Genomic DNA, 343,800 nt, shown 5'->3' with positions numbered 1-343,800 from the left:
GTTTGGCACCTCGATGTCGGCTCATCGCATCCTGGGGCTGAAGTAGGTCCCAAGGGTTGGGCTGTTCGCCCATTAAAGCGGTACGCGAGCTGGGTTCAGAACGTCGTGAGACAGTTCGGTCCCTATCTGTCGTGGGCGTAGGAAATTTGAGAGGAGCTGTCCTTAGTACGAGAGGACCGGGATGGACGTACCGCTGGTGCACCAGTTGTTCCGCCAGGAGCATGGCTGGGTAGCTACGTACGGACGGGATAAGCGCTGAAAGCATCTAAGCGTGAAGCCCCCCTCAAGATGAGATTTCCCAGTATGTAAGACCCCTTGAAGACGACGAGGTAGATAGGTTGGAGGTGGAAGTGCAGCAATGCATGGAGCTGACCAATACTAATCGGTCGAGGGCTTATCCAAAATTACCCCAAAAAGTGAAGCAAAGCTTTGAAGCGGATGCCGAATACTTTTCGGGGACCCCGATACCACATCGGGTGAATGCTACGGAGTCTAATGTGCTGCAAATCGTTTCGTATCTAGTTTTCAGGTGATCAAGCATCTGAACCGTTTGGTGGCGATGGCGGAAGGGTTCCACGCGTTCCCATACCGAACACGACCGTTAAGCCTTCCAGCGCCGATGGTACTTGGACCGAAGGGTCCCGGGAGAGTAGGACGTCGCCAAGCGAACAACCATAAAGACCGTTATCGAGTAATCGATAGCGGTCTTTTTTGTTACACAATCATGAATCATTAGAAAGTAAAATTGCGGGATCCCCGCATCCAGATATATTCCATGTCGATTGGTGAGGAAGTCTGTTTCTGATTCTAATTAGAGAACCTTTATCGTTTAAAGCGATAAAGGTTTTTTCGTGTAAGAGGGACCGCGTGTTTAGATCGGGGCGAAGATGGTGAAGGCTGTAATAATCATATATAAAAATAAATTAGTACCAAGTCCTAATACTTGGTGTTATAATGGTTATAAAATTGGAGGTGGGAATGATGAGCCAATCGAAGTCGAGAATAACGGCAATCGGGACGTACGTTCCTGAACGGATCTTAACGAATGCGGATTTAGAGAAGATGGTGGAAACGAGCGATGAGTGGATCGTCCAGCGAACAGGTATGCGGGAACGCCGGATTGCGGCTCCCGATCAGTACGTGTCCGATCTTGCCATTAAGACTGTGGAGGATATGGTTGAACGGTATGGCGTTACCGTGCAGGATGCGGATATGATTCTTGTGGCCACGAGCACGCCGGAGTACTCTTTTCCCAGTACCGCTTCCCGAGTGCAATCGAAGCTGGGCATTGCAAGCACGGGTGCGCTGGATCTGAATGCCGCCTGTGCGGGATTCGTATATGCGCTGCAGATGGCTGACGGATTGATATCCGGGGGAGCCTACCGTAAAATTCTGGTTATCGGCGCAGAAACGCTATCGAAGATTACGGATTACACCGACCGAACGACATGCGTATTGTTTGGAGATGGCGCAGGTGCCGTATTGTTGGAGAGAGACGAGTCTTCGGCGGGGATCATCGCTTCCGTCTCGGGCACTTTTGGCGAAGGCGGCATTCATTTGTATAAAACCGCTCTCTCCGAGCAAATGGACGGTACGGAATTAAAGAGCGGATGCCTTGTCCAAAATGGCCGCGAGATTTATAAGTGGGCCATTCGGAACATTCCGGACGGCGTCCGGGCCCTTTTGTCCAAAGGGGGCATGACCGCGGAAGAAGTGGATTGGTTTGTCCCGCATAGCGCCAATCTTCGCATGATCGAGGCGATTAACGAGCGGGGGCCGTTTACAATGGACCGCACCTTGACCAGCGTCGAGTACCGCGGGAATACGTCGGCAGCCTCCATTCCGCTCGCACTTCAGCTGGCGGTGGATGAAGGACGGCTGAAAGCGGGAGACCACGCACTGCTCTACGGATTCGGCGGAGGCATGACCTACGCGGGTTCCATCGTCAAATGGACGATATGACAGCGTAACAAGAATCAATGGAACGAACCTACATGGGTGCATGGACAACCGTTAGTAAGGTTCCCGGAGGCCGCCCTAGAGGGCTCTGGGGTCCAACCGGAGAAATCGTCAGGCTGACGAAGTGTTCCACTCCGAGAGATTAATCTAAGCTATATAAACCGCTATCGATATTCGATATGCGGTTTTTTAGTGCTGCGATTTTTCGAGATGTACGTGAATCGTAATATATTCAACTCAAATTCGAAAGTTTGCCTCCTCAAAATTTGGCGCCGCTTTCATTAGACTAAAGAAGAAAAATACGTTCCATGGAAGAGGGGTAGAAGAATGAAAAGGTTTAAATCATGGAGCTTGCTGCTCCTGAGTGTCATCATGGTGTTCACGCTGGCCGCATGTGGAGGCGGTGGCGGAAACGGAAGCAGTACGGCTGAATCTCCGGGGGGAGGCAGCAGCAATGAAGGAACGGACAATACGAAAGAAGGAACCGAGTCCACAGAGAAAATCGAGCTCTCCTTCTGGTCGCTCGGAACGACCAACTATGAAGATCTGGCGAAGGAATATACGAAAGAGCATCCGAACATCACGTTCAAATTCCAGAATACGTCGGACCAAACGGCGCACCACAACAATCTGACGACGGCGTTGTCCGCGGGCTCTGGCGCACCCGACATTTTCCAGCTGGAAATTGCCTTCATGGAGCGCTTCATCAATAACCAGGATAAGTTCTATAACCTGTACGACCTCGGCGCCAAAGACTTAGAGGGCAACTACCTGGAGTGGAAATGGAAGCAGGCCACATCGGTCGACGGCACCTTCCAACTCGGTCTGCCAACAGACATCGGCCCTACGGTCGTCTATTACCGTACGGATCTGGCTGAGCAAGCAGGACTGCCAACCGATCCGGACGGCTTCAGCGCTGCGATCGATTCATGGGACAAATTCGCCAGCGTGGCCAAGGATTTCACAAGCAAAACAGGAAAGCCTTTCGCCGATTTGACGGACCTGGTCTACAACGGGGTGCGTGACCAATCCCCGGATCAAATCTACTTCAACAAAGAGGACGGCTCTTTTATCGGAGATACGAACCCGCAAGTGAGAAAAGCTTACGACTTTACGGTAAAAGGAATTCAGGAAGGCTGGATCGGCAACTGGATTCTATGGTCTCCTGAATGGCAAAAAGCGATCAATGACGGCGACTTCGGCGTTATGCTCGGCCCGGCTTGGATTGCAGGCACCATCCGCAATGCGAAGGACACCGCAGGCAAATGGCAGATTGCCCAGCTTCCTGAAGGAGCAGGCAACTGGGGCGGTTCGTTCCTGACCCTGCCGAAGGAAGGCAAACATTCGAAGGAAGCTTACGAATTCATCTCGTGGGTGCTGAACAAGGAGAATCAGCTGAAATCGTTTAAGGACAGCGGTTTGTTCCCGTCCATCCCGGCGGTATACAGCGAGCCTTCGTTCACGGAAGAGAAGGACGAATTCTTCGGCGGCCAGGTCATTTCCGAAGCGTATGCCAAATCGGCGGAACGCATCAAGCCGGTTTACTACGGACCGCTTCATGACCAGACCGACACAATCATCAAAAACGCGCTCAAAAACGTGCTGGAGAAAAAGGCCGACCCGCAAAAAGAATGGGAAAGCGCAATGAAGCAAATCAAGACGCTGGTCGATCGCAGCTAGGTTAAACAGACGGATCATTCCAGCTAGCCCGTTCATATCCAATAACCGTCCGAACCCGAGAAGGGATAAAGCGCCCTTCGCTCGGGTTCGGATTTATCCTTACCTACCTGGAGGTGCATCATGGCTGACACAGCAACGGCAGAATCGCCGCAACCGGTGCCGCAAAGGCGGCGCTTGTTGACGGAGACCGTGCGAAGCCGGTTTACGGCTTATACGTTTATATCGCCATTCTTTATATTGTTCGCAATCTTCGGTCTGTATCCGATCCTGTTTACCATCTATTTGTCCTTCTTCAAATGGGATGCGCTCGGACCGATGAAATACGTCGGCTTCAAGAATTACGAGCTTATTACAAGCGACCCGACCTTCTGGATCGCATTTAGCAACACGCTCATAATGGCTCTGATGGGAACCGTGCCGCAGCTGATTGTGGCATTATTTGTTGCGGTTATGCTCAACTCGGCCTTGAACAGATTCAAGAACACGTTCCGCATCCTGTATTTTATGCCGAACATCACCTCCATCGTTGCGGTGACGCTGGTGTTCAGCACGATGTTCGGAAACAACGGGATGGTCAACTGGCTGCTGAACACCTTCGGTGCGGAAAGCGTGCCGTTCAACTCCGGCTGGTGGGGAGTCAAAATCGCCATATCGTCCATGGTCATGTGGCGGTGGATGGGCTATAACGCCATTATTTTTCTGTCGGGGCTGCAGAGCATTCCGACCGATATTTATGAAGCGGCCAAAATCGACGGGGCCACCCGAGGCCAGCAGCTGCTCTATATCACGCTGCCGCTTCTTCGCCCATTCATTCTGTTCGTCACTTTGGTATCGACGATCGGCGCGCTCCAATTGTTTACGGAGCCTTATGTATTCCTCGGTCAGTCCGGCACGGGTTCTACGCGTCAGGAAGGGGTCACGATGGTCACCTATTTGTATAACGAAGCATTTAAGAATGGATTCTTCGGTACGGCTGCGGCAACGGCGGTTCTCTTGTTCATCGCCACCATTCTGTTCTCGGTATTAAATATGATATTGGGCCGCGAAGGCAAAGATTCGGGAGGTAAAAAAGCATGAGCACAGTCGCCATAAGCCAAAAGCCGGATGAACCCGGTGTCGTCGCGAAATTCTTTTTCTATCTTTTCATGGTCCTTGGCGCGCTGGTCTCGGTCTTCCCGTTCTACTGGATGTTTGTCGTGGCTACCAATGACAAGGATGCGGCATTTCACATTCCGCCGCTGCTTACGCCCGGCACGCAGTTTTTCGATAACTTCGCGCGCGTGCTGGAGCGGACGGATTTTTTCAGGGCCTTGATGAACTCGGTGGTGGTGTCTACGGCCGTGACCCTGTCCGTTGTGTTCCTCTGCACGCTGGCGGGTTATGCTTTTGCCAAGTATGAGTTTCCTCTGAAAAAGACGCTGTTTGTTTTTGTCATTGCCACGATGCTGGTGCCTGCCCAGCTGGGCGTGCTTCCACAATACGTCATCATGGCCAAGCTGCACTGGATCGACAGCTACAAAGCGCTGATCGTGCCGGCCATGGTCAATGCCTTCGGCATCTTCTGGATGCGGCAGTACATCGCCTCTGCCGTTCATACCGAGCTGATCGAAGCGGGGCGGATCGACGGCGGCGGACATTTCCGGATCTTCTGGAACATTGCCATTCCCGTTGTTACCCCGGCGATGGCCACGCTCGGGATTCTGAACTTCATGAACGTGTGGAACGATTTCTTCTGGCCGCTCGTCGTATTGAAAAACAGAGAGAATTACACCATTCAAATTGCGCTGCAGCAATTGTTCACCAATAAGGACGGCCTTGATTTCGGCATGATCATGTCGGCCACCTTCACGGCGACGCTGCCGCTTCTCATCGTATTTCTGTTGTTCAGCCGATGGGTCATCGCCGGATTGACATCAGGCGCCATAAAAAGTTAACAAGCAAGGTGAAGTCGACAAGGAATGCGGCCTGTCATGAAGAATAATAGACATAGTAGAGTGGAGGGAGGAAGGATCCATGAAACTCCGCCGAAAGATATTGCTGGCTATTATTCTTCTGGTCTTCATTCCGGTCATCGCGCTGGGCGGGGTATCCTATTACAGCTTTTCGGAAGCGATGGAGAAGAAGTCGAATGATTTCTACTGGATTTCGCTCCTGGAAACGGATCGGAAACTGAAGTTCGCCTTGAACGAAATCACGACGATTTCGAACTCGGCGATTACCCAGCAATCGGTTCAGCAGATGCTGAAACAGCCGGAATACGCGGTTACCTATGAACGGCGGCAGGAGATCAACAATCTGATCAATCATCCGATGATTGCGTCGTTTGCTTTTTATTCGAATGACCGGTTGATGTATAACACAAATGGCGGAATGGAGCTTCAGGAACTGAGGCAGCAGGCATGGTATGAAGCGGTGGAAAAGGCGGAGGGGCGTCCCGTATGGGTCGGACCCGGCGAGAACGGCTCTGCGGCTGACGGCGCTCCCGTTTTGATTCAATCCAGGGTCATCAAGGACTATTACTCGCTGGAGGATATCGGAACCGTGGTGATCTACGTGAAGCCGGATCTCCTGGATCAGGTGTTCTGGGAGGCGGCAACGCTGAAGCAGGGAGATATTTTGCTGGTCAACCAGCAGGGGCACATCGTGTTCAGCAAGTCAGGCTGGCATATCGGGGAGCGGACGGAATTCCCGTTTCTCTCGGATAGTTATAAGACGAATGGAAAAGGCTACTACATCGATCAATATGCAGGCGAAAAATCGCTGATCACATATTCACCTTCCCATAATAAAGATTGGTTTCTGGTCGCCATCACGCCAAGCAAACTGATTTCGGCCGAATCGGTCCCGATTCGCAACCTAGCCTTGATCCTGGGACTGATCTCGCTCGTGTCGGCGTTCCTGTTCGACCGTTTTTTTGTGCGCAGAATGGTGCGCAGCATCATTAGCGCGGTGAACGGAATGAAGCGCGTCAAGCAGGGCATCTTCGTTCCGATCCCGTCGCATAACGTGGCGGAGGACGAGACGGATTTGTTGATCGACGGCTTTAACCGGATGAGCACCCAGATCCAGGAGCTGATTGGGCAGGTCGAGACGGAACAAGCACGAAAAAAGGAAGCGGAGCTGCAGGCGCTGGTCGCTCAAATCAATCCGCACTTCATCTATAATTCACTGGAATCGATCAATTCGATGGCCGTGCTTCAGGGCAATAAGGATATCAGCAAGATGGTGGTTTCGCTTGGTAAGCTGCTGCGTATCAGCATCAGCGAGCATCATGAGCTTATCCCCCTCAGCATGGAGCTGGAGCATGTCCAGCATTATATGCGGATACAGAAATTCAGGTTCGAGGAAAAATTCGATTACGGCATTGAGCTTCCGAATGAACTGAGGCACTACGTTACGCAAAAGCTGATCGTTCAGCCGATTGTTGAGAACGCTTTATATCACGGGATCGAGCCGATGGAGGAGAGCGGACTCATCTCCATCCGGGTGTCCGAGAACGGCGAGGATATCGTGATTGACGTGGAGGACAACGGTCCGGGCTTCGATCCGGAAACGCTGATGAAGCTGTGGAATTCGGATCCGGGACAGCTCAAAAAGTACCGCGAGAACGGGGTCGGATTGAAGAATGTCCATGAAAGGCTGCGGATCCGGTTTGGCAGCCGTTACGGCCTGATGATCTGTTCCTCCCCGGGTTACGGCTCCTTGATACGAATTCGAATACCGAAAATACTGACATGACAGGGGGGCTGCAGGGTGAGATGGTTTTGGAATTGGGGCTGGATCGTCGGATATGCCGCTCTGTTGGCGCTGTCTGTCGTGTGGGTGACGGTACAGAATCAGGGACCGGCCCAGGAGGAACAGCCCGAGAAAATCACGCTAACGTTCCGGCATTTCTGGAACAAAGAGCATGACAAGCCGGTGCTGGCCGTATTCGAGAGCATCGTCCGCACTTATGAGAAAGCGCATCCAAACGTAAAGGTGAACTTCGAGAGCATCGATCAGACGATTCACCGGGAACAAAAGCTGAAGAGCGAGATGGTGACCGGCACGCCGCCGGATATGTTTGTTTTGTTCGGAGGGGCCGAGATCGTGCCTTATGCCAGATCCAACCGGTTGATGGATTTAACGGATTTTTTGCAGGATACCGGATTGAAGGAGCAGTTCAAGGATCTGCACCATTGGACCTTCGAGGACAGGATCTATGGCCTGCCCTTCGAGGGACACGCAGAGCCGATCTATTATAACCGGGCTTTATTCCGGCAGCTGAAGCTGGAGCCTCCGAAGACGCTGGGAGAGATGGACGAAGCTATTCGTGTCCTTCGGGAGAACGACATCATCCCCTTTGCGGTCGGCAACGAAGACAGGTGGCCGGCGGGAATTTTTGCCCATTATTTCATGGATCGCTACGCCGGGCCGGAACTGATTGACCGCCTGGTTGAAGGCGATGATCAGGCCAGCTTTGTGCAAGAGTCGTATTTGGAGGCGTTTGAGCACTTGGAGCTGTGGATCGAAGAAGGGGCGTTCAGTCCGAACGCAAACGATCTTTCCACGGAAGAAGCGATTGCCCAGTTCACGGAAGGAAAAGCGGCGATGTATATGAACGGCAGCTGGGATATCACGCTGCTGCAGAATGAGGATTACCCGGATTTTCAGAATGAGATCGGCGTCATTCCCTTTCCGTCGCTTTTTCCCGGCGAAGAACGCTCCTTGGCAGGGGGATATACGATCGGCATCGGGCTGTCATCGGACTTGGATGAAACGAAAAAGCAATCGGCTCTGGAGCTGCTGGGCATGTTCTATACCCCGGAGGTGCAGACTCGGCTGGTGTATGAAGGGCTGCGCGTCCCTTCGATGAAGATTGACTATGATTCGAAGAAAACCGGGCCGGTTTTTGCCCAAGTCACGGAATTGATGGAGGAATCCACGAGCACCTTTCTGCCTTACGACAACACGTTATCACCCGAGGTGAACAGTTCGTTCCTTAAGGTGATCGAGGATATGATTGGAGGACGGATCGATGCTGCCGGCGCATTGGAGCAAATTCAGAAGTCCTCGGTCCGGTATTGGAAGCTTAGGCGGAATACGGCAGCAGAGTAAACAGGAGACAGGGGGGAACGTCATGGGCGGATCGGAAGGCAAATTCAGAGTCATGCTGGTCGATGATGAGCCGATCATTCTGCGCAGCCTGAAGGCGGCTATTCCATGGGATGAGCTCGATCTGGAGGTCGTTGGGGAGGCCAAGAGCGGAGACGGCGCATTGAAGCTGGCGCGCGAAGTGTCGCCGCATATCATTATCAGCGATATTCGGATGCCGGGGATGGACGGCATTACGTTCATGAAGGAACTGAAGGCGGATCAGGCAAGACGAATCATTATTTTCATCAGCGGGTACGGCGAATTCGAATACGCGAGGGAAGCGCTGCGCGAAGGGGCTTTCGATTATTTGCTGAAGCCGATCGACCACGATGAACTGACCGAAACGATCGCCAGGGCGGCCAGAACGCTGGAGAAGCAGATTGCGGATGACCAGATGCTCCACTCGATCAAGGTTCTGTCGCTGCTGGCCCGGGAGCGGATGCTGACCGAATTCATCGAAGGGAACCGTAGTCCCCTGCAGCATATGCAGTGGCTGGAGGACAGCGAGCTGGAGCATGGATACACGATGGCCGTCATTCAATTGGATCAATATTTGCGGCTTAACGAGCTGTGGAGCATGGACGAGAAGCGCCTGTGGCTGTTTGCCGTACGGAACGTCCTCGAGGAGTGGTCCTTGCAGCATGGCGGGCTGACGGTATTTCCTTTCCGCAGCGGGGAATGGGTGCTGCTGTTTCCGAACCTGACGAAGGAGCGGCAGGAGGATATCGGCCGGGATCTGGTGCAATTGATCAAGCGGAACACGAAGCTGTCCTGCTCGGTCGGCTTCAGTCCCAGCATGGCCGGCATCGACCGCTTGGGAACGGCTTACGAGACGGCCGTGCGCGCATTGTACCAGCGGTTTTATTCCGGGGAAGAGGGCGTGTTTCTCGGGGCGCCCGATTCGGTGCTGGAAACGGCCAGCGAAGCGAAGTATCCGAAGCATCTGGAGTCGCTCATGGTGGAAAGCATCCGGACGCTTCATAAGGAGCGGCTTCTGGAGCTTTTTGACGAAACCAAGGCTTATATCGAGGAGCATGCGTTCAGCAGGGAGATGACCGAGCGGGTGCTGCTGGAGATGAGCGTCGTGCTGTATCGGCAGTTTGAGCATATGAAGGTGCTGTTTGAGTGGTCGCTGGAGGAACTGCTGCAGGAGCTTCATGCATCCGGCACGCTTCAGCAGCTGATGGACGTCATCAAGAGTCACTTCAGCAAATGGATTGCCGAAAGCCGGTCCGGGCAGGCCAAAGACAATGTTCAAGCCGTGATGGGCAAAGCCAAGGAGTATATCGCGGAGAATTACCAGAAGGATCTGACCATCGAAGAGGTTTCGGAGCTGGCGGATTTGAGCATCAGTCATTTCTGCACGCTGTTTAAGGGAACGACGGGCTATACGTTTCTGGAGTACCTGACGGAGTGCCGGATCGAGAAGGCCAAGAGCATTCTGCTGAATACGGACGTGAAGGTGTACCAGGTAGCGCCGCTGGTAGGGTATCAGGATCCGCGATACTTCACCCAGGTATTTAAGAAAATCACGGGGAAAACGCCATCGGAGTATCGGGAAGAGGCGGTCTCCAAAACATAAAACGGACCTTGATCCCACGATATTGAAATCGGATATTTTGCGGATAGTATTCAACATAGGAGGGAATGAATAACAGATCCATTTTTCCGGGTTCGATCGGGGAAAAGGAGTTCTGTTATTTTTATTTTAAATATCTTAATATTAAGACTTGACGATTTAAGGTTTAAATACTAAACTGAGATTAAGCAAACGTAAAGATCCAGCGAAGAACGAAGATGCTCCCGAATCAGACGGCAAATATGAATATTGAAGATGGTTAACATGCTATTAATAACGAAAAAAACGATAAATGGAGGTTGAAGTCATGAAGTTTAAAGGAATTCATCACGTATCCGCGTTAACGGCTGCGGCTTCGCGGAACTTCGAATTTTATACAAAGGTTCTGGGCATGCGATTGGTTAAGAAGACGGTGAACCAGGACGATGTCTCGGTATATCATCTGTTTTATGGCGACGAAAAAGGAAATCCAGGCACGGAGCTTACCTTCTTCGAAATTCCGATGGCCGGCCGGACCCGTGAGGGAAACAACAGCATTTCGGCGACATCCCTGCGCGTGCCGAACGACCGCGCCTTGGAATATTGGACCCGGCGATTGGACGAGCACGGCGTAGAACGCGAGGAGATCAAGGAACGTGCGGGCCGATTGACCCTTCTCTTCAGGGATTTCGAGGGCCAGCGCATCATTCTCGTTTCGGATGAACATAACGAGGGAGTTCCAGGCGGCGTTCCATGGGAAAAGGGGCCGGTTCCGGCGGAATACGCCATCATCGGTTTAGGCCCGGTGCAGCTGACCGTGCCTAATCCAGTGCAGACCGTGAAGGTATTAACGGAGCTGATGGGCTTCCGCTACAAAGGGCACTATGCTTCGCCAGTAGACGGGCACCCCGATATCCTGGTCTTTGAGACGGGAGAAGGCGGTACGGGAGCGGAAGTGCACGTGGAGGAACGAACGGATCTTCCCCAGGAGCGGCTTGGCCGCGGCGGCGTTCATCACGTTGCATTCCGCGTCGAGGACGAGGAAGAGCTTCGGTCCTGGATTGACCGGATCGGCGATGTGGGCTTTTCGAATTCGGGATTTGTCGATCGCTTTTACTTCCGTTCCTTGTATTTCCGGGAGCCTAACGGTATTTTGTTCGAGGTAGCTACCGATGGTCCGGGCTTTGACACGGATGAGCATATCGACCATCTCGGCGAGTCCCTTGCGCTGCCGCCGTTTCTGGAGCCGAAGCGGGAACAGATCGAAGCCAACCTGAAGCCTCTCCATACGATTCAATGAAGATGGCGCACATCGCGCACGCAATACACACGACACCGGGTAAGCCTCTGTTTTTGGGGCGATTGCCCGGTGTTTTAATTTGATCTATTCATATAGCCGCGATATGGCATTTGCCGCCATCCTGACATGCTCCCTAAGCTCTTGGGGGGCCATCACCTCGATTTCCGCCCCGCAGCTTAGAAGAAATGCCGAAGCCGATTCCAAGGTGTTGAACTCCAAATCGGCCGTTATCCACCCGTCGTGCTGGTTATCCATATCGCATCGGAGTATTTTTACGTACCGCTCCCGCTCAAAGCGTTTGATCAGATCGACGGTCATGCGAACCTGTGCGGGATACTGCGGGAGATTTTGCATGAACCGTGCCAGCGACTCCTCCCAATACCCGGCTAGATTAAAACCGGCCGGACGCTGGAATGTATCCTCGGACATGACGGCATCCACGATTCTCGATACGCGATAGGTTCGCAGCTCGCCTTGGGATTCGGCCACCACATACCAGGTACTCCGTTTGGCAACCAGCCCGAGCGGATGAATCCTTCTTTCGACTCGTTCCTCTCCTTTCATGTATTGGATATCCATGATGCGATCCAACCACAGCGCCTCCTGCAAAACCGTAAGATACGGATGCGATTCGCGATAGGAGTGCCAGCCTGCGCCATCGATATGGATCTTCTCCCGAATGATTTCGGCATCCTGCCGAATGGAGCGTGGGGAGGAAGCCAATAATTTTTGATAGGCAGCATCAAACTGTTTACGGATCCCCAAATCCCCGATCAGCGGGCTGTGGCTGGAAACCAGCAGGGAGATGAGCTCGTCCGGCGTCATGCCGGTCAGGTTCGTTCGATAGCTCTCCTCCAGCACCCACCCGCCCTGGGATCCTCTTTCCGCATACACGGGGATGCCCGCCGAGCTCAAGCTTTCCATATCGCGTATAATCGTGCGCTCCGATACCTCAAGCTGCTCCGCCAGATAACGGGTGTTCTTCTTCCCCCCGTTCTGAAGCATCAGCATAATGGATAATAGACGATCCGCCCTCAAGTTATGTCACCTCTCTGTATCTATAGAAGTTAATTGTATTGTAGCATGGATATAAGACAACGGATGTCATATATGTCTGATACGATGAAGGCGTTGAGATACTTCAGTATATAGTTGGAGGTAGCGCTATGAATAAGAATGATCCTAAGCCATTGCAAGGAAAAATCGCCGTCGTGGCCGGTGCGACCCGGGGAGCAGGCCGCGCCATTGCGGTGATGCTGGGTGCCGCGGGGGCAACGGTGTATTGCACGGGACGGAGCGTACGCGGCCAAGCGTCGGATATCAAGCGGACCGAGACGATTGACGACACGGCGGAGATGGTGACGGAGCGGGGCGGCACCGGCATTGCCGTGCAATGCGACCATACCGTGGAAGAGCAAGTGAAAGCGTTGTTTGAACGCATTCGTGAAGAGCAGCAGGGCCGGCTGGACATCCTCGTCAATGATATATGGGGCGGCGAGAACCTGACGCATTGGAATATTCCGTTCTGGGAGCAATTTCTGTCCGATGGACTGCTGATGCAGGAGCGGGCAGTGACAACGCATATGATCACGAGTTATTACGGCGTTCCGCTGATGGTGGAGAACGGCGGCGGATTGGTCATTGAGGTCACGGACGGCTCGACGTACCGGTATCGCGGGAATTTGTATTACAGCCTGGCAAAAATTTCGGCGATTCATCTGGCCGCAGCCATGGCGGAAGAGCTGCGTCCCTATCAGGTAACCGCACTATCCGTGACGCCGGGATTTCTGCGCTCGGAGCAAATGCTGGATCACTTCGGCGTTACGGAAGAAAATTGGCGGGATGCCACGGCACAAGAACCGCATTTCATCGAATCGGAGACCCCATATTTTCTTGGGCAGGCGGTTGCGGCGTTGGCAGCCGATCCGGATGTGTCCGACAAGAGCGGGAAGGCACTGACCAGCTGGGACTTATCGGATGAATACGGGTTTAGCGACATTGACGGGCGTAAGCCGCATTGGAGCAATTACGCGAAGAAGCAGGGACTTCCCATTACTTAAACATGTAAAACAGGGTGACCTATGCCATGATGGCGAATAGGTCACCCTGTTTGGTTACGGAAATTGTCCGTTGCACTTGCGAATACCGTTGTAAGTACGTCTAAACCATGTCACAGCGGAACATCGCAGAAATTACGCATCAACGTTCAATTTCAAGTGGTTATGAGCGGCCGCGTCTCATCGAACCCATGATCAGGCTGACGATAAAGACCAGAATGACGGCACCGATCAACGCCGGCAGGATGTAGAATCCACCCATTTCCGGTCCCCAGGATCCGAGCAGAAGACCGCCCAGCCAAGCACCGACGAAACCAGCAATGATGTTACCGATGATACCGCCGGGGATGTCTCTGCCCATAATCAAACCAGCAATCCATCCGATGATACCGCCAACGATTAATGACCAAAGAAAACTCATGTTAATCACCTCGTATAAGTTATAGTTGTTTGTGCCTTACTATTAACCAAAGACGTGACTTTTAAACCGGATTGACCAGCAACTTGGATAAAATCATTATTTTCCAACGTAGTGATAGGCTGCTTCGTTCTTTGATAAATGCGATTTTTTTGATTATGCTTGAAGAGAGTGGTTAGGTTGAGAAAATAAAGGAGCTGGCATGGGACTCATGATAGAAAAATGGACAGAAGAATATACCATTCAATCCGTTGACGCAGACTTTAAGGGAGACTGCCGATGGTCTTCGCTGCTCAGTATTTTGCAGAGAGCGGCTGACCGGCATATTGAGGCGCTGGGAATCAGCCGCGAGGAAATGATCGAGCGGGGCATGGGCTGGATGCTGATTACGCTGGAGCTTGAGATGCGGCGGATGCCAAGGGATATGGAAACCGTATATGTGGACACCTGGAGCCGCGGGTCCAAAGGGGCGCTGTGGCATCGGGATTATCGGATCAAGAACGGCGATGGGGAATTGCTGGGCGAGGGCCGCTCGGTATGGGCGCTGGTGGACATTCATAAACGGAAAATTCTGCGTCCGTCCATGTTTCCGTACGAGGTGCCGATCGGTCAGGAAACGGTTGGAGAGCTGCCAAGCAAAGCCGTATTGCCTGAAGGGGTACAACTGGATGATGCGTATACGTATACGGTCCGGTATAGTGGAATCGATACGAACGGCCATTTGAATAACGCCCGGTATGCGGATTTGTGCTTTGACGTGCTGGATGAGCAGGAACTTCGGGAAGGGCGAGTGACCGGCTTCAAAATTACATACCATAACGAGGCCAGACTGAAGGATACGATGGTGATCAAGCGTTCGGCCGAGGAGAACAATCGGGTGTACGTGCAGGGCACATCGCCGGACGGAACCAACTTTTTTGAAGCGGCTATCGTTAGGGAATCATAAACCATCAGGTTGTTCTTTCGGAGGGAGAGAGCGGCCTGACGCTTCATGGAGGGTGAACGGATGTACAAAATCATGATCGTTGAGGATGACCCCAAGCTGGCGGGGCTGCTGCAATCGCATATCGAACGGTACGGAAATGAAGGAAACATCATCGAGGATTTCGATCATGTGCTGGAGCAGTTCCATGAGATGAAGCCGCATCTCGTTCTTCTCGACGTGAACCTGCCAAGCTTTGACGGATATTATTGGTGCCGCCAGATCCGGTCGGTATCGACCTGCCCGATTATTTTCATCTCGGCTCGTAACGGGACGCCGGATCAGCTCCGGGCCTTGGAGAACGGCGCGGATGATTATATCACCAAGCCGTTTGCTTACGATATCGTCATCGCCAAAATCCACAGCCAGCTGCGCCGCGTATACGGCGACTATGCGGCAGCATCCGCCGAGCGTACGGTGGAGAAGGACGGGCTTGTCCTCTATCCCGAACGGATGGAGCTGACTCTTCACGATCAGACATCCGTGCTCACGAAAAAAGAAACGGTCCTTCTGGAAACGCTGCTGAGCCGGAGCCCCCGGCTTGTGACGCGCGAGACGATTCTGGAGAAGCTGTGGGATGATACGTTCGTGGACGATAATACGCTCAGCGTGAATATTAACCGGGTGAGGAAACGGCTAGGGGAGTTAGGGATTGAGAATGCGCTGGAAACGATTCGCGGTTCGGGGTACAGGCTGCATACCGTATGGAAGAGGTAGGCAATGAAGAAGCTGTTTTGGCGTGAGCATTTGCCCCTCATTCTGTTTGTAACCGCGGCCTTGTTCGTGGTGCTGCTCGTATTCTGGTATGACGGCTATGATCATCCGGTGACAGCGGCTTATGCCGTTTTCCTCGGTCTGACCATTCTTGGCGGGTACTTGGCATTCCGGTATTTCACGCACCGGGATTTCTATGAGCGGCTGTCGCAGCCCATCAGGTCGTTGGAGGAATCGATCAAGCATAACGAGTCGGCCCCGCTGCCTACGGCCCTTAGCGAGCTTATGGAAGAGCAGTACCGTCAATACCGCACGGTCATGGAAGAGTGGGAGCGCCGGCGGAAAGAGCATATGATCTTCATGAATCAGTGGGTGCATCAGATGAAAACGCCGCTGTCCGTCATTGAGATGATCACGCAGGAGGATGATAACGACGCCTTCAAGAGTTTATCCGAGGAATCCGACCGGATTCGGCGCGGGCTGGAGATGGTGCTCTACATGTCCAGGCTCGAAACCTTCGAGCAGGATTTCAGCGTGGAGCCCGTGAAGCTTCATCAGGCGGCAGTCGAGGCGGTGCACGAGAACAAGCGTTATTTTATTCACAGTCATGTGTATCCGGAGGTCCGGATCGATTCGGATCTCACCGTTCAGACGGATGCCAAATGGCTTCGGTTCATCATGCTGCAGCTGCTGTCCAACGCCATTAAATATTCTGCCGGAACCGGGCTTAAGGTGACGATCCAGGCCCGCCGGACGGAGGACCACCGCCATGTGGTGCTGGAGATCACGGACCGGGGAATGGGCATACCGCCATCCGACTTGAAGCGGGTGTTCGACCCGTTCTATACCGGGGAAAACGGCCGCAAGCTGAAGGAATCCACCGGCATGGGCTTGTATCTCGTCAAAGAAGTGGTCCATAAAATGAACCACCAAATCGAGCTGGAATCCGAGCCGGGAAGAGGAACGACCGTGAGGCTGATTTTCTGAGGGTGAGACTGGCAATAGTGTAGTCCTGTTGGCGTTTGACTGGCGAAGGCTTATGTTGTCAAGTGAGTTGGAGACTGTCTAAGATCAAGATAACCGGATGGATATAGGCGTCTGAGGTGGGGCAGTCAGACTATATCTAAGTTATCTTTAGCTTATGGAGTGGTGTAATAAGTCACCTAAATACTTTACGAGAACACCTTATCTCGGGTAATTGATGGTTGAATACATCATGAATCCCGGAGATAAGGTTTTTCTTTTGTTTAAATAGGAGTAGGAATCCGCACGCATCAGCGAAAGAGGACGAAACGATTCCGAAGAAGCGAAGCGGTCGCCTTTGCACCCGAATTTTCACCTCGGTGTAATCGTTCAGAAAATTTGGGGGCAACAGCGATCGTAGGAACGTTACGTACTCGAAGCGCCTTTAGAATCGCAAACAGTGACGTACTCGAAGCAGCCTTAAGAATCGCAACAGTGACGTACACGGAGCACCTCTGGAATCGCAACCGTTACGTACCCGAAGCGCCTTTAGAATGGCGACCGTGACGTACCCTGAGCCGGTCTACGCATGAATCTTACACCGATGTAAGGTTGGCGAAAGAGTGATCGATAGGAGATGGCCCGCCCGATGCTATACACTAACCTTACAGGAACGAAATAACGAAAGTGAGGTTTACAACAAGATGGAAATACTTAACGTGCGCAATCTGGGCAAAGTTTATAAGGCCGCGGTGTCCCACGAGGCGCTTTCCAATATCAATCTGAGCATCAACCAAGGGGAATTCGTCGGCATCATGGGCCCCTCCGGCAGCGGAAAAACGACGCTGCTCAACATGATCTCCACCATCGACCGACCTACGTCCGGGGAGATCACCATCGGCGGGGAGGATCCGTTCCGATTATCCCAGGATAAACTCGCCATGTTCCGCCGGCGTGAGCTGGGGTTTGTCTTTCAGTCCTTCAACCTGCTGAATACGCTGACGGTGAAGGAGAATATCCTGCTCCCCCTGGCGCTGGACGGCGTGGATCTGGATGAGATGAACCGCCGGGTCGGCATTTTGGCCGATAAACTGGGCATCACATCGATTCTGGACAAGCGGACTTATGAAATATCGGGGGGACAGGCGCAGCGGACGGCGATAGCGCGGGCCATGATCCACGTACCGAAGCTGGTTCTGGCCGATGAGCCGACAGGCAACCTGGACTCCAAGTCGGCCCGCGACGTCATGGAAATGATGGACCGGAGAAACAAGGAAGACCAAGTGACCATGCTGCTGGTCACCCATGACCCGGTGGCAGCAAGCTACTGCAATCGGGTGGTGTTTATCAAGGACGGGCAGTTGTACAACGAAATCACGTACGGCGACAGCCAATCGGCCTTTTATCAAAAAATCATCAACGTGTTATCGCTGCTGGGAGGTTCGGGACATGAATTTTCGCCAGTTCGCCGTTAACAATGTCCTGCGCAGCAAGCGCACGTATATTGCCCATTTCCTGAGCAGTGCCTTCTCCGTCATGATTTTCTTTACCTACGGGCTGCTGTCGTTTCACCCACAGCTGAAGGACGGCCTGGTCTCCTCCAGCGGTACCATGTCCATGCTGGGTACGATGGGCATGACGGTATCCCAGTACATCGTGTTCGTTTTTTCATTTTTCTTTCTGCTGTATTCGGTGGGGGCTTTCATCAAGGTTCGGAAAAAGGAGTTCGGCATTCTGCTGATCCTCGGCATGTCCCGCAAGCAATTGAACCGGATGTTGTTCATCGAGAATATCCTGATTGGCGCTGCAGCGATCGTAGTCGGCATCGGAACGGGATTGCTGTTCTCCAAGCTGATCCTGCTAATCAGCGCCAAGCTGCTGGCCGTGGATAAGGGACTTCCGTTTTATTTTCCGCTCGAATCGCTGATCGTTACGGCTGCGGCTTATGCCGTATTGTTCCTGCTGATTGCGTTGTTCTCCTCGTTCATGCTGCGGAAGGGCACGCTGCTCGCCCTGGTGAAAGCAGAGGAAAGCCCGAAGCCGCAGCCGAAAGCATCGCCTTGGCTGGCCGTGCTGGCTGTCCTGCTGATCGGAACCGGTTACGGCATGGTCATGGTTTTTGCCATTCTCCAAATCTTCAATCTGTTCCTGCTGCTTGGCGGCGTTATATTCGTCATTATCGGCACGTATTTTCTCTTCACTCAGTTCAGCGTGTTTTTTATGCGGTATCTGCAGAAGAAAGAGCGGTTCTTCTTTCGCCGAACCAACCTGCTGACGATCTCGGAGCTGCTGTACAGAATCAAAGACAATGCGGTGATGTTCTTCCTCGTATCGGTCATCTCGGCATCCGCCTTTACCGGGATCGGCACCACGCTTGCAATCGGGGATCCCGGCCTGTCGGCCATGGAGAATCCTTATGCCTATACGTACACTATGAATGATGAGAACGCTGATAAAGGGAATCGTCATCTTGATATGATCAGGGAGGAGCTCAAGAAGGGCGGATTTCAGTACAAGGAGGCGGAGGTTACTCCGATATTTTCGGATAACGGGATCAATCTGATTAAGCTCAGCGAATATAACAGTCTTATTCAGTCGATGGGTTACCCGTCAGAAACATTGGGCGACCTGGAAGGCATCCTGACCCCTGGGACCGTCACGGAGAAGAACAGCTACCGAATCGATGGTCCTGGTAATGATCAATTCGACGTGATAAACGGGAAAACATCGGAAATCGTCAAGGTGCTCAAAGCCGAAACGTTCATTGCGGTGCCCGCGACCTACGGCGATACGCTGGTCGTATCCGACCGCCTGTACAAGGATGTGCTCCAGGCACAAGAGGATCAGGAATTCGGTTATGCGGCATTCCATACGTTTTACGTGCAGGATTGGAAGAATACGGGGGATGTGTCCAGATCGATTCAGGAACGTCTTAAAGAGCCGGAAGACTACAGCTATTATCTCAAGTCATTGTACTTGGATTGGAAAAGCGCCCAGCAGCAGAACGGCATTCTGCTTATGGTTAGCGGCCTGGTCGGCATCGTGTTCTTTACCTTCGCGGCAAGCTTTGTATATTTCCGGCTGTACGCGGATCTTGCCCGGGACGAACAGCAGTATCGCATGATTGCCAAGGTGGGACTCAGCAAAAAAGAGCTTGGCACCATCATTACCAAGCAGCTTGTCATTATGTTCTTTTTGCCGATGTTAATCGCACTCATCCATAGCGGCGTTGCCTTTGTTGCGCTTCAGCAGCTGGTAGACTTCTCGATCGTAGGGCATAGTTTGAAGATCTTCATCTTCTTCCTGAGCATCCAGATCATGTATTTCTTTATTACTCGCTGGCGTTATCTGGAGCGTCTCAACAAAATCATTCAGTAAAAACCGCCATTTCTTCGTTGAAAAGGGCCAAAACGGGTATGTTATTACAAGAAGCACTCAACAACGAGAAATGGGGGCGATTCCATAATGAATGATCACAGCATGTTAAAGACGGGTGCCGTAGAGACCGAAGAGGTTACGACCGATATTCTTTCCTTGCGTACCGTCATGGTGAACGTCCAAATGATCGGTACGCCGGGAACCGGTGACTGGGTGCTGATTGATACGGGACTCGGAAATTTCGAAGGCTCCATTGCGGAAGAAGCGGAGAACCGATTCGGCAAGCCGCCAGTGGCCATCGTGCTGACGCATGGCCATTTCGACCATGTGGGCAATGTGAAGGAATTGGCCGATCGCTGGAACGTTCCCGTCTACGCACACCCGAGCGAACTGCCGTTTCTTACGGGACAAGAAGACTATCCTCCGGGGGATCCGAGCGTAGGCGGGGGATTGATGGCCCGCGTTGCTCCCATGTATCCGAACAAAGCCATCGATCTGGGATCGAGGATACGACCGCTGCCGGAGGACGGAAGCGTACCCGGTCTTCCCGAATTCAAATGGCTGCCGACGCCGGGGCATAGCCCCGGACATGTTTCCCTGTTCCGCGAACGGGATCGGGTCCTCGTAGCGGGAGACGCGGTCATTACGGTGAAGCAGGAGTCGGCGCTTGCCGTCATCGGGCAGGAGAAGGAGCTTCACGGTCCGCCGATGTATTTTACTCCGGATTGGGATCTGGCGCGTGAATCGGTTCGCCGCCTGGCAAGCCTGAATCCCGAAATTCTGGTCACGGGGCACGGCGTCTCCATGCGCGGTGAAGAACTAACGACTTCGCTTGCGCGGTTGGCCCGGGACTTTGACCGTTTGGCCGTTCCCGAGCAAGGTCGGTATGTGGATAAGGATGCGGATGGAAAGTGAATCGAGGGCAGCATTTAATTTTCATGGCATGAACGATTTATAGGCTAAACGAGACACCGTGAGGTTAACGACCTTGCGGTGTCTTTTCATATGTTGAAGATTCAATATGGAAAGAATGAACGGAACTGTGCGAAAATGTAGGTGATCGCGGCACCCGCTTTTTTCAAAAAAAATAATAAAGTGCGTGAACCTGGGTGCGCTCTCAGGCATCTAACTTATGTAAGGCCCGAGGAAGCGCCACAAAGGAGGTCTCATAACGTGAACAAAAACAAGAAATCCGATATAGAGCGCGATGTTCGGCTTGCCCAGCAGGGGGACCCGGAAGCTTTCAGCAGGCTGATCCTTGCTAACGAGCGTAATTTGTACGGTTTGGCCCGTCTGTATCTGAAGCGGGAAGAGGACTGCGCGGATGCCGTACAGGAAACGATCGTAAAATCCTTCGCAGCTATGCCTTCCTTGAAAGAGCCTGCTTTTTTCAAAACATGGCTGAGCCGCATTCTCATTCATGAATGCCTGCAATTGCTGCGCTCCCAGCAGCGGCAGCGTACCGTTGCGCCTGTCGATGAGGTTGCCGATGCAATGCCGTATGAAGCGATCGAGCTTAAGGAGGCCGTAGCACATCTGGAAGACGATTTACGCAGGGTCATTCAGCTTCACTATTACAGGGATATGCCGATCAGAGCTATCGCCGAAATCGCAGGAATACCGGAAGGAACGGTGAAATCCCGTCTGCACCGGGCGCGCGCCATATTGGCGGAAAGACTGGAATCCTCCACGGAAAGGAACGTGAGCCATCACCCGATAGTTTGTAAGGAGTCGAGTCTGAATGACTTTGCTCCTATATATAATGCGATTCCGGCGGGAAGGCTTGCCGACTTCAACAAGATGCAAGGATCATGGGGGGCAGCCGCTTAATGGGAAAGAATCCGAATGTCAGATGGATGGACGAATCCGATCTTGAGCCATGCTCCGAGCTGATGCTCAAGGTCTTTAACGGCGAACCCTGGTTCGACCAGTGGGACTCTGTGCTGCATGTACAGCAATACCTTAAGGAATTTATGGACAATCCGGTGTTCCTGGGATTCGTTATCGAACAGGAGGGCAGCATCCTGGGAGCCTCCTTTGGCCATACAAAGAGCTGGTACAGCGGCAAGGAGTACCATATCCAGGAATATTTCATCGATACCGGTTTGCAGCGCAGCGGTCTAGGCTCGGCGCTCATGAATGGAATGAAGGCCTACTTACATTCGATGAACATTCGTTGCATGGTACTGCTAACGGGAAAGGGGCTTCCGGCCGAAGATTTTTATCGGAAGCATGGTTTTGAAGTGAAGCAGGACATTATTTTTATGTCCAACAAGTTTTAAGCGGTTTGATAATTCGATTGAAATAGGGGAGTTGTCTTGATGTCGGTGCGTGTTCTTAACTAACCAAATTTTATAGGACTCTGGCAAGCGCTTTGCGAAAAAACCTTACTGATGCGAGGTTTATTTGCGATGGCTCGAAGGCTGGAGTCCACCTGGTTAAGAACACAACAGCCATCCATAATCATATTGACTGTACATAGCCGTACCCTGGGTACGGCTTCCCGCTCAAGGGGCAGAAGGTGGACGATGGTTCATGGACTTCTGTCCCTTTTTCATGTCGGTTTATCAGCTCGCAGGGGGTCGTGTGTGTTCTTTTCCAGGGGAAGTGCAACCCATACTCAGGAAGAGAGCGTGATTTCACATGATCCATTATATAGAAGAGGTAAAAAAGAAGGTTTCCCTGCAGGAAGGTACCCAGGTGATCGAACAGCTGCTGACAGCAAGTTATATGCGCCCGGGCATATCCACCAAGGAGCTGGCACGCCATACCTGTCTGCCGCTTCCGGTCGCTGCCGCGATCAAGAAGGAGTTCATCAAAGCCGGAGCACTCGTTCAAGAGCGGGGAGTGCGCTGCACCTCTGCCGGAAAGCTCTATGTCGAACAACAGCTGGGATACGGCGGCATCGATATCGATCTGTATCATACGCTGCTGGCCGGCGAAGCGGATTGGCGGACGGAGCTTTCCGATGTGCTGGCGAGACTCACGGAGATTCTGGACCAGCGCCCGCAGGTCGATGTTCAAATCGACCAATCCCAATGCACAGTCGAGACGAGTCTCAGGAGGGCGATTCTGTGCCTGAGGGAGCACAGCCTGATCGGGAAAAACATCCTGTGCGTGGGCGACGACGATCTCGTGAGCATTTCGCTTGGCCTGCTGCTGAAACGGCTCTTCCCGAACGCCAAGGGGCAGAGAGCGGGCCTCACCGTGATGGATATCGATGAACGCTTCCTGCGGTTTATCGGTGACGTGGCTGCAAGGGAAGATGTATCGGTTACATGCAGGCATGCCGATCTCAGACGGCCTCTGCCCCAGGAATGGAAAGGGCAATACGATTGCTTTTTCACGGATCCGCCGTATACGCTCCAAGGCTTGACCTTGTTCTTGTCCCGTGGCCTCAGCGCGTTGAAGCCTGTGAAGGGCTGCCCCATCTTTCTCTCGTTTGCGCATAAATCACCCGACTTCACATGGTCCATGCAGCGCGAATTCGTCCGCATGGGGTTGTCGGTCAGACAGGTTCAGCTTCATTTCAATCAATATATCGGAGCGCAGATGATCGGCAATAGCGGCCAAATGATCGTGCTGACAACGACGGAATATACGGATCCGCCGATTAAGGGTTCTTTTGAGGATGAGCTTTATACAGGCGAGGTTCGGCGGACGGTCCGAACCTACCGATGCACCCAATGCCAGAGCGAGCTGCAGGTGGGCGTGCAGGGCGATTTTACCACGATCGAGGATTTGAAGAAGCAGGGCTGTCCGGCATGTGCCCATCATGCGTTCACCCGGCTGGCGAAGAAAATGATCTGATTCGTTTTTGTGGAAACAATCGCTGGGAGGTTATAATAGGGGAACAGAGGAAGGGGAGGGCTATGAAAGTATTAGTATTGGCTGAGAAGCCGTCCGTTGCGAAGGAAATTGCGAGAGTGATGGGCAGCCGCGAGAAGCAGAAGAATTATTTTGAAGGACCGAAATATATTGTGACCTGGGCGCTTGGACATTTGGTGGGGCTTGCCGAACCCGAGGACTATGATAAGAAGTACCAGACCTGGGCGCTGGAGGATCTGCCGATCCTGCCGGACAACACGAGGCTTAAGGTGTTGAAGGAAACAAGCCACCAGTTCAAGACGGTGCAGCATCTGATGAAGCGTTCGGACGTCGGGGAGATGATTATTGCCACCGATGCCGCCCGCGAAGGGGAACTCCTTGCACGCTGGATCCTGAAAATGGCGAAGTGGAACAAGCCGTTCAAACGGTTATGGATTTCTTCCCAGACGGATAAGGCAATCAAGGAAGGTTTCGCATCCCTCAAGCCGGGGCAGCAGTTCGACCGGTTGTACGAGTCCGCACGCTGCAGGGCTGAAGCGGATTGGATGGTTGGACTGAACGTGACGCGCGCGCTGACGACCAAATTCAATGCGCAGCTGTCCGCAGGCCGGGTTCAGACGCCGACGCTCGGAATGATCATGGACCGCGAGAAGGAGATCGTGAATTTCCGCTCCCAGGAATACGAGACGCTGCAGGCGGATCTCGGAAGCTTTGAGGTTTCGTGGCGTCCGGCCGGCGGAGACGGCCGTTTATTCGAGAAGGACAAGGCCGCCAAGCTGAAGCAGAAGCTGGAAGGCAGCACGGGAAAAATCGTGAGCGTGAAAAAGAGCGAGAAAACCGAACCGCATCCGCTGGCATACGATTTGACCGAGCTGCAGCGGGATGCCAACCGCCGATTCGGGTTCTCGGCCAAGCAGACCTCGAATGTGCTGCAGCGACTGTACGAGCAGCATAAGCTGGTCACCTATCCGCGCACGGACAGCCGTTACCTGACATCCGATATGGTCGGGACGTTGAAGGAAAGGCTGTCGAGCATTGCGATCGGACCGTATGCGTCCATTGCGCGCCCGCTGCTTCGCAAGAATTTGTCGCCAGGCAAACGGGTCGTGGACGACAGCAAGGTTACGGATCACCATGCCATCATTCCTACCGAACAGACCGTGCTGCTGAATCAGCTGTCGGTCGATGAACGCAAGCTGTACGATCTCATCGTGCGCCGGTTCATCAGCTTGTTCTATCCTCCTGCCCGTTACGATAACGTATCGGTGACCGTGCAGATTGAAGGCGAACAGCTCTATGCGAAAGGGACAACGATCAAGGACAGCGGATGGCGCGAGGTGTATGGTGGCGACTATGAGGATGACACGGACGACGAGAGTGACGATGGTCAAGGCCCATCTTCTTCGGGCAAGCTCCTGCCGGAGCTGAAAGAAGGAGAATCGGTGAAGGTGGTCCGCTGCGTGCTGAAGCCGGGACGGACCCAGCCGCCGAAGCGGTATAACGAGGCGGCGCTGCTCTCCCAGATGGAGAAGCACGGCCTTGGAACCCCGGCAACCCGGGCCGACATCATCGAGAAGCTGGTCAGCTCCGACACGATCGAACGGCAGGGGCAAACCCTCCATCCGACAGGCAAAGGCAAGCAGCTGATCGAGCTGGTTGCTCCGGAGCTCCGGACGCCGGAGCTTACGGCGCGGTGGGAAGCCGAGCTCGAGCGGATCGCGAAGGGGCAGGGCAAGCCGGAACCGTTCCTGCGCGGCATACGGGATATGACCAAGAAGCTGGTCACGGACGTGAAGGGAAGCGAAGCGGAATACAAGCCGCATAATGTTTCGAACAGCCACTGTCCGGATTGCGGCACACGGCTGCTCGAGAAGAAGACCAAGCGCGGCAAGCTGCTTGTCTGCCCGAGTGACGATTGCGGGTACAAGCGCTCAGGCGAGAAACGCCTGTCCAACCGCCGTTGTCCGCAGTGCCATAAGAAGATGGAGATGAAGGAAGGCAAGGCGGGGCTGTTCGTGCAGTGCCTTGGCTGCGGCATTACGGAAACGCTGAAGAAGGACGCCAAGCACGTGAACAAACGCGAGGAGCGGAAGCTCGTGCAGCAGTACAGCAAGCAGGAGTCGATCGGTTCCAACCTGGGCGATCTGTTGAAGGCAGCGCTTGAGCAGAAAGGGAAGGAATAGTCTCTCGAGCGTTAATCTCATAGGGCTAAGATGGATTGCGTTTTTCTTGCCGTTGTTAGCATAACCTCGGGTGCAATGGCCCATTCTACGGACAGGGGGTGATTTGCATGCCGAACCATAAAGCGAGAAAGACCGAAAACCAGCAGAACAAATCAAGCATTCTGGAGGAGAGCAAAACCCTCAAGCCGAAAAAGGCTGCAGACTATGTTCCGAGCCTGAACGAAATATCCAAGAACGAATCTTGATGGCTCGTGGCGGTTAAGAAATGTTTGGGTTGTCATTATGCCGGGCACGGGCCGGTCGGATCTTACAACCGCCGGCCGGTGTCCTCGTAATGGCATCAGGGACAGCGCTTGGCGTCATGCCCCTAAGGCATGGCCGGGCATTGTCTTCATCAGCCTGCGGTTTTATAATAGCGGTAGAACGTATAGCTAATGGCTGATTGGCAAGATCGATCAGTTGAAATGGGGGTGCGTGAACCAACGTGAGACCTGCACTGATCGTTTGGTTTATTTTTATCAACGCGGTAGCCTATCTGGTCATGTCCGAGGATAAACGGCGTGCCCGGCTGGGGCGGGATCGCGTTCCGGAGAGGACGCTTTTTCTGTTGGCCGCCATAGGCGGGGCTTTGGGCGTATGGATCGCGATGTACCGCAAGCGTCATAAGACGAGGCATTTATCATTTAAAGTCGGAGTACCGCTGCTGCTAGTCGTAAACGTTGCATTGTATACGTATTTCTGGGGTTAGCTTGTTTGTTGCCATGATTTACATAGGGGTGTCGCCGACAGTTAGTCGGCAAGCTCGTTTCATACCGGTATGAAGCTGTTTAATAATAAGTAGTAGGTCTTTTAACAACAGAAAGAGGTGGCCTGTATGCTTTTTACTAAAATTCTTCTAGCTTACGACGGCTCCAAAGCAGCGAATAAAGCGCTCGGACGTGCAGTGGAACTTGCCAAGGTAACGCCGGGAGCGACGCTGGATGTCATTCATGCTTACGATTTTCCTCGCTTCTTCGTTGGGGAAGGGCTTGCCCCGATTCCAGCTTCACTCAATAAAGATGTTTACGATCTGGCCGTGCAGACGACGGAGGAAATCCGCGAGCGGATCGAGAATTCGGGCGTTAACGGTCAAGTGGAGATGATCCAGGGTCCTCCGGCCGAGGTCATCCTGGAGTATGCGGATCAGAACGGCAGTGACCTGATTGTCATCGGCAGCCGCGGTCTTGGCGGCATCCGCGAGTTCGTGCTGGGCAGTGTCAGCCATAACGTGGTGCAGCATGCAACGATTCCGGTACTTGTCGTAAAATAATGTGGAAGGGACGCGAAGGCGTCCCTTTTTGATAGGAACGTATACACTTCAGTCGACTCACCCTCCTGATCTCGCAAGAAAAAAATCGTCAAATGCGGTCTATCTTCTTATGAGATACGTCGATCGATTTTTTTCTTATAGCGCAGTTCATGTTGGGTGTTCGTGATTATTTGGTCAAAGGAGGTCCTATGGAAATTATACTTCTTATCATCTTGGTCGTTCTGGTCGGACTTATGGCTTCAAGCCGAATGACGGCCATAGAGAAGCGAATGAAACGGCAGCAGGCCGCGTTGAACCAAATCGCAAGCCATTTAGGAATACCCGAGCCGCCGGTGCCTGCGGAAGTCAAACGGCTGCTGCAGGAAGGGCAGGATATTAAAGCGATTAAAACCGTAAGGGAAGAATTGGGATTGTCTCTGGTTGAAGCCAAACAATATGTAGATGCCATCAAGCATGGGGAGCGGTAGAACAGGCATGACGTGAATGTACGATGCTCGATTATAAGTGAGGGGTGGCATTCTCGATGGTAAGCTCCCAACGCCCGTCGCGATACTCGATTCGGTGCAGCCCGGTGTTCGCCGCCGGGAAGAACGGATTCTTATTGGTCCAAGCCGTATCTTTAATTAGATGATAAATGATGTTGATCACTCCCCCGTGTGTGACAACCAGTACGTTCTCATGATGATCCGCCGATTCCTGATCCTGGCATAGTTTGGTGAAGGTATCCTTGATCCGCTGGAAATTTTCTAGCGGGCTCTCACCTCCAGGGTATTTCTCGTCCATCCGTAAGCTGGAAAAATACATCCCGGGGAATTTCTCTTCCGCTAATGCGTGGGGCATTCCAGCGAGCAGACCGTTGTTGGTCTCCCGCCATTCCTCGGAGCCGATCAGCGGCAGGCTAAGTTTATCAGCAATGATTGCGGCTGTCTGACAAGACCTTTGCAGATCGCTGCAAATGATCCGCTGGATATTAAATTCATGCTTGTGTTCATTCAAGTACTGCCCCAGCTTCTCCGCTTGCCTGATCCCTTCATCGGTGAGCCCGCGCTGGCTCCATCCTCCGCGATATCCTTCTTCGTCCTGACCATGCCTTACGAAATAGATAGCCATTGGTTCCTCCTTAGAAATAGATTCTGCTTAGTGACATCCAAATATAAATGTCTGATTAGATATTTTGTCGTATTTCATAGTCACGTCGGATGATAAGATTTCGACACTCGCCCCCATCTTCCTTGCAAGTAATGAATGAAAGAGCAGAATACGGTCTTATTTTATTCTGCGATAACACTTTTCCCTTACCCTCAATGCAGCAGCATAAAATTCTTCATTGAAGAAACTCCAGCGGAGCGGACGAATCGTGGATGGAGAAGCGCCAGCGTTCGCCTTTAAACACGGGAAACCTCCATTATAGTTCAATCCAGTTTCCCGTGTTTAACAGCGATCGGAATCACGATGCGTCAGCGCAGCGCTGCCAATTGCTCAACATGTACTGCTTACAGCTATTCATGTCCGACATTTGCCACGCCTTTTAAAGCCCGCAGTCTCCAGGAAGTTTTTGCTGCTGCATGCTCACTTGCCAGATACGAACATTATTTTTTCTATAAATCCGATTGTTCGTGTTTAGGTTGACATTAGGTGTCAGAAATTGATAAACTGAGGATGTTGAGGTTCAAAATAACTTATGAAGCATGATTGATGAAATTGAATATGTCTCGTATAAAGCCGGGGATATGGCCCGGAAGTCTCTACCCGAAAACCGTAAATTTTCGGACTACGAAGGAATACAAACGGTGCGGCAACGACGGGGCTTGGCTTCATGTTTGCTTCTTAGGCGGCGGATGCGCAAGACTCTTCCGCTTGACGCAGGCGGCAGCGTTCGTAATCCTTGTATGTCCGAGACCTGCACAGAACTTTGTGTTTACGGGATCGGACTTTTTTTTCAGCAGTCATATGAATGTCGAATTTCGCAGAAAGCGGGGGTAACTCATGACAGCACAAGTAGGAGTCATTATGGGAAGCCAATCAGATTGGGATACGATGTCCCATGCATGCCAGGTGCTAGACGAGCTTGAAATTCCTTATGAGAAAAAAGTCGTATCCGCTCACCGGACGCCGGACCTGATGTTCCGTTATGCCGAGGAAGCGGAGGGCCGGGGGCTTCGCGTCATTATCGCCGGAGCCGGCGGAGCTGCGCACCTGCCCGGGATGGTCGCTTCGAAAACGGTGCTGCCGGTCATCGGCGTTCCGGTTAAATCGAAAGCGTTGAAGGGTCTGGATTCATTGCTGTCGATCGTACAGATGCCAGGGGGCATTCCGGTGGCAACCGTAGCGATCGGCAAAGCCGGAGCCACGAACGCCGGGTTGCTCGCAGCCCAAATTCTGGGCACCTCGGATGCAGGGATTCGCGAAAGAGTGCAAGCGCGCCGGGACCGGATCCGGGACGAAGTGCTGGAAAGCAGCGATAACCTATGATGGAGAACGGAGCACAGCAGATGCGAGCATCCGGCAGAAAGCTTTTGCCGGGTTCCGTCATTGGCGTACTCGGCGGCGGGCAGCTCGGACGAATGATCGCGCTGGACGGAATCCGGATGGGATATTCGTTTGTCACCCTTGATCCGACGCCAAACTCTCCGCTCGGCCAGATGGCCGAGCAGGTTACGGCCCGTTACGACGACGTCGAGGCTGCCCGGCAGCTCGCGGCGAAGGCCGATGTCATTACCTACGAATTCGAAAATGTCGATGCGGGCGTGGCCCAGCTTCTGGAGGAGCAGTCTTATGTTCCTCAGGGAAGCAAGCTGCTGTACACTACGCAGCACCGCTTGCGCGAGAAGGCCGCGATCGAAGCGGCCGGCGTGCCGGTTGCACCGTATCGTGAAATAACAAGCTTGGAAGATTTGTTGTCCGCCGCCTCCGAACTTGGACTTCCATGCGTGCTAAAGACCGCCACGGGAGGTTATGATGGTAAAGGGCAAGCGGTTCTCCGCAGCGAAGATGAACTCGAATCGGCTTACAAGGAGCTGGCTGCCAGCGGGACTGAGCTGGTATTGGAGAAGTTCGTCAAGTTCGCATGCGAGATCTCCGTCATTGCGGCGCGTACGCCCAGCGGCATCGTGAAGAGCTTCCCGCCGGCAGAGAACGTGCACGTCAACAATATTTTGCACTTGTCGATTGTGCCTGCGCGCGTGCCGAGCGAAGTAAAGCGCAAAGCATGCCAGCTCGCGGAACGCGTGGCTGAAGGTTTGGGAGCTGTTGGCCTGCTGGCCGTCGAGATGTTTGTGACCGAGGAGGGGGAGTTGTTCGTGAATGAGCTTGCACCTCGTCCGCATAACTCGGGGCACTACACGATGGAGGCATGCTCAACCTCTCAATTCGAGCAGCATGTGAGAGCGATTTGCGATCTGCCGCTCGGGGATACGACGCTGCTGAGCCCGGTCGTCATGGTGAACCTCCTGGGGCAGCATCTGGAGGAAGCGGTACGGCGTTTTGGAGAGCACGACGCGCTTGCAGAGTCTCTCGGCGTTGTGCCCAAGCTTCATCTTTACGGCAAAAGCGAGGCGAAGGCTAACCGCAAGATGGGACATATCAACCTCTTGTGCGGGGACGTCGATGACGCGCTCGAATGGGTAGAGAAAACTAATATTTGGAGGCAGGATTAAACGATGATTGAACGTTACAGCAGACCGGAAATGCGGGCGATTTGGACCGAGGAGAACAAGTTCAGAGCATGGCTGGAAGTGGAATTGTGCGCATGCGAGGCATGGGCCGACCTTGGCGTCATTCCGAAGGAGGACACCGTTAAGCTTCGCCAGAATGCGACCTTCAATATAGATCGGATTTACGAAATCGAGCAGGAAACCCGCCATGATGTCATCGCTTTTACCCGTGCGGTGTCGGAAAGCCTTGGCGAGGAGCGCAAATGGGTCCACTACGGCTTGACTTCGACGGATGTGGTGGATACCGCGATGGGATATCTGCTCAAGCAAGCCAACGATATTCTGGAGCAGGACATCCTGCGCTTTATCGGTATTTTGAAAGAGAAAGCACTGGCTTACAAGCATACCCCGATGATGGGCAGAACGCATGGCGTGCATGCAGAGCCGACGACCTTCGGCTTGAAAATGGCGCTGTGGCATGAAGAAATGATCCGCAATCTGGAGCGTTTCCGCCATGCGGCTGACGGCGTGCAGTACGGCAAAATTTCGGGTGCTGTCGGCACGTATGCTAATATCGATCCTTCGGTCGAAGAATTCGTTTGCCGCAAACTCGGCACGAAGGCGGCGCCGATCTCGACCCAGACGCTGCAGCGTGACCGTCACGCGGAATACATGGCGACGCTTGCCCTTATCGCTACTTCGCTCGAGAAATTCGCTACCGAAGTACGCGCGCTCCAGAAGAGTGAGGTTCGCGAAGTAGAAGAGGCATTCGCCAAAGGACAAAAGGGTTCCTCCGCAATGCCGCATAAACGGAATCCGATCGGTTCGGAGAACATCTCGGGCCTTGCCCGCGTCATTCGCGGCCACATGGTTTCCGCTTACGAGAACGTGTCGCTCTGGCATGAGCGGGATATTTCCCACTCCTCGGTAGAACGTATCATCCTGCCGGACGCTACGATGCTGCTGAACTACATGCTGAACCGCTTCGGCAACATCGTGAAGAACCTGACGGTCTTCCCGGAGAACATGAAGCGCAACATGGCCCGCACATATGGCGTTCCTTTCTCCGGCCGGATCCTGACGAAGCTGATCGACAAGGGCTTCAGCCGCGAGCAAGCGTACGACACCGTTCAGCCACGCGCCATGCAGGCGTGGGAAGAGCAGCGTCAATTCCGCGAGATCGTGGAATCCACGCCTGAGATCACCGAGGTGCTCAGCGCCGAAGAGATCGAAGATGCCTTCAATCCAAGCTGGCATCTGAAGCATGTGGATACGATTTTTGCCAAGCTGGGACTGGAGTAATTAAGATACCAAATTAATCCGCATTCATAAAAGATCTAGAGAAATTCAATTTCTACAACGGAGAAGGCGGAATTGTTTTGGAGAAGCGATAGCGGTCTCCTGAAAGATTTCCATCGGAAAGCTAGCATCGAAAGCATATGCTGCCCCCGGATTTCAACCATTAAATCTTATGTAACAGAAATCTGGGGGCAACAGAGATCGGAAAAATAATCCGCATTCGTAGTGATGACAGGCAGACAATCTCTAGTCTAAGGGGAGGAACACATGACATTACCGGCATTATCGACCGCCACTCATCTGGTCAACGTACCGCTGCTGTACAAGGGCAAGGTTCGTGAATTGTACGACCTGGGCGAGCACGTACTCATCGTAGTAACCGACCGTATTTCCGCTTTTGACTATGTGCTGGAGCCGCCCGTGCCGGCTAAAGGAACCGTGCTGAACAAGCTGAGCGCCTTCTGGTTCGAACAAACGGAGCAGCTAATCCGCAATCATGTCGTGCATACCGACGTGAACCTGCTGGGCGATGCCGTCAAGGACAAGGACCTGCTGGACGGACGCATCATGGTGTGCCGGAGGGCCGAGCGCATCGATATCGAATGCGTCGTGCGCGGGTACATCACCGGCGGAGGCTGGAGGCAGTATCAGTCGTCGGGGGAGGTCAACGGCATTCAGCTGCCGGAGGGCCTGCGCAAGAACGAGGCCTTTCCGGAGCCGATCTTCACGCCGGCGGCCAAGAACGATGTCGGTCATGACGAGGACATCCCGCTTTCCCGCATGAAGGAGCTTGTCGGCGAGGAACTGGCATTGCAGCTGCAGGACAAAAGCCTGATGCTGTACAAGTTTGCCCGCGATTACTGCCGTAAGCAAGGCATTATTTTGGCCGATTGCAAGTTTGAGTTCGGATTGATCGACGGAGAGATCGTTCTGATCGACGAGATTTTCACGCCGGATTCCTCCCGTTTCTGGGATGAGAAGAATTATGCGCTCGACATTGAGATCGACAGTATGGATAAGGAGCCGGTACGCACGTATCTTGCTTCGTCCGATTGGGATAAGAACAGTGAGCCGGATCCGCTGCCGCAAGCCGTGGTGGAGGAGACGACCCGCCGCTACAGCGATATTTACAGCCGAATCACGGGTGTTAGCCTGTAAGCTTTGATAAACCATTTCATTCATATATACCGAGGAGGAACAGGATACAATGTTGAAAGCAAAGGTCTACGTCACGATTAAGCAGAGCGTATTGGACCCTCAAGGGGTAGCGGTGCAGGGGGCGCTTCATTCGATTGGGTACAAGGAAGTGGAGAGCCTGCGGATCGGTAAATATATGGAGCTTGAGCTGGGTACGGACAACCGTGAGGAAGCCGAGCTGCGAGTGAAAGAAATGTGCGAGAAGCTTCTGGCCAATACGGTGGTAGAGAACTACCGTTATGAATTGGAGGGCTAAACCAATGAGATTTGCAGTGCTGGTCTTTCCTGGCTCCAACTGTGACATTGACTGCTATAAGGCGGTAGAAGAGACGATCGGTCAGCCGGTGGATTATGTATGGCATACGGCAACGGACCTTTCCCCATACGATTGTATTTTGGTACCCGGCGGATTCTCCTATGGAGATTATCTGCGGTGTGGTGCGATTTCCCGGTTCGCCCCGGTCATGAACGAAGTGGCGAAAGCGGCGGAAGAGGGCAAGTATATTCTGGGCATTTGCAACGGATTTCAGATCTTGACGGAAGCCGGACTCCTTCCGGGAGCCCTGCGGCGCAACGATTCGATGAAATTCCGCTGCCATGACACGGTGCTTAAAGTGAACAATAATACAACGCCGTTTACCCGCGATTACGCGGAGGGACAAGAGATTGTCATTCCGATCGCGCATGGCGAGGGCAACTATTACTGTGATGAAGAAACGCTTCAAAAGCTCCGGGACAACCGGCAAATCGTATTTACGTATCAAGACAATCCGAACGGCTCGATCGAGGATATCGCGGGCATCTGCAACGAGCGCGGCAACGTGATCGGCATGATGCCGCATCCGGAGCGCGCGGTGAGCAGCCTGCTCGGCTCGGATGACGGTAAAGCAATGTTTACATCCATATTACAGGCATGGAGGGATACTCATGGCGCAGCAAACGTCCGTTAAGGAACCGACGGCAGAACAGATCGCAGAGCATCAGATTTACAAGCAAATGGGAGTTTCGGACAGCGAGTATGAGCTGATCTGTTCCTTCATGGGACGCAAGCCGAATTACACGGAAATCGGCGTATTCAGCGTCATGTGGTCCGAGCACTGCGCCTACAAAAACTCCAAGCCCCTGCTTCGCCGCTTCCCGACAAGCGGCCCGCGCGTCCTGATGGGTCCGGGCGAAGGCGCAGGGATCGTCGATATCGGCGACAACCAAGCGGTCGTATTCAAAATCGAAAGCCATAACCACCCTTCCGCTGTAGAGCCTTACCAAGGCGCAGCTACGGGCGTAGGCGGCATAATCCGCGATATTTTCTCCATGGGGGCAAGACCGGTAGCGATACTGAACTCGCTTCGTTTCGGCAAGCTGGAGAGCGATCGCGTTAAATATTTGTTCGAACACGTCGTATCCGGCATAGCCGGCTACGGAAACTGCATCGGAATCCCGACGGTAGGCGGCGAGGTGGTATTCGACGAGAGCTACGAAGGCAATCCGCTGGTCAATGCGATGTGCGTAGGCGTTATCGACCATGACAAGATTCAGCGCGGCGTTGCAAAAGGGGTAGGCAATCCGGTCTTCTATGTCGGGCCACCAACTGGCCGCGACGGCATCCATGGCGCGACCTTCGCTTCCGTAGAACTGACGGAGGAATCCGAAGCGAACCGTACGGCCGTTCAGGTCGGCGATCCGTTCATGGAGAAACTCGTGATGGAATCCTGCCTTGAGCTGATCGATTCCGGCATCGTGCTGGGCATTCAGGATATGGGCGCAGCCGGATTGACTTGCTCCAGTGCAGAAATGGCAAGTAAAGCAGGCAACGGTCTTGAGCTGTACCTGGATCAGGTGCCTCAGCGCGAAGAGGGCATGACGCCTTATGAAATGATGCTGTCGGAATCCCAGGAGCGCATGCTGTTCGTCGTTGAGCCGAAGCATGAAGCGCAAGCGCGCGAAATCTTCGAGCGCTGGGGCGTTATCTGCGCCAAAGTCGGCAAGGTAACGGACGATGGCCGCCTGAAGCTGATCCACCACGGCGAGGTGGTTGGCGACATGCCGGTTAAAGCACTGGTCGACGAGTGCCCGATCTATAACAAACCATCTCAAGAACCGGCTTATTATCAAGAGCAGGCTGCGGTGGATACGCTCCGTTATGAAGAAGTGAAGGACTTGGGCGGCGCCCTCAAGAAGGTGCTCGCTTCGCCAAGCCTTGCGAGCAAAGCATGGGTCTACAACCAATACGATTACATGGTTCGCACCAGCACGGCCGTTCGTCCGGGCTCGGATGCAGCCGTCGTAACGGTACATGGAACGCGTAAAGCCCTGGCGATGACAACGGACTGCAACGGTCGTTACGTCTACCTCGACCCTGAGCTCGGCGGCAGAATCGCGGTCAGCGAAGCGGCGCGCAATATCGTGTGCTCCGGTGCCGAACCGCTGGCAATTACGGATAACCTGAACTTCGGAAGCCCGGAGAAGCCGGAAATTTTCTGGCAGATGGAAAAAGCCGTGGACGGCATGGCGGAAGCTTGCCGTGAGCTTGAAACGCCGGTCATCGGCGGAAACGTCAGCCTCTACAACGAGAATGCCAAAGGCGCGATTTATCCGACGCCGGTTGTCGGCATGGTCGGCCTGATCCATGATACGGATCATATTACGACGCAAGCCTTCAAGGCGGAGGGCGATGCCATCTACGTTCTGGGCGATACCCGTGCCGAACTGGGGGGCAGCGAGTTCCAAGCGATCCTGCACGGAGTGTCGGAAGGAAGACCGCCGGAGCTGAACCTGGATACCGAGAAGAAATTGCTCGGCGGCGTACTGAAAGCCATCCAATCGGGTCTGGTCCAATCCGCGCATGACGTGTCGGAGGGCGGACTTGCAGCAGCGCTTGCGGAAAGCTGCATCAGCGGCGGCATCGGCGCGAGCGTGAAATGGGCAACCGATCTGCGCAACGACGTGGCGCTGTTCAGCGAGAGCCAATCCCGGATCGTGCTGTCCGCGTCTCCTGATCACAAGAATGCGCTGGAGAAGCTCCTGCAAGAAGCGGGCGTTCCTTTTACCGCGCTTGGCGTAGTCGGCGGAAACAAGCTTAGCATTAACATTAACGGTGCTTCTGCGCTGGAAGAATCCGTGGAGGCTTTGAAATCCGTCTGGGAGGATGCCATTCCATGTCTCATGAACTGATACCCGAAGGACTGTGGACAGGGGATTACTACAATGAGGGAACAGGTCAGAGCGATATTTTCGATACCTTAAAAGAAGAATGCGGCGTATTCGGGGTGTTTGGGCATCCCGATGCCGCCTCCCTTTCCTATTACGGGCTTCACGCCCTCCAGCACCGCGGCGAGGAGAGCGCGGGAATCTGCGTGGCCGACGGCGAGAATTTCAATTATCACCGCGGTATGGGGCTGGTAAAAGAAGTGTTTGATAAAGACAAGCTGGAATCGCTGCAGGGCAGCATGTCGATCGGGCATGTCCGGTATTCGACCAGCGGGGACAGCAGGCTGACGAATGCGCAGCCGCTCGTCTTTAAATACCGTGAGGGCAATCTGGCGATTGCCACGAACGGCAACATCGTGAACGAGCCGAAGCTTCGGCGCGAGCTGGAGATGGAAGGCTCCATTTTCCAGACGACCAGCGATACGGAGGTCATTGCGCATCTGATCGCGCGTTCGCCGAAGGATTTTGTCGAGGCTGCCAAGGATGCCTTGCAGCGCCTGGTGGGCGGCTTTGCGTTTCTGCTCATGACCAATGACAAGCTGCTCGTCGCCTCGGACCCGAACGGACTCCGTCCGCTCACGATGGGTCGTCTGGGCGATGCGTACATCTTCACCTCCGAGACCTGTGCGCTTGAAGTTATCGGAGCTGAGGCGATTCGCGACGTCGCTCCCGGGGAGCTGCTGATCCTCGATCGGAACGGGCTTCGGGAAGAGCGTTACACGGAAGCGGGACGCAAAGCGTTGTGCGCGATGGAATATATTTATTTTTCCCGTCCGGACAGCGATCTGAACGGCTCCAACCTGCATTCGGCCCGCAAACGGATGGGCAGCAAAATGGCCCTGGAATCGTTCGTGGATGCGGATGTGGTCACGGGCGTACCGGATTCCAGCATCTCGGCCGCCATCGGTTATGCCGAACAGACGGGCATTCCTTACGAGCTGGGATTGATCAAGAACAAATACACGGGCCGGACGTTCATTCAGCCGAGCCAGGAGCTGCGCGAGCAAGGCGTGAAGATGAAGCTGAGCGCGGTACGGCGCGTGGTCGAAGGCAAACGGGTGGTCATGATCGATGATTCCATCGTACGGGGAACCACGTCCCGCCGGATCGTCAATCTGCTTCGCGAAGCAGGCGCGACTGAAGTGCATGTGCGAATTACGTCGCCGCCGTTCAAGAACCCATGCTTCTACGGCATCGATACGCCGGACCGCAGGGAGCTGATCGCCTCCGAGAAAAGCGTCGAGGAAATCTGCCGTGAGATCAATGCGGATTCCCTGTCGTTCCTGAGTCCGGAGGGACTGATATCCGCCATTGGCGGTTATGATGAGCACAGCCCTAAAGGCGGCTTGTGCATGGCATGCTTTGATAATGAGTACCCGACGCAGATTGATTTCAACGGGGAAGAGAAGATGGGCTGCAGCTGCTGATTCTGCGCAGCGGACAGCCATTTTTTCTCGGATACACCCTTTAAGTGAATATTCAAAAAGGTCGGTTTTCAGCACCGAGAAGGTTGGTTAGAACAACCTCTTAAGCTGATTATTGATTAAGCCCATAAATGATGTGTGAACTGATACTTTCGTCATAACGAAAAAGGAGTGTTGAGCGCGTGTCTGATACTTACAAACAAGCAGGCGTGGATATCGCTGCAGGCAACGAAGCGGTAGAGCGGATGAAAAAGCATGTCAAAACGACTTTCAGGCCGGAAGTCATGACGGACCTCGGTGGTTTTGGCGCACTGTTCAAGCTGAATAAAGACCAATATGAAGAGCCGGTACTCGTCTCAGGCACGGATGGCGTCGGCACAAAGCTGAAGCTTGCATTCGCGATGGACCAACATGATACCATCGGCATCGATGCGGTAGCGATGTGCGTGAACGATATCGTGGTGCAGGGCGCAGAACCGCTCTTTTTTCTCGACTATTTAGCGTGCGACAAGGTCATTCCGTCCAAAATCGAATCCATCGTCAAAGGGATCGCCGACGGATGCAATCAAGCGGGCTGTTCCCTGATCGGCGGGGAAACGGCGGAGATGCCGGGCATGTACAGCGAAGGCGAGTATGATATCGCGGGCTTTACCGTAGGCATTGTCGACAAGAGCAAAATGATCAACGGGTCGAATATCGCGGCAGGCGACACGGTGATTGGTTTGGCATCCAGCGGCGTGCACAGCAACGGCTTCTCGCTCGTCCGCAAGCTGCTTCTGGAGGATGCCGGCTACTCGCTGCAGCAGGAACTCCCGGAACTGGGCGGACGTCTTGGCGACGTACTGCTCGCACCAACCAAGATTTACGTGAAGCCGCTGCTCGGACTGCTGAAAGAGATCGAAGTAAAGGGCATGGCGCATATCACGGGCGGCGGATTCATCGAAAATATTCCGCGCATGCTGCCGGATGGCGTCAACGTCGACATCGAATACGGCGCTTGGCCGATTCTGCCGATTTTTAAGCTGATGCAGGAAAAAGGCGACATTTCGAACAAGGACATGTTTACGACATTTAATATGGGAATCGGCATGGTGCTTGTCGTCAAGGAGCAGGATGCTGACGGGGCGCTGCAATTCCTCCGCTCCGCAGGCGAAGAGGCTTATGTCATCGGCCGCGTGACCGAAGGCGAGCGCATCGTAACCTTCACGGGAGCTGAGGTGTAATGAGAGCGTTTCGGATGGCGGTGTTCGCTTCCGGAAGAGGCAGCAACTTTCAGGCTTTGGTCGATGCGCAGCAAAGCGGAGCCCTGGGCGGCGAGATCAGCATTCTGGTATGCGACAAGCCACAGGCTCCCGTCGTGGAGCTGGCTAAAGCGGCGAATGTGGATGTATTCGCCTTTCAGCCGAAGGAATATGCCTCAAAGGAAGATTACGAACGGGAAATTGCGGCAGAGCTTCAGCAGCGCGGTGTCGAATTAATTGTCCTTGCAGGATATATGCGGCTATTGAGTCCTTCCTTTGTCGAGTTCTATAACGGACGGATTATCAATATTCATCCTTCGCTCCTGCCTGCTTTTCCAGGTAAAGACGCGATCGGCCAAGCGCTTGCGTATGGCGTGAAGATGACCGGCGTCACGGTGCATTTCGTGGATGGCGGCATGGATACCGGGCCGGTTATCGCTCAGAAGGCCGTTGAAATCAAGGACGGCGATACGGCGGAAACGCTGGCAGAACGCATTCACGCCGTGGAGCAGAAGTTATACTCTGAAGTCGTTTCCTGGTTTGCCCAGGGGCGGATTTCGCTGAACGGGCGGAATGTGACGATTGCCTAATAGGCATTTGTAATAAAAGCGGACAAGGTCTTACAGTGAATCGACATGTTCGATATTTCTCGGGAAATAATTTGCAATTATGGATCTTCGACAGCATCTACGGTATCAAGACAGGCCTAACTTAGTAGATTTTCATTCAAAATAGGGGGTATGAACGTGGGTATCAAAAGAGCTTTGGTCAGCGTGTCGGACAAAACCGGCGTCGTGGAATTTTGCCGCGAGTTGTCTTCATTGGGTGTAGAGATCATTTCGACAGGAGGGACGAAGAACCTTCTAGCAAAAGAAGGCGTTCCTGTCATCGGCATTTCCGATGTGACCGGATTCCCGGAAATTCTGGACGGACGCGTCAAAACCCTTCATCCAGCGGTGCACAGCGGCTTGCTTGCCATTCGTGACAGCGAGGAGCATCAGCGTCAAATGCAGGAGCTGGGCCTCGATTACATCGATCTGGTCGTGGTGAACCTGTACCCGTTCCAGGAAACGATCGCGAAGCCGGATGTCGAGTATGAAGATGCGATCGAAAATATCGACATCGGCGGGCCGACGATGCTGCGTTCGGCTGCGAAAAACCATGCTTTTGTGAGCGTGGTTGTCGATGCGGCGGATTACGGCAGCGTGATCGAGGAAATCCGCGGCGGCGGCGATACGACGCTGGAAACCCGGAAGCGCCTTGCAGCCAAGGTATTCCGTCATACGGCTGCCTACGATACGCTCATTTCCGATTATTTGTCGAATGTGACAGGGGATCCGCTTCCTGAGCGCTTTAGCGTCACCTACGAGAAGATCCAGGATCTTCGCTATGGCGAAAATCCGCATCAAAAGGCGGCATTTTACCGGAAGCCGCTGGCTCCTGCGGGAACGTTGACGACCGCCGAGCAGCTGCACGGCAAAGAGCTCTCCTACAACAATATCAATGACGCAAACGCGGCCCTCCAGATCGTGAAGGAATTCGACGAGCCGACCGTGGTGGCCGTGAAGCATATGAATCCTTGCGGCGTCGGCATCGGGACGAATGTATTGGAAGCTTATCAAAAAGCTTACAATGCGGATCCGACGTCCATCTTCGGCGGCATCGTGGCCGCAAACCGGACGATTGACGCTCCGACGGCCGATCTGCTGAAGGATATTTTCCTTGAAATTATCCTGGCACCGGACTTCACGCCGGAGGCACTGGAGATTCTGACGAAAAAGAAAAACATCCGCCTGCTGAAGATGGGCGAGTTCGGCTCGGCCAAGGAGCGCCAAAGCACGCTTGCCGTAACCACCATCGAAGGCGGCATGATCGTGCAGGAAAGCGATGTGCATTCCCTCGATGCGGCTGACCTGAAGGTCGTGACGGACCGCGAGCCGACCGAAGCCGAGCTGAAGCAGCTTCTTTTCGGCTGGAAGGTGGTTAAGCACGTCAAGTCGAACGCAATCGTATTGGCGGCTGACGACATGACCGTCGGCGTAGGCGCAGGTCAAATGAACCGTGTCGGTTCCGCGCGCATTGCGGTGGAGCAGGCGGGAGAGAAAGCCAAAGGCGCGGTTCTCGCTTCCGATGCCTTCTTCCCGATGGGCGATACGGTGGAGCTTGCGGCGAAAGCCGGCATTACCGCCATCATTCAGCCGGGCGGCTCCATTAAGGATGAGGAATCCATTAAGGCTGCCAACGAATACGGGATCGCCATGGTCTTTACCGGTGTGAGACATTTCAAGCACTAATTCATGAGCATATAAAGGGAGCTTTGCTACAGCCGTCAGGCTGCTGCTGAAGGATCACCTTTGATTCAGCAACATATAGAGGCGACGCCGCGCTTAGCGCGCGCCGCCTTTACGTTTAAGGGGCGAAAGGTCGACTTATCGCTTTGCCCCGTAAATGATTCATGCAATGAAACGATATCGCGGGCAATATGAAATGATTCGGGAGGGGTAAACCATGGATATTTTGGTTATCGGAGGCGGCGGAAGAGAGCATGCCATCGTTTGGGCACTGGCAAAGAGCCCGAAAGCAGGCACCATTTACTGTGCGCCGGGCAATGCCGGAATCGGGCAGCTGGCCGAGTGCGTGCCGATTGCGGTATCGGAATTTGATAAGCTGGCGGCTTTCGCAGTAGAGAAGCAGGTGGGTCTCATTGTTGTCGGTCCGGATGATCCGCTGGCGGAAGGCATCGTGGATGCGTTTGACGCTACGGGCATCCCGGTATTCGGTCCGCGCAAAAACGCGGCCGAAATCGAGGGCAGCAAAACCTTCATGAAGGATCTGCTCCATAAATACGGCATACCGACAGCGGCTTACGCGAAGTTCGACAATTACGAGGAGGCGCTTGCTTACTTGCGCCAGCAAGGCGCGCCAATCGTCGTCAAAGCGGACGGGCTCGCAGCAGGCAAGGGCGTTACCGTTGCGCGGACCATCGAGGAAGCCGAGCAGGCACTCAGCGACATCATGCAATCGAAGGTGTTTGGCGATGCCGGAAGCCGCGTAGTTATCGAGGAGTTCCTGGAAGGCCAGGAAATGTCGATCCTCGCCTTTGTGGACGGAGAAACCGTGAAGCCGATGTCAGCCGCGCAGGATCACAAGCCGGCCTATGACGGGGACCAGGGGCCAAATACCGGAGGAATGGGAACGTATTCGCCATTGCCTCATATTCAGCCGTCCATCATCGAAGAGGCCATTGAGACGATCATCAAGCCTACGGCAAAAGCGATGGTTGCCGAAGGACGTCCGTTCCGTGGCGTTCTGTTTGCCGGATTGATGATCACGCCGGACGGCAGACCGAAGACCATTGAATTCAATGCCAGATTCGGCGATCCGGAAGCGCAGGTTGTATTGCCGCGCCTGAAGACCGATCTGCTTGACGTTTTCCTTGCTGCCGTGAACGGAACCCTGGCTGATCTTGAGCTGGAGTGGGGCGATGAAACAGCCGTATGCGTCATACTGGCTTCCGGCGGTTACCCTGCATCGTATCCGAAAGGAATCGCGATCACCGGCCTGGACAACGAGCAGGACGGGACGATCGTATTTCACGCGGGCACTTCTCGCGATGCCGATGGAACCTGGAGAACGAACGGGGGACGTGTCCTGGGCGTTGTCGGTTTAGGCGCAGATATCGCTGCGGCACGCGCGAAAGCCTATGAACGGGCAGAAGCGATTGCGTTCGAAGGCAAGTTTAACCGGACGGATATTGCGCTGAAAGCACTGCAATAAGCAAGCTCATTCACTAACAACCATGCGTAAAAATAAAGGACTGCCGCAGATCGGTTTCTAAAGATCACAAGCGGTAGTCCTTTCTTGCTGTTATCGGAAATGCATGGGGAAGCCAAGCTTAGAGGCAAGATCCGCTCATGTCAGACCCGGGCACATCTGTTTCTATTTCCCACTATTGTGCAAACGTTTGTTCAACAAGCAGGCATTTATGATGGCTTCTTGTCTCAAATAACGTGCAGAATGACAGGATTGCACAGGATCTGCACAACTATTTTTATGATAACTTACGAAATACAGTGAACACCGAAGATAATAGAAGATTATATGCCTAAAACGGGGAAAAATGATCTGTGCAAACGTTTTTACATTCGATATTAAATGTTGTATGATGTTTTCAGTGAATGAAGCGCTTTCTCAACGGGATTTTTCCTGAGTATCTCGCCAGATGCTACATAGAAAAAGAGACGCTGAAAATTTTCTGAAATCGTTTGCGCAGATTTCCAACATTTTCTGATCATTTATTGAGAGGGGTAATCATGGAATGAAGATGAAGAAGTTACTTACGCTAGCTGCAACCTTCACGTTGGCGTTCTCCATTACAGCGTGCGGAGGAAATACGGCCGCTCCAGCTACGGAGGCACCTGCTGAGACTCCGCCAGCACAGGAAACGCCGGCCGAAAATACAGAGACACAGGAACTTAAGCCAGAAGAAGGCGCGAAATTGGTCGTATGGGAAAGCCGGGACGAAAGAGCTTACACCGATGCGGTCGCCAAAGAATTTACCGAGAAATACGGCGTTGAAGTGACCATTGAAGAATTGTCCCCAACTGATCAAGTAACCAAGCTTGCGCAAGACGGACCATCCGGCTTGGCTGCCGACGTCGTACTGTTCCCTCACGATAACCTGGGTAAAGCCGTAGCGACAAACCTGGTTCTGCCTAACGATTTTTATGAAGAAAAAACGAAAAGCAACAACACGGAAGCCGCCATCCAAGGCGTAAGCTATGACGGCGTTCTGTACGGATACCCTCGCGCTGCGGAAACTTACCTGATGTACTACAACAAGGACTTGGTAAAAGAAGTTCCGACAACGATGGAAGAGGTTATCGAATTCAGCAAAACCTTCACCGACAAATCCAAGAACAAGTATGGATTCATGTTCGAGACAGGCAACCTGTACTTCGCTTATCCGTTCCTTGCTTCCAACGGTGGATACATCTTCGGTAACGGCGGTGCCGACGTCAACGATATCGGCCTTAACAACGAAGGCGCAGTGAAGAGCATGGAAGTATATGCAAGCCTTAAGGAAATCCTTCCGGTAAAATCCGGCGATATTACGCCTGATATCAAACGCGGATTGTTCACGGCCGGCGATCTGGCGATGGACATTAACGGACCTTGGGAGCTTGGCGGATACAAAGAAGCGCTTGGCGACAAGCTCGGCGTTGCTCCAATCCCGACGATCGGCGGTCAGCCTGCCGTATCGTTCTCCGGTATCAAAGCTTGGTACGTAAGCTCGTTCACGAAGTATCCGCAAGCAGCTCGTCTGTTCGCCGACTTCGCAACGTCCAAAGAAGCACAATTGCAATTGAGCGCATTGGTTGGTTCGGTTCCGACCAACAACGAAGCTCAAGAAGACGATCAAATCAAGAACGACGAGTATGTATCGGCATTCACGGAGCAGTTCAAATCTTCCCAGCCGATGCCTTCCGTACCGGAAATGGCTAACGTATGGTCTCCAGTAGGCGCTGCGCTGGCTGAGATCTGGGACAACAACAAAGACGTGAAAGAAACGTTGGATAAAGCTGTAACTCAAGTGAAAGACCTCAACAGTGGTGGAGCTGGCGAGTAATAGCGTTCTTATATAATACGAGACAGATGAAGAAGTTCACCCGCCGAACAACCGGCGGGTGATTCCTCGATTATACGGAGAGGAGAATGGAGGGAGCATGCGTCAACATCGTATCACAGCGGCCGTATTATCAGCCATCTGCATGGGTCTGGGTCAGCTTTACAATCGGCAATGGATCAAAGGCGTTATTTTACTTATCGTAGGCGTATTCAGTCTGTATTACTTCATTAACAACCTGGGTGATGCCATCTGGGGAATGGTAACATTGGGAGAACAGGGGAGCCATTTAGAAAAAGTCAACGGCTTGACCCAAATGGTAGCGGGTGACCATTCCATCAATCTCCTGATTGAAGGACTTATCACCTTAATTATGTTTGCGCTATTTCTTATTGGCTACTATGCCAATATCAAAAACGCATATAACGCTGGAAAACTAAGGGAAAAGGGTGTAACGCCCAACAATTTCAGACAGACCCTTTACTATATTTTCGAATGGAAATTTGCGCAATCTTTCCTGACACTGCCGGCGATCGGTATTTTGTTTTTTACGGTCATGCCGATCATCTTCATGGTCCTGCTGGCGTTTACGAACTATTCCGCTCCAAACAATCTGCCGCCTGCAAACCTGGTGGATTGGGTTGGCTTTAAAACCTTTACCAATCTCGTTGCACTAAAATCGTGGAGCCACACCTTTTTCGGGGTTCTGACCTGGACGATCATCTGGGCGGTGCTCGCAACGGTTACCACGTATTTCGGCGGCGTGCTCGTGGCGCTGCTTATCCAACAAAAAGGAATTCGCTTCAAAGGCGTATGGCGCGTCATCCTGATCATTCCATATGCGATCCCGCAGCTGATCTCGCTGCTTGTCATGCGTAATATGTTTAACGGGCAGTTCGGCCCGATCAACCAGTATTTAAGGTACTTCGGTTTGGAAGGACTGCCTTGGCTGACCGATCCGGTCTGGGCTAAAGTGACCGTTATCGTTGTTAATATGTGGGTCGGTATCCCTGTATCCATGCTCCTCGTGATGAGCGTTCTGACCACGATTCCGAAGGATCTCTATGAAGCGGCGGACGTGGATGGAGCGACCGGCTTCCAGAAGTTCAAGATCATTACCCTGCCGATGATTTTGTTCTCGACGGCACCGGTGCTGATTACGCAATTTGCCGGTAACATCAACAACTTTAACTTGATTTTCCTCCTGACGAACGGTAACCCGGTGGTGGGCGACTATCAATACGCGGGAGCGACGGACCTGCTCGTCACCTGGCTCTATAAACTGACGCTGGATCAGCAGCGTTACAGCATGGCATCGGCCATCGGTATTATCATCTTTATGATTATTGCGACCTTCTCGATTTACAATTATCGTCGTACCAGATCATTCAAAGAGGAGGATATGATCCAATAATGGGAATTAAAATGAGAAACGCGATCCGCCTGACGGCAAGCTACATCACGCTTGTCATCATCGCGATCGGCTGTATTTACCCGGCGCTCTGGATTGTTCTGGCCTCTTTCCGTCCCGGAAAGTCGTTGTACAGCAAATCCTTGATACCAGAATCCTTCACGCTCAGTCATTATAAAGAGCTGTTCACGTCCCAAAGCTTCCTGTTTGGCACATGGTACATGAACACGCTGAAAATTGCGGTGTTCTCCATGATTATCGGGACCATTCTTGTCCTGCTTACTAGTTATGCGGTATCCCGCTTCCGGTTCAAAGGCCGTCAGAATGCGCTATCGGTCATTCTCGTGCTGGGGATGTTCCCGGGCTTCATGAGCATGATCGCCCTGTATATCCTGTTGAACTCCCTGGACCTGCTGAATACGCATGCCGCGATGATCATCGTGTATGCGGCCGGGGCGCCGCTTGGCGGAACGCTCATCATGAAGGGCTTCCTGGATACGATACCGCGAAGCTTGGATGAAGCGGCGAAGATAGACGGAGCTACCAACTTCCAGATCTTCCGCAAAATCATTCTGCCGTTGTCGAAGCCGATGATCACGTATATGGGCTTGACGCTGTTCGTAGGCCCATGGGTAGACTTTATCTTTGCCCGGCTCGTGCTCCGGACCAAGGAAAACTGGACGCTTGCCGTCGGTCTGTGGGATCTCGTCAACTCCACCCAGGACAGCAACTTTACGTTATTCGCGGCGGCATCGGTGCTGATCGCACTGCCGATCACCCTGCTGTTCGTGTTCCTGCAGCGTTTGCTGGTCGACGGCATGACGGCCGGCGCAAGCAAAGGGTAAGCCCAAAAACGGATAGCCAAACGCACGATATCATCATAAGACATATAGATAGAGAGAACAGCGAAGAGACACAGCCGGTAATTGCCTTGCTGTGTCTTTTTGCATGTATGTTTGCAATCAGGGGGTACATAACATGAACATGACAAAGCGTTTTCAATTCAAGGCGGTCGGCATGAAGCTGTTTGTTATCTTTTTTACAACGATCGTGCTGTTATCTTCGGCGCTGGGGTTATTGTCGTATTCCATCTCCAAGGACACGGTAATGGATCAGGTATCCGAAGCGACCTCGGGGCAGATGATGCAGGCTGCGGACAAGCTGGATTTTCTGCTGGCCCAGTATGAAGCCGCCTCCCGCCAGTGGGCGCTGGACACGGTGCTTCGCGAAGATCTGGTGACGGTCAGCACGGCGGATATCGGCATTCGGGACAAAACCCAGGCCGAGAACCGGATCCGTGAGAAGCTGAACGGGATGGCATCTTCGGATAAACGTCTGCAGGGCATGCGTCTGGTCGCGCCCAATCTTCAGGCTCAGAGCTCCTATAACTCCACGGGCTATTCGGGCATGTCTTCTTCGGACGGGGTGAAGGCGAAGATCGACCGGATTATTCAGGCTGATGGCGAACCGGTATGGTTTCCAACAGAGGTCAAGGGTTTTATGGAGAACGAGAATACCGCCACCATGACGATGGGAAGATTGCTGAAAAACCTGAAAAATCCGAATGCGCAGTACGTACTGCTGATGGATGTCAAGGACGAGGCGGTCGGCGAGGTGCTGGCGAATCTAAAAATAGGGAATAACGGACAGATGCGGATCGTGGCCGAAGATAACCGGATCGTGCACGACATGGACCCGGCTCAGCTGATGCAGCCGTCCGCCATTACGGTTCCTTCAGACGCCGAGGAAGGGGGGATCTACTATACCGCCGACGAGCAGATGGTGGTATATACGCCTTTGAAGACGGCCCCATGGCATATGGTCGGCTTTGCTCCCGTTAGCGATTTCGTGCAGGCCACTGACAAATTGCTTGCCGTTACGCTTGCGGTCATTGTGGCAGCTGTTCTGGTTGCTGTTCTGATCGGCTACTATATGATGCGTACCGTCGGCCGACCGCTGAACCAGATGTGCAGCCTGATGGAAGAGGGAGAGCAGGGGAACTTAAGGGTGCGGACGGAATTCCGCCGTGCCGATGAGATTGGCCGTCTGGGTCAGAGCTTCAACCGGATGATGGGGCAAATCTCGGCTTTGGTCGATCAGACGAATGCGTCGGCGAAGGAAGTGCTGGTTACGGCCGAGGAATTGGCCGAAGCCTCAAGAGGAACGTCGCTTACGGCCGGAGAGATCGCGGCCGCCATGGAACAGATTGCGCAGGGAAGCGGAAGCCTGGCCATGGAGGCCGAACGCGAGAACCAGCTGGCCGAGAACATTGGCGTCCGGATGAGCAAGGTGTCCGATACGAATCAGGTGATCGCGGCCGCGGCGGATCGCGTGCTCCGGGTAACGGGGGAAGGCGCGCAGCATATGGACAGCCTGGTGGAGAAATCGACGCGGATTAACCAGGTGAACCGGGCAATCGTACAGAATGCGGAGAAGCTGAAGGATAATACCGCATCGATCCACAAAATATTGGAGCTGATGTCGGAGATCACGCATCAGACCAATGTGCTATCCATTAATGCGACGATTGAAGCGGCCCGTGCCGGAGCGGCAGGCAGCGGCTTCATGGTGGTTGCCAATGAAGTGCGGAGCCTCGCGGATCGTTCCAAGGAGTCGATCCAGACCGTAGGCGCGATGATCCTGGACATTCGGCGCGAGGTGCAGGGCTCCGTGGATGCTTTGACGTCGGCATCGCCGCTCTTTGACGAGCAGCTGCATTCGGTGCAGGAAGCACAGGGCGTCTTTGATAACGTGCGTCACGAGATGGATGCGCTCTTAACCGAGATCAGCGAGTCTACGCATGCGGTGGAAGTTCTGATTGATTCCCAGCTGGCGCTGACCGACTCCATCTCGGAGGCGAGCTCGATCGTCCAGGAAACCAGCGCCGCCACGGAGGAGGTTGCTTCGATGTCGTCCGAGCAGTTCAAGGTGAGCGAGAAGCTGGTCGGCCTGTCGTCGCGATTGGAGGAGCTGTCGGAGGGCTTGCGTAAGTCTTTGGTGATGTTTAGGACGTAAATGGTTTTCGATTGCTGCGTGAAAATGATGTGGGCTATCAGCACTCCGCAAGCTCCGTTGAAGCGAGACGCTGCGAGTACGTATCGTTCCTCCAATCGCTGTTGCCCCCAATTTTCTTTGGATTATGATTTTTCGGTAGAAAATCGGGGGCAAAGGCGACCACTATCGTTTTTCCGGAATCGATTCGTCCTCTCCGCTGCGTCGTGCTTTGCATGCATACAGCCATTTACGCCTGGGTTTGGGGGAAGAAAGAGGCCGATGAAGGGGAACATCTTCATCGGCCTTTTTTGTTGGTGGGCGTGTTACTCGGGAGCGCAAGTGCAGGATCGTTGAGTTGTCCCCTCTGCTTGTTGAGTTACTGCCTGCTGAGACGCTCTCCCTTTGGGAATTGCTCATGCTGTGCAGAGGAATGTCGAGTTACTGCCTGCTGAGCATGCTCTCCCTTTGGGAATCGCTCATGCAGTTCAGAGGGAATGTTGAGGTGCTTTGTGCGTAACGAGCTATTGCTGCTGGAATTATGACTGCATGAATAAAACCAGCTCCGGGACAATTCCCGGAGCTGGTTTTGTTTAGGTGCCGCTCTTCGGTAAGAGCTAGACGTTCTTCTACTTACGGCTGCCAGTTCACGTTAATGGTGGCCGTTCCGCTCGTTGGAGCGGTAAACGTATGGTTCGAACCGCCTTCCCATGTTACCGTCGAGCCCTGTTTTTTCAGGAATTTGAATTCGATGGTTTTGCCGGCGGGAACGCTGACGTCATAGTACCAGGTTGGGTATTGGTAGATGACCTGGTTGTACAACGGACCGATGGCTTTGGCCGGGTCCCAGTTGCCGAGCTCGCTTACGCTGCCTGCCAGGTACACGTTCTGTCCGAGCGCGGTGGTAGCGTTGTTCACCACAAAGCGCACGCTGACTTGATCCCCGCTCAGCACTTCGAAGTTGTCATGCACATTGCTTGAGGTTCCGGCGCTGTTGGCGATTTTGATGTTATATACGCCTCCGGCAACGGCAGGGATTTTCACCTTGATCTGCGTGTCTTCCCAAGCCGTAATGTTAGCGCCGGTAACTGCCGTCGTGCCAAAGTATACCGTGCCTTTGGTTGCTCCGAAACCGCGGCCGTCAATGGTGACGGTTGCGCCCGGTTTGGCCATCATCGGTCCTACGTGCCCGATGGTCGGCGTAGTCACGGCCGTGGTGTACTGCCATACGGCCGTACCGCCCGCTGCCAGCGTGAAGTTGGAGGCGGACCCGCCGGAGCCGACGGTCAGATTGTTACCGTTCAGGAGGCCGCCCAGCACGTCGGTGTAGCTGCCGGCCGGCAGTGAGGTTACCAATCCCGTAATGTTAGCCGGCGTGTTCACGTTGCGGTTGACGGCGATGACGGCCACGTTGTTGCCGAACTTGCGCTCGTAGATCAACACGTCGTTGTTGATCCAGCGCTCCTGCGTCGTCCCGTAAGCGATGGCCGGGTTGGATTTGCGCAATGGCGCCAGCTTTTTAATTACCTGATAAGCCGTAGTCGTTGTAGAGAAAGAAGGAATTCGAGCCCGGTTGTCGGGATCGTTCCCGCCGGACATGTATTGCTCGGTTCCATAATAGATGGCTGGCACGCCGCGGGAAGTGAGCGTGAAGGCGAGCGCTTGCTCCAGCTTCCGGCGGTTGGCGCTGTTATTGTGGAATCGTTCCATGTCATGGTTATCGATGAACGTGACCTGATCCTCCACCTGGAGGTAATCGGCAGCAGAGCCCTCCAGCATGGACTTCAGTCCGTACATATTGTCGGTGTTGTCCCTGAATACCTGGCGAACCTTCTGCGCGAAACGGAAATCCAGCAGGCTCATGCCGGATTCGTTGGCGAACTTATGGTTCTCGGCACTCACTTCGTTCACCCCGAGGAACCATTCGCCGAAGGTGAAGACCGGCTTGTAATTGTTGACGGTGGCCATGAAGCTCTTCTGCCAGCCGAACGGCATATGTTTTACCGCATCCATCCGAATGCCGTCAATGCCCAGATCAAGCCACATTTTAATGGCATCCTTCAGGTAGGTATCCACCGTGCTGTTGTTGTGGTTCAGATCGGCAAGATCGTACAGGTTTTTGTAAATCCCGTTCTCTGTCGTCGAGAAATCGGTTCCCCCGTTATGATGGAATAAATTCTGCGTATCGCCGGTGTATCCGCCGAGGAGGGTGCCGTTGTTGTACAGCTTGCCGTTCTCCGCGAACGACGGCTGGTCCGAGGAAGCGGGAGACGTGTGGTTCGGCGCGAAGTCGATGATGACTTTGATGTTCTTGGCATGCGCGGCAGCGATGAGATTCTGGAAATCGGCGATCGTGCCGTACGCCGGGTTCGTTTTCTTGAAGTCTCTGGCCCAATAACCATGGTATGCGGTGTTGTTCACTCCGGAATAGTTGATGACGCTGTAGATGTTCTCGACCGGCTGGGAGATCCAGATGGCGGTAACGCCCATGCTGGTCAGGTAGCCGTCGTTGATTTTGTTGATGATCCCTTGCCAGTCGCCGCCGCAGTACAGCCGCAGGTTGGTGCAGGTACCGTCAAAGGCCGGGCCGGTCGGGTTGTTGGCAGGATTGCCGTCGGAGAAACGGTCCGTAAAGATTTGATAAATGACATCCGTGCTGAAATTTTGCTTGTTGGATACTGAGGTATCCGGAGCTGCATGGGCTGGGCCGAGCAAGCTCAGCGCCAGGGACAAGCTAAGGGCAAGGGCGGTTGTCAGTTTGTAGAATTTTTTCATCGTATTCCTCCTATGTAGCAGTTGTTGAATGGGGGTTGGTTCAATGAGCAAACCGAAGCTGCGGGGAATCACCTCCTGTACCAAAGATAGGGCAACAAAAAACCCCGGCATCTCCAGAAGAGAAACCGGGGTTGTTCCATACCGGGTGTGCGGTGACGGAATGCATGGCCCTTAAATTATGCGAGTGTTTGATTTCAACAATATTGTAAATGAAAGCGTATTCAGGTGTCAATATGTAATATCCAAATAAAAGGAAATTAATATTTTATGTCATGAAATTAAATTTTATAGTTCTTATTTATTATTGAAACAAAATTTTACAGGCCATATAATAGGTTTAGCAAGCGTTTACAATTTGAATCAGTTCATGTAAAAATGGCGTGTTTGTTGTTTAGTTGATCCAAATCAAGGCCTGGAAGCAAAGGAGGAAAGTTCAATGGAGACTCATGTGAAGGCCGGTGCAGAGCAGCTGGGCTTGGGAATCAAGGGAGTGAAGGCGGCGTGCGCCGCCATTGAACGCGAAATAGCCGCGGGTACGACGCCGGGTGCCGTAGTGGGCGTTCTGCATGAAGGCAGGACATGGGTCTACACAGCAGGCTATGCCAATCCTAATCCGGTGCAGGGGCAGCCTGTGCCTGTTAGAGAGGATACATTATACGATTGTGCATCCTTGACCAAGGTGGCGGTCACGCTCCCGTTGATTCTGCAATTGATCGATGATGGAGTTCTGACCTTGAGCACAAAAGCGAGCGATATGCTGCCTTCATTCGGAACGGCAGGCAAAGAAGAGATAACGGTAGGCCAGCTGCTGACGCATACTTCCGGGCTCCAGGCGGATATGAACCTGCATTCCCATGGTTGGGACAGGGAGCAGATGTGGGATGCCGTTTTTTCAGCGCCGCTTGCGGCGAAGCCGAATACCGAAGTGATTTACAGCGACTTGGGATATCTGGTGCTTGGTCGCATCATAGAACGGTCGCTCGAGCTGCCTTTGGACCAAGCGTTTAAGCGATGGGTGGCGGATCCGCTGGGCATGAATCACGCAACGCTGACTCCTTCGCCGGGTCAAGCGCACCGCTATGCCGCAACGGAGCATGAAGAATCCATCCAGGATCATCTGTGCGGAATCGTGCATGATGAGAAGGCGCGGGCTTTGGGCGGCGTGTGCGGCCATGCGGGATTGTTTGCCACGGCAGGGGATCTGCTCCAGTATGCCCGAATGTGGCTTGCACAGGGCGCGGTTCCGGCGGTGGAAGCTGCGAAGGCGAAAGCCGGCGAACCGAGGCTTCTATCTCGAGCTGCGGCGGCTACGGCCACCCGTCCCCATACGAGTCATATTCAGGGCTCGAGCCGTGGTTTGGGATGGGTGCTGAAAGGGGATAAGATGGACGCCTCGGGAGATTGGATGAGCCCATACTGTTACGGGCATACCGGCTTTACCGGAACCAGCCTGTGGATCGATCCTGAGTCTGATCTTGCGGTCGTTCTGCTGACCAACCGCGTATATGGGGGGCGGAGCAGCAGCGTGGCTCAGCTGCGCGCACGGGTCCACAACGCTTTGAAGGGAGCCGTGTCATGGTAAGACTGGAATGCGGCATGTTGTCCAGCCATCCAAGCATGCCCCGACTCACGCACCGTTTGCATAGGGAGCAGTGCGCACGATGTATAAAACATTAGTTCGTTCGATTCCGCAGCGGCAGCAATCCGAAGCCGAGCTAACGCCGGATGGACATTAAGCAATGCCTCCTGATGTCGGTACATTTATGGGAGCTGCTGCATAGATATTCCGTCCAGTACATGGAGGATTGGTGAATGGAGATCAACCGGTCGCATGCCGTTAAGCGGCAATCGCCGCTGATCCAAGGCTTACGATTATAAGGAGGGATAACGTAATGGCGAGTTTAACCTACAGGTCATACCGGCCTGGAGACGAGGAAGGGATCACGGCTCTGTGGAACGCCTGTCTGCCGGGAGATCCCGTCACCCGGCTTCGTTTTCGAAATCTGGTGCTGCTCGACCCGAACTTTGATCCGCAGGGACTGCGGATCGCGGAGCACGAGGGCCGCATAGTGGGCGTCCTGTATGCGGTGCGCCGGAAATTGCCGATGATTGGCACCGAGCTGGACCCGGATCACGGCTGGATCACCTTCTTCTATACCGATCCATCGGTTCGAAGATTGGGGGTCGCGTCGCGGCTGCTGCAGGAAGGCGAAGATTATCTTCGTCATCATGGGCGCAGCAAAGTCTTTTTCTCCTCGTATGCCCCGAATTATATCGTTCCGGGCATTGATGGGGAGCGTTATCCGGAGGGCTTGGCATGGCTTGCGGCCAGCGGTTTTACCCGCAATTACACGGCGGTTGCGATGGATCGCTCCCTGGTTGGTTTCCATATGCCGCCGGAGGTTGCGGAGCTGAAGCGGCAGCGGGAGCATGAAGGCTTTACTTTCAAGCCGGCTCAGGACAGCGATCTGGTGGAGCTGATCGAGTTTGCGACGGACGTGTTTAATCCGGATTGGGGCCGGGCGATTCGCGAAGGATTGCTGCAGCGATTAACAACGGATCAGATCCTGATCGCGCGCGATCAAGGGAAGCTGGTAGGCTTCTGCCTGCATGGCGGATATGAGGGCGTAGCTGAACGATTCGGTCCGTTTGGCGTGGATCCGTCGATGCAAGGGAAAGGTCTCGGAAAAATACTTTTGTATGACTGCCTTGCCCTTATGCGTGCTCAAGGACAGCATGGTGCCTGGTTCCTCTGGACGGGCGAGCAGAGTCCCGCAGGCCATCTGTACCGCAAAGCCGGCTTCGACGTGATGCGCCGGTTCGAAATTATGAGCAAGCCGCTTCAATAGATAGCTTCGACTACATGGATATACAAAGGAGAGATTACATTGATGGAAGCAAAGCAGCATCACATTTTGGCGATTGGCGGGCATGCGGGCGATATGGATCTTACGGCAGGAGCCGTGATCGCCAAATACACGCAGGCTGGCCATAAAGCGACGTTTCTTCATCTAACGCCGGGAGAGAAGGGACACCCCCGTCTGACGCCGGAGGAGTACGCAAAGCAAAAGATTGACGAAGCTCACCAATTTGCCGATATCGTCGGCGCGGATGTGCGGTTCCTTGCTTACAAGGATGCCGAGCTTCCGCTGGACGAGGAAGTGAAGTATCAGGTCGCCGACGTCATACGGGAAGTGAAGCCGGATATCATCATCACGCATTGGAAGGAGAGCATTCATAAGGATCATTCCAATACGCATTATATCGTGGAGGACGCCCGCTTCTACGCGGGCTTGAAGACGATTGAGCGCGAGCTTCCGTCCCACTATGCCCAGCATTTATACTATGCGGACAATTGGGAGGACCCGTACGATTTCCATCCCGAGGTCTTCATCGACATTCCGGACGAAGCCTATGAAACGTGGGTGAGAGCCATGAACGTATACGCTTATGCGCGCGGGGAAACCTACGGCTTCCCGTTCATCGAATACTACAAGGCGCTCACGATCGTACGGGGAGCGCCGATGAACTTCAAGCGCGCGCAGGCCTTCGCGGTTCCGAGAGGCGCGTTGACCAAACGGTTACAATTTTTCTAAATATATGGTTTTTCATCCAATCAACTGGAATAATCGCTAACATTCTCACAAAAAAATTGTGAGAAATACCAAAACATCCACTGACATTATACCTATCTTTTGATATAATGAGTGATGTTACGGGGGAACACGTACGGAATCATATATAGAGAATACAAACAGGAGAGGAAGTCTTCCATATCGGAGGCTTCCTCTCTTTTCGTTTCGTTCGTCAAGAATTGCGAAGAATGGGGACATAGCGTTTCCGATTGCAGCTCTAGCGGGGAGGCGAGGCAGAAGGGCAGCTGTTGCATTTTTCAAAATCCATGGTATGATGTATTTGAAGAATCTTAAATTTAAGATATTTAGGCGTGATTTTAGGGCAGCCTATGATGGGATCGCCGCGTAATTTATGATGTGATTTTTCAGGGCAGACTTTGGTCCTATTGAGCTATTCCAGGGCATTCTAACGAACATTAATGGTGTCAAACGGATTCGAAATTGAAGCATATCACCAATCGAAGGGAGACTATAAACATATGGAACATACGCATATTTATCGCCAGGGAACTTCTCCCGAGGCACCAACCTTACTATTGCTGCACGGTACCGGGGGGAACGAGGAGGATTTGCTGCCGCTGGCCGAGATGATCTCGCCCACATCGAATGTGCTCGGCGTCCGCGGGAACGTGCTGGAGAACGGCATGCCGAGATTTTTCCGCCGTCTGGCCGAAGGGGTGTTTGATGTAGAGGATCTCGTAAAACGCACGCATGATCTGAATGAATTTCTGAACTGGGCAGCCGCCGAGTACGATTTTGACCGCAGCCGCATCGTGGCCGTCGGGTATTCAAACGGCGCCAATATTGCCGCCAGCCTGTTGTTCCACGAAGGAGACGCGCTGCAAGGGGCCATTCTCCACCATCCGATGGTTCCGCTGCGGGATAAAACCTTGCCGGATTTGACCGGCGTTCCGGTCTTCATCGCGGCCGGCCGGCGCGATCCGATGTGCACGCCGCAGGAGAGCGAGGATCTGAACGAACTATTGAGCGGGGCAGGCGCGGACGTGAAGCTGCATTGGGAGAACGGGGGGCATCAGCTCAGCCGTGCAGAGGTCGGGATGGCCGCTGCCTGGTTTAAGGAGAAGTTCCTGTAATACCGGGCATGCCAAGATCCATGATGCGTTCCCTGTCTAATCAAGTAAAAATGAAAGCGAATATGATCAAAATACCGTCAAAACGTTGGCGGTATTTTTTTTATACTTAACCCATCGAATAAGAATCGAGGGGGTCCGACATGGCACAGACAATGGAGACGATGAAGAAGCCTGGCGCCCAGCCGACACGGCAGGACAAGTCCAGGGGATCCTTGCAGCGGGGAGAGAACCTATGGGGGATCGCATTCGTAAGCCCGATGCTGATCGGCGTTATCATTTTGGTGCTGTTCCCGATATTGGCTACGCTCGTGCTGGGTTTTGCCGATTGGAATTTCGTGCAGGGCTGGGACGGCATCCAGTGGGTCGGGTTTCAGAATTTCCGCCAGCTGCTGGAGGATGACATGTTTATCAAGTCGGTACGCAACAACGTCTTGTTTCTCCTGACGGTTCCGGTCTACATGATGATCTCGATGACGCTGGCCATTTTGATCGACCGGTTTGTCTATATGAAGGGCTATTTTAAAGTGGCTTACTTCATGCCCTACATATCCAACATCGTGGCGGTGGCCGTCGTATGGCAGGTGCTGTTCCAGCCGTCCTACGGTCCGATCAACGAAATACTCCGGACGCTCGGGATGTCCAATCCGCCCAAGTGGATCGCGGATCCCAATTTCGCGCTGATTTCCATCATGCTGATATCGATCTGGATCTCCATCGGCTTCAATCTGATTATTTATATCGCAGGCCTGCAATCCATTCCGAAGGATCTGTACGAGGCGGCGGACATCGATGGAGCCAACGGCTGGACCAAGTTCAGGCGCATTACGCTGCCACTGCTGTCGCCGACGTCATTTTTCCTGCTGGTGACGGGGATCATCTCCACGTTTAAGGTCTTTGATATCATTGCCGTCATGACGCAAGGGGGACCGATCGGCTCGACGACCATGATGGTGTGGTATTTGTACGATACGGCATTCGTCAACCTGAAGGTCGGTTACGCATCGTCCATTGCCGCGGTTCTGTTCGGCTTTGTCATGCTGATTACGCTGGGGCAGTGGGCCGCTCAGAAGAAGTGGGTCAACTACTAAGAGGGAGGGCGCTATATGGGGACAAGAGTCGGCGTCGACTGGCGCAAGCTTATGGTCACGATCGCGATGTTCGCGGTGAGCATTCTGTTTCTCCTTCCTTTTATCTGGATGCTGGTGACATCCTTTAAGGTGGAGCGTGACGTATTCGTATATCCGATTCAATGGATTCCGCGGGAGTGGAACGCGATTCAGAATTACAAGGAGGTATGGTTCGGGGACTATCCCTTCTACCTCTATTATTGGAACTCGGTCAAGGTCAGCATACTGACCACGATCATCTCGGCCATGGTATCCGCCCTGGCGGCCTACGGCTTCTCCAAAATCCGGTTTGCCGCCGGCAATTGGCTGTTCATCATCGTGCTGGTGACCTATATGATTCCGGGCCAGGCCATCCTGATCCCGCAGTTTATTCTGTACCGCAACATCGGGCTGTTCGACAACCACTTCGGCCTCATTATGCTGGGAAGCTTCAGCGTGCTCGGAACGTTCATGCTAAGGCAATTCTTCATGGGGGTGCATCAGGAATTCATCGAATCCGCCAAAATCGACGGCGCGAACCATCCGCGGATCTTCTGGTCGATTGCGCTGCCGCTGGTGAAGCCCGCTGTTGCCACGTATGCGATCCTGCGGTTCATCTGGACGTGGAACGATTATCAGAATCCGCTCATCTTCCTGCGGACGGACGGGCTGTTCACGATTCCGCTGGCGATGCAGAAATTCACCTCCTTGAGCGGAGAATTCTATTCCCTGATCATGGCGGCTGCCGTGTCGGCGATATTCCCGCTGCTGATCGTTTTTATCATCGGCCAGAAGAGCGTCATCGAAGGCATTGCGCTGGGCGGGGTCAAGGGCTAGGGACCTCGGGAATGAACGGGGTAAAAATAGTTCCAACATCAGTAAAGATTGTTTTATGGTTAAGATGTAAGCGCTCTATATAATGTGGATAGTCACAGCTAGAATCGTCACGACCTTACATACCGATATCAATGGGGAGGGTTATAGACAATGATGAACAAGAAATGGTGGTCAGGCGTTCTCACGGCCGCGATGGTGATCGGCTTGCTGTCCGGCTGCGGCGGAGCGAAAGAGAATGCGGCGCAAGGTGATTCCGCGCAAGGCGGGGGCAAGACCAATCTGAGGCTGTACACCTATGGCACGGAGGAAGCTTACAATTGGAAGAAAACGATCCAGGCCTATGAAGAGGCAACGCCGGGCGTGACCATTGAGCTGGTCCAGCTCAGCGAGAAGGGGGATACGCAGGAGGCGTTCAAGAAGCTTGACCTGGAGGCGGCATCCTCGGCCCAGATGGACATTCTGATGTTCAGCGATCCGGCGGGTTATGCGCAGCGGGTGGCGCTCGGCATGGCCGAGCCGCTGGACGACTTTATCGCGAAGGACGGCTACAGCGTGGAAACGGATTATAAAGTGGATACCCGCCTCGACGGCAAGGTCTATGCGCTGCCCGGCAAGTTCAACCCCTGGTATGTGCTGCTGAACAAGGATCACCTGGAGGAAGCGGGGCTGCCGGTTCCGACGGACTGGACCTGGGACGAATATGCGGACTATGCCAAAAAATTGACCCAGGGCGAAGGAGCGTCGAAGCGCTACGGGACGTACTTCCATGGTCCGCAAGGGGGCGGATGGCTGGAATTTCTGAAGCTGATGATGGCCAATCAACCTCAGGATACCGACTATTTGAAGGCCGACGGCTCTTCCAATCTGGATAACCCGACCTTCAGGCAGACGCTGGAGCTGCGCGTGCGGATGGAGAAGGAGGACCAATCCTCGGTGCCTTACACGGACATGATCTCCCAGAAGCTGAACTACCGGACGCAATTCTTCAATCAATCCGCGAGCATGATCACGATCGGCAGCTGGATGAACACGGAGATCGGCGGAACGGATAAAGTGCCGCTGGACTTCAATGTCGCCGTAGCCCCATTCCCGAAAAACGAGGCAGGCGATCCGACGGGACTCACGCCGGTAACCACGGATTACGTGGCGGTGGCAGCCAAGTCGAAGCATAAGGAAGAGGCTTATCAATTCGTCCGCTGGTATACAACGGAAGGGCAGATCGTGCAGGGCAAGAACATTCCGGCCTGGCAGCAGGTGAAGACCGAGCAGGTGGAGGAGATCATCGACACCATTCTGGCGGGCACGAAGAGTCCGGAGAAGGTAGACAAAAAATCGCTCGTGGACACATTGGTTGCCTCGAAGGCCTCGGCCATCGTGCCGCCGGCGCCTTATCAGGCGGAAGTGTACGAGGCGGTGAACGAGGAATACGAGAAGCTGATACTGGGCAATCAGGATATTAACCAGACCATCGCGAATTCGCAGGAGCGAGTGAACAAAATTATAGAATCCAACAAAAAATGATCTGGTATAATAGACAAAAAAATCGGGACGAAACTCTTCGTCCCTTTTTTTGAATTCGCGTACATTATCCCGTCACGCCATACCCGAGGTGGATCCTATGCCCGCACGATTGAAGAGCCTGATTCCCAGCTCCATCAGGCATAAGCTGATATTGGCTGCCGTCACCTGCATCGTGGTTCCCGCCATCGTCAGCTTGATTCTGTATAATTCGTTAACGAAGGAAGCCTTGAGGCAGCAGGCGGTATCCAACGCAAGCGATGCCCTTCAGCTGGTCCGCGGATCGGTGACGAATCTGCTCTTAAGCAAAATCAATATCGCCAACTATATCCAGATGAACTCGGGTTTGAATTCCTATTTCAAGCAGGTGGTATCCGGCAACGAAGACCCGGATCCTTATCGCAGGTTCATGGAATCCAACCGGGTGCTGGAGCATCTGGACAGCTTGACGGTCGTCGGCGAGAAAAGCTATGTCACCGTCATTCTGGAGAACGGCTCCTATTACATGAATTATTCCGTAAGCGATTACAATCCGCTCGATTACAGGCAGCGCCCCTGGTTTGGCCAAATTTCGGAGCTGCAAGGCTTGGAATCCCTGTGGACGGAGCCGGAGGCCACGATGTTCCGCTCGGACCAGATCGATCATCCGACGCAATTATCGGTGGTACGCACGCTCCGGCTGCCGGATTCCGAAATTTACGGTTACGTGATCGTGACGTTCATGGAGGATCAGATCAGCGGGATCTTCAACTCCCTTTCGGAAGGCAACGATATGGTGCTGTTGGATGCCAAGGGAACCATCGTTTCCGGCAGTCATCAGAGCCAGATCGGAACGACCTTTGCATATCTCGATGACTTGGATCAAGAAAAGCCGTATTCGATCGTGCCGGTGAAGGGGGAGAAGCAGCTGATGGTACACCAGGACATCCCGTTTGCCGGGTGGCGCCTGGTGCTGATGCAGCCGTACAAGGATGCGATCGTCAATATCAACTCGATTTTCAACCGGGTGTTCTGGTTTCAGATGTGCTTCTTTCTGATCTTTCTGCTGCTGCTCATTGCGCTTGTCCGCGCGTTTACGAAGCCGTTAGTCAAGCTCGGTAAAGTCGCAACCTCCGTACAGCGCGGAAACCTGGAAGTGAGGTCGAATGTTCATGGCAATGATGAGGTTGGACGGCTGGGGCATTTATTCGACGACATGCTGGACCGGTTCAAAGCCATGATCTCGGAAATATCCGAGAACCAGGCGAGAAAACGAAAAGCGGAGCTCCGAATGCTCCAAGCCCAGATCCATCCTCATTTTCTGTTCAATGTCCTGAATTCGATCCGGATGAAGGTCATGAAACGGGGCGATCCCGAAAGCGCCAAGATGATCGGCTCCCTGTCCGTGCTGCTCCGCATGACGATCAGCCGCGAAGAGGACGAGATTGCGCTTCACGAAGAAATCGACCTGATCTCGCATTACGTCGCCCTGATGAACCTTCGGCAGAAGGAGGAGGTCCGGCTGGAGTTGGATATCGCGCCGGAGGCTTTTCTCTTCAAAGTACCGCGCTTTTTTCTGCAGCCGATCGTGGAGAATGCATTAATCCATGGGCTCAACCAGCAGGCAGGGACGATTCGGATTGCAGCCGACATGAAGGGCAGGCATCTTGTGTTGGCCGTGAAGGACGACGGCATCGGCATGGATGCTGCGATGAGGGAGTCGATTGCCCGGAGAATCCAGGGCGGATCCGCCGGATCCTCGATGCAGGAGGAGGCAAGCGGAGGCAGCTTCTCCCATATCGGTCTGCAAAATGTGATGGAACGGATGAGCATGGTGTTCGGCGAGGCTTTTCAATGCCACGTCTACAGCGAGCCTGGCCAAGGAACGGTGATCGAGATGTATATACCGGAAAGAGGGAATGCGGATGTATAACGTGATGCTGGTGGATGATGATTATCCGGTCATTGAGCTGTTGTCGGAGGCCATCTCGTGGAATGAGCTGGGTTTGAACCTGATGGGAAGCTATGAGAACGGAATGAGTGCTTGGGAGAAGGCGAGATCTTCGCCCCCTGACATTCTGATTACGGATATCGGCATGCCCAAAATGAATGGGCTTGAGCTGTCCGCACGCATCAAAGAAGTGAAGGCCGATGTGCGGATCGCCATTCTGTCCTGCCACAACGAATTCCAATATGCCCAGCAGGCCATGCGCCTGAACGTGCAGGATTATCTGCTGAAGGATACGCTCGACCCCGAGGAGCTGGCCCAGCTGCTGAGGCGGTTCAAGCAGGCGATGGACGAGGAAGCCCAGAAGGGCTGGGAGCGGTCGCGGATGATCCATCTGGTGGACGAATCCAAGGAGCTGCGGAAGGAGCAGAGCCTCAAGAACTTCATCCATCAGCCCCTCCTGTCCCCCGAAACATGGCGGCATGAGCTGTCGGAATACGGCGTGCTGAAGCCGGGTTATCACTGCCTGCCCGTGGTCGGACATCTGGAGGATGTCCGGGAGATCAAGCACCGCTTCGCTTCCAACCAGACGCTGCATTTTGCCCTGGGCAACGTGCTGCGGGAGGTGCTGGATCAGTTGAATCCGGATGCGGTGCATGTCCTATATGATGCAAAGTCTTCGCTGCTCCTGTTCGCGTATCGACCCGGCTTGGGCAGCAACATATACGATGAGGCCGCCGCCTGCCTGAAGGAGGTGCAGCGGACGCTCGAGCGCGTGCTGCGAATCCGCATGTCGTTCCTGATCGGCAGGGGGTGCGCGGAGCCGGAGGGCTTAAAGGCAGGGCTCAATGAACTGCTGGCCTGCCGGCATCAGCGATTCTATCTGGAGCCGCAGGAGATATCCAAACTGAACGGAGCGCTTGAACAGAAAAGTCTTAATGGGGATCCTGATCTCTTTGCTTATTATGACCGGGCCAGTTCGGAGCTGCGGGAATCGCTGCTCGGAAAAGAGGGGTTATGCGCGGTGCGCGACACGGTCGATCGGTGGATCTCATGGATTCAAGAGAAGCGGTACGCACCGGAATCGGTCAAGGACTGGGTATTGAAGCTCCTGCTGGATCTGAAGCTGAGGCTTCATCTACTGCATTCGCTGTCACCCGCCTATACGGCCGATGCGCTTCATAAAGAGATCATGGACATGGATTCCCTGAACGAGCTGAAATCCTGGCTTCACGATTATTTGGAATCCACCATGCAGGCTATGGACCGGGGATTCGGGGGCAGCAGACGATCGGAAGTGGCGGAGGCCTGCAAATACGTGTCCCTTCGGCTTGACCAGAGGATCACGCTGGATGACGTTGCGGGCTGCCTGCACCTGAATCCGAGCTATTTCAGCCGGATGTTCAAAAAAGAAACCGGCGTGACCTTCATCGAATACGTCACCCGCATGAAGATGGAGCGTGCCAAGGAGCTGCTGCGGCAGACGGACCGCACGGTCGGGGAAATCTGCGAAAGTCTGGCTTACGACAATGTGAGTTATTTCAGCAAAACATTCAAAGCGTATGCGGGGGTAACCCCCGTAGAGTTCCGGAACGGTTGAAAGGATGTCTAACCGGCGTCACCAACAGGCGTTGAAACAGGAAGGAGGAGGGTCCTAGTCCGATGAACAGGATACAAGAGCTGACAACGATCGTGAACGGGATGGCTCCCGCCGATCTGCGGCTGTATTACCAAAGCGGGGACCAGAGTTCCTTCTGGGAAGGGATCCGGCAAAGCGAAGATTACGAGCAGGACATATCCGAGATTCGCGAGGAAGGGGAGCGGCTGCTGTCTGTCCCGAACCCGCCGCTGACGTATGACTTATTCACCCGGTTTGCCCGGCAGGGAACGAGGCTGGATTATGAGAAGGTGTATTTCGAGCGCCGGCGCCGGCTGAATACCTTTGCCCTGCTGACCCTTCTCGAGCCGGATAAGGAAGCGTACCGGACGGCTCTCCAGGAGATGATCTGGTCCATCTGCGATGAGTATACCTGGTGTTTGCCGGCGCATGTGAACGTGGAATCGCCCGGCTGCATCAAGGAGACGATTGATCTGTTCAGCGCCGAGACCGGGTTTACCCTCAGCGAAATCCGCGTGCTGCTGCGGGACCGTCTGCCTTCGCTGCTGATCTCGAGAATCGGGGAGGAGGTTGAAGCGCGGTTGTTCCTCCCTTTCCTAAGCCGTGAGCACGGCTGGGAGACGGCGACGCATAATTGGTCTGCCGTCTGTGCCGGTTCCATCGGCTCCGCCGCGCTGCTGCTTATGGAAAGCGGGGAATCTCTTGCGAAGGTTCTGCTGAAGACGGAGCGGTGCATGGACTATTACCTGCAGGGCTTTGGCCCCGATGGAGCCTGTCTGGAAGGGCTGGGATATTGGAATTACGGGTTCGGGTATTTCGTGTATTATGCCGATTTGCTGCGCAAGCGTACCCGGGGCGAGATGGACTGGTTCCGAGGGGAGAAGGTCGGCCGCATCGCCTTGTTTCAGCAGCAGGGCTTTTTGGGAGGAAAGGCCGTCGTCAACTTCTCCGATTCGCAGCCGGAAAGCACGGTACATATCGGCTTGTCTCATTATCTGGCCGGATTGTACACAGACTTCGAGTCTCCGCCGCAGTCTCTCCGGTCGGGTTACCGCGACGACCATTGCAGCCGCTGGGCTCCGGCTTTGCGAAACCTGATCTGGCGGAACCCCTTGCTGACGGGAAGCGATTGGGAAGAGGCAAGTTATTATTTGCCCGATGCCCAGTGGCTGATCTCCCGCAGCTTCCATGGGGGCGAAGTTTACGCGTTTGCCGCCAAGGGCGGCAGCAACGGCGAACCGCACAACCATAATGATCTTGGGCATTTTATTCTGTACGGCGCCGGGGAAGCCTGGTGCTCGGATCTCGGCTGCGGCGAATACACGGCGGAGTATTTCGGCGAAGGACGGTATGGCTATGATTGCAACGGCTCCCAAGGCCACTCCGTACCGATCATCGACGGCCATGTTCAGCAAGAGGGCCCGGATAGCGCCGCGGTTGTATGGGAAGCGGTGACGGGTGAAGCCGTGGATCGGCTTACGCTTGAGCTGAGCTCGGCCTACCGGGCTCCTGCGCTTCGGGCATTCACGAGGACGCTGGAGTGGAACAAGAAGGGGAATCGGCCGGAACTGACGCTGAGCGACCGGTTTACGTTCGGTTCGCCCCCGGAGAGTCTGGTGGAGCGGATCGTCACCAGGATACGGCCCGAGCTGGTACTGATGGATGGCCGGCTGGCTGTTAGGCTGCGGGCACCGGGTACTTATGAGCAAGCAGAGGCAGGAGGACCGGAAGTTGTTCAGGCCTTAGAAAAGAAGAAGGAGCCGATTGCAGCTGAAGAAGGGACCGGGGAGCAGCCTAAGGTACAGGCCACAAAGCCGGATCCTGCCTTTTCCGTGGACGACAGGCCCGGCCTGCTGATCCACTATGATAACGACCTTGTGGAGCCTGAGCTGACAAGCCACGCTTTCCGTGATCACTTCGGCAAGGAAGCGGCTTGGTATGCCGTGGATTTTAAAGTGAAGGCACCTGGCTTGCATGCGGATATCGATTTTAGGTTTCAATTCATATGAACAGAGGAGTGGAGAGGAATGAAAACGGAGGTCGCTTTGGATTGGTTGACGGAGGCATGGGAAAAATCGCTTGCGAAGACGCGGCGGAACGTAGCGCGGATCGGCGCGAGGTTTCCGCATGCCAGCCAGAATGGCGTCTACCAGCTGGAGCCGCCGCATTGGTGGACGGCCGGCTTCTGGCCGGGCATGCTGTGGCTACTGTACAACGACAGCGGGGGGGCGGAGCTTAGAACAACCGCCGAGCAGTGCGAGGTCATTCTGGATGACGTACTGAACCAGTATGTGCGCCTGGATCACGATCTCGGTTTCATGTGGACGCTGACCAGCATGGCTTCCTACAAGCTGACCGGCAGCGAAGAGTCCAAGGTGCGCGCGCTCAAGGCAGCCAACTACCTGGCTGCACGCTTCAACCTGAAGGGACAGTATATCCGAGCCTGGAATCCGTGGTCGGAAGGGGAGGATAACGCGGGTCTCGCGATCATCGATTGCGCCATGAATACGCCCCTGTTGTTCCTGGCGTCGCAGATCAGCGGCGATCCCCGCTACCGGCATATGGCCGAAGCGCATATGGATACGGTGGTCCGCGACTTCGTCCGGCCGGACGGTTCCGTCTATCACATCGTACGATATGATCCGGTTACCGGTGAGCGCCTGGAAGGGATCGGCGGGCAGGGCTTTGCGCCAGAATCTGCCTGGTCCAGGGGAACGGCGTGGGCGATTTACGGCTTGACGCTTGCCTACCATCATACGGGCAAGTCGATCTACCTCGATACGGCCAAAACGGTGGCGCATTTCTTTCTGGCGAATCTGCCGGAAGACCATGTGCCGTTCTGGGACTTCCGCGCGCCGGACGAGGCCCGCATCTACCGGGATTCGTCCGCCGGTGCCTGCGCCGCCAGCGGGCTGCTGCTGCTGGCTGACAAGGTGGGGCCGGGACAGGCTGCCGTATACCGGACATCCGCGGTCCGGATTCTGGAATCGCTGTACCGGAATTACGGCACATGGAACAACGACGGGGAGGAAGGCTTGATACTCCATGGAACCAGCCATTATCCGGAGGGCAAGAATATCGACGTGCCCCTGATTTACGGCGACTTTTTCTTTGTGGAAGGGCTGGCGCGGCTGAGAGGGAAGGGGCCGTTTTACTGGGAATAACGGAGATTGAAGCGGCGCTCGGGAAGGAAATAGTCGAAGTAAAGCAAGGAAGAGGATAAGGGAATTCGAAGAAGCATTCCGGGAATGGAGTGAGAATGTTAGATGAGCATACAGGTTACTGGGAATCCCAAGGAAGGCTTGATCCATCCGGTTGCCCGGAATCCGCTGAGAACAAGACGGGACGTGCAGGAGGCGCTCTCGCAGCTGCTGGAGCCTTTAAGCAAATGCTACAGCGAGGGGCGCGCACGCTTAATCCTTGAGCGTTCGGGTGCCGATGCCTATGCCGATATTGCGGAGATGGAGGGTTTCTCTCGCGTCTTGTGGGGACTCGTTCCCGCCGTTGCCGGCGGCTCCCATGACGGGCTGTGGGAGCTGTGCCTGCAAGGGATACGCGCAGGGACGGATCCGGAGCATGCGGAGTACTGGGGTAAGGTGAACGACTATGATCAACGGCTGGTGGAGATGGCGGTGTTCGGATTGGCCTTTGCCCTGATTCTGGACCGCATCTGGCAGCCGCTGAGCGAGAAGGAGAAGGCCAACCTCTATCAATGGCTCGATCAAATCAACCATCATCCTTGCTATGATTGCAATTGGCTGTTCTTCCATGTATTGGTCAACGTTGGTTTCCGCAAAGCAGGCTTACCTTACGATGCCGGGCAGCTGGAGAACAATCTCCGGCGCATTGAGGAATTTTATCTGGATGAAGGCTGGTATAGCGACGGGATCGGGGGGCACTGTGATTATTACGTGCCGTATGCTTTTCATTTCTATGGCTTGATCTATGCGCAGCTGATGGGAGACGAGGATCCGGAACGCGCCGGGCGCTACAGGGAGCGGGCAGCGTTGTTTGCACGCGATTTGAACCACTGGTTTGCACCCGACGGGTCGGCCGTTCCTTACGGACGCAGCTTGACGTACCGCTTTGCGCAGTCGGCCTTCTGGTCGGCTGCGGCATATGCCGGGCTGGACGGGTTTAGTCCGGGCCAGCTGAAGGGACTGGTCCTTAGAAATCTCAGATGGTGGTTTCAGCAGCCTATATTCGACCGTGACGGCGTGTTGACGGTGGGTTACGCTTACCCGAACCGAATCATGTCGGAGAACTATAACGCGGCCGGCTCGGTGTACTGGTCGCTGAAAACGTTCCTGATCCTGGCTTTGCCGGACGGGGATCCTTTCTGGACGGCCGAGGAGCAGGAGCTGGCGGAGACAGGACGTATTTCGGTGCAGGAGCCCGCACATCTGGTGCTTTGCCGCGAGCCGCAGACCGGCCATGTGGCTGCGTTCAATACGGGCCACCCGTCTACCAATGAGCATACGCATACTTCCGCCAAGTACGAGAAGTTTGTTTACTCTACCGCCTTTGCGTTCAGCGTGCCGAGGGCGGAATGGGGACTGGCCCAGGGGGCTTTTGATTCCATGTTGGCCCTTAGCGAGGGCGATCGGCTGTTCCGGGTCAAACGCTTATGCGAGGAGACGCGGATTCGGGAGCATGTGCTGTATGCAAAATGGAAGCCGTGGAGAGACGTCGAGGTAAGGACCTGGATAGCGGCAGGACTGCCATGGCATATTCGCATCCATCGGATCAGCACGGAACGAATGCTCGATGCTGCCGAGGGCGGGTTTGCATTAGGCTTGGGATCTCTGAGCAGCTCCATGGTTGGAGAAGAGGCAGCATCGGCTTCCGGCACTTTCGGCACGAGTGCTATTTATGGCATGCTCGGTTACGATACGGCAGAGCTCATCTATCCTCATGCTAATACGAACCTTTTGCATCCCCGCACTGTCATACCTACACTGAGGGCGGCGCTTGAACCCGGGACCCATTGGCTCATCGCGGCCGTGCATGGCACCCCCAGCGCTCCCGGCACTCCCGCCATTGAGGAGCCTTCCATGGAAGACGTGAATGAAAGGCTGGGCGTCGAGATTTTGCAGCATCAAATTACAATCACCACGCAGACGGGGAACGTCATCGTGATTCCGATGGACTAACGGGCAGGTGATCTCACCCTAATAGGTATGTGTTATGAAGCAGTGGTTTGTCAGAGCTAATATAGATCATACAGATAAAGCCGGGGGTCATTAACCCCCCGGCTTTCAATATCATGGCCTTCCGCCCGCGCGAATCATCGCAAGGGCTTATTTTGTCAAATAGGAACTGGTCAGAGGAACAAACAGGGAAGTGCCCGGACCTTCATCAACGATCTCCACAAAAATAAAATCGGCAGCCGATACATCGACGTCTACGCCGACCAGGCCATCTTCAGCACCCAGGGACACCTTTTTGAGCGTTGAGTTGTTGTGGTCCATAATTACGATTTCTTGCGCACCGCCAGTCACGGCCAGCTCAAGATGCAGGTTGGCATATTTTTTACCCGTCATGATCTGGAAGCTGTTGCCTTGTTTGGCCGAATCGGTATGTAAATAAACGTCTTTATAATCTTTGCCTTTGTAGACCGTATCGCTGGAATCTTTGGTGTGCCAGGCTGATGTCCCCAATACGGAGGCTCCGAGCGAGCTTAATGATAACGGACTGGAGGTTTGGGATGGGGATCCCTGATTGCCGCCAATCAGTACTGAAGAAGTTGCGCTGTCATAACGAATGTCGATATTCATCAGATCGCCTACAGCTCGCACAGGCAAGTACGTCGTGCCGTTGTAAGTGATCGGCAGCACGGTTTTGCCGTTTGCGTCTTTCGGCGTTACCACCGTACCGTTTAATTTCAGGGAAATCTTGCTGTTCAAATAGGCTTTGATTGGCTCCAAAGCTGACGACGCCATAGCGCCTGTACCAATCCCCAGCGTGAGTGTACCCGCCAATAACCCATACAATACTTTCTTCTTCATTAAAATCACTCCCAAAATTTAGGTTAATTTTCATGCTTTATAGTATTAAAGTGTCTGAAGGAAGTCAACCCTCTTTAAAGGGAAGGCCCGATCCTTCATAGCCGTATACGGGTAACGGCTTGTGCATCCGGGTTATGCTTGTTGCGAAAAAACTCTTTTACGAAAGCTTGCCAGAAAAGGGCGGGATATTTTCATGAAAAGTGATACAATGATAGAAATACGTAAATAAGGGTAGCGGATGGATCAACGTTTACCTGGCAGCGAAGTGGGAGTGTGATCGAGAGAATGGAAGAGACGTATACGGCAAAACGGGCAGTCAGCATGGAGGACATCGTGCGCGCACACCACGTGCTTCGCGAAGTGATCGTACGCACGCCGCTGCAGCGGGATGCAGTACTGTCAGCCAAGTATGACTGCGAAGTGTATCTGAAGCGCGAGGACCTGCAGGTGGTTCGCTCCTTCAAGATCCGCGGCGCTTACAATATGATTCGCAGCTTGTCGGATGAAGAACGCAGCAACGGCATTGTGTGCGCAAGCGCGGGCAACCACGCGCAAGGGGTGGCTTTCTCCTGCAACGCGCTGAATATCAAAGGCAAGATTTACATGCCGAGCACGACCCCGAACCAGAAGGTGAAGCAGGTGAAGCGTTTTGGCGGGGGCAGCGTCGAGGTCATTCTGACAGGGGATACCTTCGATGATGCATATGCCGAAGCGATTAAGGCATGCGACGAGTACGGCATGACCTTTATCCACCCGTTCGATGAAGCGAAGATCATCGCGGGCAACGGCACGATCGGGATGGAGGTTATGGAGGAGCTGGACGCGCCGGCCGACTATATGTTTGTCACCATCGGCGGCGGCGGTCTTGCGGCCGGCGTGGCAACCTACGTCAAAACCGTCAGCCCAACGACGCAAGTCATTGGCGTCGAACCGCTTGGGGCAGCGTCCATGATCGAGTCCAAGAAGCAGGGCGAAGTCGTCACCATGCATGAGATCGACAAATTCGTGGATGGCGCCGCCGTGAAGCGCGTCGGGCAGCTGACGTATGACATCTGCTGCGAGTTGGTGGACGACATCGTGACGGTACCGGAAGGCAAGGCCTGCACCACCATCCTGGAGCTGTATAACGAGAATGCGATCGTTGTGGAGCCGGCGGGGTCGCTGGCCGTAGCGGCACTGGATATGAACCGGGACCGGATTCGAGGGAAAACGGTCGTCTGCATCATCAGCGGCGGCAATAACGATATCGACCGGATGCAGGAAATCAAGGAACGCTCCTTGATTTACGAGGGGTTGAAGCATTACTTCATGATCAACTTCCCGCAGCGCGCGGGCGCACTCCGCGAGTTTCTGGAGGAAGTGCTCGGTCCCGACGACGATATCGCGCGCTTCGAGTATACGAAGAAGCATAACAAGGAAGACGGACCTGCCCTGGTAGGCATCGAGCTCTTGAGGCCGGAGGATTACGGCCCGCTGGTGGAGCGGATGCAGCGCAAGGGGCTGGATTACACGGAGCTGAACAAGAACATGAACCTGTTCAATCTGCTGATTTAAGAGGTACACGAAAGCACCATAAAAAGCCGGATTCCCCTAACGGGAACTCCGGCTTTTCCAGTTATTTCATGGTATGGCCCTCTAGCGGTCCAGGGCGTCACCCGCCGTTAACGTCAGGATGCCTCAGTCAATCGGAACCGCCTTGGCACGGTACCGCTCCACTTCCTGGTTCAGCTTGTCTTTGTTGCTCTCCAGCACGTCGGACCAGGACTTGAGCTTTTTGAGGAGCGCGCTTTTGGAGACAGCGTCGCTGTCCTTCAGTGCTTTATCGAATGCTTGCCGCACTTCCGGGTCCAGCAGATTGTCCTCGTATTTGAACAGAGGCGTGTTGTTATAACCGTAGTATAGGCTAAGCTCGGTGAATCGAAGCTTCAGCTTCACGTCCGCAGTCCGATTGGATTTGGGATACGCGCTGATAAAGGCCTCTTGCGTTAGTCCCCGATCAATGACCTCGCTCCATGGGATCACCAAAGCGGCATCGCTGACGGCAGGCTTCTCGGATTCAACGACCATGATGTCGATATAGGCTTGAATATCCTTGTTGATATAAGGCTTGTATGGCTTGAGCGTGGTATAGTCGATGATCGGGAAGATCACGCCCTCGGTCGTATAGAGCCTGTAGCCGCTGTCGCGCAGGTTGATGAGCACCTTTCGGAGCGTTTCATCCTTGGTTTTATTAATGGTGGTGTTAATCGGCTCCCCGAATTTGTACAAGTTCATCAGTTTATCCTGAATGCCGATTTCGTACACCTTGTCGGTTTTTGCCGGGAGCGCATCATTCATCGCATTCTCCAGCTTAAGCACCAGCATGGTCGCCTGATACGCGGTCACGCTGCGGATATGCTTGGTGATGTAAGACTTGGCATAAGCCACGTCGGATTCCTTCAGCAATTTATTGGCTTTGTTGTACACGGCATTGCCGAAGGCGGCAGCTTTGCTTGAAACTGCGTTTGAGCCAGCTTGGGATGCGGGTGCTGCGCTAGCGATAACGCCGGTCTGGATCGATAGAATAAGTGCAAGGATGGCAGCAATCGCGGATTTTTTCGACTTTAACATGGTTTTTCCTCCCTTACCACACATTACCCTTATCCTATCATCTTCTATAGAACATTACTTTACAAAGAACGAAAAAATATTAAAGATTTTGTTATGCGACACACGCGAATTCATGACGAGTTTGTATTATTTGCTCGAAAAAAGAAGTTTGGTCCCTGCGATTCCGATCAGGAATATGACGAGGCTGATCCATGGCGCAACCGTCAGTACCGGCAGCAGTCGTCCCAGCCACACGCCCGCTACCAATATCAATACCGTGATGGCGACATAAATCCCGATGTTGCGCGCATTCACCTTGCGCTTGTCTTCCTCCGGCTTGAAGGCGTCGTTCTTCATCCATCTCAGCAATGCGTGGATCAGCACATAGGAACCGCCTGCGATCAGAATCAGGGTCGATATGCGTACCTGCGTCATGCGCTCGACCGGACCCCCGGCCCACATCGTGATGAACCCGACCAGAGCCTGAACGAAGAAAAACCAGGTTAAGGCCACCCACGGGATCATGAGATGGAATTGGAGGCTGCTGAGGCCTTTCATTTTTGGCAGCTGTTCGACCAGCTCCTTGCAATAGGATTCGGGATCGCTGCCGAATACCTCCTCGGCGCTTTTGCCTTTGGCTTGCGCGTCCAGCAGGTGCTGGGCGATTTCGAGCAGCAGCTCTTCGCCTTTTTGCTCCTGCACGGAGCTGCTGCGGATATAGACCACCATGTCTTGGTAATAGCTTAGGTTGTTCGGCTTCATGGCATCCTGGAGTCGGTTGTTCTCTTTGATCATCTGTTTGGTATTCATCTTTACTGTCCTCCGCGGGTTAAAATGTGGTCCACACTATCTTTAAGCGTTCCCCAATGTTCCTTGAATTGTTGAAGAACCTGCCGGCCTTTATCGGTCAAATTGTAATATTTGCGTGGCGGTCCCCCGGCACCGGGCGCGGGCCTTAGGGTGCCTTCGATGAGCTGCTCTTTCTGCATGCGCAGCAGCAGGGGATAGATGCTGCCTTCGCTCACAAACGTCAGCCCGCTGTCTTCCAGCAGCGTGCTGAGCTCATAACCGTAAATCTCCCGATGCTCCATGAGCGAGAGGATGCAGCCTTCGAGAATGCCTTTTAGCATTTGACTTTGGGTGGTCATGAATGTGGGGATTCCTCCTTCAGGTATATTGCTATGCAAGGTAGTGAGGCGTGAGGGGCTGGACTGCGAGTAGGCACGATAGCAGACTATCTTGTTATGCAATATATCATAGCAGATAACATGCTTGCAATGCAAGGTAGTGCTGCTGAATCTTGTCACCTTCGTGAACAAGGTATAATTCTCCGGCTCCTATTTCACAATAATAAGCATTCTGAATCTATACACGACGCCCTGATCATTCAGGGATAAGAAGGAGGAGTTCTCAGATGAGCGCTAGCTTTTTTGACGATGAATTGCACGGAGGAGACGCTGTGCCGGTACAAGGGCAGGAGGTAATCGCAAACAGCGGTGCTCTGGATGTGACACCGGCCCAGCCTGAAGGAGAATTCGTCTCCGAGCGTGAGGACCATGATCTCACCGCCGCATCCTTATGGGAGAATGATCCGGTCGGGAAGACCTGGATGAACGATTGGAGCGGGCGCGAAGAAACCCATGCGATGTTTCGCCAGAGTTACGAGTAAGGCTGAATGTGCGGTGGTGCGTAAGGGATGAACGTTGAAGCGGACAAGAGAAGCGCATGCTTGGATTTACGGAGCCGCGAGTGGGGCGAAGGTGCGGGCGTCAGCGGGATGAACGACTTGGCAAACGGATGCCGCGTTAGTCCGTAATACAGGTAGAGGGCAGAGTGGCCGTTTCTTAACCGCCAGCTTTAAATAGGCTGAATCTCGCTGCATACCGCCAATTCAGCGTTCATGACACCGTCACACCTTTGCTGAGTTTGCGTTTGACTCCTGTTCAATTGCGTTGACAATCCATAATCACGATGCTAAGATAAGTTTAATTAATTCATATTAATCTTATCGGAATTATTAATATTATGATTACGGCGCGTTATCGCAAGGAGGAATCGGCATGGAGCGGCAAATTACAATCCGGCACAATCAAGAGGAACTTACGGCAACCATCCATTACCCATTGAAGGAATCGGCTCACGGAAGCCGGTGCAATCGGGTCCCGCTGGTCATCATCTGCCATGGCTTTGTGGGAAGCCGGATCGGGGTGGATCGGTTGTTTGTCAAAACGGCGCGCGAGTTTGCCGAAGACGGGTACATGGTGATCCGTTTCGACTATATCGGATGCGGGGAAAGCTCGGGCAATTACGGCAGCGAAGGTCTAGACTCGATGATTGCCCAGACGCGTTCCGTTCTTGATTACGGACTCAGCTGCGCGGATGTCGATCCGACGCGCATCACGCTCCTCGGACATAGCCTGGGCGGCGCCGTCGCCTTGCAGACGGCCGTTCGCGATCGCCGGGTAAAGAATTTGATTCTGTGGTCCGCGGTAGGATACCCGTTCAACGATATCGTCAAAATCACCGGTCGCGACGTGTACGACACCTCGGTTAAGTCGGGATCCGCCGATTATTTGGGATACTCGTTTACCCCGGTCTTTTTCGATTCGCTGGCTCAGGGGCAGCCATTCCAGGAAGCCATCAAGTTTACGGGCAATGTGCTGGTCGTTCATGGTACCTCGGATGAGGTGATTCCAGTGGACTACGCTTTCCTGTTTCAAAAGGTGTTCTGGATGCGTCAGGAAGGCCGCTGCGACAAGGAGATTATTTTCCAGGCCGACCACACGTACTCTGCCGGACCCCAGCGCCAGCTGCTCCTTGAGCGGACGCGGGATTGGTTGAACGGGCAGGAGAACATTCAGCAGGAATGGCAGCACTGGATGATTTAAGGGAGTTATTTGGCATAATGGGCGATTTAACGGTACAATAGAGTTGTCCCTTGATTTTGAAGCTGGAGGTGGCATCGATGACGTTACCTGCTTTATTTATTGCCCATGGTTCGCCGATGATGGCCCTGGAGGACAACGAGTACACCCGCTTCCTTGAGCAGTTGGGGCGGGAGCTGCCTGCACCTAGAGGCATTGCGGTATTTTCAGCCCATTGGGACGATCCGGATCAACGGTTGACCGAGGACGCCGAGCATGGAACCATGCATGATTTTTACGGATTTCCGGAAGAGATGTACAAGATTACGTACCCTGCCCGAGGCAGTGCGGAGCTGGCAGCTCAGATCCGTCAGCGTTTTGAGGCAAAGAATCTGCACGCCAAAGCCGTAACCGGCCGCGGACTGGACCATGGGGTATGGGTCATTCTGCGCAAAATGTACCCCGATGCGAATATCCCCGTGGTGGCCTTGTCCGTGGACTCCAAGCGCTCGCCAAGCGAACAATATTCCATCGGTGCGATGCTGTCCGATTTGCGTGATGAAGGCATTCTGATTATCGGCAGCGGCGGCTTGGTGCACAATCTGCGGATGGTGCATCAGAGCGATGAGCCGGATGCATGGGCAGCTGAATTCGACGAATGGGTTGCGGAGCAGCTGTCGAATTGGGACCTGCACAATCTGTTTGCGTATGACAAAAAAGCGCCTCATGCCAGCGACGCCGTACCATCCTACGGACGGGAGCATTTTGTTCCCTTGTTCTATGCGATGGGGGCTGCGGACAACGGCCGCAAGGCAAAGCGATTGTTTCAATCTTACCAATATGGCAGTTTGAGTCTGAACTGCTGGTCATTCGAATAATGAGAAGCCGAGCTTGGATCACAAGCTCGGCTTTTGTTGTGTTTGGGCCGTTTGAGCGCGTGAAACGCGCGAAACAAAAAACACCCGCTGTGCGGGTGCCGGAGAACCAGAACGTAGCGCCATAGGTCTTATACACAAGCCCATGCAGTCTGAAATAAGATTGCATGGTTTTTTTTGCCATGATCGGCAGGCGCCTCGGCTATTTTTTGTATTCAACCAAACCCAAAAATTTTTCTGAACAAACCGTGTTGACATTATCGAACTACAATTGTAGTATTGATTTGTAACTACAGATGTAGTTTATTAATGAAGATTATAGGAGAGGAGCATTACCGAATGAAAGCAGCAACGAAAGTAGCAATCGCGACCCTAAGCAGCATTCTATTACTGGGTTCTTCCGCAAACCTTGCGGCGGAGGCACAATCCGTCAAGAAAGCCCAAGCATCCGCTGTTAAAAAAACAGCCGCAACAGCCAAGTCTATATCGGCAGAGGAAAAAAAGTTTATCGAAAAAGAGATCCAGAGAGTAAAGGAGTTAACCCAAGAGTCGGGTGATATGTATGTTTTGTATCATAAATACCCACAGTTAAATAGCGGATTTGATATTAGCTATTGGGGAGGGGTGCATGAATTCACTACGTACGAGGACTACTTGAAAAAAGCTTCAACCCTGAAAGGATCCATTCTGCAGCAGCCTGCGAACCTGCCGAAGGGATATAAGTTCTTAACAGCGGTCATTGAAGCCCCGATCGAAGGAAAGTTCGTTGATGAAGTAAGAGCCGAAGGCAAGAAGAGCGGAAAGCCCATCTACATGAAAAAGATAGATTGGAAAGAAGCGGCAACCATCCGTCTTAAATATACGAACGGAGAAGACACGCTGGGCTTTTCCAAGTATGCGGCAGATTCGGTGGGAAGCAAGAAAAAAGGTTTCTTTAACGATAAGCTGCCGGCGCATGTTTTTCCAAAATACGTTTTTTGGAATGATGGCGGCAAATTTGAATACAGTATTTCACTAACCTCATTGGATCTGTCCAGGAAACAGAAGATCGAGATTCTGAAAGCAGCGGTGAAAAAATAACTTCTGCGTCAGCTATAGGTCTTGCGGACAAGCCCATACAGCTCTAGAAATAGGATGGCATGAGTTCTTTTGCAGATCAACATGCCCACAAGCGGTACAAGTATACTGCATGTAACTAAACCAAGAAAATTTTCTTCACCAAACATGTTGACATTATCAAACTACAATCGTAGCATTAACACAACTACACATGTAGTTTGATTGAATTAACATTGGAGGTTTCATGCATGAATCATCAAATACCACCGATTACGGATGCAGAACTGGAAATTATGCGCGTATTGTGGGCTAATCCGGACTGCCCTTCCAGCGAGGTCGTAAAGAAAATGACGGATCTGATGGGGTGGAACCCCAACACAACTCGGACGCTCCTCAGTCGTCTGGTGCAGAAGGAAGCAGCGGGTGCGAAACTGGAAAAGGGTTCAAAGCGCACCCAACTATTTTATCCGATCATCAGCGAGCAGGAGTATCTGCAATCTGAAACCAAATCCTTCATGAAAAAACTTTATGGGGGGGCCTTAAAGCCAATGCTGGCCAACTTTTTGCAGGATAAAAAACTGAATGCGCAAGAAATCGAGGATCTGAAGGCTTTGTTTGACGAGAACAGCAGTGACGGGGAAGCAGAAAAGAGAGAGCCCTGATGAGTCATACATTGCATGAAAATTTATTATTGTTTTTCGGCTGGGTCATTCGCGGATCGTTCATGGCCGGCATCCTGATCGTCCTTGTCCTGATCCTGCAATTTCTACTAAAAAACAAGATTGAAGCCAGATGGAGATACTGGCTTTGGTTTCCTGTGGCCATTCGCTTGCTGCTCCCTTGGGCCCCGGAATCTTCGCTTAGCTTATACAATGTGTTGTCTCTGGAGGCCATCGTGCCCGGCATTCATCAACAAACTCAAGTTCCACCGCATTGGAAGGAAACGGGGAGAATAAGCGAAGCGGTGGTTCGCGCTGAGAGTTCTTTAAATCTGGAAGCAGGCGGAACTTCGGAAGTACCTGCTCCATCCCTTGAATCAGAACCCGTGCAGGAGAGCAGTTTTTGGTGGAATGGGTTCAAGCAAATAGGTTTCACCAATATACTGATGTCGGTTTGGCTTGGGGGCGTGCTGATTCTTGCCGCGAAAACGGTCTACGACCAGCTACGATTGAAACAAGCCCTGCGCGCGGGCCGAAAAATGGATACGCCTTTTTTATCGGCAGTGTTTCATGAGACGAAACAGCAATTAGGCGTGAAGCGAAACGTGCAGTTTGTCGCCAGCGAGCGAATTCCCGGACCTGCCGTCGTCGGTTATAGTAAGCCGGCGATCGTCATTTCGCCAAGCCTGCTCATCACATTGAAACAGGAGCAGCTTCAATATATTCTTGCGCATGAGTTCGCGCATATTCAGCGGCGGGATGTGGCAGTGAACTGGTTGATGCATATCATCCTGATCATCCACTGGTTTAATCCGTTATTATGGCTAGCCGTACATAAGGCAAGGCAAGACCAGGAGATGGCTTGCGATGCATGCGTCTTGGATCGGATGAGCCCGCAGCAAAACAATGCATACGGACAAACGATCATCCATGTGTTGGAGCATTTTTCAGGATACCATCGCCAGCCGGGGCTTGCCGGCCTGTCCGCCACGCATAAACAAATGAAAAGGAGACTTAAAATGATTAAGCATTTTAACAAAAAATCCTACCGCCTGTCCATTTTGGGGCTGGGAATGATTCTCGCGCTTGGTAGCGTGACGTTGGTTAATGCAAAGGAAAGCAATGCGGGGAACGTACCGCAAAAAGCTCCAGTGCAATCGGAACAGGATTCAAAAGCTGCCGTGATCTATCCGGAGGGGGATATAGACCGCGAGCTTTACAAGAAAGAACGGGAACAGGCCCGGAAAAAAGCAGAAGCCGCAGCCAAGGCTCTAACTCCAGAGGAAAAGAAGTATATCGAGGATGAGACCAATCGAGTGAAGAAACTAAGTAAAGAGACTGGTGATATGTACGTTCTGTATCATAAATATAAGGATCTTAACAGCGGATTCGACCTAAGTTATTGGGGAGGAATAGAAAAATTCTCTGCTTACGAGGACTACCTGAAAAGAGCTTCCACGCTGGAAGGTTCCATCCTGGAGCAGCCTGCCAACCTGCCGGAAGGATATAAGTTTGCCAAAGCGAGAATTGAAGGTCCAACCGAAGGAAAGTTCGTTGATGAAGTAAGGTCCGAAGGCAAGAAGAGCGGAAAACCCGTCTACGCGAAAAAGATAGACTGGAAAGAGGCGGCAACCATCCGTCTTGAATATACGAACGGAAAAGACACGCTGGCTATTTCTAAATATATGTTGGACTCAGAAGGAAGTAAGAAAAAAGGTTTCTTTGAGGATGACTTACCGGCGGATATCTATCCAAAATACGTTTTTTGGCATGAAGGCGGCTTCGAATACAGCATTTCAACCACATGGGATATGTCCAAGGAACAGAAGGTCGAAATTCTGAAAGCAGCGGTGCAGAAATAACATTTTGAGCTAGCTATTTTGCGCGATAGGCCCATGCAGTCCTGTAAATAGGATTGCATGGGTTCTTTTGTTGATCATGATTTTTCTGGAGTCCGAAAGAAGAGAATCCAAACTGGGAAAGGAATATATAATCAACTTGCTGTTCTGGGTTGAAAACGGCAAGTCATTTAGCATCACAACCGATCCGGGACATCCGTCGACGCATGAAGACCTGATCCCATTGGCTTAATTAGCGGAGAAGGCGCGGATGGGAACGGGCGGATGAGGTATGACGGTGAAGCGATTCCGAAATTCGATCTGCCGTCGGCCCGACAAAGACCAGCATATCGCATTAGCCCACTTTTCAATTTTGAGGAATTTAGCGGTTCGTAAATCATGATTCGAATGCCAAAAATGCGATTGCATGAAAAAGCCTGGCTTTCCAGGCGGCGCTCTAAAGAGAGCTCGTAGGCTCCTAAGTTGTATGTCACACGAGTTACGGCCTGGCCGTATCGGACCTCAGATCCGCTATTTTTGCTTTTTGCTCGCAATTGGGGGATCTATCGGACACACGATCCGTTAAATTGCGGATATAGCGTAAAATGAAGGCCAAATTCGGTGAATAACGGATCTCTGGTCCGTTAGCATTAAAGAAAAGGTGGTTTTGGTCAAAATAAGGTCCGCTGAGTCCGCTAAAATGGTAAGTAGCTAGTTAGTGCCGTATAAAGTAACGTTCGAACGTAAGCACAACGCCCGAACGTATGTTAAAGCTCGAACGTATATTTAAGCTCGAACGTATGTTAAAGCTTAAACGTAAGCTAAAGCTCAGACATATGCCAAAGCTCAGACGTATGCCAAAGCATGAGCAGCATGCCAAAGCATGAGCAGTATGTCAAATCCCAAACATATGCGAAAACACGAGGTGATATGCCGAAACTCCAACGTGCCATAACAAAAACCGCCCGGCTTGATGGCTCAAGTCGGGCGGTTTAATCAATAGGTTAGATAGTTTAGTTTCAGTTGCTTACTATGTTATGCCGTTTGTTTTTTGAAAGGTGTGTGGGTGGTGCCGTCGCCTTTCGTTGTTCTGTGCGTTATTTTGTTCCACAGGCCGCGGAGGTAAGGGAGAACCCAATGGTCGAGACCGATTTTACCAGCGTTGGCAGCAGCAACGATGATCAGCACTTCAAGCAGCAGCATTTGGGCGTTGGTGCTCACGGTGCCCGAGAAGAGGAACGCGGCGTTCATGACCAGACCCATCAGGGCTGCGAAGGTGGTGAAGGTACCGAGGATCAGGCCGACACCGACGAGGAACTCACCGAGCGGGATAATGAAGTTGAACAGCTTCACGCCCGGCAGTGCCGCGTGCTCCAGGAACGCTGCCCACCAGCCTTGGACGGCGGGGTGATCGCCAGCTGCTTTGGCAATCGCGCCTTGCAGGAAGCCGCCTGCTTCAAATCCGCCCGTCAATTTGCCCCAACCTGCCGTCATCCATTCATACCCGATGTAGACCCGGATGAAGGTCAGTAACCACATTGCCACTTTGTTTGTTCTCAGCCAGTTGTTAAACATATAAACCACTCCTTAAAAGTATGATTTTCTTTTTTATGAAAGCTTCCTTGCCAATTCTCGGATGTTGAAGTTCTGTGATGTTGTTCTTTAGGAAGATGATCATCTCTTTCATGTCTTTATTATAAGTGAAAAAAATCACAATATATGTGATTTAAATCACATTAGTGATAAAAATCATAAAAAACTTTAAATTCGTGAGTTGGCAGGGGGAGTGACAGGTGAAAGGGGTGGAGAAATAGGAGCAGTATATGCAGAGGCTTAGGAGAAAATACGGGGCGGTGTGGTGGAGATTACCAATATGATACGTGATAGTTAGCATGGTTGTTTAGGGTGTTGTAGGAGTAGGCAAATAAGTAGTAATTAGTTAGTAAGTAATATGCAGTAAGAAGTATGCCGTGCAGAGGTGTAGAGTGAGTAAGCAGGGCTTGCCAGTAAGGAAGAAATAAAGCAATTGAGCACAAAGCAAGCAAACCCTGAAGCGTAAGTGCAGCCAGTAACAGTAAACTAGGAGTAAGTAATAAGCATGTAGTAGACGTAAACCAGTAAGTAATGAGCAGAACTGTATGTAGTGGCAGTAACCAGTATGTAATAAGTAAGGCAAAGTGCTCAGATGGCAGAAGAAATAGAATAAAGCAAAAGACATCAAACGGTAAGAAACACACGCACATCCAAATCAATTAGCAGAGCATAACTAGGTTTTACGTATAAAGCCAGCAGTATGCAGTAGACATAAACCGGTAAGTGATAAGAAAAAGCTGCATGGAGTAGGTGTATATCCAGTAAATGATATGCAAAATAGGAAGTTAAATGCAAAACCAGCAAGCGGAGTAGTAAATCGTCAGCGAAAACTCAGCAAGCTGTAAGGAGTATACGCAAAGCAGCACCTAGTACCTGAAGCGAGTAGATAATGCTAAACGCATTGGGAGATGCCTTTTCCCTGGACCATGAGGCACGTCGTGAATGTATTACTAAACTGCTTATAAAACACGGATGACCGGTACCGGTGGCCGCGGTCACCCGATGACTTATTGAAAAGGCAAGCAGAAAAAGTACGGATAGAGGAGAAACATTCAAATCTTACTGTTAGGAAGAAGAAACGAGATAGATTTAGCTATGGGACGGGGAGCTAGGAACGAATTTAGCTGACGAGAAGCGTATGACAGGATACGACCGGATGCGATCCAGCTTGAGATTACTTTAAATTACTTTTGAACTCTAATTTACTCCCGCATTACTTGTAAATCAGACTGCCTGATTCTGCAGAGGGGAGGAGTCGCTGCTGATTTTCGCTTTGCGCGTGAATTTATTCTGAAGATAAGGCATGAGCCAACGGTCGATGCCGATCTTACCGCTGTTGGCCGCTGAGAGGATGATCAGGAATTCGAGCAGCAGGAGCTGACCGTTGATGCTGATCGAACCGGAGAAGAGGAACGCCGAGTTCATCACCAGCCCCATCAGCGCGGCGAACACGGTGAAGGAGCCGAGAATCAGGCCGAGCCCGACAAGGAATTCGCCCAGCGGAATGATGACGTTGAACCATTTGATGCCGGGGAGCGCGGCATGCTTGAGGAATACGGCCCACCAATCTTGAACCGCCGGATTCTCGCCGGTGGATTTGGCGATGGCTCCCTGCATAAATCCGCTCGCATCGAAGCCTCCCGTTAACTTGCCCCAGCCAGCCGATAACCACTTATACCCGACGTACACCCGAATGACTGTCAGCAGCCACATCGCGATTTTGCTGGATTGCAACCATTGAATAAACATCAACACCACTCCTCCAATGAATAATCATTCTCTTTTTTGTTTTCAGATTTTTGCAAATTTGAAATTCGTAAGCGCGACGGAAGCCGAAAAAACAGCAACGATCTATATAATGTCGCATCATCACAAATTATTCATATTTGCAAAAATCTGTATTTAAATACAGTATTCGCATAGACTGTGATTTGGCATAGGTTCTTGGCATGAAAAAAAGACGATGGAGAACCGAGTTCTCCATCGTCTTGCATGGATCGTTACGAAGTTAAGCGGTGCGTTTTTTTAGATGAGTCGTCGGCGCTTTTGGCTCATGATCACGGTGTGTCATTTTGTTCCACAGGCCGCGGAGGTAAGGGAGAACCCAACGGTCGAGACCGATTTTACCGGCGTTGGCAGCAGCAACGATGATCAGCACTTCAAGCAGCAGCATTTGGGCGTTGGTGCTCACGGTGCCCGAGAAGAGGAACGCGGCGTTCATGACCAGACCCATCAGGGCTGCGAAGGTGGTGAAGGTACCGAGGATCAGGCCGACACCGACGAGGAACTCACCGAGCGGGATAATGAAGTTGAACAGCTTCACGCCCGGCAGTGCCGCGTGCTCCAGGAACGCTGCCCACCAGCCTTGGACGGCGGGGTGATCGCCAGCTGCTTTGGCAATCGCGCCTTGCAGGAAGCCGCCTGCTTCAAATCCGCCCGTCAATTTGCCCCAACCTGCCGTCATCCATTCATACCCGATGTAGACCCGGATGAAGGTCAGTAACCACATTGCCACTTTGTTTGTTCTCAGCCAGTTGTTAAACATATAAACCACTCCTTAAATGAGTTTTAATTTTTTTTGGATTAACATGATTGCTTTGTTTCTGATGTCGATGATGTGTGTTCTTGTTGCCTTGGGAAGTGATCACCTTCTCTATGTCTTTATTATAAGTGAAAATATTCACAATACATGTGATAAATATCACAAAGTTGTGAACATTTCAAAATGAACTCTATTTTAGGGATTCTGTACACTGTGGTAAGGCATCTTGAACGCGTAGATCGTTGTTCAGGCAAGGCTCCCCGTACGCAAGGCGCGTGATTCGGGAAGGGTGCTGCCTGCACGCACGACATATGGTCCGGCATGAGACACCTGCGGGCGGACGTGGATCGTGGCTAGGCTCCCCGTACGCTAGGCGCGTGATTCGGCGAAGGCTCTCGGTACGCACAATACGTGCTTCATAATGAGACTCATGCGCGCGGCACATGGATCGTGGACCGAGGTGTGGTTCCAGTACGCAAGTGCATATTCCGTGCCAAAGTTCCCTTATGCAAGGTATGTGGACCGTGGCGAGGTTCTCGGCACGCAAGGCCGAGGCTGGGAAAGCTGCCTGCACGCACGTCATATGGTCCGGAGCATACCTGGAGGGCTCTTCGATTGACAAACAGCCGCCTACCGCTGGATTCATAAAGCGCTGCCAACTCAACGCTTTCAAGGAGATTCAAGAGCGGATTGTATCCCTTCTTTGTAAAGACAAAGCACGGATTTTGTGATTAAATGTAAATTAAAGTTGAAACGTCTGTTGGAAATTACGGGTAAACGGTCTGGAAATTTAGGGTAATAAGTAATGGGAGCGTTCATAGGGGGAAACAATATGTTTAGCAAAGGGTCTTTGTCATTCCAAAAAATCGCGTGGAGGACAAGCTTGTTGTCCATGGCGGCAGTATTGCTGCTGTCCGGATGCAGCGGCGGTAAACAGCAGGCGGAGCCAACGCCGGCGCCAGTGGTGGAAGCTCCGGTCGAGCAGCCGGTCGAAGTGCCCCAGGAGGAGACCTCTTCTCCATATAAGGCACCTCTGACGGGATTGCCGTTAGAAGCGTCACTGACGCAGCGCCCGCTGGCCGTTATGATCAATAACGCACCTGCCGCTAGGCCGCAGTCGGGTCTCAGTCAAGCGGACATGGTGTATGAAGTGCTGGCGGAGGGAGGAATCACGCGGCTGATCGGCATTTTCCAAAGCCAGAGCGACATTGAGAAGATCGGGCCGATTCGCAGCATTCGACCGTATCTGATTAATCTTGGCGAGAGCTACGGCGGCGTTCTGGTGCATGCGGGAGGAAGTCCGGAAGCCTACAGCATCATTCAAAGGCAAGGCAAGCAGGACATGGACGAGATCGGCAATGCAGGCGCCTACTTCTGGAGAGCCAAGGACCGCAAAGCGCCGCATAATCTGTATTCCAGCGACGAGAAGCTCCGTGAAGGAGCCGCCAAGCTGAATTACGGCAACGACGTGAAGGTGCCAGAGTATTCGTTCTATCCGGAGGCGATCGCTGCAAGCGCCGCTGGTGAAGAGGGCACTGAACCGGTTGAGGTTGTTTCCGGGGAGGCTGCAGAGAAGGTAGAAATCAAATTTTTATTGGACAGCTATGTCGTGGATTATCAGTATGACGGTTCCTCCAACACGTACAAACGGTCGATCAACGGATCGCCGCATGTGGATCTCAACGATAACGTTCAGCTGGAGGCCGCGAATGTGATCGTGCTGGGAGCAGACCATAAGGTGCTGGATGACGTGGGCCGGCTTGCCGTGAACGTGGAGGCGGGCGGGGAAGCGATGCTGTTCCAGCGCGGGGAAGTCATCAAGGGGCAGTGGGTTCGCGCTGCGGGCGATGCGATCCGTTTCGTGAAGGACGGCAAGGAAGTGCCGCTGGTTCCGGGAACGACATATTTCAACATTGTGCCCAACACGCCTTCTTTTGAAAGCCATGTAACGATCTCGAATCCCTAGAATTCGAGGCAGCGAATCAGGCCTGCCGTTTCGGGATAATTTGCACGTAGACGGAGATGTTAATAGGCAAGGGAATTGAAGGGAAATCCAAGCATCTTCTGTTTTGTTAGTTCCTTACATTTTTGAGTGTTACTTTTCTATACACACCCTGCCATGGATGTGATAAGATAGTCAAGGTTGTCTATCTTTTCAGGGCGTTCGCGGCAATTTATCGAAAAAAGGGGTTAAGAGTATGAAAATGAAGAAAAAGGATATATTCTTCCAAACGCTGGAGAATATGGCCGATACGGTGGTACAAGCCGCAGACTATTTTTCGCAGCACGTTTCCAATCTTGAAGATGTGCTTGAATTTGCCAACGAAATGAAGAAGTACGAGTCGCAGTGTGATACCTACACGCATACCATCATTACTGAACTCAACAAAACATTTATTACGCCAATCGAACGCGACGACATCATGGACCTGACAACCAGCATGGACGATGTAATGGACGGATTGGAAGCGACCGCATCCCGTTTCTATATGTATCAGCTGGGCAAGCCTGACGAGTACATGGTGCAGTTTGCAGAGATTCTGCGTCAATCGGCTTATGAAATTCAGAAAGCCATTCATTTGCTCTCCCAGAAAAAGCTATTGGCGATTCGCGAGTACACGATCCGCTTGAACGATCTGGAGAACCAAGGCGACGAGCTGCTTCGTATCTGTATCAAGGATCTGTTCGCCACCGTCTCTGACCCGATTCTGCTGATCAAGAAGAAAGAGATTTACGAACGTCTTGAGACGACCACGGACACCTGCGAAGACGTGGCAAATATGCTGGAATCCATCATTATGCGCAACTCGTAAGGGAGTCCTGAACAATGGATACAACGATGTTAGTATTAGTAATAGTTGTTTTTTTGGCGCTTGCATTTGACTTCATCAACGGGTTCCACGATACGGCGAATGCCATTGCAACGTCGGTATCGACCCGGGCCCTGAAGCCGCGGGTAGCCATACTGCTCGCAGCGAGCATGAACTTCGTCGGCGCGATGATGTTCACGGGCGTTGCCAAAACCATCGGCGGCAGCGTCGCGGATCCGACCAAGCTGGATAACGGGATCGAGGTTGTTATTGCAACATTGCTTGCAGCAATCATCTGGAACCTGGTTACCTGGTGGTTCGGATTGCCTTCGTCCTCTTCCCATGCCCTGATCGGGGCATTGGCCGGCGCAGTATTCGTCGGCGCGGGAAGCGACATGCTGAATTACGGCGGATTTAAGGACATCGTGCTCGCGTTGATCCTGTCGCCGATTATCGCATTCGTGATCGGTTATCTGGTCATGCAGCTGCTCAAGGTCATTTTTGCCAAGCGCAGTCCGCATACGGTGAACAAGGGCTTCCGTACGATGCAGATCTTCACGGCAGCGCTGCAATCCTTCACGCACGGTACCAACGACGCGCAGAAGGCAATGGGTATTATTACTTTTGCTCTCGTGACGTCCGGTCAATTGCAGGAGATGGAAGTACCCTTCTGGGTTAAAGTCTCTGCAGCAACAGCGATGGCGCTCGGTACGTCGGTAGGCGGCTGGAAGATCATCAAGACCATGGGTACGAAAATATTCAAAATCGAGCCGATCAACGGGTTCGCAGCTGACTTCTCGGCCGCTTCCGTTATCTTCTCGGCAACATTGCTTCACTTGCCGATCAGTACGACGCATGCCATTACGTCGGCAATTCTCGGCGTAGGCTCGGCGAAACGCTTCTCCGCCGTAAAATGGTCCTTGGCAGGACGCATCGTGGTAACCTGGTTTATTACGATTCCGATTACGGCCATACTGGCAGGAGTCATCTTTAAAATTCTTTTCTAGACATGAATCATTACACATAGAGAAACGGATAGTTGTGGGGCCAATCAGGAATCGATTGGCTTTTTTTGTTTAAAGAATCAATGGTACAGGGGAAGGGGACATCCAATCATGATACGCGTTCTGGCGATTACGCCAAGCTATGAACCGGTGACCGGGCTTACGCTGGAAGAGATCCGGATGGAGGACTATGCCTGGATCTGGGCGGATTTCAGCAATCCCACGCCGGAGGAAGCGCGAAAGCTGGAGACCTATTTTCACTTCCACCCACTGGCGGTGGAGGATTGCCTGCACATCCTGCAGCGGCCGAAGCTGGATTATTACGACAACATGCAGTTCTTTGTCCTGCATGCCCTTCAGCCGGATACGCTGCAGGCGGTCGAGGTGGATGTATTCCTGGCCCCTTCGTTCGTGGTTTCCTTCCACCAGCAGGCGCTGCCGGAAATGGACGAGGCTTGGGAACGCGTGCTCTCGGCTGCCGGCAAGGGGCAGCTGGGCCAGGACGGCCCGAGCTTCACGGCATATACGATTATGGATAAGCTGGTGGACCAGTATTTTCCCAGCCTGTTCGCCATCGAGGACGAGCTGGCCGAGCTGGAAAGCCAAGGGGAGAAGGATTCGGTCGAGGACCTGATGAATCAGGTGTTCGCGCTGCGTTCAAGGCTGCTCCGCCTGCGGCGCACGGTGGTGCCGATGCGGGATCTGCTCTACCGGATCGTGAACTCGCAGCATATGGAGCATCACGCGCACCATGCTTATTTTTCCGACATTTATGACCATCTGCTGAAGCTCGCGGACATGATCGAGGCGGATCGCGAGATGACGGCGGATCTTCGGGACAGCTACATATCGGTGAATTCGAACCGGATGAACACGATCATGAAGACGTTGACCGTTATTACAACGATCTTCATGCCGCTCACCCTGATCGCCGGGATTTACGGGATGAATTTCGAGAACATGCCGGAGCTGGGGTGGCATTATGGATACTTTTTTGTACTCCTTCTCATGTTCGTGCTGGGCGGCGGCATGGTGTTGTGGTTTATGCGCAGAGGCTGGTTTAAATAAGGAGGTTCTTTACGGTAAATACTGTTAAGCCAACCGAAGCAGGGATTCCAGCCGGGAGTATCCGAGTCGGCCGAAGTCCTGGGTCAGTAAGTGATTTGAAGAGAGATGAGCGGGGAAGGTTGTCCCATTTCACAGGGCGAATGCTAAATAACTGTCGTTTCTTGTTCTTACGTAAAGGGTAAAGGCTTGCTGAGGAGGGACTGCATATGAAACTCGGGCTCAAACGACATCCCAAGAAGCGTTCATCGCGTCAACCAGACGAGCCTTTACGTTCCCGGCTGCTGCGCCGGATGCTTCGCTTGGCTAGGAGACGAAAACGGAAGCTCGCCGTCACGAACCGTTACGAGGTGGGCATGGTCATCAGCGAGATCGCCACGGGTCTGCTCTTCATTGCAGGCAGCATCATGATGTTTTATCCCCAGATGAAGCGAATCCCAACGGTGCTGTACCTGCTCGGCAGTATTACGATGCTGCTGCGTTCCGGTTTGCGTGGTTCGTATTGGTTCCGGTTAAAATCGCTAGAAAGCGTCGAGAATAAAGAAGCCGGCCCCGAAGGGGACTGGACGCGCTGATGAGGATATACAGGCCGTAAAAAAGATAGGGCTCCAGTCTGGGGGTACAGACTGGAGCCTGCGTGATGTATGAGGGCTCCGTGCATCCCGTTATGATGGGCCCTAACGTATCTGATGGACCATCCTGACAGATCTGATCTCATTCGCTGATCAGAGCCTGCACTGTTAGCTTAGAATTGCACGGCATATAAAAAAGTGTCGTGGGTGCACCGATTACATAGGTTAACGGCGCCGTCTTTTGCTGGAAGACGATTTGCGCGAGCCGGAGCGGCGTCTGCTTCCCGAGGACCGCCGTCTTCTCGGTCTGTATTCGTAGCCGTCTTCATTCTGATCCGTATAGGCAGTCGAAGACGATCCGCTGCCCTTCTTCTTAAGTGCGCCTGCCAGCACGGAGAACATAGGCGCAAGCTGCTGGAAGCCCTGCATGACCTTTTGTACCTTGCCGATGTTGTTGACGATGCCGTCGATGCCGCCCATCCGGTCGATGAGACCCTTGATGTCGCTCATATTGTTGACCCCGAGCCCGCCGAGGAGCTTGCTTAATCCACCGCCGCTGCCGCCTCCTCCGCCGAGGAGACCTGCAAGCCCGCCGCCGCCGGAATTCGTGGAGGGAGCGAGAGCCGAGGCCGAAGCCTCCAGATCCGTTACGCCGTCGGTATATGGATATAACGCCGTTTCACCGACTTCCGGATAATCGCCGTATGGCGTGATGCCAGGGTACGGTGTTGGATCCTGCGGCAGTGATTCATATGAATTGAGGGAGCGATGGTTATTCGTGGGTCGGCGATGATAATAGTGAGAATGACGCGTCATGATATCACTTTCCTTTTTGAGTTAAGATACTATACTGTATGATACGGGCGGGCAATGGGTTTAGGCGGATGTCCCGATTTTCGGGATAGGAGCGGAATCGGGCGATGGCCCAGGAAGATTTTAGCGCGCCTCTTTCGGACGTGAATGAGAGCGTTTATGCGGGATGAGTCCCCCTAAGGGGTGGTCGTCCTGTAGTGCGTGAAATCGTTAATGCTTGAAAATACTATATCCGCTCGGGTACAATGGGAGTGCGAGTGTTATACACACAGTAACAATAGGGGATGATCATCCAGTGCAATTAAAGAAGCTAAATGATAAAAGCATCGATCAATTATTCGAAGCGATATTAACCCTGGACAGCGTGGAGGAATGTTATGTATTCTTCGACGATCTCTGTACCGTGAACGAAATTCAATCCTTGTCGCAGCGGCTGGAAGTGGCGCGCATGCTGGGCAAGGGATGCACATACAACCAGATTGAAGCAGAAACGGGTGCCAGCACCGCCACGATCTCGCGCGTGAAGCGCTGTCTGAACTACGGCAATGACGGTTACAAAATGACGCTGGAGCGTCTGGGACGTTAATTCATGACGAAGCCGGGTGTGCTGGTCATCAGTCATGGCTCACGTGAACGGAAATGGGTGTCGCTTGTGGACGAGGCCGTCCACGAATTGGCATCCCGTATGGATATACCGGTCGTATCTTCGTACCTGGAATTGGTAGAGGGCCGTCTGATTCAGGACGGCATCACGGCCTTGGAAGACCAGGGTGTCACCGACATTGTGGTCATTCCTCTATTTGTCTCGTCCGGCAGCACACATGTCGACGAAATAGCTTATGCTATAGGAGCGAAGGCCGTTCCGGACATGGAGACGGACCTGGCGCCGTTTCGGGTTCGGTCCCGGGTTCATTTCGGTACGCCGATGGACGACGATCCCGAGATTGCGGCTATGGTATGGGATAAGGTGAAAGAGTTGTCCGCGAACCCGGCGAAGGAGGTCATTCTCCTCGTCGGACACGGCAGCAGGCATGATCTGTTTCGCAGCCGCTGGGAAAAGGGTATTAACTCTTTGGCACAGCGAGTTAGCGAGGTAAGCGGAACCGGCGCGGATTATGCCTTACTCAGTCCCGGCGATGTGCGGGACAAGGTGACAGCATGGATGGAGCGCGGCTGCGATGTGATCGTAGCTCCGCTTTTTTTGAGTGAGGGGTATTTTACGGAGAAGGTAATACCCGATCGGCTTCAGGGGCTGGAATGCCGGTATTCCGGCAGAACCTTGCTTCCGCATCCGCTGCTGCCGCAGTGGATGGAGTCGCAGGCCAAACGTCTTCTTCAATCCTTGAAATCATAAGTAGGTGGCGTATCGTTAATGAGAAATGCAAGGTTAATCTATAACCCAACCTCCGGCCGGGAGGAAATGAAGCGTCGGCTTGCTGATATATTGCACCGTCTGGACAGTGCTGGCATCGAAACCTCCTGTCATGCAACGACCGGAGAGGGGGATGCGACTCGCGAAGCGGCGGATGCCGTGGAGCGCGGGTACGATCTTGTGATCGCGGCCGGCGGAGACGGCACGCTCAATGAGGTCATCAACGGGATGGCCGGCAGGGATAACCTCCCGCCGCTGGGCATATTCCCGCTGGGGACCACGAACGATTTTGCGCGGGCGCTCGGCATCTCGAAGAACTGGGAGGAGTATTGCGATCTGGTGATTCGGGGCGAGACGCGTCCGATTGACGTGGGCAAAGCGAATGATCGCTACTTCATCAATATCGCGGGCGGCGGTACGCTCACCGAGCTCACGTACGAGGTGCCCAGCAAGCTGAAGACGATGATCGGGCAGCTGGCGTATTATTTGAAGGGGATCGAGAAAATGGTCAGCCTGACGCCGCAGGAGCTCATCATCAACGCCAGCGGTCATCCGGCGATCCATGACGAATTCATGGTGTTCCTCATTGCGAACAGCAACTCGGTTGGCGGCTTCGACAAAATCGCGCCGGGCGCGAGCATCGACGACGGCTTGTTCGACGTCATTGCGCTGCGCAAGTGCAATCTGGCGGAGTTCGTGCGCGTGGCTACGCTAGCTCTTCGCGGCGAGCATATCAACGACAAGCGAGTCGTGCATTTCCGCACCGACTATATGGAGGTCGTCTCTCCGGGACCGGTTCAGCTGAACCTGGACGGCGAGTTCGGCGGCGTTCTGCCGGGCACGTTCCGCGTTCTGCCGCAGCATTTGCGGATTTTTGGCTGAGATGGTGGATGGTAGAGATGCGGAAGGCATGGGGCGCGTAAACCGTAATGGTTGCTGCCGATGGCTCAGCGGGGACTGACCGCATTAGCGATGGATAGGCGATTATGGCGATGGGCCATGGAACGAGATGGAACAGGCCGAGGATCGCCGCTTAGGCTCCAGGCTCTTGTAAGTAAATGATTGGATTTGCAGGCTGAATGGATTGAATAACATACGAGGCTCCCGTATAATGATGGACGTGAGCTTGTGCGCTAAGCTCCCTTGGGGGAGCTTTTTGTTGTTTAAGCGAATGAAGGTTAACGGAAGATCATCCGCTTTGATTATGGATGGTGTTCCGATTGGGAATATAGAGTGGTAAGGGACAAGTTGAACGGAAAGAAGTGAACAGCACATCATGAAGAAGAACCGCAAGGGAAGCGGCACGCGCCGCAGCGGCAAGCCAGCGGCTTCGGCGGCCCTCTTGGACCTGCCGGTGGCCAAGAACGACGAGGTCGTGATCGATATTATAGGAATGAACCATGACGGGGAAGGGGTCGGCCGTGCCGACGGCTACACCTTGTTCGTTCAGGGCGCCCTGCCGGGCGAGAAGGCACGGGTGAAGGTGCTCAAGACCAAGAAGCAGTATGGCTATGCCAAGCTGCTGGAGCTGGTTGAGCAGAGCCCGAACCGCATTGCAGCCCCATGCCCGATCTACGACCAATGCGGCGGCTGCCAGCTGCAGCATATGAGTTATGCCGGTCAGCTGGAGTGGAAGCGCCAGCTGGTGGTGGACAACCTGGAGCGGATCGGGAAGCTGCGGGTGGTGAGAGAGGCGGCAGGTGCTGGAGAGACGCGTGTGGGCAACGAGCGGAGTGGCACAGATGGTGGAGTGGACAATGAGATTTCTGAAACCAACGGGGCGAATCCTGCCGTGTCCGGCGTTGATTCAGATCAAGAAGGGATCCTCGTACGTCCGACACTGGGCATGAGCGAGCCTTGGCGCTACCGCAACAAGTCCCAGGTGCCTATCGGCGTAACGGAAGGCGGCCTGGTCGGCGGCTTCTACGCCCGGGGCAGCCATCGGATCGTGGATATGGAGACGTGCCTCATCCAGCATGAGCAGAACGACGAGGTCGTCAGCCGCGTCAAAGCCATCGGGCGGAAGCTAGGCATCACCGCCTACAATGAAGAGACAGGTCAGGGCTTGCTTCGCCATGTCGTGGTGAAGATCGGATTTGCTACCCGAGAGATGATGATTGTGATCGTAACCAATGGCGAGCGGATTCCACGTGTCAACGAGTGGATCTCTGCCATCCGTGAGGAGCTCCCGGCTGTGGTGAGCATCTGCCAGAACGTGAACACACGCAAAACGAACGTTATTTTTGGGGATGTGACCCGCGTCCTGTGGGGGCGTGAGGTCATTCATGACTATATCGGCGATGTGAAGTTCGCGATTTCCGCGCGTTCCTTCTATCAGGTGAACCCGGCTCAGACAGAAGTATTGTATGGTAAAACGGTGGAGTATGCCGGATTAACCGGGGAGGAGACCGTGATCGATGCGTATTGCGGCATCGGGACGATATCCCTGTTCTTGGCCCAACATGCCAAGAAGGTGTATGGGGTCGAAATCGTGAAGGAAGCGATCGAGGATGCGCGTGCCAATGCCGAGCTCAATGGTATGAAGCATGTGGAGTTCGAGGTTGGTGCATCAGAGGATGTGATTCCACGCTGGAAAGAACAGGGCATCCAGGCGGACGTCATCGTGGTCGATCCTCCGCGTAAAGGGTGCGATCCGCGACTGCTAAAGACGATTCTTGAGATGAAGCCTGAACGGGTGGTGTATGTGAGCTGTAATCCGTCCACGCTGGCAAGGGATTTGAGGGTGCTAGAAGATGGAGGGTATCGGACGGTGGAGGTCACGCCGGTGGATATGTTCCCGCATACGGTGCATGTGGAGAGTGTGGCGGTGTTAGTGCGTCAGGTGTAGAACGCAATTAAAGTCATCTCAAAGCCTATAAAGTCGTGTTAAAGCCTAAAGTTGTGTTACAAGCCGGGCGAAATTCAGGTATCCACTCCTGTTTTTCCTCGGTTTTTTTATTGAATCAGGGAGGAGCTTCAACTCGTCAAATCCCTTGTTTTCTCACGCATTTTCTCGAAATTTTTTTACTTATTTACTCGACCCCCTTCCCCCCTTCTTTTTTCATAGTCTTTCTTCTGTTTAGCACGACATTAATTGCGATTTGGGTCCCGATTTTCACATACTCCTACATTAAAAATTGCGGAATTAATTTAGAAAATGGAAATAAAGTAAGATAATAGTACAGCAAAAACCTGTGGCATGTCTCATGTAAGCGCTACAGATAAATAAAGAAACAAGGAGGTTTGAAAATGACTAATAAAAGGTTTTCTTTTAAGCCCTTATCACTTTTGGTGGTTTTAGCAATATTTCTATCCACATTTTGCGCAGCCTTACCGTCAGTAAACGCAGCCGCTAGAGGGGCATGGGCTCCAAATACCGCATATGCAGTAAATGACACAGTAACCTATAGTGGAAGCACTTATACCTGTCTTCAGGCACATACTTCTCAAGTAGGTTGGGAACCGTCCAATGTCCCTGCTTTATGGCAGAAAGGCGGTAGCGGCGGAACTACGCCACCAACGACACCACCGACAACGAACGGAGTAACATTCTATGCAGATATAAACTATGGAGGAAAAGCAGTGACACTCGGGATAGGCAATTATACACTGTCTCAGTTGAACGCAAACGGAATTCCGAATGACTGGATGTCGTCTCTTAAGGTTCCAAGCGGTTGGACGGTTGAAGTATATGAGAATGATAATTTTGGAGGAACTAAGTGGACCTTTACTTCAGATTCTTCCTGGGTTGGCAGCACGATCAATGATAAAATGTCATCGGTCAAGATTTATACGGGTTCACCACCTCCTACAGTAACTAAGCCTGCCGAGGTTCCAAGCCATATATGGACATATGTTATGAATGCGGACAATGCCTATGGGAAAGGCGGAGATTTTGCTTTATTGCTAAGTGCTGTTATCAAAAAGGAAAGCAGCTTTGGAGCAGGTTTACCAGGTAGTCCATCGGCCGGCGACGGTTTAATGCAGGTAGAACCAAACACACGCAATGCGTATTTATCTCAATTCAGCTCAAAATTTGGCCGTGCGTATAATCATAGCAGTGAACAAGATCAGGTATATCTGGGCGCGTTGATTTTAAATGAGAAGATTACGAAGTTCGGAAATATCTACAATGGATTATTACACTACAACGGTGGAGATAACTGGTATCCGGGAGCTACGGATTCTTATGGGCGTCCTATTCTGGCAGATCAATATGCAGATGCAGTTTACGCTACTTACAAGGGCTATGGTGGTAAGAATTAAGGTGTTACATCGATAGGTAAATTGAAAAATAGCGACGTGGAAGGATATTCTTGTCGAGTGGAAGCGGCTTATTTAATTTGAAAGGGCATGAGTTACCAAGCAGATTATTGCTTGCATAACCCATGTCCTTTTTTCTTTATCAGGTTTTTTTCGAAGAAAGATCGAGGAAAGATCGAGGGAAAACCTTCTATCAATAGTAAGTATTCGTCCCATGTGGAGTGCCTAATATTAAAGGTTCGCAAAGGAATAGATGAGATGCGACAGGTAGTATTCTTTTGTCAAAACTAAGCCCATTTAGTGCCGGATCATCACATGAATCCATGAATCAAGAGAACTACGCCCCTTCAACTTCAGGGGCGTTCTCTTTTTTATAATGTAGATACTTTTCAAAAAAACGATTTTCTGAACTTGATATGTCGGTCGCCGTAAGAATTATACAAGAGCAACCACAATGTATATCAAAAAGATTCATCCCTTATATGTTTTTTATATTTTTAATATAGATAGCCGCATGCTAACATATACAAATGCAGATTGAGGGGGGACTGTTATTCAGTTTCCGATTCATGGTTTTTATCCATTCGAAATAGGTGGTCCTAAATGTTAAAGAAGTCAGCGTTTCCATTACTACTGCTCAACATGTTTCTCGCTAATCTAAGTATGGGTCTTGTCATTCCGATCATACCGGAACTTCTTGAGCAGTTTAGAGCAAACGGACAGGCCGCGGGCTATTTGGTCTCCTGCTTCGGCTTGACCCAATTTCTGTTCTCACCCCTTGCAGGTAATTTGTCAGATCGATATGGCCGTAAACCCATGATTATCATAGGTTTGATCTTGTTTGCCATCTCCAACTTGCTCGCAGCGTTCGCGGGCGATCTAACTTTATTATTCGTATCACGGTTGATTGGCGGAGTAGGCTCAGCAGCCTTAATCCCGTCCATCATTGCTTATATTGCCGACATTACAGCAGATGAGCAGCGCAGCAAGGCCATGTCATGGTTAGGTGCGTCGATGACATCCGGGTTTATTATTGGACCGGGTGTCGGCGGATTGCTTGCGGAATGGGGCATCAAGATGCCCTTCTATGTATCCGCATGCGTAGGGCTGCTGGCCATGGTTTGCAGTCTATGGGGATTGCCTGAATCGCTGTCGGCGGACCTTCGCCGGATGCGTCGTCAAGTGAAGGAGAAGAGCGAGAATGTATTCCGGCAAATCGTGCTTTCGGTTCGGTCTCGCTATTTTGTCCTGTTGCTCATTGTGTTCGCCATGACCTTCGGTTTAACGCATTTTGAAGCGATTTTCCCGCTTTTTGTCGTACAAGTCTACGGATTCACGACACGTCAGATCGCTATGTTGCTTACCGTATGTTCACTCATCGGTACGTTGAACCAACTGTTGTTCACCGACCGGATCACACAACGATTCGGAGAAAAACGAATCATCGTTGCCATGCTATTGTTATCGGCAGTATCGCTTGTATTCCTATTATTCTCAGGCCATTTCTACTATGTCATGGTAGTCACGATGTTGTTCTTTACGTTCAATAATATATTGCGTCCCACGATCAATACGCTGCTGTCCAGAGTGGCCGGGGATGAACAGGGATTTGTTGCAGGGATGAATAACGCTTATACGAGTCTCGGTACGATATTTGGACCGATGCTGGCAGGTATTTTGTTTGAAGTCCACTTTAACTTGCCCTATCTGTTTGGCGGATTCGTACTGCTAGTGAGCAGCATTTTCACGGGAAGTCGATTGAGAAGTATGCTATCTGTTCAACGCGGCTGATGTGCACTCATCCTCCACAATTACTGAATCTAAGAAAAAGAATGCCCGGTGAGGGCATTCTTTTTCTTAGGCACCAAGGAACATGTTCATGTCATCTTCCACATTGGTAATGCCGCCGATCCCGAAGTTTTCCACGAGGACTTTGGCAACGTTAGGCGACAGGAATGCAGGGAGCGTAGGGCCCAGATGAATATTTTTAACGCCAAGATAAAGCAGGGCAAGCAGCACGATCACCGCTTTTTGCTCATACCAGGCAATGTTATAGGAAATCGGCAAATCATTAATATCCTCAAGGCCGAATACTTCCTTCAGCTTCAATGCAATCACGACGAGGGAGTAAGAATCATTGCATTGACCAGCGTCCAGGACCCGCGGAATACCGCCGATTTCGCCTAGATCCAGTTTATTGTATTTGTATTTGGCACAGCCTGCCGTTAGAATGACCGTGTCTGTTGGAAGTTCAGCCGCAAAATCGGTGTAATAGCTGCGGGATTTCATCCGTCCATCGCAGCCGGCCATGACGAAGAAACGGCGGATCGCCCCGGATTTCACGGCATCGACGACTTGATCGGCCACGTTCATCACAGCGGCATGAGCGAAACCGCCGATGATCTCACCCGTTTCAAGCTCCGTTGGGGCGGGGCATCCTTTCGCTTGCTCGATTAGTAGGGAGAAGTCTTTGGGAGCACCGTCTTTTCCTTCTGGAATATGGCGGACACCCGGAAACCCCGTGTTGCCTGTTGTATAGATACGGTCCTTATAACTGTCTTTCGGCGGAACGATACAGTTGGTCGTCATTAATATCGGTCCGTTAAAGGCTGCGAATTCGCTATTCTGCTTCCACCAGGCATTCCCGTAATTGCCTACAAAATGCTCATATTTCTTGAATGCCGGATAATAGTGGGCAGGCAGCATTTCACTGTGCGTGTACACGTCCACGCCGGTTCCTTCCGTCTGCTTCAGCAGCTCCTCCAAATCCTTCAGATCATGGCCGCTGATGAGAATGCCGGGCCGGTTTCTTACCCCGATATTGACCTTCGTAATTTCCGGATTTCCGTAAACCGAGGTGTTCGCTTCATCCAGCATCGCCATGGCGTTTACGCCGTATTTCCCGGTTTCCATCGTTAAAGCTACCAGATCCTGCACTTCAAGGCTGTCGTCAAGCGTGGCGGCAAGCGCACGGCGCATAAAACGGTTTAATTCGTTATCATCCTTCTCCAGATGAAGCGCGTGGTACGTATAAGCAGCCATCCCCTTCAAGCCGTAAGTAATCAATTCGCGCAGCGAGCGGATGTCTTCATTGCGGGTCGAGAGGACACCCACCGTACGTGCTTTTTCATCAAAAGAAGCTTCGTTATCCGCTTGCCAGACGGCGGCATCAGGGAGATTGGCGGTTCCTTCCGGATATTGTTCGTTATAATAGGTGCGCACCTCGCCGCGGAGCTCGATCGCTTCCCGGATTCTTCCCACAAACACCTCGCGGTCAAAGTTGGCGTTCGTAATCGTTGCAAACAAGGAGTCCATCATAAACAGCGATACGCGCTGTTCAAGCACTTCCGGCAGGCGGACATCCAGACTGAGAAAAGAGATGCCTTTCAGCAGATAAATCAGCAAATCCTGCAGGTTAGCCACATCATGCGGTTTGCCGCATACGCCGACAATGGTGCAGCCTGTTCCTTTGGATGCTTCCTGACATTGAAAGCAGAACATGGACGGCTGATGCTGTAAGGTCTCTTGGGCGTTGTTATTCATGATTTCTCCTCCAATTTCGTGATTATTTGTCGAAAGGTCAGTATAAGATAGCCTCGCAATTGGACTGTTGAAGACAGTATACTTCGCTCCCACAACCGACATAGTGATTGGAATCACAATTTCTTGAGTAGTGAGTTTAATCACAAACCCGGTCCGTTTCTTCTTTTAAACTGGAATTAATGACCTAAGAAGAAATGAGGAGAGAACATGTCGATTTTGCCTCAAAAGAATGAACTGGGATTTTTCGAGATCCGTCTCGAATCCATCGGCGGGCTTGGCGCCAATCTGGCCGGCAAAATGCTGGCGGAAGCCGGGGTTACCGGCTCCGGACTTAACGGTTCGAATTTTTCCAGCTATGGTTCGGAGAAAAAAGGGTCGCCGGTGAAGAGTTTCGTAAGGTTCTGCGATCCCCAGGTGGAAATCCGCGATCACAGTCCCATTGAGCAGCCGCATGTCGTCGGCGTATTTCATGAAGCATTGTATAAGACGATCGATGTCATAAGCGGATTACAGCCTGATGGAACGGTGCTTGTGAATACGGCGCGAGACATTTCCGAAGTGGCCGTTGATCTGAACATGACCCAGGGAACGCTGGCCGTCGTTGATGCGCTGAACATTTCCGTTGAGGAAAAAACCAAAGTGAATACGGCCATGCTGGGGGCATTGTTCCGGATTTGCAGCTTCCTGAACCCGGACGATATGCGGCAGGTGATCCGTTCAACCTTTGAGAAAAAGCTGCCCCACCTCGTGGAAGCGAATGTGCGGACCTTTGACAGAGGATATAACGAAGTCCGGTTCCTTTCCTTGGGAAACGGATCAGAGCTAATAGACCGAATCGCTTTCGCAAGACCGCAGCCGATTCTTGGATATGAAACGCAGGAGCTGGGCGGGATTCTGAACGTTACGGCGAACAGTGTCATGAAGGATCTTAGCGGCTCCCGGCAGGGATATTTGCCAGAGTACAAGATCGAGGACTGCATTCACTGTGCCGCCTGCGATACGGTATGTCCGGATTTCTGCATCGTGTGGGAGACGAAGCCGGATAAGCGCGGGAATATGCAGATGTTTATGAAAGGTATCGATTATCAGTATTGCAAAGGCTGCTTGAAGTGTATCGAAGCTTGTCCGACCACCGCTTTGGCTGCCATGTTAGAAGAGCCGCATTATGCGGAGCAGCACCGTGTGCCGCAATTTTTTCCCTATTTAAAAGCGGAGGGAGTCAGATCATGAATATGCAAATTCAAGAAACAACGGAGAACAAGCTGGCGGCCGCTCAAACGGAAGTCTTCGAATCGGGCAACGAAATGGCAGCCATGGCGGCTGCCCAGATTAACTATCACATGATGGGTTATTTTCCGATTACGCCATCTACGGAAATCGCCCAATATCTTGATATGATGCGTACACGCGGCGAACATGACATCAAGCTGATTCCAGCTGACGGCGAACATGGATCGGCGGGGATTTGCTACGGTGCGGCCGCAGCCGGAGCACGGGTGTTCAATGCTACCAGCGCGAACGGTTTCCTGTATATGATCGAACAGCTTCCTGTGCAAGCGGGCACACGTTTCCCGATGGTCATGAATTTGGTGACGCGTGCAGTCAGCGGACCGCTGGATATTCGCGGTGACCATTCGGACCTTTACTACGGCCTGAACACCGGCTGGGTGATTTTGACCGCCCGTTCACCGCAGGCCGTGTATGACATGAATATCATGGCGCTGCGAATCGCTGAACATGAAGACGTACGCCTGCCGGTCATTGTAGCTTATGACGGATTTTTTACATCGCATCAGAAACGCCGGGTACACATATTTACGAACCGGGAAACCGTTCAGGCGTTTGTAGGGGAACAGGCGCCTGAATATCCACATGTGCTGGACGAGAACAACCCGATCGTTGTTGGGGCTTATATGAACGGCGACGATTTGATGAACAACCACTTCCAACAGTCAAACGCCATGTACCGTGCGGGGGAAGTATTCAAGGAAGTGGCAGAGGAATATGCGGCTTTGTCCGGAAGATCCTATTCGCCGCTTGATCTGTACCGGATGGAAGACGCAGAGGTGGCTTTATTCCTCCTCAATTCGGCGGCCGAATCCTCCAAAGACGTCGTGGACCGACTGCGGGCGAAAGGAATGAAAGCGGGCATAATCAGCCCGAATATTCTCCGGCCGTTCCCGGCAAGAGAAATCCGCGAGGCATTGACAGGTGTCAAAGCGCTGCTGGTTGGCGAACGTGCCGATTCTTACGGTGCGCACGGGGCCAATCTGACCCATGAGGTCAAAGCGGCCCTGCAGGAAATCCGTGGTCCGCAGCCGATTGTGCTGTCCCGCATATTTGGACTTGGCGGGAAAGACTATTATGCGGATGACGCGGAAGCTTTTTTTGCCTTGACGATCGAGGCCATGGAGCTCGGTTATGCCAAAGTGCCGTTTGATTATTACAGCCAAACACCAGGAGCTGAGGAGCAAAGACTGCAGCCGGTCATTGCCCCGATGAATGGAGACAGCTTTAAATCTGGCCTGATCAATGTAAAGGTGGATACAGAGACAAGTAAACTATCCGTTAAAGTGCCGCCGATTCGGGCGCTTGCCGCGAAACCGAAACGGTTTGCTTCCGGTCACGGAGCTTGCCCGGGCTGCGGTATTTTCCCAGCGCTGGAGCTCTTTTTCAAAGGGATTGAAGGCAATGTCGTTACTCTATTCCATACCGGCTGCGCTTATATCACAACAACGGGTTATCCGTATAACTCGCATAAGCAGAGCTTCATTCATAATTTGTTCCAGAACGGACCGGCTACTTTATCCGGCACGGTAGAGGCGTTCCTTGAGAAGAAACGCCGCGGGGAAATCGAAGTTCCCGAGGATTTCACTTTTGTGATGGTGACCGGCGACGGCGGCATGGACATCGGGATGGGCTCGGCCATCGGGACGGCGCTGCGGGGCCATAAACTGATCATTCTGGAATATGATAATGAAGGCTATATGAACACCGGTGCACAGCTTTCGTACTCTACGCCTTTAGGACACATGACCAGTACGTCCGGTGTCGGCAAACAGCAGCAGGGCAAAGCGTTCCATCACAAAGATACGGTGCAAATGATGGCAGCGGCGCATATTCCGTACGTATTCACGGGGACGGAAGCATTCCCGCAGGATCTTGTGAAAAAGGCGGCAAAAGCGCAGTGGTACGCCCAGAATGTAGGTACCGTCTACGGCAAGCTGCTGATCACTTGCCCGCTGAACTGGAAATCGAGCGACAAGGATGGGGAGAACATCGTCCGCGCGGCCGTGAATTCAAACTTCTTCCCACTGTATGAAGTGGAGCAGGGAGAAACGAACATTACGTACGATCCTGAAGCGAAGAAAAAACAGGTGCCGCTCAGCGACTGGCTGAAATACATGGGCAAATCAAGACATCTGCTCAAGGAAGAAAACAAAGAAATGCTGGGCGAATTTGAAAAAGAAGTGGAGCGGCGCTGGTCGATTCTGAAAGCGAAACACGAGAACCCGCTGCTATAAAATATTCAATTCAGCATACTAGGTTTACAACAACGGAGCGGGCATTATCCCGCTTCTTTTTTTGTTTAGGTATGGGCGCATCGTTATGACTATGGAGAACTATAACCCAAAAGGCGCTTTTTAAGTTATAATAATTAAAAATTTGTGAAAAAACGGTGGGAGGGTTGATCATGCAGAGATCCTGGTACAAGCGTCTATTGCTCTCCTATATGCCTATTTTTGTCATTGTGATTACCTTTATATTTTTTGTTTTCTTCCAGCTGTTCAGCGAACAGAGCCGACGGGAGGCGCTTAATGCCAATAAGTCGCTTTCCTTGCAAGCGATGCGCATGGTGGACACATCCCTGAAGGTGATCGACAATATGATCGTCCTCGAAAGCATCAACAGCAAGGCTTTGAATGATTTTTTCAAATCATCTGCCGTTGGCGATCCCTATATTAATATTCAAGCTGTTCAGAAGCTCAAGGAGATTATTAATTATTATCCCTTGATCGATTCGATTTATCTGGTGAGGAATTCGGACGGCTATGTGCTCAGCAATGCCACGAATGGATACGTAAGTACATATCCGGACCATGAATTTATTGAACAATATCAAGTATCGAAAACGCCGAAATGGACAGGCGCGAGAAATTTCGAACAATTTAAAATGAAGGGCGGCAAGCAGGTGGTCAGCCTGGTCAGAGGATCGCCTTACATGAAAAACGACTTAGGCATGATCGTTGTCAATGTGAGCACGGAATCCTTGAACAAGCTTACCGAAGAGATGCTGGATTCCAACATGAGCTTCATTCAGGTTCAGGATACCTCCGGAAATCATTTGTTCGGCACCAAAGCGGATCGTCCGCCATCCCAAGTCAATTCCCAGTATGTATCAAGCTATACGAATTGGAACTATGGAAGCGGTTTGTTGAACAATGGTTTTGTAAGCGCTGTCTCTTATCTCTATAATCTTTGGTTTATCATAGGTCTTGGCATGATTGCCATCGGTTTCTTATGGATGATTTATGTTTCCAGGCGAAATTCCAAGCCAATTGAGGAGATCGCTGCCCGTTTCAGCAGCTATTCGCTTCCGGTGGTGAGCAGTAGCCGACGTAAGGGGAAGCTGGATGAATTCGCATTTATCGAATCCGCCTTTGACAACATACTGGAACAATCCAAGGAATATCAGGAGAAATACCGGGAGGATCTCCATGTCAGGACCCGGTTTATGTTCCGCCAGCTGATCGAAGGGGACTCGCCTCTATCTGTATCCGAATGGAAGTCTGAAGCGGCTCGACTGAATTTGCCGCTGCCACTGGATCGATATCGTATGCTCATCCTGGAGATTGATAAGTACGGGGATTTCTGTCGGGATTATTCCAAGACCGATCAAGATCTGCTTAAATTCACTCTGCGGACGGTCGTGGATGAGATCGCTTCGAAATGGGACTGCCGGCTGTGGTCGGAATGGACATCACCTTCCAACCTGTCCATTATTCTGTTTGAAGAACGGGATCAGGACAAGTTCGAGGAGGCCGTACTGGTTCCGATTGCGGAACAAATCCTGGCATGGACGCACCAAAACTTGAAATTTACCATTACGATGGGAATGGGTCGGTCGACGGATCAGATTGGCGATATTCCGCAATCCTATAAAGATGCGATGCAAGCCTTAAAGTATAAAATCGTGCTCGGTGAGAATCGTTTGATCCGCAGCGAGGATATTTCGGGCCATGGCATTGTCGAGGTTTATACGCATTTAGGTGAGATTCGTGCAATCATCCAGTCCTTCAGAATGCAGAAGGAGCAGTGGAGCGAGGATTACGATCAATGGTTTGAACAGCTGAAGAACAGCTTCTTGACCAATGATGAAATATTCAGCCTGATGAATTATCTGGTTTATTACATCGGCCGCGAAATGTCGGGACTCGGCAAGGAAATTTACAACAAGTGGATACAGGAGGGATTGCCGAAGCTGACGGTTAAGGTAGATAATTCCCATTCCCTGGAACAGTTGAGACAGGAAATTAAACAAGTGCTGACGGAGCATTATGAACAGATGAAGCAGATTCATAATGACAATCAATACTCCAGCATCATTAGAAACATATGCGATTTAATTGAGCGTGACTATGCGAATCCGGATCTGTCCCTTGAAATGCTGGGCGATCGGTATCAGCTGAACGCCAAATATGTGAGCAAATTGTTTAAGGAAAATACCGGACAAAGGTTCGTTGATTTCCTGATTGATATCCGTATGAAGGAAGCGAAGCGGCTGCTGACGGAAACCGATTATTCCGTGCAGGAGATCGCAGAGCGGGTCGGATATGCTCATGCTATTTCGTTTACCCGTGTTTTCAAGAGGACGGCTGGAGTTACCCCGGGCGAATACAGGAATGACCGGAAGGCCAAGGAACGGGGAGAAAATGATTCAGCAGTAGAAAACGGTTAAGGCGGCGATCATGGATCGCTGCCTTTTTTGATTGAGAACGAACCCGTTGTTAAGGCGTTCCGTCCGCCTGGAATGAACCCTGATTCGCTTTCTATGAGGAGGCCCAGGCGAAAATGGTTAGTCGTTTTTATTTTTGTTTCTTGTTGCCGGATGACATTGTTGTGTACACTCGGTTTACATCGCAAGGACCTGAAAGTAGGAATGGACGAAAGGAGCTAACCCGCATGCCGAGACTGAACGCTAGGCTTCAAACCGAACCAAGCCTGGAACCGAAACCTCCCATAATATTGAAAGCGCTGCCAGAAGTGAAGAAAGGAAGGTCCAGAGGAAAACAAATTAAGCGTCATTGGCAGCTGTATCTCGTTCTCTTGTTACCCGTTCTTTATTTGATTATTTTCAAATACATACCGATGGCCGGTATTGTAATCGCATTCAAGAATTATAACGTCATCCAGGGAATCTGGGGCAGCGACTGGGTCGGGCTGAAATATTTTCGCCAGTTCTTCGATTCGCCGAACTTCTGGCTCTACATTAAGAATACGCTTGGCATTAGCTTCTACGGATTGATCGTAGGCTTTCCCGCACCGATCCTGCTGGCACTCGCGCTGAATGAAATCCGCAACGGCCTATTCAAGAAGACGGTACAGATGGTTTCATATGCCCCTTATTTCATATCTACGGTGATCATGGTTTCGATCATTATCGTCAACTTGACGCCAAATGTGGGGATGATCAGTAAATTTTTCGAGATGTTAGGTATGAGCAATACGAATTTTATGGGTATACCGGGCCTGTTTAAGTCCATTTACGTCTGGTCCGATGTTTGGCAATTTACAGGTTACGGAGCGATTATTTACATCGCAGCACTGTCCGGCGTTAACCCGGAGCTGTACGAATCAGCCAAGGTAGATGGCGCGTCCCGCATCCAGAAGATTCTGAACATCGATATACCAAGCCTTATTCCCGTATCGGTCATTCTGCTCATTCTCAATCTGGGCAACATCATGAAACTAGGATTTGAAAAAATATACCTGATGCAAAATCCGCTTAATTTAAGCACGTCGGAAGTCATATCCACTTATGTGTACAAGGTTGGTTTGCTGGGCTCCAGCTTCAGCTTCTCAACGGCGATCGGTCTCTTCAACTCGGTCATCAATCTTATTCTGCTGGTGTCCGTCAATTACATCGCCAGAAAGCTGTCGAACAGCAGCTTGTGGTAGGCCTGTTCTACGCAGCCAGTAAACAATAGCAACTTTGGAAAGAGAGGAGACCCTATGTTCAAAAAAGCCGCTATACGTGAATCGAAAGGCGACCGCCTATTCATGTTCTTGATCTATCTGTTCTTGACCCTGGTTCTTATTGCCGTAGCTGTACCATTAATCTACATCGTAAGCTCGTCCTTCAGCTCGCCTCAGGCGGTTACATCGGGGAAGGTTTGGCTGTTTCCCGTAGATTTTACGCTGGACGGCTACAAGGCGGTATTCAATAATCCGCAGATTGGCGTCGGCTATCTGAATTCCCTCTTTTATACCGTTGTCGGCACCCTCATCAATGTAACGCTCACGATTATGCTGGCTTATCCGCTGGCGAAGAAGTCGCTTTACGGCCGCAATTTCTTCATGGTTCTGCTGGTGATCACGATGATGTTCGAAGGAGGACTGATTCCTTATTACCTCGTCGTTAAGAATCTCCATCTGCTGGATACGCGGTGGGCCATGATTTTACCGGGGGCACTGGGGGTATTCCAGGTTATCGTTGCAAGGACGTTTTTCCAAACCACGATACCCGATGAATTGGCGGAAGCCGCGGAGCTGGACGGATGCAGTGACATCCGGTTCATATTCAGCATTGTCCTGCCGCTGTCCAAACCCATTATTGCGGTCATGACCTTGATGTATGCAGTCGGGCATTGGAATGCTTATTTTGATGCACTGATCTTCTTAAGGAGTCCTGACTTGTTCCCGCTTCAAATCATTCTCAGAAACATTCTAATTCTGAATTCAGTCGATGCTTCCATGATGGCGGATGTGAGCCAGATGCAGGCGCAGCAGGGGCTCAAGGATTTGCTGAAATATTCCTTGATCGTTGTTGCCAGCTTGCCTGTGCTTATCATATATCCTTTCGTCCAGAAACATTTTGTCAAAGGCGTCATGATCGGCTCGCTAAAGGGCTGATCATGACAGAGCGATAATGGTTTCAAGGAGGTGAGGCCGTACATTATTCAGATACGGCAAAAGCTGGTGGAGGCAAAAGCATAGGAAAGGGCCAAATGCCCGAAATACGGATGATAAACGGGGGGTATATTCGATGGAAAAGAGCATGAAGAAGAAAAACTGGCTAGGTATCATTAGCTGCCTAATGGCTTGCGTGCTGCTGCTTAGTGCCTGCGGCGGAACCAATTCCGGCAATCAGTCAAATGGCAAGACGGCCGACAACGGTGCTGCCAATGAAGATTTATTTAATGCCGTTGGTTCCTATCCGATCGTGAAGGAGCCGATGACCATTAAAATGTTCGCGCCTCAGTTTGCGTCAATCGAAAACATGGATACCAACCTATTTACCAAACATCTTGAAGAGAAGACGAACATCAATATCGCTTGGGACCTAGTACCTGAGAATGCTTTGAACGACCGCAAGCAGCTCATGCTGGCCGGTGGCGATTATCCTGAAGTCATTCTCCAAGCGAATTTGACCAAGGAAGAGCAGATGAAGTATGGGTCGCAGGGCGTGTTTATCCCTCTGAATGATTTGATAGACCAATATGCACCCAATATCAAGAAAGCGATGGAGGATATCCCTTACATGAAAGCCTCCATCACGACTCCGGACGGCAACATCTATGCATTGCCGCAGGTCAATGAATGCTACCATTGTGACAATGCGCTCAAAATGTGGATCAATAAAAAATGGCTCGATCAAGTGGGACTGCCTGTTCCAACGACCACTGACGAATTTTATACTGTGCTGAAAGCGTTCAAAGAGAAGGATCCGAACGGCAACGGCAAACAAGATGAAATCCCGCTGACAGGCTCGGATGAAATGTGGGCAGGCAACGTCTCCGCCTTCCTGATGAACTCGTTTATCCTTGATGACTACGTCGACAAGGGTTCGGGTACGTTCCTCCGCGTCATGGATGGCAAAGTTGATTTTACGGCAAACAAAGAAGAGTGGAAGCAAGGCCTTCTTTATCTGAATCAATTGTACAAAGAGGGATTAATTGATCCCGCAGCCTTTACCCAGAATGCCGATGCGGTTCAGCAAATGGCCAACCGGGAACCGGACAATATTATGGGTACGTTATCAACTGCTTTAATCAGTTATGCTTACAGCATGGATGATAAGGCGCCGCGTCATAAAGATTATGTTGCCCTGCCGCCGCTGAAAGGCCCGAATGGTGTGCAGCAGACGCTGAATTTTGCGGGAATCGGTGTCTCGCAATTTGCGATTACGAATAAAGCGACGAAAGAGCAGCAGATTGCCGCCATCCGGTTAGCGGATTATCTGTATACGGAAGAAGCGATCGTGTTGCAGGAATATGGCCCTGAAGGCAAAGGTTGGAAGAAAGCTGAATCCGGAGAAAAGGGTATGGATGGAAAGCAGGCTAAATATACGGCTATTCCTATCCCCGACAAAAAGCCGACGCATAATGACGGTTGGGAGCAGATCGGTCCATCACTGAGAACCTACGCTTATCGTGCGTCCTGGACAGCTCCTCAGGATCCGCTCGCTCCCGATGGATACGGTACCCGTCTGAATAAAGTCTCCGAGGAATATGAACCGTATCAATCCAAGGAGCAATATCCATCGGGATTGTTCATAGCGCTTGAAGATGCCGAGCTCGTAGCTCAGATCAAGACAACGCTTGTCGACTACGTGAAATCCAATATGGCCCAGTTTATTACAGGCTCCAAAGATATTAACAAAGAATGGGATGCATATGTGAAAGGGCTGGATGGCATGCAGCTGAACCAGTACCTGGAAATCTATCAAAAGGCATTGGATGCCGGAAAATAATGCTGAATCGGTTCCCTGCGCACGGGTCTCCCTTGCGCAGGGGATCATCATTTTCATAGAAAGCAGGTGTATGATTCAATGAATGAACTTGCAAAGCCATCTCCGCAGCAGCTGGCATGGCAGGATATGGAGCTGGGTATGTTCTGCCATTTCGGTATGAATACGTTTTGCGATCAGGAATGGGGAGACGGAACGGATTCGGCGGAGCTCTTCAATCCGGAGCAGTTTGATGCACGGCAGTGGGCCAGAACTGCAAAACGCGCCGGCTTCAAATATCTGGTATTGACCGCAAAGCATCATGACGGGTTCTGTCTGTGGCCGACGAAAACGACCGATTACTCCGTGAAGTCCAGTCCATGGAGGGGCGGCAAAGGGGATGTCGTCCGGGAAGTTGCCGATGCCTGCAGAGAGGAAGGACTTCAGTTCGGGTTGTATTTGTCCCCCTGGGACCGACATGAACCTTGCTATCCCGATAAAGAGGCGTATGACGATTTCTACGCGGAGCAATTAACCGAGCTTCTGACCGGGTATGGACCCCTGGTCGAAGTATGGTTCGACGGAGCCGGCTCCCAAGGCAGGGAATACGATTGGAATAGAATCATCGGTTTGATTGATAAATACCAGCCGGATGCCATGGTCTTTAATATGGGGCGCCCAACGATTCGCTGGGTAGGGAATGAAGACGGCGTTGCGCCTTATCCCTGCTGGAATACGGCCACCACAGCGAGGGAGAGCATGTTCACCAGTGACATGATGACCTGGATGGAAGGAACCCCGGCCTGGGTACCGGCCGAATGCGATGTTCCGATACGCAAACGTCACTGGTTCTGGCATCCTGACGATGAAGCAAGCTTAAGAAGCCTGGAGGACGTGCTGGATATTTATTACCGTTCGGTCGGCCATGGCGCTACGCTGCTGTTGAATATATCTCCGGACAACCGCGGGCTGCTGCCTGAAGTGGATGTGGAGCGTGTCGTCGAATTCGGAGATGAAATCCGCCGCAGATTCGGGCAGCCGGTTGGCCAAACGAGTGGAGAAGGAACCGAGCTGCTTCTGAAGCTGGAGCATATTCAGTCCGTCAATCACGCAATCATCATGGAAGACATTGCTCATGGGGAGCGTGTGCGTGAATACGTGCTCGAAGCATTCAGCCATGGCGAATGGAAGGAGCTTGTACGTGGAAGTGCGATCGGGCATAAAAAAATTGACCGTTTCGACACCGTCGAAACCGATCAATTGCGGGTTCGTATTCTTTCCAGCGTGGAGCAGCCTTTGATCCGCAATTTAGCTGCATATCACGTGGAATGAAATTAGTAAAACCAAGAACAGACTGCCACGGCAGTCTGTTTTTGTTATTTAATGTTATGGGTTGTTTTTTGGCAGGGGTTTATTCATACTGAAAAAGATGTGCAGATTGATCCCGCGCCCCTCAGGGTTTGAAAACATAGGAGGAACCATGTCCTGGAGCAAATTGAAGCAACAGCTGGAGAGTTTTCTCAGTCCTGCATTAGCCGGAAGAGTTGAATATCGCGCAACCGGTTATCGTTATTTACCTGATAAAGCAGGGCTTTGTTATATATCGGTAGATAAAAAGAACGTACTCCATATGAGTGATAAAACCAACTCCATAAGGTGGTATCAGACGGAGCTGGAAATCAAGAATGATCCCCATATCCAAATTCCGATCAGCAACGATGAATTGGAAGCCGTCAGAAAGGAAACCAAAGGGACCGTTCCAGAAGATCGTCTCAACGTCATTGCAAGAAATAGAAAAGTATCGGTCCTCGCAAAAGAGCTTTTGTCAGCACAGACTGCATTAAGTAAATCCAATTTTGTCGCTACAGCGAATAAGTTCTTATCTACTTCTATAGAAGAAAGCATGGAGAGCGATGATATCTTATTGAATATTCTAGCTTTGGTAGACAGACGCGTCGGCAAAAAGCGGATTGTAAACATGGCAGATAGGATGAAGCTAAAACATCCGATTGTGCAATATTTTTATGAACTGCGGCGCCGTGCGTGATGAGCATGAATAATTGTCGTTACTCGCTTTCGATAAATATCAAAAGGCGGTAGATAAAGATCAGCTTGGGTCCAAACGCAAATATGTAGGATGTTCATGTACATTTAGAAGTTCATATAAATAAATTCCTGCGTTTCTCCGGAAAAGAACAAAATACCAAGTACGATGGCGATCAGGACGATGGCTCCGCCAAGTGCCACTCCCACCATGATCAGTGCCCTTCCGACATGATGAGTGAGGCTGCGGGCTTTCGTTTCGGCCGATGTGGTGCTATGGGGCTGTGATTCCATTATCTTTCATCCTCATATACAAGATTTCGCCAAACATGTTATTCCCTTTGTCGATAAGATGGGCTGAGTCGCGATAATATTCATGCGGGATTGTATTGTTCTCCTCTTGATTAAATTCGATATAGGGGTATCCTCTCGACTCTACCAGCTTCTGATAAGCGCCCATCGCTTCGGTATATTCGCTCCAATTGAAAAGCTTCTTGTTGGCAATATGCTCTTTATCCAGCGGAGCCGAATAGAACACGGCTTTCTTATGATGCTCCTGCAGCAGTTCAAGCGTTTTTTCAATCATGAACAACCCGAAGCTGTGATCTTGATTAAAAGGCTTACTCCACCGATAAAGCTCTGCATAGTGCTTGTCGATGCCTTCCTGTTGAGCGTCATTCATTTTGTCATAAGCGGTATACATCGGCGTATAGCTTTCTTCTATCCCTTTTCTTTCATTTTCGTTCTTGTGGACTTCCTGGCGGATTTTCTCCATCGGCGTACGAGTCCTGAACAGACGGTAGCTGATCGCGTCGCGATCATGATAGAGGGCCCACTTATTCAGAAAATGGGACGTTACCCAATTGTGGGCGTTGCTTGGGAGCGATTCGCGGTTTTTGTCCGGGAAATCAACCAGCCAGCTGCGCGGGATAGGTTGACCCAGCTTCTCCACCAGCGACGGATAGACGACAACGTTCGGATCATTATCCGAGACAACGACGATCCCATAATTGATCTCATAGACGACAAAATCAATCTCATCAATCATCGAGGCGAGCAGGGAGTAAGTCTCCGTAAATCTTCCGCCGGAAATCCCCAGGTTGATCACGCGGCTGTCTTTCAAATGAGCTTGAAGGACGCCGGCCGAGGTATTCTCCCCCTTTTGCACGGTCGTGCCGAAGACCGTGGAGGGCCCGAACATGCCGATCACCTTTGTGCCGTCATCCGGATGCTCCTTCAAGTATTCGACCCATAACGGCGTAAAGACAATGGCATCGTATGTCGGAACGCGAAGCTCTTTTTCCGCATGCGTCACGACTTCTTGTCTCATTTGATCGACCACTTGATCGGCTTCAATGCTCAATCCAAGCAATCCGACCAAGGCGAAGGAGATCAGCATGACGGACACGGTTTTATTCAAAACTAATTTACGCAAGATATCTTACACTTCCATTTCCATCCATATTCGACAATCGGTAACTTATCGCATACCAAGCAGCCGGAGCATTAAATCCCATCCGTCTGCGATCGGCAATATGAAAAATACGCGGCTGATCGTTACACCGAAGAACGTGATCAACATCGCGACGGTGACCGTTACCGGCTTCAGCCATTTCGGAACAGGCTTTAATGCAGGCTTTAGCTGCTTCACATAATAGCGATGAATGCACAGCATCACGCCATGGAACATGCCCCAAATGACGAAATTCCAGGCGGCTCCGTGCCAGAGGCCGGAGACAGTCATCGTCGCCATCAGATTGAAATAGACCCGGGGAGCAGGAACACGGCTTCCCCCGAGGGGAAAATAAACATAGCGGGTCAGCCATGAACCGAGGGAAATGTGCCAACGGTTCCAGAACTCGGCTATGCTGCGGGCCAAATAAGGGAAGCGGAAGTTCTCCGGGATGACAATGCCGAACAAGCGAGCTGTCCCGATGGCAATGTCTGAATAGCCAGAAAAATCAAAATAGATGACGAACGTATAGGCGACAAGCGAAATCCAGAGTCTGGCGGTATCTGCCTCAGCTATGCCGGATGCTGAGTAGACGGGCTGCGCCAGCATATCAATGGATCCGGCGAGGACGAGCTTTTTGAAAAGGCCACACCCGATTCGGGCGACTCCGATCAGCATGTGGTCCAAGTGAAATCTCGATGTTAGCTGCGGATGAAACATCTGAAATTGCTTAATTGGGCCCGCCACCATCGACGGGAAGAAGAAAATGAACGACAACAGACCTTCCGGCCGATGCTCCGGCAGCGTTCCGCGTTTGCGTTCAACCAAGTAATGAATCAGCTCGAACGTAAAGTAGGAAATGCCGAGCGGGAGCACAATCTGCTCTGCCTTAGGCAAGAAGGGCTGATGAACAAAAGCAAATAGATTATGTAGCGTATCCAGCATCATATTCGTGTACTTGAAATAACCAAGGACCAGAATGGCGGTAACGATACCTGCGGGATAAATCCATCGCCTGCTCCATTTCGCTGCAGATTTCACGACAATAATCGCGATGATAACTTCCGCAAGCAACAGGAACAGGTAAGCACCTGCATAATTGTAGTAAAATGCGACGCCTGAGGCGAAGAGCACCCAAGGTCTGAGACGATGCGGCATGAGGTGATACGTGACAACAGCCACGAACACGAACAGCCAATAAAACCAATCCGTATACATCATAATTTTCCGTATCCACCATCCGAGTTGCCAAAAATACGTATCTCTTAAAGCACTTATCCATATTACAGTATCCATCAGTTGAAACGTATGGGAATTTTATGAATATATTTATTTTTAAGTGGTTATCGAATCCAAAAACCGATTCAAGTTCATGCCCCTTAGGGGAAGCACATAGAATAGACGATCATCATTCTACCAAAGTTGCAACTGGCTGTTCTAAAGCATCATGGAGGGGGAGCGGTCATGGCAATCGAACCCTAATCATCAGTGCGGGACGGCTTTTTAGTTCGTTGCCAACGGAACCGGACGAAATTAAAGCCCTTGTTCTAGCGATCGCCCCTCCTTTTTTCGAATTTATGGGGAGTATGCTCCTCTCTGGATTATGATATAGTCATTGAAGTGTCTGCGATATAACATAAACTGCCGTTTGATTAAGCTGCTTAAACATGCTATAAGTGAAGGAAAAGCAAGGACCTGAACAGGTTGTATTTACTATTTCGGGATAAAGATTTGTCCTGGTATGTATAGAGGAGTTTTTAATATGAAAGACAATTTTTGGCGTGATTTACCACGGCCTTTCTTTATACTGGCGCCCATGGAAGATGTGACGGATGTTGTGTTTCGCCATGTCGTAAGCGAAGCAGCCAGACCGGATGTGTTTTTTACGGAGTTTGCGAATACCGAGAGCTATTGCCACCCGGATGGGAACCACAGTGTGCGCGGACGTTTGACTTTTACAGAGGATGAACAGCCGATGGTAGCCCATATCTGGGGAGATAAGCCGGAATACTTTCGTCAGATGAGTATCGGCATGGCGAAGGAAGGGTTTAAAGGCATCGATATTAATATGGGTTGTCCTGTAGCGAATGTAGCGGAGAATGGGAAGGGAAGCGGGCTGATCTGCCGTCCCGACATTGCAGCGGACATTATCCAGGCGGCCAAAGCCGGGGGATTGCCCGTCAGTGTAAAAACAAGGCTCGGTTTCACCGCGGTAGACGAATGGCGCGACTGGTTGACCCATATTTTGAAGCAAGACATTGTGAATCTGTCCATTCATCTGCGGACAAGAGAGGAAATGAGCAAGGTCGACGCGCATTGGGAACTGATTCCGGAGATTAAGAAGCTTCGCGATGAGGTGGCGCCCGATACACTGCTGACCATTAACGGGGATATTCCTGACCGTCAGACCGGCCTGAAGCTCGCTGAACAATACGGTGTGGATGGCATTATGATCGGGCGCGGGATTTTCCATAATCCATTCGCTTTTGAGAAGGAGCCGAAGGATCATAGCAGTGCGGAATTGCTTGGTCTGCTGCGGCTGCATCTGGATCTTCATGATCAATATTCGGCACAGATGCGGCGCTCCTTCAGCGCACTTGTCCGCTTCTTCAAAATCTATGTCCGTGGATTCCGAGGGGCAAGCGAACTCCGAAATCACTTAATGAACGCAAAGTCAACAAGTGAAGTACGTGCGCTGCTCGATGAGTTTGGAAGCAAGCATTCTGATGAGGCAGATGAATGAGGAAATTAAATGGACAGGCTGGAGAACACCAGCGCTTCAGGAGAACAAATAACACTTTTGGAAGACATGGCCGACTTGGCTGTGTTTTTTCTTTTGGACAATCTCAGCCGTCATGCTTGCTATAGCTTTTAGCTATAACTAGTTATGAGATTTTGGTATGCCTTATAACTCTGCTCGTCGTGATATGATATCGCTATACAACGAGGGGGTTATGTACATGACTGACAAGTTCCAGATCGTAGGAAGTTTGTTGCGGCCCGAAGAGCTGCTGAAATATAAAACGCAAATTGAACATCGTGATGATATCCAGTATCCGTTCTATGAAAATTTCGAAGGGTATGCCGAGTGCGAGACCGAGGCGATCAAACAGGTCGTGAAAAAGGAAATCGAGCATAACCTGTCGGTTGTTACGGACGGCGAATTCTCCAAATCGATGTGGCATCTGGATTTTGTATGGGGCTTTGACGGAGCCCAGCGTTATATCGCGGACCATGGCTACTTTTTCCGGGATGTGGACGGAACCTCGAAATATGAAACACGCAAAGATATCGGCCTGCGCATTACAGGCAAACTGAGCGGAAAGAATCATCATTTCATTAAGTTGTTCAAACAGCTGCAAGAAACGGCTGGCGATCAGCCAACGAAGCTTTGCGTACCGTCTCCTTCCCATATCTATGGTGAACTTTCCTGGTCGGATAACATTGGCGGCACGGATGCGGTTTATCAGAACAAACAAGAGCTCAAGGCGGGCCTTGTGAGCGCGTATAAGGAATTCGTGGAGGAATTCGCTGCGGCAGGCGGCAAAATTCTTCAGTTCGATGATTGCTTGTGGGAGCTGTTTGCAGACGACAACCCGAACTCTCCGTTTACAGGGGAGCATATTAATCAAGCAGAGGTTCAGGGTCTCGCCACCGAATTTATTGAGATTAACAATACGGTGATTGACTTCGGTCATAGCCTCGGCTTGAAAATGTGGACACACAACTGCCGCGGGAACTATGATTCCCGCAACATGGGCGGTGGATCTTATGCGAAAATCGCCAACCTGTTCCTGAAGCAATTGAAATATGATCGCTTTTTCCTGGAATGGGATGATGATCGTGCGGGTTCGATTGAAGCACTGGAGGTATTCAAGGACAGACCGGAAACGGAGATTGTTCTGGGCCTGCTGTCTTCCAAAACCAATACGCTGGATGATGAAGCACGCGTCATCCGTCTGCTTGACGAAGCATCCAAAATCATTGATAAGGATCGTCTGCTGCTCTCGCATCAATGCGGCTTTGCATCCTGCGATGGCGGGAACGAGCTAAGCGAAGCAGAGCAATGGGCAAAAATCGATCAAGGTCAACGGATTGCCAAGCAATACTGGGGTAGCTAGACAATACAACGAGATATTAATATAAACGGCGACCTTCTCCCGGAATTCAATCAGGGGAGAGGTCGCCGTATTTTTTTGGATGGTCCCTAGTTGTTCAATGTGATCAAACGATCATTTCTGGTCTGCATGAGTCATACCTCCAATTATATTCTGAGCAGGATGATTTTGTTGCGTCTCACAAATGGGGTGCAGTTCATTTGAGGACTGTTTTTTGTTAAGAATGGATAAGATCCGAAAGATCAACTTAGTGAGCAGAGTCCTTTATCAAATATTCCATGTTTAGCATACCGTTAATCCGCTGTCTGCACCGCCGAATGCCGTGATGCCATGCTGGACAATACAAACACGGCAATGATGGCCATGAGAACGCCGAATACCCCGAACCAGGTAATGGATGCCAAAGAAACACGGTTAACGATCAGCCCGCCGATTCCTGCGCCAACAGCCATGGCAAGTTGCATCATGGAACTGTTCAAGCTTAGCATGACGCCCGAGGATTCAGGAACAAGCGAGACCAGGTTAAATTGCTGCGCCGGAGCGGATGACCAGGCGGCAAAAGACCAGAGGATCAAAATGGCGAATACGGCAATGATCGACTGTCCGACTAAGGATAGCAAAATCAACGAAATGACATGAAGCACCATCCCTGAAACGAGCGTGAATATAATGCCCCGTTTATCCGCGCTGTAGCCGCCGACTTTCGAGCCAATCAAACTGGCAATGCCGAACACGAACAGAGCTGCGCTAATCAATGATTCATTTAAATGAGTCACCTCTAGCAGAAAAGGGGAGATGTAAGTATAGGCGAGGGAATATCCGCCCAACCAGAAAAAAGTAATCGCTAAAGCAACCAAAACCTGAGGTTTTTTTAACAAAGCAAATTGTTTAATCAAAGGGACAGGCTTGTCGCCCTGCAAACGTGGAAAAACCGCAGAAATGACAAGCATGGCGATAACCCCGACAATTGCGATGGCCAGAAATACCGCTTTCCAGCCAAAAGCCGAGGCTACCATTCTGCCGAGTGGGACGCCGATGATGAGCGATGCGGTAATGCCCATGGTAACGTTGGCGATGGCGCTGGCTTGCTTGCCTGGCGGAGCGATTTTGGCGGCGATACTGAGCGCGTTAACGGTGACCACCCCGGCGCCTAACGCCGTAATGATTCTGGCGGCAATGAAGAGACCGAAGCCGGACAATATAAATGTCAGCAGATTTGCGATAATAAAGAGGCCCAGCGAATAAAGTAAAAGCTTACGCCGGTCCATTTTGGCCGTCAGCGCCATTAAAATAGGTGTGCCGACCGCATAGGCCAGGGAATAAACCGTAATGAGCTGGCCTGCTGCCGCAACACTTGTTCCCATCGTCTCTGCGATCCGGTCCAATACCCCCGAAATGATGTAATTGGATGTTCCAACTAAAAAGCTGACCAAGGCTAGAACGTAAACCTTCCATGTGCTATTCATAATTCACTCTCCTGATGTGTTTAAATAACGATGTTTTGAAAATATTGAAATAAAAATATAAACCACAATTTATGCATATATCAGCATATACTCATATTTAGGCAGGATCTCCATCAAACATAATCTGCGCCTTCGCCAAATCGAATCTAGCACCATCCAGCTAATATAGCTGTACGACGCCTTGTTAGAATCTGATGCGTAGAACCTGTAAAATACCTTAGCTCGCCGTTGATTATGCGGGTGCCACAATTTTGTTATTCCTTAGGCATTTCGTTAAAGAAAGCTACATCATCGACTGCCAGCCTCACCGTCGGATGACCGGGCTTCGCCTCCTTGCCGATGGCGATCAGCATAATCGGAACGTAGCGTTCCACGAACGATTTTGCCGTCTTTGCAGACATGTAACCCGCATCGACCGCCTTTCCGTAAATTTTCTCGGCCAATTTATATCACTCCAAATCTCCGAGTACCGCAATGACAGCCGAAGCCTCGACCAATTGCTGTTGATTGAATGCGATCGGAAGCAGCTTCTGCTTCAGCGCCGGCGAATCGATAACGAGAAACCGCCACGGCTGCAGGTTAGCGGCTGATGGGGCCAGCGTGGCTTGCCTCAATATCTCGGTCAATTCCTCCCGCGAAATCTTGATCTCGGGATCATAGCTACGAACCGACCGACGTTTCCGAATAACATCAAAAAAAGTTGGTGCTCCATCGTTAGTGACGGTTGTGAAACCGACATGGTTCTCTCCTCCTTTTGGAAAAGCGGTATTCTGCATTTTGTTTCAATACAACATTAGTTGTTTGAACAACACCTGTTGTATTTATATGTTATGATAACAACAGAATGGTACGCAATCATCAATAACCATAAACCGTTGTATAGGCAACACTACTTCTATAATGTCGTTTTATTGGGGAGATCAAAACCATGACAATTAAAAAAAATGAAGCTGATCCTCGTGTGATACGTACACGGCGACTCCTTCAGGACGCTTTTGCTTCGTTAATTCAAGAAAAAGACTTTGAATCGATAACCGTTAGGGATATTGCAGAGCGGGCTACTGTTAACAGAGCGACTTTTTATGCGCACTTTGTAGATAAATTCGAAATTCTAGAGGCCAGACTAATGGAATCCTTTATGACAATCATAAATCGTAGAATAAGCGGTCACGAAGTATTAAATGAAGAAACCATTCAGAGTATTTTTCTGGGGGTATGCGATTTTCACAAGAGTCTAAGCACTATGTGCAAAAGAAGGTATACATCGCTTGGGGCTGTATTCGAAATTCAAATAAAGGAAAAAATTCAAACGATACTTCTTTCCTTTATAGACAAAGACAAGATGCTGTCGAGTCCAAACGCGCAATTCTTAATAAATACAGCTACTAACATGTTAAGTTGGGGGATGTATGGGGCGGCCTACGCTTGGAACAAAGAGGGGCATCTAATAAGTGCGGAATCATTCGTTAAACAGACTATGCCCTTAGTGATGAACGGAGCTAAAGAATTGCTAGGATAGGTCCTGTCGCTATTGCTCTATCCTGCGGAAGAAACAAGATGCAATGCGGACAATTTGCGAATCCTTATTCAGGAGCGAGGGCTTGTACCGACCGTTTGAGGGCGTACCGGAATCATGAGTTTGAGGCGATTCGTCTGACGGCACTGGATATTTGGACCGTTCTTGAATAGAAAGATCGGATGGTTGCATCCATAGAATGGCCAGGTACGAATATCAAACTTGAATCATTTTCATTTTCCGAGAGGGGAGCGAGACGATGCTATATTTAAGTAACTTCAAACTCTCTTCTACCATTTCCAGCAACCCGAATATATATCCCGATCATGTGTTCAGGCACATGGCAGGGGAAGTTCTGCTGTTTGATCGAATCACGGTATTATACGGCAGTAACGGCTCCGGCAAGTCCACCTTGCTGAATCTGATCGCCAACAAATTGGGTATCGCGGGCGCTGAGCGAATGACAAGCTATGGTCACAACGCTTACGCGCAGCGGTTTATCGAGGAAAGCAGCTATCAACTCGGGCATGATGATCAGGAGCGTCCCCTATATAAGCTTCCCGACGGGAGCCGGTACATCAAGTCGGAGGATCTGTTGTATGAAATCAAGAAAATACAGCAGGAAAGCGTGCTTCGCGAAGGGCTGCTGCATGAGCAGCTCGTTCAGGGAAAGAGCAAGGCCGAGGTAGAAGAGCTGGAGCAGTCGTATGAATTCAAGAAGAAGATGGACATCATTCAATTCGCTCAGGAGAAGTATTCGAACGGGGAAAGCTCGATGCAGTTTTTTGAGGAATATTTGCTTCCCGGGAAACTTTATTTATTGGATGAACCGGAAACGTCGCTTTCTCCGGCGAATCAAATCAAGCTGGCCGAGCAAATGAACGATTTGGCGCGTTATTTTGACAGTCAGTTTATTATTGCTACGCATTCTCCCTTTGTCCTGGGTACGCTTCATGCGAAGATCTACAATCTCGATGCCAAGATGTTGCAAACGGCCGAATGGTTTGAGCTGGACCATGTACGATTCTTTTATCGATTTTTCCATAAACATCAAAGATTGTTTGAATGAATATGTTCAAGTATCAGAAGAGGTATCCTTCGAGTAAGGATATCTCTTTTTGGTATGGGGCTCCCACTAGGAAATGACTCGACTCAGGTATTTAAATATGCCACAATAAAAGATCAGGGCCACAGGGAAACAATGCAAGCCAAGATCACTTACCAATTTGCGTTCCAATAATTTATACTAATTAAGCCAGATTATATTGAAGGAGCTGCCGAATCGGATATGAACAAAAAAGAAGTCGCCAATATACGCAAGCAATTTAAGCTGGATCACGATTTAATGAATATTTACGATATTCTCAATGTCTATATTACGAAGGAAACGAATGAAATCTATCACTGGGAGCGCCTGCCGTTCGAGCTGGTGGACCGGGAGAAGCAAGAGTTATACATGGGAAATTTCAAAAAACTGCTGACCGGCGAGCTGGATCAAAAATTGTTCGAATTGAGGTTCCAGGAAGCAGCGGAGGAACCGGCGCAGGTCATGCTTCACCAAGCGCTCGTGTCGGGTGATCCGGAAGAATGGCAGGACTTGATGCTGATGCTGGTGGATCGAATGCTGAAGGATGCCCAATATGAGCGGGATATGGTGGTCACGTTCGTTCGGGGACAGTATTATTTGCCGACCAAGGCGAGAAACGATGAAGCGGAAGAGAGCGAGAAGAATGAGGTGTTCGCCCATCCGTTCATTTTATGCAGCGTGAATTCTACGGAGAAACAACGGAAGACGCTCTTATTCGATTATGTGGAGCGGGAGTTCAAGTACAACGTCATTGTAGATCCGATTATCAAGTTAAGCGCGCCAGAGCAAGGATTCCTGTACCCTAGCGTGACGGACAATTATTCCGATGTGAATCGTATATTGTATTGTACGGGAAAATCGAATTTTCCGGATCCGCATTTTGTCGAGCAGGTCTTGAACGGAGAACGATCCGTGACGGCACTTGAAGAGCGGGCGATCTTCGAGGATATCGTCAAGGAAGTGGCCGGCGAACAGCTCGATTCAGCCACCATTGCCCAGGTGTACGAGGAAATCAACCGGGTGATCGAAATGAACGAAGAGACGAAGGAGGAAGAACCTCCGAAGCTGGATTATAAAGATCTGGAGCGCGTACTGAACGCAAGCGGCGTAGAGGACGTGACGACCGAGAAGGTGGAGCGGGCATTCGAAACCATCGTGGACAACAAGAACTATGAGATGAAAGCAACCAGCGTAATGCCGAAGTATACTACCAAATCCATCAAGATCGAAACCAAGGTAGCTACGATTTCGGTGAGCCCGCAGGATTTAAGATATGTCAAACAGGTTAATTTCCAAGGCAAACGCAACATCATGATTGAAGTCGACGAAGATGTCGCGATTGAAGGTTTTACGCTGGCTTCAGAAACGCTTTTAAGTTAAATCAGTTCCATTTTAGACAAGATCAGGTATCGTACGCAGGAACAGACCGCTATCCCACAGTTGGATGGCGGTCTTTTTGTTTTTCTTCCTTTTGGAAAATTGCGTCCGGAGTCAGTCATCGCGTTCCCTTTGCAGTCGCTAAAGCGAAATCCTTCCTGAGGCTGATGATGGAATACATCGCGTGTCGGGTGTCTCTTGTACTGTAAGGTGTAATGATGAGATTAAACGCATCAAGGCCAACTGAAAATCCAATACGGGGAGATGTACGAAGTGACAACGTTAATCGAATTCAAAAAGGTAACCAAGGCCTATCCAATCGGCGAAGTGACGATTCAAGCCCTTGCGGGCGTTGACTTCTCCATATTAGAGGGGGAATTCGTCGTGATCCTAGGGGCTAGCGGGGCAGGGAAAAGCACGATTTTGAACATTCTCGGCGGGATGGATACGGCAACCTCGGGACAAGTGTTTGTTGGAGATCAAGAGATTACGGGATGGAGCGAGAAGAGATTAACCGAATACCGCGGCGAGCAGGTTGGCTTCGTATTTCAATTCTATAACCTGATTCCGAATTTGAATGCGCTGGAGAACGTGGAATTTGCGACAGAGGTATGTAAGGACCATCTGGATGCACGAGATATTTTACATAAGGTTGGACTATCGGATCGTTTGAAGAACTTCCCTTCCCAGCTCTCTGGCGGCGAACAGCAAAGAGTTGCGATCGCAAGAGCGGTTGCCAAGAATCCCGCGCTGCTCCTCTGCGACGAACCCACCGGTGCTCTGGATTATGTGACAGGAAAGTCGGTCTTAAAGCTTCTTCAAGATTTGAACCAGGAAACGAAGACATGCGTCGTGCTGGTCACCCATAACTCGGCCATCGCGCCGATGGCGGATAAAGTGATCCGCGTCAAGAGCGGGAAGATCGAGAGCATCACGATCAATGAGCACAAACAAAGCGTTGAAGGGATCGAGTGGTGATGAAGATTTTAGCGTTAAAATTATTAAGGGACATGAAACAGTCGGTAGGACAATTCATAGCCATAGTTTTGGTCATCGCGGTGGGAGCTTTTTTCTACACGGGGCTGGTCACCTTGAGCGACAATCTTAGCGGCTATACGAAGGGGTATTTTCAAGAACATAATCTAAGCGACTTGAACGTCTATTACAGTCAAATTTCCGCAGAGGATGTGGCGGATTTACAAAGCATTGATGGCATTCAACATATCGAAGGGCGTTATACCGTCCAGGCCGAACAGGCTTTTGAGGATGATAAGGCTTCATTAACGGTGCATTCGATCCCCGTACCTAATACAATCAACACGTCCAGGATGATGGAGGGCAGGATGCCAGCAGGGCCGAATGAGATCCTGTTGGACTCCCACTATGCCGAAGCGCATCATTACCGTGTTGGTAATTCCATCCTCCTCCGTGTGAATGACAAGGACATGACGTTCACGATCAGCGGCTTGAATGAGAATGTCGAGCATGCCAAGAAGAACGAAACCCAGGACCACCAAGCTTATGGAATCGCTTATATCCCCGAAGAGACCATTCCTGAAATCGCTGGCGGCATGTTCTACAATGAGATCCTGATTGATGCCAAGGACGGTTACGACATGGACCAGTTAGGCCAGGCCATTGAAGCACATTCCCAGTCACTCCCTTATATAAGCCAGGTTAGCAAAGAACGGACCTTCAACCATTCCCAGACCCAGCAAACGATTCATAATAACAAGCTGATGAGCAGGGTGATCCCGATCGTTCTCTTTTTGATTGAAGCGGTGATCCTGTTTCTGATCATGTCGAGGATTATCGATTCCCAGCGAAACCAAGTGGGCATTATGAAAGCTTTAGGGGTGAAAAAAAGAAGCATCATGCTGCATTACATGGGTTACGCCGTGCTGGCAGGCGTCATCGGCTCCATCTTGGGTTATGCCATCGCCGCCGCCCTGTTCATTCCACTCATTACGACGTCGATTGGAAGATCCTACTCCCTGCCTGACCTGACGTTCACCCTTTCGTTCTTTACGCTCCTACCTCCAATGATTTGCTCCAGTGCGTTTGGCATGTTGTCCTGCTATTTCAGCGGCAGAGCGATCTTGCAAGAACGTGCTGCGCAGGCGATGCGTCCGAAACCGCCCAAGAAGATGAAGAAGCTGCTCATCGAGAACATTCCAGGGATGTGGAGTCGGCTGTCCTACAGCAACAAGATCATTCTAAGAAATATCTTCTTGAATAAACAAAAAGCATTCGCGAGCTCCGTTGGCGTTGTGGTCAGTACGGTTTTGTTGATCACGGCTTTCGGCACGCAGACGGCCCTGCTCAAGGTAGCTGGCCAGATCGAAGAGGTAAATACGTATGATTTACGAGTCGATTATGCGATCGGATCGTTCCCGGATAGGGCAACACTGCCGTCCGGCATTGCAGACCATTATGGGTTGTCCACCTACCCTGTGGAACTCATCCAAGGGGAAAACAAAGAAAACGCTACGCTCGTGGTAACGGAGCAGGATAATGAGCTGATTCGCTTTTATGATGAACAAGGCAATCGGCTATCGTTAGAAGATCATGGCGTGTTGGTACCGAAATCTTACGCGGATCAGTATCATATTGCTGAAGGGGATACGATCCAGCTTCAATTCACCGCACCGGAGCTTAACCAAACCATCGTCGATATGAAGGTTCTGGATATCTCCACACAATACTCGAATCCGTCGTTCTACAGTACACCGAACTATATGAAGAGTTTGGGTATCGACTATGATCCATCCTCGCTGTTAGTGAGCGTCTATAGCGCTGCCGATCTGGCGGGCGTTCGCAGCTTCTTCGAACAGGACCCGCAGGTGGAGGCCATTGCGGACAAGGATGATCTCAAGAAATCAGCGCAGTATATGCTGAAGCAAAACAGCTTTATCTTCATCATGTTTATCATCTGTGCCGTCATTCTGTCCTTCGGTGCCATCTACACGATCTCTTCCATCAACATTTATGAAAGGAACCGTGAGCTTGCCACCCTGAAGGTCTTAGGCTATCCCAAACGTAAAATCAACCGGCTAATCTTCTCTGAGAACATGCTGCTAACCGCTTTTGCGGTCATTGTCGCCCTGCCGATCAGCGGTTATGTCTATTCCATCATCATCCAGGCGCTTTCGAGTACGCATCAGCAAATTCCGGATCAATTAAACCTTGTGATTATGCTGGCATCGGTTGTGCTGGCGTTCATCCTGACCCTCCTCTCCAACCTCATGCTTCGAAAAAAAGTGACGCGGATTCATATGATTGAATCGTTGAAGGGTGTGGAGTGAAATGGATGCCCGCAAGCACCGAGTACTATAGGCCGCTAAAATATCGGTTGTTAGATATAAAATGAGGGGATTGTGAGTGACACCATGACATAAGAAAGCGCCACGCCTTTTTCATGAGACGTGGCGCTTTTTATAAATCTAGCGGCGATGCGTTGACATCCCTAATAATCATCGCTTTAGTAGATATAACTACTTGGGGTGTAGTCGCATGTCTAACAGCAAAGAGAACTTATGAGGAATTAACCATCAACTACACTCATTTACACACCAGCTGCGGTTAGCCTTTGGACATTAAAATGAGCTTTGTTTCTCGTCATCTTCTTTATACAAAAGATTCATTTTCTTCTCCATTAAACACAAACCAAACTCCTCTGTCCTCGATGGGTAGCATAGCCTCCTATCTGATTTGATTCAATGCAGATTGGGGTGCTTCATTCATAGCCGGCTATTTCAATAAAATAAAATAATAAAGAGAGACACCAAACGTACCTCTTGTAATTGGTGTTATCAATAATAGATGGATAATATAGAAAAATATAGGAAGAGTATAATGGATTATTCGTCAATAGCAAAGGAACCGCGTATCTTATCCAGAGAATTAACATATAACATGTCTGGTAATTACGTCTAAACGAGAGGTGATTCATATATATGGTGTTTAGCAGTAATAACTCTAAAAAAATCCAAAAGGGTTTGTGTATCGGTATAATCGTTGTTGGTTTATCAACAATCATTGCTTGTAGTCCTAAAGAAATAAAAGAAACAGAGTTAATAACTGATTATAATCGGCATTTGATTGGAAAAGAAACAAGTGGCGATTATATGATATATCGAAACGGGGTTTATATTGATTCTAATGGAGTCGAGTACTCACCAGAGGAATTAAAGAATAGAACACGAAATGGTCTTCCTGAGAACCGGATTATCACAAAGATAATGGAAGAAAATTTTATGCCTCCCTCAATTTTTGAGTTAGAAACAAAAGAAAAAAACGGAGTATTTATTTCCCCTGAGATAATTACTGTAAATGGTTCATTAAACGTCTTAACAGATACTAATGGATCGGGGTGGGAACTAAAAGCGGGTGACTCTGTAGAATATGAATTTGAAAAGTATAAATCGGAGGTAGTCGAAAATCAAAATATATTAATTGGTTACGTTAGAGACGGCGTTCTATATCCATCGCAAAAATTCGATCAATTAAAGGGGAATTACAATTTAACTATTGAGGAATCAGGGCAATATTACTTTTACATAATAAATGCAAGTTCTGATACGATTGCCTTGAAAGAGGGAATTTTAAGGCTGACAAAAAATAACTGATTTTTTTATTATTGATTCTACAAGGGCATTATTTTACTACCAGCATAGAAAGAAAGTGCCCTGCGCTTTGAATCCAAAGGAATAACGGAACAGTATCGTATATCAAAGTGTACGGGCTGCAGCACCTTGATCTATAATAGGTGACGTGCATGCAATGGCAAAATTCAATCGCGAATGGAATAGGAGAACAGAATGAACAAACAAAAAATGGCCGTCATTGGCTTAGGGCATATGGGCCGGCATATGATTCACCGCTTACTGCCTCAATATACGGAAAAGATCGAGTTGGTCGCCATTTGCGACAGTGATGAATCCAGTTTGCATCGTGAAGCTGCCGAAGCAGGGATTTATCCAAGGCTGTACACCGACTATCGCCAGCTGCTGGATGAGGTGACGCTTGACCTGGTGTATATCGCGGTTCCGCCGTCCCTGCATTATGACGTGGCCCGGATCGCATTTGAAAAAGGCGTCCACGTTTTCTGCGAGAAGCCGCTGGCCAATAGCTTGACCGAAGCCCGGAGTCTGGTGGAACTGGCCGAGAAGGCCGATGTGCTCCATGCGGTTCATTTCTCGCTTCCGCTCGACCCGGCTGTTCTGAAGCTGAGGGGATTGCTTGAGCAGCAGGCGATCGGCCGGATCCAAAGCATGGATCTGTACCTGGAGTTTCCGCAGTGGCCGAGGGCCTGGCAGCAGAATCCATGGATTACGTCAAGGCAGCAGGGCGGATACCTGCTGGAGGTCGGCATTCACTGGATCCAGATGATCCAGCAGGTGTTCGGGCCGATTACGCATGTGAAGAGCGAGATCGAGTTTCCGCCGGATTCGAATCAGTCCGAAAGCCGTGTCCAGGCCGTACTCAGATTACATCATGATATCGAGATTCGCCTGTCGGGAACCGACCAACGGGAAGGGGAGGAGCGTGTCTCCCTGGTGGTCCACGGTGAAGAAGGCACTTTGGCATTGGAGAACTGGTGCAACCTGTACCGAAGCGGCAGGGATACCGAACTGCAGCCAGTACCTGTAGACGACGTCATCAGCCCGCTGCCAATCCTGAAGCAAATCGTTCAGATTCTAAACGGAGAGTCCGGTCTCATCTATGATTTCCATGACGGGTATAACGCGCAGGTTGTTTTGGAAGCCCTGCGTAAGCCGAGCGAGGGGTTTGTGGATGTAAGACCTCAATTGATGGGGGACCAAACGGAAGGGTTTATTGTAACGACCTGATGGGTGAATGTTCTGTCATAACAAGGACGCTAGCTTAGAAGGCATCTCTCTGGTGAGGCTGTTCAATGCGGCTAGCGAGTTTGTGGGTTTCGCTATCTTGAAGCAGGTTCATGACGAGGTTTCCGCAAACGGTGCATGTGGAGAGTGTGGCGGAGTTGGTCAGAAAGTAATACAGGTTGAAATCACATCGCGTTGAGGTGATCCATGGTGTTCGTGCAACTTAACAGTTTCATCACGCTCGGCCTGTAGAGGATGGCATAACCCTCTTGGCTCCTTTGCAGGCTGGGCCTTTTCCCAAGGGGCGTGATGGAATGAAAAGCAAAGTCAAAAATCGTACTCGTTCGTACTACCGTCATCATCGACGGAGAGTGATCCAGCATAAGAGCAGGCTTGCTAAACAGCTTGGTTGGCATGCCAAGTTTACAGGTGAGTTTGCTAAGGGGAAGATTCATTGCTCTTGTTATTATTGCAGGATGAAATCGAGAGAAATTGGATGGCCTAAGTCTGATCTTGTAAAACTTGCGCGTATGAATGAGTTTAGTAGTTTGGAGTAGGGTGTTAGGTTTAGTGTAGGAAAGGCCGTAGATGGTAATGTCTACGGTTTTTTATTTTGCTCAACGATGTTCAATACAAAAACGGCAGGTTATACCCTGCCGCTTGCTCTACTCAAGATCTTCTAGAATGTATGTGAAAACATCGTCTACAAGCTTCACGATACTGCGTATTTCCTTATCGAACGTTGAGCTGGTAATTGTTCCTTTATTGTAAGAGTCGACATTCAGCTTGACTCCGGAAGTTTTGGCTAAAGAAATTTCTTTAACTTGTCCATTGAGTTCTTTTTTCGTTTCCGCTGTTTCCTTATTGCAGACTTTCTTTGCGTCACTAAGACTTTTCTTAGCCTTATCAAGTGTTGCCTTCATCTGACTCAGTTCCGTTTTACTGGCTTTGGACTTCTTGAGGTTGTTGTACTTGGTTGTCAGCTGCTTGGATTGATTCGTGAGAGTGATTACATCGGAGCACACAGGAGCTTTATAAGTCCGTATAGCAGACTTAACCTCCTTTAACCTCTTGTTGTAATCCTCAAAGTAGATCTTATTAACCTCGGAGATCGACATTTTCATGGAGGGTGGGGCGGCATAAGCCTGTGACGGGAGAATTAAGATAGCGAGCATCAACAAAAGGGCTAAAGTCTTCTTCATTTATGTATGAACACCTCTCTATAAGTAGTAACATTATCATACCTTAATTTGGGTCTAATCAATAGATAGAGAAAAGGATATTCACAGGCTCCCACAGAATAACATGAAGCTGCAAACATTTTTTGAGATTTGAAGGGGATTTGAAATGAAGACGAAATTAATCATGGTTGAGGGCCTGCCGGGGTTCGGCAAGTCGACGACGTCCCGTATGATTCATGCCATTCTTTCCGAGCACAACATCGAGTCCCGGCTGGTGATGGAGGGGGATACAGACCACCCGGCGGATTATGAGGGAACCGCGTGTCTGACGGAAGAGGAATTCGGGCAGTTGCTGGAAGTCGCAGGCCCTTTTAAAGAAATAATGCTCGAACGGGCTGTCCAAAAAGGCAGCTGGAACCTCTTGCCCTACCAGAAGTTGAAGAACGAATATGGCGCTTCTTTTCCGGATGACCTTTATCATTCGTTGGCTAAAAAGGATATTTACGAGCTCCCGCTGGACCTCAACCGGTGGCTCATCACCGATCGGTGGGGGTCATTAGCCGAGCAGGCGCTGCATGAGCCTGCCGTCACGATTTTTGAGTGCTGTTTCATTCAGAATCCGGTGACCGTCGGCATGGTGAAGCATGATGCGCCGGAAGATCAAGTGACGGACTACGTGCTGGGGCTGGAAAAAGCGGTCCTTCCGCTAAATCCCCTCCTGTTCTACATTGAGCAGAACGACCTGGAATACGCATTCCGCAAGGCCATCCGGGAACGCCCGGAGGCATGGTCCACAGGGTTCGCCCATTACTACACTGGACAGGGGTACGGCAAACATCACGGTCTGGAAGGCGTCGAAGGGACTCTGCAAGTATTGGAAGCCCGGCGCGAGTTGGAGCACAGGATCTTGGACAAGCTCGAACTGAACAAGGAGTTAATCAATAACTCCCTTTATGACCAAGAGACGTACAGAACCATGCTAATGGACAAGCTGAAGCGGCATGGGATCATCCCATAATATTTTTCATAGATAAGGAAGGACGGTTTAATGAAGCGATTACTCATGATCATGATGCTTTACATGACGGCTCTATTGGTAGGCTGTGATAAGGACTCTGGTTGGGAGACGATGCAGCTACTTGATGAAAAGGTTGCCGAGATTCGGATTTCAACGTTCGAGACATGGGACGAGATGAATGGGGATACACTGTTGTCCTTTAAGGAAGCGAAAGATGTAAGAGCGTTTGAGGAAGCGATCCGTACCGCTCGCAAGCAGCCTGATAATGCCAAACGAACGGACCCGGATTACGACGTGATGGTCGTCTATGCCCAGCCATCTCCGATCCATGCCATCAAGCTGTGGTTGGGGGAAGAGGGTCAGGAAAGTGTGTTCAGCTACGGGTTCAAGGAATGGGGAGAAGATGTATATGTGGTTTCCGCCAAACATACCGATCGGATGAGAGAGCTTATTTTGCCAGAGGGGCGTTAAAGCCGTTATCGAGCCCCTCTCTTTGACCGACACTGAATGCCTCATATCCCATAAAATAACGACTTGGATGTATAAAATCAGGGGATTGGGAGATGAATGATATCATCATTCAGGAGGCGATGAAGTGAAAAAGTTGACCAACAAGTTAAAATATATGGCTGGAGCGTTTCTTGCCGGAGCCCTGCTGATTATAGGGATTATGTTCGCTGCTGCGAATCCAGAAGGCACCTTAGATACGATTCAACACACGATGTCTAAAATAAGCCACTTCGTTAACGGCAAGGACAACGCCACCGCCGACGGTCCATTTACGGAACAAGAGACGGCGACCTTGGATCCTAAGATTCCTACCGACAGCAGCGATTCGCCAGCTCGCATGGTTTCAGATCCGGTTAACCAACCCGTGTACTGGGGCGAGGCTTCCAGGAAAGAATCCCTGGGGCAGCCTGTAGTCAAGCTGTACAATGCGGCGGGCGAGCCAGTTGGTTCCGCTACCTTGGAGCAGATCCATGACGGGGTGAAGGTGAAGATTACCGCATCCGGCCTCACTCCAGGCAAGCATGGGTTCCATGTGCATGAGAATGCGATACAGGGAACGGATTTTAAATCTGCCGGAGGGCATTTTAATCCGACCCACAAGCATCATGGCCTGGAGAATCCGCAAGGAAGCCATGTCGGCGACATGCCGAACCTGGTCGTGGGCGCGGACGGCACCGTGGAAGCGGAGACGATCATTCAGCATGGCACGCTGGAAAAGAACCAGCCGAACTCGGTGCTGGGGCGCTCGTTGATCATACATGCCGGCGAAGATGACAATGTCACCGACCCGGCGGGCAATTCCGGCGACCGCGTGGCGGGCGGGAATATTCCGGAGTAATCTGGCAAGTTGATAGTACATCCGTTTGCAGCATATGAAATTCAGTGAAAAACGCATCTCCATAGGGAGGTGCGTTTTTTTGTTAAGTTATGCTGGTTCAAGTGCACCTGGAGAATTAACCCCGCAAGATAAAATTGAATTACTCGCTACGACGCGGTGGGGTTCTTGGTCGTATTAGGATCATCCAACTTCTATAAGTAAGTATAGTTTGATAAAACTATACTTATCTTTTGATGGATTATCCGGCAAAGCTTGATTCCGTTTTTTCGTTTCTGACGACACATTCTGAAAATATTGAATGATTTTGAACAATTGTCTCATGTAGTTCCCGGCGGCTCTCCTTCTATACTTAAGGTACGGAAAAGGAGAGTGAATTCATGGAACGAGCAACATCTTTAGCATCCGAAATACCTGTTCGCAAAAAGCCATTTCGCAAGCGCTGGGACTCTCCCCTTGCAGGTTATCTGTTTATTTCCCCTTGGCTGATCGGATTTCTGGCGTTGACAGCCTATCCGATGCTGTTGTCCCTGTACTATTCCTTCACAAACTACACGCTAATGAAGCCGATCGAGTGGGTCGGCTTAGACAATTACGAGCGCATCATTACGGCGGACGACAAATTTGCCCAATCACTCAAGCTCACGTTTTATTATGTACTCGCCTCGGTGCCGCTGAAGCTAATTGCCGCGCTGATGGTTGCTCTCCTGCTAAAAAAGGCCGTGCGCGGGATATCCGTCTATCGAACGGCCATTTATTTCCCTTCCTTAATCGGGGCAAGCATCGCGGTTTCCCTGTTATGGAAAAATATTTTCGGCGTGGACGGCTTCTTCAACCAAGTGCTTGGATTCTTCGGAATTCCCGGAACGGGCTGGGTCACGAACCCGGATACCGCATTATGGTCTCTCATTGGCTTGTCGGTATGGCAATTCGGTTCATCGATGGTGATTTTCCTCGCGGGCCTGAAGCAGATTCCGAATGATCTGTATGAAGCCTCCGCGGTGGATGGCGCGGGCAAGCTAAAGCAATTTTTCAAAATCACGCTTCCGATGCTGTCACCCACGTTATTTTTCAATCTCATCATGGGGGTCATTAACTCCTTCCAGATGTTTACGCCTGCTTACGTTATCACCGGCGGCGGGCCGATGAACTCTACCTATGTCTATGCGTTATACCTGTATGAACGGGCATTCAGCCGCTATCAGCTGGGCTATTCCTCTTCCTTGGCCTGGATCATGCTGATCTTGATTGTGGCTGCGGCCGTGATCATTAACCTGACTTCGAAATACTGGGTATTCTACGAATCCGAGAGCCAAGGAGGGAAAGGAAAATGACCAGACGCAAATGGAACCCCGTGATCCGCCATTCGGTCCTCATTATGTTCAGCTTGATTATGGTTTATCCGGTCATTTGGTGGATTGGCGCTTCGCTGAAAACGAACCAGGAGCTCAGTTCCCCATCCATCTTCCCGTCCGTGCCGCAGTGGTCCAATTACATCAACGGATGGAATTCCGTTCCGGGGTTCACCTTTACCGACTTCTATTTGAATACGTTCTATTTAATTACTGCGGTGATCATTGTGACGGTGATTTCCTGTACGCTGGTTGCCTTCGGATTTGCAAGGCTGGACTTTCCGCTTCGAGGCTTCTGGTTTTCGCTGCTCATGCTTACGCTGATGCTGCCGGGCCAAGTGCTCATCATTCCGCAATATGCGATGTTCCACCAATTTGGTTGGGTCAACACCTACCTGCCGTTTATCGTGCCCCATGCATTAGCGGGAGGAGCGGGAGGAACCTTCTTCGTCTTCCTGCTCGTTCAATTCATACGCGGGATCCCGCGGGAGCTGGATGAATCGGCCAAGATCGACGGATGCAGCTGGTTCGGGATTTATTGGAGAATTGTGATGCCCTTGATGAAGCCTTCCATCGTGACGGTCATTATCTTCTGCTTCCTATGGAACTGGGATGATTTCCTTGGCCATCTCCTGTACATTAATTCCGTCGACAAATATACGGTTGGCTTGGCTTTACGGATGATTAACGATTCGCAAGGCGGCGCGGAATGGGGACAATTGCTGGCGATGTCTCTCGTATCCATTCTACCGGCTACATTGCTGTTTATCTTTGCCCAGAAATACTTTGTGGAGGGTGTAGCTACCACAGGACTAAAAGGGTAGTAGCTAGCTCTACCGTTATATTATAAAATGAGGAAACATTGAGGCAGCGGTACGCCGCACAGCTTCAATGTTTTTTTCTGATAGGAATGTAAAGCATGGAGGATGAGAATTATGATCAATCCCTTCAAAAGATACCGGATCGATTCCCTGTTTATTATTTGCTTTGCAGGGCTGATCACGATTGTGCTGGCGATCACCGTATGGACCAGTTATGTCATGACTTCGCGGGAATTGGCTGAAAACACGTCGTATTATCAAAAAAGACTGCTCGAGGAGCTGAACAACGAAATTACGGGCCGCCTGACGTCGATCGAGCAGATCTCGCTGACCACGTCCAGGGACAATGATTTACTTACGTTTCTGTCGGGAAAAGAAGATGAGTTCAACCACTACAGGAGGTCCAAGGGCATACAGGAAGCGCTGGCTCATCTAACCTATTCGATTCCGCAAATTCAGGCCATCGATTTATATATGGAACAGCCGGAGTGGGGGGATCGGCAGAGCTATATTCAGTTCCATGGATTAACGGAGGCTGCGACAAAGCCATGGTATCCTTTGCTGCAGAACAATGACTTTTCCTGGTCAGAGGAGCATGATTTAACGACCTATAATGGGAACGTGCCTGTGCTCAGCTTTTCCCGCAAGGTGTACAACAACTCCCGGTACTTGGGTATTCTTGTCGTGCATGTGAAAGCGGATTGGATCCGCGGGATTCTCGAAGGATACTCTAAAGATTCGAACCGGATGCTGCTGGATCTGAACGGCAGGGAGCTGCTGAGCGTCGGGAAATCAATGAGGGATGCCGGATTGCAGGAGCAGGATTTGCGGTTCACGGACCAATCCGGTGTGTCACGGCTGCATACGCAGCATGGCGTCGAGTCTCTGGTCGTCTATTCCAAAGTCGCCGACTCCAACTGGATGCTGGTGGAGATTACCCCTTGGGAGCGAATTACGTCAGGCAGCGTCAAGCTGGCTGGAGCCATTATTACCATCGGCATCGGAGCCCTATTGCTGGCTTTCTTGTTAACGCTCTGGTTAAGCAGACAATTGTTGAAGCCGATCGCCCAGTTAGTGAGAGCCATGAAGAATTACGATGTCGGTGGGAGGCAAGCTGAGCTGGCCGGTGATTATACGAATGAATTCGGCATTCTGTTTGCAGGGTTTCGCAGACTGAATGAGAGAATCCAGGCATTGTACGCATCCCTTGCGCAGCGTTACGAGCAGCAGCGGAAGGCGGAAATCGAAGCGCTCCAAGCCAATATTAATCCGCATTTTCTATATAACACCTTGGACCAGCTGAACTGGATGGCGATTGCGGAGGGACAGGAGAAGATGAGCCGCATTCTGGAGCTGATGGGCCGCATGTTCCGCATCGGATTATCGCATGGAGAAAGCTTTATTACGATTGAAGAAGAGCTGACTCACGTCGCATGCTATTTGGAAATCCAGCAGATCCGGTGGGAAGACGGTCTGGAATACGAGGTGCATGCCTCCCAGGAAATCCGCAACTTATTCATTCCCAAAATGACGCTCCAGCCTTTCGTCGAAAATTCAATCATTCATGGATTTAATTCAAGGCAAACTGGCCGAATTCAAATTAAGGCTGAGGAAGAGGGCAGCCGGATCCGAATGACGATTATCGACGACGGAAGTGGGCTTGCTCCTCAGAACAAAGAGAACCATCGCCGCAAAGGAGGTTACGGGATCCGGAATGTGAGAGAGCGGTTCTCGGCGTTCTTCAACGATGATTATGAGATCCTCGTTAAAGATGGAGAGAATGGAGGAGTGGTTGTATCGATCGCCTTTCCAAGGCTTGAGGAAGCACAGCGGTAAAACATAATCAGACGATTTTATAATAAATTGTGCATCTCTCTCATACTCCCGTCATCCTGGAATTGATAGGATACATATTGACCACAATATATTGTTTTTAGGGGGAAGTCGGCATGAACAAATGGAAGCGATTGCAGATTGTCGCGTTATGGATGGTGTTCTCCTTGCTGGTGGCGGCATGCGGCGGTAACGGAAGCACCAACTCAAGCACGGAAAGCACAACCTCAACCAAGAACAATACACAGGCCGAAAGCGGTTCGGCAGAAGAAAATGTCAAGCTGCGGATTATGTGGTGGGGTTCGCAGCCGCGTCACGAAGCTACACTGAAGGCATTGGAGGTATATACGGAGAAAAATCCGCATGTTACCTTCGAGCCCGAATATTCCGGGATGGACGGTTACCTGGATAAACTCTCCACTCAGGCAGCAGCGCATAACGAGCCGGATGTTTTCCAAATGGACCCGGGCTGGGTTTCGGACTGGACATCCCGCAACCAGCTCGAAGAGCTCGACACCAAGGTTAGACTGGATGAATTGACGCCGAGCCTGCTGCCAATCGGGCAGAGAGACGGCAAACAATACGGCGTGCCGCTGGGATCGGTTGCTTTTGGGATGATCTACGACAAGGCGGCTCTTGAGAAGCTGGGCGCAACGATGCCGACAGACGGCTGGACATGGGATGATTTCTTCGCATTGGCGGAAGAGGTAAAGCCTAAACTGGCGGAAGGCCAATATTTCACGCTGGATTATGCCGGCAACTACTTTATGTTCAGCGCTTATCACTATGCCAAGGGTAAGGGCACCTTGATTACGGAAGACGGCAAATTCAATATTGATGAAGCGACTTTCCTGGAATGGACCAAGAAGTTTGAACAGCTGCGCAAGGACGGACTTATACCTCCAGCCGATTTGAACGCATCCGACAAGGAAATGGATCCGACGGCAGACCTGCTGGTCAACGGCAAAATCTTATTCCGCTACTCCTTCTCCAATAACTACACCACATGGGACAGCATGAAGGAAGGGGCGTACGATCTGGTTACGATGCCGCGGGCCGAGGAAGCGGGAGGCTGGCTGAAGCCGTCCATGTACTTCAGTCTTTCGCCTAATTCCAAGCACAAGGAAGAAGCGGCAAAGTTCATCGACTGGTTCATCAATGATCCGGAGGCAGGGGCTATCCTTGGAACCGCTCGTGGTGTGCCTGCCAATGCCAAGATCGCCGAGTCGCTCATTCCGAATCTTCCGGAGGGCGAAAAGGTCGGGATGAAACTGATTGACGCAACGACGCCGGACGGACAGATATTTACGACAGGGCCGGAAGGCTGGGTGAACTTCATCGACAAAGACTTCCCGCTCGTCCGGGATGAGCTGAGCTTCGGCAGAACAACACCGGAGAAGGCCTATGAATCGTTGAAGAAGGCCGCGCAGGAATATGAATAGATCATATAAAATGAGATGAGAACTAGATGGATGCTAGCAAGGGAGTAAAATGATTCCGAAGAAACGGAAGTGGTCGCCTTTGTGACCGGATTTTTACCGCTTAATATAAAATCCAAAAATCCGGGAGCAACAGCGATCGTAGGAACATTGCATCCAAATCAATATTTCAGCTTATATGTTCCGGTCTACTCCCGGTTTACGTCATGCCTGAGCGGTTTTATCGCCGATCGGTCATGACGTATTACAGTTAGGGTGAGGCATTGCCTTTTTGCAAATAAGAAGGAGGATCTTCAGATGTGGAAGATAGGAATCGTTGATGACGACCGCGCCGTGCTGCAGGGAATCCGAAAAGCCATCCCTTGGGATGAACTGAATGCAGAGTGGGCGGGAGAAGCTTTGAACGGGGAAGAAGGGCTTGAAATGATTGAATCGGCCAACCCCGACATCGTGATTACCGATTTATATATGCCTGTCATGAATGGTCTGGATATGATCGAGCAGCTGCGGAAGAACACCGGCTATTCAGGAAAAGTGATCATTCTGAGCGGTTACTCGGACTTCGAGTATGCCCGTCAAGCCTTGCGCCTGAACGTGAGCGATTACTTATCCAAGCCGATCAGCCTTCCGACGCTGAAGTCTGTTTTAAATGAAGCCATATCCGATTTGGAGGAGCAGGAAGAGCTGCGCATGAAGCAGGATGAACTGCTCCAGAAGCTGCAGCTTTACGAGCCCTTCGTCGAGAAGGAGTGGGTCAAATCGGCCGCAGCGGGTGCACTGCAACATTCAGGTCTCCAAACGGAAATCCCGGAGCCTTATCGGTATTGGTCCGATTTCGATCATACGGTCATTGGCATCGAGCTGATTTCCGATCAACGGGCAGCTAATCTAAGCTTGCCGGACTGGAGCCTCCTTCGATTTGCAATCAGCAATATGGTGTGCGAAATTACCCAGGCGGCATTCCCCCGCTTCGACCATACGGATCTCCACACCAACCGCTCCGTGGTCATTATTCATCATGATCGAACGGAGTCAGCGGAGCGAGTGCGGCAGCAGCTGGAACAGCTGGGTGTCCGATTAATCAACTGTGTGCAGAACTACTTGAAGCTGAAGCTCCGAATCGGCATCGGTGATCGCAAGAGCAGTATAAGGGAAATCGGTATCTCGACAGAAGAAGCCTTTCGTGCGATCGATGTGAATACGCAGCCGGCGGTTCCGGAGTATGAGCTGTATTTCTACTGTGCACAGGAGCCGGGCAATGCGGAGGCCAAGTCTCCCGTGCGTCCTGTTAAGCTTTACCTGGAACTGGCCGGTTCGATTCGAACTTCGCAAGAACATCAAGCACAAACGATCATCAGGGACTATATGAAGCGATTGGAACAGCAAGGGGGCATCACCAAACCATACGTCAGTATGCTGGCAGGGGAGCTGTGGGGAATTATCGCCTTTGCTTTCTATGAGACGGGGACCATCGTTGACGATTTCTTCCCGAATGATAGCATTACGCGCGAAATGGCGAAGCTACAGCGTCCATCCGAGCTTGCGGAATGGCTGATCACCAAGATCGGGCTCGTGTTCGGCAGTCGCGAATGGGGCGGGAACGGAAAGCATCGCCAGGCTGTCGACTTTATGATCGAGTACATTCACGAGCACTATGCCGAAGATCTCACGCTTGGGGGACTGGCGGATAAGGTATATATTTCGAGAAACTACTTGTCGATGATTTTTAAGAATATTACGGGAGAAACGTTCAACAATTATTTGACCAGAGTACGGGTCGAGAAGGCCCGGGAGCTGCTGATGGAGAAAAATGCATTGGTGTACCAAGTGGCAGAACAGGTCGGATATAAAAACATTCCGTATTTCAGCACGGTATTTAAGAAATTCACGGGCATGAACCCGACGGAGCTCGTGAAATGATCATGAGGAGGCATTATGAACAGCAGTTATGATCCGGCATGGTTGCAGGTTGATGGGAGCTCGCTGAAGCATGCAGCGGCAATCAAGCCGCTGGAAAGCTATTTGGGCAAGATCGTGACCGCGCAGGCGGTTTCTTCGCAAGTATTTCGTACAGCGATCCAGGAGTTGACCACAGGCATTGCTCTGCTGACAGGTGAGCAGCCCTTACTTCGTGAAGAGATGGATGCCGGCCGCTGCTTGGTCGCAGGGACGCTGGGGAGCATCGAAAGGACTTTGCTTGACGGCTCGCCGGAAGCCGAAGAAGCCGGGCGTGTGGGAGATGAAGGTTACATTATACGCCGCGTCGTAAGAGGAGACCAGGATTACATATTCATTGCAGGAGGATCGGACAGGGGGCTTCTGTACGGGGTCTTTCATTTTATGCGTCTGCTGCAGACGGGCCAAGCGAACGAAGCGCTTGATCTGATCGAACATCCGAAGTACCGGCTTCGCATGGTGAATCAGTGGGACAATATGGACGGAACCATTGAGCGCGGATATGCGGGCCGATCGATATTTTATAAGGACAATGCAATTATCTCCGATCTGACTCGTGTCCGGGCGTACGCCAGAATGCTGGCCTCTGTCGGGATTAACGGAATCACGATCAATAATGTGAATGTGCATCAGACCGAGACGAAGCTGATCACGCCTCAATTGCTACCGGATGTGGCACGCGTAGCGGATGTGTTCCGCGATTACGGCATCAGCCTCTACCTCAGCGTGAACTTTGCTGCACCGATCGAGCTTGGGGATACATCCACAGCGGATCCGTTAGAACCGGCCGTTCAGAATTGGTGGAAACAGAAAGCGGCCGATATTTACCGAACCATTCCTGACTTTGGCGGATTTCTGGTCAAGGCAGACTCGGAGAACCGTCCCGGCCCGTTTACTTATGGACGCCATCATGCGGATGGAGCCAATATGCTGGCAGAAGCGCTGGAGCCTTACGGCGGACTCGTCTTATGGAGATGCTTCGTGTACGATTGCCATCAGGATTGGCGGGATCGCCAGACGGACCGCGCCCGCGCTGCCTATGATCATTTCAAACCGCTGGACGGCAAATTCAAGGACAATGTGATCCTGCAGATCAAGAACGGTCCGATGGATTTTCAGGTCAGAGAGCCGGTATCGCCATTGTTTGGAGCGATGGAACGAACGAATCAGCTGCTGGAATTCCAGATTACGCAGGAGTACACGGGTCAGCAGAGACACATATGCTATTTGATTCCGCAATGGAAAGAGGTGCTCGAATTCGATACGCTCTGCCAAGGGGAGGGCAGCAAGGTGAAAGATATTGTAGCCGGACAAGTGTATCCCTATCAGCACAGCGGCATAACAGCCGTGTCCAATATCGGGGATGACTTCAACTGGACCGGTCATTACCTAGCCCAGTCCAATCTTTACGGCTATGGCCGCTTGCTGTGGAATCCGGAGCTGACGGCGGAGGAAATCGGCGAGGAATGGACCCGGATGACCTTTGGACCCGATCCGGATGTGACGAGGAACGTGATGGACATTCTGATGGAATCGTGGCCGGCCTACGAGAATTATACCTCCCCGCTTGGCGTGGGCTGGATGGTCGTGCCGCATGTTCACTACGGCCCTGACGTGGACGGCTACGAATACTCCAAATGGGGAACGTATCATTTCGCGGACCGCGACGGAATCGGCGTTGACAGGACGCAGGCCACGGGAACGGGGTACGCCGGCCAATATATTAGCGCCAATGCGTCGATGTATGAGCATTTGGAGACTTGCCCGGATGAATTGCTGCTATTTTTCCACCATGTTCCATATACCCATGTGCTAAAATCCGGCAAGAAGGTCATTCAGCATATTTATGACACCCATTTTGCAGGAGTCGAGCAGGTGGAGCAGTGGCTCGCACGCTGGGATGCCTTGGAGCCTAAGCTTGATCCGCAGCGCTACCTGCATGTTAAACAGCGATTGTTGGAGCAGCTAGAGAGCGCAAAAGAATGGCGCGATGTCATCAATACGTATTTTTATCGAAAATCGGGGATAGCAGATGAGCGTCATCGCGTTATTTACTCATAGGGGGAAGGGCCTTGAATTTCAACCTTGGTTGGAATTCGGGGTCTTTTTTGTTGTGGGTGATAGGGGATGGTTGGGAGCAGATTTTGTGAAACAAATTGGGTATTTGTCGTATTTCCGTTTTCAGGGAAAAGAGTAGTCTTTGTTCGAGCGGTTCTTTGATATGATACAAATATAGATACATATTTAACCATGTAAAGGATGAGAATCTATGCCGGTTTACAATAAGATAGTTCGGGATCTTATTCCCCAAGTCATTGAAGCTACAGGCAAAGAATTTCGCACACGGATCTTGGATGAGGAAGAGTTTAAGAAAGAATTGATCATAAAGCTCAAAGAAGAGTTGGAGGAATACTTTGCCGCTCAAAGTCCAAAAGAGTCGTTGGAAGAACTTGCAGATATGCTTGAGGTTATCCGGGCGCTGACGGTTGTACATGGAGCAACATGGGAAGAGCTTGAAGCCTTGAGAGAGAAGAAGGCGGAAGCTCGAGGTGGTTTCCAGGAAAGGGTGTATTTAATCGATGTCGAAGACAGCACTTAGTACCACTTCTTCGGGCGATTTTATTGTATTGAAAATACAGACTGATAATTTTGGCTGAAGTAAAGGTTCTCGCTGGGGAAGTATAACCAAAGGGAGGACGTTAACAAAATGAATAATAGAAAGGGAATACCGAAGGAGAATGGATGTCATTTTGCACAGGTGGATGAAAGAAATTTGCCAATGTAGGCTGCATTATTATTTTGAACGTTAAGAGCAAAAGCAGAGACCCCTTCAATGATGATGGGGTCTTCTATAAGATTAATAGAAGACATGGTACTTTGTGGAACGAGGGCTATGTGAACAGATTATAAAAATAGTCTTTCTAAGAGACAGTTATTGAATTGGACATTATTCGATTCCCATGAAGAGATACATATGAAGGAGACGGTCAATTTTTGTCGAATTTCTTTAGAGGTATTTAAAAAGTATTTATATGGAGTTGGAATAGTTGGAACAGGATGTAATACAGCAGCATAAATACAGAGTAGGCTCCTTATTTGCAGGTATCGGCGGCTTCTGTAGAGCTTTTAAAGATGAAGGATTTAATGTGGTATGGGCAAATGAGCTGGACTCCTATGCTTGTAAAACATATAAACATAATTACCCTGAAACTAAGCTTTATGAGAAGTCCATTGAAGACTTATCTGTAGTAAAGGATGGTCTGGAGGCAGTAGATGTTCTTACCGCAGGATTTCCCTGTCAATCTTTTTCGCTTGCAGGAAATAAACTTGGTTTTGATGATCCAAGAGGCAAACTCTTTTTTGAAATAATAAGGTTGGTAAAAGAGTTTGGAAGAAATAGGCCCAAGATAATTGTACTCGAAAATGTAAAAAACCTAATATATCACAATAATAAACAGACCATTAATATCATTGAAGAGGAAATAAAACGGGCTGGGTATTGGTTTAGAATACCTTTGGACAGTAAGGGGAATTTGATATCAGGTAAAAGCAATGCAGTAGTATTAAACACTAGAGAACATACGGATATTCCTCAGAATAGAGAACGGTTGTACATGGTAGCCTTTTCGCAGGATTTTTTTAAGGTTAATAATTTTAAGTTTCCAGAAGGAGAACCAAGTCAAAAAGATGTGAGAGAATTTTTAGATCTGGGCTCTAAAGCCGATTCTGACTTTTATTTTGATGTAAATTCTAAATACGGTAAGATGTTTGCGGACAAAATGGCAGAAGGAAATAGAGATTCCGTATATTTATTAAGGAGGGCTTACGTCCGAGAGAATAAAAATGACTGTACATTTACACTTACAGCAAATATGGGTGAGGGAGGCCATAATGTTCCTGTCATACATGATGATTGGGGCATTAGAAAACTAACACCTAGAGAATGTGCCCGCTTGCAGGGCTTTAAGGATGATAAGTTTTCTTTTCCTGAAGGAATGCCTAAGGCAAAACAATATAAGCAGATCGGTAACGCTGTTACAGTTGATCTAGTACAAAAGCTAGCAGCACAATGTATGAAGACCTTAAAAAGTGTAAAAAAATAAGGAGATTGTCATGATTAATTGGAATTTTCCACCGAACAATTACGGGCAAGTAACGGGGCTAAATGATGCAGGAATTGAAACATTTCGAGGAAATCCTTTGGACTCTTTGGCAAGGGAAATTAATCAGAACTCTTGTGACGCGAAGGATAATAATAATTCTGGTCCGGTAGAGGTTCATTTTAATCTTATATATATACCAACTGATTATTTCCCAGAGAAGGACAGCTTTGTAAATATACTCAAATCATCTAGAGAGTATTGGAAGGATAATGCTAAGACCAGGCAATTTTTCGAAAATGCTCTTTCAATTATGGAATTAGAACAGATTCCCTTTCTAAAAATAAGTGACTACAATACAACAGGATTAACAGGGGCTAAAGATGAACACAGAGGTGGATGGCACAACCTCATTAAATCGGTGGGTTCATCTGATAAGGACTCAAATTCTGGAGGGTCCTTCGGAATTGGTAAACATGCTCCTTTTGCATGTTCTGATTTAAGGACCGTGTTCTACGGAACAAAAGAAGTAGGAAGTGGTATAGAGGCTTTTCAAGGTGTAGCTAAGCTGGTAACTCACCTTAATGAACACGGGGAGCCGACACAGGGTACTGGGTATTATGGAATAATTGAAAAAAACAAACCAATTACTGCAACAGCAGATGTGAATAAACTTTTCAGAAGATCGGATATTGGAACTGATATATTCATTGCCGGTTTTAATGAGAATAACGGATGGGAAGAAAAAATAATAAAATCTGTTCTTGAAAATTTCTTTGTTGCTATATTAAATGAAAAATTAATTGTCAAAGTTGGAGAAACAACTATTAATGCTAATTCATTAACGGGTTTATTAGAGAAGTATACAAAAAATGACCCAGATTGTCTCTCGTATCATTATTATGAAGCTTATACTCTTTCCAGTAGATATCACTTCCCTCTAAATGACTTTTTAGGGCTTGGGGAAGTTGATTTATTTGTTCTACCGGGAAAAGATCTTCCGAAACGTGTAGCTATGGTAAGAGGGACTGGTATGAAAATTTATGATAAGGGCAGCTTCCGAACACCTTTCAAGTTCGCAGGTGTAATGATTGCCAAGGGGGAAAATCTAAACGATTTTTTAAGAAAAACTGAGCCTCCTACACACAATGCTTGGGAACCTGAAAGACACGAAAATCCGGATTATGCTAAAAGCATCATAAGAAAACTTTACACTTGGATAAATGAAAAAGTTCGTACCATTTCAATAAATGATACTGTAGAAGAATTGGACGTAGAGGGATTAAGCCAATATCTACCTGATCATTATGATGCTTCGGTTGAAGTTGAAGGCCATCATGAACTCTATCAAAACGGTGTAGAAGGAGAAAAAACGGTTCCTAAAGACATTGAATTAGAAATTTATCATCAAAGAACGAAGTTGATGACATTTGTTGGAGTTAATGAAGACTTTACAGCTGATCAGGAAAGTGCTGCAGGAATAGAAGATGGGTGGGGGGGCAATAAAAACGAAGGTGATGGGTCTGTAGCGGAGAATAAGGTATCTGGCGGAGGAATCGACAAAGGATCGGACAAAAATGACCAAAATGGTTTTGGGCAAGAATATCCGAAAGGTAAGGCTAATAATACAACACCTGCGCTGGGAGGAAAATTGCAATTGATACATACGCGCATTTTCTGTGTAGATCCGGTTGCTGGATCTTACAAGGTATCAATGCAAACAAATGCAGATGGAGAGGGATACATCGGGATTAGAATTATAGGAGAAGTAGGTGGGGAAGCAGCTCCTATAAAATCTGTTATCCTACAGCAAACCGGGGAGAGTTTATCTTTCAGGAGAAATGGAAAGATCGGTCCGATATATTTTTACAAAGATAAAAGATATGAGTTATTAGTCGAGTTAAATGAATCACTCCGGTGTGCTTTGGAGGTAGCAATTCATGCAAATTAATTATCGGCAATTCCCACATCCGGTATTATCATATTTTTCTGATGATGTTATTGATAGTGATTTCCAGGCGTCACTCAAAAGTAGTAAAACCCAAAATACATATATTTTTGAGGCCTACTGTGTCACTAGCTGTGAGGGGATCAATCAGCTTATAGAAGATAAAAAGGCTCTCTTTGCTTTTCATTTCGAATGCTCCACAACTCGATTTCGTAAAGTATTTACCTCGTTTGAATCTTTTTTTACGTTTCAGCTTCCTGCTGATTCTATAGAGGGAAAAGTACAAATATGTTCTTTTATTTTAGCTGCAGAAGATATAAACAATTACTCATTACCTGAGTTTCATCCGGACTATGAAGGCCACTCCTTTATAGTAAAAAGGGGTGATGTACTAGGTATAGATGCAGAAAGAACATTTTTTGCTGAAAAAGAGATTGATCCATTAAAAAGGATACCCTCAATTTTTTCAGTTCAGCCTAATCGTGGTGAAAACGTGATACCATTTGACATGGATTCATCTGGGCATAAAATTGTCATTAAACTCTCTGAGGATAATTTTGAACATTACAAAACAATTTCATTAAATCAAAATTTACAACCTTTATTGTCTTCATTGATCATTATGCCAGCGCTAGTATCGATTTTGGAAATGATCAAAAATGCGGAAGAGCAGGATTTTGACCCCGAAGAATGCAGATGGTATCAAGTAATTAAAAGCAGACTAAGAGAATTAGAAATTGATGTTGAAAATAAAAATACCTTTTCTGATTCTACAATAGCAGTTGCGCAAAAGTTAATCGGAGATCCATTAAATATCTCGCTTCTTGCCCTAGTAAATTTTGAAGATGAGGACTGAGGTGCTTTATTATGGAATTAAATTATATCAGCGAAAGTTCACTTGATGAGTTAAAAGTAAATATTTTAAGCAATATTGAAAGATATACATCAGATGAGGTTTGGATCTATAAGTTCTTTGAGGGAACTACCTGGAATTTTCCATCAACAATAAGAATAGAGAACATCGATTTACATATGCCTCAGAGCAGTACACTTCATTTTGATTTTGAGAATACTAAAAAAATTTATACTTCCCTTAAAGGACTATCAGTTATACAAGCAACTGACGAGAGACTGTGGACCTACTTAACTCACAATACCTTCTGGAACTACATGAGAAAAAGGTGGCCAGTAGAATCGTATTTAGAAAAAGAAAAGCCGGTAGAAGCGATTAAAGAGCGTTATTTCTTTATGGCAAATCGGGATAGAGCTTTGATTCGTAATGGTATAGCTCGCTTATGGTGGTACGGCTATGTTTCTTATGATGAAAATAGAGAAGATCCCTTTGAACTTACCAAAGTTCTCCTATCCAAACTAGACATTGCTCAGAGTCTTCTAGAACGAAGTTTTTCGAGAAATCCTGATATTACGAAAGCCGTACTATCAGTACTTAAACAAAAGGAACTGGAGACATCATTTATTGATAGGGAGAATTTTAGGAGTTTAATGATGTATATTAATCAGCTTGGCGGTGTTACAATTTTAGATACTTTAGATCGCGAGGATCTGGAGGAACTTGTTAGAGAGAAAATCGAAGCGTTGAGTTAAATATTTGTCCTGCCGACGAAGGTAGGATTTTTTTATAGCATTTAACTTTAAAATGCTGTATTCTGATATTTTACGAGTTGCTACTTGAAAAATTAGCTATGAAATGTTAAGCTGCTATATATGGAACGAATGTTCGTGAGTAAGGGTGGGAATAATGATTGATAAAAAACTTGTGGCTGTTGATTTGTTTTCTGGGGCGGGTGGATTAAGCCTAGGCTTTTTACAAACGGGCCGGGTGAAAATTGCGGCCGCAGTGGAAAACAACGAGTCTGCTCAGAAAACTTATAAACGGAATCATGATCGTTACAGTCATGAAGATGATATCAGATATTATAACGATATAAGAAAAGTTAACTTCCAAGAGATATTAGATGGATGTCAGAAGATTAATCTTGTTTTTGGCGGACCTCCTTGTCAGGGTTTTTCAAATGCAAACCGGCAGAAGTCCGAGCTAATTTCAACTAATAACCAATTGGTTAAGGAATATGTCAGAGCAATTCAGGAACTGAATCCAGATGCCTTTGTAATGGAAAACGTAAAGGCCATGAAATCAGACAAACATAAGTTTTTCTATTCATCTAAAGATCAGCAAGAAGTTGTTCAGGAACTGAAGATAGAACTTATACCTGATAAGGTGATTTTGGGGAAACAAAATAGTTTGACAGATAATTTGGTTGTTTTTCTAAAAAAATGCATTAATATGAATGTTGATATATCTTCATATATAATTAGTGACAAAAATTTGTTCTCCAAGATAAGCCATATCAGCAGAAAAGAAAAAGAAGCTGATATATATATTGCAAAAGCTCAAAGCGCTTTACAAAAAGCACTTATGAAATGGAAAGAACAGCATACTAGCTATTGGAGCACTGCATACGAAGAAGAGTGGCAAAAGCTCGGGGCGTTATTAATTAACAAAGAACTTACGGACTCTTCTCGTAAAGAATTGTTTATAACTTTGAATCAAATTATTGAAGTTCAAAAGATATTAATGAAAATGAATGAAATTGCATCTAATGACATTGAGATAGTAGATATTCTACTGGATCATAAGAATGTTTGTGTTAAAGTACTGACATATGGTGTACTGGATTACTTAACTCGTAAGTTTAAGAGCCTTGGTTATGTTATCAATGAAGAACATATCATAAATGCTGCTCATTTCGGTGCCCCACAGCTCCGAGAGCGCCTTGTTGTTATTGGAGTCAAATCAGAATTTGTTAGGGATGTCCCTGTAGTTCTACCGGATTCGATCATTAAGGATCCTGACCGATTTTATAAAGTTAAAGATGCTATTGGAGATCTTGAAGAAATTGAACCGTTCACTATAATGGAAGATGATCGGCCGGTTGATTTGCCTATACTCAAAAGAGCTACCCCACTGCTTCAATATTTACGAGGAGATACGAATCAGATCCAAAATCATGTTATGACTGAAACGACAGATACTGCATTAGAAAGATTTAAAGTATTAGAGCAAGGTCAGAACTTCCATGATCTGGATGAATCATACAAACAAACATATTCTGATCCGGGTAGAACACAAAATACTGTATATCTGAGACTTAATTACAACACTCCATCCGGAACTGTATTAAACGTCCGGAAGTCAATGTGGATTCATCCAAGTAAAAATCGTGCAATAAGTATTAGGGAAGCAGCGCGACTCCAAACATTCCCTGATGATTTTGTTTTTGAAGGAGCTAAAGATTCACAGTACCAGCAAATCGGAAATGCTGTTCCGCCACTCTTAGGAAGGGCAGTGGCGGAACAGGTATTAAAATACTTGGGAGTAGATGTCGAATATACAGTTTCAAGTTTAATTATGCCTAAAGAATCTATTACTTTATAAAACAGAGTCCCTGCTCTTTTGAGTAGGAGACTTTTTTTATTTATTTGTAATTGATAAACATAAAGCACCTGGGGAGGATATCTGTTTTCAGTGTCGAATACTGCTGTATACTATGAGAGTCGAAACGTGTCTATTTTTTAAAATGTTAAAAATACTTATCGGTTATTACTTTCTTAATTAGGGGTATCTTGCTATGAATATAATCCTGACACAACCTTCTGCTGCACCTGTAATCCAAGCACTCCGTTCATTAGGATATAATGCAGGGACTGCAATAGCAGATTTGATTGATAATAGCCTTGATGCTAAAGCGACTAAAATAATTCTCCAATTCAAGTTTTTTGGAAATGATGGTGCAATAATTATTGCGGATAATGGTCTTGGAATGAACGAAGATAGGCTTCAAGCAGCAATGAATATTGGTTCCAAAGACCCGCGTGTAGATAGACAGCCAAATGAACTCGGAAGATTTGGTATGGGGCTGAAGACAGCCTCTTTTTCTCTAGGTAAGCGCTTGAGTGTTCTTACCAAACAAAATGGAATTTACTCGCAACGCTGTTGGGATCTAGATCATGTCTCTCAATGCAATGAATGGCAGCTGTTTACGACAATTCCAGATGAAGTTAGACAGTTTATGTGCGATATTGAAGGAGATGGCGGTACAGTTATATGTATAGATAAGCTAGATCGGTTTATGGGAGCGGGAACCATAAACACGATACATGAAAGCAGCTTTTTCGCCAAAGTTCGACGTATACATCAACACTTAGAGTTTGTCTTTCATTCAATTATTGAACACGGTAAGGTTCAGGTTTTCCTAAATGGAAACGAGTTAGATCCTTGGGATCCTTTTCTGGTTAAGCACCCTTCCACTCTGGAAGGTGAAACGCAGATTCTAAATATAAATGGAAACAAAATTAAAGTAAAATACTATGTTCTTCCGCATGCTTCATTCTTAAATGAAATGGAATACAAAAGGGCAGGTGGTAGCAGAGGATGGAGAGATCATCAAGGCTTTTATATATACCGTGAGAATAGATTGCTGCATTATGGAGATTGGTTGGGTATGTTTCAAAAGGATACTTCATCCCAACTGGCAAGAGTCCGAATCGATATTCCAAATACTGCAGATGAAGGTTGGCAAGTAGATATTAAAAAGTCTGCAGTTATTCCTCCAGACAATGCAAAAACAAGGCTTGAAACAATTGCTGAATTTGTTCGTAAAATTTCGCGCGATGTCTTTTATTATCGGACTCAAAGATTCCATCCTAGTCAAACCTTCAAAGGGAGTCTCAATACTTGGGAGTTATCAGGTAGCGATGAAGGACAGCAATTTGTATTAAATAGAAATCACCCTATTTTATCAGAAATTCAGAAAAGAATTGATGATGAAACTTCGAAGCTACTTAACATGTATTTAAAGTTTGTTCAGTTAGGGTCACCCAGTAATATAACCGATTCACCCAAAGTAGAGGAAGAATCAATTCAAAAAGTTACCGACGCAACGAAAGAGTTAGTGATCCAGTTTGCATCTACCTTAATTAAGCTTCAAGTTGTAGAAGATATGCAGCAGTTGATAGATGCACTTATTACTCAACCTGCTTTTGATGGTTTAAATCGAAAAACGTTGAAATCAATCATAGAAGAGGCGAATATTAGGCATGAATGAAGCGAAGAAGTTATTTGAACACACCTTTGCGACTAATTATATGAATTTGAAATCTGCTTTGCCCAGCCATGAGAAAGCAGCTGAGCAGGCACTAGAATTTGCGAAGCTGGTTATCCAAGGTCAAAACATAGGAGAAAGATTGGTTGAGCAGTGGTCGTTAGAAATGTATATGAAGTTTAATGTTGGTTTTGACATCATAAAAACAACTGTATTACGTTCAGAAGAAGAGGAGGAATGGTACAGCCCTAAATTACTCTTGCGAGCTTTTTTTTGGACCCGCTACAGAGATTATTTAATCAGAGTCAAGAATTGGGATCCAGAAGCCGTTGACTCCATAGATGATTCAACAAATGAAATTATGAGATCCTTGGGTAACCCTGAGGATATTTATCCTTTTGACAAGCGCGGGCTTGTTTTGGGATATGTGCAATCAGGGAAAACTGCCAACTTTACAGGGTTAATCAATAAAGCATACGATATTGGGTATAAGTTGGTGATTGTACTATCAGGGGTACACAATGATCTTCGAGCTCAGACACAGCTCAGATTAGATGAAGAAGTAATTGGCAGCAGAATCGATAAGACTGGAAAACCTGTCGGAGTTGCCCAAATCTATGCAAATACACCGAATCATATTATTTCTTCTTGGACTACTGTAGAACGTGACATCTCTTCTGAACCAAGCGGCATTTTTAATTTGAATCAAAGGACTCTTATGGTTGTTAAAAAGAATAGTATTGTTCTGGAGTCACTAAAAAATCAGCTCGAATACCAAAAGAAGTTATTTAGTTTAGATATTCCAGTTTTAATCATTGATGATGAAGCCGATCAAGCATCTGTTGATACTTCCAAAGATGAAGATCCAAAAACGATTAATAAGTTAATACGGCAGATCTTGGAGATTTTTGACAGGAGATGTTATGTGGGTTATACAGCAACGCCCTTTGCAAATTTATTAATTAGTGCTGAGGCCAAAACGGAAGATGAAGGTAAGGATCTTTATCCAAAGGATTTTCTTGTTGGGCTGCCCAAGCCTAAGGAATACTGTGGTCCAGAGGAATTCTTTAATATTGAAGAAGAAGCTGACGATCCACGTCCAAGTTTAATTCGTCCTTTAAGGGATGAGGATATAGAAGTCTTTACTGGAATTAAAACAAAAGGTGATGCTGATAAATTTGAAGAGGTTCCTCCCCAGATGGAGGAATCGATATTGGCATTTCTTTTAACAATCGCTGTACGAAATCTGCGAGGCCAGAGGAACAAACATAATTCAATGCTTATTCATACCTCACGTTTTAAAGATGTTCAGTCAAGTGTAAAAGACGGCGTTGATAAAGTATTCAACGAAATTATTACGCAAATTCGATATAACGAAAATAGTACGATTGTAAACGTACTTAAAGAGCTTTATGAGGAAGATATAATTCCAACAAGCAGAGCATGGCCTGGTGACATCCAAGAATTCAGCTGGGAAGAGGTTTATCAGGAGCTTAAGGAAAGTTCTAACAAAGTCCGCGTTTTTGAAATTAATGGTAACAGTAAAGATGCATTATACTATCACCAATATAAAGAGGACGGTTTAAATGTAATCGCAGTTGGTGGAGATAAGTTATCACGTGGACTTACGCTTGAGGGACTCAGCATAACCTACTATTTTAGGAATACGTTAATGTACGATACCTTAATGCAAATGGGACGCTGGTTTGGTTATCGAAAAGGATATATGGACTTGTGCAGAATTTACACTACCGCAGAGATTGCTTCAAATTTTGAACATCTTGCCATTGCTATGATTGAACTGCGAAGAGAATTTGACAGGCTAGCAAAAGAAAAAAAGACACCATTGGAATACGCAGTAAAAATGCTAAGTCATCCAACCATGACCTTAACAAGTCCGTTAAAAATGAGAAATGCTTCTATAACAAATGTCATTTATAGGCTGACCCTGCAGCAAACTCGTATATATGAGAACAAGGAATCTTTTTTTTCTCACAATATGAAAGTGACAGAGAATTTAATTAATAAATTATCCTCCGATTTCAAAAAGATACGTATAGGCTCAGGGAAAACGGGCTACTACATAGCTCAGAAAGTTGGTGTCGATAAAGTATTAACATTCTTATCTGAATATAAAACTAGTCAGGGTGCAGATAAAGTCGATAGTATCAAGATTGTAAATTATATTCAGCAAGTTAGTGATATTGGAGAGCTCTTGTATTGGACTGTAGCAGTAGTTGAAGGAGATCCAAGTGATAAAAGTGGTCTTGAAAAGTTTCCAGTACGTCTTGGAACATTAGAGATTGGTTCAGCTGTAGTTCGTGGTGTTAAGGCGGAAGAGTATACCAATCAAGGACAGGCTAAAATTGATATCCGGGCTATAGTTGCTTCGCGGCAGGAATTTATTGATCTCAATCAAGTTGAAATAAAGAATATGAAAGACAAGCAAGAGATTAGAAAACTGAGACCAAAAGAAAATGGAATGCTTCTTATTTACCCGCTTCACCCTAAAGTAAATGTATTTGATGACCTAGGATTTTCCTTTAGTGAGAGCATGGTACCGATTGGAATTGGAATTTCCTTTCCTGACTCAGATTTAGATGATTCTAAGATTTATGAAGTAAACAAAACTATTAAGTAAATATTCTCATATAGTAGGGAAGATGTGCTGAATGCTGAATCTTAAATTAGAATATGAGCAGATGATTAATGAAATAAAAGACCAATCTCAGCAAGAAGTATACAAATTGAGGGTCCTAACGGCTGAAAATCCTATAATTTTTGCAGGCGTAGATACTGCAAGTATGACTAGGCAGCTGTATATTGATTTGGGTTTCGAATCTTGGGAGACTGATCAGGTTAAGGCACTGCCAAAATGGCGAGGTTTATCTATCCAAATTGAGTATTATGAAAAGTTGGCTTTATTGAGGGGGCATTACTTTCTTGTTTTGAGGCAAGAGGCAGAATGTGGTACAGAGATATTTGAAGTTGTACTGCAGAATGTCGTGGATCATTTGCTGTTAAGGGAACAGAATGAATCGATATTTTCGGTAATATACAAAGTGTTGGACAGATGGCGCGTATTTTTTCAAAAAGGTGGATACCGCAAACTAACCGAAGAACAGCAACGGGGGCTTTTTGGCGAATTGTGGTATATTGATGACTGGCTTAACCGGTTTCCAACTTCTCCGCCACTTATAATTGAACAATGGGAAGGTCCAACTAGTGGTCGAATTGACTTTAAGCATTCTAAACGCGGTGTAGAGATTAAGACGGCAATAAATAAGTTAAATAAGACAATTAAAATTTCAAACGAAAATCAGTTAAGGCTGACCAATGCAGTTACTAGTATATATCTTTATGTTTGCTTTATAGAACTAAGCAAAACTCATGGTATTTCATTATACTCGCTTGTTAACAAAGTTCGAAAAAAAATTGAAAGCCGCTCTGACCGTATGTTATTAAAGTTTAACGACCTTCTTGAGGATTTAAGGTTTAAAGAAGATGATTATACGGATGATTTCTTTTTTGTAGATAAAGTAGAGGCATATGAAGCCGCGGCGAATTTCCCAAGAATATTACAGGAAGATCTCCCCAAGGGAATATCCCATGTTAGTTACTGTATAGACCTTACACATTGTACTGATTTTGAAAGAGAAGTAGATGAGGTATTTGATTTGTGATGGGGGATTTGCTAAATGCTAGAGAATAAACAAAGAAGTGAATTCCTGAAGGAATTTCTTGAAGAGATAGAAGAGAGGGCAGCAAAAACAGGCGTTTATCTGGTCCCTTTTTTAGAAAAGATGCTGTTGTTTATGGAACGAGATGTCGAACCTGATATTTTAATTCCTCCATATATAGATACAAATAAAAAAATTGCGATCAACGCGTATTCGTTTGATGAGAGCCAGCGTGTTCTTGATTTGTACGTTGCAAATTATAGCTTTGACCAAAATGAGCACGATTTACTTTCAATAAATATGACAATGCTGACCGATTTGGCCAACCAGGCTAAACGATTTGTTACGAATGCTAAAACATTAGCTCAAACAATCGATCATTCCCTTCAAGCCCGAGAACTGGCTGTACTTATAACAGAAAACTTTAGTGTTATTGATGAGGTGAATATATTTGTATTAACTAACATGTTTTATAGTACCAATAAACCTATTGAGATATCGATTCCTGGAATCGAAACAGTAATTGTTCAGGTTTGGGATATTGATCGCATTCTTCAAATGATATTGTCCGAGCAAGGAATTCAAACAATTCATATTGACTTTGAAAGTGAATTAGGACAGACATTTGAAATGATGTATATTCCAAATACTAAACATGAGAGAACCCATAATTACTTTTCGTGTTATGTCGGCTTTATACCTGCTGAGTTACTCGCGAAAGCTTATGATCGATGGGGTTCTAAACTCGTTGAGCGGAATGTTAGATCCTTTCTGCAATCTAAAGGCGGCACCAATAAAGGGATCTTAAAAACACTAAAAGATCCGAATGAGAGAAGAATGTTTGTGAGTTACAATAATGGTATCTCAAGTGTAGCTCGTGCGGGGGACATCGAGAAAATAAGTGAAGATATTAATCTTTTCCGAATTAACGGGTTGACAGGTTGGCAAATTGTTAATGGTGGTCAGACCACTGCATCCATTCATCAGGCTTATAAGAATGAAGTGGATTTAACGGATGTGTATGTTCAGGCCAAATTAACAATCCTTCATATTGAAGCAGATCAAGAAAAAGACCAGCAGCTTCTAGAAGATGAGATGGTATCTAATATCTCAAAGTATGCTAATACGCAGAATAAAATAAACAACTCTGATTTACTTGCCAACTCCAGGTTTATGTCTGACTTAGAGAAGTTTTCTAGGGACACATGGATACCAGCTACTGATGGACGTAGAGCAGAGAGCAAGTGGTACTTTGAACGTGCGAGAGGTCAATATGCAGTTGATTTAAATAGACGCAAGCGTGGTAAAGAACAGAATGAATTTAAAAAGCAGTACCCAAGTGATAAGGTGATTACAAAAGTTGATTTAGCTAAACATTATATGTCATGTGAAGGATTTCCCCATGTTTCAAGCAAAGGTGGAGAAGAAGCCTTTAAGCGGTTTATGGAGCAAAATAAGCAGTATTGGAAGTACGATAAGGATGAAAATGATGAAATCATTCCATTAAGTGAAGTTACTCTCAAAGTATATCAGAAACTAATAGCAAGGACGATTATTAATTTTCATGTTACTAATATTGTGGAATCCATGCGACTTCAAGGGTATAGAGCAAATGTAATTTATTATACTGTGGCTATGCTTCATCATATATACGGAAACAAGATTGAGCTTTTAGAAGTATGGGATAGGCAAGCACTATCTGATAAGTGGGACGAAGTAATACGGATTATTGCGGATAAAGCATTATTCTTCCTTCGTGATTCTGCGGGGGATCGAAATGTAACACAATGGGCTAAACAGGAAGCGTGCTGGGTCCAGTTCAAAGACGAATATACGAAGCACCTGAGTAATATTATCTGAGTATATTCAATAAAACACTCAATTACTGAGTTAATTAGCAGGTATTGAGTGTTTTATTTGTTTTTATGGTCCATTAATGAACTTATAAGTCGAGGATTATGTATGCTGCTAATATGGGTAAGATAAATAAGTAAACCATAAAACATAAACCTGGTGATGAGAATGAGTGAAGATTACTTCTTTTGGAGGGAGCTGCTAGCATGGTATGCCGAGAATGGGCGGCATCACTTTCCTTGGCGGAATACTAAAGATCCTTACCGAATTTTATTGGCAGAGTTTCTGCTTCAGCAAACCCACGTACGTAAAGTAGAGGATGTATATGAGCAGCTACTGTTCAATTACCCTAATTTAAGCGATTTATCAAAGGCGAATATTGTAACATTAGAAGGAATTATTGCTCCTATTGGGTTAAAGTACCGTGCAGCAAGATTAATAAAAACAGCTGAGATTATTTGCAGTCAATATAATGGTAAAGTTCCAAATGATTATAATGAGTTAAGAAAGCTTCCTGGAATTGGTGATTATATTGCAAATGCTGTACTATGTTATGCTTTTGATCAACCGGTTGTTCCAATTGATACGAATGTTATTCGGCTCTTTACTAGGTATTTCGGTTATACATCAAAGAATCGTAGGCCTCGAATGGACAAAGAGTTAGCATCTAAAATTAGAGCTCACTTTGAGGGGATGGGCAGCACACGAACGGCTAATTTAGCAGTACTTGATCTTGCAGGATTGATATGTACTGCTAAAAAACCACACTCAACAGAATGCCCATTATCTAGGTACTGTTTGGATTTGTCTTCACGGGTAACCTGATTCTCCTAATTTAACACCTTCACGAGAAAGGAAAAGATTTATTATTAATTTTTAAAGCAATTTTCTCTATGCCACGACAAGTATTTTTTATGACCTTCATCTAAATAAATAAACAAACTTTCAGTTAGTCCAAACGTTTCTTTTGTTTTTGTTGTCAGAAGACTTGAAATGACGACATTCCCATCATCAGTAAAGGTTATAAGGCCTTGATCAAATAGTTTATCATGATTAGGACATAACAATAACCCATTATATTTATCAAGTCTTTCAAAATTAGAGCTATACTTCCAAGGTTTAATATGGCTAGCAATTAACAATGTTGGTTCATCCATTCTGCAGATAGCACATTCTGCGGAATCCTCAAATAACTTCTTTTTAAAGATCGCCTGACCTCGCCTTTGAACTACTTCAGCCACAAAACTTGTATTAATTTCCTCATCTTTTATCAATCTTTTCAATTCATCAAGTGGATGGAGTATACCTTTATAAGAAAAGGGTTCAACTATAAAGACTCCGTCGTCACGTTCTGATGTGATAATGCCAAGGCCAAGTATGCGATTATGTCCTTTTTTTATTTTATGTAGTATGCCGAGAGGAATTTTCTTTTCAAGGTTATAGCGTGCAGCTACTATATCGCTTTTTTTGCTATGATCGTTTTCTTTATCCGGAGGAGCCATTTCAATACGTAAAAATTCAGATTGGGTTTCATCGCTCCAAACTATTTGCTTACCGTAGTTTTCGCTGGATTCTGTGGCCTGATAGGATAATATATACGGCTTGTCAGCAGGTTTATAAAACCCCCTCACCAAATTATGGATAATATGAGCTTCAGGAACATATTCATCTGCTGGAAGCCGTTTTTTAGAATTAATACCTTTAATACCTGCTTTGCCAATAATTAATTTGCCCTTTAGAGCATCAAATTTTTTTAAAATTCCTTCATGAGTTGCTTCCAAAATATCCACCTTCCACAAAGTGATGCTAAAAATGATCTAATCTAAAAATAAACCGAATAATGACGATATAAATATAGTACTATAGTCATGTGTGATTTGTATACAAATATGGATGATCCACTGTCCCGTCCAATGTAAGTGCCATCTCAACTCTATGTAATATACTCGTTCTTATCTGATCTCAAGCACATGATATCTTTAAGAAGAATACAATTCTAATCTGTAGAATTATGTAAAAGTATAGGTATAATAATACTGATAACAAGTGTTTTATTGAGGGACTATTGTACTAGTATGTAACCCCTAAATGAAAAATGAAAGAGGAATTTCAATGTTTATTCCGACTACTCTCAAGGATACACCTGGTTTAGATGCAGAGCTCTCTGTGTGGAATGCAATTACTTATGCTTTTGATCAGCAAACGACCTTGGCTATTCATCAGTTTCCAATGTTCTTTTCAAACGGAACTGGGCGGCAAGAGATTGATATCTTAATTATCAACGAGCTCTTAGGCGTTTGTGTTATAGAAGTTAAAGGACTCAAGATTGACCAGATTACGTCGATTCAAGGGCATCATTGGTCGTATACCAACTTTTATGAGGCACAAGGCAACCCCTATAAACAAGCAGAGAATCAGATGCTAATGTTATGTAATCATTTAGAGAAGAATCCACTTCTCTATCGCCGTTTAAGTAAGCGTATATTTGTTGCCCTTCCTTATATATCCGAAAATCAGTGGCAGGAACGGGGATTCCATAGGCAAATCAATACACCTCTTCCTCTATTTAAAGAGGATTTGACAGATTTGAACCATTTAGTGCGGAAGCTCCAAAACTTTGCCTTGTCAGAGGCTAAAGGGAAACTAACAATGCCTGAACTGATGATGATCTCGGAAGAACTAGGTATTCAAACAACGAAGGTACAACAAGTTGTGCTGGGGTCACGTTTGCCTTTCTCTAATCTATATATTGTGCAGACGAGTCAGGATTTTGAACGTTACAAGAATGATATTTCAAATGCCTTAAGTAACGGCACAAAAGTATATTTATTAACCTACACTAAATTAGAGTTGTCTGATATAACTGACTATAAAATACATAAAAAAGAGTTTCAGTTAAATGTATATGAATCGGAGAGTTCAACTAAGAGTCCGATCCTTTCAAACCGTTTTGTTGACGGTGAACATGTTACAAAGGACCTTCTCGAACAGCTGGCAAAACATTTCCCCAGCTTCAATGGTGGACAGTACAAAGCAATTCATCAGCCCATTGATGCAAACCAAATCATTACAGCCGGAGCAGGCACAGGAAAAACACATGTAATGATTGACCGTATTTTATTTTTATTGATTAATGGTGGTATTCCATTAAAGCTTGTTACGATGATTACTTTTACCAATGCCTCAACAAATGAAATGAAAAAGCGTTTAGAGAATAAATTTATTACTCTATACAACCTGACCGGGCAAATGCGTTTCTTGCAGTTTGCTGAGGATGTAAAGGATATGCAAATCAGTACTATTCACTCATTTGCTCGCTCCATTTTAAAGCAACTCGCTCATGAGATTGGCTATGGCCAAAACGTTCAACTCGGAAGCTATAAATATGAGAAGAAAAGAATTATCAACGAATTGATGGATGAGTTTTTTTCCACGCGACCTATTGAAGATTTTTTAAAAATAAAAGTTATGGATTATGAGTTTATTGATCTTGTATACGATATGTGGGAAGAGATGGAGAAGAAGGGTTTGACGGCCGACGAAATAAAGAAGATTAATTGGGGCGATGCGTCAAACGAAGAGTCCACACTTATCCAAGAAGTGCTTATATTTATTTTCAATAATTGTGAGACTCGTTTAGATGGATTAAAGCGAGCGGACAACAAAATCACAATGGGTGATTTAATCCGAAAGCTTAAGCTGCTTACAAACAGCGGAGATAGAATGAAGCAGCTTTCTAAGGATCATTTTATATTTGTTGATGAGTTTCAGGATAGTGATTCTGTGCAAATTGAACTATTAGCCAGTTTACAAACCTATCTGCAGTACCGATTGTTTGTAGTAGGGGATGTGAAGCAGGCCATCTATCGGTTTCGCGGCGCCGATTACAAGTCATTCCAGGAACTGCAGAATGCAACTGCGGGTGCTGCATACGAAAAGACCGAATTACAGCTTAACTACCGAAGCTCGGCTTCTCTTTTAGATAAAATGCATCAATTGTTTGAACGCTGGCATAAGGAAGGTTGGCTCACCTACGAAAAAACTGATCGTTTACAAAGTAATAAACCGGCGCAGTTTCCGAATAATGATTGGCATGTGTCAATAGATTATAAGAACGATTTTGAAAAAGCCTTAGCCACGCTGCCGGATAAAAAGGATAAGATCGCATTTATCGTCCGAACAAATCGTCAAGCCAAGAAAATTAAAGAATACTGTGTATCCAAAAACATTCCGACATCTGAAAATTTAGATGGTACGTTCTTTACTAGTCCGTCTGTACTCCATTTAAAGACTTTGATTGATGGACTATTGTATTCGCATGAGCCGAAGTTTTTATTAAACGCTCTACAAACACCCTATTTTGGATATGTTGTGCCGCAACACGTGCTTATACCTTTTGGTGGCCATAAGGAGCGTATTACGTCATTTATTCATGAACGTACCAAGAACGAGTTGAAACAGTATGTGCGGCTATTACGTACGCTATCGCCAATGACGGTCATTCAAAAAATAATTTATGATAAAAAGCTGTTTGCGCGTTTACCTCTGTATTTAGAACAGCAATCTCTTCATATAAACAAAGAAACTGCCCCTTCAAAGGAAGAGATTGAGCTTGCTGTACTGCGGTATATAAAAAATTTGCAGCATCTGATGGTATTAATAGAGAGGAATTTTTCATCCCAACATGTGACACTTCAGATCTTGCGTGATTGGCTGGGGCTTCAAATTAAAACGAACCGCACTGAAAATGAACCGTTGCTGGAGCAGGACAAAGCCCAGGTAGAAATAACAACAGTCCACCGTTCAAAGGGACTTGAATATCATACGGTATTTTTGCCCATTACCGATACACCGTTTAATGTGGTTGAGCAGAAGTACTTCTTGGAGGAGGCTTCTGAGCAAACGCAAAAAAGAGCAAACCGTAGATTTGGCTGGAAGATTACCTGGGATAAAAAGCAACCTGATAAACCACATATCAATAGTCATTTCGAGGATTTAAAAGAGTACGAAGACAAAGAACAACTTAAGGAAGAGACGCGATTACTTTATGTTGCACTCACAAGAGCAATGCAGCGAGTGTACATTACGATGCCAAGTCGTAAAAAGTTCTCCAATGAAAGTTGGGCTTATATCTTAAAAAGCGGTGGATTGGAGGCGTTCCAATGAACGTAAAAGTGCATACCTACTCACAGCCTAAGAAATGGGCACAGCATCCGCACTATGCATCATTTCCAGATGCCATTCATATTTGTGCTACAAATAATCAAAGGAAAGGGATTAAAGCATGCTACGGTCACGATTTAAAGCATATATATTCCTTTCGTGAATTTATAAAAAGTTTGTATCCTAAGTGGTATAGTGCTGAAACAAAGTTTCAGCAGTTTTTACGCTTATCGGCAATTATCTCCAATTTAACGGGTGTATCGCCGGAATTAAAACAGGCGTTTCGTTTAAATGCAATGGAGATTTTGGATAGTATTCGTTTTTTCGTGGAAGTGAATATCAAGCCTTTAGCATTAAAGGACCATTGGCTAAAAACAGAAAAAGAGCGTTTGTTTAAGAAGGTTTGGGACAGCTTCATAAAAGATGATGCTGTAAGTCAAGAGCATTATCAAACATTAGACCGGCCTATATTAATAACTTCTATACAAAAGACCATCAGCAAGTTATGTAAAAACCCTGATATCCAAATCAAAGACGATATCCAGATTGTGCTGCACGGTTTTTACTTTGTCACACCGGAACAGCAGATCATATTAGAAAATTTGCGTAAGCAGCAGATACGGATTACCTTTTTCCATTACTTTGATGGCCGCTACGCAAATACTTTTAATTTTATTAAGGCGTTTGTAACAGATCGTTTCGGCTGGCCGTCTCCTGAAGAGTGGATATACGATTCTGCAGCTCCGGATGATACAACGAAAAGTGCACAGACGTTTCTGTCAGCGTATGAAAGCAAACCGAATAAGAAGGAGCGATTGAAAGAGACTATCACGGGTTACGCTTCTTTTTTTGACTTTTTACATGATGTAATTCTACCGAACTTCCCAATTGATAGTGATCATAATAATAAGTCAGCTGTTCCTAATATTATTTCGCCGAATGCAAAGCAGCTCAATGAACTGCTCCTATCTTATTACCCTGAGTTAAATCCCAAAAAGCGAAATTTTTTATCCTATCCAATTGGTCGTTTTTTAGTGAGCCTGCACCAAATTTATAGTTATGGGCAGCTGAATTTAACAGAAGAGATTTTGACGGATCTGTTTTCATCAGGCTGGTTATCCGGCCAATCTTTAAGTATTAATGCCCAAGATTACACATATGATCTGCAGCAGCTGTTCCCTTATTTGCAAGGCTGCATAGAGATAAGCAGCTGGATTTCTCGGTTAGAACAGCTCATTGAACAGGGCATGATCATTGAAAAGGCATTCCCGATAGGGGACGAAAATCGCGTTCTCCGCAGTATGCGTAGTCCTTTTGCGAAAATTAGTCATTTTGCCGTGCCGCTTGATCGTGTGAAGCAGGTAAAGATGTTTATTGAAAGTATTCAGACGATGACTAAGACATTATTTGACCAGTCTAAATCTAAAAATACCATTGATGTTCATTTCAAACGTTTAAAAGACATTTTAAAAACACATGGCCAAGGGGTTTCCCTTATTGCAGATGAAAACGAAAAGTTATTAATCCAAGAGCTTGGGCAGAAGCTTAATCGCATTCAGGATGATTCGGAGTTTTTATATGATGATATCCAAAAAGCGCTGCATTTTTATTTGAGTGGTAAGCTTGATGATATGGATGAAAACTATATTAGTGGATTTATAGAAATTGACGGAGAAATGTTTAAACCTCAAGATCATGCCATCTACCTGACAGGACTTGATGAGAATTCATTACCTCTTGGTGGACAAAGCACTCCTTGGCCGCTGCAACTTGAAACTTTTGAGCTGTTAAGTGAACAGCATACTGCTCTTGAGCTGCACACCATTCGCAGTCGTGCAAATAAGTCCATTTCACGTTATTTATTTTTCATTGCGCTGAATCTATCCCCACAGCAGTTAAAATTATCTTGGATTAAAAATATATTGGATCAAGATGAACTACAGCCAGCTTTGTATATAAAACAACTTGGTTTACAAGCGGTCAGTTTTGTGGAGGCATCAGCAGATACTGAAGATCCATTACCGCTTTATGATTTTTCTCAAGAATCAATCCATCAGGATGAGATAGCGGACGCTTGGGGAACATTGGGGTTCGAGGATTTTCTCGCTGAGTATAAGTCGTGCCCAAAACGTTTTTATTACAGCTACATTACAGATGAATATCCAACGTTTTCAAGTGATTTCATACACCAATTTATGTTTTCAGAAATTGTCCGTGTTGTAAGAAGAGGGGCAAATGCTGATTTTGAGACTGTTGTACAGGAAGTAAGTCCATTATTTCCACAGTGGCTTGATTTTAGAAAGCAATTCTCAGTAAAAAAAGTTTTTCAGTATAGGTCAGGTCGGGCGGGGAAACAGACAGCAGTATCCGAATCTTATTCATATACTGAAACTCGTAAAAATTTTCAATTCCCTGGATTTAGAAATGAAGATAGAGATGAATTATTTAATGAGACGAAGGCTTCCATTGAAAGTATAGTCAGCGAAATTGAGGCTGCAGAAAATCAGGTACTAACTGCAAATCCTGGTTATGCATGCCGCTTCTGCCCTCATACCGACTACTGCAGCGACGCAGTGTTTCCAATAGACTTGCGTAAGGAGAATAAATAGTAATGAATTTATCTTTTTGGAAGCAGGTAAGTACAAGCTGGCAGTCTGTACAGACGGAGGCAGTTGAGGCTGTAATTAACATAGAGCTTCTCCGTAAAGTTATACGGAAAGATATTGCCAGCAGTAAGGGGGCATACTCAATGATTGAGCCACCTTTAGAACTATCAAATGATGACGATTTTTGGGGAGGTCTTTAGGGTGAAGAAGGATATTAAGTATTCTGCACAGCAGAAGGAAATAATAAAATACTCAGGTGATCAGCTATTGATTCGTGGTATTGCTGGTAGCGGAAAAACATTAATACTGCTTGAAAAAGCACGTGATGTTGCAGCGAAGCATCCCGACGAAACCGTAGCCATCTTTTCATATGGAAGTGCATTAACTGCCTCCGCTAATAGGCAGCTGGAGACATACAATTTACCGAATGTGACAGTTACTACCTTTCATTCTTGGGCAATGAAAAACTATTTTAAAACGTTTAAAAAAAAGATGTATCTAGAGAATCATACACGTCAAAAGCTGCTGGATGCAATTGAAGAGGTAAAGCGGGAATATGTTAATCATCGTTTTGTGAATAACAAAGATTTAATTACCTTTATAGAAGAGGAAATAGGCTGGATTAAAGGCTCGGATCTATGTGAATTTACTAAGTACGATAAAGCACCTCGCAAAGGCCGAGGTGGGAAGGTTCGCCTTTCTGCAGTAGATCGTAAAGTTATATATAATATATATGAGGCCTACCAAAAACAACTGGGTTATCGTATAGATTATCATGATATTGGTCTTCGGATGTCACGACAATTGGAGAAAATCCAGGACGAGTCAAAGTTTGACCATGTATTTATTGATGAGGCACAAGATTTGACAAAGGTCAATCTACAGGTGCTTTGTCATATCCCACGAAAGTCCTGTGTAGTCGGTGCAGATAAAGGACAAAAAATATTTACAACTTCTTTTACATGGGAGAGCGTTGGATTAAATATTAAAGGTGGCCGTACAAAAGTACTACGTAATTCATATCGCTCGACAAGAGAAATTATGGAACTTGCTTACAGCATCCAGGAAAAGGACGAAATTTCAAAAGATGAAGAATTTACCCGTCCAGACCTACCAACAAAAACAGGCCCTAAGCCAAAGGTGTTTTATACAAAAGGAATCGAAGGGCAAAAGAGAGCGCTTTTGGAAGCGATTGAGCTCATTCAAAAAGAAGATCCTCAAGCTACTATTGGTATATTATCGCGCAATAAAAAACACATGAAGCGTGTAGTGAATTTACTAGAGGGGGCAAAAAAGAAATATCAATTCATCAAATCTCCATCCAAGAACGATGATCCAGATTTAATTGGTACTCACCATGATCCTGGTATCAAGCTCACTTCATTTCATACCGCCAAAGGATTAGAATTTAAATATGTACTCATAACGGATTTAGTCGATCCACGAACAGAAGAGAGATTGGGAGAAGACTTCGATTGGGATATTGAACGTCGCTTATTATATGTCGCTATGTCGCGAGCCATGCAAGTTTTGAACCTATTTACTTACGGGGATCGTCACTTTTTAATAGATGAACTTGGTGAAGCTTATTATGAGAAAATAATAATTTAACATTTTATACCCCTGCAAAGTTAGTGGTTGGGATATTTTTTGTTTTGGTAGGATAATTATAGATTTTACTAAACACTAAGAGAAACTAAAGATAATGATAAATGTAGGTGATGTCGGCGTGGATATTGTCGCAGATGAAGTGGTGCCTATTAAGGATTTTCAGGTGGTGGTTGATGGGAAGAATATACCGCTTCTCGAAGCGGGCTTGCATGTCAACATGGTTAAGGATGTCGATGATCCTGATCTCTGCGAGTACGTGGTGCGCGTGGATTGGATTAAGACGCTTCTGAAGCATGAAGCTATCTGGGAAAAAGGGATGTTCGCAAATCAGAACTCAGCATGTAAATTGAGAAACCAGTTTACTATTGAACGTCTCACTCACCATTTTCAAATAGATGAAGAATAGTAGGGTATATTCATCTAGGAGTTCGTGAGGTATTGATACCTCCATCTAACGACTTAACATAGAGAGCCAAGGCTAGACAAAAATCATTAGCCTCGGCTCTTCATCATCACTTATATTCAATCGGTCGATCACGGGAATTGATTGCTTAGGTCATCTTGTATGAGCTATTCCGTGCGAGTCACTTTGCCGAAGGCGGTGAGTAAGCGAGCACTTTTAACTAATCACCAGCCACCCTCACCATGGCTGTTTGTGGTAGACATCGGGATGGTAGGAATAGGCTTTGATGGATCGGTTATATTTAGGCTACCTGGTAATACCAAAGTTCCAGTGAAGCTAAGGATGAGTGAAAACACCACTAACTTTTTTTTCATTTTGATAATAAACCTCCTTCATTATGGCGGCGTATTTTTGGAGATCTGAATAACTTAACTTATGTCGGATATGCTCAATCGTCGTGCAGCATCTCACGATGTTAGCTGTACTATTAATTTTATATGAGATTTCCAAACTCTCCAATATATATTTCGATCCTTTTTGAATGTTATCCTTCCATATGTAATACTTTCCGAGATCGGTAAGAAAATTGGCAAAACGGTCATCTATTATATATTCTGTATAACTTCCGACTCCTCCCCCGCTTTTGAGATGGTTTAAGATCAATTTTTCGAATCTATCAAGATATTGATCGATTTCAAAGTGATACATATTAGCTGCCTGAATGATTTTAAATAAAGCCTTTAATATTTCGTTTTCACGGGAGGAGAGATAATTGATATACGGTTCTAGCACATCTGTATTACCTTTCATTAGTTCATATAAATAACGGTTGCCTTTTGCCCATTCCCGAAATTGTTCTTTGGTTATTTCGGCAGCTTCATCTGATTCTTTAACCCAGCTTTGATCCTCGTAACAGGATACATAATAAAGTGCTTGATCATAGTCATCGTTTTCAGCTGCTATCGAACCTAACAGCAAATCAGAGTACAAAATATAGCCGAACAAAGGCTTGGCTGGTCGTTTAAGTCTACTGCTAGGTCTGGCTTGTTTATGTTTTTGAGTATATAGTACTCTGGAGATACGTCCCATCTCCTGAATATAGTATTTCGCTTTATTCCATTTACGTAAAGATAATAACGTGTTAGCTAAATCTTTTAGTGCATCTAATTGCACTGCATCAGGGAGCCGTTTGACATAGTTTTCAAACTGTATTGTGCAGTCCAGGTTATGTTCCTGATCCGAGTTCAAGGAGCAAGTAAATATTCTGTATTGACACATACCCAATCGCTCGGCATGTTGGTATTTTTCACTTTCGGCAACCTTTTTGTAAATGATCAGGGCCGCTTCTCGATTTCCCTTATGGTATAGTGCTTCTGCGGTATCAAAGAGCAAAGAAGAATACGTTAAATTATCCATCATCATTCCAACAAGCTGATCTAAGCATTTGAGTTTATCTAGTTCGGCACAGCGCATGATAAATGGGCCAAGTCGTCTCCAATTAGGGGATGACTGAATCATGCATTCATACGCATATAAGGAATAAAAATATCCCTCTTCCAAATTCATAGCTTCAGTAACTAAATCAAGGTTGGAGACGGAAAGGGGCTGTTGCCCTTTGATGAATCGGCTCAGTGTTCCTGAATTAATCCTTGATTTATTTGCAAACGCGGAAATGCTGAGGTTTTCCTTCTTCAGGTATCGTAATAGTTCCGTACTTATCGTTGTGTCTGTCGGTAACAAAGATATCCCCCTCCAGATTCATATTCCATATTCAGGAAAATGACGTATATAAGTAATTTAATGCATAAATACACCATTGGTCAATAACTTTATTGGGACTTGATGTAGAACTGCTTCTGTTAGTGTTGCTACACGTAACTTTGAAGGATAGGAAAGAAGGTTTAATGCAGCACTTTTTTACGATCTGCTGCTCTATATGACTCTAATCTATTAACAGGCGGTGATAAGTAGCCTAATTGGGAAACGATGCAGTTTCTAGACGAACAGGTGGATGAAATCTGGATTTCAGCTTTCGAGACATGGGACGAGATGAATGGGGATACACTGGGCTTTTACTGTTTTTAATTTACTATTTGCTTGTTTATATTTGTTTAGTAAAACGTTAGGGAATGGATTTTACAGATGGATTGTCCATGATAGTTAAATATTGCTGGTGTGGATATTAATGAAAGTAACGCTAAAAACAAACATGACGATTTATTTTTTCCAACGCTATCTTGTGTGTGAAAACAGAAGGTGGGCTAGCTGGTAAAGTGAGAGGATCGTGGTTTCGTAATTGCGTGTCCTTATTTCTTAAACCTCTCATTGAGGGGATTATTCAACCTAAAGTTGTTGTAACATTGGGGGAAAAGGTTACCAAGTCATTATTACATGAGTATGGTTATAAGGGTGTAAACTTTAAGGAATTGGTTGAAAGGGATTCACCGATCATCGTCGGTAGGAATACAGTAGTATTTGCGGTGTTCCATTGATACCTAAGGACAAGTACAAATAATTCTTTTCTAAACAGATATTCAGTGCAAGCAAGCAGGGCGAGAATAATAAAGGATAAATTAATCCATCTATTCCCACCCTTTTTTTACAGTATGTCATGTTCCGTGACTCCCTTCATCCTAGAACTCCTCTAATAATGGTCATGTTATTGGGAATTCCGCTCGTAATAAAGTCCTGTATCTACTGAGAAAAAGATCCTAGTTTTAAGTGACATAGCAAGGCCTCGAGAACCTTTTCCATATAATTCAAGTAGAGTAAAATATTTAAGTTAACTATGATCGGAGATCGGGTTCAATCCCGAAAGCAAGATGGAGAGGTTGTTATGAGTAGAATTTTGGTCACACCGGAGATGTTGCTGCACGTTGCACATCAATGCTCCAGGGCGCATGAACAGCTGGAAGCGATGATAGACATGCTGAACCAGAACATCCATATGCTGGAGTCTGCCTGGGAAGGTACGACGAGATCCCGTTTTTATGTGGATTTTCAGCAGGCGCATCGAGAGATGACACTGACCACGGAGCATATCCAGCGGACAAGCCTTGAGCTGAGAGGGATTGCCCAACGATTTAAGTCAGCAGATGAGCGGGGACAACCGATTCAAGTTGCTGGGCATGTGCTGGGAACATTCCCTATGATGAGGGGACCCGCAGGCCATAGTGCCGTAGAGGATGCCGGGAGAAAAGCGGAGGAAGCCTGGAATTCGGTGCAGCAGGAAGCCGGGAAGGCATGGGACACCGTGAAGCAAGAAGCAGGGGAACTATGGGAGGGCGTAAAGATCGGGGCCGCCCAGTTAGGGAACTCGTTAAAGGATACGGCGATATCCTTGTACGAAGATCCGCTTGGAACCGGGAAAGAGATGCTCTATAATGCAACCATCGGGACGGTCGAGGATATTTGGGACACGGGGATATGGGCCGGCCGAATGGTTTTTAGTAACGAATATCGTGAAAAAATCGTGGCAGACACAATGAAAGAAGTCGATTCAGCAGGCGGCTGGTCCAATTACTTGGGTCAACAGTCGGCTATGATCCTTGGAGGCGCTATTCTCAACCGTGCTGGAATTAGGGGTAGAGGCCCACTGAATAATAAGCATGATGATCTTGGTGGCGGAAATGGTGGACCTTCTTATGGGAAGAATTCAGTACCTATCGGACCCTATAGAGAAGTTAATGGATTCCCAGTTAAAGTAAAGCCAGGTGCTCAAGAAAAACATATTCCTAATACTCCAAATTACAAACAAGAAATAGCAAATGGACAAAATAAGAGCATTTTCTATGGCGATAATAAAACCGCACAAGAATTGCTTGATAAGTTTGCAGGGAAAGGAACCACTGTCACCAAAAATAAAGAGAGAGTGGACTTTGGTAAACCAATAGGTAAATACTATGACCCTGTTACAGGACAATATGTAGAGACTCATAGAGGGATGATACACTATGGAAAAGATGGTGCTCATATAGTACCAGCTAAACCATCAGAATAAAAAATAAGAAAGAGGATGTCTATGGAAGCAGATTCTTTATTTAAAACATTAAGAGAGTATGAAGGTGTAGAAATCATATTAGAGTGGGACAGTGGATTAAGAATTGTAGGCAAAACAGACACATTTTTTGAGACAGATAATGGATTAGATGATGATGATCCCGAGTACGCAGAATATTATGCAACTGCATTTCAAGTAAATCAAATTTTATCCTATCCTTCTATTAACGAGGGTAGTGTATATAATTGGTTGAAAGAAGGAAAAAGTTCATTGGTTGAGATTTCTCTCTATGAAGATCCACCAAGTTCAGTAAATTTAATCGACGGAAAGAAAGTATGGGAAAGGGGAAATTTATAATTAGTATTCGGGAAGGCGAAAGGGGGCAAGCGGATTGAGAAAAAGAACTAAGAATATTCTGATTTCTTTCTCTGTAATAACATTGATTATCTTTTCTATACTTTTGATTAATCAAAACATCAAAAACGATAGAGATTTAAAAATGAAACTGGAATCTATAATAGGTAATTCCGTATTTGAAGTCTGGAATTTTTATCATAATCTTGGCAACTTTCAAGATTTGGATGGTAAAAGCATTCAGGAGATAAATAATCGGCTATATCGTGTAGAGGGCTATTCTAAAGTTATAGATTCGGGAGTATCGACAGAGTTATTAGTTCCTATTGCAAATAAAATGAATACAAAAATTAGCGCAATATCTTCTAACTATAATGAAACAGAGGAAATAACTGAAGCTGATCAGGAAGTATTCAATCAAATGGTCCAAGATTCAAGAAAGATTTCTGAGCTGATTACAGAAATTTATTATCAAAATAACATTCATCAAGAAGGGAAAATCAAACTTAAAATTACGAACTATGAAGAGTTAACAAAATTTAAATAATTTAAATGACAACTAAGATGGAACAACGTAGCGTGTAGATAGGGGGCGTTATCCGATTACGGGCGACCTACTTCTTTTGTGGTTCAATGCTAGGTCAATCGTTTAAGCAAAAAAAGGACACCAAGTCCTAAGCAGACCTCGTGCCCTCGAAGAGTTGCATATTGGAATTTTTACCGAACAATGCCTGATGCTCACCGCTCCACTAAGCTTCCTCAAGCGGCTTCACTTCAACGTCCTTACATCCACCGTATTGGATAGGACATCCACTTCATTTGGAATAATCCCTTTCTCAAACATATAATCGGCGACTGCTTGCCAATGTTGGCGAACGGTGTCATCAATCGGGTCAAATGGGTATAAAGAGCCTTCCAGCTGCTGACGAGCCACAGGTTCGGAGACGCCTTGGATGTCCTGAATTAATTGGACGGTGTGATCGGCGTCGTCGGATAGAAGGGCGGACTCTTCATTCAAGCCTTCGAACACTTCATGGACGAGCTCAGGATGCTCCTTCAGGAAGCCGTTTCGCACAATATACACCGTATCGTTCTCGGATTCGATGTCGCCTGCGGAGATGACCAGCTCTGCACCGAAGTCGACGAGCGCCACGGCCGTGAACGAACCCCATGTCGCCCAAGCATCGACTTGCCCGCTTTCAAAGGCAGGTCCCGCTTCCGTTGGCGGAAGATAGACGATCTCGACTTCGCTTGCATCGAGTCCGCCTTTCTCCAGTGCTTTATATAGTAAGTATTCGCCGGTACCGCCGCGGTTGACGGCGATTTTCTTGCCTCGGAGGTCGGAAGGCCCCTTGATGCCGGCTTCCGGTTTGGCTACAATGCCTTGATTTTCTTGATCGCCAGGCTGCTTTGTAAAAATCGTAAATTCCGAAGAGCCTCCGACAAGTGCGCTGATGGCTGCCGTAATCGAGCCGATCGTGATGTCGATCGAACCGGCGTTTAACGCCTCGATCGCTGGGGACATGGCGGCAAAACCGCCGGTTTTTTCAATGCTCGCTCCGGCTGCTTCAAGCCTTTTATACAGGGGCCCGCCTTCCTCGGATAAACTTAATGGCTGGGCACTGCGCAGGATGCCAAGACGAACGGGGACGGCTTCATTCTCGGCACTGGCTTGTTTCGCTTGGCCGGCTTTACCGCAAGCCGATAACGTAAATAACAGAATTACTAATAGTAGATGTAAGCTTATTTTTCGCATAGGACACTTCCCTTTTTGCCGGATCATTTAGTGGATGTTATGAGCCCACGTGAAGACCTTCTCCTGTTCTTCTTGCTTCGGTGTGGTCACGTCCTGACGGTTAACGCGTAGATGGGGCAGGATGTATTCTCCTACACGGTAAGCTTCTTCAAGCAGCGGAACGCCGGAGAAAATAAACGTTGAAATGCCCGCATCCTGATACTCTCTTAAGCGCGCCAGCACGGTTGCCGGACTGCCTACGATCGTTGTGCCCGGACCTGGTCGTACCAGACTCATCCCGGCCCATAAATCCGGATAAATTTCGAGCTCCCTCGCGTCTTTAGGAATTTGGCCGTTGTGATTGCGAAGCATGCGCTGCTGCCCCACCGAATCGCTATTTCGAAGGATGGTTTGCATATGCTCCACGGTGTGCGGATCCATCGTCTTAAGCAGCCGATCCGCTTCTTGCCATGCTTCTTCATCCGTATCGCGCACGATCAGATACAGCCGGATGCCATACCGCATAGTACGGCCTTGCTCGGCAGCTAAAGCCTGAAGATCTTGGATCTTCTCGGCAACTTGCGGAGGCGTTTCGCCCCAGCTCAGGTACGTATCGATATGCTTGGCTGCCGCGAGGTGGGCCGCTTGCGACGATCCGCCGAACCACAGGGGCGGCGTTGGCTTCTGCGTGGAGGAGAGCTGCAAGGCTTTGCCTTCGGCGGTAATATACTTGCCATGGAAATCCAGGCTTTCTCCGGCCACCGCTTGTTTCCACACCTGAATCCATTCATCCGTGTATGCATAACGTTCATCATGCCCAAGCGTTGATCCATAGGCGCGCATCTGCGCCGTGTTCCCGTTCACGATGTTTAATAGGACGCGACCTCCGGAGAAATCATCGAAGGTTTGCGTCATTTTCGCGGCGAGCACGGGGGAAATCAGCGGTGGATGCACAGCGATGAGAAAACGCATGTTGTTCGTACTGGAAATCAGGGAGGAGCCAAGCACCCACGTATCATGCGGGCCCGTTGCCAGCAAGGCGCCGGTAAACCCTAATTGGTCGACAGCCGAGGCAATCTGCCTCAGGTAAGGCAAATCGATTTTGCGCGCACCCTCCGTTGACCAAGGACTGCGGCCATCCGGCGCGGTTAAATACCAATACACTTCAATGTTCTCGTTATGTGCAGCCATTTTATTCTCCTCCAATTTCTACGGGTGCAGGTAACACGGCATCTGAAACGACAATTTCTTTCGGCAAAATGTGCTGGCGTGCTAACAGATCGGCCACCCGCTGCTGTTCAGATATGAATTCCTCGGTAATCGGCTGCAACCCCCAAGGTCTCCGCCGAAGCGCAGCTTCCCATGAATCCACGGAAGGCCAATCGGGCAAGTCCCGGGCAAACAGCTCCGCCGCTTCGCGCGTGTTGTCTTGAATCCACTGATCTGCTTGCTGTAGCGCCTCAACTACGGCCTGGAGCAGCTGCGGCTGATTCGTCGCGAAATCCCGGCTGGCAAACCATACGGAACGGTGAGAGATATGGGACTCAAGCGGCACGAGCGTGCGAATGAGACCTTTGTTGTGCAGCTCCGTCAGCTGCGGATCGTTGCCGACCCAAGCCTCCACTTCGCCGGCAAGCAGTGCCTTTGCCCCCTCATTGCCTATATCCGCACGAACGACATCATCATATAGAAGGCCTGCCTTGTCGAGGGCGGTTGCCAGAAAACTCGTATGCCAGGACCCTTCGGACAGCGCAATGCGCAAGCCTTTCAAATCCGCAACGGATTGCACCGGCGATTCCTTGCGCACCACTAATGCGCCGCTGGCTGTACGGGGATTCGATACCGCAACGTACACGATATCGATACCCGACGCCTGCGCGGTTAACGGCGGGGTAGAACCTGTACCGCCGAAGTCGATTTCGCCGGAAGCGATCCGCAGCGGCGTCCTTGCTCCGTCGGTGTAATCAACCCAAGCAACGGTTGCGTTAAGGTCTTTAAGAATCTCTTCCAAAAAGCCTAAGCGGCGCAATACGAATAACGAATGATTATTAGGATGAACGCCGATGGTTACGTCTGCTTTCGTTTGAGTCATGTGAGAGACACTCCTTTGGCAATGTTTTGTTCAGCCGCGGCTAACGGTTCGGGAAGAATCCAGTCCCATACGTTCACGGGATTCGGGAGGAAACCATGCTCGAACAGGAACCTGCTCTGGTCATCAAGTGCTGTTAAGTAGTCTTCACGCAGTGCGGGTCGAAGCGAAATATTGCGATAAGCGGAAGCTACATATTCGGAGGAAGCGCCGGTTTCCTTCGTAACGACCCGAATGAAATCATCGGGATGATCTTTGGACCAATCGGCGGCACGAAGCAGCGAAGTGAGAATCTGTTCCACGATATGCTCCTGCTCCGTCAAGGCCGTATCGACGGTCACGGTTCGGGGCACGCCATTGTTGACTCGCACCAGCGGATCCGGATGGAACCCGAGCTCGATCACTTCCTTTAGGCCGACCGTACGGGCGGCCTCCAGTCCGGTAGCTCCTTTGACAAAAACAGCATCGATCTCACGCCGCTGCAGCGCCTCGATTTCGGTATTCCACGAATCCCTTCTTCCTTCACGAGCCGCTTCAAGATGGGTGATGTTGACGTCATCCAGCGTAAGGTTCGCCAGCGAGAGCGCATTATGAAACCCGCGAAGCGCTTGGGCTGCTCGAAAATCGACCTCCAAATATCCATGACGAGGAATCCCGATTCGTCTTCCGCGCAGATCGCCAGGCTCCTGAAGATCCGAGTCGGGAAGGGTGAGGATGGCTTGATATTCATCGACCCAGCTTAGTCCGATCAGCCGCGTATCACTCCCGGTGGAGCGTGCCCATAAAGCCGGAATGTTGCCGCCTTCCCGCACCAGGAATGGCAAGGTGTGATTAAAATGCGCATCAGGCAAAGCTTGACGGGCGTCTCGCGTTAGCTCCGCTGCCGTACATCCGGACTTTTCAAGCTCCTGATCAAGAAGCCCGAGGTCAAGGGCCAAACTGGCTGCTGTCGGAACGGGGCAGCGGGTAATCCTAATTTCTTTTACGATTTCTTGCGGACTATCGATGTTGGGCATGCTTTCTGGGCTCCTTTCTTTTTCTAGATATCAGAAAGTATAAACTTCGGAGAATCTGCTGCCTGATATCGCAAGAAAAACTACCGCTAAACGCGGTCTGTCTTCTTTGAAAGTACGTCGATAGACGTTTTTCTTACGGTTTCACATCCGGTCAAACGCTCGCTCTTGATCCACCTCCTTCAAGAAATAGTTATGGAATTCTCCTCCCAAGTGGGAGGGTATTCGAAACCTATGAACCTTTCTTTAATGGATAGGGGAGGTCTTCTGCTTCATGCCGGCTTGCCACTTCGGTTATGCCCAAGACCCGTTTCAGGATGTGATCGATGAATGCGGCCACTTCGGCATTTCCCCGTTGACGGGGGCGCGGGAAAGGGACGGCTCGATCCATCGCGATCCGGCCTTCCTCAATGAGGACCACGCGATCGGCCAAGACGACAGCCTCTTCGACATCGTGCGTAATCAAGACGGTCGTAAATGGCTGCTGCTGCCATAGCGATTCGATTAATTGCTGCATTTCAATACGGGTCAATGCATCCAACGCGCCTAAAGGCTCATCGAGCAGCAATAATTTGGGATGGCTGGCTAATGCTCTTGCTAAGGCGACTCGTTGTTTCTGACCGCCGGAGAGCACGGACGGCCATTCATTGGCCCGGGCACCGAGCCCAACCTGATCTAAAGCGGCTTCCGCTTTATGACGGTCTTCTTTTCGAAGTCCGATCGCTACGTTATCGATGACCTTATTCCAGGGCAGCAGCCGGGCGTCTTGAAACATCATCCGGGTTTCGGTTTGCACATGGTCGACCGGATGGTCATTGATCCTTATGTCTCCCGACGTGGAGGGTTCCAAGCCGGCGATCACGCGCAATAGCGTGCTTTTCCCGCAGCCGCTTCGCCCGATAATGGCAATGAACTCTCCGGGCTTCACGTCTAACTCAATGCCTCGAAGTACAGGCTGCTCGCCAAAGCTTTTCTGTAATTGGGATATACGAAGATGCACACCATGGGTAGAGGATTTCAGGATCGACACATCCTTTCAGGACTTAGTTGTGATAATTCGGGTTCCATTGTAAGAAGCGCTTCTCTAAGAGCTTCGCGATGGAATCGGCCAGCTTTCCAAATAAGGCATACAGCACAATGGTTAGCAGAATAATATCGGTTTGCATGTATTCTCTTGCATTCATGGCTAGGAAGCCGATGCCCGAATTCGTGGCAATCGTTTCGGATACGATTAAGGTCAACCACATGATGCCTAAAGCGTAGCGGAGTCCGACCAGAATGGAAGGCAGGGCGCCAGGCAGAACGATTTTCCAGAAGAGCGAAGCGGTGCGCAGTCCGTATACGCTGCCCATTTCGATCAATCCGTTGTCCACGGAGCGGATGCCGTGCAAGGTATTGATGTAGACCGGAAATAACACGCCAACCGCGACCAAGAATATTTTCGACTCTTCGCCAATACCAAACCATAGAACGACTAGAGGAATCATCGCCAGATGAGGAACATTGCGTACCATTTGAATCGTTGTATCCAACAATTTTTCGGCGATGGACGATAAGCCGTTGATAAAGCCCAGTACAAGACCGATCCCACCGCCGATTAAGAAACCAATGAACGCTCTTTGGAAACTGATGGCGATGTGTTCGATTAACTTTCCAGATAACAGCAAATCCCTGAAAGAAAATAAAACGTCTTGAGGCAGGGGGAGAATTTTCCTCGAAATCACGTCAAGATTGGATAATATAGCCCACACAACGATCAGTAAGATGGGGAGAACCCAAGGCAAACATTTTCCGATGATGGGATTGGACATGAGCTTTCTCATCATTTCAACTCACCTAGCCTTCAAAAATAGGATCAAAAGAAAAAGGCCACAACGCCAGCACAATATCTGCTGAGGCTGTGACCTCCATTTGAATGGTCGGTATCATTTAATGTTTAATAATTCCTATAAGTTTAATATGGATTTGATTATACTTCCCGATTATGGTTTCGTCAACCGGAAATATGCGAGTCTAAAGTCTATGGAAGAGGCTATGTTAAAATATGGCGTAATGTATATTCTCCCATACGGAAAATACGTTCTTAATTGAAGTGATATATAGGAGTGTTTCATATTAACAAAAAAATAGCCCTATTGTATGCTGTTCTTGTTGCTTCCCTCCTAACTTCCTGTTCGCCAAGAAACCCGGATCGAATAGAAGAACCCGGCTTGTTGGAGATGGTAAATATCTATTTGTACCGTAACGATACCCATCGCGTTCAACCCGAACTGATCAATGTTCAAAGTGAGCCTGATTTGCTGAGGAATGCCGCAAAATGGGCACAGAGTGGAGAGTCTGAACCGTTGCCTGAAACCCAAGAAATAGAGCAAATGTATGTCTTTCAGTACCAATTTCGTAACGGAGATATCATCCAAGATGTCTATTATATGTATGTTACCGACACGAGTAATGAGCAGTACATGAAGGAATTTGAAGGGAGTCTTAAAAAAGATACGGACAAATTTGATGCTTCAGAAAAAGAACGGATATTAAATTTAGTCGGATTTGAAGGATGGAAAAAGGTTTCAGCATCAGACTTATTCAATTCATGATTGTTAGATTGAATAAATTAGATTGTATTCGTTGCGAAGCGTATCAATATTCTCTATAAGAACTCGCAGAAATATTGTTGAACGATATACATCGAGGAGGTTGACCCAACTAAATGAAAGCAAATATCGAAGGAATTCTCCATGTATTAGGAGAGCATCACAAGGAGGCCCACGGCATTCCGGAGGCGGACATTCAAGCAAAGGAACAAAGCTTGGGTTTCCCGTTGCCGACGGTGCTGCGGGAATATTATAAGATTTTGGGACAATCCCCATATATCACTCAAGGGTGCAATAACCAATATGAACCGCTCCCTCTGCAGGATGTGTTTATTCCTGATGATACATTTTTTACGACAGATAAGGCATTTCTGATCTTCTATCAAGTAGAGGAGTCCGTAATATATTGCGGGATCCGACTTCAGGATTTGGAGCAGGAAGATCCACCGGTCTATTTGTGCGCGTGGAACTCTCCCGACTGGCAGCTGGAAAATCGATCGCTTCAACGTTTTCTCGCTGGCAAGGGACTCGTTCAGTTGGGCGTTGAGGATCGGCTGCCGTATTGGGCCATTTTCGATGAGAGCATGTGGAGCTTGTCCGACTATCGCAGATGCATGCGTCTGGAGGAACCGGAGTTTGAGATGGAGGAAGGGTCAGAGCTGAATGCATGGAAAATCTATCTGAAGGACGATGTGCTGATCGTGTTTGAACTTGACGTATCCGAAGAGGAGACGGATGAACTGTTGGCTGTATACCTGGCGTCCTTTCAGCGAGCGAGCATGGAAAAACTATTGAGTGTGATGGGGCAGGCAAACAATTTGCCTGCGTTTCGAACGAATCTGTCATTAGACCGGTAGACATGCAACGCAATACAGAGGAATGAAAATGCTCACTTCTAACAACAGCCGCCCTTAAAGGCGGAAAGTAGAGACAGGGACAAGAAATAGGTCGTTTTCGCATCCACGAGCGACCTATTTCTTTTTGCATTGGTTCTAAGAGCAAGACCAATCGTTGTGACTAATCCGATTAGTGTCATGAAACTATCAAGTGTACCCTACCAGTTTCAAAAAAAATATTTTTGAAAAATATCAAACTTTTAGTATAAATATTACGTTAATGTAAATGTAAGGATTTAAATACTATAATTTAGGAGATGATTTAAAATGAAGAAAAAAATTCTCTCATCATTGCTACTACTATCCTTGGTAGGTTCAAGCCTCTCAGGGGCGGTATTCGCAGACGAATCTAAATATTCACAAAATGTCGTAGATCTAGTTTCAGACCCTTCGGTAAACCCCATTGGTAAAGTAGTTAGATATGAAAATGAAGTCAATGTAAAACCTTTAATTGCAAATGCTGCGGAAAATAATGTGTCCTCATTCAAAACAAGTGCCTCACAAATGTCTCCTGAAGAACTAGATATGTATCTTGCTAAAGTCGCTGTAGGCCAAGAGGAAAAATTTACTGATGAATTTTTTGAAGTGTTAGAAAGTAACGGACTTGTTTACTACGAATTAGGCCAAGATAATTCTGTAGTAACACCTCATGCACAAAATGGGGATATTCAAGTCAACACTCCGTTTGGGCTTTACAATTCTACAACGAAATATTGGGAGATCTGGGGCGGTTTCAAATGGACGAATGCTAATGCATGGTGGGAAGAAGCAAGAAAATATTTGGGTTTTGCAAACCCCACTGGACCTTTAGGTGGTGCTGATACTGCAGGTATTAACTTAATTGGTGGCACTAATGGTGCTGCTCTTAAAGAGTTCCACTTGCAACCAATATGGCAAGATGCACCGTCTCCATACAATAATGGAAAAACAGGATCCTATTCAGCTCCTCAACAAACAAACCGGGTAGGTACTTTTGATAGTAAGCATGGCGCAATGTTCAAATTCCAAGATAGCGTATCTGGCTTTGGTTTAGGTAGTGATGGTTATGCCAAATATGCAATGAATTTTGGATCTGGTGCAGTGAAACTTGCATATGATAGTAAGTTTTCAGGTGCAAGTGGAAATGCTGTAGCGTATATGCGTCATACATGGGATAAAACATATGTTGATAATGTTACATTAAACAGCAATGGTTCTTTTTCTGTTACAATCAAAGGTGGAACGGCTGCAACAGATACTTTAATCGGCCCTGATTATGCATACTAGTTCTTAAATGAATTAAAAAGGCAGTTCCAAAAGCTATCAATAGCTTTTGGAACTGCCTTTATATTTTTTGTTTAACGTATTTTATGAACCAGTATAGAAAAATCCAAGGCAAAATGTATAACGTTACCCATTCTATAAAATCAATAACACCATTTAGATTTAAGCCGTTTTGAAATGTTTTTAATGCGACAACGCACAGGATAAAGATACCAATCATGAATATTGAAATTTTTAATGGGTTTTTCGCCATAAGTTTCTCCCTTCCTTAACTCTCTATAAATTCTGATTTTTCAATTTCTTGAGGGTTATATAAATTCTATCCTTATTACCTTTTTTGGGCAAGTATAACATATTCTAATAACTCTATGTTGTGATGAGAAATTTACCATACAAAAAAACCACCCCCAAAGCCTACGACAAACGTAGTCTCTTTAGGGGTAGCTCCGTAAACCTTACATACAACTCCAATTACCTCGCCCTACAACCTACTTCGCGTTTGGCAACAATTTATTTAACAAGATCGCTGCAATCGAAGCAGCCAGAATCGGCGAGCCCAACAAATACTGCACGAACGTAGGCAGCGTGTACAAGAAATCTTTAGGAATGAGCACTAACGCCAACGTCAAAATCATCGGGATGGCGATAATGTACATTTCTTTTTCCCCGATTTTTACGTTCTTCATGACCTGGATCCCGTTAATCGAGATGATGCCGCAGACGATGGCGAATACGCCGCCGATGACAGCGGTTGGGATCGAGGAGATCAATGCGGCCAATTTGCCGGAGCAGCCGAAGAGGACAAACCATCCGCCTACCGCCAGAAAGACTCGACGACTGGCCACACCCGTGATAGAAATAATGCCCGCATTGGTGGAATAGCCGGTAACCGGCGTGGAGCCGAGTCCGGAAGCAATCAGGCAGCTAATCCCTTCACCAATGACCCCCCGGTTAATGTTCTTATCCGTTAACGGTTTATCAATGACATTGCTGATGGCAAACCATGTCCCCGTCGTTTCTGCCAGCAGGACGAGATAAATAATGATCATGGTGATAATCGCCGAGAAGTCGAACGAGAAGCCAAAATCCTTAAACGGGATCTGCGGCATGCTGAACCACTTGGCGTTTGCGACAGCGCTGAAATCCAGCACCCCCATAAAGTTGGCCGAGATACATCCGATTATAAGTGCGACCATTACAGACGTAACGCGGAATATCGCACCTCTCGTGCGGAACAAAGAACCCAGGATCACGAACAGAATGAGTGCAGCCGCTGAGATCAGGGCCAGCAGTACGTTCTGATTGATGGTAGCGTCCGTGGCGCCGTAGATATTGTCTCGGATGGCAACCGGCAATAAGGACAAACCGACGATGAAGATGATCGTACCCCCGACAATGGGCGGTATGAAGGAAGTAACGATTTTATTGAAAATTCCCGTATACCCCAAAATAATCACGAGGATCGCGCCAATCAAGCTCGCGCCCAGCACGGAACTCCAACCCATCTCTCCGCCGCCGCTGGCGGCATAAATGGCGACAATCGCGCCGAGCGGAACATAGGAAGGACCTTGCGCCATCGGCAGCTTCATACAGAAATACGTTTGCACGATCGTGGCAAGCCCGGCTGCAATAAACGTGGATTGAATCAATGCGCTGGACTGATTGGGCGCTAAGCCGATTAACATGGCAATCAGGAAAGGGACGACATAGACGTCCATCGCGACGACATGCTGTAAACCGAGAATGGCGGATTTCCCGAATGATATTTTGCCGTCGGGCGGAACCGTTAAATGCTGTGATTTTGTTTGCGTGCCATTTAGCCCTTCTGCTTGTGTTTTCACTTCGCTGGACACCTCGAATGTTAGGATGAATTGCTTGTTGAACAACCTCTATTATTCTTAACGCGTATGAACCTTTTCCCCTTGCACCCACACCTCGCGGATATGCTCAGGCCGTGCCAGATACATGATCTTCTGAAAAATATCTTGTATGTCTTCAAACTCATCAAAAATCGGCAGCTTCGCGGATGGAAGTCTTGTATCGATCACCTGCACATCCCACGCGTAGTTTTCTTGAATGCGACCGATCGGCAGGCTCAGACTTTCACCGCCCCCGGCCGTAGCCAGATAAAATGCCTCATGGACCGTAATGCGCGAGTCGGGTACGCCGCGAGCTTCCGCAGGAAGGGAGGTATTCACGCCATCTTCCAACATTCTCGAGGACATTACGGCTTGCCTTATATTATCGAAGAGACTGGGCGAGAAGCCGCCGGATAGATCCGAGCCTAAACCGATCTCGACATTTTTGGCATGGAAGCGGGCGACCGGGATGACGCTGTTGGCGAAATAAGCGTTGGATATCGGGCAATGCGCGATCGCGGTGCCGGTGTCAGCGAACAATTCGGCATCCTGATCATCAAGGAAATTACAATGAGCCATGACCGATTTATCGCGCAGCAGGCCAAAATCATGCAAGGCAAACGCATCGTTTTTCTGGAAGCGATCTTTCACATACCCGTGCGCCCAATCGCTTTCGCTGCAGTGGGACTGCACATACGTATCGTATTTGGCTGCCAGCTCGCCTAAACCCTTCAGGCCCTCATCCGTACAGCTCGGGATGAAGCGTGGGGTGACGACGGGATACACGCCTTGTTTTGTGGTTTTGGCGAGTTCCTGTACAGCGATAATAAATTCCTCCGTATCCGCCAGTGCCGTGGATGTGTCCGCATCGCGGTAGTAATCCGGATTCTGCTCGGGGTCGTCCATGACAACCTTTCCGACAAGTCCGCGCTGGCCTTTGCTCGCACAGATTTGGGCTAACAACAAGCTGGCTTCTTTATGCACCGTGGCAAAATAAAGGGCTGTCGTTGTTCCGTTGGCCAACAGGGTGCTTACCACATCGTCGTAAACCTTTTGCGCAAACTCCAAATCGGAGAATTTGGATTCCAGAGGGAACGTATAGGTATTCAGCCAATCGTAGAGCGGAATGTCCAATGCGGTTCCGGATTGAGCCCATTGCGGGGCGTGAACATGCAAATCGACAAAGCCAGGCAGGAAATACTGTCCTTCCTCTAGTCGGTGAAAGCTGTCCGTGCCTTGATACATATCCAGCAAGGATTGATAGTCGGCGTCTTCCGGTGCCACGACTCGCTCAATCATGCCGTCCGTATTGACGCAGTAAAGATAGTCTCTCAATACTTGAATTTCTTTGGGAGATTTGCTTGAAAAAGAAGTCCCTTGAAATAATAACATATATTTACTCATGTTTACCGCCTTAATGTTCGTTTTTTGGAGCGCTTTTGTCATTATAGTCCGTTAAAAAAGAGATGTCCATAGTTTAAAGGCGAATAGATGGAGCATGGAACAAATCAGGTGACTGCTATGTTTGAGGAGATGTCGTTGTGGAATCATGAGGGGCTAGGTTGAAAATGGAGTCTGATTCTTGATACGTGCTAAAATAGAACCATCATACGTTGTTATTGGAGGTATCTTCATTGAACATTCAACTGGGCCATTTTGAAGTGAATTCCGGACAATTGGTTGTGGCCGATCCTTGTTATGAATTGGATACGAACATTATTATCATGGGCGTGTTGGAAGCCGTATTGAATGGAACGTGGGTAGGAGAAGTAGAGAAGGTGGAGATCCCGGACTGGGGCGAAGCCAACGCCAAGCTGACGGCTTACCATCACTCGGTAGCAGAACAGGGGGCACTTCTGGAGTGGATCAAGTGTCCTTTTGTGGCTGGAGTGGATAGCGGACAGGCGGGGATTTTTGATGTTCAAAAGTACCGAATTCCGGATGCGGATTCAGCATCGGATAGCTCGGACACGGATACGGAATGGTATTATGCCTGCTGCGACATCACCGAGAGCGGGGAAGAAGCAGGTGTCCTGGATGGGGGCGTCGTATCTCGTACCGGCATCGGTGATGGTGCATACGGCGTGTATAAGGCCGTGAATGAGCAGGATCAGGTGGTTGGCGTGAAAATTGTGTTTATTAAGAAGTAGTCGAGCGCTAACGGAAAAATGAATAAGAGCAAGTATAAACAGTCATAGAAGGTAACCCTTTTATGGCTGTTTTATTAGGGATACACCATGATGCCAACCAAGCCTGTCACTATACTAGAGAGAATAGAGGCATATTGGGGCTTCTGTACCATATGGAAGAATGAAGGCTTCGCTTCATCCAACTGGCATACTCCAATGCCTTCAATATGAAGGACTCTGGAACCTTTTCCATATCCTAGAAGATAGATACAATAAGGTCCAATGAAACGTTGGAGAGGATGCGAATGCCTAGAATACTTGTCCCGCCCGAGGTATTGATTCGGGTGTCGGAGGAAGCCGCCAGGGCTGCGGAAGAACTGGAAACGACCAAGAATCGGCTGGACCAGCAGATTACATATATGATGTCATCGTGGGAAGGAACGACACGTTCGCGGTTTTTCGAAGATTTTCAGCGTGCCCACGGCGAAATGAATAAAACGATTGAACATCTTCGGATCATCGGCCAGGAATTGAAGGCCATTGCATTCCGGTTCATCTCAGCCGATATGCGTGAAGATATTATGATTGTGGCATCGGCAGCGGGCGCTGCGAACGAGCCCAAAACGTTCTGGGACCATGCGGGGGACTTCTGGCAGGGGCTGCAGACCGGGGCGAAATCCGTAGCGAATTCGGTAAAGGATACGGCTACATCCTTGGTGGAAGACCCGCTTGGCACTGCCAAGGACATGGCCTATAATGCAACTATCGGGACGGCGGAAGAGATCATCGACACGGCGGCCTGGGGAGGCAAAATGATTTTTGATGCCGATACCCGGGAAAAATTTGCCGCAGACATCGAGGATTCGGGCGGCGCGTCCCATTATATGGGGCAGCAGGCTGCCATGATCCTGGCCGGTTTAGCCACACGCCGGATCGGCGTGAAGACCCACCCGCATTTGAAGCATGATTCGGGTGGGGATGGGGGGAAGGTTGTTGAGGATAAGGGTAAAAGAGACTTAGATTTAATCAGAAAGGATGCCCCCGACTACTACCGGGAGTTAATGGATAAGTATAGTGATAAGGGAACTTATCATGTTAGAACACCAGATGCGTATGAAGATTTGGCAAAGGATCCAGACCATAATTTTAAGATTGATGACAAAACTAAAATAGAACGGCAGGCTGGGCTTGAATTAGAAGTTAGAGGAGAACTTACGGGGCCAATTTTGCGTGATCCAATTACTGGTCGAGGTGAGTTTGTTGATGGAAATGGACAAGTATGGGATGTAAAAGGATTTAACTCAAATTATCCCCCTAGGAAGGGTGGGTTTAGATTAGATAAGGCAATCGTAGATATTGAAGATGAATTACGTAAGGGAGAAAATGTTATCCTTGACACCACCAAACTCTCCCAAGATCATATTGGGCAATTAAAAAATGCGATAAATACTATGGAATGGAAGGAAAGAATTCTTTGGTGGCCCTAAATGGAGAGAGGGGATAGTGGATGTTAACTCAACAAGACTTAAATAAAATGATTCAAGATCACCAACTTTGGATCACTGAATCAAAATCTAAAGGCAAACAATTGCATTTAGAGGATGCTACTTTAAAAGAGTTGAATTTTGTTGGATGGAACTTATCAGATGTGGTGCTGGCTGGCTCAACATTACAGAAATGTGTATTAACAAATACTGATTTCTATTATTCGAATCTGGCATCAGTAAATTTTTTAGAGGCCAGTATGAATGGGGTAATTTTGACAAAGTCAAATTTAGATTATTCATTGTTTAAAAAATGTGATGCATCTAACTCTAAAGTTATAAATGCAACATTCTATGAATCAGTAGTAGAAGAAGTGAATTTTTCTGATTCTAGTATGATGAAAGTAAAATTTATGTATTCTACCCTTACAAATATAAAATTTATTAATTGCGATTTATCGAGGGCATCTTTTAGGAATTCCAACCTCCAAGATGTAGATTTTACTAGTGCTGATTTATCTGAAGTAGATTTTTCAAACGTTGAAATTAACAATGTCATATTTAATGGGGCTTTTTGCAATCATAAGACTATATGGCCTGAAAATATAAATCCGGAACAGATGGGAGTTATTTTCAAAAAAGAATCTTGATAAACTTCCAATGGTTTTCGATAAGATTTAATAAGTATGGAGTGTGAGTAGTGGATATTACAAAATTAAGTAAGGAAGTATCATATGCCTTAAGACATGCACCATGGGAGTATGAATTAGAATTAGATGATGAAGGATGGGTAAGCATTGAACAGATTCTAATTGCGCTGCGCCGTGACAAACAATGGGAATCTATAACCGAAAATGATCTAATTGAAATGATTGATAAATCAGATAAAGCACGGCATGAAATTTTGAATGGAAAAATACGAGCCTTGTATGGTCACTCTGCACCGCAAAAAATATTGAAAGTAATCGGAACTCCGCCAACATTACTTTATCATGGGACAGCTAGACACTTAGTCGAACAAATTTTGCACGAGGGACTTCGACCAATGGGTAGACAGTATGTTCATCTATCCGTTGATAGAGAAACAGCATATTTGGTCGGAAAGCGTAAAGATCCCTAGTCCCGTGCTGCTAGTAGTTCGAGCTGAGCAGGCTTCAAATGAAGGATGTAACTTTTATCAAGGCAATGATGCTGTATGGTTAGCTGACAGTGTTCCTTCGAGGTTTATTTCTGAAGAATAGTAGTAACAATTGATTCATCTTAATTGGGTTTATAACTTGAATGTTGGTACATGAGATAGAGTGATCTAATCATGCATCTGATGTGGGGATTAGTTTAACGTTTCTACAATATCCTTTATTCATTATTTTGACTAACCTTTGATATACATAAAAGGCTTATTCCAACCTAGGAATAAGCCTTTTTGCACAATTTATGAAAGAAAAAGAGAAGACTAAATAATCACCTCAGAAACAAGGAAGTAGACATTTAATTATTTCTGCTTAATTTACAAAAATTGAATTAAAAGGGTTTACAGTACCTTTATATAATGTTAGGGTATTTACCAAGTAAAGGAAAGGAGGACGGATGTAAACTCTAAAAAAAGATTTGGAGGTACTATATGAAAAGAGTTTCTTTGTTTTTGACTTTGACGGTTTTTGTGACGTTTGTGTTTTCTGGATTTGCTGGCAGTTCTTACGCATCTTCTCAAGTCGACGATACATTAAAAGAACTTTCGTATTCTTTTACAGAGAATTATGGTGAAAAGAATATTCAGGGAGTCTATCAAGATGAGTTGACTGATGAGACATCACGTCTTGAGCTCAGTGAGTCAGATGGTGTGAGGACGGTAAAGCATTACATTAACGATAACTTGGTAGCGGAAGCTACTTTTAATACAAGCACAGGCGATGTTGTAACAAAAAATATTCAAACTGGAGAGGAAATTGTCCAAAATGTTGATGAATTAGTTACAGAGTTAGAGCGTCCAGTTGAGATGACTCCGATGGACTCTCCTTCACCCGGTTATAATTTTGTGAAAACAAAATATAATTCTACATGGAACCAATACGGTTCATTGTATAAAAAAACTACAGTATCCGACACCACCTACATTGATGTACAATTCTCTGCGGGTACGGCAGTTGCCACTATTTTGTCAGTTATCGATATTATTTGGACAAAAGGTGGACTTACCACCCTATTAAAAGCATTTGCAATTACAATAACAGGATCTGTTATCGATACAGCATGGTATGGAATTCTTGATGCTACTAAGTACTTGACGCAAATCGAAGTGTTTTCACAAGGCAAACTCGGATTAAGAAGTGAACAATATATTTTAGAGGCGAAAGTAAACGGGGTGCCAAAACAAGTGCATGATGGTGGAGATGGTCGTACGTATGATCAAATGATAGATGATGCCATTTATAATGTAATTATTCTAGGTTAAAAGAGAGGGTCTTCGTCATGAAAAACTCATCCAGAACTACATATTTGAGAAGACGGCTTATATCGGACGTTGTTTATTTGGTGCTTTGTATTTTAGGGATAATTCTAGTTGCGAATACTAGACATTACTGGCTTACATTAGTCCCTATATTAGCATTAGTTCTTGGAATATTCATAATAAGATATCATCTAAAAGAATACAAAGATAAATCTGATAATGGATGATTTAACGAGCCTTTAGAGGCTCGTTTTTTTCTTGCTGAAGTCCGACAAAAGTTTTTGTTTTAGGGTAATTCGACCTGTGCAAGGATGGAGTGAAAACCGGCTCACACCATACAAGAGATCTGTACCGTCGCGAATCCAGAGAAGTTAAGCAGCCTCTAGGGTAATTTCCGCTTTTAACACGGTATATTATTTGATGAATTCCGTATAGCGAGGGGACCTTAAGCAAAAATAGCCGAGCGAAAACTCAGGGCCGCTCCCTGTATTCGCTCGGTTTTTCCGTTATGACAGCCTTTCTATGAACTTGAAACAAAAATGAGACAGTTCTTGATGGACAATTGGTTTACACTGGTTGAAGATGTTGAAATTGATCAGATTGCGTCGTGTTTCTAAGACTCATCGATGATTGTACTGATGCAAAGGAGAAACCTGTTTATGAAAAAAATGTCCATCATGTTGGCAGTAACGCTCATTTTTTCGATGGTGCTTGCTCCCTTGGCTTCCGCTCAGCCGGTGGTCCGGGCTGGTAACGACTCGGTTCCGGTTGAAGCGGACGGTTGGGTGTGGGTCGGGACCGCAGAAGAACTGGCTTATATCAATCGGAATCAAGCGTCTTACCTGGATCGGAATATCCGATTGACCGGCGACATCGATATGACCGGATACGATTGGGTGCCGATGGGCAATGAAGAGGCAGCCTTCAGTGGAATATTCGACGGTGGGGGATACCGGATTGAAGGTCTTAAGATCGAGGGCGGCGCACTGCAGGATGTCGGATTCTTCGGCCATGTGTCGGGTACGATTCGTCACCTGGGTGTCACGGTTCAAGTTCACGGTGGCAGCTATGCCGGGGGATTGGCCAGCCATCTGGTCGGCGGCAGCATCATCAACTCGCATTCTCAGGGCACTGTTACGAGCGGCAATACCGGTTATACAGGCGTGAGTGTAGCAGGCGGGTTGGTCGGTGTGGCATACAGTGATTCGAGCATCATTCGCTCTTCTTCGTCCGCTGCCGCTAAGAGCGGCGATGCCTCCAACCAATATGCCGGAGGGCTTGTCGGTTCCCAAGGTGCAGGCTCCATCAGCGACTCATATGCCACGGGATCGGTTACCAACTGGGGAGATAATGACTTTTTCTCTGGAGGCGGATTGGTGGGGCACCTAGTATATGGGGCTATTTCCAATAGTTACTCGTCGACAGCTGTCACCCAATCCGGAAAAATCAGATATGGCAGGATGGGCGGCTTTGTCGGTTTCATTTTCGACGCGACGAATCCTTCGATCCATGCCTCGTATTTCGATTCCGTTGCTACCATGCAAACCAACGGCGTAGGAGATGGTAGTGGTACCGGCGGCTCGATTCACATTACGGGCCTTACGACCAACGAAATGAGGGAAGCATCCAATTACCAAGGCTGGGATTTCACCGATATCTGGGCCGTCGATGCCGGTATTAATGGAGGATATCCTTATTTTCGTCCGGACATTTTGACAACCGATCTGCCGCGGGCGGACAAGGACGTTCCTTATTCCTTGGTCCTTGAAGCTTTCGACGGCGCAAGGGGGGGCTTGACTTGGAACGCCTCCGGACTTCCTGACGGCCTGGCGTTGACAGATCACGGCATGCTCAAAGGCAGACCTAAGGTGAGCGGTACGTTCCCGGTTACAGTTTCTGTGACCGATGCGGGCCAGAACACCGTTAGCGCAATTTTGACTCTGTATGTGGATGAACCGGCACCGGACATCGACGGGCTTGCTATTCGTCCAGGCAGCGCGAACGGTTCGACGAGCGTGACGGCGGTTCCGGGGAATCCGGGGCGTACGTTTGCTTATTTGCTCGGGCCAGATGCCAGTGAGCGTCCCCTATTGGGAGATGCTCTGCCTGGCGAAGCAGCCTTGTATTCGTTAGGTACGGACATTGTGGATCCAATCCCAGGTCAATATCTCCAGGTGTTTGAACTGGATGCACAGCAGCGCATCCAGGCATGGAGCGTTATCCAAGTGGAAGCGAGCCATATTCGTAACACCATCCCCGTTACGGGGGTGAGTCTGGATCAGACGACTCTGACCCTTACGGCAGGAGGTGCTTCACAGAAGCTGACAGCCGTCCTTATGCCGGCGAATGCGACGAATCAGGCGGTATCCTGGAGTTCCAGCGATTCAAGCGTCGCCCAGGTGGACCAGAGCGGCGAGGTGACGCCGGTCGCTGAAGGTACGGCGGTCGTTACGGTGACTACCGTCGACGGCGGGTTCACGGCCACCGCAGCAGTGACGGTACATTCGGCTCCAACGGATACGGGGACGGTGACCGGCGCAGTCTACGGTACAGGGAATACACCGCTGGCCGGTGCGGCGGTATCGGTGGGTGGTACGAAGGATATGACCGACGCCGAGGGGAGATTTGCACTGAATAACGTAGCGGCAGGCCGCCATGAACTAACGGTAACAGCAGCGACGTATAACGATTACGCGACAACCGTAAATGTCCTAGCCGGGGAGACGGTCGACGCAGGACGCATCGATTTGAGAGCTGCCTATATCCCAGAACCGGAATCCCCATCCTATAGCTGGGTTCCGGTTCCTGCCCCTTCCCCTGCGCCGGACCCAAGAATGATCGTAACGATCAACGGCAAACAAGTTCGGGTCACCGCCAAAAAAGAGCAGGATCATGACGGGCGCACCGTTCTGAGACTGATACCGGACTCCGATCTGGTTCGGTCATGGGCCGCTGGCGGGGAGGATATCGTTATCGACATCGATAATGAGGATCCGGTGGTGAAGGTCGATTTTCCGGCTGAAGCGCTGCAGGTTCTCCTTGCGGCCAAACCGAATGCAGCCATTCGGATTGGGGTGAACGGGGCAAGCTACAGCGTTCCGCTGCACGTGCTGAGCGACCTCCCGAACCGAACGACCGTAACGGTTGTCATCGCCAGAATGACGGATTCTGCAAGCCGTGAGCTGGATGAGGAATTGACCCGTCAAGGCTATGACATGCTGGCTAGGCCGACGAGCTTTGAGTTATACAGCGACGGCAATGTAAAAATCGAAGGGGAAGGCACGTATTTGGAGCGCACATTCTCAATGAACGGTGCGGCAGAATCCGACCATTCCACCGTCGTGCGGGTGGATGGCGCAGGGAAGCCGCGCTTCGTCCCTTCCATTTTTGAAGGGGAGACAGCGACTTTTTATGATGCATATAACGGCGTGTTCACCGCGGTTCGATCCAACCGAACCTTCGAGGATATCCAGGGACATTGGGCGCAAAGCGACATCGAGCGGATGGCGAACAAGCTGATCGTGAACGGCTCGGCTGACGGCACGTTTGATCCTAACCGTACGGTGACCCGCGCCGAGTTCGTCGCGATGCTCGTGCGTGCGCTCGGACTAGCCGAGAAGCCGCAGCTTTCTTCCTATTCGGACGTGGGGCCGAACGATGTTTGGCATGACGGTGCGATAGGGGCCGCATCCGCGGCTGGCTTGATTGAAGGCTACGCTGACGGTTCGTTCCGGCCGGACGCTAGGATCACGAGAGAGCAGATGGCGGTGATGCTGGGCAGAGCCGTCCGATATGCCGGCGAGCTTCTGCGACAGGACACATCTGCGTTGGAACGCTTCTCGGACCATGCCCAGGTATCCGATTGGGCCAAGGGATCGGCTGCCGACCTGCTGGCTGCGGGCATGATCGAAGGCGTTGGGAACGCGGTGTTCGCTCCGCAGGCGTATGCTACGCGTGCTCAAAGCACGGTTCTCTTAAACCGAATGCTGCTCTACTTGAATTTCATGAACTGATTGCAGCTGAATAGCTGGCGCGTACATTCCAACCGTGAATGTGCGCGTTTTTTTGCTTTTATTCCGTAATGGAGCCTATTCGAAGACTCGAAACATAGTATAGTATAAAAAAATAGCAGGTTTACTAGTTGGAAGATTCAACGGGCGAAAAGCGGATGGAGTGAGATGTAACGAATGGAGAAGATTGCAAAACATCGCATCATCGGTTTGGATCGGGAAATGATGAGTTTCACGGATTGGCTGGCGGATCCCCGGGCGCAGACATCCATTTTTTCAATATCAGGAATTGGCGGCATTGGCAAAACAACGCTGCTGCTGCAAATGGCCCGCACGGCAAGGCAGTCCTCCGTGCGTTCCCTTTGGCTGGACGGGCAAGGAGGCTTAACGACGTCGGGCGCTTTTTTGGCGAGTCTGGAGATGAGTCTTGCAACCGAATACGGCAGAACCAGGGCTCCGGAATCCGCGCTGCTGCCATACATCGTTAACGAGCTTCAGCTGCAGCGTACCGTGTTGTTCATAGACAATGGCGAGGAGACCGAAAAGCTGGAAGGGTGGCTGTTCTCCCGATTTCTTCCTGAGTTGAAGTCCGCCCGCGTGTTGATCGTATGTGCCTCGCGCAATGGACTGCCGCTCAAGTGGCAGACGAATCCGGAATGGAAGTCCCAAATCCAAAGGTTCCCTTTGCGGCTGTTTACGCGAGAAGAGGTCTACGATTATTTAGACGGCAGCGGATTGTCTGCGGAATGGCAAAGGGCTATTGCCGAGAAGACGGAAGGCCATCCGTTGTCGCTTGCCTTGACCGTGGATATGCTGCTATCCGAGTCTGTGGTGCAGTGGGATGTATGGCAAGAGGTTCCGGCTGTATTGAGCGCCGAATTTTTGCGGGAAGCGGCTTCTCCTGGCGTGTACCGCGCGCTGACGGTTTTGTCGCTTCTGCCTGCAGCCGACGAGAACATGCTGAACCGGATGTTGGATACACCCTTGGAAGGGGCGGACTATTACCATCTGAGGGCACTTTCGTTCGTACGGAATACGGTGGATGGGATAACGCTGCACCAGGTCGTTGCTCGGATGTTACGGGATGACTTTGCGCGCAGAAACCCCGCACAATTCGAAGCGGTTCGCCATCAGGCGTTCGTCCTGCTGGCGGAACGATTCCATTCGGTCGATCAACGGATGCAGATGCGCCTGAGCGCCCACATCTTGGAGCTGTACCGCGAATTTTTGCCCTCGGCCCATGCATATGCCAATTTCTCGTCAAGCCTGAAACCCGGCGAACAGAAGCCGTTCCGGCAGGAGGATATGCCGTATTTGCAGCGTTTTTTGCAGGCGTCTATTCGGGGTTCCGACTGGCAGTCCGAGCTGGTCGACTCTGCCGATTACCCGGTTTTGCTGGAGGAGATTGCAGCTCATTTTTCCGAAGGAATCTTTATCGTGCGGGACGAAAAAGGGACGCCGTTGGCGTTCTGCGCAGGCGTATGGCTGCATGCCTTAAGTATGCCATTGTTGGAACGATATGCGCCTGGGTGCAGGGGAATGCTGGGAGAGGAGGCTTCCTCGCTGCATCGGCTTCCTCCGGAGGCGGCCGATACGATATTTGTGCTGTTATCTGCGGTAAATTACGAACATTCCCTGTATCGTCCCGAAGAGCTGGGAGCTTTGCTGATGCAGCAATGGCTGGTTCGTATGACTGGCGGTCTGCGGGGGATTTTGGCGGCGGGGGATCCGCAGTTGAATTCCTTATTGTCGATCCTGGGATTCAAAGCGTGCGGGAAAGCGACGGGATTTGCGGGCATCGAATTGACGACATGGGAGCTGGATTTTAGGCAAACGAGCTTTGATCAGTGGATTCAGCGGATCATCCGGCAAACGGAGACAGCAGCAGGACAACCGGCACATCAACGGGAGGATGAGTATCCCCGGGCCATTGATAGAAGCGTAATGAAGCAAATGCTGGAACGGCTGTTCGATCCGGACAAGCTGGAGGAACTCTCTGTCGTTCGACGATTGGGTTGGGACGGGATGCAGGTGAGGGACATCATTCAAGGGATTCTGGCCGACGAACGTCCGATGGAACCTTTGACGCTATTGGAGAAGGAAATTCTCATCGCAAGTTATCTGCGCAAGGAGCGGAACAAAAGCCAGCTCGCAGCATCCTTTCATATGAGCAGAGCCACCTTTTACCGTCATATGCGTTTGGCCGAAAAACATCTGGCTTTTGTGCTAAGCGATTTGATGAGGTCCGGATTCTGAGCACGTATATATTGGGGCTTCTGTACCATATGAGAGCATGAAGGCTTCGCTTCATCCAACTGGCATACTCCCATGCCTTCAATATGAAGGACTCTGGAACCTTTTCCATATCCTAGAAGATGGATACAATAAGGTCCAATGAAACGTTGGAGAGGATGCAAATGCCTAGAATTCTTGTCCCGCCCGAGGTATTGATTCGGGTATCGGAGGAAGCCGCCAGGGCAGCGGAAGAACTGGAAACGACCAAGAATCGGCTGGACCAGCAGATTACATATATGATGTCATCGTGGGAAGGAACGACACGTTCGCGGTTTTTCGAAGATTTTCAGCGTGCCCACGGCGAAATGAATAAAACGATTGAACATCTTCGGATCATCGGCCAGGAATTGAAGACCATTGCTTTCCGGTTCATCTCAGCCGATATGCACGAAGATCTCATAATCGCGGCAGCTGCAGCGAGCGCTGCGAACGAGCCCAAAACGTTCTGGGACCATGCCGGGGACTTCTGGCAGGGGCTGCAGACCGGGGCGAAATCCGTAGCAAATTCGGTAAAGGATACGGCTACATCCTTGGTAGAAGACCCGCTTGGCACTGCCAAGGACATGGCCTATAATGCAACTATCGGGACGGCGGAAGAGATCATCGACACGGCGGTTTGGGGAGGCAAAATGATTTTTGATGCCGATACCCAGGAGAAATTCGCCGCAGATGTTGAGGCGTCGGGCGGTGCGTTAAATTTTGCCGGACAGCAAGCAGCCATGGCCATCGCCGGCCTGGCGACACGCCGGATCGGCGTGAAGACTCACCCGCATTTGAAGCATGATTCGGGTGGGGATGGGGGGACAGGGACAGGGCAGGAGGGAACGGAACAATCTCCAGTCCCAACAAAGCCCGGTGGAGGAAGTAATCCCAATGATTTTGTTAACCCGCACTCTGAAAAGCACATGTTTGATCCAAGCAAGCCCTCAACCCCTAATCGTACACAATATGGTCAAAATGTTGATGTAGAGGGACTAAGGCAAGAAACCATGACTAATCCTGATAAAGCATATTCAAACTGGCCGAATCCTAATAACCCTAACACTCAAAGAATAACTAAGTATTATAAAGAGTTTGACGGTAACATTAGTACACCTGACACGGTAACAGGAAGCCATAGAGTATTTGAAAACTTGGATGACCCTACGAGAAGTTCCCATTTTCCTTACTTTCCAAGAAAATAAATTTGGGTGGTGTAAAAATAAAATATGAAGGACTTGTTGTATCATGCTTACTTATCTGAAGGTCATGAACACCATGCTTCTATTGAAGAGATTATATCAGGCGGCATAAACTTTATGACTAAATCAAACAACCGATATAGCAACGGTGGTAGGGTGAAACTTGAGATTACAGAACGGTTCAGACCTTTCAATACACCAGATTGGGTTAACTTCAGTGAAGCAGTCGGAGTAGATCTGGTTAATCGTTTTACTAAATCTTTTTGTTTCCCGGTGTTTACGGATAGGATCCTAGTCTTTGATGGAGATATTTCTCTTTCTATATATGACCAAGCATTTTATGAGGATTTGAAGGATACCGATGAAGAAGCACTGAATTTTGATACAGGTGAAAGTATTGAACATTGGATAAATTTGTATTGGAGGAGTCTGATGACACTTGAAGAATACAATGCGACGAAGCCATATTCCAAGCCGGAAGTATTAGTCTTTGACTCCATTCCTAAAGAGATTATTCAAGTATGTGAATAAATTTTTGAGCCTTGGACCGGCTTGTGCTTTTCAATGTTTATTTTTGTAAGGGAATTTGTAGAGTGAAGTAAAACTCGATAATTATTATGTATTCGATTGCTCATTTACAGTTAGTGAAGAAACCCTCAAAAAAAAGACGTGACATGGAAATGACCGCACAGCGATCCTTCCCATCACGTCTTTTTGTCATGGATTATCCTTTATTCAGCAGCCGATAGAGCGTGAGCGCCAATTGAATCTGGAATAACTCGTCTGCGTTTTTTAGGCTGGAATTCAACAGCTCTTTGATTTTGTCGATGCGATAGATAAAGGTGTTGCGGTGAATGAACATCGCTTTGGCCGCTTCCGTCACGTTCTGGTTGTGCATGAAATAGTATTCCAGCGTGGAGATGAAGCTCGTGCTAAACGTTTGGTCATGGTGATGGATCACGCCAAGCGTATTGTGGAAGAACTCCTCCATCTCGGCAGGCTTGATGTTGGAATCGAGAAAATGATAGACGGCATAGTCCTCAAAATGGGAGATGATGCGAATGTCTTTGAATCGCTGCATCAATCGCATGGCTTCCTGGGCTTCGAAGAAGCTTCGATGCAGGGAAGAGAACGTTTTATACTGGCTGCCGATGCCGATTAGAAACTGCGTTTTCTTCATTTCTCGGGTCAATAGCTCGACCAGCTCATTGGCGAAGGCCTTTGCTTCATGGACCGTCACCGGAGGTTTATGCTCATTCTTCCCGACCAGGATGATGATCTGCTGGCTTCGGTAGTAACAGGTAAGCTCTCCGTTCGCTTTGCTGGACAAGCCGTGGATCAAATTGACGCACTTCTTCACCATATGCTCCAGCTCGTATTTGCGGTACACGATGTCCTTGTAGTTATCCAGCAGGGTCGGTTCGATATGGACGACCATGCAGTAGTAGGTATAGTTGATATTCAGCCCATGCAAATCCGACTGTGAATGCAGCGTCTCGGTCGAGGTGATGTTACCGGACAACAGGTCGTCAAAGAAATCATGCCGGATCTTGAGCTTCACTTCCTCCAGCTCTTTCGCCTTCATGCGATCGAGGGCCAGAATGGTAGAGCCGTGCTCTAACGCCAAATTATCGACCTCTGTCAGCTTGCGGACGGTTTGGAAGATGACGATATATCCGTACACATGGCTGGACACCGAGATCGGCATGATGCGGCATTTGAAGGTTTGATTCTTGTGATCGTAGTCGCGCTGGATCGATTTCTTGATTTCGCTTACGTAGGTCGGGATCGCCTCGGTGAACTCGGACGGGAAGATGGGCCTGTTCTTCTGGAGCGACATGAACTCATGCAGCGGCGTCTGATTATCCGGATGATCCGTATAACAGAGCAGATTCCAATCCCGATCGAGAATCAGGATCGGATTATGGACGATGTCGGCTAGCTCCGCCGAAATTTGTTCGATGCCGCCCCCTTCCAGCGGGATTTTGAACAGCGCGTTATGCAGATCCAGCGATCTGCGATTCAGCGCGTCATAATCGGCATTGGTCTTCTCATTAATGATCGCGATCACCTTGGACAGCGTGTATTCAAAAGGGAGCTCCAGCAGCGGAAGCCCATACTTGTCCGCCATATCGATCATGTTTTGCGGAATTCGGTCAAAATAGCGTTTCATTTTGATGCACAGTCCCGCGCAATTGTTTGCGGCCAGTTCATGAATGACCCGGTTCTGCAGCTCTTCGCTGTCTTTAAAAATATATCCCGTGGATAAGAGCAGCTCGTTCGAAGCCAGCCAATCGAATACGTCCGGGTTCTCAATAATATTCACAATGGATATTTGGTGATCGATTCCTGCTGCGCCTGCAACGAGCTTGATGCCCTCGATCGCTTTGATCTGAAGGATGTCCCTGATGGTTAGCATTCTTTAACACCCACCTTTATTTTTCGATCTTCATTGTGCAATGTGCACAGCGAATACGGCATGTTTTTAGTTTCGCTGTACAATGACCGGAGCATAGCCCTGGATTACAATAAGGGTGTCAGGAGCGGTTTGCAACTTCAACTGTGATATAATTCACAAAATATCCTTTTGGCCGTGGAAAGCTATTCACCTGTTATATGTTCTACGTTTATATACCGGCTGAATTTGAATTCAGTATAGCATTTAAATTCCTTTATCTACAACCGAATCCATGGCGGTTTCAAGGTGAATGAAGCATTCAAAGGGATAGCCTGACACAGGGCGTTACCTGCCCAATGGTTAGTGAAGGAGGCGATAAAACGGGAAGTTTCGGGAAGATAGCGAAGACGGAGTCCGTTTCTATTGTAAGCGCCGCCATTTCGTGCGACGCGGAGTTTCTTCAATACATGAGCCGCTTGAAATGGGAGGGGTACGTACACAGTATTTTTGACCGAACGGTGAACCTGCATAGCCGGACGAACGATGAATTATACACGATTACCAATCGCCAGGTCGACAATGCTCCGAATACGCTGATCACGGATAGGGACGGCTTTGCCAATCAGGGGCTGGCCGTTGGAGACCGGGTTTATGTGGAGCACGATCGACTCTACGTCGGGAAGGCGTTTGTCCTTACGCTGCGGGACGTCCGCGTATGGAGGAGCAAGCTCCCGTCATATCCGGATGACGAGGGAAATCTAAGGAGCAATGCAGCTGCAGCGGCGTCATTTATTGAGATTTACGGTAAGGGCGGTGGGATAAAGCGAACGTCCGAAAGGGCGAATGCTATGGATCAGGAAATGGGGAGGCTGCTGACGGAGCGCTCCAATGGACTTCTTCGCGCACTATCCATGGGCGAAGCCAGCTTGGCATCTCATTATGCAATTCAACTAATGGGCTTGGGTCCGGGCCTGACTCCGTCGGGCGACGATTTCTTGGTAGGCTTGTTTGCCGTAATAAACCTGGCAGATGGTCCCCTGCAGCCGTTTCGTCCTATGTGCGAACAGGTTGCGGCAGCATCAGCCGACAGGAGCAACCCTATTAGCGGCATGGCTTTAAAGAAGGCTGCATCGGGCCAAGTAAGGGAATCCATCGGAGATTTCATGCACCACATGATCCATGGCAGTAAGACGGAAGTCATTCGCAGCCTATCCCGAGTCCTCGATATCGGTTCTACATCGGGAACGGATATCGCGCTGGGACTGGTGAAGGGCTTGAAGCTCAGCCTAGACAAGAAATGGGAGGTATAGCATGTCGACTAAAGTTGTGATTAAGAAGAATACGTACTTCGATTCCGTCTCGCTGATGTCGCTTTCAACGAAAGCGAATCAATTGGAGGGCGTGGATCAGGCGTTTATTGCAATGGGAACGCAGATGAACAAGGAAGTGCTCGCCAATGTCGGTCTGATGACCCCGGAGCTGGAGGAAGCCAAGGGCAGCGACCTGATGATTGTCATCAAAACGGTCTCTGAAGAGTTACTCGAAAGCGCTTACCAAGGCGTCGAAGCGTTGTTTAACAGCAAGGGGAGCGAGGCAGGGAACAGCGAGCTTACGTTCCCGACAATCGATTCGGCTGTAAGAAACCTGCCTTCGGCCAATCTGGCGGTCATCTCCGTCAATGGGCAGTTCGCGGCGAGGGAAGCCCGAAAGGCCCTGGAGAACGATCTCCACGTCATGCTGTTCAGCGATAACGTCAGCGTGGAAGAAGAGATCGAGCTTAAGAACATCGCGCATGAACGCGGTTTGCTCATGATGGGACCGGACTGCGGTACGGCGATCATCGGAGGCGTGGGGCTGTGCTTTGCCAATCAAGTGCGCCCAGGCAGCATCGGGATCGTTGGCGCATCCGGGACGGGAAGCCAGGAGGTCAGCGTTCGGGTTCATGATTTTGGCGGCGGAATCTCCCAGCTGATCGGCACGGGCGGACGCGATTTAAGCGAACGCGTTGGCGGCATTATGATGCTGGACGGCATGAGGGCGCTTAACCAAGACGATGCGACCAAGGTCATAGTCCTGGTCTCGAAGCCGCCAGCCAAGAGCGTGGAGGAGAAGGTGCTTGCCGAGATCAAGAACATGAGCAAGCCGGTCGTGGTGTGTTTTATCGGCGGAACGGAAGAAGCGGTGGTGAACGCCGGCGGGCATTTTGCCAAAACAACGAAAGAAGCGGCGCTGAAAGCCGTTATCCTGTCCGGCGTCGACGAGAGCACCATCGATAAGCATCCGCTGAACCTGCCTCTCATCGATGAGGTCAAGGCCAAGCTGAAGCCGGAGCAAAAGTATATCCGCGGATTGTTCTGCGGCGGAACCCTGTGCGACGAATCGATGTACCTGGCGATGGAGCAATACGAGGACGTATACAGCAACATTCCGAAGGATCCGAAGTATCGTCTGCAGGATATCCATGTGAGCCAGGGCCACACGTTCATCGATTTCGGGGATGACGAGTTCACCAACGGCAAGCCTCATCCGATGATCGATCCTTCTTCCCGGATCGCCAGATTCAAGCAGGAAGCCAAAGATCCGTCGGTCGGCGTCATCGTGATGGACTTTGTTCTTGGATACGGATCACACGAGGACCCGGTCGGGGTTATGCTTCCGGCGATCCTGGAGGCGAAGCAGGCGGCCGAGCAGGAAGGCAGGCATCTGGAGATCATCGGTTATGTATTGGGAACGGATCTGGATACGCCGTCCGTTGAAGAGCAGTTGAATAAACTGGTGTCTGCGGGTGTTACTTATGCCAGCAGCAGTACGAACACGGGGCTTCTCGCCAGAGGCTTCGTCGAGAAAGGAGTATGACATGAGCAGAATCAACGAGCTGTTTAACAGCGATCTTCATGTAATCAACGTGGGTCTCGAAATGTTCAAGGACGATATCCTGAAGCAAAAGGGGAAGGTCTCCCACCTCGAATGGAAACCGCCGGGCGGCGGCAAGCCTGAACTGATCGCTCTGCTGGATCAGCTGGATCAGCCGGACATCCGGGAGAAGATCGAGGCGGCGAACCAGCAGGCCGTGGAGCGGATCATCAACTCCCAGCCGGTGCTGATCGGTTTTGATCAGGCGATCAACGTTGTCCCGGGCATGACCAAAAAGACGATCCTGCACGCAGGTCCGCCGATAACGTGGGAGCGAATGAGCGGTCCGATGAAGGGCGCGGTTACGGGCGCTTTGGTCTTCGAAGGCTTGGCCGGCAATCTGGACGAAGCGGCGGAGCTGGCAGCATCGGGCGAAATCACGTTCTCGCCATGCCATGAACATAACTGCGTGGGCTCGATGGCAGGGGTAACCTCGGCCTCCATGTTCATGCACATCGTGGAGAACCGGACCTACGGGAATATCGCTTATACGAACCTGAGCGAGCAGTTATCCAAAATCCTGCGGATGGGCGCCAACGACGAAACGGTCATCGCCCGCCTGAACTGGATGAGGGACGTGCTGGGCCCGATGCTCCGGGATGCGATGAAGTTCTCCGAGAACGGCATCGACCTTCGCCTTATGCTGTCGCAGGCGCTTCATATGGGGGATGAATGCCATAACCGCAACAATGCCGGCACAACGCTATTGATCCAAGCGTTGACGCCGCTGATTCTGCGGACGGACTTCCCTACCGAGCAGCAGATCGAGGTCTTCGACTTCGTGGCAAGCAGCGATTACTTCTCCGGCCCGACCTGGATGGCGCTCTGTAAATGCGCGCTGGACGCGGCCCATGGGATTGAATACAGCACCATCGTGACCACGATGGCCCGCAATGGCGTCGAATTCGGCATTCGCGTCAGCGGCATGCCGGGCAACACCTGGTTTACCGGACCGGCGCAAAAGGTGGTCGGACCGATGTTTGCCGGCTACAAGCCGGAGGATGCAGGCCTTGATATCGGCGACAGCGCGATCACGGAGACCTACGGAATCGGCGGATTCGCGATGGCAACCGCTCCGGCGATCGTGGCGCTGGTCGGCGGAACCGTGGATGAAGCCATGAATTATTCGGTCAAAATGAAGGAGATTACGACAACCGAGAATCCGAACGTCACGATTCCTTTGCTGAACTTCAGCGGCATTCCGACGGGCATCGATATTCGCAAAGTGGCGCAGACCGGCATCATGCCCGTCATTAACACCGCCATCGCGCATAAGGACCCGGGCATCGGAATGATTGGAGCGGGCATCACGCACCCGCCGGCGGACTGCTTTGAACAGGCGTTGCTGGCTCTAAGCCGGCGCATTCGGTCATAGAATGGCTGCCCTTCAGGCATGCGCTCACGTCTGAAGGGCGCCTGAAATGCTAGATCTTTAAGCGTAGTGATCTAAGGAGGCATTTATATGGATCAGGTACTCATGAAAATGTTGTGGAAAAAGGGAGATTGGGCTGCGTTCTTCGGCTTGCTTGCCAATAATCTAACCAATCTGCTGACCATGATTTCACTGTTGATATTCGTTGTAGGCTTTCCGGAGGATATGGTCTACGGGAGAGTGGTTCCTGCCTTCGGATTAGCTATCTTTATCGCAAGCATGGCTTACGGTTGGTTTGGATACAAGCTGGCAAAGAAGACGGGCCGAAGCGACATTACCGCGTTGCCTTCGGGTCCGAGCGCCCCATCGATATTTACCGTTACATTTCTGGTGCTGATTCCGGTATTCCGACAGACCAACGATGCGACGTTTGCGCTGCAGATCGGTCTCGTATGGTGCTTCTTCGAAGCCTTGATCCTGGTCGTCGGCTCTTTCCTGGGCGATGTGCTTCGAAAAGTGATTCCAAGAACCGTTCTCTTATCCTGTTTGTCCGGGCTTGGCTTGCTGCTGCTTGCCATGAACCCGATGCTGCAATCGTTCGAAACGCCGATCGTCGCTTTTATCGTACTGGTCATCATCTTTATCAACTGGTTCGGTAAATCCCCGATATTCAAAAAAATCCCGACCGGCTTTCTGCTGCTCATTGCCGGCACCGTCCTGGCTTGGGTCTTCGGATTGCAGAATCCGGAAGCGATTACGGCTGCGCTGTCCACGCTCGGCTTTAATCCGCCTGAAGTGCACATTACAAGCCTGTTCCAAGGAATTCCTCATGCGCTGCCGTACTTGGCGTCGGCGATTCCTTTGGGGCTTGCCAACTATATTTTCGACCTGGAAAATATCGAAAGCGCGCATGCGGCCGGTGATCATTACAACACCCGGAACGTCATGCTGACGAACGGCGTGGCTTCCAGCATCGGCGCATTCACGGGCAACCCGTTCCCGGTTACCGTGTACATCGGCCACGCCGGCTGGAAATCCATCGGCGCGGGCCTGGGGTATACGATTGCATCCGGCTTCGCGATGCTGATTATCTCGCTTTTTGGAATCGGGGCGCTGCTCCTGTCCATCATCCCGGTCGTCGCGATTGTTCCGATCCTGGTGTATGTCGGCGTGGTCACGGCGAATCAGGTCGTCCGGGAGACGCCTAAGATTGAAGTGCCCGTCATCTTCATTACCTTATTCCCTTGGATCGCCAACTGGGCCTTAACCTTGGCCAATAACATCTTTAGTGCCGCTGAAACGACGGCTTCCAAGGTAGGTATCGATTTATTGTTAAGCAAAGGCGTGTACTACAACGGTCTGAATCATCTGGGGAACGGCGCGCCGCTTAGCAGCTTGATCTGGGGTTCGATCGCCATCTTTGCCATACTGAACAAGCCGCTGCGGGCTGCCGTGTTCGCGGCCATCGCAGCCGTTCTATCCCTGTTCGGCATCATCCACGCGCCGACGGTCGGATTTGCCCAGGATGCCTTGATGCCGTTTGTATATGCTTACCTGATGGTTGCGGCGCTGTTTGTGTATAAACACTTTTCCGATCTTCGTGATCCGGCGAATCCATTACAGTCAGATTCATGACCCGAAATAGCAGGTCCGATAATAAGGAACGACATCATAATAAGAGGAGGCCAATCAATGAATCCTGACGCGATGAATGACGAACTCATTCAAGCATGCGACCGCGGAGACTTGGCTGCGACAGAGCAGCTGCTTGAGCGCGGTGCCGATGTTCATCATAAGGACGGCCAGGGCCGGACGGCTCTAATGGCTGCAACGCAGAGAAACCATGTCTCCCTTGCCCAAAGACTGATCGAAGCCGGCAGCGACGTGAATGCAAGAGACATTACCATGTTAACCCCATACCTCTGTGCAGGAGCTAACGGCTTTCATGAAATCCTGCGTCTAACCATTAACGGAGGAGCCGATCTCGCCAGCGTGAACCGCTTCGGAGGAACGACGCTGCTGCCTTCGAGCGAGAAGGGATATGCAAGAACCGTTCAGATTTGCCTGGAAGCGGGCGTTGCGGTGAATCACGTAAACAATCTGGGCTGGTCCGCGCTGCTGGAGGCCGTCATTCTTGGAAACGGGGGGCGGCTGTACGCCGATATCATTCAGCTTCTGGTTGAAGCGGGAGCCGACGTGCATCTGAAGGATCGTGACGGAAAGTCATCCCTCCAGCATGCGGTAGAGATGAAGCAGCATAAGGTCATCCAGATTCTCAACAAACAAAGCGTAAGTCTCCCGGACAGCATCCTAAGAGCGAAAGAGCTGGCGAAGGCAGAGAAGTTCGAGGAAGCCCTCTCGGTCATCGACAACGCGCTGGGAAAAGAAGGGAATCCAATAGACCTCTACTATTACAAAGGGTATTGTTCCGGAGAATTGGGGCGCTACGACGAGGCTCTGGCCGCTTATCAACAAGCGCTCTCCCTGGATCCGGGCGATCTCGACTTTTATTTCTATACAGCGAATGCCTATCGGATGATGAAGCGTCCGGAAGAAGCCATTGCCGAATACAATAAAGCAATTGAGCGGAAGCCCGAGGAAATGTTCTATCGTTATCATAAATCCAATTATTTAAGAGAGCTGGGCAGGCATGAGGAAGCCGTCATCGTGATGGATGAGCTGTTGGCACAGCAGCCTTGGCGTTATGATTATTCCTTCCACAAGGCGAACAGCCTGAGATCGCTAGGCAAGCATCGTGAAGCCGCCGAAGCGATCGAGAACGCGATCACGCATGACCGCACGAATCCGCTATATCATTACCATAAGGGCCAGTCCCTGAATTTGCTTGGTCACTATGAGGCGGCGATGGAGCAGATTGACCAGGCAATCGAATACGGTCCGGATCACGCGGATTATTACTGCGAGAAGGCTTGCAGCCTGCTGGAGCTTAAACGGACGGAGGAGGCCATGGCGCTAATAGAACGTGCACTTACGCTTCATCCGAACCATGGCAGAGCCGAGGGATTGAAAGAAAAAGCAGCGGCTGCCGCACGAAAATAATTCTGCAGAATCAACGCCTCTTTTCGGAATTTTCAACAGCCTCCGGCGCGATTGGGATGAGTTGTATTCTAAAACGCTGCAGCTCGTTATGCCCCGCGCCTTTACGGCTCGTCATAGAGGATCACGCAGCTGGAGCAATCGGCTGAACGACCAGGAGGATTGTCATGAATAAATTTGTAGTTGTAGCCATTGGCGGAAATTCGTTAGTGAAGGATAACGGTCGCGAGTCGATTAAGGATCAGTACGAAGCGGTATGCGAAATTGCAGCCAATATTGCGGATATGGTGCAAGCCGGCGTCAACGTGGTCGTTACGCACGGAAACGGGCCGCAGGTAGGCTTCGAGCTGAGAAGGAGCGAGGTGGCCTCCGAGGTCATCGGCATGAATGCCGTTCCGCTCGTGAACTGCGTGGCGGACACGCAGGGCGGCATCGGCTACCAAATTCAACAGGCGTTAACGAATGAATTCATCCACCGCCGCATCACGAAAAAGGTAGCCACTATCATCACGCAGGTTGAGGTCAGCGAGGCCGACCATAACTTCCGCGAGCCTTCGAAACCGGTGGGTTCCTTCTTCACCCTGGAGCAAGCCGAGGAATTGAAGCGCGAGCATCCCGAGTGGGTGATGATCGAGGATTCGGGGCGCGGATACCGCAGGGTTGTTCCTTCGCCTGCGCCCATTGATATCGTGGAGAAGGATGCCATCCGATCACTGATCGAGTCCGGCTGTATCGTGATTGCCGTCGGCGGAGGAGGCATTCCCGTCATCAAGACGAAGGACAATACCTACGAAGGCATCGATGCGGTGATCGATAAGGATTTTGCCACAAGTTTATTGGCGGAACAGGTGGATGCGGAAACGCTGATTATCACAACGGGCGTGCCCCAAGTATTCGTGAATTTCGGTACGCCGGAACAGAAGGCGCTGGAAGAGGTCACCGTTGACGAGATTAAACAGTATGTGAAGGAGGGGCATTTCCCGAAAGGCAGCATGCTTCCCAAAATTGAGGCGAGCCTCAATTTTCTTAAGAAGCCGAGGCGCAGAGTTATCATTACGAACCCGGAAAGCTTAAGCGATGCCATCAGGAAACAGGCCGGCACTCATATTGTGAGTTAATGGTGAAAGCTGTTGGCTAAGGAACCGCCATATCCATGTTTTAGAATGAAGACCCGAGAGGGATGCTTTGAAAAAAGTGCCTCTTTCGGGTTCTTTGCGTTTATATTAAAAGATTACTCTTTCAAATTTTAAAAAGAGGAAAAAACACCATATATTCGAATATACTCTAGAAACCAAAAGAAGAGAGGGATACGCTGATGAATATGCAGACGCTAGCCGAGAAAACGAGTGCCGGCTTGTTTAACGATATCCTACAACATGACTTTTCGCAGGACATGATTTCGGAATTGGAACAGATGAACGCAGTCCAATTGGAAAACAAATTGAAAGACATATTAGCAGTACCAATAGATATATCCAAGCAGAGGGTATTCGAATATCTTCAACTGTATTATTCAGCATCCTGGCAGAATCTCTTCACGGAGCTGAATGTGCCCCGTGCTTTAAGTCTTTTGGAAGTCGGTGCAGGCGATGTCATTTACATTCCCAAGGCTGTAGACGCCTATTCCCATGAAGCGGGGTCCTATGTGACGGCCAACCTCAACAGGGAGCTGACACAACATTTTCAGGAGAAAACAAAAGGAATGGACGTCAGCATACGGGTTGTTGAGGACGATGCCGCCAATATCGGTTTATATTATCCGGAGTCCTCTTTTGACGTTGTCGCTTTTCATCACGCTATTAACGATATCATCCAGACCATTATCGCGGATCGTGAAGGCATTGATACAGTAAATCAAGATTGGTGGACGATCGAACCTCTAATGCTGCAAGCGGTGATGGATTATCACCGCAAAGGTACGCTAAAAGATGCAGCGTATCAGGCGTTTATCCAAATCATAGACACAAGCTGTAAGCAGTTAAAGAGCGGAGGATACATGATATTCGATAACATTACCTATGCCGGATATGATGAAATGGGTTATTCCTCCGAATTTCACAACGACTATATACAACTGGCTAGAAGTTGGATCAGCGAAGCGAATCTAGGTCTGGAAGAGATTGAAGTCGATTCGTATGATAAACAATGGTGGATGATATGGAGAAAAGTATGAGCTTCTTATCGAAGTCATCATCAGGAGGGATTTAGTAGTGAGTAAGCCGATTATGCAGGTCGCTCTGGTTGTCGGACCGGATTGCGATATGGAGAGCCAAGCCGTAAGGGCGGCTCTGGAGTATTTCGGGGTGCGCGTCTTTACATACTGGATCGGGAGGCCGAATGATCTGATCTCCGTCTTGTCAGGCGATGATCTATATGAAGGCACCGATATAATGTTGTTGAACTTTCACGGGGATGAGGGCAGCATGATCATGCCGGAGCTCGGTGAAGAGGTATACGAGGAGGATGAGCCGAGGGGCGGCTTCGGGCCAGGCGAGATTATGCGATATGCGAAGCTGGACGGGAAGACGGTGATCGCGAACGGCTGCTCGCTGGGGGATCCAGCACTGGCCGACGCTTTCCTGAAGCGGGGCTGCAGGATGTATATCGGGCCGGATGACTACCCGGACGGCAACGAAGCGCTGATGTTCGTTCTCCGGCTGTTCTATGAGATCGTTCAGCAAGGACGGGACGTGAAGGAAGCCTTTGCGCAAGCGGTGGCGATGAGTGGTGAGCTATCCATGTACCGGCTGTATGAACGACAGGGATCATAGATAAAGATTCTACACCCCTGCTCATGCCTAGCAGGGGTGTGTGCAAATATAAGTGCGATAGAGTACCTCTAGTAACTAGATTCCCCGTTCTATCCATTCTTCTCCTCGAAATATTCCTGATACTGGCTCGGCGTGACGTGGGCGTACTTCTTGAAGATGCTGATAAAATACTTGTAATCACTGAATCCGATATCCTGCGCGATGGTATAGACCTTGTTGTCGCCTGACTTCAGTAACTCGATCGATTTCTGGATGCGGTAACGGTTAAGAAATTCATTGAAGGTATAGCTTGTCTCCGCCTTGAACTTCTGGTTCAGGTAATAGGCGCTTAAGCCGAGCTCTTCCACGAGGTCATGAATGCTGATCTTCTTGGCATAGTTCTCCTGTACATAGGCGATCATTTTGGACACGTATTTCGAGGTTTTGGTTTCCTTCTCCAGAAATTTACTGTTCAAAATCTCTTCTTTTTCCTGCGGATGATTCGAAATTACTTCATATTTGCGGATTAAATCCACTTTGGCTTTGGCTGATTCGAGTGCCGCAACCAGCTGCTCATCCTCTAAGGGCTTCACCAGGAATTCGGTGACGCCTAACTGGAGTGCCTGCTGCGCCAGGTGGAATTCATTATAACCGGAGATAATGATGCTGCTGAAGGTATGCTGCCGCAGTCCTTCCCGAATCATCGAGATGCCGTCCATGATCGGCATGGTGATGTCGGTTATGACGATATCAGGCCTCAGCTCGCAGATCTTCTCGTAGCCGTCCTGTCCGTTAAGTCCTTCTTCAATGACGATGCAATCGTATTGAACCCAATCGATGCTGAACCGGATGCCCCGGCGAATCATATCCTCATCTTCGACCAGCAGTACTTTAAACATGATATTCACTCCATTCGTAAGGAATCGTAAGGACGACACAGGTGCCTGTTCCTTGCGTGCTGTCAATGTGGATGCCGGACGCTTCGCCATATAGAAGCACCAAACGGCGATGAACGTTGTACAGCCCGATATGCTGCGTCGTGTTTGTCTGGCTTTGCAGAATCCGGTTCACTTCCTGCAGTCTCTCTTTACTCATGCCTTGCCCGTTGTCGCGAACCTCGAGAATGAGCTTGCCGGCGGAGGTGTGGATGTTAATCTCGATCAGCACATCACTTTGATTCTCATACCCATATTTGATAGCGTTTTCGATAATCGGCTGCAGCAGAAGCTTGGGGACGTACACATCCAGCGTTTCCTCGGCTACGGTAATCCGATAGTCCAGCCGGTCATTGAACCGGATTTGCTGCAGCTTCAGGTAATCCCGGACATAATTCATGTCATTCTTCAGCTGGACGCTGCGGTCATGTCCGATGCTGTATCGAAGCAATCGGGATAGGATCAGCACGATCTCCTGGGCTTGATTCGCGTCAATCTTAATGGCATAGCGCAGCGTTTCGAGCACATTAAAAATAAAATGCGGATGGAACTGCGATTGCAGCTGCTTCACCTCGATAATCGTGCGGAGCTCCGACAGCTCTTTGTTTTTCTCGATCAATTCTTTCAGCCGATCCAGCATCACGTTGTACTCATTGCCGAGTATTTGAAACTCGTCATTCGTCTGAATGTCGACATAGCCGTTGAAGTTCCCTTCGCGCAGCTGGGCTAAAGCGTGTATGAGTTTATCGATCGATTCGGAATTGCGCGCCGACATTTTGTTCGCCAGGAACTGGATCAAGACCCAGAGCAGCAGGCTGGCCGCAAGGACAAAGAAAGAAACCGTATAATAGGTGTACTGCTCCGATTTGTAGGAATTCAGCGTAATGACTTGGATCGGCGTGCCAGGAATTCGTTTGGAATATTTGTAGTACTTGCCCCCGTTCAGCAGAACATGTCCCTTGTTATCGACCTTGGGGTTGAATTTATTGAGCACACCTTTGGTCACATTGCTTGTCGTGGCAATAATGGTGTTGTGTTCATCGGTGATCAGGGCGATTTCATTATTTTGCTCGAAAATCACCTTCTGGATGTCCGATTCGTACAGCTGATAGATGATATAGCCTATCGTCTGCTGGTCCTTCACGATGGCTTTGCCGAACGTGTAGCTCGTATCGCGGTCATGCGAATAGCGGAAGCTGTTCATTTCGGTTAGCGTGTCGCCGGGCCGCTGTTCAATCCGGTGAATGAGGTTGCCGAAGGCAAAATTGGAGTACAGCGCATCCGCCGGGGCTGAACTGGCCAGGAAGACGCCATCGGTATTGACGATATGAAAAATACTTTTGATCTTCTGTCGATTGTTGAAATCATAGAACTCGGAATATACTTGTTCGCTGCCCAGATGGGAGCTTACATAGTTGATTACGGTGGGAGATTCGGCCATCCGATGAATCTCCTCGTCATACTGCCGATATACGCCGGATATGGACTGGCTGATGGACTGGGCGGCTTCGGTCGTTTTTTGGGTTAAGTTCAAACGCCCGTTCATAATGGTGAACGCCAAGAACAATACGATTAAGATGGAGAAGGGGATCATCGTATAGACGCGAAATAAATGACGGGTGGATTCCTTGAAATTACGATAAGGTGTTGGTTTCATGCTGCCCTCCATCTGCGATAAGAACCTCGATCCTATTATACTGACTCGCGGTTAACCGCAGATAATCCAAATACATCCAAGCGGCCCTGCATGCTGCAGGCGCCGGCTTGGATGTAGGTCTACGTTATGATTACATTACATTTACATGGAAACTTCCTTTTGTCCGGAAAGCTTCAGGAAAACGAGCAGCGACACGACCGTAATGACGGTAAGAATCGTGGAGAGCGCTGCCGCCACGCCGTAGTTCCCGCGAATGACCTCGGTGTATATGGCGACCGTGACGGTCTTGGTTTTGCCTGTATACAGAATGATCGAAGTGCTTAATTCGGTAATGATGGTAATCCAGCTCAGGATCGCGCCGGAGACGACGCCTGCCAGCATCATCGGAAGCGTAATCCTGAAGAACGTCTTCATCTGGGAAGCGCCCAGGCTGATCGCCGCTTCTTCGATCCCGTCGTTAATCTGATGCAGAATGGCTGCGCTGGATCGTATTGTATAGGGCAGGCGCCGGATGACAAACGAGATGATCATGATGACGGCCGTCCCGCTTAACCCCAGCGGTTTATTGTTGAACGTGATCAATAGGGCGATTCCCAGTATGGAGCCGGGAACGATATACGGGAACATGGTGAAGATATCCAGCGTATTCGTCAATGCATTCTTTCTTCGAACGGTTACGTAAGCAATCAGTATCGCTAACAGAATGATGACGACCAGCGACACGATAGCCAGGAAGAACGTGTTCAGAATGACGCCGCCAATATTACTGAAAGCATCCCGGTAGCTTTGGAGCGAGAACCCTTCAACGAAAATTCTGCCGTTGGATTTCAGGAACGAAGTATAGATGACATAGAGCTGCGGCAGCAGCGCGATTAACGTATACAGATAGATAACCGCATGAGCCGCGATATTGCCGACGCCCTTCTTCTTCTTGGCTTCGATCGGATGCAGTGCGCTCATCGTAAAGGATTTGCGATTGGCTACGAATTTTTGCAGCAGGAATATCGTGGTGGCGAACAGAACGACAATGACGCTAATCGCCGCCGCAAAGCCGTCATCGCCGCCGACCTCACTGATGAACTCGTTAAAGATCAGCACGGGCACGGTTTTATATCCCTCGCCGATCAGCATCGGCGTACCAAAATCGGCAAGCGCGCGCATGAAGACGAGCAGGCCGCCTGCCAGCAAGGTTGGCGTAATAAGCGGGAGAAGCACTTTGCGCATTTTGGCTAAGCCTGTATAGCCCATGCTCTCGGCAGCTTCCATCAGCGATTGGTCCATATTCTTGAGTGCGCCTGATACATACATGAAGATCAGAGGGACCATCTGCAAGGTTAAGACGACTAAGATCCCCGTAAATCCGTAGATATCCGGCATCGTAATGCCGAATGTGCTGCTGACGAATTTCGTAATGACGCCGCTTCTTCCGAGCAGTAGGATCCAGGAGTAAGCGCCAATGAACGGAGCCGACATCGACGAGATCAGAATCAGTACGCGAATGGCCGAGCTGCCTTTGATCTTCACCGTAGCCATAATATAAGCCAGCGGCGTTGCGATAATCGCGGCAAGCAAGGTTACGCTGACGGTCACCTTAACGCTGTTGAAGAGGGCGTTCAAATAGTAGGGCTTACTGAAAAACTTCGTGAAATAGGCAAGGGAAAAATCGCCTGTCGTGCCATTGTACACACTCTTGAACAGCATCGTAAACAATGGCAGGGCCAGAAACAGAATATAGAACACAAAGATCAGTAACGAAATGTTGGTCCAGACATCAAATCGTTTGCGCGTCTCTCTCATAGCCGGACGCCCCTTGTATAGTTCAGTTCGCCGACCGCATCATAGACATTAATTTTATCTTTTTTCACCTTGAGATAGATGTCTTGACCCGGCTCGAGGATCTGTGACGTTTTCGATTCCTGCGTAATCTCCACGCGTTGACCGGATGCCAAATCCACAAAATAATGGGTGTTCTGCCCCAAAAATACGCTGTGTACGATCGTTGCTTTCATGCCGGTCTGGTCCTCGGTTAATATGAACTCTTCCGGCCGAACCGAGATTTGAACGTTTAGCGTATCAGCCTTGGCATCTGACTTCGGCACCTCGATGTTCGTCATCTCTTCCGAATAGCCGGAGCCGAATGCCAGGGCATAGCTGCCTGCGGATTTTGTTATATTGCCCTCAAGGATGTTGGTCCGACCGATAAAGGTTGCAACGAATACGTTTGCAGGACGCTGGTAAATCTCCTGCGGCGTTCCCAGATGCTGAATCACGCCGGATTTCATGACCGCGATGCGGTCGGAAACCGCCATGGCTTCCTCCTGATCGTGCGTGACGTAGACGGTGGTAATTCCGACCTCCCGCTGAATGTCTTTAATCGCGTTACGCATGTCGACCCGAAGCTTGGCATCCAGGTTGGACAGAGGCTCATCCATCAGCAGGACGTCCGGCCGGATGACGATGGCTCTGGCTAGCGCAACGCGCTGCTGCTGGCCGCCGGACAGGTTCTTCGGCATGCGGTCTTTATAGGGCTCGATCTGAACGACCTTAAGGATGTCATCGACCTTGGCGTTAATCTCTGCCTTCGATAATTTCCGATTCTCCAGCCCGAACGCGATGTTTCCTTTGACGGTTAGGTGAGGGAAGATCGCATAGCTCTGAAAAACCATCCCGATATTCCGTTTGCCCGGTTCCACCTGGTTAATGACGCGCTCGTTAAAATGTATGGTTCCGCCTTCAATGCTGTTGAAGCCGGCAATCATGCGCAGCAGTGTCGTCTTGCCGCACCCGGAAGGCCCGAGAAGGGTGAAGAATTCACCCTTCTTGATCTCCAGGGACAGCTCGGGAATGACGGTTGTGTCGCCGTATTTTTTGATTAAGTCTTGAATGGTTATGGTTACGCTCATGGTTGTCACCTGATTCTATAGTTTATTTAACGCTAGTGAACAAATCGACATAACGCTCAACGATCTCGGATTTATGCGCGCTGACGTAGTCCGTGTCTTCATCGATCATGTGGATCTCTTCATAAGGCTTCATGTGGTCGCCAAGCTTGGTATCCTGGCGAAGCGGGCGGTTCGTTAATTGCGTGCCGAACGCATCCTGGGCTTCTTGGGACAGGATGAAGTCGATGAATTTCTTGGCGTTGTCCATGTGCGGCGCATCTTTGATGATGGCGGATCCCGCATCCAGGAATACGGCGCCTTCTTTCGGATACACGATTTCGACCGGTGCGCCGTTCTTTACATAGGTGCTGGAAGGGTCTTCGTAAGTAAGGCCGACTACGTATTCTCCGTCCGCCACGCTTTTGTGGACGGCGCCGGAACCGCTGGCGATTTTGCCGTCCAGGTTCTCGATCAGTTGCCCGACGTAATTCCAGCCCTGCTCACTCTCATAATCGCCGCCCATGGCTTTCAGCATGTTCGTTAACTGTGCGAAAGCGGAGCTGGAGCTTGCCGGGTCGGCGGAAGCAATTTTCCCTTTAAGCTGCGGGTTCAGCAAATCCGCATAACCTTCGATTTTGATATCGCCGATCAGGTTTTTGTTCACGAGCAGCACGCTGCCGTCCGAGATATAAGGGGTAGCGAAGCCCGACGTATTGCGGTGTCCTTCCATTAAATTCTTGTCTTCAGGCGATACGTAAGGCTCGTATAAAGCTTCGTTTTCGCGGTAGCCGGCCATGGAACCGCCGAACATTACGTCAGCGTATGGGTTCTGCTTCTCGGACTGTAAGCGCTTAATAATTTCTCCGGTGCCAGCCGTTACAAGCTCAACCGTGATCCCGGTCTGCTTCTCGAACATCGGAATGATGGTTTTGATGATCTCCTCGCTGTTTGGACTGTAGATCACGAGCTTATTCGACGAACCCGAATCGGACTCGCTGCTTGCACAACCGCTCAGCGCCCCTATAATGAGCACGCAGGTTAACAGTAAAATCGACAGCTTTTTCATGAATAATCCCCCTTGAGCAAATGTTCGTTTCGTAATTGCATGTTCATTGTAGCAAGCTTGGTACCGTTTACATAATCCCATAATCCGCAAACATCGTCTAAAATTCGCAACCTATTTTCGATTAGAAAGGAATCCGAACCGGCATATTTTAAAGAATTCTTTTAGATCCGTTAGGGCAAGATATGGTTTGGAACAACGTCCGGCAAGATGGAGCTGTTCCTGTCACAAATTTCGAAGGAGTGAGATGGATGGCTAATAAAAACGATCGTAATCATAAGGCTGATGCTGACCGCGACACGACCAACATGGGCGTTGACGCTGGAGAAGCTATCGGAACCGCGGGCGGCGGCGTCGTGGGTGCTGCTGTAGGTTCCATACTGGGTCCGATCGGCACGATTGCCGGTGGTATCGCAGGCGCAGCATTGGGTAACAAAGCTGGCGAGGCTGCAGAAAATGACGACAACGATTCAAAATAAACGGCGTTAAACTACCATCTGTACGAGTAAAAATAAGGGGGCCTGGTGAATCCGGTGTGCCCTAAATTATTTGCTGTATGGTTGGACAAAGAACCGCGCTCCTGCGCGGTTCTTTCATTTTACATATAAGTTCGATGCAGCTGTAAACTTCAATTCCCTTTGCTTGACATACCACTACACGATGTAGTAGTTTATAATCACTACATCGTGTAGTAATAAGTTCGTTATGGACGCATAACGACGTAAAGAGGTGTTCACCGTGAACCAGGTTCAAAAATTATCGGATACTGAAATGGAGCTCATGGAGGTGATTTGGGAGTGTACGCCGCCTGTCACATCCACCGAATTGCTCGCACTGTTTGCCCAGAGAGGAAGAGAATGGAAGGCACAGACCATTTCCACCTTCCTGTCGCGTTTGGTGGACAAAGGGGCACTTACGGCTGCGAGGGATGGACGGACCAATAAATATACGCCGCGCATTTCGCCTGAAGATTATAAGCTGATGGAAGCGCAGCACGTCCTGGACGGATTATATCAAGGCTCGGTTAAAAACCTAATTTCGGCTTTGTATGACGGCGAAAAGCTTTCGGATGAAGATATTGCAGAGCTGAAGCAATGGTTCTCGCAAAAGTAGGGGTGCTTATGAATACTATTCTTGAATTGCTGTTGACCCTTACCGTTGCCGGAAGTGCCGTTGTAGCCTGCATTCTTGTACTGCGGATCGTATTCGTCAATACCTTTCCTACAAAGTGGCGCTATGGAATTGGCAAAATGGCAGTAGTCTTTTATCTTTTACCCGTCGTCCTTGGTATTCAGTGGATCTCGCCGCTTTTTACATTTAGTGCAACAGCAACCGTTCCCATTGTGAACGAGTTGCCTTCAACAGAGCAACATGCGCTGCCCGGTCCATATTCAGGGACTGGTTTGGAGCCGCTCATTCCGGCAAAGACCATTTCAGTAAACGTAGCCCTGCCCCTTATTGTCTTATGGGCACTCGGCGCTATAGCTTTTGCTGCATGGCAGTTGTATTGTTATCGCAGATTTTTAAAGAAATTAGAACATTCGCGTGTCACCGTTCCGATAAGCAGCGAAGCAGCGAAACAGCTTTCCTTCATCAAGGAAGCCCTCGGTGTGAAAAGCAGCGTCGGGCTTGCCCACAGCTCCATCATTCGGAGCCCTGTTCTTGTCGGCCTATGGAAACCTACCATTTATCTCCCTATAGAGAATACCGTTAACATGGACATGGTAATCCGTCATGAGTTGATCCATCTGAAACGGAAAGATTTATGGGTCAAAGCGTTCACGCTCGGAGCAAGCGCCCTACATTGGTTTAACCCTTTGGTGCACATTCTTCGCAAGGACCTTCATGTATGGAGCGAGCTGTCTTGTGATGAAGAAGTCGTAAAAGAGATGTCCTATGCCGAACGGAAACGCTATGGGGAGACGATTTTAAGCGTCATGGCAGGGTCAAGGAATTTACCCATGCAATTTATTGCCTCCTTATCCGGTGACGGCAAACAATTGAAAAGGAGATTAATGATGATGCTGAACGTAAAGAAACAAAAAAAGAAAACAATGTATCTCACGTTAACAGGGGTGTTTTTGGTTGCTGTAATTAGCACGTCAGCAGCGGCATGGGCTTCTAGCAATACGCCTAAAATCATTGAGGCTGGTCATGCTGAAGCTCAACCAACAGAAGCGGCCCCAAGAGCGGTATCCTCTGAAGTCCTAGTTGAGAATAATGGAAACCATGTTGTAGATTATCCCAAAGAAGCTCGTCCTGAAGCTGCCCCTGAGAATGAAGGAGACGATGCTGTAGCTTATCCAGAAGAAGCTCGTCTTGTGGCTGTCGCTGAAGGAAGCAATGTCGTGGATTATCCAACAGAGGCTCGTCCTGCAGCTGTAGTTGAGAAAGAAGGAAGCGATGTTGTGGATTATCCAACAGAAGCACGTCCTGTGGCTGAAGTTAAGAATGAAGGTAGCAATGTTATAGCTCCTTCAACGGAAGCTGCCCCTTCGGAGGTAATCGTTGAGAGTGAAGGAAACCCGGTTGTAGCTCCTTCAGCAGAAGCTCGTCCTGTCGATCAGGGTTATAAGTCTCATCCAAACGAGACTCCCCGAGTACTTCCATTACGATAAGATCCATGACGCTTGAAGATATTCTGAGTGTGCTTGATGCTGATGAGTGACGCATTCTAACATAAGCGATGAACATAACATCAATAATTAGAGCAAAAACGAAAGAAGAGGGTACTCCCTCTTCTTTCCCTATATATTAGAATGGCCTCAGATCCATTTATAGCTGTAGCTGTAAATGCCAGCCTATGGTACGATGTGAAGGATTGGCAAGCGAGCAAGCTGGCAAATCGTCATACGATCATAGACATGGGATTGGGGATAACATCTTGAAGACGTTTAAGAAAGTTTACATAGAAATCACGAGCATTTGTAATTTGGCCTGCACGTTCTGTCCGCCGACGGAGCGCAAGGCCAACTTCATTAAAGTGGAGGACTTTGCGAGAAGATTGGATGAGATCAAGCCGCACACGAGTTACATTTATCTGCATGTGAAGGGAGAGCCGCTGCTTCATCCGAAGATCGACGAGCTGCTGGATATCAGCCATGAGAAGGGGTTCAAGGTCAATATCACGACCAACGGCACGTTGATCGCGAAGAACCGGCATAAGCTGCTGGGCAAGCCGGCGTTGAGACAGATGAACTTCTCGCTCCACAGCTTTGACGGACATGTCGGCTCCACGGACCGTGAAGGATATTTGCGGGACATCCTCTCTTTTGTGCGGGATGCGGAGGAACATAAGGTCATCTTCTCGTTCCGTCTGTGGAACCTAACGCAGGACAACCAAACGAACCTGGAGAAGAGCCGAAACCGCCAGACGCTTGAAATGTTGGAGCAGGAATTCAATTTGGACTACCGCATCGAGGAAAAGGTTGAACCCGGCGGTGGCGTAAGGGTAGCCGAACGCGTCTACCTGAACCAGGATTATGAGTTCCAGTGGCCGAGCTTGTCTGCCCCGGAGGATGACGGCAAGGGCTTCTGCCACGCGCTGCGCAGTCAGGCGGCCATTCTTGTAGACGGGACGGTCGTGCCTTGCTGTCTGGACGGGGAAGGGGTCATCAACTTGGGCAACCTTCATCAGAAGTCCTTCTCGGACATCGTGGATGGGGAGCGGGCGAACAACCTCGTGGACGGATTTTCGCGCCGGGAAGCGGTTGAGGAATTATGCAGAAAATGCGGATATCGGCAGCGGTTTGGGGCTTAAAGGGGAGGCGGAGAAAAATTCCGCTTCTTTTTTTATGCCGATCTGTGGTATCGTTATATGTTATGACGTAAGTATAGATATTCACCATAAAGGAGATCCCATGACATTTGAAGATTTAAATATATCCCCTGTCATTCTCAAGGCTTTGGCCAAGGAGAATTACAAAGCGCCGACGCCGATTCAGGCTCAGGCGATCCCGGCTGTGCTGGCCGGCAGAGATTTGCTGGGCTGCGCCCAGACCGGAACCGGGAAGACCGCCGCTTTTTCGGTGCCGATGATCCAGCTGTTGAATCAGCAACCCCCTAAACCGGGCATGGGGCGCCGCATTCGCGCATTGGTGTTGTCGCCGACCCGGGAGCTTGCCCTGCAAATTTCGGATAACGTCAAAGCTTACAGCCAGTTCACCAAGCTGCGTTCGACGGCCATTGTTGGCGGCGTTTCGCAGAAGACGCAGGAACGCGCGCTTCAGCAGGGAGCGGACATCCTGATTGCGACCCCAGGCAGGCTCCTGGACCTCATGAATCAGAAGCACGTCGATTTGCAGCATGTGGAGATTTTGGTGCTGGATGAGGCCGACCGGATGCTGGATATGGGCTTCATCCATGACGTGAAGCGAATCATCGCCAAAATGCCGAGCAAAAAACAAACGCTGTTCTTCTCCGCCACGATGCCTGCGGAAATCACCCAGCTTGTCCAAACCTTGCTGCACAATCCCGTAAAAGTCGAGATCACGCCGGTCTCCTCTACGGCCGAACGGATCGAGCAATCGGTGTACCTGCTGGAAACCGGGAATAAGCAGCAGCAATTGAATGAGCTGATGAAGGACCCGTCCATCGTGTCGGCATTGGTCTTTACCCGTACGAAGCGGGGAGCTGACCGGGTTGCGCGCGGACTGAACAAGGTGAATATTACGGCTCAGGCCATTCACGGCGACAAATCGCAAACCAGCCGCCAGACGGCGCTCAACAATTTCAAAAGCGGGGCGACCCGCGTCCTGGTGGCAACGGATATCGCCGCGCGCGGGATCGACATCGACGAGCTGTCGCATGTCATTAACTTCAACCTCCCGAACATTCCGGAAACGTATGTGCACCGGATTGGGCGCACGGGGCGCGCGGGACTGAGCGGGACGGCGATATCGTTCTGCGAAGTGGACGAGGTTCCTTTTCTTCGGGATATCGAGAAGCTAATCGGAAAGTCCATTCCGGAAGTGAAGGACCATGACTTCCCGATGTCCGGGGCGTTAAGAGCCGCCAAGGTGGACCCGACGCCAAAATCCGGCTCGTCCAAGCCCGGCAAAGGCAAGTCAGCTGCATCGAGACCTGCTAAACCGAAGGCGGATGCGGCCCGCAAACCAAAGGCCGACGCGGCACGCAACCCGAAGACGGGTGCACCCCGCCAATCAAGACAAGACGCGGGAATTAAGCCGAAGACGGACGCCGCCCGCCAATCCAAGACGAACTCGGCGCGTAAGCCCATGACGGAAGCCGTCACGAATCCATATTCAGAGATGGCACGCAAGCTGAGTTCGGAAGCAGCTTCGAAACCTAACAACGGCCAGGCCCGGAAACGCAAGTCCGGCGGATTCAACAAGGGAAGCAGAGCCGGCAGACCTTCATAAGTGGAAGCGGCGATTGGGGGATGACTTCTTATCATGGCCAACAGCCATTCATGCATGCCCCAAACCACGCACCATGCGCATGAATTATGCAACCGTCTCCGACGAACCCATTAAACTTAAAAAGCACCCTTTTCACTTGTGAAGTGGAAGGATGCTTTTTTTTCTTGATGCCGCTAGTGAGCTACTCGCTCTTTTTCCCCGCAAGAAACAGAAACAACGGAATTCTGCGCCTGCGCTCATAGGTTTCCTCGTTGACAAAATACTCTCGCATAGGATGGGACTCCCTCAAGTGCTCCACGATAAAGCCGGCTTCCTGCATCGCCCGGAAGTGATCCTCGACGGTTCGATGGTACTTATGAACGGTGCCGCCGAGCCATTGCTGCTCCCGGTAGCCTTGGATGAAGTAGTTGTCCACCACCCAATTCGTTCTGGTGCCGGACGGCTGCAGCGTGGAGGTAATGACGGGATGCTCGACGGAGAAGATGAACCTTCCGCCTGGCTTCAAGGTCTGGTGAACGCTTCGAAAGATACCCCCGATATCCTGCAGATAGTGAAGGGCAAGCCTGGAGAGCACTACATCATAGGTGTCGCGCGAATACGCGTAATCCTCCATCCTCATGTGTTGAACGGTCCCGTTCTTGTAATCGGCCAGGCTGCTCGAAGCGGCTTCCACCATGTTGCGGGAGCCCTCGATTCCGGCATAGGAGGCACACCCCTCTTGAAGCAGTTCCACGCCGAAGCCGGCATCCCCACACCCCAGGTCCAATACATGAAGGCCCGCGATATCCCTCAGCAGCTGCCGGATGACGGGCTTTTCCAACGTATCGTTGGCATTCTCCCGCCACTGCCGCCGTTCCATGTATTTTTCGAAATTCTTGTCGTTGTCGTAAAAATCGGATCCGTGATAGCTCATAAGTCCCTCCTTCGGATATCAGCCTGCAACCATCTTGATGTACTGTACCATAACGGAGAGACGACATGAATTAATAAGGCAAAAAAATCTTTGATGCAAAAATGAAACGGCGGCCAAGGTTGAATCGCACCAACCCTGGGTCCCCTATAGATTCAATGCTGGAACCTATTTTAAGGTCTCCTGTAAGGTGAGAGTCAATGGTATGATCATATAAAGTAAGATAGAAGAGGTTTATGGAGGGGAGGAAGCACATGTTCATCGTCAATGTGGAAGGTGCCGTGCATAAGGACGGGCAGTGGCTGATGATAACGCGCAGCTTGAAGGAAGAGAACGCAGGAGGAACACTTTCGTTCGCGGGGGGCAAGGTCGACAAGGAAGGCAGCACGTCGGATATTCTGGAGCGCACGGTGAAGCGGGAGCTTTACGAAGAAGTCGGGGTTGAGGTGAAGGAAAACGTTACATATGTCTACAGCTCTTCGTTTGTAACGGGCGATGGCCGTTCCGTCATCAATATGGTGTTCTTGTGCGAGTATGATGGAGGAACGCCGTATTGCAAAAGCCCGGACGAGGTCGATTCGGTGCAGTGGATGACGCTGTCGGAAATTAGGGATCATCCCCAGACGCCGCCGTGGACGATGGAGAGCGTGCGGCGGGCGGAGGAGGCGCGAAGGAAGCTTAAATAAGCATGGTTTTCGAAAAGCAAAATCCTAAGAATGGGGGAAGGGTATGAGCAGCCTATTGCAGGTTCGAGTCACCGGAATTTTGATCGAAGATGAACGGATTCTGCTGGTCAAACAGAGCGTTTCGTCGGAACGCGGCTGGTCGCTTCCGGGAGGAAGGGTAGAGCAAGGGGAAACGCTGGAGGAAGCCATGATTCGGGAAATGGAAGAGGAGACCGGGCTTGTTACAAAAGTGACCAAGCTTCTGTATTTATGCGATAAGCCGGATTCATCGCCATCCCTTTTGCATATTACGTTTTTGCTGGAACGCTTGGAGGGGGAAATCCGCCTCCCGACGAATGAGTTCGATCTCAATCCTATCGGCGATGTGGTCATGGTCCCGATCGCAGATTTAGCAAACCACGGGTTTTCCGAGAAGTTTATGACGATCGTTCAGCGCGGATTTCCGGAGTCAGGAAGCTATCAAGGGCTCAAACGCAATATTGGATTATAGGGAGGTGCCGATCCTATGAAAAAAATATACATCGTACGCCATTGCCAAGCGGAGGGACAAGCGGCGGATGCTCCGTTAACCGAGCAGGGGCTTCAGCAATCGCTTGAACTTGCTGAATTTCTGCACGACAAAGGGATTGACCGTATTGTTTCAAGTTCTTATCGCAGAGCTCACGACACCATTACACCTTTGGCTGATCGCATAGGCGTGGCCGTTGTGCTGGATGCGAGGTTGACCGAGCGAATACTGTCGGGTCGAAATGCTCCTGAATGGCGGGAGATGCTGCGCAGAACCTATGAGGATCTGGACTTGTGCTTTGAAGGCGGAGAGTCAAGTCGTACAGCCATGCATCGTGCGGTAAGCGTAGTCCATGAGGTCCTGCAGAGTTCAAACCGAAATGCCGTTATGGTATCCCATGGCAATCTGATCTCGCTTCTGCTGAAGCATTACGATAATCAGATCGGCTTCAACGAGTGGGAGGCTTTCTCCAATCCCGACGTGTATAAGCTCAGCTTCCGTTCAGATGTACCGGAGATCCGGCGGATATGGAATTCATAGCCACGAAAGAAGGCGTATGTAAAAAAGACTTCATAAGCATTTATTCCCTATATTTGGCGACGGCCCGTCCCCTATAATGGAGTTGCACGGATATCCGGCTTGTCCATCCCAAGGATTGAGCTTCGCATAACAAAGAATAATCGCGGCGGTGGCAAGCGGCGTGCATGGGTTCGAAATACCATTGGAGATTATGAAATAAAGGGGATATGAACCATGGCCAAAACAAAACGGGGCCGCGCACTATGGAACACGCCATCGCGCGGCCGCGGCACATGCCCGGTATGCAGCACGTCGCGCATCAAGCTTCTCTACGTCGCCAACAAATCGGACGGCACGGCACTGAAGGTATGCAAACGATGCCAGAATGCCGATCAGTCCAGGGTGGACGCAGCGGTAGTGTAAGAAGCGGCTTAGCTGATATCTAGGTCGACAGCAACAGAGCAACCGTGTTCCGTACGTGGAGCCGCAACATCCGAAAAACCCGTTCCTTCATGAAGAAGGGCGGGTTTTTTATGGTGCCAGGGCCTTCATTCTCCATGAGGAGGTTTACTTTGTAATTCGGATGGTTTAACATCTGATTTAACAAACTATAAATTAGATGAATGTTAAATTTATATAAGGAGTTGAGTCGATAACCGTGCAATTGGATAAAGTGGTCAGTTATCACAAGGCGCTCGCAGACCCGACCCGAATCAAGATGCTCATCCTGCTTGCGGAAGGCGAAATGAACGGCCAGCTTCTGGCCGAGAAGATCGGCGTCACGCCGGCTACGATTACGCACCACGCGGCGAAGCTGCGGGAAGCGAGCCTCATCAACGAACGCAGGGACAAGAACACGATCTTTTTTTCGCTGAATGATTATTTTATTAAGAACAATGCGACAGCGACGGAGAATCTGATTTACCAAAGAGTCCGGCCCGGGGGCGTAACGGAAAGCTTGCAGGAAGAAGAACGGCGGATGAGGGATTCCGTGATCAAGAACTTCTTCACCTCCGACGGGAAGCTGAAGAGCATCCCTGCCCAGCTGAAGAAGAAACTCATCGTGCTTACGCATATGGTATCCCGGTTGGAGAAGGGACGGAAGTACAGCGAGAAGGAAATGAACGAGTTTATCAAAGAGTATCATGAAGACTTTGCGACGATCCGGAGGGAGTTTATCATGCATCACTTCATGTTCCGGGACAATGGGGTGTATGAGCTCAATCCGGAGAAGATGTGGGCACGGTGGGAGGATCTGTCCTAATGAAAGAACATTCGCCGCTAACCCATCAACGGATCGAGGATGCCAAAGCGGGGGATTTTGATGCCTACCGGATGATCGTCAACGAGTATTCCAACGCCCTGTTATCCGTTGCGTACAGCGTGCTGGGAGATTTCCACGAGGCACAGGATGCGGTGCAGGAAGCATTTCTGAAGTGCTATCGCAACCTGCATACGCTGAACGATCCAGCGAAACTGGGCAGCTGGCTGTATGCGATAACGCGCCGGACCAGCCTCGATTTTGCCAAACGAAGCAAGCAGGCTCTCCCCCTGCACGAAACGACTCCAGCATCGGACAATATCACGCCATGGCTGGAACAATATGTGATCCATGATTCCGTCTGGGGAGCCTTGCAGGGATTGGAGGAGAAGAGTAAATCCGTTGTCGTGCTGCACTACTTAAGCGAGTGGTCCATGAAAGAGATCGGACAGTTCCTTAACATGTCGGTATCTGCGGTTGAAAGCCGAATACGACGTGCCAGAGAAGTTTTGAAACAGCATCTAGCCCGTGACTTCGAGCATTATTTCCTTACTCATCGTTTGGGGAGGGATTTCGAGCAGCAGGTCTCGGAACATGTCCTTAAGCGAGCCGGTCATTTCTATATTCCAGTCACGGATAAGGGGCAGGCCACCGCCTGGTTTATCCTGCATTTTCATCTGGGAACCAGTAGGCACGGCAATCCGGTGCTGGAATCCGGACAGGAATTGTATTTGCTCGAGTGTCAGCGCCACGCCCCGGCTAGCATGCCTGTACTCACGTTCGAAGCAGCGAGCGTTGGGGAGTTAGAGCAGCGGCTGCATCAACAGGGGATTGGAATGGAGCCGATCCGGGAAGATGCTTTATTCGGCAAATTGCTGGTATTCTACGATCCCGACGGCAATAAGTATCATGCAATTGAACCGAATTGATAAAAAAATGGCTCTCCGTGACGGAATCGGTCCGGTTCCATCGTCTATATATTGAAACCACATTGAACAAGAGGTGAATCGAATGACGATAGACAACCCATTAAACGAAGCACCCAAGCTCCAATCCTTGAACAAGCCGCTGCTAAAGAAGGTTCATTGCAATTATCTCCCGGTAAGGAATCTTCCGCTGGCGGTAAAATGGTACTCGGAGCTATTTGGCCTTACGGTGAGAAAATGCGACGATACAGGCGCCATCTTGATCTTAGGGGACGGACAGTGGTTATTCCTGCTGGAAACACTGGGTAACCGAACAGCCAACTTCATAACCAACCAATGGGAAGGGGAGAATTATGAGATGTTCTCGTTAACCTTCGAGGTCGAGAATATTACGGAGCTGCATAAGCGGCTGCGGGAAAATGGAGCACAGGTCGAGCCGCTGGTAGATCACGGTTCCTGCGGATTGCAGTTCAAATTCAAGGATCCCGACGGCAACAAGTTTAATGTTTGGCAGGATGCACCCACGAGCTGACCCATCGAGCCGCAAGAATGGAAGGGCAAGCGCTGGCTTTGAATGAGTCAGAGGGCTTGCCTTTTTTTATTTCCGCGATTCCGATTGGAAACGGCGGCATCTTATGACGTCTTATGAATATTCACCCCAGGACCATCTGTCGTTTGCAGGTGGTGGTCTAATTCTCCGTTAGCGTTTACAATAGGCAATATAAGGGTTAAATGCCAAATGAGGTGATTCGATGGAATTTTACCGCTGTATGAACCATCCCGAAAGGGCAGCCGCCGCGCAGTGCACGCGATGCGGGAAGCCGGTGTGCGACGAATGCCATAATCCGGAGACGGGCCGCTGCCGCTACCGCTGCGGCGAAATGCCCCCCGCTCCCGGCATGCCCGGACGATCCAGGAACATATGGGTGACCGTGATCGTCTCCATACTAGCCATCTTGGGCGGGCTTACGCTGCTGCTGCTCGCGATTTGCGGAACGATCCTGTTTTCCTATTAAAGAACGCGTTTCGAACTCGAACAAGGTCTTATTTTCAACTCAAGTTTTCATTCAAGGAGTGGGCGGATGGAATTTCCTGTTTATTTGTACCTGGGCTCCTGGCGGATTCATCCGCATGTGTTATTTGAATCGCTGGCCTACTTTATCGGCTTTCGGGTATATTTATGGACCCGTCGGCCGAGCGGCATGACAAAGCTGATGAGCCTGCAGCTTCTGGCCGGCATCATCGCCGGGGCTGCCGTTGGGGCCAAGCTGCTGTACTGGTTTGAGGATCCGGCGGCCACTTGGGAACAGCTGCGCCAATTCCATCTCCTCTGGGGTGGCAAGACGATTGTCGGCGGTCTTCTCGGCGGATTGATCGGCGTCGAGCTGACCAAACGCTGGGTGGGCTGGAAGCATTCCACGGGCGATGATTTCGTGTACCCTCTGATGCTGGGCCTGGGCCTTGGGCGAATCGGCTGTTTTCTGACCGGCCTCGACGACCACACCTATGGCACGCCGACAACCTGGTTCACGGGCGTGGATTTCGGAGACGGGATCTATCGCCACCCGACTCAGCTGTACGAGATCCTCTTCCTGATCGTGCTGGCCCTGCTGCTGATGCCGCTGTACCGCCAAAGCCGCGGCAGATCGACTCGCGAGGGCTATGTGTCCGGACGAATGTTCCAGTGGTTCATGGCCGGGTATCTGCTGTTCCGCCTGGCGATCGAATGGATCAAGCCGACGCCGCATCCTTACCTGGGATTGAACAATATCCAGCTGGCCTGCATCGCGGGCCTCATCTATTACGCATGGCTGATCGGCGGCAGAAACCGGATTCGCCGCTTCACGCCGGATTCCCGTCTTCCAAGCTGACCAAAGGAGTATGATTATGCCAAAAAACCGGCCTTATCTGTATCATGAACTGACGAACAGCATATGCACCACCTGTTACCGCAAAGTGGAAGCCAAGATCATCGAGGAGAACGGCATGGTGTATATGCTCAAAAGATGCCTCGTGCACGGTCCGGAAAAAGTGCTGATCGCAACCGAGGCCGAGTATTACCATCAGACGCGAAAGTTCATCAAGCCGTCCGAAATGCCGCTCGTCTGGAATACGCCGATCCGTTACGGCTGCCCTTACGACTGCGGACTGTGTCCGGACCATGAGCAGCACAGCTGCCTCACGCTGCTGGAGATTACGGATCACTGCAATCTGCAGTGCCCGATCTGCTTCGCCGAATCGTCGCCGCACCGCACCTCCTACCGGTCGCTGGCACAGATCGAATTCATGCTCGACCGGATTGTGGAGAACGAGGGGGAGCCTGACATCGTGCAGATCAGCGGCGGCGAGCCGACGACGCACCCGGATTTCTTCGACATCCTGGATATGTGCAAAAGCCGTCCCATCAAGCATATCATGGTGAACACGAACGGCATCCGCATCGCCCAGGACCGCGATTTTGCGCGGAGGCTGGCCGAGTATATGCCCGGCTTCGAGATTTACCTGCAGTTCGACAGCTTTGAGGAACATGTGCTGAAGGAGCTGAGAGGGGCCGACTTGCGGCGCATCCGCCGGCAGGCCATCGAGCACCTGAATGAATTCAACATCTCCACGACGCTGGTCGTCACGCTGAAGAAAGGGCTCAATGACGGCGAAATCGGCGACATCATTCAATACGGGCTTCAGCAAAAGGCGGTGCGCGGCGTCACCATTCAGCCGATTCAGGCGGCGGGACGGCTGGAGGGGTATGATCCGGCAACCGATCGCCTGACCGTAAGCGAAGTCCGGCGGATGATCATCGATCAGTCCGGGGTGTTTACGGACGCGGACATTCTGCCGGTGCCTTGCCACCCGGATTGCCTCGCCATGGGTTATGCGTTGAAGCTGGGCGGGGAAGTGCTCCCGCTGACGCGGATGATCGACCCGGAAATCCTGCTTGAAGGCGACAGCAACACGATTGTATTCGAACAGGACCCGGTCATCCGGGGCAAGATGTTTGAGCTGCTGTCGACGGGCCACTCGCCGCAATCCTCGGCGCTTTCCCTGAAGAGCCTGCTCTGCTGCCTGCCGCTGGCCGCCGTGCCGGAGCAGATTACGTACGACAACGTCTTCCGGGTCATTATCATGCAGTTCCTGGATGCCCATAACTTCGATGTCCGGTCCGTCAAGAAATCCTGCGTGCATATCGTGCATCCCGACGGGCGGATGATCCCGTTCGACACCTATAACATGTTTTACCGGGATGACAAGGAAGAGCTGCTGAAGGAGCTCAAGGAAGAGGTTGCCACCGCATGGGACAGATAAGCCGTTCTAAGGCAATGTACTTCAATTCGAGCTTACATAGGGAGGCGATACATTGTGCAGAACAATAGCCCTGAACCTGAAAAGGTGTCTCCATTTCAATTGGATCAGAACATGAAGATCGATCACGTCGAAGCGGACGAATTGTTATGGTATTCCCCATTGGAAGAGCCATTCCGAGTATCCGGCTTTGCCTGGTTCGACACCGAACGCCTCTATCGCAGGCTGCCCGCCGTACCTGAGGTCCCCGTCCGACCGGAGGTGGATACGCTTGCGAACTGCACATCGGGCGGTCAAATCCGCTTCCGAACGGATTCGCGGAACGTATCCGTCCGCGTGCGGTTGACGGCAGGATCCGGCATGTACCATATGCCCCCCACCGGGGAGTGCGGAGTGGATGCGTATATCGGCGGCCCGGGCGAGTGGAAACATGCAGGAACCGCCCGTTTCCAGCCAGGTCAGGCAGAGTATGAGAGCAGCCTTTTCACTGTCGAAGACCGCAAAGCACGCTCGTTCCTGCTCAACATGCCCTTATACCAGGGCGTTGAGGAGATATGGATCGGAATGGAGCCGGGAGCCGAGGTCCTTGCGCCGGAGCCCTATGATTCCAGCTCGAGAGTGGTCATATACGGAACCTCCATCACGCAAGGCGGATGCGCGTCGCGGCCCGGCATGTCGTATACGAACATTCTGAGCCGCAGGCTCCATCTGGAGTTTATCAACCTGGGCTTCTCGGGGAACGGCAAGGGAGAGCCTGAGCTTGCCGAACTGGCCGCCCAAATCTCGGAGCCGGCCTGTCTCGTGATTGATTATGAGGCGAATTGCGGAGGGACCGAAGCTTATCGTCAGACCTTGCCGCGGTATATCGAGACCTACCGGAAGTTCCATCCGGAGGTTCCCATCATTCTGGTATCCCGCATCCCTCATGGAGCCGAGTCGTTCATGCCGGAATTTCGCGAAGGACGGCTTGAACGGAAAAAGTTTCAGATAGAGCTCATTCGGGAACTGACGGTGGCCGGAGACCATAACCTAACGTTTGTGGACGGATCGGATTGGTTAGGCGACGATCCCGGGGAAACGACCGTTGACGGGGTTCATCCGACGGACCTCGGCTTCAAGCTGATGGCGGACCGGCTTGAGCCTGTGCTAAGGCAAGTGATCGGCGATATGGCTGCAGCAGCAAGGCGATAGAACCGTTAACGGGGTGAACGGTTAGCGTGCTAATTAACGAAAGGCGTCATGAAACGTTCATAAGCTACAATCGTGAGAGAGCCCGTTCCAGGTTGGAACGGGCTCTTGTCTGCGCCGTCGCTGCATTCAAAAGTTTTAATTGTTTACCTAATAAATGAAATGTTATGATAACAATTAACTAATAACTTATCGATTACCTTAAAGGATGTGTACAGGTTATGGCAGGAAAAGTCACGATGCAGCAAATTGCCGATCATCTCGGCCTTTCGAAGTTCGCTGTTTCTAAAGCGCTTTCAGGTAAATCCGGCGTCAGTCTCGAGACCCGGGAGAAAATCGTGAACGTCGCGACCCAGCTCGGTTATTTTGCCAACAAGTCGCCGAAGGCCGGAGGCAAGAAGAATGAAGCCAATGCCGACGGCAGCCAAGCCGCTAAGGAGACCGTCATCGTGCTCGTGCCGAATGTCCGCTACCAAACGCGGGATTCCCTGTATTGGGGACGGATTATCGACGGCATCACGAATGAGCTTGAGGCAAGGGACACGGGGATGGTCATCGTGACCGATCAATTCAAGGACAGCTTCGCGAATTTGATTAATCCGAGCGGGGTGAGAGGCATCATCGGCGTGGGATTTATCTCCTCTCAGCTGCTGCTCGAAATCCGCAGCCTGGATATTCCCTTCGTCTTAATCGATCATGAGGATCCGCTGATACCGTCGGATGCCCTGTTCATGAACAATGTGGAGTGCATGAGACGGGTGACCAATTATTTGATCGGGTGCGGGCATCGAAGGCTTCAGTTCGTAGGGAACGTCCGGTTCTCGCGCAGCTTCGCCGATCGTTATCAAGGCTATCGTTCCGTCCTCGGCGAGCAGGGGATCCCGCTGGATCAGAACGAGGAGCTCCTTAGCTTCGAAGGAGATAACCGCTCCGAGATGACGGAGTCGCTCGAGACGATACTAAGCCGGATGGAGGAACTGCCAACCGCCTTTGTGTGCGCGAACGACTCCATTGCCATCTGCATCATGACGGTGCTCGGCAAGCTGGGCGCCAAGGTGCCAGCAGACTGCTCGGTTACCGGTTTTGACAATATTGAGGATGCCGCTTATGCGGCTCCGTCACTGAGCACCATCCACGTCAACAAGGAGGCGTTCGGACGCAGGGCGGTGGAGATGCTGGCGAGACGGGTGGAGCAGCCAGACAGCCCGCTGGAAAAAATACTCCTGGCCGGCGATTTCATCCTCCGCGAATCCACCGCTTATGCAAAGAAGGTCGACTGACGTGAACCTGCGCGGCTACATTACCCGTCTTTGGAAGGAGCGGCCGGCCGGACGCTTGGACCGGAAGCTGTTTGTGGTCTTTCTGTTTCTGATTATCCTGCCGATCGGACTCATCACGTATTTTGCGGCAGAGCGTTATACGGCCACCATCGAGAACAATACGGTCGCCTACGTGTCCCAGCTGTCGAGCAAAATGATGGGCAAGCTGGATGATTACGTGACCGATATGATGAAAATTTCGATCATTCCTTCTTACCTTAATGAAATTCAGTCCGGGCTCGAGATGTCCAATCGGCATTACCAGGCGGAAGGGCAGCCGAAGGAATCGGCAAGCCTGAACGAGAGCGAGCTGAAGCTCCAGATTACCCGCAAGGTCGAGCGGAGCATCTATTTCATGAACAACATCAAAGAAGGCACGAGCAACGTGTACCTGTTCGACCTTTTCGGCAACCCCTATTACGTGGTCAAAAGCGGCGGCAACCGTTCGAATCTGCAGCAGTACTATGACAACTGGCGCAAGCTGGCCACGGAGGCCGGCGGCCGGCCCGTCCTGGTCAGCACGCAGGAGATCGCCGTGTCCGCCGGCAGCAAGCAGTACATGTTCACGGTCGTCCGCGACATCATCGATAAATCGTACCATTCCATCGGCACCATTGTGGTGGATGCCAACATCGGCGTGATTGAGAACATCGTCACCGACCTGGAGGAGACGACGCACGGCACCACCTTCATCCTGGATGACAACGGGACCGTGATCTATGACAGCGAGAAGAAATATTTGTCCCGCAGCATGACCGACAATGCGGCGCTTGCCCAGGCCACCGGCAACGAAGGAAGCTTTCGCCATAAGGTCGACGGGGAGGAGCAGCTTGTCGTTTACCGGAAATCCGAGCAGACCGGCTGGCTGATCCTGATTACGGTGCCGGAGCGGCAGCTGATGCAGGATGCGCTCAAGACCCGCAAGATAACGATCGCGGCGGCTGTCGGCGTTACCAGCTTTGCCCTCATCATTTCCCTGATTCTGATCTATGCGCTAACAAGGCCGCTGCGGTCCATCGTCCATCTGATGAAGCAGGTACAGACCGGCAAGCTGGATGTGGTGTTCCCGGTCCGAAGGAGGGACGAGGCCTCGCTGATCGGGGTCTCGTTCAACCGGATGATGGCACGCATCAAACAGCTCATCGACGATATTTACGCGATCGAGAAGCGGAAGAAGGAGGCGGAGCTGGAGCGTCTTCAGCACCAGATCAATCCGCATTTTATCTACAATACGCTGGAAACGATCCGGATGACGGCCGTCCTTCACAACGATCAGGAGGTGGGGGACATGGTTCAGCTGTTAGGGCAGCAGCTTCGTTACAGCATTCATGCCGGCAGCGAGGTCGTGGAGGTGAAGCGCGAGTGGGAGCATGTCAAAGCCTACATCGAGCTGCTGAATTACCGGTACGGCGAGCGGTTCGTGCTGACGCTGCCGGATGATCCGGGGGCTGATTCCATTCGGGTGATGAAGCTGCTATTTCAGCCGATCATCGAGAACGCCGTCAATCACGGCTTCGACGAGAACAAAAACGTGCTGCATCTGACCATTACCTATGCCATGGATGGCATGAACCATGTGTTTACCGTTACGGATGACGGGCTGGGCATGTCGGCAGAAGCGCTTGCGAGGCTGCGCAGCATGCTCGATCAGGCGCAGTCCCCAGGAACGGACGGCCGGGGAGTCGGGCTGCGAAACGTGCACGAGCGGCTGCAGCTCCGATACGGAAGACCCTACGGCCTTACCGTAGACAGCGAGGAAGGGCGAGGAACCGCCGTTCGGATTACCTTTCCCGCGGAACATATAGAAGAACCGAGGACAGGAGGACTTGCAAATGCTTAACATCGCCGTGGTGGACGACGAGGAACGGATCAGGCTGGGGCTTGGCAAGCTGATACGGGACGCAGGCGAGCAATATCGGGTCGTAGGGACGTTTGCAAGCGGCCAGGAGCTGCTGGATCAATGGCATGAGCTCCAGCCCGACCTGGTCATTACCGATATCAAAATGCCGCAAATGAACGGGCTTCAGCTGATGGCGAATATCAAGCAGATGGCCTGCCGCACGAAATTCGCCGTGCTCAGCGGTTACAACGATTTCGAGTATGCCCGCACCGCCATGCGTCAGGGAGCGCTGGAATATTTGCTTAAGCCGGTCAACATGAAAGAGCTGCTCCGCATGCTGGAGAACGTCGACGAGCTGGTGAAGGGCGAGCAGAACGAGCGCAAGCTGGAGTCGGACGATCTGGTCAGCTTCCTGTTAGGCACGGATCAGCGAACAATGCCGGAGCATCTGTTCGAAGAAGTCTGCGACCGGCTGGATCGGCAGGCGCTGTTCCACCGACATTACGCGGTGCTCCTGCTTCGCACGTTCCCGGAGATCGCGGAAGAGAAGCTGCTGGCGTGGACGTCAGTCTGGGGGACGGAGCGGAGAATCATCGGCTGCGAAGGAGGAAGGCAAGCGATCTTGGCGTCCATCGCCGAGTCCGGCCATGCGGATATGGCGAGAGAATGGGCGGCCATGCTGCTTCAGCAGCTTCCCGCGGGCACTTCGGCAAAGCTGGGCATCAGCGGCGTATTCAGCGGGAGCCGCTGGCTCCCGCAAGCCTATAGGGAAGCCGCGAGCGTCCTGGAGCAGGCTTGGTACAGCGATGAACGGCGCAACTGCGGAGGCGAAGGCATAGCGGCGGTTCACCGGGAAGAGCGCTACCGGCTTGTCCGTTCCTTGGATAAACAGCTGCTTCCGGCGCTGCGTGCAGGCGAGTATGCACGCTTGTCGGCGGCGATGGGCACTTGGCTGGAAGAGACGGCTTCCCTGCGGCCCGGCTGGGCTGAATTGAGGGAAGCTTGCCTAACCCTGGAGTCGCATGTGGCGGAAGAGATGAAGCAGCGCGGCATTGACGCAGGGGATGCAGATTGGAACCTGGAGCCGGGGGACAGCGAGAATTGGCGTTCGTTCGCGGGCCGGCTGAAGCGCGCTGTAGAGGCTGCTGCCGGGCTTCTGGATCAAGGAAAGAGCGAGCATCGGGCTGTCGAGACGATCAAGGCCTATATTCAGCAGCATTACACCGAGGAGCTGGAGCTTCAGCACCTCGCCGACCTGGTCTATCTGACTCCGAGCTACTTGAGCAAGCTGTTCAAGACCGAAACGGGCGAGACGATTACGGACTATTGCATCGCCGTGCGAATCGAGCATGCCAAGCGGCTGCTGAAGGAGGATCACGGGCTCAAGACGTATATGGTCGGCGAACGCGTGGGCTACCCGGACCCGGCTTATTTCAATAAAGTGTTCAAAAAAATGACCGGAAAAACGCCAAAGGAGTACCGCGATTTTGTTAGGTGACTGTTATCTAAACTGAGGACAATAAAAGCAAACAAAGTCTATTATTTTTCGGGGCGCTGTCTTTTATAATGATTGAAAACGGTACCATTTCATCCAGAAAGCGAGGAAGGGAACGTGTTCAATTTCAGTTATAAAACGCAGCGCTATCTTATTCTGTTCGGTTTCCTTGCCATTCCCGTGCTCCTGTCACTGACCTTCTCTTATTATCCGGCGCTCTCGCTGTTGTATTACAGCTTGACGGACTGGTCGGGTCTCGGCTGGGATATGAACTTTATCGGCTTTGACAATTACGTCGAGATTTTTACGAAGCCCGAAGTGTTCAGCTCACTCAAGAACAATCTGTATTATCTGATCGGGGGTCTCATCCAGGTCGTCTTTGCCCTCTATTTTGCCGTTATTCTGACGGGCAAGCTGAAGGGGAGAAACGGCTTCCGGGTCGCCTTGTTCCTGCCGTACGTGCTGCACAGCGTGGCTACGGTCATCATGTTCAAGAACGTGTACCACATGGAATACGGCTCGCTGAATACGCTGCTTGGCGCGCTGGGACTCGAATCCTGGCAGCAGAGCTGGCTGGGCGATAAAGGGATCGTGAATTTTGCGCTGGCCTTCATCTCGATGTGGAAGTACATGGGGCTGAACATGGTCATCTTTATCGGGGCGCTGCAGTCGATACCGGGCGACCTGTACGAGGCGGCCTCCATCGACGGGGCATCGGGCTGGCAGAAGTTCCGTTACATTACCTTGCCTAGCATCCGGGGCGTGCTGGAGCTGATGCTGATCCTCACCTTGACGGGCGCGCTCGAAGCGTTCGATATTCCGTTCGTGATGTTACTCGGGGCGAACGATACGTCGACCTTCGTCATCAAGACGGTGGATACGGCATTCAAGTATCAGAACTTCGGACTGGCCTCGGCGATGGCGGTCGTGCTGCTGATCATCGTGCTGCTGTTCATTGTCATCCAACGGAAGCTGCTGTTCAGGGAGGAGAAGCAATCATGAGAAGGGAAGGCTCGATCGGCTTTAGGATTTTCAATTATTTCACGTTGGTTGTCGCTTTGTTCGTGGTGTTCTTCCCGATTTACTCGATCTTCGTGGGGGCGTTCAAGACCCAGGTGGAGTATTATCAATCCGGCCTAAGCTTGCCCGACAATTTCCTTAATTTCGAGAACTTCAAGCGGGTGATCGACATCGGGGATTTGGGGCTCGGATTTCGCAATATCCTGATCGTATTGGTCATTTCGGTGGTCGGCAACATCCTGTTCGGTACCATGGTCGCTTATGCGGTCGGACGGTTCGAATTCAAGATGAAAAAAGCGATCATGGGCATGTACCTGGTCGCTCAGGTCATTCCGATGGTCACGACGCAGGTGGCTACCTTCAGCGTCATCCAGAGCCTGGGAGCCTACAACACGATGTTTGCGCCGATTCTGCTGTACTTGGGAGCCGACGTGCTCCAGATCGTCATCTATCTGCAATTCGTGAACAGCATCCCGCGGGATCTGGATGAGAGCGCCATGCTGGAAGGGGCGTCCCTGTTCAAAATCTACCGTTCCATCATCTTCCCGCTGCTTGCGCCGGCTACGGCGACCCTGGTCATTCTGAAGAGCATTTCGATTTATAATGATTTTTACACGCCGTACCTGTATATGCCGAGCCAAGACCTGAAGGTGGTATCCACCGCGATTTATTCCTTCATCGGTCCGAACGCGGCGCAGCTGAACGTGATCTCGGCAGGCATTCTCATTATTTTCATTCCGACGGTCGTGTTGTTCTTGTTCATGCAGCGGTACATTTTTGCGGGGGTTACGAACGGAGCGGTCAAATAACGAACACGAGACGATGAAGAAGAGGAGACTCGATATATGAACTCGACAAACAAGTGGACGGAAAAAGTATGCGGCATGACCTGGGGGTGGACCGGCGTACGGGGCTCCTGGACGGGACCCGAGGCGGAATTCTCCATGGAACGCATGGCGGACATGGACGTGAATTGGGTGGCCATCGCGCTGTCGGCCGTGCAGGAAACGCCGCAGTCGACGGAAATCCCGTTCCGGGAGGAACCGACCGTGACGGACGATGAGGTGCGATGGGCGATCCGCAAGGCGAAGAGCCTGGGCCTCAAGGTGTGCTTGAAGCCGGTCGTGAACGTCGCGAACGGAACGTGGCGGGCCCATATTAACTTCTTCGACGAGGAGGTTCCGGGTGAGCCGAGTTGGGCGGAATGGTTCAGCTCCTATGGGGAGTTCATTCGCCATTATGCCGAAATCGCGGAGGAAGAGCGATGCGAAATGCTGTGCGTGGGCTGCGAGATGGTGCAGGCCGACAAGCGGGACGCGGAGTGGCGGGCCCTGATTGCGGATGTACGAAACGTCTACGGCGGGCTGGTGACGTATAATTGCGATAAATATCAAGAGGAGCGCGTGGGCTGGTGGGATGCGGTAGATATCATCTCCTCCAGCGGCTATTATCCGATCGACCAGTGGGAGGAGCAATTGGATCGGATCGAAGGCACGGTCCGCCGATGGAACAAGCCGTTCTTCTTCATGGAAGCCGGCTGTCCGAGCCGCGAGGGCTCCGCGGCCCGCCCGAACGATTGGTCGCTGCCCGGCGGACCGTCGGAGGAGGAGCAGCGGCAGTATTATGAAGCGATGTTCGCTGCTTGCGCCCAGCGGGAGTGGATGCAGGGGTACATGCTGTGGGATTGGCCGGCGCGGCTGTATGGCGTGGAGGAAGCGTCCCTGAACGATGATTATTGCATGTACGGCAAGCTGGCCGAGGAGACGGTGAAGACATTTTATGCGGCCGGCATCCGGGTTTAATGCAGGATCGGACGGGCGTACCGGCTCGGTGCGCAAGGTAGCTGAACATAAACATAGGGTGAACATCGCACCGCACGTTCGTTAGGACGTACGGTGCGATTTTTGCTGTCGGCTGCCGAGAAGCAGGTGATTTCGAGCCTAACAAGAAAATGATATGTTAGCATAATTTATGACAATAAAAACAAAAACAATTCATTTGTTTTGAACGTGTTAGCGATTATCATTTGAAATGTAAGCGATATCAGTAAGCGCTTCATGAAGATGCGAAGAAACGCAAGTACATTCAACGTACAGGGGGAAGACGAAATGAAAAAAAGATTTACGATGGCACTGCTTCTGCTCTTAACCGTATCATCCATTTTGGCCGCCTGCGGAGGAAATAAAACGAATAACGCAGGCACCGAGGCACCGCCGAGCGGCAGCGCCGGCAGCGAGCCGACCGAGGCATCCGGCGAAGCGGAGCTGGGCGGCAAGCTGAAGGTGTTGACGCACCGCACCGACCTGGTGAACGACGGCACGCTGGACAAATACGTGGAAGCCTTCAAAGCGAAATATCCGAAGGCGGAGATTGAATTCGAAGGATTGACCAACTATGCGACGGACATTCAGGTCCGTCTGACCACGGGCGAGGCCGGCGACGTGCTGATGATTCCGACAGGCCTTGCCACCTCAGAGTACGGCAAGTATTTTGAGCCATTGCCGGATACGATGTTCGAGGATGTTTATTTTGCGGACAATACTCTCTTCGAAGGGAAACGCTATGGAATCTCCACCGGCGTCAATACGCAAGGCATTGTATACAACAAGAAAGCGTTCCAGGCTGCAGGCGTCGACAAAGTGCCGACCACGCTGGATGAGCTGTACGCAGCCGCAGAGAAGCTGAAGGCGGCGGACATCATTCCGCTGTACATGAACTTCGGAGCCCAATGGACGATGGGCAACTGGGCGGATAACTCCGCATGGTACGTGAACGGGGATCCGCAGTTCGCTTCGAAGCAGGTCGCCGAGGAAGCGCCGTTCCAGGTGGACAATGCTTGGGGCATCCTTGCGAATATCGGACGCACCTTCGTGCAAAAGGAATGGGTAGAGAAAGACTTGTACACAAACAACTGGGAGATTTCGAAAGGCGAAATGGCTTCCGGCAAAGCCGCGATGTACTTCCTGGGCAATTGGGTGATTCCGCAGGTGATCGGCGCCGGCGCGGCTTCGGAGGACATCGGCTTCTTCCCGCTCCCGTACGATAATAGCGGCAAGTACAACGCGCCGCTCGGTTCGGATTACTTCATCGCCGTCAGCAAAGACAGCAAGAACAAAGAGCTTGCTACCGCGTGGGTCGATTTCTTCGTGAAGGAATCCGGCTACGTGGAAGATTCCGGCTTTATGCCGATCATCAAATCGGCGGAGTCCTCCATCTCGCAGCTCGCCGAATTCCAATCGTTCAATCCGACGCTGATCGAGAGCGAAGCGACCGATCCGAAGTTTAACGAGATCGCGAACAAGGCGCAAATCGGCATCGGTACCGGCGATTACGTCCAGGAATATATCGTGGCCGACGATCTGCAGGCTGCATTCGACAAGCTGAACGCGAAGTGGAAGGAAGCCAAAACCGCACTGGGCTATTAATTCGGAGATAATAACGGGTTCGTCATCATGAGCTCGAGCGGCCTTACCCTGGGGTGATGGGGGTAAGGCTTTTTCATTGCAGGGCATAGATGCATGGAAGGAGAGACGGACAGATGAAAAGAGTTTTATTGCTGGGCGATTCCATCCGGGAGGGCTACGAGCCTTATGTGAGAGAACGGCTGGCTGACCGGGCAGAAGTCGTGGCACCGGGAGAGAACGGGCGGTTCTCGTTCTTTACGCTGTGGGGCGTCAACCTCTGGATCCGTGAGCTGGGGATCCCGGATATCGTCCACTGGAACAATGGGCTGTGGGATGTGCACCGCGAGGCTCCGAGGGTTGAAGCACTGACGCCGCTCAGCGAATATGCAGCCCATCTGAAGCGCATTGCCCATGAGCTGCGGCGAACGGGAGCACAGATCGTATTTGCCACGACGACGCCGGTGCATCCGGAATCCGAGGGCAGAAGCAATGAAGAGATCGATGCCTATAATAAGGCAGCCATCGAGGCGCTCATGCCGCTCGGCATTGCGATTCACGACCTGAACGCCCGGGTGAAACGGGATCTCTCGGGTTACTTGTCGGATGACCGGCTTCACCTGAACGAGGCAGGATACCGGGTGTGCGCCGACTCGGTGGCAGACATGCTGGAAGGCTATCTGTGACTTTTAGCTGACCAATAAGCGCTAAGACCTATATCTATGGAATCTTTACCAAAAATGGCACAAGTCTATTATAGGTTCTAACAAATTTGTTACATCCTACTTGCGTTATGACGATATTATAGAATAATATGAAGGGGCGCGGCTTTCATAGAGGGAACCCGCGCTTTTTTGCTATCTGGCTTGCCTCGGCACCTTCTTATCGGAAGCCCCCCTGTAAGAGAGTGTAACGACGCGGAAGGCCGGCATACCTTAAGGGTCTACAGGCTTGAGGTGCGCATTTTCATATTTTCCATGTATAATAGAAGAAATCATTCAAATAGGAGCTAGGAAATGAAAAAGCTAGGAAGAAACGATCTATGTCACTGCGGAAGCGGGAAAAAGTACAAAAGATGTTGTCTTGAAAGAGATGAACGCACGGTATACGGTAAAGTCATCCAGTTCCCTGGTGCGAAAGCAGCAGAGCCTAAGCTACAGGTCGATCAGTTGCGACAGATGATCAACGACAAGCTGGGGTGGATGGATTGGATCGCCGATGAGCATCGCGAGCTTGCAGAGTCTGTGTTTCCTCAGATCTGCCGGGATTACGAACTGCAGGATGAGCAGCAGCTGTTTCAAGTGTTCAGCCTCCTGATGGTCTGGAACAGCTTCTCCAGAGAAGCCAATCCGAAGTACCGCAAACAGGGTGGATATGCAAGTGCGATCGAATATATAGTAACTTCATCGCTTAACATTCCAACAACGAAGTCCGACATCGCGAAGAAACACGAGGTTTCGGTAGCCACGCTGACTCGCAACAGCGGCCAGATTCAAGATTTCATGGATGGCGTAGCGGCATCCGCAGACGACTCGTTCGCCGAGGACGAGGAATCCGCTGGCGAAGAGGATAAGGACTTGTCCTTGGGTCGTTAATTGCCAAAGAGCCAAAGTGAAAGATCCATAGCATAAGTACAGCATTTACGCATTCGGTTTCATAGCTGTGACCGCTCCCACAAGGGGGGCGGTCATTTTGCGTTGAATGACCCAATCAAATTCCAAAGTTGTTTATACAAGTTAAGCCTATATGGTGCTGGAGGTAAAATTCGGGGTAATTAAGCATAGGGAATTTAATTTGCCAAATTGGGTTTTACCTATCGTTAATCAGCTGAAAGCCTTGGAAACTTAATTCTAAAATAATACTTTACACTCAAGCCTCTCCATTCAAGTGGAGCGGATATTTGCATTAATCTGAAAATTTTTCGAAAGACTGCTTTCCGGACTAGGCAGAGGCTCCACGTGAACTCGCCAGCAGCCAGCCCATAGCGATGCCGTACAGCAGATGACCGGCCAGCCAGAATAGAAGGGCGGCAGGGTCGGATAACTCCGGGGTACGGTCAGACAAGACGGTGGTCGGATATAGGAGAAGTCCTACGGCCAAACAGGCCAATGAAACCCAGAACAAGCTTCGCCGGCGGGACCAGTTCTTCTGCTTCAAAAAGATGGCTAGAGCGATGCTCAGCAGGACAGAGATGACGAGATGCAGCGCAAACTCGACAAGTTCGGAGAGCTTCAGTTCATTCAGGAGAGGCACGTAATCGACGTTCAGGAGAAGCGTGTAGACCTCCAGCGAGGTGATGTGCTCGATGATCTTGAGGAACAGCCCGAGAAGAATGCCCGCCGCGATGCCTGCCCAGACCGGCCTGTTCAGCTTCCATATACCCCGCATGTGCGATCCCCTCCTTTGTTGTTCATTTTATAATATCAGTCCATCTAAGGTGAAGCGTATTTTCAATTTTGGAAAGGATGGACAAATTGGGTGCGTCTGCAGGCGGTTGCATTGTCCTTGTACATATAAAATAACGGCACTCACCCTCCTTAAACAGGAAGAACCGACGGCGTAACGTGGTCAATTCTTGTTGAGAAATTGTATAGTTATGTCTTATATCCTAGTTCTATAGACTTATACAACAGGGGGATAGGATGACAGACGAGTACTTTGACGAAATGCGCAAGTTCGGCTACGAGGATGAGATGAGGTATCGCATGTTGATGCGAGGGGTAAAGAAACTGTTGGAACAACGGAAGCGTGAAAAGTCCAAGCTGTTCGGAGGACTTCCGCTTCGACAGAAGCATAAACCCCCGCGTGCAGGCAAATGGTCATAAGCGGTCGGTAACCGAATGGTTAGCGGAACAGCATGTGTGCAAGTGGTGCAATGGAAGCCGAAACCTATGTATTTAGCGTTTATTACAAATATAAAAGGCTGCCCCGACGTTTTGGGGCGGCCTTCTTTGTGACTCTACATGCCTTGATATGTCTCTGTAGGCCTTGACGTGTCTCTGTAGGCCTTGACGTGTCTCTGTAGGCCTTGACGTGTCTCTGTAGGCCTTAATATGTCTCTACATGCCTGCTGTGTCTCTGTAGGCCTTGATATGTCTCTATAGGCCTTTTTGTCTCTGTAGCCTGAGTGTCTCTGCGGGCCTGATGTGTCTCTGTATGCCTTTTATATGTCTCTGCGTCCTGAATGTGTCTCTTTTGTCTCTCCACATGCCTTTTAGTCTCTTTGCGCCCGCAATGGATTGTTGAATATGAGGAGGTTATGTTGCCTTCCATTTATCCGATGATCGGCTTTGTCCCCGGCTGCTTACCGTATCTTGGTTCACGTGCCGATTTTGAAAGAGTTCAATACCGGAGGGAGAACAAAGAGACCCAACAGATAATACAGATACGACAGATTCAAAGGTCCAAATAATTAAAAAAGCCGGCTTTCCCGCATAAAGCGAAAACGAAGCCGGCTGTATGTTTGTATATGCTAGACCGTTGCCAGTTCAGGGGCGGGCGCCGGAGTTGTCGTTGGTTGATTCGGTTCTGCCGTATTCGGCTGCACAGCCGAAGGTCGGCGTTTGCCTTTCCCGCACGGAACGCACATCGGAGTCCCGTACAACGGGTCCGGTATAATTTCGCATGGGAGCTGGAACACGGTCTGCATCAAGTCGGAATTGATGATATCTCCCGGTTTGCCCTCAGCCTTGATGCTCCCGTCGCGGATGGCCACGATATGGTCGGCATAACGGCAGGCCAGATTGATATCATGCAGCACCATGACGATGGTCCGCTGTTCTTTGGTGTTTAAGTCGTACAGCAGATCCAGCACTTCGATCTGGTGCGTTAAATCCAGATAGGTGGTCGGTTCGTCCAGCAGAATGAGCGGCGTTTCCTGCGCCAGCGTCATCGCAATCCAGGCCCGCTGCCGTTGGCCGCCTGACAGCGAGTCAACTGTACGATCAGCCAGCTCGGTCAGTCCCGTGGATTCAAGAGCCGCTGTGACCGCTTCTTCATCTTCCCGCGACCATTGGCGCAGCCAGCTCTGGTAAGGATAGCGCCCTTGCTTCACCAGCTGCATGACCGTCAGCCCCTCGGGAGCCGTTGGCCCTTGAGGCAAAATGGCGAGCTTCCGCGCCACGTCCTTGGTGGACAGGCTTGCGATGTCGGCCCCGTTTAGTACTACCGAGCCGCGCTGCGGCTTCAGCAGCCTGGCCATGGAGCGCAGCAAAGTGGATTTGCCGCAGCCGTTGCTGCCGATAAACACGGTGATTTTACCTATAGGCACGGTTAAATCCAGATTTTCGAATATAAAGTCTCCCCCGTAAGACAGACCCAATCCCTTTGCTTCCAGCGTATTCATGACGCTTTAGCTCCTTTCGGTTCTAGAATCGATTGCGGTTACGATACAGCAGGTAGAGGAAGAACGGCGCGCCGATCGCGGCGGTGAATACGCCTGCCGGCACGTCGCGCGGCAGAAAGGCCGTCCGTGCCACCAGGTCCGCGACGAGCAGCAGAATCGCACCGATCAGCGCGCTGACCGGAAGCACGCTTCCGAAGTTGGGTCCCACGAGCCTGCGGGCCATATGCGGCGCCATTAATCCGATAAAAGCAATGGCGCCGCCAATCGAGATGGCCGCTCCGGCCAGTGCAACGCTGAGTCCGATCAGAATCAGCCGCTGCTTCTGAACCTGCGCGCCCGTGCTGCTGGCCACGTCGTCTCCCAGGGCCTGGATATTCACATTTCTGGCTTGCAGCCAGGTTAGCGGAAGAAGAACGGCGACCCAAGGAAGCAAGGTCATTACGTCCTTATCCCAGGACATGCCGTAAATGCTGCCCGCCATGAAGGTAAGCGAACGGTCCGCCAGCTGCAGCGGTCCGGAGATGATCAGCATATAGGAGATCGATTTGATCGCGGCCGATACCCCGATTCCGATCAAGACGAGTCGCAGTGGCGATACGCCATTTTTCCAGGCAAGCACATACAGCAGTCCGGTAATGAAAAAAGCGCCGAGAATGGCGAAGAGCGGCATCCAATGGATGGATACGGCGCCCGTAAATATGAAGATGAAGAGAACCGCCCCCAGCGATGCTCCCTCCGTAATGCCGATGACATCCGGAGAAGCAAGCGGGTTGCGGATGACGCCTTGCAGAATAGCCCCCGCCACCGCGAGAGCCGCGCCGATCAGCACAGCAATGATAATACGGGGCAGCCTTAGCTGCATGACGATGACCTGCTCCATCGGGGAAGCGTCACCGAATAACGCTTTGACGACATGCAGCGGCGAAACAAACTGGCTGCCGGTTCCCGTGCTGATAATCATGGTTGCAATGCAAAGCACGAATAGGATCAGGCACACCCATAGGGTTCTTCGCTCCAGCATAAACGAGACTTTGGCGTTCCGGGAACGGAATATGCGGTGTTTACTCATTGTGCTCGCCTTCCTTTCCTGGCTATGTACACGAAGAACGGCACCCCGATGATTGCAGTCATCACGCCGACAGGGACTTCCTTCGGCATGGCAATGTATCTGGAGCCGAGATCGGCCGTCACCAGCAGGAGTGCGCCAAACACCGCACTGTAAGGTAGTATCCACCGATAATCATTTCCTATTAAATACCGAACGATATGAGGGATGATGATCCCTACGAATGCGATGGGTCCCGCCGCCGCTACGGAGCCGCCGGCCAGCAGGATGACGGCTGCAGCAGCTAACAGCTTGATGAGTGCGGTTTTTTGCCCGAGGCTCTGAGCGATGTCGTCTCCCATGGAGAGGGCGTTCAGATGCCGTCCCAGCAGCAGCGCAGCCAGCATGCCAACGGCCATGTACGGCCATACGGCGGTTAGCTGGTTCAAATCGCGTCCGGCTACCGAACCGACCAGCCATACCAGCACCTGATCGAACATTTTGCCGTCGGAGAGCATTAATCCTTGGGTCAGGGAGTGGAAGAAAGCGGCCATGGAAGCCCCTGCCAAGGTGATTTTGACCGGCGTCATGCCGTCCCTGCCGATGCTGCCGAGGAAGAATACGATACCGCCGCTGACGGCGGCTCCGATCAACGCGACCCAGGTAAGGGACTGAAGTCCGCCAATGCCCAGCCAGCCCGATGCCAGAATAATGAAGAAAGCCGCGCCGGAGTTCACGCCCAGCGTGCTCGGCGATGCAATCGGATTGCGCGTGATGACCTGCATGAGCGCACCCGCAACCGCAAGGCATGCCCCCACGGCGACGGCAATGAGCGCTCGAGGAAGCCTTGCCGTGAGAATGATCAGATGTTCGTTGCTTCCGTTAAAGTGAGTGAACGATTCCCATACCTGATGAAGAGGGATGTTCGTTACTCCGAATGCGATGCTGCCCATGACGGCAGCGGCCAGCGCCAATAGCGATATCAATAGTCCGAATACGCGCATATATGCTCACTTTCTTAAGTCCATGAATAATTAAGTTCATATGAATTTTAGGTGAAGGGACGTTATCTGTCAATGAGCTTGATAATCATTCTCACAAATATATTGATATTTTTCACGAAACCCTTTATAGTTTTGAATCAGTGATTGATAATGGTTTTCAAATAGCGGGATATGACACAAGGGGGATTTAGATAGGAATGGGAACAGGAATGGCAAAGAAACGGGCAAGAGGCATCAAGTTTAGCTTGCTGGCTCTGATCATGATCATGATTCTTGCGGGGTGCGGAGCAAGCCCGGCGCAAGAAGGGACAAGCAACGCGGGCGGCGACACGACGAATACCGCAGAGGGCAACAGCGGCGCTGCTGCCGGCGGCGAATCGTATGAAGTTACGCATGCCATGGGGACGGAAACGATCAAAGGAACGCCTCAAAAGGTCGTCGTCCTCACGAACGAAGGAACCGAGGCGCTTCTGGCCTTGGGCGTGAAGCCGGTAGGTGCCGTTAGATCCTGGACGGGGGATCCATGGTATCCACATATTAAAGACCAGATGGAAGGCGTTACCGTTGTCGGGGAAGAGAGCCAGCCGAACATCGAACTGATCGCCGGTCTGCAGCCTGACCTGATCATCGGCAACAAGATGCGTCAGGAAAAAGTATACGAGCAATTGAAGGCGATCGCGCCGACTGTTTTTGCCGAGGATCTTCGCGGCGAGTGGCAGAACAATTTTGAACTGTATGCCAAGGCGCTGAACAAAGTGTCGGAAGGCGAAGAACTTTTGGCTGCCTACGACAAGCGGATCCAGGAGTTTAAAGAGAAGGCCGGCAGCAAGCTTGACGAAACCGTCTCCGTGGTTCGTTTCATGGCAGGCAAGACCCGGGTGTACCATACCAATACGTTCTCGGGCGTTATTTTCGATAAAATCGGCATCGCCCGCAACGACATGACTAAGAATGCCAAGGACGATTTCGTGGACGAGATCACGAAGGAACGTCTGCCTGAGGTGGAAGCCGACAGACTGTTCTACTTCACTTATGAGACAGGGGATGGCGGCGCCAACCAGACCGAGCAGGAATGGATCAACGATCCGCTGTGGAAGAACCTGAACGTTGTGAAGAACGGTCAAGCCCACAAAGTGGATGACGCGATCTGGAATACGGCGGGCGGCATTCTGGCGGCCAACCTGATGATCGACCAGCTGCAGGAGTTTTACGGCATTCAGTAAGCAATGAAGACGGATGCTGAAGGCTAGTATCATCGTATAGCGGAAGATGCTAGGAACAAGCGGATAAAGGAGGCACTCCGAAAGATCTGGGATCTTTTGGGATGCCTCCTTTTTTAACATCGCGCGTCGGTAACATCGCGCGTCGAAGTACCGCCGGTATGCAGCTGCATGTCACATCGCTCGCCAGTACAGCCTAACCAACTCCGGGCATCATGCCGCTAACCATGACCTGTTAACGGACACCAGTTCCCTTATTTCCCTGATTAACCCCCGATTCTCAGATCAAACGGACACAGGATCCCTTATTACCGCAATAGACTGTCCTTTTGCCATCATATTCTATGAATAACGTATCTGGTGTCCGTTAGCCATCAAAAATTACGCCTATTCAGCTAAATAACGTATCCTCAGTCCGCTTGTCCTCGGGCAGTCACACCAAGACCAGTAGTCGCACAAGACCAGTAATAGCATCAATACCAGCCAGTCACCAAGGTACTCGTTAACGGACACCAGTTCCCTTATTTCCCTAATTAACCCGCGATTCTCAGATCAAACGGACACAGGATCCCTTATTTCCGCAATAGACTGTCCTTTTGCCATCATATTCTATGAATAACGTATCTGGTGTCCGTTAGCCATCAAAAATTACGCCTATTCAGCTAAATAACGTATCCTCAGTCCGCTAGTCCTCGAGCGGTCGCACCAAGACCAGTAGTAGCAACAAGACCAGTAGTAGCATCAATACCGTAGTCGCACCAAGAACAGTAGTCGCACAAGACCAGTAATAGCACCAAGACCAGTAGTCGCACCAAGACCAGTAGTCACACCAAGACCAGTAGTAGTACCAGGACCAGCAGTAGCACCAGCTATCTACTCCGAGTCCCCGAGTTTTCTACCTCTAACCCATAGCTACTCTAGTTATGCGGTTTTACATTCGTTTTGGTCGGCAGCCATCCATGCATACCCCAGGGACACCGAATCCACCCACGTCCTCCCTGTAATAACGCTTGACTTCACGGTACTTTTTACGACGTCTTCACCACGATCTCCGCCCCTGCAACATAGGTCATCGCTTTGATGTATTCCGGGTCTTGGGCACGCTGTTCCATTTCCACCGGAGTGAGGTCCTCCATTCGTGTCTGTACCCACCATAAGTTGCCGAACGGGTCCCGTACCCGTCCCACCCGATCGCCGAAGAACAAGGTCGTTGGCTCCGTCACCGAGACCGCACCTGCGGCCAGCGCTTGCCGATACACGTCATCGCAATCCTCAACATACAAACGGAGGTATGCCGGGCTATCCGGCCATTCCGGCTTTGCGTCAAACATCATGACGACGGCATCCCCGATTCGCACCTCGGCATGGCCGATGACACCATCGCCAACATAGACGCGGGCAAGCTCTTCGGCCCGAAAAGCCTGCTTGAGGAAATCGATCAGCGCTGCGGAGTTTCTTGAGATGATCCACGGCGTCACGGAGGTGTAGCCATCCGGAATGGGTTTAACCGCTTTCGGTTGGTTCGTCATAAATACGCTCGCTCCTTTAAATTTCATTTATTTGAATTGTGCTTATGCACTCATTATGCGGGGGCATATATGACAGCCGAGCGTCAGTGTTTCCGGAATGAGTTTGGGGTAGCCTGCGTTTTTATCTTGCGAAAAGACAGCCGCCACGGTACATCGTCACAATCACGCGGTCGGAGGAAGGTTCGAGCTTGAGGTTCCGTCCACAAACTGTTAACGTTTGACACCACCCTCAAACCTATGTACAGTATTAGACAAAAGAATAGGAAGTCCACTAGGGGAGCCGTTGGCGGCTGAGACAAGAGCGTATCTTGGACCCTTTGAACCTGATCTAGTTCGTACTAGCGTAGGAAAGTGGAGCCTTCGAATATGAGGTCTCGGTGCGTTTTTTTGGCGCACCCGGGCTTGTTGACGAAGCCGCTCCAGTTTTCGGGGCGGCTTTTTAGCGTTGTCTGAAAAGTCGTGTCTTACGGACTTCCTGCTCTTCAATATGTTGGAGGTGGGGACAAAGATGAGTTTCACGCAAGAGCTCCGTCAGCAGGCGGGAGGCATTTTTCAAGCAATCTTCGATCATCCCTTCGTAAAAGGCATTGCCGAGGGGAATCTGAAGCGGGAGCAGCTGATTCACTATGTGAAGCAGGATTTTGAGTATTTGAATGCCTACATGCGGATATACGGAATAGCCATATCCAAATCGATCAGCCGTGAAGAGATTGCGGCCTTTAACGAACAGATTTCATTCATTCTGCACAGCGAGGTGCACCCGCATCAGAATTTTTGCGCAGCCGCCGGGGTGACCTATGAAGAGCTTCAAGGATATCCGCTGGCTCCGTCCGCGCATCATTACATCCGTCATATGCTGACGGTGGCGCATGAGGGTAGTTTGGGGGAGATTATGGCCGTGCTGCTGCCGTGCCCATGGACGTACCTGGAGATTGGCCGCAAGCTGCTGAATGAGGTGAAGCCGGATGCCTCCCATCCGTTTTACGACTGGATTTCTTTCTACGGAAACCGGGGGGAAGACGCGACAGCCAAATTCCGCGACCGTCTCGATGCATGGGCGGATCGTGCGACGGCAGCCGAGCGGGAACGGATGAGGGAGCATTTCATGCTGAGCTGCCAGCTGGAGTATCTGTTCTGGGACATGGCTTATAAGCAGGAGGAGTGGCCGGTGCAGCTGGAGGCTGCGGTGCTGTAAGAGCAATGATCACAAGCACATGGAATTCCATTATAGCGAAGAGAGGCTGATATAAATGCATTCATGGGAAAAAGAGGTTTCGGCGCTTTTGACGAAGGTACAGCAGACGAGCCCCCTCGTTCACAATATGACGAACGTGGTGGTTACGAATTTTACGGCTAACGGCTTGTACGCGCTGGGCGCGTCGCCGGTGATGGCTTACGCGCCGGAGGAAGTGGCGGATATGGCCGCCATCGGAGGCGCGCTCGTATTGAACATCGGTACGCTGAACCGCGAGCTGGTGGATGCGATGATTATCGCCGGGCAATCGGCGAATGCCCATGGCGTGCCGGTGCTGCTGGACCCGGTCGGCGCGGGAGCGACCCGTTTTCGGACGGAGTCGGCGCTGCGGATCCTAAGCGAGGTGAAGGTTTCGCTCGTGCGCGGAAATGCGGCTGAAGTCGCTCACCTTATCGGGGAGATCCGCGAGATCAAGGGCGTAGACGCAGGCAATAGCGCAGGCAGCAATCATGCCGAGCTGGCCGTGCGGGCGGCGCGCGAGTTAGGCACGATCGTGGCCATTACCGGTGAAGAGGACGTGATTACCGATGGAACGGAAGTGCGCATCATTACCGGAGGGGATGCTCTGCTTACGAAGGTGACCGGCGCAGGCTGCCTGCTGACCTCGGTGCTGGGTGCCTTTGCCGCGGTGGAAGCAAACCTGCTGCTTGCAGGTACGGCGGGTCTGGCCTTCTATGGGGCCGCGGCGGCGAAAGCTGCTGAGCGAACGGCAGATCTGGGACCGGGAAGCTTCCAGATAACTTTCCTGGACGAGCTGGCGAAGCTTCATCCAGGATCGCTGGAAGGGTATGCCGCTGTGCTGGAAGCGGGAGCGGCGGCTGCCGGAGGCACGCGATGAGCGAGGCTCGCATACCCCGTGCCCTGACGATTGCCGGGTCTGACAGCGGTGGCGGCGCCGGCATTCAGGCCGATCTGAAAACCTTCCAGGAACTCGGCGTGTACGGCATGTCGGCGATTACCGCGATCACGGTGCAGAATACCTTGGGGGTTCACGGCGTATATCCGCTGCCACCCGAAGCAACTGCGGAGCAGATTGAAGCGGTTGGATCGGATCTCGGGATAGATGCATTGAAGACGGGCATGCTGTTCAACGCCGAGATCATTCGGCTGGTTGCTGACCGGATTCGGGCATTCGGCTGGGGGAAGGTCGTTGTCGATCCCGTGATGATCGCCAAGGGCGGAGCGGAGCTGCTGCAAAGCGAAGCGGTGGAGGCTTTAAGAGAAGATTTGCTGCCGCTGGCGTTGATTGTCACCCCCAATATACCGGAGGCCGAAGTATTGGCGGGGATGCGAATCCGCACGATGAACGATCGCAAAGAAGCGGCGAGACGTATTCATGCTCTTGGGCCCAGGATCGTAGTGATCAAAGGCGGTCATGACGAGGGAATCCTTGGAAGCGATGAAGGTACGGATCACGAAAGAGACAGGGGACCGGCTATAACGGCGGGTATGCAGCAGGAAGAGTTGCCTCAATCCGAAAGGACGCACGGTCTAACGAGAACTGCCATGCCTGCTGGGGAGTATAGGGGAGGCCGCCCGCTCTTTTCCAACGATGACGGTTATCCGGAAAGTCTTCCGGTCATCGACATCGTTTATGATGGTACGGCCTTCACAGATTTATATGGCAAACGAATTGATACCGTTCATACACATGGGACCGGCTGTACCTTCTCTGCGGCCATTACCGCAGGCCTAGCCCAAGGCTTGAGCGCACTCGATGCGATTCAGAGCGGGCGCTTATTCATTCAAGCCGCCATTGAGGACGGCTTAAACCTGGGGCAGGGGCAGGGGCCGACCAATCATTGGGCATACAATCGCCGCCGTCAGGAGGTGCTGCGATGACGGGCAGAGTGGCCCCCGAGATCATGAGGCGGCATCTGCGGATGTACCTCGTGCTCGGCAGCGTGAACTGCAGCGTCGAGCCAAGCTTGGTCCTGCAGGAAGCACTGGCTGGAGGCGCAACCATGGTCCAGTTCCGTGAGAAGGGGCAAGGAGCACTCGCCGGGGAGGCGATGATTCGGCTGGCTCGCCGGATTCAGGATCAGTGCCGCCAAGCGGGCGTGCCCTTCATCGTCAATGACGATGTGGAGCTGGCACTGAAGCTGAACGCCGACGGCGTGCACGTCGGCCAGGATGACGAATCCGCGGCTTCCGTCCGCGAGCGGATCGGCAACCGGATTCTCGGCGTTTCCGCCCACACGGTGGAGGAAGCGCGGCGCGCGATTCTCCACGGTGCCGACTATCTTGGCATCGGGCCGATCTATCCGACCCGCTCGAAGGATGATGCCAAAACTGCGCAAGGCCCGGCCATTCTCCATGAGCTTCGCGAAGCTGGAATCCACCTGCCGATCGTTGGGATCGGCGGGATTACCGTGGAGCGCGTGGAGGAAGTGATTGGAGCGGGTGCGGATGGCGTCGCAGTGATATCCGCCGTGACGGGAGCGGAGTCGGCGCGGGAAGTTGTAGAGGCTTTTATAGGTAAGATACGATGTACGACCGGAAGAATTTCTTAAGATGTAAGAGGGATTATGAAACAAGGGGGCCGACTTCTGCGGCACCCTTGTTTTGTTTACGTCGGATTTTAGAATACTGTATATGCTCAGCTTTTCCGTCAATATGCCATTTCTTTTGATCCACTCTCGTGTAACCTCCCAGATCAGTTTGCCATAGAGACCCGGATATGATATACGTAGGACAATGCACCCGCTCTACGATGAGTGAGCACTCCCATTAAGTTGAATAGGGGATCGGAATGAATAATAGGCAAAAAGAGATTTTTCGCAATTTGTTAATGGAACCGAACCGGCTGTGGCTCGTTCAGGATCTGGCGGATCAGACCGAGTGCTCGGAGAAGACGATCCGAAACGATCTGAAGGTGATTGAAGAATATATAGCTAAGCACTCCAGCGGCCATCTGGTGAAAAGGCCGGGACTTGGCGTCTATCTGGAGATCGGGGAAGCGGATCAGGCTGATTTATTCCGCCGCTTGTATTCCAACGAGAGTACCGCCGAGGATGAATCCGATGAGGAAAGGGTGCTGCACCTGGCATATCGGCTCTTGATGAACGCGAAGCCCGTAACCCTGCAGAACCTGGCTTCACCGTTTTACGTGAACAAGGCGATTATCCGTCGGGATATGGAAAAGATTGAGGGCTGGCTGCGGAGCTTTGATCTGAGCTTAATGACGAAGCAGCGAGTAGGCTTCATGATTGAGGGCTCGGAGAAGAACAAACGGATGGCGCTGGCGCGGTTGAACCAATTGATCAACCGTCCGGAATTGACGGGACAGATGATGCGTAATCAGTATGAACCGCACGAGATCGCAGCCGTATACAATGAGTTGAAGGCGTTGCAAAAGCGGCACCAGCTCCGCTTCACCGATGAAGCCTTTGAAAGCTTGATGCTGCATATACTGCTTATGGTCAAACGGACCAAGCTGGGACAGCCGATTTCGCTCTCTGCGCAGGACATAGCGTTTTTGGAGAATAAAGCGGAATTTGCATGGGCGATAGACTTTTTGAAGCAGCTGCAAAAATTGTTCGCCGTCCCTTTTTCCAAGGAAGAAACCGCTTATCTAACCCTGCACCTGCTTGGCGGGAAGTTCCGATACACGCAGGAGGATGGAAGTGCCCGGCGGGGCGATCTGGCAGACAGCCACCCCCTGCTGCGACAGTTGGTTGAGCAACTGATTCGGCGGATGTCGGAGCTGAATATGATCCCATTTTCCAAGGACCCGGTATTATTGAACGGGTTGAAGGTGCATTTATACACGACCATGAACCGTCTTCATTATGGTCTGGCTGTGTCCAATCCGATGCTGGCCGAGATCAAAAAGATGTATCCCTATATGTTCGATCGCGTCATCATGGCCCTGGAGGAGGTAGGGGGAGCGCTCCAACTGTACTTTCCAGAAGAGGAGGCCGCGTATTTGACTTTGCATTTTCAGGCGTCCGTAGAACGGCTTCACCAGAACGAAAGCCACCCTCAGAAGGTCATAATCGTGTGTCATATGGGCGTTGGGATGTCCCAATTGCTTCTCGCGAAGGTGGAACGAAGATTCCCGTCCGTGCATGTAGAGACAACGATGTCCAAAGCGGAAGTTGAGGATTATCTGGCAGCTCATGAGGTGGATCTTGTCATTACGACCGTTGATCTGCCCGAGTTAAAAACACCTCATATCCTCGTTTCCCCTCTGCTCGAGGCCAGTGACGAGCGGAAGCTGGAGCAAGCGATCCGGGGGCTTGATGAGCCGGACGGCAGGGCGGCTGAGGAATCGGTCTTTTTGAAATATACGACACCTTTTCTCATCTTTCCTCAGCAGGAGGTCGAGCGTCCAGAACAGTTGATCTCCAAGTTTGCGCAGATGCTGGTGGACAAAGGATATGTCCAGGCAGGATATACGGAAAGTGTGCTGGATCGTGAGAATATGTCTGCTACGACGATTGGAGGAGGCATTGCCATCCCTCATGGCAGCTCGGAGCGGGTTACACAGTCCTGCATCGTTGTTATTACTTTAAAGCAGCCGATTACCTGGGGAACCGAGAAGGTAGAGCTTGTGTTCTTACTTGCTATCAAGCATGATGAGCGGAAAGAGATGCGGCAGCTGTTCAGGGAATTGTCACGGATCAGTGAGCAGCCGGCATTGGTCCGTGCGTTGTCTAAGGAGACGGACGCGATACGATTGCTGAATACGTTAAAAGGGTAAAATTAGTAGTAGAGGTTGTTCAAAAAGTCCGCTTTTGATAAGAAAACCTCTTATCGAGGCCACTTCAAGGATGAGCGACCGCGATGCATAGGTAGGTTTTCTTGCGATATAGAATTTCATCAGTTCCACTGATAACTCATAAATTCTATATCTAACACGAAGCGAATCAGGAAGCAGCTCGGCATCGAATCTTGAATTCAGCCGGGCCTAAGCAGATGCTTTCGAAGCATGTTTCCTGGGGAAACATTTCAGGTGCTCACGTACCCAAAACGTACGCTCCGCTCCTGACGTCCCTAGCTTCATCCAACTGAAGCGTTTTGAAAAAACGCACGTCGGAAGCATAAGCTTCGGTGCTGAAAATCGACCTTTTTGAACACGCACTATTTCAAACTGTGATGATGAAGCAGGACGGTATACCGTCCTGCTTTTTACATTTTTTTGGGGTCCCGCGTAAAGTATTTGGATTAAGCATATAGGCTCCACTTTGTGGGGATATTTGTTTGCGAAATAAACCTGTTTTTCCGGAAGTTCCGGTAAAAAGTTCATCCGATAACAGCGTTTTCAGCATGTACACTATAAATGTAAGCGGGAACATGACAGCGAAGGAGAATGACGAACATGAAAATATTAGCGATTACTTCATGTCCTAACGGAATTGCACATACGTATATGGCCGCTGAGAATCTGCAGAAGGCAGGCGCGAAGCTTGGCGTTGAGATGAAAGTGGAGACCCAAGGCTCCATTGGCGTGGAGAACCAATTCACGGAGCAGGATATCCGCGAAGCCGATGGCATTATTATCGCAGCGGATAAGACGGTGGTGAAGGACCGGTTTGTGGGTAAAAAACTGCTTGTCGTTGGGGTGCAGGATGGTATCCGTCGTCCAGAAGAGCTGATCCAACGGATGATGGAAGGGGATGTGCCCGTCTATCAGGCACAGTCCAAGTCGGCTGAAGCTATGACGGGAGAGAACAAACCCAAACAAAATCCGATCTATCGCCACTTGATGAACGGTGTATCCTATATGGTGCCGTTTATCGTGATCGGTGGGCTGCTCATCGCAATCGCCCTGACGATGGGCGGCGTGAAAACGCCGGGTGGTCTGGTTATACCGGAAGATTCCATCTGGAAAACGATTGAGAGTATCGGCGCGGCTGCGTTTACCTTCATGGTTCCGATCCTTGCCGGATTTATCGCCATGAGTATTGCGGACAGGCCGGGGCTTGCACCAGGTATGGTCGGCGGGTTCATTGCTGCGAACGGCAGCTTTTATGGAAGTGAAGCAGGAGCTGGATTCATCGGGGGGATTATTGCCGGTTTCCTGGCGGGATATGTCGCACTTGCTATTAAAAGGATCAAGGTTCCTCGGTCGCTGCAGCCGATTATGCCCATTATCGTTATCCCGGTACTGGCTTCACTGGTTGTAGGATTAATCTTCGTCTTTGTGATTGGCGCTCCGGTTGCGGATCTGTTTGAAGCGTTAACCGTCTGGCTCGCGGGAATGCAGGGTACTAGTTCGATTCTGCTCGCGCTTATTCTGGGCGCGATGATTTCTTTTGACATGGGGGGGCCCGTGAATAAGGTTGCGTTCCTGTTCGGCTCGGCCATGATCGGTGAAGGCAACTATGAAATTATGGGCCAAATTGCCGTTGCCATCTGTGTTCCTCCGATTGCCATGGGACTGGCGGCCATGATGAACAAAAGGAAGTTTACGCCTGCGGAACGCGAAGCTGGAAAAGCGACATTTACGATGGGATTGTTCGGTATTACCGAAGGAGCGATTCCATTCGCGGCGCAAGATCCTCTACGCGTCATTCCGAGTATCATGGTCGGTTCCATGACGGGTTCGGTGATTGCCATGTTGGGCAGTGTCGGTGACAGCGTAGCCCATGGCGGTCCTATTGTAGCCGTGCTCGGTGCCGTGGATCATGTGCTGATGTTCTTCATAGCGGTCATGGCCGGTTCAGCCGTATCGGTTATCATGGTGAGCCTGCTCAAGAAAGATGTTGCAGCTGTGACTCCGGCAGTTGTTGGAGAAGGAGCAGAAGCGATAGAGAATCCTGCCGGGGCAGATGAATCGTCGACAGTAGACGCGGCTGCCCCCATGGCCGCGGATTCAGCTGAAGTGGATTCAACCGTGATCAATAATGGTACAGCAACGGAAGTTTCTGCTATCCGCGTTGAGAAATTGACGGATATTGTGACACCGGATCTCATTAACCTGAATCTGGTAGGAACAACACAGGATGCTGTGATCGACGAAATGATCGGTGTATTGGAGCGGAATGGGGCGATCAGAGCTGACGGAGATTTTAAACAGGCCATATTAGCCCGGGAACAAGAAAGCTCCACCGGCATCGGCATGAATATTGCGATTCCTCACGGTAAATCGGATGCTGTCCTGAAACCAAGCGTGGTTTTTGGCATCCAGCAGGATGGCGTCGACTGGAAGAGTCTGGACGGAAGCGAAGCCAAACTGATCTTTATGATTGCCGTGCCACGTAATAGTAAACAGAATGCGCATTTGAAAGTGCTGCAAATGTTGTCCCGCAAGCTGATGGACGATGATTTCAGGGAAGCGCTCTTGGCGGTGACAACCAAGGAAGAGGCCTATCGATTGCTCGATCAGGTGCATTAATTCAAGAGACTGAGTGAATTCACCTAGACCAGCCCCGCACAGAAATGAGCGGGGCTGGTTTTATACGTTTCTCGGCTTGCTTCCGCAAAATCCACGGATTTGCTTGTCAGCCGGCGCCATGCCAATCGCTTTCAGAGCAATAACTCCATGGCTGCGCGTTCTTTATCAGCTATCTCGAGCAAGAGATTGGACGCCTGCTGTAGCTCCTGGGTGTTACCTGATCTTCCCGCACGGTCGATCGCTGCGGAGACACTGGCCCACATTGGCGCGATCTCCGTAAACAAAAGGTAGGCTTGTTCGATTCTCGGGTCTTCCAACCGATCGGCGCATTCCTTCAAGTAATCCCGATACAGATTCCGAAACAAAGCACCGCCGGTTCCCGCACGCTCCATCAGCAATGCGGTCAGGCATAAATCTTGTTCGAAATGGTTGCTGCGGGAAGGCCACTTCAGGATCTCTTTGCTCATTTTTACAATGCCTTTATTCCCGATATTGCGAATGGGCGGGTTCAAATAGTCATGCGCATTCTTGGTCAAGGATTCTCGTAATGCGGGAACGAGCGGGGGTAAGGCGTCGATGGGCTCGAGCGTAAAAGAGCGATTTCGGGAACTCATGGCTCCCTTTGCGTTTCTGGCTGCAGCCAAGCTTGTCAAACGCGTCTTCACCAGCCCGCCCTGTTGCCTGGTATCTGCCATGTAGGCATATTCGTCATCCACGCCGTATAGGACCGCATAGTGACCGGCAAAGTGCACTTTGCTCGTGAAATAGTCCAAGTAATAGGAATCCAATTTCAGCCCAACCGGAATTCCGCGTTCGATGCAGCTCCGTACGTTCCGCCACGCTTTGTCGACGGACGACGTTTCTTGGACTCTGACGGTCAACCCCAGCCTGTCGGCGAGATTGGCTGTCAACATATCCACTTTCACCCTTCCTCCGATAAACGGAAAATCCATTCCCTTCGAGTCCCAATAAATGAATCCGAGCCCTTGTCCGAGTCCGAACAGCATCGGCTCCGATAGCCGGACTCCCGCAAATTGCATTAAATTGCCCATGGTGGTCGTTTCGCAATGGTCGCCTTGGTAAGGAACAAAACCTTCAATGATTATGGTCATCTTCCCTGGTCTCCTTCGACAATTCGTTAATTAGACTGGCAACGAACGCTTGCTCACTCTCCATTAGGCTGATCGGATGCAAGAACAGCGCTCTTACGTTCAGCGGCAATCGAACACCGCCCTGGGATTCGAATTTTTGCTTTATGCCTTCTGAAGCCTCACGAAGAAAATCCAACCGTTTCCGCAAGGCAGCTATGGCCATGTCGTTCCCGATAAGAGGCAAAGCGGCCAAACCGAGATCGAAGCGGTTGTCGCGCTCCCGTGCTGACGAAAGACTGTCAAGGACTTCATCTTTCAGCTTGACCATACCGGCTTCGGTGAGGACAAACCGGGTCGGCATGGGTCCCTTGCCGGATTTTTCGTCGGATTCCTCGGATGCAATCCATCCTTTATCGCTCAGTTTCCTCAGTCCTACGTAGATTGAAGTCGTGCCGATGTTGGCCCATTCCCGATAGCCTCGTTGATCGACTAACTTCTTGATATCGTACCCCGAAGCTTGACGACATTCTGCGATCATTTGCAGCAGCATGAATTCGACGTTTGAAATAGGGTGCATGAAGAACCCCCTTGTCTTTTTAATATTTCACATATGTAATATAACACCAGTGGAATATAAGATCAACAACGGAATTCAGACACTCGACAGTACGCCGAAAGATAATCATCGATACTAAACCTTTAAAACCATGAGCGGATGAATTGAAATGTATGAGTATCACGGATGGGCAACTATTAGAGAGAGTTCTTCAATTGAATTTTCAAATGACAAAATAATAGGTGATCCTTTTTTATAGCGAATTAATTTCCATTAAACTAAAGCCTGCCGTTTACCCGGCAGGCCTTCGGAATTCGGTGTTATAAATCGTATTTTCGTTTTTCAGTTCCAGTATCTTAGCAGAGATCGAACCGAAGACGTTTATTACATGTATGTTACTGACGTAAATAATGAGCAGTATCTAAAAAAGTTTGAAAGTAACCTTGGAATTGATATTGATCCGTATGATTCAACACAAAATGAGTTGATACTGACTAAAGTAGGAGTAGAGAATTGGAGAAAAGTTTTGCCGCCAGAATTGTTGTAATAAAGTTTTTCTGGATATGATTTTGACGAAAGCATGACGGCAAATTACTAACTTCATGAAATAAAGTAAAGTGGAGCCGTTTCCTATTCGGGAGCGCAGCTTCTTTTTATGTTATAACCAGGCTGAAAAGGAATGTAATCTAAGAAAATTCAACTCATTTACAGTTTACATATCTATCGAATGAACCATACTTTCCCCCCCACCTCAACAAAACACAACCTCAACCCAAAAAAACAAAGAGGCTGCAACAGCGTACCTTCTATAATGGAGGTTACTAGACTGTCGGACCGTTAACTGGCAGGTGAGGAAGGATAAACATGAAGCGGGATGAATACATGGATGGGGCCGGATTGGAGCAGGAACGCTCGGATAATATCCCGACCGATCTATGGGTGGATGACCGAGATCGAGATCGCAACCGTCGGATAGCCTGGTGGAGGGAAGCGCGCGTTGGGCTGTTTGTGCATTGGGGGCCTTACTCGATGCTGGGCGGAATGTGGAAGGGCGAACAGGTGGATGCGAATTATGCGGAGCATATCCAGCTTAGGGGGAAGATACCTGTAGCTGAGTATGCAGAAGCCGCAGCCGGTATGAATCCGGAGGCGTTCGATGCGCATGAGTGGGTGTTGCTGGCCAAGCGGTCGGGGGCCAAATACCTCATCGTGACGGCGAAGCATCATGACGGGTTTGCCATGTATGATTCCAAGGTTTGCGATTATTCGATTACCCGGCATGCAAATTTCCCGAGAGATCCGATCAAGGAGCTGGCAGAGGCATGCGAGGCCGAGGGGATTCGGCTCGGGATTTACTATTCTCACGCCATGGACTGGCATCATCCGAATTCGCAGGGGAACACGCTGGATTACCCGGGGAATATCGGTGCATGGGATCTGCTGGAGGACTGGATCGACGATCAGGATAAGTGGGAACGCCTTGAGCGTTATCTTCATGAGAAGGCTCTTCCCCAGGTCGAGGAGCTGCTGACCGATTACGGCCCGATCGGGTTGATGTGGTTTGATTGCGGCCATAAGATCAGCGACGAACACGCCGTGTGGTTCCATGATCGGGTACGCCGGCTGCAGCCGGATTGCCTGATTAACAAGCGGCTTCGGGATGACCGCTTTGCGGATTACGGGAATCCGCATGATAACCAGCTGCGATTTCATCCGGTGCAGCAGGACTGGGAGTCGATTCATACGCTGAATGATTCTTGGGGATTCCGGTATGGCGATGACCATTGGAAGAGTCCGGAGGAATTGATCGACCAGCTGCTGCGCGTGGCAGCGGCGAACGGCAATCTGGTGCTGAATGTCGGTCCGCTCGGAAACGGGGCGATTGACAAGAAGTCGAGAAGCCTGCTGGAGACGGTGGGCAGCTTCCTGGAGCGGAACGGCGAGGCCATATATGGCACGAGCGGCAGTCCGATCGGTACGCCGCAGTGGGGCTACTGCACCTGGAAGCCTGAAGAGAACAGCTTGTATCTGCTGGTTAGAGATTGGCCACAGGACGGTTATTTGATTCTGCCCGGTCTCGCAAGCGGAGTTCAATATGCGAGGCCTATCGGAGCGAAGGCCAAGGAGGACCGCCTGCCGATCCGGCAGCTTGGGCGATGGGACTGGCAAATTGATGTGCGTTCGGTACCTCAGGACGCCTATGCGACTGTGCTAGAGCTGAAGCTAAGCGGGGAGCAACTGGAGAGCAACGGGACTCCTAGATTCATATCTTCAATGCCGAATACGTTTTGGGCATATGATGGTGTTATCGAGGGCGACGGCCTGCGCCGCGACAATGGAAAAAGAGGGCATGACGGCGTTACCGGGTGGACCGCTCCACATGCGGCTGTTCAATGGGCGTTTCGTTCGGAAGAAGAAGCGCCCGTCCACTGCCGAATCATCGTCACCTTGTCCGCCTCAGCGGATCAGGCGGGGGGACGCTTTGAATTGTCCCTGGATGAACAGAAGCTGGCTTGTACCGTTTACGATACGGGCGGGGACGGATGCTGGGGAGATTTTGAGATCGGTCAATTGACGATTCATTCGGCAAGCCTACACCGTCTTGAAGTCCGCGGAATATCGCTGGCATCGGATTCTTTGATGAATTTGCGCAAGGTTACGCTGCTGCCAATGGAAGGGGAGTGAGGAGTTTATGAAAATCGTATTTGATCCTGCACCGGTTGCAGGAGGCTTTCGAATGCCGGGGTATTGGGTCTGGTGCGGCAGCGTCATTCGAGGCGAGGATGGCCGCTACCATATGTTTGCTTCGCGCTGGCCGAAATCCATGCCCATGCACCCCGGATGGCTCGCGGCCTCGGAGATCGTCCGTGCCGCCGCCGATCATCCGGCAGGACCGTACGTCTACGAGGAGACGGTGCTTGGGGCAAGGTCTCCGGCCTATTGGGACGGCTGCAGCGTGCACAATCCGCATATCGTGAAGGTGGATGGCGTATATGTGCTCTATTATATGGGCACGACGTTCCCGTTCCCGCTGCCTGACGAAGGGGAGGCGCTGCTGCCGCACGATCCGCTCGCCGTGGTGGCCAGGGCCAACAAACGGATCGGCGTTGCGACCGCCCCTTCCGTAACCGGCCCTTGGACACGAAGGGATCTTCCGGTTCTGCTGCCGCGCCCGAATCAGTTTGACAGCTTTTTCGTGTCCAATCCGGCACCCTGTGTTCATGCCGACGGCTCGGTGCAGCTGATCTATAAATCCCGGCCCTACGAAGGGCATACCTATGGCAACATGCAGCTGGGCTTGGCCAGCGCTGAATCGGTATACGGTCCATACGCCCGCAAGCCTGAGCCGCTGTTTCCGCCTGCCATTCATATTGAAGATCCCTTCATTTGGCGTACGGCACGGGGGTACGAGATGATTGCCAAGGACATGGACGGCTCCATCTGCGGAGAGCGCTATAGCGGGGTCCATGCGTGGTCGGCGAACGGAGAGCAGTGGGAGATGACAACCCGGCCAGGGGAGCCGGCGTATTCCCGCAGGGTACTGTGGGACGATGGCGCGGAGCGGCTGATGGGCAACATGGAACGGCCGTTTTTGCTCATGGAGGACGGTCGTCCGGCCTGGATGTTCGCAGCGACCTCGGATGGAACCAACGGATTTCACGACTGCACGGAAACCTGGAATATGGCGATTCCGATTCGGGAGATGGAGGAGAAGGAGCACGAATAGGGCAGCCTTTTCCGGTGCAAACGAATGGATGAGCTTGTTTTTCCCGCGAAGCCGCATGTGATATATTTACGATCCAGATGATCCATCGGATCTCTCCTGATAACCGGGGGACCGCCGTCCTGCAACACCGAACCGAGCATCGTAGTCGAGCGAGGTTCGTCACACGACGGCAAGGTTGTTCCCATGGACACAGTAGGCCTGTGTCCATGCCCCATAAGCATAAGCCCTTTGGCGAAACTTGGCCGCATTAGACCGGGTTCCCTAAAGGGTTCTTTTTTGTGTCACACTCCTTTCGCCGTGCCCTCTACAAACACAATCGTAAAAAAACACATCGACAAACAAATGCCGCCATTGTTGGCGAAGCGATCCGCTTATAGGATGAATACGAAGGCAAACTTACAACGGGAGGTCCTTATGGCGAACATCAACCCAAGCACGCGGCTAACACCGTCAGCGCGGAGCCGGGAATGGTTATCCAGCTTTCGCAAGTACAAGGCGATATACCTCATCTCGATTCCGGGCATCCTCTATTTTCTCGTATTCAAATACGTCCCTTTATTCGGCAGTGCCATGGCTTTTCAGGAGTACAACTTATTCAAAGGCATATGGGAGAGCCCTTGGGTCGGGCTGGACCAGTTCTACCGGATGTTTCAGTACGAGGAGTTTCTGCGGATTTTCTGGAACACCCTGCTGATCGGGATGTACAGCATCGCATTCGCGTTTCCGGTACCGATCATTCTGGCCCTGCTATTGAACGAGATTCGCCTTGTCCTGTACAAGCGGGTGCTCCAGACGGTCATCTACATGCCCCACTTCCTGTCCTGGGTCATTATCGGGGGGATTGCGGTGGGCATTCTGTCTCCGACCACGGGGATCATCAATCAGATCCTGATGTGGGTGGGACTCGAACCGATTTACTTCCTTGGCGAGGAAAGCTACATTCGCAGCATTCTGATCGGCTCGGGCATCTGGAAGGAAGCGGGCTGGGGAACGATTATTTACCTGGCGGCGTTGGCCGGAATCAATCCGGACCTGTACGAAGCTGCACGCGTAGACGGCGCGAACCGCTGGCGCCAGACCTTGGCGATTACGATTCCGTCGATTCTGCCAACCATCATGATTCTATTCCTGCTGAACATCGGCAACTTCCTCGATTTCGGGTTTGAACGGGTGTTTGTGTTCCTGAACGCCTTGAACGAGAACAAGGGCGACATTCTGGATACGTACATCTATCGCGTCGGTCTGCTTGGACAGCAGTACAGCTACACCACGGCCATCGGGCTGTTCAAATCGCTCATCGGGCTGCTGCTCATTGTGGGCGGTAACGCCATCAGCCGTAAAACGACCGGAAATTCCTTATACTAGGCAGGTGACCGAAAACATGATAAAACGATCAACAGGCGAAATCGTATTCGAAATGTTCAACTATATCTTCCTGGCCGTCGTGTCGGCCGCCATGATCTTTCCGATCCTGCACGTAGCGGCGCAATCGCTCAGCAGCGATCTGGCCATCTCCAGGGGGGACGTCGGCCTGTGGCCGGTTGAGTTTACGCTCTCGAACTACGCCATCGTATTGAACGATACCTCGGTATGGCGTTCCTTCATGATCAGCGTATTCGTGACCGTCGTGGGGACGGGAATCAACCTGATCGCAACGGCTTCGCTGGCTTACCCGCTGTCGCGCAACGAATATCGGGGACGGAAGGTCATTCTCATGCTCGTCCTGATCACCTTTATTTTCAGCGCGCCGCTCATTCCCAACTATCTGCTCATTAAATCGCTGAATATGCTGGATACGGTCTGGGCCCTCATTATTCCGGGCGCCATCAGCGCATACAACCTGTTCATCATGCGCTCGTTCTTCATGAATCTGCCTAACGAGATTATCGACTCGGCAAGGATCGACGGGTGCGGAGAGCTGCGGATCATATCAAGCATCGTGCTTCCGCTATCCAAGCCGGTGATGGCGACGATGGGACTGTTTTACGCCGTGGCGCATTGGAATTCGTACTCGTCCGCTCTATACTATATCAATAGCCGAAAGCTGTTTCCGCTGCAGGTTCGCCTGAGGGAAATCGTGATCACCGATCAGATGGGAGAGATGGACACCACGTTCGAGAACTTGGCCAACATGTCCCCGGAGGGCATCAAGATGGCCACGATCGTCATCGCTACGCTGCCGATCATCCTGGTATACCCGTTCCTGCAGAAATATTTTATCAAGGGCATGCTTATCGGTTCGATCAAATCCTGATCGTAAAAGAACACAAATCCATAATAAGAACGCCAATTCTGCGCATGAGGGTTATGAGCTACGATGAAATGGATTTTACGAAAGCGCTTACCTCATGAATGAACCACTTGTCTATTTTTGCGAAAAGGGGAGAGGTTGATGAAAAAAAGTTGGACGGTCTTACTGATCGGCGTCATGATGATGACACTGCTTGCGGGGTGCGGGGGGAAAGCGGAAGAAGGAACAGGGAATACCAAGCCGGAAGGGAACGAGCAGGGCACGGCTTCCAGCAAGCTGGCATTCTCGATTTCATTCTCCACGGGCGGCAACACCTACATCGAATCGTCGCCCGACATCAACAAGGACAAATGGGTGCTGAAGCTGGAGGAGATGACGAACACCGATCTCGATATCCGCTTGATGTCCCATAAGGAATTCGATCAAAAGATGAGTCTGATGTTTGCAGGCAACGAAATTCCGGACGTGGTCGGCAATATGCGCGGGGGGCCGACGACGGGCTCCATGTCAGGCTCGGTGGAAGCGGGCGTGTTCATGCCGCTGGATGACCTCCTGAAGGAGCATGCGCCGAATCTGATGAAAATGGTCACCCCGGCGGCATGGGAGGAAGTATCGTACGACGGCAAAATCTACGGCATTCCGGCTTGGCTGGAGAACCCGTCGCGCCGCGCCACGTTTATCCGTACGGATCTGATGGAGAAGGCAGGCATCCAGGAAGCGCCGAAGACGGTGGAAGAGTATCTGGATATGCTGCGTGCCTTCAAGAGACTGGGAGTAGAGCATCCGTTCCAATACCGGGAGGGCTTTAAATACGCGGATACCTTCCTGGGGGCATACGACGTGCTGCCGTTCCAGTTCATGGAGCTGAACGGGGAAGTCGTGCCGAAGTTCTTCGATGTGGAGAACATGACCAAGGCACTGGAGACGTATAAGACGATGTACGACGAAGGCCTGATTCCGAAGGATTTCGCTTCCCTGTCCCAGGAGGATTACGGCCGGAATATCAATTCCGGCAAAGCCGGCATGTGGGCGTCCAACGGCGAGGGGCTGATCGGGTTCCGCGCCAAGCTGAAGGAAGTGGATCCTTCGATGAAGGTGGATATTTATCCTTCGCCAACGGGCTCGGACGGCAAGGGCGGCCTCGGCTTGTACAGCTCGATCTCGACCACGTATTACATCAACAACAAGGTCGGTAAGGAAAAAGCGATCGAAATCATTAAATTCCTCGACTGGATGCTGACGGAGGAAGCCGATATGTTCTTCTCCTTCGGGATCGAGGGCGAGAACTACACGATGGAGGACGGCAAGGTCAACTATACATGGCCCGTGAAAAAGGAAGAAGTGGACGAAGCGGGGTTCCGGGCCAACCAGCTGTGGTTCGTGCATGAGCTGACCTACAACAAGAAGCAGACGGCCCTGACCGAGGACGGCCAGGATGTCATTACGGCGTTCAGCGACGTGCTCAGCAATGAAGGCCGCGGCGGCATTACGTTTACGGCGAACCTGAACAGCTTCTCCAAGTTCCCGGATTTGGCCTCGACCGGAGATACGGGACCGAAATTCATTCTGGACAGCATGGTGAAGATGATTTACGGCAAGCAGCCGATATCCGAATGGCCGAAGGTGCTCGAGGAATATCGCGCCAAAGGCGGGGACGAGATCATCAGGGAAGCGACGGAACGCTGGAAGAACAAGGAGAACGTCGTGGATCGTACAAGATAACATGCAAGATAGGCAGTAGGACATCTCCAGTTTATCCCGAAAATCCTGTACAATGAATCCGACATGTAAGCGTTTTAAATAAATAAATGAATGCGAAAGTTCAAGGTATCCGCCGGTCTGCCGTTCCAGGCAGCCGCTCGCGGATACCTTCTTGTTCCATTTCATGATTGCCTCATCCCTAATTCTTCTACATACAGGAGGCTGAAAATAATGCGGTTGTTGATTGCTGACGACGAACCTGTCATCCGAAGAGGGCTGGTCAAGATGGCGGAAACCTATCGCCTGCAGTTTGACGCCATCGATACCGCCGTGAACGGCGAGCATGCGCTCTCGATGATCAAGGAGAGCGAGCCGGATGTGCTGCTGACCGATATTCGCATGCCCCGAATGGGCGGGCTGGAGCTGTGCCAGGAGCTGCATGAGTTGTATGGACATATTCAGATCATCGTCATCTCGGGTTACGGCGAATTCCAATACGCTCAGCAGTGCCTGGCTTATGGGGTGAAGCATTATCTGCTGAAGCCGGTGACGGGCGTGGTGCTGCACCAAACCTTTGACGCGATCGTAAAACATCGCAATAAAGGCATTGTCTCCCTGGCTTCCTACGTCGATTGGATTGAAAACATCGGGCAGGAAATTTGGATGCTGCAGACCGAACGGCTGGATGAGCTGTTGGTCGATTGGAGGGCGCATCTGCAGGCAGCGGGGCTTAGCGTCCCACAGCTTCAGCAGCTGCTGGATGATGCAGTGGGGATGATTTTCCGGCGGCTGGTATCGAAGGGATATATGGAGGTTTCCGTGATCGAACCCATCGGCCATCATGCGGCCCAGGAACAGCTGCTGAATGAATTCGAGCTGAGGGTTAAGCGGATGACGGCCGATCTGGTGACCCAGCGCTGGGGGAATTTCAAGAATCCGCTGGATGAAGTGAAAGCGTACATCGACACGCATCTGTCCGAGGAAATCACGCTGGAGGAAGTGGCGGAGATGGCGGGGTATACGCCGACCTATTTTAGCGCGATGTTTAAGAAAATGACCAATGAAACCTTTGTCCGGTACCGCATTCACCGGCGGATGGAGCGGGCGAAGGAGCTGCTTGCGCTGCCGCATATGCGGATCATCGACGTGGCGGCAAACGTCGGTTACGAGGACTATCCCCATTTTACGAAGATGTTCAAGAAGGTAACGGGACACACGCCGACGGAATATCGGACGATGCTGGGATTTAACGGATGAAGAATAAACTGTATCGCAAGCTTTTCCTGTACTGCGTATCGATCATAGCGCTGTCCTCGTTATTGATCGGCATCGTCACGTACGCGCGTTCTTCCGCGGAGCTGGATCGGCAGCTGGATCGGCATATGTCGCAAATCGTGCAGAATGCCTTGAATCACACGGACCTGTACATCAAATCCTATGACCGGACGATGATTTCCCTGCTGACCAACCGGGAATTGAAGAAATTCGTGGATCTGCCGAACCCGGCGGACCATTACGAATATTATCACATCAGCTCCACGATCAAGGATACGGTGTTCCGTCCGCTGATGGACCGGGGGCCCGAGCTGCTGACGATGTATCTGTTGTCTTACAACGGAAACGCGACGTACAGCTTCGGCTCGGACTTTACGGCGCCGGTGTTCAGCGAAGAGGACAAGTCGAAGCAGCTGACGGAGCTCCGCCATGCCACAAAAGACGAAAGCGGCCTCATGATTCATACGGAGAGCATTATTCCGGGACGCAGCGGCAGCGTGATACGCATGACTAGACAGATGAAGGGTTTATCTTCCACGGCGGAAAAAGGCGTGCTCGCCATGGAGGTGCGCTCCCAAGAGCTGTCCTCCCTGTGGAAAGGCATCGATCTGGGCGAACGGGGATACTTCTATATTGCCGATGCCAGTGGTCACGTGGTTTACCAGCCCGAAGGGCTGGAGGACAACGCCTCGTCTCCAGCCCGGGATTCGAAGCTGACCGCCGCCATTATGGGCGCGGACGAGGAATCCTTTAAATATACGTCGGTCGATGGAGAGCAGCGGGTATTCATGACCCGGATGTCCCCTTATTCCGGATGGCGCTTGGTAGCCTCGATCCCGCTGGAAGAATGGCGCCAGCCGATTGCCAATATCCGCACGACGGCCTGGACGATCGGCTTGATCAGTCTCGTCGCCGCTTGTTTGCTTGCTTACCGTTTCACCCGTTCCATTACCCAGCCGATCCAGACGATTATCCGCGGGATGCGGCAGACGGAGCAGGGCCGATGGATTCCCCTGGACCTTCCTGAACGGCGGCAGGATGAGCTGACCGAAATGATGCAGCGGTACAATCTGATGGTGAGCCGGCTGTCGGAACTGATCGAGCGGGTATACGAGACCGAGCTGCAGCAGCAGAAGACGATCATCGAACGGCAGAAGGCCGAGTTTCAGGCGCTTCAGCTGCAGATCAATCCGCATTTCATGTACAACACGCTGGAGACCATCGTCTGTTATGCCGAGGTTGAAGGCTCGTCCGAGATTACCGAGATGGTGTCTTCGCTGGGCTTTATGATGCGATATTCCTTACTGACCTCGCTGGAGGAGATCACGGTTGCGAACGAGCTGAACCATGTGCTGAATTACATGACCATCATGAAGCACCGGCACGACATGGAATTCGATCTTCGGGTCGAGGTTCCCCACGAGCTTCTCCTGTACAAAATGGTGCGCTTGACGCTCCAGCCTTTAATCGAAAATGCATTCCAGCATGCGTTTCCGGACGGCATCGAAGCCTCGCAGCACATCATCATCTCTGCCGGATGCAGCGACGATGCCTTCTGGGTCAGCGTGACGGACAACGGCATCGGCATGACCGATGAACAGCTGCACGAGGTTGCGGCACGGCTGTCCTACGAGCACGACCACACGAATCATTCGCCGGAATTCTCCCTGAACCTTAGCGGTACCGGAGGCATCGGACTGCTTAACGTGCATCGCCGGATTCAGCTGGTATTCGGCGAGAGTTACGGACTACGCCTAACCTCCGCGGGCGTGGGGACGGGAACCACCATCCGCATGGTTATGCCGAGTCCGCCGCGTGTTTAGCCCAAGGCCTGCCTCTCCCGGGCATGGAGGTCAGACTCTGTGCTCGAAGTGCAAATAGAAACGCTGTCCCTTAAGGCAAGGGCAGCGTTTTTCGCGTTCTTGGGGCGCATTTCGGAACGCGCAGAGTTTCATAGAACGAGCATTCGAAGGTTCCCTGAAGCTCTGCGCCTTCAGCAGAGGCCTATGATCGGTTAACGTTTCACGATTGGCGTCCATGCCGTCCGTAAAGATCATTTCAAAGCGGCGTGAGATGGATGGAAAGACCTCCATATATCTTCAGGCGCTTCGTGATCGTATCTGTGCTGCAGCAGGTTTCCGTGCGAATCTCAATGGGAGGAAGTACGGAACGATAACGATATTCGTCCGGCTCTGCCTGCTCCTGATAGATCACCGCTTGGTATGCCGTATGTTCTTCAAGGAAATCCAGCGGGATTCGGGCATCTCGTCCTCCTGCGGCACAGATGGAGGCGACGAACCATTCCGTACCGGATCGTCTGGCGATCGTAACGTACCGGCCCGGATAACCTTCCAGCAGCCGCGTCTCATCCCAGACGGCAGGAACCTCGGCCAGCAGCGGCTTGCCCGGATGGTCAGCGAACACGGAGATCGCATCCGCATAGTGCTGGATGCCGGACTCGAAGAGGATGGCCAGAGCGAGCTGAAGCCCTTGGGTCGTGTTGGTCTTCCTGCTGAACGTGACCGGCGTAAAGTCCATGGATCCGATCACATTTCGCGTAAACGGCAAGGTACAGAGATGAACCGCATTCGGGCCTTCACTCTGCGCCCGGTAGTATTCCGCGCCGTAAACGCCTTCTCTTGTCATCATATGAGGCCATGTCCGGTGCTCCCCGCTCGGTTTGGTGGATCCGTGGAAATTAACCATTAGCCGGTGCCTGGCGGCGGATTCGGCGATGGCGTCGTAGACCTGGAGCGTCTCTAGATTGTCGCTGTCGAAGAAATCGACCTTGATCCCAACCGCACCCCAGGATGCCCACAGGCGTAATTTCACTTCTCGGAGTTCCTCCGTGTTCAGCCCTTGATAATGCGTCCACAGCCAGATGCCGACGCCGCGCTCCTTCGCGTAATCGATCAGCTGAGGCGCATCCAACACACCCTCCCAGCCGCCGTCTACGACGACATATTCCCATCCCATCCCGGCGGCAAAATCGATATGCTGCCGCTGAACATCCATATCGCCGCAAGAACCGCCCTCCGCGTACCAGGACCAGGCTGCTCTGCCAGGAGCGATCCAAGAGGTGTCTTTCAGCACGGGCGGGGGACATAGATGAGTCGTTACCGATGAAGTCACCAGATCCCCGAGCGATCCGATGATCATGACGCGCCAGGGCGTCGAGAGCGGAAGCTGCGCGGCAATCGGCGTTTCCTGATCCGGAGCGTACGAGATGCGAAGCTTCCGGCCGTCTTGCTCATCGGCTGCGAGGTGACTGGCGCCATAACCGCCGTCCACGGCAGCTTCTGTCAGCAGCAGCCATTGCTCCTCTGTCGATTGAACCAAGAGCGGGAAGCCGAAATGCCCTCCCCGAAGATCGTCCGGCATGGCATGGTCGTAGGTTCGTTCATAACACCGCATGAACGGCTGCGCCCAGACGTTAAGCATCCGATCCTCTGGCAGATGGAATCCGGAGATCTCGCTCTCGATGCCAATATCATCTTCTCCTTGCAGCTCATAACGGTAAGCAGCGCCGTCTCGAAAAGCGCGGAATCGAATCCTCACCTGATGATGCTCGACGGAAGCCAGGAGCACCAGCTCGCTTGCTTCGTAAGACTGCGATCTTTGCTTGCCGGTCATCAGCTCGTAACGCTCCGTGATCGTGTTGTGCTCAACCCCCTGGATGCGGATGTTTTGCTGAAATTGGTATCTGTCCGTGATGAGTCCGAGCGGGGATCTGTCAAGAACCCGGAATCCCTTGTTCATAACCGTATACAAGAGGGGACCGTTATGCGCCTGCTCCAGCATGATCTGCAAATTCCCGTCAGGGGAATGAAGCTGAGCATGAAACGACGCCGACAGAGATGGGGACAGCTCATGATCCATAAACGAAACTCCTTCCTTGTCGCTACCAAAATGACGTACCCATTGCAGCCTCATTGTAACGGACAAAGGGAAGGCTTAGCATACGGCTCCGTTCGCTCCGGGTTGTGTTTTCTTACGTTGTGTTACTCCGTAAAAAAACACGGCCCTTCCGCAAGTTACGGCATGGTCTGTCGGGAGGCCGCTGTTTTAACATGGAAGCATCAAGAGGCGTCTGAAAGGAGGGCGCGGGTAGATCGTTAATCACTACACTAGGACAAAGGATGGGTGATGATTGATGAGACAGGTGCGCAGGCGTAACGGACAGGTAAGAAGGGGGCGTATTATATTGCTGCTGGGTATTCTGCTGTTTTCGTTCAGCAATCCGCCAATACAGGGGGAAACGGCGGCAGCCAGTGGGTTGGATCGGGTCAACCTTGCAATGAATAGGTCGGCAACGGCCAGTTCGGAGATCAGCGGGCGTGAAGCCGGGAAAGCCGTGGATGGCAGCAAGGATACCTATTGGCAGCCGGCGAGCACGGATCGTGAGGACATGAGTGTGCACGTTCAGGTAGATCTGGGGAGCGAGCAGTCCTTCAACCAGGTCGTCCTGGACTTAAACCGGGGAGATAATTTGGGCAGCATCGAGATTGATTATTCCCTTGACGGCGAGTCTTGGACCAGAGCCTATGCGAAAAACGGGGGCATTCGAGCGGACGGTCAGGAAGTCATGGCGTTTGATTCCGTAAGCGCTTCCCAAGTGCGGGTGACTCTGCAGCTCAGCCGAAATCTCAACGTTCAGCTTAAGGAGTTGGAGATTTATATGCAGGATGGAGATCAAGGGTTTCCGTCGGACGTAACGGAGCTGGCTTTCGTGAAGCCGGATGGCACTCCTTATAACAACAATGATGAACGGACCTTGGACATTGGAGAAACGTCGGCCTTGGAGGTGCGCGGCAAACGAGCCAACGGAGAGTGGGTTGCGCTCCCTCCAGGCCAGGTTCAATACCATGCTGCGGGGAGCAGCATGGCCGTGGATACAGCTGGTTCCGTAACCGGAGTCAAGGTCGGCGCCACCCGGATGTATGCGGAAATCAGCGTTAATGGCCAAACGGTTGGGACGCCGGATTTCTGGTTTGTCGTGAAGGATGATCAGGAATTCCGGGATGCGAAATATATTGCCTTCAGCTCGTTCACGCATCCGACGTTAGTCCAGAAGATCGGCGAGGCGGCGATCCTGGATGACGGCAAGCCATTGCCTGTCGTCACGATCGCTCCGAATACGGATGGGACCGTTAGCGCCAGATGGTTCAAGGACGGCCAATCCAGAGGTTCGCTGGGCACAAAGCCGCTGCAAACGGGGATAAGTCAATCGATCACTCTTCCGGGCGGGATGAAGGTACCGGGCACGCACGAAGTGAGGATGACGTTCCAAGCCGCGGACGGGGGAACTTACTACGACAGCTTGTTTTACACCGTCATGCCCAAGAAAGGAATACCTGACGGTCAGAGTCATATCGCATATACCGGAAAAGACGGAAGGATGGCGTATGTTCCCGATTATAAAGGAAATCGGATCATCGATTTCTCGAATGTCGGTTATATGGGCGGCGGGGTGAAGCTTCCCGACGTGCAGGCGAGGATCGCCGTGCGGCCGACCGGCGGGGATGATACGGCGATGCTGCAAGCGGCGATTGACGAGGTGTCGCAGCTTCCGCGCGACGCGGACGGCTTCCGGGGGGCCGTGCTTCTGAAGAAGGGCACGTATCTGGTCGGCGGATCGCTGAACATCCAGGCGAGCGGCGTCGTGCTGCGGGGCGAGGGAAAGAGTGAGGACGGAACTATCATCCGCGGCACGGGAACAATAGCCAGAAATTTGATCGTCGTGGGCGGAACGAATGGTGCAACGATTGTGGACGGTACGGAGACCGATATCCAGGATCTGTACGTTCCGTCAGGCTCGCGTTCCTTCCATGTCCAGGATGCCTCTGACTATCAGGTAGGCGATTCCGTCATCGTCCGGAGGATCGGCAACGACCGCTGGATTCATGAAATCGGCATGGATCATATCTACATGCGGCCAGGAACCGGAGGAACGCAGCAGTGGTCCCCGTTCAATCTGGATTTTGACCGCGTGATTACGGCGATCGACGGCAACCGGATTACGGTGGACGCTCCGTTAGCGAATGCCGTTGAGCGTCAATGGGGCGGGGGCAAGCTGTTCAAGGCGACGGACGAATCGCGAATCGAACAGGTAGGGATCGAGAACATGCGCGCCATATCCGATTTTGATCCAAGCAAGACCGACACGAAGATGGATAACGATGTTCTGGACACTCCGTATTACTCCGATGAGGACCATGCGGAACGTTTCATCATGATGAACAGCGTGAAGAATGCCTGGGTACGAGAGGTGGCCGGCTACCATTTTTCCTATGCCTTGGTGCAGGTCGGGCGGCAGGCCAAGTGGGTCACGGTGCAGGACAGCGAAATGCACGACATGGTCAGCATTATTACCGGCGGGCGGCGTTACAGCTTTTTCATCCAGGGGCAGTTAAATCTGGTGCAGCGCAATTATACGGAGACTTCCCGTCATGCTTACGTCATTGAAAGCCGCGTGCAAGGGCCGAACGTGATGTACGACAATAAGGCCACTCGCGAATACAATACAAGCGAGCCGCACCATCGCTGGTCGACAGGCGGTTTGTACGACAACGTCAGCGCGCGCATCAGCGTCCGCGACCGGGGATGGCTGGGCAGCGGACATGGGTGGGCCGGCGCGAATTACGTCATGTGGAATACCGAAGGCGGGCTTGTCGCCCAGAAGCCCCCAACTGCCCAAAACTATGTCATCGGGCATATCCCTACCGAAGACGGCCTGAACGTGAAGCCGCTCGTTCCGAGTGCCTACGATCCAAGACCTCGCGAGGACGGCTATTGGGAATATGCCGATCGGCATGTGGCGCTCCAGAGCTTATTCATCCAGCAGCTGAAGGATCGCCTGGGGCAGCAAGCGGTAGATCATCTGGCCCGAACGCCGGTGGGCGGCGGTGCGTTGGATATACCGGAACAGCCTTAATCATATTTAGCGAACAGGGGATGTTCAGGGAGAACGCTGAGCATTCCCTTTTTCTTGAAGAAGGAGACGTGTTGGATTATGGAGAGGGAGACAACAGGAAGTAATGCCGAGTATTCTCTTGAAGGGCATCAGGGAGGTCGTGATCTTGCGTGGCACCCTGGGGTGACGGGGGGGACAGATGGAACCGCTTCGCGGCGGGCTGACATCTCCGCAAATCGGCGCTTGCGGTTGTGGTACGATTCCCCGGCAGTGGAGTGGAATGAAGCTTTGCCGATCGGGAACGGTCGCCTGGGAGGCATGGTCTTTGGCAAGCCTTCGCTTGAGCGCGTGCAGCTAAATGAAGATTCTCTCTGGTATGGAGGTCCGGGGAGGGGAGCCAATCCTGACGCCTCCGGGTATTTGAGCGAGATCAGGCAGATGCTCTTCGATGGGCGCCAAGCCGAGGCCGAGCATTTAGCCCGAATGGCGATGACGTCCTCCCCGAAATACGAGCAGCCGTACCAGCCTCTGGGCGATCTGCTGCTCAAATTCCTGGACGGGGAGGAAACGGTGGAGCATTATGAACGAGAGCTGGATGTGGAGCGGTCGATGGTGACCGTATCCTATTCGTCCCGGGGCATCCGATTTCGCAGGCAGTATTTTGCCAGTGCGCCGGATGGCGTGCTGGTCATTCGCCTGTCTGCCGACAGGCCGGGGGCGCTGACGTTTGCGGCGAACCTGATGCGCCGTCCTTTTGATGGGGGGACGGTATCATTGCGTCATGACACCTTGCTGATGGAGGGAGAGTGCGGTGCGGACGGCATTTCCTTTGGCTTGGCGCTGCGCGCTGCCGCTGTGGGAGGAGCCGTTCGAACCATCGGTGACTTTCTCTCGGTAGAAGGGGCGGATTCCGTAACGCTGCTGCTATCAGCCCAGACGACCTTTCGATGCCGGCAGCCGGCACAGGTCTGTCTGGAACAGCTGGATCGTGCAGCAGGCATGTCGTACGAGCAGCTGGTAAACCGTCATCAGGCGGAATATCGGGAGAAGTTTGAACGGTTCTCCCTTACGCTCGGCACTGGCAAGAACGGAGCGAGCCGGACGGAATGTTCCGATAGTGGAACTGCCTTTTCGAATGGGACGGAGGTAATCCGCGCTTCAGATCGAGTCGAATATCCTAATGGAACAGAAGACGACCAGCCGTCCCTGCCCACCGATCGGCGGCTGAATTTGCTGAAGGCTAGAGTGAAGACGGAAGGTGCTTCCGCGGAAAATAGCGACCCCGAATTGATCGCGTTATACGTGCAGTTCGGGCGATACCTGCTCATCTCCTGTTCCAGGCCCGGATCTCTTGCTGCGAACCTGCAAGGCATATGGAATGACAGTTTCACCCCGCCTTGGGAGTCCAAGTATACGATCAATGTGAACATTCAGATGAACTATTGGCCGGCAGAGCTGTTGGGCTTGGCGGAGTGCCACGAGCCGTTGTTCGACCTGATTGACCGGATGCTCCCGAATGGCCGCGATACGGCTCGGGAGATGTATGGCTGCCGCGGCTTCGCGGCGCATCATAATACGAATCTTTGGGGAGAAACCCGGCCTGAAGGGATATTAATGACCTGTACCGTATGGCCGATGGGAGCCGCTTGGCTGTGCCTTCATCTGTGGGAGCATTACCGATTTGGCGGCGATGCGGATTTCCTACGGGAGCGGGCGTATCCGGTCATGAAGGAAGCGGCAGAATTCCTGCTGGATTATATGACCGTGGATGAGGTAGGGAGACGGATGACCGGCCCCTCCGTGTCGCCGGAAAACCGATTCGTGCTTCCGAACGGAGCCGTCGGCAGCCTCTGCATGGGGCCCGCCATGGACGGGCAGATTGCGACGGCTTTATTCCGTGCCTGCCTGGAGGCCGGCCATCTCGTCGGAGATGAGTCTGCCTTCTTAGGGGAGCTTCAAACGGCGCTGGAGGAAATTCCGGCACCGCAGATTGGACGCCATGGAGGGATCATGGAATGGCTGAACGATTACGAGGAGGCCGATCCCGGGCACCGGCATATCTCGCAGTTGTTCGCCCTGTATCCGGGAGAGCAGATTGATCCTGACCGATCGACTGAGCTTGCCGAGGCGGCTTACAAGACCTTGGAGCGGCGGCTTGCTCATGGCGGCGGCCACACGGGCTGGAGCCGCGCTTGGATCATCAATTACTACGCCAGGCTGCAGCGCGGAGCGGAAGCGCACGAGCATCTCGTGAATTTGCTGGCTTCCTCGACTTATCCGAACTTGCTGGATTGCCACCCGCCTTTTCAAATCGATGGCAATTTCGGCGGGATTGCCGGCGTTGCCGAAATGCTGCTGCAGTCGCATATGGATGAGTTAAGGCTGCTCCCCGCCCTGCCCCCGCAATGGAATAGCGGCGAGGTGAAGGGGCTTCGGGCCCGCGGCGGCTTTGTTGTCGACATGCGCTGGGAGGAAGGCGAGCTGACCGAGGTGAAGATCCGCGCTGATAGAGCCGGCGAGTGCAGGATTTGGTCCCGTGCGGCACTTGTCCTTATAGAGGAGAAACAGCTGGGAGAGGTAACTCTGATGAGTACCACGATATCCCGCAGAGGCCATGGCTGCTCCATACGGATGCAGCAGGGGGCTAGCTGCAGCTTGGAGCGCCCTGTCGGGGAGACCTATAGAACGGTTGAAGAATAAAATGACTGGCGTACCTCGATAAACGTGAAAGCAACCCACTCCTAAGGTTGGCGCCTACGTGGGTTGCTTTCTCATTCCTGACTCGATCTTGGAGGGATAAAGCGTCGATTACACACCAATTATACCTTATGATGCTTGCTGCCATTGTGCCCTCAAGGCTACACTAATATCATCATGAAACAGACAACGATGGATGAAAGGAGCGATAGCCTTGAAGCATGGAAGCGGCAAGACCTCATTGGCGACATTTGCAGGAGGTTGTTTCTGGTGCATGGTGAAGCCGTTTGACGAGCTGCCCGGCATCCTTTCTCTGGTTTCCGGCTACACGGGCGGCCATACGGAGAATCCGACCTACGAAGAAGTAGGAACGGAAACGACGGGGCATTACGAAGCCGTGCAAATCCGGTTTAATCCGGATGTGTTTCCGTACTCACGGCTGCTGGACATCTATTGGCGTTTGATTGATCCAACGGATGCGGAAGGCCAGTTCATGGACCGCGGGGCGTCTTACCGGTCGGCGATTTTCGTGCATGACGAAGCGCAGCGCGAGCAGGCGGAAGCCTCCAAGCGCAGCCTGCAGCTTAGCGGCCGGTTCAAGGGGAAGATCGTGACGCCGATCCTGCCGGCGGGTCCCTTTTATCCCGCGGAGGATGTCCATCAGAACTACTATAATACCCACCGGTATGACTATAACCGGTATTATGAGGGTTCTGGCCGGGATTCTTTTGCGAAGCAGCATTGGAGCCGCAAAGAGGATCAGGATGAGCTGCGCAGGCGTCTTACCGCGATCCAATACGCGGTGACGCAAGAAGGCTTGGACGAGCCTGCCTACGATAATCCGTATTGGAATCACGCAAGCCGGGGAATTTACGCGGACGTGGTGAACGGCGACCCTCTATTCAGCTCGACCGATCAATATGATGCGGGTACGGGATTGCCGGCTTTTAGGAAGCCGCTGCACGAAGGATATATCAGCAAAAAGGGGGATCTCCGCGGCGGCAAGGTACGCACCGCGCTCTACGGCAGATTGTCCGGCTCTTACCTGGGACATCTGTATCATGACGGGCCCCAGCCTGGCGGCCTGCATTATCAGGTAAACTCCGCGGCGCTGCGGTTTATACCGGAGGAAGCGCTGCTCCGGGAAGGTTACGGTGAATTCGCCGGGCTGTTTGAGTAGGGAACGGGTGGAGGTCATCTTATGATAATCAAACTGCTGTACCTTGTAGTGAATTTGTTTTTTCTGGCAGGGATACTGCTCTCCCCGTATAGCACAGCTTCCAAAGTGTTGATGTATATCGTCATGAGCCTGATTCTGGCGTTCGCATTCAAAAGATTATCTAAGGAAGAAGGCGGGGGAGAAGGATAGTGCCGTAAACTTCACCTATACCCGTTCTCTCCCACCCGCATCGCTGGCGCCTCCGTTAGAATAGGATTGGGCAAGACCAATTCTTGCGTCCATGTGCGGAAAGGGGTGACGTTGTTGAATACGATTCATATTCACAATGGGATACAGATGAGAGGGCTTGTTACTTAGGATAAGTCGAGGTTTAAGTCCTCTCACGCTGTAGCGGGAGGAAAAAGAGCAAATGATGAAGTTAACGACGATGGTTCGCGGGCTTGCTGGTGACAAGGCCGCCCGCGAGCTGATCCGCAATTGGGAGTTTGACGAGGGAACGCTGAAGTTTTGGCGGGCCAGCTCCAACTTCGTGTATATGTTTAACCGCGATGGAGAGCGTTATTTCCTCCGGTTTAATTTTGAGGAAGAAAGCACGGCCCAGCAGCTGACGGCCGAGCTGGAATTCATGCAGTATTTGCTTAAGCACGAGTACCCTTGCGTCGCGCCGATTTCTTCGGTGAACGGGAAATGGATCGAGACGATTCAGGTACCAGAGGGGCAGTATCACGGCGTCGTGTTCAGCGCCGCCGGAGGGATTGCATTCCATGGCACTCCCTCCGCGTCCCAATGCAGGGACTGGGGGAAATCGCTCGCAAGGCTGCATACGCTGTCCAGCCGATATGAACCTGGAGCCGTAAGGCGAAGAAGCGTGGAGGACATCCTGCGTTTGATCGATCAGGTGCTGCGGCGGCATCCCGGGGAGCAGGATGCTATGGATGAGCTTCATCGGGTTAGTCTATGGCTGCAGTTCCTGCCCGCGTCGAGACAGACGTACGGCTTGATCCACTATGACTTCCAGCTGGATAACATCTTTTATGAAGCGAAGGAACGTTCATTCCACGTGATCGATTTCGACGATGCTATGTACCATTGGTTTGGGGTGGATATCGCCACGGCTCTTGCCGATACCGAGTCGGAGCATGACAAGCAGGCATTTCTGAAAGGTTATCGCTCAATCCGAAGTCTGGATCACGAGCTGGAGGCAGAGTTTTCAAAATTTCAAAGATTTAGCCGTCTGTACGGTTTTGCCAGCGTGCTGCGTTCCCTGGAGGACAGCGAGTTGGCCGATGTCCCCTCTTGGTATGAGGGGTTGCGCACGAAGCTGCTGCGCGATTGCGAGCAGGATAGACAGGGGTTCAGGGAACCGTGGTAACCGCACGAGCCATGACGCGCAGCTTGGATGCTGGTTGCTAGCAACCGGACGGCTTTAGTGGGCTAATCGAACCAGGAAAACCACATCGGGCACGATGTGGTTTTTTGTCGCGGCTTCAAGGCGGCATCAGCCGAAATCATCCCCATGGATGACATCGGGCAAGCAGCGAGCGGGCGGAAGCGAAAAAAATCCCTTCAATTTTATATAAATTGTCGAGAAATGGTAAATATTGCTTTGTTCGCCGTTCAGGCATTTGCTATGATTTTCGTACTAGGCACAAAGAATTAGAGGAATGGAGTTGAAACGATGAATCGAAAAATGATTTTATCCACGGCCGCGTCTCTTCTGGTCGGGGTAGTGGCAGGCACGGGCATCATGATGAACGACCAGGCTTACCAGTCGGTCAAGCAGGCCGTAGGAGGAAGCGCAACGAACAATGCCATTGGCGGGATCGGTAACGTCGCACAGATCGATCTGTCCAGCATGGATATTGAGAGCGCATTGATGGTCGTACAGCAGCAGCGGACGCAGATGCTGGATGCCCAGCTTAACAACCAGATTCAGGACGTGCAGAAGCGGAACGAGGAAATCGCCAAGAAGAACGACGCCATGGCAGGCATTAACAGCGCCTTAACCGGAGAAGCAGTGGACGGCAAATATTCGATACCGGACGATCTTGCCGGCAAGCTGGCAGCGGAAGGCATCGCAGATGCATCCAAGAAGGAATATACGGCCGAAGAGCTCAATCAAGCCACGGAGAAGCTGAAGGGATCGATCGATAGTCTATCGAACTCCCAGCAAATGGACATGCTTCGCCTGCAGTCGATGACCAACAAGCGCAATGAAGCTTTTGACGTCATGACGAATTTTATTAAGAAAATGGAAGAATCACGCAGCAGCATCATCGGAAATATGCGATAATAGAGTCGTACATAATGAATAGAGAGGAATCTGCCGTTGGGCGGATTCTTTTCGTCTATGGAGAGAATGCAGATGACGACGAAGGCGATGGAGTTTTTGCGTAATCATACGCTGTTTCGCGGGGTGCCGCTGCATGAATTGGAAGGTGCCGTCCAGTCCATGCATGAGGAGTTGTTTCATGACGGGGATCCGTTGATCGTAGAGGGAAGCTACGGCAATTCCTGTTATTTTATCATGAGCGGGCAGGTTCAGATCGTTTCGAGGAATCTGATCGGCCACACGGTGACGCTGGACGTTCTGGGCGAAGGTGCATTGATCGGGGAGGTCTCCCTGTTTCTAGAGGAAAAAAGGACTTCGGGTGCCCAGGCGATCGGCGAGGTAACGGCATTGCGGCTGGAGCAGAACGCGTTCAGCCGGCTTGCCGCGGCAAGCCCGATGTTTCACGAGAGCCTGTCGTTCTCGGCCCGAATCCGCACGATGCATGCGATGCTGAGCAAGGCGACGATCTGGGCCGCGATTCCGAACGCGGAGCTGCGCGGTCTTGCCGAGGTCACGGTCAGGCGGAAAGTATACAAAGGGGACGTCATTGTCGCGGAAGGCACGATGGCTGACCGTTTCTATATGATTGCCGAAGGACGGTTCGAAGTGCGCAGCGGGCGCCGAAAGAAGGCGGTCTATAAGCCCGGGGATTATTTCGGCGAGATGGACCTGCTCAGCGGCGAAGCCCATACGGGCACGGTGACGGCGCTTGAGAACGGCGAGCTGATGGTGATGGGCCGGGACGAGTTTCATTTTGTCCTGCAGCAGTACGAACCGGTCAGGCGGCAATTTCATGAGGTGCTGCGGATTCGCAGGCCCGAACTTCTCAATGAAGAGGTATCGGCGAAGCTGCAATTCACGGAGGCGGAGCAGGTGCCGGAAGCTGCAGTCGAGGCTGCCGCGACCCTGGAAGCCGTCATTCCGGCCCCTCCCAAAAAAGATCGCTGGATGGATGTGCTGCTGGCGCTCGGCGGCATTTTCGTTGCGTTCACGGGGCTAGCCATTTGGCTGAAACAGCCGGTTTGGATATATGCCGCTTTGATATCCGGCGGATTCGTTGGACCGGTTTCGTTTGTTGCTTATATGCGCAGCTCCCAGCTGCTCGGATTCAAGCCCATTCGGCTGGCAGCCGTATTCGCGGCTTCCGGCATCATCGCCGTGCCGGTTGCGTGGGTGCTGGAACGCTTCTGGTCCGTCGGCAGCGGCCTGGAGACAACGACCATTGAGCATGTGCAGGCATCGCTTCTGATCGGCGTTATCGAAGAAATTGCCAAGCTGCTCGTATGCTTCTTCTTCCTCCGCGGCCGCAAGCAGCGTTTCCTGATGGATGCCGTAGTATTCGGAGCTGCGGCAGGCATGGGCTTTGCTGCTGTTGAGAGCATCCTGTACGGCTTCATGTATCTGCAGCAGCATGCGACTTCGGGGATGCTGGCAGTGCTGTGGGTCCGGGCTCTGCTGTCCCCGTTCGGGCACGGCACCTGGACGGCCATTGCGGCAGCCGGACTGTGGTATGGCCTGGGGAGATCCGCTGAACGGGGCTCGACCGCGCATCGGCTCCTGAGGATGGCTGCCCTGCTGCTGATCAGCATTCTGCTGCATGCGGCTTGGGACTATCCTTATGCGGCGGGCTTGTGGAAAATGGTCGGCATGGTCATGGTCGGGGGCATCGGCATTGCGCTGCTCTTTTCGCTCATTCGGCAAGGCACGAAGGAGGAAAGGGCGATGCATCGGGCCGTCAATCCGGCCCAGCAGGTAGAGGAACGGCTCCGGCAAGCGGTCGGGTCCGATTCGAAGCGCGGCGGTTCCGAAGGACCGGGCACCGCCCCGCCGTCTTTAACCTGCGAGGGTTGCGGCACCGTGTCGCCTGCAGGGACGCGCTACTGCGGCCGCTGCGGTCAAGCATTGCAGTTATAATACGAAAAGGGTTAGGCAGAGGGCTTGATAGCCCGAACTGCCTAACCCTTTTTTCATAACCGTCAACCATATAAATACGACTTCACATCCCGGCCGATGTAGGCTCTCCATATAATCAGATTGTAAGGATCGTCCCAGTCGATGTTCTGCGGCTCCTCGAACATGCGGTGCAGGCGGTTGTTGTTGAAGATGATCGAGCCGCGCTGATCGAAAGCCACCCCGTCCACCCACAGCATTCGGTCATCGGACAGCAGCTTGTGAAATGAGCGCGTGCAGGGCGAATAATAACCGATGCCTTTGCCTTCCAGCATGGTGTAGAAGACATGGCCTTGATTGTCGGCATGCATGCCGTCGGTCGTCGTTCCTTTGCTCCCCAGAGCTTGAACGGCATTTCGAATGAGCGGATCGGGGGTATCGAAATTACGCAGCAGCCCCGTATCGATCGCATACAGATTGCGTCCGGTTACCTGGCAGTAGAAGAGCGTTTCGCGATCAACCGCCAGGGCGATGCCGTCCGCGCCGATCCGGACCGGCTTGTTGCGGTAGACCGGCTCCGTATCGATCTCGAACCGGAACCTTGGCACGTCCTGCGTGCTGTAATGGCTGTCCAGGACCCGGCGGAATCTCTTCGTTCTCATATTGTAGACGATGATGCCGCCGTATACCTCGTGATCGGGCCAGCCGGAGCCCGAATCGGTGATATAGGCGTAACCGTTCCGGTTATCCACCACGATATCGTTAAGGAACGACGTCCGGGGCGGTGCAATATCATCCGGGATGACGATGGAGTCGATCAGGCGGTTTGCCCTCAGGTCCCAGATGACCAGCTTTTGGGAGCCTTCGGGCGAGGTGTTATATGCGATTTTTCCTTGATCCAGAATCCACATCCGGTTATGTTCATCGATCTCGTAACCCAGGACGGATTGCAGCACTCGCACATCTCCCGGCGTATTCCACTCCCAGCTTGGAAAAGCATTCAGCACCGGCTTGTCGTTCACCATCACGATGGTGTTCAGCGTGGCGGGAACGCCTTCCGCCCAACGCGGAACCGAAACATAGAACCGCCCCTGTCGGTCCACTTTGACGCCTGCAGGCATGCAGTGCTTCCAGTATTGATGCAGCTCGAATCGCTGCTTCATCGCAGCATTCGGAAAGTTCCAGTCCAAGCGGTTCCAGTGGAACAGCATTTGGTAAGGACTTGTTGGGTGATGAGCTTTCCTTGCATGGGGAAGGGCAGTCTGCTGCTGCATCCCCATAGGATGATAGGGTATATACATTTTGGCAAGACCTCCGGTAACGTGTTCGGTTCACCCGAAACGGGCAGCGCCTTCCTTACGAGCTTATTCCTCTGAGTTCGTTATATGCCCAGAGGGTCGGATTGGCGCTGCTTAAATCATCGGAGAGGTCTTGTTGTGTGTTTCGTTACACTTGCAGAACCTTAATCAGATTCGTGTTGCCGGATTGACCGATCGGCACGCCGGCAGACAATACGATAATGTCGCCTTTTTCGATGTAGCCTGTCTTGATGGCGTTGCGGGTCGCGGACTCGAACATTTCGTCCGTTGTGGTAACCTTGTCGCCTTTTACCGGGATGACGCCGGAGAGCAGGCAGATTTTGGCCAGCACTTCTTCATGCTGCGTGACGGCGATGATCGGTGCTTCCGGACGATATTTCGAAATCATCCGCGCCGTAAATCCGCTCTCCGTTGACGTAATGATAGCTTTGGCATTCAGCACGAGGGAAGAGCTGACCGCGCCTTGGCTGATGACCTCGGTAATATCGGCTACTTGTTGTCTGGATTTGAAAGCGAACTGGTCCTTATAATCGATCATCGTCTCGGCCCGGCGGGCGACTGCCGCCATCGTACGCACGGATTCCACCGGATATTTGCCTGCGGCGGATTCCCCGGACAGCATGACCACGTCAGCGCCCTGGATCACGGCGTTAGCCACGTCGCTCACCTCAGAGCGGGTAGGGCGGGGATTGACCTGCATCGATTCCAGCATATGCGTTGCCACGATAACCGGCTTGCCTGCCAGATTGCATTTATCGATCATTTCTTTCTGCATCATCGGCACTTCTTCGATTGGCACTTCGACGCCAAGGTCGCCGCGGGCAACCATGATTCCGTCGGAGGCTTCAATGATGTCGTCCAGGTTCTCCATGCCCTCTCCGTTTTCGATCTTGGAGATGATCTGCACATGCTCCGCGCCGCGTTCCTTCAGGATGCTGCGGATTTCGCGGATGTTGTCGCCATGGCGCACGAAAGATGCGGCAATGATCTCAATGTCGTTGTCCAGTCCGAATCCGATATGCATGACGTCACGCTCGGTGACGCCGGGCAGCGTCGTTTTGATGCCAGGTAGGTTGACGCCTTTGCGCGGTTTGAGCACGCCGCCGCTGACGATTTTGCAAAGAATGTCCGGTCCGTCGACGCGAATGACGTTCAGGTCTACGAGGCCGTCATCGATCAAGATGCGGTCTCCCGGTTTCACGACTAGATTCAGCTCGGCATAATTGACCGAGATGCGCTGGGCGTCTCCCAGAATTTCTTCGGTCGTCAGGATCAGTTCCTCACCGGGTTTCAGAAGGCAGGAAGCTTCTTTCAGCTTGCCGATCCGGACTTCGGGACCTTTAATGTCCATCATGATCGGGACATACGTGTTTAATTCGGATGCGGCCTGGCGAACATTCCGAATCCGGGTCACGTGATCCTCCGGCTCGCCATGTGCCATATTCAATCGGGCGACCGTCATTCCCTCCTGAATCATGTTTTTCAACAGCTCGATGGAATCGCATGCCGGCCCCATCGTACAGATGATTTTTGTCTTAAGCATGGTTGGTTGTTCCTCCTTAGTATTTGCACCCTGCGGCATTTTGCAGCACTCGGGCTTCTTGAAATGTAAAGCTCATGAACTACCCTAATGATCACATTGTAGCCTGTCTTGTCGAATCATGATATGAACTATAGTACAATGAATGGATTATAGTAACGCAAATGAGGTGGGATTATGGTCACTCCGGTTGAAGTTCGGCAAATTAGCGGCGTCGATTGGTATGAGGAAGCAGACCATGGGAAGAGCGCATGGCGGCTAAGCGTGGCGACCTATGGAAAATGCGTATATTGGGTGAATGGAGATAAGCAGATTATGGAGAAGGGGGAACTGCTGCTTATTCCGGCCGGCGTTCCGTATTACGGCAAAAGCATCCCTACCGTGACGCACACGCAAATGGTCGTTCAATGGACGGGAGAGCCGCCCACGGCTTTATCCGCGCTTGAACGGGAAGAAGCGTTGAAGCATAAGCCGGGCTGTTACGAATTGATCCACGAACGTTTGAAGGCGATCCACCAGCAGTGGCGGGAGCGCCCATCTTATTATGCGATGATGATAGATGCATTATTGACAGAAGTGTTGATTTATATCAGCCGAGAGCTGGATCGGGGCGTTATCACGCCCGAGAAGCACTTGCATGCGGAACGGATGAAATCTTACATTGAGCGGCATTACCGGGAGAGAATAACGAAAGAGGAGCTGGGCGATGCCATCGACAAAACGCCCAATTACGCAGCGGCGCTCTTCAAGAGCGTCACGGGACAGACGATCAGCCAGTACGTGCACGCCCAGCGGATGAAGCGGGCAGCCTATCTGTTGACGGAATCGCAGCTGACGGTACAGGAGATTGCGGTATTTCTCGGCTATCAGGACCTCTCCTACTTCTATAGAATCTATAAGCGGTTCACAGGCAGTGCTCCGTCGGAGCTGCTGCATGAGCGTCCGCGGACGGTCTAGCCGAAAAAAAAGAGGGCATACGCCCTCTTTCGTTTGCTTGCTGGTTTTATTCAGCGGCATCGCTTTCGAACAAATCCTTCACGTACTGCCGCAATTTGTTTTTATCCACGCCGAGCACCTGGGCTCGTCCGACCTTCTCGTTGGTTAGCAGCGAGAACGGCGGGATCTGCTGCTGATCGACTTTGTCCAGGTTCACGTCAAACCCGAGCGCCATCAGCTTCAGCATTTCCTTCGGGCTTAAGTCCGTCTCGATATAAGGCGCGATCGAATCCAGGATGCCGGGCAGCTTGATGAGCGAGCTCGTGGTCTGCATTTTCTTGGCGACTTCCGTCATGAGAATCCGTTGTCTTTCGGTACGGGCAAAGTCGGACCTCGCATCGTGCCGGAACCGGACATACTGCAGCGCCATTTTGCCGTCGAGGTGCTGCAGCCCTTGTTTTAAATCGATGTCGTACATGTGCTTGTCGGCTTTGCTTGTGTAATACATGTCTTTCTCTACTTCAATGTCGACCCCGCCGATGGCGTCGACCAGGGCGATGAATCCGACAAAATCGGTGTAAACATATTTATGTATGGGCAGGTCCAACAAATCGCTGATGGTCTGTCTGGTCAGCTCGATGCCGCCGTAAGCAAAAGCCGAATTCAGCCTTCCTTTGCCATGACCGGGGATGTCCACGTAGGTGTCCCGCAAAATTGAGAACAAATGGGCGCTTTTCGTAACGGGATCGATGGAGGCCACCAGCATGGTATCGGATCTTCCGGCATCGTCTCCCCGGGAGTCTCCTCCGATCAGAAGAATATTGACGCGTTCTTTGCCCTCCCACTTCGGAATTTCAATGACCTCTTCCTGTGCGGCCCCCGTGCTGCCCGTTGGCTTCACCGGATTCGAAGCGGTCGAGATTTGGTTTGAGAATTGTATGATAGCGTAGGTATAGTACGAGATAATCCCCAAGATTCCAACGGATAATAAGAGCATGGCGTATGTGAACCATTTCCTTTTCATCGTTTCCTATAACATCCTTTCTGTTGAACTGAGTGCATAATGGACCATTCTAGCAAATTAATGAGCAAAAATCATATTTTCTTGAGAAAAGCGATTCCGGAGATTCGAAAGATCCGGGATCCATGATCATGTTGACTCTCCTCCAAGGGGAGGCCTTAGACTGTAGATCGAAGGAGGGAACAGCATGCTGTACACGGTAAAAGAGGTTTCGGAACTGTCCGGGGTAACCATCAAGACGCTGCATCATTATCACAAAATCGGACTGCTGCAGCCTGCCGAGATCAGCGATGCGGGGTATCGCTTGTACGGCGCGGCGGAACTGGAGCGCTTGCAGCAAATCCGGTTCTACAGGGAGATGGATTTTCCGTTGGAACAAATTAAAGAGCTGATGGAGGAAACGCCGGATCGGCTCTCCATTCTCACGGAGCAGGAGAAACTGCTCCTGGCCCGGTGGAATCGGCTGGAGCGCGTTCTGCAGACGTTGAGGCAGTCCATAGAATACGTTGGGGAGGGAAAAAGCATGAAGCCGGAAGAATTGTTCAAAGGTTTTGATAGCGAAGAAGAGTGGAAGGATGCCTTGGCTGAGCAGAATCAACATTTGAAGGAGCGGTACGAGGTGGATCTGCTTGACGGAGCACCGATGGATGTTCCCAATATGAACGAGCAAGCGAAGGAAGCGGCAGGCTTTATGGCCGGCATGGCTAATGCGCTGATAACGGGAATCAGGCACGATGATGAGCGTGTTCGGGATTCGATCCACGAACATTTGCGATTTATGAACGAGCATGGCCACGCTTTTACCGCCGCCGATTTTGCCGGGCAAACGAAGTTTTTCCTGCACGATGAATTCCATCTGCGGATGCTGGAAGAGCAGCAGACGGGGCTGGCTTATTATCTGCATGCGGCTGCAGAGGCGTATGCGAATCTGACGTAAATCCTATGATGAAGCCGCGCGAGCCGCGGCTTTTGTCATTTCTGAAGATATAAGCCCAATGAACCAAGTAATGTTTAATTTTTTTCCGAAGGGTTAAATAGATGACGTAGCAGCAACAAAAAACAACTTAGGAGTGATGAACAATGGCTAACAACAACGGCAACAAAATGAGCAGAGAAGAAGCCGGACGCAAAGGCGGCGAAGCAACGGCCAAGAATCACGACAAGGAGTTTTACCAAGAAATCGGCCGTAAGGGCGGAGAGGCCACATCGGATTCCCACGATAAGGAGTTCTACGAGGGAATCGGCCGCAAAGGCGGAGAATCCCGCGGCAATCAAAACAATAACGATTAAATGAAGTCGACAATCTAAAAATAGCAAGCTTTTAACAAAGCAGCGGCGGTTCCCGTTAAACGGAATCCGCCGCTGCTTTTTTTGAGCTAACCGTCGGGTTCGGATCGTTTGCCGGACGCTGTCAGCTATCTTGAATTTAAGTCCACCTTGCCGCCCACAGCTTCATTTCCTTGCAGATGACATGCAGGTCCATGCCCTTCGGCGTTAGGGTGTATTCCACCGTAACCGGAACGGTAGGGAATACTTCGCGCTCCAGCACGCCCTGTTCTTCCAAGTGGCGAAGCGTCGTGGTCAGCGCCCGCGGGCTGACATTCGGGATTTGCCGCTGCAGCTCGCCAAATCGTTTCGTGCCTCCAAAGAGCTCCCGAATGACGAGAAAAGCCCACTTTCCCCCTAGGACCAGCAGCGTTTTTTCGATATTGCATTCGATATGTTCGGGAGTTTTCGGTATGTAACTGCTCGCTTTATTTCCCATAACCATAGGCTCCTTCCGGTATTCTATTAACTATACTACAGTATATCAGCTATCCTTCCTATAATATAGTGAAGAACATTTCACTTCTTCCGTGGGAATAGGAACTCCTTTAAAATAGTTAATGTAGCATCCAAGTTAATCTATTGAAGGAGGATTTGCCATGAAATACAGAAGATTAGGACGCACAGGTCTCAAGGTCAGTGAGGTCAGCTTGGGAAGCTGGCTTACATACGGAGGTTACGTTGAACGCGAGAATGCGGTTAACGCGATTAAAACGGCTTATGATCTGGGCATTAACTTCTTTGATACGGCGAATGTTTACGAGAAGGGCGCAGCCGAAGTATTGGTAGGCGAAACCTTGAAAGCGTATCCGCGCGAATCGTACGTGCTGGCCACGAAGGCCTTCTGGCCGATGGGCGACGGCCCGAACGATCGGGGCTTGTCCCGCAAGCATATCATGGAGCAGGCACATGCCAGCTTGAAGCGTCTTGGCCATGATTACGTGGATATTTTCTACTGCCACCGCCATGATCCGGAAACGCCGCTGGACGAGACGCTTCGCGCGATCGACGACCTTGTTCGCCAGGGCAAGGTGCTCTATGTCGGCGTCAGCGAGTGGCAGGCATCGCAAATTGCGGAGGCATTGACGGTAGCGGATCGTTTCCTCCTCGACCGCATCGTGGTCAATCAACCCATCTACAATATGTTTGAACGTTATATTGAAAAGGAAATCATTCCGCTCAGCGAGCGCTCCGGCATTGGGCAGGTTGTATTCTCCCCGCTGGCACAAGGCCTGCTGACAGGGAAATATACCTCTGCCTCCGATATTCCGGCTGACAGCCGAGCCGCGAAGCTGGAATGGATGCGCAAAGGCATTACCGAGGAGAAAATCGCGAAGGTTCGCGAGCTGGAGAAGATTGCGGCAGAGCTTGACGTGTCCGTGGGCAATCTGGCGCTTGCGTGGATTCTGCGTCAGCCGAACGTAGCCAGCGCACTGGTCGGCGCAAGCCGTCCGGAGCAGGTAACCGAGAATGCGAAGGCATCCGGTATCGAACTTTACGAAGATGTTCAGACTCGCATCGAGGAGATTCTGAAATAGGGAAGTAAATCGACTAAGAACTAAAACTTTTTCGCATGGACCCTTGGGATAAGAGAACCCGAGGGCAGTATGAAAGATTTATATAAGATGGCTTCTGACTAGGTTCAGAGGCCATCTTTTTTTGCGTGTCTCTTTGGCTAACGCCCCCCCTCTATTAGAAGACATTTTCTTGTTGAAATATACCTTCCATCATTTATAATACTCCCTAGTAATGTTATAATACTTTTTAGTATTATATTACTGAAACAGGACAAATGCATTAGGGGGAGAAGTTGCAATATGCAAAAACGAAGGCCGATAGCATCCGCGAAATGGTTGAAGGTGATGTTGTCCATTCTAATAGGTTTAGAGGTTGTATTGGGTGTGCTCGCATCTCCGAAGACGGTTAGGGCTAATCTTCCAGACGCTCAATATCTGGGGGAGGTCCGTCTATTTCCTTACCGGGATGGTCCCGAAGGGTGGATATATTGTGCAGGGCAAGTGTTAACGATAAGTCTGGAAAACTCCGCTTTGTATACTCTACTGGGCAACAACTTTGGAGGGGATGGCACCAAGACGTTTGCATTGCCTGATTTACGGGAGGAAGAACCGGTGCCGGGCATGGGATATTATATCGCTGCTGAGGGATTATATCCGAGAGACAGTGGACTGACCTCCAATACGATGCTGGGGGAGCTTCGACTCTTTCCCTACTATATGGAGATGAATGATAACTGGGTGACGACGGATGGCCGCGCTTTAAGCGATTCTGAACCTCTGTACAGTGTGTACGGTACTACATTCGGCCAAGACAGGCAGGACAGCTTTAAATTGCCGCAGATTGACCCTGTGCAGCCCAACATCCGGTATTTCGCCGCCAAGGCCGGGATCCATCCAGGCAACACTGGTGAGGTGTATGTCGGCGAGACACGCATGTTTCCTTTGGAAATCCCGGGGCTAGCATCCTATATGGCAGACGGCAAGCTTCTGAATGTTACAGCGAACAGAGCACTTTATGAGTTAATCGGCAACAAGTTTGGGGGAACTCCGAACCAAACATTTGGAGTTCCTGATCTTAGGGGCAAGCCATTGACGCAGTATTACGTATCCCATTACGGATACGTTCCAACCCTGCAGCAAGTTCAGCCTGTAAGTGTTTCCGATCAATATACAACAGCTGTCTCCACACCATTAACGGTATCGTCCCCGGGGGTGATGAGTAATGATTCCCATGTTCTTACAGCCAAAATATTGAATCTGCCTGCTCATGGAAAGATAACATTTCATAAGAATGGCTCCTTTACCTATACGCCGGATGCCGATTTTGTTGGCACAGATTCTTTTACATATATCGCTAGCAATAATAACAAGAGCGGCAGCGTAACCAGCGTTACCATCCACGTGGCAGAGCCTGAACCCCGGATAAGCGGAGTAACCGATGGAGGAATTTATAATCACGAAGTAACGCCTGTTTATACCCATGGCACGGGAACGCTGGACGGGCAGCCTTTTGCCAGCGGTACGACCATCCGCAAGGATGGCCAGTATAGACTGGTCGTCGAGTCGCCTCGCGGAAAAACGGTCAAGGCCGATTTTGAGATCGACCAAACCGCGCCTCTGGTTTCAGGCGTGGCAGATGGAGGCCAATACGATCGGGAGCTGCAAATCTTCTTCAATGAAGGGAGCGCAACGCTCAATCAGCAAGCGTTTCAAAGCGGAGACAGGGTTAACACGGAAGGGGAATTCGATCTCGTCGTAACCGACCGTGCAGGGAATAAGGCTGAGGTTCATTTCTCGATCTATTTCCCCAAAACCGTGACGTTCGACAGCAACGGGGGTTCTCCCGTGGCAGATGAGGTCGTCCCTCATCATACAACAGCAACGAAGCTCGTTGATCCGGTAAAACCCGGTTATGCCTTCGGGGGGTGGTATATGGATCGAATCTTTCAGCTTCCATTTGATTTTAAGACACCCATTCTGGCTAACCTGACGCTGTATGCCAAATGGAACGATGCGGATGCGCCTGTCGTGGTGGATCGGACTCCTCTGCATCTGGCGGATGACGTGCCGATCGGGACGAAACTTGAATTCACGTTCGATGAACCCGTAACCGCAAGCAGCGGCAAATACATATCGATTATGAGAGCGGCGGACCATCAAAAGATCGAGTCGATCGACGTAACCGATAGCTCCCGCGTCAGCGTGATCGACGAGAAGGTTGCGGTAAGTCTGACGCGACAGCTGTCGTATCTTACGCGTTATTACGTCGAAATAGAGGAGGGCGCATTTCAGGATGCAGCAGGCAACCTCTATGCAGGCATGAAGGGCCCTGGAGATTGGAGCTTTACAACGGAGGCTGGGCCTGTCGCAGCACCGTTAGCACCTGCAAATTTGACGGCTACAGCAGGAGATGGTGAGGTGACCTTACTGTGGTCCACCGTAACGGGTGCGACTTATTACGATATTTATTCCGGGACGGAGTCCGGCGTATACGGGAGCTCACCGATCGCAACGGTTACGGGTTCGACGTATTCGGCAGGGAATTTACTGAACGGAACGACTTATTATTTTGCGGTGAAAGCCGGTAACGTCGGGGGTTCCAGCGCATTTTCGGAAGAGGTGAGCGCAAGACCGGCCGGTGCCGAGATACCCGTTCCGGGCGATGCGGATTTAAGCGGATTAGCATTATCGTTTGGAACGCTTGCTCCGGCATTCAACCCTGCTGTCACCAGCTACATTAGCCATGTTGGAAACCGTATAACGGAGATCCGCATAACGCCGAGCGTTTCCGATCCTCAGGCAACGGTGACGATAAACGGTAAGGCTGTCTCCGCCGGACAGGCATCAGATTCGATCAGCCTAGCGGTAGGAAGCAACAGCATTCATCTTGTGGTTACGGCTCAGAATGGAGCTACGAAAACTTACACGGTGGATGTGACCAGAGAGGCAGCCGCTTCTCCTGAACCTGAACCCGGAAATCCTTCCAATCCGGGGACGCCGGGGGGCGGATCAGGATCTTCGGAAGGTCAAGGACCTGGCGTAAGCGGGAGTTCTCAAGCAGGTCAAGGGGCAGGCTCAGGGCAGAGCCCGTCAGGCAGCAGCCACGTCACGTCGTATTTCAATGATGTATTGCAGACCGGCTTGATATCATCGGAGATAACGAAAGAGAATGGACAGACCGTGCTGACCGTCAAGATGAACGGAGACAGGCTCCAATCGCTGCTGCCACAGGAGAAGAACAGCCGACCGATCGTCCGGCTGCGCGCCACGGAGGGGCTTGATCAAGCCGTGGTGGTTCTGGATGGCAAGTCAGCCAAAGCGCTTGAAGCAAGCGGAGCGATGATTGCATTCGAGACCTTGGCAGGCAGCGTCCGTATTCCGGTTCAAGCCATTTCTGAACAGATCGGCAGTCTTGCCGGAACGAAGGAAGGCACGATTCAACTTGGGCTAGCCGATGGCAACGCCGCGATCAGCGCAAAGCTGAAGCAGGTCGGGAACGGGAAGTATTTTGGTGAACATTATGGCTCCATAGACGTTAGCGTCGCAGCCTATGATCAAGGAAAACGGCTGAGCGGAAATACCTATTCCTCTTATGTGGAGCTGGAAGTTCCCGTGGCAGAGGGGTCAGCTGCCATCGTGACAACGGCCGTCCTGCTGGATGATCAAGGGAAGGTCTATCACGCACCAACCCGGCTGGTTACGCGGGAAGGTCGCACTTACGCCATAATAAAAGGTTTATACAACGGTACGTATGCTTTAATCAGCCACGACGAAGAATTATCGGATATGAAAGGCCATTGGGCCGAGGCGGCGGTGAACGAGATGGCGTCACGCCTTGTCGTTGGCGGCAGAGGCGCCGCCGGATTCCATCCGAATGAACCGGTAACCCGTGCGGAATTCGTCACCATGATGGTACGCTCGCTCGGTTTAACGGAGCAAGGCAATACAAGCTCGTTTCAAGATGTAACTTCCCGGGACTGGTATGTGGGGGCCGTATCGGCGGCAAGCGGGAGCGGACTCATACACGGTTATGCCGACGGGACCTTTTTGCCGAATGGCTTGATCTCCAGACAGGAGGCGATGGTTATTTTCGCAAGAGCGTTAAAGTTCGCTGAGGGTTCCCCAATGGTAGAGGCCATGGATTCGGAGGCTGTGCTGGCTGCTTTCCAAGACCGTGCCGAATTGGCAAGCTGGGCGAAGGGGGCTGCAGGCGAAGTGGTTTTCAGCGGACTCATGAGCGGTTACGATGCCAAGCTGAGACCACGGAGTGATATGACAAGGGCGGAAACGGCAACGATTCTTCTACGGATGCTATCAGCGTCGGGGATGATCGGAGATATGCCGTCTAAATAGTGGTTTTCGAGTATAGAAGAAAAAGAGCTGCACCGAAGGGCCGTTGGTCCCGGAGCAGCTCTTTGTATTAGCGGAACATCGCAGCTTACCCCAGCCGATACGTCGCAAACGGCTTGGAATGAACAAAGCCGTCGCTGATTTCATCCAGGCTCGAACGCAGGGACTCGTCCAGCTTAATCTCGAGGCTTTTCAGGTTATCGTCCAACTGTTCGGTCTTCGTAGCCCCGACAATGACGGTCGAGACGGCAGGGCGGTCCATCAGCCAGGCAATGGACAGTGCGCTGGGAGAATGGCCGTGCTCTGCTGCGAGCTGGCTGACTTGTTGACCGAGCTTCAAATTGTGCTCTTCGAGGAAGCGATTGAAGTTCGGGTCCGTTTCCGCGCGGGAGCCGGCAGGCTTGCTTGCGCCCTGACCGTATTTGCCGGTGAGAATGCCGCCGGCCAGCGGGAAATACGGAATGATGCCAACGCCTTGATCGAGACAGAGGGGGACAAGCTCCAGCTCCGGCGTACGGTCTGCCAAGGAATAACTGGTTTGGGTCGATACATAACGGGCATATCCGCGCAATTCGCTGATTCCGAGCGCCTTCATGATTTCCCAAGCGGCATAGTTGGAGGCGCCGATATATCTGACTTTACCCGATGTTACCATGTCGTCCAGCGTGCGCAGGGTCTCCTCAAGGGGAGTGTCCGGATCAAACGTATGGATCTGATACAGGTCCACGTAGTCGGTTCTCAGCCGCTTCAAACTGTTCTCCAGCTCTTGCTGCAAATGATAGCGGGAGGAGCCCCGTTCGTTCGGTCCTTGGCCGTTCACGAGTCCGGCTTTCGTGGCTAATACGACGTTATGGCGTTTGCCGGCCAGTGCCTCTCCGATGATGCGCTCGGATTCCGACCCGGCGTAAATATTGGCGGTATCAATGAAATTGATGCCACGGTCCAGCGCGTGATCCAGGATCCGGGTGGATGTTTCTTGATCGGCTCTTTTGCCAAAAGCGTTCGTGCCGAGCCCCAGCTCCGATACCTTCAGGCCGCTGCTGCCAAGACGGCGGTAATTCATGCTTGATCCCACTCCTTTATGTATAGATTTCCTATAGTATAAACATGATCCAAGAGGCGCTTCAAATGGAAAGTTGCGATAGGCAAAATATTACGATAGGATAGTTACGTACGAATTGGAAGGGGATTATGATATGAATGAAGCGATTTTCAACCAATTGGATTTTGCCAGAGGAGCAACCTTGAAATCGGTGGAACACGTAACGGAATAGGAAGCGGATATCATCCCGGAAGGTTTCGCGAATAGCATTCGCTGGAATCTCGGGCACATCTACACCGTAACCGAGCAGTTCGCTTTTGCGACCGCGGGCGAGCAGCCGCGTCTTCCGGAAGGATTCGAGGCATGGTTTGCAACCGGAACCAAGCCGGCCGATTGGACGTCGAAGCCGCCTGCGCTGTCCGAGCTGGCAGAGCTTTTGCAGGAGCAAACCGCCCGGATCCGCGAAACCTTCTCGAATCGCCTGGACCAGGCCTCGGCCCACCCGCTGACGATCGGTCCCGTAACGTTCCAAACCGTCGGCGAGTTTCTTACGTTCAGCTTGTACCACGAAGGCATGCACACGCAGACGATCAAGGCTTATAGAAAATTGATAAAGTAATGCATGAACACGAAGCGATAGAAGTATGCCCAGCGTATACCTTCTATCGCTTTTTATTTGTCGCTGGGGCTGCGGGTCCTTATAATGGAATCAGCAGAATGGGAATGACGAATGGAGGATATCACACTCATGGCGATTGAAATCGAACGCAAATACCTTCTGGAGGCTTATCCCGATGAGTTGATTCAGGAAGGAAGCATCGTGGTCGAGAAGGAGCAGTTCATCGAGCAGACGTATTTGGCATTGGATGGGGACCAGGAGCTGCGGGTCCGGAAAATAACGGATCTGACATCGGGTCGGCTCGAATTCACCCATACGTTCAAAAAAGGGTGGGGAATTGCCCGGGAAGAAGTTGAATATGCGATTTCCGAAGGTCTCTACGATCAGGTAGTCAAGGCGCATGGGGCGATTCCGTTGACCAAGAGACGGGTAACCGCCCGTTGGGGCAGCACGATCATCGAAATCGACGATTATGTGCAGATAAGCTTGCTAGTGCTGGAAGTCGAATTTCCTTCCCTGGAAGCCGCTGACGGCTTTGTGCCGCCGGCATGGTTCGGACAAGATATCAGCACGGACAAACAATACAGCAACAAAAAGGTATGGCGGGATCTGCAGCTTCAAGCAGGCAGGGAAGCCTGAGCGGAATAAGGCTCGAATAGGGCGGCAGGCGCTTGGGGCAAGCGCGGTCAGATCAGATGCGAGGGACAACGCCCTCACCATACGGTTAGAACAAAGGCTCTTGCGGCAGGTTCGCATGAGCCTTTTTCTATGGCATACAGCAAACAGAGCCCGCAGCTTGCGAGACACCTTCGCCGGATGCCTGCTTATTCAAGCATTGGAGCAGCTATCGACTTTTTTTGACAAGAATATTGTAAACGGTTTATTATTATAATATAATATTATCATGATAATTAATTATTATTCTTCAATGGACGATATCCATAAAAATGATGGCGTATCAGAGAAGGGAGAGGCTCTTTATGAATGAAAACCAGCAGCTGCTTGAAAGCTATTTTCCGATCGCTTCTTTTATCGCGGCGATCATCGGACCTCAATGCGAGGTGGTCGTGCACGATATCAGCGATCCGGAACGCTCTATCATCTTTATCGAGAACGGCCATATTAGCGGACGCCGGGTCGGCGATGCTTCCACCGACCTCGTGTTGAAGATTTTGAAGGCGGAGGCCTACCGCGAAGAGCAGTTCATCGCGAACTACAAAGCTTCCGGCGCTCGGGGGCAAACCTTCCGGTCGTCTACGTACTTTATTAAGAACGGAAGCGGCGAGCTGGTCGGTCTTATGTGCCTGAACATCGACATCACGCATATGGAGGTTGCGGCCGATTGGATCAACAGCATTTTGCGGGGAGGTTCGCTTACGCCGCCGGCCGCCCTGGATGCACCCAAGGAGGATAAGCCTTCCACCGAATACCTGCAGGGCAACGTGGACGATTTGCTTCAGCACATCATCCAGACCGTCCTAGGCAAAATCAGCATTCCGGCGGACCGTTTATCTTCGAACGAGAAGATCGAGATTGTGAAGGAATTGAACGAACAGGGCGTATTCCTGCTAAAGGGCGGGGTTTCCAAGGTTGCCGCTGCTTTATCCATATCGGAGCCTACCGTGTATCGTTATTTGCAGAAGCTGAAATAAGCGGCCGTTTATCCTGTTAAACATGCATTGCATCCTGAGACAATGGAAGGTGACATCATGACATATAACTTTGACAAGGTCGTAAGCCGGTATGGAACGAACAGCGCCAAATGGGACGGCATGGCGCAGAGCATGGGGAACGACATGATCGCTCTCTCCGTGGCGGATATGGATCTGCCGGCACCGCCCATGGTGGTGGACAAGGTAGCGGAGGCGGCGCGTCACGGCATTTACGGATATACCGACCCGTTTCCGCCTTACTTCGAAGCGGTCCGTGCTTGGCTCGATAAGGCCTACGACTGGCAGGTCGAGCCCGAATGGATCGTGTTTTGTCCGCGCATTGTGCAGGCCGTTTCGGTCATTGTTCAGAAATTCGCGGAAGCCGGAGACAGGATTCTTGTCCACACGCCTGTTTATCAGCCTGTTGCGAAAGCGGTTACGCTAAACGGCCGGATATTGGTTGAAAGTCCGCTGGTGCTTGCGGACGGGCGATACGAGATCGATTTTGACGATATGGAACGACGGATGCAGGAAGGGATCAAGATAGTCCTGCTCATATCCCCCCACAATCCGGTGGGCCGCGTATGGACGAGGGAGGAGCTTGAACGCATGGCGGAGCTTTGCATCCGGTATGACGCACTGATTGTGTCCGATGACATCCATGCCGATTTCATTCATGAAGGTCACGAGCATACCGTCATCGCCAAGCTGTCCGAAGAGGTTGCGAACCGTTCCATAATCTGCACGTCGCCGGGCAAAACCTTTAACCTGGCGAGTCTCGAAATCGCCAACATCATCATTCCCAATGCTGCGCTGCGGGAGCAGTTTCAACAAGGTTTGCTGCAGGCGGGGATTCATAATCCCACATTCTTCGCCGTGCCCGCGCTGGAAATTGCGTATACTTCGTGCGATGAATGGCTGACGGCGCTGCGCGCTTATATCAAAGACAATATTGCTTATGCTCAAAGCTTCATTGCCGATTATATGCCTGAGGTGAACGTCATCGATCCTGAAGGGACGTACCTGCTATGGATCGACTGTAAGGCAGTGAGCTGTCATGAAAAGGATCTGGTGGAGTGGATCCAGGAAAAGGCGCGCGTCAGCGTCAGCTTCGGCTCATCCTTCGGTCCCGGCGGTGAAGGCTATATCAGGGTCAACGTGGCTGCGCCGCGCCCTGTGTTGCAGGAAGGCCTGAAGCGGCTTGCCGCGGCTTATCCACTAAAGCGTTAACAATCAAAGTCTAAGAGATCAGAAGGAATAAACTTCAAAGGCTTACCAACCTTATCACGCAAGAAAAACTTCCGCTATATGCGGTATGTCTTCTACAGAAGGTTACGTCGATTGACGTTTTCTTATTTACATCCAGGGGGAATTCATAATGGCTAAGCCAACAGAGGAACGAATGATTAAGCAGCCGACCATGTTTCTGGCGCTGCTTCCGATTTTCACCATGGTAATCTTGCTGTGCCTTGGTTACGTATTGTTCGAGCTGCCGCCCGAGCCGCTGATTATTGTATCCGCCATCGTCGCAGGTTTGATCGCGATTAAGCTGGGGTACAGTTACAACGATATATTGGAATCCATTTCGCAGAAAATAGCGAAAACCATGCCCGCCATCCTCATCCTGATTGTGGTCGGATTTATGATCGGCGCGTGGATGGTCGGCGGGACCATCCCGATGATGATTTACTATGGCCTGAAAATCATCGATCCGCAGTTTTTGCTGATCACCGCTTTTCTCGTTACGTCCGTGGTCTCCGTATGTACGGGCACTTCCTGGGGATCCGCGGGTACGATCGGTGTCGCCTTTATGGGCGTTGGCGCCGGAATGGACGCCAATCTCGCGGCTGTGGCCGGCGCGGTTGTAGCGGGGGCTTACTTCGGGGACAAGCTTTCGCCGCTTTCGGATACAACCAACATCGCGGCCTTGTCCACCGGCGTTAACCTGTATGAGCATATCGGCCATTTGCTGTACACGACGCTGCCGTCCTTCTTCGTGGCGGGGATCGTCTACGTGGTCACGGGCTTGAACACGCATGTGTCCAGTACAGGAGTTCCCGAGAAGGTAACCGACATCATGAACACCTTGGCAACGATATACGACTGGAACCTGCTCCTGATCCTGCCTGTGCTGATTGTGCTGTACGGCTCGATCACCAAGAAACCAACGATTCCCGTCATGCTGCTGTCGTCGATCGTGGCGATGGCGAACGGCATGATCTTTCACGGCTTCTCGCTGCATGACGTGGTAACCTCGGTTGTCAGCGGATTCGATATCGCGATGGTTCATGTCAGCGGATTTGATCCGAATACCGTCATTGCGGACATACCTCGCCTTATTAATCGGGGCGGCATGAGTTCCATGATGGGAACCTTGCTTATCTGTTTCAGCGCAATCACATTCGCCGGCACGATATCGCTGACCAAGTCGCTGGAGCTGATCGTGGACAAGCTCTTGAAGCATGTGCGTTCCACAGGCTCCTTGATCCTGGCGACGATTGCGACGGGGCTAACCATGATCGGCGTAACCAGCAACGGACAAGTCTCCATCCTGATGCCGGGCGAGATGCTCCGCGAGGCTTACATCCGCCGCGGTCTGCATCCGAAGAATCTGGGACGGACGGTGGAGGATTCCGCCGCCATTACCGAACCGATTCTGCCATGGACGGCAGCCGGTGCCTATATGGCCGGAACGCTGGGCGTAGCAACGCTATCCTATTTGCCTTGGGCGGTGCTGTGCTGGACAGGCATTATTTTTGCAACGATTTGGGGCTTTACCGGGTTCGGCATTGCCAAACTTACGCCTGAGCAGCAAAAGGAAATGCTGAAGGAATACGATGATCCGCATCACGGAAGCCGAAAAGACGCTGCAGAAGCTGCATCGGCCCATTAATACAGATGATGATGTTTTGGAAGATGGTAACCAACCATAAATATAAATGCGTAATACTATGCGCTACAGAGGAGAGAACACCATGACGCAACAAGAGAAAAAAACCATCGCAACCCAGCAGGCTCCAGGAGCAATCGGCCCTTATTCCCAAGCCGTGCAATACGGAAATCTGCTGTTTACCTCCGGCCAGCTCGGCATGGATGCGTCGGGGCATTTCGCGCCGACGGTAGAAGAGCAGGCGAAGCGCTCCCTGCTCAACGTGAAAGCGATCCTGGAGGCTGCCGGCTTCGGCATGGAGCACATCGTCAAGACGACCGTGTTCCTGAAGGACATGAACGATTTCCAAGCGGTCAACGAGGTGTACGCTTCTTTCTTTGCAGAACCGTATCCGGCGCGGAGCGCCGTAGAGGTAGCCCGATTGCCGAAGGATGGCTTGGTTGAGATTGAAGTGGTAGCCAGCAAGCCGTAATAATAAGCGCTCTTCCAGGTATCCTGATAATAAGTTTTTAAAATGAGATTACAGCCAAAAACGGCCGGGCATGATGCCCGGCCGTTTGGTTTAAGCGACTGGAGTATCTTCGTTTATTTCGTACGCCCATAATGCTTCCCGTAAGACAGCACTCTATGGTAGAGACTGCGGTCCTTTAGATTTTTGAGCGGATAAATTTGCGGTCTGGTGTTGACCTCGAGTATCCACGGTCTGCCTTTGGAATCGACAGCCACGTCCAGGCCAAGTTCCTTGAATCCTTTATAATGGCGGTCAAAGTTTTTGCCTACGGCAACGCCGAGTCCCTTGAGTTCAGACTCGAGCTGCTGGGTGAAGGCCGAGTCGAAATTGGCGCCGCTCATCGTTTTCTTGAACGTGCCGATGGAGCCGCCTTGATTATAATTGGTGGCAACTTTGTTCGGGTTGCCGACCTTCGTGAACAGGGCGGTGCCGACCCAGGCGCCCTCTCGGGTTTTCTGGACCATCACCCGGATATCGAAAGGCTTGCCATTGCTTTTGGCCAAGCGAATTCCTTTTTGCAGCAGATAAGCTCTGCTCCCTGCAAAGCGATTCAGGTCGCGGTACAGCTGAGATGAGCTCGAGTACGACGTTTTCGTCGTGTTCAGCTGGCTTTGGTAGCCTCCGCCGGTTTTGCGGATCCGGATAATGTTATTGCCGCCAGAGCCATCCGTAGGTTTGAAGAAAACCGTGGTATAGTCCGCCAGCATAGCATTCAGGTTTTTTTTGCTGAACGGCAGCGTGTGGGGCACGTACTGCCTGAAGTAAGCATCTTCGTTCAACCATTTCGTTTTCTTCCACTTGCTTTTGATGGTACTGCTTTTATAGCTCATAGTTAAGAGGCTCACCTCTCTTTTTTGTTCAGCATATGCCGATAAAGTAGAGCAAGCCTCCACGATGGCCTTGAGCCAAGCTATGTGCTCGAAAACAATTTTTTATCGAAAAACAATAAGGTGATAAATAAAACTGCTGCGACAAGCAAAATCGACGCTGGAATGATAAAGGCCAGCAGGGTTGCCGTATTCTGCATTTGGTAATACATTAGCATGCCCAGCGGCATGATCCCGCCCCCGAGCAAACTCGTCCAGAAGTGCATCGCGGCGGTTCTTTTCATGCTGAGCTTGTCCCGAAAGACGTAGTAGAACATGCCATAGGCAAACAAGGTCAGCCAGCCTACCACCAGGATATGGGCGTGGCCTGCAACCATGCTGTAGCTGCTTCTGCCTGCCATGTCCGCTCCGATCAATGCGCCGATGAGCATATAAATGGCCGCGATGCGCATCAGCCATTTGCTGTATTTCAACATGGATAAATTCCCCCTTGCATCTTGAATCAGTCCCAATATACAAGAGTTGTATGAACGGAGCATGAACAACATATCAAACGGAATTGAACAGGGAAACATCATCTACTATAATCAAATAGATCTGATCTTGAAGGAGAGAATTTCCAGGTGCGAAGCCCACTCATTGCTTATTGTCTTTCGAAGAAAGCCGCAGCCGAGGATTATCCGTTCGGACCGCTTCCGATCGTCATGAAGGTCGGCGGCAAAATGTTTGCCCTGATTACCACCACGGCAGGGGAGAAGGTCAGCCATATTTCCCTGAAATGCGATCCGGTCATCGCGGAGAATTTGCGCGAGCAGCATGACGCCGTGCAGCCCGGATACCATCTCAATAAGAAGCACTGGAACACGGTGACCGTCGATGGCTCCCTAACGGAAGCAGACCTGCGCGATATGATCGACCATTCCTACGATTTGGTGCTGAAGAGTTTGCCGAAAGCGCAGCGCGTTGCCATCTCCCAGCGACTGGTATGAACGCTGCTCCAAAACATAATCGCCCTATGGCAGCGTGGTGGCTGCAAGCCATCCATCCGCCAAGGGCGATTTTGCATGATCCATCAAACGTGATGGATCCGAGCTTCAGGCGGGTTCCGCATCAGAACGGTTTCATCCCTAATGTATCGACCTTCTCTCCGGTAATATCGACGCCCATACGGCCCGCGATATCGCGGTAATGCCCGGCGCGCCGCTGCACGGGACTGCCCTCGGTTTCCCCGAGGTTCGCTTCCAGGCCGTTCAAGACCATCACCGTTGTGCCGAAGCCGGGACTGCCCAGTCCCCTGAACTTCTCGAGCGGGGAAGGCTTCCATCTGCCGACCATCACGTCATGGGCGGAAGGTTTCGGGTCCTGCGGCGTCATCCAGAAGAGGATGGCGGTCATGTAGCCGATCTTGCCGTCGGCGGCAACGATCTCGGGATGGTCCAGCAGCACGCTTTTATCCCCAAGGATAATGGAGCTGAAGAGTCCGTAGTTGAAGTTCCAGCTGAGCATGATCGGTCCCCGCCCATAATAGCGCTTGTCCGGCGATCCGGGATACAGCTCTGCGCTTGCCGGATCAACGAAGGCATCCATGTTGACCCCTGTCCGGCCGGCGATGTTTTCGTTCCAGAACAACCCCCAGCGAAGCGGACCGCCGGGAGCGGCAGCCCAGCCCCCGCCGGTTTCGTGGGAGAGATTGGCCAGGAAGGCGGCCAGTTCGCGCTTGCGGTCCTTCTTGAACCCTTCCTTGAGAAAGGTGCCGGCGTCAATGATAACGGTTTCAATCGCTTGGTTAAGGTTCTCGGCCGAATAGAAATCCGCCGAACGCACGACGAGTGTTTCAACCCGGGCATCTTTGTCCAATCGGTAAATCTCTTGGGCGGAAGGGGCTCCTTGCCGCGTGCGGATCTTGATCTTCAGATTGGACACCTCGGCCACCGCGTGAATCAGGTTGTCGTAAGAAAAATAGTCCGTCTGATCGGCTTTATAGTATTCTTTGCCCTTGGCGACGTTAAACCATGCGGCCGAACCTAGCCTGTAAGGAAATAAAGCCTCGAAGTCTTCCTCCGACAGCAGCGCTTTAACCGCTTCAATCGACTTTTCCGGCGTGTAATCCGGATCAAGGCCGTCCCAGTGCCGGTCAATCTCCTTGCGGCTGATCAAACGGTGCTCCCCAATCGCCAGGGAATCGGCTGGATTCCCCGTGAATTGTGCGAAAGCCGTGGTGTCGGTCGGGATGCTGGACGGCGTTTTCATTGGTGATGCCTCGGCTTGGGGCGCCTCATCGGCAGCAAGGGCTTGAAGCGGGGTCATAAGGAGGGCAGCGCTGAGGGCTGCAATCATGCTGCGCTGAACCATGTTGCGGGATAACGGATATTTCCACACGGTCATACACATTCTCCTCTATATCGTTGGGATGGAATTACATTGCCATCATATATACGGCATGTCCTTTTGTACATAGTCAGGAAATCCCACGGCATCACGCGAATTTAGCATGTTACATAAGCTTTAGGGCGATCAAGCGGGGAGAGGTGAGACAAGGGGCAGGGGATTTGCTGCGGAATCCTCCAGGATGCCGTCGAAGTTCGATTACCGGCTTTCGTAATGGAGTGCAACCAGACGACTAGTTTTTTACCCTAAAAACATTATAATGTTATTATGTTTTTGATTCTATGAATCTACTATACGGCAGGAAGGATGCTTCACTTCATTTGGTTCTGTTCATTTGCATAATTTCGTATATATTAGAGATTCATCATCTTATAGTCGAAGAAGGTTAGCTGACATGAGTTTATTTGTTCGGGAAAAAGGATTCTACAAAAGTTTTTTCTGGCTGACGCTTGTGATCGGGATGCAGAACCTGATATCGGTCGGCGTGAATTTGTCGGACAACGTCATGCTGGGAGGATACAGCGAATCGGCGCTGTCGGGCGTCGCGCTGGCGAACCAGATCCAATTCCTGCTGCACATGCTGGTTCTGGGCGTATGCGAAGGCTTGGTCATCATGTCGTCCAGATTCTGGGGAGCCAAGGATTTAGGCTTGATCAAAAAAGCGGCAAGCATCGGCATGCGAATGGCCATCCTTCTCAGTATCGTGTTATGGGTCATCGTGTTCTTTTTCCCGCACGAGGTATTGTCCTTGTTTACCAAGGAAGAGAACGTCATAGCTGCCGGCGTGGAATATTTGCGCATCATCTGCTTCTCTTATATCTTCTTTGCGGTCACCAGCTCCTTGCTGGCTTCCTTAAGAAGCGTGGAAACGGTAAAAATCGGCTTCGTGGTATCGCTGTCCACCTTGGTTATCAACATCTGCTTGAACTACATCCTGATCTACGGGTATATGGGCTTTCCGGAGCTGGGCGTGTCCGGATCGGCTATCGCTACCCTGACGGCGAGGATTATTGAATGCGTGATCGTCATCGTGTATGTTAAGCGGTTCGATCGCAAGATCCTGTTAAAGTTGCAGGATTTCCTGAAGTTCGATATGGAGCTCTTCAAGCAGTACATTCGCGTAGGCTCCCCGATTCTGATGTCCAATACGATATGGGGGCTCGCCATGGCGGCACAAACCGCCATCCTGGGGCATATGGGGGAATCCGCGATCGCCGCCAACAGCATTGCTACAACGATTTTCCAGATGGTGACGGTCATCGTGTACGCTTCCGCCAGCGCAACGGCCGTGCTGATCGGGAAGACCATCGGCGAGGGCATGATGGATAAAATCATATCGTATGCCAAAACGCTGCAGATTCTGTATATCCTGCTCGGTTTATTGACGGGGGCCGTGCTGTTTGTGATCAAGGATTTCGTGCTGGGCTTCTATTCGATATCCGATGAGGCCAAAACGCTTGCCCTGCATTTCATGACGGTGCTGTCGATCACCGTGGTCGGAACGGCCTACCAGATGCCGGCTTTGACGGGCATCGTGCGGAGCGGCGGAGACACCCGCTTTGTGCTGTACAACGATTTGATATTTATGTGGCTGATCGTGCTGCCATCATCCGCCTTATGCGCATTTGTGTTCCATTTATCGCCGCTCGCCGTATTCATCTGCCTGAAATCGGATCAAATCCTGAAGTGTTTTGTGGCGATCGTGAAGGTGAACCGGTTCAAATGGATCCGATCCTTCAGCTCATGATGGTGCGGACGGGTATTATAAGGTAAATCCATAGCGTAAAAAAAGAACCTCGGGAACGCGTGTCCCGGGGTTCTTTTGTAGGTTTATCGATTAATCCTCCAGCAGGTTCAGCGATTGGGCTTTAACCAGAGCCTGCGTGCGTGTCGTCACGCCGAGCTTGCCGTACAGTCTGGACAAATACACCCGGATCGTTCCTTCGGACAGGCCGAGTGCTGCGGCCATCTGTTTATTCGCGGCGCCCTGGCGAATCAGATGCAGCAAATTCATTTCGTTCCGATTCAGCCGTTCGTGAAGAGTTTGCTGGGATGTCTCGGCGGAAGGAATATCCGCTTCGGGATAATCCGGGAAACGCTTCACGAGCGTGCGTGCATATTCAAGCGTCCGAAGCTCCTCCGGGCTTAAGCCGTCTTCCTGTCCGAGTCGGCTCGAATACAGCTGCAGCAGCTGGCACATGTCCTCCCCTTCGTCGAGGAAGGTGCGGACATAACCGTTCTGTGCCCCGACACGCAAGGCTTCGCCAAGAAGATGAAGCGACTGCTGCCGCTGGCCGCGCTGATGTTCCAGCAGCGCCTGCAGGCTTGTGATTTCAATGATGCTGGATCGCTGCTGTTCGCGCTCCGCCTGAGGTTTCAACAGGTCCAGGAGGCGCAGCGCCTCGGTTTCCCTGCGCTGTCTGCCTAACATGCGAACCAACGCCAGGTATTCCGTTTCCCGGCTATAGGCGGGCTTGTCCTTGACGGAAACGGGGAGCTCGGCCACTTCCTTCCGTGCTTCGGCTATGCGCCCTTCCCGGATATAGATCAAGCTTCTGACGGCCTTTAACGGGGCGAGCCAAAGGCTCGATTTCCTGGCAAGCGCAGCGGAGCACGCTTCATCCAAAGCATAGTGGGCTAGATGGAATTTGCCCTCGGCAGCGAACAGCCTGGCTTCGGTGATATGCAGCGGCACGAACAGCCCCATCGTTTCTTTGGCGGGCGGCGCATTACGGATCTGCACCAGCAGCTGCCGGCATTCCGCCAGCCGGTTCCATTCATAATATCCCTCGCACAAGGATTGTTTAACATATAAATTCATGAGCGAATGCGCCCACCCGTGGGATTCCAGCACACCGGTAAACAGATGCGCGATTCTTTCCGTATCGGCGGAGAGGGTTCCCTTCATGCCGAGCGAGGTACGCCTGACATAAGGCTCCCGCCGATTGTAATCGAACTGGTAGTACATCGGATTGTCGGGCATCAGGTTGTCGAGGATGCCTTCGCTGAAAGCGAACCATTTGCCGAAGTCCCCGTTCAGGAAAACAAGATTGGACCGCACGAACAGGATGGAACTCATAAGCTGCTCCCTTCGATCCGATGATCCTAGCGCAGCGCAGGCTTCTTCAATAAGGGACAGCATGCGCTCGGAACGTTCGAGATCTCCTGTCAGTACCAAGACAAAGGCATGCGCCAACGACATTTCGGGTGTCATCGGATAGCTGGGGTGGATGCGGTCAAACCATTTCAGCAAGGTGGCAATCTCTCCAAGTTCGAGCATGGATTGCATATGCTGCTCCAACAAGTTCACGGCATGACCGAAGTCCTGCGCTGCCAACATATGGTCAATCGCTTCATCCATGGAGCCGATGGAGGCATAATACTGCCCGGCGAGGCGCTGGCGCTTGGTATATTCCCCGTCAAACTCGCGCTGAAGCAGGTCGAGCAGAAACTGCGAGAATAAATGATGATAACGAAAGAAGGTTTGGTGTTCGTCCAGCGGAACCAGAAACAGATTCAGCTTCTGCAACTCCTCCAGCATCGGACGGCTGTCGCTGAGATCCGTTACGGCATCGCAAACCTGCGGATGCAGCTCTGAAAGGACGGCGGTCTGGAGCAAAAAGGAGAACACGTCGGGTGACAGCTTGCATACGACTTCCTGAAACAGATATTTGGATACGAGAAGCGGATTCCCCTTCATATCCTCCACGAATCCTTCCAGACCGCTGCCGGTTCGCATGGTAATCACGGCAAGCTGGAGCCCGGTAACCCAGCCTTCCGTTTGGTTCCGTAACGTATCGAGCTCCATCGAGGTCAGATTGGAATGGCCGCCGTTTGACGCATGGCGGAACAAACGCTCCGTCTCCTCATAGGTAAATTCCAACTGCTTCATGCCGATAAGATGGACCTCATGGTTTACCACGCCCTTGATCGTGGGGAATGGAAGCTCGGTCCGGGACGAGATGAGAAGATGAATATGTTCGGGGAGGTAGTCGATCAAGTAGGAAATCCCTCCATGGATGGTTGAAGAGTGAATACTGTGCAGGTCCTCAAGAATGAGATTGAGGGGCTCGGAATCCTCGAATAATTCACTGATCAGCGTATCCAGAAAGGTTTCGATCGAGGCGCTTGGCAGCAGCTGCGTATGGTGCATGAGACGAGTTCCTTGCGCCTCGGGAAGAATCGAGGCCAGCGAGGCCGCCACGTATCTCCAAAAGCGGACGGGATCGTTATCCCGTTCGTCCAGCGAAACCCAGGCGCTTCGTTCGTCGGTCTCATGAGCCCATTGGGCGAGCAGCGTCGACTTGCCGTATCCGGCAGGCGCGATGATGGTTGTCAGCTGACCCTTATGGCCTGCTGCCATATCCTGCAGCAGCCGGTCCCGGCGAATCAGATGCTCCTTCAGACCGGGACGGCTTATTTTCATTTTCAGAATGGGTGAGTCGGTCAGTAGTTTCATAGGATACCCTCGCAATATACGAAACGTTATTTTTACGGAAATTGAGTCGCGATAACTAGATTATATGAAAAAAAAGATGAAAAGTTAACGTTTGTCAATCGTTTTCCTCCCATAAATTTGATAGCATCCTTGGTGCCGCGGTCCTAACCGGGCCGCAGCTATCATAACGCTGATGAAACGAAGGAGGAGATTATGCTAAGGCGTTCAGGAAAAATCCTGCTGTGTGCGGCTTTGCTGCTGCTGCAGCTGGATGGGTTATTGGGATATCGCCAAGCCTTTGCGGCTGCGGCCGTTGCACCAAAGCTTGTAGCCGGGTACTATCATACCGCTTCGCTCGTAAGCAGCGGTGAAGTTTACTCATGGGGATACGGAGACAGGGGGCAGCTGGGTGACGGCACCTGGAATACTCGGACGACTCCGGTCATGGCGAAGAATTTGAACCATGTCATTGACATTCACTCCGGCGTCCGCAGTTCGATGGCGCTAAGGCAGGATGGAACGGTATGGACCTGGGGGGCAAATGAGAACGGACAGTTAGGGATTGGAACGATAACGAATGTGAACGCGCCCGCGCAAGTTCCGGGTCTGAGCGGGATCAAGGCAATATCGGGCGGATTGGCCTATCACGGCATGGCGCTTTCAGAGAACGGCACCGTTTGGACTTGGGGGAAGAATGACAACGGCGAGCTGGGAAATGGAACGACGATACAACAAAACTCCCCGGTTCTGGTTACTGGTCTAAGCGATGTGACGGCGATTGCGGCTGGAGGATACTACAGTCTTGCCTTAAAATCGGACGGCACCGTATGGGCCTGGGGCGTGAACGGAAGCGGGGAGCTTGGAGACGGGACAACGACGGACCGGCACGTTCCGGTACAGGTTGCCGGGCTGACGGACGTCATGGCGATCGCCGCCGGCGGTTCCCATAGTTTGGCCATTAAACAAGACGGCACCGTGTGGGCATGGGGAAACAATACGTACGGTACGCTTGGCGACGGTACGAGAACGCACCGGACGAGACCCGTGCAGGTTCGAAACCTGCAGCATATCGTTGCCGTTGCGGGTGGAGGTTATCACAGCCTTGCAGCGGACCGGGCAGGAAACGTATGGAGCTGGGGAGATAACAGTCAACAGCAGCTGGGCCTAAACTCGAATGCTTCCAGCCTCATTCCGGTCCCTGTGCCGGGGATCGAGCATGTACGCGAAATTTCCGCCGGCGGCTTTCATAGCGTGGCCATGAAAAAGGATGGGACCGTCTGGGGATGGGGCTATAACTCCGGAGGACAGATCGGAGACGGGACGTACAACAATACGAGGGGAATACCTACCCTGACCAAAGCCGTGCTGGATACGACGTCTCCGGATACGGGCAACGGTAGCCTGAATCCGCACAGCATCACGTCAGACTCCGTTGCATTGGAATGGCCGAAAGCCTCGGACAATATGACGGAGCAGCACGAATTGCAGTATTTGTTATATTCGTCCGGCAGCCCGAATATCGGGAACGTCAGCCAAATGGAGAGGAACGGGAAGCCCCTCGGAAACTACGCGGCGGGTCACACCGGGATGGTGGTGAACGGGCTTGCCGCAGGCACGGATCATTATTTTAACGTCATGGTCAAAGATGCCGTAGGCAGGAAAAGCGCATACCGCATGCTGAAGGTGACAACCCTATGGCCGCAAATCTACTCGTTAACCTATGACGGCAACGGACACACCGCAGGGAATGTTCCGGTAAGCAGCGGTTTGTTTGCCAGAGGCGACGAAGCGGTCGTGGCGGGCAATACGGGGCAGCTGGGCAAGGATGGACATGTCTTCGACGGCTGGAATACGGAGGCCGACGGAAGCGGAATCGATTATCCTGCCGGTGGCAAGCTTATATTCGGTACGCAGGACGTCACGCTGTATGCCCAATGGAAGGCGATCCAGGCACCGACCGAGCTTAAGGCCGTATCTTACACGCCATCCCACCAGTCTGTCGGCGTGGAAAAAGATGTAACCTTGCAGGTTGTCTTTAATGAAGAAGTGACGGCGATGTCCGGTAAATCGATTGCGATTAGGCTGGCCTCGGACCATCGCGTCGTCGAGACCGTCGATGCAGGGAGCGTCACGATTCTCGGGAACGCGGCGAGCATAGATCCGCTGAATGATTTTGATGCGGGAACAGCCTATTACGTCGAGATCGAGCCGGGTGCTTTTATCGGTAACCATTCGGGTACCGGCTTTGCCGGCATTCAGGGGGCGGATGCTTGGAGCTTTACGGTCAGGGAACATGAGGCTCCGGCCTACGACGCTGATTTGCAAGCATTGGCGCTGCGATCGTCGAGCGGAGAAGTCGCGCTGAGCCCTGTGTTCGACAGAGATCACTATGATTACAAAGCGCAGGTCGCCAGCGATACGGACCGCCTCACGGTAACGGCACAGGTATATGATGCGAGGGCGTCGGTAACGGCCAGCGTGTACGGCGAGGCCGGTAATTTGGTATGGGGGCCGATGGCTCTCCTCTCCGGCCAGGAGAGCCCGTCCTTCCACGTCGCCGTAGGCAGCCAGGTCGTAGAGGTCGTGGTGACGGCGCCTGACGGCCAGCATATGAAATACAGAACGACGGTAATTAGAGCTTCATCCGGAGGCGGTGGCGGAACGCCTGAAGAACCGGAAGGTTCGTCGCCAGGAGGTTCCGGCCAAGGATCGGCTATACCGGGCCCATCGGGCAATGCCGCACCTTCGAATAGAGTGGACGTCAAAGTTACGATAAACGATGAATCTCAGGAAGGGATGGTTACAGGTTTGTTCCATGAGGCCAATGGACATACCGTCGTATCGATGAAATTGGATACGGCTAAGCTGGAAGCCCGTTTAGAGAGCGTGGACTACAATCCGGTAATCGTCATCGCGCTGGCACGGCCCGCGGATCAGGTCTCCCTGGAAACCAGCGGAGCTGCTCTTGACCTCCTTAACGCCAAGCAGGGCGCCATTGAAATCCGATCGGCGCTTGGTCATTTCCACGTTCCTGCGGCCGTGATGGCATCATCGCGCTGGAGGGCGCCAGGAAGCATGGACTTGCCGGCCGCGGATCAAATTTCGGTATTCCTGACGATGGCTGCCAGCGACGCTGCCAAGGTAGAGGCCGTTAAGAAGGCCGCGTTGCAATCCGGCATTACGCTTATCGGCTTGCCTATCGAGTTTGAAATTACGGCTAAAGCTCAGGACACGGCACTGCAGTTAGATCCGTTCCCGCAATATATGAAGCAGCGAATCATTTGGCCGCAGGGAATGCCGGGCCGGATGACAACGGCTGTCTTGCTGGATCGGAACGGCAGCTTTTACCCGATCCCGACGCGCTTCGAGCTGAAGGAGGACGGAAGCCGCGAGGCGATTCTGCATTCCTTATCGGCAGGTACGATTGCTTTCATCTCTCATCAAGTGCGAGTTGCTGATGCATCGTTCCACTGGTCCAAGGATGCGGTGGACGATCTTGCTTCGCGAATGATCCTGAACGGAACCGGACTTGTCGAAGGTGGAACAGATACAAACGCGAATCAGCCCGCGGCGATTCATTTCGAGCCGAATGCCCAAGTGAGCCGTGCCGAGTTTGCCGCCATGATCGTGAGGGCGCTCGGTTTGGATGAGGTGCAGGACGGAGCTCCTGCTTTCCGGGATGTCGACGCAGAAGACTGGCATGGCGGCGTCATAACGCAAGCTGTGCAGTATGGGCTCCTTCAGGGGTATGAGGACGGCCGTTTCAGGCCGGCCCAAGGCATCACGCGTCAAGAGGCCATAGCGGTTATGGCGAGAGTGATGAAGATGGCGGGAATAGCGGGTGCAGTGAATGAGATGGAGGCGGCAGCCATCCTCTCCCCTTACCAGGACCGCGAGGACCTGTCCGACTGGGCCAGACCGGCTGCGGCCGCCCTAGTGAAGCAAGGAATTGTCCTGGGATCGGGTGCTGGGCTTAAGCCGCTCCAGAAGTTATCCCGCGGCGAAGCAGCGGTCATGCTGCAGCGGTTATTGAAAGGTTCGGAGCTGATCGATTGAATCGGCGGTGGAAGCAGGCTGGGGTTGAAGAATTCAACATTTCGTATGCTGCTTCATCTAAATAGAATCATGCAAGAGAGAGGATGCCTAACGGCATCCTTTTTTATATAGATAGAGAGAATTCAGGTTTGCGTGATGCCAGGAATTTGAAAATAATGCGTTTTCAACCTGGATCCATGCCGGAAGCGTTTGATCAAATGTTGGCAATTTCCGAACATTATCGACATTTTGATAAGGTAATGTTCTGTGATATACGCAGTTTTCCACCAAATTTTTGCTAAAAAACACATTAAACTACATAAAACGCTAAAATTTTTGTTTTGACATCTGCTTGTCTATACCATAGGATAATAGTATAAAAAGTGCTCACTTAGGAGGATAAGGTCAGGAAATGAAAAAGACATGGTCAATTCTATTAACACTCGTATTATCCGTTGGATTGCTTGCAGGTTGCGGCAACGATGATAAGTCTACTGACAGTGGTGCAGCTAATGGCGGTTCCGAAGGATCTCAAGATAAGAAACGCATTGCACTAGTTCTTCCTGAGAAGATCGGCGTGAATCCATTCTTTGCCTTGATGGACGAAGGATTGCAAAAGGCTGCTGCCGATTTCAACGTTGAAGTCAAAACGATTGAATCGACAGACCCTGCTTCGATCGAGCAGAACCTCCGCACGGCGGTTGCCGAGAAGTATGATCTGATCATCACATCCACCTTCCAGATGGAGGATGCATTGAAGAAGGTTGCACCGGAGAATCCGGACGTGCCGTTTGCGATCATTGACACGGTCGTGGATTTGCCGAACGTCCGCAGCGTCGGATTCCGCGAGCATGAGGCTGCTTATCTTCTGGGGGCGGCTGCAGGATTGGCAACGAAAACGAACAAGGTCGGCAACGTTGTGGCCAACGACATTCCGATTATGCATAAATATATGACCGGCTTTGAGGAAGGCGCGAAATCGGTCAATCCGAACATCGAAGTTTTCGTTAACTTCGTAGGCGGATTCGACGATCCGGCAAAAGCGAAGGAGCTTGCGCTCCTGCAGAACTCCAAGGGCGCGGATTTCGTAGCCGGCATGTCCGCCGTTGGCGATCTGGGCGTGTTCGAAGCAGCGAAAGAGAAGGGCTTCTACACTTCCGGACAAGATACGGACAACACCGAGCCTGAGCATGTGGTGCTTGCGCAGTTGAAAGGTACCGACGCTGTCGTATACGAAACGGTGAAGGATTTTGCAGAGGGCAACTATACTTTCGATATTCGCGACTACGGCCTGAAAGAAGGCGCCGTAGGTCTCACTTACGTTACGCATGAGAGCAAAACGCCGCTTAACCCATTCATTGGACAAGACATCGTGGATCAGCTTAAGGTGATTTCCGACGATATCATCGCCGGAAAGATTAAAGTAACGAACGCATTGGAACAAAATTAGTTCTTACCTGGACCGGCTGCACATGGGCAGTCGGTCTTTCATTCAGAAACGAAAGGAAGGCATGACTCGATGCTACTCCAGATGGACAATATTACGAAGAAGTATGGCGAGTTCAGCGCAAACCGCGGCATTGATTTTTCGCTGCGCGCGGGTGAGGTTCATGCGATAGTCGGGGAAAACGGTGCAGGCAAAACGACGCTGATGCGGATATTGTACGGGATGGAGCAGCCAACCTCGGGTACGATTCGGCTGAATGGCAAGGAAGTTTCGTTTGCAAGCCCGCTTGACGCGATTCAAGGCGGAATCGGCATGGTGCATCAGCACTTCATGCTGTTTCCTACGTTTACGATCGCCGAGAATATCGTGATCGGCAATGAGCCGGGCTCAGGTGCCGGGTTTGACCGCAAGCAAGCCGTGAAGATCGTGGAAGGACTCTGCGAAAAATACGGCATGAAGGTGGACCCGCGCGCCACCGTAAGCAGCAGCGCCCCCGGCGTGCAGCAGCGGGTTGAAATATTGAAGGTGCTGTATCAGGGAGCCGAAATCATCATTCTGGATGAGCCGACGGGCGTGCTGACGCCGCTCGAGGTGCAAGAGCTCCTGGATGCCATTAAACAGCTCTCCAAACAGGGAAAAAGCTTTATCCTGATTAGCCATAAGCTGAACGAGGTCCTTGACGTGGCCGATCGCATTACGGTGCTCCGTGACGGTGCCGTCACGGGCGTGGTGGAGAAGGGGAACACCGATGCCCACCAGCTCTCCCGTCTCATGGTCGGCCGCGAGCTGATGGAACTGGACCGCAAGCCGATCACGCCGGGCGAGAAGGTGCTGGAAGTATCGGACGTCTCGATCCGCGGAACGAAAGGCAAGCCGGTTCTGGACGGCGTAAACCTGGAGGTACGGGCCGGCGAGGTTGTCGGGATCGCCGGTATTTCAGGCAACGGGCAATCCGAGCTGCTTCAAGTGATCTCGGGCCTGGCTCAGCCGGACAGCGGCCGGATTGCCGTGTCGGGCAAGGACGTAACCGGCATGTCGACAAGAGAAATACGGGAACACGGGTTAGCCCATATTCCGGAGGATCGCTACGTATGGGGTGCCAATCGAACGGCAACCGTGATGGATACCGGGCTTATGGGGCACCAACGTCGCTTGCAGCAGGGCGGCTTCCTCAAACTCAAGGACATTCGTTCGCTCGTATCCGGATGGGTTCAGAAATTCTCCATCAAGACGGGCTCTCTGGAGACCAGCACGCAGTATTTGTCCGGCGGCAATCTGCAGAAGCTGATCGTGGCACGGGAACTGGAGCAGGGAACTCCGTTCCTGATCGCGGCGGAACCGACGCGAGGCGTCGATATCGGTGCCATGGAGACGATTCATGGCGAACTGCTCAAGCGGCGCGAAGAGGGCACGGGAATTTTGCTGGTATCGTCGGAATTAACGGAAATCTTGAAACTGTCCGACCGTGTTCTGGTCATGTATGAAGGCCGGATCGCGGGCGAACTGTCGGCGAAGGAAGCGACAGAAGAGAAATTGGGACTGCTGATGGCGGGGGGAACTCTGTAATGAACAAATGGACTAAATTTACGCTTCCGCTGCTTCAGCCGATTGCCGCAATCATCGTGGGGCTGCTTGCCGGAGCCATCGCGATCCTGATTGCCGGCGGCGATATCCTGCAGACCTACGCGGAGATGTGGAAGGGTGCCTTCGGCGGGATGTATTTCTTTACGAATACGCTGTCCCGCGCGACCCCGATCATTCTGATCGGTCTGGGCGCGGCGTTTGCCTTCCGTGCAGGCTTCTTTAACCTAGGCGCGGAAGGACAAATGGTGTTTGGCGCGCTTTCCGCCGCGTTGATCGGATTGTATATGCCGGGTCCGGGCTGGCTGGTGTGCATCGTTGCGATTCTTGCCGGCGTTGTCGCAGGGGGATTATGGTCGGTAATGGCCGGATATTTTGATGCCCGGTTCCGGGTGAACCTGCTGATCTCCACGCTGCTTCTGAACTATGTGGCCGTATTGTTTGCAGGGTATCTGGTCGCCTATCCGCTGAAGGACCGCTCGGGTTCGGCCGCGATGGCGCAATCCGAAATGCTCGATAACAGCGTCTGGCTGCCGAAGCTGATCTCCGGCATGCCGCTGCATGTCGGCTTTGTGCTCGCGGTGCTGGCTGCGTTGATTATATTTGTCTTGTTGAAGCGCTCCGTGATCGGCTACGAAGTACGGATGCTAGGCGGCAATCCGCTGTTTGCCCTGTTCGGCGGGGTTAAGCGCGGGCCGATGATGCTTGGCGCGATGTTCTTCAGCGGCGGCTTGGCCGGACTTGGCGGGGCCGTTGAAATCCTGGGCTCCCAGTATCGTTATATCGATGGTGCGTTATCTACGGCCGACTATGCCTGGACGGGCATCATGGCAGCATTGCTGGCAGGGTCGCATCCGATCGGCACGCTGATTGCATCGATTTTCTTGGCCGCGCTGCAGACGGGCGGCATGGGCGTGGAACGGAATACGGAAGTGCCGCTTGAGGTAGGAGCGATCATCCAAGCCGTGCTGATTCTGTTTATCTCCGCCCGATTCACATACAGCTTCCTGAAGCGCAGAAAGGGGAACAAATCCGATGGAACAGCTGTTTGACCTTGCTTTAATCAACTCGGCCCTCCGCGTGCTCACTCCGATCCTGCTTGCGGCTCTCGGCGGTGCCCTGTGTTCGCGCGTCGGATTGTTCAACGTCGGTTTGGAAGGCTTTATGCTGCTGGGGGCTTTCTCAGCCGTGGTGGGGAACCACTTTTTCGGCAACGTGTTTTACGCGATTTTGTTCGCGATTGCGATCGTGTCGATCTTCTCCTTTATCTTTGCTTACCTCAGCATTAATCTGCAGGCCAACGTCATCGTGGTCGGTATCGCGATGAATGCGCTGGCGGCAGGGTTGACCACATTCAGCTTGCGGGCTATTTTTGATGTGAAAGGTGCATTTTATGATAATACGATGGTCGGGCTGCCGAAATGGAACATTCCGATTATCGAGGATATTCCGGTGATCGGTCCCATTTTGGCGGGCCTGACGCCGCTTGTGTATCTGTCGTTTTTGATTGCGGGCCTCATGTGGTATTATTTCTATCGCACGAAGAACGGCTTCCGTTTTCTGGCTGCCGGCGAGAATCCGCTCGCTGCCAAAAGCGTGGGCATCCGTGTAAGACGGTATCAGTATGGAGCCGTGCTCGCGAGCGGCGTGTTATGTGCGCTTGCAGGCGCGCAGCTGTCGCTTGGACAGGTGACGATGTTTACGGAAGGCATGACGGCCGGCCGCGGCTTTATCGCGCTCGTCGCCACGATGCTGGGCCAATCGGGTCCGCTTGGGGTAACGGCGGCAAGCCTGCTGTTCGGCTTTATGGATGCACTCAGCATCCGGTTCCAGGGGCTGGCGCTGCCTACGCATTTTACGCAGATGCTGCCTTATGTCGTAACGATTCTGGCGATGTTCTTCTTTAAGGATAAAAGCTTCCAGCAGGACGCGCTGAAGCAGGGATCCAGTTCCAGATAAGCGCGTAGTCCGCTACGCGACAACCTGTGATTGAAGTCATCCCGTCGATAAGCGGATGCGAAAGCGATCAAGCGTAAAGGAGATGAACATGTGCATAAAAAAGCAGAACGTTTGAAAAAAATGAAGCCGGTGGCGGTGGGCAACCTGACCGAAGAGCAGCGGGCCAAGCTGCCGCCGGGGCAGACGCTGACCGAGAAGTTCCCGATTTTGCATGAAGGGGAGGTTCCCCATTACGACATGTCGGAATGGACCCTCCGGGTTTTCGGCGAAGTGGAAGAGGAACGGACCTTTACGTATGATGATATTCTGGCGTTGCCAACGGTAACCGTGAACACTGACATTCACTGCGTCACGCGCTGGTCCAAGTTCGATACGGTATGGGAGGGCATCCTGTTCCGGGATTTCATAGCAGGGCTTCGGATCAAGCCGGATGCCAAATACGTCATGTTTCATGCCGATCCCGATTATGACACGAATGTGCCGATCGAGGATTTGCTCCGTGACGATGTGCTGCTGGCCTATCGTTTCAACGGCGAGCCGCTGACGGACAAGCACGGCTGGCCGCTGCGCACGGTCGTGCCGCACCGCTATTTCTGGAAGAGCGCCAAGTGGCTGCGCGGCATCGAGTTTATGAAGGAAGACCGCCCGGGCTTCTGGGAACGCAACGGCTTCCACAATGAAGCGGACCCGTTCAAGGAAGAGCGGTTTAGCGGCGAGGCGCTGGATATACCCGAAGACGAATGGACACGTAAGGAGTTTGACTAATATGTTGATGCCTATTTTGCAAGTGAACTCGGAGGATATACCTGAATTTGTGATCGTCTGCGGCGATCCGAAACGCGCGGAGACGATATCCCGTAAGCTCGAAAATGCGCGCGAGCTGGCGTTCAGCCGCGAGTACCGCACTTTTGTAGGGACGTATGAAGGCGTTGAGCTGGCGGTAACCAGCCATGGCGTCGGCTGCCCGGGAGCGGCCGTTTGCTTCGAGGAGCTGATCCGCGCGGGCGCGAAGACCTTGATTCGCGTGGGGACCGCCGGGTCTTATCGGGCGGACACTCCTGCGGGGAGCCTTGTGGTCAGCACCGCGGCAATCCGTACGGACGGTCTGACGAAGCAGCTGGTACCGGACGGTTTTCCGGCGGTTGCGGACAGCCAGGTGGCGGAGGCGTTGTACGAATCCGCGCTCGCGATCGGCGAAGGCGTCGTGCGCAAGGGCATAACCGTCACGCTGGACGTGTTCTTTAACGGAGTCGAGGAAGTGCCGCACCAGAAATATAAAGCGGCGGGCGCGCTCGGCGTCGAGATGGAAATTGCGGCGCTGTACGTCGTTGCGGCGATCCGCGGCGTTCGCGCCGGCGCGATTGTGGCCATGGACGGCTTTGCCGACGCCGACCTTGCGGCCGAGTACGACCCGAACACAAACGTGGTTGCCGACGCGGTGGAGCGCGAGATTAACACCGCTTTGCAGGCCGTGGTGAAGCTGGCGAAGCAAGGCTAGCCAGGGATGAAGAAAGCCGGATTTACCTCAGCGTAAGCTGCAGGAAATCCGGCTTTCTATTTTGAGTAAGATGCACTTCCTTTTGATAACTTAAAACAGCAAATCCAGCCGTGTCTTGTTTTTACTGCTTGGCCGGCTGAAGCGTGAAGAAGGGAACCTTCTCGATTCCGACAGCCCGCACGTAAGTAAACAACTGTCCTTTATGGTGGATTTCATGGTCGACCATATTGTTTAACCACACGTTGCCGGGCGCTGTGAACCCATTGAAGTCGAGCGGCTGCTCAAGCTGGCTGTCGGACAATTCGGCAAAAAGGGCCGTGGTCGATTCGGTCGACGCTTGCACGATATTTCGAATGTCATCGATAGTCTCGAATTGGGTGGAAATCGAGGGTGGAGTAAACGAGCCGTTTTGGATGGAACGCAGGAACATATCCGAGGCTGCCGCAATATGAACAGCTAATACGCCCAAGGTATAGGCATTTTCCCACGGTTTATAATCCAAATGCTCGCTCTGTACGTCCTGCAGCAGCTGAAGCAAGACCGTACGGTGTCTATGCCATCGTTCGAATTGCTGTTGACCTTCATGACTCATGGTTGATCCTCCTTGATCGATTACAGGATAAAGTCTTGGAATAGGCTCCCGTCTTATTTGCGGTTCATAAACACAATTCGATAAGAAATAGCGGATTCCTCCCCTATGCTCAAGCTATCCCAGGTGTTGAATTCAATAATATTGGAAGAAAACAGTTGCAAAAGGAAAACGGACCGTATATACTGAGTTCAATTAGTGATTGGTCAATCAATAATAAATTATAACGAGTGAGAGGAGGTTGGTTGAATGGCTAGAGCTTCAACCTCTGCGAATCGGCGAAATGAGATTGTAGCAGCAGCAATCGAAGTGTTTGCAGAGATCGGATACTATCGCGCGACCACGGCTCAGGTTGCCGAACGGGCAGCGATATCCCAGCCTTACGTCTATCGGTTCTTTACCAAGGAATCGCTGCTCGTGGAATCGCTGACGGTTTCCTGGAAGCGCATCGTGCAGGCATTTCAGGGGGTCATCGAGTCCGCTGCTCCGGAGGAATTGGAGACGGGCCTGATCCGGGCGTACGAAGGGATCGTGCAATCCCATCGCAGCGAAATCTTGCTGCAGATGCAGGCACAGACGATCCAGGAAGCGCCCATCCGCGAAGCGATGCAGCAGGGAATGAACGAGGTGAAGGACCTGGTTCAGAATGCTTTCGTGAAAGCGGGATTCGAGGATGCCGACAAGAAAACCTCCGATTTTCTGGCCCGGGGGATGCTGTGCAATGTAGCCATGGCGATGGATATGCCGAATATGATGCCCAAAAGATAAGGCGCGCGTCGATGTGCCGCACCGCGTACTGCATCAGGTTGTGCGCGGTGGAGAAAGGGCATTTCTTTTTTAATCAATTGTAATTGATCAATCAATTATTTTAATATGAGGAGAGATTGATGATGAAAAAAGCGATTGTTTTGGGTGCGACAGGCGGCGTAGGGGCCCCATTGACGGCGGAGCTGGTGAAGCGCGGAATTCAAACGGTAGCCTTCGGCCGTTCCGTTAAGAAGCTGAATGAGCTGGCTGAGCAGCTGGACTATTCTCCTCTGCTTACGCTGGAAACGGGAGATGCCTTTAATCCGGAGGATATCCGAAGAGCCGCGGATGGGGCCAACGTTATTTTTCAAAGTGCCAATATTCCTTACCACGAGATGGAATCCAGGCTGCTGCCGCTGGGTGAATCGGTCATGACGGCTGCAGAGAAGCTGGGGACCAAGGTTGTGGTGGTAGATGGAATCTATCCTTATGGCAGACGCTTAATGGAAAAGGCAACGGAGGATCATCCCAAAAAACCGCATACCCGTAAGGGCAAAATAAGATTGGCCTACGAGCAGCTGATCTTCTCGTCGCGCTGGCATAAAGCAAACCCTCTTATCGTAAGGCTGCCCGACTACTATGGCCCTTCCGCGCAGGCATCCTATTTATCCGTCACGATGGAAGCCATTGCGGCCGGGAAGCCAACCGCCTTCATCGGCAACATGAGCGTTCCCCGCGAATACGTCTATTTGCCGGATGCCGCCCGCATGATCGTAGAGATTGCCGAGAGAGAGGAGTCCTACGGGCAGAACTGGCATATCCCCGGACCGGGCGTGATTTCAGGCCATGAGCTGGTGCGAATTGCGCAGCAGACCGCCGGAAAGCGCAAGGCGGTAATGCCGCTCGGACGAATCGGGCTCTCCCTGATCGGGTTATTCAATCCGGTGATGAAAGAGGTGGTTGAGATGCTGTATTTGACCGAGGAGCCTTTGGTGCTGAGCGGCGAGAAATACGAGCGCCTGATCGGTCCGATTCAATGGACGCCTCATGAGCAGGCGATTGCGGCGACCATGAGGAGTTTAATGAAAAAACGCGCATGAGCAGCGGAAGCCATGAAGAGTGGCGCAGCAGCGATATCATGATATGCGAAGGGATTATTTTTTAGATATTAGTAATTGATCAATCAATAATAAATCGAGGGTTTCTCTCTCGAGTTGTTGTCTCTTCGAAGGAGGTGAATCCAATATGGCTAAACTTCAGCTCAAGTTTATGGACGGTTTCTTTGCGGCGGTTATGCTGGTGTGCATGCTTAGCTGGTGGGATTAAAGCATCAGGGAAGAGGAGTTGTTAGCGGCTGAATGAAAATAGAAGGAGGATGCAAGCATGAAGGAAGAGATGCGTTCGATATGGTTTTCCAGGCACTCGCTCTTGCTGGGCGCAGTAGCCGTACTGCTGGTGCTGTTCTCCATGTGGGATTAATGTTCGTTAACACGCTGACCGCGAAGACGGTCGGCGTGTTTTTGATTGGTTGAAAAATAATTTTCGAGAATATCCATCAGTTTCTTTTTCCCAAACGTTATATTAACAGAAAAGACAAAACGAAAAGTGAGAGGTTGGCTAATGCAAGTATGTGATCTCTATGAAAACCTGAAGGACGATGTCCAGCGTTATGCCAGATCCATCGCCAAGCATGCTTACGAAGCGGATGATCTGGTCCAGGATGCCTTTATGAAAGCCATCAAGGAGCCGAACCTGGCAGCGCTGCCCCTTCACAAGCAAAAGGCCTGGTTCTTCAGAGTCGTCAAAAATCGCATGATCGATATTAGCCGCCGGGAGAAGCGGCTCGTATCGTGGGAGGATGATCTGGTCTTCGCCGAGCTCCCCGTTTCAAGCCGCAATATAGAAATGACGGAATGGCTCGCCCGTTTGCCGCAATCGCAGAGCGATATCGTGTTTAAGCGCTTTTGGCTCGGGATGTCCAGCCAGGAAATCGGCGATCAGCTGGGTATGCCGTCAGCCACGGTTCGTTACAAATTGCAAACCGCCATCAAAAAATTGAGAAAACTATGGGAGGAAGATATGAAATGAGCAGAATCATCGAGAATGTAGGGATGTTGGATCTTACGCAGGCAACGGAGGAAACCGTAACAAGCATCGAGCGGATCGGAAACGTAGGTCTGGTAATATACCGGGCAGAGACGGCACACCTCCTCACGCTGTTGAAAAACGCAGGCAATATCGGCAAGACGCTTGAAATCCCCGAGGGACACCGTTATTACAGCGGCACGCTGCGGCTGAACGAGGAATATTTTCAGCTCTTGGAGCAGCCGGACCGCGTATTCGTTAACGGCACGGTCATCATCGATAAAGGAGTATCCCTTGAAGCATTCCAGAGCGGCACGCTGCACTTGGTGGTTAACGGCGAGGTCTATGCTCCACGGCATCTGGCCGCTGCCGTTACCTCTGCACTCCTCAAAGCGGGAGGCGCCAGCGCGGAGATTCACGCTTACGAATACGAACCCCGGTTCGAGTCCGGGAAAGTGCAACTGAACAATGCATATCTGGCCTCCAACAGCGAGCCTATGGAGCTGGTCCTGAACGGCATGGTTCATCTGGATAAGGAGCTGGATATGGAGCAGTTCTCGGCCCGGATTGAAAAGATCCAAGTCAACGGCAAGGCGATTATCCATGAACATCAATCTCCGTATTTCTACGATAAATTGAAAAAGATCAACGGCTTGGTCGAGGTGATCCCGGCAGGATTCGAGTATGTAACCAAACCGTTACGGCTAAACGCAAGAAGCGTACGGCGCTTTAAAGGCCATAAGCTCTACACGAATAAGCCGCTCATTCTCGAGGCGGACGTGACCCGGGACGCCTTCAGCCAGGCCGTGTCGGAGATACAGTCAACTTCGTTCATCATTTGCGGCGAAGAGATCGAAGATCTGGTCTGGGAGCGCTGCCCCAACCTGAATACGGAAATCGTAAGTTATGAGCGGCTGTTTGTGTTCATCAGCGGCGAGGAGACCTGGTCGAGGGATCAGCTGGCGGCTTTGGGCCAGCCGGCGAGCTTCATTGTTGACGGGACGCTGACCTTTGACGATGACGTCACCGAGGAAGATATTAAGGCTTCGATGTCCTCCCTGGATCTCTTCGGCGAAGTCGTTGTAGGGGAAAAAAGAATTAAAGGCATTTTGTACCCTTACCTTCGGGCAAACAATGGAAGTATTATAGTGAAGGGGACGGAAGAGGAGCTTGCAGGTATTGGTAATGTCGGAATGTTGTCGCTATAAAAAGAAATGAGGAATGAAACATGAATATCAATAATGAAGATATTGCCAAACAGCATGTTCGCGATCTCCGTCAGGAACTGGAACGATGCCGGATGGCAACGAAATTGCGCTCGAAACGCAATGCAGCGGCCCACGCCGCAAAGACCGCACGCACGGTCGAAGGAAAGTGGAAGGCGCTGCTTGAAACCATCATCATGATGGGAAGAAGAATGCTTTAATCGGTTGAGCCGGTTAAGCGACAAATCCTAATTCTTATGAATCGTCGATGTGATAAGCATCGGCGATTTTTAGTTTTTTTGCCTGCCGGTAGTTAAAAAATATTGACATCCTTCATCATCCATCTTAAAATTCTACCTATCGGTAGGTAAAAAAGGAGCGGATGACAGCGTGAAAAAGAAGGATTTAACCTCGCAGCAAATCGTCGAGGCTGCCATCGGATTGTTTGCGACACATGGCATCGAGAAGACCAGCCTGGCGATGATTGCCGGCGAAGTGGGCATTACGAAACCGTCGATTTACTATCACTTTGCGTCCAAGGATGAATTGGTGGAGCGGGTCTTTGAATACATGTTCAGCGATTATCATTTCGATCATTATTTCTCCCTGACCGGGCTAAATGCGTTTAACTTTGCAGAGCAGCTGTACCAGGGCGGGCTGCGCATGTTTCCCGAGGAGGAAGAAGCTTTCGTGCCGGTGATGCGCTTATTGAGCGAGTTCATGCTGACCGCAAACCGGAATGCCAATTACGGCCAGCGGGTAGCTGCCATGCAGCAATCGTTCCTGGACGGCTTTCGGGAATTCATGAATCTGGGGGTCGACTTCGGGCTCGTCGATCGTCAGCATGCGGATTCCAAGGCCTATGTTCTGGCTCTGGTCATCGATAATATCACGAGTTATATCATGATGGAGATTCCGCTGGACTATCAAGCGGTCTGGAAAGAAGCGGTGAACAGCGTTCTCAGGAAAGGAGCGGACCCCATTGAATAACGAGAGGGAATACAGTGATCTCGGATTATCATGGGCAGACCGGATGCTGGTATGGGCGGTGCCGCCTTTATTAGGCGCGGTGGTCGGCTGGTTTTTGCCTGCCATTGCGGATTGGGCAACGGGCCTGGCTTGGGTGCCATTTCAAGGACCCTTGGAGTTGATCGCATCGATCCAGGGCCCATGGGTTGTTATCGTAACCGCTCTCGTGGGGCTGCTTGCTGGGACGGTGCTCTCTCACTTAGCCATTAAAGAAAGCCTTGCGGTTCGCCTGTCGGACAAGGAGATTACACTCCGCATTCATGAAGCTGAACAAACCTTTACGAGAGAAGAAGTTTCCGCTGCCTTTATGGACGGCAAGCAGCTGGTCCTGTTGGGCAACATGGGGGAGGAGCTCTATCGCGAGAAACCCGAAGCCAAGCGGGAAACGGTGGCCGAAGCCTTCAAGCGGCACGGTTACTCCTGGAGAGACCGCGATCCGTTCGCCGACCATTACGTCAGATGGGTTGCCGATTCGCCGGAACTGACGCCTAGCATGAACGCGCTCTTCCTGGCACGGGAGAAGGCCATCGAGAACGAGGATCGAGAGGACGCGGCTGATCTGCGCCGGGAGCTCTCGAAGCTGGGCATTACCGTGCGCGATGACGGAAAAAGACAATATTGGCGTCAGCACGGGCAGAAGCCATAACAGGCATAGCAACCATGAGGGCTGGCTGGTCCGATAAACGGACGATCCCGGACGGAGATTGAATCCTCCGACCGGGATGACCGTCATCGGCTGCGGTCACCCCAGACATTCGCCCGCACATTTGTATCCCCTCATATCGAACAAAATGACACCTCCCTCGCTAAAGCAAGCGTGCCCCGAACAATATCCCTCTATCGGCAAGACATCCGTCAGTCCTCTCCTTCCTTGAGAAGTTTTACAATGAAAGCGATACCTCAGCGAAGGAGATGTCCTATGAATTTTGATCTGAATATCGTACCTTTCAGCCGAAGAGCGTCCTTCTTGGCGATATCCCTCCTGCCAGCGGCCAAGGATCGCAGACAAGGTCTTTACCTGCGAACCGTCCGCGGAGGGGATGACAAGTTTGGCGAGGCGTTTCTGATAGAACTGCTAAACCGGCAGAACGAGCCGGTTCCGTTTGAACCTATTGCATCACCTGACAACATCAGGCTAACGGCATCCGATTCGTTAGGCCATGCGGATATTTGTTTATCGGACTCCCGGACCGTGCGATTCCGCTCGGAAGGCTGCGGCATCCGGCTTACCTTTTTCCCCGCCGCGTATGATTATGCCTATGAGACCCATCCGGACGGCTGGGAGGTGAACAGCTTCACGCATGGCTGCCGCTTCATGCTGACCCGGCTTGCGGGCCAGATGGGCATGGAGGTTGAATGGAACGAGATCAAGAGCTCGCGTGTGACCGCCGACTTTTCCGTGGATCCTGCATCCAATGTGGCCGAATTTGCGGTCGAAGAGTTCATGACCGTCTTGAAGCCGCGCGGCGAATGGGAGTCCTTCGACGATGCGGTTGTAAGCGCTCGCGAGGATTACGCCAGATGGCTGAACAATACCCTTGCCGTCTCTGAGCAGTGGCAGGAAGCCAGGGAGCTGGCCGCCTATATTACCTGGTCCTGCGTGGTTCCCGCCGAAGGCTGCCTGACCCGCCCGGCCATGTACATGTCCAAGAATTGGATGACCAACATCTGGAGCTGGGACAACTGCTTTAACGCGATGGCTCTCGTGCGGCATCAGCCGGAGCTGGCTTGGGACCAGTTCATGATCTTTTTTGACCGGCAGGATGAGAGCGGCCTGATCCCGGACTTCGTGAACGATAAATACGAGCTTTGGAATTGCAACAAACCGCCGATTCACGGCTGGACGCTGGCCTGGATGATGCGTCGGACCGATTATATCAAGGAGAACCAGCTCCGCGAGGTCTATGGCCCTCTAGCGAAATGGACGCAGTGGTGGTTCACGCACCGGGATCATGACGGCGACGGCATTCCCCAGTATAACCACGGCAACGACTCGGGCTGGGACAACAGCACGGCGTTCAATAACGGCATTCCCGTCGAGAGTCCCGACCTTGCCGCTTATCTGATTATCCAGATGGAGACGCTGGCCGAAATCGCGGGCTTGCTGGGCCTGTCGGAGGAATCGGCCGATTGGAGACGGAGAGCGGATGATACGCTGGACAATATGATTCGGCACTTCTGGAAGGACGGCCGGTTTACGGCCTGCCGTTCGGGAACGCATGAGCCGTCCGAAGGGGACAGCCTGCTGCTGTTCGTTCCTATTCTGCTGGGTAAACGCCTACCCGAGCATATCCGCATGGCTCTGCTGGAAGGGCTTCGGGATGAAAGCCGATTTCTGACGAGCAACGGCTGGGCGACCGAAAGCGTAAGCAGCCCATACTATAAGCCGGACGGATATTGGCGCGGCCCGATCTGGGCTCCTTCCACGATGCTGCTGGTCGAAGGGGTGGCGGCGGCCGGCGATAAGGAGCTGGCCATGGAGATTGCGCAGCGGTACTGCCGAATGGTCAGTCTCAGCGGCATGGCCGAGAATTTTGATGCCCTGACCGGAGCCGGGCTGCGCGATCGGGCGTTCACCTGGACCTCCAGCGTATTTTTGATTTTGGGACATGAATACACGTTATAACTGTCACGGAATCACACTTCTTCCCGGGCTTTTGGCCTTGCGGAGGAGGTGCTTTTTCCGTTTCCTCTCATTTTCCAGTTGCCGCCTAATTACAAGCCCTTTGTTCAGGTTTATAATGAAAGCGGTATCACGGGATCTCGTAAGCAGTACAGCCGCATGGCGAACGATCGGATGGATGTTCACGATACGATTCGATACGACAATGGGGAGAGTAACCATGAATTTTCAGGGAATCAAAGACCGAGCCGGACGGATGTTCACCGGCACCTATCACAGTATAAGGACCAAGCTGCTTACCTGTTTTTTAGTCGTCACCCTGATTCCGCTGTTCTCGCTTGGCGGACTTTCCTATGTGCAATCCGCTAAAGTGATTAATTCCCAGTTCGGCAAATACGGCGATAATGCCGTGGCGCAGCTGGAGCAGCAGACCAGTTCGGCTTTGGGGCGGATGAAGCAGACGGCGGAGACGATTTATTCCTACCTGCTGGACCCGAGCCATTCGGGAATCGGGAACGGGACGCCGTCCACCTATGGCGACATCATGGAGAAGAACGATTTCGAATCGTTGTTGAAGTCCCTGCGGACGCAGCTGACAGCCGGGATCTACATCATAACGAGCTCCGGTTATTACTATGGGGAGAACAACCTGGACGTGAACAAACTCGGCAATATCCCGGCGTGGAACGCCAGGCCGAAAGCCTATGCCGGCACCTATTGGCTGGGCTTCTATCCGCAGGATCATTCCATTAATAACAGCGATAGCAACAACGTGCCTGTCCTGGGATTGGCGGTGCCGATCCATCACCCGGACAAGGCTCAGGACGGCAGCGTCATCCTGATCGAGGAGAACGCCGAGGAGCTGCTGCGAAGTTATGCCAAGTTCGAGGCCGACACGCATGCCCACCTGCTTATTACATCGCCGGACGGCACGGTCGTGTATGAGACGGACGCTCCGTATACGCCCCATGACAGCGATGTGGCCTGGACCCGGACGATTGACGCCAACCAATGGACCATGGAAGCCAGAATTCCCGCCAAGGCGTTCTATCAATCCTCGGACGTGATCCGGGCGAACACGATGGTTGTTGCCATCGTCTCCTGCCTGCTCGCATTTGGCATCGCCTATCTGTTCTCCTCCCGGTTCACTTCGCGGATCCGGACCTTGAAGGACTCGATGCAGAAGGTAAGCTTCGGCAAGCTGGATACCCGTACGCCGATCGAGGGCAGGGATGAGCTGGGCAGCCTCGACATGAGTTTTAACCGGATGGTAACGGGCGTGCAGACCCTGATTGGCGAGGTGGAGCAGAGCGAGCGGCTGAAAAAAGAGGCCGAGCTGCGCGCATTCCATTATCAGATCAACCCCCATCTGCTGTTCAACACCCTGAATTCCATCCAGTGGAAGGCCCGGCTGCAAGGCGCGGAGGACATTCGCCAGATGCTGTACCATCTGACGATGGTGCTGGAGGGAAATCTGGATATTTCCCAGGAGCTCGTTACCCTAAACAGGGAGCTGCGCATGATCGGCCACTTCCTGAAGATTCAGGAAATCCGGTACGGTGAAGTATTTCGTTATCGCCTGGATTGCGATGATTCGCTTCTGCCGTATTTGATTCCGCGGATGACGCTTCAGCCGCTGTTCGAGAATATATTTTTCCATGCCTTTACGGACGGGCAGGGAGAGATCCATGTCAAGGTCGAGGAGGATCATGACGAGCTTGTGCTCACGCTCCGCGATAACGGAGCCGGCATCAGGGAGGACAAACTGGCGCGGTTGTTTTCGCCGGAGACGAAGCGGAAGGGCCGCGGCGGGCTTGGCGTGCGGAACGCGGACCAGAAATTCAAGCTGCATTTCGGTCCGCTCTACGGACTGAAGGTGCATTCGGTTAAGGGAGAAGGAACAACGATCATCATACGCTGGCCGAAAAGGGAGGAGTCTTTCGATGATGAATACAGGGAACATTAAAGTGATGATTGCCGACGACGAAAGCATTGTGCGCAAGGGACTCCGCTCCACGGTGCCCTGGGAACGGTTCGGGATGGAGGTTGTGGCGGACAGCCCCAACGGCCAGGCAGCCTGGGAGGCTTTTCTGGAGTTTCGGCCGCAGGTCGTCATTACGGATATCGTCATGCCGGAGATGGATGGGATCGAGCTCTCCCGGAAGGTGAAGGAGGCTGCGCCGGAAACCCGGATCATTCTGCTCAGCTGCCACCGGGATTTCGAATATGCCCAGGAAGGGATGCGGCTTGGCGCGTCCGGGTATCTGCTGAAAACCGCCTTCGAGGACGAAGAGTTCGAAGCGATGCTGGGTAAATTTCAACGCGAGCTGTCTGATGCGCCGGCCAACGTGTACGGGCTGGAAGAACAGGTTTCCGCCCATTTGTTTGCTTGGCTTAACGGGCACAGCGACCGTTTCCCCGGAGAACTCTGGGAGCTTTGCAGCCGCGCCGGGCTGGAAGAGGGCAAGCCCATTTCGCTGTATCTGATCAAAACGGCGGGCTGCAGCGGCAGTTGGGAGCACCTGCTGAAGGAGCAGGGCTCCAAGGAGCCGGGATTGCGCAGCAGCAAGCGGGTCCCGTACGGCGCGGACAGCTGCTATTGGGCCGTGCCGGAGGAATATAAGGAAGCGGCGGACGGGCTGCTGGTGGAGATTAAGAGCCGATGCGGGAAGCTTGCCTGGAATTGGCGGGGAGGTCTTCAGGACTCGGAGGATGTGCAGAAAGCCTTTCAATCCTTGCACAAGGAAGCCGAGCTGGAGCGGGCGTACGGTCTGAGCGGAGCGCAGTGGCCGGAGCCGATCCTGCAGGCGGTTCATCTGCTGCACGAACATCCCGCGGACGAGTGGTCGGCAGCGGAGCTGGCCCAACAGGTGGGGCTGAGCCGCAGCCATTTTTCGATCCTGTTCAAGAAAACGGTCGGCGACAGCTTCATCGCGTTCCAATATAAGCGCAAGCTCCGCCTTGCTTACGGCCTACTGCGCGAAACCTCCTTAACGATGCAGGAGATCGCCGAGAAGACGGGACTCGGAGACAGCAAATATTTCAGCAAATGGTTCAAGCGCTGCACGGGTCAGACGCCAAGCCAATACCGTGCCGAACAAAAAGGGGAATCATCGTAAACAAATGAACACCCGCGGGCTAAAGTTCGAACAAAAATACGATCATCTGCGAATCAGCGCACGTTTTGAACCGCTTTCATCCGAGTTATGATGAAAGCGGTTCAATTCATATCAACTCAATACTTTAGGGGAGCTGACAATATGAAAAAGAAAATGTCATGGATCGCAATGGTTTCGGTTATGACGTTAATGGCATCGCTGCTGGCCGCATGCGGCGGCAGCGGCGGGACCGGCAGTGCGAAGCAGCCGGACGGCAGCTCATCGGAGGCGGCAACCACGCTTCGTTTCGCGACATGGGATACGGGAGATGCGCTGAAGATCGAGCAGGAGATCGCCAAGAAGTTCGAAGAGTCGCATCCCGGCACGAAGGTGCAGGTCGAGGCCTATGCCGACGGATTCGATCAGAAGCTGGCCGCCGGATTCGGCGCAGCCAATCAGCCGGACGTGATGTACATGTGGGATTTTCCGACGTATCACCAGTCCTTGGAGCCGCTGGACGGTTACGCGTCCAAGGACGAGGATTTGAACATCGATGATTTTTACCAAGGATTGTTCAACTACGGCAAGATCGACGATCAGCTGTACGGAATCCCGGCGGGCTTTACGACCCGGGTGGTGTACTACAACAAGAAGATGTTCGACGATGCGGGCATTGCTTACCCGAGCGATGGATGGACATGGGCGGAATTCCAGGAAATCGCCCAGAAGCTGACGGATAAATCGAAGAAGCAGTACGGCTTCGGCGTGCGGGCCGAGAACGATACGTATGACCTTCAAGGGTTCGTATGGAGCAACGGCGGATCCTTCATCTCGGAGGACGGCAAAACGATCGAAGGCTACATGAACAGCAAGGAAACGGCGGGAGCCATTCAGATGCTGGGCGATATGCTCAAGAACGGCTCGGCGGTCCTGACCGGAGGCAAAGGGCAGCAGAGCGGGGAGGATATTTTCAAAGCCGGCAAGATTGCCATGTGGGAGAGCGGCATCTGGCCGCTGGAATCCTTCAGGGAAGCCGGAATCGATGTGGGCACGGTAGAGATGCCGGCCTTCGAGGGCAAGCCAGTGAAGGGCGTATTGGCCGAATCCGCGTTATCCATAGCGAAGGATTCCAAGAACAAGGATCTGGCGTGGGAGTTCATTAAATTCTACGTATCGGATGAAGCGATCAAAATGCGCGTGGCCGACCTGCCGGTCCGGGTCAGCGTGGTCAACGAGCTGAAGAAGGACCAGGATCCGCTCTACAAGCCGTATTACACGATGCTGGAGCGCTCGGACAATACGCCGGCCTTTCTGCTGAATCCAAAATGGAACGAAGTGAACCGCCAACTGTCGGCAGCCGTGGAATCCGTCATGTTCGGCAGCGATGCGCAGGAGGTTCTGAACCAGGCGGTGAAGGATAGCGAACGCTATTTGAAATAATCGAAGAAAGAAGGTTCGCGAAAATGGCCCAAACGCAAGTGCCTTACCCACAACAGCAGACAGCGGCCCCGAAGCGACTTGGACCAAAACGTTGGGGTGGGGCCGTGCCCTACCTCTTCATTTTTCCATGGATATTCGGATTCCTGGTTTTCACGCTTGGCCCGCTGCTGTTCTCCCTCGTCATTTCGTTTTTTGATTGGCCGATCGTAGGCCAAGTGACTTTTGTCGGCATCGACAACTATGTGGAGATGTTCTCGAACGATCCGCTGTTCTGGAAATCGCTGCTGGTTACGCTGAAATTCGCGGCTTTGTTCGTGCCGTTGAACATCGTCGTGGCTTTGGGACTCGCTATGCTGCTGAATCAGAAGGTAAAAGGGAGCGCATTCTTCCGCACAGCCTTCTACCTGCCGTCGGTCATTTCCGGCGTCGCCCTCGCTATGATCTGGTCCTGGGTATACAGCGGAGATTACGGAATCCTGAACTATTTCTTATCGCTGGTCGGCATCGAAGGGCCGGACTGGCTGAACGATACGAAGTGGTCCCTGGTCGCCATGGTCATTGCAAGCCTATGGGGACAGGGCTCGATGATGCTTATTTTTCTGGCGGGTCTCAAGGGAATTCCGAAGGACCTGTATGAGTCGGCCTCGATGGACGGGGCGGGCAAGATTCGGCAGTTCTTCAATGTGACCATTCCGATGATCACGCCGACGCTGCTGTTCAACCTGATTACGTCCATCATCGCCGCGTTCCAGCAGCTGACGCTGGCGCTTCTGCTCACGGGCGGAGGCCCGCTGAAGTCGACGTTTTTCTATGCGATGTACATGTACGAGAATGCGTTCAAATATTTCAAGATGGGGTATTCCGCAGCCAACGCCTGGTTCATGTTCCTGATCGTGCTGACGCTGACGTTCCTCGTGTTCAAGTCTTCGGAGGCCTGGGTGTTCTATGAGGGCGAGATGAAGACAAAGAAGGAGAAAGAGAAGGCGAAGCCGAAGCGTGCCAAGCAAGGGGTTCAAGCCAGCAGGGAGGGAGGTTCCGTATGAAAAAGGTGATCACGTACGCACTGCTCATTCTGTGCTCGCTGCTGTTCATTGCTCCGCTCTTCTGGGCCGTCACGACGGCGCTGAAGTCGCAGCAGGAGCTGTATCTGTTTCCTCCGAAATGGTTTCCTTCCGTGTGGAGGTTCAGCAATTTCGCGGAGGCCTGGAGCATTCAGCCGTTTAACCTGTTTTTGAAAAATACGCTGATCGTGACGCTGCTGTCGACGCTCGGGCAGCTCGTCTCGTGCACGCTGGTAGCTTACGGGTTTGCCCGGTTTCAATTCAAGGGGCGGGACGCGCTGTTTCTGATCGTGCTTGCCACCATGATGATTCCTTGGGAAGTGACCATGATTCCGCAGTATATGGAGTTCAATTACCTGGGCTGGATCAATACGCTCAAACCGCTCATCGTTCCGTCCTGGTTCGGCTCCGCTTATTTCATTTTTCTGCTGCGCCAGTTCATCATGACCTTGCCGAAGGAGCTGGATGAAGCGGCAACGATTGACGGGGCGGGCAAAATGACGGTTCTGCTGCGGATCATCGTGCCGCTGATGGGTCCGTCGCTCATCCTGGTGGCCGTGTTCCATATGATGAGCTGCTGGAACGATTACCTGGGCCCGCTCATCTTCCTGAACGACCAGACGAAATATACGCTGACGCTGGGGTTATCCCAATTCAAGGGCATGCACGGCGTCGACATGCAATCCATTATGGCCATCACCTGCCTGATCTCGATTCCGCCGCTGGCCGTCTTTTTCTTCGCGCAGCGTTATATCGTTGGCGGCATCGCCACAACGGGGATCAAGGGGTAAACGGTGCCGGCGATAAGCGGCATCCACAATGGATATGGAGCTTGAAGCAGCATCAGAACATAGAAGTGCGTGTTCAAAAAGTCATGGAAAGATGGCTCTTTGAACGACCTCTAGAAGCTTAGACCGCTTGGGAAAGGATGGAGAGACATGATGAAAGACCATCGTATCGGCCGCGACTGGGATGACCTGAGCGTGCTGGAACGAAATCGGGCAAAAAGCCGGGCCTATTTCATTCCGTTCGCGGATGCGGACGGAGCGCTCAGTTATGACAGAGGCAGCTCGGCCTGGTACCAATCGCTGAACGGGGTGTGGAAATTCCACTATGCCGAGGAGCCGGAGAGCGCTCCGGAAGCATTTTATGAGGAGGATTACGATGTATCGGCCTGGGATAACCTCCCGGTTCCGGGACACTGGCAGCTGCAGGGCTACGGGCATCCGCATTACACGGACTTGTACTATCCGTTCCCCGTGGACCCGCCGCATGTGCCAAATGCGAATCCGACCGGCAGCTATGTCCGCGAGTTCGAGCTTCCGCAGCATTGGGACGGCAGAAAAATTTGCGTCAAATTCGACGGGGTGGACAGCGCGTTCCATGTGTGGCTGAACGGGACGTTTATCGGCTACAGCCAGGGGAGCCGGCTGACTTCGGAGTTCGATCTGACGCCTTATGTGAAGCCCGGCGTAAACAAGATGTCCGTCCGGGTATACCAATGGTCCGATGGAAGCTACCTGGAAGACCAGGACATGTGGTGGATGAGCGGCATTTTCCGGGACGTATACCTGATCGCGGAGCCATCGGCTCTTCGCGTCAACGACTTCCGCGTAACGACCGAGCTGGATGCGGAGTATCTGAACGCGAAGCTGCAGGTGCAATTGGATCTGGAAGGTACGGAGCGCGGCTTCGTCCAGTTGCAGCTGTTGAATGGCGCCGGAGCGGAAGCGGGGTCAACCGGCAAAGACGTCGGGCACTCTTCCGTGGAGAATTTTGAGATCGAGGTGGCGGGCCCGGATTTATGGAGTGCCGAGTCACCGGCACTGTACCATCTGGTGATCACCCTGCGGGATAATCAGGGGGAGACGCTGGAGACGGTGGCGCAGCGCGTCGGCTTCCGCTCCATCGAAGTGAAGGACGGACAGCTTCTGGTAAATGGCAAGGCAATCCTGCTGAAAGGCGTCAACCGCCATGACCATCATCCGGATACGGGCCGAACCGTCACCCTGTCCACGATGTTGGAGGACATCCGGTTGATGAAACAGCACAACATCAATGCCGTACGGACCGCTCATTACCCGAATGATCCCCGGTTCTACGAGCTGTGCGACGTGTACGGGCTGTACGTGATGGAAGAGACGGATCTGGAGACCCACGGCTTTGAGCCGCTCGGCAACATTTCCCGCCTGAGCGACGATCCGGATTGGAAGGAAGCGTACGTGGACCGCGTCCGTCGGATGGTGGAGCGGGATAAGAACCATCCGTCCGTGCTGTTCTGGTCCCTCGGCAACGAATCCGGCTTCGGCTGCAATTTCCGCGCGATGGCGGAGTGGTGCCGGGAGCATGATCCGACGAGGCTGATCCATTACGAGGAGGACCGCGAAGCCGAGGTGTGCGACGTGGTGAGCACGATGTATTCCTCCGTCGAGAAGATGGAGGGCTTCGGCAAAAAAGCCGATCATCCCAAGCCGCATATTCTGTGCGAATTCGCGCACGCGATGGGCAACGGCCCCGGAGGCTTGCGTCCCTACTTCGATGCCTTTGAAGCGCATCCCCGCCTTGCGGGTGGTTTCGTATGGGAATGGATCGATCACGGGCTGAGCAGAAGGACCCCGGACGGCCGGATGGATTATGCGTACGGCGGCGATTACGGCGATGTGCCGAATAACAGCAATTTCGTCATCGATGGTTTGGTCCGTCCGGACCGGACGCCTTCACCCGGACTTCTGGAATACAAAAAGGTCATTGAGCCTGTCCGCATGTCGATGCGAAGACACGGTGTGCTTCATATCATGAACCGCTATGATTTCATTTCGCTGGATCATCTGCAGGCCCATTACCGGGTGCTGTCCGATGGACAGCTTGTCCATAGCGGAGTCCTGCAGCTTCCCCGCATCGAAGCAGGCACAAGCGCGGAGCTAAGCCTCCTGAAGGCCTTGGAGCAAGCAACAATAGGCGTGAATCCGTACGCCGAGCTGTGGCTGGAGGTATCCCTCTCGCTGGCCGCGGACTGCCGCTGGGCGGAACGGGGACATGAAGTGGCATGGTCCCAGCTTCTGCTGCGGGAATCGTCGAAGCCCGAATTCGAGCCGACGGCTGCCTTACGGCGGGGAGCTTTGCAGATTAGCGAGGAGAAGCATGGCCTTCACGTCGGGAATGGAAGCTTTCAGCTGTCCCTCAGCGCCCTTCATGCCGGCTTCGAAACCTTGTCCATGCATGGCAAAAGAATTGCACTTGGCGGACCGGCGCTGAATTTCTGGCGTCCGCCGATCGATAACGACATGTACGTGCTTCCGGATTGGCGCAAGGCCCATCTGGACCGGCTCTCCGAGCGGGTCGATCATTTCGAATGGAAGCGATTGGACCGGGAATGCGTTGAGGTAAAGCGGGTTTCCCGCATCGCTCCGCCGGTATACGACTGGGGCTTCCGCTGCGAAACGACCTATACGATCACTTCCAGCGGCCTGATCATCATGGACGTGAAGGGTGAGCCGATCGGCACGCCGCCCGGCATGCTGCCCAAAATCGGATTGCAAATGCAAGTCGCGGGCGACATGGAACATGTCCGGTGGTACGGCAGAGGACCTGGGGAAAGCTACCCGGACAGCCTGGAAGCGGGACGGTTCGGGGAATACCGCAGCACCGTGGACGGATTGTTTACGCCCTATATCTATCCGCAGGAAAACGGGAACCGATCGGATGTCCGCTGGGTCTCGCTGGCGGATGGTGCGGGGTTGGGGCTTCTTGCCGTAGGCGACCCCTCCCTTAATTTCAGTGCGAGCCGCTACGCCGATCAGGACGTGGAGTCTGCCGCGCATGCCAGCGATCTGGTTCCGAAGCGTTTCATTACGCTGAATCTGGATTACCGGCAGAACGGGCTTGGCAGCAACAGCTGCGGTCCGGCACAGGCACCCGAGCACTCGATCAAGCCGGAGCCTTTCTCGTTCCGCATGCTGCTGAAGCCTTACGCTGCCGAGGATACCGATCCGGTACGGCTGAGCCGGCGGATGCGCTCGGAAGCGGGATTATACGAGTAACCCGGTGATGTTCATCTCATATCGTTACCGGATTTTCTGGAGAAGGGGAATAACATGTCCTTTTACATCAAAGACCTGCTGCAGCTGTCTACGGGGGCGCGCCGGTTCCTGATAAGCGAGGCCTTCTACGGCATCGGCATCGGCCTCTATACACTCGTCCTGAATCTGCATCTGCTCTTCCGGGGGCTAAGGGAAGACGAGATCGGCGCGTTGGTGTCGACGGGCATTCTGATTATGGGCGTGCTCGCCATTCCGGTATCCCTGCTCGCCAACCGGAGAGGAAGAAAAAAACTGCTGGTTACCGGCGTATTCTTTATCGCCGCAGGCAATGTGCTGTTTGCCGTCAGCGATGATTTGCTGTGGTTCTATGCCGCTCAAGTCATGGTGTCTGCCGGGTTGACGCTGGTGGAAACAACGGAGATCCAGCTTCTCTTCCATTATTGCCGGTCCCGTAAAGAGGAAGCCCGTGCATTCTCCCTGATGTTTGCCGTCTTTACGGCTTTTACGGGACTCGGAACGCTCGCGGCCGGATATATCTCGAAGGGGCTCGAAGGAAGCAGGGGTTATGAAGTGTCGCTTCTGCTGACCGGGCTGGTGCTTGTGCTTCACGGCGTCATCCGGGCGTTCTGGTTGCCTGTCGAGCACAAGGCTTTGGAAGAGGCAGCGCCGGCAGCTTCGCCTTCAAGAGGATGGTTCAGGTTAATGGGACCTCTATCGTCCGGGACCTTATGGCTGTTCGCCGTGTTTACCGCGCTGCTTGGCGGCTGTATCGCCATGACGGGCTCCTTCCTGAACGTCATCGTGAAGTTCCGCCTGGATTGGATGGACGACCAGGTATCCCTGATTCTGGCCATCGGCGCGATCCTGCTGTTTATATGCTCATTGATGACGCCGTACGTCATGGAGCGGTTCGGTTATAACACGGCCATTATCTCGGTATTTATCGTCAATATTTTGCTGTTTGCCGCGCTGTACATGATTCTCCCCGTATGGCTGTTCGTCGGGCTGTTTCTGTTGCGGGGCGGCGGCGTGACCATGCTGTCCAATCTGCTGGACAGTCTGCTGATGTCGGCTTTCAATGAGAAGGAACGAAACCTGTACGCCGGCATGCGGTCGGTATTCCGGAGTTTAGGTTCGTCCGGGGCAACCTTTGTCGCCGGACTGATCCTGGCCCGGCAGGATTACCGGCTTCCCTTTCTGGCCACCGCCGGCGTGCTGCTCTTATGCGGTTTGTATTACGTATGGTGGATTCGTCCGGTTTTATCCAAGAGATTAAATAGCAGCATCGAGTCATGAATGTGGAGGGCTGTCTAAAAAGGGGATTCCTTTTTAGACGGCCCTTTCGGCGCTTGCTGCCCGTTCTCCAGAGATTCATCCGAAATCATCTGCATCGCCGATCAAAGGTTGCTGCCGCGTTTGAGTCATGAAAGTCTCCAAACATATTGACATCAAAAATTGGTACATGTTTAAATAGAAGAAGTGTTAGCACTCTATTGTAAAGAGTGCTAAAAGAAACCTCGTTCAGATTGGAAAGGAGATTTTTTCATGGCGAAAAAACAGTTTAAAGCTGAATCCAAACGGCTGCTCGAGATGATGATCAACTCCATCTATACGCAGCGCGAGATATTCCTGCGCGAGCTGATTTCGAATGCCAGCGACGCAATCGACAAGATTTATTATAAAGCGCTGACCGACGACAGCCTGACCTTTAATAAAGAGGATTACTACGTTAAGATTACCGCGGATAAAGCCAACCGCACGCTGACCATTGCCGACACGGGGATCGGGATGACCAAGGAAGACCTTGAGAACAACCTCGGCGTCATCGCGAAGAGCGGTTCCCTTGCATTCAAGAGCGAGAATGAAGCGAAGGACGGACACAATATCATCGGCCAATTCGGCGTGGGCTTCTACTCCGCCTTCATGGTGGCCGACGTCGTTACCGTGACGAGCCGTGCCCTGGGCAGCGATGAGGCATATAAATGGGAATCCGAAGGCGCGGACGGGTATACCATTACGCCTGCCGATAAGGATTCCGTCGGAACCGAGATCGTGCTGAAGATCAAGGAGAACACGGAAGACGATCAGTATGACGAGTATTTGGAAGAATACCGCCTAAGAGCGATCATTAAGAAGTACTCCGATTTTATCCGTTATCCGATCAAAATGGACGTGAAAACGCAGCGTCCGAAGGCAGATGCCGAGAACGAGTTCGAGGAAGTTCAGGAAGAGCAGACCATCAACAGCATGGTGCCGATCTGGCGCAAGAACAAAGGCGAGCTGACGGACGAAGATTACGTCAACTTCTATAACGAGAAGCGTTACGGTTTCGATAAACCGCTCAAACACATTCACGTCAAAGCGGATGGTGCCGTGGTATATAACGCGATTCTGTTCATTCCCGAGAATACGCCGTTCGATTATTACACCAAGGAATACGAAAAAGGGCTTGAGCTCTATTCCAACGGCGTTCTGATCATGGATAAATGCGGAGACCTCCTGCCGGACTATTTCAGCTTCGTGAAAGGGATGGTCGATTCGGAGGATCTGTCGCTGAACATTTCCCGGGAGATGCTGCAGCATGACCGCCAGCTGACGCTGATCGCGAAGAACATCAAGAACAAAGTGAAAAGCGCGCTGCAGGGCATGATGAAGGACGAGCGGGAGAATTACGAGAAATTCTTCGCATCCTTCGGCCGAGGCCTGAAATTCGGCGTTTACAACGATTACGGCATGAACAAGGAAGATCTTCAGGACCTGCTGCTGTTCACGTCCTCCAAGGAGAAGAAGCTGGTTTCGCTGGATGAGTACGTGTCCAGAATGCCGGAGGATCAGAAGTATATCTATTATGCTTCCGGCGACTCCATCGACCGGATCGAGAAGCTCCCGCAGACCGAAATGGTGCTGGACAAAGGCTATGAAATCCTGTACTTTACGGACGATGTCGACGAGTTTGCGATCAAGATGCTCATGAAATACAAGGAGAAGGAATTCAAATCGGTATCCAGCGGGGATCTCGGCATCGATTCCGAGGCCGACAAACAGGAGAATGAAGCCGAGGAGAGCGACAACAAGGAGCTCTTTGAAGCCATGGGCAGCCTCTTGGCCGGCAAAGTGAAGTCCGTCAAAGCCTCCAAACGACTGAAATCCCATCCGGTGTGCCTGTCCACGGAAGGCGAAGTCTCGATCGAGATGGAGAAAATCCTGAAGGCGATGCCGAACGGGCAGGATATCCAAGCCGACAAGGTGCTGGAGATCAACACGAACCATGAGGTGTTCCAGTCCCTTAAGGCGCTGCAAGCGGATCAGGATAAGCTGAAGCTCTACACGAATCTGCTGTACAATCAGGCGCTGCTGATCGAAGGCCTGCCGATTGCCGATCCGGTGGAATTCACGAACGATATTTGCAAAATCATGGTGTAAACCGTAGTAGCAAACTCATGCGATGATAACTAACAAACCCGATGCTTTGGCGTAAGGCGCCAGGGAGTCGGGTTTGTTTTTTTTGCTGCATATCGCCTGAATGCGCTGCTGCTTACTACGCCACGTCCGCAGCAAGATCCGATAACAATCCGTTCTCGGGCGCCAAGCCCAAGAGGTCGTATACCGATATGGGGAACATCGGAAAGCCGACATAGTATGGCGTGATGGCATACAGCGGATAGAAGATGACCAGCGACTTATCGGCCAGATAGAAGTCTTGATTCGGCGAAACGGTAACCGGAACGTTCTCCAGCACGGGAATGCCGCGTTCCTTGATCTGACGGTTCACTTCGGCGGCCAAGACGGCTTGATAGCCGGAGCCAGGGCGGAACAGATCGGATAAGGCATAGGATTGTCCGGTGGCCGTGGAGAAGGTCAGTCCTTTTGTCACCGTATACCCGTGCGCCATATGCTCGGAGTAGGTGTAGTTGGTCAGCACAAGGCTAAGAATGCCGCGCTCGTTCGTTTTAATCTCAAAGGTGCCCGTCGTTTGCGGGTTGGTGCCGGTCTGAACCTGCTGCTGTTCACGCTGCATATCCTGGATTTGAAGAATAATGGCCCGGTTGATGGCTTCTTCTGCTCCAGGATTCATGCGGCCGTATACCTGCGGATAATGAATCACGAGACCGGGTGCCGTATGCGTGAGAGTATGGATGCTCACCGGCGGTACATATTGCGCCATGCGTACCATCGCTCCAATCTAACATCAGATACGTTAGCCTATTCGGAAGCGGACTCGGAGGTTACCAAGCCGGAGGGGGCGGAAGTACGGATTTCCGAGGCTGGCGGGTTTAGAGGGACGGCAGTCCGGTCAACCCGGCAGAACGGCTTCGGTCAGGCAGAGTGCTCCACTGCGACAGAACGCTCCAATACGACGCGGCGGTCCAAGTCCGCGGGCGTGTCTGCTTGAGAACGGGGAGCCTTCACTCCTTCTCTGCAGCGACAGACGTAAGCAGTCTTCTTACAAAGACCGCGAATATGACCAAGGATACGACAACAGACACTGCCGTAACCGTAAACAGATAGGCATAGCCGATGCGCTCGGAGACCAGGCCCAACAGGATAGCGCCAAGTCCGATGCCGAGATCGAACGCCGTCATGAACGAGGCGTTGGCTGCGCCTCTTCGGTTCTCGGGCGCAATGCGCAGGGTGGCCGCTTGAAGGGCGGGCTGGGCTGAACCGAAACCGATGCCGTACAGAATGGCGGCGGTAATCAGTCCGGGCAATCCGCTCGATTGGCTTAAGACGATCAGGGCACCGGCCGTTATGACAAGGGACGGAATGATGACGGCCGCTTCGCCGAAACGGTCCGACAGCTTCCCGGCAAAGGGCCTGATCAAGGTAAGAGCGACGGCGTACACCAGGAAAAAGGTTCCCGGATTGACCCGGATGGACTCGGCAAACAGCGGGAGAAAGGTCGTAATTCCACCGTAGGCAACCGCCAGGAAAAAGATCGCGGCCGTGACAGGCAGAACGGATTTCTCGACCAGCTGAATTCGCCCTGCCGAAGGTTTGGCTTGGTAAGGGGCTCTGGTCATGTAGGCCAGTATGAAGGCAATCAGGGAGAGCCCGGTAGCGACCAGAAACAACGTCCGAAACGAATACCCGCTCACGATATAAGTACCCAGCATCGGGCCGATGGCCATCGCTACCGTCATCGCCATACCGTACCAGCCCATGCCTTCCCCGCGGCGGGAGATCGGGATTAAATCCGTGATGACCGTCCCGATGGAGGTTGTCGAGAAAGCCCAGCTCGCGCCGTGCAGGATCCGCAGCGCAAGCAGAAGCAGAATGCTGCCGACCCAATCGTAGAGGTACATCGAAAGAACAAAGAAGATAAGACCCCAAACGTAAAAAGCTCTTCTGCCGTACCGGTCCACCAATCCCCCGACCATCGGGCGAAAGACCACCGCCGTCAGCGTAAACGCGCCGGCCGCCAAGCCCACCTGGGTCTCGGAGCCGCCCAGATGCTTGATATACAGCGGAAGCGTGGGCAGCAGCAGATAGAAGCCCGTAAACAGAAACAGCATTCCGACCGTCATCTGAATAAACGGCTTCGTCCATAAACGTTCCATCCAGTAATCCCCTCCTTGATATCAAATGCGACAACGCTTGAACGCTAGTCCTCTTCGGACTTAACAGCCGCTATTTCTTTCTTGATCCACTCGATATTCTCAATCCCCATCTGTTTCCGGTGATCCAGCACCCTCAGCAATTGTAATCGCTGTTTCTCAGGTTCGGGTTTATAGAACGCGATCTCCGCTTCAAAATCCGTCACATGCTTCAGGTTGGTCTCCAGATAAATCAAATACTGCTGCAGGCAGTCGAGTCGAACCCTTTTCGGAACATACCGGAAATAGACCACTTTGAAATGGAACATCTGCTCCGTATCCATGTTGTATTCCAGTGGTTTCTCCATGAGCTCGAAAAACTTCCGCCGGCCGGAATCGGTAATCCCGTAGATTTTTCGGGGGCGTTTGCCTCCGCCGGACCCGTCCAGACTGAGATGGATCCACTCGTGATCCACCATCCGGGAGAGCAGGGGATACAACGTTCCGGAACTGATCTGGCGGTAAGGCCCGCCTGCATTTTTAAGAATCTCTTGAAGCATGTAACCGTGTTTGTCCCCGGTCATTAATTCGCCCAGAACAAAAATTTCATACATACAGACCGCCTCCAACGATATGTCGATACGATATAAATATATATCGTATCGACATAAAAAAGCAATACGTGGAAGTGAATTTTCCGTGATTCATTTTCAAGCTGCGGTCCACCCGCTTGCCCCTTATTCATTCAGACATGTGACAGGTGAAGATAAGCAGAGAGCGGTTTGAAATGTTTTTTCCATACACGAAAAAAAGGTAAGGGAGTATTTGCGGGTTAAAACGGAGTTTTATGATGAAACGCACTATACGAAATACCAGCCTGCAGAGGAGCAGCCGGTGAAGCCGATCCCAAGAGGAACGGCTTGAAGAATGCGAAGAGATCGATATTTTGAGCAATCCCCGGCCCCTTGTTCCGGCTTGCTGTTTTCGTTACAGTCCGCCTGCATTTTTTCCTGGGCTCTCATCAGACTGTTCGTTGACCTTGTTGACATATTCCTGATGCTGAAATCCCCAGGTGCACATGTCGGTGAGTACGCTGTCCAAGCTCTTCCCGTGCTCCGAGACGGAATACTCCACCTTGGGCGGGATCTCCTGATATACCTTGCGTACGACCAGCCCATCCTGTTCCAGTTCACGGAGCTGATTTGTCAGCATGCCTTGGGTCACGCCCGGAAGCAGACGCCGAAGCTCCCCGAACCGTTTGGTTCCGTCCTGCAGCAGAATGAACAGAATCAGCGGTTTCCACTTGCCTCCGATTAATTGCAGCGTGGTCAGGATGCCGTCGGTGTTAGGCCGTTGATCGTTTGTTCTCATATTCTCATCTCCCGCGTGGAAGTGTGTGATCGATCTTGTTTCTTGGATGATAGTAATGTAGCACAGGATTCGGTTTAAACCCAGTACTATTCTTATTCGTACTTAGTACGTTTTATCGTACTATGCATGGGATGATTAGGTACGCCAGAGCGGACTAAGTACAGAAAAAGAGCGTACTTTTCAACGAAACCGATCCGAAACATAATGGGGGTGTCAAACAAATCAAATGAGACAGGAGAGACCTGAGTATGAAAACCATGGTGATTGTGGCTCATCCGAATTTAGACAACTCGCGTGCGAATCGGATGCTGATGGAGCACGACGGGCTGTATGCGAATGGAAATGTAGATGTCCGGGATCTTTACAAGGAGTACCCGGATTGGACTATCGATATCGAGCGCGAGCAGCAGCTCCTTCTTCAATACGATCGGGTGGTGTTCCAATTCCCGTTTTACTGGTACAGCTGCCCGCCTCTGCTGAAGAAATGGATGGATGACGTGCTGACCTTCGGTTGGGCGTTCGGGCCGGAAGGCAACAATCTGAAGGGCAAGGAATTCATGCTGGCCACGACGGCGGCAGGATTGGAGCAAGGGTATCAGGCAGGCGGGGACAATTGGTACACCGCAAGTGAGCTGCTGCGGCCGATTCAAGCCACGTTGAAGCGGTGCAAGGTCCATTATCTGCCTGCCTTCGTGACCTATAACGTAGAACGGGTAAGCGATGAAACACTTCGGGCGGAGGCCGGAAGGTATGCGCGGCAGGTTCTAGCACCTGCCGTCGTGGAAAGTCGATATTAAGGCATGCTTGACCATAAAC

273 protein-coding genes, 2 rRNA genes, 3 pseudogenes and 2 riboswitches (1 of these 280 cut by a window edge) are annotated in these 343,800 nt (G+C 51.1%); of the genes and pseudogenes, 220 read left to right on the top strand and 58 right to left on the bottom strand.

The window, feature by feature from the left end; genetic code table 11:
* The 10 genes from JNUCC32_RS20750 to JNUCC32_RS20705 form a co-directional block, all read left to right on the top strand.
* Positions 1–402, top strand: a 23S ribosomal RNA gene (locus JNUCC32_RS20750) (it extends 2,528 nt beyond the left edge of the window).
* A gap of 147 nt (positions 403–549) precedes the next feature.
* Positions 550–666 (top strand): 5S ribosomal RNA (gene rrf, locus JNUCC32_RS20745).
* 315 nt (positions 667–981) lie between these two features.
* Positions 982–1,962: a ketoacyl-ACP synthase III gene (locus JNUCC32_RS20740; protein ID WP_192572706.1), complete on the top strand. Its 981-nt coding sequence runs from the start codon at positions 982–984 to the stop codon at positions 1,960–1,962.
* A 324-nt stretch (positions 1,963–2,286) separates the two neighbouring features.
* On the top strand, positions 2,287–3,639 hold the full coding sequence (locus tag JNUCC32_RS20735) for an ABC transporter substrate-binding protein (protein ID WP_090912166.1): 1,353 nt from the start codon (positions 2,287–2,289) through the stop codon (positions 3,637–3,639).
* Positions 3,640–3,759: 120 nt separating this feature from the next.
* Positions 3,760–4,716: a carbohydrate ABC transporter permease gene (locus tag JNUCC32_RS20730; protein WP_009592284.1), complete on the top strand. Its 957-nt coding sequence runs from the start codon at positions 3,760–3,762 to the stop codon at positions 4,714–4,716.
* The gene (locus tag JNUCC32_RS20725) at positions 4,713–5,573 is read left to right on the top strand and encodes a carbohydrate ABC transporter permease (protein WP_192569710.1); all 861 of its coding nucleotides are present in this window, start codon (positions 4,713–4,715) and stop codon (positions 5,571–5,573) included. The genes JNUCC32_RS20730 and JNUCC32_RS20725 overlap by 4 nt, the downstream gene beginning before the upstream one ends.
* A gap of 79 nt (positions 5,574–5,652) precedes the next feature.
* Positions 5,653–7,377, top strand: coding sequence for a cache domain-containing sensor histidine kinase (locus tag JNUCC32_RS20720; RefSeq protein WP_192569709.1), 1,725 nt, complete (start codon positions 5,653–5,655; stop codon positions 7,375–7,377).
* Between the two features lie 15 nt (positions 7,378–7,392).
* Positions 7,393–8,736 carry an ABC transporter substrate-binding protein gene (locus JNUCC32_RS20715; RefSeq protein WP_192569708.1) on the top strand — a complete coding sequence of 448 codons (1,344 nt, stop codon included), beginning with the start codon at positions 7,393–7,395 and terminating at the stop codon, positions 8,734–8,736.
* Positions 8,737–8,758: 22 nt separating this feature from the next.
* On the top strand, positions 8,759–10,357 hold the full coding sequence (locus tag JNUCC32_RS20710) for a response regulator transcription factor (protein WP_192569707.1): 1,599 nt from the start codon (positions 8,759–8,761) through the stop codon (positions 10,355–10,357).
* A gap of 304 nt (positions 10,358–10,661) precedes the next feature.
* The gene (locus JNUCC32_RS20705) at positions 10,662–11,633 is read left to right on the top strand and encodes a ring-cleaving dioxygenase (protein ID WP_192569706.1); all 972 of its coding nucleotides are present in this window, start codon (positions 10,662–10,664) and stop codon (positions 11,631–11,633) included.
* A gap of 84 nt (positions 11,634–11,717) precedes the next feature.
* Here JNUCC32_RS20705 and JNUCC32_RS20700 read toward each other — a convergent pair whose 3' ends face one another.
* Positions 11,718–12,671 carry a helix-turn-helix transcriptional regulator gene (locus tag JNUCC32_RS20700; RefSeq protein WP_192569705.1) on the bottom strand — a complete coding sequence of 318 codons (954 nt, stop codon included), beginning with the start codon at positions 12,669–12,671 and terminating at the stop codon, positions 11,718–11,720.
* 128 nt (positions 12,672–12,799) lie between these two features.
* On the opposite strand from JNUCC32_RS20700, the gene JNUCC32_RS20695 reads away from it, so the two are divergent.
* On the top strand, positions 12,800–13,693 hold the full coding sequence (locus JNUCC32_RS20695; RefSeq protein ID WP_192569704.1) for an SDR family oxidoreductase: 894 nt from the start codon (positions 12,800–12,802) through the stop codon (positions 13,691–13,693).
* 160 nt (positions 13,694–13,853) lie between these two features.
* Here JNUCC32_RS20695 and JNUCC32_RS20690 read toward each other — a convergent pair whose 3' ends face one another.
* Positions 13,854–14,111, bottom strand: a complete 258-nt coding sequence (locus JNUCC32_RS20690) for a GlsB/YeaQ/YmgE family stress response membrane protein (protein ID WP_009592319.1) — start codon at positions 14,109–14,111, stop codon at positions 13,854–13,856.
* Between the two features lie 208 nt (positions 14,112–14,319).
* On the opposite strand from JNUCC32_RS20690, the gene JNUCC32_RS20685 reads away from it, so the two are divergent.
* From JNUCC32_RS20685 to JNUCC32_RS20620, 14 genes are all read left to right on the top strand, one after another.
* Entirely contained in the window at positions 14,320–15,054 is a 735-nt protein-coding gene (locus JNUCC32_RS20685) for an acyl-[acyl-carrier-protein] thioesterase (protein ID WP_228468792.1), read from the top strand.
* Between the two features lie 60 nt (positions 15,055–15,114).
* Positions 15,115–15,807, top strand: coding sequence for a response regulator transcription factor (locus JNUCC32_RS20680; protein ID WP_192569702.1), 693 nt, complete (start codon positions 15,115–15,117; stop codon positions 15,805–15,807).
* 3 nt (positions 15,808–15,810) lie between these two features.
* Positions 15,811–16,791 carry a sensor histidine kinase gene (locus tag JNUCC32_RS20675; RefSeq protein WP_096774955.1) on the top strand — a complete coding sequence of 327 codons (981 nt, stop codon included), beginning with the start codon at positions 15,811–15,813 and terminating at the stop codon, positions 16,789–16,791.
* Positions 16,792–17,471: 680 nt separating this feature from the next.
* Positions 17,472–18,242 (top strand): ABC transporter ATP-binding protein, encoded by a 771-nt coding sequence (locus JNUCC32_RS20670; protein WP_192569701.1) that lies wholly within the window; start codon positions 17,472–17,474, stop codon positions 18,240–18,242.
* A complete protein-coding gene (locus JNUCC32_RS20665; protein WP_192569700.1) occupies positions 18,217–20,145 on the top strand; it encodes an FtsX-like permease family protein in 1,929 nt (642 codons plus the stop codon). The genes JNUCC32_RS20670 and JNUCC32_RS20665 overlap by 26 nt, the downstream gene beginning before the upstream one ends.
* Before the next feature lie 87 nt (positions 20,146–20,232).
* On the top strand, positions 20,233–21,060 hold the full coding sequence (locus tag JNUCC32_RS20660) for an MBL fold metallo-hydrolase (RefSeq protein ID WP_096774957.1): 828 nt from the start codon (positions 20,233–20,235) through the stop codon (positions 21,058–21,060).
* Positions 21,061–21,318: 258 nt separating this feature from the next.
* Positions 21,319–21,975, top strand: coding sequence for a sigma-70 family RNA polymerase sigma factor (locus tag JNUCC32_RS20655; RefSeq protein ID WP_192569699.1), 657 nt, complete (start codon positions 21,319–21,321; stop codon positions 21,973–21,975).
* Positions 21,975–22,427 carry a GNAT family N-acetyltransferase gene (locus JNUCC32_RS20650; RefSeq protein WP_228468791.1) on the top strand — a complete coding sequence of 151 codons (453 nt, stop codon included), beginning with the start codon at positions 21,975–21,977 and terminating at the stop codon, positions 22,425–22,427. The genes JNUCC32_RS20655 and JNUCC32_RS20650 overlap by 1 nt, the downstream gene beginning before the upstream one ends.
* A gap of 361 nt (positions 22,428–22,788) precedes the next feature.
* Positions 22,789–23,955, top strand: a complete 1,167-nt coding sequence (locus tag JNUCC32_RS20645) for a bis-aminopropyl spermidine synthase family protein (RefSeq protein WP_192569698.1) — start codon at positions 22,789–22,791, stop codon at positions 23,953–23,955.
* A 62-nt stretch (positions 23,956–24,017) separates the two neighbouring features.
* Positions 24,018–26,156: a DNA topoisomerase III gene (locus JNUCC32_RS20640; RefSeq protein WP_096774961.1), complete on the top strand. Its 2,139-nt coding sequence runs from the start codon at positions 24,018–24,020 to the stop codon at positions 26,154–26,156.
* A gap of 107 nt (positions 26,157–26,263) precedes the next feature.
* On the top strand, positions 26,264–26,401 hold the full coding sequence (locus JNUCC32_RS20635; RefSeq protein ID WP_012819087.1) for a hypothetical protein: 138 nt from the start codon (positions 26,264–26,266) through the stop codon (positions 26,399–26,401).
* A gap of 239 nt (positions 26,402–26,640) precedes the next feature.
* Positions 26,641–26,904 (top strand): DUF1294 domain-containing protein, encoded by a 264-nt coding sequence (locus tag JNUCC32_RS20630; protein WP_012819088.1) that lies wholly within the window; start codon positions 26,641–26,643, stop codon positions 26,902–26,904.
* Positions 26,905–27,030: 126 nt separating this feature from the next.
* Positions 27,031–27,465, top strand: coding sequence for a universal stress protein (locus JNUCC32_RS20625; RefSeq protein WP_012819089.1), 435 nt, complete (start codon positions 27,031–27,033; stop codon positions 27,463–27,465).
* A 188-nt stretch (positions 27,466–27,653) separates the two neighbouring features.
* On the top strand, positions 27,654–27,932 hold the full coding sequence (locus JNUCC32_RS20620; RefSeq protein ID WP_096774963.1) for a hypothetical protein: 279 nt from the start codon (positions 27,654–27,656) through the stop codon (positions 27,930–27,932).
* 31 nt (positions 27,933–27,963) lie between these two features.
* On the opposite strand, the gene JNUCC32_RS20615 is transcribed toward JNUCC32_RS20620, so the two are convergent.
* Complete coding sequence (locus JNUCC32_RS20615) at positions 27,964–28,575, bottom strand: histidine phosphatase family protein (protein WP_192569697.1); 612 nt, start codon at positions 28,573–28,575, stop codon at positions 27,964–27,966.
* 582 nt (positions 28,576–29,157) lie between these two features.
* Positions 29,158–29,259: riboswitch (purine riboswitch) on the top strand.
* 192 nt (positions 29,260–29,451) lie between these two features.
* Between JNUCC32_RS20615 and purE the strand changes: the two genes are divergently transcribed.
* The 16 genes from purE to JNUCC32_RS20535 all read left to right on the top strand — a co-directional run bounded on the left by purE (position 29,452) and on the right by JNUCC32_RS20535 (position 49,538).
* Entirely contained in the window at positions 29,452–29,937 is a 486-nt protein-coding gene (purE, locus tag JNUCC32_RS20610) for a 5-(carboxyamino)imidazole ribonucleotide mutase (protein WP_009592351.1), read from the top strand.
* Complete coding sequence (gene purK / locus JNUCC32_RS20605) at positions 29,934–31,121, top strand: 5-(carboxyamino)imidazole ribonucleotide synthase (RefSeq protein ID WP_192569696.1); 1,188 nt, start codon at positions 29,934–29,936, stop codon at positions 31,119–31,121. The genes purE and purK overlap by 4 nt, the downstream gene beginning before the upstream one ends.
* A 3-nt stretch (positions 31,122–31,124) precedes the next feature.
* The gene (gene purB, locus JNUCC32_RS20600) at positions 31,125–32,420 is read left to right on the top strand and encodes an adenylosuccinate lyase (RefSeq protein ID WP_009592336.1); all 1,296 of its coding nucleotides are present in this window, start codon (positions 31,125–31,127) and stop codon (positions 32,418–32,420) included.
* A 264-nt stretch (positions 32,421–32,684) separates the two neighbouring features.
* Positions 32,685–33,575, top strand: a complete 891-nt coding sequence (locus JNUCC32_RS20595; RefSeq protein ID WP_036661950.1) for a phosphoribosylaminoimidazolesuccinocarboxamide synthase — start codon at positions 32,685–32,687, stop codon at positions 33,573–33,575.
* Positions 33,576–33,624: 49 nt separating this feature from the next.
* Positions 33,625–33,870, top strand: coding sequence for a phosphoribosylformylglycinamidine synthase subunit PurS (purS, locus tag JNUCC32_RS20590; protein WP_012819094.1), 246 nt, complete (start codon positions 33,625–33,627; stop codon positions 33,868–33,870).
* A 4-nt stretch (positions 33,871–33,874) separates the two neighbouring features.
* Positions 33,875–34,564, top strand: a complete 690-nt coding sequence (gene purQ / locus JNUCC32_RS20585; protein ID WP_012819095.1) for a phosphoribosylformylglycinamidine synthase subunit PurQ — start codon at positions 33,875–33,877, stop codon at positions 34,562–34,564.
* Positions 34,542–36,785 carry a phosphoribosylformylglycinamidine synthase subunit PurL gene (gene purL, locus JNUCC32_RS20580; RefSeq protein ID WP_096774967.1) on the top strand — a complete coding sequence of 748 codons (2,244 nt, stop codon included), beginning with the start codon at positions 34,542–34,544 and terminating at the stop codon, positions 36,783–36,785. Before purQ ends, purL begins: the two co-directional genes overlap by 23 nt.
* Positions 36,770–38,248, top strand: coding sequence for an amidophosphoribosyltransferase (gene purF, locus JNUCC32_RS20575; RefSeq protein WP_009592356.1), 1,479 nt, complete (start codon positions 36,770–36,772; stop codon positions 38,246–38,248). The genes purL and purF overlap by 16 nt, the downstream gene beginning before the upstream one ends.
* Before the next feature lie 179 nt (positions 38,249–38,427).
* Entirely contained in the window at positions 38,428–39,468 is a 1,041-nt protein-coding gene (gene purM / locus JNUCC32_RS20570) for a phosphoribosylformylglycinamidine cyclo-ligase (RefSeq protein WP_096774968.1), read from the top strand.
* Positions 39,468–40,076, top strand: coding sequence for a phosphoribosylglycinamide formyltransferase (gene purN, locus JNUCC32_RS20565; protein ID WP_096774969.1), 609 nt, complete (start codon positions 39,468–39,470; stop codon positions 40,074–40,076). Before purM ends, purN begins: the two co-directional genes overlap by 1 nt.
* Positions 40,077–40,232: 156 nt before the next feature.
* Positions 40,233–41,780, top strand: coding sequence for a bifunctional phosphoribosylaminoimidazolecarboxamide formyltransferase/IMP cyclohydrolase (gene purH / locus JNUCC32_RS20560; protein ID WP_036661938.1), 1,548 nt, complete (start codon positions 40,233–40,235; stop codon positions 41,778–41,780).
* Between the two features lie 214 nt (positions 41,781–41,994).
* Positions 41,995–43,263 (top strand): phosphoribosylamine--glycine ligase, encoded by a 1,269-nt coding sequence (gene purD, locus JNUCC32_RS20555; protein ID WP_192569695.1) that lies wholly within the window; start codon positions 41,995–41,997, stop codon positions 43,261–43,263.
* 541 nt (positions 43,264–43,804) lie between these two features.
* Positions 43,805–45,115: a sugar ABC transporter substrate-binding protein gene (locus tag JNUCC32_RS20550; protein WP_009592303.1), complete on the top strand. Its 1,311-nt coding sequence runs from the start codon at positions 43,805–43,807 to the stop codon at positions 45,113–45,115.
* Between the two features lie 97 nt (positions 45,116–45,212).
* Positions 45,213–46,526 carry a sugar ABC transporter permease gene (locus JNUCC32_RS20545; protein WP_096774971.1) on the top strand — a complete coding sequence of 438 codons (1,314 nt, stop codon included), beginning with the start codon at positions 45,213–45,215 and terminating at the stop codon, positions 46,524–46,526.
* On the top strand, positions 46,526–47,368 hold the full coding sequence (locus tag JNUCC32_RS20540) for a sugar ABC transporter permease (protein WP_009592355.1): 843 nt from the start codon (positions 46,526–46,528) through the stop codon (positions 47,366–47,368). Before JNUCC32_RS20545 ends, JNUCC32_RS20540 begins: the two co-directional genes overlap by 1 nt.
* A gap of 133 nt (positions 47,369–47,501) precedes the next feature.
* A complete protein-coding gene (locus JNUCC32_RS20535; RefSeq protein ID WP_192569694.1) occupies positions 47,502–49,538 on the top strand; it encodes a methyl-accepting chemotaxis protein in 2,037 nt (678 codons plus the stop codon).
* 609 nt (positions 49,539–50,147) lie between these two features.
* Here JNUCC32_RS20535 and JNUCC32_RS20530 read toward each other — a convergent pair.
* Positions 50,148–52,289, bottom strand: coding sequence for an alpha-amylase family glycosyl hydrolase (locus JNUCC32_RS20530; RefSeq protein WP_192569693.1), 2,142 nt, complete (start codon positions 52,287–52,289; stop codon positions 50,148–50,150).
* 436 nt (positions 52,290–52,725) lie between these two features.
* Between JNUCC32_RS20530 and JNUCC32_RS20525 the strand changes: the two genes are divergently transcribed.
* The 12 genes from JNUCC32_RS20525 to JNUCC32_RS20470 all read left to right on the top strand — a co-directional run bounded on the left by JNUCC32_RS20525 (position 52,726) and on the right by JNUCC32_RS20470 (position 69,177).
* Positions 52,726–53,871: a serine hydrolase domain-containing protein gene (locus JNUCC32_RS20525; protein WP_192569692.1), complete on the top strand. Its 1,146-nt coding sequence runs from the start codon at positions 52,726–52,728 to the stop codon at positions 53,869–53,871.
* A gap of 310 nt (positions 53,872–54,181) precedes the next feature.
* Positions 54,182–55,138 carry a GNAT family N-acetyltransferase gene (locus tag JNUCC32_RS20520; protein ID WP_192569691.1) on the top strand — a complete coding sequence of 319 codons (957 nt, stop codon included), beginning with the start codon at positions 54,182–54,184 and terminating at the stop codon, positions 55,136–55,138.
* Between the two features lie 42 nt (positions 55,139–55,180).
* The gene (locus JNUCC32_RS20515) at positions 55,181–55,885 is read left to right on the top strand and encodes a PIG-L deacetylase family protein (RefSeq protein WP_228469012.1); all 705 of its coding nucleotides are present in this window, start codon (positions 55,181–55,183) and stop codon (positions 55,883–55,885) included.
* A 518-nt stretch (positions 55,886–56,403) separates the two neighbouring features.
* A complete protein-coding gene (locus tag JNUCC32_RS20510; RefSeq protein ID WP_192569689.1) occupies positions 56,404–57,018 on the top strand; it encodes an alpha/beta hydrolase in 615 nt (204 codons plus the stop codon).
* Between the two features lie 140 nt (positions 57,019–57,158).
* A complete protein-coding gene (locus JNUCC32_RS20505) occupies positions 57,159–58,106 on the top strand; it encodes a carbohydrate ABC transporter permease (protein ID WP_192569688.1) in 948 nt (315 codons plus the stop codon).
* A gap of 15 nt (positions 58,107–58,121) precedes the next feature.
* Positions 58,122–58,961: a carbohydrate ABC transporter permease gene (locus tag JNUCC32_RS20500; RefSeq protein WP_192569687.1), complete on the top strand. Its 840-nt coding sequence runs from the start codon at positions 58,122–58,124 to the stop codon at positions 58,959–58,961.
* Positions 58,962–59,111: 150 nt separating this feature from the next.
* The gene (locus tag JNUCC32_RS20495) at positions 59,112–60,482 is read left to right on the top strand and encodes an ABC transporter substrate-binding protein (RefSeq protein ID WP_192569686.1); all 1,371 of its coding nucleotides are present in this window, start codon (positions 59,112–59,114) and stop codon (positions 60,480–60,482) included.
* A gap of 97 nt (positions 60,483–60,579) precedes the next feature.
* The gene (locus JNUCC32_RS20490; protein WP_192569685.1) at positions 60,580–62,391 is read left to right on the top strand and encodes a cache domain-containing sensor histidine kinase; all 1,812 of its coding nucleotides are present in this window, start codon (positions 60,580–60,582) and stop codon (positions 62,389–62,391) included.
* Entirely contained in the window at positions 62,384–64,006 is a 1,623-nt protein-coding gene (locus JNUCC32_RS20485; RefSeq protein ID WP_192569684.1) for a response regulator transcription factor, read from the top strand. The genes JNUCC32_RS20490 and JNUCC32_RS20485 overlap by 8 nt, the downstream gene beginning before the upstream one ends.
* 62 nt (positions 64,007–64,068) lie before the next feature.
* Complete coding sequence (locus JNUCC32_RS20480; RefSeq protein WP_192569683.1) at positions 64,069–66,033, top strand: heparinase II/III family protein; 1,965 nt, start codon at positions 64,069–64,071, stop codon at positions 66,031–66,033.
* 18 nt (positions 66,034–66,051) lie between these two features.
* A complete protein-coding gene (locus JNUCC32_RS20475) occupies positions 66,052–67,188 on the top strand; it encodes a glycoside hydrolase family 88 protein (protein ID WP_192569682.1) in 1,137 nt (378 codons plus the stop codon).
* 102 nt (positions 67,189–67,290) lie between these two features.
* Positions 67,291–69,177 carry a DUF2264 domain-containing protein gene (locus tag JNUCC32_RS20470; RefSeq protein WP_192569681.1) on the top strand — a complete coding sequence of 629 codons (1,887 nt, stop codon included), beginning with the start codon at positions 67,291–67,293 and terminating at the stop codon, positions 69,175–69,177.
* 147 nt (positions 69,178–69,324) lie between these two features.
* Here JNUCC32_RS20470 and JNUCC32_RS20465 read toward each other — a convergent pair whose 3' ends face one another.
* Positions 69,325–70,032, bottom strand: coding sequence for a stalk domain-containing protein (locus tag JNUCC32_RS20465; protein ID WP_192569680.1), 708 nt, complete (start codon positions 70,030–70,032; stop codon positions 69,325–69,327).
* A gap of 285 nt (positions 70,033–70,317) precedes the next feature.
* On the opposite strand from JNUCC32_RS20465, the gene ilvA reads away from it, so the two are divergent.
* A complete protein-coding gene (gene ilvA, locus JNUCC32_RS20460; RefSeq protein ID WP_096774986.1) occupies positions 70,318–71,586 on the top strand; it encodes a threonine ammonia-lyase IlvA in 1,269 nt (422 codons plus the stop codon).
* Between the two features lie 123 nt (positions 71,587–71,709).
* On the opposite strand, the gene JNUCC32_RS20455 is transcribed toward ilvA, so the two are convergent.
* From JNUCC32_RS20455 to JNUCC32_RS20445, 3 genes are all read right to left on the bottom strand, one after another.
* Positions 71,710–72,642 carry a hypothetical protein gene (locus tag JNUCC32_RS20455; protein ID WP_192569679.1) on the bottom strand — a complete coding sequence of 311 codons (933 nt, stop codon included), beginning with the start codon at positions 72,640–72,642 and terminating at the stop codon, positions 71,710–71,712.
* Between the two features lie 126 nt (positions 72,643–72,768).
* Positions 72,769–73,431, bottom strand: a complete 663-nt coding sequence (locus tag JNUCC32_RS20450; RefSeq protein WP_096774988.1) for a DUF1129 family protein — start codon at positions 73,429–73,431, stop codon at positions 72,769–72,771.
* Between the two features lie 2 nt (positions 73,432–73,433).
* A complete protein-coding gene (locus JNUCC32_RS20445) occupies positions 73,434–73,769 on the bottom strand; it encodes a PadR family transcriptional regulator (protein ID WP_192569678.1) in 336 nt (111 codons plus the stop codon).
* Positions 73,770–74,035: 266 nt separating this feature from the next.
* On the opposite strand from JNUCC32_RS20445, the gene JNUCC32_RS20440 reads away from it, so the two are divergent.
* The 6 genes from JNUCC32_RS20440 to JNUCC32_RS20415 all read left to right on the top strand — a co-directional run bounded on the left by JNUCC32_RS20440 (position 74,036) and on the right by JNUCC32_RS20415 (position 79,940).
* Positions 74,036–74,290: a hypothetical protein gene (locus tag JNUCC32_RS20440; protein WP_096774989.1), complete on the top strand. Its 255-nt coding sequence runs from the start codon at positions 74,036–74,038 to the stop codon at positions 74,288–74,290.
* A gap of 391 nt (positions 74,291–74,681) precedes the next feature.
* Positions 74,682–75,509, top strand: coding sequence for an alpha/beta hydrolase (locus JNUCC32_RS20435; RefSeq protein WP_009592308.1), 828 nt, complete (start codon positions 74,682–74,684; stop codon positions 75,507–75,509).
* A 77-nt stretch (positions 75,510–75,586) separates the two neighbouring features.
* Complete coding sequence (locus JNUCC32_RS20430) at positions 75,587–76,363, top strand: DODA-type extradiol aromatic ring-opening family dioxygenase (RefSeq protein WP_096774991.1); 777 nt, start codon at positions 75,587–75,589, stop codon at positions 76,361–76,363.
* Between the two features lie 336 nt (positions 76,364–76,699).
* Positions 76,700–77,440 carry a hypothetical protein gene (locus JNUCC32_RS20425; protein ID WP_192569677.1) on the top strand — a complete coding sequence of 247 codons (741 nt, stop codon included), beginning with the start codon at positions 76,700–76,702 and terminating at the stop codon, positions 77,438–77,440.
* Positions 77,441–77,667: 227 nt separating this feature from the next.
* Positions 77,668–78,081: a BlaI/MecI/CopY family transcriptional regulator gene (locus tag JNUCC32_RS20420; protein ID WP_012819123.1), complete on the top strand. Its 414-nt coding sequence runs from the start codon at positions 77,668–77,670 to the stop codon at positions 78,079–78,081.
* Complete coding sequence (locus JNUCC32_RS20415) at positions 78,081–79,940, top strand: M56 family metallopeptidase (protein ID WP_192569676.1); 1,860 nt, start codon at positions 78,081–78,083, stop codon at positions 79,938–79,940. Before JNUCC32_RS20420 ends, JNUCC32_RS20415 begins: the two co-directional genes overlap by 1 nt.
* A gap of 1,011 nt (positions 79,941–80,951) precedes the next feature.
* Here the strand turns inward: JNUCC32_RS20415 and JNUCC32_RS20410 are convergent.
* From JNUCC32_RS20410 to JNUCC32_RS20400, 3 genes are all read right to left on the bottom strand, one after another.
* Entirely contained in the window at positions 80,952–81,491 is a 540-nt protein-coding gene (locus JNUCC32_RS20410) for a DoxX family protein (protein WP_192569675.1), read from the bottom strand.
* Between the two features lie 1,242 nt (positions 81,492–82,733).
* Complete coding sequence (locus JNUCC32_RS20405) at positions 82,734–83,258, bottom strand: DoxX family protein (RefSeq protein ID WP_192569674.1); 525 nt, start codon at positions 83,256–83,258, stop codon at positions 82,734–82,736.
* Between the two features lie 259 nt (positions 83,259–83,517).
* Positions 83,518–84,054 (bottom strand): DoxX family protein, encoded by a 537-nt coding sequence (locus JNUCC32_RS20400; RefSeq protein ID WP_012819127.1) that lies wholly within the window; start codon positions 84,052–84,054, stop codon positions 83,518–83,520.
* Positions 84,055–84,883: 829 nt separating this feature from the next.
* Here JNUCC32_RS20400 and JNUCC32_RS20395 point away from each other — a divergent pair.
* The 5 genes from JNUCC32_RS20395 (at position 84,884) to JNUCC32_RS20375 (ending at position 89,505) form a co-directional block, all read left to right on the top strand.
* Complete coding sequence (locus tag JNUCC32_RS20395; RefSeq protein ID WP_192569673.1) at positions 84,884–86,017, top strand: DUF3048 domain-containing protein; 1,134 nt, start codon at positions 84,884–84,886, stop codon at positions 86,015–86,017.
* A 232-nt stretch (positions 86,018–86,249) separates the two neighbouring features.
* Entirely contained in the window at positions 86,250–86,864 is a 615-nt protein-coding gene (locus JNUCC32_RS20390; RefSeq protein ID WP_012819132.1) for a DUF47 domain-containing protein, read from the top strand.
* Positions 86,865–86,878: 14 nt separating this feature from the next.
* The gene (locus tag JNUCC32_RS20385) at positions 86,879–87,868 is read left to right on the top strand and encodes an inorganic phosphate transporter (protein ID WP_090912270.1); all 990 of its coding nucleotides are present in this window, start codon (positions 86,879–86,881) and stop codon (positions 87,866–87,868) included.
* Between the two features lie 108 nt (positions 87,869–87,976).
* Positions 87,977–88,933 (top strand): magnesium/cobalt transporter CorA, encoded by a 957-nt coding sequence (gene corA / locus JNUCC32_RS20380; RefSeq protein WP_192569672.1) that lies wholly within the window; start codon positions 87,977–87,979, stop codon positions 88,931–88,933.
* Positions 88,934–89,139: 206 nt separating this feature from the next.
* Positions 89,140–89,505 carry a YrhK family protein gene (locus JNUCC32_RS20375; RefSeq protein ID WP_192569671.1) on the top strand — a complete coding sequence of 122 codons (366 nt, stop codon included), beginning with the start codon at positions 89,140–89,142 and terminating at the stop codon, positions 89,503–89,505.
* 222 nt (positions 89,506–89,727) lie between these two features.
* Here JNUCC32_RS20375 and JNUCC32_RS20370 read toward each other — a convergent pair whose 3' ends face one another.
* Positions 89,728–90,318 carry a hypothetical protein gene (locus JNUCC32_RS20370; RefSeq protein ID WP_096774996.1) on the bottom strand — a complete coding sequence of 197 codons (591 nt, stop codon included), beginning with the start codon at positions 90,316–90,318 and terminating at the stop codon, positions 89,728–89,730.
* Positions 90,319–90,610: 292 nt separating this feature from the next.
* Here JNUCC32_RS20370 and JNUCC32_RS20365 point away from each other — a divergent pair, with 292 nt between their 5' ends.
* From JNUCC32_RS20365 to JNUCC32_RS20340, 6 genes are all read left to right on the top strand, one after another.
* Positions 90,611–90,901 (top strand): YerC/YecD family TrpR-related protein, encoded by a 291-nt coding sequence (locus JNUCC32_RS20365; RefSeq protein WP_009592310.1) that lies wholly within the window; start codon positions 90,611–90,613, stop codon positions 90,899–90,901.
* 3 nt (positions 90,902–90,904) lie between these two features.
* On the top strand, positions 90,905–91,669 hold the full coding sequence (locus JNUCC32_RS20360; protein ID WP_192569670.1) for a sirohydrochlorin chelatase: 765 nt from the start codon (positions 90,905–90,907) through the stop codon (positions 91,667–91,669).
* 18 nt (positions 91,670–91,687) lie between these two features.
* Entirely contained in the window at positions 91,688–92,569 is an 882-nt protein-coding gene (locus JNUCC32_RS20355; RefSeq protein ID WP_096774998.1) for a diacylglycerol kinase, read from the top strand.
* 394 nt (positions 92,570–92,963) lie between these two features.
* The gene (gene rlmD / locus JNUCC32_RS20350; protein ID WP_192569669.1) at positions 92,964–94,535 is read left to right on the top strand and encodes a 23S rRNA (uracil(1939)-C(5))-methyltransferase RlmD; all 1,572 of its coding nucleotides are present in this window, start codon (positions 92,964–92,966) and stop codon (positions 94,533–94,535) included.
* Positions 94,536–94,936: 401 nt separating this feature from the next.
* A complete protein-coding gene (locus JNUCC32_RS20345; RefSeq protein ID WP_192569668.1) occupies positions 94,937–95,953 on the top strand; it encodes a carbohydrate-binding protein in 1,017 nt (338 codons plus the stop codon).
* Positions 95,954–96,553: 600 nt separating this feature from the next.
* Positions 96,554–97,741 (top strand): MFS transporter, encoded by a 1,188-nt coding sequence (locus JNUCC32_RS20340; protein WP_192569667.1) that lies wholly within the window; start codon positions 96,554–96,556, stop codon positions 97,739–97,741.
* A gap of 66 nt (positions 97,742–97,807) precedes the next feature.
* Here the strand turns inward: JNUCC32_RS20340 and hcp are convergent, their stop codons facing one another.
* On the bottom strand, positions 97,808–99,493 hold the full coding sequence (gene hcp / locus JNUCC32_RS20335) for a hydroxylamine reductase (protein ID WP_192569666.1): 1,686 nt from the start codon (positions 99,491–99,493) through the stop codon (positions 97,808–97,810).
* A 207-nt stretch (positions 99,494–99,700) separates the two neighbouring features.
* On the opposite strand from hcp, the gene JNUCC32_RS20330 reads away from it, so the two are divergent.
* From JNUCC32_RS20330 to JNUCC32_RS20295, 8 genes are all read left to right on the top strand, one after another.
* A complete protein-coding gene (locus JNUCC32_RS20330; RefSeq protein WP_192569665.1) occupies positions 99,701–100,723 on the top strand; it encodes a 2-oxoacid:acceptor oxidoreductase family protein in 1,023 nt (340 codons plus the stop codon).
* A complete protein-coding gene (locus JNUCC32_RS20325; RefSeq protein ID WP_192569664.1) occupies positions 100,720–103,017 on the top strand; it encodes a thiamine pyrophosphate-dependent enzyme in 2,298 nt (765 codons plus the stop codon). Before JNUCC32_RS20330 ends, JNUCC32_RS20325 begins: the two co-directional genes overlap by 4 nt.
* A 170-nt stretch (positions 103,018–103,187) precedes the next feature.
* A complete protein-coding gene (locus JNUCC32_RS20320; protein WP_192569663.1) occupies positions 103,188–105,452 on the top strand; it encodes a helix-turn-helix domain-containing protein in 2,265 nt (754 codons plus the stop codon).
* A gap of 224 nt (positions 105,453–105,676) precedes the next feature.
* Positions 105,677–106,672, top strand: coding sequence for an ABC transporter permease (locus tag JNUCC32_RS20315; protein ID WP_009593427.1), 996 nt, complete (start codon positions 105,677–105,679; stop codon positions 106,670–106,672).
* A 54-nt stretch (positions 106,673–106,726) separates the two neighbouring features.
* Positions 106,727–107,626 (top strand): carbohydrate ABC transporter permease, encoded by a 900-nt coding sequence (locus JNUCC32_RS20310; protein WP_012819147.1) that lies wholly within the window; start codon positions 106,727–106,729, stop codon positions 107,624–107,626.
* 133 nt (positions 107,627–107,759) lie between these two features.
* Positions 107,760–109,466 carry an ABC transporter substrate-binding protein gene (locus JNUCC32_RS20305; protein WP_192569662.1) on the top strand — a complete coding sequence of 569 codons (1,707 nt, stop codon included), beginning with the start codon at positions 107,760–107,762 and terminating at the stop codon, positions 109,464–109,466.
* Positions 109,467–109,544: 78 nt separating this feature from the next.
* Positions 109,545–110,774 carry an alpha-L-fucosidase gene (locus JNUCC32_RS20300; protein ID WP_192569661.1) on the top strand — a complete coding sequence of 410 codons (1,230 nt, stop codon included), beginning with the start codon at positions 109,545–109,547 and terminating at the stop codon, positions 110,772–110,774.
* Positions 110,775–110,922: 148 nt separating this feature from the next.
* Positions 110,923–111,489: an SF0329 family protein gene (locus JNUCC32_RS20295; protein WP_192569660.1), complete on the top strand. Its 567-nt coding sequence runs from the start codon at positions 110,923–110,925 to the stop codon at positions 111,487–111,489.
* 104 nt (positions 111,490–111,593) lie between these two features.
* Here JNUCC32_RS20295 and JNUCC32_RS20290 read toward each other — a convergent pair whose 3' ends face one another.
* The 3 genes from JNUCC32_RS20290 to JNUCC32_RS20280 are packed head-to-tail and all read right to left on the bottom strand — an operon-like array spanning position 111,594 to position 114,159.
* A complete protein-coding gene (locus JNUCC32_RS20290; RefSeq protein WP_192569659.1) occupies positions 111,594–111,779 on the bottom strand; it encodes a hypothetical protein in 186 nt (61 codons plus the stop codon).
* Positions 111,760–112,920, bottom strand: coding sequence for a hypothetical protein (locus JNUCC32_RS20285; RefSeq protein ID WP_192569658.1), 1,161 nt, complete (start codon positions 112,918–112,920; stop codon positions 111,760–111,762). The genes JNUCC32_RS20290 and JNUCC32_RS20285 overlap by 20 nt, the downstream gene beginning before the upstream one ends.
* A 45-nt stretch (positions 112,921–112,965) precedes the next feature.
* Positions 112,966–114,159 carry an MBOAT family O-acyltransferase gene (locus tag JNUCC32_RS20280; RefSeq protein ID WP_192569657.1) on the bottom strand — a complete coding sequence of 398 codons (1,194 nt, stop codon included), beginning with the start codon at positions 114,157–114,159 and terminating at the stop codon, positions 112,966–112,968.
* A gap of 541 nt (positions 114,160–114,700) precedes the next feature.
* Here JNUCC32_RS20280 and JNUCC32_RS20275 point away from each other — a divergent pair.
* Together JNUCC32_RS20275 and JNUCC32_RS20270 are read left to right on the top strand one after the other, a co-directional pair.
* Positions 114,701–115,681, top strand: coding sequence for a tRNA dihydrouridine synthase (locus JNUCC32_RS20275; protein WP_192569656.1), 981 nt, complete (start codon positions 114,701–114,703; stop codon positions 115,679–115,681).
* A 217-nt stretch (positions 115,682–115,898) separates the two neighbouring features.
* Positions 115,899–117,059 (top strand): cobalamin-independent methionine synthase II family protein, encoded by a 1,161-nt coding sequence (locus tag JNUCC32_RS20270; RefSeq protein WP_192569655.1) that lies wholly within the window; start codon positions 115,899–115,901, stop codon positions 117,057–117,059.
* Between the two features lie 290 nt (positions 117,060–117,349).
* On the opposite strand, the gene JNUCC32_RS20265 is transcribed toward JNUCC32_RS20270, so the two are convergent.
* Positions 117,350–118,522: an MFS transporter gene (locus tag JNUCC32_RS20265; protein WP_192569654.1), complete on the bottom strand. Its 1,173-nt coding sequence runs from the start codon at positions 118,520–118,522 to the stop codon at positions 117,350–117,352.
* A gap of 254 nt (positions 118,523–118,776) precedes the next feature.
* Positions 118,777–119,261 (bottom strand): annotated as a pseudogene (locus JNUCC32_RS20260) (nitroreductase family protein).
* Positions 119,262–119,450: 189 nt separating this feature from the next.
* Between JNUCC32_RS20260 and JNUCC32_RS20255 the strand changes: the two are divergent.
* From JNUCC32_RS20255 to JNUCC32_RS20225, 7 genes are all read left to right on the top strand, one after another.
* On the top strand, positions 119,451–120,041 hold the full coding sequence (locus tag JNUCC32_RS20255; protein ID WP_192569653.1) for a TetR/AcrR family transcriptional regulator: 591 nt from the start codon (positions 119,451–119,453) through the stop codon (positions 120,039–120,041).
* 256 nt (positions 120,042–120,297) lie between these two features.
* The gene (locus tag JNUCC32_RS20250) at positions 120,298–121,107 is read left to right on the top strand and encodes an AAA family ATPase (protein ID WP_192569652.1); all 810 of its coding nucleotides are present in this window, start codon (positions 120,298–120,300) and stop codon (positions 121,105–121,107) included.
* A gap of 219 nt (positions 121,108–121,326) precedes the next feature.
* Positions 121,327–122,505: a DUF4317 domain-containing protein gene (locus tag JNUCC32_RS20245; RefSeq protein WP_192569651.1), complete on the top strand. Its 1,179-nt coding sequence runs from the start codon at positions 121,327–121,329 to the stop codon at positions 122,503–122,505.
* Positions 122,506–122,775: 270 nt separating this feature from the next.
* The gene (locus JNUCC32_RS20240) at positions 122,776–123,480 is read left to right on the top strand and encodes an ABC transporter ATP-binding protein (RefSeq protein WP_323373363.1); all 705 of its coding nucleotides are present in this window, start codon (positions 122,776–122,778) and stop codon (positions 123,478–123,480) included.
* The gene (locus tag JNUCC32_RS20235; protein ID WP_192572705.1) at positions 123,480–125,807 is read left to right on the top strand and encodes an ABC transporter permease; all 2,328 of its coding nucleotides are present in this window, start codon (positions 123,480–123,482) and stop codon (positions 125,805–125,807) included. Before JNUCC32_RS20240 ends, JNUCC32_RS20235 begins: the two co-directional genes overlap by 1 nt.
* Positions 125,808–126,458: 651 nt before the next feature.
* Positions 126,459–127,130 (top strand): hypothetical protein, encoded by a 672-nt coding sequence (locus JNUCC32_RS20230; protein ID WP_192569649.1) that lies wholly within the window; start codon positions 126,459–126,461, stop codon positions 127,128–127,130.
* 192 nt (positions 127,131–127,322) lie between these two features.
* Entirely contained in the window at positions 127,323–128,354 is a 1,032-nt protein-coding gene (locus JNUCC32_RS20225) for a Gfo/Idh/MocA family protein (RefSeq protein WP_192569648.1), read from the top strand.
* A gap of 662 nt (positions 128,355–129,016) precedes the next feature.
* Here JNUCC32_RS20225 and JNUCC32_RS20220 read toward each other — a convergent pair.
* On the bottom strand, positions 129,017–129,553 hold the full coding sequence (locus tag JNUCC32_RS20220; protein WP_145039055.1) for a hypothetical protein: 537 nt from the start codon (positions 129,551–129,553) through the stop codon (positions 129,017–129,019).
* A 145-nt stretch (positions 129,554–129,698) separates the two neighbouring features.
* Between JNUCC32_RS20220 and JNUCC32_RS20215 the strand changes: the two genes are divergently transcribed.
* The 20 genes from JNUCC32_RS20215 (at position 129,699) to JNUCC32_RS20120 (ending at position 156,826) form a co-directional block, all read left to right on the top strand.
* Positions 129,699–130,550, top strand: coding sequence for a P-loop NTPase family protein (locus tag JNUCC32_RS20215; protein ID WP_192569647.1), 852 nt, complete (start codon positions 129,699–129,701; stop codon positions 130,548–130,550).
* Positions 130,551–130,580: 30 nt separating this feature from the next.
* Positions 130,581–131,021, top strand: coding sequence for a YhfM domain-containing protein (locus tag JNUCC32_RS20210; RefSeq protein WP_192569646.1), 441 nt, complete (start codon positions 130,581–130,583; stop codon positions 131,019–131,021).
* Between the two features lie 124 nt (positions 131,022–131,145).
* Positions 131,146–131,898: a superoxide dismutase family protein gene (locus JNUCC32_RS20205; protein WP_192569645.1), complete on the top strand. Its 753-nt coding sequence runs from the start codon at positions 131,146–131,148 to the stop codon at positions 131,896–131,898.
* A gap of 377 nt (positions 131,899–132,275) precedes the next feature.
* A complete protein-coding gene (locus JNUCC32_RS20200) occupies positions 132,276–133,229 on the top strand; it encodes a carbohydrate ABC transporter permease (RefSeq protein WP_012819174.1) in 954 nt (317 codons plus the stop codon).
* The gene (locus JNUCC32_RS20195; protein WP_036661820.1) at positions 133,226–134,071 is read left to right on the top strand and encodes a carbohydrate ABC transporter permease; all 846 of its coding nucleotides are present in this window, start codon (positions 133,226–133,228) and stop codon (positions 134,069–134,071) included. Before JNUCC32_RS20200 ends, JNUCC32_RS20195 begins: the two co-directional genes overlap by 4 nt.
* 111 nt (positions 134,072–134,182) lie before the next feature.
* On the top strand, positions 134,183–135,904 hold the full coding sequence (locus JNUCC32_RS20190; protein WP_192569644.1) for a cache domain-containing sensor histidine kinase: 1,722 nt from the start codon (positions 134,183–134,185) through the stop codon (positions 135,902–135,904).
* A 113-nt stretch (positions 135,905–136,017) separates the two neighbouring features.
* A complete protein-coding gene (locus tag JNUCC32_RS20185) occupies positions 136,018–137,343 on the top strand; it encodes an ABC transporter substrate-binding protein (RefSeq protein ID WP_192569643.1) in 1,326 nt (441 codons plus the stop codon).
* Positions 137,344–137,637: 294 nt separating this feature from the next.
* Positions 137,638–139,260, top strand: coding sequence for a response regulator transcription factor (locus JNUCC32_RS20180; protein ID WP_192569642.1), 1,623 nt, complete (start codon positions 137,638–137,640; stop codon positions 139,258–139,260).
* A gap of 15 nt (positions 139,261–139,275) precedes the next feature.
* On the top strand, positions 139,276–141,357 hold the full coding sequence (locus JNUCC32_RS20175; RefSeq protein ID WP_192569641.1) for an alpha-glucuronidase family glycosyl hydrolase: 2,082 nt from the start codon (positions 139,276–139,278) through the stop codon (positions 141,355–141,357).
* A 208-nt stretch (positions 141,358–141,565) separates the two neighbouring features.
* Entirely contained in the window at positions 141,566–141,895 is a 330-nt protein-coding gene (locus tag JNUCC32_RS20170; protein ID WP_192569640.1) for a nucleoside triphosphate pyrophosphohydrolase, read from the top strand.
* Positions 141,896–142,343: 448 nt separating this feature from the next.
* On the top strand, positions 142,344–143,399 hold the full coding sequence (locus JNUCC32_RS20165; protein ID WP_192569639.1) for a DNA cytosine methyltransferase: 1,056 nt from the start codon (positions 142,344–142,346) through the stop codon (positions 143,397–143,399).
* Positions 143,400–143,409: 10 nt separating this feature from the next.
* Positions 143,410–145,347: a hypothetical protein gene (locus JNUCC32_RS20160; protein WP_192569638.1), complete on the top strand. Its 1,938-nt coding sequence runs from the start codon at positions 143,410–143,412 to the stop codon at positions 145,345–145,347.
* Entirely contained in the window at positions 145,337–146,200 is an 864-nt protein-coding gene (locus tag JNUCC32_RS20155; protein ID WP_192569637.1) for a hypothetical protein, read from the top strand. The genes JNUCC32_RS20160 and JNUCC32_RS20155 overlap by 11 nt, the downstream gene beginning before the upstream one ends.
* Positions 146,201–146,211: 11 nt before the next feature.
* Complete coding sequence (locus JNUCC32_RS20150) at positions 146,212–146,949, top strand: DUF6339 family protein (RefSeq protein WP_192569636.1); 738 nt, start codon at positions 146,212–146,214, stop codon at positions 146,947–146,949.
* A gap of 154 nt (positions 146,950–147,103) precedes the next feature.
* Positions 147,104–148,801, top strand: coding sequence for a DNA cytosine methyltransferase (locus tag JNUCC32_RS20145; protein WP_192569635.1), 1,698 nt, complete (start codon positions 147,104–147,106; stop codon positions 148,799–148,801).
* Between the two features lie 193 nt (positions 148,802–148,994).
* The gene (locus JNUCC32_RS20140) at positions 148,995–150,470 is read left to right on the top strand and encodes an ATP-binding protein (protein WP_192569634.1); all 1,476 of its coding nucleotides are present in this window, start codon (positions 148,995–148,997) and stop codon (positions 150,468–150,470) included.
* Positions 150,463–153,108, top strand: coding sequence for a Z1 domain-containing protein (locus JNUCC32_RS20135; protein WP_192569633.1), 2,646 nt, complete (start codon positions 150,463–150,465; stop codon positions 153,106–153,108). The genes JNUCC32_RS20140 and JNUCC32_RS20135 overlap by 8 nt, the downstream gene beginning before the upstream one ends.
* 31 nt (positions 153,109–153,139) lie before the next feature.
* Complete coding sequence (locus JNUCC32_RS20130) at positions 153,140–154,150, top strand: PD-(D/E)XK motif protein (RefSeq protein WP_192569632.1); 1,011 nt, start codon at positions 153,140–153,142, stop codon at positions 154,148–154,150.
* A 15-nt stretch (positions 154,151–154,165) separates the two neighbouring features.
* Positions 154,166–156,007 (top strand): AIPR family protein, encoded by a 1,842-nt coding sequence (locus tag JNUCC32_RS20125; RefSeq protein WP_192569631.1) that lies wholly within the window; start codon positions 154,166–154,168, stop codon positions 156,005–156,007.
* 162 nt (positions 156,008–156,169) lie between these two features.
* Complete coding sequence (locus JNUCC32_RS20120) at positions 156,170–156,826, top strand: HhH-GPD family protein (RefSeq protein ID WP_192569630.1); 657 nt, start codon at positions 156,170–156,172, stop codon at positions 156,824–156,826.
* 44 nt (positions 156,827–156,870) lie between these two features.
* Here JNUCC32_RS20120 and JNUCC32_RS20115 read toward each other — a convergent pair whose 3' ends face one another.
* Positions 156,871–157,782, bottom strand: a complete 912-nt coding sequence (locus tag JNUCC32_RS20115) for an HNH endonuclease (protein ID WP_192569629.1) — start codon at positions 157,780–157,782, stop codon at positions 156,871–156,873.
* A 331-nt stretch (positions 157,783–158,113) separates the two neighbouring features.
* Here JNUCC32_RS20115 and JNUCC32_RS20110 point away from each other — a divergent pair, with 331 nt between their 5' ends.
* The 4 genes from JNUCC32_RS20110 to JNUCC32_RS20095 all read left to right on the top strand — a co-directional run bounded on the left by JNUCC32_RS20110 (position 158,114) and on the right by JNUCC32_RS20095 (position 165,787).
* Positions 158,114–161,167, top strand: a complete 3,054-nt coding sequence (locus JNUCC32_RS20110; protein ID WP_192569628.1) for a UvrD-helicase domain-containing protein — start codon at positions 158,114–158,116, stop codon at positions 161,165–161,167.
* Complete coding sequence (locus tag JNUCC32_RS20105) at positions 161,164–163,773, top strand: PD-(D/E)XK nuclease family protein (RefSeq protein ID WP_192569627.1); 2,610 nt, start codon at positions 161,164–161,166, stop codon at positions 163,771–163,773. Before JNUCC32_RS20110 ends, JNUCC32_RS20105 begins: the two co-directional genes overlap by 4 nt.
* 198 nt (positions 163,774–163,971) lie before the next feature.
* Positions 163,972–165,381, top strand: a complete 1,410-nt coding sequence (locus JNUCC32_RS20100; RefSeq protein WP_192569626.1) for a UvrD-helicase domain-containing protein — start codon at positions 163,972–163,974, stop codon at positions 165,379–165,381.
* A 118-nt stretch (positions 165,382–165,499) separates the two neighbouring features.
* Complete coding sequence (locus tag JNUCC32_RS20095; RefSeq protein WP_228468790.1) at positions 165,500–165,787, top strand: DUF8606 domain-containing protein; 288 nt, start codon at positions 165,500–165,502, stop codon at positions 165,785–165,787.
* 333 nt (positions 165,788–166,120) lie between these two features.
* Here the strand turns inward: JNUCC32_RS20095 and JNUCC32_RS20090 are convergent, their stop codons facing one another.
* Positions 166,121–167,524, bottom strand: coding sequence for a helix-turn-helix domain-containing protein (locus JNUCC32_RS20090; RefSeq protein ID WP_192569625.1), 1,404 nt, complete (start codon positions 167,522–167,524; stop codon positions 166,121–166,123).
* Positions 167,525–168,620: 1,096 nt separating this feature from the next.
* On the opposite strand from JNUCC32_RS20090, the gene JNUCC32_RS20085 reads away from it, so the two are divergent.
* From JNUCC32_RS20085 to JNUCC32_RS20075, 3 genes are read left to right on the top strand one after another with little or no spacing between them, the layout of a single operon-like run.
* Positions 168,621–169,784, top strand: coding sequence for a WXG100 family type VII secretion target (locus tag JNUCC32_RS20085; protein ID WP_192569624.1), 1,164 nt, complete (start codon positions 168,621–168,623; stop codon positions 169,782–169,784).
* Between the two features lie 21 nt (positions 169,785–169,805).
* Entirely contained in the window at positions 169,806–170,141 is a 336-nt protein-coding gene (locus JNUCC32_RS20080; protein WP_036661777.1) for a hypothetical protein, read from the top strand.
* Positions 170,142–170,175: 34 nt separating this feature from the next.
* Complete coding sequence (locus JNUCC32_RS20075; protein WP_192569623.1) at positions 170,176–170,685, top strand: hypothetical protein; 510 nt, start codon at positions 170,176–170,178, stop codon at positions 170,683–170,685.
* Between the two features lie 222 nt (positions 170,686–170,907).
* Here the strand turns inward: JNUCC32_RS20075 and JNUCC32_RS20070 are convergent, their stop codons facing one another.
* The 6 genes from JNUCC32_RS20070 to ssuC form a co-directional block, all read right to left on the bottom strand.
* On the bottom strand, positions 170,908–171,894 hold the full coding sequence (locus tag JNUCC32_RS20070; protein ID WP_192569622.1) for an ABC transporter substrate-binding protein: 987 nt from the start codon (positions 171,892–171,894) through the stop codon (positions 170,908–170,910).
* A gap of 27 nt (positions 171,895–171,921) precedes the next feature.
* Positions 171,922–173,064: an LLM class flavin-dependent oxidoreductase gene (locus JNUCC32_RS20065; RefSeq protein WP_192569621.1), complete on the bottom strand. Its 1,143-nt coding sequence runs from the start codon at positions 173,062–173,064 to the stop codon at positions 171,922–171,924.
* A 1-nt stretch (position 173,065) separates the two neighbouring features.
* Positions 173,066–173,965 carry an aliphatic sulfonate ABC transporter substrate-binding protein gene (locus JNUCC32_RS20060; RefSeq protein WP_192569620.1) on the bottom strand — a complete coding sequence of 300 codons (900 nt, stop codon included), beginning with the start codon at positions 173,963–173,965 and terminating at the stop codon, positions 173,066–173,068.
* Positions 173,962–174,978, bottom strand: a complete 1,017-nt coding sequence (locus tag JNUCC32_RS20055) for an ABC transporter substrate-binding protein (RefSeq protein WP_192569619.1) — start codon at positions 174,976–174,978, stop codon at positions 173,962–173,964. The genes JNUCC32_RS20060 and JNUCC32_RS20055 overlap by 4 nt, the downstream gene beginning before the upstream one ends.
* A gap of 229 nt (positions 174,979–175,207) precedes the next feature.
* Positions 175,208–176,005, bottom strand: coding sequence for an ATP-binding cassette domain-containing protein (locus JNUCC32_RS20050; protein WP_192569618.1), 798 nt, complete (start codon positions 176,003–176,005; stop codon positions 175,208–175,210).
* Between the two features lie 13 nt (positions 176,006–176,018).
* Complete coding sequence (gene ssuC / locus JNUCC32_RS20045; protein ID WP_192572704.1) at positions 176,019–176,798, bottom strand: aliphatic sulfonate ABC transporter permease SsuC; 780 nt, start codon at positions 176,796–176,798, stop codon at positions 176,019–176,021.
* A gap of 396 nt (positions 176,799–177,194) precedes the next feature.
* On the opposite strand from ssuC, the gene JNUCC32_RS20040 reads away from it, so the two are divergent.
* The 3 genes from JNUCC32_RS20040 (at position 177,195) to JNUCC32_RS20030 (ending at position 179,728) form a co-directional block, all read left to right on the top strand.
* Positions 177,195–177,569 (top strand): hypothetical protein, encoded by a 375-nt coding sequence (locus tag JNUCC32_RS20040; RefSeq protein WP_228469011.1) that lies wholly within the window; start codon positions 177,195–177,197, stop codon positions 177,567–177,569.
* 113 nt (positions 177,570–177,682) lie between these two features.
* Positions 177,683–178,423 (top strand): SMI1/KNR4 family protein, encoded by a 741-nt coding sequence (locus JNUCC32_RS20035; RefSeq protein ID WP_192569617.1) that lies wholly within the window; start codon positions 177,683–177,685, stop codon positions 178,421–178,423.
* 306 nt (positions 178,424–178,729) lie between these two features.
* Positions 178,730–179,728, top strand: a complete 999-nt coding sequence (locus tag JNUCC32_RS20030; RefSeq protein ID WP_192569616.1) for a hypothetical protein — start codon at positions 178,730–178,732, stop codon at positions 179,726–179,728.
* Between the two features lie 485 nt (positions 179,729–180,213).
* Here JNUCC32_RS20030 and JNUCC32_RS20025 read toward each other — a convergent pair whose 3' ends face one another.
* Together JNUCC32_RS20025 and guaD are read right to left on the bottom strand one after the other, a co-directional pair.
* Positions 180,214–181,566, bottom strand: a complete 1,353-nt coding sequence (locus tag JNUCC32_RS20025; protein WP_192569615.1) for a uracil-xanthine permease family protein — start codon at positions 181,564–181,566, stop codon at positions 180,214–180,216.
* Positions 181,567–181,623: 57 nt separating this feature from the next.
* Positions 181,624–182,988 carry a guanine deaminase gene (gene guaD, locus JNUCC32_RS20020; protein ID WP_192569614.1) on the bottom strand — a complete coding sequence of 455 codons (1,365 nt, stop codon included), beginning with the start codon at positions 182,986–182,988 and terminating at the stop codon, positions 181,624–181,626.
* 230 nt (positions 182,989–183,218) lie between these two features.
* Here guaD and JNUCC32_RS20015 point away from each other — a divergent pair, with 230 nt between their 5' ends.
* The 9 genes and pseudogenes from JNUCC32_RS20015 to JNUCC32_RS19970 all read left to right on the top strand — a co-directional run bounded on the left by JNUCC32_RS20015 (position 183,219) and on the right by JNUCC32_RS19970 (position 195,663).
* Positions 183,219–183,734: a DUF4241 domain-containing protein gene (locus JNUCC32_RS20015; RefSeq protein ID WP_192569613.1), complete on the top strand. Its 516-nt coding sequence runs from the start codon at positions 183,219–183,221 to the stop codon at positions 183,732–183,734.
* Positions 183,735–184,018: 284 nt separating this feature from the next.
* Positions 184,019–185,200, top strand: coding sequence for a WXG100 family type VII secretion target (locus JNUCC32_RS31625; RefSeq protein WP_228468789.1), 1,182 nt, complete (start codon positions 184,019–184,021; stop codon positions 185,198–185,200).
* 20 nt (positions 185,201–185,220) lie between these two features.
* Positions 185,221–185,847, top strand: a complete 627-nt coding sequence (locus tag JNUCC32_RS20005; protein ID WP_192569612.1) for a pentapeptide repeat-containing protein — start codon at positions 185,221–185,223, stop codon at positions 185,845–185,847.
* A gap of 50 nt (positions 185,848–185,897) precedes the next feature.
* Positions 185,898–186,438 (top strand): annotated as a pseudogene (locus tag JNUCC32_RS20000) (RNA 2'-phosphotransferase).
* 380 nt (positions 186,439–186,818) lie between these two features.
* Positions 186,819–187,649 carry a hypothetical protein gene (locus JNUCC32_RS19995; protein ID WP_192569611.1) on the top strand — a complete coding sequence of 277 codons (831 nt, stop codon included), beginning with the start codon at positions 186,819–186,821 and terminating at the stop codon, positions 187,647–187,649.
* 656 nt (positions 187,650–188,305) lie between these two features.
* Positions 188,306–191,659 carry an S-layer homology domain-containing protein gene (locus JNUCC32_RS19990; RefSeq protein ID WP_192569610.1) on the top strand — a complete coding sequence of 1,118 codons (3,354 nt, stop codon included), beginning with the start codon at positions 188,306–188,308 and terminating at the stop codon, positions 191,657–191,659.
* A 174-nt stretch (positions 191,660–191,833) separates the two neighbouring features.
* Positions 191,834–193,912, top strand: coding sequence for a bacterio-opsin activator (locus JNUCC32_RS19985; protein WP_192569609.1), 2,079 nt, complete (start codon positions 191,834–191,836; stop codon positions 193,910–193,912).
* 161 nt (positions 193,913–194,073) lie between these two features.
* On the top strand, positions 194,074–195,135 hold the full coding sequence (locus JNUCC32_RS31620; protein WP_228468788.1) for a WXG100 family type VII secretion target: 1,062 nt from the start codon (positions 194,074–194,076) through the stop codon (positions 195,133–195,135).
* Between the two features lie 24 nt (positions 195,136–195,159).
* Positions 195,160–195,663 (top strand): DNA polymerase III, encoded by a 504-nt coding sequence (locus JNUCC32_RS19970; RefSeq protein WP_192569608.1) that lies wholly within the window; start codon positions 195,160–195,162, stop codon positions 195,661–195,663.
* A 193-nt stretch (positions 195,664–195,856) separates the two neighbouring features.
* On the opposite strand, the gene JNUCC32_RS19965 is transcribed toward JNUCC32_RS19970, so the two are convergent.
* Entirely contained in the window at positions 195,857–197,551 is a 1,695-nt protein-coding gene (locus tag JNUCC32_RS19965) for a PucR family transcriptional regulator (protein WP_192569607.1), read from the bottom strand.
* A gap of 335 nt (positions 197,552–197,886) precedes the next feature.
* Here JNUCC32_RS19965 and JNUCC32_RS19960 point away from each other — a divergent pair, with 335 nt between their 5' ends.
* From JNUCC32_RS19960 to JNUCC32_RS19925, 8 genes are all read left to right on the top strand, one after another.
* Entirely contained in the window at positions 197,887–198,840 is a 954-nt protein-coding gene (locus tag JNUCC32_RS19960) for an oxamate carbamoyltransferase subunit AllH family protein (RefSeq protein ID WP_192569606.1), read from the top strand.
* Between the two features lies 1 nt (position 198,841).
* Complete coding sequence (gene fdrA / locus JNUCC32_RS19955; RefSeq protein WP_192569605.1) at positions 198,842–200,386, top strand: acyl-CoA synthetase FdrA; 1,545 nt, start codon at positions 198,842–198,844, stop codon at positions 200,384–200,386.
* Position 200,387: 1 nt separating this feature from the next.
* Positions 200,388–201,818 (top strand): YlbE family protein, encoded by a 1,431-nt coding sequence (locus JNUCC32_RS19950; protein WP_192569604.1) that lies wholly within the window; start codon positions 200,388–200,390, stop codon positions 201,816–201,818.
* An 87-nt stretch (positions 201,819–201,905) separates the two neighbouring features.
* Complete coding sequence (locus JNUCC32_RS19945; RefSeq protein ID WP_192569603.1) at positions 201,906–203,450, top strand: xanthine permease; 1,545 nt, start codon at positions 201,906–201,908, stop codon at positions 203,448–203,450.
* Between the two features lie 57 nt (positions 203,451–203,507).
* Positions 203,508–204,875 carry a tetratricopeptide repeat protein gene (locus JNUCC32_RS19940; protein WP_192569602.1) on the top strand — a complete coding sequence of 456 codons (1,368 nt, stop codon included), beginning with the start codon at positions 203,508–203,510 and terminating at the stop codon, positions 204,873–204,875.
* Positions 204,876–205,039: 164 nt separating this feature from the next.
* Positions 205,040–205,990, top strand: coding sequence for a carbamate kinase (locus JNUCC32_RS19935; protein ID WP_192569601.1), 951 nt, complete (start codon positions 205,040–205,042; stop codon positions 205,988–205,990).
* A gap of 236 nt (positions 205,991–206,226) precedes the next feature.
* A complete protein-coding gene (locus JNUCC32_RS19930; protein WP_228468787.1) occupies positions 206,227–207,045 on the top strand; it encodes a class I SAM-dependent methyltransferase in 819 nt (272 codons plus the stop codon).
* A gap of 37 nt (positions 207,046–207,082) precedes the next feature.
* Entirely contained in the window at positions 207,083–207,643 is a 561-nt protein-coding gene (locus tag JNUCC32_RS19925; RefSeq protein ID WP_192569599.1) for a delta-aminolevulinic acid dehydratase, read from the top strand.
* A gap of 89 nt (positions 207,644–207,732) precedes the next feature.
* Here the strand turns inward: JNUCC32_RS19925 and JNUCC32_RS19920 are convergent, their stop codons facing one another.
* From JNUCC32_RS19920 to JNUCC32_RS19900, 5 genes are all read right to left on the bottom strand, one after another.
* A complete protein-coding gene (locus tag JNUCC32_RS19920; RefSeq protein ID WP_192569598.1) occupies positions 207,733–208,521 on the bottom strand; it encodes a response regulator transcription factor in 789 nt (262 codons plus the stop codon).
* Positions 208,514–210,214: a sensor histidine kinase gene (locus tag JNUCC32_RS19915; protein WP_192569597.1), complete on the bottom strand. Its 1,701-nt coding sequence runs from the start codon at positions 210,212–210,214 to the stop codon at positions 208,514–208,516. The genes JNUCC32_RS19920 and JNUCC32_RS19915 overlap by 8 nt, the downstream gene beginning before the upstream one ends.
* A gap of 141 nt (positions 210,215–210,355) precedes the next feature.
* A complete protein-coding gene (locus JNUCC32_RS19910) occupies positions 210,356–212,011 on the bottom strand; it encodes an ABC transporter permease (RefSeq protein ID WP_192569596.1) in 1,656 nt (551 codons plus the stop codon).
* Entirely contained in the window at positions 212,008–213,117 is a 1,110-nt protein-coding gene (locus JNUCC32_RS19905) for an ABC transporter ATP-binding protein (RefSeq protein WP_192569595.1), read from the bottom strand. Before JNUCC32_RS19905 ends, JNUCC32_RS19910 begins: the two co-directional genes overlap by 4 nt.
* Before the next feature lie 22 nt (positions 213,118–213,139).
* Positions 213,140–214,162, bottom strand: a complete 1,023-nt coding sequence (locus JNUCC32_RS19900; protein WP_192569594.1) for an ABC transporter substrate-binding protein — start codon at positions 214,160–214,162, stop codon at positions 213,140–213,142.
* A gap of 248 nt (positions 214,163–214,410) precedes the next feature.
* On the opposite strand from JNUCC32_RS19900, the gene JNUCC32_RS19895 reads away from it, so the two are divergent.
* From JNUCC32_RS19895 to JNUCC32_RS19875, 5 genes are all read left to right on the top strand, one after another.
* The gene (locus JNUCC32_RS19895; protein ID WP_012819235.1) at positions 214,411–214,638 is read left to right on the top strand and encodes a glycine zipper domain-containing protein; all 228 of its coding nucleotides are present in this window, start codon (positions 214,411–214,413) and stop codon (positions 214,636–214,638) included.
* Between the two features lie 259 nt (positions 214,639–214,897).
* On the top strand, positions 214,898–215,272 hold the full coding sequence (locus tag JNUCC32_RS19890) for a BlaI/MecI/CopY family transcriptional regulator (RefSeq protein ID WP_036661746.1): 375 nt from the start codon (positions 214,898–214,900) through the stop codon (positions 215,270–215,272).
* An 8-nt stretch (positions 215,273–215,280) separates the two neighbouring features.
* Entirely contained in the window at positions 215,281–216,777 is a 1,497-nt protein-coding gene (locus tag JNUCC32_RS19885; protein WP_192569593.1) for a M56 family metallopeptidase, read from the top strand.
* A 266-nt stretch (positions 216,778–217,043) separates the two neighbouring features.
* Complete coding sequence (locus JNUCC32_RS19880) at positions 217,044–217,919, top strand: radical SAM/SPASM domain-containing protein (RefSeq protein ID WP_192569592.1); 876 nt, start codon at positions 217,044–217,046, stop codon at positions 217,917–217,919.
* A 100-nt stretch (positions 217,920–218,019) separates the two neighbouring features.
* On the top strand, positions 218,020–219,540 hold the full coding sequence (locus JNUCC32_RS19875; RefSeq protein ID WP_192569591.1) for a DEAD/DEAH box helicase: 1,521 nt from the start codon (positions 218,020–218,022) through the stop codon (positions 219,538–219,540).
* A 181-nt stretch (positions 219,541–219,721) separates the two neighbouring features.
* Here the strand turns inward: JNUCC32_RS19875 and JNUCC32_RS19870 are convergent, their stop codons facing one another.
* A complete protein-coding gene (locus tag JNUCC32_RS19870) occupies positions 219,722–220,453 on the bottom strand; it encodes a class I SAM-dependent methyltransferase (protein ID WP_192569590.1) in 732 nt (243 codons plus the stop codon).
* A gap of 251 nt (positions 220,454–220,704) precedes the next feature.
* Between JNUCC32_RS19870 and JNUCC32_RS19865 the strand changes: the two genes are divergently transcribed.
* The 20 genes from JNUCC32_RS19865 (at position 220,705) to JNUCC32_RS19770 (ending at position 239,508) form a co-directional block, all read left to right on the top strand.
* A complete protein-coding gene (locus JNUCC32_RS19865) occupies positions 220,705–221,136 on the top strand; it encodes an NUDIX hydrolase (RefSeq protein ID WP_192569589.1) in 432 nt (143 codons plus the stop codon).
* Between the two features lie 43 nt (positions 221,137–221,179).
* Positions 221,180–221,626 (top strand): NUDIX hydrolase, encoded by a 447-nt coding sequence (locus JNUCC32_RS19860; RefSeq protein WP_096775077.1) that lies wholly within the window; start codon positions 221,180–221,182, stop codon positions 221,624–221,626.
* Positions 221,627–221,641: 15 nt separating this feature from the next.
* Entirely contained in the window at positions 221,642–222,184 is a 543-nt protein-coding gene (locus tag JNUCC32_RS19855) for a histidine phosphatase family protein (protein ID WP_192569588.1), read from the top strand.
* Between the two features lie 213 nt (positions 222,185–222,397).
* Positions 222,398–222,586: a hypothetical protein gene (locus tag JNUCC32_RS19850; protein WP_096775079.1), complete on the top strand. Its 189-nt coding sequence runs from the start codon at positions 222,398–222,400 to the stop codon at positions 222,584–222,586.
* 235 nt (positions 222,587–222,821) lie between these two features.
* Entirely contained in the window at positions 222,822–223,427 is a 606-nt protein-coding gene (locus JNUCC32_RS19845; RefSeq protein ID WP_192569587.1) for a DUF2087 domain-containing protein, read from the top strand.
* A complete protein-coding gene (locus JNUCC32_RS19840) occupies positions 223,427–224,353 on the top strand; it encodes a sigma-70 family RNA polymerase sigma factor (RefSeq protein WP_192569586.1) in 927 nt (308 codons plus the stop codon). Before JNUCC32_RS19845 ends, JNUCC32_RS19840 begins: the two co-directional genes overlap by 1 nt.
* 82 nt (positions 224,354–224,435) lie before the next feature.
* Complete coding sequence (locus tag JNUCC32_RS19835; RefSeq protein WP_192569585.1) at positions 224,436–224,882, top strand: VOC family protein; 447 nt, start codon at positions 224,436–224,438, stop codon at positions 224,880–224,882.
* A gap of 220 nt (positions 224,883–225,102) precedes the next feature.
* On the top strand, positions 225,103–225,366 hold the full coding sequence (locus JNUCC32_RS19830; protein ID WP_009593178.1) for a hypothetical protein: 264 nt from the start codon (positions 225,103–225,105) through the stop codon (positions 225,364–225,366).
* A gap of 66 nt (positions 225,367–225,432) precedes the next feature.
* A complete protein-coding gene (locus JNUCC32_RS19825; protein ID WP_192569584.1) occupies positions 225,433–226,221 on the top strand; it encodes a prolipoprotein diacylglyceryl transferase in 789 nt (262 codons plus the stop codon).
* Positions 226,222–226,237: 16 nt separating this feature from the next.
* A complete protein-coding gene (locus JNUCC32_RS19820; RefSeq protein ID WP_192569583.1) occupies positions 226,238–227,653 on the top strand; it encodes a radical SAM protein in 1,416 nt (471 codons plus the stop codon).
* A gap of 54 nt (positions 227,654–227,707) precedes the next feature.
* The gene (locus tag JNUCC32_RS19815; protein WP_228468786.1) at positions 227,708–228,841 is read left to right on the top strand and encodes an SGNH/GDSL hydrolase family protein; all 1,134 of its coding nucleotides are present in this window, start codon (positions 227,708–227,710) and stop codon (positions 228,839–228,841) included.
* Positions 228,842–229,059: 218 nt separating this feature from the next.
* Complete coding sequence (locus tag JNUCC32_RS19810; protein WP_009593171.1) at positions 229,060–230,118, top strand: LacI family DNA-binding transcriptional regulator; 1,059 nt, start codon at positions 229,060–229,062, stop codon at positions 230,116–230,118.
* Between the two features lies 1 nt (position 230,119).
* Complete coding sequence (locus JNUCC32_RS19805) at positions 230,120–231,997, top strand: cache domain-containing sensor histidine kinase (protein ID WP_192569582.1); 1,878 nt, start codon at positions 230,120–230,122, stop codon at positions 231,995–231,997.
* The gene (locus tag JNUCC32_RS19800) at positions 231,990–233,495 is read left to right on the top strand and encodes a response regulator transcription factor (RefSeq protein WP_096775088.1); all 1,506 of its coding nucleotides are present in this window, start codon (positions 231,990–231,992) and stop codon (positions 233,493–233,495) included. Before JNUCC32_RS19805 ends, JNUCC32_RS19800 begins: the two co-directional genes overlap by 8 nt.
* Positions 233,496–233,609: 114 nt before the next feature.
* Positions 233,610–234,494 (top strand): carbohydrate ABC transporter permease, encoded by an 885-nt coding sequence (locus tag JNUCC32_RS19795; protein WP_009593160.1) that lies wholly within the window; start codon positions 233,610–233,612, stop codon positions 234,492–234,494.
* Positions 234,491–235,321, top strand: coding sequence for a carbohydrate ABC transporter permease (locus JNUCC32_RS19790; protein ID WP_192569581.1), 831 nt, complete (start codon positions 234,491–234,493; stop codon positions 235,319–235,321). Before JNUCC32_RS19795 ends, JNUCC32_RS19790 begins: the two co-directional genes overlap by 4 nt.
* 36 nt (positions 235,322–235,357) lie before the next feature.
* On the top strand, positions 235,358–236,314 hold the full coding sequence (locus JNUCC32_RS19785; protein WP_192569580.1) for a glycoside hydrolase family 113: 957 nt from the start codon (positions 235,358–235,360) through the stop codon (positions 236,312–236,314).
* A 306-nt stretch (positions 236,315–236,620) separates the two neighbouring features.
* A complete protein-coding gene (locus JNUCC32_RS19780; protein WP_096775091.1) occupies positions 236,621–237,937 on the top strand; it encodes an ABC transporter substrate-binding protein in 1,317 nt (438 codons plus the stop codon).
* 113 nt (positions 237,938–238,050) lie between these two features.
* Positions 238,051–238,599, top strand: coding sequence for an SGNH/GDSL hydrolase family protein (locus JNUCC32_RS19775; RefSeq protein ID WP_192569579.1), 549 nt, complete (start codon positions 238,051–238,053; stop codon positions 238,597–238,599).
* 330 nt (positions 238,600–238,929) lie between these two features.
* Positions 238,930–239,508 (top strand): YecA family protein, encoded by a 579-nt coding sequence (locus JNUCC32_RS19770; RefSeq protein ID WP_036662158.1) that lies wholly within the window; start codon positions 238,930–238,932, stop codon positions 239,506–239,508.
* A gap of 346 nt (positions 239,509–239,854) precedes the next feature.
* On the opposite strand, the gene JNUCC32_RS19765 is transcribed toward JNUCC32_RS19770, so the two are convergent.
* On the bottom strand, positions 239,855–240,301 hold the full coding sequence (locus JNUCC32_RS19765) for a hypothetical protein (RefSeq protein ID WP_192569578.1): 447 nt from the start codon (positions 240,299–240,301) through the stop codon (positions 239,855–239,857).
* Between the two features lie 254 nt (positions 240,302–240,555).
* Here JNUCC32_RS19765 and JNUCC32_RS19760 point away from each other — a divergent pair, with 254 nt between their 5' ends.
* Positions 240,556–240,738 (top strand): hypothetical protein, encoded by a 183-nt coding sequence (locus tag JNUCC32_RS19760; protein ID WP_192569577.1) that lies wholly within the window; start codon positions 240,556–240,558, stop codon positions 240,736–240,738.
* Between the two features lie 647 nt (positions 240,739–241,385).
* Here the strand turns inward: JNUCC32_RS19760 and JNUCC32_RS19755 are convergent.
* Genes JNUCC32_RS19755 through JNUCC32_RS19745 form a run of 3 tightly spaced genes read right to left on the bottom strand, consistent with a single transcriptional unit; the run spans position 241,386 to position 244,307 of the window.
* A complete protein-coding gene (locus tag JNUCC32_RS19755; RefSeq protein WP_192569576.1) occupies positions 241,386–242,258 on the bottom strand; it encodes an ABC transporter ATP-binding protein in 873 nt (290 codons plus the stop codon).
* A 22-nt stretch (positions 242,259–242,280) separates the two neighbouring features.
* Positions 242,281–243,327 carry a FecCD family ABC transporter permease gene (locus JNUCC32_RS19750; protein ID WP_192569575.1) on the bottom strand — a complete coding sequence of 349 codons (1,047 nt, stop codon included), beginning with the start codon at positions 243,325–243,327 and terminating at the stop codon, positions 242,281–242,283.
* A complete protein-coding gene (locus JNUCC32_RS19745) occupies positions 243,324–244,307 on the bottom strand; it encodes a FecCD family ABC transporter permease (protein ID WP_145038924.1) in 984 nt (327 codons plus the stop codon). Before JNUCC32_RS19745 ends, JNUCC32_RS19750 begins: the two co-directional genes overlap by 4 nt.
* A 197-nt stretch (positions 244,308–244,504) precedes the next feature.
* On the opposite strand from JNUCC32_RS19745, the gene JNUCC32_RS19740 reads away from it, so the two are divergent.
* Positions 244,505–245,530 carry an ABC transporter substrate-binding protein gene (locus tag JNUCC32_RS19740; protein ID WP_192569574.1) on the top strand — a complete coding sequence of 342 codons (1,026 nt, stop codon included), beginning with the start codon at positions 244,505–244,507 and terminating at the stop codon, positions 245,528–245,530.
* Between the two features lie 1,025 nt (positions 245,531–246,555).
* Here the strand turns inward: JNUCC32_RS19740 and JNUCC32_RS19735 are convergent.
* Entirely contained in the window at positions 246,556–247,056 is a 501-nt protein-coding gene (locus JNUCC32_RS19735; protein WP_192569573.1) for a VOC family protein, read from the bottom strand.
* Positions 247,057–247,319: 263 nt separating this feature from the next.
* Positions 247,320–247,423: riboswitch (TPP riboswitch) on the top strand.
* 141 nt (positions 247,424–247,564) lie between these two features.
* Between JNUCC32_RS19735 and tenA the strand changes: the two genes are divergently transcribed.
* From tenA to JNUCC32_RS19705, 6 genes are all read left to right on the top strand, one after another.
* Positions 247,565–248,251, top strand: a complete 687-nt coding sequence (gene tenA / locus JNUCC32_RS19730; RefSeq protein ID WP_192569572.1) for a thiaminase II — start codon at positions 247,565–247,567, stop codon at positions 248,249–248,251.
* Positions 248,252–248,306: 55 nt separating this feature from the next.
* Entirely contained in the window at positions 248,307–249,149 is an 843-nt protein-coding gene (gene thiM / locus JNUCC32_RS19725) for a hydroxyethylthiazole kinase (RefSeq protein WP_192569571.1), read from the top strand.
* Positions 249,146–250,153 (top strand): bifunctional hydroxymethylpyrimidine kinase/phosphomethylpyrimidine kinase, encoded by a 1,008-nt coding sequence (gene thiD / locus JNUCC32_RS19720; RefSeq protein WP_192569570.1) that lies wholly within the window; start codon positions 249,146–249,148, stop codon positions 250,151–250,153. The genes thiM and thiD overlap by 4 nt, the downstream gene beginning before the upstream one ends.
* Positions 250,150–250,824 carry a thiamine phosphate synthase gene (thiE, locus tag JNUCC32_RS19715; protein ID WP_192569569.1) on the top strand — a complete coding sequence of 225 codons (675 nt, stop codon included), beginning with the start codon at positions 250,150–250,152 and terminating at the stop codon, positions 250,822–250,824. Before thiD ends, thiE begins: the two co-directional genes overlap by 4 nt.
* A 239-nt stretch (positions 250,825–251,063) precedes the next feature.
* On the top strand, positions 251,064–253,016 hold the full coding sequence (locus JNUCC32_RS19710) for a BglG family transcription antiterminator (RefSeq protein WP_192569568.1): 1,953 nt from the start codon (positions 251,064–251,066) through the stop codon (positions 253,014–253,016).
* A gap of 618 nt (positions 253,017–253,634) precedes the next feature.
* Positions 253,635–255,653 (top strand): PTS fructose transporter subunit IIABC, encoded by a 2,019-nt coding sequence (locus JNUCC32_RS19705; protein ID WP_192569567.1) that lies wholly within the window; start codon positions 253,635–253,637, stop codon positions 255,651–255,653.
* A gap of 131 nt (positions 255,654–255,784) precedes the next feature.
* Here the strand turns inward: JNUCC32_RS19705 and JNUCC32_RS19700 are convergent, their stop codons facing one another.
* Both JNUCC32_RS19700 and JNUCC32_RS19695 read right to left on the bottom strand, forming a co-directional pair.
* Positions 255,785–256,765 (bottom strand): BtrH N-terminal domain-containing protein, encoded by a 981-nt coding sequence (locus JNUCC32_RS19700; RefSeq protein ID WP_192569566.1) that lies wholly within the window; start codon positions 256,763–256,765, stop codon positions 255,785–255,787.
* Positions 256,749–257,321 carry a PadR family transcriptional regulator gene (locus JNUCC32_RS19695; protein WP_096775107.1) on the bottom strand — a complete coding sequence of 191 codons (573 nt, stop codon included), beginning with the start codon at positions 257,319–257,321 and terminating at the stop codon, positions 256,749–256,751. Before JNUCC32_RS19695 ends, JNUCC32_RS19700 begins: the two co-directional genes overlap by 17 nt.
* Positions 257,322–258,164: 843 nt before the next feature.
* On the opposite strand from JNUCC32_RS19695, the gene JNUCC32_RS19690 reads away from it, so the two are divergent.
* From JNUCC32_RS19690 to JNUCC32_RS19660, 7 genes are all read left to right on the top strand, one after another.
* On the top strand, positions 258,165–259,985 hold the full coding sequence (locus JNUCC32_RS19690) for an alpha-L-fucosidase (protein ID WP_192569565.1): 1,821 nt from the start codon (positions 258,165–258,167) through the stop codon (positions 259,983–259,985).
* A 7-nt stretch (positions 259,986–259,992) separates the two neighbouring features.
* Complete coding sequence (locus JNUCC32_RS19685; protein ID WP_192569564.1) at positions 259,993–261,027, top strand: glycoside hydrolase family protein; 1,035 nt, start codon at positions 259,993–259,995, stop codon at positions 261,025–261,027.
* A gap of 414 nt (positions 261,028–261,441) precedes the next feature.
* Positions 261,442–262,392, top strand: a complete 951-nt coding sequence (locus JNUCC32_RS19680; protein ID WP_192569563.1) for an ABC transporter permease — start codon at positions 261,442–261,444, stop codon at positions 262,390–262,392.
* A 16-nt stretch (positions 262,393–262,408) separates the two neighbouring features.
* Entirely contained in the window at positions 262,409–263,281 is an 873-nt protein-coding gene (locus JNUCC32_RS19675) for a carbohydrate ABC transporter permease (RefSeq protein ID WP_096775111.1), read from the top strand.
* A gap of 138 nt (positions 263,282–263,419) precedes the next feature.
* Complete coding sequence (locus JNUCC32_RS19670) at positions 263,420–265,000, top strand: extracellular solute-binding protein (protein ID WP_192569562.1); 1,581 nt, start codon at positions 263,420–263,422, stop codon at positions 264,998–265,000.
* A gap of 210 nt (positions 265,001–265,210) precedes the next feature.
* Positions 265,211–266,236, top strand: a complete 1,026-nt coding sequence (locus tag JNUCC32_RS19665; RefSeq protein ID WP_192569561.1) for a response regulator — start codon at positions 265,211–265,213, stop codon at positions 266,234–266,236.
* Complete coding sequence (locus JNUCC32_RS19660) at positions 266,233–268,077, top strand: cache domain-containing sensor histidine kinase (protein ID WP_192569560.1); 1,845 nt, start codon at positions 266,233–266,235, stop codon at positions 268,075–268,077. Before JNUCC32_RS19665 ends, JNUCC32_RS19660 begins: the two co-directional genes overlap by 4 nt.
* 235 nt (positions 268,078–268,312) lie before the next feature.
* On the opposite strand, the gene JNUCC32_RS19655 is transcribed toward JNUCC32_RS19660, so the two are convergent.
* Complete coding sequence (locus JNUCC32_RS19655) at positions 268,313–270,133, bottom strand: glycoside hydrolase family 97 protein (RefSeq protein WP_192569559.1); 1,821 nt, start codon at positions 270,131–270,133, stop codon at positions 268,313–268,315.
* A gap of 274 nt (positions 270,134–270,407) precedes the next feature.
* Here JNUCC32_RS19655 and JNUCC32_RS19650 point away from each other — a divergent pair, with 274 nt between their 5' ends.
* The 7 genes from JNUCC32_RS19650 (at position 270,408) to JNUCC32_RS19620 (ending at position 281,290) form a co-directional block, all read left to right on the top strand.
* Positions 270,408–273,188: a discoidin domain-containing protein gene (locus tag JNUCC32_RS19650; protein ID WP_192572701.1), complete on the top strand. Its 2,781-nt coding sequence runs from the start codon at positions 270,408–270,410 to the stop codon at positions 273,186–273,188.
* A gap of 78 nt (positions 273,189–273,266) precedes the next feature.
* Positions 273,267–275,867 carry a glycoside hydrolase family 95 protein gene (locus JNUCC32_RS19645; RefSeq protein WP_228468785.1) on the top strand — a complete coding sequence of 867 codons (2,601 nt, stop codon included), beginning with the start codon at positions 273,267–273,269 and terminating at the stop codon, positions 275,865–275,867.
* A 211-nt stretch (positions 275,868–276,078) separates the two neighbouring features.
* Positions 276,079–277,044: a peptide-methionine (S)-S-oxide reductase MsrA gene (gene msrA / locus JNUCC32_RS19640; RefSeq protein WP_192569557.1), complete on the top strand. Its 966-nt coding sequence runs from the start codon at positions 276,079–276,081 to the stop codon at positions 277,042–277,044.
* A 21-nt stretch (positions 277,045–277,065) separates the two neighbouring features.
* Entirely contained in the window at positions 277,066–277,233 is a 168-nt protein-coding gene (locus JNUCC32_RS19635; protein ID WP_012819275.1) for a hypothetical protein, read from the top strand.
* 220 nt (positions 277,234–277,453) lie between these two features.
* Positions 277,454–278,416, top strand: coding sequence for a phosphotransferase enzyme family protein (locus JNUCC32_RS19630; RefSeq protein ID WP_192569556.1), 963 nt, complete (start codon positions 277,454–277,456; stop codon positions 278,414–278,416).
* Between the two features lie 306 nt (positions 278,417–278,722).
* On the top strand, positions 278,723–279,337 hold the full coding sequence (locus tag JNUCC32_RS19625) for a hypothetical protein (RefSeq protein WP_096775120.1): 615 nt from the start codon (positions 278,723–278,725) through the stop codon (positions 279,335–279,337).
* Between the two features lie 72 nt (positions 279,338–279,409).
* The gene (locus JNUCC32_RS19620) at positions 279,410–281,290 is read left to right on the top strand and encodes a cyclic nucleotide-binding domain-containing protein (protein WP_192569555.1); all 1,881 of its coding nucleotides are present in this window, start codon (positions 279,410–279,412) and stop codon (positions 281,288–281,290) included.
* A gap of 62 nt (positions 281,291–281,352) precedes the next feature.
* Here the strand turns inward: JNUCC32_RS19620 and JNUCC32_RS19615 are convergent, their stop codons facing one another.
* Together JNUCC32_RS19615 and pyk are read right to left on the bottom strand one after the other, a co-directional pair.
* Positions 281,353–282,567, bottom strand: coding sequence for an L-dopachrome tautomerase-related protein (locus JNUCC32_RS19615; RefSeq protein WP_192569554.1), 1,215 nt, complete (start codon positions 282,565–282,567; stop codon positions 281,353–281,355).
* 145 nt (positions 282,568–282,712) lie between these two features.
* Complete coding sequence (pyk, locus tag JNUCC32_RS19610) at positions 282,713–284,128, bottom strand: pyruvate kinase (RefSeq protein WP_192569553.1); 1,416 nt, start codon at positions 284,126–284,128, stop codon at positions 282,713–282,715.
* A 174-nt stretch (positions 284,129–284,302) separates the two neighbouring features.
* On the opposite strand from pyk, the gene JNUCC32_RS19605 reads away from it, so the two are divergent.
* The gene (locus tag JNUCC32_RS19605; protein ID WP_192569552.1) at positions 284,303–285,082 is read left to right on the top strand and encodes a helix-turn-helix transcriptional regulator; all 780 of its coding nucleotides are present in this window, start codon (positions 284,303–284,305) and stop codon (positions 285,080–285,082) included.
* Between the two features lie 46 nt (positions 285,083–285,128).
* Here the strand turns inward: JNUCC32_RS19605 and JNUCC32_RS19600 are convergent, their stop codons facing one another.
* Complete coding sequence (locus JNUCC32_RS19600) at positions 285,129–286,085, bottom strand: LCP family protein (RefSeq protein ID WP_192569551.1); 957 nt, start codon at positions 286,083–286,085, stop codon at positions 285,129–285,131.
* A 184-nt stretch (positions 286,086–286,269) separates the two neighbouring features.
* On the opposite strand from JNUCC32_RS19600, the gene JNUCC32_RS19595 reads away from it, so the two are divergent.
* Both JNUCC32_RS19595 and JNUCC32_RS19590 read left to right on the top strand, forming a co-directional pair.
* Positions 286,270–287,019, top strand: a complete 750-nt coding sequence (locus JNUCC32_RS19595; RefSeq protein WP_192569550.1) for a MerR family transcriptional regulator — start codon at positions 286,270–286,272, stop codon at positions 287,017–287,019.
* 143 nt (positions 287,020–287,162) lie between these two features.
* Positions 287,163–287,369: pseudogene (locus JNUCC32_RS19590) on the top strand (KGG domain-containing protein); the annotation flags it as partial.
* Between the two features lie 139 nt (positions 287,370–287,508).
* On the opposite strand, the gene JNUCC32_RS19585 reads toward JNUCC32_RS19590, so the two are convergent.
* A complete protein-coding gene (locus JNUCC32_RS19585) occupies positions 287,509–287,847 on the bottom strand; it encodes a winged helix-turn-helix transcriptional regulator (protein WP_009594357.1) in 339 nt (112 codons plus the stop codon).
* Positions 287,848–288,007: 160 nt separating this feature from the next.
* Here JNUCC32_RS19585 and JNUCC32_RS19580 point away from each other — a divergent pair, with 160 nt between their 5' ends.
* Positions 288,008–288,946, top strand: a complete 939-nt coding sequence (locus JNUCC32_RS19580) for an aldo/keto reductase family protein (RefSeq protein ID WP_192569548.1) — start codon at positions 288,008–288,010, stop codon at positions 288,944–288,946.
* Positions 288,947–289,225: 279 nt separating this feature from the next.
* On the top strand, positions 289,226–293,278 hold the full coding sequence (locus tag JNUCC32_RS19575) for a tail fiber protein (RefSeq protein WP_192569547.1): 4,053 nt from the start codon (positions 289,226–289,228) through the stop codon (positions 293,276–293,278).
* An 85-nt stretch (positions 293,279–293,363) separates the two neighbouring features.
* On the opposite strand, the gene JNUCC32_RS19570 is transcribed toward JNUCC32_RS19575, so the two are convergent.
* Positions 293,364–294,338 carry an aldo/keto reductase gene (locus tag JNUCC32_RS19570; protein ID WP_192569546.1) on the bottom strand — a complete coding sequence of 325 codons (975 nt, stop codon included), beginning with the start codon at positions 294,336–294,338 and terminating at the stop codon, positions 293,364–293,366.
* A 220-nt stretch (positions 294,339–294,558) separates the two neighbouring features.
* Between JNUCC32_RS19570 and JNUCC32_RS19565 the strand changes: the two genes are divergently transcribed.
* The 6 genes from JNUCC32_RS19565 to JNUCC32_RS19540 all read left to right on the top strand — a co-directional run bounded on the left by JNUCC32_RS19565 (position 294,559) and on the right by JNUCC32_RS19540 (position 299,950).
* On the top strand, positions 294,559–294,936 hold the full coding sequence (locus JNUCC32_RS19565; RefSeq protein ID WP_323373764.1) for a DinB family protein: 378 nt from the start codon (positions 294,559–294,561) through the stop codon (positions 294,934–294,936).
* Between the two features lie 129 nt (positions 294,937–295,065).
* A complete protein-coding gene (locus tag JNUCC32_RS19560) occupies positions 295,066–295,575 on the top strand; it encodes a CYTH domain-containing protein (RefSeq protein WP_192569545.1) in 510 nt (169 codons plus the stop codon).
* A 341-nt stretch (positions 295,576–295,916) separates the two neighbouring features.
* Entirely contained in the window at positions 295,917–296,588 is a 672-nt protein-coding gene (locus tag JNUCC32_RS19555; protein WP_096775132.1) for a helix-turn-helix transcriptional regulator, read from the top strand.
* A gap of 57 nt (positions 296,589–296,645) precedes the next feature.
* A complete protein-coding gene (locus tag JNUCC32_RS19550) occupies positions 296,646–297,818 on the top strand; it encodes a MalY/PatB family protein (protein WP_192569544.1) in 1,173 nt (390 codons plus the stop codon).
* Positions 297,819–297,966: 148 nt separating this feature from the next.
* Positions 297,967–299,481 (top strand): Na+/H+ antiporter NhaC, encoded by a 1,515-nt coding sequence (gene nhaC / locus JNUCC32_RS19545; RefSeq protein ID WP_192569543.1) that lies wholly within the window; start codon positions 297,967–297,969, stop codon positions 299,479–299,481.
* An 82-nt stretch (positions 299,482–299,563) separates the two neighbouring features.
* Positions 299,564–299,950 (top strand): RidA family protein, encoded by a 387-nt coding sequence (locus tag JNUCC32_RS19540; RefSeq protein WP_192569542.1) that lies wholly within the window; start codon positions 299,564–299,566, stop codon positions 299,948–299,950.
* 113 nt (positions 299,951–300,063) lie between these two features.
* Here the strand turns inward: JNUCC32_RS19540 and JNUCC32_RS19535 are convergent, their stop codons facing one another.
* Entirely contained in the window at positions 300,064–300,819 is a 756-nt protein-coding gene (locus tag JNUCC32_RS19535) for a YheC/YheD family protein (protein ID WP_192569541.1), read from the bottom strand.
* An 80-nt stretch (positions 300,820–300,899) separates the two neighbouring features.
* Positions 300,900–301,292: a hypothetical protein gene (locus tag JNUCC32_RS19530; RefSeq protein ID WP_012819296.1), complete on the bottom strand. Its 393-nt coding sequence runs from the start codon at positions 301,290–301,292 to the stop codon at positions 300,900–300,902.
* A gap of 147 nt (positions 301,293–301,439) precedes the next feature.
* On the opposite strand from JNUCC32_RS19530, the gene JNUCC32_RS19525 reads away from it, so the two are divergent.
* The gene (locus tag JNUCC32_RS19525; RefSeq protein ID WP_145038895.1) at positions 301,440–301,805 is read left to right on the top strand and encodes an MmcQ/YjbR family DNA-binding protein; all 366 of its coding nucleotides are present in this window, start codon (positions 301,440–301,442) and stop codon (positions 301,803–301,805) included.
* Positions 301,806–301,926: 121 nt separating this feature from the next.
* Here the strand turns inward: JNUCC32_RS19525 and JNUCC32_RS19520 are convergent, their stop codons facing one another.
* Positions 301,927–303,201 (bottom strand): chitinase, encoded by a 1,275-nt coding sequence (locus JNUCC32_RS19520; protein WP_192569540.1) that lies wholly within the window; start codon positions 303,199–303,201, stop codon positions 301,927–301,929.
* A 397-nt stretch (positions 303,202–303,598) separates the two neighbouring features.
* On the opposite strand from JNUCC32_RS19520, the gene JNUCC32_RS19515 reads away from it, so the two are divergent.
* Entirely contained in the window at positions 303,599–304,951 is a 1,353-nt protein-coding gene (locus JNUCC32_RS19515) for an MATE family efflux transporter (protein ID WP_012819299.1), read from the top strand.
* 90 nt (positions 304,952–305,041) lie between these two features.
* On the opposite strand, the gene JNUCC32_RS19510 is transcribed toward JNUCC32_RS19515, so the two are convergent.
* The gene (locus JNUCC32_RS19510; RefSeq protein ID WP_192569539.1) at positions 305,042–307,663 is read right to left on the bottom strand and encodes a winged helix-turn-helix domain-containing protein; all 2,622 of its coding nucleotides are present in this window, start codon (positions 307,661–307,663) and stop codon (positions 305,042–305,044) included.
* Between the two features lie 192 nt (positions 307,664–307,855).
* Here JNUCC32_RS19510 and JNUCC32_RS19505 point away from each other — a divergent pair, with 192 nt between their 5' ends.
* From JNUCC32_RS19505 to JNUCC32_RS19475, 7 genes are all read left to right on the top strand, one after another.
* The gene (locus tag JNUCC32_RS19505) at positions 307,856–311,698 is read left to right on the top strand and encodes an RCC1 domain-containing protein (RefSeq protein ID WP_192569538.1); all 3,843 of its coding nucleotides are present in this window, start codon (positions 307,856–307,858) and stop codon (positions 311,696–311,698) included.
* A gap of 391 nt (positions 311,699–312,089) precedes the next feature.
* Positions 312,090–313,127, top strand: a complete 1,038-nt coding sequence (locus JNUCC32_RS19500; protein WP_192569537.1) for a BMP family protein — start codon at positions 312,090–312,092, stop codon at positions 313,125–313,127.
* Between the two features lie 69 nt (positions 313,128–313,196).
* The gene (locus JNUCC32_RS19495; protein ID WP_012819302.1) at positions 313,197–314,690 is read left to right on the top strand and encodes an ABC transporter ATP-binding protein; all 1,494 of its coding nucleotides are present in this window, start codon (positions 313,197–313,199) and stop codon (positions 314,688–314,690) included.
* Entirely contained in the window at positions 314,690–315,757 is a 1,068-nt protein-coding gene (locus tag JNUCC32_RS19490; protein ID WP_192569536.1) for an ABC transporter permease, read from the top strand. Before JNUCC32_RS19495 ends, JNUCC32_RS19490 begins: the two co-directional genes overlap by 1 nt.
* Positions 315,741–316,664: an ABC transporter permease gene (locus tag JNUCC32_RS19485; protein WP_012819304.1), complete on the top strand. Its 924-nt coding sequence runs from the start codon at positions 315,741–315,743 to the stop codon at positions 316,662–316,664. Before JNUCC32_RS19490 ends, JNUCC32_RS19485 begins: the two co-directional genes overlap by 17 nt.
* Positions 316,665–316,754: 90 nt before the next feature.
* Positions 316,755–317,429, top strand: a complete 675-nt coding sequence (locus JNUCC32_RS19480; protein WP_192569535.1) for a sulfite oxidase-like oxidoreductase — start codon at positions 316,755–316,757, stop codon at positions 317,427–317,429.
* Position 317,430: 1 nt separating this feature from the next.
* Positions 317,431–318,162 carry a nucleoside phosphorylase gene (locus JNUCC32_RS19475; RefSeq protein WP_009594362.1) on the top strand — a complete coding sequence of 244 codons (732 nt, stop codon included), beginning with the start codon at positions 317,431–317,433 and terminating at the stop codon, positions 318,160–318,162.
* 121 nt (positions 318,163–318,283) lie between these two features.
* Here JNUCC32_RS19475 and JNUCC32_RS19470 read toward each other — a convergent pair whose 3' ends face one another.
* Positions 318,284–318,754 (bottom strand): DinB family protein, encoded by a 471-nt coding sequence (locus tag JNUCC32_RS19470; protein ID WP_192569534.1) that lies wholly within the window; start codon positions 318,752–318,754, stop codon positions 318,284–318,286.
* Positions 318,755–319,000: 246 nt separating this feature from the next.
* On the opposite strand from JNUCC32_RS19470, the gene JNUCC32_RS19465 reads away from it, so the two are divergent.
* The 16 genes from JNUCC32_RS19465 to htpG all read left to right on the top strand — a co-directional run bounded on the left by JNUCC32_RS19465 (position 319,001) and on the right by htpG (position 339,502).
* Positions 319,001–319,519, top strand: coding sequence for a TetR/AcrR family transcriptional regulator (locus JNUCC32_RS19465; protein WP_012819307.1), 519 nt, complete (start codon positions 319,001–319,003; stop codon positions 319,517–319,519).
* Positions 319,520–319,641: 122 nt separating this feature from the next.
* Positions 319,642–320,598, top strand: a complete 957-nt coding sequence (locus JNUCC32_RS19460) for an NAD-dependent epimerase/dehydratase family protein (protein ID WP_192572700.1) — start codon at positions 319,642–319,644, stop codon at positions 320,596–320,598.
* A gap of 520 nt (positions 320,599–321,118) precedes the next feature.
* Complete coding sequence (locus JNUCC32_RS19455; protein WP_192569533.1) at positions 321,119–321,586, top strand: RNA polymerase sigma factor; 468 nt, start codon at positions 321,119–321,121, stop codon at positions 321,584–321,586.
* Positions 321,583–322,791 carry a hypothetical protein gene (locus JNUCC32_RS19450; protein WP_192569532.1) on the top strand — a complete coding sequence of 403 codons (1,209 nt, stop codon included), beginning with the start codon at positions 321,583–321,585 and terminating at the stop codon, positions 322,789–322,791. The genes JNUCC32_RS19455 and JNUCC32_RS19450 overlap by 4 nt, the downstream gene beginning before the upstream one ends.
* Before the next feature lie 20 nt (positions 322,792–322,811).
* Positions 322,812–323,009 (top strand): hypothetical protein, encoded by a 198-nt coding sequence (locus tag JNUCC32_RS19445; protein ID WP_009594397.1) that lies wholly within the window; start codon positions 322,812–322,814, stop codon positions 323,007–323,009.
* A gap of 169 nt (positions 323,010–323,178) precedes the next feature.
* Entirely contained in the window at positions 323,179–323,778 is a 600-nt protein-coding gene (locus JNUCC32_RS19440; protein WP_192569531.1) for a TetR/AcrR family transcriptional regulator, read from the top strand.
* A complete protein-coding gene (locus JNUCC32_RS19435; protein WP_192569530.1) occupies positions 323,771–324,463 on the top strand; it encodes a YqeB family protein in 693 nt (230 codons plus the stop codon). The genes JNUCC32_RS19440 and JNUCC32_RS19435 overlap by 8 nt, the downstream gene beginning before the upstream one ends.
* 273 nt (positions 324,464–324,736) lie before the next feature.
* Positions 324,737–326,443 (top strand): amylo-alpha-1,6-glucosidase, encoded by a 1,707-nt coding sequence (locus tag JNUCC32_RS19430; protein ID WP_192569529.1) that lies wholly within the window; start codon positions 324,737–324,739, stop codon positions 326,441–326,443.
* 217 nt (positions 326,444–326,660) lie between these two features.
* Complete coding sequence (locus JNUCC32_RS19425; protein ID WP_192569528.1) at positions 326,661–328,406, top strand: cache domain-containing sensor histidine kinase; 1,746 nt, start codon at positions 326,661–326,663, stop codon at positions 328,404–328,406.
* A complete protein-coding gene (locus tag JNUCC32_RS19420; protein ID WP_192569527.1) occupies positions 328,384–329,559 on the top strand; it encodes a response regulator in 1,176 nt (391 codons plus the stop codon). Before JNUCC32_RS19425 ends, JNUCC32_RS19420 begins: the two co-directional genes overlap by 23 nt.
* A 141-nt stretch (positions 329,560–329,700) precedes the next feature.
* Entirely contained in the window at positions 329,701–330,978 is a 1,278-nt protein-coding gene (locus tag JNUCC32_RS19415) for an ABC transporter substrate-binding protein (RefSeq protein WP_192569526.1), read from the top strand.
* Between the two features lie 23 nt (positions 330,979–331,001).
* On the top strand, positions 331,002–332,021 hold the full coding sequence (locus JNUCC32_RS19410; RefSeq protein WP_192569525.1) for a carbohydrate ABC transporter permease: 1,020 nt from the start codon (positions 331,002–331,004) through the stop codon (positions 332,019–332,021).
* Positions 332,018–332,830: a carbohydrate ABC transporter permease gene (locus JNUCC32_RS19405; protein WP_012819319.1), complete on the top strand. Its 813-nt coding sequence runs from the start codon at positions 332,018–332,020 to the stop codon at positions 332,828–332,830. Before JNUCC32_RS19410 ends, JNUCC32_RS19405 begins: the two co-directional genes overlap by 4 nt.
* Positions 332,831–332,980: 150 nt before the next feature.
* A complete protein-coding gene (locus JNUCC32_RS19400; RefSeq protein ID WP_430623470.1) occupies positions 332,981–336,079 on the top strand; it encodes a glycoside hydrolase family 2 TIM barrel-domain containing protein in 3,099 nt (1,032 codons plus the stop codon).
* A 54-nt stretch (positions 336,080–336,133) separates the two neighbouring features.
* On the top strand, positions 336,134–337,375 hold the full coding sequence (locus JNUCC32_RS19395; protein ID WP_192569523.1) for an MFS transporter: 1,242 nt from the start codon (positions 336,134–336,136) through the stop codon (positions 337,373–337,375).
* A 249-nt stretch (positions 337,376–337,624) separates the two neighbouring features.
* Positions 337,625–339,502, top strand: coding sequence for a molecular chaperone HtpG (htpG, locus tag JNUCC32_RS19390; protein WP_192569522.1), 1,878 nt, complete (start codon positions 337,625–337,627; stop codon positions 339,500–339,502).
* Between the two features lie 115 nt (positions 339,503–339,617).
* Here the strand turns inward: htpG and JNUCC32_RS19385 are convergent, their stop codons facing one another.
* Positions 339,618–340,244, bottom strand: a complete 627-nt coding sequence (locus JNUCC32_RS19385) for a DUF3298 and DUF4163 domain-containing protein (RefSeq protein ID WP_192569521.1) — start codon at positions 340,242–340,244, stop codon at positions 339,618–339,620.
* On the opposite strand from JNUCC32_RS19385, the gene JNUCC32_RS19380 reads away from it, so the two are divergent.
* Positions 340,236–340,472, top strand: coding sequence for a hypothetical protein (locus JNUCC32_RS19380; RefSeq protein ID WP_192569520.1), 237 nt, complete (start codon positions 340,236–340,238; stop codon positions 340,470–340,472). The two genes, JNUCC32_RS19385 and JNUCC32_RS19380, sit on opposite strands and share 9 nt — an antisense overlap.
* A gap of 13 nt (positions 340,473–340,485) precedes the next feature.
* Here the strand turns inward: JNUCC32_RS19380 and JNUCC32_RS19375 are convergent, their stop codons facing one another.
* The 3 genes from JNUCC32_RS19375 to JNUCC32_RS19365 form a co-directional block, all read right to left on the bottom strand.
* Positions 340,486–341,637, bottom strand: a complete 1,152-nt coding sequence (locus JNUCC32_RS19375) for an MFS transporter (protein WP_145038865.1) — start codon at positions 341,635–341,637, stop codon at positions 340,486–340,488.
* A gap of 44 nt (positions 341,638–341,681) precedes the next feature.
* A complete protein-coding gene (locus tag JNUCC32_RS19370; RefSeq protein ID WP_192569519.1) occupies positions 341,682–342,227 on the bottom strand; it encodes a PadR family transcriptional regulator in 546 nt (181 codons plus the stop codon).
* 373 nt (positions 342,228–342,600) lie between these two features.
* On the bottom strand, positions 342,601–342,984 hold the full coding sequence (locus JNUCC32_RS19365) for a winged helix-turn-helix transcriptional regulator (RefSeq protein ID WP_012819326.1): 384 nt from the start codon (positions 342,982–342,984) through the stop codon (positions 342,601–342,603).
* A gap of 248 nt (positions 342,985–343,232) precedes the next feature.
* Between JNUCC32_RS19365 and JNUCC32_RS19360 the strand changes: the two genes are divergently transcribed.
* Complete coding sequence (locus tag JNUCC32_RS19360) at positions 343,233–343,781, top strand: NAD(P)H-dependent oxidoreductase (RefSeq protein WP_192569518.1); 549 nt, start codon at positions 343,233–343,235, stop codon at positions 343,779–343,781.
* Positions 343,782–343,800 lie beyond the last annotated feature (19 nt).

This window comes from Paenibacillus sp. JNUCC32 (assembly GCF_014863545.1).
GTDB lineage: Bacteria > Bacillota > Bacilli > Paenibacillales > Paenibacillaceae > Paenibacillus_AQ > Paenibacillus_AQ lautus_A.
This window is presented reverse-complemented; position numbering and strand designations above follow the sequence as displayed.

What these genes read in the sequence shown, in the direction of transcription:
- JNUCC32_RS19385 (WP_192569521.1), bottom strand. Translation starts at nt 340,244, where the DNA reads ATGGCGCAATATGTACCGCCGGTGAGCATCCATACTCTCACGCATACG.
- JNUCC32_RS20270 (WP_192569655.1), top strand. Translation starts at nt 115,899, where the DNA reads ATGACTGACAAGTTCCAGATCGTAGGAAGTTTGTTGCGGCCCGAAGAG.
- JNUCC32_RS19575 (WP_192569547.1), top strand. Translation starts at nt 289,226, where the DNA reads ATGCAAAAACGAAGGCCGATAGCATCCGCGAAATGGTTGAAGGTGATG.
- JNUCC32_RS19945 (WP_192569603.1), top strand. Translation starts at nt 201,906, where the DNA reads ATGGATCAGGTACTCATGAAAATGTTGTGGAAAAAGGGAGATTGGGCT.
- JNUCC32_RS20210 (WP_192569646.1), top strand. Translation starts at nt 130,581, where the DNA reads ATGAAGCGATTACTCATGATCATGATGCTTTACATGACGGCTCTATTG.
- JNUCC32_RS20705 (WP_192569706.1), top strand. Translation starts at nt 10,662, where the DNA reads ATGAAGTTTAAAGGAATTCATCACGTATCCGCGTTAACGGCTGCGGCT.
- JNUCC32_RS20280 (WP_192569657.1), bottom strand. Translation starts at nt 114,159, where the DNA reads ATGATGTATACGGATTGGTTTTATTGGCTGTTCGTGTTCGTGGCTGTT.
- JNUCC32_RS20625 (WP_012819089.1), top strand. Translation starts at nt 27,031, where the DNA reads ATGCTTTTTACTAAAATTCTTCTAGCTTACGACGGCTCCAAAGCAGCG.
- JNUCC32_RS19915 (WP_192569597.1), bottom strand. Translation starts at nt 210,214, where the DNA reads ATGAAACCAACACCTTATCGTAATTTCAAGGAATCCACCCGTCATTTA.
- JNUCC32_RS19580 (WP_192569548.1), top strand. Translation starts at nt 288,008, where the DNA reads ATGAAATACAGAAGATTAGGACGCACAGGTCTCAAGGTCAGTGAGGTC.
- JNUCC32_RS19460 (WP_192572700.1), top strand. Translation starts at nt 319,642, where the DNA reads ATGAAAAAAGCGATTGTTTTGGGTGCGACAGGCGGCGTAGGGGCCCCA.
- JNUCC32_RS19810 (WP_009593171.1), top strand. Translation starts at nt 229,060, where the DNA reads ATGGCAGGAAAAGTCACGATGCAGCAAATTGCCGATCATCTCGGCCTT.
- JNUCC32_RS20175 (WP_192569641.1), top strand. Translation starts at nt 139,276, where the DNA reads ATGAACAGCAGTTATGATCCGGCATGGTTGCAGGTTGATGGGAGCTCG.
- JNUCC32_RS19430 (WP_192569529.1), top strand. Translation starts at nt 324,737, where the DNA reads ATGAATTTTGATCTGAATATCGTACCTTTCAGCCGAAGAGCGTCCTTC.
- JNUCC32_RS20295 (WP_192569660.1), top strand. Translation starts at nt 110,923, where the DNA reads ATGTCCTGGAGCAAATTGAAGCAACAGCTGGAGAGTTTTCTCAGTCCT.
- pyk (WP_192569553.1), bottom strand. Translation starts at nt 284,128, where the DNA reads ATGCTTAAGACAAAAATCATCTGTACGATGGGGCCGGCATGCGATTCC.
- thiE (WP_192569569.1), top strand. Translation starts at nt 250,150, where the DNA reads ATGACGGGCAGAGTGGCCCCCGAGATCATGAGGCGGCATCTGCGGATG.
- JNUCC32_RS20160 (WP_192569638.1), top strand. Translation starts at nt 143,410, where the DNA reads ATGATTAATTGGAATTTTCCACCGAACAATTACGGGCAAGTAACGGGG.
- JNUCC32_RS19425 (WP_192569528.1), top strand. Translation starts at nt 326,661, where the DNA reads ATGAATTTTCAGGGAATCAAAGACCGAGCCGGACGGATGTTCACCGGC.
- JNUCC32_RS19990 (WP_192569610.1), top strand. Translation starts at nt 188,306, where the DNA reads ATGAAAAAAATGTCCATCATGTTGGCAGTAACGCTCATTTTTTCGATG.
- JNUCC32_RS19595 (WP_192569550.1), top strand. Translation starts at nt 286,270, where the DNA reads ATGCTGTACACGGTAAAAGAGGTTTCGGAACTGTCCGGGGTAACCATC.
- JNUCC32_RS20430 (WP_096774991.1), top strand. Translation starts at nt 75,587, where the DNA reads ATGACGTTACCTGCTTTATTTATTGCCCATGGTTCGCCGATGATGGCC.
- JNUCC32_RS20465 (WP_192569680.1), bottom strand. Translation starts at nt 70,032, where the DNA reads ATGAAGAAGAAAGTATTGTATGGGTTATTGGCGGGTACACTCACGCTG.
- JNUCC32_RS20320 (WP_192569663.1), top strand. Translation starts at nt 103,188, where the DNA reads ATGCAGAGATCCTGGTACAAGCGTCTATTGCTCTCCTATATGCCTATT.
- JNUCC32_RS19675 (WP_096775111.1), top strand. Translation starts at nt 262,409, where the DNA reads ATGATAAAACGATCAACAGGCGAAATCGTATTCGAAATGTTCAACTAT.
- JNUCC32_RS19555 (WP_096775132.1), top strand. Translation starts at nt 295,917, where the DNA reads ATGAATGAAAACCAGCAGCTGCTTGAAAGCTATTTTCCGATCGCTTCT.
- JNUCC32_RS20550 (WP_009592303.1), top strand. Translation starts at nt 43,805, where the DNA reads ATGAAGATGAAGAAGTTACTTACGCTAGCTGCAACCTTCACGTTGGCG.
- JNUCC32_RS20055 (WP_192569619.1), bottom strand. Translation starts at nt 174,978, where the DNA reads ATGCCCAACATCGATAGTCCGCAAGAAATCGTAAAAGAAATTAGGATT.
- JNUCC32_RS19850 (WP_096775079.1), top strand. Translation starts at nt 222,398, where the DNA reads ATGGCCAAAACAAAACGGGGCCGCGCACTATGGAACACGCCATCGCGC.
- JNUCC32_RS20540 (WP_009592355.1), top strand. Translation starts at nt 46,526, where the DNA reads ATGGGAATTAAAATGAGAAACGCGATCCGCCTGACGGCAAGCTACATC.
- JNUCC32_RS19790 (WP_192569581.1), top strand. Translation starts at nt 234,491, where the DNA reads ATGAGAAGGGAAGGCTCGATCGGCTTTAGGATTTTCAATTATTTCACG.
- JNUCC32_RS20410 (WP_192569675.1), bottom strand. Translation starts at nt 81,491, where the DNA reads ATGTTTAACAACTGGCTGAGAACAAACAAAGTGGCAATGTGGTTACTG.
- JNUCC32_RS20470 (WP_192569681.1), top strand. Translation starts at nt 67,291, where the DNA reads ATGAGCATACAGGTTACTGGGAATCCCAAGGAAGGCTTGATCCATCCG.
- JNUCC32_RS20300 (WP_192569661.1), top strand. Translation starts at nt 109,545, where the DNA reads ATGAATGAACTTGCAAAGCCATCTCCGCAGCAGCTGGCATGGCAGGAT.
- fdrA (WP_192569605.1), top strand. Translation starts at nt 198,842, where the DNA reads ATGTCGACTAAAGTTGTGATTAAGAAGAATACGTACTTCGATTCCGTC.
- JNUCC32_RS20510 (WP_192569689.1), top strand. Translation starts at nt 56,404, where the DNA reads ATGGAACATACGCATATTTATCGCCAGGGAACTTCTCCCGAGGCACCA.
- JNUCC32_RS19920 (WP_192569598.1), bottom strand. Translation starts at nt 208,521, where the DNA reads ATGTTTAAAGTACTGCTGGTCGAAGATGAGGATATGATTCGCCGGGGC.
- JNUCC32_RS19685 (WP_192569564.1), top strand. Translation starts at nt 259,993, where the DNA reads ATGAAAATCGTATTTGATCCTGCACCGGTTGCAGGAGGCTTTCGAATG.
- JNUCC32_RS20405 (WP_192569674.1), bottom strand. Translation starts at nt 83,258, where the DNA reads ATGTTTATTCAATGGTTGCAATCCAGCAAAATCGCGATGTGGCTGCTG.
- JNUCC32_RS20665 (WP_192569700.1), top strand. Translation starts at nt 18,217, where the DNA reads ATGAATTTTCGCCAGTTCGCCGTTAACAATGTCCTGCGCAGCAAGCGC.
- JNUCC32_RS20290 (WP_192569659.1), bottom strand. Translation starts at nt 111,779, where the DNA reads ATGGAATCACAGCCCCATAGCACCACATCGGCCGAAACGAAAGCCCGC.
- JNUCC32_RS19465 (WP_012819307.1), top strand. Translation starts at nt 319,001, where the DNA reads ATGGCTAGAGCTTCAACCTCTGCGAATCGGCGAAATGAGATTGTAGCA.
- JNUCC32_RS19960 (WP_192569606.1), top strand. Translation starts at nt 197,887, where the DNA reads ATGGTTAGTGAAGGAGGCGATAAAACGGGAAGTTTCGGGAAGATAGCG.
- JNUCC32_RS20505 (WP_192569688.1), top strand. Translation starts at nt 57,159, where the DNA reads ATGGCACAGACAATGGAGACGATGAAGAAGCCTGGCGCCCAGCCGACA.
- JNUCC32_RS19855 (WP_192569588.1), top strand. Translation starts at nt 221,642, where the DNA reads ATGAAAAAAATATACATCGTACGCCATTGCCAAGCGGAGGGACAAGCG.
- JNUCC32_RS20395 (WP_192569673.1), top strand. Translation starts at nt 84,884, where the DNA reads ATGTTTAGCAAAGGGTCTTTGTCATTCCAAAAAATCGCGTGGAGGACA.
- JNUCC32_RS19645 (WP_228468785.1), top strand. Translation starts at nt 273,267, where the DNA reads ATGGAGAGGGAGACAACAGGAAGTAATGCCGAGTATTCTCTTGAAGGG.
- JNUCC32_RS20155 (WP_192569637.1), top strand. Translation starts at nt 145,337, where the DNA reads ATGCAAATTAATTATCGGCAATTCCCACATCCGGTATTATCATATTTT.
- JNUCC32_RS31625 (WP_228468789.1), top strand. Translation starts at nt 184,019, where the DNA reads ATGCCTAGAATACTTGTCCCGCCCGAGGTATTGATTCGGGTGTCGGAG.
- htpG (WP_192569522.1), top strand. Translation starts at nt 337,625, where the DNA reads ATGGCGAAAAAACAGTTTAAAGCTGAATCCAAACGGCTGCTCGAGATG.
- JNUCC32_RS19615 (WP_192569554.1), bottom strand. Translation starts at nt 282,567, where the DNA reads ATGTATATACCCTATCATCCTATGGGGATGCAGCAGCAGACTGCCCTT.
- JNUCC32_RS19865 (WP_192569589.1), top strand. Translation starts at nt 220,705, where the DNA reads ATGTTCATCGTCAATGTGGAAGGTGCCGTGCATAAGGACGGGCAGTGG.
- JNUCC32_RS19780 (WP_096775091.1), top strand. Translation starts at nt 236,621, where the DNA reads ATGAAAAAAAGATTTACGATGGCACTGCTTCTGCTCTTAACCGTATCA.
- JNUCC32_RS20070 (WP_192569622.1), bottom strand. Translation starts at nt 171,894, where the DNA reads ATGCGAAAAATAAGCTTACATCTACTATTAGTAATTCTGTTATTTACG.
- tenA (WP_192569572.1), top strand. Translation starts at nt 247,565, where the DNA reads ATGAGTTTCACGCAAGAGCTCCGTCAGCAGGCGGGAGGCATTTTTCAA.
- JNUCC32_RS19550 (WP_192569544.1), top strand. Translation starts at nt 296,646, where the DNA reads ATGACATATAACTTTGACAAGGTCGTAAGCCGGTATGGAACGAACAGC.
- JNUCC32_RS20230 (WP_192569649.1), top strand. Translation starts at nt 126,459, where the DNA reads ATGGTGTTTAGCAGTAATAACTCTAAAAAAATCCAAAAGGGTTTGTGT.
- JNUCC32_RS19455 (WP_192569533.1), top strand. Translation starts at nt 321,119, where the DNA reads ATGCAAGTATGTGATCTCTATGAAAACCTGAAGGACGATGTCCAGCGT.
- JNUCC32_RS20740 (WP_192572706.1), top strand. Translation starts at nt 982, where the DNA reads ATGAGCCAATCGAAGTCGAGAATAACGGCAATCGGGACGTACGTTCCT.
- JNUCC32_RS20425 (WP_192569677.1), top strand. Translation starts at nt 76,700, where the DNA reads ATGAAAGCAGCAACGAAAGTAGCAATCGCGACCCTAAGCAGCATTCTA.
- JNUCC32_RS19765 (WP_192569578.1), bottom strand. Translation starts at nt 240,301, where the DNA reads ATGCGGGGTATATGGAAGCTGAACAGGCCGGTCTGGGCAGGCATCGCG.
- JNUCC32_RS19785 (WP_192569580.1), top strand. Translation starts at nt 235,358, where the DNA reads ATGAACTCGACAAACAAGTGGACGGAAAAAGTATGCGGCATGACCTGG.
- JNUCC32_RS19895 (WP_012819235.1), top strand. Translation starts at nt 214,411, where the DNA reads ATGGCTAATAAAAACGATCGTAATCATAAGGCTGATGCTGACCGCGAC.
- JNUCC32_RS20180 (WP_192569642.1), top strand. Translation starts at nt 137,638, where the DNA reads ATGTGGAAGATAGGAATCGTTGATGACGACCGCGCCGTGCTGCAGGGA.
- JNUCC32_RS19475 (WP_009594362.1), top strand. Translation starts at nt 317,431, where the DNA reads ATGTTGATGCCTATTTTGCAAGTGAACTCGGAGGATATACCTGAATTT.
- ssuC (WP_192572704.1), bottom strand. Translation starts at nt 176,798, where the DNA reads ATGAGAAAGCTCATGTCCAATCCCATCATCGGAAAATGTTTGCCTTGG.
- JNUCC32_RS19650 (WP_192572701.1), top strand. Translation starts at nt 270,408, where the DNA reads ATGAGACAGGTGCGCAGGCGTAACGGACAGGTAAGAAGGGGGCGTATT.
- JNUCC32_RS20420 (WP_012819123.1), top strand. Translation starts at nt 77,668, where the DNA reads ATGAATCATCAAATACCACCGATTACGGATGCAGAACTGGAAATTATG.
- JNUCC32_RS19700 (WP_192569566.1), bottom strand. Translation starts at nt 256,765, where the DNA reads ATGACCATAATCATTGAAGGTTTTGTTCCTTACCAAGGCGACCATTGC.
- JNUCC32_RS19755 (WP_192569576.1), bottom strand. Translation starts at nt 242,258, where the DNA reads ATGAATACGCTGGAAGCAAAGGGATTGGGTCTGTCTTACGGGGGAGAC.
- JNUCC32_RS19970 (WP_192569608.1), top strand. Translation starts at nt 195,160, where the DNA reads ATGAAGGACTTGTTGTATCATGCTTACTTATCTGAAGGTCATGAACAC.
- JNUCC32_RS20730 (WP_009592284.1), top strand. Translation starts at nt 3,760, where the DNA reads ATGGCTGACACAGCAACGGCAGAATCGCCGCAACCGGTGCCGCAAAGG.
- JNUCC32_RS20725 (WP_192569710.1), top strand. Translation starts at nt 4,713, where the DNA reads ATGAGCACAGTCGCCATAAGCCAAAAGCCGGATGAACCCGGTGTCGTC.
- JNUCC32_RS19775 (WP_192569579.1), top strand. Translation starts at nt 238,051, where the DNA reads ATGAAAAGAGTTTTATTGCTGGGCGATTCCATCCGGGAGGGCTACGAG.
- purE (WP_009592351.1), top strand. Translation starts at nt 29,452, where the DNA reads ATGACAGCACAAGTAGGAGTCATTATGGGAAGCCAATCAGATTGGGAT.
- JNUCC32_RS19495 (WP_012819302.1), top strand. Translation starts at nt 313,197, where the DNA reads ATGCTACTCCAGATGGACAATATTACGAAGAAGTATGGCGAGTTCAGC.
- JNUCC32_RS20190 (WP_192569644.1), top strand. Translation starts at nt 134,183, where the DNA reads ATGATCAATCCCTTCAAAAGATACCGGATCGATTCCCTGTTTATTATT.
- JNUCC32_RS20110 (WP_192569628.1), top strand. Translation starts at nt 158,114, where the DNA reads ATGTTTATTCCGACTACTCTCAAGGATACACCTGGTTTAGATGCAGAG.
- JNUCC32_RS20710 (WP_192569707.1), top strand. Translation starts at nt 8,759, where the DNA reads ATGGGCGGATCGGAAGGCAAATTCAGAGTCATGCTGGTCGATGATGAG.
- JNUCC32_RS20475 (WP_192569682.1), top strand. Translation starts at nt 66,052, where the DNA reads ATGAAAACGGAGGTCGCTTTGGATTGGTTGACGGAGGCATGGGAAAAA.
- JNUCC32_RS19505 (WP_192569538.1), top strand. Translation starts at nt 307,856, where the DNA reads ATGCTAAGGCGTTCAGGAAAAATCCTGCTGTGTGCGGCTTTGCTGCTG.
- JNUCC32_RS19900 (WP_192569594.1), bottom strand. Translation starts at nt 214,162, where the DNA reads ATGAAAAAGCTGTCGATTTTACTGTTAACCTGCGTGCTCATTATAGGG.
- JNUCC32_RS20385 (WP_090912270.1), top strand. Translation starts at nt 86,879, where the DNA reads ATGGATACAACGATGTTAGTATTAGTAATAGTTGTTTTTTTGGCGCTT.
- JNUCC32_RS20030 (WP_192569616.1), top strand. Translation starts at nt 178,730, where the DNA reads ATGAAGAAAAAAATTCTCTCATCATTGCTACTACTATCCTTGGTAGGT.
- corA (WP_192569672.1), top strand. Translation starts at nt 87,977, where the DNA reads ATGATACGCGTTCTGGCGATTACGCCAAGCTATGAACCGGTGACCGGG.
- JNUCC32_RS20530 (WP_192569693.1), bottom strand. Translation starts at nt 52,289, where the DNA reads ATGAAAAAATTCTACAAACTGACAACCGCCCTTGCCCTTAGCTTGTCC.
- JNUCC32_RS19885 (WP_192569593.1), top strand. Translation starts at nt 215,281, where the DNA reads ATGAATACTATTCTTGAATTGCTGTTGACCCTTACCGTTGCCGGAAGT.
- JNUCC32_RS20390 (WP_012819132.1), top strand. Translation starts at nt 86,250, where the DNA reads ATGAAAATGAAGAAAAAGGATATATTCTTCCAAACGCTGGAGAATATG.
- JNUCC32_RS20225 (WP_192569648.1), top strand. Translation starts at nt 127,323, where the DNA reads ATGAACAAACAAAAAATGGCCGTCATTGGCTTAGGGCATATGGGCCGG.
- JNUCC32_RS20435 (WP_009592308.1), top strand. Translation starts at nt 74,682, where the DNA reads ATGGAGCGGCAAATTACAATCCGGCACAATCAAGAGGAACTTACGGCA.
- JNUCC32_RS19660 (WP_192569560.1), top strand. Translation starts at nt 266,233, where the DNA reads ATGAAGAATAAACTGTATCGCAAGCTTTTCCTGTACTGCGTATCGATC.
- JNUCC32_RS20250 (WP_192569652.1), top strand. Translation starts at nt 120,298, where the DNA reads ATGCTATATTTAAGTAACTTCAAACTCTCTTCTACCATTTCCAGCAAC.
- JNUCC32_RS20315 (WP_009593427.1), top strand. Translation starts at nt 105,677, where the DNA reads ATGCCGAGACTGAACGCTAGGCTTCAAACCGAACCAAGCCTGGAACCG.
- JNUCC32_RS19530 (WP_012819296.1), bottom strand. Translation starts at nt 301,292, where the DNA reads ATGTTGAAATACAGCAAATGGCTGATGCGCATCGCGGCCATTTATATG.
- JNUCC32_RS20520 (WP_192569691.1), top strand. Translation starts at nt 54,182, where the DNA reads ATGGCGAGTTTAACCTACAGGTCATACCGGCCTGGAGACGAGGAAGGG.
- JNUCC32_RS20680 (WP_192569702.1), top strand. Translation starts at nt 15,115, where the DNA reads ATGTACAAAATCATGATCGTTGAGGATGACCCCAAGCTGGCGGGGCTG.
- JNUCC32_RS20650 (WP_228468791.1), top strand. Translation starts at nt 21,975, where the DNA reads ATGGGAAAGAATCCGAATGTCAGATGGATGGACGAATCCGATCTTGAG.
- JNUCC32_RS19560 (WP_192569545.1), top strand. Translation starts at nt 295,066, where the DNA reads ATGGCGATTGAAATCGAACGCAAATACCTTCTGGAGGCTTATCCCGAT.
- JNUCC32_RS19695 (WP_096775107.1), bottom strand. Translation starts at nt 257,321, where the DNA reads ATGCACCCTATTTCAAACGTCGAATTCATGCTGCTGCAAATGATCGCA.
- JNUCC32_RS20035 (WP_192569617.1), top strand. Translation starts at nt 177,683, where the DNA reads ATGAAAGCAAATATCGAAGGAATTCTCCATGTATTAGGAGAGCATCAC.
- JNUCC32_RS19470 (WP_192569534.1), bottom strand. Translation starts at nt 318,754, where the DNA reads ATGAGTCATGAAGGTCAACAGCAATTCGAACGATGGCATAGACACCGT.
- JNUCC32_RS19620 (WP_192569555.1), top strand. Translation starts at nt 279,410, where the DNA reads ATGACGACGAAGGCGATGGAGTTTTTGCGTAATCATACGCTGTTTCGC.
- JNUCC32_RS20305 (WP_192569662.1), top strand. Translation starts at nt 107,760, where the DNA reads ATGGAAAAGAGCATGAAGAAGAAAAACTGGCTAGGTATCATTAGCTGC.
- JNUCC32_RS19450 (WP_192569532.1), top strand. Translation starts at nt 321,583, where the DNA reads ATGAGCAGAATCATCGAGAATGTAGGGATGTTGGATCTTACGCAGGCA.
- JNUCC32_RS19950 (WP_192569604.1), top strand. Translation starts at nt 200,388, where the DNA reads ATGAGCAGAATCAACGAGCTGTTTAACAGCGATCTTCATGTAATCAAC.
- JNUCC32_RS20445 (WP_192569678.1), bottom strand. Translation starts at nt 73,769, where the DNA reads ATGACCACCCAAAGTCAAATGCTAAAAGGCATTCTCGAAGGCTGCATC.
- hcp (WP_192569666.1), bottom strand. Translation starts at nt 99,493, where the DNA reads ATGAATAACAACGCCCAAGAGACCTTACAGCATCAGCCGTCCATGTTC.
- JNUCC32_RS19770 (WP_036662158.1), top strand. Translation starts at nt 238,930, where the DNA reads ATGAAAAAGCTAGGAAGAAACGATCTATGTCACTGCGGAAGCGGGAAA.
- JNUCC32_RS19830 (WP_009593178.1), top strand. Translation starts at nt 225,103, where the DNA reads ATGGAATTTTACCGCTGTATGAACCATCCCGAAAGGGCAGCCGCCGCG.
- JNUCC32_RS19395 (WP_192569523.1), top strand. Translation starts at nt 336,134, where the DNA reads ATGTCCTTTTACATCAAAGACCTGCTGCAGCTGTCTACGGGGGCGCGC.
- JNUCC32_RS19760 (WP_192569577.1), top strand. Translation starts at nt 240,556, where the DNA reads ATGACAGACGAGTACTTTGACGAAATGCGCAAGTTCGGCTACGAGGAT.
- JNUCC32_RS20265 (WP_192569654.1), bottom strand. Translation starts at nt 118,522, where the DNA reads ATGAATAGCACATGGAAGGTTTACGTTCTAGCCTTGGTCAGCTTTTTA.
- purS (WP_012819094.1), top strand. Translation starts at nt 33,625, where the DNA reads ATGTTGAAAGCAAAGGTCTACGTCACGATTAAGCAGAGCGTATTGGAC.
- purB (WP_009592336.1), top strand. Translation starts at nt 31,125, where the DNA reads ATGATTGAACGTTACAGCAGACCGGAAATGCGGGCGATTTGGACCGAG.
- JNUCC32_RS19905 (WP_192569595.1), bottom strand. Translation starts at nt 213,117, where the DNA reads ATGAGCGTAACCATAACCATTCAAGACTTAATCAAAAAATACGGCGAC.
- JNUCC32_RS19710 (WP_192569568.1), top strand. Translation starts at nt 251,064, where the DNA reads ATGAATAATAGGCAAAAAGAGATTTTTCGCAATTTGTTAATGGAACCG.
- JNUCC32_RS19365 (WP_012819326.1), bottom strand. Translation starts at nt 342,984, where the DNA reads ATGAGAACAAACGATCAACGGCCTAACACCGACGGCATCCTGACCACG.
- purD (WP_192569695.1), top strand. Translation starts at nt 41,995, where the DNA reads ATGGATATTTTGGTTATCGGAGGCGGCGGAAGAGAGCATGCCATCGTT.
- JNUCC32_RS20400 (WP_012819127.1), bottom strand. Translation starts at nt 84,054, where the DNA reads ATGTTTAACAACTGGCTGAGAACAAACAAAGTGGCAATGTGGTTACTG.
- JNUCC32_RS19630 (WP_192569556.1), top strand. Translation starts at nt 277,454, where the DNA reads ATGATGAAGTTAACGACGATGGTTCGCGGGCTTGCTGGTGACAAGGCC.
- JNUCC32_RS19535 (WP_192569541.1), bottom strand. Translation starts at nt 300,819, where the DNA reads ATGAGCTATAAAAGCAGTACCATCAAAAGCAAGTGGAAGAAAACGAAA.
- JNUCC32_RS20480 (WP_192569683.1), top strand. Translation starts at nt 64,069, where the DNA reads ATGAACAGGATACAAGAGCTGACAACGATCGTGAACGGGATGGCTCCC.
- JNUCC32_RS20370 (WP_096774996.1), bottom strand. Translation starts at nt 90,318, where the DNA reads ATGACGCGTCATTCTCACTATTATCATCGCCGACCCACGAATAACCAT.
- JNUCC32_RS19540 (WP_192569542.1), top strand. Translation starts at nt 299,564, where the DNA reads ATGACGCAACAAGAGAAAAAAACCATCGCAACCCAGCAGGCTCCAGGA.
- JNUCC32_RS19370 (WP_192569519.1), bottom strand. Translation starts at nt 342,227, where the DNA reads ATGTATGAAATTTTTGTTCTGGGCGAATTAATGACCGGGGACAAACAC.
- JNUCC32_RS20255 (WP_192569653.1), top strand. Translation starts at nt 119,451, where the DNA reads ATGACAATTAAAAAAAATGAAGCTGATCCTCGTGTGATACGTACACGG.
- JNUCC32_RS19655 (WP_192569559.1), bottom strand. Translation starts at nt 270,133, where the DNA reads ATGGATCATGAGCTGTCCCCATCTCTGTCGGCGTCGTTTCATGCTCAG.
- JNUCC32_RS19825 (WP_192569584.1), top strand. Translation starts at nt 225,433, where the DNA reads ATGGAATTTCCTGTTTATTTGTACCTGGGCTCCTGGCGGATTCATCCG.
- JNUCC32_RS19680 (WP_192569563.1), top strand. Translation starts at nt 261,442, where the DNA reads ATGGCGAACATCAACCCAAGCACGCGGCTAACACCGTCAGCGCGGAGC.
- rlmD (WP_192569669.1), top strand. Translation starts at nt 92,964, where the DNA reads ATGAAGAAGAACCGCAAGGGAAGCGGCACGCGCCGCAGCGGCAAGCCA.
- purQ (WP_012819095.1), top strand. Translation starts at nt 33,875, where the DNA reads ATGAGATTTGCAGTGCTGGTCTTTCCTGGCTCCAACTGTGACATTGAC.
- nhaC (WP_192569543.1), top strand. Translation starts at nt 297,967, where the DNA reads ATGGCTAAGCCAACAGAGGAACGAATGATTAAGCAGCCGACCATGTTT.
- JNUCC32_RS20440 (WP_096774989.1), top strand. Translation starts at nt 74,036, where the DNA reads ATGAGCGCTAGCTTTTTTGACGATGAATTGCACGGAGGAGACGCTGTG.
- JNUCC32_RS31620 (WP_228468788.1), top strand. Translation starts at nt 194,074, where the DNA reads ATGCCTAGAATTCTTGTCCCGCCCGAGGTATTGATTCGGGTATCGGAG.
- JNUCC32_RS20235 (WP_192572705.1), top strand. Translation starts at nt 123,480, where the DNA reads ATGAAGATTTTAGCGTTAAAATTATTAAGGGACATGAAACAGTCGGTA.
- JNUCC32_RS19910 (WP_192569596.1), bottom strand. Translation starts at nt 212,011, where the DNA reads ATGAGAGAGACGCGCAAACGATTTGATGTCTGGACCAACATTTCGTTA.
- JNUCC32_RS19585 (WP_009594357.1), bottom strand. Translation starts at nt 287,847, where the DNA reads ATGGGAAATAAAGCGAGCAGTTACATACCGAAAACTCCCGAACATATC.
- JNUCC32_RS20500 (WP_192569687.1), top strand. Translation starts at nt 58,122, where the DNA reads ATGGGGACAAGAGTCGGCGTCGACTGGCGCAAGCTTATGGTCACGATC.
- JNUCC32_RS20735 (WP_090912166.1), top strand. Translation starts at nt 2,287, where the DNA reads ATGAAAAGGTTTAAATCATGGAGCTTGCTGCTCCTGAGTGTCATCATG.
- JNUCC32_RS20200 (WP_012819174.1), top strand. Translation starts at nt 132,276, where the DNA reads ATGGAACGAGCAACATCTTTAGCATCCGAAATACCTGTTCGCAAAAAG.
- JNUCC32_RS19690 (WP_192569565.1), top strand. Translation starts at nt 258,165, where the DNA reads ATGAAGCGGGATGAATACATGGATGGGGCCGGATTGGAGCAGGAACGC.
- JNUCC32_RS20690 (WP_009592319.1), bottom strand. Translation starts at nt 14,111, where the DNA reads ATGAGTTTTCTTTGGTCATTAATCGTTGGCGGTATCATCGGATGGATT.
- JNUCC32_RS20660 (WP_096774957.1), top strand. Translation starts at nt 20,233, where the DNA reads ATGAATGATCACAGCATGTTAAAGACGGGTGCCGTAGAGACCGAAGAG.
- JNUCC32_RS20325 (WP_192569664.1), top strand. Translation starts at nt 100,720, where the DNA reads ATGAATATGCAAATTCAAGAAACAACGGAGAACAAGCTGGCGGCCGCT.
- JNUCC32_RS20720 (WP_192569709.1), top strand. Translation starts at nt 5,653, where the DNA reads ATGAAACTCCGCCGAAAGATATTGCTGGCTATTATTCTTCTGGTCTTC.
- JNUCC32_RS20340 (WP_192569667.1), top strand. Translation starts at nt 96,554, where the DNA reads ATGTTAAAGAAGTCAGCGTTTCCATTACTACTGCTCAACATGTTTCTC.
- JNUCC32_RS19935 (WP_192569601.1), top strand. Translation starts at nt 205,040, where the DNA reads ATGAATAAATTTGTAGTTGTAGCCATTGGCGGAAATTCGTTAGTGAAG.
- JNUCC32_RS20140 (WP_192569634.1), top strand. Translation starts at nt 148,995, where the DNA reads ATGAATATAATCCTGACACAACCTTCTGCTGCACCTGTAATCCAAGCA.
- JNUCC32_RS20105 (WP_192569627.1), top strand. Translation starts at nt 161,164, where the DNA reads ATGAACGTAAAAGTGCATACCTACTCACAGCCTAAGAAATGGGCACAG.
- JNUCC32_RS19405 (WP_012819319.1), top strand. Translation starts at nt 332,018, where the DNA reads ATGAAAAAGGTGATCACGTACGCACTGCTCATTCTGTGCTCGCTGCTG.
- JNUCC32_RS20455 (WP_192569679.1), bottom strand. Translation starts at nt 72,642, where the DNA reads ATGTTAAAGTCGAAAAAATCCGCGATTGCTGCCATCCTTGCACTTATT.
- JNUCC32_RS20170 (WP_192569640.1), top strand. Translation starts at nt 141,566, where the DNA reads ATGCCGGTTTACAATAAGATAGTTCGGGATCTTATTCCCCAAGTCATT.
- JNUCC32_RS20360 (WP_192569670.1), top strand. Translation starts at nt 90,905, where the DNA reads ATGACGAAGCCGGGTGTGCTGGTCATCAGTCATGGCTCACGTGAACGG.
- JNUCC32_RS20545 (WP_096774971.1), top strand. Translation starts at nt 45,213, where the DNA reads ATGCGTCAACATCGTATCACAGCGGCCGTATTATCAGCCATCTGCATG.
- purF (WP_009592356.1), top strand. Translation starts at nt 36,770, where the DNA reads ATGTCTCATGAACTGATACCCGAAGGACTGTGGACAGGGGATTACTAC.
- JNUCC32_RS19510 (WP_192569539.1), bottom strand. Translation starts at nt 307,663, where the DNA reads ATGAAACTACTGACCGACTCACCCATTCTGAAAATGAAAATAAGCCGT.
- JNUCC32_RS20150 (WP_192569636.1), top strand. Translation starts at nt 146,212, where the DNA reads ATGGAATTAAATTATATCAGCGAAAGTTCACTTGATGAGTTAAAAGTA.
- JNUCC32_RS20080 (WP_036661777.1), top strand. Translation starts at nt 169,806, where the DNA reads ATGGAAGCAGATTCTTTATTTAAAACATTAAGAGAGTATGAAGGTGTA.
- JNUCC32_RS20130 (WP_192569632.1), top strand. Translation starts at nt 153,140, where the DNA reads ATGCTGAATCTTAAATTAGAATATGAGCAGATGATTAATGAAATAAAA.
- JNUCC32_RS20345 (WP_192569668.1), top strand. Translation starts at nt 94,937, where the DNA reads ATGACTAATAAAAGGTTTTCTTTTAAGCCCTTATCACTTTTGGTGGTT.
- JNUCC32_RS20670 (WP_192569701.1), top strand. Translation starts at nt 17,472, where the DNA reads ATGGAAATACTTAACGTGCGCAATCTGGGCAAAGTTTATAAGGCCGCG.
- JNUCC32_RS20415 (WP_192569676.1), top strand. Translation starts at nt 78,081, where the DNA reads ATGAGTCATACATTGCATGAAAATTTATTATTGTTTTTCGGCTGGGTC.
- JNUCC32_RS20620 (WP_096774963.1), top strand. Translation starts at nt 27,654, where the DNA reads ATGGAAATTATACTTCTTATCATCTTGGTCGTTCTGGTCGGACTTATG.
- JNUCC32_RS19965 (WP_192569607.1), bottom strand. Translation starts at nt 197,551, where the DNA reads ATGCTAACCATCAGGGACATCCTTCAGATCAAAGCGATCGAGGGCATC.
- thiM (WP_192569571.1), top strand. Translation starts at nt 248,307, where the DNA reads ATGCATTCATGGGAAAAAGAGGTTTCGGCGCTTTTGACGAAGGTACAG.
- JNUCC32_RS20135 (WP_192569633.1), top strand. Translation starts at nt 150,463, where the DNA reads ATGAATGAAGCGAAGAAGTTATTTGAACACACCTTTGCGACTAATTAT.
- JNUCC32_RS19860 (WP_096775077.1), top strand. Translation starts at nt 221,180, where the DNA reads ATGAGCAGCCTATTGCAGGTTCGAGTCACCGGAATTTTGATCGAAGAT.
- thiD (WP_192569570.1), top strand. Translation starts at nt 249,146, where the DNA reads ATGAGCGAGGCTCGCATACCCCGTGCCCTGACGATTGCCGGGTCTGAC.
- purL (WP_096774967.1), top strand. Translation starts at nt 34,542, where the DNA reads ATGGCGCAGCAAACGTCCGTTAAGGAACCGACGGCAGAACAGATCGCA.
- ilvA (WP_096774986.1), top strand. Translation starts at nt 70,318, where the DNA reads ATGGAAGAGACGTATACGGCAAAACGGGCAGTCAGCATGGAGGACATC.
- JNUCC32_RS19600 (WP_192569551.1), bottom strand. Translation starts at nt 286,085, where the DNA reads ATGAAAAGGAAATGGTTCACATACGCCATGCTCTTATTATCCGTTGGA.
- JNUCC32_RS20330 (WP_192569665.1), top strand. Translation starts at nt 99,701, where the DNA reads ATGTCGATTTTGCCTCAAAAGAATGAACTGGGATTTTTCGAGATCCGT.
- JNUCC32_RS19605 (WP_192569552.1), top strand. Translation starts at nt 284,303, where the DNA reads ATGGTCACTCCGGTTGAAGTTCGGCAAATTAGCGGCGTCGATTGGTAT.
- JNUCC32_RS20085 (WP_192569624.1), top strand. Translation starts at nt 168,621, where the DNA reads ATGAGTAGAATTTTGGTCACACCGGAGATGTTGCTGCACGTTGCACAT.
- JNUCC32_RS19375 (WP_145038865.1), bottom strand. Translation starts at nt 341,637, where the DNA reads ATGGAACGTTTATGGACGAAGCCGTTTATTCAGATGACGGTCGGAATG.
- JNUCC32_RS19515 (WP_012819299.1), top strand. Translation starts at nt 303,599, where the DNA reads ATGAGTTTATTTGTTCGGGAAAAAGGATTCTACAAAAGTTTTTTCTGG.
- JNUCC32_RS20220 (WP_145039055.1), bottom strand. Translation starts at nt 129,553, where the DNA reads ATGAAGAAGACTTTAGCCCTTTTGTTGATGCTCGCTATCTTAATTCTC.
- purK (WP_192569696.1), top strand. Translation starts at nt 29,934, where the DNA reads ATGATGGAGAACGGAGCACAGCAGATGCGAGCATCCGGCAGAAAGCTT.
- JNUCC32_RS19995 (WP_192569611.1), top strand. Translation starts at nt 186,819, where the DNA reads ATGAAAAGAGTTTCTTTGTTTTTGACTTTGACGGTTTTTGTGACGTTT.
- JNUCC32_RS20060 (WP_192569620.1), bottom strand. Translation starts at nt 173,965, where the DNA reads ATGACTCAAACGAAAGCAGACGTAACCATCGGCGTTCATCCTAATAAT.
- JNUCC32_RS19520 (WP_192569540.1), bottom strand. Translation starts at nt 303,201, where the DNA reads ATGACCGTGTGGAAATATCCGTTATCCCGCAACATGGTTCAGCGCAGC.
- JNUCC32_RS20490 (WP_192569685.1), top strand. Translation starts at nt 60,580, where the DNA reads ATGCCCGCACGATTGAAGAGCCTGATTCCCAGCTCCATCAGGCATAAG.
- JNUCC32_RS20245 (WP_192569651.1), top strand. Translation starts at nt 121,327, where the DNA reads ATGAACAAAAAAGAAGTCGCCAATATACGCAAGCAATTTAAGCTGGAT.
- JNUCC32_RS20355 (WP_096774998.1), top strand. Translation starts at nt 91,688, where the DNA reads ATGAGAAATGCAAGGTTAATCTATAACCCAACCTCCGGCCGGGAGGAA.
- JNUCC32_RS19635 (WP_012819275.1), top strand. Translation starts at nt 277,066, where the DNA reads ATGATAATCAAACTGCTGTACCTTGTAGTGAATTTGTTTTTTCTGGCA.
- JNUCC32_RS20675 (WP_096774955.1), top strand. Translation starts at nt 15,811, where the DNA reads ATGAAGAAGCTGTTTTGGCGTGAGCATTTGCCCCTCATTCTGTTTGTA.
- JNUCC32_RS19800 (WP_096775088.1), top strand. Translation starts at nt 231,990, where the DNA reads ATGCTTAACATCGCCGTGGTGGACGACGAGGAACGGATCAGGCTGGGG.
- JNUCC32_RS19835 (WP_192569585.1), top strand. Translation starts at nt 224,436, where the DNA reads ATGACGATAGACAACCCATTAAACGAAGCACCCAAGCTCCAATCCTTG.
- JNUCC32_RS20595 (WP_036661950.1), top strand. Translation starts at nt 32,685, where the DNA reads ATGACATTACCGGCATTATCGACCGCCACTCATCTGGTCAACGTACCG.
- JNUCC32_RS19740 (WP_192569574.1), top strand. Translation starts at nt 244,505, where the DNA reads ATGGGAACAGGAATGGCAAAGAAACGGGCAAGAGGCATCAAGTTTAGC.
- JNUCC32_RS19415 (WP_192569526.1), top strand. Translation starts at nt 329,701, where the DNA reads ATGAAAAAGAAAATGTCATGGATCGCAATGGTTTCGGTTATGACGTTA.
- JNUCC32_RS19500 (WP_192569537.1), top strand. Translation starts at nt 312,090, where the DNA reads ATGAAAAAGACATGGTCAATTCTATTAACACTCGTATTATCCGTTGGA.
- JNUCC32_RS19840 (WP_192569586.1), top strand. Translation starts at nt 223,427, where the DNA reads ATGAAAGAACATTCGCCGCTAACCCATCAACGGATCGAGGATGCCAAA.
- JNUCC32_RS19665 (WP_192569561.1), top strand. Translation starts at nt 265,211, where the DNA reads ATGCGGTTGTTGATTGCTGACGACGAACCTGTCATCCGAAGAGGGCTG.
- JNUCC32_RS19625 (WP_096775120.1), top strand. Translation starts at nt 278,723, where the DNA reads ATGAATCGAAAAATGATTTTATCCACGGCCGCGTCTCTTCTGGTCGGG.
- JNUCC32_RS20515 (WP_228469012.1), top strand. Translation starts at nt 55,181, where the DNA reads ATGGAAGCAAAGCAGCATCACATTTTGGCGATTGGCGGGCATGCGGGC.
- JNUCC32_RS20215 (WP_192569647.1), top strand. Translation starts at nt 129,699, where the DNA reads ATGAAGACGAAATTAATCATGGTTGAGGGCCTGCCGGGGTTCGGCAAG.
- JNUCC32_RS19940 (WP_192569602.1), top strand. Translation starts at nt 203,508, where the DNA reads ATGAATCCTGACGCGATGAATGACGAACTCATTCAAGCATGCGACCGC.
- JNUCC32_RS19750 (WP_192569575.1), bottom strand. Translation starts at nt 243,327, where the DNA reads ATGAGTAAACACCGCATATTCCGTTCCCGGAACGCCAAAGTCTCGTTT.
- JNUCC32_RS20310 (WP_012819147.1), top strand. Translation starts at nt 106,727, where the DNA reads ATGTTCAAAAAAGCCGCTATACGTGAATCGAAAGGCGACCGCCTATTC.
- JNUCC32_RS19670 (WP_192569562.1), top strand. Translation starts at nt 263,420, where the DNA reads ATGAAAAAAAGTTGGACGGTCTTACTGATCGGCGTCATGATGATGACA.
- JNUCC32_RS19420 (WP_192569527.1), top strand. Translation starts at nt 328,384, where the DNA reads ATGATGAATACAGGGAACATTAAAGTGATGATTGCCGACGACGAAAGC.
- JNUCC32_RS20275 (WP_192569656.1), top strand. Translation starts at nt 114,701, where the DNA reads ATGAAAGACAATTTTTGGCGTGATTTACCACGGCCTTTCTTTATACTG.
- JNUCC32_RS20065 (WP_192569621.1), bottom strand. Translation starts at nt 173,064, where the DNA reads ATGGCTGCACATAACGAGAACATTGAAGTGTATTGGTATTTAACCGCG.
- JNUCC32_RS20485 (WP_192569684.1), top strand. Translation starts at nt 62,384, where the DNA reads ATGTATAACGTGATGCTGGTGGATGATGATTATCCGGTCATTGAGCTG.
- JNUCC32_RS19570 (WP_192569546.1), bottom strand. Translation starts at nt 294,338, where the DNA reads ATGAATTACCGCCGTCTTGGCAGCAGCGGCCTGAAGGTATCGGAGCTG.
- JNUCC32_RS19705 (WP_192569567.1), top strand. Translation starts at nt 253,635, where the DNA reads ATGAAAATATTAGCGATTACTTCATGTCCTAACGGAATTGCACATACG.
- guaD (WP_192569614.1), bottom strand. Translation starts at nt 182,988, where the DNA reads ATGAGTAAATATATGTTATTATTTCAAGGGACTTCTTTTTCAAGCAAA.
- JNUCC32_RS19410 (WP_192569525.1), top strand. Translation starts at nt 331,002, where the DNA reads ATGGCCCAAACGCAAGTGCCTTACCCACAACAGCAGACAGCGGCCCCG.
- JNUCC32_RS19490 (WP_192569536.1), top strand. Translation starts at nt 314,690, where the DNA reads ATGAACAAATGGACTAAATTTACGCTTCCGCTGCTTCAGCCGATTGCC.
- JNUCC32_RS19820 (WP_192569583.1), top strand. Translation starts at nt 226,238, where the DNA reads ATGCCAAAAAACCGGCCTTATCTGTATCATGAACTGACGAACAGCATA.
- JNUCC32_RS20635 (WP_012819087.1), top strand. Translation starts at nt 26,264, where the DNA reads ATGCCGAACCATAAAGCGAGAAAGACCGAAAACCAGCAGAACAAATCA.
- JNUCC32_RS20535 (WP_192569694.1), top strand. Translation starts at nt 47,502, where the DNA reads ATGAACATGACAAAGCGTTTTCAATTCAAGGCGGTCGGCATGAAGCTG.
- JNUCC32_RS19445 (WP_009594397.1), top strand. Translation starts at nt 322,812, where the DNA reads ATGAATATCAATAATGAAGATATTGCCAAACAGCATGTTCGCGATCTC.
- JNUCC32_RS20125 (WP_192569631.1), top strand. Translation starts at nt 154,166, where the DNA reads ATGCTAGAGAATAAACAAAGAAGTGAATTCCTGAAGGAATTTCTTGAA.
- JNUCC32_RS20645 (WP_192569698.1), top strand. Translation starts at nt 22,789, where the DNA reads ATGATCCATTATATAGAAGAGGTAAAAAAGAAGGTTTCCCTGCAGGAA.
- purN (WP_096774969.1), top strand. Translation starts at nt 39,468, where the DNA reads ATGAGAGCGTTTCGGATGGCGGTGTTCGCTTCCGGAAGAGGCAGCAAC.
- JNUCC32_RS19875 (WP_192569591.1), top strand. Translation starts at nt 218,020, where the DNA reads ATGACATTTGAAGATTTAAATATATCCCCTGTCATTCTCAAGGCTTTG.
- JNUCC32_RS19400 (WP_430623470.1), top strand. Translation starts at nt 332,981, where the DNA reads ATGAAAGACCATCGTATCGGCCGCGACTGGGATGACCTGAGCGTGCTG.
- JNUCC32_RS20450 (WP_096774988.1), bottom strand. Translation starts at nt 73,431, where the DNA reads ATGAATACCAAACAGATGATCAAAGAGAACAACCGACTCCAGGATGCC.
- JNUCC32_RS19735 (WP_192569573.1), bottom strand. Translation starts at nt 247,056, where the DNA reads ATGACGAACCAACCGAAAGCGGTTAAACCCATTCCGGATGGCTACACC.
- JNUCC32_RS20375 (WP_192569671.1), top strand. Translation starts at nt 89,140, where the DNA reads ATGAAACTCGGGCTCAAACGACATCCCAAGAAGCGTTCATCGCGTCAA.
- JNUCC32_RS20615 (WP_192569697.1), bottom strand. Translation starts at nt 28,575, where the DNA reads ATGGCTATCTATTTCGTAAGGCATGGTCAGGACGAAGAAGGATATCGC.
- JNUCC32_RS20195 (WP_036661820.1), top strand. Translation starts at nt 133,226, where the DNA reads ATGACCAGACGCAAATGGAACCCCGTGATCCGCCATTCGGTCCTCATT.
- JNUCC32_RS20495 (WP_192569686.1), top strand. Translation starts at nt 59,112, where the DNA reads ATGATGAACAAGAAATGGTGGTCAGGCGTTCTCACGGCCGCGATGGTG.
- JNUCC32_RS20040 (WP_228469011.1), top strand. Translation starts at nt 177,195, where the DNA reads ATGGTAAATATCTATTTGTACCGTAACGATACCCATCGCGTTCAACCC.
- JNUCC32_RS20120 (WP_192569630.1), top strand. Translation starts at nt 156,170, where the DNA reads ATGAGTGAAGATTACTTCTTTTGGAGGGAGCTGCTAGCATGGTATGCC.
- JNUCC32_RS19745 (WP_145038924.1), bottom strand. Translation starts at nt 244,307, where the DNA reads ATGCGCGTATTCGGACTATTGATATCGCTATTGGCGCTGGCCGCTGCC.
- JNUCC32_RS19870 (WP_192569590.1), bottom strand. Translation starts at nt 220,453, where the DNA reads ATGAGCTATCACGGATCCGATTTTTACGACAACGACAAGAATTTCGAA.
- JNUCC32_RS19485 (WP_012819304.1), top strand. Translation starts at nt 315,741, where the DNA reads ATGGAACAGCTGTTTGACCTTGCTTTAATCAACTCGGCCCTCCGCGTG.
- JNUCC32_RS19985 (WP_192569609.1), top strand. Translation starts at nt 191,834, where the DNA reads ATGGAGAAGATTGCAAAACATCGCATCATCGGTTTGGATCGGGAAATG.
- JNUCC32_RS20005 (WP_192569612.1), top strand. Translation starts at nt 185,221, where the DNA reads ATGTTAACTCAACAAGACTTAAATAAAATGATTCAAGATCACCAACTT.
- JNUCC32_RS20185 (WP_192569643.1), top strand. Translation starts at nt 136,018, where the DNA reads ATGAACAAATGGAAGCGATTGCAGATTGTCGCGTTATGGATGGTGTTC.
- JNUCC32_RS20640 (WP_096774961.1), top strand. Translation starts at nt 24,018, where the DNA reads ATGAAAGTATTAGTATTGGCTGAGAAGCCGTCCGTTGCGAAGGAAATT.
- JNUCC32_RS20525 (WP_192569692.1), top strand. Translation starts at nt 52,726, where the DNA reads ATGGAGACTCATGTGAAGGCCGGTGCAGAGCAGCTGGGCTTGGGAATC.
- JNUCC32_RS20145 (WP_192569635.1), top strand. Translation starts at nt 147,104, where the DNA reads ATGATTGATAAAAAACTTGTGGCTGTTGATTTGTTTTCTGGGGCGGGT.
- JNUCC32_RS20695 (WP_192569704.1), top strand. Translation starts at nt 12,800, where the DNA reads ATGAATAAGAATGATCCTAAGCCATTGCAAGGAAAAATCGCCGTCGTG.
- JNUCC32_RS19360 (WP_192569518.1), top strand. Translation starts at nt 343,233, where the DNA reads ATGAAAACCATGGTGATTGTGGCTCATCCGAATTTAGACAACTCGCGT.
- JNUCC32_RS20685 (WP_228468792.1), top strand. Translation starts at nt 14,320, where the DNA reads ATGATAGAAAAATGGACAGAAGAATATACCATTCAATCCGTTGACGCA.